Source organism: Paenibacillus sp. FA6, assembly GCF_051550225.1.
Lineage (GTDB): Bacteria > Bacillota > Bacilli > Paenibacillales > Paenibacillaceae > Paenibacillus_AQ.
The window spans coordinates 5,478,781-5,940,153 of the sequence record NZ_CP188820.1 but is presented as its reverse complement, the minus strand read 5'-3'; the positions used below and the strand labels follow the sequence as shown (position 1 = coordinate 5,940,153).

Annotated in this window: 395 protein-coding genes, 14 tRNA genes, 7 rRNA genes, 5 pseudogenes, 1 riboswitch and 1 other annotated feature (2 of these 423 cut by a window edge); of the genes and pseudogenes, 52 read left to right on the top strand and 369 right to left on the bottom strand. The window is 41.8% G+C overall.

The features are described from left to right. From ACP8HI_RS26735 to ACP8HI_RS26715, 5 genes are all read right to left on the bottom strand, one after another. On the bottom strand, positions 1–719 hold the start of the coding sequence (locus tag ACP8HI_RS26735) for a response regulator (RefSeq protein ID WP_438349097.1). The gene continues 862 nt to the left of window position 1, outside the view; the window shows 719 of its 1,581 coding nt (coding positions 1–719); its start codon is at positions 717–719; its stop codon lies beyond the left edge, outside the window. 144 nt (positions 720–863) lie between these two features. Then, a complete protein-coding gene (locus ACP8HI_RS26730) occupies positions 864–2,537 on the bottom strand; it encodes an extracellular solute-binding protein (protein ID WP_438349096.1) in 1,674 nt (557 codons plus the stop codon). A 97-nt stretch (positions 2,538–2,634) separates the two neighbouring features. After that, positions 2,635–3,528 carry a carbohydrate ABC transporter permease gene (locus ACP8HI_RS26725; protein ID WP_438349095.1) on the bottom strand — a complete coding sequence of 298 codons (894 nt, stop codon included), beginning with the start codon at positions 3,526–3,528 and terminating at the stop codon, positions 2,635–2,637. Between the two features lie 30 nt (positions 3,529–3,558). Next, complete coding sequence (locus tag ACP8HI_RS26720) at positions 3,559–4,524, bottom strand: ABC transporter permease (RefSeq protein ID WP_438349094.1); 966 nt, start codon at positions 4,522–4,524, stop codon at positions 3,559–3,561. 256 nt (positions 4,525–4,780) lie between these two features. Continuing rightward, a complete protein-coding gene (locus tag ACP8HI_RS26715) occupies positions 4,781–6,406 on the bottom strand; it encodes an ABC-F family ATP-binding cassette domain-containing protein (protein ID WP_438349093.1) in 1,626 nt (541 codons plus the stop codon). Positions 6,407–6,737: 331 nt separating this feature from the next. On the opposite strand from ACP8HI_RS26715, the gene ACP8HI_RS26710 reads away from it, so the two are divergent. Continuing rightward, positions 6,738–7,874: a virulence factor gene (locus tag ACP8HI_RS26710; RefSeq protein ID WP_438349092.1), complete on the top strand. Its 1,137-nt coding sequence runs from the start codon at positions 6,738–6,740 to the stop codon at positions 7,872–7,874. Positions 7,875–7,946: 72 nt separating this feature from the next. On the opposite strand, the gene ACP8HI_RS26705 is transcribed toward ACP8HI_RS26710, so the two are convergent. From ACP8HI_RS26705 to xylA, 3 genes are all read right to left on the bottom strand, one after another. Beyond that, the gene (locus ACP8HI_RS26705; RefSeq protein ID WP_438349091.1) at positions 7,947–9,083 is read right to left on the bottom strand and encodes a transglutaminase domain-containing protein; all 1,137 of its coding nucleotides are present in this window, start codon (positions 9,081–9,083) and stop codon (positions 7,947–7,949) included. Positions 9,084–9,280: 197 nt separating this feature from the next. Beyond that, positions 9,281–10,777 carry a xylulokinase gene (gene xylB, locus ACP8HI_RS26700; RefSeq protein ID WP_438349090.1) on the bottom strand — a complete coding sequence of 499 codons (1,497 nt, stop codon included), beginning with the start codon at positions 10,775–10,777 and terminating at the stop codon, positions 9,281–9,283. A 97-nt stretch (positions 10,778–10,874) separates the two neighbouring features. Beyond that, positions 10,875–12,188, bottom strand: a complete 1,314-nt coding sequence (gene xylA, locus ACP8HI_RS26695) for a xylose isomerase (RefSeq protein WP_438349089.1) — start codon at positions 12,186–12,188, stop codon at positions 10,875–10,877. Positions 12,189–12,327: 139 nt separating this feature from the next. On the opposite strand from xylA, the gene ACP8HI_RS26690 reads away from it, so the two are divergent. Further along, a complete protein-coding gene (locus ACP8HI_RS26690; RefSeq protein WP_438349088.1) occupies positions 12,328–13,488 on the top strand; it encodes an ROK family protein in 1,161 nt (386 codons plus the stop codon). Between the two features lie 164 nt (positions 13,489–13,652). Next, positions 13,653–13,850, top strand: a complete 198-nt coding sequence (locus ACP8HI_RS26685; RefSeq protein ID WP_438349087.1) for a hypothetical protein — start codon at positions 13,653–13,655, stop codon at positions 13,848–13,850. A gap of 172 nt (positions 13,851–14,022) precedes the next feature. Here ACP8HI_RS26685 and ACP8HI_RS26680 read toward each other — a convergent pair whose 3' ends face one another. From ACP8HI_RS26680 to ACP8HI_RS26635, 10 genes are all read right to left on the bottom strand, one after another. Then, positions 14,023–14,259: a glutaredoxin family protein gene (locus tag ACP8HI_RS26680; RefSeq protein WP_438349086.1), complete on the bottom strand. Its 237-nt coding sequence runs from the start codon at positions 14,257–14,259 to the stop codon at positions 14,023–14,025. Between the two features lie 52 nt (positions 14,260–14,311). Continuing rightward, positions 14,312–15,253, bottom strand: a complete 942-nt coding sequence (gene trxB / locus ACP8HI_RS26675) for a thioredoxin-disulfide reductase (RefSeq protein WP_438349085.1) — start codon at positions 15,251–15,253, stop codon at positions 14,312–14,314. A 115-nt stretch (positions 15,254–15,368) separates the two neighbouring features. Further along, positions 15,369–17,330, bottom strand: coding sequence for a heavy metal translocating P-type ATPase (locus ACP8HI_RS26670; protein ID WP_438352007.1), 1,962 nt, complete (start codon positions 17,328–17,330; stop codon positions 15,369–15,371). A gap of 278 nt (positions 17,331–17,608) precedes the next feature. Then, the gene (locus ACP8HI_RS26665; protein WP_438349084.1) at positions 17,609–18,901 is read right to left on the bottom strand and encodes a homocysteine synthase; all 1,293 of its coding nucleotides are present in this window, start codon (positions 18,899–18,901) and stop codon (positions 17,609–17,611) included. 249 nt (positions 18,902–19,150) lie between these two features. Beyond that, entirely contained in the window at positions 19,151–19,903 is a 753-nt protein-coding gene (kduD, locus tag ACP8HI_RS26660) for a 2-dehydro-3-deoxy-D-gluconate 5-dehydrogenase KduD (protein WP_438349083.1), read from the bottom strand. A 12-nt stretch (positions 19,904–19,915) separates the two neighbouring features. Further along, the gene (locus ACP8HI_RS26655; RefSeq protein ID WP_438349082.1) at positions 19,916–20,674 is read right to left on the bottom strand and encodes a DeoR/GlpR family DNA-binding transcription regulator; all 759 of its coding nucleotides are present in this window, start codon (positions 20,672–20,674) and stop codon (positions 19,916–19,918) included. A 25-nt stretch (positions 20,675–20,699) separates the two neighbouring features. Further along, positions 20,700–21,524: a 5-dehydro-4-deoxy-D-glucuronate isomerase gene (kduI, locus tag ACP8HI_RS26650; RefSeq protein WP_438349081.1), complete on the bottom strand. Its 825-nt coding sequence runs from the start codon at positions 21,522–21,524 to the stop codon at positions 20,700–20,702. Between the two features lie 213 nt (positions 21,525–21,737). After that, positions 21,738–22,415, bottom strand: coding sequence for a deoxyribose-phosphate aldolase (deoC, locus tag ACP8HI_RS26645; protein ID WP_438349080.1), 678 nt, complete (start codon positions 22,413–22,415; stop codon positions 21,738–21,740). A gap of 21 nt (positions 22,416–22,436) precedes the next feature. After that, entirely contained in the window at positions 22,437–24,815 is a 2,379-nt protein-coding gene (locus ACP8HI_RS26640) for a glycoside hydrolase family 95 protein (RefSeq protein ID WP_438349079.1), read from the bottom strand. A gap of 151 nt (positions 24,816–24,966) precedes the next feature. Then, positions 24,967–26,691, bottom strand: a complete 1,725-nt coding sequence (locus ACP8HI_RS26635) for an ABC transporter substrate-binding protein (protein WP_438349078.1) — start codon at positions 26,689–26,691, stop codon at positions 24,967–24,969. A 250-nt stretch (positions 26,692–26,941) separates the two neighbouring features. Between ACP8HI_RS26635 and ACP8HI_RS26630 the strand changes: the two genes are divergently transcribed. Next, positions 26,942–27,181 (top strand): transposase, encoded by a 240-nt coding sequence (locus ACP8HI_RS26630; RefSeq protein WP_438349077.1) that lies wholly within the window; start codon positions 26,942–26,944, stop codon positions 27,179–27,181. A 94-nt stretch (positions 27,182–27,275) separates the two neighbouring features. Here the strand turns inward: ACP8HI_RS26630 and ACP8HI_RS26625 are convergent, their stop codons facing one another. From ACP8HI_RS26625 to ACP8HI_RS26595, 7 genes are all read right to left on the bottom strand, one after another. Beyond that, positions 27,276–29,000 carry an ABC transporter substrate-binding protein gene (locus ACP8HI_RS26625; protein ID WP_438349076.1) on the bottom strand — a complete coding sequence of 575 codons (1,725 nt, stop codon included), beginning with the start codon at positions 28,998–29,000 and terminating at the stop codon, positions 27,276–27,278. 254 nt (positions 29,001–29,254) lie between these two features. Further along, on the bottom strand, positions 29,255–30,847 hold the full coding sequence (locus ACP8HI_RS26620; RefSeq protein ID WP_438349075.1) for a response regulator: 1,593 nt from the start codon (positions 30,845–30,847) through the stop codon (positions 29,255–29,257). Positions 30,848–30,867: 20 nt separating this feature from the next. Beyond that, positions 30,868–32,217 (bottom strand): ABC transporter substrate-binding protein, encoded by a 1,350-nt coding sequence (locus tag ACP8HI_RS26615; RefSeq protein WP_438349074.1) that lies wholly within the window; start codon positions 32,215–32,217, stop codon positions 30,868–30,870. 27 nt (positions 32,218–32,244) lie between these two features. After that, on the bottom strand, positions 32,245–33,975 hold the full coding sequence (locus ACP8HI_RS26610; protein ID WP_438349073.1) for a sensor histidine kinase: 1,731 nt from the start codon (positions 33,973–33,975) through the stop codon (positions 32,245–32,247). 88 nt (positions 33,976–34,063) lie between these two features. Beyond that, a complete protein-coding gene (locus tag ACP8HI_RS26605) occupies positions 34,064–34,927 on the bottom strand; it encodes a carbohydrate ABC transporter permease (protein WP_438349072.1) in 864 nt (287 codons plus the stop codon). Beyond that, on the bottom strand, positions 34,924–35,877 hold the full coding sequence (locus ACP8HI_RS26600; RefSeq protein WP_438349071.1) for a carbohydrate ABC transporter permease: 954 nt from the start codon (positions 35,875–35,877) through the stop codon (positions 34,924–34,926). The genes ACP8HI_RS26605 and ACP8HI_RS26600 overlap by 4 nt, the downstream gene beginning before the upstream one ends. 99 nt (positions 35,878–35,976) lie before the next feature. Beyond that, positions 35,977–37,329, bottom strand: coding sequence for an ABC transporter substrate-binding protein (locus ACP8HI_RS26595; protein WP_438349070.1), 1,353 nt, complete (start codon positions 37,327–37,329; stop codon positions 35,977–35,979). 202 nt (positions 37,330–37,531) lie between these two features. On the opposite strand from ACP8HI_RS26595, the gene ACP8HI_RS26590 reads away from it, so the two are divergent. Next, positions 37,532–37,657 (top strand): hypothetical protein, encoded by a 126-nt coding sequence (locus ACP8HI_RS26590; protein ID WP_438349069.1) that lies wholly within the window; start codon positions 37,532–37,534, stop codon positions 37,655–37,657. 820 nt (positions 37,658–38,477) lie between these two features. On the opposite strand, the gene ACP8HI_RS26585 is transcribed toward ACP8HI_RS26590, so the two are convergent. The 10 genes from ACP8HI_RS26585 to ACP8HI_RS26540 form a co-directional block, all read right to left on the bottom strand. Beyond that, a complete protein-coding gene (locus ACP8HI_RS26585; protein WP_438349068.1) occupies positions 38,478–40,163 on the bottom strand; it encodes an ABC transporter substrate-binding protein in 1,686 nt (561 codons plus the stop codon). A 128-nt stretch (positions 40,164–40,291) separates the two neighbouring features. Next, positions 40,292–41,191, bottom strand: a complete 900-nt coding sequence (locus tag ACP8HI_RS26580; protein ID WP_438349067.1) for a carbohydrate ABC transporter permease — start codon at positions 41,189–41,191, stop codon at positions 40,292–40,294. Positions 41,192–41,206: 15 nt separating this feature from the next. Next, positions 41,207–42,187 carry an ABC transporter permease gene (locus tag ACP8HI_RS26575; protein WP_438349066.1) on the bottom strand — a complete coding sequence of 327 codons (981 nt, stop codon included), beginning with the start codon at positions 42,185–42,187 and terminating at the stop codon, positions 41,207–41,209. A 201-nt stretch (positions 42,188–42,388) separates the two neighbouring features. Continuing rightward, positions 42,389–43,942, bottom strand: coding sequence for a response regulator transcription factor (locus tag ACP8HI_RS26570; RefSeq protein WP_438349065.1), 1,554 nt, complete (start codon positions 43,940–43,942; stop codon positions 42,389–42,391). Then, positions 43,935–45,755, bottom strand: a complete 1,821-nt coding sequence (locus ACP8HI_RS26565) for a cache domain-containing sensor histidine kinase (protein WP_438349064.1) — start codon at positions 45,753–45,755, stop codon at positions 43,935–43,937. The genes ACP8HI_RS26570 and ACP8HI_RS26565 overlap by 8 nt, the downstream gene beginning before the upstream one ends. Before the next feature lie 115 nt (positions 45,756–45,870). Then, on the bottom strand, positions 45,871–46,188 hold the full coding sequence (locus ACP8HI_RS26560; RefSeq protein ID WP_438349063.1) for a thioredoxin family protein: 318 nt from the start codon (positions 46,186–46,188) through the stop codon (positions 45,871–45,873). A gap of 200 nt (positions 46,189–46,388) precedes the next feature. Continuing rightward, the gene (locus ACP8HI_RS26555; protein ID WP_438352006.1) at positions 46,389–47,321 is read right to left on the bottom strand and encodes a manganese-dependent inorganic pyrophosphatase; all 933 of its coding nucleotides are present in this window, start codon (positions 47,319–47,321) and stop codon (positions 46,389–46,391) included. A gap of 140 nt (positions 47,322–47,461) precedes the next feature. After that, the gene (locus ACP8HI_RS26550) at positions 47,462–48,670 is read right to left on the bottom strand and encodes an SLC45 family MFS transporter (protein ID WP_438349062.1); all 1,209 of its coding nucleotides are present in this window, start codon (positions 48,668–48,670) and stop codon (positions 47,462–47,464) included. 4 nt (positions 48,671–48,674) lie between these two features. Beyond that, on the bottom strand, positions 48,675–49,412 hold the full coding sequence (locus ACP8HI_RS26545; RefSeq protein ID WP_438349061.1) for a glycerophosphodiester phosphodiesterase: 738 nt from the start codon (positions 49,410–49,412) through the stop codon (positions 48,675–48,677). Between the two features lie 232 nt (positions 49,413–49,644). Further along, positions 49,645–50,808 carry a cation:proton antiporter gene (locus ACP8HI_RS26540; RefSeq protein WP_438349060.1) on the bottom strand — a complete coding sequence of 388 codons (1,164 nt, stop codon included), beginning with the start codon at positions 50,806–50,808 and terminating at the stop codon, positions 49,645–49,647. A 329-nt stretch (positions 50,809–51,137) separates the two neighbouring features. On the opposite strand from ACP8HI_RS26540, the gene ACP8HI_RS26535 reads away from it, so the two are divergent. Genes ACP8HI_RS26535 through ACP8HI_RS26525 form a run of 3 tightly spaced genes read left to right on the top strand, consistent with a single transcriptional unit; the run spans position 51,138 to position 53,079 of the window. Beyond that, a complete protein-coding gene (locus ACP8HI_RS26535) occupies positions 51,138–51,506 on the top strand; it encodes a GntR family transcriptional regulator (RefSeq protein ID WP_438349059.1) in 369 nt (122 codons plus the stop codon). Then, positions 51,506–52,402 carry an ABC transporter ATP-binding protein gene (locus tag ACP8HI_RS26530; protein ID WP_438349058.1) on the top strand — a complete coding sequence of 299 codons (897 nt, stop codon included), beginning with the start codon at positions 51,506–51,508 and terminating at the stop codon, positions 52,400–52,402. Before ACP8HI_RS26535 ends, ACP8HI_RS26530 begins: the two co-directional genes overlap by 1 nt. A gap of 8 nt (positions 52,403–52,410) precedes the next feature. Continuing rightward, on the top strand, positions 52,411–53,079 hold the full coding sequence (locus ACP8HI_RS26525; protein WP_438349057.1) for a hypothetical protein: 669 nt from the start codon (positions 52,411–52,413) through the stop codon (positions 53,077–53,079). Between the two features lie 211 nt (positions 53,080–53,290). On the opposite strand, the gene ACP8HI_RS26520 is transcribed toward ACP8HI_RS26525, so the two are convergent. The 7 genes from ACP8HI_RS26520 to ACP8HI_RS26490 form a co-directional block, all read right to left on the bottom strand. Beyond that, on the bottom strand, positions 53,291–53,818 hold the full coding sequence (locus tag ACP8HI_RS26520) for a hypothetical protein (protein WP_438349056.1): 528 nt from the start codon (positions 53,816–53,818) through the stop codon (positions 53,291–53,293). Positions 53,819–53,887: 69 nt separating this feature from the next. After that, positions 53,888–54,175, bottom strand: a complete 288-nt coding sequence (locus ACP8HI_RS26515) for a DUF6509 family protein (protein ID WP_438349055.1) — start codon at positions 54,173–54,175, stop codon at positions 53,888–53,890. An 86-nt stretch (positions 54,176–54,261) separates the two neighbouring features. After that, entirely contained in the window at positions 54,262–54,816 is a 555-nt protein-coding gene (locus tag ACP8HI_RS26510; RefSeq protein WP_438349054.1) for a DUF1273 domain-containing protein, read from the bottom strand. A gap of 325 nt (positions 54,817–55,141) precedes the next feature. Further along, positions 55,142–56,191, bottom strand: coding sequence for a hypothetical protein (locus tag ACP8HI_RS26505; RefSeq protein ID WP_438352005.1), 1,050 nt, complete (start codon positions 56,189–56,191; stop codon positions 55,142–55,144). Between the two features lie 156 nt (positions 56,192–56,347). After that, complete coding sequence (locus ACP8HI_RS26500; protein ID WP_438349053.1) at positions 56,348–56,680, bottom strand: hypothetical protein; 333 nt, start codon at positions 56,678–56,680, stop codon at positions 56,348–56,350. A gap of 501 nt (positions 56,681–57,181) precedes the next feature. Further along, the gene (locus ACP8HI_RS26495) at positions 57,182–58,477 is read right to left on the bottom strand and encodes an arsenic transporter (RefSeq protein WP_438349052.1); all 1,296 of its coding nucleotides are present in this window, start codon (positions 58,475–58,477) and stop codon (positions 57,182–57,184) included. Between the two features lie 15 nt (positions 58,478–58,492). After that, positions 58,493–58,819: an ArsR/SmtB family transcription factor gene (locus ACP8HI_RS26490; RefSeq protein WP_438349051.1), complete on the bottom strand. Its 327-nt coding sequence runs from the start codon at positions 58,817–58,819 to the stop codon at positions 58,493–58,495. A gap of 146 nt (positions 58,820–58,965) precedes the next feature. Between ACP8HI_RS26490 and ACP8HI_RS26485 the strand changes: the two genes are divergently transcribed. Then, entirely contained in the window at positions 58,966–60,072 is a 1,107-nt protein-coding gene (locus tag ACP8HI_RS26485) for a metallophosphoesterase (RefSeq protein ID WP_438349050.1), read from the top strand. Between the two features lie 183 nt (positions 60,073–60,255). Here the strand turns inward: ACP8HI_RS26485 and ACP8HI_RS26480 are convergent, their stop codons facing one another. The 11 genes from ACP8HI_RS26480 to ACP8HI_RS26430 all read right to left on the bottom strand — a co-directional run bounded on the left by ACP8HI_RS26480 (position 60,256) and on the right by ACP8HI_RS26430 (position 77,245). Next, on the bottom strand, positions 60,256–61,518 hold the full coding sequence (locus ACP8HI_RS26480; protein ID WP_438352004.1) for an Nramp family divalent metal transporter: 1,263 nt from the start codon (positions 61,516–61,518) through the stop codon (positions 60,256–60,258). A 291-nt stretch (positions 61,519–61,809) separates the two neighbouring features. After that, the gene (locus ACP8HI_RS26475) at positions 61,810–63,351 is read right to left on the bottom strand and encodes a tetratricopeptide repeat protein (RefSeq protein ID WP_438349049.1); all 1,542 of its coding nucleotides are present in this window, start codon (positions 63,349–63,351) and stop codon (positions 61,810–61,812) included. Between the two features lie 246 nt (positions 63,352–63,597). Further along, positions 63,598–66,369: a beta-galactosidase gene (locus ACP8HI_RS26470; RefSeq protein WP_438349048.1), complete on the bottom strand. Its 2,772-nt coding sequence runs from the start codon at positions 66,367–66,369 to the stop codon at positions 63,598–63,600. Positions 66,370–66,389: 20 nt separating this feature from the next. Then, the gene (locus tag ACP8HI_RS26465) at positions 66,390–67,871 is read right to left on the bottom strand and encodes a glycoside hydrolase family 30 protein (RefSeq protein ID WP_438349047.1); all 1,482 of its coding nucleotides are present in this window, start codon (positions 67,869–67,871) and stop codon (positions 66,390–66,392) included. Then, positions 67,868–70,690 (bottom strand): beta-galactosidase, encoded by a 2,823-nt coding sequence (locus ACP8HI_RS26460; protein ID WP_438349046.1) that lies wholly within the window; start codon positions 70,688–70,690, stop codon positions 67,868–67,870. The genes ACP8HI_RS26465 and ACP8HI_RS26460 overlap by 4 nt, the downstream gene beginning before the upstream one ends. 21 nt (positions 70,691–70,711) lie before the next feature. Continuing rightward, positions 70,712–71,557: a carbohydrate ABC transporter permease gene (locus ACP8HI_RS26455; RefSeq protein ID WP_438349045.1), complete on the bottom strand. Its 846-nt coding sequence runs from the start codon at positions 71,555–71,557 to the stop codon at positions 70,712–70,714. After that, positions 71,550–72,437 carry a carbohydrate ABC transporter permease gene (locus tag ACP8HI_RS26450; RefSeq protein WP_438349044.1) on the bottom strand — a complete coding sequence of 296 codons (888 nt, stop codon included), beginning with the start codon at positions 72,435–72,437 and terminating at the stop codon, positions 71,550–71,552. Before ACP8HI_RS26450 ends, ACP8HI_RS26455 begins: the two co-directional genes overlap by 8 nt. 125 nt (positions 72,438–72,562) lie before the next feature. Beyond that, positions 72,563–73,861 carry an ABC transporter substrate-binding protein gene (locus ACP8HI_RS26445; protein ID WP_438349043.1) on the bottom strand — a complete coding sequence of 433 codons (1,299 nt, stop codon included), beginning with the start codon at positions 73,859–73,861 and terminating at the stop codon, positions 72,563–72,565. Positions 73,862–74,046: 185 nt separating this feature from the next. Further along, complete coding sequence (locus ACP8HI_RS26440) at positions 74,047–75,093, bottom strand: LacI family DNA-binding transcriptional regulator (RefSeq protein WP_438349042.1); 1,047 nt, start codon at positions 75,091–75,093, stop codon at positions 74,047–74,049. A gap of 111 nt (positions 75,094–75,204) precedes the next feature. Next, entirely contained in the window at positions 75,205–76,179 is a 975-nt protein-coding gene (locus tag ACP8HI_RS26435) for a LacI family DNA-binding transcriptional regulator (protein WP_438349041.1), read from the bottom strand. Between the two features lie 52 nt (positions 76,180–76,231). After that, positions 76,232–77,245: an HD-GYP domain-containing protein gene (locus ACP8HI_RS26430; RefSeq protein ID WP_438349040.1), complete on the bottom strand. Its 1,014-nt coding sequence runs from the start codon at positions 77,243–77,245 to the stop codon at positions 76,232–76,234. Between the two features lie 164 nt (positions 77,246–77,409). On the opposite strand from ACP8HI_RS26430, the gene ACP8HI_RS26425 reads away from it, so the two are divergent. Beyond that, positions 77,410–77,790, top strand: a complete 381-nt coding sequence (locus ACP8HI_RS26425) for a hypothetical protein (protein ID WP_438349039.1) — start codon at positions 77,410–77,412, stop codon at positions 77,788–77,790. A 285-nt stretch (positions 77,791–78,075) separates the two neighbouring features. Here the strand turns inward: ACP8HI_RS26425 and ACP8HI_RS26420 are convergent. The 18 genes and pseudogenes from ACP8HI_RS26420 to ACP8HI_RS26335 all read right to left on the bottom strand — a co-directional run. After that, a pseudogene (locus tag ACP8HI_RS26420) lies at positions 78,076–78,531 on the bottom strand (ATP-binding protein); the annotation flags it as partial. A gap of 165 nt (positions 78,532–78,696) precedes the next feature. Then, positions 78,697–79,497 carry a polysaccharide deacetylase family protein gene (locus tag ACP8HI_RS26415; RefSeq protein ID WP_438349038.1) on the bottom strand — a complete coding sequence of 267 codons (801 nt, stop codon included), beginning with the start codon at positions 79,495–79,497 and terminating at the stop codon, positions 78,697–78,699. A 436-nt stretch (positions 79,498–79,933) separates the two neighbouring features. Then, on the bottom strand, positions 79,934–80,176 hold the full coding sequence (locus tag ACP8HI_RS26410; protein WP_438349037.1) for a hypothetical protein: 243 nt from the start codon (positions 80,174–80,176) through the stop codon (positions 79,934–79,936). A gap of 80 nt (positions 80,177–80,256) precedes the next feature. Further along, complete coding sequence (locus tag ACP8HI_RS26405; RefSeq protein ID WP_438349036.1) at positions 80,257–81,957, bottom strand: hypothetical protein; 1,701 nt, start codon at positions 81,955–81,957, stop codon at positions 80,257–80,259. Between the two features lie 82 nt (positions 81,958–82,039). Next, a complete protein-coding gene (locus ACP8HI_RS26400; RefSeq protein ID WP_438349035.1) occupies positions 82,040–82,780 on the bottom strand; it encodes a carbohydrate ABC transporter permease in 741 nt (246 codons plus the stop codon). 140 nt (positions 82,781–82,920) lie between these two features. Beyond that, complete coding sequence (locus ACP8HI_RS26395; protein WP_438349034.1) at positions 82,921–83,850, bottom strand: ABC transporter permease; 930 nt, start codon at positions 83,848–83,850, stop codon at positions 82,921–82,923. A gap of 12 nt (positions 83,851–83,862) precedes the next feature. After that, positions 83,863–85,806 (bottom strand): alpha-glucuronidase, encoded by a 1,944-nt coding sequence (locus ACP8HI_RS26390; RefSeq protein WP_438349033.1) that lies wholly within the window; start codon positions 85,804–85,806, stop codon positions 83,863–83,865. 230 nt (positions 85,807–86,036) lie between these two features. Further along, positions 86,037–86,828, bottom strand: a complete 792-nt coding sequence (locus ACP8HI_RS26385; RefSeq protein WP_438352003.1) for an AraC family transcriptional regulator — start codon at positions 86,826–86,828, stop codon at positions 86,037–86,039. A 253-nt stretch (positions 86,829–87,081) separates the two neighbouring features. After that, a pseudogene (locus tag ACP8HI_RS26380) lies at positions 87,082–87,540 on the bottom strand (transposase); the annotation flags it as partial. 40 nt (positions 87,541–87,580) lie between these two features. Further along, complete coding sequence (locus ACP8HI_RS26375; RefSeq protein ID WP_438349032.1) at positions 87,581–87,976, bottom strand: IS3 family transposase; 396 nt, start codon at positions 87,974–87,976, stop codon at positions 87,581–87,583. Further along, positions 87,945–88,070 (bottom strand): hypothetical protein, encoded by a 126-nt coding sequence (locus tag ACP8HI_RS26370; protein ID WP_438349031.1) that lies wholly within the window; start codon positions 88,068–88,070, stop codon positions 87,945–87,947. The genes ACP8HI_RS26375 and ACP8HI_RS26370 overlap by 32 nt, the downstream gene beginning before the upstream one ends. Positions 88,071–88,203: 133 nt before the next feature. Next, positions 88,204–88,482: a hypothetical protein gene (locus tag ACP8HI_RS26365; protein ID WP_438349030.1), complete on the bottom strand. Its 279-nt coding sequence runs from the start codon at positions 88,480–88,482 to the stop codon at positions 88,204–88,206. A gap of 290 nt (positions 88,483–88,772) precedes the next feature. Then, positions 88,773–89,216 (bottom strand): annotated as a pseudogene (locus ACP8HI_RS26360) (ATP-binding protein); the annotation flags it as partial. A 471-nt stretch (positions 89,217–89,687) separates the two neighbouring features. Next, complete coding sequence (locus ACP8HI_RS26355) at positions 89,688–92,030, bottom strand: ABC transporter permease (RefSeq protein WP_438349029.1); 2,343 nt, start codon at positions 92,028–92,030, stop codon at positions 89,688–89,690. Further along, positions 92,030–92,737 (bottom strand): ABC transporter ATP-binding protein, encoded by a 708-nt coding sequence (locus tag ACP8HI_RS26350; protein WP_438352002.1) that lies wholly within the window; start codon positions 92,735–92,737, stop codon positions 92,030–92,032. The genes ACP8HI_RS26355 and ACP8HI_RS26350 overlap by 1 nt, the downstream gene beginning before the upstream one ends. 93 nt (positions 92,738–92,830) lie before the next feature. Continuing rightward, complete coding sequence (locus ACP8HI_RS26345) at positions 92,831–93,625, bottom strand: MerR family transcriptional regulator (RefSeq protein ID WP_438349028.1); 795 nt, start codon at positions 93,623–93,625, stop codon at positions 92,831–92,833. Between the two features lie 861 nt (positions 93,626–94,486). Continuing rightward, positions 94,487–95,488, bottom strand: coding sequence for an LCP family protein (locus ACP8HI_RS26340; protein ID WP_438349027.1), 1,002 nt, complete (start codon positions 95,486–95,488; stop codon positions 94,487–94,489). A 57-nt stretch (positions 95,489–95,545) separates the two neighbouring features. Then, positions 95,546–96,427, bottom strand: coding sequence for a polysaccharide deacetylase family protein (locus tag ACP8HI_RS26335; protein WP_438349026.1), 882 nt, complete (start codon positions 96,425–96,427; stop codon positions 95,546–95,548). A 124-nt stretch (positions 96,428–96,551) separates the two neighbouring features. On the opposite strand from ACP8HI_RS26335, the pseudogene ACP8HI_RS26330 reads away from it, so the two are divergent. Beyond that, positions 96,552–97,158: pseudogene (locus ACP8HI_RS26330) on the top strand (IS6 family transposase). Between the two features lie 71 nt (positions 97,159–97,229). Here the strand turns inward: ACP8HI_RS26330 and ACP8HI_RS26325 are convergent. From ACP8HI_RS26325 to ACP8HI_RS26315, 3 genes and pseudogenes are all read right to left on the bottom strand, one after another. Then, positions 97,230–99,152, bottom strand: coding sequence for a hypothetical protein (locus ACP8HI_RS26325; protein WP_438349025.1), 1,923 nt, complete (start codon positions 99,150–99,152; stop codon positions 97,230–97,232). A 221-nt stretch (positions 99,153–99,373) separates the two neighbouring features. Further along, positions 99,374–99,508 (bottom strand): hypothetical protein, encoded by a 135-nt coding sequence (locus tag ACP8HI_RS26320; RefSeq protein WP_438349024.1) that lies wholly within the window; start codon positions 99,506–99,508, stop codon positions 99,374–99,376. 865 nt (positions 99,509–100,373) lie between these two features. Next, positions 100,374–101,121: pseudogene (locus tag ACP8HI_RS26315) on the bottom strand (aminoglycoside adenylyltransferase family protein). A 138-nt stretch (positions 101,122–101,259) separates the two neighbouring features. Between ACP8HI_RS26315 and ACP8HI_RS26310 the strand changes: the two are divergent. Both ACP8HI_RS26310 and ACP8HI_RS26305 read left to right on the top strand, forming a co-directional pair. Continuing rightward, a complete protein-coding gene (locus ACP8HI_RS26310; RefSeq protein WP_438349023.1) occupies positions 101,260–101,622 on the top strand; it encodes a DinB family protein in 363 nt (120 codons plus the stop codon). A 229-nt stretch (positions 101,623–101,851) separates the two neighbouring features. Continuing rightward, entirely contained in the window at positions 101,852–103,045 is a 1,194-nt protein-coding gene (locus tag ACP8HI_RS26305) for a winged helix-turn-helix domain-containing protein (protein WP_438349022.1), read from the top strand. 492 nt (positions 103,046–103,537) lie between these two features. Here the strand turns inward: ACP8HI_RS26305 and ACP8HI_RS26300 are convergent, their stop codons facing one another. The 4 genes from ACP8HI_RS26300 to ACP8HI_RS26285 all read right to left on the bottom strand — a co-directional run bounded on the left by ACP8HI_RS26300 (position 103,538) and on the right by ACP8HI_RS26285 (position 105,515). Then, the gene (locus ACP8HI_RS26300) at positions 103,538–103,873 is read right to left on the bottom strand and encodes a hypothetical protein (protein WP_438349021.1); all 336 of its coding nucleotides are present in this window, start codon (positions 103,871–103,873) and stop codon (positions 103,538–103,540) included. Between the two features lie 694 nt (positions 103,874–104,567). Next, positions 104,568–104,702, bottom strand: a complete 135-nt coding sequence (locus ACP8HI_RS26295) for a hypothetical protein (protein WP_438349020.1) — start codon at positions 104,700–104,702, stop codon at positions 104,568–104,570. A 39-nt stretch (positions 104,703–104,741) separates the two neighbouring features. Beyond that, on the bottom strand, positions 104,742–104,957 hold the full coding sequence (locus tag ACP8HI_RS26290; protein WP_438349019.1) for a hypothetical protein: 216 nt from the start codon (positions 104,955–104,957) through the stop codon (positions 104,742–104,744). 204 nt (positions 104,958–105,161) lie between these two features. Then, positions 105,162–105,515, bottom strand: coding sequence for a hypothetical protein (locus ACP8HI_RS26285; protein WP_068535889.1), 354 nt, complete (start codon positions 105,513–105,515; stop codon positions 105,162–105,164). 426 nt (positions 105,516–105,941) lie between these two features. Here ACP8HI_RS26285 and ACP8HI_RS26280 point away from each other — a divergent pair, with 426 nt between their 5' ends. Continuing rightward, entirely contained in the window at positions 105,942–107,159 is a 1,218-nt protein-coding gene (locus tag ACP8HI_RS26280) for an IS110 family transposase (protein ID WP_438349018.1), read from the top strand. A gap of 441 nt (positions 107,160–107,600) precedes the next feature. Beyond that, a complete protein-coding gene (locus ACP8HI_RS26275) occupies positions 107,601–108,803 on the top strand; it encodes an IS110 family transposase (RefSeq protein ID WP_438351776.1) in 1,203 nt (400 codons plus the stop codon). 145 nt (positions 108,804–108,948) lie between these two features. Here the strand turns inward: ACP8HI_RS26275 and ACP8HI_RS26270 are convergent, their stop codons facing one another. Beyond that, entirely contained in the window at positions 108,949–109,470 is a 522-nt protein-coding gene (locus ACP8HI_RS26270; RefSeq protein WP_438349017.1) for a GrpB family protein, read from the bottom strand. 556 nt (positions 109,471–110,026) lie between these two features. After that, on the bottom strand, positions 110,027–110,833 hold the full coding sequence (locus ACP8HI_RS26265) for a phosphotransferase enzyme family protein (protein WP_438352001.1): 807 nt from the start codon (positions 110,831–110,833) through the stop codon (positions 110,027–110,029). Positions 110,834–111,688: 855 nt separating this feature from the next. On the opposite strand from ACP8HI_RS26265, the gene ACP8HI_RS26260 reads away from it, so the two are divergent. Beyond that, on the top strand, positions 111,689–112,891 hold the full coding sequence (locus tag ACP8HI_RS26260) for an IS110 family transposase (protein WP_438351776.1): 1,203 nt from the start codon (positions 111,689–111,691) through the stop codon (positions 112,889–112,891). A gap of 202 nt (positions 112,892–113,093) precedes the next feature. Here ACP8HI_RS26260 and ACP8HI_RS26255 read toward each other — a convergent pair whose 3' ends face one another. Both ACP8HI_RS26255 and ACP8HI_RS26250 read right to left on the bottom strand, forming a co-directional pair. Then, on the bottom strand, positions 113,094–113,348 hold the full coding sequence (locus ACP8HI_RS26255) for a hypothetical protein (protein WP_438349016.1): 255 nt from the start codon (positions 113,346–113,348) through the stop codon (positions 113,094–113,096). A 340-nt stretch (positions 113,349–113,688) separates the two neighbouring features. Continuing rightward, on the bottom strand, positions 113,689–114,543 hold the full coding sequence (locus ACP8HI_RS26250) for an SDR family oxidoreductase (protein ID WP_438349015.1): 855 nt from the start codon (positions 114,541–114,543) through the stop codon (positions 113,689–113,691). A gap of 266 nt (positions 114,544–114,809) precedes the next feature. Here ACP8HI_RS26250 and ACP8HI_RS26245 point away from each other — a divergent pair, with 266 nt between their 5' ends. The 3 genes from ACP8HI_RS26245 (at position 114,810) to ACP8HI_RS26235 (ending at position 116,068) form a co-directional block, all read left to right on the top strand. Further along, on the top strand, positions 114,810–115,361 hold the full coding sequence (locus ACP8HI_RS26245; protein ID WP_438349014.1) for a TetR/AcrR family transcriptional regulator: 552 nt from the start codon (positions 114,810–114,812) through the stop codon (positions 115,359–115,361). Positions 115,362–115,844: 483 nt separating this feature from the next. Continuing rightward, positions 115,845–116,009 carry a hypothetical protein gene (locus tag ACP8HI_RS26240; RefSeq protein WP_438349013.1) on the top strand — a complete coding sequence of 55 codons (165 nt, stop codon included), beginning with the start codon at positions 115,845–115,847 and terminating at the stop codon, positions 116,007–116,009. Then, positions 115,994–116,068 (top strand): hypothetical protein, encoded by a 75-nt coding sequence (locus tag ACP8HI_RS26235; protein ID WP_438352000.1) that lies wholly within the window; start codon positions 115,994–115,996, stop codon positions 116,066–116,068. Before ACP8HI_RS26240 ends, ACP8HI_RS26235 begins: the two co-directional genes overlap by 16 nt. Positions 116,069–117,565: 1,497 nt before the next feature. Here the strand turns inward: ACP8HI_RS26235 and glmS are convergent. From glmS to ACP8HI_RS26105, 26 genes are all read right to left on the bottom strand, one after another. Beyond that, positions 117,566–119,398 carry a glutamine--fructose-6-phosphate transaminase (isomerizing) gene (gene glmS, locus ACP8HI_RS26230; protein ID WP_438349012.1) on the bottom strand — a complete coding sequence of 611 codons (1,833 nt, stop codon included), beginning with the start codon at positions 119,396–119,398 and terminating at the stop codon, positions 117,566–117,568. Positions 119,399–120,019: 621 nt separating this feature from the next. Further along, positions 120,020–121,360, bottom strand: a complete 1,341-nt coding sequence (glmM, locus tag ACP8HI_RS26225) for a phosphoglucosamine mutase (RefSeq protein ID WP_438349011.1) — start codon at positions 121,358–121,360, stop codon at positions 120,020–120,022. A 69-nt stretch (positions 121,361–121,429) separates the two neighbouring features. Continuing rightward, a complete protein-coding gene (locus tag ACP8HI_RS26220; RefSeq protein ID WP_438349010.1) occupies positions 121,430–122,845 on the bottom strand; it encodes a CdaR family protein in 1,416 nt (471 codons plus the stop codon). After that, the gene (gene cdaA / locus ACP8HI_RS26215; protein ID WP_438349009.1) at positions 122,838–123,668 is read right to left on the bottom strand and encodes a diadenylate cyclase CdaA; all 831 of its coding nucleotides are present in this window, start codon (positions 123,666–123,668) and stop codon (positions 122,838–122,840) included. Before cdaA ends, ACP8HI_RS26220 begins: the two co-directional genes overlap by 8 nt. 230 nt (positions 123,669–123,898) lie before the next feature. Beyond that, positions 123,899–124,513, bottom strand: coding sequence for a zf-HC2 domain-containing protein (locus ACP8HI_RS26210; protein ID WP_438349008.1), 615 nt, complete (start codon positions 124,511–124,513; stop codon positions 123,899–123,901). Between the two features lie 103 nt (positions 124,514–124,616). Continuing rightward, a complete protein-coding gene (sigW, locus tag ACP8HI_RS26205; protein WP_438349007.1) occupies positions 124,617–125,186 on the bottom strand; it encodes an RNA polymerase sigma factor SigW in 570 nt (189 codons plus the stop codon). A 238-nt stretch (positions 125,187–125,424) separates the two neighbouring features. Next, positions 125,425–128,226, bottom strand: a complete 2,802-nt coding sequence (ppc, locus tag ACP8HI_RS26200; RefSeq protein ID WP_438349006.1) for a phosphoenolpyruvate carboxylase — start codon at positions 128,224–128,226, stop codon at positions 125,425–125,427. Positions 128,227–128,672: 446 nt separating this feature from the next. Continuing rightward, a tRNA-Gly gene (locus ACP8HI_RS26195) sits at positions 128,673–128,746 on the bottom strand. 12 nt (positions 128,747–128,758) lie between these two features. Next, positions 128,759–128,832 (bottom strand) — tRNA-Pro (locus tag ACP8HI_RS26190). Positions 128,833–128,843: 11 nt separating this feature from the next. Then, positions 128,844–128,920: transfer RNA gene (locus tag ACP8HI_RS26185), tRNA-Arg, on the bottom strand. Positions 128,921–128,932: 12 nt separating this feature from the next. Beyond that, positions 128,933–129,007 (bottom strand) — tRNA-Gly (locus ACP8HI_RS26180). A gap of 7 nt (positions 129,008–129,014) precedes the next feature. Then, positions 129,015–129,099, bottom strand: a tRNA-Leu gene (locus tag ACP8HI_RS26175). 15 nt (positions 129,100–129,114) lie between these two features. Further along, positions 129,115–129,190 (bottom strand) — tRNA-Lys (locus ACP8HI_RS26170). 5 nt (positions 129,191–129,195) lie between these two features. Beyond that, positions 129,196–129,270, bottom strand: a tRNA-Gln gene (locus tag ACP8HI_RS26165). 52 nt (positions 129,271–129,322) lie between these two features. Further along, a tRNA-Val gene (locus tag ACP8HI_RS26160) sits at positions 129,323–129,398 on the bottom strand. A gap of 20 nt (positions 129,399–129,418) precedes the next feature. After that, positions 129,419–129,493: transfer RNA gene (locus tag ACP8HI_RS26155), tRNA-Glu, on the bottom strand. Between the two features lie 24 nt (positions 129,494–129,517). Beyond that, positions 129,518–129,593 (bottom strand) — tRNA-Thr (locus ACP8HI_RS26150). A gap of 2 nt (positions 129,594–129,595) precedes the next feature. Beyond that, a tRNA-Asn gene (locus ACP8HI_RS26145) sits at positions 129,596–129,671 on the bottom strand. Between the two features lie 65 nt (positions 129,672–129,736). Next, positions 129,737–129,853 (bottom strand): 5S ribosomal RNA (gene rrf / locus ACP8HI_RS26140). 158 nt (positions 129,854–130,011) lie between these two features. After that, positions 130,012–132,942, bottom strand: a 23S ribosomal RNA gene (locus ACP8HI_RS26135). 281 nt (positions 132,943–133,223) lie between these two features. Then, positions 133,224–133,299: transfer RNA gene (locus ACP8HI_RS26130), tRNA-Ala, on the bottom strand. Between the two features lie 25 nt (positions 133,300–133,324). After that, a tRNA-Ile gene (locus tag ACP8HI_RS26125) sits at positions 133,325–133,401 on the bottom strand. Between the two features lie 43 nt (positions 133,402–133,444). Continuing rightward, positions 133,445–133,561, bottom strand: a 5S ribosomal RNA gene (gene rrf, locus ACP8HI_RS26120). A gap of 132 nt (positions 133,562–133,693) precedes the next feature. Continuing rightward, a 16S ribosomal RNA gene (locus ACP8HI_RS26115) occupies positions 133,694–135,251 on the bottom strand. Together the 16S, 23S and 5S rRNA genes with 13 tRNA genes alongside form the textbook arrangement of a ribosomal RNA operon. 373 nt (positions 135,252–135,624) lie before the next feature. After that, a complete protein-coding gene (locus ACP8HI_RS26110) occupies positions 135,625–135,855 on the bottom strand; it encodes a hypothetical protein (protein WP_438349005.1) in 231 nt (76 codons plus the stop codon). Positions 135,856–135,981: 126 nt separating this feature from the next. Beyond that, positions 135,982–136,596: a stage II sporulation protein M gene (locus ACP8HI_RS26105; protein ID WP_438349004.1), complete on the bottom strand. Its 615-nt coding sequence runs from the start codon at positions 136,594–136,596 to the stop codon at positions 135,982–135,984. 203 nt (positions 136,597–136,799) lie between these two features. On the opposite strand from ACP8HI_RS26105, the gene pdaB reads away from it, so the two are divergent. Beyond that, positions 136,800–137,618 carry a polysaccharide deacetylase family sporulation protein PdaB gene (gene pdaB, locus ACP8HI_RS26100; protein WP_438349003.1) on the top strand — a complete coding sequence of 273 codons (819 nt, stop codon included), beginning with the start codon at positions 136,800–136,802 and terminating at the stop codon, positions 137,616–137,618. Between the two features lie 97 nt (positions 137,619–137,715). On the opposite strand, the gene ACP8HI_RS26095 is transcribed toward pdaB, so the two are convergent. Beyond that, on the bottom strand, positions 137,716–138,306 hold the full coding sequence (locus tag ACP8HI_RS26095; protein WP_438349002.1) for a KinB-signaling pathway activation protein: 591 nt from the start codon (positions 138,304–138,306) through the stop codon (positions 137,716–137,718). 127 nt (positions 138,307–138,433) lie between these two features. On the opposite strand from ACP8HI_RS26095, the gene gerD reads away from it, so the two are divergent. Beyond that, positions 138,434–139,105, top strand: coding sequence for a spore germination lipoprotein GerD (gene gerD, locus ACP8HI_RS26090; protein WP_438349001.1), 672 nt, complete (start codon positions 138,434–138,436; stop codon positions 139,103–139,105). A gap of 83 nt (positions 139,106–139,188) precedes the next feature. On the opposite strand, the gene ACP8HI_RS26085 is transcribed toward gerD, so the two are convergent. The 63 genes from ACP8HI_RS26085 to ACP8HI_RS25775 all read right to left on the bottom strand — a co-directional run bounded on the left by ACP8HI_RS26085 (position 139,189) and on the right by ACP8HI_RS25775 (position 186,363). Then, a complete protein-coding gene (locus ACP8HI_RS26085; RefSeq protein WP_438349000.1) occupies positions 139,189–140,292 on the bottom strand; it encodes an Mrp/NBP35 family ATP-binding protein in 1,104 nt (367 codons plus the stop codon). Between the two features lie 56 nt (positions 140,293–140,348). Beyond that, positions 140,349–141,113 carry an N-acetylmuramoyl-L-alanine amidase CwlD gene (cwlD, locus tag ACP8HI_RS26080; protein ID WP_438348999.1) on the bottom strand — a complete coding sequence of 255 codons (765 nt, stop codon included), beginning with the start codon at positions 141,111–141,113 and terminating at the stop codon, positions 140,349–140,351. Between the two features lie 141 nt (positions 141,114–141,254). Further along, positions 141,255–142,424 carry a sulfate adenylyltransferase gene (gene sat / locus ACP8HI_RS26075; RefSeq protein ID WP_438348998.1) on the bottom strand — a complete coding sequence of 390 codons (1,170 nt, stop codon included), beginning with the start codon at positions 142,422–142,424 and terminating at the stop codon, positions 141,255–141,257. 43 nt (positions 142,425–142,467) lie between these two features. Further along, positions 142,468–143,160, bottom strand: a complete 693-nt coding sequence (locus tag ACP8HI_RS26070; protein ID WP_438348997.1) for a phosphoadenylyl-sulfate reductase — start codon at positions 143,158–143,160, stop codon at positions 142,468–142,470. A gap of 160 nt (positions 143,161–143,320) precedes the next feature. Next, positions 143,321–143,713, bottom strand: a complete 393-nt coding sequence (gene rpsI / locus ACP8HI_RS26065) for a 30S ribosomal protein S9 (RefSeq protein ID WP_438348996.1) — start codon at positions 143,711–143,713, stop codon at positions 143,321–143,323. A 20-nt stretch (positions 143,714–143,733) separates the two neighbouring features. Continuing rightward, on the bottom strand, positions 143,734–144,171 hold the full coding sequence (rplM, locus tag ACP8HI_RS26060; RefSeq protein ID WP_438348995.1) for a 50S ribosomal protein L13: 438 nt from the start codon (positions 144,169–144,171) through the stop codon (positions 143,734–143,736). A gap of 184 nt (positions 144,172–144,355) precedes the next feature. After that, positions 144,356–145,144 carry a tRNA pseudouridine(38-40) synthase TruA gene (gene truA / locus ACP8HI_RS26055; protein ID WP_438351999.1) on the bottom strand — a complete coding sequence of 263 codons (789 nt, stop codon included), beginning with the start codon at positions 145,142–145,144 and terminating at the stop codon, positions 144,356–144,358. A gap of 232 nt (positions 145,145–145,376) precedes the next feature. Further along, positions 145,377–145,742, bottom strand: coding sequence for a 50S ribosomal protein L17 (rplQ, locus tag ACP8HI_RS26050; protein ID WP_438348994.1), 366 nt, complete (start codon positions 145,740–145,742; stop codon positions 145,377–145,379). A 32-nt stretch (positions 145,743–145,774) separates the two neighbouring features. Further along, positions 145,775–146,719, bottom strand: a complete 945-nt coding sequence (locus ACP8HI_RS26045) for a DNA-directed RNA polymerase subunit alpha (protein WP_438348993.1) — start codon at positions 146,717–146,719, stop codon at positions 145,775–145,777. A gap of 133 nt (positions 146,720–146,852) precedes the next feature. Then, positions 146,853–147,248 (bottom strand): 30S ribosomal protein S11, encoded by a 396-nt coding sequence (rpsK, locus tag ACP8HI_RS26040; RefSeq protein ID WP_438348992.1) that lies wholly within the window; start codon positions 147,246–147,248, stop codon positions 146,853–146,855. 19 nt (positions 147,249–147,267) lie between these two features. Beyond that, entirely contained in the window at positions 147,268–147,636 is a 369-nt protein-coding gene (rpsM, locus tag ACP8HI_RS26035) for a 30S ribosomal protein S13 (protein WP_068591185.1), read from the bottom strand. Positions 147,637–147,655: 19 nt separating this feature from the next. Continuing rightward, a complete protein-coding gene (gene rpmJ, locus ACP8HI_RS26030; protein WP_438348991.1) occupies positions 147,656–147,769 on the bottom strand; it encodes a 50S ribosomal protein L36 in 114 nt (37 codons plus the stop codon). 67 nt (positions 147,770–147,836) lie between these two features. Next, positions 147,837–148,052 carry a translation initiation factor IF-1 gene (gene infA / locus ACP8HI_RS26025; RefSeq protein ID WP_068537283.1) on the bottom strand — a complete coding sequence of 72 codons (216 nt, stop codon included), beginning with the start codon at positions 148,050–148,052 and terminating at the stop codon, positions 147,837–147,839. 2 nt (positions 148,053–148,054) lie between these two features. Continuing rightward, positions 148,055–148,363, bottom strand: a complete 309-nt coding sequence (locus ACP8HI_RS26020) for a KOW motif-containing protein (protein WP_438348990.1) — start codon at positions 148,361–148,363, stop codon at positions 148,055–148,057. Between the two features lie 18 nt (positions 148,364–148,381). Next, entirely contained in the window at positions 148,382–148,639 is a 258-nt protein-coding gene (locus ACP8HI_RS26015) for a hypothetical protein (RefSeq protein ID WP_438348989.1), read from the bottom strand. A 5-nt stretch (positions 148,640–148,644) separates the two neighbouring features. Then, positions 148,645–149,289, bottom strand: a complete 645-nt coding sequence (locus ACP8HI_RS26010) for an adenylate kinase (RefSeq protein WP_438348988.1) — start codon at positions 149,287–149,289, stop codon at positions 148,645–148,647. Positions 149,290–149,330: 41 nt separating this feature from the next. Next, complete coding sequence (gene secY, locus ACP8HI_RS26005) at positions 149,331–150,629, bottom strand: preprotein translocase subunit SecY (RefSeq protein ID WP_438348987.1); 1,299 nt, start codon at positions 150,627–150,629, stop codon at positions 149,331–149,333. Then, on the bottom strand, positions 150,630–151,070 hold the full coding sequence (gene rplO / locus ACP8HI_RS26000; RefSeq protein ID WP_438348986.1) for a 50S ribosomal protein L15: 441 nt from the start codon (positions 151,068–151,070) through the stop codon (positions 150,630–150,632). It abuts the gene before it with no gap. A 45-nt stretch (positions 151,071–151,115) separates the two neighbouring features. Continuing rightward, a complete protein-coding gene (gene rpmD / locus ACP8HI_RS25995) occupies positions 151,116–151,301 on the bottom strand; it encodes a 50S ribosomal protein L30 (protein ID WP_438348985.1) in 186 nt (61 codons plus the stop codon). Between the two features lie 12 nt (positions 151,302–151,313). Then, the gene (rpsE, locus tag ACP8HI_RS25990; protein WP_438348984.1) at positions 151,314–151,811 is read right to left on the bottom strand and encodes a 30S ribosomal protein S5; all 498 of its coding nucleotides are present in this window, start codon (positions 151,809–151,811) and stop codon (positions 151,314–151,316) included. A gap of 28 nt (positions 151,812–151,839) precedes the next feature. Next, positions 151,840–152,208, bottom strand: a complete 369-nt coding sequence (rplR, locus tag ACP8HI_RS25985) for a 50S ribosomal protein L18 (RefSeq protein WP_438348983.1) — start codon at positions 152,206–152,208, stop codon at positions 151,840–151,842. 83 nt (positions 152,209–152,291) lie between these two features. Next, complete coding sequence (gene rplF, locus ACP8HI_RS25980) at positions 152,292–152,834, bottom strand: 50S ribosomal protein L6 (protein ID WP_438348982.1); 543 nt, start codon at positions 152,832–152,834, stop codon at positions 152,292–152,294. Positions 152,835–152,867: 33 nt separating this feature from the next. Then, complete coding sequence (gene rpsH / locus ACP8HI_RS25975) at positions 152,868–153,266, bottom strand: 30S ribosomal protein S8 (RefSeq protein WP_438348981.1); 399 nt, start codon at positions 153,264–153,266, stop codon at positions 152,868–152,870. A gap of 32 nt (positions 153,267–153,298) precedes the next feature. Beyond that, positions 153,299–153,484, bottom strand: a complete 186-nt coding sequence (locus ACP8HI_RS25970) for a type Z 30S ribosomal protein S14 (RefSeq protein ID WP_068591169.1) — start codon at positions 153,482–153,484, stop codon at positions 153,299–153,301. A 47-nt stretch (positions 153,485–153,531) separates the two neighbouring features. Next, a complete protein-coding gene (gene rplE / locus ACP8HI_RS25965; RefSeq protein WP_438348980.1) occupies positions 153,532–154,074 on the bottom strand; it encodes a 50S ribosomal protein L5 in 543 nt (180 codons plus the stop codon). 31 nt (positions 154,075–154,105) lie between these two features. Next, positions 154,106–154,459, bottom strand: a complete 354-nt coding sequence (gene rplX, locus ACP8HI_RS25960; protein ID WP_438348979.1) for a 50S ribosomal protein L24 — start codon at positions 154,457–154,459, stop codon at positions 154,106–154,108. A gap of 52 nt (positions 154,460–154,511) precedes the next feature. After that, positions 154,512–154,880, bottom strand: a complete 369-nt coding sequence (gene rplN, locus ACP8HI_RS25955; RefSeq protein ID WP_438348978.1) for a 50S ribosomal protein L14 — start codon at positions 154,878–154,880, stop codon at positions 154,512–154,514. A 36-nt stretch (positions 154,881–154,916) separates the two neighbouring features. Continuing rightward, positions 154,917–155,183 carry a 30S ribosomal protein S17 gene (gene rpsQ, locus ACP8HI_RS25950; protein ID WP_438348977.1) on the bottom strand — a complete coding sequence of 89 codons (267 nt, stop codon included), beginning with the start codon at positions 155,181–155,183 and terminating at the stop codon, positions 154,917–154,919. A gap of 44 nt (positions 155,184–155,227) precedes the next feature. Next, complete coding sequence (rpmC, locus tag ACP8HI_RS25945) at positions 155,228–155,425, bottom strand: 50S ribosomal protein L29 (RefSeq protein ID WP_438348976.1); 198 nt, start codon at positions 155,423–155,425, stop codon at positions 155,228–155,230. Continuing rightward, positions 155,412–155,849: a 50S ribosomal protein L16 gene (rplP, locus tag ACP8HI_RS25940; RefSeq protein WP_438348975.1), complete on the bottom strand. Its 438-nt coding sequence runs from the start codon at positions 155,847–155,849 to the stop codon at positions 155,412–155,414. The genes rpmC and rplP overlap by 14 nt, the downstream gene beginning before the upstream one ends. A 2-nt stretch (positions 155,850–155,851) precedes the next feature. Then, complete coding sequence (gene rpsC, locus ACP8HI_RS25935) at positions 155,852–156,517, bottom strand: 30S ribosomal protein S3 (protein WP_438348974.1); 666 nt, start codon at positions 156,515–156,517, stop codon at positions 155,852–155,854. 14 nt (positions 156,518–156,531) lie between these two features. After that, positions 156,532–156,864, bottom strand: a complete 333-nt coding sequence (gene rplV, locus ACP8HI_RS25930) for a 50S ribosomal protein L22 (RefSeq protein WP_438348973.1) — start codon at positions 156,862–156,864, stop codon at positions 156,532–156,534. A gap of 35 nt (positions 156,865–156,899) precedes the next feature. Then, the gene (rpsS, locus tag ACP8HI_RS25925; RefSeq protein WP_438348972.1) at positions 156,900–157,178 is read right to left on the bottom strand and encodes a 30S ribosomal protein S19; all 279 of its coding nucleotides are present in this window, start codon (positions 157,176–157,178) and stop codon (positions 156,900–156,902) included. 70 nt (positions 157,179–157,248) lie between these two features. Next, entirely contained in the window at positions 157,249–158,079 is an 831-nt protein-coding gene (rplB, locus tag ACP8HI_RS25920) for a 50S ribosomal protein L2 (protein ID WP_438348971.1), read from the bottom strand. A 30-nt stretch (positions 158,080–158,109) separates the two neighbouring features. Continuing rightward, complete coding sequence (gene rplW, locus ACP8HI_RS25915) at positions 158,110–158,403, bottom strand: 50S ribosomal protein L23 (RefSeq protein WP_438348970.1); 294 nt, start codon at positions 158,401–158,403, stop codon at positions 158,110–158,112. Then, entirely contained in the window at positions 158,403–159,026 is a 624-nt protein-coding gene (gene rplD, locus ACP8HI_RS25910; protein ID WP_438348969.1) for a 50S ribosomal protein L4, read from the bottom strand. Before rplD ends, rplW begins: the two co-directional genes overlap by 1 nt. 25 nt (positions 159,027–159,051) lie before the next feature. After that, positions 159,052–159,675, bottom strand: coding sequence for a 50S ribosomal protein L3 (gene rplC / locus ACP8HI_RS25905; protein WP_438348968.1), 624 nt, complete (start codon positions 159,673–159,675; stop codon positions 159,052–159,054). A 41-nt stretch (positions 159,676–159,716) separates the two neighbouring features. Then, on the bottom strand, positions 159,717–160,025 hold the full coding sequence (gene rpsJ, locus ACP8HI_RS25900; protein WP_102715347.1) for a 30S ribosomal protein S10: 309 nt from the start codon (positions 160,023–160,025) through the stop codon (positions 159,717–159,719). 303 nt (positions 160,026–160,328) lie between these two features. Continuing rightward, positions 160,329–161,519: an elongation factor Tu gene (gene tuf, locus ACP8HI_RS25895; RefSeq protein WP_438348967.1), complete on the bottom strand. Its 1,191-nt coding sequence runs from the start codon at positions 161,517–161,519 to the stop codon at positions 160,329–160,331. Positions 161,520–161,618: 99 nt separating this feature from the next. Continuing rightward, a complete protein-coding gene (gene fusA, locus ACP8HI_RS25890; RefSeq protein WP_438348966.1) occupies positions 161,619–163,697 on the bottom strand; it encodes an elongation factor G in 2,079 nt (692 codons plus the stop codon). A gap of 44 nt (positions 163,698–163,741) precedes the next feature. Beyond that, on the bottom strand, positions 163,742–164,212 hold the full coding sequence (rpsG, locus tag ACP8HI_RS25885) for a 30S ribosomal protein S7 (RefSeq protein WP_438348965.1): 471 nt from the start codon (positions 164,210–164,212) through the stop codon (positions 163,742–163,744). 45 nt (positions 164,213–164,257) lie between these two features. Further along, positions 164,258–164,677 (bottom strand): 30S ribosomal protein S12, encoded by a 420-nt coding sequence (rpsL, locus tag ACP8HI_RS25880; protein ID WP_438348964.1) that lies wholly within the window; start codon positions 164,675–164,677, stop codon positions 164,258–164,260. Between the two features lie 141 nt (positions 164,678–164,818). After that, positions 164,819–165,070: a ribosomal L7Ae/L30e/S12e/Gadd45 family protein gene (locus tag ACP8HI_RS25875; protein WP_438348963.1), complete on the bottom strand. Its 252-nt coding sequence runs from the start codon at positions 165,068–165,070 to the stop codon at positions 164,819–164,821. 169 nt (positions 165,071–165,239) lie between these two features. Beyond that, a complete protein-coding gene (gene rpoC / locus ACP8HI_RS25870; RefSeq protein ID WP_438348962.1) occupies positions 165,240–168,854 on the bottom strand; it encodes a DNA-directed RNA polymerase subunit beta' in 3,615 nt (1,204 codons plus the stop codon). Positions 168,855–168,940: 86 nt separating this feature from the next. Continuing rightward, complete coding sequence (gene rpoB / locus ACP8HI_RS25865) at positions 168,941–172,486, bottom strand: DNA-directed RNA polymerase subunit beta (protein WP_438348961.1); 3,546 nt, start codon at positions 172,484–172,486, stop codon at positions 168,941–168,943. A gap of 335 nt (positions 172,487–172,821) precedes the next feature. Continuing rightward, a complete protein-coding gene (locus ACP8HI_RS25860) occupies positions 172,822–173,436 on the bottom strand; it encodes a class I SAM-dependent methyltransferase (RefSeq protein ID WP_438348960.1) in 615 nt (204 codons plus the stop codon). Positions 173,437–173,547: 111 nt separating this feature from the next. Then, complete coding sequence (rplL, locus tag ACP8HI_RS25855) at positions 173,548–173,907, bottom strand: 50S ribosomal protein L7/L12 (RefSeq protein WP_438348959.1); 360 nt, start codon at positions 173,905–173,907, stop codon at positions 173,548–173,550. A gap of 64 nt (positions 173,908–173,971) precedes the next feature. Further along, positions 173,972–174,475 (bottom strand): 50S ribosomal protein L10, encoded by a 504-nt coding sequence (gene rplJ / locus ACP8HI_RS25850; RefSeq protein ID WP_438348958.1) that lies wholly within the window; start codon positions 174,473–174,475, stop codon positions 173,972–173,974. 59 nt (positions 174,476–174,534) lie between these two features. After that, positions 174,535–174,691: a sequence feature (ribosomal protein L10 leader region), on the bottom strand. Positions 174,692–174,765: 74 nt separating this feature from the next. Next, the gene (gene rplA / locus ACP8HI_RS25845) at positions 174,766–175,458 is read right to left on the bottom strand and encodes a 50S ribosomal protein L1 (RefSeq protein ID WP_438348957.1); all 693 of its coding nucleotides are present in this window, start codon (positions 175,456–175,458) and stop codon (positions 174,766–174,768) included. 88 nt (positions 175,459–175,546) lie between these two features. Beyond that, complete coding sequence (rplK, locus tag ACP8HI_RS25840; RefSeq protein WP_438348956.1) at positions 175,547–175,972, bottom strand: 50S ribosomal protein L11; 426 nt, start codon at positions 175,970–175,972, stop codon at positions 175,547–175,549. A 68-nt stretch (positions 175,973–176,040) separates the two neighbouring features. Continuing rightward, entirely contained in the window at positions 176,041–176,577 is a 537-nt protein-coding gene (gene nusG, locus ACP8HI_RS25835) for a transcription termination/antitermination protein NusG (protein WP_438351998.1), read from the bottom strand. Positions 176,578–176,605: 28 nt separating this feature from the next. Continuing rightward, a complete protein-coding gene (secE, locus tag ACP8HI_RS25830; protein ID WP_438348955.1) occupies positions 176,606–176,797 on the bottom strand; it encodes a preprotein translocase subunit SecE in 192 nt (63 codons plus the stop codon). A 27-nt stretch (positions 176,798–176,824) separates the two neighbouring features. Next, positions 176,825–176,974, bottom strand: a complete 150-nt coding sequence (gene rpmG, locus ACP8HI_RS25825) for a 50S ribosomal protein L33 (RefSeq protein WP_082865682.1) — start codon at positions 176,972–176,974, stop codon at positions 176,825–176,827. A gap of 439 nt (positions 176,975–177,413) precedes the next feature. After that, on the bottom strand, positions 177,414–178,058 hold the full coding sequence (sigH, locus tag ACP8HI_RS25820) for an RNA polymerase sporulation sigma factor SigH (RefSeq protein WP_438348954.1): 645 nt from the start codon (positions 178,056–178,058) through the stop codon (positions 177,414–177,416). A 160-nt stretch (positions 178,059–178,218) separates the two neighbouring features. After that, positions 178,219–178,740, bottom strand: a complete 522-nt coding sequence (locus ACP8HI_RS25815) for an NYN domain-containing protein (protein WP_438348953.1) — start codon at positions 178,738–178,740, stop codon at positions 178,219–178,221. A gap of 6 nt (positions 178,741–178,746) precedes the next feature. Then, the gene (rlmB, locus tag ACP8HI_RS25810; protein ID WP_438348952.1) at positions 178,747–179,493 is read right to left on the bottom strand and encodes a 23S rRNA (guanosine(2251)-2'-O)-methyltransferase RlmB; all 747 of its coding nucleotides are present in this window, start codon (positions 179,491–179,493) and stop codon (positions 178,747–178,749) included. Positions 179,494–179,548: 55 nt separating this feature from the next. Then, positions 179,549–179,986 (bottom strand): Mini-ribonuclease 3, encoded by a 438-nt coding sequence (locus tag ACP8HI_RS25805; protein ID WP_438348951.1) that lies wholly within the window; start codon positions 179,984–179,986, stop codon positions 179,549–179,551. After that, positions 179,983–181,389, bottom strand: a complete 1,407-nt coding sequence (gene cysS, locus ACP8HI_RS25800; RefSeq protein ID WP_438348950.1) for a cysteine--tRNA ligase — start codon at positions 181,387–181,389, stop codon at positions 179,983–179,985. The genes ACP8HI_RS25805 and cysS overlap by 4 nt, the downstream gene beginning before the upstream one ends. Positions 181,390–181,415: 26 nt before the next feature. Further along, positions 181,416–182,132, bottom strand: a complete 717-nt coding sequence (cysE, locus tag ACP8HI_RS25795; protein ID WP_438351997.1) for a serine O-acetyltransferase — start codon at positions 182,130–182,132, stop codon at positions 181,416–181,418. A gap of 393 nt (positions 182,133–182,525) precedes the next feature. Continuing rightward, positions 182,526–183,989 (bottom strand): glutamate--tRNA ligase, encoded by a 1,464-nt coding sequence (gene gltX, locus ACP8HI_RS25790; RefSeq protein WP_438348949.1) that lies wholly within the window; start codon positions 183,987–183,989, stop codon positions 182,526–182,528. A 42-nt stretch (positions 183,990–184,031) separates the two neighbouring features. Further along, positions 184,032–184,520 (bottom strand): 2-C-methyl-D-erythritol 2,4-cyclodiphosphate synthase, encoded by a 489-nt coding sequence (gene ispF / locus ACP8HI_RS25785; protein ID WP_438348948.1) that lies wholly within the window; start codon positions 184,518–184,520, stop codon positions 184,032–184,034. After that, entirely contained in the window at positions 184,495–185,214 is a 720-nt protein-coding gene (gene ispD / locus ACP8HI_RS25780) for a 2-C-methyl-D-erythritol 4-phosphate cytidylyltransferase (protein ID WP_438348947.1), read from the bottom strand. Before ispD ends, ispF begins: the two co-directional genes overlap by 26 nt. A gap of 60 nt (positions 185,215–185,274) precedes the next feature. Next, a complete protein-coding gene (locus tag ACP8HI_RS25775; protein ID WP_438348946.1) occupies positions 185,275–186,363 on the bottom strand; it encodes a PIN/TRAM domain-containing protein in 1,089 nt (362 codons plus the stop codon). A 219-nt stretch (positions 186,364–186,582) separates the two neighbouring features. Between ACP8HI_RS25775 and ACP8HI_RS25770 the strand changes: the two genes are divergently transcribed. Continuing rightward, positions 186,583–186,978: a DUF1573 domain-containing protein gene (locus tag ACP8HI_RS25770; protein ID WP_438348945.1), complete on the top strand. Its 396-nt coding sequence runs from the start codon at positions 186,583–186,585 to the stop codon at positions 186,976–186,978. Positions 186,979–187,194: 216 nt separating this feature from the next. On the opposite strand, the gene pssA is transcribed toward ACP8HI_RS25770, so the two are convergent. The 21 genes from pssA to ACP8HI_RS25665 form a co-directional block, all read right to left on the bottom strand. Then, positions 187,195–187,920, bottom strand: a complete 726-nt coding sequence (gene pssA / locus ACP8HI_RS25765; RefSeq protein WP_438348944.1) for a CDP-diacylglycerol--serine O-phosphatidyltransferase — start codon at positions 187,918–187,920, stop codon at positions 187,195–187,197. A gap of 59 nt (positions 187,921–187,979) precedes the next feature. Then, a complete protein-coding gene (gene disA, locus ACP8HI_RS25760; RefSeq protein ID WP_438348943.1) occupies positions 187,980–189,056 on the bottom strand; it encodes a DNA integrity scanning diadenylate cyclase DisA in 1,077 nt (358 codons plus the stop codon). Between the two features lie 47 nt (positions 189,057–189,103). Continuing rightward, positions 189,104–190,471: a DNA repair protein RadA gene (radA, locus tag ACP8HI_RS25755; RefSeq protein ID WP_438348942.1), complete on the bottom strand. Its 1,368-nt coding sequence runs from the start codon at positions 190,469–190,471 to the stop codon at positions 189,104–189,106. A 393-nt stretch (positions 190,472–190,864) separates the two neighbouring features. Then, on the bottom strand, positions 190,865–193,318 hold the full coding sequence (gene clpC, locus ACP8HI_RS25750) for an ATP-dependent protease ATP-binding subunit ClpC (protein WP_438348941.1): 2,454 nt from the start codon (positions 193,316–193,318) through the stop codon (positions 190,865–190,867). A 33-nt stretch (positions 193,319–193,351) separates the two neighbouring features. Next, a complete protein-coding gene (locus tag ACP8HI_RS25745) occupies positions 193,352–194,425 on the bottom strand; it encodes a protein arginine kinase (RefSeq protein WP_438348940.1) in 1,074 nt (357 codons plus the stop codon). Between the two features lie 27 nt (positions 194,426–194,452). Beyond that, the gene (locus ACP8HI_RS25740) at positions 194,453–194,977 is read right to left on the bottom strand and encodes a UvrB/UvrC motif-containing protein (RefSeq protein ID WP_438348939.1); all 525 of its coding nucleotides are present in this window, start codon (positions 194,975–194,977) and stop codon (positions 194,453–194,455) included. A 27-nt stretch (positions 194,978–195,004) separates the two neighbouring features. Then, complete coding sequence (locus ACP8HI_RS25735) at positions 195,005–195,466, bottom strand: CtsR family transcriptional regulator (RefSeq protein ID WP_438351996.1); 462 nt, start codon at positions 195,464–195,466, stop codon at positions 195,005–195,007. Between the two features lie 717 nt (positions 195,467–196,183). Beyond that, positions 196,184–196,300 (bottom strand): 5S ribosomal RNA (gene rrf, locus ACP8HI_RS25730). Between the two features lie 179 nt (positions 196,301–196,479). Further along, positions 196,480–199,410, bottom strand: a 23S ribosomal RNA gene (locus ACP8HI_RS25725). Positions 199,411–199,687: 277 nt separating this feature from the next. Then, positions 199,688–199,763: transfer RNA gene (locus ACP8HI_RS25720), tRNA-Ala, on the bottom strand. A 103-nt stretch (positions 199,764–199,866) separates the two neighbouring features. Beyond that, positions 199,867–201,424: ribosomal RNA gene (locus tag ACP8HI_RS25715) — 16S ribosomal RNA — on the bottom strand. Between the two features lie 793 nt (positions 201,425–202,217). Further along, positions 202,218–204,245: an NAD-dependent DNA ligase LigA gene (gene ligA, locus ACP8HI_RS25710; protein WP_438348938.1), complete on the bottom strand. Its 2,028-nt coding sequence runs from the start codon at positions 204,243–204,245 to the stop codon at positions 202,218–202,220. Positions 204,246–204,309: 64 nt separating this feature from the next. After that, positions 204,310–206,640 (bottom strand): DNA helicase PcrA, encoded by a 2,331-nt coding sequence (gene pcrA / locus ACP8HI_RS25705; RefSeq protein ID WP_438348937.1) that lies wholly within the window; start codon positions 206,638–206,640, stop codon positions 204,310–204,312. A gap of 314 nt (positions 206,641–206,954) precedes the next feature. Beyond that, a complete protein-coding gene (locus ACP8HI_RS25700) occupies positions 206,955–207,629 on the bottom strand; it encodes a heptaprenylglyceryl phosphate synthase (RefSeq protein ID WP_438351995.1) in 675 nt (224 codons plus the stop codon). Between the two features lie 204 nt (positions 207,630–207,833). Further along, positions 207,834–208,235: a type II toxin-antitoxin system RelE family toxin gene (locus ACP8HI_RS25695; protein WP_438348936.1), complete on the bottom strand. Its 402-nt coding sequence runs from the start codon at positions 208,233–208,235 to the stop codon at positions 207,834–207,836. After that, positions 208,228–208,527, bottom strand: coding sequence for a hypothetical protein (locus ACP8HI_RS25690; protein WP_438348935.1), 300 nt, complete (start codon positions 208,525–208,527; stop codon positions 208,228–208,230). Before ACP8HI_RS25690 ends, ACP8HI_RS25695 begins: the two co-directional genes overlap by 8 nt. Before the next feature lie 131 nt (positions 208,528–208,658). After that, positions 208,659–208,835, bottom strand: coding sequence for a YhcH/YjgK/YiaL family protein (locus ACP8HI_RS25685; RefSeq protein ID WP_438351994.1), 177 nt, complete (start codon positions 208,833–208,835; stop codon positions 208,659–208,661). Further along, positions 208,807–209,670 carry a phosphatidylinositol-specific phospholipase C/glycerophosphodiester phosphodiesterase family protein gene (locus ACP8HI_RS25680; protein ID WP_438348934.1) on the bottom strand — a complete coding sequence of 288 codons (864 nt, stop codon included), beginning with the start codon at positions 209,668–209,670 and terminating at the stop codon, positions 208,807–208,809. The genes ACP8HI_RS25685 and ACP8HI_RS25680 overlap by 29 nt, the downstream gene beginning before the upstream one ends. A gap of 96 nt (positions 209,671–209,766) precedes the next feature. After that, on the bottom strand, positions 209,767–209,934 hold the full coding sequence (locus tag ACP8HI_RS25675) for a geranylgeranylglyceryl/heptaprenylglyceryl phosphate synthase (RefSeq protein ID WP_438351993.1): 168 nt from the start codon (positions 209,932–209,934) through the stop codon (positions 209,767–209,769). A gap of 199 nt (positions 209,935–210,133) precedes the next feature. Then, entirely contained in the window at positions 210,134–210,583 is a 450-nt protein-coding gene (locus ACP8HI_RS25670; protein WP_438348933.1) for a YhcH/YjgK/YiaL family protein, read from the bottom strand. A gap of 163 nt (positions 210,584–210,746) precedes the next feature. Beyond that, on the bottom strand, positions 210,747–211,127 hold the full coding sequence (locus ACP8HI_RS25665) for a VOC family protein (protein WP_438348932.1): 381 nt from the start codon (positions 211,125–211,127) through the stop codon (positions 210,747–210,749). 598 nt (positions 211,128–211,725) lie between these two features. Between ACP8HI_RS25665 and ACP8HI_RS25660 the strand changes: the two genes are divergently transcribed. Beyond that, on the top strand, positions 211,726–212,832 hold the full coding sequence (locus ACP8HI_RS25660) for an acyltransferase family protein (RefSeq protein ID WP_438348931.1): 1,107 nt from the start codon (positions 211,726–211,728) through the stop codon (positions 212,830–212,832). Between the two features lie 85 nt (positions 212,833–212,917). Here ACP8HI_RS25660 and ACP8HI_RS25655 read toward each other — a convergent pair whose 3' ends face one another. The 22 genes from ACP8HI_RS25655 to ACP8HI_RS25550 all read right to left on the bottom strand — a co-directional run bounded on the left by ACP8HI_RS25655 (position 212,918) and on the right by ACP8HI_RS25550 (position 234,230). Beyond that, entirely contained in the window at positions 212,918–213,049 is a 132-nt protein-coding gene (locus ACP8HI_RS25655) for a hypothetical protein (protein ID WP_438348930.1), read from the bottom strand. Positions 213,050–213,062: 13 nt separating this feature from the next. Then, on the bottom strand, positions 213,063–213,314 hold the full coding sequence (locus ACP8HI_RS25650; protein WP_438348929.1) for a hypothetical protein: 252 nt from the start codon (positions 213,312–213,314) through the stop codon (positions 213,063–213,065). Positions 213,315–213,327: 13 nt separating this feature from the next. Then, a complete protein-coding gene (locus ACP8HI_RS25645; protein ID WP_438348928.1) occupies positions 213,328–213,687 on the bottom strand; it encodes a hypothetical protein in 360 nt (119 codons plus the stop codon). Between the two features lie 306 nt (positions 213,688–213,993). Beyond that, positions 213,994–215,400 (bottom strand): undecaprenyl-phosphate glucose phosphotransferase, encoded by a 1,407-nt coding sequence (locus tag ACP8HI_RS25640; protein ID WP_438348927.1) that lies wholly within the window; start codon positions 215,398–215,400, stop codon positions 213,994–213,996. Continuing rightward, a complete protein-coding gene (locus ACP8HI_RS25635; RefSeq protein WP_438348926.1) occupies positions 215,397–216,305 on the bottom strand; it encodes a glycosyltransferase family 2 protein in 909 nt (302 codons plus the stop codon). Before ACP8HI_RS25635 ends, ACP8HI_RS25640 begins: the two co-directional genes overlap by 4 nt. A 95-nt stretch (positions 216,306–216,400) precedes the next feature. Next, on the bottom strand, positions 216,401–217,336 hold the full coding sequence (locus ACP8HI_RS25630; RefSeq protein ID WP_438348925.1) for a glycosyltransferase family 2 protein: 936 nt from the start codon (positions 217,334–217,336) through the stop codon (positions 216,401–216,403). Between the two features lie 92 nt (positions 217,337–217,428). After that, entirely contained in the window at positions 217,429–218,301 is an 873-nt protein-coding gene (rfbD, locus tag ACP8HI_RS25625; RefSeq protein WP_438348924.1) for a dTDP-4-dehydrorhamnose reductase, read from the bottom strand. After that, positions 218,298–219,320, bottom strand: coding sequence for a dTDP-glucose 4,6-dehydratase (gene rfbB / locus ACP8HI_RS25620; RefSeq protein ID WP_438348923.1), 1,023 nt, complete (start codon positions 219,318–219,320; stop codon positions 218,298–218,300). The genes rfbD and rfbB overlap by 4 nt, the downstream gene beginning before the upstream one ends. A gap of 15 nt (positions 219,321–219,335) precedes the next feature. Next, positions 219,336–219,884, bottom strand: coding sequence for a dTDP-4-dehydrorhamnose 3,5-epimerase (gene rfbC / locus ACP8HI_RS25615; protein WP_438348922.1), 549 nt, complete (start codon positions 219,882–219,884; stop codon positions 219,336–219,338). Positions 219,885–219,906: 22 nt separating this feature from the next. Then, entirely contained in the window at positions 219,907–220,650 is a 744-nt protein-coding gene (locus tag ACP8HI_RS25610; RefSeq protein ID WP_438348921.1) for a sugar phosphate nucleotidyltransferase, read from the bottom strand. Between the two features lie 14 nt (positions 220,651–220,664). Further along, the gene (locus ACP8HI_RS25605; RefSeq protein ID WP_438348920.1) at positions 220,665–221,069 is read right to left on the bottom strand and encodes a GtrA family protein; all 405 of its coding nucleotides are present in this window, start codon (positions 221,067–221,069) and stop codon (positions 220,665–220,667) included. Further along, positions 221,020–221,955, bottom strand: a complete 936-nt coding sequence (locus ACP8HI_RS25600) for a glycosyltransferase family 2 protein (protein ID WP_438348919.1) — start codon at positions 221,953–221,955, stop codon at positions 221,020–221,022. The genes ACP8HI_RS25605 and ACP8HI_RS25600 overlap by 50 nt, the downstream gene beginning before the upstream one ends. Continuing rightward, on the bottom strand, positions 221,936–223,033 hold the full coding sequence (locus tag ACP8HI_RS25595) for a DegT/DnrJ/EryC1/StrS family aminotransferase (protein ID WP_438348918.1): 1,098 nt from the start codon (positions 223,031–223,033) through the stop codon (positions 221,936–221,938). The genes ACP8HI_RS25600 and ACP8HI_RS25595 overlap by 20 nt, the downstream gene beginning before the upstream one ends. A 27-nt stretch (positions 223,034–223,060) precedes the next feature. Further along, positions 223,061–223,615, bottom strand: a complete 555-nt coding sequence (locus ACP8HI_RS25590) for an acyltransferase (RefSeq protein WP_438348917.1) — start codon at positions 223,613–223,615, stop codon at positions 223,061–223,063. Further along, complete coding sequence (locus tag ACP8HI_RS25585) at positions 223,612–224,025, bottom strand: sugar 3,4-ketoisomerase (protein WP_438348916.1); 414 nt, start codon at positions 224,023–224,025, stop codon at positions 223,612–223,614. Before ACP8HI_RS25585 ends, ACP8HI_RS25590 begins: the two co-directional genes overlap by 4 nt. A gap of 22 nt (positions 224,026–224,047) precedes the next feature. Continuing rightward, positions 224,048–225,391 carry a hypothetical protein gene (locus ACP8HI_RS25580; RefSeq protein WP_438348915.1) on the bottom strand — a complete coding sequence of 448 codons (1,344 nt, stop codon included), beginning with the start codon at positions 225,389–225,391 and terminating at the stop codon, positions 224,048–224,050. 39 nt (positions 225,392–225,430) lie between these two features. Next, positions 225,431–227,440: a YfhO family protein gene (locus tag ACP8HI_RS25575; protein WP_438348914.1), complete on the bottom strand. Its 2,010-nt coding sequence runs from the start codon at positions 227,438–227,440 to the stop codon at positions 225,431–225,433. Between the two features lie 183 nt (positions 227,441–227,623). Continuing rightward, positions 227,624–229,405, bottom strand: coding sequence for a glycosyltransferase family 2 protein (locus ACP8HI_RS25570; RefSeq protein ID WP_438348913.1), 1,782 nt, complete (start codon positions 229,403–229,405; stop codon positions 227,624–227,626). A gap of 33 nt (positions 229,406–229,438) precedes the next feature. Beyond that, on the bottom strand, positions 229,439–230,977 hold the full coding sequence (locus ACP8HI_RS25565; protein ID WP_438348912.1) for a hypothetical protein: 1,539 nt from the start codon (positions 230,975–230,977) through the stop codon (positions 229,439–229,441). After that, entirely contained in the window at positions 230,967–231,893 is a 927-nt protein-coding gene (locus ACP8HI_RS25560; protein WP_438348911.1) for a class I SAM-dependent methyltransferase, read from the bottom strand. The genes ACP8HI_RS25565 and ACP8HI_RS25560 overlap by 11 nt, the downstream gene beginning before the upstream one ends. Before the next feature lie 24 nt (positions 231,894–231,917). Further along, positions 231,918–233,189, bottom strand: coding sequence for an ABC transporter ATP-binding protein (locus ACP8HI_RS25555; protein ID WP_438348910.1), 1,272 nt, complete (start codon positions 233,187–233,189; stop codon positions 231,918–231,920). 12 nt (positions 233,190–233,201) lie between these two features. Next, positions 233,202–234,230, bottom strand: a complete 1,029-nt coding sequence (locus ACP8HI_RS25550; RefSeq protein ID WP_438348909.1) for an ABC transporter permease — start codon at positions 234,228–234,230, stop codon at positions 233,202–233,204. 126 nt (positions 234,231–234,356) lie between these two features. Between ACP8HI_RS25550 and ACP8HI_RS25545 the strand changes: the two genes are divergently transcribed. Then, a complete protein-coding gene (locus tag ACP8HI_RS25545) occupies positions 234,357–236,822 on the top strand; it encodes an O-antigen ligase family protein (protein ID WP_438348908.1) in 2,466 nt (821 codons plus the stop codon). Between the two features lie 116 nt (positions 236,823–236,938). Here the strand turns inward: ACP8HI_RS25545 and ACP8HI_RS25540 are convergent, their stop codons facing one another. From ACP8HI_RS25540 to ACP8HI_RS25530, 3 genes are all read right to left on the bottom strand, one after another. Continuing rightward, a complete protein-coding gene (locus ACP8HI_RS25540; RefSeq protein ID WP_438348907.1) occupies positions 236,939–237,523 on the bottom strand; it encodes a hypothetical protein in 585 nt (194 codons plus the stop codon). A gap of 45 nt (positions 237,524–237,568) precedes the next feature. After that, positions 237,569–238,447, bottom strand: coding sequence for a UTP--glucose-1-phosphate uridylyltransferase GalU (gene galU, locus ACP8HI_RS25535; protein WP_438348906.1), 879 nt, complete (start codon positions 238,445–238,447; stop codon positions 237,569–237,571). An 86-nt stretch (positions 238,448–238,533) separates the two neighbouring features. Beyond that, on the bottom strand, positions 238,534–238,794 hold the full coding sequence (locus ACP8HI_RS25530; RefSeq protein ID WP_438348905.1) for a helix-turn-helix domain-containing protein: 261 nt from the start codon (positions 238,792–238,794) through the stop codon (positions 238,534–238,536). A 295-nt stretch (positions 238,795–239,089) separates the two neighbouring features. On the opposite strand from ACP8HI_RS25530, the gene ACP8HI_RS25525 reads away from it, so the two are divergent. Beyond that, on the top strand, positions 239,090–239,422 hold the full coding sequence (locus ACP8HI_RS25525) for a hypothetical protein (protein ID WP_438348904.1): 333 nt from the start codon (positions 239,090–239,092) through the stop codon (positions 239,420–239,422). Between the two features lie 109 nt (positions 239,423–239,531). Here the strand turns inward: ACP8HI_RS25525 and ACP8HI_RS25520 are convergent, their stop codons facing one another. From ACP8HI_RS25520 to uvrB, 8 genes are all read right to left on the bottom strand, one after another. Beyond that, positions 239,532–242,048 (bottom strand): DUF3656 domain-containing U32 family peptidase, encoded by a 2,517-nt coding sequence (locus ACP8HI_RS25520; RefSeq protein ID WP_438348903.1) that lies wholly within the window; start codon positions 242,046–242,048, stop codon positions 239,532–239,534. 87 nt (positions 242,049–242,135) lie between these two features. Next, positions 242,136–242,306, bottom strand: coding sequence for a hypothetical protein (locus ACP8HI_RS25515; protein ID WP_438348902.1), 171 nt, complete (start codon positions 242,304–242,306; stop codon positions 242,136–242,138). Positions 242,307–242,640: 334 nt separating this feature from the next. Further along, positions 242,641–244,578, bottom strand: coding sequence for a stalk domain-containing protein (locus ACP8HI_RS25510; protein WP_438348901.1), 1,938 nt, complete (start codon positions 244,576–244,578; stop codon positions 242,641–242,643). Next, positions 244,575–245,648, bottom strand: coding sequence for a S1C family serine protease (locus tag ACP8HI_RS25505; protein ID WP_438348900.1), 1,074 nt, complete (start codon positions 245,646–245,648; stop codon positions 244,575–244,577). The genes ACP8HI_RS25510 and ACP8HI_RS25505 overlap by 4 nt, the downstream gene beginning before the upstream one ends. A 326-nt stretch (positions 245,649–245,974) precedes the next feature. After that, entirely contained in the window at positions 245,975–246,181 is a 207-nt protein-coding gene (locus ACP8HI_RS25500) for a hypothetical protein (protein ID WP_438348899.1), read from the bottom strand. Between the two features lie 168 nt (positions 246,182–246,349). Beyond that, positions 246,350–246,580, bottom strand: a complete 231-nt coding sequence (locus ACP8HI_RS25495) for a hypothetical protein (RefSeq protein ID WP_438348898.1) — start codon at positions 246,578–246,580, stop codon at positions 246,350–246,352. 563 nt (positions 246,581–247,143) lie between these two features. After that, positions 247,144–250,002, bottom strand: coding sequence for an excinuclease ABC subunit UvrA (uvrA, locus tag ACP8HI_RS25490; RefSeq protein WP_438348897.1), 2,859 nt, complete (start codon positions 250,000–250,002; stop codon positions 247,144–247,146). Positions 250,003–250,043: 41 nt separating this feature from the next. Continuing rightward, positions 250,044–252,035 (bottom strand): excinuclease ABC subunit UvrB, encoded by a 1,992-nt coding sequence (gene uvrB, locus ACP8HI_RS25485; protein WP_438348896.1) that lies wholly within the window; start codon positions 252,033–252,035, stop codon positions 250,044–250,046. 170 nt (positions 252,036–252,205) lie between these two features. Here uvrB and ACP8HI_RS25480 point away from each other — a divergent pair, with 170 nt between their 5' ends. Both ACP8HI_RS25480 and ACP8HI_RS25475 read left to right on the top strand, forming a co-directional pair. After that, positions 252,206–252,991, top strand: a complete 786-nt coding sequence (locus ACP8HI_RS25480; protein ID WP_438348895.1) for a flagellar motor protein — start codon at positions 252,206–252,208, stop codon at positions 252,989–252,991. Continuing rightward, entirely contained in the window at positions 252,988–253,842 is an 855-nt protein-coding gene (locus ACP8HI_RS25475; RefSeq protein ID WP_438348894.1) for a flagellar motor protein MotB, read from the top strand. The genes ACP8HI_RS25480 and ACP8HI_RS25475 overlap by 4 nt, the downstream gene beginning before the upstream one ends. A 1,104-nt stretch (positions 253,843–254,946) precedes the next feature. On the opposite strand, the gene ACP8HI_RS25470 is transcribed toward ACP8HI_RS25475, so the two are convergent. From ACP8HI_RS25470 to ACP8HI_RS25460, 3 genes are read right to left on the bottom strand one after another with little or no spacing between them, the layout of a single operon-like run. Further along, on the bottom strand, positions 254,947–256,164 hold the full coding sequence (locus tag ACP8HI_RS25470) for an ABC transporter permease (RefSeq protein ID WP_438348893.1): 1,218 nt from the start codon (positions 256,162–256,164) through the stop codon (positions 254,947–254,949). Further along, the gene (locus ACP8HI_RS25465; protein ID WP_438348892.1) at positions 256,157–257,419 is read right to left on the bottom strand and encodes an ABC transporter permease; all 1,263 of its coding nucleotides are present in this window, start codon (positions 257,417–257,419) and stop codon (positions 256,157–256,159) included. Before ACP8HI_RS25465 ends, ACP8HI_RS25470 begins: the two co-directional genes overlap by 8 nt. A 12-nt stretch (positions 257,420–257,431) precedes the next feature. Continuing rightward, positions 257,432–258,367 (bottom strand): ABC transporter ATP-binding protein, encoded by a 936-nt coding sequence (locus tag ACP8HI_RS25460; RefSeq protein ID WP_438348891.1) that lies wholly within the window; start codon positions 258,365–258,367, stop codon positions 257,432–257,434. Positions 258,368–258,537: 170 nt separating this feature from the next. Here ACP8HI_RS25460 and ACP8HI_RS25455 point away from each other — a divergent pair, with 170 nt between their 5' ends. The 4 genes from ACP8HI_RS25455 to ACP8HI_RS25440 all read left to right on the top strand — a co-directional run bounded on the left by ACP8HI_RS25455 (position 258,538) and on the right by ACP8HI_RS25440 (position 261,952). Continuing rightward, positions 258,538–259,707: a sensor histidine kinase gene (locus ACP8HI_RS25455; protein WP_438348890.1), complete on the top strand. Its 1,170-nt coding sequence runs from the start codon at positions 258,538–258,540 to the stop codon at positions 259,705–259,707. A 110-nt stretch (positions 259,708–259,817) separates the two neighbouring features. Next, positions 259,818–260,510, top strand: a complete 693-nt coding sequence (locus tag ACP8HI_RS25450; protein ID WP_438348889.1) for a response regulator transcription factor — start codon at positions 259,818–259,820, stop codon at positions 260,508–260,510. A 39-nt stretch (positions 260,511–260,549) separates the two neighbouring features. Next, a complete protein-coding gene (locus tag ACP8HI_RS25445; RefSeq protein ID WP_438348888.1) occupies positions 260,550–260,774 on the top strand; it encodes a hypothetical protein in 225 nt (74 codons plus the stop codon). Between the two features lie 506 nt (positions 260,775–261,280). Further along, entirely contained in the window at positions 261,281–261,952 is a 672-nt protein-coding gene (locus ACP8HI_RS25440; protein ID WP_438348887.1) for a hypothetical protein, read from the top strand. Positions 261,953–262,196: 244 nt separating this feature from the next. On the opposite strand, the gene ACP8HI_RS25435 is transcribed toward ACP8HI_RS25440, so the two are convergent. From ACP8HI_RS25435 to ftsE, 5 genes are all read right to left on the bottom strand, one after another. Beyond that, entirely contained in the window at positions 262,197–263,633 is a 1,437-nt protein-coding gene (locus tag ACP8HI_RS25435; protein WP_438348886.1) for a PDZ domain-containing protein, read from the bottom strand. Positions 263,634–264,267: 634 nt separating this feature from the next. Further along, the gene (locus ACP8HI_RS25430; RefSeq protein WP_438348885.1) at positions 264,268–265,737 is read right to left on the bottom strand and encodes a S41 family peptidase; all 1,470 of its coding nucleotides are present in this window, start codon (positions 265,735–265,737) and stop codon (positions 264,268–264,270) included. Between the two features lie 158 nt (positions 265,738–265,895). After that, positions 265,896–267,179, bottom strand: coding sequence for a murein hydrolase activator EnvC family protein (locus tag ACP8HI_RS25425; RefSeq protein ID WP_438348884.1), 1,284 nt, complete (start codon positions 267,177–267,179; stop codon positions 265,896–265,898). Between the two features lie 129 nt (positions 267,180–267,308). Continuing rightward, positions 267,309–268,223: a permease-like cell division protein FtsX gene (ftsX, locus tag ACP8HI_RS25420; RefSeq protein WP_438348883.1), complete on the bottom strand. Its 915-nt coding sequence runs from the start codon at positions 268,221–268,223 to the stop codon at positions 267,309–267,311. Further along, positions 268,213–268,899, bottom strand: coding sequence for a cell division ATP-binding protein FtsE (ftsE, locus tag ACP8HI_RS25415; RefSeq protein WP_438348882.1), 687 nt, complete (start codon positions 268,897–268,899; stop codon positions 268,213–268,215). The genes ftsX and ftsE overlap by 11 nt, the downstream gene beginning before the upstream one ends. 203 nt (positions 268,900–269,102) lie before the next feature. Here ftsE and ACP8HI_RS25410 point away from each other — a divergent pair, with 203 nt between their 5' ends. Both ACP8HI_RS25410 and ACP8HI_RS25405 read left to right on the top strand, forming a co-directional pair. Continuing rightward, complete coding sequence (locus ACP8HI_RS25410; RefSeq protein ID WP_438348881.1) at positions 269,103–270,551, top strand: VanW family protein; 1,449 nt, start codon at positions 269,103–269,105, stop codon at positions 270,549–270,551. Between the two features lie 47 nt (positions 270,552–270,598). Further along, the gene (locus ACP8HI_RS25405; protein ID WP_438348880.1) at positions 270,599–270,808 is read left to right on the top strand and encodes a hypothetical protein; all 210 of its coding nucleotides are present in this window, start codon (positions 270,599–270,601) and stop codon (positions 270,806–270,808) included. 419 nt (positions 270,809–271,227) lie between these two features. Here ACP8HI_RS25405 and ACP8HI_RS25400 read toward each other — a convergent pair whose 3' ends face one another. The 10 genes from ACP8HI_RS25400 to argC form a co-directional block, all read right to left on the bottom strand. Next, a complete protein-coding gene (locus ACP8HI_RS25400) occupies positions 271,228–272,007 on the bottom strand; it encodes a hypothetical protein (RefSeq protein ID WP_438348879.1) in 780 nt (259 codons plus the stop codon). A 57-nt stretch (positions 272,008–272,064) separates the two neighbouring features. Further along, positions 272,065–272,787 carry a polymer-forming cytoskeletal protein gene (locus ACP8HI_RS25395; protein ID WP_438348878.1) on the bottom strand — a complete coding sequence of 241 codons (723 nt, stop codon included), beginning with the start codon at positions 272,785–272,787 and terminating at the stop codon, positions 272,065–272,067. A 2-nt stretch (positions 272,788–272,789) separates the two neighbouring features. Continuing rightward, positions 272,790–273,431 (bottom strand): YhbD family protein, encoded by a 642-nt coding sequence (locus ACP8HI_RS25390; protein ID WP_438348877.1) that lies wholly within the window; start codon positions 273,429–273,431, stop codon positions 272,790–272,792. Between the two features lie 150 nt (positions 273,432–273,581). Then, positions 273,582–275,003 carry an argininosuccinate lyase gene (argH, locus tag ACP8HI_RS25385; RefSeq protein ID WP_438348876.1) on the bottom strand — a complete coding sequence of 474 codons (1,422 nt, stop codon included), beginning with the start codon at positions 275,001–275,003 and terminating at the stop codon, positions 273,582–273,584. Positions 275,004–275,146: 143 nt separating this feature from the next. Then, positions 275,147–276,379, bottom strand: coding sequence for an argininosuccinate synthase (locus tag ACP8HI_RS25380; RefSeq protein ID WP_438348875.1), 1,233 nt, complete (start codon positions 276,377–276,379; stop codon positions 275,147–275,149). Positions 276,380–276,573: 194 nt separating this feature from the next. Further along, positions 276,574–277,530 (bottom strand): ornithine carbamoyltransferase, encoded by a 957-nt coding sequence (gene argF / locus ACP8HI_RS25375; RefSeq protein ID WP_438348874.1) that lies wholly within the window; start codon positions 277,528–277,530, stop codon positions 276,574–276,576. Between the two features lie 422 nt (positions 277,531–277,952). Continuing rightward, positions 277,953–279,188, bottom strand: coding sequence for an acetylornithine transaminase (locus ACP8HI_RS25370; protein ID WP_438348873.1), 1,236 nt, complete (start codon positions 279,186–279,188; stop codon positions 277,953–277,955). A 34-nt stretch (positions 279,189–279,222) separates the two neighbouring features. Further along, the gene (argB, locus tag ACP8HI_RS25365) at positions 279,223–280,053 is read right to left on the bottom strand and encodes an acetylglutamate kinase (RefSeq protein WP_438351992.1); all 831 of its coding nucleotides are present in this window, start codon (positions 280,051–280,053) and stop codon (positions 279,223–279,225) included. A 713-nt stretch (positions 280,054–280,766) separates the two neighbouring features. Beyond that, a complete protein-coding gene (gene argJ, locus ACP8HI_RS25360; RefSeq protein WP_438348872.1) occupies positions 280,767–282,092 on the bottom strand; it encodes a bifunctional glutamate N-acetyltransferase/amino-acid acetyltransferase ArgJ in 1,326 nt (441 codons plus the stop codon). 16 nt (positions 282,093–282,108) lie between these two features. After that, positions 282,109–283,158 carry an N-acetyl-gamma-glutamyl-phosphate reductase gene (gene argC, locus ACP8HI_RS25355; protein WP_438351991.1) on the bottom strand — a complete coding sequence of 350 codons (1,050 nt, stop codon included), beginning with the start codon at positions 283,156–283,158 and terminating at the stop codon, positions 282,109–282,111. Positions 283,159–283,402: 244 nt separating this feature from the next. Between argC and ACP8HI_RS25350 the strand changes: the two genes are divergently transcribed. The 5 genes from ACP8HI_RS25350 to ACP8HI_RS25330 all read left to right on the top strand — a co-directional run bounded on the left by ACP8HI_RS25350 (position 283,403) and on the right by ACP8HI_RS25330 (position 289,634). Further along, positions 283,403–285,214, top strand: coding sequence for a sensor histidine kinase (locus ACP8HI_RS25350; protein ID WP_438348871.1), 1,812 nt, complete (start codon positions 283,403–283,405; stop codon positions 285,212–285,214). Further along, positions 285,207–286,307, top strand: coding sequence for a response regulator transcription factor (locus ACP8HI_RS25345; protein ID WP_438348870.1), 1,101 nt, complete (start codon positions 285,207–285,209; stop codon positions 286,305–286,307). The genes ACP8HI_RS25350 and ACP8HI_RS25345 overlap by 8 nt, the downstream gene beginning before the upstream one ends. Before the next feature lie 175 nt (positions 286,308–286,482). Then, the gene (locus tag ACP8HI_RS25340) at positions 286,483–287,802 is read left to right on the top strand and encodes an ABC transporter substrate-binding protein (protein ID WP_438348869.1); all 1,320 of its coding nucleotides are present in this window, start codon (positions 286,483–286,485) and stop codon (positions 287,800–287,802) included. Positions 287,803–287,897: 95 nt separating this feature from the next. After that, positions 287,898–288,776, top strand: a complete 879-nt coding sequence (locus ACP8HI_RS25335) for a carbohydrate ABC transporter permease (protein WP_438348868.1) — start codon at positions 287,898–287,900, stop codon at positions 288,774–288,776. Positions 288,777–288,806: 30 nt separating this feature from the next. Next, positions 288,807–289,634 (top strand): carbohydrate ABC transporter permease, encoded by an 828-nt coding sequence (locus ACP8HI_RS25330; protein WP_438348867.1) that lies wholly within the window; start codon positions 288,807–288,809, stop codon positions 289,632–289,634. Between the two features lie 75 nt (positions 289,635–289,709). Here ACP8HI_RS25330 and ACP8HI_RS25325 read toward each other — a convergent pair whose 3' ends face one another. The 84 genes from ACP8HI_RS25325 to cls all read right to left on the bottom strand — a co-directional run bounded on the left by ACP8HI_RS25325 (position 289,710) and on the right by cls (position 386,423). Then, positions 289,710–290,597, bottom strand: a complete 888-nt coding sequence (locus ACP8HI_RS25325; RefSeq protein ID WP_438348866.1) for a YitT family protein — start codon at positions 290,595–290,597, stop codon at positions 289,710–289,712. Positions 290,598–291,214: 617 nt separating this feature from the next. Further along, a protein-coding gene (gene prfB, locus ACP8HI_RS25320; RefSeq protein ID WP_438351990.1) for a peptide chain release factor 2 occupies positions 291,215–292,331 on the bottom strand; the annotation gives its coding sequence in 2 pieces (ribosomal slippage) (positions 291,215–292,258 and positions 292,260–292,331; 1,116 coding nt in all). A 162-nt stretch (positions 292,332–292,493) separates the two neighbouring features. Then, entirely contained in the window at positions 292,494–295,001 is a 2,508-nt protein-coding gene (secA, locus tag ACP8HI_RS25315; protein WP_438348865.1) for a preprotein translocase subunit SecA, read from the bottom strand. A gap of 334 nt (positions 295,002–295,335) precedes the next feature. After that, positions 295,336–295,890, bottom strand: a complete 555-nt coding sequence (gene hpf / locus ACP8HI_RS25310) for a ribosome hibernation-promoting factor, HPF/YfiA family (protein ID WP_438348864.1) — start codon at positions 295,888–295,890, stop codon at positions 295,336–295,338. A 348-nt stretch (positions 295,891–296,238) separates the two neighbouring features. Next, complete coding sequence (locus tag ACP8HI_RS25305) at positions 296,239–296,436, bottom strand: cold shock domain-containing protein (RefSeq protein WP_438348863.1); 198 nt, start codon at positions 296,434–296,436, stop codon at positions 296,239–296,241. Positions 296,437–296,671: 235 nt separating this feature from the next. Continuing rightward, a complete protein-coding gene (locus tag ACP8HI_RS25300) occupies positions 296,672–297,694 on the bottom strand; it encodes a flagellin (protein WP_438348862.1) in 1,023 nt (340 codons plus the stop codon). A gap of 384 nt (positions 297,695–298,078) precedes the next feature. Beyond that, positions 298,079–299,140, bottom strand: a complete 1,062-nt coding sequence (locus ACP8HI_RS25295) for a tetratricopeptide repeat-containing glycosyltransferase family 2 protein (RefSeq protein WP_438348861.1) — start codon at positions 299,138–299,140, stop codon at positions 298,079–298,081. 129 nt (positions 299,141–299,269) lie between these two features. After that, positions 299,270–299,947: an IS4 family transposase gene (locus tag ACP8HI_RS25290; protein WP_438351989.1), complete on the bottom strand. Its 678-nt coding sequence runs from the start codon at positions 299,945–299,947 to the stop codon at positions 299,270–299,272. A gap of 58 nt (positions 299,948–300,005) precedes the next feature. Then, complete coding sequence (locus tag ACP8HI_RS25285) at positions 300,006–300,782, bottom strand: DUF6270 domain-containing protein (protein WP_438348860.1); 777 nt, start codon at positions 300,780–300,782, stop codon at positions 300,006–300,008. Between the two features lie 439 nt (positions 300,783–301,221). Next, positions 301,222–302,013 carry a GNAT family N-acetyltransferase gene (locus tag ACP8HI_RS25280; protein WP_438348859.1) on the bottom strand — a complete coding sequence of 264 codons (792 nt, stop codon included), beginning with the start codon at positions 302,011–302,013 and terminating at the stop codon, positions 301,222–301,224. 71 nt (positions 302,014–302,084) lie between these two features. Next, on the bottom strand, positions 302,085–302,846 hold the full coding sequence (locus tag ACP8HI_RS25275) for a class I SAM-dependent methyltransferase (protein ID WP_438348858.1): 762 nt from the start codon (positions 302,844–302,846) through the stop codon (positions 302,085–302,087). A 33-nt stretch (positions 302,847–302,879) separates the two neighbouring features. Beyond that, positions 302,880–303,722 (bottom strand): LicD family protein, encoded by an 843-nt coding sequence (locus ACP8HI_RS25270; protein WP_438348857.1) that lies wholly within the window; start codon positions 303,720–303,722, stop codon positions 302,880–302,882. Continuing rightward, positions 303,719–304,453: an NTP transferase domain-containing protein gene (locus ACP8HI_RS25265; protein WP_438348856.1), complete on the bottom strand. Its 735-nt coding sequence runs from the start codon at positions 304,451–304,453 to the stop codon at positions 303,719–303,721. Before ACP8HI_RS25265 ends, ACP8HI_RS25270 begins: the two co-directional genes overlap by 4 nt. 30 nt (positions 304,454–304,483) lie before the next feature. After that, positions 304,484–305,551 carry a pyridoxal phosphate-dependent aminotransferase gene (locus ACP8HI_RS25260; protein WP_438348855.1) on the bottom strand — a complete coding sequence of 356 codons (1,068 nt, stop codon included), beginning with the start codon at positions 305,549–305,551 and terminating at the stop codon, positions 304,484–304,486. 16 nt (positions 305,552–305,567) lie between these two features. After that, positions 305,568–307,034: a CDP-glycerol glycerophosphotransferase family protein gene (locus tag ACP8HI_RS25255; RefSeq protein ID WP_438348854.1), complete on the bottom strand. Its 1,467-nt coding sequence runs from the start codon at positions 307,032–307,034 to the stop codon at positions 305,568–305,570. Positions 307,035–307,447: 413 nt separating this feature from the next. Next, complete coding sequence (locus ACP8HI_RS25250; protein ID WP_438348853.1) at positions 307,448–309,394, bottom strand: tetratricopeptide repeat-containing glycosyltransferase family 2 protein; 1,947 nt, start codon at positions 309,392–309,394, stop codon at positions 307,448–307,450. A gap of 43 nt (positions 309,395–309,437) precedes the next feature. Beyond that, positions 309,438–309,776, bottom strand: a complete 339-nt coding sequence (locus tag ACP8HI_RS25245; protein ID WP_438348852.1) for a hypothetical protein — start codon at positions 309,774–309,776, stop codon at positions 309,438–309,440. Continuing rightward, positions 309,776–310,162 carry a flagellar export chaperone FliS gene (fliS, locus tag ACP8HI_RS25240; RefSeq protein ID WP_438348851.1) on the bottom strand — a complete coding sequence of 129 codons (387 nt, stop codon included), beginning with the start codon at positions 310,160–310,162 and terminating at the stop codon, positions 309,776–309,778. Before fliS ends, ACP8HI_RS25245 begins: the two co-directional genes overlap by 1 nt. A gap of 18 nt (positions 310,163–310,180) precedes the next feature. Next, positions 310,181–311,641, bottom strand: a complete 1,461-nt coding sequence (gene fliD, locus ACP8HI_RS25235; protein WP_438348850.1) for a flagellar filament capping protein FliD — start codon at positions 311,639–311,641, stop codon at positions 310,181–310,183. A gap of 14 nt (positions 311,642–311,655) precedes the next feature. Further along, positions 311,656–312,030: a flagellar protein FlaG gene (locus tag ACP8HI_RS25230; protein ID WP_438348849.1), complete on the bottom strand. Its 375-nt coding sequence runs from the start codon at positions 312,028–312,030 to the stop codon at positions 311,656–311,658. A 156-nt stretch (positions 312,031–312,186) separates the two neighbouring features. Then, positions 312,187–312,957: a flagellin gene (locus ACP8HI_RS25225; protein WP_438348848.1), complete on the bottom strand. Its 771-nt coding sequence runs from the start codon at positions 312,955–312,957 to the stop codon at positions 312,187–312,189. Positions 312,958–313,133: 176 nt separating this feature from the next. Further along, complete coding sequence (gene csrA, locus ACP8HI_RS25220) at positions 313,134–313,358, bottom strand: carbon storage regulator CsrA (RefSeq protein WP_438348847.1); 225 nt, start codon at positions 313,356–313,358, stop codon at positions 313,134–313,136. After that, a complete protein-coding gene (locus ACP8HI_RS25215; protein WP_438348846.1) occupies positions 313,358–313,774 on the bottom strand; it encodes a flagellar assembly protein FliW in 417 nt (138 codons plus the stop codon). Before ACP8HI_RS25215 ends, csrA begins: the two co-directional genes overlap by 1 nt. A gap of 88 nt (positions 313,775–313,862) precedes the next feature. Further along, positions 313,863–314,771 (bottom strand): flagellar hook-associated protein FlgL, encoded by a 909-nt coding sequence (gene flgL / locus ACP8HI_RS25210; RefSeq protein ID WP_438348845.1) that lies wholly within the window; start codon positions 314,769–314,771, stop codon positions 313,863–313,865. Positions 314,772–314,790: 19 nt separating this feature from the next. Beyond that, positions 314,791–316,350 (bottom strand): flagellar hook-associated protein FlgK, encoded by a 1,560-nt coding sequence (flgK, locus tag ACP8HI_RS25205; protein ID WP_438348844.1) that lies wholly within the window; start codon positions 316,348–316,350, stop codon positions 314,791–314,793. A gap of 15 nt (positions 316,351–316,365) precedes the next feature. After that, entirely contained in the window at positions 316,366–316,866 is a 501-nt protein-coding gene (locus ACP8HI_RS25200; RefSeq protein WP_438348843.1) for a flagellar protein FlgN, read from the bottom strand. A gap of 9 nt (positions 316,867–316,875) precedes the next feature. Further along, on the bottom strand, positions 316,876–317,160 hold the full coding sequence (gene flgM / locus ACP8HI_RS25195; protein ID WP_438348842.1) for a flagellar biosynthesis anti-sigma factor FlgM: 285 nt from the start codon (positions 317,158–317,160) through the stop codon (positions 316,876–316,878). A 149-nt stretch (positions 317,161–317,309) separates the two neighbouring features. After that, entirely contained in the window at positions 317,310–317,720 is a 411-nt protein-coding gene (locus ACP8HI_RS25190) for a TIGR03826 family flagellar region protein (protein WP_438348841.1), read from the bottom strand. 224 nt (positions 317,721–317,944) lie between these two features. Further along, positions 317,945–318,748 carry a ComF family protein gene (locus ACP8HI_RS25185; RefSeq protein ID WP_438348840.1) on the bottom strand — a complete coding sequence of 268 codons (804 nt, stop codon included), beginning with the start codon at positions 318,746–318,748 and terminating at the stop codon, positions 317,945–317,947. A gap of 113 nt (positions 318,749–318,861) precedes the next feature. After that, positions 318,862–321,057, bottom strand: coding sequence for a DEAD/DEAH box helicase (locus tag ACP8HI_RS25180; protein ID WP_438348839.1), 2,196 nt, complete (start codon positions 321,055–321,057; stop codon positions 318,862–318,864). Positions 321,058–321,203: 146 nt separating this feature from the next. After that, positions 321,204–321,632 carry a hypothetical protein gene (locus ACP8HI_RS25175; protein WP_438348838.1) on the bottom strand — a complete coding sequence of 143 codons (429 nt, stop codon included), beginning with the start codon at positions 321,630–321,632 and terminating at the stop codon, positions 321,204–321,206. 493 nt (positions 321,633–322,125) lie between these two features. Beyond that, the gene (locus ACP8HI_RS25170; RefSeq protein ID WP_438348837.1) at positions 322,126–322,848 is read right to left on the bottom strand and encodes a response regulator; all 723 of its coding nucleotides are present in this window, start codon (positions 322,846–322,848) and stop codon (positions 322,126–322,128) included. 4 nt (positions 322,849–322,852) lie between these two features. Continuing rightward, positions 322,853–324,007 (bottom strand): sensor histidine kinase, encoded by a 1,155-nt coding sequence (locus tag ACP8HI_RS25165; RefSeq protein WP_438348836.1) that lies wholly within the window; start codon positions 324,005–324,007, stop codon positions 322,853–322,855. A gap of 57 nt (positions 324,008–324,064) precedes the next feature. After that, positions 324,065–326,782, bottom strand: a complete 2,718-nt coding sequence (locus ACP8HI_RS25160; protein ID WP_438348835.1) for a stalk domain-containing protein — start codon at positions 326,780–326,782, stop codon at positions 324,065–324,067. A gap of 346 nt (positions 326,783–327,128) precedes the next feature. After that, positions 327,129–330,872, bottom strand: a complete 3,744-nt coding sequence (locus tag ACP8HI_RS25155; protein ID WP_438348834.1) for a SwmB domain-containing protein — start codon at positions 330,870–330,872, stop codon at positions 327,129–327,131. A gap of 173 nt (positions 330,873–331,045) precedes the next feature. Further along, the gene (metK, locus tag ACP8HI_RS25150) at positions 331,046–332,248 is read right to left on the bottom strand and encodes a methionine adenosyltransferase (RefSeq protein ID WP_438348833.1); all 1,203 of its coding nucleotides are present in this window, start codon (positions 332,246–332,248) and stop codon (positions 331,046–331,048) included. A 112-nt stretch (positions 332,249–332,360) separates the two neighbouring features. After that, positions 332,361–332,633: a small, acid-soluble spore protein, alpha/beta type gene (locus tag ACP8HI_RS25145; RefSeq protein ID WP_438348832.1), complete on the bottom strand. Its 273-nt coding sequence runs from the start codon at positions 332,631–332,633 to the stop codon at positions 332,361–332,363. Positions 332,634–332,741: 108 nt separating this feature from the next. Continuing rightward, positions 332,742–333,266 carry a hypothetical protein gene (locus ACP8HI_RS25140; RefSeq protein WP_438348831.1) on the bottom strand — a complete coding sequence of 175 codons (525 nt, stop codon included), beginning with the start codon at positions 333,264–333,266 and terminating at the stop codon, positions 332,742–332,744. 213 nt (positions 333,267–333,479) lie between these two features. After that, a complete protein-coding gene (locus tag ACP8HI_RS25135; protein ID WP_438348830.1) occupies positions 333,480–336,368 on the bottom strand; it encodes an S-layer homology domain-containing protein in 2,889 nt (962 codons plus the stop codon). A gap of 413 nt (positions 336,369–336,781) precedes the next feature. Next, positions 336,782–337,123 carry a hypothetical protein gene (locus tag ACP8HI_RS25130; RefSeq protein WP_438348829.1) on the bottom strand — a complete coding sequence of 114 codons (342 nt, stop codon included), beginning with the start codon at positions 337,121–337,123 and terminating at the stop codon, positions 336,782–336,784. A gap of 135 nt (positions 337,124–337,258) precedes the next feature. Further along, on the bottom strand, positions 337,259–341,212 hold the full coding sequence (locus ACP8HI_RS25125; RefSeq protein ID WP_438348828.1) for an S-layer homology domain-containing protein: 3,954 nt from the start codon (positions 341,210–341,212) through the stop codon (positions 337,259–337,261). 157 nt (positions 341,213–341,369) lie between these two features. After that, complete coding sequence (locus ACP8HI_RS25120) at positions 341,370–342,494, bottom strand: glycosyltransferase family 4 protein (protein ID WP_438351988.1); 1,125 nt, start codon at positions 342,492–342,494, stop codon at positions 341,370–341,372. 115 nt (positions 342,495–342,609) lie between these two features. Beyond that, positions 342,610–343,374 (bottom strand): WecB/TagA/CpsF family glycosyltransferase, encoded by a 765-nt coding sequence (locus tag ACP8HI_RS25115; RefSeq protein WP_438348827.1) that lies wholly within the window; start codon positions 343,372–343,374, stop codon positions 342,610–342,612. Then, on the bottom strand, positions 343,371–344,528 hold the full coding sequence (csaB, locus tag ACP8HI_RS25110) for a polysaccharide pyruvyl transferase CsaB (RefSeq protein WP_438351987.1): 1,158 nt from the start codon (positions 344,526–344,528) through the stop codon (positions 343,371–343,373). The genes ACP8HI_RS25115 and csaB overlap by 4 nt, the downstream gene beginning before the upstream one ends. Next, positions 344,504–346,519 carry a DUF5693 family protein gene (locus ACP8HI_RS25105; protein ID WP_438348826.1) on the bottom strand — a complete coding sequence of 672 codons (2,016 nt, stop codon included), beginning with the start codon at positions 346,517–346,519 and terminating at the stop codon, positions 344,504–344,506. The genes csaB and ACP8HI_RS25105 overlap by 25 nt, the downstream gene beginning before the upstream one ends. A 19-nt stretch (positions 346,520–346,538) precedes the next feature. Then, positions 346,539–348,257: a phospho-sugar mutase gene (locus tag ACP8HI_RS25100; RefSeq protein ID WP_438351986.1), complete on the bottom strand. Its 1,719-nt coding sequence runs from the start codon at positions 348,255–348,257 to the stop codon at positions 346,539–346,541. A 46-nt stretch (positions 348,258–348,303) separates the two neighbouring features. Continuing rightward, a complete protein-coding gene (gene fabZ, locus ACP8HI_RS25095) occupies positions 348,304–348,741 on the bottom strand; it encodes a 3-hydroxyacyl-ACP dehydratase FabZ (RefSeq protein ID WP_438348825.1) in 438 nt (145 codons plus the stop codon). Between the two features lie 825 nt (positions 348,742–349,566). After that, on the bottom strand, positions 349,567–349,797 hold the full coding sequence (locus tag ACP8HI_RS25090) for a DNA-directed RNA polymerase subunit beta (protein WP_438348824.1): 231 nt from the start codon (positions 349,795–349,797) through the stop codon (positions 349,567–349,569). A 12-nt stretch (positions 349,798–349,809) separates the two neighbouring features. Next, a complete protein-coding gene (locus ACP8HI_RS25085; protein ID WP_438348823.1) occupies positions 349,810–350,649 on the bottom strand; it encodes a flagellar hook-basal body protein in 840 nt (279 codons plus the stop codon). 90 nt (positions 350,650–350,739) lie between these two features. Then, positions 350,740–351,624, bottom strand: a complete 885-nt coding sequence (locus ACP8HI_RS25080; protein WP_438348822.1) for a flagellar hook-basal body protein — start codon at positions 351,622–351,624, stop codon at positions 350,740–350,742. A gap of 44 nt (positions 351,625–351,668) precedes the next feature. Further along, positions 351,669–352,667 carry a rod shape-determining protein gene (locus ACP8HI_RS25075; protein WP_438351985.1) on the bottom strand — a complete coding sequence of 333 codons (999 nt, stop codon included), beginning with the start codon at positions 352,665–352,667 and terminating at the stop codon, positions 351,669–351,671. A gap of 197 nt (positions 352,668–352,864) precedes the next feature. After that, positions 352,865–353,152 (bottom strand): sporulation transcriptional regulator SpoIIID, encoded by a 288-nt coding sequence (gene spoIIID, locus ACP8HI_RS25070; protein ID WP_438348821.1) that lies wholly within the window; start codon positions 353,150–353,152, stop codon positions 352,865–352,867. Positions 353,153–353,454: 302 nt separating this feature from the next. Further along, on the bottom strand, positions 353,455–354,195 hold the full coding sequence (locus ACP8HI_RS25065; RefSeq protein WP_438348820.1) for a peptidoglycan DD-metalloendopeptidase family protein: 741 nt from the start codon (positions 354,193–354,195) through the stop codon (positions 353,455–353,457). Between the two features lie 59 nt (positions 354,196–354,254). After that, on the bottom strand, positions 354,255–355,595 hold the full coding sequence (gene spoIID, locus ACP8HI_RS25060; protein ID WP_438348819.1) for a stage II sporulation protein D: 1,341 nt from the start codon (positions 355,593–355,595) through the stop codon (positions 354,255–354,257). Positions 355,596–356,325: 730 nt separating this feature from the next. After that, a complete protein-coding gene (murA, locus tag ACP8HI_RS25055; RefSeq protein ID WP_438351984.1) occupies positions 356,326–357,678 on the bottom strand; it encodes a UDP-N-acetylglucosamine 1-carboxyvinyltransferase in 1,353 nt (450 codons plus the stop codon). A gap of 260 nt (positions 357,679–357,938) precedes the next feature. After that, on the bottom strand, positions 357,939–358,196 hold the full coding sequence (locus tag ACP8HI_RS25050; RefSeq protein ID WP_438348818.1) for a DUF1146 family protein: 258 nt from the start codon (positions 358,194–358,196) through the stop codon (positions 357,939–357,941). A gap of 247 nt (positions 358,197–358,443) precedes the next feature. Next, positions 358,444–358,860, bottom strand: coding sequence for a F0F1 ATP synthase subunit epsilon (locus tag ACP8HI_RS25045; protein WP_438348817.1), 417 nt, complete (start codon positions 358,858–358,860; stop codon positions 358,444–358,446). 174 nt (positions 358,861–359,034) lie between these two features. Continuing rightward, a complete protein-coding gene (gene atpD, locus ACP8HI_RS25040; protein WP_438348816.1) occupies positions 359,035–360,435 on the bottom strand; it encodes a F0F1 ATP synthase subunit beta in 1,401 nt (466 codons plus the stop codon). Positions 360,436–360,477: 42 nt separating this feature from the next. Next, the gene (gene atpG, locus ACP8HI_RS25035; RefSeq protein WP_438348815.1) at positions 360,478–361,338 is read right to left on the bottom strand and encodes an ATP synthase F1 subunit gamma; all 861 of its coding nucleotides are present in this window, start codon (positions 361,336–361,338) and stop codon (positions 360,478–360,480) included. A gap of 242 nt (positions 361,339–361,580) precedes the next feature. Continuing rightward, complete coding sequence (gene atpA, locus ACP8HI_RS25030) at positions 361,581–363,095, bottom strand: F0F1 ATP synthase subunit alpha (RefSeq protein WP_438348814.1); 1,515 nt, start codon at positions 363,093–363,095, stop codon at positions 361,581–361,583. An 11-nt stretch (positions 363,096–363,106) separates the two neighbouring features. Further along, a complete protein-coding gene (locus ACP8HI_RS25025) occupies positions 363,107–363,658 on the bottom strand; it encodes a F0F1 ATP synthase subunit delta (protein WP_438348813.1) in 552 nt (183 codons plus the stop codon). Beyond that, entirely contained in the window at positions 363,655–364,143 is a 489-nt protein-coding gene (gene atpF, locus ACP8HI_RS25020; protein ID WP_438348812.1) for a F0F1 ATP synthase subunit B, read from the bottom strand. The genes ACP8HI_RS25025 and atpF overlap by 4 nt, the downstream gene beginning before the upstream one ends. Positions 364,144–364,239: 96 nt before the next feature. Further along, entirely contained in the window at positions 364,240–364,452 is a 213-nt protein-coding gene (gene atpE / locus ACP8HI_RS25015; protein WP_429373524.1) for a F0F1 ATP synthase subunit C, read from the bottom strand. Positions 364,453–364,548: 96 nt separating this feature from the next. Further along, positions 364,549–365,310: a F0F1 ATP synthase subunit A gene (gene atpB / locus ACP8HI_RS25010; RefSeq protein WP_438348811.1), complete on the bottom strand. Its 762-nt coding sequence runs from the start codon at positions 365,308–365,310 to the stop codon at positions 364,549–364,551. A gap of 28 nt (positions 365,311–365,338) precedes the next feature. Then, positions 365,339–365,716: an ATP synthase subunit I gene (locus ACP8HI_RS25005; RefSeq protein ID WP_438348810.1), complete on the bottom strand. Its 378-nt coding sequence runs from the start codon at positions 365,714–365,716 to the stop codon at positions 365,339–365,341. Further along, positions 365,709–365,942 (bottom strand): AtpZ/AtpI family protein, encoded by a 234-nt coding sequence (locus ACP8HI_RS25000; RefSeq protein ID WP_438348809.1) that lies wholly within the window; start codon positions 365,940–365,942, stop codon positions 365,709–365,711. The genes ACP8HI_RS25005 and ACP8HI_RS25000 overlap by 8 nt, the downstream gene beginning before the upstream one ends. 170 nt (positions 365,943–366,112) lie before the next feature. Then, complete coding sequence (wecB, locus tag ACP8HI_RS24995; RefSeq protein WP_438348808.1) at positions 366,113–367,270, bottom strand: non-hydrolyzing UDP-N-acetylglucosamine 2-epimerase; 1,158 nt, start codon at positions 367,268–367,270, stop codon at positions 366,113–366,115. Positions 367,271–367,592: 322 nt separating this feature from the next. Beyond that, on the bottom strand, positions 367,593–368,228 hold the full coding sequence (gene upp / locus ACP8HI_RS24990; protein WP_438348807.1) for a uracil phosphoribosyltransferase: 636 nt from the start codon (positions 368,226–368,228) through the stop codon (positions 367,593–367,595). Positions 368,229–368,914: 686 nt separating this feature from the next. Next, on the bottom strand, positions 368,915–370,162 hold the full coding sequence (glyA, locus tag ACP8HI_RS24985) for a serine hydroxymethyltransferase (RefSeq protein WP_438348806.1): 1,248 nt from the start codon (positions 370,160–370,162) through the stop codon (positions 368,915–368,917). Positions 370,163–370,317: 155 nt separating this feature from the next. Continuing rightward, the gene (locus ACP8HI_RS24980) at positions 370,318–370,926 is read right to left on the bottom strand and encodes a TIGR01440 family protein (protein ID WP_438348805.1); all 609 of its coding nucleotides are present in this window, start codon (positions 370,924–370,926) and stop codon (positions 370,318–370,320) included. Between the two features lie 13 nt (positions 370,927–370,939). Then, positions 370,940–371,395, bottom strand: a complete 456-nt coding sequence (rpiB, locus tag ACP8HI_RS24975) for a ribose 5-phosphate isomerase B (RefSeq protein ID WP_438348804.1) — start codon at positions 371,393–371,395, stop codon at positions 370,940–370,942. A 107-nt stretch (positions 371,396–371,502) separates the two neighbouring features. Continuing rightward, positions 371,503–371,584: riboswitch (ZMP/ZTP riboswitch) on the bottom strand. A gap of 53 nt (positions 371,585–371,637) precedes the next feature. Then, on the bottom strand, positions 371,638–372,219 hold the full coding sequence (locus ACP8HI_RS24970; RefSeq protein WP_438348803.1) for a low molecular weight protein arginine phosphatase: 582 nt from the start codon (positions 372,217–372,219) through the stop codon (positions 371,638–371,640). A 58-nt stretch (positions 372,220–372,277) separates the two neighbouring features. Continuing rightward, positions 372,278–372,838, bottom strand: a complete 561-nt coding sequence (locus ACP8HI_RS24965) for a manganese efflux pump MntP (protein WP_438348802.1) — start codon at positions 372,836–372,838, stop codon at positions 372,278–372,280. Positions 372,839–373,027: 189 nt separating this feature from the next. Beyond that, entirely contained in the window at positions 373,028–374,224 is a 1,197-nt protein-coding gene (locus tag ACP8HI_RS24960) for an L-threonylcarbamoyladenylate synthase (protein WP_438348801.1), read from the bottom strand. Positions 374,225–374,580: 356 nt separating this feature from the next. Then, positions 374,581–375,300 carry a stage II sporulation protein R gene (gene spoIIR, locus ACP8HI_RS24955; RefSeq protein WP_438348800.1) on the bottom strand — a complete coding sequence of 240 codons (720 nt, stop codon included), beginning with the start codon at positions 375,298–375,300 and terminating at the stop codon, positions 374,581–374,583. A 196-nt stretch (positions 375,301–375,496) separates the two neighbouring features. Beyond that, the gene (locus ACP8HI_RS24950) at positions 375,497–376,687 is read right to left on the bottom strand and encodes an FtsW/RodA/SpoVE family cell cycle protein (protein WP_438348799.1); all 1,191 of its coding nucleotides are present in this window, start codon (positions 376,685–376,687) and stop codon (positions 375,497–375,499) included. 433 nt (positions 376,688–377,120) lie between these two features. Beyond that, positions 377,121–378,056 (bottom strand): peptide chain release factor N(5)-glutamine methyltransferase, encoded by a 936-nt coding sequence (prmC, locus tag ACP8HI_RS24945; RefSeq protein WP_438348798.1) that lies wholly within the window; start codon positions 378,054–378,056, stop codon positions 377,121–377,123. Positions 378,057–378,060: 4 nt separating this feature from the next. Then, a complete protein-coding gene (prfA, locus tag ACP8HI_RS24940) occupies positions 378,061–379,128 on the bottom strand; it encodes a peptide chain release factor 1 (protein WP_438348797.1) in 1,068 nt (355 codons plus the stop codon). Positions 379,129–379,493: 365 nt separating this feature from the next. Then, the gene (ychF, locus tag ACP8HI_RS24935) at positions 379,494–380,594 is read right to left on the bottom strand and encodes a redox-regulated ATPase YchF (RefSeq protein WP_438348796.1); all 1,101 of its coding nucleotides are present in this window, start codon (positions 380,592–380,594) and stop codon (positions 379,494–379,496) included. 109 nt (positions 380,595–380,703) lie between these two features. Next, positions 380,704–382,539, bottom strand: coding sequence for a heparinase II/III domain-containing protein (locus ACP8HI_RS24930; RefSeq protein ID WP_438348795.1), 1,836 nt, complete (start codon positions 382,537–382,539; stop codon positions 380,704–380,706). 316 nt (positions 382,540–382,855) lie between these two features. Further along, complete coding sequence (locus ACP8HI_RS24925) at positions 382,856–383,095, bottom strand: hypothetical protein (RefSeq protein ID WP_438348794.1); 240 nt, start codon at positions 383,093–383,095, stop codon at positions 382,856–382,858. A gap of 231 nt (positions 383,096–383,326) precedes the next feature. Next, complete coding sequence (locus ACP8HI_RS24920; protein ID WP_438348793.1) at positions 383,327–383,470, bottom strand: GNAT family N-acetyltransferase; 144 nt, start codon at positions 383,468–383,470, stop codon at positions 383,327–383,329. A 318-nt stretch (positions 383,471–383,788) separates the two neighbouring features. Continuing rightward, positions 383,789–384,853, bottom strand: coding sequence for a type 2 isopentenyl-diphosphate Delta-isomerase (gene fni, locus ACP8HI_RS24915; protein ID WP_438348792.1), 1,065 nt, complete (start codon positions 384,851–384,853; stop codon positions 383,789–383,791). A 61-nt stretch (positions 384,854–384,914) separates the two neighbouring features. Then, on the bottom strand, positions 384,915–386,423 hold the full coding sequence (cls, locus tag ACP8HI_RS24910) for a cardiolipin synthase (RefSeq protein WP_438348791.1): 1,509 nt from the start codon (positions 386,421–386,423) through the stop codon (positions 384,915–384,917). Positions 386,424–386,631: 208 nt separating this feature from the next. Here cls and ACP8HI_RS24905 point away from each other — a divergent pair, with 208 nt between their 5' ends. Further along, complete coding sequence (locus tag ACP8HI_RS24905) at positions 386,632–387,537, top strand: TetR/AcrR family transcriptional regulator (protein WP_438348790.1); 906 nt, start codon at positions 386,632–386,634, stop codon at positions 387,535–387,537. A gap of 62 nt (positions 387,538–387,599) precedes the next feature. Further along, positions 387,600–390,743: an efflux RND transporter permease subunit gene (locus tag ACP8HI_RS24900; RefSeq protein ID WP_438348789.1), complete on the top strand. Its 3,144-nt coding sequence runs from the start codon at positions 387,600–387,602 to the stop codon at positions 390,741–390,743. Between the two features lie 183 nt (positions 390,744–390,926). On the opposite strand, the gene ACP8HI_RS24895 is transcribed toward ACP8HI_RS24900, so the two are convergent. After that, on the bottom strand, positions 390,927–391,610 hold the full coding sequence (locus ACP8HI_RS24895; protein ID WP_438348788.1) for a TorD/DmsD family molecular chaperone: 684 nt from the start codon (positions 391,608–391,610) through the stop codon (positions 390,927–390,929). A 629-nt stretch (positions 391,611–392,239) separates the two neighbouring features. On the opposite strand from ACP8HI_RS24895, the gene ACP8HI_RS24890 reads away from it, so the two are divergent. Continuing rightward, positions 392,240–393,478 (top strand): MFS transporter, encoded by a 1,239-nt coding sequence (locus tag ACP8HI_RS24890; RefSeq protein WP_438348787.1) that lies wholly within the window; start codon positions 392,240–392,242, stop codon positions 393,476–393,478. Positions 393,479–393,567: 89 nt separating this feature from the next. Here the strand turns inward: ACP8HI_RS24890 and ACP8HI_RS24885 are convergent, their stop codons facing one another. Both ACP8HI_RS24885 and ACP8HI_RS24880 read right to left on the bottom strand, forming a co-directional pair. After that, positions 393,568–395,244 (bottom strand): glutamine--tRNA ligase/YqeY domain fusion protein, encoded by a 1,677-nt coding sequence (locus tag ACP8HI_RS24885; RefSeq protein ID WP_438351983.1) that lies wholly within the window; start codon positions 395,242–395,244, stop codon positions 393,568–393,570. 134 nt (positions 395,245–395,378) lie between these two features. Further along, positions 395,379–395,873 carry an N-acetyltransferase family protein gene (locus ACP8HI_RS24880; RefSeq protein WP_438348786.1) on the bottom strand — a complete coding sequence of 165 codons (495 nt, stop codon included), beginning with the start codon at positions 395,871–395,873 and terminating at the stop codon, positions 395,379–395,381. A gap of 258 nt (positions 395,874–396,131) precedes the next feature. Between ACP8HI_RS24880 and ACP8HI_RS24875 the strand changes: the two genes are divergently transcribed. Further along, the gene (locus ACP8HI_RS24875) at positions 396,132–397,529 is read left to right on the top strand and encodes an RNA-guided endonuclease InsQ/TnpB family protein (RefSeq protein WP_438351982.1); all 1,398 of its coding nucleotides are present in this window, start codon (positions 396,132–396,134) and stop codon (positions 397,527–397,529) included. Between the two features lie 500 nt (positions 397,530–398,029). Here ACP8HI_RS24875 and ACP8HI_RS24870 read toward each other — a convergent pair whose 3' ends face one another. The 16 genes from ACP8HI_RS24870 to ACP8HI_RS24795 form a co-directional block, all read right to left on the bottom strand. Next, positions 398,030–398,869 carry a formate/nitrite transporter family protein gene (locus ACP8HI_RS24870; protein WP_438348785.1) on the bottom strand — a complete coding sequence of 280 codons (840 nt, stop codon included), beginning with the start codon at positions 398,867–398,869 and terminating at the stop codon, positions 398,030–398,032. Positions 398,870–399,071: 202 nt separating this feature from the next. Further along, a complete protein-coding gene (locus ACP8HI_RS24865; RefSeq protein ID WP_438348784.1) occupies positions 399,072–399,788 on the bottom strand; it encodes a GntR family transcriptional regulator in 717 nt (238 codons plus the stop codon). 7 nt (positions 399,789–399,795) lie between these two features. Beyond that, positions 399,796–400,812: a sugar kinase gene (locus ACP8HI_RS24860; protein WP_438348783.1), complete on the bottom strand. Its 1,017-nt coding sequence runs from the start codon at positions 400,810–400,812 to the stop codon at positions 399,796–399,798. After that, positions 400,805–401,560 (bottom strand): 2-dehydro-3-deoxy-phosphogluconate aldolase, encoded by a 756-nt coding sequence (dagF, locus tag ACP8HI_RS24855; protein WP_438348782.1) that lies wholly within the window; start codon positions 401,558–401,560, stop codon positions 400,805–400,807. The genes ACP8HI_RS24860 and dagF overlap by 8 nt, the downstream gene beginning before the upstream one ends. Before the next feature lies 1 nt (position 401,561). Continuing rightward, positions 401,562–402,665 carry a DgaE family pyridoxal phosphate-dependent ammonia lyase gene (locus tag ACP8HI_RS24850; RefSeq protein ID WP_438348781.1) on the bottom strand — a complete coding sequence of 368 codons (1,104 nt, stop codon included), beginning with the start codon at positions 402,663–402,665 and terminating at the stop codon, positions 401,562–401,564. After that, positions 402,643–403,746, bottom strand: a complete 1,104-nt coding sequence (locus ACP8HI_RS24845) for an amidohydrolase/deacetylase family metallohydrolase (protein WP_438348780.1) — start codon at positions 403,744–403,746, stop codon at positions 402,643–402,645. The genes ACP8HI_RS24850 and ACP8HI_RS24845 overlap by 23 nt, the downstream gene beginning before the upstream one ends. A 263-nt stretch (positions 403,747–404,009) precedes the next feature. Next, the gene (gene pgmB, locus ACP8HI_RS24840; protein WP_438348779.1) at positions 404,010–404,672 is read right to left on the bottom strand and encodes a beta-phosphoglucomutase; all 663 of its coding nucleotides are present in this window, start codon (positions 404,670–404,672) and stop codon (positions 404,010–404,012) included. A gap of 45 nt (positions 404,673–404,717) precedes the next feature. Continuing rightward, positions 404,718–405,560 (bottom strand): carbohydrate ABC transporter permease, encoded by an 843-nt coding sequence (locus ACP8HI_RS24835; RefSeq protein WP_438351981.1) that lies wholly within the window; start codon positions 405,558–405,560, stop codon positions 404,718–404,720. Positions 405,561–405,573: 13 nt separating this feature from the next. Next, positions 405,574–406,473 carry a carbohydrate ABC transporter permease gene (locus tag ACP8HI_RS24830; protein ID WP_438348778.1) on the bottom strand — a complete coding sequence of 300 codons (900 nt, stop codon included), beginning with the start codon at positions 406,471–406,473 and terminating at the stop codon, positions 405,574–405,576. A gap of 65 nt (positions 406,474–406,538) precedes the next feature. Beyond that, entirely contained in the window at positions 406,539–407,855 is a 1,317-nt protein-coding gene (locus ACP8HI_RS24825) for an ABC transporter substrate-binding protein (protein WP_438348777.1), read from the bottom strand. A 23-nt stretch (positions 407,856–407,878) separates the two neighbouring features. After that, a complete protein-coding gene (locus ACP8HI_RS24820) occupies positions 407,879–410,212 on the bottom strand; it encodes a glycoside hydrolase family 65 protein (protein WP_438348776.1) in 2,334 nt (777 codons plus the stop codon). Between the two features lie 159 nt (positions 410,213–410,371). After that, a complete protein-coding gene (locus ACP8HI_RS24815; RefSeq protein WP_438348775.1) occupies positions 410,372–411,385 on the bottom strand; it encodes a Gfo/Idh/MocA family protein in 1,014 nt (337 codons plus the stop codon). Between the two features lie 32 nt (positions 411,386–411,417). Beyond that, complete coding sequence (locus ACP8HI_RS24810; RefSeq protein ID WP_438348774.1) at positions 411,418–411,738, bottom strand: cupin domain-containing protein; 321 nt, start codon at positions 411,736–411,738, stop codon at positions 411,418–411,420. 26 nt (positions 411,739–411,764) lie between these two features. Beyond that, entirely contained in the window at positions 411,765–413,993 is a 2,229-nt protein-coding gene (locus ACP8HI_RS24805) for an amylo-alpha-1,6-glucosidase (protein WP_438348773.1), read from the bottom strand. A gap of 198 nt (positions 413,994–414,191) precedes the next feature. Next, the gene (locus ACP8HI_RS24800; protein WP_438348772.1) at positions 414,192–415,202 is read right to left on the bottom strand and encodes a LacI family DNA-binding transcriptional regulator; all 1,011 of its coding nucleotides are present in this window, start codon (positions 415,200–415,202) and stop codon (positions 414,192–414,194) included. A 188-nt stretch (positions 415,203–415,390) separates the two neighbouring features. After that, positions 415,391–416,752, bottom strand: coding sequence for an FAD-dependent oxidoreductase (locus ACP8HI_RS24795; RefSeq protein ID WP_438348771.1), 1,362 nt, complete (start codon positions 416,750–416,752; stop codon positions 415,391–415,393). 634 nt (positions 416,753–417,386) lie between these two features. Here ACP8HI_RS24795 and ACP8HI_RS24790 point away from each other — a divergent pair. Next, on the top strand, positions 417,387–418,094 hold the full coding sequence (locus ACP8HI_RS24790; RefSeq protein ID WP_438348770.1) for a metal-dependent hydrolase: 708 nt from the start codon (positions 417,387–417,389) through the stop codon (positions 418,092–418,094). A gap of 241 nt (positions 418,095–418,335) precedes the next feature. On the opposite strand, the gene ACP8HI_RS24785 is transcribed toward ACP8HI_RS24790, so the two are convergent. The 4 genes from ACP8HI_RS24785 to ACP8HI_RS24770 form a co-directional block, all read right to left on the bottom strand. Next, a complete protein-coding gene (locus ACP8HI_RS24785) occupies positions 418,336–419,967 on the bottom strand; it encodes a formate--tetrahydrofolate ligase (protein ID WP_438348769.1) in 1,632 nt (543 codons plus the stop codon). A 188-nt stretch (positions 419,968–420,155) separates the two neighbouring features. Continuing rightward, positions 420,156–420,632, bottom strand: a complete 477-nt coding sequence (locus ACP8HI_RS24780) for a glutathione peroxidase (RefSeq protein ID WP_438348768.1) — start codon at positions 420,630–420,632, stop codon at positions 420,156–420,158. A 122-nt stretch (positions 420,633–420,754) separates the two neighbouring features. Further along, positions 420,755–421,555 (bottom strand): hypothetical protein, encoded by an 801-nt coding sequence (locus ACP8HI_RS24775; RefSeq protein ID WP_438348767.1) that lies wholly within the window; start codon positions 421,553–421,555, stop codon positions 420,755–420,757. Positions 421,556–421,598: 43 nt separating this feature from the next. Further along, entirely contained in the window at positions 421,599–422,486 is an 888-nt protein-coding gene (locus ACP8HI_RS24770; RefSeq protein ID WP_438351980.1) for an ABC transporter ATP-binding protein, read from the bottom strand. Positions 422,487–422,685: 199 nt separating this feature from the next. On the opposite strand from ACP8HI_RS24770, the gene ACP8HI_RS24765 reads away from it, so the two are divergent. Then, complete coding sequence (locus ACP8HI_RS24765; protein ID WP_438348766.1) at positions 422,686–423,048, top strand: response regulator; 363 nt, start codon at positions 422,686–422,688, stop codon at positions 423,046–423,048. Between the two features lie 691 nt (positions 423,049–423,739). Here the strand turns inward: ACP8HI_RS24765 and ACP8HI_RS24760 are convergent. From ACP8HI_RS24760 to ACP8HI_RS24715, 10 genes are all read right to left on the bottom strand, one after another. Then, on the bottom strand, positions 423,740–425,569 hold the full coding sequence (locus ACP8HI_RS24760) for a DEAD/DEAH box helicase (protein ID WP_438348765.1): 1,830 nt from the start codon (positions 425,567–425,569) through the stop codon (positions 423,740–423,742). 409 nt (positions 425,570–425,978) lie between these two features. Next, complete coding sequence (locus ACP8HI_RS24755; RefSeq protein WP_438348764.1) at positions 425,979–427,649, bottom strand: ABC1 kinase family protein; 1,671 nt, start codon at positions 427,647–427,649, stop codon at positions 425,979–425,981. After that, the gene (locus ACP8HI_RS24750; protein WP_438348763.1) at positions 427,649–427,966 is read right to left on the bottom strand and encodes a phasin family protein; all 318 of its coding nucleotides are present in this window, start codon (positions 427,964–427,966) and stop codon (positions 427,649–427,651) included. Before ACP8HI_RS24750 ends, ACP8HI_RS24755 begins: the two co-directional genes overlap by 1 nt. 283 nt (positions 427,967–428,249) lie before the next feature. Further along, positions 428,250–428,882, bottom strand: a complete 633-nt coding sequence (locus tag ACP8HI_RS24745; RefSeq protein WP_438348762.1) for a ThuA domain-containing protein — start codon at positions 428,880–428,882, stop codon at positions 428,250–428,252. Between the two features lie 23 nt (positions 428,883–428,905). After that, complete coding sequence (locus ACP8HI_RS24740) at positions 428,906–429,625, bottom strand: SDR family oxidoreductase (protein WP_438348761.1); 720 nt, start codon at positions 429,623–429,625, stop codon at positions 428,906–428,908. Positions 429,626–429,729: 104 nt separating this feature from the next. After that, on the bottom strand, positions 429,730–430,575 hold the full coding sequence (locus ACP8HI_RS24735) for a uroporphyrinogen-III synthase (protein WP_438348760.1): 846 nt from the start codon (positions 430,573–430,575) through the stop codon (positions 429,730–429,732). Positions 430,576–430,913: 338 nt separating this feature from the next. Further along, positions 430,914–432,704, bottom strand: coding sequence for an S-layer homology domain-containing protein (locus ACP8HI_RS24730; protein ID WP_438348759.1), 1,791 nt, complete (start codon positions 432,702–432,704; stop codon positions 430,914–430,916). Positions 432,705–432,763: 59 nt separating this feature from the next. Further along, the gene (locus ACP8HI_RS24725; protein ID WP_438348758.1) at positions 432,764–434,896 is read right to left on the bottom strand and encodes a hemoblobin-interacting domain-containing protein; all 2,133 of its coding nucleotides are present in this window, start codon (positions 434,894–434,896) and stop codon (positions 432,764–432,766) included. Positions 434,897–435,044: 148 nt separating this feature from the next. After that, complete coding sequence (locus tag ACP8HI_RS24720; protein ID WP_438348757.1) at positions 435,045–436,181, bottom strand: response regulator; 1,137 nt, start codon at positions 436,179–436,181, stop codon at positions 435,045–435,047. A gap of 121 nt (positions 436,182–436,302) precedes the next feature. Next, positions 436,303–436,494, bottom strand: a complete 192-nt coding sequence (locus tag ACP8HI_RS24715; RefSeq protein WP_438348756.1) for a hypothetical protein — start codon at positions 436,492–436,494, stop codon at positions 436,303–436,305. Positions 436,495–436,677: 183 nt separating this feature from the next. Here ACP8HI_RS24715 and ACP8HI_RS24710 point away from each other — a divergent pair, with 183 nt between their 5' ends. The 7 genes from ACP8HI_RS24710 (at position 436,678) to ACP8HI_RS24680 (ending at position 446,480) form a co-directional block, all read left to right on the top strand. After that, a complete protein-coding gene (locus ACP8HI_RS24710) occupies positions 436,678–437,586 on the top strand; it encodes a carbohydrate ABC transporter permease (RefSeq protein WP_438348755.1) in 909 nt (302 codons plus the stop codon). A 26-nt stretch (positions 437,587–437,612) separates the two neighbouring features. Continuing rightward, positions 437,613–438,437: a carbohydrate ABC transporter permease gene (locus ACP8HI_RS24705; protein WP_438348754.1), complete on the top strand. Its 825-nt coding sequence runs from the start codon at positions 437,613–437,615 to the stop codon at positions 438,435–438,437. A gap of 134 nt (positions 438,438–438,571) precedes the next feature. Continuing rightward, complete coding sequence (locus ACP8HI_RS24700) at positions 438,572–439,948, top strand: ABC transporter substrate-binding protein (RefSeq protein ID WP_438348753.1); 1,377 nt, start codon at positions 438,572–438,574, stop codon at positions 439,946–439,948. Between the two features lie 153 nt (positions 439,949–440,101). After that, on the top strand, positions 440,102–441,883 hold the full coding sequence (locus tag ACP8HI_RS24695) for a sensor histidine kinase (protein ID WP_438348752.1): 1,782 nt from the start codon (positions 440,102–440,104) through the stop codon (positions 441,881–441,883). Beyond that, positions 441,861–443,456, top strand: coding sequence for a response regulator transcription factor (locus ACP8HI_RS24690; RefSeq protein WP_438348751.1), 1,596 nt, complete (start codon positions 441,861–441,863; stop codon positions 443,454–443,456). The genes ACP8HI_RS24695 and ACP8HI_RS24690 overlap by 23 nt, the downstream gene beginning before the upstream one ends. A 29-nt stretch (positions 443,457–443,485) precedes the next feature. Continuing rightward, positions 443,486–445,345, top strand: a complete 1,860-nt coding sequence (locus tag ACP8HI_RS24685) for a DUF2264 domain-containing protein (protein WP_438348750.1) — start codon at positions 443,486–443,488, stop codon at positions 445,343–445,345. 13 nt (positions 445,346–445,358) lie between these two features. After that, positions 445,359–446,480: a glycoside hydrolase family 88 protein gene (locus ACP8HI_RS24680; protein ID WP_438348749.1), complete on the top strand. Its 1,122-nt coding sequence runs from the start codon at positions 445,359–445,361 to the stop codon at positions 446,478–446,480. Here the strand turns inward: ACP8HI_RS24680 and ACP8HI_RS24675 are convergent. The 7 genes from ACP8HI_RS24675 to ACP8HI_RS24645 form a co-directional block, all read right to left on the bottom strand. Beyond that, positions 446,465–446,608 (bottom strand): hypothetical protein, encoded by a 144-nt coding sequence (locus tag ACP8HI_RS24675; protein WP_438348748.1) that lies wholly within the window; start codon positions 446,606–446,608, stop codon positions 446,465–446,467. The genes ACP8HI_RS24680 and ACP8HI_RS24675 overlap by 16 nt on opposite strands. A 269-nt stretch (positions 446,609–446,877) precedes the next feature. Further along, complete coding sequence (locus ACP8HI_RS24670) at positions 446,878–447,822, bottom strand: DUF2167 domain-containing protein (protein WP_438348747.1); 945 nt, start codon at positions 447,820–447,822, stop codon at positions 446,878–446,880. A 210-nt stretch (positions 447,823–448,032) separates the two neighbouring features. Beyond that, on the bottom strand, positions 448,033–452,349 hold the full coding sequence (locus ACP8HI_RS24665; RefSeq protein WP_438348746.1) for an S-layer homology domain-containing protein: 4,317 nt from the start codon (positions 452,347–452,349) through the stop codon (positions 448,033–448,035). Positions 452,350–452,385: 36 nt separating this feature from the next. Beyond that, on the bottom strand, positions 452,386–453,441 hold the full coding sequence (locus tag ACP8HI_RS24660; RefSeq protein WP_438348745.1) for a hypothetical protein: 1,056 nt from the start codon (positions 453,439–453,441) through the stop codon (positions 452,386–452,388). 272 nt (positions 453,442–453,713) lie between these two features. Then, positions 453,714–454,343, bottom strand: coding sequence for a hypothetical protein (locus ACP8HI_RS24655; protein ID WP_438348744.1), 630 nt, complete (start codon positions 454,341–454,343; stop codon positions 453,714–453,716). Between the two features lie 190 nt (positions 454,344–454,533). After that, positions 454,534–455,472, bottom strand: a complete 939-nt coding sequence (locus ACP8HI_RS24650; protein ID WP_438348743.1) for an aldo/keto reductase family protein — start codon at positions 455,470–455,472, stop codon at positions 454,534–454,536. A gap of 157 nt (positions 455,473–455,629) precedes the next feature. Next, the gene (locus ACP8HI_RS24645) at positions 455,630–458,470 is read right to left on the bottom strand and encodes a glycoside hydrolase family 3 C-terminal domain-containing protein (RefSeq protein WP_438351979.1); all 2,841 of its coding nucleotides are present in this window, start codon (positions 458,468–458,470) and stop codon (positions 455,630–455,632) included. Between the two features lie 339 nt (positions 458,471–458,809). On the opposite strand from ACP8HI_RS24645, the gene ACP8HI_RS24640 reads away from it, so the two are divergent. Continuing rightward, on the top strand, positions 458,810–460,363 hold the full coding sequence (locus ACP8HI_RS24640) for an FAD-dependent oxidoreductase (protein ID WP_438348742.1): 1,554 nt from the start codon (positions 458,810–458,812) through the stop codon (positions 460,361–460,363). A gap of 121 nt (positions 460,364–460,484) precedes the next feature. Here ACP8HI_RS24640 and ACP8HI_RS24635 read toward each other — a convergent pair whose 3' ends face one another. Beyond that, on the bottom strand, positions 460,485–461,373 hold the 3' portion of the coding sequence (locus tag ACP8HI_RS24635; RefSeq protein ID WP_438348741.1) for an adenine deaminase C-terminal domain-containing protein. It continues 824 nt past the right edge of the window; the window shows 889 of its 1,713 coding nt (coding positions 825–1,713); its start codon lies beyond the right edge, outside the window — the gene reads right to left on this strand; it ends in the stop codon at positions 460,485–460,487.

Genomic DNA, 461,373 nt, shown 5'->3' with positions numbered 1-461,373 from the left:
TTGCCTTGCATCACAACTGCTGCACGTTGTCGCGATAGCCTGAAGCAATGCCCACCTTCCTGACCAAGAATCACTTCATTGATTTCTTGTAATAGCATTTCAAGCTTCTGCCCTGTGACAGTTTGTGCATCCCCCAACGACATCCGTTCTAGATCATCCATTTCCAGCACAGCTACGCGAAGGGGTCCCGTAAGCTTATCCAGACCATAGGATACGGCAATCTTTGCCATACCATCAGACCGTTCCCACGTTATCTCCCCTTGAAGCAAACGAACCAAAAGATCATTCTTCGCCATCGGCTTCATATGATTATATTGTTCTTCCTCTTCCTTGCGTCTCTCCTCTGTTTCAAGGTCCTGAACAATTTGCTGCAACGATGAAATGAGTTCATCATCATCCATAGGCTTCAGTACGTAACTGCATGCCTTCATAGACAAAGCTTGTTTAACATAATGGAAGTCCTGATAACCGCTTACAAAAACAACTCGCATGTCCGGTTTTCTATCAATAGCGATCCTAGCAAGCTCCAACCCAGACATATTCGGCATGTTCACATCGGTAACGAGGATATCGATAGACTGCTTCTCCATGACTTCACAAGCCGCAAATCCATTATTTACAGCTCCCACCACTACGAGGCCCAATTCAGACCAAGGAATAAATTGTTTCATTCCCTCTAAATCAAGATGCTCGTCATCGGCCAACAACACTTTATACATGAATTCACACCCCCCTAAAAGGCTTATCACGTTCTAACGCTAAGTATACCTTCTCTAGCATTATTTGGAACGTTAAGTTTCCAACCATCAGTATCTAAAAGAGGGGACCCCCTGTTTCTGGGTCCCCTCAATATATTTCACTTATTATTGACCTTTAATTTTCGCTTGATTCTCATGCCATCTTACTGCATAGTAATCAAGTACTTTTTGGAATCCAACGTTCATTGTATCATCATGTGCTTTATCCAGCATAGCTAACGCTTCCTCGTCTGTCTTCGCATACAATGTCTGTGCTCTAACCTTCAGCCAGATATCTTTAGCGCTTTGGAACGCTATACCTTCTTCACTTTCTGGCAGTGGGAATAGATTGATGTATTCTGTTGCATCACCTTGCGTTTTCCACGTAATTTCATACTGCCAGTAAGTCGACCAGTTACGTTCATTTTCTTCTAATGTTGCTTCGAATTTACCCTTAATATCATCAACAAACACCGTATTACCTACCCACATTAATGGGTCCATTTTAGTCTGATATTCAGCCAGTTCATTCTTTTCCGTTCTATACTTATCTGTGAATTTCGGAGTTATACCATCAGCTTCCACTCCATCCCAGAACTTACCTTCAAGTCCCCACATTTGTAGAGACATTCCTTCATTTCCTGTCCACCAATCCAAGAAAGCGAATACTGCTTCTGGATCTTTAGCGCTTTTCGTAATAACAGCTGCGTTCCAACCAAGTTTATTATAAGTTCCTGGATAAATCTTGTTCTTATCTAGACCAGCCTTGTGGATTGGCCAAACCATAAAGTAACCTGCATCAGGATCTTCATTCGTCAGTACAGAATGTGCCTCCATTGCAAAAGTAGTCGGGTTAGTAGATGCATATACTGCTACGCTTCCGTTGTTGAGTTTCTCTTGAACTTGATCGCGTGTTTGCGTCATCGCGTCTTGCGTCATTAACTTCTCACGGAACAGCTTCGCTGCGTAAACAATCGATTCTCTGAAACCTTCATCTTTGTAAATTGACGTCATTTTATCGCCTTCTGGTACTGCAAAATATCTTGTGAAGCTAAAGTTATCTTCTTTAAAAGCTGAGTATATCTGATCGATACCTTGACCTTCTTTTGCTAAGTCAGTCTCAAATGGAATTACTTTCGGATATTTCTCTTTGACTATTTTCAAATAAGCATACAGATCTTCTGTCGTTTCCAATTTCGGTGAACCTAGTTCATTGTAAATTTTCTTATTTACAACCCAACCAGCATTTCCGTTCGGACGGTTCGTATACCAGTTAGGAAATTGATAAATCTTCCCATCCGGTGAACGTAGCATATCAAGCGCCATCGGATCTAGCCATTTTTTCAAATTGGGATACTTGTCGAGGTAGTCATCAAATGGTACGAGCATACCGGCTTCACGTAAACGTTCCACATCGGATCCGCGTTCACCCCAAATGATATCTGGAAGTTCGCCGGAAGCAATCATCGTATTCAGCTTCTGAACGGCATTTCCTCCGTTTGGAATTTCTGTAATGGTAACCTTCTTTTCATTTTGAACCCAAGCCGTTACTTCATCATTTCCCCACTTAGGCATTGTGTACCAGTCATAGTTACCGTACAACGTAATCTCTAGTGGATCCTTCCCTAATTCATATACCGTAGCTTGAGGCTCCTCCACTTTGGTCTCTGGCTGGTTACTCCCCTTGTTCGTTTCCTTGGGTGCTTGAGCATTTCCGCCATTACCGGAACATCCGATAATTAAAGACAGGACCACCATGACTGACAAGACGCTACCAAACAACTTTCCTCTTTTCTTCATCCTCTTAATATCCCCCTTCGATTCCATTATTTATGTTTAAAGCGCAAGGCTCCAAACGATGATTAAACCAATCCTCATTGTAGCCGTACTATGACTGCTACTCTTTCAGAGAACCGACAAGTACCCCTTTAACGAAATACTTCTGTACAAAAGGGTACACCATAACAATGGGCAGCGTAGCTACCATCATTGTCGCCATAGATAAAGACTTACTCGTAATCGTCCTAGCCTTCTGCATATGCGCCAATGCTGCCGCATCCATACCAGACGTCTGTTCAGATACGATGTTAGACGCCAATATTTGCTTCAAGATGGTCTGAATCGGCATCAATTCATCTTTAGAAATGTAGATGCTGGCTAGGAACCATTCATTCCAATGCGACACGGCTGTAAATAACGCCAATGTAGCAATGACAGGACCGGATAACGGTAATACAATTCGGAATAATGTTCCCCAATTTCCGCATCCATCCATCTTTGCAGATTCTTCAAGCCCAGCAGGTAATCCCTGAAAGAAGGTACGAAATATAATCATGTTCCACACGCCAATAAGCGAGGGAATAATGAATATCCAGAATGAGTTCATCAGTCCAAGATTACGCATCAATAGGAAGGATGGAATAAGACCGCCAGAGAAATACATCGTAATAATACACAGAATCATATAGTATTTACGCCCTACTAGTTCTTTCTTTGACATGCCGTATGAGAAAATAGCTGTTGCTAAAATGGCCGTTACAGTACCAACCACTGTACGCAAGACAGATATATAAAACCCTTTCATTAAACGTTCATCCTGAAAGACAATGGCATAGTTCTCTAATGTGAATTCTCGTGGCCAGAGTGTGATACCACCTTGTGCGGTATCTAATCCCTGATTGAATGAGATCACAAGCGAATTCAAGAATGGATAAAGTGTTGAAATGGCCAACACTATGAGAAACGTATAGATGAAGATAACCATCAGACGATCGCCTAAACTGTCACGCATCAACATGCACCCCTTTTACTTCTGTCATATTTACCATAAGCTGTTGCCGGATCTCTTAGCTACATAGTTAGCCATCGTGAGAAGACCTACACTAATGATAGCTTTGAACAGGCCAACGGCAGTAGCATAGGAATATCGGTAATTGTTTATCCCGACACGTATGACATAAGTATCAATGACATCGGACACATCTCTAAGCGCCGGATTGGATGCTAGAATGAGAATGTCTTCAAACCCAGCACTCAACAGGTTCCCGATGGCTAGAATCATGAAGATTGCAACAACAGGCATAATTGATGGAAGCGTTATCAGATATATTTGTTTTAAACGACTTGCTCCGTCTATTGAAGCTGCCTCATATGTACTAGGGTCAATCCCCGCAATGGCTGCCAGATAAACAATGGAACCAAAGCCAATCTCTTTCCATACGTTTGTTGTAATTAGAATAGTTCTGAAATATTCCGGCATAGATAGAAAGTTAACTGGTTCTTTAATTAGATTTAGCTTTTCTAGTAGTATATTGATGCTACCATTATCTGTAGCGAGCATGGAGCCTACTAGTCCGCCCAGGATAACCCAGGACATAAAGTGAGGCAAGTAAGTAATGGTCTGCACAATTCGTTTGAATTTTGCTTTTCGGACTTCGTTAAGCATTAAGGCTAGAATGATCGGTGCAGGAAATCCAATACCAAACTTCAGTAAACTGATCACAATCGTGTTCTTCATAATCAACATAAAATCTGGTGAATTAAAGAAATAGATGAAGTGTTTGAATCCGACAAAAGGACTACTAATGAAGCTGCTGCCTATTTTATAATCCTGAAACGCAATCATAACCCCATACATGGGAACATAACTGAAGAGTAAAATAAGTGCCAGAGCTGGAAGAACCATTAACTGTAAGTCTATTTGTTTGAAAAATGTACTCACTATATTTCTCGGTGGCCGTAAAGGTGGATTGGGTTCCACCACTTTATTTACGGAAAGCTGTGCCATGTCATATCCTCCTCTGTGTTTTCCGACTAACGTAATCTTACAAAAAAACACTTTATTTTACTATCTGACAGATCAACTAAATATGATACTAATCAACAACACTAATCAAAGATGCTTCATACGAGTGATGAAGTCGATATTGCTGCTTATCTAACTCTCAGAGAATAAGTAACTCCCTTTTGCGATTAAACACAAATGACCCGTAAGTGGTCACTTTTTTCAAAGTATCCAACTTACGGGTCACAATTCTTCTTGATTATGCTTCTACCGGGTACATCTGTTCACGCAGTGCTTTTACTTCTTCATTCTCCAAATATTCATCATAGCTCATCGAGCGATCGATAATTCCAGTTGGTGTAATCTCTATAATCCGATTAGCAATCGTTTGTATGAACTGATGGTCATGGGATGTAAACAGAATCGTTCCATCAAAATCAGTAAGTCCATTATTGAGTGCTGTAATAGATTCCAGATCCAAGTGATTCGTCGGTTCATCGAATATAAGAACGTTAGCACCATTTAGCATCATCTTGGCTAACATACAACGTACTTTCTCTCCACCTGAGAGGACGCTCGCTTTCTTCAAAGCCTCTTCCCCTGCAAATAACATACGTCCCAAGAATCCACGTAGGAATGTTTCATCTTGATCTGCTGAATACTGACGTAGCCAATCTACCAAGTTCATATCCACGCCATCGAAATAACGTGAGTTGTCTATAGGGAAATAGGCTTGAGTTGTCGTAATTCCCCATGTGTATTCACCTGAATCCGCAGGTTGTTCATTCATCAGAATGTCAAACAGCGTTGATTTGGGAAGACTGTTCGGACCAACCAGTGCAATCTTGTCACCCTTGTTGACTACAAAATTCACATTATCCAGCACTAATTCTTCGTTACCTGATTTGCCTAGGCCTTCAACTGTAAGAAGTTGCTTACCTGCCTCACGTTCTGGTTTGAAATGTAAGAACGGGTATTTACGGCTAGATGGACGAATATCATCTAACGTAATTTTCTCAAGCTGTTTCTTACGTGAAGTTGCCTGTTTAGACTTCGAGGCATTCGCTGAGAAGCGTTGAATAAAGGCTTGTAGTTCTTTCACCTTCTCTTCTTTCTTCTTGTTCGAATCCCGTGACAAACGTAAAGCAAGCTGGCTTGATTCGTACCAGAAGTCATAGTTACCTACGTACATCTGAATTTTACCGAAATCAATATCCGCTATATGGGTACATACTTTATTCAAGAAGTGACGGTCATGGGATACTACGATAACAGTACCTTCATAATCCATCAAGAAGTTCTCTAGCCAGCCGATCGATTCAAGATCCAAATGGTTGGTAGGCTCATCGAGTAGCAAGTTATTTGGACGACCAAACAACGCTTGCGCCAACAATACGCGAACCTTCTCGTTACCACTGAGTTCAATCATCTTCTTATCGTGAAGTTCACGTGGAATACCAAGACCTATTAAGAGTGCTCCCGCATCTGGTTCTGCATCCCAGCCGTTCAGCTCTGCGAATTCCCCCTCTAGCTCACCAGCACGAAGACCATCTTCTTCTGAGAAGTCAGATTTAGCATATAGAGCATCCTTCTCTTTCATTATTTCGTATAGACGAATATGCCCCATAATAACAACTTCGAGTACAGGGAATTCATCATATTCATAATGGTTCTGCTTGAGTATTGCCATACGTTCTCCTGGTGTCATATGAACATCACCTGAGTTCGCTTCAATCTCTCCTGATAAAATCTTCAGAAATGTTGACTTACCAGCACCGTTCGCTCCAATAAGACCGTAACAATTGCCTGGTGTGAATTTTATGTTTACATCTTCAAAAAGTGCGCGCTTTCCATAACGAAGAGTCACGCCGCTTGTACTGATCATGAAATAATCCATTCCCTTCAAATTTAGCTATTTACATTATACCACAAATGTGTTGCCTAATCTAAGTCTAATCCAGACCCTATTATTTTTTATTAAGTTGAAAATGAGGTAAACTATTCTAATGAGAGTTCAATAAGTCAACTTTTCAGCATCGAGAAGATTGGATGAAGATAGGGAGTGAGGAGCGGAGCGTAGGCAGTACCTACGTGAGCACCGGAAGGACCGGCTGAATTCAATCTTCGATGTCGAATACGCCTCCTGATAACCTTCGTGATCAAAAGATGACTTTTTGAACAACCTCTTTAAAGATAAGAAAGGATGTGCTGATCATATGAAGATAACCTTTATAGAACCAACACCAAGCCCCAATACAATGAAGCTCCATTTGGATGAAACTATAGAGACGGGGTTACGGAAAACATATACGCTGGATAATGAACGTTCTGCCCCAGCATGGATACGGGAAATGCTCCATATCCCAGGTGTCAAAAGCGTATTCCACACCACTGATTTCGCAGCACTTGAACGTAAAGGTAACGCTGATTGGTCAGCTATCTTAGGTGAGCTACAAGAACGACTTGGACAAGATGGTCTAACTACGACATGGTCAGAGGTTGATACCGAATCGGGACAACACTACGGTGACGCTGAAGTTCTTGTACAATATTTCCGTGGCATTCCCATGCAGATTCGCGTAAAGGCTGAAGGTCGCGAAGAACGTATTGCTCTTTCTGAGCGATTCACTCAGGCGGTAACGGCTGTTGCCATAGCAACCATGATTAAGGAACGTAAGCTTTCTGATTATGGTGTTCGTTATGGTGAATTAGAGGACATTGCACGTGAAGTAGAGCAAGAACTTGAAGCAGCCTATCCTCCCGAACGCCTTGAAAAGGTCATTCAGCAGGCCATTGCACATGGAGCTAGTGACGAAGAATTTATGGAGAAACGTATAGAACTAAGTGATCAAGAGCTTGAAGATGCTCTTCAGAATAGTGATTGGCGTATTCGTTATGCGGCACTTGACGGGATGACACCATCAGATGAACGAATCCATTTCATTAGAACTACACTTCACGATGCCAAAGTGGCCATCCGTCGTCTTGCGATCATCTATCTTGGAGATCTTGGCTCTTCAGAAGCGATGGAGCTATTATACGTTGCCCTTAAGGATAAGTCCGCGGCTATTCGTCGTGCCGCTGGTGACACATTATCCGACATCGGAGATGCGAAAGCCACTCCAGCGATGACGGAATCATTGAAGGATAGTAGCAAAATTGTTCGTTGGCGTGCGGCTCGATTCCTATATGAAGTAGGAACTGAATCGGCACGTGCAGCTCTAGAAGCTGCCGTGGATGACCCCGAATTCGAAGTCAGTCTACAAGCGAGAATGGCTCTTGAACGGATCGAATCTGGCGAAGAAGCCGCTGGGACGATATGGCAACAGATGGCCAAGCGAACTCGATCATAAGAAATACTAAACAGCAGGTCAAGGATAACCTTGACCTGCTGTTTTCTGTGCATCAGTCTCTTGTATCCTTACTTATTTCCAAGTAACATACACCTTCAGATCACCGGTCTCTTCAAAGGGACTATGTTGATATGAGATTCCCTTAATATCTAACGAATATAAGTATTGAAGCTCATCAATCAATGCAGACTCACTACCTTGAAATCGAAATAGTAGCGAATGGTTACCTTGTTGTATCATTTCCTTTGCCTTAGCTATCAATTGCTCCGTTGAGGTTACAATCTCACTTTTCTCATACAACTGATATTGAAGATCCTTCTCCAGTTTTTTATAAAAAGACGACTTACTTCCTCCTTGTTTAACAAGTGTGGACAACGTTTCCCTATATAATATTTCTGCTGCTGGATAAGGCTTGGTCCAACTGTGATCCTTACGCATTTGCTTATCATTGCGTAAATAGTATCCCGTACTTACGATATTCTTCTGGTCCGGGACCGGATCATCCCAAGTCGTATCCAAATGGTACCAATTACCCGACACTAACACCAAATTCCACGCATGCAACTGACTCTTTTTGCTACCCTCAGGTGTGGCAGTTCCCTCGACAATTCTATTCTGGATTCCCGCTTCCTTCAACATTTTATAGGTCAATAGGGAGTATCCCTGACAAACTGTACTCCCCGTGCTTAGGCCATCATAGGCGGTATATTTCTGTAATGTCGTATCATACTTCAAATGGGTAACAATCCAGTCATGGATTACTTTCACTTTCTCATGATCATTCATGCCAGGAATAATAATCTCCTTCAGCACATTCTTCACTGTATTCTCCACATAAGCCGTTTCTTGAGCTGTTTCGCGATAACTCAGTTTCACACTTACATCTGCTGCATTAGAGCTCCCCCGGTAGGAGTAACCATAACTTGCAATCGTATAATTAATATATGGATCGCTCTCCATCGCTTGATCCAATGCCTGTTTCAATTGGTCTTTAAGCGAACTCGTCTTACCTTTATATGTAAACTTAACATCCACTTGATGCCCATTCATTGCTGTTAGTAGAACTTGCTGAATATCACTTACCGATCTCACGACCATAGATTTAGAAGCCGCATATGCTAGTTCAAAGTCAACGGTAGACGGAACAGCAACAGCCATCAGGGTACCGATTATCAGTGCTTTAACGAGCCGTTTGCCGACTATTATCATGAATACCCTGCCCTTCTATACTTATTTCACACACACATATTGTAACATAGTATGCTTACTAGAACGTCATGAGTACCATTATATATATGCTTCAATTATCTAAAAATACATCTAACGATACCAAACACAAAAAGCCGCCATTCCTCTTCATTTAATAGAAGGAGAATGGCAGCAACCAGCCCATTTATATAACTAAATTACTGACGAAATGCAGCTAATTTATCATTCAAATCACGAGTTTGTCCGTACACTTCTTGGTAAACACTGAATAATTTCTCATATACAGCCACTGTGTCTGGATTCGGTACATATGACTTGGCAGTTCGTAAGAAATGCGATGCACATTCTTGAAGAGATGGGAACCAACCACTTCCGTATGCAGCAAGCATGGCTGCTCCCATTGCTGGTCCTTGTTCACTTTCTAGCTTCAGAATCGTCGCATTGAAAATGTCAGCCTGCATTTGTAGCCAATTCTCATTCTTCGTACCGCCACCAATGGAGATCACTTCAGATATCGTCTTCCCAGACGCACGTAGAATATCAATGGATTCCTTCAGTGAGAACGTAATTCCCTCCATCACAGAGCGAGCGAAATGTGCACGTTTATGTCCTGCGTCCATTCCTATAAAACTACCACGAATGTTCGCATCTGGATGCGGCGTACGTTCACCCACGATATATGGCGTGAAGAGCAAACCCCCACTACCCGCTGGGATACTGTCGATTCCCTCAAGCATTTGATCGAAAGTGAGATCCGCTGCGAATGTTTCTTTGAACCACTGCAGACTATAACCAGCAGCCAATGTAACACCCATAATGTAGAATGCATCTTTCTCCCCATGGTTAAAGAAGTGAACTTTCCCTTCGAAATCCAAATTCTTACGTTCTTCATAAGAAAGAATAACTCCCGAAGTACCGATGCTACACATCGTCTGACCTTCACTTAGAATACCAGCGCCAATGGCACCACAAGCATTATCCGCTCCACCTGCAAATACCTTCGTTGTTGGAAGCAATCCAGACTTCTCAGCGATTTCAGGAAGTAAGGTGCCCACTAGGTCGAAGGATTCAACCAACCGTGGACAAATGGATACAGGCAGGTCGAATGCAGTCGCAATCTCTTCGCTCCACTTCTTACCAGCTACATCAAGTAATAATGTTCCTGCGGCATCAGAGTAATCCATAGCATAGTCGCCTGTTAAACGGAATCTTACATAATCCTTAGGTAGTAGGAATAATACTGCTTTCTTAAGGACTTCTGGTTCATGCTCTTGCACCCACAGAATTTTGGGTAAAGTGAATCCTTCCAAAGCCCGATTGCGTGCAATTTGTAGAAGATCGGCACCTAATACCTTCTCAATCTTACGGCACTGTGGAGTCGTACGCGTATCATTCCATAGAATAGCATTACGAAGCACTTGTCCAGCATCATCAACCAATACTAACCCGTGCATCTGACCTGAGAAGCTTAGTCCTTCTACTTCCGAAGGCTTCACGCCTGAGTCCTTCATCATTTTGTGAAGAGAAATAAGAGTCTTGTCTACCCATTCTTCAGGATCTTGCTCACTATAACCAGGCTTTGGTTGAAGTAAAGGATACGCTTCCGACACTTCGTATACCACACGGCCTTCGCGATCTACAAGTACTGTCTTCACAGCGCTTGTACCCAGATCAACCCCAATAACATAACTCATAATACCCCTCCTATGTGGAAATGAATGAATGGATGAATGATAAAAGAAGACCGCCGCCTTCCCATGGGAAAGGAGCGGCGGCCCTTAAAACTATTTTTTATGCGTAGATATATTGGTTCAATGTTGCTTTCAAGTGCTCTTGACGTCCTGAAACGTTCTTGCGTGGGTTCTCATTGTTAAGAGCATACTCAGCAAGTGATGATAAAGTAGCTTTTCCGGACACAACATCTGCTCCGATACCTTCGCTAAAGCTGCTATAACGAGTTTCAATAACGTTCTCAAATACGCGATCTTCAATCAACTTAGCAGCGACTCTCAATCCCTTAGCATAAGTGTCCATACCTGCAATATGTGATAAGAACAAATCTTCTGGCTCGAAGGATGCACGACGTACTTTAGCATCAAAGTTTACGCCACCACGACCAATTCCGCCATTCTTAAGAACTTCATACATTGTAAGTGTAGCATCGTAGATATCGGTAGGGAATTCATCAGTATCCCATCCAAGAAGCATATCTCCTTGGTTAGCATCCAATGAACCCAACATACCATTAATACGAGCTACACGAATTTCATGATCAAACGTATGTCCAGCTAGTGTAGCATGGTTAGCTTCAAGGTTCAGTTTGAAGTGTTTATCCAAGCCGTATTTTTGCAAGAATGCAATAGAAGTAGCTGCATCATAGTCATATTGGTGTTTCGTAGGCTCTTTCGGTTTAGGCTCGATCAAGAATTGAGCATCAAATCCGATTTCCTTAGCATAATCTACAGCCATGTGGAACATACGACCTAAGTTGTCTTGTTCCAATTGCATATCCGTGTTAAGAAGAGTTTCGTAACCTTCACGACCGCCCCAGAACACATAGTTCTCAGCGCCTAGACGTTTACCAACTTCAAGACCCTTCTTAATTTGTGCTGCCGCATGTGCGTAAACATCAGCGTTGTTCGTTGATGCCGCACCATGCATGAAGCGAGGATTCGTGAACATATTTGCTGTATTCCAGAGCAACTTCTTGCCAGTTGCTTTCATTTGATCTTCAATCAATCCAACGATAACATCAATGTTACTTTGGAATTCACGAAGATTGTTTCCTTCTGGAGCGATGTCTAGATCGTGGAAACAGAAGAATGGCAGGCTCAATTTTTCCATAAATTCAAATCCTGCTTCAACGCGAGCTTTGGCAAGATCCATACCAGTATATTTATCCCAAGGACGAACAGCAGTGTTGGCACCGAACGGATCGGAACCTCCCGCAGTCAAAGTATGCCAATATGCCATACCGAAACGAAAATGCTCTTCCATCGTTTTACCAGCAATCACTTCTTCTGGGTTATAATTTTTAAATGCAAAAGGATTAGTAGAACCGTTACCTTCGTAAGCAATTTTTCCAACTTGATCAAAATAGGCCATGAATGATGTCCTCCTCATATTTGAACTAATATTGTACTATTGTAATATCGCTATCCTATCATATCTGCTATACTTTGTCTATCGGATAAACTAAGTCTTGTTTTTCAATCGTTTTCTGCAAAGGATGTGTACTATTTACATGAAAATCACTGGTGATCAAACGCTGGTTAAAAAAATAAACAAGTCTATCGTACTCGATACGATCCGCCGGTATGGTCCACTATCACGCATACGGGTATCTGAAATGACAGGCCTCAACAAAGCCACCGTTTCTAACCTTGTACTTGAATTGCTCGAGAACTACCTCGTCGAGGAAATTGGGCCTGGCAAATCTAGTGGTGGGCGTAAGCCAACTATGCTTATCTTTCATCGAACTGCTGGACACGCCATTGGTATAGAGCTTAGCGTGACCCATTTAACGGGTATATTAACTGATTTAGAAGACGAGATCGTTGCTGAATATAGCATACGACTACTCGATCGTGATTTTTCTTTTGTCCTAGAAGAAATGAATAAGGCTATTCGCTCTCTTATGTTGCAAGCTCCCACCTCTCCACATGGTATTGTAGGCATTGGAGTTGGTGTACCCGGGATGGTCGATGAAGATGGCACTATACTATTCGCACCCAATCTAGGTTGGGAGAAGATTCCGTTAAAGCCGATCCTTGAAGAAACATTCAGTATCCCAGTAACGATAGATAATGAAGCTAATGCAGGTGCCGAAGGTGAACTTCATTATGGTGCTGGCGTTGATGTTCGTCATCTCATCTATATCAGTGCGGGTATGGGGATTGGGTCAGGTATTATCATCGACGGAGAACTATACAAAGGTGCTCGAGGCTATGCTGGAGAGACCGGTCACATGACTATTGAATCTAATGGTCGCAAATGCTCTTGTGGGAACCGAGGTTGTTGGGAATTATATGCTTCAGAGATCGCTTACGACGATCAATCGAGACATTTACCTGCCCGTTCAACTCGTGAACTCATTCCATATGCGCTTCAACAAGAGACGGACATTCTTAACTTATACACTGAGATTGGACGCTATCTTGGAATTGGAATTACCAATATAGTCAATAGCTTCAATCCGGAACTTATCATTATTGGTGGTCCTCTTGCCGATGCTAAGGATTGGTTAGAAACATCATTGCAGAATGTTGTTGCAGAACGTACTTTACCTTACCATCGAAATCAATTACAGATTCAATTCTCCGCACTTGGTAGCCGTTCTGCCATGCTTGGAGCATCTTATGCTGCAGTCTCCTTATTTCTTGGTCACGTTCGAGTTACACTGTAAGAGGAAGTGCAATAAGCCATCTTTTGAACTCGCACTGTAACTGTAACTATTAAATTCGTCGCATATTCGCCTTTTTTTATACCGCCGTTGGACGTAGGTTTCGCTATAATAGAAATAACGATTGTGATTATTGTCATATCCATATAGAAATGAGGAGAACTTCCTTGACCTACGTTGATACTTCCAACATCTCGTCACAAATGTTCATTACTGTATTATTATTTCTACTCGTGATTGCTCCATTATTCAGCCTAGCTATTTTGCGTTTTTTCGAAGGTAAACGTAAAACTGGTTTCATGCTTATCCTTTCAGGCATAATGACCTATCTAGTATTCCAAATCATCATGTGGATATTCTTTTAACACCATGTTACACAAGTAGAAACGGCTGCACCGTCCTTTTTTGAGGACGGTGCCCGTCTCAGCGGAAATATAAGTAACAGAGTATAAAGTGAAACTAATACTTTTTTATATTTGCAAAAAAGCTTCACCCTCCTCTAGATGGAAGGTGAAGCCTTTTTTGAAAAGATATCGATTAAGCCTCTGGATTCAATGCTTTATTGAACTGAGTTGTGTTCATACCCACAATCCGGTGCTCACCTATGACTGTCACAGGAACGGCTCTCAGGCCCATATCCCAAACTTGTTGAGCGAAGTCATCATTCTCCTCAATATTACGTTCTTCATATTGAATTCCTTTGTCAGCCAAATATCCTTTCACTTGACGACAATGAGGGCAATTCGAGCTAGTATACACAATAACATTTTCCATATTAAAATCTCCTTTATATAAACTTTTCGTATTCATATTTCTAATCCATATATTAAATCTTAACCGTGTTATATTCAAGGCTCTCGATATATTTCTCACAATCCATAGCTGCCATACAGCCCGTACCCGCTGCGGTAATAGCTTGTCTATACTTCGTATCCTGAACATCACCACAAGCAAATACACCCGGGATATTCGTCTCCGTTGTTCCTGGTGTCACGACAATATACCCATTCTCATCCGTCGTGATCTTCCCGCCAAGAAATGCCGTATTCGGATGATGACCAATCGCTACGAACACACCACTAGCTTCAATCAATTCTTCTTGGCCCGTCTCATTGTTCAATACTTTAATTCCATTAACACCCTTCTCACCGACCGAAACTTCTAGAGGGGTACGATTCAGAGACCATTGAATTTTATCATTAGCACGAGCACGATCCTGCATAATCTTCGATGCACGTAATTCCTCACGACGGTTAACAAGAGTTACTTTCGATGCAAATCTTGTTAGGAAGTTCGCTTCCTCCAGCGCTGAATCACCACCTCCAATAACTACAATCTCTTTCCCACGGAAAAAGAAGCCGTCACAGGTTGCACATGTACTAACACCACGTCCAATATTCTCCTGCTCACCTGGGATTCCTAAGTATTTAGCCGTTGCCCCAGTGGATAAAATAAGTGTCTCAGTCACTAGTTCACCGATTCCTTCTACATCCAATTTGAATGGACGTTCCCCAAGCTCTACACTATTCACCCATCCTGTGCGAAATTCTGCACCGAAACGCTCAGCTTGTTTACGCATTTGGTCCATCAGGTCTGGACCCATAATCCCATCGGGGAATCCTGGAAAGTTCTCAATTTCAGTTGTTGTTGTTAATTGTCCGCCCGGTTGCGGTCCTTCGATGACAAGTGGTTTCATATTGGCACGAGCCAAATATATCGCGGCAGTTAACCCCGCAGGTCCTGTCCCTACAATAATAGATTTGTACATTATATATCCTCCTAATTTAAAGAAAAAGAATTTAATAAATATTTGTTTAGAATAATTATCATCTAGTAACTATTATGGTTCAAAAAAATTGATTTGTCAACATATCTGTTACAGATCATTTCAGAAGTCGCAATCCATTCAAGATAACTAAAATAGTACTGCCTTCATGCCCTATTACGCCGAATGGAAGAGCAATATCCCCGAAGAAGTTGCTTATAATTAACAGAGAAATCACGCTGATTGCGAATACCATATTCTGTTTAATGATTCTTTGCGCACGTCGTGCTAACTTGATGGTACTAGCAATCTCCTCGATATTATCGTTCATTAGGACAACATCCGCGACTTCTAAAGCTGTCCCGCTTCCGTTCATTCCCATACCGATTCCCACTGTTGCAGTTGCTAGCGCTGGTGCATCATTAACGCCATCACCCACCATGACCACATGCCCAAATTTCTCTCTCAGTTGTTTAATATGAGTTACCTTGGCTTCAGGTTGTAGGTCTGCATAAACAAAGTCCACACCGATCTGTTTACCAATCACTTGTGCTGTATCCTCATGATCTCCTGTAAGCATTGCAACCTGAATACCTAGAGCCTGCAATGACTTTACAGCAAGTGCTGCCTTAGGACGAATCGTATCCTGAAAAGCAACTAGACCAAAGACACGAGTACCATTCATAATGACCGAGACTGTCTTTCCTTGGTTCATCAGATTACTTCTGTGTTCCAACCACATAGATTCAACGGTAACCTTATCTAGCACGTTACTCTTACCAATCTTCCACAGACTTCCTTCCACCTCAGCTGACATTCCCCAACCTGTTATCGATTGAACGGCTTCAACTTCTTTTAACATTAAGCCCCTAACTTCTTCTTTCGCTTTGAGTACAATAGCCTTTGCTAGTGGATGCTCTGATAACTGCTCCACAGAAGCACATATGGTGAGAAGTTCATCACGGTCATACGTTTCATCAACGATAAAGTCTGTTACCTGCGGTGTACCGAGCGTAAGTGTGCCCGTCTTATCAAATGCAACTACGGACGTCAACGCTAAGTTCTCCACATGAGCTCCACCTTTAAAAAGAATCCCTTTACGCGCCCGATTCGAAATGGCTGACAGCATAGCGGGCATAATAGACGAGACTAGCGCACATGGAGATGCAACAACTAGAAATACCATCGCTTTATAGAAGGAATTTTCCCAAGTCCATCCTAATACTAATGGTAGAAGAACAATCACAGCCAAGGTTACCACGACCACTACGCGTGCATAGATCGATTCAAAGCGTTTAATAAAACGTTGAGAATTCGGCACTTCACTTTCTGCTTCTTCGACCAATTTAATAATTTTGGCAAATACCGTAGATTCAGCTGATTTCGTTACCTCAACATAGAGTACACCCTCTCCGTTAATCGTACCGGCAAATACGTCATCCCCTGCTGTTTTGTCCACAGGAATCGGCTCACCGGTTATGGAGGCTTGATTAACGGCAGAATATCCTCGTTCAACACGACCATCAGCAGGAATCAATTCACCTGGCTTAACGAGAAAGAGATCCCCAATCTGGAGCTGATCAATCGTTACTTTCTTCATTTCTCCATTATCAATACGCAAAGCAGTCTCCGGCTTCAATGCCAATAATGAAGAGATATCTTTCTTGCTCCTCTCCATCGTGTAACTCTCTAACGCCCCACTGAAGGCGAATATGAAAATCAGCAATGCCCCTTCGTTCCAATATCCGATTGAAGCAGCACCCATAGCAGCCGCGATCATCAGTAGATTCACATCAAGATCGCGTTCTTGAATCAACGTCTTGATTCCTTCCCTAGCTGTGATCCATCCACCCAGCGCGTAGGCTGTAACATACAATAGAATGGATAGGTATTCATATGAATGGCCCACTGACCAAGCTATAAGAGTAAGCACCCCACTCCCTAGTGCAGCGAGCATCTCTTTATTGCTAAGCATGCTCCGTAGATCGAATTTCCCTTTTCTATGTGGATTTGGAGTATTCCCTTTGTTCTGAGCTTGAGCTAAGTCCATTCTGGATGAAGCTCTCTGAGCGTTTTCCATCATTAGTCACCTTCCTTATTGAGAATGAATTGCATTATTACTTCCCTAAAAATGACACATGCTGCTCCGGATTATCCGGAGCAGCATGGTCAATGAGAATGAGAATCATTTCTTGTACATATGCAATTATTTTTACCTGATGCAACTTTGTGATTATATTATATCCCTTTGTTGAGAACAAGTAAACAACAAAGCTCACATTTGGGCACACAAAAAGAGCATCCACCAGCCATTCGGCTGGTGAGATGCTCTTTCAAAATGAACGTTCTTACTATTTATTATTTCTGACTATTTTGAATGGCTTGTTCCAGATCATCCACAATATCACCAATAAATTCTGTTCCTACAGATAGGCGAATCATTTCCGGTCTGACACCTGCTGCGAGCTGTTCTTCTTCCGACAGTTGTGCATGCGTTGTGCTAGCGGGATGAATAATCAAGGATTTCGAATCACCAACATTCGCCAAGTGTGAGAATAACTTCACACTTTCAATTAATTTACGACCAGCTTCCGTACCGCCCTTAATCCCAAATGTCAGGATGGCACCTTGTCCCTTAGGCAAATACTTCTTGGCGAGTTCATAGGATGAATGGCTTGGTAGACCTGCGTAACTAACCCATTCTACATCAGCATGATTTTCTAAATATTGAGCTACTTTAAGCGCATTCTCACTATGACGTTCCATCCGCAGATGTAATGTCTCTATACCTTGTATAAGCATCCAAGAGTTAAATGGTGAGATGCAAGAACCCATATCTCTTAACAATTGAACACGAGCTTTGATAATGTATGCTATAGGCCCCACAGCTTCAGTATAGACTACGCCATTGTAGCTTGGATCCGGTTCAGTAAGCCCAGGGAATCTACCACTAGCTTTCCAATCGAACTTACCTCCGTCAACAATGACACCACCAATGGAAGTACCGTGACCTCCAATAAACTTCGTTGCTGAATGAACAACAATGTCAGCCCCATGTTCGATGGGACGAAGTAAGTAAGGACTTGGGAATGTATTATCTACAATGAGAGGAAGGCCATGTTCATGGGCAATCTTCGCAACTGCTTCTATATCAAGGATGCTTCCTTGGGGATTACCAATCGTCTCCGCATAAAGCGCCTTTGTCTTGTCCGTAATCGCCGCGCGAAAATTCTCGGGATCATTCGAATCTACGAAATGGACCTTAATCCCTAATTTCGACAGTGTATTAGCGAACAAATTATATGTTCCTCCATATAGACTGGATGAAGATACAATCTCATCCCCTGCTCCAGCAATATTAAGAATCGAGAATGTGATGGCTGCTTGTCCCGATGCAGTTGCTAACGCACCTGCGCCACCTTCGAGAGCAGCAATACGTTGCTCGAACACGTCCGTAGTAGGGTTCATGATCCGAGTGTAGATATTTCCGAACTCCTTTAGTGCAAACAAATTAGCAGCATGTTCACTATCCTGAAATCCATAAGAAGTAGTCTGATACAGCGGAACTGCTCGTGACAATGTGGTAGGATCTATTTCCTGACCTGCGTGAACGGCCAAGGTCTCAAACGATAAACTCTTTTCTTCGGACATGGTAAAGCCTCCCTTATCAATTGAAAAAATGATACCCTCTTAATGGTGAAAACCTGAGTTTTTGAACTCTCACTAATCGTTGTACTTTCCACATCTTCTCATAAATCATTGCATTTGAAAAGGTTTATTCACACTTAACGCATCCGAAAAGTGATATCAAATAACCCTTCCGATAGATTCATCGTAAGGGTTATTTGAGCTAACATCAATTATCATATTCCTTCGGCTCTAAATGAAGTAATCCTTCGTTTAACGGGCCATCCATCCACCGTCTACACAAACGACATGGCCATTCATGTAGTCTGATGCGTCCGATGCTAGGAATACAGCAGGACCTTTCAGATCAGCTGGCGTTCCCCAACGTGATGCAGGAATACGAGCTAGAATATCTCTCGAGCGATTCTCATCAGCACGAATAGCAGAAGTATTGTCTGTTGCCATATAACCCGGTGCAATCGCATTGATCTGAATGCCTTTAGATGCCCATTCATTCGCCAATGCCTTCGTAATTCCTGCAACGGCATGCTTACTCGCTGTGTATCCTGGAACGTTAATTCCGCCTTGGTACGTCAGCATAGAAGCGATATTAATAATCTTACCACTACCGCGTTCAATCATATGACGACCCGCTAATTGACATAGGAAGAATACACTATTCAAGTTCAGACTAATGACATCATGCCAATCTTGAGCTGGGTGGTCAGCTGCGGCTACACGGCGAATAATTCCCGCATTATTAACCAATATATCTACTTTCCCGAAGAAACCTAGCGCTTCATTAAATACACTTTCCAGCACTGTTTCATCACTAAGATCAGCCTTAATTGCGGAGGCTTTACGTCCCAGACTCTCAACAGCTTGTATCGTCTCATCGCTACTTGAATAGGATATAGAGACAATATCTGCCCCTGCTTCCGCAAGTCCGATCGCTATTCCCTGACCAAGACCACTTCCGCCTCCTGTAACGACAGCTACTTTACCAGTTAAATCAAATAACCCCATGATCCGTTCCTCCTACGATTTGTAGTCTAGTGTAATACCGGATTCTCTAAATCTCTCGGCCATCTGTTCCGAAATACCGTTATCCGTAATAATCGCATCTACATCTGAGCATGTCGCAAACGTTCTAAGAGCAAATTGACCAAATTTAATATGATCAACGACGCAATACACCTGCTGAGCCGTTTCAATTAGCGCTTTTTTAAAAGGAACCAAATCCCCCGTATAAATCGACAAACCGAACTCAGGATCTACTGCTGTTGCCGAAACAAACGCTTTGTGAATATTCAGTTCTGAAATCATACGCGGAGCATCTTCACTCACTAATACGTTACGCACACGTGATCCGCCAGGAACGACAAGCATAATCTGATCTTTCCGAGTCAATTCATTAATAATGAATAGATCATTCGTAATGACCGTCAATGGTTGATTATCCAAACGCTTAGCAATTTCTAGCGTCGTGCTCCCACCATCCAACGCAATAATATCACCAGGTACGATGTACTGAAGTGCACGCTTAGCAATTTGGACCTTCTCTGAACTATTCTTATCGGTTACACCTTTATTGGTTAAAATCCCATACTGATCATTCTGAGCTAATATCGCTCCACCATGGACTCTTGTCAGTAGACCCATACTCTCCAGCTTGGCGAGATCGTCACGCACCGTTTTACCCGTCACCTGTAACATTTCACTCAATGCTACAACCGTAACTTCTTGGCCCGAGATCAGGACCTCCATAATTTTTTCATGTCGTTTCAAGGGACTCATAAAGTTTCATCGCTTTCTATATCAATTAACGCAGATCTTGCATAGCTACTGCATCCATATCATTGAAGGTTTGGTTCTCTCCAGCCATTCCCCAAATAAATGTATAGTTACACGTTCCTACACCGCTGTGAATAGACCAGCTTGGTGAGATAATAGCTTGCTCATTTCTAACAACCAAGTGCCGCGTCTCATCTGGTTCACCCATCATATGGAATACTACTCCATCTTCAGGTAGATTGAAATACAAGTATATTTCAGAACGACGGTTATGTGTATGGCTTGGCATCGTATTCCACATATTACCTGGATCTAATTCTGTCATTCCCATAACAAGCTGGCAACTTTGAATACCGTCCGGATGGATGTATTTGTAGATCGTCCGTTCGTTAGATGTGGTGATACTTCCCATATGGGCCGGAGTAGCTTCTGCCTGCGTTGATTTCTTCGTCGGGTATGCCTTATGTGCAGGAGCAGAGTTGAAATAGAAACGAGCTCCGCCATCCTTCTTAAATACAACTTCTTTTACACCAAGTCCAACGTATAGACACTCTTTCGAATCCACTACATATTCCGTACCATCAAGCGTTACAATACCTTTACTTCCCACGTTAATAATACCGATCTCACGACGCTCAAGGAAATAATCTGTTCCGATATCCTTAAGATTCACTTCTAACTTAATATCCTTCGTAGCTGGTACTGCTGAACCTACAATAAAACGATCCACATGCGTGTATACAGTTACCAGTTCATCTGTTGTAAATAATTGATCTATCAAAAATTCCTCACGTAAGCGATCCGTATTAAATACCTTTACATCGTTGGGATGAGATACATAGCGATTTTCCATAATTATAAAATCCTCACTTTCAATTTATCATATTTTAAAACATCAAACGTTCATATAGGTTCATTATAGTTCATTTATTATCATTTGTGTACCCCTATTTTCAAATCAACTTAAAAATGCCATATTAAAAGACGGATAGTCCAGCCCTATCGTACTTGGCTTGACCATCCGTCTCTCTTTTACAGAACTATTCTTGAATCAAGGAATCTGTGCTTAATAGCTTCCTTCAGCTTGCTCTCCAGCAGCTATAGCTACTCCACCACTTGTCCCAATTCGCGATGCACCCGCAGCAATCATGATCTTCGCGTCTTCTGCACTCCGCACTCCACCTGAAGCTTTAACCCCTATATCTGCTCCTACCGTTGCACGCATCAACGCAATGTCTTCTTTCGTTGCTCCACCGGTAGAAAATCCTGTTGATGTCTTCACATAATCAGCACCCGCTGCAACTGCTAACTTACAAGCTCGTACCTTCTCTTCATCTGTAAGTAGGCAGGTCTCAATGATAACCTTCGTGAGCGCTTTTCCACGAGCCGCTTGAACGACAGCTGCAATATCTCGTGATACCAAAACATCATCACGCCCTTTTAATGCACCGATATTGATCACCATATCCACTTCACTTGCTCCGTTTGCGATCGCATTGGACGCTTCAAACGCCTTAACTTCAGGTGTTGATGCGCCAAGTGGAAAACCAATAACCGTACATACTTTCACTTCTGGAGTATCCTTCAGCACCTCATGGGCTACTGCAACCCATGCTGGATTCACACATACCGATGCAAAGAGATGGGCTTTAGCCTCTTCAGCCAACTTTTGAATCTCTTCTTTCTTCGCATCAGCCTTTAGAAGCGTGTGATCAATCAATCTGGATAAGGATTGTTCTGTCATGAATGATTCCTCCTATCAATCTTAGCTCTTAGCTCTTAGCATTATCTTGTCCTCTTTGGCAGTAACTATTTGTAATGTAAACTGTTCTGTTTGAGAATCCCATTCTCCAATATCCGTTCCATCCTCTAGCACCAACGATGTATTACAGCGGAGATTACATATACCACCTCTGTCAGAAGTAATACTTACGTTAATTAATTTAGAGTTTTCCCATTCCATATCAATCAAGAATCCACCACGAGCTTTAATACCTGTAATATAACCGGCTCTGCTCCATTCGTTTGGAAGGGCCGGCAGTAGGTGAATCTCATCCAGATGACTCTGGAGCAACATCTCAATCATCCCTGCAGCTCCACCGAAGTTACCGTCAATCTGGAATGGCGGATGATCATCGAATAGATTCGGATGTGTAGAACGGGCGAGTAATGTATGAACGAAGTTATAGGCAGACTCAGCGTCCAACAACCTCGCATAGAGATTAATCAACCAAGCACAACTCCAACCCGTGTGCCCGCCGCCATTGCTTATACGGCGCTCTAAAGAAATAAATGCCGCCTGAAGCAGGTCCGGAGTCTCATAACGATTGATTTCCCGCCCTGGATAAACACCGTATAAATGCGATACGTGTCGATGACCAGGTTCGCTCTCTTCGAAATCATGAACCCATTCTTGAAGCTGTCCATGTTGACCTATCTTGAAAGGATATAATCGTTGGTAGGCAGTGGAAATCTCTTGCCCTAACTCTTCATCCACTTCTAGTATCGCTATTGCATCGAGACAGTGTGTGAACAATTCACGTATTAGCGTCATATCCATCGTACTTGCCATCGCTACACTACTCGCCTCACCATCTGAAGTCAGAAATTTATTCTCAGGCGATGTGGACGGATTCGTCACTAAGTAACCTTCATGTCCTTCAACCAACCAATCCAGACAGAATAGAGCGGCACCCTTCATGACTGGATAGGCCTTATTCTTCAGAAATTCACCGTCACCTGTAAATAAATAATGCTCCCATAAATGAGCAGTCAACCATACTCCGCCCATCGGCCAGAACGCCCAACTCGCATCCCCACCCGTTGGAGATGTCTTCCGCCATATATCTACGTTATGATGTGCCGTCCAGCCGCGGGCTTGATAATTCACCTTGGCTGTGCGACGCCCGGCGATGGATATATCTTCGATCATATCGAACAATGGCTCATGACATTCACTAAGATTCCCGATTTCAGCCAACCAGTAATTCATTTCAGTATTAATATTCGTCGTATACTCGCTACCCCAAGGTGGCTCCATCCGGTCATTCCATATCCCTTGCAGATTTGCAGGTTGTGTACCAGGCCGAGAACTCGCCATTAACAGATAACGCCCATATTGAAAATATAACGCTTCAAGGCCAGGATCCTGAGCCCCATCCTGATACGACTTCAATCGAATATTCGTTGGAAGTTCACTATTCTCATTCGTTCCTAAATAGAAGTCTACGCGTCCGAACATCTCCGTATGATCCTTCACATGTCGGTCACGAATGGCTTGATCCCCCATACGAACTGCATCAGCTAACACACCCGAGCATATCCCCCCTACGTCTTTACCAGTGGAGCCAGGCATCACATCGAATTTCTCAAAGTCACTAGCGGCCGTGAGATAGAATGTCACACCTTGCGCATCGTTAACATGCAATTCGTCATTCTCATAACTAATCGTTCCACCCTGAGCAACAGCTACCATATGTAACTTGAAACTAACACCTAAGCCCTCTTCAAATAAAATGGACTGAGGATGATCCCTGAGGTAATTAGACTCTATATGGCTTGGACAACGTCCGGCAAGGACAACTTCCTGATTATCATTCACAGTAACTTGCGGTTGATGCGGGCTTTCAAGACGTGCAACCGCATTAATTCTTGCATTCCCGCCTACTGCCTCCATGGTTACTACCATGACTTGATCAACAGCGCTAATGAATGTCTCTCTTGTAAATACGGTCTCACCACTTCGGAAAGAAGTAAGCGCAATACCCGTGTTAAGGTCTAACTCGCGTTGATAATCCTGAACTTCTGCTATAGCATCATGTTCAATAATTAAATGTCCCAAAGGCTGGTATGCTTCCGAATCCCTACCTAACATTTGCGTATTAATCAGTTGCTCTGCTTCCTTATACTTACCTTCATTCACTAATTCTCTAGCTTTACTTAAATAACGCAAACTATTATATTGTTCATGGTCTCTTGGGAAACCAGACCAAAGTGTATCCTCATTCAGCTGAAACTCTTCTCGTTCTATGCCTCCGAATACCATTGCGCCCATCCGTCCATTACCTAAAGGAAGCGCTTCTTCCCATTTCGAAGCAGGCTCTAAATAAGACATTATCGTCTTTTGCCTATTACGTGTTGTCATAGATTTCACTCCTAACTATTCTAGTCTCATGCAAACATTAATTATATCATTAAGCGCCTTCATCGACCACAAATAGCAACAGGCAGCTAAAGAAACAATGTCCTCTAGACTGCCTGTTTATCTATTTATTCATTTCTTGGTACAAGTGGTCTCATTGACCCGTCCATAATTTGACTCTATCTTGAACATGTTCAGTATATTTTTGTTCCATCTGAACGGCTCCAACTTTATCTAAATCTGCAAGCATACCGTCGAAAATTTCGTCGAACTTCTCAGGTTTAGCAAGAATTGCTTCTGGAATACGTTTACGAATAATGTCTTGCGTCTTTTGATAGGCTACAGTATAGACTGTGTCGCTAGGAGCTGGCATGTTATACGCTGCTCCCCATACTTTTACTGGGAATTCATCTTCACCTGGGAATAAGTCCTTCCAAGTTGTAGCGTTATAAGCTGCTAACGATTCTTTCTCAACATCAGAGTAACTAGCAATAATCTGTTCAGGGAAGTTCGTTGTATAATAGTTGCCAGTTGAATCTTTCACTCCATCTCCATAGTGTCCACTGAAGACAAAGTAGAGTCCAATACCACTTTCTTTAGTGAAAGCTATATTATCATTCATCTTTCTATCTTGAACATCTGCAGGAATGACGCGGACACCATCTTCTACATTATAGTGCTTCCCTTCAATCCCCCAGTTTCTGAGTACCTGACCTTCCTCAGATGCCATCCAGTCTAAAAATTTAATAGCCCGAACCGGATCTTTACAAGACGTTGTAATACCAATTCCGTAACCATCGAACCCTGTAGCTTGAAATGAATGATCAAGAATATCTTCAGACATTGTCACAGGGAAATGTCCGTAAGTATATTCATCTTTCCCAGCAGCTTTAAGGGCATTCTCAGCATTTCCATATTCCCACTCTTGGCTAATTAATCCAAGTACTCTACCGCTTGCAATTTTAGCTTGGTATTGGTCATCTTTTTGTACAAATGTATCTTTATCTAGAAGACCCTCATTGTACATATGGTTCAACCAACGGAAGTATTCTTTCTCTTCCGGACGTTTGTAGTGTAATTTGGCTTCATATGTTTCAGGATTAATATAAAATTCTCCATCATCCGCTAAGCCAGTTGCACCAAATGCTGGGTTTGTAACCGTAATCATAATTTTCCAGTCATCAGCATTTAGTAATAATGGAATCGTTTTAGCACCATCTGTTTCAGGGTGTAGCGCTACATAATCTTTTAAAGCTTTCTCAAAATCTGCTGTGGTGCGAATTTCAGGATAACCTAGTTCTTTCAACACTCTATGTTGAATTTCGAATCCGCCTGTTGCATCAAAACTCTGTTGATCGACAGATCCATTCGTAGGGATCGTATAAATGGCTGGATCAGCTGTACTATATTTAAGGCGATTAAGATTCTCACTATATAACTTCTTCAAGTTAGGAGCATGTTCCTCAATTAAGTCTGTCATATCAATCATAGCATCTGCATCAACCAATTTGGTCAAGTTGCCTTTAGGAAAAATGATATCAGGATAGTCTCCACTCGCTGCCATTAAAGCAATCTTATCGTCACCACCATTATTCATGTCATACTCAGCATTAATGGTTACGCCTGTCTTTTCAGTGATTAGTTGTCCAACATCATCCTTCATATTATTCCAGTTCGGACTACCATCAGCACCAAAAAAGGTAAACTTTATTGGAGTAATATCATTTGTCTCTTCCTTGACCGCATTCGTACTTGTTGAATTCCCCGTAGATTCTGCTGTTTTCCCGGAGCTATTTGTGTTGGAGTTTCCACAAGCAGAAATCAGTAGCGCACTTGCGATAAGCAGCATTGCAAATGTTTTCGGCGTTTTTCTTTTCATTTAATAAAACCCTCCCATATCTAATAATCATACATCTTTAATACAGGTATGTTATTCATGATGTTCAGAAAGCGTTTTCGAAAACCTTTAAAAAAATGTTGTAAGTGCTTTCATTACCAATATATATCATTCCCCGCATTTTGTACACCCTTATTTTAGGGGTCCTTTTCCATAAGAAAAACGCCTTGCGGCGCCCTTGGTTGAGAAGTTTATGTAGTGGATTAGTAGAAATGAACTGCGGAAAGAGCGAGTGTTTAAGGATCATGAAAAAGGTACTATATATTCGGCAACAAGTAGACTTACACTAGTCTATCTTCCCCCCTACAATCCAAATTTGAATGTGATTGAAGAGCTATGTGGCTGGATGAAGTCCACCGTTATTAATAACGTCTTCTTTGACTCGGTTCAGAAAACTCGTAAGACTATTCAAGGATTCATCCGTCATATCAATGACACGCCCGTTGATACGATTGAACGCTTATGTTTGTAAATATAGATATTTAATGCCGAGTATATAAAGCGAAAAAGAGCTCTCAAAATGAGAGCCCCTCAAGTATTATTATCAATTTTTTTTGATAAATCTGTTATTTACCAGACCAAAGATCTACTCTTGCTTTTACTAACTCTGTATATTCTGCTTCCATCTTCTCCGCACCAGCTTTGTCCAACTCTACCAACATACCATCGTAAACAGCGTCAAATTTCTCAGGTGTAGTTAAGATAGCTTCTGGAATACGTTTTCGAATAATATCTTGAGTCTTTTGGACCGTTACAGTATATTGTGAACCTTCTTCAACAGCTATATCCCAAGCAGCTCCCCAAGGTTTCACAGGCATCTCATCTGAGGAAGGCCATAGATCCTTCCAAGTTGTAGCATTGTATGCTGCCAAACTTTCCTTTTCAGCTTCAGTATACATAGCTACGATTTGTTCAGGGAAGTTCGTAGTGTAGTAGCTACCCGTTGGATCTAGTACTCCATCACCATAACGAGGAGAGAATGTAGAATACAGATCAATACCTGTTGTCTTAATAAAGTTACTATTATCATTAACCTTCTTATCTAGTACATCTGCAGGAATAACACGTTTACCATCTTCTATAACATAATGTGTTCCTTCGATGCCCCAATTCCTAAGAACTTGACCTTCATCAGAAGCTAAGTAATCCAAAAATTTAATAGCACGAATTGGATCTTCATTAGCAGTAGTAATTCCTATACCCCAACCAGCCATGTATCCTGTATCTTGGAAGGAATGGTCTACAATATCCGGTGAGAGTGTTACAGGAAAGTGAGCATACCCTCTTTCAGGTTTACCTGCCGCTTTTAGAGCATTCTCTGCATCTGCGTAACCCCAATCTTGGTCAATTAGACCTACCACACGGCCACTAGCGATTTTAGCTTTATATTCGTCACTTTTTTGTACGAATGTGTTCTTGTCAAGAAGACCAACATTATACATATGATTCAACCAACGGAAGTATTCCTTCTCTTCTGGACGTTTGTAATGAAGTTTAGCTTCGAATGTATCAATATCGATGTAATACTCTCCATCATCCGATGCACCTGTTGAAAGGAACGCTGGATTGGTTACAGTGATCATAATTCTCCAATCATCCGCATCTAGTGTCAAAGGAATCGTTGGTTGACCATCGATTGTAGGATATTTGTCAACGTAAGCTCGCAGTACATCCTCGTAATCTTGAAGTGTCTTCACTTCAGGATACCCTAGCTCTTTCAACACTTCGTGCTGAATTTGAAATCCACCACCAGCATCAAAATAAGTATGACCTACTTGAGCATTACTCGGAAGAACATATATGCTTTTATCTTTACTACTATATGGTAGGCGATCCATGTAATCACCATATATTTTCTTTAGGTTAGGAGCATGCTCTTCAATTAAGTCTGTCAAATCAATCATTGCTTCAGCGTCTACCATCTTACTAATATCGCCTTTAGCAAAGATCAAATCTGGATAATCACCGCTGGCAGCCATAAGAGAAATCTTATCTTGCCCGCCACCTTGCACCGCATATTCAGCATTAATCGTAACACCTGTTTTCTCTGTAATTGCTTTACCTACCTCATCTTGCATCTTATTCCAGTTAGGACTAGCATCCGCTCCGAAAAAACTAAATGTAATTGGACTAGTATCTAATCCTGTCTCTGTTGCTGTGTTTGTAGATTTGGCTGGTTCTTTAGTGTCCCCTGAATTAGTGCCAGCACTATTATTGTTACCACATGCTGATACAAGTAGTGCACTAGCTAACAACAACATCGCAAACGTTTTCGGTGTTCTCCCCTTCATACCGTAAATCCCCCTTTAGAATGAATTAACTCTGGTTGTATCCCCTTAGTAATCCTTGCACATGACTTGATGATATTCATCATTAGTTATACTCAGAAGAAATATAACTGAAACGTTTTCGGAAAGCGCATTCAAAAATAAATTCCATATGAAAGTGCTTTCATATGTTGATTATATAAGATGATTTCTAACCTGTCAATACCATTCTATTTATTGAAGTAACCATTATTCGTCTCCTCTCTTATTCTTATATTTCAACCCGTCTCATCACGAAATTCGGACGGTGTCTTCCCTGTCGCCTTCTTAAATACTTGTGTGAAATATTTAGGATCCTGATAACCGACAAGTGGCGCAATTTGGTATACCTTCACACTTGTATTCTTCAAAATATACTTTGCCTTCTCCATTCGACACTTCGTTAGATACTCCAAAAAGGTATATCCAGAAACTTGTTTAAATATCATGCAAAAATGACTTGCACTCAAATCTACTAACTCAGATAACTCTTCAATACTTAACTCCTTATGATAGTTATTTGAAATATACTTTTGTGCTTTATCCACGTTCATTTGAATATCCTCTTTAGATTTACTTTCCCTATTCTCTCTCAATCTCTTCTCAAAGGTTACCTTTACTTCACGAATCATCTCATGAAGCGTTGCCATCTCATGAAGTCTTTGAATCAATCCACCCAGTGATCCATCCACTAAGAAATTCGAATATTCAAACTGTCTGTACAGCACAACCGTCATTTCCACAATCATTCGTTCCGCAATATCCTTTGTCAACGAATACTCTTCTATATATGCCTTCATCGCATCGAAGAACGAAAGCATACGCTCCAAATCAAGTGTACGAATACATTGTAGGATAGCTGTTTCAAGATGCTTCGGATATTTAACCTCTTGATTTCTCGCGAGATACTTACTCGAATCCGTATCAATGAACACCCCTTCATTCTCTGAATAAAAGCGTTGATACAACGCTCTGGTTGCACTTTGATACGAAGAACTTAACTGATCAATACCTTTCGTACTTTTACTAATACCAACGAAGCAAGTTAGTTTAGAGTACTTCTTGATGTGTAGAATGATATCTTCACCTAGTGAAATTAAGTTATCGTTCCATGTGCTAGTAAATAAGACAACCCATTCCCCACTATGAAAAGGAAATACTGTCATCCCTTTATTCTGCTGTGACCATTCCTCCAGAATATTTCGGATAGCAAACAGCCACAATCGCTTCTCTTCGTTCGTCCAGCGACCATTTAATAACAAGTATTGATCAAGTTGCACAACAGCCATAAAGTAGTCCTGTTCCAATTCATCACTTTCTATCCAGTTCATATGGTGGAGTGTTCTTTGATTTCCTTCAATGAGCTCTGAATACATTCGCTCCCGAGCCATTAACGATAGTGTTTGGACAGAGTCAATTAATTGATCATTTTCAATTTGTGAATCCAACCTTTCACTTGCACGTACGAGCATTTCCGTCAGTTCATCATGATCTATCGGCTTCAATAAATAATCAAACGCCCCCTGCCTAAGTGCTTCGCGCGCATATTCAAATTCACCATATCCACTAATGATAATAAAAATTAGCTTTGGATTATTCGCTAAAACTTCCTTCATTAAAGATATCCCGTCAATACCAGGCATTCGAATATCACTAATAATCATATTAGGAGAAGTTTCTTCGATTAAACGAAGTGCCCCTTCCCCATTTCTCGCTTCTCCTACGACTTCAAGGTTGAGATCATCCCAAGGAATGGCTGCTTTTAGACTACGTAAGATTAGTGGTTCATCATCCACTAGAATAACTTTATACTTCTTCCCTATTGCAACCATTTCATCTAACCTCCCTAAGATTAATTCCCAATAGAATTTTTCCTTAAACTCCAATATTGCACGGAGGAAGCATCAAGCTGATCTAGGGCTTCCTTTGCCTTTATTTTACCATCGATAATTTCTTCAATTACACGTAAGAATGACCGCTTCACTTCTGGTGACAAGACATTATCATACGGTACAAAGCTTGTTTGGCTCTCTTCCATTACAGCAATCATTTGCGTGAAAATAGGTCCTGTCTTCTCAGAATCAAATTTGATCCACATGGAAGGTATCCTTAATCCTTCATACACAATCCTTGTCTGAACTTCCTCCGTATAGAAAGCTTGCATTAATTCAAGTGCAGCTTCTTTCTTAGCGTCTGTTAAGTTGGAAGACAATCCGATACCAATCGTGTAACCTCCAGCCATGGATTGCTTTCCTTCTGCATATACCGATGGGAACGGAATAACACTCACCTTGTTCTGAAAATCTGGAGGGGCATCTTCATTATGAAATAACGTAATATCCCAGTTCCCATTCAAATACATGGCCGCTTTACCATGAGTAAAGAGATGCACCGCTTCTTCTGTAGACAGTTTATTAGGCGAAGGACCAAATACTTCCTCATTGACCCAAGACTCCAATTGCTCAAACGCCTGCAAATATTCTTTATTGTGAAATCCAATACCCTCTTCACCCTGCACGAGCATATTAATTAAATCCGGGTTAGAAAACCGATCCATGAGATAGTGAGCAAAGATCCCAGCGGGCCAGCGCTCCTCGTTCCCTAATGCAAAAGGGATATATCCATGTTGCTTCAACACTAGAACCGCTTCATTTAGTTGAGTAAGTGTTCGCGGCATTGGAAGCCCAAGCTCCTTGAATATCTCTGCGTTCACATATAACGGCTCTGCATTGCCTTCAATGGGTAAACCGTAGACACGCTCATTTGCCATCCATAAGCTAAGATCTTTAAACTGATTCTTCAGATTATGATCCATCACGAAATTCGTTAAGTCCATCAAGCGATTGGCACGAATATACGGTTCGATTTCAGCCCCCCCAAACAATACAAACATATCGGGTGGCGTACCTATTACCATCTCACTCTTTAATTTCTGTTCCCTATGAGTAGTCTGATCCATTCCATCAAAGTTGACCTTTACATTCGGATGTGACTCTTGATAGTCATGCACGACCTCTTCAAAGAGTGCAAGGATTGGCCGATCATGCTCCTTAATCCAGAAATGACGAAAGGTTAGCGTAATCTTCTCTGGCGAACCTTCATCGATTGGGTCCTCTTCTTCTCTAACGGTAATCAACATAACTGTCACTATCAATACAATGATGTACAGTACCATCCAACCCCAACTCATAAATCTCCTCATGTTGACCAATCCTCCTCTCCTTATATATTATGCTAGTATCTTCGGTATCCGAATTCGAATCGTCGAACCGCAACCAGGAGAAGAACAAATGAGAATACCATAAGTGCTACCGAATCGAATAACTAAACGTTCATGAACATTTTTGAGACCTACACCATTATCACGATATTTCTTCTGATCTGGTGTATTCCTAGTCCATAAATTCATCAGTGTAGCCTGATCGAAGCCCGGTCCATTATCAATGACATCAATAAGTACATCTTCTTCCGTCTCATGGGCACGGATCGTTATGTATCCCTTATTTTCCATGGGTTCAATCGCATGATACAGAGCATTCTCAACAATAGGCTGAACAATCAATTTCTGCGTCATCACATATTTCATGGACTCAGGGTAATCAATCTCATAATCAAATTTATCCTCAAACCGATATTTCTGAATATTTAGGTAATGCCGAACATGCTCAAACTCCATATGAATTGGAATCAATTCTTGGTTGTCGTTAATGCTAATCCTTAGCAATTTACCCAAGGCGATGACCATCTTGCTTATATCCTTATTGCCTTGCAATACAGCCATCGAATTAATAGATTCTAATGAATTGTATATAAAATGAGGATTGATTTGAGACACTAATGCCTGCAGTTCAGCTTCCTTTTTTCGTCCTTGTTCCATTTCCACCTGCAGTATCAATTCATCGATCTGCATACTCATTCGATTAAATCCATCTATTAGTAAATCCGTTTCATCATCACGCTTCGTATGTGAATGAATAGGTATGAATACCCCCTGTTGCACCCGCTTCATTCCATTAACCGCACTAATAATGCTTCGAACTAGCTTGCTTATGAATAATTGATCAAACCACAAGGCCGACAACAATGAAAATAGACCTAATATAATCGCAATATTACGGATGGAATCTGACTCTGAGCGGATCAGTTTCATTGGTGTGATAGCTACCAAATACCACTCCTCTTTATAGGATGGCAAGAAAGTGATCAGAGATTTCTCGTTCCTATAGTTATCAACGTAATAGCCCTTCTCTTTCGCATATCCACTAGCCAAAAAGGGAAACTCTACCTGCTCTCCAACATGATCGCCTGATTTATCAAAGACGATATTCCCTTGCTTATTTACAAGCAAAATATCCCCGCTTTTTAGCGTGGCTGTTTCCCAAAAAACCTGGTCTAGTATATCTGGTTTAACATAAATGACGAGCGATCCTATATTCTCCAAAGAATCATAGTCTTTAATCATTCGTGCCTGAATAAGAACAGAGTGACCTTGTTCAGACTTACCATTCTCACCCGGTCCAACCCAAATAGGCCGTCCCTCGGCTTCTACCATAGGTTCATACCAATCTTTGCTCTTCATGGTCTCGAAAGACATCGGCTCATTATACTCATAGATTAAGCTGTCATTGGTATAAAGACTAAATGAAGAAATCATAGGATGGTTAATTAACGTATTATTGATCTCCTGTTTACGATCATAAGTCATAATCATATCTAGTTGCTTCAGAGATTGTTGAATTGCACCGAGTGGTTGTGTAATTGCTGCATTAGAGATGGTAGTAATTTCACTAAGAGCGTACTTTAATTTGCGATCGGTCTCCAATAGAGAAACCCAGTAGAAATGACTTGATTTCTTCTCCATCGCACTTGAGAAATTATAATACGATATAGCCCCCATCACAATGACAGGAATAAACACAAGAAGAATAATAGCTAGTAAAATTTTACGACGGAGTTTCATTTACTCACTTCCTCCTGCTGCTGTCTCTTACGTCTATTATTCTTCATTGTGCTCCCATATCCTTGTTTGATGGAATAATAATAATTATTTAGCTCTTAATGGCACCAGATGTTAGACCTGCAATGAAGTATCTGCTAAAGAAAAGAAAAACAATTAATAGGGGTAATGTAGCCGTAAAAGTTGCTGACATAATCATGCCATAATCCAGACCATCACGGTTCGAGAATAATTGTTGCAATGCAATTTGTATCGTATAATGCTCTTTATTCTTCAGAACAACTAGTGGCCAGAAGAAGTCATTCCATACGTTCATGAAATTAAGTATGGCGAGTGTTGCCATCGCTGGTGTGATAACTGGAATAGCAATATTCCAGAAAATCCGAAAATGTCCGCCTCCATCGATACGACCCGCTTCAATTAATTCGGAGTGCACGGCAGTAGAAATATACTGTCTCATCCAGAATATACCGAATGCGTTAACCATAGCAGGCACAATTAGCGCTTTATAGCTATCAATCCAATGTAGCTTAGCCATGATAATATACGTCGGAAGAACACTCAATTGAGTGGGAACGAACAAAGTACCAATAACACAAAAGAACAGAACTTTTTTGAAAGGAAATTCGTATTTCGCAAATGCATATCCAGCAAGTGTACAAAAAAATACGACAGAAATAGTGACCATCGAAGAAACAAACAATGAATTCCCCAGTGCCCTGAAGAAATCGGATTTCTCTAAGACCCGTTCAAAGTTGTTAAAAAATTGATCTCCAATCGTTAACAGAGGTGGAATGTGGAAAACCGCTCCACGATCATTGGTAGCAATAACGAACATCCAATAGAATGGGAAGATAGATATTAGAGCTCCAGCGATGAGTAACACATAATATAGTATCTTGCTAAAGAAGCCTGAATTACTCCGCTTCGTTGTCATAGTATTTAATGAGCTCATGCTGTATCCCCTCCTGTATCTCCACCTAATCGGCTAGATATGATCATATTAAGAACGGAGAAAACAATGGTGATTAAGAACAACATAACTGCCGTTGCAGCAGCTGTACCAAAGAACCCATTACGGAATGCTTCGCTATACAAATAGGTAACCATGGTGACACCTTCCTCACGAGTAGAACCCGTTCCTGATTGTCCAAGAAACACATACGGCTCGGTAAATAATTGAAGTGATCCAATCGTTGATAATAATGTTACAAAAACAATAAAAGGTTTCAATAATGGTAACGTTATAAACAGTAACTGTTGGCTTCTGTTCGCTCCATCGATCTTAGCAGCCTCATACAAGTCTGTTGGAATGCTTTGGAGACCTGATAGAAAAATGATGGCATTGTAACCTGTCCAGCGCCACATCACCATCGTAGAAATAGCAATCTTAACGCCCCACCATCCAGAGTTAAATGCTACATTATCTAATCCTAATCCGTTGAGAAGCCAATTAACCATCCCATTGTTACCGAACATCGTACTGAACACGAGTGCTACAGCAACGATTGACGTAATATTCGGCATGAAATAAAGAATACGGAAGGATTTCTTAAACTTGGTCAGGGATGAGTTAAGGATAACTGCCACAAAAAGAGCAATGATTAACTGGGGAACTGTCCCCATAACACCCATAATGAGCGTATTACTAAATGAGATCCAAAAGGTCGGATCACTGATGATCAGATCATAATTCTTTATACCAACATACTTCATTGGACCTAATGCATCCCACTTAAAGAACGATAGATAGATGGTAAATAAAATCGGATAAAGCCCGAATATAGCAAATAGAATAAAAAAGGGTGAAATAAACGTATAGGCCGTAATACGGCTCCGTCGTTGCTCTGTAAGAAAAGGCTTCTTGACGCTAATAGATGGACGAACTGTGACCGGTTCTGCCATGATGCACCTCCATGGAATGATTTATAAAACCAAATTCGCAAGAAGTGTCCCTTCCTGCGAATTTGGATGGTTTCTTATACAGATTAGAGTAAGAAGCTTTTAGCTACGTTCTGCCAATGTCTTCGCTTTCTTAACGGCTGCATCCCATTCTTTAGCTGGATCAGATTTCTTCTCTAATACATTTTTAAGTGCATCTTTAAAGAACGTATCTGTTTGGTCATGTAATGGACCGTAATAGACGGGTTCAACGCGCTCTGCTGCTTTACCATATTCAACTGCTGTTGCTTGACCTCCGAAGAATTCATCTTGGAATCCTGTGAAGGCTGCATCTCCATACAGTGCAGGAATCGAAGGCATTAACCCACTAGCTTTGAACGATTCAAGTTGGCTTGCTTGACTATCTAACCAAGCGATAAATTCATAAGCTTCTTTCGGATGCTTACCTTCTTTAGGTAATGTCAAGAATGATCCACCCCAGTTACCAGCACCTTCAGGCAATTGAGTGATTTTCCATTTACCAGTTGAACCTGGTGCGTTACTCTTAATGTTTCCTGCCATCCAAGCAGGTCCCAATACAACGCCAAATCCTCCATCATTCATTGCTTGACCCCATTCAGGAGACCATAGCAACGTGTTACCGATCCATCCCTCTTGAATACCCTGTACCGTAAAGTCATAAGCTTTCTTGACTTGTGGATTGGTGTCTCCAATAAAGGAACCATCAGCTTTATTGAAGTAAATTTGATCTGCCGATTGATCACGAACACCGTTATATACGAGATCCGTCAAGTCAGCAAATGGCTTTCCTGTTTTTTCTTTAAATTGTTTAGCCACAGTTGCGAATTTATCCCAAGTATCAATTGCTGCCCCGAATCCTTCAGGATCAACGGGTAAACCCGCTGCCTCAGCAAGATCTGTACGATAGTATACAACTGTAGGACCAATATCTGTAGGGAGACCAATTTGGAAACTTCCATCAACAGATGACGCTTGTTTCCATTTCCAGTCTAAATAGTTAGCTTGAATATCTTTAGCACCCAAATCATTTAAGTTATAAAACTTATCCTGAGCGGTAATAAAACGCTCCATGAAACCGATCTCAAGCATGAAGATGTCAGGAGCACCTGAATCTGCAGATAACGATGTTGTCAGATTATTGTGATGCGCTGTCTGATCTGACGTGTTTTGAAATTTGATTGTTACGTTTGGATGCTCTTTGGTATATTCCTTACCAAGTTCCTCATAGTTTGTTGTTCCCAATGACCAGAAGGAAAGTTCAACCTTCTCAGCAGGTGCTGTCACCTCATCAGGTGTTTTGGTTTCTGCGGGTTCAGTAGCAGGCGCGTTGTTCTTAGCGTTATTATTCGTTGTGTTATTCCCTCCACAAGCTGCTAGGGAAGCTACCAACATGATGACTAGCATCAATACCGTCAAATGTTTAACTCTTTTCATTTTCTTAACCCCTCTCGAGAATGTTTCTGTTTACAGTCTTTATTCTACAAGACTTATTCCCATTTTTTGAGGTGGTAATGTTGCGATTTTAGGGTGAAAATATTACGAATCCCTTATGTTCCAACTTTATAACTGACTCCTTTATACATAATGGACATAAAGAAAGGCTCCTTGCGGCGCCCTTGGTTGGGGAGTTTATGTGGTGGGTGGGAAGGAAGCTTATGCTTACGATGCTAGCGATACTTCGTATCGCTTTCAGCTATGGGCTACATCCGCTCTTAAAGTTGTGTTCTTTGAATTGTTTTCAGATGATGGAACACGACTTTAAAGGAGGAACGTGAACTTTTCGCTTCATACCCATTCCCTTCTTTTGTTCTACTTTCTAGGGTTCTGCTACTTCCAGATGTGTGACTAACCTTAATTTCTGCCCATATTCCTTAGAGAGACATCATATACAAGGACACTGAACAACCTATGCTTGAAATTTTGTGAAATGAATTTCAATGAGAAAAACGCCGCTCGGCTCCAGTAGTTCTTTTTAGATGCAAAACATACAGCTAAATTCAGACATCTTGTTCTGCCACGATTTTAACTGCAGAACGTACAGCTAATTACTCACAAAACCTCCCTTTTAGCCGTTTCCCCACTTTCAACTGCATCTTTTACATCTATTTCTCTTCATCTCATCTTTACGCGTGAAACAACTGCACTTTCTGCAGCTGCCCGCACCACATACCTTATACTTCCATTTTTGTAGTAAGGGATCACGCAGTTAGTTGCAAATTTGTCCTCTACATCCACCACTATTCCTCCTTCCCCCACTTTAGTTGTTCAAATAACATCTAATTACTCGAAAAACCTACTTTTCAGCCATTACCCGGATTTCAACTGTCATCTGAGCACTTAATTCTCGCTAGACAGCCTATTTTTCTAATTTAAGTGTTGTTTAGGCACTTACTCCTTTCCCCTCGGCCTTCCCTCCTCCATCCACAATTCACCAGGAATGCATCTGAAAGTACCAAAAGAAACTTATACTTTCAGATGTAAAAAAGGACGACTTCCCATTCAATTCTGAATGGAAAGTCGCCTTTTTTATGTTCTTCTCAACCCTTTTAACTTCAACAAAAGGGGCATCCTACCTACATCATTTACTTACCACTCCATAGATCTACGCGATCTTTCACGAGCTGAGTATATTCTTTCTCCATCTCTACTGCGCCAGCTTTATCAAGCTCTACCAACATGGCATCATACACAGCATCGAACTTCTCAGGAGTACTCAGAACTGCTTCCGGAATACGTTTACGGATAATATCTTGTGTTTTTTGGAATTTAACAGCATAATTCGAACCTTCTTCTACAGTGATATTAAATGCAGCACCGTAAGCCTTAACAGGGAAATCCTCTGCCGTAGGGAAGAGATCCTTCCAAGTAGTTGCATTGTACGCTTTCAAACTTTCCTTCTCAGCCTCTGTGTAGCTAGCTACAATTTGTTCTGGGAAGTTCGTTGTATAGTAGTTACCAGTTGGGTCTAGTACACCGTCACCGTAGTGTGCAGATATGTTACCGTATAATTCGATACCTGATGTCTTGGTGAATTGAGTTTTATCATTATTCTTCTGATCTAAGACATCCGCAGGAATGACACGCTTACCATCTACAACATTATAATGCTTTCCTTCAACTCCCCAATTAATCAGAACTTGTCCTTCGTCAGAAGCTAGGTAATCTAGGAATTTGATGGCACGAACAGGATCTTTCGTTGCCGTTGTAATTCCCACACCCCAGCCTGACAAGAACCCAGTATCTACAAAGGTATGATCCTTATATTCTTCAGAAATAGTTACAGGGAAATGCGCATACGTTCTTTCAGGTTTACCAGCTGATTTCAGAGCGTTCTCAGCATCGGCATATCCCCATTCTTGGTCAATCAGACCGAGAACACGACCACTGGAAATCTTAGATTTATATTGGTCACTCTTCTGTATGAATGTATCCTTATCCAGCAAACCTATAGTATACATGTGGTTCAACCAACGGAAATATTCTCTTTCTTCCGGACGTTTATAGTGAAGTTGAGCTTCAAACGTTTCAGGATCAATGTAATATTCACCATCATCCGGAGCACCCGTAGAATAGAAAGCTGGGTTCGTTACCGTGATCATGATTCTCCAATCATCCGCATCCAAAGTCAATGGAATCGTGGGTTGACCATCAATCGTAGGGTGTTTGTCATAATAAGCTTGTAACACCTTCTCGTAATCTTGAAGTGTCTTCACTTCTGGATAACCTAATTCCTTCAGAACTTCATGCTGAATTTCAAATCCACCAGTTGCATCGAAGCTAGTCTGATTCACAGCCGCGTTCGTTGGAATAACATAGATCGCTCTGTCCTCATTACTGTATGGGAGACGATCCATATATTCTCCATATACTTTTTTAATATTCGGGGCATGCTCTTCAATCAGATCTGTCAAATCAAGCATCGCGCCAGCATCCACCAGCTTAGCTACATCGCTTTTTGCATAGATCAAATCAGGATAATCACCACTCGCTGCCATTAGAGAAATCTTGTCTTGACCTCCACCAGAAATCGCATATTCTGCATTCAGTGTTACACCTGTTTTCTCCGTAATCACTTTCCCAACTTCATCTTGCATCTTGTTCCAACTGGGACTTGCATCTGCACCAAAGAAGGAGAACGTCATTGGTGATGTCGTATCACCCGTATCCACTGGTGTTGCATCCTTTGAGTTACTACCACATCCTGCTACCACTAAAGAAGCCACTATTAGCGCTAGGAACGCCGCCTTTTTCTTATTACTAGTTGCCATTTATAAATCCTCCTATACAAATCTATAATCTATCTATCTATCTATCTATTTTCTATCTGACGGATTACTCAGTCTTGCCATTCTTTCCTTGGTAATCTGTCATATCTAAGACCTACTTCAGATAAAACCTATGATTTCACAGCTCCTAGTGTCATACCACCTACAAAGTACTTTTGTAGGAAAGGATACACAACTAAGATCGGAACTGTAACGACGATGGTAATCGCCATTTTGATCGATTCCGGGGAAATCTGAGCCATCTTCGTTGCCATATCGTTAGCATTCACTGCTGAACCACCTGATTGAGTACTTTGTAGTACCTTCATCAATTCATACTGTAATGTAGTCCAGGTGGCATTACTTCCGTTATATAGATACGTATCGAACCATGAGTTCCATTGTCCCACTGCAATAAACAATGCAATCGTAGCAAGAACTGGCTTACACAGTGGAAGAATAATTCTCCAGTAAATCGTGAAGTCGTTTGCTCCATCGAGTTTGGCTGATTCTTGCAATGCATAAGGTAGTCCATCAATAAAGGATCTCACAATAAATACGTTAAACGCACTTACTAATCCAGGTAGTACATAAACCCAGAACGTTCCGATCAAGTTCAAATCGCGCATCAGAATATAGACAGGAATCAAACCGCCTGAGAAATACATCGTCAATGCCAGAAATGTTGAGATAAACTTTCTACCTCTGAAATCGACACGGCTAAGTGTATACGCAATCATCGATGCACTCAACAATCCTAAGAATGTACCAACTACTGTACGAAGAATGGATACCTGTAACCCTTGAAGCAAAGTATCATAACCAAATATCGTTTTATAGTTATCTAACGTGAATTGACGTGGCCAAATCGTTATTCCACCCCGTACAGTGTCAATCGAATCATTCAATGAAATCGCTAGTACGTTCATGAATGGATACAAAGTAACAATCAGGACAAGCATCATAAAGATAATATTACATACATCGAATATTTTCTCGGACTTGGTTGCATTAAACGCTTTATTTGGCATATCTACCCCCTCCTCCTACATTATGCTTTCTTTAGTGATTTTTTTGAAAAGACCATTAGCTGTAAAGAGTAAAATAACACTCACAACAGAGTTGAATATCCCAATGGCAGTACCGTATGAGAACCTGCCCATATTGAGACCATAATTCAGTGCGTACAAATCAAGCACTTCATGATAATCCGTAGTTAGGCTATTCCCGAGCAGGAATTGTTTCTCAAATCCAATACTAATCAAGTGACCAATAGACATAATGAGTAGGACCGAGATAGTTGTACGAATTCCAGGCAACGTAATATGCCACATTTGTTTAAATCGACTAGCACCATCCACACGTGACGCCTCATAAAGTTCCAAGTCAATCCCGGTAATCGCTGCTAGGTAAATAATTGTATTCCAACCGGTTTCTTTCCATATATCTGAAATGGTAACAATGTACCAGAATAGATTCCCTTTAGCCATGAACTGTATAGGCTCATCAATAATATGAAGAAGCATTAACAGCTGGTTTACAGCACCAGCATCTGTGGATAGCACCTTCGTAATAATACCGGCCACAACTACCCATGATACAAAGTGAGGCAAGTAAGAAATGGTCTGAACAAATTTCTTAAACATCACAGCACGAAGTTCATTTAGCAAAAGTGCAAATATAATGGGAACTACGAACCCAAATACTAATCCCATTAAGCTCATGGCTAATGTATTCCTCATCACCAGATAGAAGCGCTCGTCAGAGAATAACTCAACGAAATGATCAAACCCTACCCATTTCTGTTCAGAGAATGAGCGAGCTGGTTTATAGTTTTGAAAAGCCATCGTCCATCCCCATATAGGCAAATAACTAAATACAAAAACCCAAATTACAAATGGTAAAGACATTAAGTATAAATATTTTTGTTTTACAAGCGAATTCCACAGCCCTTTTTTCTTTCTTGGAGCTCGCGAGGCTCCGTCATTACTTTCGGGAGAATTGTCGCTGGTTGTTAGCGTTTCCATCTTAAGGACCCCTCCTCTATTTGATATATCCTATATTACTTGATTCAATATGAGCATCATACCCAATCATTTTTATACAAAGTCATATAATAATTAGCTATCAGTTAAGAATTCCTCTTGAAAACCATGAAAAATGACCCGTTTTTATGTAAACAGGTCATTTTTCGTTACATTATTCGACATATTTCTTCATTTTATGTGCTAATCTTTTTCCATAACTCGGTAAGAAGACGGAGAGATCCCTACATATCTTTTAAACTTACTGTGGAAATAATCCACATTTGCATAACCTACACGAGAAGCCACTTGATGAACCATGAAACCTTCTAAAAGTAAATCCTTCGCTTTTTCAATACGGACCTTATCCAGAAATGTATTAAACTGTTCGCCCGTATAGTTTTTGAATAGTTTCCCTAGATACGCGCTATTATAATTAAATACTTCTGCTAAAAGCTCTAGCTTCAAATTCTCATTATAGTTCCGTTGAATGAAATCAATCATTTGTTTCAATACGGTATCCTTGCTCATGCCACCTAATCCTTCGACTAATCTACTCAGATGATCGATCGTCAGCTGTCTTAAATCCTTCAGAGTGACTTGTTGGTACACCTCTGTAATGAATGATGAGTATTGTTGTAATATAGGATTCCTCTCAGTTTTACTATTAGAAAGCTTATTTATCGCACTGGCGAAGATCTGAGCGTACAAGGATTTCATCGACTGTTCCGAACGTCCTATACTCACAATTCGTTGTTCTATCTCTTCCATTACTCGCCATAAGGCGTCTTTACTTCCAATATCCAAGGCGTAGTAGAGCTTATCGGATAATTCAATCTCGTCACTTTGGCTTACATCAGGCTTATTACCGAAATGACTAATCATGGTCTGAAGATCATCAGTCGTCATTATACGTTTGTGCTCAAACAGGAATCGATGTTGGAGTAACTCCGTTGCACCACTATATGATATTCCTATTTCTCCTATTTCCTTGACCATTGGGCCAGCAGCGGCGTAGACAAGCCCATTACACTCCTCCATCATCTCAGAAAGTTCTGCGTACAATCTAATAGCTTGATCCTCTCTATCGATAACATCAGTTAATAATATACCTAGATTAGATCCCGCCGAAAAAACAATTCCATGTTCAGTTTCATCAAAATGTTCAATTAGTCTTCCCTTGAGGGCATTTATATATAGAGATTCACCTATAGCCTGTCCGTGTACTTCAATCAAAATGATTTGATAACTATTCCAGGAAAGTCCTAAATTCACGACACTCTCTATGTTTCCATGCTCACTGTCATGGAACAGGAACTCCTCCACCATATGAGCTCGATAGTAGTGATCCTCCTCAGCATTCCGTAGTTTCAGCTCCACCTGTTTGGATAATGAGATATGTATTCGCTGCAATTCTTCAATCAACTCATCTTCATCCACAGGTTTCAGTAAATAAGCATCCACACTGTAACTAATTGCTCTTTTTGCATAATCAAAATCAGCATAACCACTGAGAATTAAGAATCGTCCTTCACCATGCTCCAGACGGACTTGCTCTATCACTTCAAGTCCAGTCATTCCTGGCATACGGATATCAATGATGGTTAAATCAGGGCGAAGTTGATTGAACTTCAACAACGCGTCCCTCCCATTAGCAGCGGTATCGATCACCTTAAACCCATACTTTTCCCACTCTATGATCGTCTTTAGTCCCTCACGAATGGAAGGCTCATCATCTACAATCAATACATTAAACATGGCTGTCCCCTCCTATCGGTATTCTAAAATGTATGGTCGTACCCTTTTCCACCTCGCTAGTAATGTTTAGCCCGTACTGTTCCCCATAATATAGTTTAAGCCTTTGATGAATATTTCGAAGTCCTATTCGGGCTCCTTCTACCTCATCCACTTCTAAGGAAGCTACAATACTCTGAAGATGATCAGGTGAGATTCCGCTACCATTATCCGCGACTTCGACATTCAATTCATTATTCATTACCCAACTTTTCACAATCAGTATCCCATCTACTTCTTTATTTTCAAGTCCATGAATAATCCCGTTCTCAACGAGAGGTTGCACAATAAGTGGTAAAATACTCACATTCATAGAGTCCGGTTCCATCATTAATTCGAAATTCAAGCGGTCTTCATACCTGAACTTTTGAATTTCTAAATAGGATCGGACCATTTCCATTTCCTCTCTCAGTGTCGTTCTTCCGCTACCTACTTCTAAGTTTTTACGCATCAGCTTACCTAATAATCGAACAATATAAGAAATTTCCTTTTCCCCTTTAATATGCGCCTTCATTCGAATAGATTCTAGTGCATTAAATAGGAAATGGGGATTTATTTGACTAGCCATCATTTTGAGTTTTATCTCTTTTTGGGCAATCTCCAGTTTATTGTTCTTCTCATTCGTCTCATAGACCTTGTTCATTAAATCGTTAATGCTATGAACCATATAATTAAATTGTCGTGATAGCTGAGCAATCTCATCATTACCATCTATAGCAGAGCTTACGGAGAAATCTCCTCTGGCTACTTTGTTAAGCTGTCTACTCAGATGGAGTAGTCTACTCGATATGAGCCGAGATACAACATATACGAGACCAAGCGCAAGTGCTAATACTAGTAAAATCAGCATCAAGCCAATCCAACCAATCTTTTGTGAGTCTTTGGTAATGCTCTCATTAGTGAATACAGAGACGATATTAAGACCATTCCGACTTGATTCTAACGTTAATTTACTTATAACTACATGAGATGGGACACCATTGACATTAGTGTCTAATATATTCTTTGCCGCAAGTTTCATATCAAAGTTCAAATCAAGCTCTGTAAGAGTCTTGCCTACTAATTCTGGGTTCTTCGCTGCTACAATAAATCCGCTGTCATCCGCTATCATCGTCTCATACGGTTCATTACTAAGAATGGAATTTAACAACGTCTGATTCAGTGAAATAACAAGAACTCCTTGTGTTGGATACTCACTAAACCTAATACGTCGAACCAAACTCAATCTCTTCTCTGATGATGCATCTATACCTTCCAAGTAAAACCACCCAATCCCATTACTATTACCGACTGTCTTATACCATTGTGTTTTACTTATGGGCTGATTAATTCGGGTGAAATCTAGATTATCACTCATCGTTTCATTATTATGATAGAATCGAATACCAGTGATCTCTGTGTAGAGCGCCCTTAGCTTTTCGAATTCCTTGTATCCTTGATAAGCATGAAATAATTCTATGTTGCTCTTGTATCTAGTATTCACAATCAACTGCAAATCTCCATCTAAGTAGAGTTTATTTGATATATCAATGGGTACTTTCAGTATATTCGCCATCTGATTACGAACCTTATCTACGTTATTAGACATTTGGGCAATCGCGCTATCTAGTGCCATCTGACGAAAATATCCGATGACAATAGCACCGATAATAATAACAGGAATCATCACTACAATAATATAAGAATATATCAGCTTATTCTTGATCTGAATATTATTCGTTTTCCGGAGGAAAAATCCCCACATTGTGTTCACCTCATCTCCATTCATCTTCATCATAGCACAGCTGAAATCCAGTTAGGCATTACCATCTCTACAAGCAGAAATACCCTCCCATCAAATTGCTATTTGATGGAGGGTATCGTTACTATTCGAAACAGTAGAAGACATGATCCTACTTAATCGAATCTAAGTATTCCGTGATCTGAGCAGGAGTCTTAGCGAATTTACTATGTAGATGCGCTACTTTCTCCCCATTTCGATACACTAATAAGCTTGGAATTCCACGTACATCATTCTCTTCGGAAATATTGGATAATTGTTCAACATCCAACGCGTAGAAACGTTTGTCGGGATTCTTATCAATAATTCCATCCATAAACTTATCCAACGTTTTGCAATCTGGGCACCACGTCGCATCATATTTAATGACAGTCCACTCATCACTCTGTGTCAGTTGACGGTACTGTTCTTCTGTTTGAATTCTTTCCATATTGTTATTCCTCCTAGGAGATATATTCTATTCTTTATTTTAACGTTTATTTATTCTTTTGCAAACTATCTAAACATTATGAGAAAGTGACTATCGTGGGTGCGAAGGGATGGATATGGGCTACATCCCCCTTTCCGCCATCAACAAAAATGCGCAATCAAGCCAAAACTCGGCTATGACTACGCTTTTTTTAAAAGGAATTATAGTTTTTTAAGTGTCTCAGTTAACACAGGTACGATTTGTGATTTACGTGATACAACACCTTTTAGCAGAACTTTATTGTCAACTAATTGGACATTGTACGCTTGTTCAACCGCATTCGTTACTTTTCCAAGTGCTAGGGCAACGGAATCGTTATTGAGAATGTCGGTCACTACGAATACGAATAGATCCAATCCCTTATCGGCTATAACACCAGACAACGCATCTTCCAATTCAGCCTGACGACCCAATACATCATTGATATCCACAGCATTTACTTGAGCAATCTCCACTTTGTAGTCGCCCATTTGGAATTCTTTCGCATCAAGAGAGATCAGTTCATTGATCGTCTTATCACTAAGATCGGCACCAGCCTTTAGCATCTCTAGTCCGTAGCTATCCAAGTTAACACCAGCAATTTCAGCTAATTCCTTAGCTGCAGCCACATCTTCATCCGTACAAGTTGGTGATTTCAGGAGCAGGGAGTCTGAAATAATAGCGGATAACATTAATCCTGCGATTTCCTTACGAATAGCTACTCCCTTTTCCTTATATATTTTATTTAAAATAGTCGCTGTACATCCAACAGGTTCAGCGCGGTAATATAAAGGATGACTTGTTTCGAAATTCGCAATACGATGATGGTCAATAACTTCAACAACACGAACCTTATCAATATCACTCGCGCTTTGCTGACGTTCGTTATGATCTACTAATATAACTTCTTCTACTTCATTAGATACCGTCTCTACTAGACGAGGTGCCTCGACTTTGAAATAGTCCAGTGCATATTGTGTTTCCCCACTAACATTACCCAATCGCACGGGCTCTGCATTCACACCTAGTGCATTCTTTAGTTCAGCATAAGCAATAGCAGAGCAAATCGTATCTGTGTCTGGATTCTTATGCCCAAATATAAGTACCTTCGTCAACATTATTATTCTCTCCTTCTCGTGGTCAATAGAAAATACGCAAGAATGATTGTTCCATTTATAGATTATAACGTCAAATTCAACTTATTCCAATCCCCTTACAGAGAATAATTTATAAATAGGTAAACAGAAGGATTTACCTAGTTCGAAATTCCTCGATCCGCTATATCCAAAGGCTCATTTCCTTGTCTAACCATAAGCATAAATGCCAACGCCACTAGCATACTCGCCGATGCACAATAGAACAATATGGAATACCCAAAGCTATCGATCATCTGACCCAATAGAGGTGGTGATGATATCGCAGCTAATGAGGATACTAGATAATACAATCCTGTTCGTGTACCAATACTCTCTTCCTTACCTGTTGAAATAATAAATGGGTAAGAGTTGATATTAATACATGCCCAGAACATCCCCCCAATAAGCAATACAACGCGAAGCATCAGTAAATCTTTGACGAAGGTAACCAGAGCGAACACTACGAACAAACCACATATCCCTATAACGATCATCTTCTTCTTTCCGAATCGCTTGCCCATAAATCCACTTGGAATCGCAAAGAGAACGAAGGCTACTGAGAAAAAGGCAAGAGAAAATACAGCATCCCCCTCACTCAGTCCCAGATGGTTTTTACCATAGAGCGTAAATAACGTTTCAACACCTTGGTAAGCGACGAACCAGAAGAAAATAGCCGTAAGTAAAAATACCGTTGTACGGTCGAGCTGACTTTTCAATGAAATGCGGGGTTTCTTATTAACTATCGAGGTTTCAGTTTGTAAGTTGACTCCATCTCTCTCTTCCTTAATCGATCGAGAGACGACCAGAAGACAAATAAGAGTTACTATCGACGCAGCAATGAATGGTGCTGACTGATGAACATTATACAACATGGAACCCACACCAAATGCAATAATAGAACCTACCCCACCCATGAAATTGATAATTCCATTAGCTTTCGTACGTCCATTCTCCGGTGTAATATCTGGCATTAATGCAACGGTCGGAGATCGATACAAACTCATGGATAGGTTCATCAGAATCATGAACAATAGAAGGGTGAATAGCCCTGTATGAAAAGGAATAATGGCTGTAAAGATCGCTGCAAATGGCATTCCAATTAGCAAAAAGGGGATTCTTCGACCATATCGGGTTCTAGTACGGTCACTTCGATTCCCTATCCATGGTTGTAGAAAGAGCGCAAAATAATTGTCAATCGTCATCAAAAAGCCTACAACTGCTATGCTTTGTACGTAGTGCTCCAAAAACAAGGGAACGAATGCATTATATAATGCCCATGTAATGCTAATACTGAAAAATCCAAAACCCAACAACCATGTTCTTTTCACACACTCACACTCCTCTATTCGCCAATAATTCAGCTAATTGATCAGGATAATCTGTTATAATACCTGACACGCCTGCTTCAATTAGTGCCTTCATTCGATCGATCGTATTCACTGTAAAAGGATGATAATCTTTACCATGTTTAGTCGCTTCTGCTACAAACTCTGGCAATACAGCATAGTGATTCGCATGAAGCGCATCCGCACCTACGGTCGAAGCATAATCCCATGGGCGATACAATCCTTCCATATACAAGATCCCTGTGCGGATCTCTGGAGCAATCGACTTACAGTAAGCTAAGGAGTAATGATTAAAGCTAGATATCACCACTCGCCCAGTCATTCCAAATTCCCTTACAAGGTGAATGACTTTCTCTTCCATTCCCGGATACATAAATATGCCATTCTTCAACTCGATATTCAGTATCGTATCCCGCTCACGAAGAAGGTCCAATAACTCTTCTAATGTAGGAATGTGTTCCCCCTTAAATGCTTCTCCAAACCAAGAACCGGCATCCTGCACAGATATTTCTTCAAGCGTCATGTCTTTCACAAAGCCCTTTCCATTAGTGGTCCGGTTGATGGCTTCATCATGGATCAAGACAAGTTGGCTGTCCTTCGTCATCTGAACATCTGTTTCAATTCCTGTTGCACCTAATTCGAGACTTTTGATAAATGCTGACATCGTATTCTCAGGACACACTGCAGATGCACCTCGATGTGCAAAGTTAATGATCTTCTTCATCGTTATTTCCTCCTCTAATTGAGTTTTACTTTATTTTATTATAGTTTTTATTGTTGTTAGATACATCATCTAATTGTAAAAAGAGAAAAGTTTAAATGGGAGAGACAGACTATAAACGCTAAGAAGGACGCCTATCGGCGTCCTTAATGAAAGAATTAATATGTTTAACTGCTCATAGAACAGCTGTCTAAGGATGATGTAACCGTAACTATCGTGGTCGCAAAGGGATGAGTTAGTTAGCTTTTTCTTTGACAATGGTTGGCTCGTGGAAAAAGTACTTTAATAGTGGTGGAGTCACTAACGTAGTTAGGATGACCACGATGATCACCGATGTGAAATATTCCGGAAGCAACAACCCCGTTTGTAGACCTGTAGCTGCGATAATTAGTGCCACTTCTCCTCTGGAGATCATTCCTGCACCAATGGCAAGCGAAGAATGGGTATTGAATCCTGTGAGTCGCGCTCCAATTCCACCACCCAACCATTTGCTCGTAATAGCAACGACTAAGAGTAGAAGGAGAAATCCTATTTGTTGTCCCACGCCCTCAAAGGATACACTGAGACCAATACTCACAAAAAAGACTGGAACAAATATGGAATAGGCGATAGGTTCAATCTTTCGCTCCACAACGTGTTTAAACGATGTTTGTGATATAGCTATCCCTGCAGCAAATGAACCTATAATACCAGCCATTCCCATCTTATCTGCAAAATACGCAAAGCTAAAGCAAATAATTAAAGCAGTCGTCACCGTTGCTTCCGTTACTTTAAGTTTGGAGAATAGACCCATCATTCTCGGTACAAGCAACCACCCTGCAACAAAAATAACGATAAAGAACACCACTTGCTTACCAATCAATAATCCTAAATTCACGCTTTCTCCTGTTCCGATTAAACTCATCAACACAGCAAGCAGAATAACGACAAGAACATCATCGGCAACTGCAGCCCCCAGAATGGTTGTACCTTCACGTGAATCTAATTTATTTAAATCTTTTAATACTTGAGCGGAAATACTAACTGACGTTGCGCTCATAATAACACCCATAAAAAGAGCCGCGCTGTTCGAGAAACCGAAGAGTTCTGCAATACCAAACCCTCCTATAAATGGGAGGATAATTCCCCCTACAGCAACAGCAATCGCTGACTTCCAATTACTCTTCAGTTGATCTAAGTCTGTCTCTAGACCCGCTATAAACATAAGCAATAACACACCAATTTCCGACATTTCATGAATAAAGCTACTATCATCCGGAATCCAACCTAATACCGCTGGACCCAAAATAATTCCGACAATCAATTTACCCAGTACCGAAGGCTGTCCTAGACGGACCGAAATATCTCCCGCAACTTTAGTGAACAACAAAATAAGTACAAGATATAAAAAAAATTCCATAGTTCATCTCCCTTTTCTAATTATCTCTATCTAATCTACCCTCCATGGTCGGTTCTTATAAAAATCGTATTCACCATGAAAAAGAGGAGCCAACTTAGCTTGGCTCCTCAAAAAAAACAGGAGGAGCCCTTGGTGACAGGCTCCTCCATGAATCCGTACAACAATATAATAAACCGTATGCTGTAATTATAAAGATAACTTAAAGATTTGTAAACTTAATTTTATTCTATTACCTCTTCATATTGACAACAGCGTTATCTGGTTGTACGGTTAATTACATAAGTAACTAACCTGTGTCTAGGGGTGAACAATCTGGAGGTTGTGATGCAATGGGATTCTTAATAGATGATGGCCGACCGATTTACATGCAGATTGCCGAACGAATTGAAAATGACATCATTCAAGGGGAATTGCCTGAAGAATCGCAGGTCCCCTCGACCAATCAATTCGCGTCCTTCTATCTTATTAATCCTGCAACAGCTGCAAAAGGTGTAAATCTGTTGGTGGACCAAGAAATTCTGTATAAGAAACGGGGAATTGGTATGTTTGTAGCTTCTGGGTCGCGGGTGAAATTGATGGAGAAGCGTAAAGAGCAGTTTTTCGAACAGTATGTAGTGACTATGATTCGCGAGGCGGAGAAGTTAGGAATTACAACAGAGCAATTGACAGACATGATTCTGAGAGGGGATAACTCATAATGAGTACCGTAGTCAAAGTCAAAGGACTTACAAAATCATATGGAAAAGTACACGCGATCCAAGATGTCAGCTTCTCCATAGAATCGAACAAAATATATGGACTTCTCGGACGAAACGGAGCTGGTAAAACGACCATTATGCATTTAATCACGGCACAACAATTTGCTTCGAGTGGGGAGCTACAGGTTTTCGGGGAGAATCCATATGAGAATAACCAGGTACTCAGCCAATGTTGCTTCATCAAGGAAAGCCAAAGGTATCCAGACAGTTACCGTATTATTGACGTACTCGAGGTCTCTTCGTCCTTCTTTCCCAATTGGGACCGCGAGTATGCTTACTCTTTAATTGAACTATTTCGCCTTCCTCTGAAACGGAGAATGAAGAAATTATCTAGGGGAATGCTCTCCTCCGTAGGAATTGTTATCGGTCTAGCCAGTCGAGCACCCCTTACCATCTTTGACGAACCCTATTTAGGACTAGATGCCGTTTCAAGAAGCTTATTTTACGAACAACTCTTGGAGGATTACAGTAAATATCCTAGAACCGTTATCTTATCTACCCATCTTATTGATGAGGTAAGCCAGATATTAGAACATGTGATGGTTATTGATAATGGTAGGATCATTATTGACGAAGATGCTGATGAGCTTCGCGGACTGGCATTTACTGTTGTAGGTCCAACTACATCTGTAGAGAACTTTGTGGCTAGACGAAACGTCATTGATCGTAAGCCATTTGGTGGGTTGTTGTCAGCTACTATCATGGCAAGACTGAGTGGCGGAGACCGACAACAAGCAGCTACTCTTGGATTGGAACTCAGCACCGTCTCTTTACAGCAACTTATTATTTATTTGACGAATAGTAGATTAGAAGATAAGTCGGTGATATTCCCATGAGTCGAGCTATGAGTGTATTAAAAATGCATTCCAGAGATAAAAATATGTGGTTTTATGTTCCATTACTTGTTTTACTCTTCAGCTTTACTATTAATCTTCTTGTAAGTCTTCTTCCGAATATTGGGACTACTATTTATACGGGTGGAATTATATCCATCTTTATTTACATGTTTGTGATGGGTACAATCACCTTGCCTCAAACCTTTCCCTTCGCGCTTGGCTTAAGTATTACTAGAAGGGATTTCTTCTTAGGTACAACAGCGATGTCTACTATCGTAAGTGCAACTATGGCATTCCTGTTATGTATATCTTCACAACTTGAAAGAGTAACCGATCATTGGGGCGGAAGTCTACATTTCTTCGACATGCCATACTTAAATGACGGTACGATATTTGAACAGTTTTGTATTTATTTCATTATGATAATGAATATGTATTTCATTGGATTACTTATATCCAGTATGCATCGACGTTTTGGAGGTATGGGCTTGCTCATTCTGGCCGTATTGATGTTGTTATTGTTCAGCTTAAGCGGATATATCCTTTACATTTGGTGGGACACGATCACGAGTTGGCTGACCCATCACTCTGCCTTTAATATAGCTCTCTGGATGATCCCTATAACATTCTGTTATGCCATCCTATCGTATTGGTTGTTGCGCAGATCGACTGTATAATATCGAAAGAAAAAAGTCGTCCGCAATAAATATGGGCGACTTTTTGAATATCAACAAAAAAATTACAATTCCAATAAAGTTATGCACAGTTGCTAGCATTTTATAAACAATTATGTTTATTTACTCACATTTTAACTTGAGTTATTAACATTTTTCGCATAGTTACTAACATTCATGTGGATAACCAGCCTGTTTCACACCATTTATCCTTTTATGAAAAGTTATTCACAGTCCAGCGATGTTGATATTTCTCAAGCATAGGATGTAATTCTTGGGGCTCCGAACTTAATAAGAGTCGAATCTTGACGATCCACTCTTCAAAAGATGAGAACGAGGCGAACAAATCAGCCGTCTCAGGCGTTATGTACAGAAAATATGGAGCCTTGTATTTCTCCGCAAGTAACCGAAGGGCGGAATCCATCGGTGTGTATTTCTTCCGCTTACCTTCCCATCCTTCAACCACCACTTTCGAGTAACCTCGATCGTTTCTCCATTCGAATAATCTTTTCTCTCGCTTATGAAAAGCACTTACCGGTTCCTTCAGCATCCGCCTTACAGTTTCCTCGTGTAAAGGATATAGCACAAGCTTATCAAATGAATAATGCTCCATACTTTCCACTGCAAGATCTAATTCCCCATCCGTCGTTTTCTCAAAAGTATCATAATAAATGAGTGTACCCTTTCGTTTCTCCTCTGGAGGTTCATAACCAAATGGTACGGATTGAATATTCCGACTCATGCTTTTCCCTCCTCAGGCACAATTTGTGAGTAGTATGCCCGAATCATTCATCGTTAAACACCTAATTCATTACGCAGGTAGATGTTCTTTACAATACGTATCCACAGCTTCAATCTCATCATCTTCTAAATCGAACTCAACATAACGCTCCGAAGTTCTTTCCAAAAGCTCGTATTTCACGATACCCGTCCGACTTTCATCAACCGTATAAATAACTCTTACATTCAATCCGTCTTCGAAATACAGTTCATCATCCTCTGGCACATCAAGCTCGAGAATAAATTCGTAGCGTTGTCCGGTCAAAATGTTGAACGGATCCTTAATTAATTTTACAGTATGATTCGTAATAGTTAACATATCTTCATCCTTTCAAATCCCTAAAGGGGGAGAACAAGTTTTCAAGCTCCATATCTATTATACCGCAAATTCACATACCTTCAGACTTAAATAATAAATTCATCATATTCATCCGCTATACTTTGAATATCTTCCGAGTTGACATTGATATATACGTATCCGTCTAGTTGCTGCTTCTTCAATGCTTTGTCTTTAAAAAACTTCGGGCTACCCTCTCCCGCATCTTCATCATACACCAGTAATATTCCGTCTGTTTTTCTTAATAATAAGTCATCCCTTGCCGTGAACTGCCAAATCCCACTGTAAGGCTGCTTACTCACCGCACCATAATAGTCCACACTTCTAAGGATTTGATTATAGTACTCCTTCTTATCTTCCTTCCATTTCTCTTCTTGATTCAAGAATGCCGTTATAATAGAACATTTCAGGTGTGGATATTGTTCCTTCAGAGAAATAACTGCCTCACATGTCCATAAATCCACTCCGTATTGACCTGGTGTAATAATCCATTCCAAACCATCTTCAATAAGAGGAATCAATTTTCTATTGATAGCTTTTTGTATATATGGAATACCTTTATGTTTCTGATCAAAAATATTCAGTTCATGTGCACGATAACCTGTTACGAGCAGATTCTTCATGGCCAGATGACTCCCTTTAGTGCGAGTTCAAAAAGTCGGCTTTTCAGCACCGAGAAGATTGAATGAAGCAAGGGAATGAGGAGCGGAGCGTAGGCAGTACCTACGTGAGCACCGGAAGGACCGGCTGAATTCAATATTCGATGTCGAATACGCTTCTCGCTATACTTCGTGATCAAAAGATGACTTTTTGAACTACCTCTTTAGATTTCCTCTTATTGCAATCTTATTAGTATAGGTTCCCACACTCGATCTGTCCAACTGACTTCAAAGATATGTCGTTATCGCACTTAAAAGACCTAGCTTAATCAGCTAGGTCTGTCTAAATTCACTTCTTCATTCTAACCTGTAGGATCTTTAACGTTGCAAGCTCTCGTGTTGTGAGTTGGCGTGCATAAGCTTGTGGTGATTTAACTATCTTCACCTTTTTTATTTTGCCTGCTCCAACTCTGCGAGCAACGCCGGTACCGAATATCCGCATAGCCCAATTTATAGGGAAAGCAATCGAGATACGACCATCAGAGGTACCTGCAAAGTTCACCGCTGCAGCATAATGATCTGCCTCTCTCAGCCAGACAGAGCCCGAGTCCCCTGGTAGAGAAACTGGATTACTTCCTCTGACGACCGTCTGATTGACAAAGTTGAGAACCCCCAGACCCTCTCCGTAATCGACTTGTACATCCGTGTTCACTGAATCCACAATCCCCTTGACCAACCCCGTTGTACGACCAACCTTCTTAAAATGTTCACCTACGCGATATGTCGTAACGTATCCCGGAAGGACGCCAACCGTTGCATAACGCGGACTTAACAAGCTATTTCTTATAGGAATCGATAGGGCCACATCTATAAGATTGCTACTATTCTTTTTTAATTGAACATATCTTGATAAGCGACCTACACCATCCCTTCCTGACTGCCCACCGTCTGCTCCTCCTGGCTGTAATGTTTCAGTATTCAACCTGGAATTTGTAGGATTCAAAACATGATTATTGCTAAGTATATATCGTTGATTAGCACTCGGTACATTCGTAACGATTAAACCTACGGTGCCCGATCCCTCTGTAGTACCGATACTATAACCAGCCGGAATGGGACGGATTCTTTTTTTGTAATCTACAAAAGCATTTAACTTCCCTGATTTAACGTAGCGAACTGGAACTGTTGTTACTTTTCCCTTTGTCTTCATTGTTAGGGTCGAAGAATGTCCAAGTAATGTAGACGAGAGCTTATTCGTATATATGATCACTGCAGCGCCTTTCTTAGGATGGTTAGGATCCTTATAACCTACACCAATACCTTGAACATCAGACCTTGCTAACATACTACGAGCCTTACTTTTCTTCATTGCATGTGCTGCTGAAAAAGTAGCCAATATCCATCACCTTTTCCCATTTAGATACGCTATAGTATTCTGTTGGTCGCAAATGTTTATGGGCTTTTTAATAATTATGAATGGATTAGCAACAGAAAGAAGCAGCCCTCCACTCCGAGGTAAACTGCTTCTTTCTGTTATATTACATTTATTTCCATTCTATGACTTAGCAATAAACGTAAATGCGATCTGTCTTGTTACCGTACTTGGGTTAAAAACTACAACAACCCATTGGTTATCATTTAATGAGTAATTGGCAGTTGCATAAGCAGGTATTGAGTTATTTCTGTCGATCCACCATCCACCATTCACTGGCTTTAGGCTACCTCCATTAAAGGTAAATGTGAAAAAAGTGTTAGGAGTAATAGTCCTGAAAAATACGAATCGAAAAAATCCACCTCCTAGATTTTGAGTCGCCTTTGCTTTATTTGCAATGACACTCGCTTTTTTAAATCGTGCATTTGCCTTTTTAATAGATACTAATTTTTTCATAATCTCACCTCCTGCTTATATTAAATGCTAAGCAAAGGGGACTAGCTTGGATAGATTAACCCGTTAATCTTCATCATTTTTGATAAACAATTATGATATCGCTTTCAATTGATCTAAAATACATATTGGTTTTCCGTCACAGAATGTTCAATAATTAGATAAAGTCACACAAAGTTCACAAATATCACTTCAATAAAAAGGAGATGACTTTATATGATCACCCCAAAAAGTAAACGCGATAGCCAAATATTCCTTATCTTCGTCTCTGTTGGATTCTTTTATGCTATGTTTTATAGTGCATTCATTATCCTTTCCGTTCATGGACAATAACTTATTCCTTTCATTTATTTAACATAAACTATGTATCTTGAGCGATTTCCATTAGGTTAGTCTAATAGAAATCGCTCTTTTTATCATGCTTATATATTAGAAAACTCCACCTTGGCTCGTAGTAATTTTGAGAGCTTTAGGTGGAGTCCTCGTTCAGTTTTTATTCAGTCATTACATCATATTTAACCACAGATACAGACCCAAAAGAGTAATAAATAGTGTTGGAATCGTCAATATAATCCCCGTTTTAAAATACGTGCCCCAGGATATCTTCACATTCTTTGTGGACAACACATGAAGCCATAACAAGGTTGCCAACGAACCTATTGGGGTAATCTTCGGTCCTAAGTCGGAACCTATGACATTCGCATAGATCAGAGCTTCCCTAATCACACCACTTGTGTTCGTTGCATCAATCGCAAGAGCATCAATCATCACCGTAGGCATGTTATTCATGACCGATGAAATAAATGCTGCAATGAAGCCCATCCCCATCGTCGCTGCGAATAAACCTTGGTCAGCAACGATCTGTATGACATCTGCCAACAAATCGGTCAGTCCAGCATTTCGCAGCCCATATACAACAACATACATCCCGATGGAGAAGAAAACAATCGCCCATGGAGCGCCTTTAATGACTTCTTTTGTCTGTACATAAGGACTTCTTCTTGCCATAAGCAAGAAGAAGATCGCAATGATCCCTGCTACAAATGAAACTGGAATATTCACAAAGCCACTGACAAAGTACCCAATAAGTAATATAGCTAGAACTAACCAAGACAACCGAAACATCCTCATGTCTTTAATGGCATCCACCGGATTCTTAAGCTGAGTAGCATCGAAATGCTTTGGAATGCTTTTACGGAAGAAGAAATACAGAACCAAGATGCTAGCAACTAACGAGAAAATCGTCGGCACAATCATACGTCCTGCATATTCCATAAAGGTGATCCCGAAGAAATCAGCAGATACAATATTGACCAAATTACTGACAACAAGTGGTAATGAAGTCGTATCTGCAATAAAACCGCTGGCAATAATAAACGGAAACACTTTCTTTTCATCGAATTTCAGCGCTCGCACCATCGCTAGCACAATTGGAGTCAGTATTAATGCTGCACCGTCATTAGCGAAGAATGCAGCCACAATCGCCCCAAGGATCGTCACATAGACGAACATCCGAATCCCATTCCCACGTGCAGCTCTCGCCATATGTAAGGCAGCCCATTCGAATAACCCGATTCGGTCCAATATTAAAGAAATTAGGATGATGGCAACAAAGGCCAACGTAGCATTCCATACCATTAAGGTTACATCTACTACATCGCTAAAGCTTACGACCCCAACAAGCAATGCTAGTATCGCCCCACCGCAAGCGGACCAACCAATAGATAGGTTTCTAGGCTGCCAAATTACAAATACTAATGTTGCTATAAAAATAATACTTGCTAGAAATACAGACTCCACTCCTCAAACCTCCATTTATTCACACTCTGTGACGATCAACTCTTTATTTAAAAGTGTTAATATCGTTCTTGAATCAGGCATATGATCGAGAACAGCTTGGATATAAGGCTTGTCATTCACACTTAATGAATAATACACCCACTGTCCCCGTTTATCTTCCTTTACTAGACCTTGGTCTTTCAACTTTCTTAAATGCTGGCTAATGGCAGGTTGAGAAATATCAAAGATTCCAACAAATTCGCAAACACACCATTCCCGTTCTTTCAATAGAGACAGCATCACCAGGCGCGTCTTGTCACCTAAAAGCTTCATGTCATCCGCAATCTCAACAAGCGTATCCATATCCATCCCTCCTTTCATATGCTACATAATCATTCGATTATATAAGTGATTGATTATATAATAATCTACTCTTCTACATTAATCAATATCACAGGTTCTCCATCGACAGTGCTCTTTGGTATACTAGAGGATGAAAGGGGATTATTATGTTCATTCTTATAGGGTTAGTCTTCATCTTGTTATATGGTTTTCTCGTCTTTTATATCGGGTGGAGTGGTTGGAATTGGATGAAGCCGACACTTTCGCTCAAATTCAAGCTACTCTATATTCTCACACTTATTTTTCTATCCACATCCTTTATTCTGGCCAGATTATTTAATAATGTTTATATCAGTATCATCGGCTCATATTGGTTAGCTTTATTCAGTTTGCTATTGCTACTACTGCCGCTAGTACATATCACAGTTTGGTTGTTGCGACTGACGGTGCTCCCTAGACACTATATCCAGAAATGGTCTGGATTCATCACTTTGATTCTACTGATCTCGTTACTTTCATATGGGACATTTAATGCATTCAGCCCTGTTGTCCGTACCTATGATATCAACATTACCAAAAGTGCTCAGTCCTCTGAACCTTTGAAAATTGTGATGGCTTCCGATATGCATTTCAGTGTTCTCTCCGGGAAGAATCATGCGACTCGAATGGTTGAGGAGATTAACGCGTTGAAGCCAGATATCGTATTGTTTCCAGGAGATGTGTTCGATGATCAGGTCGAGCAGTATGTAAACCAAGGAATTGGACCAATTCTAGCTAAAATAGAAGCTCCTTACGGGGTATATGCCTCGTTAGGCAATCATGACAAATATAAAGGTACGATGGCTGAACTCATTGATATCCTCGAACAAAGCAATGTTCACGTGTTGTATGACGAATCGATAGCGATAGATGACCGTTTCACACTCATTGGTAGAAAAGACCACAGTGACGCAGCGAGAATCGAACTTTCTGACATTATGAAAGATGTAGATCTATCGAATCCAGTGATCCTGTTAGATCATCAACCTAAAGACTTGGATATCGCACAGCAGCAAGGAATCGATCTTATCGTCTCAGGGCATACCCATCGCGGACAGATCGCTCCAGCACACCTAATTACGCGACTCTTATTCGAGAATGATTGGGGATATCTTCAGAAGGAACAACTTCACTCTATCGTAACCTCTGGATTCGGCTTTTGGGGTCCTCCCATTCGCCTAGGTAGTCGCGCAGAAATCGTGCAAATTAACGTTACATTTGGTTTATATAAGTAGAAACAGCTATGCCGTCCTTTTTCAACGAGTTTATGCTTCCGATGCTAGCGATACTTCGTATCGCTTTGAGTCACCTGTTTCAGACGAAATATAAGGGAAAGAGTATCAAGTGAAACTTATACTTTCTTGTATTTAAATATAAGACAGGCAGCCATAACAACATTGGCTTCCTGTCTTATATTTTTAATAAAACATTTTATACAACAGAAATAAATTCAATAGGATAACTAATCCTGATACGATCCAGCCCATTAATGCAGTAATTCGATGATTGACTAAACCGCCCATGATTGTTCGGTTGCTTGTAAAGATAACCAATGGAATCAGGGCAAAAGCAATACCAAAGGATAATATGACTTGACTCATGATGAGAGCAGTCGTTGGATTAACACCAACTATGATAATTACCAACGGTGGAATGGTTGTAATTGCCCGCCGTACATACAAGTTGATTCTTTTATTAATAAAACCCTGCATCACCACATCGCCAGCCATAGTCCCCACGGAAGAACTAGATAGACCGGCAATCAATAATGCTAAGCCAAATGAAATAGCCGTTACCGGTCCAGCCAATTGACCAAATTGTTGAAAGGCTACATCCAGATCCTCAACCACAAGGCCATTTTTGAAAAATAACGCGGCGGAAACAATTACCATCGCCATATTAACCGCACCCGCAATAATCATTGCGATCATAATGTCTATGAATTCCCATTTGAAAATCTGTTTCTTCTCAAAATCATTGTTCCCTACCACACGGTTTTGTGTCAGAGAAGAATGAAGATAAATCGCATGCGGCATCACCGTAGCGCCCAGAATCCCTGCGGCCAAAAGAATGCTGTCCGCACCTTCAAACTTAGGGGTGAATATTCCTGCTGCTACCGCGCCCAGTTCAGGCTTAGCCACAATTACCTGAAAGGCGAAGGCTAATGCTACGATCAGCACCATCGCAGCGATGACAGCCTCCAATGAACGATATCCACGGCGCTGCAACTCAAGGATGGCAAAAGACCCAACGGCTGTAATAAGTGCAGCAGGAAGCATCGGAATACCAAAAAGTAAATATAAGCCTAATGCTGCCCCGATAAACTCGGCCAAGTCCGTGGCAATGATCACCAATTCACTTTGAATCCATAAGAAAATAGATACCCTTTTCGGAAATCTTTCATGTGCGATCTCGGGCAAATTTTTACCTGTAGCAATTCCAAGCTTTGCGGATAAAGACTGAATGAGAACTGCCATTAAATTAGACGCGGCTACAACCCACAATAAGAGATAACCATATTTAGATCCTGCCGTAATATTCGTTGCAAAGTTACCGGGGTCAATATAGGCTACCGCGGCAATAAAAGCCGGGCCGAGAAATGGGAGAATTCTTTTAATTCCCTTTATTTCTCCTCTTAATACGGCCTCTGCGGATATCATTTTTTTTTCACTTTTAAACATGTCTGGTTTCACAGTGTTTTGCTCTAACATTCCAATTCCTCCTCTTGCCAAAAAAACATGTTGTCTACACCCATCAATGTTTCCCTGATGCAACTAACATCCAAATTATATGCTCATAAATAAAAATTGTAAACACTTTTCATTTAATTTCCATAACTTTCTGGACTTCTTTTCAACTTAATCGCTTACCTGACTATCGCGTAGCCATGAAAAAAGATGGGTGGAGACCAGGATTAAATACCTGATCTCTGCCCATCTTAAATGGTTGTGCAAATTAACGTTACATTTGGTTTATAAAACAGATAAAAGCGACAAAGCTCCTTCATGAGCTGGTTCCATGGCTAGGGCTCTTTGAGCGTAATGGCGTGCAGGTTCTTCCATACCCGCTTCAGAGTAACAAATCGCCATATTATACAGTGCCTTGCTGTCAGCCGCATCAAGATTCACTGATCGTTCGTAGTATACCAACGCTTCCTCGTACAAATCCATTTCAAACAGCAGCATGCCACAGGTTAGTGCTAAGTCATGCTGCTCCTCCATGGGATAGTACCCTGTCCACATGAAGTCCATCCCTATCTGAATATCTTCCATTTCTTCATCATCACTAGTGGGAAGCAGATCCGAGATGCGCTGAGCGCTTTGTAAGAACAATTGAGCATCATAACCACCCAAACGCCAAAAGGATAGAATTTGACGTAGCTCCATTTGATCTACATGCTCATCAAACCATTCTTTCATTGTAAAGAAATCATCTGGGCCAAAACGGTCTACGAATCTCCGATAAGCTAGACGGGTATTACTATGGCTCAGCGGATCCGGAAGCATCAGAATACAGCCAACATTTAAGTTCTTATAGTGATGCTTGGTGAAGATGGATTGTGCTCCCTTTGATTCAAAAAAGGTTTGAATCGCATGATAATTCGCCGTTAAAGAGAAGCTTCCGTGGTGAATAATGCTAGGGGGCTCTGCAAATTCCCAGTTCTCTAAACGATGGTCCCCTTTATCTGCTGTGAGCAATAGGAAGCCCTCTTTAGATAAAAGACGAAGTCGTTCTAAACAGGTCAGCCCCATGGTTGGAAAAAGGATATGCGAATCCTCTAGTTTATCTGTGTACATCTTAATCACATCGTGGTACGGATACGATTCCTGTTCATATTCAACCGCTCTATGGTAATGATACTCAGGAGTGACCTTCTCAAGCATATCCGATGGGTTAAGGTCTCCAGCCTCATTCGAAAAGTGTAGAGAAACCCTGCACTCATAAATATTATTCTCACCAACATAGAGCAGTTCTTGTGGAATACTGTCAAAGAAATAATTCGCGACAACCAGTAGCGGTTGCTGCAAGTCACCCGGTCGTATAACGATCTTAGACTCCGTTAAGTGTAGTTCTGTATCCTGTACAGCATCAAAATGTGCGAAATCCAGAATTCCCTGTTCTACAAAGGGCACTAAGCTGGGATGCTGTTGCCAGTAGGCTATATTTTTGATGGCAAAATCACTCATACAATACCGAAAAGGCGGAAGTGCCATGCCGGAGAAATCCATTAGCTCACACAGCTCCTTAAGCACATGGAACGCTAATCGACCTGAACCCGCTCCAAGTTCAACAATCGTAACCGGTTCAGTTGTGTCACCTAGTCTAGATCGATCTTGAAGAAATCCAAATATGATATCCGCATATGCTCTAGCAATCATCGGATTATTCGTTATGTACAGTGGTACTTCCCCACTCTGCCAAGCCTTAAGCCCTTGTTCCTCGTAATAGGCTCTCTGTAACTCCCAAATGGGAGACTCACTGAAACGGTAGATCTGTTCATCGGGTTGTGTCATCCAATTATACCTACTTCATTCATATTATTTGTTAATCTAGCTAATGATATTATGGGTTAACATGACCTCCAAATCAAACACTTTCATTATTCACATATACTTGGCTAATAACTTTTGGACTCTAACCAAAGTTAGAACTGTGTGTGAAAGTAGAAAAAACCAACAATCACTTACACTGCGATTGTTGGCTTGTGGTAACTTCTATTGAATATGACTAAATGCTATTAGGTAGTTCTAGAATCTCAATCAGATGTATGTCCATCTCTCACTAGACTGAAGATCATATAACAATCGTACTCTTAAAGGATTCCTTCCCTCTTCATCAAACAATTCAACCTTATTCATGTCCTGCAACCACGCCATCGGAATTTTATAATCCTCCTGTGGTCCGATCTGCCAGTAACGGCCTAAGTCGATCCCGTTCAACTTTATGATCCCTTTACTCATCCCAGTCAATCGAAGCTTGAGTTTAGCATGAACATCTTCTGGCAATTCAGGTCTTGTAAATTGTAAGGTATGCCATACGGGTCCACCGAGGAATTCACCGTTCTGATCTTCAACACGGTCGAGCAAATCCGCATCCTGCATATGCCAACCGTTGAGTTGGTTCTTTGAATGATAGGCGATGAGCTCCAAACGGTCAATCGGAGATTCGATATAACACAGTTCGATCTCGTTAACACCATCCCGAATGTAGGAGGATATATCCAACGTCAGGAAGGAGACACCATCCTGATATCCTTTAACCTCGATCTGGATTCCATTAATACTGAGCTTATCGATCATCGCACCAACCAGAATAGCTCGGTCTTGATCCTTAAGTGTAAAAGTCCGATGTATCGCAGTACCAGGTTCGACCTTGCTAACTTGTCCAAGATGTATATTCTTGTTCTCGTACTGCCAATGCTCACGCAAATCAACAGTACCTCCATCAAGAAATATAGTTCCCGCTATACCCTTAATTTCACCGAGAAAAGGGGAGAAGTTCAGCCTGCCCATATTCTGTACAAGCAACTGCAGGCGGTTAGTCTGATTAGGCTGAAGTTTTAGGAGTACACAAGACGCACCAACCTCTCGAATCAATTGTTGCTCCCTTCCGTTTACATAGACTCTGATTATATCCTGAACTGCCGGAATGACTACCGTTCTTTCCTCATCTTCATCATTCTCGAAATCGCATGTATATAGAATGTGGCCATACGGCTGCCCTAATTCGGAAAAGCCAATCGGGGTCTCTCCACTTATGCCTCCTTCAGTTGGCGATAATACAACTGCTAATGATGTCAGCATACTTATTTCAGGTGTTTCAAGATGTACGTAAGGTGATATGCCCGTAGTTGCAACTGCTTTTGTATCCCATTTTCCTAAATGAAGAACTCCATTCCCGCTCCTGCCTAAGGTTACCTTTATGGAGCCGTCCCCTGAGATATCCATATCCAGATAGCCTAGCGCCCAGCGTATTCCTGTGTGATCTTCTAAACGCCAAGTATTATTCGTCATTTCTCCGTTCACGAATACGAGTTGAAAATGCTTGTCTCCAATGGACAGAGAGATGACTTGCGGCTCTTCGAAATGATAGTTATCGAGTGTCAACCTTTTCCCATCGGCACTAAGCTTCATCAGTTGTGGTCGGAGACCGAGCAGTTGAATCGATTGCTCCGTGTCAATTTCCACCCAAGAGCGCTCGCCGTTGTCAGCAGCTATAATCAAGGTATGAATCCCTTCAATCTCTTCATTGCAGAGAAGATAAGTATTACATGTTAAACGTACGTTTGGTGCAATTTCCATTCGTTCAAGCACCGGTGTAATAGCTCCCGGCTTAACCGTAACCGGAATTGTATTCCCATTGGCTAATGTAAGATAAGCCGTCTCTCTCTCATCTTTCCCACTCTCCACAAACCAGATTCGCTGGTTTCCTAGCTCTCTGTAGCGTACTGTGAAACCTTTGCTTACACTAGTTAAACTATCTATACTTACGCCTTCCATTGAATTCAATAGCAGCCCCTCTATCGCTTTAACAAAGTAGGCAAGCTTCTTGGCTACGCTATATTTCTCTGTAACTCTCCCGTATTCGTTCAGTGGTGCATCGTAATCGTAGGAAGTCACCATGAATATATCGCTTGCACCAACCGTTCTTCCTCCATAGTTGCCAAAATTCGTGCCGCCAAAGAACATATAATGGCTGATTCCGCTATAACCGGCGCGTAGTACCTCCAATGTCCTTCTTTCGTACAGCGCCGCTGTCTTCTGTGTTGCAGACATAGCTCCCCAATGCTCGAACCAACCTGTCCAAAATTCAGTTACTATCTTGGGTGTATCCGGCTGTTTGTTACGTAAGTTTTCGTAATGTTGATCGGCGTTAGACCAGAAGTTCGCACCTTCAATCGTTCCTTCCGCGCCGCCTACGCAGGTGATTAACGGTACTTCTATGCCCCGTTTAATCAAGCCGTCCCTCAAATGTAGCATATAATCGGAAGCTTTTTCATCATCGGCCAAATAACCATATTCATTCTCTACCTGAACAAGTATTACCGTCCCACCATTTGCAACCTGACGCTCACTTATAATGGGAATGATAGCATCGAAATAGCGATCCACATAATCCAAGTATGGTTTGTTATAGCTTCGAAATACGACATCTTCTTTGTTATTCAGCCACCATGGAAACCCACCGAAATCCCACTCCGCACAAATGTAAGGTCCAGGACGAGCGATTACCCATAGTCCCAACTCCGCACATAAATCGAGAAAAGCTCCACAGTCGTTATCTCCTTCAAATGTCCAATTGCCCTCATCTGGCTCATGAACGTTCCATGCAAAGTACGTATCGACACAGTTCATGCCTGCCAACTTTGCCTTGACAAGTACCTCACGCCACTCTTCCCTCGGCATGCGAAAATAATGGATAGCGGCGCTATTCAGAAAGACCTGATTCCCATTGATTCTATAACTCTTCGAGTCATATTGTACTATCGTATGGCTGTAATCTGAAATACTCATGTTTTCTTCCCTATGCATTCTCTACACTCCTCGTTGTACTATTCCTTAATCCGAATACTGGATATAACTATTGTTGTTACCGATTGCTCTTCGACAGTCAGCTTGAATCCATTTCCAAAAAGGGGTAATTCTGATTTGTTCAAATTTTCAGTATCTGATGTCAGATAGACTTCCGCTATTGTGCTATCGAACTCAAACGATGTTAAATCATAAGTGACTTCTTTTTCCTCCTGCTCATTCCGCACTACAATAGTAAGCTGTTCTCTCTGGGCATCATACGCGGCTACTGACCGACCATCATCTGTACGTATAATGCGGCTACCGGGATGAATAAATCGGCTGAAATTAGCCATTGCATAATATTGCTTCGTTAGCTCATAGGTCTCTTCACCCAAAAAGTCAGAGTGGATAAAACCCCAATTATTATTTGCGCTCTCATCCTCAATAGCCTGCCAATAAATCCAAGCGGCCGGTTGAAGAATATGCAAATCGTATATAATACGCTCCGCCAATTCCATAACACTGGTGATATCCTGATGGTTGTGAGGCTCACTGCCTCCAGTCCCGTATTCAGACATCCATAGCCGTTGTCCATTTTTTTTGGCCAAATCACGAAGTTCCTCAAGCTTGATTCCGTTATACGTATGCGTATTTATTTGAGAAATGCTGTCTATCGTTGTTTCGTCATAGCCATGTAGCATCTCAAGCGTTTCATCTACACTATTCTCATCGGGGCCACTGATAGCTGTATCACTGAGACCCTTAGACTGCAGTGATTGAGAGACCTTCTTAATAATCTCCATCTGCTTGTCAACGCTGAAATGGCTACCCTCTTGAATATTCCCCTTCTTCCACCAATTCGAAGCTGGTTCATTGAGCGGATTCAACGTTCGAAAGGTCACTCCCCATTTTTCTTTATACTGCTTAACAACTTCCGTTAAATAATCGGCAAAGACATCATAATATTCATCCTTCAGATTATTTCCACCATCGACTGCCCCTGTGACAGAACCACTATTGGTCATCCAGTACGGTGGCGAATTCGAGAACGCCTCTGCAATCGTTGCTCCGCGCTGGAGTGCAGCTAGTAGAACTGTACGTTGTCCTTCGTCTGCATCCCAGTCCCACTGTCCTTCAGTAGGCTGAAATCCGGGAACATCTCCACCCGGACGGAGACTATTATTCTCAATAGATGGATTTTCCCCTCCCCCGATATTGTAGCGGACAATATTGAGCCCGAGGCCTTTATCAGGATCAAACACCAGATCCATCACCTCATTTAACTTCTCTTTATCCGTCCACTGCCCTAGTACATGCCCCCACCAGGCAAGAGAAGTACCCCAGCCCTCAAAGCCGTCATATCCATCCTCAGGTTGTACATGAATTGTTGAAGAATCCAAGGGAAGAAGCTTCAAAGAATTTTTATTTTGCTGTGATTGATTCATAATAATTCCTCCTAATATGCCAAGCGTAATAACTATTGCGCTAAATAACAGCCCTAACCGTACGCGTCTACTCATAGATTCCCACCTCTTGAATAGCCTCGATCAAACTTTACGGACTCAATAACTGCATCCACACCCAGCTGAATAGCTTCAACAAGCAAGGAGATTCGGTTTATATCCTTCTCAAGCCAAGATCCTGGAAAGTATATATTTTCTTGTGAACCCCCTGTCATCTCCGGACGAAATCCTGAGCACGGCAACCAGATTCTTCCGACAATTCGCCCATTATAAAATGCAGTCACCTTGGCATTCTTTCCGATCACTTGCATCATTCGGTCATTACACGTTGTTTCTTCTTTCCACTCGCTTTGCAGCCAGACCACCTCACCTGGTGTCATCATAAGAGGCCATTTAAGCTTATTTGAAATTCCAAGAGATTCCCCTGCGCTTCTCCATAGTTTCTTTTCCTGCGCATTGCTAATCTTCCAATCGGTTAACTGTACTCCCTTAATCAAGTATAATAAGCCTGCTGGCTCACGGTATTTCCGTTCCAAATATAGCGTAATTTCTACAGTCTTACCCGGAACTATATACGGTGTAAGATCTAAATAGGGATCCATCAGGTTCACTTCACCCACAAATTGTTTGTCCACAAAAATAACCGTACGCACTCGATTGCCTTTGAAATGAATGATCCATCGTCTTTTATCATCTGCTAAAGGAGTTAACTTCTTACTGTACAAACCTGTTTCTACTTCTCCGGTATATATCCAGCTCCCCCAGTCAATAACGCCACAATCGTTGAGTTGTCCGCTTTCCTCTGGAAATGAAGTTCCATCAATTAACCTGCTGCAAGGACGAAATACCCAATTCTGAGTCCAATCAGAATAATCTGACACTGCAACGATGCCCTTCACACCTTTCATTGAAGACTGTTGTAGTGCAGGCAAAAGGATATCATCAAAATTGGTATGACCCCATATTTCTGTTCTTATGACGATGCTTTCCAACTTCGCAATTTGTGCTCCAAAGGGGACATATGTGCTACTTCCACCAGGGATAACCGTTCCTTCATAACTCTTGTTCGTATAAACACTTAATATATCCGAGGCATTCTGAAGCAAAATTCCTCTAAAAGTTCCTTCTTCTGCTGTAACACTATTAATTGCTTTATACCATGCAAATCCTCGATTTACACCCAAACTTTCCAAATACATGGGCTCGTTTTCTGATACTATTATTTCTTCATGAATATCCTCGATTCCATCGAAAGAAGGAGATACGGTCCAAGTCATTTCTCCGTAGAGCTCCTCCTTTTCAGGAGTAAGTTTCTTAACAGCATAAAACTCAATTTCCCCGGTCTCCAATATCGTTTTAACCCGTTTAGCTTGCTCGCGCTGAATCATGATAACTTGGAGCACTTGACCATTTGGGTAACGAATGTGCGCCTTCGCTAGCTCAGATGCAGATATTAGTGTGAGATCAGTACCCTTCCAATGAACTTCAGCACCTTCCGTTTGAATATCCATTCCATCGGGTAAGCCAAAGCTAGCCTCTGTCATGTCATCCGAACAGAAGACAAGCAATGTTCCGTCCTTCGTCTTTCTAGCCTGGAATAACTCTGCTGTCGCATAGATAAGTTCCCCTTCTATTCCCCATTTTGCTAATGGTATTTCAAAGGGTAGTATAGGACAATTCCCTGCAGAAACTGAAAGTTCCGTATGTGTAGGAAAGGTCAATCTTTCTGTTTCTATATAGACCGTACCTGCTGTTTCACCTACATTTGGTAGCGATATCAAATATCCACCGCCGTCCAGTTTCAGCAAATAACGCATACCTGCTGTTTCCTGTAAATTTGTCTTCACTTTTAGAAAACTCGGAATTGGCTTAGCCAAAGCAAGAGATCTTCCAAGAGCAAGCAGAATACCCGAAAGCAATCTTCCTTCATAATATTCTGGACGTTCTTCACCCGATGGTGCGATCATCCCCTGAAAATCATAGTCTGAAGTTAGAAATGCCAGCGGATTACCCCAATTGTTAATAGCATTGTTGAACCCGAAATTTGTTCCAGATACCTGCAGATAAGGACCAAGCAACTTCGCTCCACTCCCAAGGAGTCTGCGTAGCAAGAAATGCGAACGATTCGTTTCCGTCACAGACAGTGGATAATCCCGCTCCTGCAAATGGTTGTAATAGCTGATGACTCTATCTTCTAGGTCAATTTCCATATCATTCGGATAGAAATTGCAAGTTGGCATCACACCCTCTGCATTACCTGTTGCTCTGAACAAATTCCCTTGTCCAGCACAGGCAAAAAGGGGAACTCCCACATCATATTGAAGAGCCATATCACGTAGGGACGAGATATATCCATGAGGATCGCTACAATTATAAAAATCCAATTCATTGTCCAATTGGACAGCGATGATTGTTCCTTGTCTACCTAACTCATATTTGTGGAGAATAGGCATAATCCTATCAAACCATCGAGATACTTCGCTTAGAAACAACGGATCATTGTCTCTTAGTTGAATGCCTTCGATCGCTAGCAAATAGGCGGGCAGCGCACCTCCATCCCATTCCGAGCAAATATAGGGACCAGGACGGGCAATAACCCATAATCCTTTCTCATTTGCTGCCTCTAGAAAATGAGAGATATCCTTCTCTCCGCTGAAATCCCATTCTCCACGTTCTTGCTCGTGGAAATTCCATGGAAAATAAACATCTATTGCGTTATACCCAGCATCCTTAACTTGCTGCAGCCGTTCATTCCACAACTCCTTTGGGATTCGAAAATAAAAGAGTGATGCGCATAAAATGATCTCTGGCTGATCTTCAATAGTCCATCCCCTGCTGTTTACTATAACTTTGCTGTTTTGCTCAACAGTGTTCATTACATACACCTCGGATTCAATCTATTTTATGCCGGCGCTCCCACCGCTAATGTTCGCTTCATATATAAACCTTTGACCAAACATGTACACAAGAAGCATTGGTAGGGTTAGGAATAGTGAGGCGACCATTACCATATTCCATGGTGGCACTTGCCCACCCGCAGCTGTACTTATCAGTTGTACTCCAAGTGCCAATGGCGTCTTTTCAGGATCATTTATATAAATTAATGGACCCATAAAGTTACCCCAGTTATAGGAGAAAGAGAAAATAGCAATAGCTGACAAAATAGGATAAGTCATCGGTACAATAATTTTAGAATAAATTCCGATATGTCCCATTCCATCAATCATCGCAGCTTCATCAAGCGATTTCGGAATTGCCATCACGAACTGACGGATTAAAAAAACGTTAAAAGCTCCTGCAAAGAAACTAGGTACGATGAGTGGCAAGAACGTATTGACCCAGCCTAGCTCTCTGAATATGATAAATTGTGGCACCATAGTTACTTCACCCGGAATCATCATCGTACTGAGCAAAATAACAAACAGGATACCACTTCCTTTTGCTTTCAGACGAGCAAAGCCGTAGGACACGATAGAGGCAGAAACAACTGAACCCACCACTGTCCAAAGCGTAATAATAATACTATTTTTCAAATAAGTACCCATATGATAATCAGTAAAAACTTTACTGAAATTTCCTAAGGTAAACTCAAGCGGAATGAACGTATACGCCGCCTTTACAGTTGTGGCATCACTCGCAAACGCAATGGATAACATGTACACGAAGGGTACAAACAACATAATACCCACCAAGCACAATATCAGATAGGATACGGTCTTCTCCAACCGGGATAATCTAGCCATTTTCTTTCCCCTCCTCGTAGTGCACCCATAATGACGACGAACGGAAAACAAGAAGCGTCATTATCAAGATGATAATGAATAATATCCATGCTATCGCAGAAGCATAACCCATTTTGTAGAAACGGAAGGCATTCTGGAACAGATACGGAACAACCATTTGACTGGCATTATCCGGTCCTCCCGACGTCATGATGAAGACCTGTGCGAACGTCTGAAGTGCTCCGATAATACCCGTGACCAAATTAAAGAAAATAACAGGTGTAAGCATCGGAAACGTAATGCTAAAGAAACTTTGTCCGCTTGTTGCGCCGTCGATAGAGGCTGACTCATACAATTCTGGTGGAATTCCCTTCATTCCAGCCAATAGTAATACAACGCCTCCTCCAACTCCCCACAAGGACATGAGAATTAAGGCAGGTTTAACCCATTGACTGTCGAGCAACCAATGGGGTCCCTCAATACCGACAAAACCTAGAATTTGGTTGATTATTCCTTGTGTCGGTGCGAATAATTGAACGAAAAGAAGCGACGTCGCCACTACCGGAACTACTGATGGCAAATAATACAACACTCGAAAGAAGGTAATCCCCTTCAACTTCTTGTTCAGGAAGTACGCGATCCATAGCGAAATTGACATACCTAACGGAACTGCAATCAGTGCGTAAAAAAATGTGTTACCAATTGATTTCCAAAAAATAGGGTCATTTGTTATTAGATTATTGTAATTCTCAAAACCAATAAAGTTGGGTGACTGAAATAAATCCCAATCTGTAAAGCTCATATAAACAGAAAATAGAATTGGCCCTAATGTCAGCGCAAGAAATCCAATTAACCAAGGGGAAATGAATGCATAAAACCACAGTCCATCTCTTTTCTTCATCCAAACACCTCCACGTATTCTGTAGTACTCTTAAGAAGCATTTAATTGATATTAACAAAGACAGGGATCAGCCTTAGAAAGCTAATCCCATGCCGCAATAAGTATTGAATATAAGATTCACCAAATTATTTGTACAAATTATCTAGTCCTTTTTGAATGTTCTTTACCGTATCATCAAGCGTTTCTTTATTGGTGAAGTAAACTCCCAACTTATCATCAATAACCTTCATCATTTCGTTCCATTTCGGATTAAGTGGTTGTTTGTAAATCTTGGATTCACTGAATGCATTCATGTTAATTTTTTTGCCACCGTACTCTGCATTAATAAATTCATCACTTGTCAGTGCAGCCTTTGTAGCCGGAGCATCCTGTCCACTCTCGATAATTGGTATTTGAGCTTCTAATGAAGTCAGAGCCTCAATAACCTTAAATGATTCTTCATGATGTTTGGAATCCTTCACAATCGTCAAGCCATTGAAGAATGCATTCGTCTCGCCCCATACCGGCGCGATGTCCCAGTTCATGCCTTCTACCTTTGATAAGGAACCGATATTCCAAAAACCTGTTGTTTCCATTGCGATCTTCCCTTGTGCAAACAACGGATCTGCGCCAATGTTACCCATGTCAGCTATTTCGACAGGCGTTGGAGAAGTAGCATATTTGAAGCTCATATCATTTAAGAGCTGAAGTGCATCACGAACCTCTGGAGTATCGAATGTCGGCTTGTTATTCTCATCGAAGAGTGAAGCGCCATTCTGATATGCCAACTGCATCCACTGAGGCCACCACGATCCTGGATAATAACCCCATTGAACCGTTTTATCCCCCTCCTTTATTGTCAGCTTCTGAGCCGCATCAAGCATCTCTTTCTGCGTCCAATCCTTTGTTGGATAGGAAATACCAGCTTTGTCAAACATGTCTTTGTTATAGAATACAACCATCGCACCTGCACGATCGACCATGCCATAATATTTGTCTTCATAACTCATGATGCTACCGATATCCTCGGAATATTTCTCCTTCATATCTACTTTATTGGAAGCAATCAAATCATCTAGAGGAATGATCTGATTTTTGCTTGCGTATACTTGGTAGTTCTCAGCAATCATCATAATGTCAGGAGGAGTACCACCAGCAATCATCGTCTGTAACTTCTGATCATAGTCACCAGCTACAAGTAGAACATCAACTTTAATGTTAGGATATGTCTTCTTCACAATGTCCAATCGCTGTAGCATAACCTTCTTGTCTTCCTCAGATCCCCACATCGTTAGTTGCAAATTCACCTTCTTGTCGGGATCTATTTTCCCTTCTCCCGTGTTGCTTACTGAATTATTCTTATTTCCACTACATCCTGCGAGAATACCAACAACTAGAAGCATAAGCACCATCAGAACACTCATTTTCTGTTTAATTTTCTTCAACCTCCCTTTTAATTTGAACGTAATATTTTTGGTTAGCAATTATGAAACCCATTTCATGAAATGGGTTTCATAATTGTACTAAAAAATACCCGTTACAAAACCCGGGTGTTATTTAGTACAATACCCAACTCATGAAAGGGCTTTCATACGCTGTGGATTTATTATATTCCTATGCCCACTAACTGTCAATACTCTCCATCATAATTTTTTTTCAATACATCTGTGCTCTTCCGTACAACTAAGTGCGGCTTCAGAACAATTTGTTTCTTTGGATTCTTACCGTTAATCAACTGGTCTAGCATCTCTACTGCCAACTCACCCAACTGATTTGTATTTTGAGAGATCGTTGTTAATTCAGGAATAACAGCTGTAGACAACGGTGAATCATCGAATCCTACAATGGAGATATCCTCAGGAATGCGAAGTCCATGCTCAAAAGCCGCTTTGATAGCTCCAATTGCCGTAAAATCATTTACACATAATACAGCTGTAGGTCTGCGCTCTTGATCCAGTATCTTACTCATCAAATCTCTTCCACCTTGCACTGAAAACTCACCGGAGTGTAGCCATTCTTTTCGAAGATCAAGTCCATACTCCTTCAGCTTTTTCTTAACTGCCTTTACCTTCACTAATGTTGTCGAAGTATAGTCCAATCCGCCGATAAATCCGATATCCCTATGTCCTAGATCAATTAGATGTTGGGTCGCAATCGCCGCACCCTCTGCCTCATCTGTATAAACCCGATGTAGGCCACTCTTAGGCAAGTTACCGTTCACAAGCACTATTGGAACTCGCCGTGCCATTTCAATAACCTCCTGAGACAGCTCTGGCGGACAATTGGATAAATTTATTCTACCTCCCAAAAAGATGATTCCATCTACTCTTTTTTCACGGAGAATCGTCAAATATTCAGATTCACGTCCATAATCTCCCGCTGTATTACATAGAAAGAAAGTATATCCTTTGCTTCTTGCGACATTCTCTGCACCCCAGAATACCTCCGGAAAGAATGGATTAGTAATATCCGGTAGAATCATTGCAATCGTGCCGGTCTCCTTCTTTAGAAGACTCCTGGCCAATGCATTCGGCTGAAACTGATGCTTTTCTATAGCTTTCAATATCGTTTCCCTAGTACTTGCTTTTACAGGTGCAGTATCATTCAGCACGCGAGAAACCGTCGATACTGAAACATTCGCTTCCTTTGCTATATCGTATATAGTGATCGTTTTCATGAAATTCCTTCCTTGTCCTAAAATTATAGTCCTATTATTTGGTTTAATGATAACCGAAGCCTTTTTCTCCTTCGTATTTGTGGTTTGTATTCCATACAAATCTTCTCTTTCTCATGTTGAATGTCTCTCAACAAGTTTGACGTCTAATATACGATAGGTTTCCTCAATCGGTTGTCGCTCCATGAGTTGAACTAGCATTGTTGTTGCTGTTTCCCCTAACTCATAGATGGGTTGCACAATCGTCGTTAATTCTGGGATCGTTGCTTTAGATAAACTGATTCCGTCAAACCCAATAATGGCAATATCCTCGGGAACCCTTTTTCCAAGCTGATAAGCAGCTTTGATGGCACCAATTGCCATAATATCATTTGCTGCAAATATACCATCAATTTCAGGGTGTAAACCTAAAAGCTCAAGCGTCGCTTCAATCGAAGTTTCCATATCATAGTTACCATTCGCAATATAGCTTTCTTTAAACCACGTTTCCTTGCCTACTACTTCTTGATATCCTCCATAACGCTCTTCTGCGTTGACAATCGCATGGGGACCTCTTATGTGAGCAATTCTTGTACATCCTTTACTTTTCAAAAAATGTGTAGCCATCATCGCGCCTTTTTTATTCTCCACCACAATTGTCGGTAAACCCTTACTAATTTCTCGGTCAATACTTACTACCGGAATATTAAGTTTTTCAATCTGGTTAACATTTAAAGTGTTAGAAGAAACAATGATACCATTTACATACTTTTGTAATAATACGTCTAAGTATCTTTGCTCCTTTTCTGTATTTCCATCAGAGTTACAAAGGATGACATTGTATCCTAGCTTAGTGGCCGTGTCCTCAACGGCTCTAGCCAATTCAGGAAAGTATGGATTCATGATATCTGGAACTATTAATCCAATGGTTTTTGATTGTTTATTAAACAGTGTTCTTGCTATTTCATTCGGCGTGTAGTCCAGCTCTTTGATCGAATGCTCTACCTTTTCCCTCGTATTATCGCTCACATATCCTTTGTCGTTCAACACTCTAGACACAGTGGCAACAGATACGCCTGCATGCTTTGCAACATCTTTTATTGATGACATATTCTCACTCCACCCTATGAGGTAACCGGTTTCAAAAATATACTATCCATTTCTAAGCAATGATCTCCCTAATATGCAAACCTTCTTCTTTACTTAAATCTATAAAATCATCTGCTACTTTGATTAACGGTGTTTCCATTCTATGAGGGTTCAATAGAACAACCTCCCCCATTCTCCCATCTGTTAAGATCACTTGTTTCCCTACTGTTTTTTTCATTATGTTCTCAAGAAACAGCGATACGATCTGTGGATTCAATTCACCAAACTTCCCATGTCCCATTTGACTGACAATTTCATGAAAAGGTATCGGTTCGTGATAAGGTCGCTTGGAAGACATCGCGTGAAAAACATCTGCCACGGCGACAATGGAGCTAAGCAAGTCAATATTTCCCTTCTTAAGACCTAATGGATATCCCCTTCCATCTTCACGTTCATGATGTTGTAGAGCGACACGAGCTATTTTAGGGCTCAATCCAGTCGTCTCTTTCAATATTTCATATCCAAAGATGGTATGCTTTTTCACTATTTCAAATTCTTTATCTGTTAGTTTTCCTGGTTTATTTAGAATCTCTATCGGGATATTCACTTTACCAACATCGTGTAAAGTCGCCGCTAACGACAGAATTGAAAGTTCAGCTTCGTTTAAATTCATCCATCTGCCAATAAGCGTGGATAATATCCCAACACCTATATTATGTTCGTACGTGTAATCATCCTTTGCTTTAACCGACTCAAACAATTCAAAAATATTCGAATTTTTTGAGATCTCCTGAATCGATGGAAGAATCTCTTTACGTATTTCCATCAAAGGTACTTTACGAGAACTCGTTATGGATTCAAACAACTCCTTCGATTTAGAAACTGTCTGTTTAATGATTTGGCTTGATGGAACAATTACATTTACAGCAGAGTTAGGGATAGCTGTATTAATATCATTAATATCCATCCCATGACTAATCAATAGCTTTATAGCTTCGTGATTAAGAATGGTTTGGGCCGGTACTATGGTAACACCATATTTATTTATAACATCAAGTTCTACTTTTTTTCCAATAAAATCTTTCATTGTTCCATCCCCCTTGATGTCTTGGCTCTATTGAATCATTTTAGCATATATTCCAATGGGGTATGCTTCTATTCTGTGTTACAATTCTCATATTACAAATTAAAGTATGCTTGGGCTATTTTTTCGCAAATAAAGTATGCATTTGCAGGAGGATCATTAATCTCATGAACAGTCATATTAGAATTTTCCGAGTATCAGCAGTAGTGGTGCAAGGTGAGTTTGACATCGACGTTAGTCTTTGGAATTTACTCATTGAAACTAATCGTTATTACGAGATCAAACCAGAGAGCGGCGCTGTAAAAAGAATCTATAAAGAGAAGTTGAATACCGTTATTGATGAAACGAAGTTCTATACAAATGGTTCTCTCTCTTATACAGCATTTTGTATAGAGGACCGCATTGCTGACATGCGAATGGAGATAGTTCAAAAGCTGCAACTAAAGATCAATACTTATATAAGTCAGCTCCAGTTAAATCAACGGGCTATAGAACAACAATATCTCCTATTGCATACAAAACACCATGTCGAAACAGGCTTACACTAAAAATATACAATCACGGATATTTGACGTCTTTTTCTATTACTACTACTTATACAGGAAAAAGACTTTCCCGAAAGAAAGTCTTTTTCCTGTACTGCATGTTATTTAGATATAACCTCATTATATGTTAACGATTAATTCCAATTTGCCATCAACATGATAGCAACGGCATACAGTATTGATGTATCACTCCCCGTTAATTGAGCAATATATCCATATGCCGATAAAGCAACACAATAAGTGATTCAGGAGTAGATACCTGATATTCGCCCAGCTTGGTATCGTACTTTAAGTGCTTAAATCAGACTTCATTTCAATTATAAAACAGAATTCAGTCCCATGTTTATTCGATTGTAAAGTATATCTTATATTGAGTGTTCTAGATATATCCTCAATTATTTTTAATCCTATCCCTTTATTTTGACTATCGATATCGAAACCAATTCCATTATCCCTAATAGTAACAACACTATTTTCAATAGTCACCTCAAGTTTCTTAGCTTTTGAATGTTTTAACGTATTTTGGAATACGTTATCGAATAACCTTTGAAGCCATAAATCGTTACTGATCCATATCAAATCTTTATTTATTGGACTATATATTAATTCAATATCATGGATACTATACAAATAGTCCCACTTTTTAACCATGCTTTCTAATAAATCATTTATTTTCACTTCATTATTTAAGATATAAGAATTCTCTAACGTATCCGTGGATAGTAAATTAAATTCATTCGGTAGGGATCAACGCTAGAATGGAAACTTTAACTTCAATTGATCGAATTTCTCCCAAGACACATGACTTTTCTGGCTTCGACTGCTTAGGATTCGTCTCCAGTAGCTATCGGCTGCTTGGTACACCTCCAGAAGATTCAATCGAGTGCATCCAACACTTTTATCAGAATGTTAGGTCAAATGGATTTGACTGCCGCCTTTTACTTCAACAATATCATTGTCGACTTGAAGCCATACTGTTAATGTTGAGGGATTATTTACAAAATGACATGATGCCGAGAATTTGAGGTTTTGAAATGCTTTCAGATAATCCACGATCTCAATATTGGTCGCATACCAGATATCAGACCTGTTCCCGATAAACTCGCAGAAGCCTTCTATTAATGGCCAATTATGATCATTATCGAACTCATAACTGTGCCCCCATACATATAACATGTACAAATATTGCTTTTTATTTAAGTTTACAAAGGTTTCAGCTACATTCATCAAGTCCACTTTATGATGGCATGTAGGCTTCCATTCGTACAAATCGTCAGGCATCGTAAATTGCCCCGTACTCTGCGCAGTTCGTGCATACTCCACTCCAAGGTGTGGCAGCATCTCTTTTATCGCCTTGTTGTAAGAACCATTAGGATAGGACATACCTCTTACCGTATAGTCAACCAATCGCTCCAATCTCTTCCTATCTGCAAAGATTTCTTCTATGATTTGCTCTTTCGGGCACCTTGCAATTGTAGGATGCGTCAATGTATGTGCGGAAACCTCATGTCCACTATAAAGGGCAGCAACCTTCTCTTCCGGTATACGACCATTTGTGCCAAGCATTCCCGAGTTCAAATGGAACGTTCCTTTCAAGCCATACTTATTGAAAATTTCCACTAACTTGATGTCGGCGCTCTTACCATCATCATAACTCATTGTCAAAACTTTATGCTTTCCCTGAGGAAAAGCCATCATGATGTTAGGCATATAACCTACCCTTTCCGTTCATTAATTAGATATACCAAATTTTTTCAGTACCAGCTTATGATGTTATCATACAGATTCAAGGTATCACAGAACAGCAAATCATGGGGAAGATCCACGAGTTCGAATGAATGCCCCTTCTAATCTACAGTCTTCAAAACGTTTATGGCAAATCCCCAACTGTCGTCAAACAGAGTAATCTGATAGCCAATTAGCAAATTCCCCTTTTCTTTTCGTCTAAAAATCCGCTTTTTCTGAAAAAGTACGTGTTGATCATGTCTCGCCACTCCTTCGCATACTCCGCCTGTTCTACCATTGGGAGACCAAATAACACAAGTGGCGCTGCTGGCCAGTTATTCCTGCGTGATTTGCAGTTGCAGCACTTAATTGATCACTTTCAGACCGCCAAACAAAGGCGATACTGGTGAACGTTACATTGTTAATGGAAATGGCATTGATGCCAACAGAAGCGAATACTGTCCATATACACGCCATCAAAGCGGATCAAAAGACACTGTCCGTCTTTTACGTTACTTTCGTCTAGATCACGCTTGTACCAGCCAATGTCATCTTTGTACAAATTTTTTTTAGCTACAATCAACCAGTCATGAGGAACACTGACGGGTACAAACTCGTTTGGCTCGCCTTTTGCAAACTGCCAACCATCATTCAGAATCTGCATACTAATTCCTTTCTACAAAAAAGCCTAGAGGCTTGCATGCGCAAACCTCTAGGCTTTTTCAATTTTTTGCTCGTAGAATACTATTTCAGCATTGTTTCATTTCCGAAATATTTCTCCCATGCAGCTGTTCGCTCGTCGATAATCGCTTGACCGCCTGAACCGAGGTAATCCTTCATACCTGAATCATATACAGAGTCAAATTTGTCAACAGATGCCACAACAGCCTTGTTCAAGATCGTATCACGTTTCTCTTTAAGTGCTTGACCTTGCCCGTCTTCTGCCTTGATTTCGCCCACATTGGTATTTTTGCCTACAAGTCCGTCATGAGTTGTAATTTGACTTGCGGTCTCAATAAATTTTGCATCAACACCAGCATAACCGTTGGCAATTGACTTGACTGTCTTATCAGGATCGCCAAGGTCAAGACCATTGCTTGTAATCGTGTAGTCGATGTTTGCTGGAGAGTTCATAATTTTTTCGCCTGTTGTTGCAATTGTTTTCAGGGAACCGTCAGGCAACGCTTCGTGAGTAACGCCTTCTTCTCCAAATTGCAAGAATACGCGATTTTCAAGTTTGGAAATCCAATTCACATAGAACAGAGAAGCAATTGGTTCTTTGTTTGTAGCTGGGAAAAATATTTTACGGTCAACAGGACCTGATAAAAATTTCTTATAAACACCAGCATCGTTGGCAAATGGTTCAATAGCAATATAAGCTGCATCTGGGCCAACTTGCCGCTGAAGGCTTGCATGAATGCTGTCGTCACCGTTACGATATGGATAATCCCAGTTGTGTATAAATGCACCCACATAGCCCATTTTCATAAGATTATCCTCCGTTACATCTCCGGCAGGATAAAGCGAGAAATCTTTCCAAATCAGACCTTCGTTATACCACTTGTTCAACGTTTTTATGCCCTCTTTGTAATTCGGAAAAAGGAAATGTCGATCATCAAAGCCGAGAGTGAAGATGTCCTTGTCTGTCATTTCATTAGGCACGAATGACGAAGTCAAATGATCTGCACGCCAGCCGATGTCAAAGCTCGTTGAAAAAGGAACCATCTTGTCGGCATCGTTTCCTAAAAGTGTAGAAGCGTTGTCTTTAAATGCTATGAGCATACTTTCAAATTCTTGTAACGTTGTTGGCGCCTGGAGATTGAGCTTCTTTAACCAATCCTCGCGCACAAAAGTATTAATACGGTTAAGGACATTCAAACGAGATTCCAATGCCCACAAGGTTCCTGTGTCAGGATCCTTGTCCCAATAGATGTTTGCTTCGGTTAGATAATCCCACATGTCTGGCAGAAGGTCTTTGTTTGCTTCGACAATGGGACCTAAGTCAAGGATACCACCCATATTGGCGTACGTTTGGATTGTTGGATAAGAGTAGGTGAGACCGATATCCGGCGCTTGATTCCCTGCCAAAAGGTTGTTAATTACCTCGCCCTCTGTCCAACGTGGAACAGGAACAAAAGTAACGTCTACATTGTGATCACGAAGCATTCCGTCTTTGATATATTGTGTATAAAAGTTGTCCTCTGGTTTGGTTCCCCCGTCATTACCACGGTCATAAATCTCAACTTTAATCTTACGAGTCTCCTTGAATTTCAAATTGGAATCGAGACCTAACTCTTCTAGTCTTGCATCGTTGCTGTCCTCAGCGGTATTAGATGTAGGTGCTGGAGAAGCTGATGGCGCTGGTTTGTCGCTGGTACATCCTGAAAGTGCTAAAGCAAGAGTAGTACTAATCGCCAGAATGGACACCGCTTTACGAAATCCCATGTTTGTTCCCCCTCATTTTCATTTACTATTTTGGATTAATCTATAAAAATTGACATAGCCAATTTCTATCATGCGTTAAAAATTAACCTTTTACCGCACCGATTGTAACACCGGAGATAAAGTATCTCTGCAGCCACGGATAAATGAGCAAAATCGGTACAGTTGCAAACATAACCGTTGCTGATTTAATCGTTTCAGACAGGCCTGGGCTTGAAAAGCCTTCCTGTGTAGCCACCTCAACACTGCTGATACTATTAAGTATGTTGTAAAGCAGCAATTGTATAGGGAAGTAGGTTCTATCTGACATAAACATCAATGCATCTGAGAAGCCGTTCCATCGACCTACTGCATAGAAAAGAGCCAACGTTGCAAGCACAGGAGTAGAAAGTGGTAGATAGATGCTGACGAGTACCCTAAGCGGTCCTGCTCCATCAAGTTCAGCGGATTCTCTAAGACTCTCCGGAATCCCAAAGAAGAAGCTGCGCATGATGATTACATAAAATACACTAATGGAGCCTGGCAGAATCAGTACTAACGGATTATTGAGCAAGTGCAGCTCTTTCAAAAGCAAATAGGTTGGGATTGTGCCTGCACTAAAGTACATCGTAAAGACAACAAGTGATATAATAAATTTTTTCCCTTTCAGGTTGTCATATATAAGCGGGTATGCACACATAATCGTCATAAACATGCACCAAAGTGTGCAGATCACGGTTAGTATTGCTGTCCACAACAACGCCCAAGTGTATTTGGAATCTCCAAGCACAGTCGCGTAAGCATCGAAATTAAGTCCTACAGGCAGAAGTAAAACTGAATTTTTCACCAAGGCATCCGCTGAGCTTAAGGATCGTGCCAATATATTCAACAACGGCAGGAGACAAACTAAAATACACAATATACAAAATAAAGCGATGATCCAGTCTCCGATTCTAGTTCTTTTTGATTTAATCATGTTACATCCTCCTACCAGATGCCACGTTCGCCAGATTTTTTTGCCAGAGCGTTTGCTCCAAACAAAAATATGACGCACACGACGGATTGAAATAAACCGACGGCAGTGGAGAGAGAAAATTGCAATCCACGAATACCGTTGTTGTATACGAATATGGAAATAACGTTAGAAACATCTGAGACAAGCTTATTACTGAGTGCGTAAGGTCTGTCAAATTCACTACCTAAAATGTGCCCTAGGCTTAGAATCAGCAATATAATGATCGTAGGACGAAGTCCTGGTAGCGTAATATGCCAAATTTTTCGTAAACGACTTGCTCCATCCACCGCCGAAGCCTCGTAAAGTTCTGGGTTAATCCCTGCAATGGCTGCCAGATAGATGATGGTATTCCAACCACAGCTTTGCCATATGCCCAGAAAAATGTAGGTGACCACCCAATACGCAGATTCATTCAGAAAAGGAATTGATGCAAAGCCCATCTTGTTTATCATGATGTTGACAAGCCCAGTAGTCGGTGCAAAAAGCTGAAGTGCCATACCAGAAATGATAACCCATGATAAAAAATGAGGCATATATACAACTGTTTGGGTGAACTTCTTGAAATGCTTGAAAGCGAGTTCATTTAAGATAATGGCCAGAATAATAGGTGCAGGAAAGCCAAGCAGTAAGTCAAGAAAATTAAGACCGATGGTGTTTCTAAGTGCATAAAGAAAGTCACGATTGGAAAAGGCCTTAATAAAATATTCGAACCCGTGATTTGCTGCCCATTCCATCTCCCAGGGACTTTTTACAATGCTATAGTTTTTGAATGCAATTTGAATGTAGCCCATGGGTATATAACGGAAAATGATAAAGAAGGCCATCGGGAGAAGCAGCATCAAATAGAGTATCCAGTAACGTTTAATATAGTCGAATGATTTCCTTTTATTTGTAATTACCATATCTGCACCGCCTTACATATAAATTTTTCTTCCCTTTTCATCGTCAATTCCTGTTTTGCGATAGAAAAACGTATTCACTTGATCTCGCCACTCACGAGCATTGACTAGTTGAAGTTTAAGTCGCTCCTTCACCGAGTTAAGGGCTTCCTGTGGAACTCGGTTCTCCAGAGTCTCCCAGGATTGCAACAATGCTTCCACTTGCTGAGCACCCTCAAAGTGACTGTCATATATGTACTGAAGCAATGTTCGTCCGTCTTTCATTTTGTAGTCGTACCGAACTCGATGGAAAAACAGCAATAGTTCCTCCGGACAACTTTCTATATGGTCATATATCCTTTGTAGTGACTCTGGATACTGAAGTGTAAATCCCGTTCCTTTGGAAGTTCGATCGACACCAATCGCATCAAAGGTTGCTCTGTGATAAGTCCCCCACTTTGAAAACTCATAGCCGTCAACATTAGGTCCGTAGTGATTACTTGGATTTACCATAAAGCCAATACCAAGAGGCGCTGTATAACTCTCGTAAATCCCTCTTGATTTAAGCAGCATCTCTTCCATAGTTTGGCGTCCATGTTCATCTGTTTCAAACGTGATCCGAATCCACTCACGGATCAGCTCTTTAGCAGTAAGCTCCGGATTCCACGCCATTCTCCCAAAGGCGTACAGATTGCACTGTGCAAGGGTGTTACCTGTCCAGTTCATGTTATTGCCTGTGTTTGTAACCGCTGTCATAGCAACGATTTCTTGACCAAACAAACTTTTCAACTGTTTCCCTTTATCAACTTCAGTTGTCAAAATTTCTTCCCACTGAACAGCTAGGGCGAACAGGTCGATTTGCTGGCCTGTGTACTCCTGAGCAATTTGAAACTCAATGGCCTCGTTGGTGTTCTTAAGGCTTGAGAAAAGAGGCGATACTGGCTCTCTCGTCTGAAAATCTACAGGGCCATTTTTGATTTGAAGAATGACGTTCTGATCAAATGTACCATCCAGTGGCTGAAAGTGCTTATAAGCCGCCATTGGACGGTCGGTTTGCGCATCTCTCCAGTCCTGCTGGCAGTTATACACGAAGCAGCGCCAAAAGACCACCCCTCCAAATGGAGCGACCGCTGCGGCAATTGTATTGGCACCGTCTGCCTGAGTTCGTCCAAAGGCCTCCGGGCCGCCTCTAAACTCTGAATCCGCTTTCACCAAATAACCTAAAAAGTCCGGGATTTTATCGTATACAACCGCGGATTGAGCTTTCCAAAATTCCTTTACTCCCGCATCCAGCGGATCGGAGGTTGTAAGCCCGCCGACGATCATCGGTGCATCAAAATGGACGGATACCAATAATCGGATGCCAAAAGGTCTAAACAGTGCAGCTAGTTCTGCCATGTCAGAAAGCAACGGTTCAGCAATCAGACCAACACTTACTTTGTTCACGTTCACATTGTTAATGCAAATTCCGTTAATTCCGATAGAGGCCATCAGTCGGGCATAATTTTTAATTCTTTCTTCATCGTAGTCAAATTTATTATTAAGGAAGAAGAAAGAATTACCGGCGTATCCGCGTTCAATGTGCCCATCCATGTTGTCCCAATGATTAATAATTCGATATTCCACTTTGGGTACGGAGTGTTCATGAATCTTTTCCATGCTCTCTCCAGAGGCAAGACGGTTTAGGAAGCGATAAACACCATATAAAAGACCATTCTTACTGCCGCCCGCGATCTCGAATCCATTTTCCAGTGGGGTAAGTGAAAACTCCTCATGCTCCAAGTCATCAATTTTTAATTGCAGCGTGTACTCAGCGCATTCTTGAATTTCTCCCCATAGGCGAATTAGACCTAGATGACATTCTTGATGGATAAAATCTAAATCGAAGCCTGCACTGATTCGCAAAGCTTTAGGCTCTAGACTAGATTTAGGCTGCAGCCAAGCATTGTATTCGGAATATATACGTTCTGCGTGATCCATGAAGCACCTCTATTAAGTAAATTAAAGCGTTTTCATAAACTAAAAAATATAGGGTGTGAATTTAACATTTTATTCATATTAAGTTCATCGTGCAGCACCTATAATGATAGCCAAAACACTTTTGTTCCTTAATACAATTTAGCATTGAAGGTACCTTCCGACAATAGTCTGAATATAGTTAACAATGGCTAATTAAAGATCATTTTTTTGTAAAAAAAGACTAGCATACTCTAGTCTAGTTGATTTCTGAGACATTGTGATGGCGAATATCCTTTGATCATTTTAAATTGCTTTCGAAAGTGCGACAGATCGTTATACCCGCAACGCTCTGCGGCTTCGCTTACGTTACATTCGCCATTTTGCAGCATGTCCTCTGCTTGGTTAATTCTCGTTTTCGTCAAGTATTGATTGACCAGTATTCCCGTTTCATTTTTAAATAGTGCCCCAAAGTATACCTTATTGAGCCCTACCAGATTTGCAATCTCTTTTACAGAAACATTGCTCGCGTAGTTTTCAGATATATAGTTGATAGCCTTTTTCACCCGATAGTCTATGCTTGTGGGGTCTTTTTTTAAGAGAATCAGCTCAAACAATCTGTGAATAATGACAAGCATCAGACCTCTGGTTCTTGTGTGATACCCGATTTCCTTACGAACCCAGGCATTGGATAGCTCACGAAAGAGCCCGATGAGGTCGCTTTTAATCCCAATGTGCGTCAGCAAAGGAAGAGGAAGGTCGGATAGTTGTCCGTTCATTTCATAGAGTGTGAAGTTAGCGGAGTACAAGTTCATAAGATCATCGACGTTGCATTGGGCCATACGAATACTTCCACGTGGAATGCAAAGAAGATCACCGCGCTTCACCTCGTATTGTACTCCATTAATTATATAGATTCCTTTACCTTCTATGACATAAGTGATGTCACAAAATGAGATTTCATTTTTTGCGATTTCCCATGTTGGTGTGCACTTTCTATATATTAAATAGCCGATATCAGGAACTAAGAAGTCGTTAATTTCCACTGACAAATTGATCTCCCTCCCCCAAATAATACCTTTAATTCATACCCTATTACTATAGTTCAACCTTGTCAATAAAAAATGTCGACGTTATGATTAAATCAGAAATAACTGTCAATATATGAGGGACCTGGATCCGTGACGGATCTTTAGTTGTGAAGTGGATCTGGATTTTCTTTTTAGGCAAAGCTGTTCTTATCCCTCGATGCTAAACATCGTTTCGGATCTATCTGGCTTTTCTCGATTGTTTACCCGATTAATCTCTTCCTAATTCCAGCCTTTCCCGAATGGGGGGTGCGGACAAAAAGTGGGACCAATCAAGGTACCTGTCTAAGTAAGCAATGAATTCATCAAGGCTAACACCTTGCCACGATTGATTATAAAACATTTCATTTTTGATTCTGCCAAATAACCCTTCATATGCAGCATTGTCTGGTGAACAACCTTTCCTTGACATAGAGCGAGTAAGTTTAGCTGATTTTATTCGTTTAATCCAACCTGGCCAACGATAGTGGCAACCACGATCAGAATGAACGATAGGTCGTTCGTCGTCTTTAAGTACTGCGATTGCTTGATCTAGCATTGTATTTACTAGCATTGCGTCTGGGGTTGTACTAATTGTCCAGCTAACTAATAGACCATCAAAACAATCTACAATTGGCGATAGATAGACTTTACCCGCAGGAATATGAAACTCTGTAATGTCTGTAAGCCATTTAGTGTTCGGTTAAACGGCATGAAAATCTCGCTTAAGTCTATGGTGTAATCTCTCCCTGATAGGCGTTGTATTTGCGTTTACGTCTCATGTGGACATTAAGGTTTTCTTCCTTCATTATGCGTCTAATGACCTTCTCTGAATAGTTCACACCATCTTCGATTAATCTATCATACATACGACGATAACCAAAACAAGAGTAGTTTTCTAAGAAATATGTTTTAATCTTTATTCTTAATGCGGCATATTTATCAACGATATTGGCACTGTGATGATAGAAATAGCTGCTTTTTGAAAGAAATAAGCACTTCAATAAATCACACAAGCGGTAGGTCTGTCTCAGGGCGTCGATCAACTTTGTTTTTTCCTGATTGGTTAGATGCTGAGGATCGACGCCCGGATCTTTATAAACTCGTATGACTAACCTTTTGTTCATCAGCAATATGTCGTGCAGCTTTGGTTCTAAAGTGAAGTGCAAGAATGGCTTGTGTCTTCTTATCGTAGGAAATGATGCCGTCACTTACCCGCATTTTACGTCTCTCTGGTGCAAGTTCACCTACCCATTGCTTAAGAACATTTCGATTAGGATAACCTAGAGCACGAACTGTCCGAACATAGCATCTCCCATGCCCAAGATAATGGTTAATTGCGGCATGTCTTTGCTCAAGGGAATACTTCCGAGGTTTTCGTTGACGTACTAAACCCCTTTGCCACGACCTTTTGTAATATTTTTTCAAAATATTCACCGTAGCCTTTAACTTTAACATTATTATCGTTAATCTCAGCATCAGAAGAGTTATATTTCAAGAATATTGTCGCACCAAGATTATAAAGACGGTCGATAGATTCGTCATCTAAATGCCAACCAGATGTGAATATTACAGGTGTCATATCATTTCCATAAACAAATTCTATAATTCCCCAAAATCCCTCGTCAATCATTGGTTCACCAGAACCAGGAAACTCAACAGTACGAGCACCTAATCCCTTAGCTTGTAATATTAAGTTTTTTCTATCCTCTGTCGTGAGGTCTTTACGTTCCCTCTGGTTAAATCGATCTGATGTGTTTTATTCTTTTACCAGTGAGTGACAGGAAATTTACCTCTCTTCGCCAAACTGTTTTACCAATACATATAAAGCTCCAACATACCGTCTTTGGTATGTTGGAGCTTTATATTATCCATTCTTGAAATGTCGTTAATCTTGATATTCCTGCCCATTAGTAAGGCAGATTATATTTCTGATTCTAATCCATGACGTTCACGCATAGAAATTTCTCCATCAATCATAATTTGGTAGGAATCGTGAATTATTCTATCTAAGATTGCTTCTGCAATCGTCTCATTGCCCAATCTCAAATGCCATCCACTTGGATCAATCTGCGAACAGAAGATTGTAGAGGCTGACTTGTGGCGTGATTCTGTGATTTCTAATAGAATTGTGGCTTCATCTGTTGAAAGATCTGTAAGTAACCATTCATCCAATATAAGTAGGTCTGCTTTTGTGTATTTTTTAATCAGTTTACGATAACTTCCATCCGCTGTTAATTTAGAGAGTGTTAATTCATCTAACAATTCTGGTAACCGAATATATTTTACTTTATAGGATTGACGACAAGCAGCTACTCCAAATGCTGAAGCTAGGAATGATTTCCCAGAACCGGTTGGTCCTTTAATCCCCCCCTTTTTAAAGCTTCTTTCGACTGTAGTAGTGAAAGCGAGGTGAATTGCATGGCAGTAGCTGATTTAGCAAAGTCTACACTACAGTTGGTCTTCCGGATCAGTCACCGCTTTTCTCAGTTTGTTGCTCTGCATCCGTTATCGTTGCCTGGTGATATAAGAATAAACTCCAAGCTCAGAGAAAAAGATGAAACTTGGAGTTTATTTATAATAAAATTACTATACCGCTTGGCTTGATCCTATTAAATTATCATCCCGAATTTATCTAGGATAAACTTTCTTAATTAAACTCGATTTGTTCTAAAGATACCGGTGGCCCGCACTCCACTTTATACACACAAATTCTATGCTAGCTTAACAATAGATGGTTTTCCGACCCAGCCTCTTTCCAAAATTCTAGCACAACATCAAATACATTTCTACCAAGGATGGAGGCTTACAAGTTTCTTTTTGGAAGCAATTTAAATCCTATTCAACACTCTTCAACGATTCAATCATATCGATTCGATTTACTTTTCTTCTAAGTAATAAATTCGATATAATCGTCAATACAAATGTAAGGACGATTGCCAACCCTATCGTAACGAATCCCAACCTATCCGGAATCTGTTGATTGGTGCTGGATAATGCTTGGACAACTAGTCTGTACATATAACCACTTATTGGTAGCGCAACAATTACTGCAAGTGTCGTTAGGATGATATTTTCTACAAAAATAATTCTGTTTATCTTATTCTTCTGATAGCCTAACACCTTTAATGTCGCAAGTTCACGTGTACGCTCATATATATTAATTGAGGATATGGTAAACATGGCACCAAAAGATAATATAACTGCACAAACAATAAACATGATGAAGACGGGATTATTTTGTTCAATCATATTGTCCACTGCTTTATTTAAGTCACCCCTGTCAGAAATCGCATCCACAAGCGGATCCTCTTCAAAATCGTTTTTCACACGGCTTCTATCTGCCTCACTGTTTAATTGAACCAATAGGGAAGTTGGTTTGTAATCAACACCAAGACTATTTATATACGCTGGTGTACTGTAAAAGGATGGATTGGTATATTGTGTCGATATTTCTGCTACCTTCATGTCAATTGTTTGTCCTTTCAGTTCAGATGCAATTAACTTCATTTTAATGGTATCTCCTACTGATATACCGTATTCATCTGCATAGGACTGTGGAATGAACACTCCCGTATCATCTAAAGCTATTGGGTTATTCTGTTCATCAAAAAATTCAATAAGCTTATTTTCCTTTTCCGTAACAATTAAGGATGCATTATTCTCGTCAGGGAAGTCGACAAACTCAATGGGAATAGTAGATTGTGAATAATACGTTTCAACCTCAGCTGGGACGTTGATATTGTCCCCGGCTAACGCTTCTTTATAGTCCACTTTTAAATCGTATTTATAAACGTTATTAATCTGAGAAGCAATGGTTTGCATCGAGGTTTCAAAGCCAAAAGCTGTGATTAAAAGGATCACACAAACAATCACCCCAACTGAACTTGCCAATGCCTTTTTCGGGTTTAGAAAAATATTTCTTAAGATCAGCTTATTGCCATATGCTAATTTATCCCATAAACCAGGAATTCTTTCTACGAGTATTTTTTTCATTTTCTTTGGAGGTTTTGGACGTAATGCCTGTGCTGCTCGTTCCTTTAATATACTTCTTCCACTAAAAAAGCATGCAATTACCCCGAAAACGATCGAAACTATAACCGGTGGAAAGATGGTATAAAATGAAATGGACAAGCTAAAGTTTGGCAAGGAATAGGTTTGTTCGATAACCGAATTGAGTAGGTTAACAAGTGTTACAGCTGTAATGCCCCATCCTATAACCGACCCAATAATACCTACCAAAACAGGATATCCCATATAATGCAGTAAAATTTTACTGTCTTTTACACCCAATGCCTTCATAATACCAATTTGATTTCTTTGGGAGTCGATCACCCTTGACATGGTAAGAAAAATAATCACAGCCGCAACCATAAACAGGATTAGAGGAGAAACAGTACTCATCAATCTATTATTATTTATGGTTACATTTATGGCAGAATAACTGACCGATCTATCTTTATTTACTTGGTACAGATAAGCTAGCTCCTGTGAGTAATCTTCAATGGCCTCACTAATTACACCGCTATCATGTCCTTCTTCTGCGTCTACAAGCAATTCATTGTAATAAAAGCCACCAGCAATTTCCGCTATTCTATCCTCATGAATATAAGCTATACCATAGGTTTGATGGTCAGGTAAGACAAGCGATGGGTCCTCAATGTTAAATGCATGTTCCACGTTCTCACCGAAACCACTAATAACAAAATCAAAACTGCCTTCATTTGTATCTACGCTAATGTGATCGCCAACCGTATATTGATGCACTTCCCCGTAGCGGGTATCTAACAGAATTTCTTCCTTATTTGATGGTATACTACCATCTGTAACAGCAATGGTGTTGATTTCGTTATTTTGTGGAATGGTATGTATTTTTAAGGACGCTTTATAGTCATCAAACGCCTGATTCGCATCAAATGTATATCTTGCTTCTACTTTATTAATCCCTTCAATCTCTTCGAGGTTAGATAATTCACTGTCTGTAATCTCGCTGTAATGGACATTGAAATCCGCTAAATTATGTTCTTCGAAATAATCTTCCATATAAGCACAAAGGTCACTGCTTATCGTAATCAGTCCAGCATAAAAGAAGGCACCTACTGCGATAACGAGGATAATGGCTAAAAACTGCCCCTTTGATTCCCGAATATCCCTTAACAGTTTTAAATACAATTTCTTCATTACCATTCAATCCCATCTATGCTTTGTGTTTCAGCATTGGTAATGACTTCATCTATTTTTCCACTTTTCACTTTGATAACCCGATTAGCAATTGGGGCGATGGCGGTGTTATGGGTAATTAAGACAATACATTTCTGCGTTTCTTTGTTCAGATCTTGTAGATGTTTCAGTACAGATTTTCCAGTTTTATAGTCCAATGCACCGGTCGGCTCATCACAAAGTAAGAGTAAGGGATTCTTAGCAACAGCACGAGCGATCGCAACTCTTTGTTGTTCTCCTCCAGAAAGCTGTGAAGGGAAGTTATTCTTACGTTCACCAAGTCCAACCTTTTCCAATACTCCTTTTGCATCTAGATGATCCTTACACACTTCAGAAGCAAATTCTACATTTTCCAGTGCAGTTAGATTAGGAATTAAATTATAAAATTGAAATACAAAGCCTACTTCTTTCGCTCGAAATGTCGTTAATTTTTTTTCATCATATTGGGTAATGTTATTTCCATTTACAAATACTTCTCCTGATGAGGCAAGGTCCATCCCTCCAAGGATATTCAAAATGGTACTTTTTCCAGCACCACTTGCCCCTAGAATAACGACGAATTCTCCCTCGTAGATGGAAAAATCCACACCATCTAACGCTTTAATGGATACGTCACCTAGCTTGTATTCCTTCGTCACATTCTTGAACTCTATTAATTTTTTTGTCATCATAACCCACTCCTTAAAATGAAGTTGCTAGTAAAAGGTACGTACAACTCCATTCTAAACCTGTGGGTTACCCCTAGCTCAAGGCCTTATTTATTATTTTATTGGCGCATACATTTCTAAAAACACACGTTCCAGGGTCTCTTCATATGTAGTCAACAGTATGTTAATATAAGCCTTACCTATTAATTCATATCCATTTTCCTTTGCTATTTTTAAAAGACTGTCCCCTACTTCATGATCAATATCTTTCTCACCATTAACAAATCTACCATCTTCTATTACCGTATAAATACACTTGGGATGTGCTAGGACTTCCCCTTCAATATCTTTGTCAGTATCTTCTATATTTCTTACAACGATAAATCTATTCGCTTTCATCCCCTCTTCATCAAAATCGATGACACGGCTGGCGCTCATTAATGTAACAGCTTTCTTTAAACTATCCGTATTATTTCTTATCGTTTCATACTCCTCGTAAGCAGCATATCCCGTTATTTCACCTTTTACCTCTAACGGCTTCATCTCTGTAACCGTAAATTTACCTAAGTATTCTTTAACCTTATAATAATCATCTTTCACAGATTTCACTTTCTCTAAAAGATGTTTTTTATATGCAATTTCCTCGAGTATTTTCGCTTCTTGCTGCGTTAATAGATGTTCTAAATCCGCTAAACTTTTACTCTGCCTTATCTCCTGAATCTTCTGAATCTCAAAATCTAGTTCTCTATAGAAATTCGTAGTAATTACATCATGAATATCATATGCATTATATTTTCTATAACCATTTTCAGCATCATGCTTAGGTTTGACCAATTCCTTTTCCTCATAATACTTTAATGTATCTCTTGATACGCCTAAAAAACTTGCTACTTGCCCGATGGTGTACATAGTCTTCCCCCTTGTAATTTCCATAGAATTATTACTTCGTTCAAATCATAATATGAGGTTTTTCATTCATCTAAGTGAAGGGTCAGTCCCTCACGATACTAATGATGGGTTTTGCTTAAGCATACCGTTCCGGAAAGATACTTCGCTTTTCTCGGGTGGCTGAGGCCGTGCCCGTGGAAAGCGAAGTATTCTGCCGAAGCGAATCCAACCACATAATAATCTTAAGAGTAAGTGAGAGCTTTGCAAACTGATTTTCACTAGTCCACAGTTTATATATTTTGTAAAACAACAATGTATTAGAAAACAACCTTTCTTTTAGTATACCAAAAGAACTCGAAACACATTAACAATGGCTGCCGAATCCTTATGTGAAATATTTAGCGATTCCTCTGAGACTGATACCTTCATCATGTAATTCCAGAATCTTACGATATTGAATCATACAAAAATACCCCCTATACAATTAGTGTCACACCGTAAGGTGTGCACATTAATTATATAGGAGATATAAGCCTGGTAAATCCCTTGTAATTCAATGGTAAAAAAGATGTCACAGGTGGTACATTTCATTGGCCGTAATCACTCTAATATGTGCATATACCGCTACCTTTAATGTAATTGAGAAATAAGGGTGTATTATTGGTTACTAACATTAATGTTCAGTTACCAACATTAATGTCACTGAACAACAGTTGTTGGGTGATAAAAAAGACGGAAACCCTTTTTGTTGATTTTACTGGGTTTCTAGACGCATATGATAACCGCGAAAAGAAGAATGTATGGAACCACTATAAATTACCATAAAAAGAAAGTTGGAGACTCCCAAGAAAACCATCTGACTGGGGTACTATTTAAATTAACTTACTCCGCATTATCCTGATCTTCTGGCATGAGTAACTGATCTGTTGGTACGGTGTTGTCCATCCAATTATCAATTGAATCTTGAGCAAATTTGAGATCTTCTTTATCCACACGGTCATAGGAAATGCCGTTCAATCGTATGCTCTCACCCATAACCGTATAACTGGTAATTTGAACTTTGCTTCCGTTTAGTAGTTGTTTGCTCAGATCAATGATGAATTTAGGTTTCATGTCCGTCTGGAGGTTAGAACCCATAATATCTAGTAATTGTGGAATCTTAATGATTTGATTTAGGTTCATCAACTTATTTGCTACCTGATTTAAAAAGACCTGTTGTCTCTTCGTACGATTGAAATCAGTATCCTCACGATAACGCACATAATTTAAAGCATCCGTACCATTATAAATAGACTGATTTGCTTTAATCGTGAATTTCTCATGGTCTACGCCTTTATTGACGATATCCTTCTCAATTGGAAGTTCCACACCGCCTAGCTCATCCACCGCATCCCTTAATCCTACAAAATTAATCGTAGCATAGTAGTCTAACTTATGGTTGAGTAAAGCCTCCATGGTATTTTTCGCCATCAGTTGTCCGCCAAAAGCGAAGGAATGATTGATCTTATCCTTCTTTCCTCTTCCTATAATTTCCGTATAGGTATCTCGCGGAATTGAAACCAATAATACCTTTGATTCTTTAGGTCTTATCACCGCATAAATCATCGTATCTGAACGCGCCGTTTCATGTCCACGCTGGTCTGTACCTAATAGTAAAACAGAAAAAGGTTTCACCGTTTCTACTATAGGAGTAGTTACACCCCTGTTCCCGTCTAGCGGTTTATATGACTTCTCCTCTAACGTGCTCACTACCCGATCAGACAGAAATATATCAAATGCCAACATAGCTAACGGTTTACGGAACACAAAAGCTCCTGATCCGATCAAGACTAGCACTAGCGCTAGCACTACTATGATTTTTTTTTTGATTCTCTTGTTCATCATTCCAGTTCCTTCCTAATATTTAGAGTGTAATATAGCGTGTTCATATGTTCAACCCGACTACAGTCGTTCATCATTCTGAAAATTTAGGACAAAGTGATCAGCGTCATTATAAACGCCAAACGAATATCCTTTATCCCTATAAAACGTAATGATTTCTGTTAGTTCCTGTAATGTTTGTGATTTTTCATGCATGAGAACGACTTCTACGTCAGCTTTTGTTTCCTTTTTAATATTTTCTAGAATTTGGTTCGGATGACCTTTTAATCTCCAGTCGTTAGAATCAATTGTCCAATCCCAAAGCTTAATTCCAGATTGTACAATTTGATTACGAATTCGGCTGCATCTCAATCCTGGTGCTGAACCATAAGGTGCACGAACCAACTTAGGATTTGTACCTGTAATATCATGGATAAGAGCTAAGGTTTCATTCATCTCTGGTACAAAATGTTTATTTGTATATAACTTTTGATAATCATGGGTCATACTATGCCCGCCAATATAATGTCCTTCTCGTATTACTCGTTTTACACTCTCTTGTAAATTCTTTTTTTGTAAATTACTTCCTTGCATGAAAAATGTTGCTTTTACATTTTGCTCTTTTAATACATCTAAGAATTGATCCGTTATTTTACTAGGACCATCATCAAATGTTAGGTAAACAACTTTCCCTTTAGGTTTTCCGTCAGATTTTTTTTGTTGTTTTGCTTTTTGTTTTATGGCTTCTTGTTGTATAGCCTCTTGTTTGATAGTTTCTTGTTTGATAGCTTCTTGTTTGATAGCTTCTTGTTTGATAGCTTCTTGTAGTACTCCTTCTTGGTGAGAAGAATACATTCTTCCTATTAAAAAGACCATTAGAAAAATTGTTACTAGAACAATAATCCCAAAACGTATCCTTGCCTTTCTTATCCTTGCCCTTTTATTTCTTCTCGATTTTTTCACTATTTTCCAAACCTTTCCATGCTGTACTAAAGCATCTGTGATAATTGGTTTAAATAAATAGATTAATAGATATCATACAGATCTGTTGCAATAATTATTAAAGTCGCTGTATTGTATCCCTGAAATGAGTGCACCGTTCAAACAGCCGCGCGCTAAGCTTCTCTATCCACGAGTAGGGCATTTACTTTGGAAACAATTAGATTTGTTTAAGTGGAAGCAGTATGAATCAGAGGTTATCTTGCTAACGGTAAGATGGTATTTGAAATATAGTCTAAGTTATCGCGATTTAGTAGAGATGATGAAAGATCGAGGTTTACATATCGTTCATACAACGATCATGCGATGGGTTCATGAGTTTGGGCCGGAATTAGATAAGCGAATTCGTCCATATTTGAAGCCAACAAACGATTCATTCCGCGTTGACGAAACACACATAAAAGTCAAAGGACAGTGGGAATATCTTTATTGAGCAGTAGATTCTAACGGAAACACGATTGATTTCATGTTGTCTGAAAATCGAGATGCTCCCATAGTTCATTGAACAGGATCATCGATTCGTAAAGAACATCATAAAACCAATGTTGATATTCAAGTCTATCAAAACTGCCGAGAAGACAATCGCGGGAATCGAAGTCATGCATATGATAAGGAAAGGGCAGGTCGAATGCAATCATTCGTCTGCCCTCTTCGAAGTTGAATTAATCAATAAATTATTTGGTTTGACAGCATAGTCAAACCACAATAAGGCGGCTCTCTTTGATTAGTTTCAATAGTTGCACCAAAACCGGTATTTACTATAAGGTTATTTAGATTTCTTTACAGTCGTCGAACGAACCTGAAATGCTCCGTTTTTGTAAGCAAGAACAGCGGTTTCTTCGCCTTTAACTACGGAAGTAGCTTCCCCATGAATAGTTTTTTTTGCAACAATCTCATAGACTCCGTTCTTATCTACATCAGAGGCTAGCATTGTATTGTAGAGCGAGCGTTTGCCATTCACTTTAACGTACTCGTTAAGAAGAACTTTAACACCACTGTCTTTGAAGGATACTACGTAAGCATCGGTGCTACCGCTGTTACCGCCAGAGTAGACGCTGATCATGACATCATTGGATTTATCTCCGTTGAAATCCCCAATGAAGCTGATTTTTGGCTGGTACCCCATGTAGCCTTTGATATTACTGTTAATCACTTTTTTAGTTTTACCTTCTACAACGACGATGTTGATATCCGTAACCAAACCACCATTTGCGGCATCCTTGTTACCAATCAGGAAGACGTCATCAGCAACGCCATTACCAGATACATCCAACTGTTGTTTCGCTAGCAAGATAGTTTCTGCTGTTGTTGGAATCTGCTTAAGTTCAAACCGTTTGCCAACGGTGAATGCGCCTGTTGTAGCTGCAGTAGTTGGTGCAGTCGGTGTCTTGCTATCGGTTTTAATTGTTACTGTATTTACAACCTTGAAAGCACCGTCTTTGAAGGTGAATGTTGTTTTTTCCTCACCTAGAATTGTAGCAGTAGCATCGCCATGAATTCTTTTTGTACCTACCAGATCGTATACACCATCATTATTAAGATCCTCTTGCTCTAAAGTATTGAAAAATGCTGGCTTACCACCAACAACTGGTTTTACACTCAGAAGTGATTGTGCCTTATCTCCTGCGAAAGATACTATGTATGCATCTGTCGTACCGTTGTTACCGCCAGAGTATGCTGTAAACATTACATCATTCGCTTTGTCGCCGTTGAAATCACTAATCCATTGAATTTCCGGTTTGTAGCCATCGAAACCATTGATGTTTGCATTTTTCACTGTGTTTGTTTTGCCATCGACAACGACCAGATTGATGTTACTTACATAGCCAAGCTCATCTGCTTTGTCACCGATCAGATATATTTTATCTTGGGTACCGTCTTTATTAACATCGTTAACTTGTTTTCTGATAAGAACGGTTTTATCTGTTGTTTTAACACCTTGCAATGCGAATGGTTGACCAACAGTCAGTTCACCAAGTACAGGTTGTTTATATGGATCTTCTTTGGTAGTTTCTGTTTTGATAGATTTGAATTCGCCATCTTTGAATGCGAACCATACTTTTTCATAGCCTGCTACCACGGAAGTAGCTTCGCCATGGATGGTTCTAATTCCAAGTAGCTCATTCACACCATCATTTTCCACGTCAACCACTTCTAATGTTTTGAATAATGCCCGCTCACCTTTAATCTTCAAGTCCCCGCCCAGAATAATGGAAGACGTTGCGTTCTTGAAGGTTACGATTCTAGCATTAGTGGACCCGTTGTTACCACCTGAGTAAGCGGTAATCATCACATCAAGTGCGTGGTCATTATTGAAATCACTCACATAGCTGATTTTAGCATTGAGACCACCGAAATCTTTAATACCTGCATTTAACACTTTGTTTGTCTTGCCGTTTACAACGATGATATTAATATTGCTGAAATCAGGAGATTCATTTTTGTCGCCGATGAGATATAGAGTGTCTTTCACTCCATCCAAATCGAGATCAACCGCTCTTGTTGCTATCAAAACTGTATTCGCGTTCGTTTGGACACCCGCTAGTCTAAACTTTTGTCCCACTTGATTAATGGTTGCTGCTACTGTTGAACTGGTTGGTGTTGTGACCGGACTGGCCATTGCTTGAGATGAGAAAGTTGCGACAGCTGCTACACATAGTGCAACAGATAATGTTTTCTTTATTTTCATTGTGTTACCTCCGATGGTTTATAAAGGATGATGTCGAATAGAGTCTTAATATAACTTAAGAAACATAGGACAGTGTTACGATAAGGTAACACTATCCTAATAAATAAGACAAATATAAATAAAATATCCAAATCTGAGGAACATCAGGCGTTAAAAATTGACAATCCATTTTGAGGAGATCGTTTGCAAAATTAAAGAGAGGCGCTGTTTCATCGGCTATTTCATGGATTTTGAGCAGCCCCTACTCCTTCTTTATTGTTGGATAACAATTCTGTAATCAACATAGCTGCTTCGGCACGTGTGGAATGGGTAGCTGGCTTGAGTTGCGGCTGGATGTCTCTTTTAATGAGACCCACTAGCTATAATCAATACTCCATATAGTAATCTCAAATATATTGACTGTTGGCAGCTCAATACTTATAAGTCTTGCTGGTGCTGTAGATAAAGAAGAGACATAACGCCCACAGTATTTTCTGAGTATAGCTCGTCGTTTGATTTGGTCTTTCGCTTCAGCCAATCTGCATATTGTCCTTTTTTAAGTTTAGATAAGTCACTCATTGTATTTGGCTCCTCAAGTTAAGAACAGAAATAGATTAGAAATAGACTCTAAGTACTCCCTTGTTGTAAAGAATCTATTCCGGCTCTATCTTTACGAAAATATGGGACTATACAAGTTATCAGGGTATCTAAATAACACTGGTATCCCGAAACCCATCACAGTATTAGTGTCCCCATGCAAATAAGTTTTCCACCCCCCCCGCCAATCCTTCTCCCCTCACTGCCACAAGGCTTCCAAGCCTTTCACTCTCCCTTTCCCCAAATCCAAAAAGTAAAATAAGTTTGAGCAATAGCCGAAAAAAACACGAGAAAATACAAATTTTCGAGGAAATCCCGAGAAAAAAACCGACCGATAATCAGGAGGAATACCTGGTTATCGGTCGGCTCAGTGGCAATCTTATTTTGATGAGTGGTTAACTTTGTGAGCGGAGTTGCAGACTCAAATGAAAGTCTACAACATCTTTTAGGTTTTGAATAAAGTTTGAGTAAAAGCATCTCCCAAGCCCATATTTTATGATAAATAAAAAGAATCCGTTTTGAAAAAATGATTGATCAAAATGGATCCTTTCTTTGTAAAGTATTGTATAATTTTTATGAAAAAGTTTGATTATTTTCTACTGTTGATCTTCAACAAACGCGCTCTTAAAAGGAATAAAATTTCAGTTAAGTGATAAGATAAGATTCTATAGAGTTTTTCATATGATTAACGAGTGACTTCGGTATCCAGTCCTTCCCACTTATCGATATGCTTTTCTGGCTAAGTTGAGTAATGTCGAATATTCTTTGGACAGACGAGATAAAGCCCATTCTGCAGCCACATCTTTTAGAGAAATTTCATCGATAGACACTGTTTGCCACATTCGAGCCAAGGTTAAAATCACATTACGCTCATCACCTTTGATACCCTCAATCAACCCAGGTAAAGACTCCTTAATCACTCTGGGGTCAAGAATATCTGAAGCATCAGGACCAAATAGAGAAATGCTATTCTTTCTCGCTTGTGCTAAAACAATAGCTAAATCAGGGTCATAGGTTGGTTCCTAGATTTGTCCTTTCTCAAAATCACTCCTGAGCCACTCACCATAGGTAAATTTATTTCTTGGTAGTTATCGCCAAGGCACAATATCGCTATAGTTTATAATCGTGACTTCAAGTGGTCTCACAGAATCTGCTTTCCCTATCTTTCCAGATATAAGCATTAGTCTATCTGTTAGTTTTTTTCGAGTTACTTCAGGTAAACTATGATTCGCGATCACTAGGACATCTACATCACTATTAATGTGTAAGCCACCATTTACTGCAGAACCAAATAGATATACCCCGACTATCGAACTTCCAAGCAACTCCTCTACGATTTTTAATGCTTACATCGCTTGTTTTTTGGTGTTTTTTCGTTACTCAAATCGCTCATCTCACTAACCTATTTGTTTGTATTCTCAAGTTTAGCGGTTACAGATGTTTTTTGCACACACTTTTAACAAGAACATACGTTTGTGTTTTTCCTTTCTATTTTGTATAATAAAATAGAAGTGAATGATAGAGGAGGAGTTTGGAAGGGCATAGTACACTTGGTTGGTTAAGCTGGCATTTAGTAGAAACAACAGGTTATTTTAGTCATTTAGCAGGTTTAACTGTACCAATGATTGGTCAAGATGAACCAGTTCCAGCGACAGCAAGAGAAATTATAGCAGCTTACGAAAAAGCAGCAGAGGCGGTCAAGGAAGAGGTAGCTAAGTTATCAGATGTGGACTTGCTAACAGAAACAGGCATTGCGAGTGTTGCAACAAAAGGTGCATTATTACGTTTCTTAATTGACCACCAAACACATCACCGCGGCCAAATGATGGTGCTATTACGTCAAGCAGGCTTACCAGTACCACCTGTGATGGGCCCAACAAAAGAAATGCAATAACGAAAAGATGCCCTCCTGGGTAGTATTACTTAAAGTTAGAGTTTTTATTATGCGGCTGATTGATTGTTTTGAGTTCGGTATTGCACTGGACTCGAGCCGGCCAATAAAAAGTCCACGAAACACCCCAGCGAGGACGTGAACAAATTTCCCTTCACGCCTTCGCTTTTCTTTTCCCCTCCATCCCACTCTGTAATATAATAAGAAAACTAAACTAGAGGTAGGTGCGCACATGATCCAATTAACAAACCGCCAGGCACGGCAATTTCTGTTGTTGAAACACGGACTTTTGGACGAATATAAATTTAGCGGGAAGCAGGGCGTATTGGACTTTACTCGGCAGGTTGGCTGTATTCAATACGACCCCATCGATGTTTGCGGAAAAAACGCCGAATTGGTGTTACAGTCGCGAATCAAAGGATTTACTAAGGGAATGCTCGCCGATTTGCTGTATGAGGATAGAAGCCTTGTCGATTATCCCGACAAGAACCTGGCCATTATCCCTGTCGAGGACTGGCCGTATTTTGAGCGATACAGGCAGGCCGCCCGACAACATGCCGAACGCTATCCCGAAATGGAAGCGTTGACAGCGCAAGTACGGGCTCATATCCAAAATCACGGTGCACTAAGTTCGGATGATTTAAAGTTGGATGGAGATTTCTCTTGGCAATCGGTAATCCACTGGAGCAGTGGAAACAATTCATCTCGATCAGTGCTGGAACAGATGTATTCGACGGGTGAGTTGATTATCCATCATAAAAAAGGAACACGTAAATATTACGATATAGCCAAGAAGTACATACAGCCAAATCTGCTGAGTGCATCAGAGCCGCTGGAAGATGAGCTTGAGCATCATAAGTGGCGGGTACTACGGCGAATCGGCTCGGTTGGTCTCTTATGGAATCGTGCGTCAGATGCATGGTTGAATATATGGGGGCTGAAAGCTGCACAGCGCAAAGAGGTTTTCCGCCAGCTATTACACGAAGCTCGCATTGTTGCTGTTGCCGTGGAGCAAATGAAGGATATGCTGTACTGCCTCGCGGAGGATTTACCGCTTATTGAAGCCGTTCTGCAAAATCAGGAGCCGAAATTGCGTTGCGAGCTTATTGCCCCGCTAGATAATTTCATATGGGACAGAAAACTTATCAACGAATTGTTTGACTTTGATTACACCTGGGAGATTTACACGCCTGCAATCAAACGAAAATTCGGCTATTATGTGCTGCCTCTATTATATGGAGAGAGCTTCATTGGACGAGCCGAGATTATCGCGGAGAGAAAAACTGGAACACTCGTTGTTAAAAACATCTGGTACGAGAACGGTGTGAAGCAAACAACACAATTGCGAACAGCTTTGAACAGTTGTTTCCAAAAGTTTGCGATATTCAACGGGTGTGAGACAATTTCGGCAGAGTCTATGAACTGATATTTCCTGTATTCTGCTCTTGCCTGAATGAGAGATTTCTGCACGCCCAGTCCCAGTCATCTATATTCGGTAAAGTAGTTGCTGCTACAAGAGTAGCAACTTCATTTACTATGTATTAAACTACAATTCAGTTAGCTCGAAAATTTTCCAGCCTCCTACACCATACATAACGACATTACTTTACTTAACACCATCTTTAATAAAATCAAGCAATCCAAAGCCTTTTACATGAACAGAAGCGAATGCTACAAACTCATCCTTTTCAAGGATGAGTTTGTAGCATTGTAATACAGTTCAAACACAAGCACCTAAACAGATCTATTTTGTAGCAAACTAAAGAACCCATTTCGAACAAAAATTGATCAAATTGGGTTCCTCATTCTATTAATCAGAAAAAACACACTTAGAAATTTCAATAGAATTAATTGAGATCTTAATCCAAGTTGCAACCTTTTATTTCTCATCTTTCTACTTTCGTTTATTTAATCATTACTAATTCCTTTCCTTTTCCCTACTTAAGTACTCTTCTAATTTGGGGATTATCTTTTTAAAATCATGCAATTGAACTGCACATTTTTTCTGTACTCTCCAAAGTATAACTGGTTCACCGTCTTCTAAAAATTCATCTATAACTTTTAAACACCGTCTAATTTGAAAATCTTGAACAGACTCGATTATTTCACTTAATAACTGATTTGTATAAGGCAATTTGAATACATGTCTCTTCTCTATTCTTTCAAGGATATTCAATCTCTTACCTATAGCTGAACGTGTAATTCTTACTGGTGTAGTCGCAAAATATAATCGTTCCCTCCCCCTTTCCCCCAAACCCTTGCCCCACCTGCCTTCCTCTCAATTCCTAATTTCTGTAGGCAAATATAGTCGTTCCCTAAACCCACTCCTTTTTTCTCATTTTATGTAAGAACTCTTGATTTTCAGCAAAATAAAGTCGTTCTCTGGAATATCAGAAATTAGGGATTAGGAATGAGGGACTTTCCCTTCTTTTCTTCAAGATTTCCCTCTCTCTTTTCACCCAGCATTTCCTCTCCTTTTTTCTCTCTTTCTTCTTCACCACCTTTCTAAAACCCTTTACTATCGGGCTTTCATCGAACTTTCATCCTGATTCCCCCCGCTTCTTCTCCTGCTTTTACTCCTGTTTTCCCTTTGCTTTCTCCCGCCCTTCTTCATCTAAAGAGATAAAAAAAACGAAGGAAATTGGATGGTTAATCCAGATTTCCTTCGTGTTAGGGAACAGTTATATTTGCCCAGGGAACAAGTTATTTTGCTGGAGAACGATTATATTTTGCGAATACATAGAAGCAAGAGATAGGGTTTGGGAATAAGTGGTAAAAGATTAAATAAGTTAATGAAAAAGAGCCATTGAGTTAATGGTTGAGAGCCATCATATTAATTGACGACTCTTAAGTAAGTTGTAACCGATATGTAGAAAATCACTTGCTATAGTCTCACATACAGTCTAAAGCTGTTATACAACGATTTAGATATATGTAAGACTGTTATTCTATTGAACTAACGTACCCGTTAGTTGAACCTTAGAGGTATCACTTAATTTACCATCGTAAAAATCTTCAATTCGGGAAGTGTTGCCTTGTAGATAGACAATTTTAACATACGCTTCAATCATTGAACTAAACAACGATCCAGACTCTTGGGCATGTCCATACTTACTAACTAACTATCGACATTGAACTATCATATCTTTTCCACAGTGATAACACTCTTGGTCCGTTTCAAAACCGTTATCAATTTCGTCAAAGTCTTTAGCACGAACTAATATCATTTTATAATCTTCAAAATCGCAGTGAGGGCAAATGAAATTGAGATCGACAAAAACCCCTGTTTCATCTTTATCACCCACTTTATAACTTTTTGCAATAGTTCCCTTTGACATAATTAGTCCTCCTTATTTATTAAAATTGTTAAAAAATGGTCACCACATTTTCTATTTTCGTATTTTTCCACTGTATTGGTAAATTGTAGCATATTTCCTCGTTTATGGAGTAGTAAAAATTATTATCACGTTTGCTCGTCTGTTACGTTAAACTGCCCGTTAGTTGAAAAAAGCCAGTGCGGTAGACCTTTCGGTATTGAACTATCACGTCAATCTTTCGGAGATAGTTTTACTTATTTCTTCAGGGTTTTTAACATCAATGATTAACTTTGATATTTTAAATTTACCAACAAGAAAATTATTCAAGTCAAAATGAAGGGTATCAACCTCATTATAAAAAAAGTAGAGATGATAACCTCCATTGAATCTAAATAATCCATTTCTTGTTCCTCCAAAAGAAGCACCATAAAGCTTGAAAGCATTTGGTATGGGTCTACCTGTTGTTATCCCCTTAATCGAAGAGTATGGAATTTGCAACCCGTTATCTAATTTTAAAAAGGGCGGATTTCCAAGATCGATATTTAAATGGGTTTCCATTAATTGAATTGTACGTTCCATTCGTTAGTCCACCATTTCATAAAGCTTTAGTATTTTTAAAATATATTTACATATTACACTATAGATAATCTTATTTATAGAATTTATTGAGCTAATTTACCCAAGAACTGAACATGCAACCGAATATTTCGCCGGTTGCATGATGGAATATTACATTATCCTGCCCGTTAGTCATACATGCAGCGCAAGCGCCGCACCACAGATGATGAAAATGGTTATATCTGTCAATACTGCTACTATGGCTGGGAGAGGAAGGTCGATGAACTATGGTGCCTTAGAGCCCATCCGTTAGTCTGACTCCAACGATCACGGTGCATCACAGATTGTCGCTCCCTATCTATTGGGAAGCACTCATGGGAGATTAATCCTACTCTGATTGTTGCACCAGCCTCTTTCTAATTTAGCCATAGAGAGGATATTTTTAAGATGGAAATCGTTATTGAACGAGCATGTGGTATGGATATTCATAAGGATAACATTACAGCATGTATTCTAACGTCGAAGGGAAAGGAGATTCAAACGTTTTCAACTAAAACGGTGTTTCTATTACAATTAATTGATTGGATTAAACAGCATGAGTGTACTCACGTTGCTATGGAAAGCACTGGCGTATTTTGGAAACCTATTGTTAATTTACTTGAAGCTGAAGGTATTGAATTTCTAGTGGTAAATGCTCAGCATATGAAAGCTTTGCCTGGACGTAAAACAGATGTCAAAGATTCAGAATGGATTGCAAAGCTTCTACGTCATGGGCTACTTAAAGCAAGTTTCATTCCAGATCGAAATCAACGGGAGCTTCGAGAACTTGTTCGATATCGTCGTAGTATCATTGAAGAAAGGGCTAGACAACACAACCGAATTCAAAAAGTGTTAGAAGGAGCCAATATTAAGCTCAGCTCTGTTGTGTCAGATATTATGGGTGTCTCCTCTCGTGATATGCTCCGTGCCATTGCTGATGGTGAAGATGATCCTGAGAAACTAGCGAACTTCGCTAGACGTACCATGAAACGAAAGAAGGATCAACTTGAACTTGCTCTACAAGGCTATGTAAACCCTCACCAACGGCTGATGATTAGGACCATTTTAACTCACATTGATTTTTTAAGTGAACAGATCGTAATATTAGATCAGGAAGTCGCTACGAGGGTAGTCCCTTTTCATGACAATGTCGAACGTTTAGATTCAATTCCTGGAATAGCTACTCGAATGGCAGAACAAATCTTAGCGGAAATTGGGACCAATATTAAGAAGCAGTTTCCCAGTGCTGCGCATTTATGCTCATGGGCTGGACTTGTACCTGGGCATAACGGAAGTGCAGGAAAGAGGAAATCTGCTAAAGCTAAAAATGGAAATAAATATCTGAAGTCCGCCTTAGTTGAAGCAGCTCATTCTGTTGCAGCGTCAAAGAACTATCTTGGTGCCATGTATAGACGAACGGCAGCGCGAAAAGGAAGGAAACGGGCAGCGATCTCTGTCGCGCATGCTATGTTAAGAATAGCCTACTATCTTTTAACACGTGAAGAAATGTATGTAGATCTAGGCGAAGATTATTTTGACAAACAGAAGCAACAATCTATTGTGAAATACGCAGTTCGACGACTAGAAAACTTAGGTTATTCTGTAACTATTGCAGAAGTCTCTTAATTCATTAATATACCAATATTCCTTATCTCGGGTGCTGTGACCTTCAAAAAAAATGAATGAACCGCGTCTTATTTACGTTTGCCTTTTTACAGTAACTGCAGATTTAATTTTCATGGGAGTTGAACGGATTTCCAGCAATGCAAAACAAGCGATGGATCGGTTCCACCGCTGTGCTATCGTGTCCCGTCGTATTATGAGGTTAGCCAGTTTTTACTGGTTGACCTCTTTTTGTTAAGTGGTGTAATAAAATAGTAGCCGGGGTTGAACGTTCGTGTCCCTGGGAACACATCCCGTCGCTAAAACTGTTCACCCCCTACTTGTAGAAACCATGTTTTGGCTGGTTGAGACCTAGATCTCGCATCACGTGCGATGCTGTGGAACTGCAAGCAGATGTCATAGGGGTTACCGGCAACCATACAATCAGAGAGGATGAAGAATATGATGCATCCAGTCATTGGTCTGGATATTTCAAAAGGTCAAAGCGAAGGTCAAGCATTCTTAAATAAAGGGCAACCTTACGGTAAAAGCTTCTCCTTTCTTCATACGCAGGAAGGGCTAGAGGAGTTATTCAACATGGTCAAGACCCTTCAAACGGATACTGGGGTTTCTCCTGCTGTCATTTTAGAATCAACAGGACATTATCACGAAGCAGTCATTCAGTTCCTTAAAGAACAAGAAATCCAATTCATTGTTGTGAATCCACTCATTTCTCATCAAGCGAAGAAATCTAGTCTACGCAAGGTGAAAACAGACGCGGTAGATGCCTACCAGCTCTGTGAACTGTATTACAAAGAGGAGTTCGAGGTTCACAAACAGAGGGACATTCAGCTCTTAGATCTTCGTCATTTAACGAGGCAGTTTGAGTCCATCACGGATATGTATGTTCAAGCTAAATTGCAATTCCAAGCCGTCTTAGATCAAGTCTTTCCGGAATATCGAGGTATCTTCGGTGATCTCTATTCTAGAATTTCACTGCTTCTGTTAAAGGAATTTCCCACGTCCGAGATCATTATAAAATCTGGAGAAGCCAAGCTCACGGATCGAATTGCATGTCTTTGCCCAAGCCGTTCTGACCGTTGGGCAGAAGAAAAGGCATCGCTCATTATGGTTGCAGCGATTAGCAATCCCTTTCAGAAAATAACGTATCAGAGCCACCTCATTAGCCTTAATTTATACGTGGATTTACTGCTTCAGTATCAAGTGCATCTAGCCTATTTGGAAGAGCAGATTGATGCCCTTGCTACTGTAGTAGAAGAATATTCAATTATCCAATCGATTCCCGGTATTGGCAATAAAATCGCGGCAACGGTTTTATCTGAAATCGGGGAAATCCATCGGTTTAATCATCCGAAGAAGCTAGTCGCCTTTGCAGGTATTGATCCGAGTGTATATTCATCCGGAAAATTTACGGCAACGACAAATCGAATCACGAAACGTGGCTCCAAACGACTACGGCATACCTTGTATCTTGCTGTTTTGTGCGGGATTAGACGTTCTGGAAGCAAGAAGTTAAGAGCATTCTATGATAAGAAACGTAGTGAGGGAAAACCCTACCGAGTAGCAATCATTGCTTGCATGAACAAGCTACTCCATTGGATTTTTGCCGTTTTGACACGTAAAGAACCTTTTTTAGATATTGTCTAGAATCCAAAACAATCATCTAGAAGAAAAGCCTTCCAGCAAAAATAGGAAGGTTATTACGCATGCCCTTTTAGTATAACGCTAGAGCTAAAAAAATTTAAGAGAAATATATTGACAAGATATTAGCTGGTTTTAGCGTAATAACATATTAATTATTTTCTTGGTTTTTACAGTACCAAGATAGTGCAAGTTGTTCCATTTCCATAACAAATGTTTTTTTTGCTGGGCTATATTCACTTGTGTTTTCAAAACGTTCAGCTAATTCTTCCTTAAACCGACTGTATCTTGCTACTTCTTCAGGATGACATCTCAGATAATCTCTAAATATAAGATGCCGTTCAATTTGTGGGTTTTCTGTTTGATAAAAATGAATGTGATGAGTCCTTTCTTCACCACCCTTTCGGAATAACCTTCTACCAGGGATGCCCCAATCTCCAGCCACATCATATCCGAGCTGATTCATTTTATCGTTATGTAAATCAACATTGTTTATGTCTTTTACAATACACATCATGTCAATTACAGGCTTCGCTTGTAAGCCTGGTATTGAAGTGCTTCCAAAATGCTCGAAACGTACGATTTCATCCGTAAATATAATTCTTAGAAAATCAGCTTCATCTTGATAAAGCTTTGCCCAATTCTCATTAAAATCGCTGAGTCTTACTTTCATTCAATACCCTCCTAAAGAATCCAAATTATAATTATAATTCCACATTCGTTTAAGCAATCCTGCCCGTTAGCTTAACAACAAAGCACTAACATTTGTCTGATTAAGATAGTAGACTTCCCACGAATACCACCCAAGATTCGAATAAGACTAGGGCAATAGAACCGAGAATTGCAATTGTTGATTGCGAGGCTGATCTCCAATTTTTTATCCCTCCTAGACCCATCACACTTAAAAAGAACACGATAATCGACGCACTCAAGATGACGTAATGTCGATTAAATGGAATTGATGGTAGAGGTATAAAAATTGCTACCCAGCAAAACAACATTAATAACATAGACCATAAGTTTAGTTTTGCTACAATTTTCATAAACCCTCCTTAATCCTTGGGACTAGAATTGTTATGTATTCTATAATGATTAGACCATAATTTAAAATAATAGGTTTCTCTATCCTGCCCGTTTGTTGAGCGAATAGCGCTGAAATATGAATAAAAGGTGGGATCCACCCGCCGCGCTCGTATCCGTTTACTTTAAGTTTGCCGAGGCTAATAAACCTACAATTCGAATTCGCATCCGTCATAAGGTAGATCTTTCTGGATGAGTTCGACCGCATTGAGGATTGCACTTTTTTGGGACTCAGACAGATGATCCTCGTTTCCGTCCCAACCGCTGAGCCACCAAAAGAATGAACTTATATTTCTGTAATCCATAAGCATGGGAATTTGTTGAATCCAGTACCTCTCCAAGTGGTTATGTTTCAAATAACCAGTTAGAAACTCAATCAAGAACTGTTTTGCAAACTCATTTTTTGAATTCCGATCATTATTTGGTGAACCCCACCAGACTGCATGGGTAGCTGCAACTCCAATATCAAGCGCAAACCACCCGTATATCGAGTCGTCAAAATCAAAAACCGTTATATCGCCCTGATCAATAAGGAAGTTATAGGGATGGAAGTCATAATGTATCAATCCGTAAGATTTATCGTCTTTAGGGAGGGAGGAAATCTTGCCTTCAAGGGATCTTAATTTATCAAGGAGAAACCGATAATTTCCTTCTTGCAGGTGAGGGTTATTGATTTTTGCTGGACCCCACTCCGTTCTTTTTAAACTTGGGTCATCAGGTTTGTAAGATTTCGTGAGCCAATGAATTTCTCCCATCAATTCTCCCCATTTATGAAACAAGGAGGGGCCCCACATTTGCGGATCTCTGTCAAAAAAGATCCCTGGTGCCATTTGAAAGGCCGTCGCAATTACCCATTTCCCATTCTCATTGTAAACGGCAGTTAATTGTCCATCTGTTGTCGTAATTGGCAACGAAGCTTGTATTCCGTTCTCGACTAAATAGCGCACCCAGTGAATTTCCGTTTTTAATGTTGTTCACATAATCAAATGGCTTTTCTGATAATCGTAAGATGTATGAAGAATCATTTTTTGTAAATCGGAAAACCTCATTAGTTGAATTACTGATAGAAGCCAAGGTTTCCGCGTTAAATCCAAAGGATAAAGCCGCTTTCGCTAACATCTCCTGACTAGCCATATGGAACCGCCTTTTCTCTTTTTAGTTTATATAATACATATTTTCTACAAAACTCTTAAAATTCCTTTTTTTCTAAACATTACTGCCCGATAGTTCAATAACAGCCAATTATAATTTTTTCTTTTGTTTTCTTTCAATAAATATCCAACTGTAATATATCAACCATAATGTAATAGGAGCTAAAAACACATAAGATCTCTGATTTGCTGGAAGAAAGTAAAATAAAGTTAGCCCAATTATCAGCATAGGTGGCATTAGAATAAAATACTTCTTTTTATGCACGTTCTTCCCCTCCCTTTTGTTTAATACTAACAAAAATCCCATCCTCTTGTGCAACTATCCTGCCACTTAGCGGAAAAGACCTGCCGACCTATTGCTGTCGGCAAGTCTTCCCCTGATGTTTATTGAGCTATCGTGTCCCGTCGTATTATGAGGTTAGCCAGTTTTTACTGGTTGACCTCTTTTTGTTAAGTGGTGTAATAAAATAGTAGCCGGGGTTGAACGTTCGTGTCCCTGGGAACACATCCCGTCGCTAAAACTGTTCACCCCCTACTTGTAGAAACCATGTTTTGGCTGGTTGAGACCTAGATCTCGCATCACGTGCGATGCTGTGGAACTGCAAGCAGATGTCATAGGGGTTACCGGCAACCATACAATCAGAGAGGATGAAGAATATGATGCATCCAGTCATTGGTCTGGATATTTCAAAAGGTCAAAGCGAAGGTCAAGCATTCTTAAATAAAGGGCAACCTTACGGTAAAAGCTTCTCCTTTCTTCATACGCAGGAAGGGCTAGAGGAGTTATTCAACATGGTCAAGACCCTTCAAACGGATACTGGGGTTTCTCCTGCTGTCATTTTAGAATCAACAGGACATTATCACGAAGCAGTCATTCAGTTCCTTAAAGAACAAGAAATCCAATTCATTGTTGTGAATCCACTCATTTCTCATCAAGCGAAGAAATCTAGTCTACGCAAGGTGAAAACAGACGCGGTAGATGCCTACCAGCTCTGTGAACTGTATTACAAAGAGGAGTTCGAGGTTCACAAACAGAGGGACATTCAGCTCTTAGATCTTCGTCATTTAACGAGGCAGTTTGAGTCCATCACGGATATGTATGTTCAAGCTAAATTGCAATTCCAAGCCGTCTTAGATCAAGTCTTTCCGGAATATCGAGGTATCTTCGGTGATCTCTATTCTAGAATTTCACTGCTTCTGTTAAAGGAATTTCCCACGTCCGAGATCATTATAAAATCTGGAGAAGCCAAGCTCACGGATCGAATTGCATGTCTTTGCCCAAGCCGTTCTGACCGTTGGGCAGAAGAAAAGGCATCGCTCATTATGGTTGCAGCGATTAGCAATCCCTTTCAGAAAATAACGTATCAGAGCCACCTCATTAGCCTTAATTTATACGTGGATTTACTGCTTCAGTATCAAGTGCATCTAGCCTATTTGGAAGAGCAGATTGATGCCCTTGCTACTGTAGTAGAAGAATATTCAATTATCCAATCGATTCCCGGTATTGGCAATAAAATCGCGGCAACGGTTTTATCTGAAATCGGGGAAATCCATCGGTTTAATCATCCGAAGAAGCTAGTCGCCTTTGCAGGTATTGATCCGAGTGTATATTCATCCGGAAAATTTACGGCAACGACAAATCGAATCACGAAACGTGGCTCCAAACGACTACGGCATACCTTGTATCTTGCTGTTTTGTGCGGGATTAGACGTTCTGGAAGCAAGAAGTTAAGAGCATTCTATGATAAGAAACGTAGTGAGGGAAAACCCTACCGAGTAGCAATCATTGCTTGCATGAACAAGCTACTCCATTGGATTTTTGCCGTTTTGACACGTAAAGAACCTTTTTTAGATATTGTCTAGAATCCAAAACAATCATCTAGAAGAAAAGCCTTCCAGCAAAAATAGGAAGGTTATTACGCATGCCCTTTTAGTATAACGCTAGAGCTAAAAAAATTTAAGAGAAATATATTGACAAGATATTAGCTGGTTTTAGCTCAACCGTTATTTATGATACGGTTCCCCGTACAGTATTAAAGCACAAAGTATTGTCTAACCAAATAATTTATATATCTGTATAATGATGAAGCCACCATCGATTTTCTAAAATCGCATTGAACTCACGATACAGTTCTTCCCGTACCAATCCGTTGCCGAGCAAACAACAATGGGCAATGCCCTCCATCGCACCCTCATACTCCAGCAACAGCGGATATAATTCTGGCGGTAGTGTTTCTTGCAACTTACCCTGTAAGCTGATCTGCTGGAGTCTAGCCACGCTAATTTCCGACAATTGATTAATCACTCGAATGTGTTTCATGAAAAAGGATAACTTTGCCCAATCTGGTATACGACATCTCATTTCTCTTTTTCACTTAACTTCAATCGGTTCCTTGGACTTGATAATGTTGCATCCCGAATTTCCTTTCGGCGTGTTTTCAAGGTATTATCATCATTTAGCTATATTTTTTTGTGCATGAAAAAGCATCTACAGCGACGGTGGCTGTAGATGCGACATTGGCATTGCTATATGATTTCAGAGCGGCTAAGCGCAGTTGCAACAGCTGGACGGAGCCGCTAAGATGAATACCCCCGTTTAATTCAAATGGTTATGGGGCACTTTCCTGAGTTGTCCCATGCATTTGTTTCACAAGAGAAAATTAATGAAATGCGCTTGACAGGATGGATTCAAGGCTTCGCGCTAGACGACCTGATAATTTTTCAATGTCCCCCGTAACGATATCGAAATCTCCAGTAGAGAAGTTTTGCTGACTACTCACAATTAAATTGATAATATCTGCCGGAAGTCCCCCTTGCTGAAGCTGTGCTTGTAGCGCCTCAACTGGCACTGTTATAAATGAAAGTGGTTTACCGCTAGCTTTCACGATGAGTTCTGCACGCTGTGCACCTGTTAGGCTTTCTGGTCCAGTTCCGTTATAAATTGCACCATCGTGATCATCTCCAAGTAGCAAACCAGCTGCTGCAGCGGCGATATCATCGCGTGAAACGAATGCGACTTTGTTTTCAGTGAGACCTGCAAGAACGCCATGAGCTAACGACATTTGTGCGTCCATGATAAGAGACTCTGCATAGTAGTTCATGCGTAAAATGCTCCATTTGCTTGCTTTACGAATCAAATGCTGTTCGCTGACAAAGTAGTCAAATGCGATGTTCGATTTTTCCGTGTTGCGTACGCCTGTAGATGAAATAAGCACAATGTGTGGAACGCCGGCTTCTACAGCTGCATCAATAGCTGCAATAAACTGTTCTGAACGATGACCAGGTATTACTTCGGACGACGGAATAAGCAGTAAGCGATCCAAACCTTTGTAAGCCTCAACCAGCGAAGATGGTTGATTGTAATCACCGAAACGTGCCTCCACGCCATCAATTGCAATTTTCTCCGGAGAACGCGTGATTGCTACAACACTATGTTGTCCAGCCGCACGCTCCAACAATTCTTTTACCGTTGCTCCACCTAACTGTCCACTAGCACCACTTACACCAATTTTCATGGTTCAATTACCTCCAATTTATAATTATCCCTTTTAAATCATTTATGAAACATAAAGAATAAATACAACAAGCGAAAGAATGGTTAAGAATCTAATCATCAAATTCGACCATTCTCTTACCTCCTCGATTCAACACCTTTCGCTTAGGCAACACTTGTTGTATAATCAATATAACAAGTTGGATATCTATAAGCAATCAACAATATTACAGATTTATCGCTTAACCAACATAGTGATAAAAATGTCTAAGAAAAGGTGAGAGTTTTATGGAAAAAAAAATCGATCCCCGTACTCTTCGCACCCGAAAGCTCATTATGGATGCATTTATAGAGTTATCGACGAAAAAGGATTTTAAAGACTTCACAATTGGGGATATTACATCCGCTGCAACGGTTAATCGCGCTACATTTTATAACCATTTCATTGACAAATATGACTTGCTTGAAAAAGTGTTACGTGAAAGCGTGATGAGAGAAGTCCTTCAAGAAGTAAGTACGCATGAGGGCATTAACGAAGAAACGATTAGGGCTATTTTTATCTCGATTATTAAGTTCCAAACATCGATTAGTAACCAATGTCCGCGAAGTTATGTAGCATTTACACCCCAAATAGAAATTATCTTTAAATATGAACTCCAAGCCTTTTTTTCAGAGTGGTCAAAAAAAAAATGGTCTAACCAAAACCGAATAGAAGTAGAGACTTTTGCGGTGATGTTAAGCTGGTCACTTTATGGGGCTGCAATGCATTGGATGCAAGATCACACGACAAAACCAGAAGATTACGTAAAGCAAATATTGCATTTCATAAAACTGGAATAACACGGATATATGAAAAAAGCATCTACAGCGGCGGTGGCTGTAGATGCAGTTAAGTTAATGATAATATGTCTGGTTACAACACAAAACACTTAACAAACTTGATACAAATTACTTATTCATGAGAGTACTGTCACATCTCATTTCGTACCATCAATATTAGGCATTCCACATGCGTTGAAGTTGCCTAAGCACCAGCCTGGAAATTGAGCATTGCCGTTTCAACATTCAGCTCAATTCTCCGCTTCACCACTATTTGTGATACGGTTCACCGTAATGTATCTAAAAACAAAGTATATTTAAACATTTATCCCGAAGACGGTTAGCTACTATGACGCGAGCAATCACGTCTTTTCTATACCTTTGTCCTTTCAATAAATTTCCCTATTCCTTACCAACTGATTTATGAACCTTTCCAGATTCTCGCAAAATGCTTTTTCTTAATGTTTTCCACTAAATGGGGAAGCATAACTATGAGGTGATAATATGAGAAGACCATTAAAAACCATTCTAATCGCTCTTGCTATAACTACAACCGCAGTTAATGTTACCGTTAAAGCAGAACCACAAAAAACATCACTAAAATCACAAGGAAAACTAACGTCTGATACCTTGCTACAACACTCTCTCCTTACATTTCCGAAACAGTAAACAATTATTATGGTCAACCAAAGCAATATGCCTTACCTTATGGGATGCAAAGATTCTGAATATATAAGGACGAATAAGGTCTGTGTTTGATATTTGGAAAATAACTTACGGTACTTGATGAATATCAAGGTAATGTAGTAAAAACAATTAACAAGATGTTCTCGATGTTTGATTCCTTATCTTCCCATAAACAATTCAATGAAGTTCATTTTGTTAAAAAAACGGTGGAACAAATCCATGCAATCGATCGTTTCCCGACATACCTGTATATGTGATTACAGGTGGGAAGGAAAATCGTATGATGCCAGAGGAAGTTCGTAAAAAACGAATAGAGCATCAGTTGGAACTACTTTCATTGTCTAGATATAGCAAACATATCCTCGCTGAAAAAAGCGGACATTTCCCTCGATTTTCAGAACCAAGAGTCGTCATAGATACGATCAAAGATTGTGTCGAACAAATAAAACAAACTATGTAGTAGCATACTTCCCCCGCCACGCTCTACTGCCCGTTAGCTTAGTGACGAGTCTAACACTTTATTTTCAAATCTCATCCTTATCGTATATTGTAAGTACTACGAATTCCGTTATTAGATCTAGTCTATCCCTTCAATATGCCATATTAAAATATTCACACCTGCTACCTTTTCGTCGCCATAAATAGGCCATTCTATCTCTGTGTTTAACCGCTTATTGATAGCAATAACCACATCACCCTGAAGGCTTGCGCAATCTCACTGAAAGTGCCTTGGGAAACGTAAATAATATTAGCGAATTCAATCTATTTAAACTAATTTGTTTTCCTAATTAGGCGGATTGTCCCCATGCAAATAAGTTTGCCACTCCCCCCCTCCACCCCCACCAATCCCGCTCCCCCTTACTCCCACAAGCCCTCCCACCCTCCCGCCTATCTTTCCCCATCCTCTAAAGAGCAATTTAAGTTTGACGTGAAACCTGATAAAAACACCGAGAAAACCAAATAAATCGAGAAAAAAAGAGAAAAAAGAGCAAAATAAGTTTGAGCTAAAAACAGAGTGAAAAACGGGAAAGGGGTTCGGGTTGAAGGGATAGAAGAGGAAATAATTGAGAAAAAGCCTGATAGAGCAAGGGATTTGGGGAGTTTGATTGAGGGAGCCTGAGAAAAAGGGCGAGAAAAAAGCCGAGCGATAATCAGGGGAATACCTGAATTTCGCTCGGCTCAGCGGCAAACTTTAAGTTATCAGTGGCAGACTTTGTGTGCTGAGTTGCTAACTCAAATTGTTATTTACACGGATACGATCACTAATAATGAGTACCTTTCAACTTCCTTCCTTTAAAAAAAGAAAAGTCCCGACACTATTATCGGGACTTTTCTAGGTGTATTAAACTGTTAATTATCTTCGGAGTACTTTAAATTAAACTATCGCAAACCAGTTTACGACTTTTTATCACGGAACACCAGATACTAACTTTGTTGTAAAGGTACTAACTCTAGTGTAAAGACACTAACTATAATGTTAAGGTACCAACATTAATGTCACCAAACAGGCTACAACAGTCGTTCCTAATATAATCCAACTACTCCACAGTCACGCTCTTCGCCAAATTCCGTGGTTTATCCACATCGTTGCCGCGTGCTAGTGAAGCATAGTACGCAAGCAATTGTAGTGGCACTACGGATAGAGCTGGAGTCAATAGAGGTAACGTCTTCGGTATAGCGAAGACTTGATCTACGGATTTCAGTAGCGTCTGCACATGTTGTTCAAACGTGATAGCCATAATATCAGCACCACGCGCACTGACTTCCTTTATATTGCTAACTGTTTTTTCAAGAACGGATTCTTGAGTTACCAGGGCAATCACAGGAATTCCTTCTTCGATCAGAGCTAGTGTTCCATGTTTCAGTTCACCTGCAGGATAAGCTTCGGAGTGGATGTAGGAAATCTCTTTAAGCTTCAAAGATCCTTCTTGCGCCACTGCAAAGTCTATTCCACGACCAATGAAGAATAAATGCTCATGTTGAGCAATTTGTTCTGCATAGGCTTTAATGGATTCGGATTGCGCTAGCATACCATCCAGCTGCTCCGGCAGTGCCTGCATCGCTTTAATGATTTCAATAACAGCTTCTGGTGTCTGTGTGCCACGAACTTCAGCTAAATACAATCCCAATAAATAGAATGCGATCAATTGGCTTGTATAAGCTTTTGTCGAGGCAACGGCAATTTCTGGTCCAGCCAGCGTTGCGATGACATCATCTGCATCCCGAGCAATGGAGCTACCTACAACGTTAGTAATGGCTAATACATGAGCACCATTCGCTTTCGCCTCACGTAATGCTGCCAGCGTATCAGCCGTTTCTCCTGATTGGCTAACCACGATGACTAATGTATCCTGTGATACGATAGGTGAGCGATAGCGGTACTCTGAAGCGACATCTGTCTCCACAGGAATACGCACCAACTGTTCAATCACATTACGCCCTACCAGACCTGCATGGTAAGCCGTTCCGCAAGCAATAATCTGTATATTGCGTATATTTAATATTTGCTCGTGAGTTAGTTTCAACTCTGGAAGAATAACCTTCTCACCTTTCGCATCAATCCGTCCACGCATGGTGTCCCGGTATGCCTTAGGTTGTTCATGGATTTCCTTCAACATGAAGTGCTCGAAACCGTCCTTTTCTGCTGTTACAGCATCCCAATCGACATAAATCATTTCCCGAGCAATAAAATCCCCTTCAATTGTCATTAATTCGACGGAATCTTGAGTCAATACTGCCATTTCACCATCGTTCAGAATATACACATTACGCGTATATTGCAGAATAGCTGGAATATCAGAACCAATAAAGTTCTCTCCCTCTCCAAGACCAATGATTAGTGGACTTGCTTGACGAACTGCAACGATTTTATTGGGCTCGTACTCCGTTAATACACCTAATGCGAAGGCTCCACGCAAATAAGTGATCGCTTTTTGCACTGCCTTAACAATATCACCATCATATTCACGAGAGATGAGATGAGCAATAATTTCGGTATCTGTCTCCGATATGAATGTATGACCTTCTTGAATCATTTCATCCTTCAAATCCAAATAATTTTCAATAATTCCATTATGAACAACCGAGAACTTTTGGCTTTCATCGGTATGTGGATGTGAATTAGCATCTGATGGCTTACCATGGGTTGCCCAACGTGTGTGACCAATCCCCGCCGTTCCAACTAACGGCTCATTCTCAAGCTTAGCCTCTAAGTTAACTAGACGTCCTTGTGCTTTGACTACCTCAAGACCTTTATCTGTAAACACAGCAATTCCTGCTGAGTCATAACCTCGATATTCTAACTTCTGTAATCCCTCGACTAAAACCGACTGAGTATTCTTGTTACCTATATATCCGACAATACCACACATATATTAATCCCCCGTTCACTTCTATATAATTTAGAATAAAAGTGTACGAGCCTTCTGTGCGGCATGCACGAGAATGCACAACCATTATTGTTATTGTATTAAGTTATACAAAGTTCACTCACAAATGTGCATTCTAGTTCAATACCGCTGCCTAATTCTCGCACACTCATGATTTAGATTTATTACGTAGCACCCATCACAACGTTGTATGAACAGTCGCCCGCTCATTTTCCGTTATTGATTCACGGCTCTGGTGCATCACCGGGAGGTCCCCGCCGAACATTTCGAACACCCCCACCTCGTCAACTTGAACTGCCGTTGTGGTTAAGTACCGACACAGATAGAATGATCATCCATATCATGAGTACATCTCACATCCCGCGCTAGTCAAGTTCTGGCGCTTTTAACGAATCAATCTTCTACCCTCACTCTCTATATTTGAATGACATTCGTTTATTATATGCATGTTTAGTTCATTTGGCAATGTAAATGACAGGAAATAGAAAAAAACCGTTGAAACGTGGTAAATACGTCTCAACGGCCCTAGTACATATTTTCTATCAAGCAGAAACGGATACTTAAAGTATGAGTTCAAACAGTCATGTTTTGAAACTAGCTCTCTTACACTAATTCTCGCTTTACAACCTCTACAATACCAGCTACATAGGCATCTAGGCTTTCTTTATCCGGACCTTCAGCCATTACGCGAATCAATGACTCCGTACCAGAAGCACGTACAAGAACTCGACCATTGTCAGCCAATTGTTCCTCAACGAAAGTGATCGCTTCTTGGATTGCTATATTTCCTTCATAATTCGTCTTGTCCTCTACACGTACATTCACCAATACCTGAGGATACTTTTTCATCATCATTTTGGCCTGACTAAGTTTTTTACCAGATTGCTGTAATGTATCCACAAGCTGAATCCCTGTAAGCAGACCATCACCTGTCGTATTATAATCCAAGAAAATAACATGACCAGACTGTTCTCCACCTAAGTTATAGCCGCCTCTCCGCATTTCCTCCATCACATAACGATCTCCTACTGCTGTCTTGAATGTGCTCAATTGAAGCTTCTCGCAAGCCTTATAGAATCCAATATTACTCATGACAGTCGAAACGATCGTATTATCTTTCAATTTACCGTTGGTCTTCATCGACTCACCACATATACACAGAATAAAGTCACCATCTACTTCTTCTCCTGTTTCATCAATGGCAATAAGTCTGTCCGCATCTCCATCAAAGGCTAACCCTAAATCCGCTTTATGTTGCAGTACAGCCTCTCTAAGGTTCTCTGGATGCGTGGAACCACAATGATCATTTATATTTAAACCATTCGGTTCGGATCCAATGGTAATCACTTCAGCTCCAAGGTCACGAAATAATTGCGGGGCAAGTTCATAAGCCGCACCATTTGCATTATCCAGTACAATCTTCATTCCAGTGAAAGATTGTGTCACCGTTGTTTTCAAGAAATCCAAATACTTAAATTTAGATTCATTATCAATGATGACATTTCCTAGATCTGCGCCTACAGGGCGTGGTAAAGAATCTACCTCTGCATCCATTAATGCTTCGATTTCGAGTTCTGTCTCATCAGATAGCTTAAATCCATCACCACCGAAGAACTTAATACCATTATCTTCAACGGGATTGTGCGAAGCAGAAATCATTACACCTGCATCTGCCTTTAATAGTCTAGTTATATACGCTACCGCAGGTGTAGTCACTACACCTAAACGAATAACATGTGCTCCGATGGACAATAGCCCAGCTACTAAGGCAGATTCCAACATAAGCCCTGAAATTCGAGTATCCATTCCAATAACTACGGTTGGCTTCTCCACATTGTTAGTAAGCACATAACCACCACAACGCCCAATACTATAAGCTAACTCAGCTGTTAGTTCTTTATTAGCAACCCCACGAACACCATCTGTACCGAAATATTTCCCCATAATTTTCTCCTTTTTGTATCTACTCTTCTAATTCACGTTGTCTCATCTAATCAAGGCTATGTCATGCTGTTATATATTCTTCTGAATAATCTCAGTAGAAGGATCAGTATTTTCTAAATCTATACTTGGATTCGTTTCAGGCGACACCTTCTCATCAGAGTTACCATTACTTGGATCCTTTATGTCGTCCTTCTCATTAAGATCAATACCTGGCTTATCCGTATCATTCATAGTCGGCGTCGATATCTTATCTTTAACTTCTACAGTTGCCATCAGAGTATTGTTCTTTACAAGTGAAATAGACTCTGGAAGGCTCACTATGAGTGGCACCTCGTGAATACCTGACTTTAACTGTTTAGCACTCGCAACTACTTTAATATCTGAAGCTTGTAGATTATTAAGTAACGTATTCGCGCCCGTTAAAGTCAGGCTTAACGACTTTCCCTCTGGTTTCACAATAGTCACCTGCGTGTCAACACTTGCATCTTCAATTTCAATCGGTATGTTATCTATCGTTATTTGATCTACTGATTCTACATCAACCTCAATTTCAACGTCAACTTGAACTACGTTAGGTTCAATTCTTTCCACACCCGCAGGCGGGACCAAGTTCACACTAATCGTAGACTTGCCTTCCTTATCGATTGTACTGAGATCTACTGATGCAGTATCAAAAGACTCTATTTGTGATAGTACATCCTTAGGACCATATATAGTAACTTCACCTACATTAGGCTGTGTTTTTGAAAGTACCAACCCCTCAGGAAGGCTACCAGTATACTGGATGTTCAATGGGACGATCTTGGATGGCGCGATAATTGGAATTTGAATCGCAACTTCAGCAGGCTCGATGACAGCACCCTTTACTTCCTGTCCATTACCATCTAGTGCTATCAACTTCATCCTTTTCAGACTGATCGTGTCCTTATCCCCATCGAGTTTAACCGTACCCTGTACTTTAGTTACTTTTTCTAGTTCACTATCTGGTAAAGTCACCTGAACAGTATTAGGCTCAATCAAGATTTCTCCCAAAGTATACCCTTCAAACAGAGTTCCCGTAGTAACTACAGTGACTGGAAAAGATTCCTTTACTTTCTTCTCAATCGTCACAGTAACCTTCGACGGACTCATAGATACAAGGTCTACACCTGAAGGAAGTTCATACGAAAGGGGTACAGTAAATGTTCCCTCTATAATTTCGCTAAGATCCAATGTTACTTTGTAATCATCATTAAATATAGACGTTATGGCTGACCGCTTACCCTTAACTTCAATTCTTACCCTATCTATATTTAGGGAATTCAATACGTATAAGGAGTCATCTAAACCAAAAGGTTGCACTTTCACATTCTCAATAATCGTCGTATCTATCGATGAAGTCGGTGTGGGCGTAACATCGTCGTTATGTACCATACCCCATAACAAAATACTGACTGCAACGGCAAGAATTTTAACCATCGTATTATTTTTAATCCATCTATCCATTACGGTTACCCCCCTTCCGTTTCCAGAATGCAGGGCGTTTCTCTTTACTGTTTGAATTTGGGCGCAATTCTTCATATAATTTCGATATCAAGGACTCTTCCTTAATGTCTCTGACCACTTGACCATCCATTGCCAATGATATCTGTCCTGTCTCTTCTGAAACAATAACAGAAATGGCATCACCCACCTCACTAATCCCAATGGCTGCACGATGACGAGTTCCTAATTCTTTACTGATAAAGGGATTCTCTGATAGTGGTAAATAACATGCTGAAGCAGCAATTTGATTAGATTGTACAATCATCGCACCATCATGTAGTGGTGTGTTTGGTGTAAACACATTAATGATCAGTTCCGAACTAATCAAAGAGTTCATCGGTATACCTGATTCAGTGTATTCATTTAGGCCTGTTTCACGTTCAAAAACAATTAATGCCCCAATTTTTCTACGTGATAAATAATTAACAGCTTTAATAACTTCACCTATTAATTTAGTGAATTCTTCATCTTCATCCGATGCTCGTCCGAGAAATTTCCCTCGCCCTAATTGTTCCAGACCGCGGCGCAACTCAGGTTGAAAGATAATAAAGATAGCCAATACCCCAAATGTAAATACTTGATTCATAAGCCACTTCAGCGTATAAAGATCAAACCATGTACTGAGTGCCCATATAATAACTAAGACAAGAATTCCTTTTAACAATTGAATAGCCCTTGTACCTCTAACCAGCAAAATGGCATGGTAAATAACATATGATACTATAGCGATATCAATAATATCCTTCACGGAATCTTTCCAAGTGATGTCAGTGAAATAACTCATACTAAGGCCCCCGTTTATTCCTTCAATAAGGTAGTTCTCTCTCTTTATAATATCCCTAATCCCTAGGTTATAACGATCTACCTCATGATGCAAGCAAAGGTTAACATAAAGCGACTAAAATATCCAATTTACTCTAAAATATAAGGATAAAGTATAGAGTGGAACTTATACTTTATCCTTATATTTTAACTTCATTTATAAGAGACACCATAACTGTCAGCTTTTGAACATTAACGATAGGCTACTTCAGAGAATACGTTGGAAATTTTATACCATATCCAATCTAATGCTCGGTCAACACTTTTTATATTTCCTGATATTTGTGCTGTAGAGGCCGTATATAATGAACCATCAATGACAGTCAAATTCCCTTCAACACTTCCAAATACTTCAGCCTTCCCATTCTCTATCGTCAAGTCACCTGAAATGACGTTTCCTTCGGGTACAATCACTGTATTACCTTTAATAATGATCTGGTCTAAATTATTCCCTTGGACCACCAATTGACTATTCTGGTTAAAAACATTAATCACGCTGAGCAGCATAACTACCATAAACATTGCAGCAGCAGTTGCCGCTGGATGTCTCTTCATCCATTTAACCCAAATCTGCGGTTCCTTAGTTTTCGGAAGAGTATTCAGAATGCGCTCCGTTAGTTCCTTGGATGCAGTAGGAATATGCTGTGGAAGACAATACAACATCATATCTGTCTGTTCAAGTTCATTAAAGCGCATGCGACATTGATCACAAGATAGCAAGTGTGACTTCAGCATCAAACCTTGCTCCTTGGACAGGTCGTCATCTAGGTAATCATGTATTAAAGAGACGGCTATTTTGCATTCCATATGAGCCAGTCCTTTCAATCAATCATTTAATATCCCTAACCAGTAAAGCTTAATAACTTACATACGTAGCAGGTTCCTAGATGTTTCATAAAATAACAAAAAGTCAAAACTTTGATTCTAATTTTTTGCGCAGAAACTCTCTTCCCCGATGAACACGGGTCTTGATCGTTGTAACTGGCATATCTAATACATCACTTATTTCTTGTAAAGACATTTCTTGAAGATATCTTAGGATCATGACAGATTTATACTTAGCCGGCAAGCTTTCGATAGCGTCATAAACAGTCTGCTTTGTCTCTGAGATCATGAACTCACTTTCCGGTGTACGATCATCACTTGGAAGCATGGAATACCCATCTAATCCTTCTTGGTCATTCATATCAGCGTCCAGCGAATATGTAGGTTTTCTTTTCCTCAAACGATCAATAGAAAGGTTAGTTGCAATCCGATAAATCCAAGTGGAGAATTTCTGATTGGGATCATAACGATCTAAGCTTTTAAACACACGTAAAAAAGTCTCCTGAACGACATCCTCTGCTTCATGACGATTATTCAACATTCTATAGCCTAAATAATATATTTTATCTTTATACAACTCAACAATTTCTGCAAAAGCCTGCTGATCACCCTTTAGCGCAAGCTTCGTTAATCTTTTCTCTAATTGGTCCAACATGATTCCCCCAGACTTGCTGATGGGTATTAATAGGTTTATAGAACAACACTAGAATCGTAATTCAAGTTTGTTCAAAAAGCAATACCACTTCCATTAACAATAACATATTAAACGAGAAAAGACGGCTGTCCGTCTTATTAAAAAATTTTATACTTCCTCCTATTTGAACAAAGGTCGAGATCCCTGATGGGATTCTCGACCTTTGCAGTTCATTCAAATGCCCTTGTTACTTACTGCATCAACCCGTATTCCGAAGACCCGCAGCAATACCATTGATCGTCAGTAGAACTTCACGCAGTAACTCAGGATTGTCTTCACCCTGATCACGGAATTCACGCAATTCACTGATAAGCTGAACTTGAAGATAACTCAGTGGATCAACATACGGATTACGAAGGCGAATAGACTCCTGAATAACCGGAACATTGTCCAGTAATTCCTTTTGCCCCGTAATTTTCAGAATAAGGTCTGTTGTTAACTTGTATTCCTCTTCAATTAGGTTAAAGATACGTTCACGGTATGATTCTTCCTTCGTCATATTAGCATATTCTTTGGCAATCAATAGATCTGCCTTAGACATCGCCATTTGTAACGTATCAACAAGAGATGTAAAGAATGGAAAATGAGAATACATATCTTGAAGAACTTTAAGGTTCTCCTCCTTGTTCAGGTAATAGCTTTGTAAGCCAGTACCTGCAGCGTACCAGGCAGGAAGTAAGTAACGACTCTGTGTCCATGCAAATACCCAAGGAATAGCACGTAGGTCTTCAAAACGGTCACTATTCTTACGCTTGGCAGGACGTGAGCCAATATTAAGCTCTCCAACCTCAGAAAGCGGTGTTGATTCTTTAAAGAAGGTTAGAAAATCCGGATCGCGGAATATTAAATCCTGATATTTCTCAAGAGAAACCTCAGATATCCCCTTTGCGATCGCATCCCATTCTTCTTCCTGCTCTTCAGAAAGTTCCTCATGAGGACAACGTGCATTAATTGCGACTGTTACTAGCGCTGAAGTCGCTTGCTCTAGGCTACGATAAGCTATACCTTGTAAAGAATAACGTGAGGAGATAACTTCTCCCTGCTCAGTAATCTTAATTCCTCCACCCACTGTAGAGGCAGGCTGAGCCAGAATACTGCGGTTTAGTGACATTCCTCCACGTCCTAAAGCTCCTCCACGTCCATGGAAAAACTTCAGTTTCACATTGAATTCATCTGCTGCTGCTGTAATTTTCTTCATAGCCACACGTAGCTCCCAGTTCGCTGTAACTGCTCCGCCATCTTTGTTGCTGTCCGAATATCCTAGCATAATCTCTTGCAAATCACTCATTTCTGCAACACCATCACGATAGATAGGTAAACTGAATACTTGTCTCATAATATCCGGTGCTGCAAATAAATCATCGATCGTTTCAAACAATGGCACTGCTTGAAGAGTACACGTAATGGATTGGTCTTCATTTCGACGGAAAAGACCCACTTCTTTAGCAAAGACCATCACTTCTAGAATATCACTAGCACCTTCAGCCATACTGATCAAATACTTCGTAATGCAATCCTTACCGAACTCCTGTTGTGCTTTGTAAACTACGCGGTAAACATCGAGACATTCTTTAGTGCTCTCACTATACTCATGATAAGTAGATGTGATCGGTCTAGGATCATTCAATATATTATTGAGTAGAGAGATCTTCTCATCCTCAGATAATTCAGCGTAATTATTTACAATATTCATGTTAGCCAATACTTCAGTCATCGCTTTCTCATGTTCCTGACTATGTTGACGAATATCTAGTGCTGCTGTATGAAACCCGAATAATTCTACTTGTCGAACCAACTTTTTAATGTGCGTATCTGCAATGAAGTCTGCAAAATGATGACGCAGGCTACGATCAATAATATTTAGATCTGCAATAAAGTCTGCAGGTGTTGCATATCGTTCTTCCGTACCTTTCTTGCTATCATCAAGCACATTGTTAATCTTAGCCATCATATAGACAAGCTTAATACGATAAGGTTCACTATCATTATTCCATATTAGGTTCTTATTTAATGTAACGGCAGATCGATCTTTAACGATCGATTGTTCAAGTTCATCCGAAACCGTAACAATCGTTGTGCTGAAACTCAAGTACTGCATAAATTCCTTCATAATGCGCTCGTATTCACGTATAGCTAACTTCCGTTGCATAGAAAGTGTTTTCCACGTAATATCTGAGGTAACGGATGGATTACCATCACGATCTCCACCAATCCATGAACCGAACTTAAGATACGTTGGTACATGCCAATGTTGACCTGGAAAATACTTGCCTAAACATCGTTCTAATTCTTGATATACATCAGGAAGGACATGAAAGAGTGTCTCATGGAAATAATACATGCCATTTCTAACTTCATCCAATACTGTTGGTTTACGATCTCTCAATTCATCCGTTTGCCATAAAGTAATAACCTCATTTAACAACTTTACACGTAGTTGTTCACGTTCGCGGAAAGTAAGTGTTGGATTATCTAACAGCATCACATCTTCTGAGATGCGTTTATGAATATCTAAAATTGCTCTGCGCATAGCTTCTGTAGGATGAGCTGTCATGACAAGTTCAAGTGAAAGACCCTCTATAATTTCTTTAACTTCTTCATATGAGAAATTACGTTCTTTCAAATCTTGTATGGCGCTTTCAATAGAACCCGGTTGAATCGTTTCTCCAGCCGAACGCTCATAATCACGTTTTCTGCGAATACGATGGTTCTGTTCAGCGATATTGACAAGCTCGAAGTAGATTGCAAATGCCCGAATTACCTGGTGGCGTGTTTCTGGTTTTAATGTACTAATTGTCTCTTTAAATTCAGTATATACTTCAGATACATATTCAGATCTCAAAGACTTGCTTGTTTCACGAATCTTCTCCACTATCTCTAGAAGTTCATTTCCACCTTGATGGACTAATACTTCCCCAAGAATGTTTCCAAGAAACCGTACGTCACGCCGTAGCAGGTTACTTGAGTTACTTTTGCTAGCGCTAACCATAAGTTCAGTCATGGTACTCCTCCTGTCTTCTCCCGTTTCAATAACTGTCTATTTTTAACCTTCATAACATCATACAATAAAATAAGATTAAAATCCTTACATTTCTTTAAATACAATCCTAGTTTATGCATTAATATTAAATTATTTTGAATTTTAATACAAGATTAAGAAGATAGATACACACACATATACTTGACTAGCAACGGTTTTCCATGAAATCTATATTTAATCTCTTCATACTCAGGACATATTTATACATGTTCAATCATCTATCACTGTCGCGCTTGATTCGACAATTCTCCACATATTTCTCTATTTTATATAGTATCATATTGCTAGCCCAAATTATCCATGGGAAATATTATCATCACTTTGAGTACACCAAAGGCTTATAACTTCAAATAAGGATAAAAACACAAAATAACTCTTGAATTTCAAGAGTTAGAAATATATATATTTGGAGCGGGTGATGGGAATCGAACCCACGCTATCAGCTTGGAAGGCTGGAGTTCTACCATTGAACTACACCCGCGTAAATAAACAATCGGGACGACACGATTCGAACATGCGACCCCCTGGACCCAAACCAGGTGCTCTACCAAGCTGAGCTACGTCCCGAAATGTATAAATGGTGCGCCCTAAGAGATTCGAACTCCTGGCCTTTTGATTCGTAGTCAAACGCTCTATCCAGCTGAGCTAAGGGCGCAAATAAATGAAATGGAGCGGACGACGGGAATCGAACCCGCGACCCTCGCCTTGGCAAGGCGATGCTCTACCGCTGAGCCACGTCCGCATAATAATGGTGCGCGTAGAGGGACTTGAACCCCCACGTCGTGAAACGCTAGATCCTAAGTCTAGTGCGTCTGCCAATTCCGCCACACGCGCACACTTTGTAAGAAATGGTGAGCCATGAAGGATTCGAACCTTCGACACCCTGATTAAAAGTCAGGTGCTCTACCAACTGAGCTAATGGCTCATAAATGGCTGGGGATATAGGATTTGAACCTATGCGTGACGGAGTCAAAGTCCGTTGCCTTACCGCTTGGCTAATCCCCATCAATGAATCACTTGTATTGTTCCCTGTATTTACGATTTAATCAACATAAAATGGTGGAGGCTGAGGGGATCGAACCCCCGACCCTCTGCTTGTAAGGCAGATGCTCTCCCAGCTGAGCTAAGCCTCCATGTCTATATGAAGTGAAATTGGTGACCCGTAGGGGACTCGAACCCCTGTTACCTCCGTGAAAGGGAGGTGTCTTAACCACTTGACCAACGGGCCCTGCATAATAATACAACAAACTTATGGAGCTCTCAACCGGATTCGAACCGGTGACCTCATCCTTACCATGGATGCACTCTACCTACTGAGCTATGAGAGCAGTGGCTCCCCGAACAGGACTCGAACCTGTGACAACTCGATTAACAGTCGAGTGCTCTACCAACTGAGCTATCAGGGAATACAAGTTTTTATAAAACATTTCTTACATCCTATATGTATGTAATCATGTCTTACAAGATTGCTGCTTGGCGACGTCCTACTCTCCCAGGACCCTGCGGTCCAAGTACCATCGGCGCTGGAGGGCTTAACGGTCGTGTTCGGGATGGGTACGTGTGGAACCCCTCCGCTATCGCCACCAAACAGGATTTATGCGGTACATTTATTTCAGAAAAATAACCCCTATTAAGGGTATACCACTTAAAATCAATCGTTTCAGATGTTTGATCACCTGAAAACTAGATACGAACGAATTTGTGTTAGAAAGTATGAAGTATACACTTCAACCGTTAAACATTTGTTAGGATAAGCCCTCGACCGATTAGTATTGGTCAGCTCCGCACATTGCTGCGCTTCCACCTCCAACCTATCTACCTCGTAGTCTTCAAGGGGTCTTACTAATTGGGAAATCTCATCTTGAGGGGGGCTTCACGCTTAGATGCTTTCAGCGCTTATCCCGTCCGCACGTAGCTACCCAGCTATGCTCCTGGCGGAACAACTGGTACACCAGAGGTGCGTCCATCCCGGTCCTCTCGTACTAAGGACAGCTCCTCTCAAATTTCCTGCGCCCACGACAGATAGGGACCGAACTGTCTCACGACGTTCTGAACCCAGCTCGCGTACCGCTTTAATGGGCGAACAGCCCAACCCTTGGGACCTACTTCAGCCCCAGGATGCGATGAGCCGACATCGAGGTGCCAAACCTCCCCGTCGATGTGGACTCTTGGGGGAGATAAGCCTGTTATCCCCAGGGTAGCTTTTATCCGTTGAGCGATGGCCCTTCCATGCGGTACCACCGGATCACTAAGCCCGACTTTCGTCCCTGCTCGACTTGTAGGTCTCGCAGTCAAGCTCCCTTCTGCCTTTGCACTCTTCGAATGATTTCCAACCATTCTGAGGGAACCTTGGGGCGCCTCCGTTACTCTTTAGGAGGCGACCGCCCCAGTCAAACTGCCCACCAGACACTGTCCCCGAACCGGTTTACGGTCCTAGGTTAGAACCTAGATACGATCAGGGTGGTATCCCAACGATGCCTCCATAGAAGCTTGCGCTCCTATTTCTCAGGCTCCCACCTATCCTGTACAGATCGTACCCAAATCCAATATCAAGCTGCAGTAAAGCTCCATGGGGTCTTTCCGTCTTGTCGCGGGTAACCTGCATCTTCACAGGTATTAAAATTTCACCGGATCTCTCGTTGAGACAGCGCCCAAATCGTTACGCCATTCGTGCGGGTCAGAATTTACCTGACAAGGAATTTCGCTACCTTAGGACCGTTATAGTTACGGCCGCCGTTTACTGGGGCTTCGGTTCATAGCTTCGGGTTACCCCTAACCACTCCCCTTAACCTTCCAGCACCGGGCAGGCGTCAGCCCGTATACTTCGCCTTACGGCTTCGCACAGACCTGTGTTTTTGCTAAACAGTCGCTTGGGCCTTTTCACTGCGGCCCCCTCGTGCTATTCACACTACCGGGGCACCCCTTCTCCCGAAGTTACGGGGTCATTTTGCCGAGTTCCTTAACGAGAGTTCTTCCGCGCGCCTTAGAATACTCTTCTCGCCTACCTGTGTCGGTTTGCGGTACGGGCACCTTCTCCTGGTTAGAGGCTTTTCTTGGCAGTGTGAGATCATGACCTTCGCTACTATAATTTTCGCTCCCCATCACAGCCCAGCCTTATAGTGTGCGGATTTGCCTACACACAAGCCTCACTGCTTAGACGGACTATTCCATCAGTCCGCGTCACTACCCTACTGCGTCACCCCATTACTCATAACGGATTACGGTGGTACAGGAATTTCAACCTGTTGTCCATCCACTACGCCTTTCGGCCTCGCGTTAGGTCCCGACTTACCCTGAGAGGACGAGCCTTCCTCAGGAAACCTTGGGCTTTCGGCGGATCAGATTCTCACTGATCTTTTCGTTACTTATACCGGCATTCTCACTTGTATAGTGTCCAGCGCTCCTCACGGTACACCTTCAACCTCTATACAACGCTCCCCTACCCCTGATACTAATGTATCAAGCCATAGCTTCGGTGGTGTGTTTAGCCCCGTTACATTTTCGGCGCAGAGTCACTCGACCAGTGAGCTATTACGCACTCTTTCAATGATGGCTGCTTCTAAGCCAACATCCTGGTTGTCTGTGCAACTCCACATCCTTTCCCACTCAACACACACTTTGGGACCTTAGCTGATGGTCTGGGCTGTTTCCCTTTCGACAATGGATCTTAGCACTCACTGTCTGACTCCCGGATATAAGTACATGGCATTCGGAGTTTGACTGAGCTTGGTAACCCTTGCGGGCCCCGCACCCAATCAGTGCTCTACCTCCACGACTCTTCATTCCGAGGCTAGCCCTAAAGCTATTTCGGGGAGAACCAGCTATCTCCGAGTTCGATTGGAATTTCTCCGCTACCCCCACCTCATCCCCGCATTTTTCAACATGCGTGGGTTCGGGCCTCCAGTGCGTGTTACCGCACCTTCACCCTGGACAGGGGTAGATCACTCGGTTTCGGGTCTACGTCCACGTACTAAAATTCGCCCTATTCAGACTCGCTTTCGCTGCGGCTCCGCCTTCTCAGCTTAACCTTGCACGGGAACGTAACTCGCCGGTTCATTCTACAAAAGGCACGCCATCACCCATAGAACGGGCTCTGACTTTTTGTAAGCACACGGTTTCAGGTTCTATTTCACTCCCCTTCCGGGGTGCTTTTCACCTTTCCCTCACGGTACTGTTTCACTATCGGTCGCTAGGGAGTATTTAGCCTTAGCAGATGGTCCTGCTGGATTCATACGGGGTTTCACGTGCCCCGCACTACTCGGGATACGTCTCGGAGAGAATATACTTTCAGCTACAGGGCTTTTACCTTCTATGCCGGGCCTTTCCAGACCTCTTCACTTAATATATTCCTTTGTAACTCCGTGTGAGACGTCCCACAACCCCAAAGAGCAAGCTCCTTGGTTTGGGCTAATCCGCGTTCGCTCGCCGCTACTGACGGAATCACTATTGTTTTCTCTTCCTCAGGGTACTTAGATGTTTCAGTTCCCCTGGTCTGTCTCTACCTACCCTATGTATTCAGGTAAGAGTGACTGCGTATTAACACAGCCGGGTTTCCCCATTCGGACACCCCCGGATCAAAGCTTGCTTACAGCTCCCCGAGGCAGTTTCGTTGTTCGCCACGTCCTTCATCGACTCCTAGCGCCTAGGCATCCTCCGTGTGCTCTTAGTAGCTTAACCGCGTTGCTCATTTGTTGCGCTGCTCGCTCTGTTGTTCATTCATTTCTCTTATTGAGTAAACCCAACAAAGGTTGAAATGAATTTCCAAAGGATCGATCATCACATCAAATTCGCACGTACATGTTAGCTTGTACTCGATAAATCGAATACTCGCCGCTACTTTTACACTTTGTTTCGTTAACAAGTTAACAAAACGTACATATAAAAGAATGTTCATTCTAACTTACAAATTCGTTCGTTATCTAGTTTTCAAAGATCAAGGTAAAATGATCAAAAAAAATTGGTGGAGCCTAGCGGGATCGAACCGCTGACCTCCTGCTTGCAAGGCAGGCGCTCTCCCAGCTGAGCTAAGGCCCCACAGTATAAAGTTATAAAAAACATATGGTGGGCCCTGGTGGACTCGAACCACCGACCTCACCCTTATCAGAGGTGCGCTCTAACCAACTGAGCTAAGGGCCCTTAAGAATAAAAAACTCTTATGGGATATACCCATAAGGGTTGCGCTTGGCAGCGTCCTACTCTCCCAGGACCCTGCGGTCCAAGTACCATCGGCGCTGGAAGGCTTAACGGTCGTGTTCGGGATGGGTACGCGTGGAACCCTTCCGCTATCGCTACCAAACGCAATACTGAAAGAATAATTGCTCTTTCAAAACTGACAACGAGTGAGTGTGCGACTTTACATTGTAAAGTCTTACGGTGACCGTAGCCACCGTGTTCGAATGTTTCCGTTACAGGAAACGATTCTCCATAGAAAGGAGGTGATCCAGCCGCACCTTCCGATACGGCTACCTTGTTACGACTTCACCCCAATCATCTACCCCACCTTCGGCGGCTGGCTCCCTTGCGGGTTACCCCACCGACTTCGGGTGTTGTAAACTCTCGTGGTGTGACGGGCGGTGTGTACAAGACCCGGGAACGTATTCACCGCGGCATGCTGATCCGCGATTACTAGCAATTCCGACTTCATGCAGGCGGGTTGCAGCCTGCAATCCGAACTGAGACCGGCTTTGTTGGGATTGGCTCCATCTCGCGATTTCGCAGCCCGTTGTACCGGCCATTGTAGTACGTGTGTAGCCCAGGTCATAAGGGGCATGATGATTTGACGTCATCCCCACCTTCCTCCGGTTTGTCACCGGCAGTCTATCTAGAGTGCCCACCATAATGTGCTGGCAACTAAATATAAGGGTTGCGCTCGTTGCGGGACTTAACCCAACATCTCACGACACGAGCTGACGACAACCATGCACCACCTGTCTCCTCTGTCCCGAAGGCCGCTACTATCTCTAGTAGATTCAGAGGGATGTCAAGACCTGGTAAGGTTCTTCGCGTTGCTTCGAATTAAACCACATACTCCACTGCTTGTGCGGGTCCCCGTCAATTCCTTTGAGTTTCAGTCTTGCGACCGTACTCCCCAGGCGGAGTGCTTAATGTGTTAACTTCGGCACCAAGGGTATCGAAACCCCTAACACCTAGCACTCATCGTTTACGGCGTGGACTACCAGGGTATCTAATCCTGTTTGCTACCCACGCTTTCGCGCCTCAGCGTCAGTTACAGCCCAGAGAGTCGCCTTCGCCACTGGTGTTCCTCCACATATCTACGCATTTCACCGCTACACGTGGAATTCCACTCTCCTCTTCTGTACTCAAGTCACCCAGTTTTCAGTGCGACCCAGGGTTGAGCCCTGGAATTAAACACCAAACTTAAATGACCGCCTGCGCGCGCTTTACGCCCAATAATTCCGGACAACGCTTGCCCCCTACGTATTACCGCGGCTGCTGGCACGTAGTTAGCCGGGGCTTTCTTCTCAGGTACCGTCACCTTGAGAGCAGTTACTCTCCCAAGTGTTCTTCCCTGGCAACAGAGCTTTACGATCCGAAAACCTTCATCACTCACGCGGCGTTGCTCCGTCAGACTTTCGTCCATTGCGGAAGATTCCCTACTGCTGCCTCCCGTAGGAGTCTGGGCCGTGTCTCAGTCCCAGTGTGGCCGTTCACCCTCTCAGGTCGGCTACGCATCGTCGCCTTGGTGAGCCATTACCTCACCAACTAGCTAATGCGCCGCAGGTCCATCTATAAGTGGCAGATTACTCCGCCTTTCAGTATCTCTTCATGTGAAGAAATAAGTTATCCGGTATTAGCTACCGTTTCCGATAGTTATCCCAGTCTTACAGGCAGGTTACCTACGTGTTACTCACCCGTCCGCCGCTGAAATCCCAGAAGTGCAAGCACTTCTGAAATCTCCGCTCGACTTGCATGTATTAGGCACGCCGCCAGCGTTCGTCCTGAGCCAGGATCAAACTCTCCAATAGAGATTGATTTCAAATCAGCTTTGCAGTGATTTGGAACCAATCATGAAAAGAGCGATTATGCTCATTTTGAAACATACTGACGAGAATTATTCATTCTCAATCCAAATGATTTCTCATTTGTTTTGTTCTCACTTTCGTGAAAACCACTCACTCGTTGTTCAGTTTTCAAAGATCAATTTCTCTTTCGTTAATCACCAGTTTGTCTCGGTGACAACTTTTATAATATATCATACTTACCAAATGTTTTGCAAGTACTTTTTTTAAAAAGTTTTAAATTCATTTGGAATGAAATCTTCTCGCATCTCAATAATTACTATTAGGACGCGAGAACTAATTTATCATATATTAATCAATTTAGTCAATAGTTTTTTTATTAATGTTTCGTTTGGGGAAAACGATTATTACGAGCGTACTTTGATAGTTCCTTTTGGGGTGCGAACCTAGCATACATCCGGAATACTACTTTATACCGTTTAGCAATAGACTGCCTTATATCTTGATCTAGTCTTTTATCATCTAAATCCATTAACATCTCATCTAATTCTTTGCGGATCACATAATCTAACTCCTTGCACTCTCTATCATTAAATAACATACCTAACATATTTCCTTACCTCCTTATTGAACTTACAAACGGATATATAGCCGCTTCATTCATGCCACTTCATACAACCGTGTTATTGTTATGCTCATATTTTGGGAAATTTATGAATTCATTTTTTAATTCCACTTACTGCATTAGCCAAAAGGTCAATGTACTCTCAATAATTGCAGCCACCAAGAGCAGAATCACGATCCACATCGAGATAGGCCCTACCCTTTTAAAAAAGGAACGCCACTGTTGTCCAACATTCGCCCGCTTCTCTTTACTCCCTACCCCCATGCTAATCCACACCATTGTCCCTAACCGAAGTCCAAAGGCGCACGCAATGATAATAGCTGGAATCTCAATAATTCCGTGAGGCAATAGGCCTTTTACAATAACTTCAAACATACTTTCACCTTGCAGCGATAAATGATGTACTAAATATCCTAGAACCATACCATTTACCATCAGAAATATAATGGGAAGTATGCCGAGAAATATCCCTAAGAAAATAATCATTACTCCTTTAATACTGTTGTTAAGAAAAATAAAAACAAAGAAGCTCCACTGTGGGTTATCTGATTCGCTTAATCCTTGGCTTATGACACGAATCCCATCGATTTGTTGATTAATAAACTGCGCTATGGAATCTGTCCCTACCCACCCAATCAGAATACCAATAACAAATAACAAGGTGGATAACATCATTGTTCTCTTTATCGAGGCAATATCTTTTATAAAAGTTGAAAATTTAAACATAAGCCATCTCCTTAAAGTTTTTGAAAAAAACTAGCATCGTAAGCATGATCTTGATTTTCGAAAAAAACTGTCATCGTAAGCCCAATCTTAGTTTTTGAAAAAAACTACTTCGTAAGCACCCTCACTTTAGTATTAACTCCCCTGTACGAGCATAGAATTTGAAGTAAACAAGCTTTCATGCAGGAAAGGGGCGGATAAATCCAATGAATTCATTTTTTTATGTATTGAGCTGGAAGAAAATCAAAAGGTTTTTACTAGTTACCGCGGCTGCGGTATTTGCAATTGGAGTGGTCTACATTGAACGGGATCAAATCACCGTGTTCTCTGAAGGAGCTCCCTCAGCTATTTATAGTGTACCCACGGAGAAAAAGTTAATCGCCTTGACCTTCGACATTAGCTGGGGTGATACAAGACCGGGTCCTATTATACAAATTTTGAAGGATAAAAAAGTGCAGAAGTCTACATTCTTCCTTTCGTCACCATGGAGCAAGAGTCATCCCGACATCGTCAAAGATATTAAGGATAGCGGTTTTGAAATAGGGAATCATGGTCACAAGCATGTGAATTATACGACTCTCAGTGATGAGGAGATCCGCAACCAGATTTCAATCTCCAATTCAGTATTAACCGATATGATAGGAAGTGAACCTAAACTGCTCCGATTACCGAATGGTGATTTCGACAAAAGAGTTCTCCGGATTGCAGAGAGTATGAATTATAAAGTGATTCAGTGGGATACCGACTCGTTAGATTGGAAAAATATAGGAGTTCAGAATATCGTCGATCGTGTTTTAAAGAAAGCTCATCCAGGTGATATTGTGTTATTACATGCAAGTGATTCCTCTAAACAAACACATGAAGCACTCCCCATCATTATTGATGAACTGCGCAATCAAGGGTATGAATTCGTAACGGTATCTGACTTGATTAACCAAACAGAGACCAAAGGCACTGAAATCCGTGATCAAGCATTGAATCAAGCGTTCAATCAAGCGTTCTTCGAGGGTTCAGAAGGTCTATAGATTGATATTCAAGCAGAGACCGCTATGCCGAAATATAAGAAATAGAGTATCAAATAAAACTTATACTTTCTTAATATTTAAAAAAGAGCTAAGTTTCTTAGCTCTTTTTGTTTTGGACTATGCGATGAAGAATTAAAATCTGAAATACATTACATGCTAATAATGGAATAACAATAAGAGCTGTAGCACTATCAACATTAATCTTAAGTCCACCTACAATTTCTATAATCGTAACAGCAATCATGAAGAATAGCGTTGGAACCCATGCTGATGTATTCGTCATTCTCGCTTTAATAAATGCTGTCATTAAGGCCACCACAAGAATCACGATGCTCAGAATGAGGTCAGATGACTTCCCAGCTTGACCACCAACAAACGTACGGAAGAACATCAATTCCAGTAATGCCAACACGGTTAGGACCATCTGTATGTACTGCCAGCCTCTTTTGGAGAAGACACCATTACCCATATAATTCATTATCAGATAAGCGAAGAACCCTAATTGAGAGTAAACACTAGCAAGCATACCAAATCCGGATAAAAAGATGAAATAAGCTACATAATCAGAAAAACCATTGAAGGAAATGCCACCACTTCCAAAATTAAATGCGATGCCAGTAATAAGCGAAGCTACAGCACCAACTAATACGACCTGCCAGAACAATATAAACCATTTTCTTAATGTCAAAAACTCACCTCCCTAAGAATGTATTGTACCAACGTTTTTTATAAAAAACCATTACCCTCCAAACATATTTTTTGTTCCAGCTTCACATACTACACATAGTATTCTCATGTTAAGGAGGTCAACATAAATGAAACCAGTGGATCTACGCTCAATTGCAATGATATTTGTACTTGTAACAACGCTAACTGCCTGTGGCTCGGAGAGCAGTTCATCTTCCCCAATGGGATATAAAGAAATGAAATCCATGGTTGTGGATATTCTTAAAAGTGATGATGGAAAGAAAGCTGTAGAAGAAGCGTTAAGTAATCCAAGTTCTGAAGGCGGTAGTTCTGGCGGAGGAATATTAGGGATGAAAATGTTATCGTCAGCTTCTTCAGAAGAGATTAAAACCGCAGTTAAAGATACAATTACATCTCCAGAATATACAAAAGAAATTGAAAAAATTATGAAAGATCCTAAATTTGCAGGAGATTTCGCCAAAGCGCTTAATTCACAGAGTAAACAACTCCATATGGAATTGATTAAAGATCCTACTTATCAAAAAGCTGTTGCCGACATTATGAAATCACCTGAAATCTCAAAAATGTTCCTCGATCTTACCAAAACATCTGATTTCCGAAAACAAACGATGACCGTCATGAATGAAGCTATGCAAAACCCCTTATTCAAAATGGAAGTAATGGAACTACTTAAAGCTGTTGTGCTAACCGAACTTCAGCCTAAAGAGGAAAAGAAAAGCGATAGTGGCGATAGCGCAGGACAAGGTGGAGACAAGGCAGCCGGTGGTGGCGGTGAGTAAACTCACAATCACTTTCTGTGCAAAAAAAGAGTTCCCCTCATTACCAGGGAACTCTTTCTCTATTTCTCGGACTGTCCCTTAGGTCAATCCTTCTCACATTTCTCAATAATGGAAGTAGCGATGTCCGCATAAATTTTACCACTCGTTGTTTCAGGCTTATAAATAGAGGGCGAGAAATCAGCCTCAGATGGATGATTATTAGGAATACCCAGTGGTAATTGAGCTAGTAACTCCGTATGAAGGGTTTCAGCCAACCGTCCACCTCCACCTCTACCAAACACATAGTCACGATCTCCGCAACTCGAGCATTCATAATATGACATATTCTCAACAACACCTAATATCTCATGATTCGTTTGCAAAGCCATTGCTCCTGCTCTAGCGGCTACAAAGGCTGCTGTTGCATGTGGTGTAGTCACAATAATCTCTTTACTCTGAGGCAACATTTGATGCAAATCGAGGGCAACATCACCGGTGCCAGGAGGTAGATCTAGTAGCAGGTAATCCAACTCCCCCCATCTCACATCACTCAAGAATTGCCGTAACATTTTACCTAACATCGGACCACGCCATATGACTGGATTATTCTCACGGATAAAGAAACCCATCGACATCACCTTCACGCCAAAACGTTCCACCGGTATAATGACATCGCCTTCCACCTCAGGCCCCTCTTCCAAACCCATCATATCAGGGACACTAAAGCCATATATATCTGCGTCAATTAGACCTACACGTTTGCCTTGACGGGCTAAAGCAACAGCTAAATTGACAGTGACTGTTGATTTACCAACACCACCCTTGCCACTTGCTACCGCTATAAAGTGTACCCCCGAGTCCTCTCTTATAAGAGCGTGATCCTCAAGTCCTGCAGCATGACCTTTCTTCAATACCGCCTCATCCTCCGGTGCCATTTCTTCTCCGAAGGCTAGCTTACGATCATAATCCGTAGCTTCACGTAAACGAATATGAATATCTTCTACTCCCGCCTGCTCAAGACGTTGACGGATCACCTTATCGAGTTCAGCACGATACTCATCACTAGAATCTAGAAATACAGCTGAAAGTGAAACTCGTTTATCTTTTATTACAATATCTCGTATGAGCTGCAATTCGATCAAGCTTTTACCGCTAGTAGCCTCAGCAATCGGCTGTAAGATTTCCTGCACTTGCTCTCTTGATAACATAACAGCAGCACCTCAACTTCGTATATTAGTATCTGCTTATTATACCATTTCTGTTCTTACTCTGCCGACACCTTAGATTTTTCTCCTGAAGTATAACGCAGAATACCTTTATAGATTGAAGCTGCCACTTTACGTTGATATTTCTCATCTTTCAACAACATGGCCTCTTCCGTATTGGATAGAAAACCTACTTCAACGAGTGCTGACGGAATCTTCAGTGCCTGAAGTATATACACCGTGTTAACCGTCTTAGCTATGCGATCTGTGTTTTCCAAATTACGTTTCATTTCTTCTTGCATGAGAGCGGCTAAGTCTGCGTTATCCGGATGAGAGGGGTAATAGAACACTTGAGCACCCCTCCAGCGATTGGACGGTATACTATTCATATGAACGCTGATAAATAGATCCGACTGTTCTTCCTCTATTACTCTCACACGCTGTTTCAAATCCTCCGTCTTACGTTTAGAATAACCCTTTGTTTCAGGCGAAGCCAAATCATAGTCGCCTTCCCGTGTCATCTTGACAATCGCACCCGACTGTTGCAGATAATCACGCAAATATAACGTAATAGCAAGGTTAATATCTTTTTCAATAACGCCCTGACGGCTTACAGCACCCCCATCAGGTCCACCATGTCCAGCATCGAGAGAGATCACTTTACCTGCTAAAGGCAAGCTCCAATACTTCGTTGCTTGTTTGGTAGGGATTTCATATGTAGCTATAGCCACGAACACAATCAGTAAGCACAGCCCTAACAGTAATTTTTTGATTGTCCGCATCTGAATCCATACCGATATTTCATCTCGCTTAGGCTTGGACATACACAAAGACACCCCCTGTCCCATATAGACTCTTATCATCTATATGGGTGGAGGTGGACAAATAGTACCTTATAGAGGAAGTTCAAAAAGTCATCTTTTGATCACGAAGGTTACCAAAAAGTCGACTTTTTGAACTCTCAGTTATATCGTAACTTGCTCAGCCATGCCTTCGATAAGAATTTTAGCTACCTCAGGACGTGTGAATTCAGGAGGTGGACATTGACCATCACGTAGTAATGCCCGTACTTTTGTTCCTGACAGGGTCATATGATCTTCTGTTCCATGAGGACATGTTTTGCTTGAAGCCATGTTGCCACATTTGGTACAGAAGAAGCTATGTTCAAAGAATAATGGGGTAATCCCTATTTCTTCGGCCGTAAAGTTCTTGAATATCTCTTGTGCTTCATAGGTACCATAGTAATCCCCAACTCCCGCATGGTCACGCCCTACGATAAAGTGTGTACAGCCATAGTTCTTACGTACAAGAGCATGAAATATCGCTTCACGCGGTCCAGCATAACGCATAGCAGCTGGGAACACGCCCAGAAATGCACGATCCTTCGGATAATAATTTTCTAAAAGTGCGAAATAACTGTTCATCCGTACATCGGCAGGAACGTCATCGGATTTAGTCTCCCCTACGAGTGGATTCAAGAAAAGAGCATCAACAATCTCCATGGCGCTCTTCTGAATATATTCATGAGCTCTGTGAACAGGATTGCGAGTTTGGAATCCAACTACCGTCTTCCAACCTTTATCCGCGAACAAACGGCGTGTTTCAGCAGGAACGAAGTAGTACTCTTTGAATTTTACAGGCTCAGGTCTATTCAATACTTGAATGGAACCACCTAAATAGGTTGAAGATCGCTCCATTAGTTTTCGGACTCCCGGATGCTCTGGGTCATTTGTTCTGAAGACGTTAATAGCTTCCTCTGCTTGATCTACTACATAGATACTTTCCACAGTAAGTGTACCGTACACAATCCCGTCTGCCTCACCGACTAAAGCAACTTGTTCATGAAGTACCAATTTTGAAGCTTCGATCGGATCGATAGCTAATGTAATAGGTATACTCCAAACTGTACCGTTAGCCAATTTCATCGAAGAAATGACCGATCTATAATCCTCTTCATTCAAGAACCCTGTGAGCGGGGAGAAGGCTCCTACACCGATAAGGTCCAAGTCTGAAATGGTCCACGTATTAATAGTAATTTGTTTGAAGCTTTGAGCGGCCTTCAATAATGTTTCTCTTTCTTCACCCTGTACAACCCTCTGAACTAATTCCCCACCATGCGGTAATATTGAAGTCATGTACCCATCTCCTCGTAAATAGTTATATTGTACAATTCTTTATTTATTTATGAAGTCCACATTCCGTCTTCTCACTACCTGCCCATCGCCCAGCACGAGCATCTTCTCCAGGCATGACTTGGCGTGTACAGTATTCACAGCCAATACTAGGATAATTCTGATCATGCAATGGATTATAGATAACATCATTCGTACGAATATAATCCCACACATCTTCGGTACTCCAAGAAGCAATTGGATTGAATTTAACCAATCCAAATTTAACATCATACTCTACTTTTCTACTATTGGCACGTGTTGGCGCTTGATCACGACGAATACCCGTAATCCAGGCATCATACTCTGTTAGGATACGAGTTAGCGGTTCAACTTTGCGTATATTGCAGCATTGGTTAGGATCTACCGTCCACAAAGCATCTCCAAATTCTTCTGCCTGCTCTTCAGGCGTTATCTTAGGAGACACACGAACAAAATCCATCCCATATTTCTCTACCATCTTATCACGTGTTTCATATGTTTCTTTAAAATGAAAATCCGTATCTAAATAAAAAACATCCGTAGATGGACTAATCTTTTGAATCATATCCACTAATACGACGTCTTCTGCTCCGAAACTACATGCAAATGTAATGTTAGGAAATGTCTCTATTGCCCAACGAATGACTTCCTCAGGTGATGAATGTTCAAATTCATCTGCTTTCTCATTAATAAGTTGTTCTTTCTCTAATAAATTCATAATTTTATCTCCCCCGATTCAAATAAATATTAAAGCCGACTATCTTAATATGAATTATATACTATTATAAATCTTAATCCTTTTTTGTCAATAAAACAATATGAAAAAGCCCTTGACCATTAAAGGCCAAGGGCTGAAAATACTTGATAAACAAGTGGTATTAACGTTTCGAGAACTGAGGAGCACGACGTGCTGCTTTAAGTCCGTATTTCTTACGTTCCTTCATACGTGGATCACGTGTTAGGAATCCTGCTTTCTTAAGAGAAGAACGCAATTCAGGATCTACTTTAAGCAATGCACGAGAAATACCGTGACGAATTGCTCCAGCTTGGCCAGATGTTCCTCCACCATGAGCAATTACGAGAATGTCGTATTTACCTAGTGTTTCAGTCAAGTTAAGTGGTTGTTTAACAATCAACTTAAGTGTTTCAAGACCGAAATATTCATTAATGTCGCGTTTATTAATGACAATGCGTCCTTCACCCGGTATAAGACGTACACGTGCTACCGAATGTTTACGACGACCTGTCCCATAGTATTGTACTTGTGCCATGAAACTGTCCTCCTTTTAAATTAGCCGCGAAGTTCGTAAACTTCTGGATTTTGTGCTACATGTGGATGGTCCGTGCCTGCATATACTTTAAGTCTCAGTTGCATCTTATCGCCCATACGGGTTTTAGGAATCATACCTTTAACGGCTGCTTCAATAATACGCTCTGGGAACGTCTTAAGCATATCTTGAGCTGTCGTTACTTTCAATCCGCTCATGTGTTGTGAGTGACGGTAGTACTTCTTGTCTGACCATTTTCTTCCTGTCAAGTGAATCTTCTCCGCATTGATTACGATAACGAAATCGCCTGAATCAACGTGTGTTGTGAATTGTGGCTTGTGTTTACCGCGAATAAGAGCAGCAACTTCTGTTGCCAAACGACCGAGCGTTTTACCATCGGCATCTACGATATGCCAGTTGCGCTCTATTTCATTTGGCTTAGCCATATAGGTGGTACGCATAAATATTTCCTCCTTGTTTTCGTCCTAAAATCAAATATATTTCATTTATCTTCGATCATAGTAGTTAGTTAATGTTATTTATTGAATATAATTATACTGTGAATATCTTACTTGGGGCTGTGGGAAAGCCATTAAGAAAACACAATTATTATTGTACAGCATCCACAGGCAAATCGCAAGTGATTTATAAAGTTTTATTTGTAAATTCACTGTATTCTACATCCCATAGCATAAGACCTTTTCCTTCCGCAGTTGGACCCGCTTGTGTTCGATCTAAAGCTGCTATAATACCAGGGATATCCTCCGGAAGTTTCTTGCCTTCGCCGACCTCAAGTAGTGTCCCCATCATAATACGAACCATGTGCTGTAGAAAGCCACTTCCTGTAACGTAAGTATGGATCACACCTTGATCACGTGATGAAGTCCGACACATCGTTTCATCCACTACGATATAAGCGTCAAACAATGTGCGAATATGAGATGTCTTCGTAGAACTTCGTGAAGCAAATGATGTGAAATCATAAGTTCCAATGAAATACTTTATAGCACTCTTCATCGCCTCTATGTCCAATTTCCCGTGATGATGAAATTGAGTATGACGCTGAAACACATCAATAAATTGATTAGCATTTACTGTGTAACGATAAGTCTTACGCTTGGCGCAGTGACGAGAGTGAAAGCGTTCAGACACTTCAATCGCCTCTATGACAATAATATCTGCTGGTAGTCTTGTGTTGAGTGCCATAGCCCAACGTTCTACTGGAATGGTAGACTGTGTTGGGAAATTGAACACCTGCCCGTAAGCATGCACTCCTGCATCCGTACGACCCGATGCTATGATCTTCACATCTTCACCAGAAAGCATCTTAATTGCCTTCTCAAGATGATCCTGAATCGTTCTGCCATCAAGCTGAGTCTGAAAGCCGTTATATCGAGTCCCATCGTAACTGACTTTCATACATAAGTTGCGCAGTTACATCACCCCATTTAGCATATCTACATATACAAGATATCATGGGTAACCGTCAAGATAAATACAGTACCCACGATTGCTTGAGTGATAAGCAAAGGTTGGTGTGAAACTAACACTTTCTTATCATTTAAAAAGGAAGCTCCTTCAGGAGCTTCCTTTTCCCGAAATGAAGTGAAAAAAGGGTTAGTACAGAATCTGTGATTCCTGCTTACCCTTTCAACATTTCGATAGTTTACGCGCGGTCTACTAATTCCAAATAAACCATTGGCGCAGCATCGCCACGACGAGGTCCTAGTTTCAAGATACGTGTGTATCCACCTGGACGCTCAGAGTAACGAGGTGCCAAATCGCTAAACAATTTTTGAATAGCATCTTGCTCGCCATCCACTGTCTCACGACGAACGAATGCAGCAACTTGACGACGTGAATGAAGATCACCTTTTTTAGCTTTAGTAATCAACTTTTCAGCAATAGAACGTACTTCTTTTGCCTTAGCTTCCGTTGTTTGGATGCGTTCGTATAAGAAAAGGTCCGTTACTAGATCACGAAATAATGCTTTACGTGCGCTAGCATCGCGGCCTAACTTTTGGTATGCCATGTTTTTCCCTCCTTCACTTACGATCTAAGAAGCTATTCTTCTGTTCGAAGTCCCAAACCGAGTTCCTCGAGCTTCTCTTGTACTTCCTCCAAAGATTTACGGCCCAAGTTACGAACCTTCATCATATCTTCTTCGGTCTTGGTTGTAAGTTCTTGTACTGTATTGATACCTGCACGTTTGAGACAGTTATATGAACGAACGGATAAATCCAGCTCTTCAATCGTCATCTCAAGAACTTTTTCTTTCTTATCTTCTTCTTTTTCGACCATAATTTCAGCATCTTTAGCTTCGTCAGTAAGACCAACAAACAGCATTAAGTGCTCAGTCAAAACTTTGGCTCCAAGACTCACTGCTTCTTCTGGTCTGATGCTACCATCCGTCCAGATTTCCATTGTAAGCTTGTCATAATTCGTGACCTGACCAACCCGAGTGTTCTCCACGCCATAATTGACACGAGAAATCGGAGTATAGATAGAATCAATCGGAATGACACCAATAGGTTGGTCATCACGCTTGTTCTTATCTGCTTGGACATAGCCACGACCACGACTAGCAAAAATACGCATATGAAGTCTAGCTCCAGGATTCAATGTTGCAATGTGTAGATCCGGATTAAGAATTTCCACATCACTATCCGCACGAATATCAGCTGCCGTAATTACTCCTTCGCCTTCAGCATCAATCTCGAACACTTTCTCTTCGTCAGAATGAATTTTAAGGGACAGAGCTTTCAAATTCAGAATAATCTCCGTAACGTCTTCCATTACTCCTGGAACTGTTGAGAACTCATGCAGAACACCATCAATCTGAACTGAGTTAACGGCTGCACCAGGCAAGGATGACAGTAAGATCCGGCGAAGTGAATTCCCCAAGGTCTGACCGTACCCTCGTTCTAGTGGTTCTACTACGAATTTACCATAGTTACCATCTTCGTTTACGTCAATGGTCTCAATCTTTGGCTTTTCGATTTCAATCACGCATGTACCCTCCTTCAAACGTCGCTCCTATATGAACCAGTCACCTTGTCAAGCGTATCCCAAGTAGTATGCCTAAACAACCATTGTTAGCAGATTGCGCCGGTTTTATACCACATTGTTCAGGTTGACCTTATTAGACACGACGACGTTTAGGTGGGCGGCAACCGTTATGTGGAACTGGAGTTACATCCTTAATTAGGTTGACTTCCAGACCAGCGGCTTGCAAAGAGCGAATAGCTGCTTCGCGACCAGCACCAGGGCCTTTAACCATAACTTCTACCGATTTCATACCATGTTCCATTGCTGCTTTTGCTGCTGTTTCAGCGGCCATTTGTGCAGCAAACGGTGTAGATTTACGTGATCCTCTGAATCCAAGGCCTCCTGAGCTAGCCCATGAGATTGCATTACCATGTGGATCAGTGATTGTAATGATTGTATTGTTAAACGTGGAACGAATATGAGCCACGCCAGATTCAATATTTTTACGGTCGCGACGTTTAGTACGTACGACTTTTTTTGGTTTTGCCATTGTCTTTTATCCCCCCTTATTATTTCTTCTTATTCGCTACCGTACGACGAGGGCCTTTCCGTGTACGTGCATTCGTCTTAGTACGTTGTCCGCGAACCGGCAACCCACGGCGATGACGCACACCACGATAGCAACCAATCTCAACGAGACGTTTAATATTTAAGGAAATTTCACGACGTAGGTCACCTTCAACTTTAACCGTTTTGTCGATCGTTTCACGCAATTTGCTAACTTCATCTTCTGTCAAATCTCTGACGCGAGTTTCAGAACTAATGCCTGTTTCTTGTAAAATTTTCTGGGAAGTCGTTCTACCGATTCCGAAAATATAAGTTAAGGCGATCTCAACGCGCTTATCACGTGGCAAATCCACTCCAGCTATACGAGCCATTTTACGCTACACCCCCTTCTTAACCTTGTTTTTGTTTATGTTTCGGATTTTCACAAATCACCATTACAATCCCTTTACGACGAATGACTTTGCATTTTTCGCACATGGGTTTTACAGAAGGTCTTACCTTCATGTTAATTACCTCCCTAAAGTTTTGCGAAGCAAAACTAACTTCGTAAGGATTATCTCAATTACTTATACTATTTACGGTACGTTATACGACCTTTGGTTAAATCATAAGGTGATAACTGTACGACCACTTTGTCTCCTGTCAGAATACGAATAAAGTGCATCCGTAGCTTCCCTGAAACATGACCCAGTATTTGATGACCGTTCTCAAGCTCAACCTTAAATGTTGCGTTAGGCAACAATTCAAGAACCGTACCTTCAACTTCAATGACATCTTCTTTAGCCACAATTAGTCTCCTTTCTCTTCTACATATGATTCGGTAGATTGTCTAAACTTCATCACTGCATAACGCAGCTTTCCATTCGTCACCCGACCGTTTTCCATTAAACTGTTTGCAACCTCACTGCTAATATAGGATTGGGATTCCAAATGAAGAAGATTCTTCTTCTTCGCTTGGTCAAACTTTCGTTTATCCCCATCCGCAATATAGACAAACTTGTTATCGTCATGCGAGAGGACAACCGCTAACTGTCCGGCATCCTTACCTCTCAATATCTTCACAATCTGACCAGCATGGGGTACGGATCGGTTGTTCAAGGACCATCACCAACCACTTTAGTTATTTTGTGAAAACCCACGATACCGCGCTCTAATGTCTAGCATAACAATGTGGCCATCGTTTAATTTGCGTTTAGCGGTGGATCCAAAGACTAAGACCGAAGTGTAAATGCTAGTAAGAAGACCATAGTAGCCCATACTCGATGGCATTAATGTTACACTGCGAAAGTACTGGTCAGCAAGTTGACTTGTAGCCACAACAGGCCCTGCTTCATTCATTAGCCCAAGTTCTGTTTCGGACCCACTAATGATCATTACAACTAACCTCGTAATATGGATACGATATCTGTTGAGACCGTATCAATATCTTGTTCACCATTGATCTGACGCAATAAACTTTTACTCTCATAAAAATCTAGGAGCGGCGCTGTTTTGTTGATATATTCGTCAAGCCTTTTCCCAACACTCTCTTCATTATCATCAGATCGTTGGTATAATTGCCCTCCATCTATATCACATACACCTTCCTGTTTGGAAGGGTTAAAGATCACATGATATGTGGCTCCACAGTCCTTACAGATCCGTCGTCCAGTTAAACGCGCCAACAATTTGTCGCGATCTACCTTCAAGTTAATGACATGATCCAATCGGGTATTCAATTGTGACAGTATTCCTTCCAGCGCTTCCGCTTGCGAAAGGGTTCTTGGAAAACCATCCAATAAGAAACCTTTTTCGCAATCGGACTGCTGCAGACGCTCAGCCACAATTCCAATCGTTACATCATCCGGTACCAATAAGCCTTGATCCATATATTCTTTGGCCTTAATTCCAATAGGTGTCTCCTGCTTAATCGCTAAACGAAATGCATCGCCAGTCGATATGTGAGGAATACCAAAGTCATTAACTACAGCCGCAGCTTGCGTACCTTTACCTGCCCCAGGAGGTCCCATGAAAAGAATGTTCACGATTATCACTCCCATCAAGAATTCCTATTGCAAGAAAACTTTTATTTATTAATGAACCCTTTGTAATGACGTTTGATCAATTGGCTCTCGATTTGCTTCATGGTATCCAGCGCTACACCGATAACGATCAGTAGTGCTGTACCCCCGATTTGCACCGATTTAGGCAAACCAGCCAACGTCCCTAAGAAAATCGGCATTAATGATACAACTGCGAGAAATATTGCACCCGTCATGGTTAATCGAGTCATGACTTTGGTCATGTATTTCTCAGTAGCCTTCCCTGGACGAATCCCTGGAATATATCCACCGTTCTTCTTCATGTTCTCAGCCATTTGTTGTGGATTCATCTGTACAAATGTATAGAAGAATGTAAATCCAATAATCATTATAACATAGAGGACCATACCCAGTGGTTTATCATGACTCAAGTTGTCAGTAACCCAACGTGCCCATGTGTGGGTAGACCAGAAATTCGCAATGATAACTGGAAATTGAAGCAATGATATAGCGAAAATAACTGGAATAACGCCCGCTGCGTTAATCTTAAGCGGTATATGCGTATTCTGACCGCCATACATTTTATTACCAACGACACGCTTTGCATATTGGACTGGAATCTTACGAATCGCCTGCTGGATGTATATTACACCGACAACAATTAGTAATACCACAATTAGCAGAAGAAGCGTCTTTAGGGAGTTCATAAATACTTGGTTTTCCTGAATAAAGGCTGAGTTTGCTGTTGTCGTAATATACGTTGGTATATTGGCTACAATACCTGCAAAGATAAGGATCGAAATCCCGTTTCCAATACCCTTTTCCGTAATTTGCTCTCCCAACCACATAAGGAAGGCAGTACCAGCAGTCAACACAATAGCAATCAGAAGATACTTCGTAAATGTTGCATTCGGAATCATCTCGGTACCATACATACGGTTAAATCCGATTGACATCGCAAATGCTTGAATTGTTCCCAATATAATTGTAGCATACCGTGTCAGCTGTGCTGACTTCTTCTTACCGTGTTCACCTTGTTTGGCCCACTCGGCAAGCTTTGGAATAACATCCATAGAGAGCAATTGCACTATAATGGATGCGGTAATATAAGGCGTGATCCCCAGGGCGAAAATCGAGAAATTCTGAAGTGCGCCACCAGAGAACGTATTAAGGAGACCAAGTAAATCTGCTCCCGCATTGTTCGTAGAAGCCAACACCGATTTATCGACACCAGGTACGGGTACAAAGGTACCAATTCGATAGATAAACAGTACGAACAATGTGAAAAAGATTTTTTTGCGTAGATCTTCTATATGCCAAATATTTTTGATCGTCTTAATCAATTAGATCACCTCGGTTTTACCGCCGGCAGCCTCGATTTTCTCCACCGCAGATTGAGAAAACTTATTCGCTTTGACAGTCAGCTTAATAGTAATTTCGCCGTTGCCTAGAATCTTGATTCCGCTTTTAGCATTTTTCACGATTCCATTTTCGAACAAAAATTCAGGTGTTACTTCTGTATCTGCTGCAAAGTTGTTAAGATCTTCGATGTTGATAATCGCATATTCTTTACGCGTAGGATTCGTAAATCCGCGTTTAGGTAAGCGACGATACAACGGGTTTTGGCCACCTTCGAAACCAGGGCGTACTCCACCACCGGAACGAGAATTTTGACCTTTATGACCACGACCTGATGTCTTACCCGTGCCGCTACTAGGACCACGTCCAACACGTTTGCGTTCCTTTTTGGAACCAGGGGCTGAGGATAGCTCATGTAACTTCATCGTTCGTTGCACCTCCTTAATTTTTGTAGACTAATCTTAGGTGAATTAACCTTCGATTTCAGTAACTTTTACTAAATGGGACACTTTATTAATCATTCCGCGAATCGCGGGATTGTCGTTATGAACAACAGTTTTATTAAGTTTTTTCAAACCTAATGTGGTGACAGTCGCACGTTGATCTTCTGGACGACCAATCAAGCTACGGACGAGGGTAATTTGTAATTTTGTCATGACTTTCCCTCCTTAACCGAGCAATTCTTCGACGGATTTGCCGCGTAATTTCGCAACATCCTCAGCGCGTTTCAGACGGGACAAGCCCTCTAGAGTTGCGTTGACCATATTCATGGAATTCGAAGAACCCAAAGATTTTGTTAAGATATCACCAACACCAGCAAGTTCAAGTACAGCACGTACAGGACCGCCAGCAATTACTCCAGTACCTTCAGATGCTGGTTTCAATAAAACTAGACCAGCTCCGAACTTACCAGTAACAAGGTGAGGAATCGAAGTTCCTACGATCGGAACATGAATTAGATTTTTCTTAGCATCTTCAATACCTTTGCGAATCGCATCAGGTACTTCGCCTGCTTTACCGATACCGGCGCCAACATAACCATTGCCATCGCCGACAACTACTAACGCGCTGAAGCTAAAACGGCGTCCGCCTTTTACAACTTTTGCTACGCGGTTAATATTTACAACTCTTTCAGTCAGTTCTAAAGTATTCGGATCTACACGCAAGTCGTTAACCTCCTTTTTTAAAAATATCTTAGAATTCTAAGCCAGCTTCGCGAGCTGCGTCAGCAAGTGCTTGAATCCGTCCGTGGTATAAGTAACCTCCGCGGTCAAAAACAACCGAAGCATAACCTTTATCTTTCGCACGTTTAGCTACGAGTTCTCCAACTTTGCGAGCGGATTCTACGTTAGCTCCATTGGTGATTCCTTCACTCAATTCTTTGTCTACCGTTGATGCTGCTACTATTGTAACACCAGCTACGTCATCGATTAATTGAGCATAGATATGTTTGGAAGAACGAAAAACGTTGAGACGAGGACGTTCAGCTGTTCCAGTAATTTTCTTACGAACACGAAGATGTCTTCTCACACGAGCCTTGTTCTTATCTTGTTTTGTAATCATAAATTCCTTTTCACTCCTTTCAGTTTGCCTTCAAAGCTCCACTGTAAAACGCAAAGGGTAAATCGAAAATAAGTAATAATAACTTATTTCTTCTTACCAGCTTTACCTTCCTTACGGATAATGCGTTCACCTTCGTACTTAATTCCTTTACCTTTATAAGGTTCAGGTTTACGTACAGAACGGATTTGGGCAGCGTAAGCACCTACACGTTCTTTATCGATCCCTTTTACAATAATCTTTGTGTTTACAGGCACTTCGAATTCGATTCCTAATTCTGGAGTGATTTCAACAGGGTGAGAGTAACCAACGTTCAATACGATATTATCTCCGGATTTGCTTGCACGATATCCGACCCCAACCAATTCCAGAGATTTAGTAAACCCTTCAGTTACACCACTTACCATATTGGAGACAACGGTGCGGGTTGTGCCGTGTAGAGAACGATGCAATTTGTTGTCGGATGGACGCTCAACAAGAATTTCATTATTATCTAGGGATACTTTCATATCTTTATGAAGTTCACGAGTCAAAGTTCCTTTAGGTCCTTTTACTGTGATAACAGAGCTGTTCAAAGTGATTTCTACACCACTTGGTACTGTGATTGGTTTACGACCAATACGTGACATATATGTTGCACCTCCTTGTCTTGTGACATTATATTACCAAACGTAGCAGACAACTTCTCCGCCAGCTTTTGATTGTCGAGCTTCTTTATCGGTCATAATCCCTTTTGAAGTAGAAATGATCGCAATACCTAGACCGCCTAGAACACGAGGAACTTCTGTGCTTTTCGTGTACACGCGGAGGCCTGGTTTACTGATTCTCTTCAAACCAGTTATAACGCGTTCGTTATTTTGTCCATATTTCAAGAAAATACGGATTATCCCTTGTTTGTTGTCAGCAACAACTTCTGCATCACGAATGAAGCCTTCACGCTTTAAAATATCAGCGATTTGTTTCTTCATCGTTGAAGCAGGCATTTCTACCGTTTCGTGACGTACTGTATTAGCGTTACGAATACGAGTTAGCATATCTGCAATTGGATCAGACATAGTCATGTGTGTAAACCTCCTTCCCGTTTATGGACTTCTTACCAGCTTGCTTTTTTCACGCCAGGAATCTGGCCTGCATGAGCTAATTCACGGAAACAAATTCTGCAAATTTTAAACTTTTGCAGGACCGAGTGTGGACGGCCGCAACGTTCGCATCTTGTATATCCACGCACTTTAAACTTAGGTGTACGTTGTTGTTTCACTATCATTGACGTTTTTGCCACTTAGACTGACACCTCCTAATAATTTTCGGAGAAATGGATTTGCGAAATTATTTCGCAAAAGGCATTCCCATTTGAGCGAGCAGCTCGCGGGACTCTTCATCAGTATTCGCTGTCGTTACAATAACGATATCCATACCACGAATCTTATCAATCTTATCATATTCAATTTCTGGGAAGATCAATTGTTCTTTAAGACCAAGTGTATAGTTACCGCGGCCATCAAACGCTTTGCTTGATACACCGTGGAAATCACGAACACGTGGAAGAGTAATACTGAACAATTTATCCAAGAAATAATACATACGTTCACCGCGTAGAGTTACTTTTACACCAATCGGCATATTTTCGCGCAATTTAAATCCAGCAATGGATTTCTTTGATTTAGTAATGACTGGCTTTTGACCAGAAATCATTTGCATGTCGCTAACAGCGGCATCAAGCACTTTAGAGTTAGAAACTGCTTCACCAACACCCATGTTGATGACAACCTTCTCAACCTTAGGAACTTGCATAACTGTTGTATAGTTAAACTTCTGCATCAAAGCAGGTGTTATTTCGTTCAGGTAACGGTCTTTTAGTCTTACTGCCATGAATTACAAACCTCCTTTCTTCACTATTCGATTAGTCGATAACTTCTCCGGATTTTTTCGCTATGCGAACCTTCTGTCCGTTATCCAATACTTTGTATCCGATACGAGTTACTTTTCCGCTCTTTGGATCAATATGCATCACGTTTGAAACGTGAATTGCTGCTTCTTGTTCAATGATACCGCCTTGCGGATTAGATTGGTTAGGCTTTTGGTGTTTCTTCACCATGTTCACACCTTCAATCAAGACGCGGTTATGACGGGGGTAAGCTGCGATGACACGACCTTTTTTGCCTTTGTCTTTTCCGCTGATTACCATCACTGTATCATCTTTTTTGACATGCAGCTTGTGGTTATACGATTCTAAAACTTTTTTCACTTTTGGCATTTATTACACCTCCTGCGGCTTGCTATATGTTGCAAGTTAAAGGTTATTTGTATTAGATAACTTCTGGAGCCAAGGAAACGATCTTCATGAAATCTCTGTCGCGAAGTTCGCGAGCAACAGGTCCGAAAATACGAGTTCCGCGTGGGCTCTTATCGTCTTTAACAACAACTGCTGCATTCTCATCAAATGTGATATAGGAACCGTCTTTACGGCGAACCGTACGTCTTGTACGAACTACAACCGCTCTAACAACATCACCCTTTTTGACAACGCCGCCTGGTGTTGCTTGTTTGACAGAACATACGATCATATCTCCAATTGCAGCTGTACGACGACCTGTTCCGCCTAGAACTCGGATACACATCAGTTCTTTCGCTCCGGAGTTGTCGGCAACATGCAAACGTGTAAATGGTTGAATCATTTATATTTCCTCCTTTCGAACAAAAGGTACTAAAGTTTAGATAATAATCGCTTTTTCTACGATTTCGACTAATCTCCAGCGTTTATCCTTAGATAGTGGACGTGTTTCCATGATTTTAACGAAATCACCGATTTTCGCAGTATTGTTCTCATCATGCGCTTTAAATTTCTTAGTATACTTAATACGCTTGTGATACAAGTTATGCTTTTTATGAGTTTCAATAGCGACAACAATCGTTTTATCCATCTTGTCACTAACTACTTTACCGAATTGTACTTTTCGAGCATTACGTTCCTCACTCATTGTAAGCCTCCTTCCTGAATATAGACAACATCAGTCCGATTCAATTAACTAATTCCAAGTAATCTTTCATGGATAATAGTTTTAGCACGAGCTATTTCTTTACGAACATCACGTATCCGAGTTGGGTTGTCAAGCTGGCCAGTAGCCAGTTGAAAACGGAGATTAAAGAGTTCTTCTTTAAATCCGGATATTTTTTGTTCTATCTCAGCGGAGGTTAAGTTACGAAATTCACTGGCTTTCATTTGCTTCACCACCCACTTCTTCACGTTTTATAAACTTTGTTTTGATTGGTAGCTTATGAGCTGCAAGACGCATCGCTTCGCGAGCAATATCTTCCGGCACTCCACCAAGTTCAAACATGATTTTTCCAGGTTTAACTACTGCTACCCATTTTTCCACGTTACCTTTACCACTACCCATACGTACTTCTAGAGGCTTCTGAGTAACTGGCTTATCTGGGAAAATTTTGATCCATACTTTACCGCCCCGCTTGATGTACCGCGTCATAGCAATACGCGCAGCTTCAATCTGACGGTTCGTAATCCATGATGGTTCAAGAGCTACTAGTCCGAATTCACCGAAGTTCAATTCAGTTCCGCCTTTAGCTTGACCTCTCATATGTCCGCGTTGTTGCTTGCGGTGTTTTACACGTTTTGGTACCAACATGATTAGTTGCCTCCTTCCTGTGCAGCCTGTTTCTTAGCCGTAGGAAGAACCTCTCCACGATAGATCCATACCTTCACTCCGATAAGACCAAAAGTAGTAGCTGCTTCAGCTGTACCATAGTCAATATCAGCACGAAGCGTATGAAGTGGAACAGTTCCTTCGCTGTAGCCTTCCGAACGAGCTATCTCAGCACCGCCGAGACGTCCGCTGACTTGTGTTTTAATCCCTTTTGCTCCAGAGCGCATAGTTCTTTGCATTGCTTGTTTCAAAGCACGACGGAATGAAACACGACGTTCCAATTGTTGTGCAATGCTTTCTGCAACTAGAATAGCGTCCAGTTCAGGGTGTTTGATTTCCGATATGTTAATGTGAACTTTTTTACCATCAGCGATTTTAGTAATTTGGCTACGAAGTACTTCTACTTCAGCACCACCCTTACCAATAACCATACCAGGTTTCGCAGTATGAATAGTAACGTTCACTCGATTAGCAGCTCTCTCAATTTCAATATGGGAGACAGCTGAATCTTTTAATTTAGCCTTAACGTAATCACGAATTTTAAAGTCTTCAACCAATAGAGTACCGAAATCCTTGCCTGCGAACCACTTAGATTCCCAGTCACGAATAATACCTACACGCAATCCAATCGGATTTACTTTTTGACCCACTCGTTATCCCTCCCTTATTTCTCAGATACCACTAAAGAAATGTGGCTAGTGCGTTTATTTATCTTGCTAGCACGTCCCATCGCACGAGGACGGAAACGTTTCATCGTCGGCCCTTGGTTGACATAAACTTCACTAACAAACAATTTGTTAATATCTAGTGAATAATTGTGCTCAGCATTAGCAATCGCTGAGTTCAACAATTTTTCCACAACCGGGGAAGCGGCTTTCGGAGTGTGGCGAAGAATTGCGATTGCAGTGCCAACTTCTTTACCACGTATCAAGTCAATTACTAATTGAACTTTACGTGCTGAAATCCGAATAGATTTAGCATGTGCTTTTGCTTCCATTGTGTTACCTCCTCTCAGACAAAGAGCTTAAAATATTATCTTCTTGTTTTTTTATCGTCATCCGAATGACTTCTGTAAGTACGAGTTGGAGCGAACTCGCCCAATTTGTGTCCTACCATATCTTCCGTTACGTATACTGGAACGTGTTTGCGTCCATCATATACACCGAATGTAAATCCAATGAACTGCGGGAAAATAGTGGAGCGACGGGACCAAGTCTTAATAACTGCCTTTTTAGCCGAATCTTCCATCACTTCTACCTTTTTCAACAAGTAACCATCAACGAAAGGTCCCTTTTTTAAACTTCGACTCATATGTGAATCCTCCCTTCATCAAATCTTCTCGTTACTTTCGCAAACTTCACAATGTTATGCACAACGTGCATTATTTCGTGCGGCCACGAACGATATATTTGTCAGAAGCTTTACCTTTTTTACGTGTCTTGTAACCAAGAGTTGGTTTACCCCATGGAGACAATGGTGATTTACGACCAATTGGAGCACGTCCTTCACCACCACCGTGTGGGTGATCGTTAGGGTTCATTACTACTCCGCGTACTGTTGGACGATTGCCCAACCAACGACTACGTCCTGCTTTACCAATCTTAATTAGTTCGTGGTCTCCATTACCCACAGAACCGATTGTAGCACGACAAGTTTTAAGGATGTGACGAACTTCACCAGAAGACAAGCGTACAGTTACGTACTTTTCTTCTTTACCAAGAAGTTGAGCCTCAGTACCAGCTGCGCGAACCAATTGTCCACCTTTACCTGGTTGCAATTCAATATTATGAATTACAGTACCCACTGGAATGTTCCCTAAAGGAAGAGCATTACCAATCTTGATATCAGAAGTAGGTCCTGACTCGATTGCATCTCCCACCTTGAGACCTTGAGGAGCGATAATGTAACGTTTCTCTCCGTCTGCATAATGGATCAGAGCAATATTGGAAGTACGGTTCGGATCGTATTCAATCGTAGCAACGCGACCTGGTATGCCGTCTTTAGTCCGTTTAAAGTCAATAATACGGTATTTACGCTTATGTCCGCCGCCATGGTGACGAACAGTAATTTTACCTTGGTTATTGCGACCCGCATGTTTGAATAGTGGGGTCAACAAGGATTTCTCCGGTTCGTTTGTTGTTATTTCTTCAAACGTAGACACAGACATGTGTCTTCTAGCCGGGGAAGTCGGTTTATACTTTTTAATTGGCACTGAATTTCCCTCCTTACTTTAGCGATTTTATTACTCTACTGCTTCAAAAAATTCAAGCGGCTTACTATCTTTGCTAAGCGTTACAATAGCTTTCTTCCATTCTGATCTGTAACCAGAATATTTACCATAACGTTTAGGTTTTTGCGGAACACGCATCGTGTTAACATTTGTTACTTTAACCTTGAAAATAGCTTCAATAGCTTGTTTAATCTCGGTTTTATTAGCACGGAGTTCGACTTCAAAAGCGTATTTCAAGTCGCTCATATATTCGGCCGTACGTTCCGTAATAACCGGACGCTTAATCACATCGCGAGGATCCTTCATTACGCGAACACCTCCTCTACCTTCAGAACTGCTTCCTTCGTAATAATCAACTTGTCGTACAATAGTACGTCAAGGACATTAATGCCGTCCGCTGCTACAAACTTCACACCTGGAATGTTACGAGCGGACAGAGCCACTGTATCATCATAAGCAGGTGTTACAATCAGTGCTTTACGATCGACTTTCAAATTACTCAAAATTGCTGCAAATTCTTTCGTTTTTGGTGAACTCAACGTCAATGCGTCCAGAACAATAATATCATTACTGATCAATTTGGAAGACAACGCTGATTTAATTGCCAAACGACGAACCTTTTTAGGCAGTTTGAAAGTATAACTGCGTGGTGTTGGTCCAAATACTACACCGCCGCCCTTCCACTGAGGCGCACGAATTGTACCTTGACGTGCACGACCTGTACCTTTTTGTTTCCAAGGCTTACGTCCGCCGCCACGTACTTCAGAACGTCCTTTAACTTTGTGAGTACCACGACGTAACGAAGCTCTTTGTAGTAAGACAGCTTGATTCATAACATGTACATTCGGTTCGATACCGAATACAGTGTCACTCAATTCCACTTCTCCTACTTCACTTCCGCCGATATTAAAGAGGACTAATTTGGGCATTGTTGTTTCTCCTTTCTAGAGGTGATTATTTCTTCACCGTTTCTTTAATTTTCACATAGCTGTTTCTCGGACCCGGAATAGCACCTTTAATGAGAAGAACATTACGTTCTACATCCACTTTGATAACTTCCAGTCTTTGAACAGTAATAGTTGTATGCCCCATATGTCCTGCAAGCTTTTTACCTTTAGGAACACGGTTCGCTTGAATGGAACCCATGGAACCTGGTCTACGGTGATAACGCGATCCGTGAGACATTGGTCCGCGGCTTTGTCCCCAACGTTTAATTACACCTTGGAAACCTTTACCTTTAGAAGTACCTGTTACGTCAACAAATTCACCTACAGTGAATACATCAGCTTTCAATTCTTGACCCACTTCAACAGTTGTGGAGTCAATCCCGCGAATTTCGCGAACGTAGCGCTTAGGCGCAGTGTTTGCCTTTTTCGCATGACCTATTTCAGGTTTGATCGCGTTTCTTTCCTTTTTATCGGAAAAGCCTAGTTGAACTGCTTCATAGCCATCGTTCTCTAGGTCTTTCTTTTGCAAAACAACACAAGGTCCTGCTTCAATTACTGTTACAGGAATTACATTACCTTCAGGGGTAAATACTTGAGTCATCCCGAGTTTTCTTCCTAAGATACCTTTCATGTTGACACCTCTTTTCGTTTAAAAATTTTATTTCTTACATATTATAATTTTATTTCAATATCTACACCGGACGGTAGGTCCAAGCGCATTAAGGCATCCACAGTTTGTGGAGTCGGGTTCACAATGTCGATCAAACGCTTATGTGTGCGTTGCTCGAACTGTTCCCGCGAATCCTTATACTTGTGTACCGCACGGAGAACGGTAATGATTTGCTTCTCAGTTGGAAGTGGAATCGGCCCGGATACACTAGCTCCCGAACGTTTTGCAGTTTCAACAATCTTCTCAGCGGATTGATCCAGAATTCTGTGATCATAAGCCTTCAAACGAATACGAATTTTTTGTTTTGCCATTTTAGTCCCTCCTTTTATCGCCCAATTTGGTATCGGACATACTCAGCGAAAATTTTCTAACAACCGCTCCATGGCAAAGGGGCCTGGTGTGTCAGTAACCTCTCGCTTCATCGCAACGTCTCAGAACAACATTCATTATTATATATAATAGTTAGATATAATGCAAGTATTATCTCAAACATATCTAATAGAAAATGGAGGGTCTTATCCATTGAGGACAAGACCCTCTATTACATTGCGTTCACATCACATTGTTGCTCGTTACAGTACACTGTTACTTATGATTAAAGAACGAAGTCTTTTTTATTTAGTAATGCTTGCAACGGAACCCGCACCAACAGTACGTCCGCCTTCACGAATAGAGAACTTAGTTCCTTCTTCGATCGCAATTGGGTTGATCAATGTAACAGTAACAGTGATGTTATCACCAGGCATAACCATTTCAGTACCTTCTGGCAATGAGATAACTCCTGTTACGTCAGTTGTACGGAAGTAGAACTGTGGACGGTAACCAGTGAAGAAAGGTTTATGACGTCCTCCTTCTTCTTTTGACAACACGTAAATTTGTGCAGAGAATTCTGTGTGTGGCTTAACAGTACCTGGTTTAGCAAGTACTTGACCACGCTCGATTTGTGTGCGGTCAACACCACGAAGCAATGCTCCGATGTTGTCACCAGCTTGAGCGGAATCTAGCAATTTACGGAACATTTCTACTCCAGTAACGACTGATTTCTTAGACTCTTCAACAATACCGATAATTTCGATTTCTTCTCCAACTTTAACAGTACCACGTTCTACACGACCAGTAGCAACGGTACCACGACCAGTGATAGAGAATACATCTTCGATAGGCATCAAGAAAGGCTTATCAGTGTCACGAACTGGATCCGGAACATAGACGTCAATAACATTGAACATTTCAATGATTTTTTGAGCCCATTCTCCTTCTGGATTAGCTAATGCTTCACGTGCTGAACCCTTGAAAATTGGAGTATCGTCGCCTGGGAAATCATATTCATTCAACAGGTCACGCACTTCCATTTCAACCAATTCAAGAAGCTCTTCGTCTTCAACAACGTCACATTTGTTCAAAAATACAACGATGTAAGGAACACCAACTTGACGAGACAATAGGATATGCTCGCGAGTTTGTGGCATAGGTCCATCAGCTGCAGATACAACTAGAATAGCCCCGTCCATTTGAGCAGCTCCAGTGATCATGTTCTTAACATAGTCGGCGTGACCTGGGCAGTCAACGTGTGCATAGTGACGAGTAGGAGTTTCATACTCAACGTGAGATGTAGAGATTGTGATACCACGTTCGCGCTCTTCTGGAGCTTTATCGATTTGATCAAACGCTATAGCAGCACCCCCGTAAGTCTTGGACAATACAGTTGTGATTGCAGCAGTAAGAGTCGTTTTACCATGATCGACGTGACCAATAGTACCGATATTTACGTGTGTTTTATTACGTTCGAATTTAGCCTTTGCCATTTTAAATACATCCTCCTTCAATATATAAATTGTTTATGTTCATACAACGCAGAGCAAGGTAGTTACACCTTTAACTCTGTTCTGTATGGAAAACTTGGTTTATTCTTCACCTTTATGCTTTGCAGCAATTTCTTCGGAAATACTCTTCGGAACTTCTTCATAATGAGAAAGCTCCATTGAGAACACACCGCGTCCTTGCGTACCAGAGCGAAGTGTTGTCGAGTATCCGAACATTTCGGAAAGAGGAACCTTAGCACGAACAACTTGTGCTCCTGCACGTGCGTCCATACCTTCGATCCGTCCACGACGGGAACTCAGAAGACCCATTACATCACCCATGTACTCTTCCGGAACGGTAACTTCAACCTTCATGATTGGCTCAAGAAGAACTGGCTTACACTTATCTTTAGCAGCTTTCAGTGCCAAAGAACCAGCTACCTTAAACGCCATTTCATTGGAATCGACATCATGGTAAGAACCATCAACGATGGTTGCTTTAACATCCACAAGTGGGAAACCTGCAATGACACCATTCTTCATTCCTTCTTCAATTCCTGCAAGAGCTGGAGCGACATATTCTCTAGGAACAGATCCACCGACAACCTTGCTTTCGAATTGGTTACCAGTACCTGCTTCAAGTGGTTCGAATTCAACCCATACATGACCGTATTGACCACGACCACCGGATTGACGTACGAACTTACCTTCTACACGTGCTGGCGTACGGAATGTTTCACGATAAGCAACCTGTGGTTTACCCACATTGGTTTCGACTTTGAATTCACGACGCATACGCTCGATGATGATGTCTAGGTGAAGTTCACCCATCCCTGCCAGAATCGTTTGACCTGTCTCTTCATCTGTATGTGCACGTAATGTTGGATCCTCTTCAGTCAATTTACCGAGAGCTACACCCAATTTATCTTGGTCTGCTTTAGTTTTAGGTTCAACTGCAATAGAGATAACTGGATCCGGGAAGTCCATTGATTCTAGAATTACCGGGAATTTCTCATCACAAAGTGTATCCCCTGTGCTTGTATCTTTCAATCCTACAGCTGACGCGATATCTCCACAGTAAACTATAGAAATTTCTTGACGGCTGTTGGCATGCATTTGAAGGATACGTCCGATCCGTTCGCGTTTACCTTTTGTTGCATTCAGCACATATGATCCGGAATTCAATACACCGGAATATACACGGAAGAACGTAAGTTTACCCACGTAAGGGTCAGTCATAATTTTAAATGCAAGTGCTGAGAATGGCTCGCTATCATCAGAATGACGAACAGTTTCTGTACCATCATCCAAGTGACCTATAATAGAAGGGACATCGGTTGGTGCTGGAAGGTAATCAACAACGGCATCCATCATCAACTGAACTCCCTTGTTGCGATAAGAAGATCCACAGATAACTGGGAATATCTTCGTTTCAACAACACCTTTACGAAGTGCAGCTTTCAATTCAGGAATGGTGATTTCTTCACCCTCAAGAAACTTCATTGTCAAATCTTCGTCCAACTCTGCCACTTTTTCGACTAGTTCTGCACGAAGTTCATCAGCTTGAGCCTTATATTCTTCTGGTATTTCAACAACATCAATATTTTGACCAAGATCATCTTTATACATATGAGCTTTTTGCTCAATTAGGTCAATAATACCGATAAAGTTGTTTTCAGCACCAATAGGTAGTTGAATCGCTACCGCGTTCGCACGAAGACGATCACGCATAGCATCAATTACATTTAGAAACTCAGCACCAACAATATCCATCTTGTTCACGTATGCAATACGTGGTACACCATAACGGTCAGCCTGTCTCCATACGGTTTCGGACTGAGGCTCTACGCCCTCTTTTGCACTGAACACACCTACTGCCCCATCCAACACACGAAGAGACCGTTCAACTTCAACTGTGAAGTCAACGTGTCCCGGGGTATCAATGATATTGACGCGGTGACCTTTCCAAGAAGCGGTGGTAGCCGCGGAAGTAATCGTAATTCCGCGCTCTTGTTCTTGCTCCATCCAGTCCATAGTCGCAGCACCCTCGTGTGTTTCACCGATTTTGTGCGTTATGCCTGTGTAGAACAAGATTCGCTCCGTGGTAGTAGTTTTACCTGCGTCAATATGAGCCATGATCCCAATATTACGTGTATTATTCAAGGAGAACTCTCTTGCCATAAAAATAGTCTCCCTTCAATATATCATTTATTATAAAGCAGATTCTACCAACGATAGTGAGCAAACGCTTTGTTCGCTTCAGCCATTTTGTGTGTATCTTCGCGTTTCTTAACAGAAGCGCCTGTGTTGTTGGAAGCATCAATAATTTCTGCCGCCAAACGTTCTTCCATAGTCTTCTCACCGCGGTTGCGAGAGTAGTTCACGAGCCAACGTAGACCTAAAGCTGTACGTCTCTCAGGTTTCACTTCTAGTGGTACCTGGTAGGTAGAACCACCTACACGACGAGCTTTAACTTCTAGAACTGGCATGATATTCTTGATAGCAGCTTCAAACACTTCCATCGGATCTTTCTCCGTACGTTCTTGAATAAGCTTGAACGCATTGTATAGAATTGTTGCAGCAGTACCTCTCTTACCGTCCATCATGATGCGGTTGATTAGACGTGTAACTAATTTACTGTTATACAACGGATCTGGTAATACGTCTCTTTTAGTAACTGGACCCTTGCGTGGCATGGAAATCCCCCTTTCTCAAATCATCGAACCCTTGAGGATTCACTATTATTTTTTGACCTTCGGACGTTTCGTACCGTACTTGGAACGAGCTTGCATCCGGTTGTTAACACCTGCAGTATCAAGTGCACCGCGAACGATGTGATAACGTACTCCTGCAAGATCCTTCACTTTTCCTCCACGAACCAATACGACACTGTGCTCTTGCAAGTTGTGTCCGATTCCTGGAATATAAGCAGTCACCTCTATGCGATTCGTCAAACGAACACGGGCATATTTACGAAGTGCGGAGTTTGGTTTACGTGGAGTCATTGTACCTACACGCGTGCAAACGCCACGTTTTTGTGGAGCGTTCAATCCAGTCTCTTCACGCTTCAATGCGTTATACCCTTTATGCAATGCTGGGGATTTAGACTTGTAAATCTTAGATTGACGTCCTTTACGAACTAGCTGATTAATTGTTGGCATTTTGTTGCCACCCCCTTCCCATATTAATGTCCCTTTATAACCTTATCCCAAGTCCACAGAGCCAGGCGGTTCATAAAAAGACAAATGAAAAGTTCTTGCTGAAAGAATGTTTCTCTTTCTATACAAAAACGTCTCTCAAAACTATTGTTTAATGACGGCAGCCATTGCTGCACCCACTTCAATGCTGCATGCTTCGCCCAATTCAACCATGGTATCCACATACGTTATGTTCACACTATGCTTCTCGCACAGCGCTACAATCTTTGAAATAAGCCGTTGATCCGCATCTAATGCCACATAAACATCTGTAGCTTGGCCCAACTCCACAGCTCTTGTGGTTTGTTTAGTGCCGATCCGAACATGAAGATCCTGCAATCCTTTATCATTAGACATCTTTTACGATTCCTCCAAAAGAACAGGCATGACGCAACTACTCGTGCACCTATGATATATTAGCACCCAATATTAATGATGTCAAGAAGTTTCTTGAATCTTTGTTTATAATAGTTGGTGCATTGAAGCCATGTACTTTACATCATGACTTCAATGCAACCCACTAAGTTTATTCTACGGTAACAGGTTCCGTTGCCGCTTTATCTTTCTTAACCCCTTCTGGATCAGCATATGTCACACTACGGTAACGATTCATACCTGTACCCGCAGGTATTAACTTACCGATAATAACATTTTCTTTCAAGCCGAGAAGCTTATCGACTTTACCCTTGATAGCGGCATCTGTCAATACGCGAGTCGTCTCTTGGAAAGATGCAGCCGACAAGAATGAATCGGTCTCCAGAGAAGCTTTTGTGATTCCAAGAAGGACTGGTTTAGCCACTGCTGGTTCTTTACCAGATAGAATAGCCACTTTATTAGCTGCTTCATATTCATGAATATCCGAGAATGCACCTGGAAGAAGTGTAGTCTCTCCAGCATCAACAATTCGAATCTTCCGAAGCATCTGCTTAATCATAACCTCAATGTGTTTATCATTAATTTCTACACCTTGGTTACGATATACGCGTTGTACTTCTTGTAGAATGTAGTTCTGTACGCCACGAATACCTTTGATCCGCAAGATTTCTTTCGGGTCAATCGAACCATCCGTCAACTCGTCACCAGCTTCGATCTCTTGCCCTTCGCTAACGCGAAGACGAGAGCCGTAAGTAACCAGGTACGTTTTTGTCTCAGCTTCACCCTGAATTTCAATCTCACGACGATCTTTGGTTTCCCGAATTTCTTTAACAACACCATCAATTTCACTGATTGTTGCTTGACCTTTCGGATTCCGTGCTTCAAAGAGCTCTTGAATACGCGGCAAACCTTGTGTAATATCGTCTCCGGCAACACCACCGGTATGGAATGTACGCATCGTAAGCTGAGTTCCTGGCTCACCGATAGATTGTGCCGCGATAATACCAACCGCTTCACCAATCTCAACGTGTTTACCAGTAGCTAGATTCCGTCCGTAACAAGTCTTACATACGCCATGACGAGCACGACAGCTGAGAACAGAACGAATTTGAAGTTTCTCAACGCCAGCTTCGACAATTGCACTCGCTTTATCAGAGTCGATCAGTTCATTACGCTTAACAATAATATTACCTGTCTCTGGATGGCGAACGGTCTCGAAGCAATAACGTCCTTCAATACGGTCATAAAGATCCTCAATAACTTCTTTACCATCTTGAATCTTAGCAACGCTAAATCCTTTATCCGTGCCGCAATCCTCTTCGCGCACAATGACATCTTGTGCTACGTCAACGAGACGACGTGTTAGATAACCTGAATCGGCTGTACGCAGTGCAGTATCGGCAAGACCTTTACGCGCTCCGTGAGTAGATAGGAAGTACTCTAGTACAGTCAATCCTTCACGGAAGTTCGATTTAATTGGAAGCTCTATGATACGTCCTGATGGGTTGGCCATCAGACCCCGCATACCACCCAACTGCGTGATTTGCGATTTGTTACCACGGGCTTTAGAGTCAACCATCAACATAATATTGTTATAACGATCCATCGATTTCATGAGCACATCTGTAATCTCATCTTTCGTCTTGGACCAAATATCAATAACTCTGTCATATCGCTCTTCATTTGTAATCAAGCCACGACGATACTGGTTCGTAACAACAGCAACCTTCGCATCAGATTCGCGAAGAATCCCGTCCTTCTCTTCAGGAACTATAACGTCAGACACAGAAACGGTAATTCCCGCACGTGTAGAATACGTAAACCCAAGTTCCTTAATGTCATCCAAAATAATCGATGTTTCCGTTGTATGGTACGTCTCGAAACAACGAGCGATGATCTCCCCTAGATATTCTTTACCTACTGCCGAAGCTATTGGAAGATCCATCATTAGCTTACGAATATCCGCACCCTTATCATACACGAAGTATTGTTCAGGAGTCCCTTGGAACAAGTTCTCACGTGTGGCTTCGTTGATGTAGGGGAAACTACTTGGATAGATCTCATTGAAAATAATTTTACCGATCGTTGTCAACAACATTGCACCTTGCTGCTTCTCTGTAAAGTTGATCTTACCTAGAGCTTTAACAGGAATCGCTACACGTGCATGTAGACCAGCTATGCCCCGTTGGTATGCAGATACAGCTTCGTTTACAGTTCTCAGTATCAACCCAGTACCTTTTTCCTCTTTGTTATCCATCGTGAGGTAGTAGGTTCCTAGAACCATATCCTGTGAAGGTGTAACGACTGGTTTACCATCTTTCGGATTCAGTATGTTACCTGATGCTAACATAAGAATACGTGCTTCCGCCTGAGCTTCAGCAGACAATGGAACGTGAACAGCCATTTGGTCACCATCAAAGTCGGCATTGTAAGCCGTACATACGAGTGGATGAAGTCGAATAGCATGACCTTCAACTAAGATCGGTTCAAACGCTTGAATTCCCAATCGGTGAAGCGTAGGAGCACGGTTCAGTAACACTGGATGCTCTTTAATAACTTCTTCGAGTACATCCCATACTTCTGGGCTTACGCGTTCAACTTTGCGTTTGGCACTCTTAATGTTATGAGCAAGACCTTTATTAACCAATTCCTTCATTACGAAAGGCTTGAACAGTTCCAACGCCATTTTCTTAGGAAGACCACATTGGTACATCTTCAGATACGGACCTACGACGATAACGGAACGACCAGAATAGTCAACACGTTTACCTAGTAAGTTCTGGCGGAAACGTCCTTGCTTACCTTTAAGCATGTGGCTTAGAGATTTCAATGGACGATTACCAGGACCTGTAACTGGGCGACCACGACGGCCATTATCAATTAGAGCATCTACAGCTTCTTGAAGCATACGTTTCTCGTTCTGAACGATAATGTCAGGTGCTCCGAGATCAAGTAGACGCTTCAACCGATTGTTACGGTTAATAACACGGCGATATAAGTCGTTCAGATCAGACGTTGCGAAACGTCCGCCGTCCAACTGTACCATCGGACGAAGCTCAGGAGGAATAACCGGCAGCACATCCATGACCATCCACTCTGGCTTATTCCCAGAGTTACGGAATGCTTCAATGACTTCAAGGCGCTTAATCGCACGATTACGACGTTGGCCTTGTGCTGTGCGCAGTTCTTCTTTCAGGAACACTAATTCTTTATCCACTTCAATATCCTGCAGAAGTCTTTTGACAGCTTCCGCACCCATGCCAGCATGGAATCCGTAACCATATTTTTCACGATAGCTACGATATTCTTTCTCAGACAAGAGTTGTTTTTTCTCCAGTGGAGTTTCACCAGGATCTGTTACAACATATGATGCGAAGTATATGATCTCTTCAAGTGATCTTGGTGACATGTCCAAAGCTAGACCCATCCGGCTTGGAATTCCCTTGAAATACCAGATATGAGATACAGGAGCAGCAAGTTCGATATGTCCCATACGTTCGCGACGCACTTTCGCCCGTGTGACTTCAACGCCACAACGATCACATACAACGCCTTTATAACGGACACGCTTGTACTTACCACAGTGACATTCCCAGTCTTTCGTTGGGCCAAAGATCTTTTCACAGAATAGGCCTTCTTTTTCCGGTTTAAGCGTACGATAGTTAATCGTTTCCGGTTTTTTAACTTCTCCGCGGGACCATGATCGAATCTTCTCGGGAGAAGCAAGCCCGATTTTCATGTATTCAAAATTATTAACGTCCAACAAGGAGCAACCCTCCTTAATCTAGTACTAAATTATTAAACAACGTGAGTCGGGCAGTAAGGCAAGCCCAACCGCCGATCACATTTCTTTTATTCCCGTCCGACTTCTGCGCTTTCCAAGTTGAGGCTCAGCTTATCGCCCGATACCTCATCTTCGTCATCGAGTTCTTTCATCTCGATTTCTTGTTCATCACCACTAAGAATCTTAACATCCATACCAAGGGATTGAAGTTCTTTAATTAGAACCTTAAATGACTCTGGAACACCTGGTTCCGGTACATTCTCACCTTTGACGATGGATTCGTACGTTTTCACCCGGCCAACAACATCATCGGATTTAACCGTTAATATTTCTTGCAGTGTATAAGCGGCACCGTAAGCTTCCAATGCCCACACTTCCATCTCTCCGAAACGTTGACCACCGAACTGAGCTTTACCACCCAGCGGCTGCTGTGTAACGAGAGAGTAAGGACCTGTAGAACGAGCATGGATTTTATCATCAACCATATGTGCTAACTTGATCATATGCATGACGCCTACAGTAACTTCACGTTCAAACAAGTCACCCGTACGTCCATCATACAATCTCGTCTTACCATTACGTTGCATACCTGATTCTTCCATTGTATCGAACACATCTTCTTCATTCGCACCATCAAATACCGGCGTTGCCACATGGATACCAAGGCGCATTGCCGCCATACCAATGTGTACCTCAAGGATCTGACCGATGTTCATACGAGACGGAACCCCCAACGGATTCAGTACAACTTGAACTGGTGTACCATCTGGAAGGAACGGCATATCTTCTTCAGGCAAAATACGAGCTACAACACCTTTGTTACCGTGGCGCCCTGCCATTTTGTCACCTTCAGAAATTTTACGTTTCTGCGCAATATACACACGAACCATTTGATTAACACCTGGAGGCAATTCATCGCCGTTCTCACGGGTGAACACCTTCACGTCCACGATAATACCATCACTACCATGCGGAACACGTAGAGAGGTATCACGCACTTCACGAGCCTTCTCACCAAAGATAGCATGAAGTAGACGTTCTTCAGCAGTCAACTCCGTCACACCCTTCGGTGTAACTTTACCAACTAGGATGTCTCCAGCGCTGATCTCCGCACCAATGCGGATAATACCTCGCTCATCCAAATTCCGAAGCGCATCTTCCCCAACGTTAGGGATATCACGCGTGATTTCTTCAGGTCCCAGCTTCGTATCACGAGCTTCGGACTCATATTCTTCAATATGAATTGAAGTATATACGTCTTCTTTAACCATCTTCTCACTTAGAAGGATGGCATCCTCGTAGTTGTAACCCTCCCATGTCATGAATGCAACCACTACGTTACGTCCAAGAGCAAGTTCGCCCATTTCCGTAGATGGTCCGTCTGCAAGGATGTCCCCTTTTTTCACAACATCTCCTCTGTTAACGATTGGACGTTGGTTAATACAGGTTCCTTGATTCGAACGCATAAATTTATGGAGTTTATGTTTCTCGATATCACCCTTCACTTCATTGCCGTCTACAACCTCAACACGGCGCACCCAAATCTCATTGGCAGAAGATCGTTCAATAATACCGTCATACTTGGATACAATACATACACCAGAATCTTTCGCTGCTTTATGTTCCATCCCTGTACCAACCAATGGCGCCTTAGGAATTAGAAGCGGCACCGCTTGGCGCTGCATGTTAGATCCCATCAACGCACGGTTGGAGTCATCGTTCTCAAGGAACGGAATCAGTGCAGTAGCGACCGATACCACTTGCTTAGGAGATACATCCATATAATCGACACGATCACTTGGCATCGTTAGGATATTGTCCGCTTGTTTGTTATAACGTACGATAACAGTATCATCCCGAAACTTACTATCTTCTGTCAATATAGCGTTCGCCTGAGCGACAATGTAGTTATCTTCTTCATCAGCAGTAAGATAATCGATATGTTCCGTAACAATACCTGTCTTTGGATCTACCCAACGATATGGCGCTTCAATAAAACCATATTCATTAACACGGGCAAATGTAGACAATGAGTTAATCAACCCGATATTCGGACCTTCCGGTGTTTCGATTGGACACATCCGGCCATAATGACTCGGATGGACGTCACGAACTTCAAAACCAGCACGTTCACGAGTCAGACCCCCGGGTCCCAAAGCGGATAGACGACGTTTATGCGTCAATTCACCAAGTGGGTTGGTTTGGTCCATAAATTGTGACAACTGTGAACTACCGAAGAATTCCTTAATAGATGCAATAACAGGTCGAATGTTAATCAACGCTTGTGGCGTAATAACGTTCGCATCCTGAATAGACATTCTTTCACGAACAACACGTTCCATTCTTGAAAGTCCTATGCGGAATTGATTCTGAAGCAACTCACCAACAGAACGCAAACGACGGTTACCTAAGTGGTCAATGTCATCTGTATTCCCTACACCTTGAAGCAAGTCAAGGAAGTAGCTGATGGATGAAATAATATCAGCCGGTGTAATATTCTTAACTGATTTATCAATATTAGCATTACCAATCACTTTGATAACCTTACCCTCTTCAATAGGAGAAAAGACATCGATGCTTTGAAGTGGAACTTCACCCGCATCAAGTGCGCCGTTAGCTACATGATAAGTCTTAAGGCCAACGCCTTTTTCCAAGTAAGGAATCAATTCATCCAACAAGCGGCGGTCTACCATTTGACCAGATTCAGCTAAGATTTCTCCTGTTTCCGGATCAACTAGATTCTGCGCCAATTTTTGATTGAACAAGCGATTCTTAATGTGTAGTTTTTTATTAATTTTGTAACGACCTACATTAGCTAGATCATAACGTTTCGGATCAAAGAACCGAGCTACCAATAGACTCTTTGCATTATCAAGAGTAGGAGGCTCACCCGGACGAAGACGTTCGTAAATTTCTATGAGCGCTTTCTCCGTTGAATCCGTGTTATCTTTGTCCAGTGTATTACGGATATATGGATCGTCACCTATCAAATCTAAAATTTCAGCATCACTACCAAAGCCTAGTGCGCGAAGTAGAACTGTTACTGGTATTTTACGAGTACGATCAATACGGACATACATAATGTCCTTCGCATCTGTTTCCAGTTCAAGCCATGCTCCACGGTTAGGGATCACAGTTGCTGTGTAATTCCTTTTACCATTCTTGTCGATTTTGGTGCTAAAATAGACGCTAGGAGAGCGTACCAACTGACTGACAATTACCCGTTCTGCACCGTTGATAATAAATGTACCAGTCTCCGTCATCAATGGGAAGTCGCCCATGAACACTTCTTGTTCCTTGACTTCTCCTGTTTCCCTATTAATGAGTCTTACCTTAACGCGTAGCGGAGCCGCATACGTAACGTCACGCTCTTTAGCGTCGTCCATGTTATATTTAGGCTCACCAAGGCTGTAGTCTATAAACTCCAGAACCAAATTACCTGTGAAATCTTGGATCGGCGAAATATCGTGAAACATCTCCCGTAATCCTTCCTCCAGAAACCAATCATAAGATTTCTCTTGGATTTCAATCAGGTTCGGAATTTCGAGTACTTCGTTAATTCGTGCATAACTTCGCCGAGTGCGTCGACCATACTGAACAAGATGTCCCGCCAACTTTAACTCACCCCTCATGTCTACTCACTTTAAAAATACATTGCGAACCTCTGTTTGGACATTTATAATGAAACCATACAGAGGAACTCCCACAAATGAAGAAAAGCCCTTACCCGAAATCTTCCGAACAAGGAGCACCTTCCAGTGGGTCTTTCATCACACAGACCTCAAACTCAATAGACTAGCTCTACATCCACATACCACACTTAGATATATATTGTCTATGTTATTTAACTAACATAGGCCAACATATTTGAGCAAACTAAAGACAAGAAGCCTATCCTAATACTGACATTCCACAATAGTATCACATCTGAAATGTTAAGTCAATAGTCTTATTGCGGATTATTCCAAGGTTTTACGGCCTTGAATATACGATATCCTTTTTCCTTCGTCACTTCTTGCACTTCTCCGAAACACTTTTCTAACTTTTCCTTTGCGGATGGAGCTCCCTGCTTCTTCTGAATAACGATCCACAGCGCTCCACCTTCTCGCAAATGATCATACGCCTGCTCAAATATAGCATGAACCGTTTCCTTACCCGCACGAATTGGAGGATTACTTAGAATAACATCGAAGCTTCTCCCTTTCACTGCTGCGAACAAATCACTTTCCATGATAGAGACATTCGTAATCCCGTTCAGTTGAGCGTTCTCTTTAGCTAGTTCGATCGCTCTAGTATTGAGATCTAGCATGGTCACATGTCCATTCTCTACTAACCGTGCCGCCGTAAGTCCAATCGGGCCATAACCACATCCCACATCAAGTACCTCAGCTCCAACCGGCAAGTCCATGGCTTCAATCAATACTTTACTACCGAAATCTACACCTTTTTTCGAGAACACTCCAGCATCACTTATAAATCGATAGTTCAGCCCTCTTAATTGCTCATCAATTGTCCTGCGATCATGCTCCGATTCCGGTTGGTTCGAATAATAATGCTGTGGCATGCTAATCCTCCGAATCTTTAATTAGAAACAAACCCCTTGAACTAAATTCAAGGGGTTTATTTCTTTGAAATATGTGTAAGCATTGCTGCTCACAGAAATTAGTAATAGATATTATTTCACTTCTACAGAAGCGCCTACTTCTACCAATTTCGCTTGTACAGCTTCTGCTTCTTCTTTAGATACTTTTTCTTTCAATGCTTTTGGAGCGTTATCTACCAAGTCTTTTGCTTCTTTCAAGCCAAGACCAGTGATTTCGCGAACTGCTTTGATTACGTTAATCTTAGAAGCGCCAGCGCCAGTCAAGATTACGTCAAATTCAGATTGCTCTTCAGCAACTGCTGCAACAGCACCTGCTGCAGCTACTGGAGCTGCTGCTGTTACTCCGAATTCTTCTTCGATTGCTTTAACAAGGTCGTTCAATTCCAATACGGACATACCTTTAATAGCTTCTAAAATTTGTTCATTAGTCATGGTGGAACCTCCATTTTATATTAAAATATTTTGTTTATTACGGAATCTACGAGGATCAAAGTGCTTACGCGCTTTGATCTTCTTTTTCAGCAACAGCTTTAACAACAAGTGCGAAGTTACGCACAGGCGCTTGTAATACGCTGAGAAGCATGGAAAGAAGTCCATCGCGAGAAGGAAGTTCAGCCAACGCTTTAATTTGATCAACGCTTACGACTTTACCTTCAACTACGCCACCCTTTAATTCCAATGCAACATTCTTCTTAGCAAAATCGTTAAGAATTTTTGCAGGCGCTACAACATCTTCTCCACCAAACACTACAACAGTTGGACCAACTAGAACCTCATCCAATTCTGTAAGTTCAGTAGCAGCAGTCGCACGACGCAACAAAGAGTTTTTCAATACTGTCATTTCAATACCCGCTTCACGAAGTTGCTTACGCAATTCAGTGATTTGAGTAACGTTCAATCCGCGATAGTCTGCAACAACCGTTGTTACACTTTTGCGTAACTTTGTTGTAACGATATCAACCGCATCTTGTTTAGCTTGAATAGTTTTTGCATTTGCCATTCTCTACACCTCCTGATCGATTACTATGCAGCAGTATTTCATACCACTGACTACTCTACTTAGGCATTTAAAAAGCCTCCGCAGAATCTACGAAGGCCTGATGAATCATCATTTGCAAGGACTTTCGTCCAACCATTACTGACGTTCTATCACAACACCTCGGTAGGAAATTATGCCACAGGCACCTACTGTCTACGGTAAGCATATTCAACTTTATAATTTAGCACCAAGTCATTCACAACAACTTTTACATATTATCAAATTACATTGAACAAGTCAATATAATAATCTTATTTGTAAGAAGCTGCGCTCACACGTGCACTTGGACCCATCGTCGAGGAAATAGCAATCCCCTTCAGATACACACCTTTAGCAGATGCTGGTTTTGCACGGTTCAACGCTTCAATCAATGAACTAAGGTTCTCATTCAACTGTTCTTCAGTGAATGAAGCCTTACCGATTGGCGCGTGAATTTGACCTGCTTTATCAAGGCGATATTCGATCTTACCGGCTTTAATTTCTTGAACAGCCTTAGCAACATCAAAAGTAACTGTGCCAGCTTTAGGGTTAGGCATTAGACCTTTACCACCAAGCAGACGACCCAGTTTACCAACCTCACTCATCATGTCAGGTGTAGCTACGCAGACATCGAAATCGAACCAGCCTTGTTGAATTTTGTTGATCATATCAAGATCACCAACAAAATCTGCGCCAGCCGCTTCCGCTTCCTTCGCTTTTTCACCTTTTGCAAATACCAATACGCGTTGCGTTTTACCTGTACCGTGAGGCAAGACAACTACACCACGAACGGCTTGGTCTTGTTTACGAGGGTCTACACCCAAACGAACAGCTGCTTCAACAGTTTCGTCAAATTTAGCAGTCGCTACCTTTTTCACCAATGCTACGGCTTCTGAAGGCTCATATACTGTTTCGCTATTAATTAGCTTAGCAGCTTCTTGATATTTCTTACCATGTTTAGCCATGAAATGTTCCTCCTTTGTGGTTTTAGCGGAAATTCCTCCCACATATGCTGGTCATATTCAGACCTGCGTGTCGTAGAAAAACCTAAAACTATTCTTCGATTGTGATACCCATACTACGGGCAGTACCTTCAACCATACGCATAGCAGCCTCAACGGATGCAGCATTAAGGTCAGGCATTTTTTGCTCAGCAATTTCACGTACTACTGCACGATTAACTGTAGCAACCTTCTTCTTGTTCGGTTCGCCAGAACCCTTCTCGATCTTTGCAGCTACGCGAAGTAGAACTGCAGCAGGAGGAGTCTTGGTGATGAATGTAAAGGAACGATCTTCGAACACCGAAATCTCTACTGGAATAATCAATCCAGCTTGATCTGCTGTACGAGCATTGAACTCTTTACAGAATGCCATAATGTTGACACCTGCTTGACCCAATGCTGGACCTACCGGTGGTGCCGGATTCGCTTTACCTGCAGGAATTTGCAGTTTTACAATTTTGATTACCTTTTTTGCCATGTAAAACACCTCCTTGACTCAATAGTGGTTAAGCGGACATCGCTGCCCTCCCACAAGAAACCTAAAGATTAATCAATCTTCTCCACTTGGTCGAAATCCAACTCAACTGGGGTTTCCCGTCCAAACATATTAACGTGTACCTTGACCTTACTCTTGTCTACCAAAATTTCTTCCACGGAGCCAACAAAATTCGCAAAAGGACCGACTTTAATTTTAACGGATTCCTTAAGCTCAAATTGGACAAGGGGTTTCGGTTCATTCATTCCCATATGTTTGAGAATCTGCTCCATTTCTTCTGGAAGCAGGGCTGTAGGTTTAGAACCCGAGCCTGTTGAACCAACGAAACCTGTCACTCCTGGTGTGTTGCGAACAACATACCAAGAATCATCAGTCTGGATCATTTCGACAATGACATATCCGGGGTAAACTTTACGCATGACAGTTTTAATCTTACCGTCTTTGTTTACAATCTCTTCTTCCATCGGAACAAGAACACGGAATATCTTATCTTCCATACCCATTGACTCTACGCGTTTTTCCAAATTGGCTTTCACCTTATTCTCATACCCTGAATAAGTATGAACAACATACCAGCTTTTTTCCATATCCATATCAAGCCACCTGGGACCCTTCTTAAATAATCGCTTCGATCACAGCGGAAATACCGATGTCGAGCACCCAAAAATAAATCGTGACAAACGTAACCGTACCAATAACTATAAGAGTATAGTTCGTCAGTTCTTTACGATTAGGCCAGCGAACCTTTTTAAGTTCAGCCCAGCTCTCAGAGAAAAAGGAAAAAATTGACTTGAAGTTGCGTTTCACGCCGACTACACCTCCAATAAGACTATCTTATCTGGTTTCGCGATGAGGAGTTTGCTCGTTACAATACTTACAAAACTTCTTCATCTCCATGCGGTCGGGGTGATTCCGCTTGTTCTTCGTGGTTGCGTAGTTTCTTTGTTTGCAATTTGTACAAGCCAAAGTGATAATTACCCGCATGATGTGCACCTCCCGTAGATGTCTCCCTTAAGAAGACTCTATATTGATCCCAATTAGAAACAGTTTCACTTCCATCGCTGAAAGAAAAAGCCGTTTCTGCGAGATGAATAAGAAAGAATACAAGATGACTTTTGCTCTCTTATTCATTAAAACCACGCGAATTTTAGGCTTACCTAAATCACTCTATCACATGGCTCATATCATGTCAACGAAAGATTGGCCTCATTCATAACCACATATTCCCACTTTAGAGGTTGCTCAAAAAACCCACTTTTTGAACTCTCGCTACTAGAAATCGTCACAATCCTATTCTCTCTACATCAAGAGCCGCCCGCAATCATGTACTAGTATCGTCATTCTTGCAGGGTCTAAACATTTGCATTCCAACATGTGATAAAAAAAAGACTCATCAGCGAGCCTTTCTAATCTGAGCGTCTGTTCAGTTATCTCTTACTTCTAAGTACTTTTCCAACTTACGTTTCACACGCTGAAGAGCATTATCTATCGACTTCACATGCCTGTCCAAATCTACCGATATTTCCTGATAGGATTGGCCATCCAAATACAACATAAGAACTTTACGTTCTAAATCACTTAGAATTTCCGACATTTTGTCTTCAAGACCCATGAACTCTTCTTTGTTAATAGCTAGTTGCTCTGGATCACATATTTGCGTCCCGGAAATAACGTCTAGCAACGTTCGGTCAGAATCTTCATCATAAATGGGCTTGTCCAACGATATATATGAATTCAATGGAATATGCTTCTGTCTAGTAGCTGTCTTAATCGCCGTAATAATTTGTCTTGTAATGCATAATTCGGCGAAGGCCTTAAACGAGGATTGCTTATCCGCTCTGAAATCCCTTATCGATTTATATAACCCAATCATTCCTTCTTGAACGATATCTTCACGATCAGCACCGATCAAGAAATAGGATCTGGCTTTAGCTCGTACAAAATTTCTATACTTGTTGATCAAGAACTCGAGTGCTTCACTCTCCCCTAAACGGAAAGCTTGGACAATGTCCTCATCACTGAGAGACACATAATCTGACACCATTAAATCCTTCAGGTCGACACTCACCAGAATCCCCCCGGTTGCAACGAAAGGTACACCGTTACTCTGTGAAATATAGCACCAGTATATATTATGTAACCTATGAACGTCAACCACAACATAACCAGTAAAGGTCATCTATAACAACATTGTAAAGACTTTGAAGTTAATAATGTACTCTTTTTAATTACTCACGTCGCCAACGTTCAAACAATATCCGCTGCTCTTTACTCAATTTGGCATCTAGTGTATTGCCCTTAGAGACATACTTATCTAATTCAATCTGTTTCTGAATTTCACGCTCACAATTCTCAACTTCAATAAGAAGTTCACGAGCGGATAGGCGAAGCGCCCCCTTAGCAAAAATAACATGCTGCTCAATTAAATCGCTAGTTGCCACATAAATCTGACGTCGCCTACGAGTCATTTCACCCACCAAACGTTCAATGGTCTCATCAGCAGTTTCTTTTTCTTTCGTGAAAAAGACTTGTATTTTACTCTGAGAGAAGGACTTCCCTAATCCCGGGACACGATAAGCATCGAAGACTGCAATGACTTGTTTTCCTGAAAATGCCTGATAATTCGCTAGTCGCTCGAGTAGACGGTCCCTCGCTTCTTGCATGTTCTTGGTTGCTAATTGGGCAAGTTCGGGCCATCCCCCAATCATGTTGTATGCATCTACAAGAAGCACATCCTGCAAGTCTGCCATATATAACTACTCTGGCTTACGACGTTGGCGCAGCACTTCATACATGACCACTCCGGCAGCTACAGATGCATTCAACGAGTTAATCTTGCCTGCCATAGGCAGTTTCACTAATACGTCGCATTTCTCTCGAATCAACCGCCCCATACCCTTGCCTTCATTACCCACAACGACCGCTAATGGACCTACGAATACATCTGTCTCATATATTTCCTGCACGGCTTCAACATCAGTACCTACTACCCAAATACCCAGTTCTTTCAACTTATCAATAGTCTGACCTAAATTGGTCACTTGAGCTACCGGCACATATTCAACAGCGCCCGCAGATGTCTTAGATACCGTTGCCGTCACTTGAGCAGAACGACGTTTGGGAATGATGACACCATGTGCTCCAGTACAGTCTGCCGTTCGTAAAATAGAACCTAAATTATGAGGATCTTCAATTTCATCAAGCAATATCAGGAAAGGTACTTCACCTTTTTGTTCAGCGATAGCTAGAATGTCATCCACTTCCGCATATTCATATGGGGCAACTTGAGCTACCACCCCTTGATGCTGAACATCTGGGACCAGTTGATCCAATTTCCGTTTGTCCACTTGTTGAATAACAACCCCACGTTTTTTAGCTTCAGCGATAATAGGAAGTATTAAATGCTTCTGTGCATTTTCAGATATCCATATCTTATTAATGCTTCTTCCCGAGCGAAGAGCTTCGGTAACAGAATGCTTTCCTGCGATCATTTCCTCTTCCATGTTGTTTATTCCTCCTTCTCTCCATCTTCATTTTTTAGAATACATTTTCAATATACTATTGCTCTATATACTGAATACTTAATAGGATTAATTCATTCATTCTTTCTATCTGTTCCGTGTAGTACAGATACCCTATCAAGGATTCGAACGCTGTAGCATGGCGGTATTCCAGTACATCCGCATTCTTAGGAACACTTCCCGACTTCGCGTTGCGTCCTTGTCTAACCACATCTCGCTCCTCTTCCGTTAAGACTGCATCAAGATGCGCTACGATTCTACTCTGCGCCTTCGCTGATACCATCTTGGTTGCCGAGGTATGAAGATGATGAGGTCGTAAATTCGGTTTAGAGATCAGATATTGACGTACAGCCACTTCATAAAGGGCATCCCCAATATAAGCTAATACAATGGGTGGGATCAGATTCGCCTTCTTTGTGGGGGGAAATGGGTATAATCCACCTTCGAATAGCTTCCGAACATCCGCCCCGCTCATTTCCGTCTCCAACGCATCCCTTGCGCCGTATCTTCTAATATAATTCCACGGGAAGCAAGTAAATCACGAATTTCATCAGCACGACCCCATTTTTTATCCTTACGAGCCTGTTCTCTCTCAACAATAAGCTTATCAATATCTTCATCGATCAGTTCAGCTTCATTCACAGCGTACAATCTCAACACTTGATTCATTTCATCAAAAACATGCAGTAAAGCATAAATATCGACAGCTTTCACAACGGAATGCTGTAATAAAGAATTGGCTTCATTCACCCATTCGAACATAGCCGTAATCGCATCAGGTGTATTGAAATCATCCTGCATTTTGGCATGATACATCTCTAGAATATCTGAAAGTCTAACCTGTAATGACTCATCAACAGCAGCCGTCATATCCACTACAACAGAAGTTAGTCGATGTTTGAGATTGTTGACAGCATTGCGAATCCGTTCTGTACTCTTCTCCGCTTGATCAATCGTCTCATTGTTGAAATTCAGTGGATTACGATATTGGCTAGATAGCATAAAGTAGCGAATGGACTCCCATTTATACTGTTTACGCAAATCCTTGACCAATATACCATTACCTAGCGACTTGGACATCTTCTCGTTATCTATATTAATATATCCATTGTGCATCCAATAATTAGCGAAAGTCTTGCCTGTTAACGCTTCAGTCTGAGCTACCTCGCATTCATGATGCGGGAATTGCAAATCTTGTCCACCCCCATGAATATCGATAGTGTCTCCTAGATATCGACGAGCCATAGCTGAACATTCAATATGCCACCCCGGTCTTCCTTCGCCCCATGGACTGGACCAAGATATTTCCCCTGGCTTAGCAGCCTTCCATAGTACGAAGTCCTCTGGATGCTCCTTACGCTCATCCACACCAACCCGAATACCGAACTGCAATTCCTCCACGTTCTGATGAGATAACTTACCGTATTCCTTAAACTTATGAGTACGATAGAATACATCCCCACCTTTCTCGTAGGCGAATCCCTTCTCCTCAAGCTCCCGAATAAACTCCAGGATCGAATCAATGTTCTCTGTGACACGTGGATTAATCGTAGCTCGAGTCAACCCGAGACCCTCTAGATCTTCATAATAAGCGCCGATAAAAGTGTCGGCTACCTCTGGCACGGTGCTACCTGTTTGTTCTGCTTTACGAATTAATTTATCATCAACATCCGTAAAGTTAACAACGTAGTTCACTTCATTACCCAGTTGTTCCAGATAGGTTCGAACGACATCAAATACAATCATCGGACGCGCATTACCGATATGAATAAAATCGTATACGGTTGGTCCGCATACATACATCTTCACTTTCCCGGGTTCCTGTGATACAAAGAGTTCCTTATTCCGAGTTAGCGTATTATACATTTTTAGTGCCATGTGTTCAAATCCTCTCGTTCTTGTTCTTATTCTTGTCCATGTAATTGGTGATTTTCCCGCTTCACATGATCCAGCTCGATACGAAGCGCTTCAATCTCCCCTTGGAGTAGACGAATAGCATCCACGACGGGATCGGGTAATTGATGACTTAGACGATCAACGCGTCTTCCATCCTTCTTAACAATTTTACCCGGGATACCTACTACGGTACTATTGGGTGGAACCTCCTTCAGAACAACAGAATTAGCTCCAATATTAGATTGGTCACCTACCGTGAATGAACCTAATACTTTGGCTCCTGATGCAATGACCACATTATTACCAATAGTAGGATGGCGTTTGCCCTTCTCCTTACCTGTCCCTCCAAGAGTCACCCCTTGATAGATCACCACGTCATCTCCAATTTCACATGTCTCCCCAATAACGACGCCCATCCCGTGATCGATAAATAATCTATTTCCGATTTTGGCACCAGGATGAATTTCAATCCCTGTCATGAATCGGCTAGCTTGCGAGATGATCCGTGCTATTGTAAACCAACGGCGTTTGTAGAAGCCATGTGCAATCCGCTGTGCCCAAATGGCGTGAAGTCCCGAATAGGTGAAGATGACCTCGAATAATCGTCTAGCCGCAGGATCGTTTTCAAATACCGCTTGGATATCTGATTTCATGTTCTTAAACATATCGTTCTCCTCTTCGACACTTTTCGGTTCTCCATATTTCGCTTCTCGTGTCCATGTTATCACTTAGAAAAATCAAAAAAAGCCCCTGCAGCATATGCTGCAGAGGCGTTGACCGCGGTTCCACTCTGCTTGAGCTGTTCATCACGTTAATCATTTACGATATTAACATGACTTGCATCTCTTCTTAGCGTCCAATAACGGATGACGACCCGGAAGGATCTAACGTTAGAGATGAACTCCTCTCCTTCGCTCGATCGATCAGCTCACAGGCGCATTTCGATTACCGACATATGGATAACTTACAGCCCTATGGGAGTATGAACTCTCCCGGTTATCCTCTCTGGAAAATGCCACAGTAACGTACTTCTCCTGATCCTAGCTATTCACATATAATCTCAAGTCTCATGATACTCCATCAAGCATACTAGCACAATATCCTTTTCACAAGTTATGTTATGAGCCTGTGATTTGTGACTTCAATCTGTTCTTCACAGTGTCTAATCCAAGCAAATAGATCGTTTGATTCAGATCACGACCATGCATCTGACCTGTCAAAGCCACCCGAATCGGCATGAATAATTGCTTACCTTTGAATCCTGTTTCTTTCTGAACTTCTTTAATAAGAACTGCCATCTTAGCTGGAGTAAACTCATCTGTTCCTTCCAGCTTAGCAAGAAAGGCTGACAACACCGTTGGCACCTGTTCTTCTGCGAGAATAACCTTCGCTTCTTCATCCAGTTCAATATCAGAACGGAAGAACATCTCAGACAATTCCACAATGTTAGAAGCCGAATTCATTTGTTCCTGGTAGAGTGCAATAAGCAACTTCGCCCATGCTTCCTGTTCCTTATTCAATTCCTCAGGTAATCGACCTGCACGTTGCAGATGCGGGATGGCTAACTCAGCAATTCGGTCTGGGTCTGCCTGTTTAATATAATGATTGTTCATAAAAGCTAATTTATTCTGATCAAACACTGCCGGGCTCTTAGACAAGCGTTCCGCATTAAAAATGGTGATCAACTCATCCTTACCAAACATCTCCTCTTCGCCCTCAGGTGACCATCCTAGCAAGGAAATAAAGTTGAACAAAGCTTCTGGCAAATATCCTAATTGATCATACTGCCCAATGAACTGAACAATCGATTCATCCCGTTTACTAAGCTTCTTATGATGTTCGTTCACAATCAAGGTCATATGCCCGAATAGCGGTGGATCCCAACCAAGAGCTTCGTAGATCATCAACTGACGTGGTGTGTTAGAGATATGATCTTCTCCACGCAATACATGCGATATCTCCATGAGATGGTCATCAATAACCACTGCAAAGTTATAGGTTGGAATTCCGTCCTTCTTCACGATAACGAAATCACCTGTGTCATGTGTGTTGAATGAAATACTTCCCTTAACGATATCCTCGAAAGTATAAGTCATATCTTCCTGTACACGAAAACGTATACTAGCTACACGACCTTCCGCTTCAAAAGCACGACATTGTTCTTCGGTTAAATCACGATGCTTACCTGAGTAACGTGGCGTTTCCCCACGAGCGCTTTGTCCTTCCCGCTCCTGTTCCAATTCCTCTTCTGTACAATAGCAACGATAGGCAACGCCCTTATCCAGCAATTCCTGCCAGTACTTTCGGTAAATACTAAGACGTTCCGTTTGACGATAGGGTCCGTATTCGCCCCCTACATCGATGCTTTCGTCCCATTCCATACCCAACCACTTCAAATATTTCAGTTGGCTCTCTTCTCCACCTTCTACATTACGTTTCAGGTCCGTATCTTCAATTCGAATAATAAACTTCCCACCTAGATGGCGAGCAAATAAATAGTTAAAAAGTGCCGTTCTTGCATTACCAATATGTAAATGTCCTGTTGGACTCGGTGCATAACGTACGCGCACTGCATTGGTCATTATTATCCCTCCACTTCGTAAATCTTACACGTTATTTATATTTCAAGATGATAGCATATTTCGGGTTAAGCATACAATAGATTGGGCAGCGATCCCCTCGCCTCTTCCCACGAAGCCCAATTGCTCCGTCGTCGTCGCTTTCACATTAACTTGGGTAACGTCAGCGTCGAGCGCCTTGGCTATAACTTCGGTTATTTGTGGAATATAAGGTGCCATCTTCGGCTTCTGAGCAATAATGGTAGAATCAATATTGCCAAGTTGATAACCTTTTTCTGTGGCAAGAGCCCATACCTCTTCTAATAACTTGAGACTGTCGGCATCCTTATAACGAGGATCCGTATCTGGGAAGTGTTTCCCAATATCCCCTAGCCCGAGCGCTCCAAGGATCGCATCTGTGACCGCATGCAGAAGCACATCAGCATCCGAATGTCCTACTAATCCTAACTCATAGGGAATCGTAACCCCACCAATAATACATGGCCTGCCCTCGACCAATTGATGCACATCAAACCCTTGCCCTACTCGTATCATAACATCTCTCTCCCTTACGTTTCTCAATAAACTCCGCATACTCTAAATCATCTGGCGTCGTTAACTTAATATTAGAATAACTCCCTTGTACGACGGCGACAGGAATGCCTATTCGTTCCACTAACATGGAGTCATCGGTCCCTACGAATCCAATACTCTGTGCCTCTTGATGGGCCTTCAGAAGATCTGAAACACGAAAAGTCTGTGGGGTCTGAATAGCCCACAGACTTTGACGATCTGGCGTCGCCACAATAATACCCGATCCATCAACTTTCTTTATTGTATCCTTCACAGGAACAGCTAATACGGAAGCACCAACGCGAAGCGCCATCTCATAACATGCCTCAATATCGGACGCTTCCACAAATGGTCTCACCCCATCGTGGATCATGATCCATTCCGTGTGGATCTCTAATAAGCCCTTATACACAGAATGTTGTCTCTCGCTTCCCCCTGAGATAACCTTGACTACTTTGTCCAAGTTATACTCCTGTACCCATGCCTCAGCACGTTCCACATCATCCTGACCCGTTACCAAGACAATCTCACCCACCAGAGGAAGCCTATTGAACACTTCTAGTGTATGAATAATAATCGGCTTATCCGTAAGCATTAAATACTGTTTACTTTCTTCAGTACCCATTCGAGAACCTTTACCCGCCGATACAATAACGATTCCCAGACTCTTGTCCATAATGATACTCCTGTCTTCATTCCCATGTACTAGGAAATAGTTATCTCCATCATACCGTTTTTACTGGGCTTTTTCCAACAGTTTCGGTTTCGCAAAGATCATTCGTCCTGCAGAGGTCTGAAGAACACTTGTCACTAACACTTCCATCAGCATACCGATATAATCACGTCCACCTTCGACAACAATCATCGTTCCATCATCAAGATAAGCTACACCTTGTCCATGTTCTTTACCATCTTTGATCACCTGAACCATAATTTCCTCACCTGGAAGAACAACAGGCTTAACCGCATTCGCAAGATCGTTGATATTCAGAACTGAAACACCTTGCAGCTCGCAGACTTTGTTTAAGTTATAATCATTCGTAACCACTTTCCCCTTCAACACCTTAGCCAGCTTCACAAGTTTACTATCCACTTCTGATATTTCTTCGAAATCCCCTTCGTAGATCAGCACCTTAATGTCTAATTCCTTTTGGATTTTGTTCAAAATATCAAGACCTCTACGGCCACGATTACGCTTAAGAAGATCCGATGAATCTGCGATATGCTGCAACTCTTCAAGAACGAACTCGGGAATAACAATCGTCCCTTCTATAAAGCCTGTCTTACAGATATCAGCAATCCGTCCATCAATAATGACACTCGTATCGAGAATTTTATGCTCTTCTAATTTTCTTTCATCGGACAGTTCCTCCCGACTCCATCTTCCTGATGTCCATAGAGTCGCCAACTCGCCTCTTTTCTCCATAGCAATTCTAAGCCCCATATAACCGCATGTAAGCGTCACTCCGACACCGAGCATCTGTCCTGCCGTTCCAAGCCATCTAAGGCTAGGATACAATAACAAGGCCAGTATGAGGCCTCCTGTTAATCCTGCCGCACCCGCCGTCAATTCATTCATGGGCATCTTCGAAAAAGAACTCACGAATGACTGTAATCTGTCACCCACCTTTTCTGCACTCACAGACCCAATCAACATAAATAAAATAGCACCTAACGCTGCGAAGGCTAAGCTACCTCCCACACTACCACTTCCACCAAATAGGGTAATCGATTCTGGGAATGATCGTCCTAGCGAATCATATACCGCATATCCAAACCAAACACCACATAGCCCAATGAATGCTAAAATAGCTTTTTTCAACATCAGTACCCACACCTCCTTCAAAATATTTACCATACATATCCTTATCCAGTATGATCCAGTTCAGGGATGGATAACCCTACCTCGCATAATAATTTATGTTCATCACTTCATAGCTTGATCACCTAGCTGTTTTGGATGATCTTAGCTTTTCTAGTTGAAAATAAGTAAACGACTGGCATATAATGAATGCAATTCATAATACTAGAGGTGATTGATAAAATGGGTTCGTTAAGTTTACAGGAATTTCAGAATCAAGTATCTGATTTACTACTCCGTCACCGCAGCCTACTTGATGTGTTGTCTAAGAATGGACAGAGCAGTGCATCATTAAATAGGGCCGTTGTCAAAGCTGTCACTGACTGTGGATGTATTGAGATTCATGCCACCCAACAAACTTTTGAACCTGAGTTAAACCTCGCATCATCGAAAGATGTTGTAGGAACTCACGTATCTGGTCAATTATGCGTAAACTGTAAAGAGTTTATCAGCACGGAATTGGGACGTAATATGTTCTATTTGTCCGCCCTTTGTAACTTACTTGATATTAATATGGATGAAGTTGTTGCAGAAGAATCGACGAAATGCTCCACCCTTGGATTATTCAATATGTCTTAATATTCATTTATACATGCTTGAAAACAAGTAGAAACGGCTTCGCTGTCCTTTCTTTAAGGACAGCACCCGTTTCAGCGGAAATATAAGGAATAGAGTATGAAGTGAAACTTATACTTTCTTATATTTTGACAAAAAAGCATTTATCTCGTTGCCTTAGAGGCATGAAATAAATGCTTTTTATTTATACATATATCGAGGCGCTTAAACCTCATTCAATTAATTATCCATATGAAGAGGATCCTCTTCCGTCGTGTCTTTGTGACGGCGTCTCAAAGCTCTATCTATACTTTTCTTCACACCATATACGGCATATGTGGCCAGTGGTATAAAGATTACCTTGGATATTTGTTCTGGATATATCACTGCAATAGCTACAGCAATAACGATGACGATTGGTGCACCTATAACTACCTTTCTAGGTAGGCCAATCTTCTTAAAGTTAGGATATCTTACCCTGCTAATCATTAAATAGGATAACAACAACATGATTATAATCATATAAGTGCCAGATATTTCCTTATGAAAAAGAGTTAATGTTGCTAGTACTCCCCCAGCTGCTGGAATCGGTAACCCGATGAAATAGCCTGTTGTTCCCCCGGTTCGAACATTAAAGCGTGCTAAACGGAATGCCCCACACATCGGGAAAATAGCTGTAGCTGTCCAAGCAATGGAATACGGCATTCCTTGCAATGTAACCATATACATCAGAATTGCAGGTGCTGCACCAAAAGAGACCATATCCGAAAGAGAATCTAACTCCTTCCCGAACTCACTTTGCGCATTCAGTGCTCTTGCGACACGACCGTCTAGACCATCTAACAGCATCGCAATAATAATCATAATCGCCGCCATGCTAAACTTATCATTCAGTGCCAACATCATCGCAATCATTCCGAGAGCCAAGTTCCCTAATGTGAACATATTCGGAATTGATTTTGTCATTAATTATTCACCTCAATATAGTTCGAATCAGCCTTGATCATTCATTGATTGTATGGCATTTATACTTGCCTGTCAATGAATACTTGCTCTTGTAAGCGGTTAAGGCCTTCCTTAATATTCTTCGCTCTAACCTCTCCAATTCCGTCCACTTCATCCAATTCTTCAATGGTTGCTGTCATGATTTGCGGCAATTGTTCGAACCGTTCCAGTAGGTTGTTGATGATCACATTGGGCAATCGAGGTATTTTGTTCAGCACTCTATACCCTCGCGGTACGACGGCTTCCTCAGATGTGACCGATGATGCTGAATATCCTAATAATCGAGCTATGTAATGCATATCCAGCAATTCATCATCGGTCGCCCGTTTAAGCCCAGCAATAATTTCACGAATTTTCTCTTCCTTGTCTACTCGGGCATAGTCCCTATATAGAAGCCAAGCCTCCACTTCCATATTACTAACCAGCTCTTCCAGTTGCATGCTGATCAGACGCCCTTCATTACCCAATTCAGTAATATATCGCTTGATTTCCATCTTAATACGAACTACTCTCTCCACTCGTTGAACCACACTGACGACTTCCGGAATCGTCACGAGCTCTTCAAACTCCGATGCAGACAGATTGGTCAGTGATTGATTCAAGACTGAGCGATACTTCTCTAATGTCTGAATGGCTTGATTCGCTTTCGTAAGAATGACACCTATCTCCTTAAGCGAATATCGTAAGTTTCCTTGGTATAACGTAATGATCGCACGACGCTGTGAGATCGAAACGACAAGCTTTCCTGTTTGTTTCGCCACACGTTCAGCGGTTCTATGCCGGATCCCTGTTTCGGATGATGAGATGGAGGAATCAGGAATCAATTGCGTGTTCGCATACAGAATTCGTTTGAGGTCCTCACTCAATATTATGGCTCCATCCATCTTCGCTAACTCGTATAAATAATTGGGCGAGAAATCACAGTTGATCGAGAATCCACCATCCACAACCTCCATGACCTCAGGACTGTATCCGACAACGATTAATCCACCTGTCTTGGCACGCAGCACGTTCTCAAGCCCATCCCTGAAGGGAGTTCCAGGTGCAACTAACCTCAGTAAATCATTCATTATATCTAATTGGTTGGCTTCCTTCATTAAGTAAATACCCCCTAATCTAACGCAATGTATCGTTCAAAGCATCTCTAATCTAAAGCAGCAGCCAATGCCTGTGCAACTGTAGTTACACCAATAAGTTCTATTCCCTTAGGATGACGCCATCCCTTCAGGCTCTTCTCGGGCAGAATAACTCTTTTGAATCCTAATTTCTCTGCTTCCTTCACACGCTGCTCTACGCGGGATACGCCCCTTACTTCACCCGTCAAGCCAACCTCACCGAAGAACACATCATAAGGTCTTGTCGGTGCATCGCGGAAACTGGATGCTATACTCACAGCAATGGCTAAATCTACCGCTGGTTCATCAAGCTTCACGCCTCCGGCGACGTTGAGATACGCATCCTGATTCTGAAGGAACATCCCCATTCTTTTCTCCAAGACGGCAATAATAAGACTCATTCTATGATGATCAACCCCAGTACACATTCGACGCGGCGATGGAAAATTGGTAGAAGTAATCAGTGCTTGCAGTTCGACCAGTACAGGTCTTGTACCTTCCATACTCGCAACAACCGTTGAGCCTGCTACTCCGAGAGGTCTCTCCGAGAGGAATAACTCCGATGGATTCTCCACTTCCTTAAGCCCACTTTCACCCATCTCAAAAATGCCAATTTCATTCGTCGATCCGAACCGGTTCTTCACCGCCCTAAGTAAGCGATACGTATGATGTCTTTCTCCTTCGAAATAAAGTACACAATCCACCATATGTTCAAGCATTCTCGGACCTGCAATCGCTCCTTCTTTAGTAACATGACCTACTAGGACGGTAGCGATACCTTGACCCTTAGAGACACGCATAAATCGTGCGGTACATTCCCGAACCTGAGATACACTTCCGGGAGCACTTGTAACCTCGGGTAAATAAACAGTCTGAATAGAATCGATCACTAGGAAATCAGGTTTAACACTCTCGATAGCTTCTTCGATGGATTCCATATTCGTCTCACATAGAACGTATAACTCTGCCGAAAGTGCACCGAGTCGATCAGCTCGTAACTTCGTCTGTTGTACGGATTCTTCACCTGAGATATACAGTACCCGAAGTCCGGACATAGATAAAGAATGCGATGTTTGGAGTAGTAGAGTTGATTTACCAATACCAGGGTCACCACCCACAAGCACAAGTGAACCCGGAACGATTCCCCCACCCAGCACTCGATTCAGTTCACCAATCCCCGTATTCACTCTTCCTTCTTTACTGCTTTCTATATTTATGATGGAGAGTGGCTTTTCTTTACTCTGAAAAAGGGATGAGTTCATGCCTTGTGTCTTAACGACACTCTCCGTCTCCTCCACCATTGAATTCCAGGCCTGACAGCCTGGACATTTCCCATACCATTTCGGGGATTCATATCCGCACTCGGTACAGTTAAACTTTATTTTAGGCTTAGCCATGGTTCTCTCCTTAATTAAATAGCACGGTAAGTCATGCTAATGATGTCGAATTCGCATAATCTGTCTATTAGAAGAAGTTCAAAAAGTCATCTTTTGAACTCGAACTATAATTAAGTTTACCACCAAGATGGAATGAACTAAAGATAAAGATGAATAGTGGGTAGGGTACATCCACTTTCATTTACTCCCTCTATTATGATTTATCGTAATAAAGGCATCAAAAGTTTACATTAATCTCAATTAAATAGGAACAAGCCCTGATAAAACAGAAACTGGCGTAGGTGGGAATGGATGGAGATGCGCTACCCATCATACTTTCTAGCGCAACGAGACAAAAAAGTAGTACCCACCATCATGAGGAGGGTACTACTTCGATATTTCATTCCGTTCAGTTTACAATGCTGCTTCTGGGGTATCCGATGGATCGTTCTTCGTTACTGTCAATCCATCCTCACCCTTATCAATAAGAAGGGAATCCCCTTTGCTAATATTACCCGTTAGTAGTTCTTCAGATAAACGATCTTCAATATGCTTTTGGATCGCCCGACGAAGTGGTCGTGCACCAAATGCTGGGTCATATCCTTCTTTAGCCAAGAATGCTTTAGCTTCATCTGTTAGGATGAAATCCACATCATGTTCCTTCAGCCGTTTACGAAGTTCTTCAGACATCAGAGTTACAATCTTCGCAATATGTTTCTCTTCCAGAGAGTGGAATACGATAATCTCATCAAGCCGGTTCAAGAATTCTGGGCGGAAAGTCTTCTTAAGCTCACCCATCACTTTGTCCTTCATGTTGGTATAATCAGCGCCTCCATTTTGCACGGCCGTGAAGCCCAACGTCGAATTACGTCTGATCGCTTCAGCACCCACATTCGAAGTCATTATAATGAGTGTGTTACGGAAGTCCACTACGCGACCTTTAGAATCGGTCAATCGACCATCTTCAAGCACCTGTAACAGGATATTAAACACATCAGGATGTGCTTTCTCGATCTCATCTAAGAGTACGACAGAATATGGCTTACGGCGTACCTTCTCTGTTAATTGTCCGCCTTCTTCATATCCTACATACCCTGGAGGTGCTCCGACTAGACGTGATGTCGAGTGTTTCTCCATATACTCAGACATATCAATCCGTACGATAGCATTCTCATCCCCGAATAATGCCTCAGCCAACGCACGCGCTAGTTCTGTCTTACCCACACCTGTTGGTCCAAGGAAAACAAATGAACCCATCGGACGCTTAGGATCTTTAAGCCCTGCGCGAGCACGACGTACCGCTTTACTTACTGCTTTGACAGCTTCTTCTTGTCCAACCAGACGTTCATGTAGAATCGACTCCATGTTCAGAAGACGCTGAGTCTCTTCTTCCTTCAGCTTGCTAACTGGAATTCCAGTCCAGCTGGCCACAATTTGAGCGATATCATCTGGTGTAACTTCAGAATCCGTGCTTCCTTGTTTTTCTTTCCACTGATTCTTCGTAACATCTAACTCTTCACGAATCTTTTGTTCGGTATCACGTAGAGCAGCAGCCTTTTCGAATTCTTGGCTTTGGACAGATGCGTCCTTTTCCTTGCGAATATCTTCAAGGCGACTTTCTAACTCTTTCAAATCAGGCGGAATCGTGTAAGAACTCAACCTCACTTTAGAACCGGCTTCATCCATTAGATCGATGGCCTTATCCGGCAAGAAACGATCAGGAATATAGCGATCCGACAATTTAACAGCCTCAACAATCGCTTCATCCGTAATCTTCACACGGTGATGCGCTTCATAACGATCACGCAAGCCGAATAGAATCTGAATAGCTTCTTCCGGTGAAGGTTCATCCACTGTAATCGGTTGGAATCGACGCTCTAAAGCTGCATCTTTTTCAATATACTTACGGTATTCATCGAGCGTTGTCGCCCCAATACACTGTAATTCACCACGGGCAAGAGATGGCTTCAAGATATTAGATGCATCAATAGCACCCTCTGCTCCACCGGCACCAATCAACGTATGCAATTCATCTATGAATAGAATGATATTACCCGCTTGACGGACTTCGTCCATAATCTTTTTAAGACGATCTTCAAATTCACCACGGTATTTAGTACCCGCTACAACGGATCCCATGTCGAGAGTCATAACCCTTTTATCACGAAGAGTCTCAGGAATTTCATTATTAATAATTTTCTGTGCAAGTCCTTCAGCAACCGCTGTCTTACCCACCCCAGGTTCGCCGATCAATACTGGGTTATTCTTGGTCCTACGACTAAGTACCTGAATAACTCTCTCAATTTCCTTACTACGACCAATGACAGGATCTAGATTACCTTCTCTAGCATATGCCGTTAAGTCACGTGCCAAGCTATCTAAAGTTGGTGTATTCACATTCGCTTGTGTTCCGCTATGGCTTGATACCGTTTCATTGCTACCCAGAAGTTGCAGTACTTGTTGACGCGCTTTATTCAGGCTAATCCCCAAATTGTTAAGTACTCGTGCAGCCACTCCTTCGCCCTCACGAATAAGACCGAGCAGAATATGTTCTGTTCCCACATAGGTATGTCCAAGCTTACGAGCTTCATCCATTGAAAGTTCAATAACTTTCTTAGCGCGGGGAGTATAGGCGATATTGGTTGGCTGCTCTTGTCCTCGACCAATCAGTGTCTCCACTTCATCTTGAATCTTCTCGAGCCCTAAACCAAGACCAACTAAAGCCTTGGCAGCAATGCCATCTCCTTCACGAATTAAACCAAGCAAAATATGCTCTGTACCTATATTATTATGGCCTAAACGAACTGCTTCCTCTTGAGCCAATGCAAGCACCTTTTGCGCACGTTCCGTAAATCTCCCGAACATCATAACTCCTACACCTCCATGAAATTTAAATTCTTCTTATTGTATATGATCCTTCGAGCCTAACTTCTCTCGAATTAATCTAGCACGATAGACGTCACGTTCCTCATTGCTGATGGCTTCCCCGAATGTCTTTTGAAGAAACCCTGCTTGGGTCATGACATTCAATTCATTCATTACTGGGGTGGATGGTCCCTTAATAATACCCAGATCCACACCAAGACGAACATCAGATAACCGCTGTGCCGCCTCTTTCGAGTCTAACATTTCTGCATATAACAAAATACCATATGATCGTTGTACGCGATCCGTCATTCGGAGCTTCGATTCATTAAGCAATCGTTCACGAGCATTCTTCTCATGTTCAATGATTTGCAATACGACACTGTGCAGATTATCAATAATTTCATTCTCTGTCTGACCCAATGTAATCTGATTCGATATTTGAAACATATTACCCACAGCTTCACTACCCTCGCCATAGATCCCGCGTACCGTTAAGCCTACTTGGGATACCGCTGACAAAATCCGATTGATCTGCTGTGTCATGACCAATGCTGGTAAATGCATCATCACCGAGGCTCTAAGTCCAGTTCCCACATTGGTCGGACAACTTGTCAGATAACCACGTATATCATCGAATGCATAATCAATATGTGCCTCAAATATATCATCAAGTGCTGTCGCCTTCTCCCAAGCATCACGCACCTGGAATCCAGGATATAAACATTGAATGCGTAAATGATCTTCTTCGTTAATCATAATACTAATGGATTCATCTTCACTAAGAATAACTGCACCATGTTCTGATTCATTAGCTAGACTTGGGCTAATGAGATGCTTCTCAACAAGGACTTTTTTGTCCAAAGGAGAAATGTCATCTAAGTAAAGCATATGGAATGTACCAAATGACTTTAATGGTTCATATTTCTCCATGTCTGTTAGAGTATCTCGCACCTCCATCGACTGCTCGCTTGTCGCAAGCAAAGGAAATGGCACATGCTGTAAGTTACGCGCTACCCGAACTCGGCTACTTATCGCTATGTCGGAATCATTTGCGTCACCGAGCATCCAGTCACTAAGCGCCTGTTCGGTAAACCGGAGATTTGGCATTTCGCATTCCTCCTTCTAAAAAGAACTTTACTCTTCTGACAATCCCTTTTCAAGCTCTCTAATCTGATCACGAAGTGCTGCAGCCTCTTCAAATTCTTCTTCGATAATTTTTTGTTGCAGCTCAGACTTCAGATCATGTAAACGTCGTTTAACTTGTATTTGAACGCCGCCCCTTATCGGTACTTTGCCCACATGAGCAGTACTCCCGTGAACTCTTTTGAATAAGGGGTCTAGACGATCGTTGAAATATTTATAACATGAACTACATCCAAAACGTCCAGCCTTGCTGAATTGTGAATACGTCATGCCACATTCTTCGCAGCGTAACGTTTGAGCGGCCTTCGAGGTACCCGATTGAATCTTCTTAGCTGTGTCAAAATCAATAAATCCTGACAATAAGCTATGAATCGAGAATCCTCCCGTTACCCCAGGAATCATCTCACCCTTCTCACGAGCGCATGATTCACACACATGAAATTCTGTTTTCTCTCCATTTACAATCTTGGTAAAATGAAGTGTGGCCGGTTTATTTTCGCATTCTTGACAAAGCACGTCGATGTACCTCCCTTTCTTCGTAGGTCATTTACCTAATAAAGAGATCAGCATCGCTTTCATCATTCTAGCACGTATCTCATCCCTGTAAGGTAGCTTGATCATGAGGCATTCCCTGGAGATCGCTGCACGCATTAAAGTAGCTTCGCGTTTGCTTAAGAAACAGGATCCCTCCAGTTGATAGATCAGCCCTTCCGCTGCCGTCTGGTCGATATCTTCACCAATCGTCTGTCTTAGATGGGTATGAAGTTCAGAGTGTTGTGGAAGATCAATTCGTTGAATCCGAATATAGCCCCCACCACCTCTCTTGCTCTCCACAAGATAGCCCTTCTCTAACGTAAAGCGAGTACTGATGACATAATTGATCTGTGATGGTACACAGACAAACTTCTCAGCCAGATCGTTGCGTTGAATTTCCACTGTTCCTTCGGGACTTTCATGCAGAATATTCTTCAGATATTGTTCAATAACATCAGAGATATTACGCATCATTCATCCTCCAGTTATCAACTTCAACTCTTTCGTGGTTACCCACTTTCCAAGATGTTGTTCTGTTACTCATCTCTTCGTTGGTTGACTTTGACTTTCTTTGACTTTATTAATATTATATCATATTCTTTGATTTTGCCAAGGGGTGTTACATATTTTTAGTGTGGACCTGTCTAAGCAAAAATATTCTTGTATGGTCGGATTATCAAGTAAAGTCGGACAAGGCCTGGTCTAGCTTGACAATCTGCTGTATAAATTAAGGCGGTTGTAAGTCAAAAAGAGGAAATTTATGATTAAGGAATGGTGGGGGATTGCTGGGTAGTTCGAGTAGATGTCAGTGCGGGAAATAGTTGCAGGAAGGTCAATTACTTTGAAGGAAAAGTATCTAGGATGAGCTTTAGTTGCAGAAAGTACAGTTAGTTTGAAGCAAAAGTAGATATAGTCAGTTTTAGTTGCAGAAAGGACAGTTAAATGTTGCGGTATGCGGATAAGTGGCGATTTTCAAGTAATTAAGTGTATGTTTTGCAACTAGATCGGTCCCTAAAGCATTTGAGCGGAATTTAGTTGTACTTTGTGCAACTGCATGGTGAGGTCTTGGTGGGTGAGTTGGCGATAAGGTGCGCTGCGTGAGGTATTGGCGGATAGAACTCCTTGGCTTATACAGCTTCAAACACAAAAGAAAAACCACCGTTGATCGAGATCAACGGTGATTCTTATGCTTGGCGACGTCCTACTCTCCCAGGACCCTGCGGTCCAAGTACCATCGGCGCTGGAGGGCTTAACGGTCGTGTTCGGGATGGGTACGTGTGGAACCCCTCCGCTATCGCCACCAAACGGGCATTTGTGTAACAAATGCATTATTCAGGTTTCAGCATAGCCATATGCTGTAAATCAAATCTTCTTAATTCAGTTACTTGAACCTCATTAAGTTAAATTGATCACCTGAAAACTAGATACGAACGAATTTGTGTTAGAAAGTATGAAGTATACACTTCAACCGTTTAAACATTTGTTAGGATAAGCCCTCGACCGATTAGTATTGGTCAGCTCCGCACATTGCTGCGCTTCCACCTCCAACCTATCTACCTCGTAGTCTTCAAGGGGTCTTACTAATTGGGAAATCTCATCTTGAGGGGGGCTTCACGCTTAGATGCTTTCAGCGCTTATCCCGTCCGCACGTAGCTACCCAGCTATGCTCCTGGCGGAACAACTGGTACACCAGAGGTGCGTCCATCCCGGTCCTCTCGTACTAAGGACAGCTCCTCTCAAATTTCCTGCGCCCACGACAGATAGGGACCGAACTGTCTCACGACGTTCTGAACCCAGCTCGCGTACCGCTTTAATGGGCGAACAGCCCAACCCTTGGGACCTACTTCAGCCCCAGGATGCGATGAGCCGACATCGAGGTGCCAAACCTCCCCGTCGATGTGGACTCTTGGGGGAGATAAGCCTGTTATCCCCAGGGTAGCTTTTATCCGTTGAGCGATGGCCCTTCCATGCGGTACCACCGGATCACTAAGCCCGACTTTCGTCCCTGCTCGACTTGTAGGTCTCGCAGTCAAGCTCCCTTCTGCCTTTGCACTCTTCGAATGATTTCCAACCATTCTGAGGGAACCTTGGGGCGCCTCCGTTACTCTTTAGGAGGCGACCGCCCCAGTCAAACTGCCCACCAGACACTGTCCCCGAACCGGTTTACGGTCCTAGGTTAGAACCTAGATACGATCAGGGTGGTATCCCAACGATGCCTCCATAGAAGCTTGCGCTCCTATTTCTCAGGCTCCCACCTATCCTGTACAGATCGTACCCAAATCCAATATCAAGCTGCAGTAAAGCTCCATGGGGTCTTTCCGTCTTGTCGCGGGTAACCTGCATCTTCACAGGTATTAAAATTTCACCGGATCTCTCGTTGAGACAGCGCCCAAATCGTTACGCCATTCGTGCGGGTCAGAATTTACCTGACAAGGAATTTCGCTACCTTAGGACCGTTATAGTTACGGCCGCCGTTTACTGGGGCTTCGGTTCATAGCTTCGGGTTACCCCTAACCACTCCCCTTAACCTTCCAGCACCGGGCAGGCGTCAGCCCGTATACTTCGCCTTACGGCTTCGCACAGACCTGTGTTTTTGCTAAACAGTCGCTTGGGCCTTTTCACTGCGGCCCCCTCGTGCTATTCACACTACCGGGGCACCCCTTCTCCCGAAGTTACGGGGTCATTTTGCCGAGTTCCTTAACGAGAGTTCTTCCGCGCGCCTTAGAATACTCTTCTCGCCTACCTGTGTCGGTTTGCGGTACGGGCACCTTCTCCTGGTTAGAGGCTTTTCTTGGCAGTGTGAGATCATGACCTTCGCTACTGTAATTTTCGCTCCCCATCACAGCCCAGCCTTATAGTGTGCGGATTTGCCTACACACAAGCCTCACTGCTTAGACGGACTATTCCATCAGTCCGCGTCACTACCCTACTGCGTCACCCCATTACTCATAACGGATTACGGTGGTACAGGAATTTCAACCTGTTGTCCATCCACTACGCCTTTCGGCCTCGCGTTAGGTCCCGACTTACCCTGAGAGGACGAGCCTTCCTCAGGAAACCTTGGGCTTTCGGCGGATCAGATTCTCACTGATCTTTTCGTTACTTATACCGGCATTCTCACTTGTATAGTGTCCAGCGCTCCTCACGGTACACCTTCAACCTCTATACAACGCTCCCCTACCCCTGATACTAATGTATCAAGCCATAGCTTCGGTGGTGTGTTTAGCCCCGTTACATTTTCGGCGCAGAGTCACTCGACCAGTGAGCTATTACGCACTCTTTCAATGATGGCTGCTTCTAAGCCAACATCCTGGTTGTCTGTGCAACTCCACATCCTTTTCCACTCAACACACACTTGGGGACCTTAGCTGATGGTCTGGGCTGTTTCCCTTTCGACAATGGATCTTAGCACTCACTGTCTGACTCCCGGATATAAGTACATGGCATTCGGAGTTTGACTGAGCTTGGTAACCCTTGCGGGCCCCGCACCCAATCAGTGCTCTACCTCCACGACTCTTCATTCCGAGGCTAGCCCTAAAGCTATTTCGGGGAGAACCAGCTATCTCCGAGTTCGATTGGAATTTCTCCGCTACCCCCACCTCATCCCCGCATTTTTCAACATGCGTGGGTTCGGGCCTCCAGTGCGTGTTACCGCACCTTCACCCTGGACAGGGGTAGATCACTCGGTTTCGGGTCTACGTCCACGTACTAAAATTCGCCCTATTCAGACTCGCTTTCGCTGCGGCTCCGCCTTCTCAGCTTAACCTTGCACGGGAACGTAACTCGCCGGTTCATTCTACAAAAGGCACGCCATCACCCATAGAACGGGCTCTGACTTTTTGTAAGCACACGGTTTCAGGTTCTATTTCACTCCCCTTCCGGGGTGCTTTTCACCTTTCCCTCACGGTACTGTTTCACTATCGGTCACTAGGGAGTATTTAGCCTTAGCAGATGGTCCTGCTGGATTCATACGGGGTTTCACGTGCCCCGCACTACTCGGGATACGTCTCGGAGAGAATATACTTTCAGCTACAGGGCTTTTACCTTCTATGCCGGGCCTTTCCAGACCTCTTCGCTTAATATATTCCTTTGTAACTCCGTGTGAGACGTCCCACAACCCCAAAGAGCAAGCTCCTTGGTTTGGGCTAATCCGCGTTCGCTCGCCGCTACTGACGGAATCACTATTGTTTTCTCTTCCTCAGGGTACTTAGATGTTTCAGTTCCCCTGGTCTGTCTCTACCTACCCTATGTATTCAGGTAAGAGTGACTGCGTATTAACACAGCCGGGTTTCCCCATTCGGACACCCCCGGATCAAAGCTTGCTTACAGCTCCCCGAGGCAGTTTCGTTGTTCGCCACGTCCTTCATCGACTCCTAGTGCCTAGGCATCCTCCGTGTGCTCTTAGTAGCTTAACCACGTTGCTCTTTTGTTGTGCTGCTCGCTCTGTTGTTCATTCATTTCTCTTATTGAGTAAACCCAACAAAGGTTGAAATGAATTTCCAAAGGATCGATCATCACACCAAATTCGCACGTACAATTTAGCTGGTATTCGATAAATCGAATACTTCGCTAGCTACTTTTACACTTTGTTTCGTTAACAAGTTAACAAAACGTACATATAAAAGAATGTTCATTCTAACTTACAAATTCGTTCGTTATCTAGTTTTCAAGGATCAAATGAATGGATTTTATTGGTGGAGCCTAGCGGGATCGAACCGCTGACCTCCTGCTTGCAAGGCAGGCGCTCTCCCAGCTGAGCTAAGGCCCCATAAATTCCATCAAAACTGAACAAATGGGATGATGTGATGTTTACGGCGACTTACGTCGACCGTTATTTGAATGTTTCCTTTACAGGAAACGATTCTCCATAGAAAGGAGGTGATCCAGCCGCACCTTCCGATACGGCTACCTTGTTACGACTTCACCCCAATCATCTACCCCACCTTCGGCGGCTGGCTCCCTTGCGGGTTACCCCACCGACTTCGGGTGTTGTAAACTCTCGTGGTGTGACGGGCGGTGTGTACAAGACCCGGGAACGTATTCACCGCGGCATGCTGATCCGCGATTACTAGCAATTCCGACTTCATGCAGGCGGGTTGCAGCCTGCAATCCGAACTGAGACCGGCTTTGTTGGGATTGGCTCCATCTCGCGATTTCGCAGCCCGTTGTACCGGCCATTGTAGTACGTGTGTAGCCCAGGTCATAAGGGGCATGATGATTTGACGTCATCCCCACCTTCCTCCGGTTTGTCACCGGCAGTCTATCTAGAGTGCCCACCATAATGTGCTGGCAACTAAATATAAGGGTTGCGCTCGTTGCGGGACTTAACCCAACATCTCACGACACGAGCTGACGACAACCATGCACCACCTGTCTCCTCTGTCCCGAAGGCCGCTACTATCTCTAGTAGATTCAGAGGGATGTCAAGACCTGGTAAGGTTCTTCGCGTTGCTTCGAATTAAACCACATACTCCACTGCTTGTGCGGGTCCCCGTCAATTCCTTTGAGTTTCAGTCTTGCGACCGTACTCCCCAGGCGGAGTGCTTAATGTGTTAACTTCGGCACCAAGGGTATCGAAACCCCTAACACCTAGCACTCATCGTTTACGGCGTGGACTACCAGGGTATCTAATCCTGTTTGCTACCCACGCTTTCGCGCCTCAGCGTCAGTTACAGCCCAGAGAGTCGCCTTCGCCACTGGTGTTCCTCCACATATCTACGCATTTCACCGCTACACGTGGAATTCCACTCTCCTCTTCTGTACTCAAGTCACCCAGTTTTCAGTGCGACCCAGGGTTGAGCCCTGGAATTAAACACCAAACTTAAATGACCGCCTGCGCGCGCTTTACGCCCAATAATTCCGGACAACGCTTGCCCCCTACGTATTACCGCGGCTGCTGGCACGTAGTTAGCCGGGGCTTTCTTCTCAGGTACCGTCACCTTGAGAGCAGTTACTCTCCCAAGTGTTCTTCCCTGGCAACAGAGCTTTACGATCCGAAAACCTTCATCACTCACGCGGCGTTGCTCCGTCAGACTTTCGTCCATTGCGGAAGATTCCCTACTGCTGCCTCCCGTAGGAGTCTGGGCCGTGTCTCAGTCCCAGTGTGGCCGTTCACCCTCTCAGGTCGGCTACGCATCGTCGCCTTGGTGAGCCATTACCTCACCAACTAGCTAATGCGCCGCAGGTCCATCTATAAGTGGCAGATTGCTCCGCCTTTCAGTATCTCTTCATGTGAAGAAATAAGTTATCCGGTATTAGCTACCGTTTCCGATAGTTATCCCAGTCTTACAGGCAGGTTACCTACGTGTTACTCACCCGTCCGCCGCTGAAACTTTAGAAGTGCAAGCACTTCTAAAATCTCCGCTCGACTTGCATGTATTAGGCACGCCGCCAGCGTTCGTCCTGAGCCAGGATCAAACTCTCCAATAGAGATTGATTTCAAATCAGCTTTGCAGTGATTTGGAACCAATCATGAAAAGAGCGATTATGCTCATTTTGAAACAAACTGACAAGAACATAAATGTTCTTTTTAAAAATTTTCACATCATCCATTTGTTCAGTTTTCAAAGAACTTATTTACGTTTGCTGTCAAACGATGTCGTTTGCGGCAGAACAATAATATATCATGTCCTCACTATCAATGTCAACTCTTTTTTATTTCTTTTTTTCTTGATTGCGAGATACTTGGTTTGTCACTTGCTTGAAGCGACAGTTGATAATATACCATGGTATTCGACAAGATGCAATCTTTTTTGCAAAGATAATTTTATAGGAACAACTCCCCTTCCTTCGCTTTATACTTGTTCCTTTCTTTTGTTCTACTCCGGGGGGTCATTTCACCTTCTGCCCTTCTTCTGCCCTCCCCCGATCACTTCAAGTGTGAGACGTTTTCGTGAGCTTATAGGCTTGTCGCGACTGTGTCGGTAAGTTAGTTTTCACATATGTGCTGCTTGGGTGGTGGTTCTGGTGGTTCTGGTGGTTCTGGTGGTTCTGGTGGTTCTGGTGGTTGCGGTGGTTGCGACCGTGGGCGTTTCTTTTAGTTTAGGATGGCATCCTCCCCGCAATAAATAAGGATAAGGTATCTTACCCTATACCTTATCCTTATTTCCTGAAAAAAAAAAGCAGCAGCCCCTTCTATATAGAGGCTACTGCATTTCCTATCTGTTTCAGCTCCAGTTAATCCCGGAGTTGTTTATCACTCTGGTTAACCTCTAGATGGTTATCACTCCGGTTTCGCATCTAATCCCAGTAACCGAATAAACTCATCTTCGTCCTCGATCACTTGGATACCAAGCTTTTGTGCCTTCGCAAGCTTACTGCCTGCTTTCTCACCAGCAATGACGAGATCTGTCTTCGCAGACACACTACCTGTTACTTTCGCACCTAATGCTTCTAAACGTTCTGCTGCCTCATCACGAGTCAGTTTGTGTAGCGTTCCTGTCAGCACAACCGTCTTCCCGCTGAAAAAGGAGTCCGTACTCACTACTCGAGCTTCTTCCGGCGCTTTCGCTTGCACACCTAATGCCAGCATCCGATCAATGCCTGCTCGCATACGTGGATCTGCAAAGAAGTTCACGATACTCTCAGCGACAATCTCACCGACATCTGGTAGAACGACTAACTCTTCGATCGTCGCTGCCATCACAAGTGATAGATCACGGTAATGCTCTGCTAACATTCGAGTGGTTGCTTTACCCGTGTTCGGAATACCTAAGCCGAAGAGGAACGACGCAAGGTCACGTTCTTTGCTATTCTCCAAAGCTTGCAGAAGGTTGTTGGCTTTCTTCTCCCCGAAACGATCCAGCGTAACTAAGTCATCAAAAGCTACCGTATACAAATCTGCCGGCTCACGCACTCCGAGCTCACTATATAGAAGTTCTGCAGTCATCACACTGAAAGTATCGATGTCCATCGCATCACGTGAAGCGAAATGTGTAATCCGTCCAATCAACTGCGGCTTGCAGTTAAGGCGATTATTGCAGAACAGATGTGCACCTTTTTGCTCCAATGGAAAATCACATGATGGACAAGTTGTAGGGAATACGATCTCCTCCCCATCCGCCTCTTCCGGTACTTTGCCGAGAATCTCAGGAATAACGTCATTGGATCTACGAATGAACACCCTCGCACCCAAGGCGTACTTCAAGTTCTTGCGTTCAATATCGCCGATATTATTCAACGTGCAGTTCTGAACCGTTACTCCAGCAAGCTCAACAGCTTCCACCCGAGCAACCGGTGTGATTTTGCCCGTACGACCTACTTCCCAAGAGACAGACTCCAGAACAGTTGTTGTCTCTTCCGCCTCGAACTTATAGGCAACAGCCCAACGAGGGAATTTATCTGTGTACCCCAGCACCTCTCTCGTACGCATATCTACGAGCTTGATGACAGCCCCATCGATTAGATAGTCTAGAGAAGAGCGACGCTCTACTATCTTCAATAACTCCTCCATCACATCATCGAAGTCTTCGAAATAGGCAATAAACGGATTGACCTTAAATTGATTATTCTGAAGAAAGCCCATCATCTCACGATGATCCTTAAATTCAACAGCATCGCTATAACCCACATTGTAGAAATAAGCATTCAATCGACGTTCCGCCGTAGCCTTCGGGTTCAAGTTACGAAGCGCCCCTGCCGCGGCATTACGCGCATTCTTCAGCGGCTCTGCAGCTTGCAGATTGTAATTACTCAGGACGGATAGATTCATAATCCCCTCGCCTTGAACTTCAATCGTGCCCTCAGTGTAAGGAATCGTTAGTGGAACGGACTTGATCGTCTTCACCTGAGCGAGAATTCCCTCACCCGTAACCCCATTACCTCTAGTTGCTGCCTGTACTAATCTCCCGTTCGTGTAGGTCAGATTAAGCGTTAACCCATCGAACTTCAATTCAACGGCATAGCACAGGTCCGGCAAAAGATCATCCGGGTTATTGTTGTTATACTCTGTCACGAGCTTGATCGCGCGATTATTCCAATTGGAAAGCTGATCCATATTCTGCGCCTTATCCAAACTCCAGAGCGGTGCCAAATGACGATGAGGGTCGAAACCCTTCAGCAATTCCGCTCCTACTCTTTGCGTTGGAGAATTGGGGAGGACGATTCCAGTATCCTTTTCAAGCTGAACCAACTGATCATATAAAGCATCATATTCTTTGTCACTTAAAAGAGGTGTATCCATCGTGTAGTAATGATAATTATGCTGGTTAATCTCGGCTACGAGCAGATCCATCGGTTGAAGCGAATCCATGACAGCGTATCTCCCCTTCAATATATACTTCGTGATCAAAAGATGACTATTTGAATATCCTCTATTACTCTACCTTGGTAATCGGTGCGAATCCGGCTAACAAACGCTTCACTCCAACAGGTGCTGGAAAAGCAATCTGTAACTCCGTGTCATTCCCGCTACCTTTTACAGCGACGACAACTCCAATTCCCCATTTGCCATGGGAAACCTTTTCACCTGCTTTTAGAGTGGACAGATCAGAAGAACTACCGACTTCGGTATTTGCCTTCATTGATGTCGTTACGGTCACGCGATTAGCCGCTGAAGCGGTAGATCCACTAAGAGATGAATTAGATCCAGGCCCACGACCGAAGTTACTTCCTCCAGTACTACCCGAGCTACGTCCTCCATAGGCACCACCTGTATTGCCACCCCGCTGATAGCGATCACGATCTCGAGCCATCACGGTATCTTCCTTCAGTTCATCTGGAATCTCTTCTAGGAAACGAGAAGGTTGATTCGCTGTTGTCCGCCCGAACAAGGTTCGCATTTGTGCACAAGACAGAAATAGCTGTTTCTCAGCGCGTGTAATACCAACATAGGCAAGACGACGCTCCTCCTCCAACTCCTCATTATCACTGAAAGCACGGCTGTGCGGGAACACTCCCTCTTCCATTCCAACAATGAATACAACTGGATACTCCAAGCCCTTGGCACTATGCATCGTCATGAGAGTAACGGTATTAACATCTTTTTGCTCTTCGGGATCATCATTCATCGTATCAATATCTGCGATCAGGGCAAGATCCGTCAGGAAAGCCACCAATGATTTATCTTCATTATTCTTCTCGAATTCCATCGTTACAGACAAGAACTCTTCAATATTCTCCAAGCGAGAGCGCGATTCGAGCGTCTTCTCCTTGTCTAGTTCCTCACGATATAGGGACAATTCTAGAATCTTCTCCGTTAACTCCGTAACAGACGATTCCTCCACCATCCGGTGTAAAAATGCGATCATATCATAGAAGCCCACAAGTGCGTCGCGTGTTCGTCCAGCGAATCCAAGATCATCTACAAATTGTAACACTCGGAAAATAGAACTACCCCGCTCCGATGCTGCCGCTGCTAATTTCGCTACCGTCGTGTCACCGATGGCTCTTTTTGGCACATTAATAATTCTCGTTAGACTGATATCATCATCTGGATTGGACAAGAGCTTCAAATATCCGAGTAAGTCTTTGATTTCTTTGCGATCATAGAACTTGATGCCGCCGACAATCTGGTATGGAATATCTGATTTGATCAGAATTTCCTCAATAACCCGCGACTGGGCGTTCGTACGATACAGAATGGCATGATTCTGATAAGATTGCCCTGAATTCACGTTCTTAGTGATCTCAGATGCGACGAAATATCCTTCATCATGTTCCGAGTTGGCACGATACACCTTGATCTTGGCACCTTCACCTTGATCGGTCCACAGCTTCTTCGGTTTGCGTCCTGTATTCAAGTTAATGACTTCGTTCGCTGCATTCAGAATATTCGAGGTAGATCGATAGTTCTGCTCCAGGTAGATCGTCTGCGCTTCTGGATAGTCCTTCTCGAAATTAAGAATGTTCGTAATATCCGCTCCACGCCAGCGATAGATGGATTGATCACTATCTCCTACAACACAGATGCGGTGATGCCCCTCAGCTAACATACGGCACAGCATATACTGCGCGCGGTTCGTATCCTGATATTCATCGACGTGAATGTATTGGAATTTCTTTTGGTAGAAATCAAGAACCTCTGGAACTTCTCTAAATAATTCAATGGTCTTCATGATCAGATCGTCGAAATCTAGCGAGTTATTGTTCTTGAGTCGTCTTTGGTACATCTTATATACTTTGGCCGCGAGTTCTTCGAAATAATCCGTAGCTTTCTGTTCGAACTGATCAGGTAACAGTAACTCATTCTTGGCAGAACTAATAATAGCTTGAACCGCCTTCGGTTCGAATTTCTTCGTATCAATATTGAGTTCCTTCATACAATTGCGGATCACAGAGAGTTGATCGGTTGAATCCAGAATCGAGAAGCTCGAGCCGAATCCAATTCGTTCAATATCTTTGCGCAAAATACGTACGCACATGGAGTGGAAGGTAGATACCCAAATATCTCGACCTTCTCTTCCCACAAGCTTCGATACCCGATCCTGCATTTCCCGTGCTGCTTTGTTCGTAAAAGTAATCGCTAGAATAGCCCAAGGTGGGGCTTTACGTGTGGCAATAAGATACGCGATTCGATGCGTAAGCACCCGCGTCTTCCCACTCCCGGCACCTGCCATAATTAATAGGGGGTTGTCTGTAGCTTCAACCGCTTGCTGCTGCGGTGGGTTGAGTTTCTTTATCGCTTCATGTATGTCAATAGGTTGCATGCGGGCATGCTCCTTCCAAATATAAATTATAATAATTCCTTGAAAATAGTGATGTGAGATGACCGCTGCGGGAACGGATTGTCCTTACGATCGCTGTTGACCTTGGATTTCCTGATTGTATAAAACCTATAGTAGTAGAAATCCAATGTCAAAGCATATGCTTTCGAAGCAGCTTTCCTACGGAAAACTTGTAGGCGAGCGCTATCGTTATCACTATCGCTTCTTCAGGACAATTCCGTTCCCTGCGCTACGTTTACTCGCTGTCCCATATTTTCAGTGAAAAGTGATTATGGTGCAGTTCATTTCTACAATGGTTACTTCACAGCCCCTACGGTCTGCAATGCTTGCGCTAAATCTTCATAAATAATATTGCCGACCACGATGGTGTCACTTACCGCTGCTGCTTGTTTGGCCGTGTGAAGATCTTTGATACCTCCGCCATATATAAGTTGAGCTCCTGTTAGTTCATGTTGCACCGCTCTTACAGTCTCCATATCTCCAAAAATACCACTGTATTCCAAGTACACTACGGGCAATGACATCAGCTTGTCTGCCACTTGGGCGTAAGCGACAATTCCCGATCGTTCAAGCTTAGCATTCGCTCCCGTTAATTGCGCAACGGTGGAATCCGGATTCAGGACGATGTATCCTTCTGTCACGAGTAGTTCCCAAGGGATCATATAGCCGAAACGGTCAATGGCCTGTTGCTGGTGCCCTACGATCCAGGAAGGATCCGAACTATTCAACACCATCGGGATCAGATAAAGATCGAACCCTGGCACAATCGCCTCCATATCCGATACCTCTTGAACACATGGCAATTCATATCGTCGTACCCGTGACAACAGGTCCACTGTATTCTCATAAGTTACCCCTGATGATCCTCCAACCATTATAGCATCCGTACCCGACATGCATACTGCATCCAGACTCCGTTCATCCATCTCACGATCAGGATCTAGCTTAAATACATGTCTCCAAGACTTCATTATTCGCTTCAACCTTCAGACCTCCACGTATCATCATAAGACTCTATTTCTAGTCTATGATAGCGAGGGGGCAGTGTCAATCTGTTCGCCTTGAATAGGAACGGATTGTATGTGGGAATATGTAGTAGGACATTGTCTATCTTCGAGGCTATGACTCGCCAATAAATAAACAAATAAGACCAGAATCCTCAAGGATTATGAGTCTTATTCATCATCTCTTTTTATTTTCCATTTTACCCTAGCTACAATAAATGCATTTAACTGATTAATAGGAATTCTTTTAAACGACTTCAACCTTCGATCTGCAATCTTAAAGGCGTAGTCCTGGTTCCGACGTTCAATAGTCAAAATGTAAACAACACTAAGGACTTCAACAATCTCGTTTGTTACCCTAAATACAATACGAATTCCAGCATCCCTTAGTTTGATCTCTTTACAGCCGGCTAGTTTAGTATTTGAATGATTACTTAACTTTTTACCAACTTCATCCGCACGGTAAACTAATTCATCGATCGCTTTGTTAACTTTACCAAGTACCGAATTATCCAGCTTATTGTATTCCCTCTCTGCATCTTCATCGAAACGAATATCAAAACGTTCATTCATGAGGGTTCCGTCGGATCTCCTTCCATGTTTTCGCAGCAGCTGGGTTCCGGTCCATCCGATCAATACGTTCATTCAGAATACGTTGTTCCTCTTGTTCCTCAAGTTGGGAAAGACGTTCAAACAATTGCTCATAATAATCGTATCCTAACAATACCGTATCGACCGTACCATTCTCCGTTATGAACTGAGGAAGTTGTTTAGCTTTCTTGCGCAGTTCACCAAACTTTTTTGACGCAACAGAAGAACTTACAAGCTGATCGGCTGTGAAGGTTGGTTTAGTCATCGCTATCATCTCTTTTCTCTCCCTTGTATTTCATATTATGATCCTTATGACAATAAGTATACACTATATACCACTCGATATATTACGGAATATACTACACACTCCTGAAAATCCCCATTTCTCCTTCTTATGCTCATTGATCATGATCGTAGGCATATGGACATCATCAGATGTGAAAACACAAGATGCACACTCATGTGCCCCTTATTGGCATAACCCATTCTTTCCTCGCCAGAGATCATGTATTGGATATCCATGTATCTGTAGTGTGATTCCCAACGACCTTGATCAGGATGACTTGTCTCGTATTCTTGCAGTGCCCAGAACCATCTCCGTTAGATCATCGGTGTAGAATCCATAGACGCCCATTTTCTCAAACTTTTTCATATCTGCGACATCATTGATTGTGTGTACATAAGTAAGCACGCCTGCTTTATTAAGTCTGGTGACAAATCTTGCGTTAGTACGATAATCCGGCATAGTCACGCCGGTAATATGATTCTGTTGGACGAAATCAATTACTTCTTCATCCGTGTCCGTGGAAGCATATAACGTATAAATAATAGACGGGAAATCATATACACTCTGAATTGTCTTCAGCATTGGCTGATCATATATTTGGGGAACAACTCGCTCAAGTAGCTCTGGGTTACGTTGCTTGGCTTCCTTCACCATGACGCGTAATATTTCCGCTGGCTGCTGTTCCTTCGTATCCGTCACAATATAGATATCTGGATAATCTTCCATCAGATCGAGGATATCACCCCAATCCAGCGGTGCCAATTTCCCCAGAATAGCACTATCCTTGAATTCCTTAGATGTCAACGGAACGGCTTGGCGTTCTTCAGGAAGTTGATCATCTTGCTGAAGAACTGTCGTCATAGATTGAGACCATTCATGTCGAGCTACCACATGATGATCTTCTGTTAACAGAAGGTCCACTTCAAATACCCGATTGCCTTGCTCGTAATTGGCGACAAAAGCTTCGTAGGAGTTCGTATACGCTTGATTCTGAATACTGCCCATGGCATGCGAGATGAGCTTATAATCTGCAAAGTTAACCTGACTACTGCTACTGGATTCCTCGGAAGAGAACAATATGAGACCGGTGGCAGTTCCTATTAGTAAGAGTAAAGCTATTATCTTTTTCAAAAATACCACAACCTTTATCAGCGTTTATCGTAACGTGCACTACAATACATATACCCCATCTTGTCTAAGACAAAACGGGGTATAGGGTCATGCTTATTATTTACTGTAGTGAAATTGTAATGCTTGCTCTAACTTCTCATAAGTTACTCCCGATGATCCTTCAACCATTATAGCATCCATACCCGACATCCATACTGCATCCAGACTCCGTTCATCCATCTCACGATCAGGATCTAGCTTAAATACATATCTCCAAGACTTCATTATTCGCTTCAACCTTCAGACCTCCACGTATCATCGTAAGACTCTAATTCTAGTCTATGATAGCGAAGGGGCAGTATTAATCTGTTCGCCTTGAATAGGTACGGAATATATATATTTAAATCGCAAAAAAAGTAACCCGTAAGTTGGACACTTTGTATCAAATGTCCAACTTTCAGGTTACATTTCAAATCTTGAGGTATTAATCCATTAATACTTTGATAACGACCTTTTTAACCTTCCTAGGCTCATTGATCATGATCGTGGGCATGTGGACATCATTAGGTGTGAAAATACAAAATGCACCTTCATGTACGTTCAAGAGATCACCCGTACCTTCCAAAAACATAATATCTTTATCTTCATCCCGCTTTTTCACACTCATGTGCCCTTTATTGGCGTAACCCATTCTTTCCTCGCCAGAGAACATGTATTGGATATCCGTGTATCTGTAGTGTGATTCCCAACGACCTTGATCAGGATGACTTGTCTCGTATTCTTGCACTAGTGCAAAGATATGAGAACCTTCGATCTCATATTTCCCCGGCTCGACCGAATGAAAGTCAGTTTCCATTAAGTATTTCAGACCTTCTGCTAATCGTGGATGAATGCCCGTATACATCTTTGCATTTGAAAGACGATCAATAATCATATGAACCCCCGCAGTGTAATGTATTTGATTCTATAAATTATACTATAGAGATACTATGATGACTAACGGGTTGATCCTTTTCATATCTGCGATATCATTGATTGTGTCTACATGGACAAGTCCGCCCGCTTCATGTAAAGCGATTAAGAATCACTATTTGTACTCAAATTTTCTCCATCACTGCAAAGTAATTATTTTCATGATCAGCAAAGTTAAATACTCTACCCCCAGGCATAGTTACAATTTCTCCGACCGTGATATTCTTATCCGAAAAGTCTTGATATAGTTTATCCAGTTTCTCCGAATAAAACATTAACGAAGGTGTACTAAGATTTAATTCAGGCTGCATTTTCGCAATTAACTCCTTATTGTGGAGAACGATACTAGTTTCTGACCCCTCTGTAGGAGAAATTTCAATCCATCTAAATCCTTGGCCGTTATCTTCTTCAGAAACTAGACTAAACCCAACCTTTTCTGTCCAAAACTTTACTGCCTCATCCTGGTTATTGACATATAACATAATTTGACCAATTTTATTAATCATTTTCTTCTCTCCGTTTCTGTTAGTTAGTATTTAAAATAAGATGAATATTCATCACTTGATTTCGTAGACTATCGTTATTACTTGCAATGTCGATGTTATTTTCATTTTTCCCTCGAATCGCAAATCCGATACGATTACATCGAAGAGAATAGATCTCGGCTTCCTGCCTCATTTTCTAGCAAGCTAATTGCGATAGTTCCTTATATAGTAGTTTCCCCTGTAACCTTAACTATTTGAAGTATATTATCATTAGAATCCATCGTCAATAATCATCAACCTTAGGGTTCCCCTTGTACTGTTGATTAAAATCTCGCATTACAATTAAGTGATAGTCTACTTTGCTAGAGGATTTAACTATTTTATGCTTATATTTTTTGATGAAACCAAAATGACCTGTAAGTTGATCACTTTGTCTCAATGTGATCAACTTACAGGTCATAGTTCAAATCCAGAGACAACATTCTCGGATTTTTTTGTTGCACATAATGGTCCAAATGTGTAGCAACAAAAAGCAATCACATACAAAATAGTTCAAGTATAGTCATTTTTTTTATATTCCCTTATACTTAGCCTTATACTTTTGAATGGAGGAATATTATTGAATTCAAATTTAAAAATTAATTCTTTAAATGGATTAAGAGGCATTGCAGTCTTAATTGTTATATTTAGCCATACTGGTAATTCAGGACTATACATATCTCCATTTTTAAACCTGACAGGTATTGGCCAGTATGGTGTAATTCTTTTTTTCTTCCTTAGTTCATTTTTATTAAGTCGCCCATTTTTTCATAACCCAGATACAATTTATGATTATCGCAAATGGATGAATTACATAATTCGTAGAATTATGCGTATTCTTCCAATGTATTATCTTGTGATTTTCTTAGATTTTTATTACTTTAAAGCACAAATACTTATCCAGGATAAACAGGAGTTATTAGACCATCTCTTTTTTATAAAGGGAACTGGTGTTTACTGGAGCGTACCAGTTGAATTAAAGTTTTACATTATACTACCGGTGTTTGTAGTTGGATTTATTTTATGTTCTAAAAATAAATTGGCTATGTTAAGTTTACTGAGTATAATTTTAGGATTATTTATTAGTAATGGAGTACTAGCATATAGCGATTCCTCTCTAGAAACATTATTTATCCATCGTTATGTTGTTAGTTTCATTGCAGGTATATTAACAAGTTACTTTTACGTCTATTCAGAAAAGAGGAACCTTCAGTTACTTAAGAAGAGCACTTTTGAAATTATTGCTGTTATATGCATTTTAATAATGATTACTCAAATTCCATCAATTTTGTATTTTTTTCAAGGTGGACATCACTTCAATTACGCAAGTATGAATTGGCAGCAATATTATAAATACCGACACTTATTAGCTATTATTTGCCTTTCAATAATGACCTATAGTTATCTGAATGGCACTGGTTTTATAAAGAGCATTTTCTCAATAAAACTCTTAAAATCATGTGGGGAACTTAGTTTTAGCATGTATCTTTTACATATGCCTGTACTTTATTTTGTCGTTAGTCATTTCCAAGGAACTTCATTATCAATAAAAACATCTTTAATATTTATTATTACCTATCTTATATCTTTCATGACCTACCATATTATTGAGAAACCTATTATGGACTTAACAAAAACAAAGTCATCTATCAAAAAACCTAAAAAAGAAATACCAATGGGATCATGAATAATTAAGGTTAGTATAATGTTTTTATATATACTAATCTTAATTATTCAGAGTATGCTTAATATTATGATACAATTTCATCTTGTTAGCCGTCAGCAATAAGCTTTGCATCCACATCATCTTTTAGTGGTATTAATTTGGAATTTGTAAAAACCACCTTGTAGTCAAATCTTCCTTCTTCAATTCCTTGTGCTAAATATAAAGCCATATTTTCCATCTCCAATCTCCTTTTAATAATTTAATATTATAAAATCTAATGCGCCCTGCATTATAGCCATTTGTTCTTTTAATAACTCAACCTCTGTTTTATGTTTTTCTTGGGCTGGCTCTAAATCTTCTCTTACCATATATTCCTCTTCTGTTAATACCTCAATATCTGTTTCTACAAATCCTGCATTTAAAGCATTTTTAATCATTATTTCAAGAGGATTATCAGTTCCATCAATTATCGTAGTAGTGTTTTTAATTACACAATATTTCATTTTTAAATCACTCCTAATGTCCTTCAATTAGTAAATACATCGATACAGTTCCGTTTGGTAACCCCGTTTTTGCCCAATTTATTCCAAAAGATCCATCCACTACATTTTGTATTGTTCCAAATGCCAAAATGCCAGTGGAGGTCTCAATCGTTATAAAATTGACAGAATTTAAGTAAGTCCCTGCCGCACTTCTATACCTTGCACGTTGTAGACCATTTTCTGCGTAAAAACCATCGCATGCTATATTTGTATTGCTAACAAAAGCAAATCCTATAAATGATTTTGGTTTAAACGGAATGCCAGATATAGTTTGTATTCCATTTAAAGATAAATCTCTTGAAACCGAAATTGCATATGACACATTTTCCGCCAACTGCGTAGCATCTCCTCCCTTCTTAGCACCTAGCCTTGCCGACAAATTAAGATAGGCTGAACTAATGTTCCTACAGGTGAGCATTCATAATCTTTGTGTTTCCTTCTTGAGCACCCGTGAGGATACTTTCAGATTAGCTGCTAGGAATACACCGATAGAAACAAAATATTCGCTCGAACAAGCCCAATCCCCAATCATAACTACCATGCATACTTCGTATATTCATTCGTCTTTCGATTCAATATCAATATAAACAAAGAGACTGCCCCATAAGCATATCGCTCAGGGAACAGTCTCATAATCTACTCAATACGCATTATTATTCTTAAATCCATTCGTAATCGTCTTCATAATAATCTTAATATCTAATAAAATTGACCAGTTCTCAATATAGAATATATCATGGTTAATTCGATCTTCTATGGAAGTATCCCCACGTAAGCCATTCGTCTGTGCCCAACCAGTAATGCCTGGGCGAACGTGATGCTTCACCATATACTTCGGAATTTCATCGCGGAATTGCTCCACATAATAAGGTCGTTCCGGTCGTGGTCCCACGACACTCATATGTCCCATCAACACATTGAAGAATTGGGGAAGCTCATCTAGACTTGTCGATCGTATGAATGTACCGAACCGAGTCCGACGAGGATCATTCTCGACCGTCCACCCTGTGTCTACTCCGTCTTCTAGCTGCTGCTTCATCGAACGGAACTTATACATCATGAAATTACGACGATTTAATCCTACACGCTCTTGCTTAAATATAATGGGGCCCGGCGAAGTACATTTGACGCCCAATGCCACTGCCAGCATCACCGGTGAAATTAATATAATTGTGAGCAAAGCGAATACGATATCGAATACTCTCTTGAACATTCGGTTACCTGCTACATCAAGGGGTATATCCCTTACGTTAATCATAGGCATCCCCGCGAAATTATCGAAGTAAGGCCGAGCCGGTAAGTAATCGAAAAAGTCCGGTATGATAAGAGTTCGTACACCCGCCTTCTCACAAAGGACGATAATGTTCTTATATTTCGAATGTGCATCTAATGGTAACGCTAGGACAACTTCATCAATGAGTTCTCGACTGAGTACGTCCTCAAGATCATCCAAACTCCCCAGAATAGGACTGAAGTGCTTCATCTCAATACTATCCCACACCTGATTATCATCTAAGAAGCCAACGACTTCATAGCCTAATTCGGGATATTGCTTCAAATTATTAAAGAATCGTTTACCTAGACTACCGGCTCCCACAATTAATACAAATTGTCGGTTGTAGCCTTTCTCACGGAAATGCTTGAGCGAAACTTTAAGGAAATAGCGATAAAATATAATAAAGAAAATATTCAAGCCCAGGTAGATCGCTAGATACACCCGTGAGATATCAATCTCTTTAATGACGAACATAACACTAATCAGGACGAACATAGTAATCAAATGAACCTGAATGACTTTGAGGAATTCGTCTGCGAATCTCTTTTTTCTCTTGGGTGAATATAGAGTCACTAGAATACCTGTCACTATCGCAATTCCACCATAGACCAGACTCCACAACGCATACTTCTCTATGGGCATCGGAGTTTCATATGGAATCAAGCCGCTTTCGAATTTAATCCACCAAGCGAGCAGGAACGATATCTGAACCACGAAGAAATCCGATAAAATATATAACTTAGTCAGTATGCTTTGATTTCTACGAATCATAATCTCACCTCCACCTGATTGTCTGCTGGCTTCGAAGCTCGCTTCGATCGGGTCAACTTGTTCTTAAGTAACGCCATCGTAAACTTCAAACCGATCCCCATATAGATAACGCTATTAGTAAGCCAATGGTAACGGTCTTTGTAATGTTTATGATGGAATATCGCCATCGCCCGATGAAATTCATAGATAATCCGTGTGGGTCTGCGACGAGCGCTGCCCCCTTTGAGATGGATGATGGTCGTACGAGGGTAATAATGAATGCCCCAGCCCGCCTGCTTGATGCGATAACACCAATCAATATCCTCACCATACATGAAGAAAGTCTCATCCAGTCGACCCACCTCATCAATCGTTTCCTGACGTACCATCATAAATGCACCGACCAGACAATCCACAGGATACTCCTCATTCGGATCCAGATGACCTAGTTGATACTGGTTGAACTTCGCATGATCCGGAAATAATCTAGAGATACCAAATGCATAGTAAAAAGACGCCGAAGGCGTCGGAAACCCTCGACGGCATGCTTTATCAAGACTTCCATCAGGCAGAATAACTTTGCATCCTGACGCACCTACGGTAGGATTCTCATCCATAAAAGTGATCATCGTCTGCAACGTATCCTCTTGCACAATCGTATCCGAATTGAGAAGAAGAACATATCGCCCAGTCGCAATCTTCATTCCTTGGTTATTCCCCCGGGCGAACCCGATATTATCATCGTTTGCGATAAGTGTCACTTGAGGGTACTCTACGGCAATACTCTCGACAAATGAATCACTAGAATGGTTGTCTATGGCAATCACTTCAAAGGTATAACTTGTATTCGAAGCAAATACTGACTGTAGGCAGTCCAGCGTTAGCTTGCATGTATTATAATTAAGAATAAGAATACTTAAATCCATGTAGAAAGCACTTCCTGACAAATATAGTAATCTTTCTACAGTATTATAACATACAGATGGTAGATCAGGAGAGTTTCATGGGGAAATAGCAAACATTAACGTGAATTTCTCTTATTCATAATCTCTTGGCGCTTTTCCCTTAGATATGGTAACTGCCCCAATAATGCTCTCCATGCGCCTAGCACTTTAGGTTCTCTTAATAGAAAATATCCATTGCTAGCGATCTCGTACGGTAAGATTAGGAGGAGAGTTCTAAATATACTTGAGCGCTCCATGTTCTTATACATCATTTTATAACGGTTGATATATGACGCTCTCCGTATGAAGAGTGGCTGACTAGTCCGTCCTCCTTGCTTCCATCCTCTGGCATGATACCCAATCGCTTCTGCTAGATAATAAGACTTCCATCCTAGCAGCTGCGCACGCCATGCAACATCTACATCTTCTTTGTATGCGAAAAAGTCACTGTCGAAGAACTCATCATTTAAACTAATATCCTCGATCATTCCCCGAGAGTATAGCGCTGCCGCTCCGGAGACTCCAAATACTTCTTCAGATTCATCCCACTGCGAAGTTAGCTCCCCAGCTCCACGGTCGAAAGCCCGACAATGGTTATTCATTATTAAACCTGTACTATCTACCACCTCTGGATTAGAACTTAGCAGTAACTTCCCAGTTGCACTACCGATATCGGGTCGATTCTCCAGTTGCTCAACCAGTAACTTGATGTAATCCGGATGTAATGTTACATCTGGGTTCAGCACCAGTACGTAGTCAGCCGAAGATAAAAGAATAGCTTGGTTATGGGCTGGAGCAAAGCCAACGTTGGCTACGTTCTCCACAATATAAATGGCGTCTCTAAACAGTTTGGAATGTGAGTTAACTTGTTGCACTGTATCATCGGATGATGCATTATCAACCACGATGACTTGCTGTATAGGATACGTTTGAGCTTCTAACGCTTTTAAACATGTTGAAATGTCTTCGGCACTATTATAAGTTACGATATGTACACTAACAGAACTTTTCATAAGAAGATTATCCTTTACGATTTAGATTTACTCTCTATTATAGACGAATCCCTCGATCAGTGGGAATGAGATCGAGGGATTCGTTGAAATTTCTATTTAGATTCAGTTACATTCCATTGTTGTAAGAAGTCTCTAAGCCCTTCTCGCCATGGACGTAGATCCTGAAAGCCATTCGTTCGAATGGCTAGATGTTCCATGACCGAATTAGCCGGACGATGAGCCGGACGTGGAAATTCATCTGTCGAGCAAGGCTCCGGCTGAGCAATAATGTTGATTCCCAACTGACGAGCTTCCTCAAAAATGGCCTGTGTAAACTCATACCATGTACATGCGCCACTATTGGATGCATGGTAAATACCATACTTTTCAGTGGACATAAGTTCTAATAAGTAGTTGGCTAGATCAACCGTATAGGTTGGAGAGCCTTTCTGGTCATGTACAACTTTCAGAGAAGGCATCTCTTGACCGAGACGCAACATCGTTTTGACAAAGTTATTCCCATATATACCATATACCCAAGAGGTCCTAACGATAAAGTATCGTGATGATAGGCTCTGCACTAGCAGCTCTCCTGCACGTTTGGACTTCCCATAAATACTCTGAGGATTGGTATTATCGTACTCTTGGTACGGCTCCATACTAGTGCCATCAAATACATAATCCGTACTGATATAGATCAGCTTAGATCCCGTACTTTCTGCAGCCACTGCTATATTTCTCGTACCTACAGCATTCGCTCTGTACGCACCATCTATATCTGTCTCAGCTGCATCCACCGCTGTATATGCTGCACAGTGAATGACAACATCCGGTTGATATTGACTGATCACTTGTTGGCATTGTACCAAATCCGTAATATCCAATTCATTCCGAGCACATGCAAACACATCATGACCGCTGTTCCGTAGGTTAGTAACGACATCTGTTCCCAACTGACCGGCTGCTCCTGTCACTAGTGCTCTCATAGAGAATCGCCTAAACGCTCACCATATTGTTTCACCTGATATTGTTGATACTCACCTGATTGGATACGAGTCCACCAATCTTGATTATCTAGGTACCATTGAATGGTCTCTTTAATGCCTGTCTCGAAATTATGCTTAGGCTTCCAGCCTAACTCTTGTGTGAGTTTTGTTGGATCTATCCCATAACGACGATCATGGCCTAAACGATCCTCTACATATGTGATGAGAGATTCTGGTTTATTCAACTCTTGAAGAATCGTCTTCACGATATGGAGATTATTCCGTTCGTTGTTACCACCAATATTGTATACTTCACCCACACGTCCTTGATGAATAATAAGATCAATCGCACTACAATGATCCTCAACATACAGCCAATCACGAATATTCAACCCATCACCGTATATAGGTAAGGCTTGATCGCTCAATGCACGAGATATAATCAGTGGAATAAGCTTCTCAGGGAATTGGTATGGTCCATAGTTATTAGAACAACGAGTAATGTTGACTGGCAATCCGAACGTTTCATGATAAGCACGAACTAACAGATCCCCTCCCGCCTTACTAGCGGAATACGGACTATTCGGTTCTAAAGGCGTACTCTCCATGAAGAGACCCGTCTCACCAAGCGAACCATACACTTCATCCGTGGATACCTGCACATACTTCGTCACACCGTATTTCTTAGAAGCATCAAGCAACACTTGTGTACCCAACACATTGGTCTTCACAAACACTTCAGGCTCAAGAATACTCCGATCCACATGCGACTCCGCTGCAAAGTTCACAACGACATCAATACCTTGTTGGAATATTTGATCAATGGCTTGACCATCCGTAATATCTGCTTGGACAAAGGAGTAATTCGGATGATTCTCGATAGACTTTAAATTCTCTAGATTTCCTGCATATGTCAACGCATCCACGTTCACGATTTGGTAATTCGGATGCTGTTGTAACATGTATATAACAAAGTTACTACCGATAAATCCGGCACCACCGGTAACAAGAAGTTTCATTTAAAAATATACCCCCTACTCAAAATTAAGTTCCGCATCTTGAAGTAGCGGATGGCGTTGATCTTTATCCGAAAGAATCGGATTGGATGTAGGCCAATCGATCCCCAAAGCAGGATCGTTCCAAAGTATGCCGCGATCGTGCTCCGGCGAATAATATTCGTCCACTTTATAGAATACCTGCGTATTCGGAACAAGCGTGCAGAATCCATGGGCAAAGCCGTTTGGCATAAGAAGTTGACGATGGTTGTATTCACTTAGAATAACTCCTACCCATTGACCGAAAGTTGGTGAGTTACGACGAACATCAACGATCACGTCGTAGATTGCACCCGAAAGTACACGGATAAGCTTCGTCTGCGCTTTAGGATTGAGTTGGTAGTGAAGTCCGCGCAGAACCCCTGGTTCTGTGGAAAGGGATTGATTATCTTGAATAAAGTCATAATTAATTCCTTGTTGTTGCAATATATCATCATTGTAACTTTCCATGAAATAGCCACGGCTATCCCCAAGAACGATTGGCTCGATTATACTCGCACCTTGTAATTTAAGAGGAGTGACTTTCATAACTTAGAGTTCCTCCCTACACCTATAATTTTAACTTCCCGAATTCTTCTCCAAAATTCAATTCCTGCGATAACTCATTAGCTCGTGCTAATGAAGCATGTGTCCCTGCATCCGTCCACCAACCATGGAGAATATCGAATGTAAGCTCATTACGATTAATATATGCATTATTTACATCTGTTATTTCTAATTCTCCTCTGTTAGAAGGTTTTAAGGTTTTAACTATATCGAAAACTTGATAATCAAACATATAGATCCCTGTTACCGCATAATTAGACTTCGGTTGTACTGGTTTCTCTTCAATAGAGACAATACGTTTCCCTTGAAGTTCAGGCACTCCAAATCGCTTAGGATCGTGAACTTCTTGGATGAGAATTTTCGCGCCATTTTTCTGTACTTGGAAGTTCTGTACATAAGGAGTTATATCATCCTCGAATACATTGTCACCTAAGATAACAACCATTTGATCTTCTCCAACAAAATGTTCAGCTAGATCAAGTGCTTGAGCAATACCCCCTGCTTCATCCTGCACTTTGTATGTGAAGTTGACTCCCATTTCCCTGCCACTACCAAGAAGGTTAACTACGTCTCCCATGTGATCTTTACCTGTGACGATGAGAATGTCGTTAATACCAGCCTGCTTTAATTTATATACAGAGTGAAAGATCATGGGATATTTACCTACAGGAAGAAGATGTTTGTTAGTAACTTTTGTTAAAGGATAAAGGCGCGAGCCAGTACCACCTGCTAATATTATACCTTTCATAATGTTACCTCCATTCATTTACCTTTTATTATAAGTTTAGAGAGCGTATAGGTAATCGGGATTGTTATTACAATAACGATTAAAGGGACAATTTCCACTGCTAAGTGTAACCGTTCAACTAAAATATACAACATAAATAAGTTAACTAGATACTGCACTAGATATACAATAGGGAACTTGAGGAATGTCCTGAATGAAACCTTTTCTTTGAACACAAAAACCGTATTCAGATAATAGGATAGAAAAATCCCAGAAACATAAGAGAGTGTATAAGCTAGAGAATAATTAAAAATTAAGAGAAGTAATAAATAAACTAGATATGTAACTAATGTATTTATTCCTCCGCTAATTACAAATTTCAAGAATTGTCTATTCAAAAGTTTGGTCAACAACGTAGGATGGTCGCTCTCTACTTTCATCTAATATCCTCCAAAGATATTCACCTATAATACCTAACATGATCATGATAATTCCTAACAAAAAAGTAATTAGAGCAATAATTGTAGTCCATCCTTGAAGTTCTATAAAACCGAATACAGTACCTAATATAACGAAAACGCCATATAAGAAACTCATAATCGCTGTTATAACACCTATAAAGGACATAAACCGAATAGGTGAATATGAGAAACTAACAAAAGAATCAACAAAAAGTTTAATCTTTTTTGAAAGAGTCCACCTAGACTTACCAAGTTTTCTTTCTTGCCTTACGTAAGGAATTTGTACTTGATCATACCCCAGCCAATATATGAGACTCATGATATTCGTATTCTTCTCATGAATCTCTACTACTTCATTGACAACCTGTTTATCAATTAATAAAAAATCAAATCCACCCTTAGGGTATCCCTTTAATGCGAATTTCTCCAACAAATAATAATAGGTATTAGAAAACATCCTCTGAGAGAGGGATTCCTCCCGATCTTCCCTTGTGGCAAGAACAACCTTCTTACCTAATTTCCAATGTTCCAGCATCTCCTTAAACATTTCCGGAGGGTCTTGTAAATCAGCAGCAATAATACCAACACAATCACCAGTAGTATATCCCAATCCCGCCTGTATAGCGGACATTGAACCAAAGTTACGGCTTAACTTAACAACTTTAATTCTAGGATCCTGTTTTCTAGCTTCCATCAACAATGGAAATGAATTGTCCTTTGAACCATCATCTACAAAAATAAATTCAAAATCACAATTCGGTATAATACTCTCTAATGCCTGTAATCTCGGAATCGTATGTGGAATATTTAATTCGTTATAGTACACAGGTACAACAATAGATAATTTAATGCGGTCTGTACTCATTCACAACCTCCACAATTCTTTTCACATCCTCCATATCCAATACCGGACTTATTGGAAGACTGACTATTTCAGAATGAATCTTTTCTGATATAGGAAAAGTTAATTCATTCCATTCTTTGTATGCTTCTTGTTTATGAGGTGGAATAGGATAGTGAATCATCGTTTGTATTTCATTATCATTCATATACCTAATAAAGTCACTTCTATTTGAAGTTCTAACTACAAATACATGCCATACATGTGATTCAGGCTCCTCCTCAACATATGGCAGAACAATATGCTCATTATTAATATTGTTCAAGTAATAGGATGCAATATTTCTTCTATAATCATTATCTAGGTCCAAAAATTTTAATTTTTCACTCAAAATAGGAGCTTGTAATTCATCCAATCTGCTATTATAACCTTTATAAAGGTTTTCATATTTCTTGTGTGATCCATAATTTCTTAAGGCGTGAAGGTTACTATACAAAGTTTCATCATTGGTCGTAATTGCTCCGCCATCTCCTAAGGCACCCAGGTTTTTACCAGGATAGAAACTAAAGGCTGCGGCATCTCCTAAATTCCCAACCTTGCGATCTGCATAAATAGCCCCGTGAGCTTGCGCACAATCTTCAATGATCTTTAAATTGTATTTCTCTGCAATATTCTGAATAGGACCCATATTACATGCCTGACCATACAGATGAACAACCAAGATTGCTTTGGTATTAGGAGTAATGCTTTCTTCAATTTTATTGGGATCTAGATTATAAGTCAGTAAGTTAGGTTCCACTAACACGGGCGTAGCTCCATTGGCAGATATAGATAAAATAGATGCAATATAAGTGTTTGAAGGTACGATAATCTCGTCTCCTGGCCCAATATCATACGCTCTAATAATTAGTTCTAACCCATCTAATCCATTAGCTACTCCTAGAGCATATTTAGTTCCACAATAATCAGCAAATTCTGATTCAAATGATTTAACTTCTTCGCCTAAGATATACCACCCCGAGTGCAAAACCTTATGAACACTATTCAATATAGCTTCTTCATGACGTAAATTGATTTTTTTCAGATCGAGGAAAGGGATCATATTAGCCCACCTATTTCTAGTAATTTATTATTGTTCAACAATGATTCCATCTTCCAACGAGTATTGCTTACCACAAGCTGAACATAACAACTCATCGTTCAACTTTTCTCCGCAGTTACAAATGTATTCTTTGAACTTTGCTGGATTCCCGTACCATAACGTATTGTTAGGAATGTTCTTTGTAACAAGAGAACCTGCACCAATCATAGCATATTTACCTATTGTATTACCTGCTATAATCGTTGCATTAGCACCGATAGAGACCCATTCTTCAAGTACCGTTTTTAGAAATTCACCTGGATACTGTTTGGATCGCGGTCTTAGATCATTGGTGAAGGTAACATTAGGACCAATAAACACATTGTTTTGTATCCTAAGACCATCCCAGATATATACCCCTGATTTAACAGTGACATTATCTCCTATGATCACATCATTTTCGATAAAGGTATGATCATTCACGTTACAGTCAGTACCTAGTACAGCACCAGGTAAGATATGAGCAAATGCCCAAACGCGAGTGTTCTCTCCAATATTCTCAGTTTCCACAATCGCCTGCGGATGAACGTAATACTTTTTCATGAACCATACACCTCAATAAATTTTTCATAGTCACGTATATAATCTTCAGCATCATACAGATGAGATGCAAGAACTAGTAATACACAGTTAGGGGAAAAGTCATACATTTCATGCCAATCATTTGGTTCAAGAATAAGGATTTTTATTGGTGAGTCTAATACAACATCCGTTTTTCTCTTAGTATTATCTAGATATACTTTGCAACTGCCTGATACACAGATTAATGCTTGTCTTGTTTTGTAATGAGCATGGAATCCCCTACGGACATTTGGCATTGTTCCATGTATATAAAATATACGTTTTATTTCAAATGGAATCGTTGTTTTCTCTTCAATTACGGTCAATAATCCTCGTTCATCACCTAATTGATTAATTTCAAGTAACTTACTAATATCAGTCATCTTTTTCATTCAATCCTCCCATGATGTGTATTTAAAATCCTAGCCAATTGATCCTACCTGTTTGATAATCCAATAAAAATGATAGATAGAATGTTAAGGTTATCACTATTATGAAGACTAATAAATATTTAACAGTTTTGATCAATTTTAAAGATTTATTTATACTTTCACTTCTCCAATAATCTAAACAGCATTGAACCCCCCAACCTGAGAAAGGTAACATCAAAATATACAGTGGGTATCCAAATCTTGATTCAATTATAGTAGTACCAATAAAACCCCAATAAAGAATAAATGAACTGATAAAAGATATTGCAATAAACTTTCCTGCTATGCTCTTATTCTTTCTAATAAATACATACACACCGTAAAAAGCCGCAATCCAAAATGAATATAGAAATAGTGACCCAATAATTCTACTAATAGGATAGAAATCATTAATATAGGTTTCGATATATCCCCAATCCAACACACCAAACATATGAGAGAAATATGCTGTCAAAAATGCTGGGAAGTTGGTATACATCAACTCAAATATTCCACTGGTTGATGAATCAATTTGATATGGTGAAGGATAGAACAATTGTGCACTTTCATTTGGAATAACCACTGAAGCATATTTAAGATTAGACGCAGCTAAATGACTTTGAAATTCGTATAACTTCGTATGTACCAGTGGTGTCCAATCATTGAATTGTTTCACATTATTATAGAGTTGAGGAAAAAAGATAACTAAAGCACAAGAAGCGAACATAACACTTTTAATGATATTCACATCTTTAATTGTATATTTTCTAATTATTAATAGAAAGATGATTATTGGAATAAAGATTATCGTTGAAGGGCGAATCATTGTGCCTATATAACTATATAGAAAAATCATTAAATACGTTTTATTCTTATAAAAGTCTCCAAATGTAATATGTACTAAAGCCAATATAACACAACATGTAGACATTAAGTCTGTCAGAAATAAAGTAGTAGATTGAATTAAATAAGGATTTAATAATCCGAAAAATAGGATGCCATAGTACACTGTTTTCTGATTACAATATTCGTAAGTCTTTTTACCAACTAAACAAATAGTATAAATATAAAATAAATACTGTAAAATACTCATCCCTATCTTTATTAGTACAATATCGGAATTAGTAAATATGCTAATAATAGATATAATTAAAGGGTATAAATAAGTCCTTAGCGGTTCATTAATATTAAATAACCCTTGAGCAAGAATACTTTTACTTATATTTATATATCCATTTTCATCGTAATAATTAACTTTGTAATTAACATTTAAATAATATAAGAATAAGAGCACAGACGCTAAAAAAATAGCAACAACCTTTTTTTCTTTGCAAAGCACTTTTAACATTTCTATTTTCTCCTTCACCTTTTAAAAAGTACATTACCACTAAACAACAATTCGTTTTATTTTTTTGAAATTATAGTATATAAAGTACATCAGTAATATTATCCATGTAGTAAATGTTAACCAAAATGCTAGAATCACTTTAATTGGTTTGAATTCAAATACAATATTATTAACTATGTCTGAAGATTTGATATCAACAGCCATCGTACTATTGGATAATTCAATTATATTTCTCTCTTTACCGTCCACTTTAACTTTCCAACCAGGATAGTATGTTTGATTCAATATCATGTACCCCTCATGATTGTTCTCCAGCTGAAAACTAATTTTATTTCCCTTAACGTTCACTGTCTGAGGATACTCCCCCGAATTTTCCAGTGGATTTATATTTATCTCCTCTAACGTTTTATTTGAAAACCATGTAACAGGATCTCCCTCCCGAGCTAACTGTGAATTTTCCTTTGCCAATTGGAAACTCTTAAGTTGGAAGCTACCTATATACCCTTGATTTTGGAATTCCCTCCTAAAGATAGACTCACTTTTCGCACTATCATTAGTAAATGAATTCACTGTATAACCATCTTGGTTGTAAGTCTGTGATATTTCATTATTAAATGAATAGGGTCTTGCCCTAGTCCCCAATGTATGATCCTCATTCCTATCTACTGCAATCACTGAGAAAATAAAACTAATTACAAAGAAAAATAATACATATGAATGAGAACTCATCTTAATTTCAGATATCATTATCAATAATATTAATAAAAGATTACTAAGGACAAGTTCAAACAAGAAATGCTCAGGTAATACTATATTAGTTACTTGAAAATACTGCAGTGAAATAATGATAAGTATTAAGACAGAGAAAATCCCAATAAAAAGTTTAGCAGGTTTTTGAAGTAATTTCATTTCATTATTACTGATTATTTTATGAAGAATCCTTACTGATGCTACTATAACAAAGAAGAAGTAAAAAAATCTTAATCCTGATGGGAATTTAAAAGCATCAATACCCGGCACATATTCATAGAAGAATCGATATAAATAACCGTATTTCCCCATGCACAATAAAGCGGAAATAATAATCAAAAAATAAATAACTAATTGCTGTTTATCGATCTTTCTAAGTAAGAAAATAGGCAGTAATAACGGTAGCGCTAAGTAAGTATTATCCATAGAAATATCTAACGGAGTATTAATTGATTTAGCCATTTGTACAAGGCCAGGTGTAAGCACAGAAAACCAATTCAAAAAGCTCAAAGATGAAGATGTCGCTATTTCCCATGGGACGTTTTCCCTTGTTATATCGTTCATTATATCTAATGTTGTATATATAGTTATGAAACTACTACTGAGAGCAACTAGTATCGCAATAAGCATTTGAACAATAAACCTTTTTAGATTTTCACGAATAACTTTATAACTAATAATAGTTTCTATAACCAAATAAAAAACTGCGAAAATTGCAAAAGGTGGATAACTATTCAGGATAAGCAATCCTATACTAAACCCTAAACACAAAGCATATTCTTTCCTGAAACCCACTAAAAACTTTCTATATGAAAAATGAATTAATGGATACAATGCTGCAGCACTAATGAATGTAGCATGCTCTGCATTGGATATAAACAATCCACTACTAGCATAAGCAACCGCCCCAATAGCACACAACCAAGAATTATTAGAGTATGTCTTCAATGCAAGATACATAAAAATTGAAGCAAATATAATAATAATCATAAAATATAATTGTATTACATATTGATTAAATCCAATTAAAGAAAGTAATAAAGTGAGGGGAGACCAAATAGGAATACCTAGTAGGTGCGACAATGGTACCCCTCTATTAACAAAGAATTCCCATAAAGGAAGCGAACCATTTTTAATATGTTCGGATATACTAAAAAAGGTAGGATAAATCGCCTCATACATATCCCACTTCATCCATAGTTGACCCATTAACACCTTGTAATATAATAAAATTGTGCATATTAGCATTGCTAGAATTGCATATCTTTCTTTATTTAAGATTGTTGTAATACTTTTCATGTTCATTTATGCTCCTAAACTTTTATTAGTTCCCTAACAATTCTTATTATTTAAATATTTATAATAAGCAACTTAAATCTAGCTAATCTAAAGTTACTGGGTCATCACGGTTAATGTCTATCACATTTCAGATCCGTTCACTTCCCCAAATTACTTGACTGGATTGATTAGTCACTTGTAACTTTATTTCAGAACCTTTTTAGCATAATAGAACATTTTGTTCCTAACTTTAAATAAAAATGTTTTGAAACTCATTCCCTTAATTTTATAAATAACTGTTGGAGGCTTATTCAATAAATATTCAGCGTCTTTGAATATCGATGCCATATTTATCTCGAATTTATTATTAAAATGCTTTTCTCTTACTATCAATAGATATTCATCAAATAACTTTTGTCTTTCTGCATGATTAGTTATACTAGCTGGTATTCGATATAACGATGTAAGCTTTTCTACATATAAGAAGTCATATTTCAGGGCATATTTCAACCACAAATCCCAATCCTCTAAAACTTCCAATGTAGGATCTATGCCACCTAAATCATCATAAATCGCTCTGTCAAATAGGACCGTTTGAATCGGAAAATAATTGTGATGCATAAGAATAAGACGGTTGAATGGCTGTCTATGCTGAACATTATGAAACAATTCCCTATAAACATATGGTTCTCTAGATATAATTTCTGTTGGTACTTCAAAACTGATTGAATAGGCCGCTTTATTCTGAGGATGCTTAAGTAATTGGAAAACTAAGACTTCAACATGATCCGCATAGAGTAGATCATCATCATCCAAAAAATTGAAGTATTGTCCACTTGCAGTCTCTAAAGCCATATTTCCCACAACACATCTTCCCACTTTATCTTGAGATGCTTTATAAACTATATTAAGGTCTGAGAATTCCTCAACTATTAAACTTTCAGAAATTGCTGGACCATCTTCAACTACAACTACTTCAATATTTTTATATGTTTGATTTCTTACACTGATTAAAGCTTCTCTCAATACGTTAGGTCTCCCGCAAGTCCGGATCAATATCGATACTAGGGGCGTTTGTTCCGGTCTTTCATTAATGTAGAATGCTCCTTCTCTGATAATTTCATAATCCCACAATTTGAAATCGGCTTTGAATTGGTTCTTCGTTTTTCTTTTCCAACTTCTAAATTTATATCCTTCAAAGGGACTCCGTAATAGTTTCGTTAATATCTTAGTCTTATGATTTTTAGAAGGACCCTTCACGAACATTAAGCCGCTATACATTATATGGCCTTTAATTATATCTTTTACATCCCCAAACTTATAACGAAGCATCAGGTTCATATAAGTACTGTTATAGAATTGGTTTGGTTTCACTTCTCCAGCGCTCATATAGGTAAAGTGATAGACTATACTTTTGGGTACGTAGATCAATTTATAACCATGAGCTCTGAATCTCCAACTCAGATCAACATCTTCACCGTACATAAATATTCCTTCATCAAACATGCCTATTTCCATGAAGTAATTTCTTCTTACTAGGCAGCATGCCCCACTAGACCAACTTGTTTCCAACGTAACAGGATTATATACTTTAGGGTGTTCATATGGGAATTGACGGGCTTCCCACAGACCAGCATCCTTTGTACTGTTTTCAACCGCCTTCATTAATTCCTTTATAGAGTCGGGTTCAAGTTCGGTATCAATATTTAAAAAGAAGACATAATCTTGTTCAGACTTTCTCACACCTAAATTATTTGCTTTCCCAAAACCCAAATTGTTATCGGACTTAATAATTTGAAAACATCCAAACAAGTCTTTGTTAGAGTAATCTTCTGCTAAGTTCACAGTTCTATCGGATGAGTTATTATCAACTAAAGTGATATAAATACTTCCCAAATCATATTCAACACGTTCTAAACTCTTCAGGCAATTCTCTATCCACTTTTCGGAATTATAACTGACTAAAATAATATCAAGCTTCAACACCCCAGCACCCTCTTAACGTTGTTAGTGATAAAATTACTGTCTATTCTTAAAGATTCGGCCAAGATAACGAATAGGAGCAGTAACCTTCCAAGATAAAGATTCTTTCATTTCCTTTATTTCTGATCTATACGTATTCATCCCTTTATTATAGATAGCCTTTTCAGATTCAACTACATTAATTCGCTCCAAATAAGTACTTATCTCAGTTTCATAGGCAACCTTTTCAGATTCAATTACATTAATTCGCTCCAAATAAGCATCCATCTTTCTTAAATAATGAGCATTTTCAAGCTTCGACTTATCTAATACTTGTTGATGAACACCCACTTCTTCTTGAAAATCTTCAGTTTTTCGCCTAAGGATTAGTTCCACATAAGGAGTAATATTCAAATCTATTCTCATTCTTAGCACCAATAGTTGTTTGGTACTGATTGAATTAACATTCAAGAAGAACTGCGGGTCTTCACCGATGGATAGAAAAAGGGCTTCCCCCTTTTCCTCCAATTGAATAATGTTATCGTTATAGGTTATATCCTTCATATTGTAATCTAAGCTGTAATTTGAATCCGTTTCAGATATCTCATGAATTTGAATAGACTCAAAGCAAATTACCCCCGGCCGTTCTAGAAGATCGATCCGCAAAGGGAATTTATTAGAGTAATTAGCATCCAAAATAAAACTAACTTCCATTATTCCAGTAGATCTAGTACATAGTTTAGAGATTACATAATCCTCTGAATATCCCCTGTCGCTCGGGAAAAACAACTTCATATTAATCATACTTTGTTCCAATAAACCAGTTACTGTATTCAAAGAATGTACTTCTTTCACATACCTTCCAAAGAAACCCGCCTTATACCAATCTCCATTGACATAGAGTTGAAAATGCTCTTCTTCCATTGTTAAAAATATATCCTTGAGTTCTAAATCTATTTCAAATTTGATCAATATATCATCAAAACTAATTAATGGTTCTATATAAACGTTATATTTCACCCAAAAGGCATATATACTACGGAAAAGGATGTATTTAATAGGTATTTTGAAAGGGAATACCCACTCACAATCCAACAATACATTAGTTCCCCCTTCTGTAAAGAACACATTATCAAAGATAAAGTCAATGTTCGCAGGGTGTACACATTGTTGGTCTTTTAATGAGAGGCTTTGTCCAAATATTGTATTGAATTCATCCGAAGATATAAAGTCTTCCCTACCAGTTGGTTGCAACCCGGTTAATATATCATTAAAGGATTCCAAAAGTTTGATAAAGCCTACTAAATTACCACTTAATACCTCGGTCAATAATCTTTGATCCCAGCTTGTACCCTGTATAAAGTCATATACTAGGCACCCGTCGATAATCTCCCCAGTCAAGACCTCAATATTTTGATAAACATCTTTAAGTAAGAGACTATTCTCGTGTATCGCTTTTATATGATTAAATGCCTCCGTTGTCAAAGGTATCTTTTTCACTTTCGTTTCGTAATCATTTTGATAATGAATCGTAGCAATTTGAAATTGTGTTTTTCTTTCTCTATTGTATTTAGAATATATCACCTTATTGCTCATCGTTTTCACCTGCTCCATTCTTCTCACAAAGAACCAAAAATGAATTAGCAAAGAAGGGGAACTGTCCGTTTTTTATTATGTTTGAATATACCAATGATTCATTAAACAGTTTTAGACGGTCCATATCATAGTTTGGTGATTCTCCATTAAACCCAAGACCCGGAAGAGAGTCATCGGAATAAACCTGTTTAGGCATTTTATAATCAGGAAAAGGGTAGTGAAATTTCAAATTACTGAAGCCACAGCTATAGAGTAGATCCTCCAACTCCTTTTTCCCAAAGGTTTTAGCCTTTGCATCTCGCGGGTAACCTTCTAAACCATCAAATAACACCCCTGTATGATCTTCTCTCGCACCCGCCCAATACTTAAGGCCAAATTTATTCTCTATAGCCAAAATCAATGTGCCTTTAGGTGCTAATGTGTTGAATATCTTTCCTAGAAAGGTTGAAAATGGCTTGCTGCCCTGGGTGAACTGCTCAGCATATTCGAGAACTCCTATTAAGGAAACATAATCATAGGTATTATCAGCTAATGGAACATCGTTCAAATTCCCAACAATCACTTCAAGATTGTCACAATTTTTATGCCTCTCAGCTAGAATTTTAGCTCTCTGCAAGGACAATTCAATAGAAGTCACTTGGGATGATTTTTCGCAAAGCAAACCAGTTAAAGCCCCACAACCTGCTCCGATTTCAAGTGTTTGACTACCCTCAGAGAACTCCATCCATTCCAATAGATTCCTTCTAGTTGGAGATAAATGATAGAGAACGGCCCAGCGATCCTCTATACGGAGAAGCTTGTCAATATCCATTCCTTTTTTAAGATACTCCAAAATTTCTTCCTCGACAGTACCATCACTATATAAATCTTGTCCGGAGTAATAATCAAGATTAAAGCTCACATTTCCAATCTCCACTTTTTTCCTCCATACTCGGTTTATTTATTTTAACTTCTTTAATTCCACACTGGAGTTTACATCAAAAAAGCCAACCGTATTTTTTTCGGAAATTACAATTAAGTTCAGCACATCGTATAAGCGGTGATAGATCTGCAGTTCACCCAATTCATATCCTGTACACCCTAGTGATATCAGATATTCTCCATTTTGTAGTGGTAGCTTTTGTTCAAAAGAAATCTCGTATATACTTCCTTCAACTGCAGATCCGGTATTCACACTCTCAAACAATGTATTAGTACCAGTTAAATCATTTCCCTTAACATCTTTGATAGTGTAAGCAAATATTGGAGACTGAACTTCTGCAGTAAATTTGACTCTTAATTTAATAAGAAACAGTTGATTTTTGACGACATTTGTTACAATTTCATTCTCCAAATTAAATACGCCATAATCAAAAATTTCTGCCTTTTTATTTCCATATTCAAGGTGATTAGGATTTTTATTGGGAATTCTATCAATCCACTCAGCATTATTATATTCATCAACAGAAGGAATATCTTCTTCATTCACATTTTTATAATATGATTCACTGACTAACTTTTTATAAAGATCTACCATTTCTTTTGAAGGACCCTCTGCAATAAACTCACCTTCATGCAATAATATTGATCGATTACAATATTTAATAATACTTCCCATATCATGGCTTACAAACAAAATAGTTTTTCCTTTTTCGGCAAACTCCTCAAACTTATTGTAGCACTTGCTCTGAAAAAAAATGTCCCCTACAGATAATGCTTCATCTACTATGAGGATATCCGGGTCCACATTTATAGCCACCGAAAATGCTAGTCGAGCAAACATACCGCTGCTATATGTTTTTACAGGCTGGTATATAAAATCTCCTATATCTGCAAAATCTATAATACTCTGTAGCTTCCCTTCCATCTCTTCACTAGGATAGCCCATCATAGTACCTTGTAGATATATATTCTCCAGACCAGTAAATTCAGGATTAAAGCCCGCTCCTAACTCAAGCAGGGCTGAAATTCTACCATGACTACTAACCTCACCCGTAGTCGGATACAAAACACCTGTAATAATCTTCAAGAGAGTGGATTTCCCTGAACCATTTTTCCCTATTAGTCCAATTGTTTCACCCTTAAACACATCAAAACTGATATTGTTCAGAGCATAGTGTTCCTTATGATACTTTTTCCCAGTTACATTCAATGACTCTTTCAGTCTGTAAATCGGTTTTTCATATAATTTATAAACCTTTTTTAAATTCACAACAGATATAACCTTCTCCATCTTTACTGCCCCCTATAAAACATCCGAAAAATGGGATTTTAGTCTCTTATTAACAAATATACCAAGTGTAAGCAAAAGGATACTAACCAACCAAAAATAAGCTGCATATAAAGGCTTCTCTATGAACCAATGATGATATAAAAAGGAATCCCTAAATCCATCAATGATATAAACCATAGGGTTTAATTGAAAGAAATTAGCTAGAAATTTTGGCGCGTCATCAGTATTCCACACTATAGGAGTAAACCAAAAGCCAAACTGCAGTGTTATCCCTATTATTTGATTAAGATCCTTAAAGAACACAGAGATTGTAGATGTTAATAGTGTGAGTCCCATACATAAAAAAACAAGGCATATTAAATAATAAAATATTTGTAGATTATATAAGGAGAAGGACCCTCCGTACAACAAATATGTAGAAATCAAAATTACAATAAAAAAGGTATTAATAAGAGAAATAGAAAGTAATTTAACAAAGGGTAAAACATTTATGTTAAAAACAACCTTTTTTACCAAATAGCTATATTCAACAAAGACATTTGTAACACCACTTAAGGCTTCGGAAAAATAGAACCAAGGAACAATACCCATCATAAACCATAATATAAATGGAATATCTTTAATATTAGAAGTTTTAAACCCAATTTCAAAAACGAACCAGTAAACACCAATCGTTAACAAAGGAGAAAGAATGGCCCAGAAAATCCCAAAGAAAGAACCAGAGAATCTTGATTTAAAATCATTTTTAGCAAGTTGGAATATCATGCTTCTTGAGCGATATATATCGGAAAAGAAATAAATAAGATATTTTTTCTGAATAGCTTTCAATAATAATCCAATTGCTGAGAAATAAATAACTAAGAAAATGATAAAAAGGAAGAGTTTTAAGCCTCCATCCTGAATTACCCCAGACATAAACTGCAAATCTTTAGATGAAGGATCTTGAAATTTGTATACAAAAAGTAAAGATAAAACACTACCCAACAAAATAAAAAACACTAACTTCATTTTTCTAATCTGTATTATTTTTTTAAGTTTCATTCATGTACTCCTTCAATCCAATAGAAATTTTGGGTATTCAACTATGTAATACTAGGTGTTCTGTTTTATTTCCAGCCCCTATGTTAAAATATTGTTCATATCTACATATAAAGGAGATTGAAAACTTTGTCTAAACAAGTATACGGTAAACAGGCTAAAAGGTCGATAGAAGTCGCCAAATTACCATTTTTATCATGGGTATTATTAGCATCTCTCATTCTATATTTAGCGTGGACGCCATTTCAAGTGGCATTATTCAACGGTCAGATGCTCAGTTTCGAGAAGCCTATCTTCTGGGCAGCAGCTATGGCTTGTGTGATTCTATTGATTTGGATTGCCAATTATTATAAGTCTATTCAATTGGAAGATCAACGAGATTGGATGGCTATCTGGGTATTGTTACTGCCTATTACATTTGTGCTGGCACTCTTCGGCGCAGCCTCTCATTCTATGGCGATGAATATGGTGATCATTCAGTGTACGTATGCGATCATGTTCATCATTGGCTTATTCTTGTTGCGAGATAAGTTCGCTAATAAGGTAATCCAGATGGCAATTATGGCGATTTCCTATATTATTATAGGATTCGGTTTTCTCAATTGGTTCGGACAAGGAACGTTCGCCGGGAAGTTAGTGACGTGGTTCTCTAGTGCTGTGCTGGACGGCAAATATACGGATGCTGTTATGACTGACTCTAACGGGTTACGTCTGACATCGGTGTTCCAGTATGCTAACACTTACGCTGCTTTTCTAATGGCTTTTCTATTCGCTGCTGTATTTTTCCTGATTCGCTCCAAAACATGGTACGGACAGGCAATTCATGGCTTCATGTTAGTACCTATTATCGTATCTATTCTATTAACGCTCTCACGCGGTGGTTTGGTTATGCTTCCAATCGTGTTTGTTCTACTACTCTTATTCTTGAAGCCAGCTAAACAGATTCTGTGGGTTGTGTATATAGGTATCGCCGGGGTTGCATCCCTGCTGATCTCGAAATCGGTAACGGATCTGGGATTGCAATTGAATACAACGTATGAAGGCGGTGTGGCTGCAAAAGCCTGGGGAACCTTACTAGCTACTTCGGTCGTTGTCGCCTTATTGACATGGGGAATTCAACGATTATTCACGCCACTTTTAGAACGCGGCCTTCAATCTTGGTCGGATCGTAAATCTTCGAACTTATGGATTCCCGTAGGATCGGTCATTATTGTAGGGGCTCTTGCTTTCCTCTTCATCGGGACAGGTGCACGGAACATTCTCCCTGACAATATGAGTACTCGTCTAGATAATATTAACTTCCAACAGCATAGTGTTCTGGAGCGGTTAACATTTTATAAAGATGCCATAAAGGTTGTTGAGGATTATCCTGTACTAGGTGCAGGGGGTGGAGCTTGGGGTGCTCTATATGAGAAATATCAGAATAACCCTTACACGAGCCGTCAGGCACATAACTTCTTCCTTCAATATCTGGTGGAGGTCGGCATCCTTGGTTTTGTCGTATTTATGTCATTCCTGATCTTTATATTCTATAAATATATTCGTGGTTACATGAAGGAGAATGAAGAAGGTCGAGAATCTCACTTCTTATATCTCATCCTCGTCATGTCTATTCTATTGCATAGTATTCTAGACTTTAATATGAGTTACATGTTCATCGGCATTCTCGTTTACCTTGGACTTGGTGGTATGGCTTCCGTTATGGAGAGTAAACCAATTCGTTTCCCACAACTTCGCCTACGTGGTAGTGGTGTTAGCATCCTATACAGTCTAGTCGTCGGGATATGCGCCGTGATCGTGCTATTTACTTCATTCCGCTATGTCCAAGCTAGTAGCGCTGGGATGGAGGCAAGGATTATCGCACAGACTAGTACATCTTTCGAAGAGATTAAGGCACCACTTGATAAAGATCTCAACTTACGTAAGAATCATCCAGATTCGGTACTATTGCTAGTCAACCTCTATCAACAAGTCTACTCGCAAGAGCAGAACGAAGATTTCTACAATGCTGCGTACAGTATGATTGTTGATGCACTTAAAGATGAATCGTATAACAAGAGTATGATTAATCAACTCATTACTTTGCATCAACTAAAAGGCGAACAAGAGCAAGCTTTCGATCTGTTAGTAACTCATTCTGAGAACTTCAATTGGGACATCGAGTGGTATGAACGGATTATCTCACAAGGATATGAACTTGGTATCGATGCCCAAAGCAAGCAGGATGTGGCTTCTAGAGATAAATACTTCAATGCAGGCATTGAAGCCTTCAATAAGGTACAGGCTGGGCTTGTACATCTAGCTACTCTACCTGAGGGGCAAATGGCCGGACGCCCATTCGCTAATACGCCTGCGATGATCCTGAACACGGGTAAAATACACTTCCTACTTAATCAACCATTATTGGCTTCAGAAGCATTGAAGATTGGACTGGTTGAAGACTTAAGTGACCCAACCAACCGTGAAATTGCACGCTGGTATGTGGCTGCGTTAATGAAGCAGGAACTAAATGATCCAGCGGTATTAGATCGTTTGATCCAGATTGACCCTACGGAGAAAGAGCAGATCGATTCTATTGTGGAAACAACCTTTTAAAAGGAATATAGATTGATAGAAAAGGCACCTATCCTGTGAATAGGATAGGTGCCTTTTCTAATATAATATAAAGAAGGGGATCTCACTTTCGAACGTCTTCTTGTTATGCTGCCGAGTTATTGAGCTAATAATATACTTAATAGCTTAGGAGTTTCGGGCAAGTATCGTATCATGTAGGTCTCACCTTCGATAATATTCCCATACCCTTTACCTTGATGATTCTCATAAAACGTACGTCCATCAGAAAATGTGTATTCATAACCATCATCACCACCGCTTTGAGCACCGTATACCTCTAGATGTGTTATGACAACATGTTCTTCTATGATATTGCCGGTTAAGTAGTTTTTGACATCCTTAAGGTTATCAATACTATCTTTAGACATCATCACTCCTATCACCATAAAGAAAGCGACTAATGGTAGGGAGTAAATCATTGCCTTCTTTGAATCAGATGCCTTCTTAGTAATTACCCTATATCCCACAACCACAGTAGTACCTATCCCCATCATTATAAAGAGTATACCGAACAAGTTGCTCATGAATACGGTGTGAACTACGAACTTCGCAAATTGTCCAGCTTCTCCGCCATTCCCCCAATAAGCCCATAGAATGAGCGAGGTTAGTGCAAGTAAACAATATAGCCCACGTAAGCTTAAACTTAGTGTTTTGTACTCTTTATCTGCATTGCGAATTTTCATCAGTACACCAACCTTATGTTTATCATCGCAGTATGGTAGCTTTATTTATGATTGCTCTATCTGATGAATCATTTGCTTCATATACTTAAGCAGATCTTCCCTCAGCTCCTGATGTTGAAGTGCATAGTGGATCGTCGTCTCTATGAATCCTAACTTCTCCCCTACGTCATGTCTCTGCCCCTCGAAGTGGTATGCGAGAATTCTCTCTAGCTCACCCAGTTTAGAAATAGCATCTGTTAGCTGGATTTCGCCGTTCACGCCAGCATTGTGTTCTCCAAGTATTTCAAAAATATGTGGCGTGAGTATGTAGCGTCCCATAATAGCTAGGTTGGATGGAGCCACTTCTTGTCTCGGTTTCTCCACTAAACGATTAGCTTGATATACTCGTTCATCCAATAACGAGCCATCCACAATCCCATACCTAGATACTTCGTTCCATGGGACTGGCTGTACACCGACAACGGAGGATTGGTAATGCTCATATATATCAATCATCTGTTTAAGACAGGGTACTTCCGCTTCCACAATATCATCCCCCAGCAAGACAGCAAAAGGCTCATTCCCAATGAACTTACGTGCACACCAGATCGCATGCCCTAGTCCCTTCGGCTCCTTCTGACGGATATAGTGGATATCTGCCATTTCCGATGACTTGCGGACTTCGTTAAGTAAATCCCACTTTTCCTTAGATTCAAGATTGTGCTCCAGTTCAAATGAATAGTCGAAATGATCCTCGATGGCACGTTTGCCTTTCCCTGTGACGATGATAATGTCTTCAATTCCAGAGGCAACCGCCTCTTCAACAATATACTGAATTGTGGGCTTATCTACGATGGGTAGCATTTCCTTCGGCATCGCCTTTGTGGCGGGTAAGAAACGGGTTCCTAATCCCGCAGCAGGGATGATCGCTTTACGAATCTTCATCTACATGAGTCTCCTTGTCTAGCATTTTCAAAGGATTAATTTCTAGATCCCTTTACAATAATTGTAACAAAAGAACCTCTAAAAAGCTATTTGGTAGACTCCTCTTCCAGCTCTACCTCGAAGCTCTCTATGAGAACGGATGGTTTAACTTGTAATGCTTTTGCTAGCGAGATAATTGTGAGTAGCGATGGAGCCTTTTCTCCGTTCTCCAGTTCACTAATATAAGACCGATCAACACGGGAATATAAACTAAGTTGGTCTTGGGTTAGTTTGATTTCTTTACGTGCCTTCCGTAGAGCTCTTCCAAATGCGATTAGTTCTATTAATTTCTCTTGATTATTTGCCAACTTGAAAAACCCCTTATTTGGTAGTTAGAGATATCATATGTTTAAGGGAAGGTATTTTCTGTAGGCTATTGCCTACATATGGTATAACGTGATAGAATACAATTACTGGAAACACTAGTAAAGACCGTGAACCGGTGTATACGTACTCGGTTTCACTATATTCCGATTACGAAATAATATTAAGAAGGTGATTCTGATAAACCGAATTTCCAACGATTTAGAGTTCAAATCAACCCTTTCTCCCAAGGTACAAAGTTACTATGAACTTTCCAACTCTTATATGAGTATGGGCTTGATGTTTCTAAAAGAGGGATTGACTCCGCCTTCTTTGGTCTTGGGGTATATGTCGGTGAAGGCTATGCTTAATGCGATTTATTTGCATCGTGGTGGTTGGGCGATATTTATGAACGAGATCTCTTTCGATGAACTACTACTCTTTGCCCGGGATCAGAACATCATTGATTTGGATACGGAATTATTCTTAGGTGAAATATGTTTCTTAACAAATCATAAATATATAGCGGCTACACACAATTTGCAAAAAGAGCATGTCACTAGCATTATGAGCAGAATAGAAGAATTACTATATTCCCTGTCTGAGAAATTTGATGAAAGACTCCAGATTTGAGACTACAAGCCAAACAAGTCTACTCACAGCATAACAAAAAGGATGATTCGCCCTCATTGTGAGGATGAATCATCCTTTATTCGTATATAAGCTATGCTTGTTATTCCTATTACGTCACCAACTGCCCCCGTGTAACCCCTAGCTGGTTGGTTGCTTTCAGTGTACGCCATACTTGCGAACCACTGATCTCTCCGCTTAATGCTCGTTTGTAAAGATCAATGACCTCGGCCACTTGTTCTGGTGTTTCTTCCAAGAACTCGATGCGGTATGTCGATACGCCAAGATCCATAAAGTTAGCCAGATATTCTGCCCCGGATTGCTCGACGGCGTTATATACGGTATTACGGCAACCTTCATCTACGCGAACAGGATGAGACATACCGATGCGATCTTGGAGCGAAATGCTATGCTCTTCACACGGACGTCCACAGTTCGTAAAGTCAGTACCTTCACTTAGGAAGGTGCAGTACACGCAATGCTCCGTATGGAACATCGGTAGATGCTGATGGATGACGATCTCCATTTTGGACGTATCAGCACGTCCAAGCATGTCTACCATTTGCTGAATGTTCAGATCGTAAGATGGTGTGATCATATCACAACCGGATTGGATGAACAGGTCAGCTGCTTTGTGGTTGGCGATATTCAATGAGAAGTCGCCGATCAGTCGTGGATGCTGGGCATCCGGATGTTCTTGACGATGGCGCAGATAGAAATACAGCGCCCCTGTGTTACGCACCAACACAGCATCAGGCTGTAGGCGCAGGATGTTGTTGTGATAGCCGTTCTCTCCAGGCATATGAATGCGCGGCGTTGCCAGCGCAATCTTAGCTCCAGCCGCACGAACGGCTTCGACCGCTGCCGGGAACTGCTTAATGAACTCGAAGTCAGCGTAGATCATTCCTACGCCTGCTTCGAGTGCAGCCTGCACCTGCGGCAGGCTGCGGCACAGCGCGGTGAGCTCCGCTGAACCACGCGCCACGGGCTGCGATGCGCTATGCGCTGCCGCATCGCCGTACACCTCGATCGCCCGTTTCACGTATACGGGTGGCTTCGGACGCTCGCCAGCGAGCAATTCCACCGCACGGCGGCGGATGCTGTTCAGCTCGCGCATAGGCACGATGACTTCTCCTTGCAACTCGACGTCAAGCTTCTCCAGCTGGAACACCGTCCCGCCAAGGCGGCCGAATTGTTCTTCCAGCAGTTCATAGTCCATCGGACGCTTCTGCGCTACTTCCAATTCCATCTCTGAATCCACACGAACCGTCGTACCTTTTTGCACATCAGTCCACCAGGTTGTAAGTAATCCACCCACATGACCTGCAACCTTCACATGAACTGGGAATACCCGGTATGGTTTCTCCGTCTCAAACGTCTGACGCAGACGCTTATCGAGTGCGGGATCATTCGTCTTCCATACACGATCTCCCACATTTAATCTCTGTAGATTAACGTCGTTACGACCGGGAACGATGTCGATAATCCAACCTTCTCCCGCTTCGCCTTCAATCTTCACACCTTTACGGCGTATGTCGTAGACGCGTCCGCCCTCTTCCTTCTTCGTAGGGTCCCCTGCATCGAATACGATTCCATCGCCCCGCTTCAGCGGTGCATCAATTCGGCAGACTACACCGTCACGCAGAATCTGTTCCACTCGACCCATATATACTCCACGGCTCTTAGGATACGTACCTTCCACAAGCTTCTTATTGTTCGTACCATCTAAGAAACCATGCGTTAGACCGCGTGAGAAGCTCTGCTCAAGCTCCCGAATCTCTTCCTTGCTTGGTGGCGTTGAATCCCCCTCGAAATAACGATCAATCGCTTTACGATACTTACTAACTACATTAGCTACATATTCTGGCGTCTTGAGACGTCCTTCGATTTTAAAAGAAGTTACTCCAGCTTCAATCAATTCAGGCATAATATCGATCGCCGCTAGATCTTTGGGTGATAACAAGTAAGATATATCCCCCATCGGCTTCTGAACTCCGTCAACCATCAGGTCATACGGCAGACGACAAGCCTGCGCACATTCCCCACGGTTCGCTGAGCGTCCGCCCCACATTTCAGAAGTCAGACACTGCCCCGAGTAGGAGACACAAAGTGCTCCATGCACGAATACTTCCATCGGCAACTTCGCCTGATCACCGATCTTCTTGATCTGCTTCAGATTGTTCTCACGACCCAATACAACTCTTTCAAGATCCCAAGGCTTCGTAAATTCAACCGCTTCTGGCGAAGTAATCGTCATCTGTGTTGATCCATGAATAGGGAAATCTGGCGAGATCTCACGAATCATCTTCACTAGACCTAAATCTTGGACGATCACCGCATCTACACCCGCATCCACACAAGCATCAATAAGTTCCCTCGCATCTTCCAACTCATTCTCAAACACGAGAATATTAAACGTCAGAAAGCCCTTAACTCCATAACTATGCAGAAATGCCATAACTTCAGGTAACTCCATCATGCGAAAATTGTTCGCACGTGCACGCGCATTAAACTTTTCCACTCCGAAAAAGACAGCATCCGCCCCGTTCGCTACCGCTGCTCTCATACAATCCCAATCACCTGCTGGCGCCAGTAACTCGACGTCTCCTCTGTGTAACCCTTGTTTCATAATCTATATCCTCCCAAATCAGCCTATCGGCCAATGAACTTCTTCTATATCACATTTAGCTCTATAACTTATCTATTGTAGCAAATATCACATCAACCTTCTACCTTTCCCATTCATTTCCCTATTATTATCGCCAACATTCGGCAACACTACCACTATCAACCGATACATCACCCAACGCCGCCCACAGTCAGCACTAGAACCACCTACTCCAACAACCAACTGCCCCCTAATCACCACTAGTTGCATAAAGTACATTTAAATTCAGCCTTATTCCTCTAACACTAACATTAGTTGCAAATACTACATCTAGATTACTGGAAACTCCATTCTTCATCGTTATCGCCACTTTTAACTGTCCTTTTTACAACTATTCCTCTCTCCCCTACTTTTCTTGCTAATTTTCCTGCTAATTAGGTGCACTCTCTGCATCTATTCTCTTCCCACCAGTAGATGTTAGTAACTCGAGGCGCTTCGCCCGAGATCCCCCTGTATCATCACTTAACTATTCTTCAGTCGGGCCCCGGTGGATAACCAAAAGGCCCGCTCAATATGAGCGGACCTCTTCACCTGATATGTTTTAAAAAAGTCATCAATTCAACTTCGTAAACGCAAAAGACTTCAGCGTCTTCTCCAATGATTCCTTATGGATCTGCGTAGCATTCGCATCGTTTAGTGAGGTCGTTACGGTATAGGTAATCCCGTTATGACTGAATACATGCAGTGTTCCCTCGTAAGAGATTCCTTCCTTCACTTGATGCACCTTGAACAGTTTTGCAGACACGCCGGCGAATGTTGTATCTTCAATGCCACGAACGACAACATCCTTCGTTCTCTTGGCTGCTTCATTATAGAATGCGCTTAACTGTTTAACCGTTTCTTCGAAGGTTGCATCCTTATCCGCTGCTATTAACAATCGCCCACCTGTGAATTGATAATCTATCGTTGAGTTCTCGAATTTATCCTGATTGGGAGTCCAGAACTGTGGAATATTTATTTTATACTGATATGCCTTAGAGGACTTCGTAACGACCTTCGATTTATCAATCAGATACGTATCTTCCTCCATTCTTCCGAATGTCTCTGAGACCACCTCATATTCAATAGCGATGGACTCCATGATGTCCTTAAACTTAGCAAGAGTCTCCTTCTGTTCTTCGGGTACGGAATATTCGAAATAATAGCGGAATCCATCCTTCTCAAGCATCACTTCATATTCTCTGATCCAGCCGTATCCATAATTGTATTGCACTTCATGAACAAGCGCCTTACTGCCCGATATCTCGAGCGGATACGTATCTACTATTTTATATGATTCTGTGACAAAAGCTTCACTCAGCCATTTCTTCATCTGCTCACTCCAACCCACGAGACTTGAGCCTTTAGGAGCCGTAGTCACATCGATTGTAAGATAGCTTCCATCTTCACCTTCATAGTACATGTCCTCATTGTCCATATACCATCCAGCAGGTACATCTAGAGAAATACCATAATCTCCGTTAAAAGTATTCCGCATGCCATTGACGACACTAGACAGATCTTTGATGGAATGATCACGTTCGTTATAACTAGTTCTGAATGAATTCAGAAAAGTTCCGTATTTACTCAGATCTTTATAATTTACTGCGCGCAAATCCGCAAAATATATTTCATATAGTTGCTCATGATCATAGTACGCGCGTGCCTCCCAGATCGTACCCTCTGAGTCTTTCGTGACAATACGAGCGTACGGTACAGTAGCGTTTGGGAACGATTCACGATCCAATACAACTTCACCAGAAGCTTTAGCATCTGCAACTAATAAACTTAAGAGGTCATCTACCTGTAACTCGACTTCTTGCGGGATAGCATGAACTTCTAAATAATACGCATCCTCTGCATCATTAAAAGTAGCCATACTCTCATAACTTCCATCCATCCCAACCACAAGGCCAGATGGGTAGTTCATCGTCCATTGATAGTAACTGTTTCCAATCTTTGTTTTGCCCATATCACTATCAATATTTAGTTTCTCTGAGTCTATTACTTCCTCTTGGGATAGGAGCTTAATGATGGATTCTCCCGCAGACCCCGTCGTGATCGTGGCCCCTAGACCTTGTGCTACGAAACGAAGAGGTACCATTAACGTGTCAGACTTCATCGTAGGGGCAGCATCAAGCTTTACTTTTACCCCATCTAACCAAGCCACATGGCTGTCGATCGTCATCGTTATTTTATGTGAGCCATAGGTCACCTTGACCAAGTTACTCTTTTCCAGACCGACTTTGCTTCCAAAAGCTTTCTTAAACACCCCTAATGGAACCATCGTCGTTGAATGATCTATGTAAGGCTTAACAATAGCGACTTGTTGTCCATTGATGACGGCTATCGTACTCCCAACCTTAATCCTCAATTCCAGCTTATCCCCATTGTCCGCGAAGACGGGAAGTGATGCCGTTAAAAATAAACATAAGCACAGCACACTACATACCCACTGTCTCAACAACCTTCGCTTCATTGGAGCATCGCCTTTGTTCCCCAGCGTCATCATATCTTAACCTCACTTTCCTCATCCAACATCAGACCCTGCCGGCTCAGTTGTATTGAACGAATCACAATGTCCCCGTCGCTTTGCATTAACAATTTAACGGTCTGCCCGGGTACATACTTCTTGAACAATTCATTAATATCCACAATATTCGTGACCGTTATTCCATTAATGCTATAAAGGACGTCATCCTCCTGTATTCCAGCCGCTTGAGCTTCTGAAGAAAGCACCTTCGTGACCGTCAATGGATCATCCGTAGGAAGACCTACAATGGCTGACCAACTTTCCTCTAATGCAAGACCGAGACTCGGACGCTTCACTTCACCGTATTTCATCAATTGATCGATCACATATTGAACCGTATCCGAAGGAATGGAGAAGCCCATATTCTCAACGCCATTAGCGGCGAATTTCATCGTATTGATTCCCAGTACCTCACCCTTCATATTCACAAGCGGCCCACCGCTGTTCCCGGGATTGATAGCTGTATCTGTCTGGATCAATCGATAGGCAGCATTCACACCACGATTCATTCCACTCACTACACCCACCGTTGCCGAGTTACGTAATGAGAATGATACGGGAGTACCAATCGCGATGACTTTCTCACCCACTTCTGTATCCAAAATAGACTTAGTAAATTTAGCCGGCGTTAACCCGCTTGCCGTAATCTTCACAAGTGCAATATCACTTGTCTCGTCTTTGAATACCTTTTTTATCGTATAACTTTTCCCATCCGAAGTAACTACCATAGCGTTCGTCAGTCCACTAACGACATGTGCATTCGTCACAATCCATCCATCCGCTCGTATAATCACACCCGTGCCATGAACTAGATTGTATCGATCGGAATTACTATTACTCTGTCCTAGCGCATCCTTGCCGATAATTCCGACAACTGAAGCTGATACATCTCTCACAATTTGCGGAACCGGATCTGTACTTACTTTCGTAGAACTTGCTTTCGCGCTCGAGGTTGTCCCCTTCTGTTGCGCCTCGGCAGTTCCCACTCCACTCATCAGCATAAGGCTGCATAACAGTACGACAGCACTGCTTTTCCCCAACCTATTCATCTTTCCCTCACCTAACCCTCTCTCATTTCCCTCGCTTACTCCCTCTAACCGTTCTATATGTAAGTTGCTATCTAAGTTGCTATATCAGTATATTCGTGTTTATGAGGTTTAATCCCAATGTATCACACTATTTCAGCTTGAACAATTGCTAGAAGTCCTATATTTATTTGCTTTATGTATACCGTGAAAGGAAGGATCAGAACATTGGTAAACTACAAATTAGATGCTCAACCTCATAGCAACAAACATTGCACGCAAAAGACACCCCTGCATCCGCAGTCAGGTGTCTTTTGGGTTGATACTCTTCAGTGTTGTTTCTAATGACCTTAACTAAGCCATCCTAATACCATGGCATAATCTGAGTACAGAAATACCAATAAACTAACTACGCTAAATCCGATAGCGAAGAGATTCTTATTAGGTTGGGTTACTAAGCGCACGACCCCAAGAAAGATAAGTATCGTAAACAAAATCATAAATATATCAAACACATGGAATTTGGATACAGTCTCAGCAGCCTCTGCCAATAGCATACATTAGTACCTCCTCTATGTAAGTTCACACATTGCACTTTTTTACATCTATTTATATGTTATCCTCCCAACTAATCTTATGCAAGCCCTGATCACAAAAAAAGTTTATTTTATGCGATTATGTATGACATATTGCATTGAAATTATTTAATACCCCACCATCATGACTCAGTTCCAGTTCCAGTTCCAGTTCCAGTTCCAGTTCCAGTTCCAGTTCCAGTTCCAGTTCCAGTTCCAGTTCCAGTTCCAGTTCCAGTTCCAGTTCCAGTTCCAGTTCCAGTTCCAGTTCCAGTTCCAGTTCCAGTTCCAGTTCCAGTTCCAGTTCCAGTTCCAGTTCCAGTTCCAGTTCCAGTTCCAGTTCCAGTTCCAGTTCCTCACGCGCAGTTGCAAAAAGTACACTTAAATTCAGTCAAATTACTCGTACGCTAACTTTAGTTGCAGAAATGGCATCTAATAATGAGATATTATCCATTTCACGCCGTTTCTTCAATTTTAACTGCCCTTTTTACAACTATTTCTCTCCCACGCATCTTTCTCCCTAGAATAAGCACCCTTTTTACAACTAAAAAGCCAGCTGTCTACAAGTTGACGACAAAGTAGATGTTTGAAACATGTAGCAGCAAATGCTGTGTCCGCCACGCCTACCTCTAAATTGATCTTGTCCTCTTTGGCTAGCCATTTATCTGTGAAGCACTCATTTGTAGATTGAGCCAGTTTATCTAATTAGCTTTTAAATTTGAACACCAAAAGACCAGCTACTAGAGCTGGCCCAATGATCCATCTTTATCCTAGATATAATCCACCCATGTTCCAACTATCGTCTGTCCACTTACTCACTATGATCCATCCAGGTGCTCACTAGAATCCATCTACACTCTAGCTATAACGCATCCAGATTCTCACAATAATCCGTCGACATTTCGACTTTAATCTGCTATATTCCCGCATTGATCCGCTTTAATCTAGCTAACAACCACCATATCCTTACTACGCACTGTATCCCGTTCAAGCACAGGCTTCAAATACTTGCCCGTATAAGATTTCTCTACCTTCACGATTTGTTCTGGTGTACCTGTGGTTAATATCGTTCCTCCACCGCTACCGCCTTCTGGACCAAGATCAATCACGTAATCAGCTGTCTTAATGACATCCAGATTATGTTCAATCACAAGTACAGTCTCTCCCGAATCGACTAGCCGATGGAGAACGGTCAGTAATCGCCCAATATCGTCCACGTGAAGACCCGTAGTAGGCTCATCCAGAATATACATCGTCTTGCCCGTACTACGTCGGTATAGTTCAGACGCCAGCTTCACGCGCTGTGCCTCTCCACCAGAGAGTGTCGTTGCAGGCTGTCCCATATGCACATACCCAAGACCCACATCAAGTAGCGTCTGTAGTTTACGATGAATACGAGGGACATTCTTAAAGAATTCAGTCGCATCCTCAATCGTCATCTCTAATACTTCGGCAATGCTCTTGCTCTTATATTTAACTTCCAAGGTTTCTCTGTTATAGCGTTTGCCCTTACATATTTCACAAGGGACGTAGACGTCCGGTAGGAAATGCATCTCAATCTTGATAATTCCATCCCCGCGACATGCTTCACAGCGACCACCCTTCACGTTAAAGCTGAATCGACCTTTCTTATAGCCACGAATCTTCGCTTCATTCGTCTGTGCATAAATATCACGAATGTCATCGAAGACACCTGTATACGTCGCTGGATTAGATCGCGGTGTGCGCCCGATAGGAGATTGATCAATATCAATGACTTTATCTAGATGCTCTAATCCATTGATCTCTTTATGTTTACCAGGGCGCACCTTCGTAGCACCGTTCAATTCACGTGCAAGCTTTTTATATAAAATTTCATTAATGAGCGTAGACTTACCTGAACCTGATACACCGGTTACTGCGGTAAACACGCCTAACGGGATCTTTACGTTAATATTCTTGAGGTTATTCTCTTTGGCACCCTTAATCTCTAACCAACGATCCTCAGGCTTCCGTCGCTTCGCATTCACTGGAATGAACTTACGTCCACTCAGGTACTGACCTGTTAAGGAGTCTGGATGGTCCATAATCTCTTGCGGTGTACCTTGGGCAATAACCCGACCCCCATGAATACCAGCACCCGGACCAATATCAATGATATGATCCGCTGCCATCATCGTATCTTCATCATGTTCAACTACAATAAGTGTATTCCCCAAATCGCGCATATGTCCAAGCGTCGCTATCAACCGATCATTATCCCGTTGATGCAGACCTATGCTTGGTTCATCCAGAATATAGAGAACGCCCATTAAGCTTGATCCAATCTGTGTGGCTAGACGAATACGTTGTGCCTCACCACCTGATAATGTTCCTGCTGCACGGCTTAAGGACAGATAGTCTAATCCTACATTGATCAAGAAGCCCAATCTGCTATTAATCTCCTTCAAGATCATTGTAGCAATCGCTGTCTCCTTCTCACTCAGTACCAGGCTATCAAATAGGGTCACTGCGTCCCCGATCGAAAGGCTGGTCACATCTGCGATATTATGATTGTCCACAGTCACTGCCAGGACTTCCTTCTTCAATCGATGCCCCTTACATACCTCGCATGGCTTGGCACTCATGAAGCCTTCTATAAACTCACGAATTCCATCTGATGCCGTCTCGCGGTAACGACGTTCCAGATTGGGAATAACCCCTTCAAAGGTCACAAGTGCTTCTTTGCGCTGTCCGAAGTCATTCTCGTATTTGAAGCGTATCTTCTCTTCTCCTGTTCCATACAATAGCTTACTCATTTGGTCTGGCGTAAACTCACTAACCGGAACATCTTGAGGAATCTTGAAATGCTCACTCACCGATTTGAGGAACTGTGGGTAATAATTCGATGTACTTCCAGTCCATGCTAGGAATGCGCCATCATCAATCGATTTACTCGAATCAGGAATAAGTAAATCCTGATCGACAATCATCTTCACACCTAACCCATCACATTCTACACAAGCTCCGAATGGACTGTTGAAGGAGAACATCCGTGGCGATAGCTCTTCCATGCTGAATCCACAAATAGGACAGGCAAAATTCGAACTGAATCGCAGTTCTTCTCCCATGACATCTACTAACAGTTGCCCCTCTGATATCTTCAGCGCCGTCTCAATCGAATCAGCTAGACGAGCTTCCACACCTTCTTTAATGACAATTCGATCCACAACCACTTCAATCGTATGCTTCTTATTCTTCTCAAGTTCGATATCCTCGGATAGTTCTCGAAGTTCACCATCCACCCTAACGCGCACAAATCCTTGCTTACTAATATCCGTAAAAACACCCTTGTGCTCTCCTTTACGTCCGGATATAACAGGAGCAAGCAGCTGGATCTTCGTCTTCTCGGGATATTGTATAATCCGATCAACCATCTGTTCCACAGTCTGGGATGTAATCTCTACGCCGTGAGTTGGGCAATGCGGATGACCCACCCGTGCGAATAACAAGCGCAAATAATCATAAATCTCCGTTACTGTTCCCACGGTAGAGCGGGGATTTCGACTCGTTGTCTTCTGATCAATAGATATCGCTGGTGATAATCCTTCAATTGAATCTACGTCAGGCTTCTCCATTTGACCTAAGAATTGACGTGCGTAAGCTGAGAGGGACTCGACGTAACGTCGCTGACCCTCTGCATAAATCGTATCGAACGCTAGCGAAGACTTACCAGAACCACTTAGCCCTGTTATTACGACAAAACGGTCCCTCGGAATCGTGATATCTATATTTTTCAAATTATGTGCTCTCGCACCCTTAATCACTATATTATCAATTGCCATCGATCATCATCATCTCCTTAAAGTATTGCACTTAACTGAGTTTACTCTGCTCTTAGCTCTAATAAGGCGTCACGCAGCTCTGCCGCTCGTTCGAACTGCAGGTTCTTCGCTGCTTCCTTCATTTCCTGCTCAAGCCGTTGCATGACCGTCTGACGGTCTTTCTTCGTCATTTTCGATAGATTCCCTGTCAGATAGTCCGATTTCGATTCAGCCACTTTCGTAGCTTCAATCACATCTCGTACTTTTTTGCGAATCGTCTGTGGTGTAATGCCATGCTTCTCATTATAAGCGATCTGAATCGTACGCCGACGTGTTGTTTCGTCGATCGCCTTGCGCATGGAATCTGTTATTTTATCACCATACATGATGACATATCCTTCAGAGTTACGAGCCGCCCGTCCACTCGTCTGAATAAGTGAGCGCTCGGAACGAAGGAAGCCTTCCTTATCTGCATCCAGAATAGCCACTAGAGAAACCTCTGGTAGATCGAGGCCTTCCCGTAACAAGTTAATACCAATTAACACATGGAATACGCCAAGACGTAAATCGCGAAGTATAGCCAAGCGCTCTAGCGTCTTGATATCGGAGTGTAGATACCTGACTTTGATGCCAATTTCCTTCAAATAATCCGTCAGATCCTCCGACATCTTCTTCGTAAGCGTCGTGACGAGCACCCGCTCCTCACGTGCAATACGGAGATGAATCTCTTCGATTAAGTTATCAATCTGCCCTTTGGTTGGGCGAACCTCGATAATAGGATCCAAAAGCCCCGTTGGCCGAATGATCTGTTGTACCATCTTCTCGCAACGTTCGAGCTCTAATGGCCCTGGTGTTGCCGATACATAGATAATCTGATTGACTTTCTCCTCGAACTCTTCGAACCTTAATGGCCGATTGTCTAGCGCTGAAGGTAGCCGGAATCCATGATCTACCAACATCGTCTTACGTGCTCGGTCACCATTATACATCCCGCGAATCTGCGGCAATGTGGCGTGGGATTCATCTACAACGACTAGCATATCCTCTGGGAAATAATCCATTAACGTATAAGGAGTAGCTCCTGCTTCACGAAACGTTAAAGGCCCTGAATAGTTCTCAATCCCCGAACAGAATCCGACTTCATTCATCATTTCAATATCATATCTCGTACGCTGCTCTAGTCGCTGCGCCTCCAATAGCTTGCCTTGCTCTTTCAGTACGGCCAATCGTTCTTCCAGTTCCCGCTCAATGTTGACCAGCGCTACCTTCATCGTCTCTTCTTTCGTTACAAAGTGAGATGCTGGGAATATCGCAATGTGATCCCGAACGCCAACTAATTCGCCAGTCAATACATCGATCTCCGTAATCTTCTCAATCTCATCGCCGAACATTTCAACACGAATCGCACGCTCCCCATTCGAAGCAGGAAAGATTTCTACCACATCACCACGCACTCGAAATGTTCCACGCACAAAATTCAGATCATTACGCTGATATTGAATATCGACAAGCCGACTCAGAATCTCATTACGCGATTTCTCCATCCCCACCCGTAATGAGAGTAGTAGGTCTGAATATTCACGCGGTGATCCGAGACCATAGATGCAAGAGACACTCGCTACAATGATGACATCCCGCCGTTCAAACAACGAGCTTGTCGCTGAGTGTCGAAGCTTATCGATTTCTTCATTAATGCTTGAATCCTTCTCAATGTACGTATCCGTGGAAGGAATATAGGCTTCCGGCTGGAAATAATCGTAATAACTCACGAAGTAATCTACAGAATTATGCGGGAAAAATTCCTTGAACTCAGCCGCAAGCTGTGCAGCCAAGGTCTTGTTATGTGCAATAACCAGTGTGGGTCGATTTACTTTGGAGATAACTTGAGCAATTGTGAACGTCTTCCCTGTGCCTGTTGCACCAAGCAATGTTTGCTCTCTCTTACCACTTCTGAGCCCTTCCACCAATTCCTTTATCGCTGTAGGCTGATCGCCTTGCGGGGTGTATTCCGATTCAAGCTCAAACGGCTTATTACTGATCACAATATCGCTCATTGCCCAATACCACCCTTATCATCTAAAATAGTAAAGTATATGTCGAGATTTCCCGATAAATATATTACCAGGAAATGCATTCTTAATAAGAATATTTGTTCCCATTTATTATACTCGGATCAGATAAGCTATGCAAACCTTAACTATTAAGATCGGAGTGGTTCGTAATCATGGATATCGTTACAATATTGGGTGTTCTAGCCGGCCTTGCCGCGCTCATTGGAGGCTTTCTCTGGGAAGGGGGACAATTAACAGGATTATTTCATCCGACTGCAGCCATTATTGTGTTTGGCGGAACATTTGCAGCCGTTGCCATTAGTTTTCCAGCATCAAAGCTTAAAAAAATTCCTGCAGCTCTTCGCTATGCCTTCGTTCGATCAGAAGACAATAACGAGCAGCTCATAGAGGATATTGTTGATCTGGCCGTAACTTCAAGACGGAATGGTATACTGGCTCTTGAACTACAATCACAAGATCACCCCAATTCATTCCTTCGTGAAGGTATACAGATGGTTGTAGATGGGAACGATTCTGCTCTTGTCAGACAAATTCTGGAGATTGAGATGGATCGAACAGAATTGAAGCATGCCAGCTACGCCAAAATATTCGAATCTGCTGGTGGCTATGCACCTACCATGGGAATTATCGGTACGGTCATGGGACTTATTCATGTCCTTGGTAATCTATCTGAACCCACTCAATTAGGTCCTTCCATTGCAGTCGCTTTTATTGCAACACTGTACGGAGTCGCAAGTGCTAATCTTATCTTTTTACCCATTGCTTCCAAAATTAAATCGCAGAGTGCTGATGAAATTCAGAATATGGAGCTTATTCTCCAAGGAATTCTTGCCATTCGTGACGGAGAACATCCCCAAACTGTACGTAAAAAGATCAGTTCCCTTGAACCAACGGATTATATCCGTTCTCCTCAATTCCCAAAGGGGGGCTATGAATGAGGCAACTGAGTAGACGAGCCCAACGAAAGCAAGATCACGTCGAGCATAGTAGTCGTGATCGTTGGCTCATCACCTACGCTGATTTGATTACATTGTTGCTTATTTTTTTCGTGATGATGTATGCCATGAGTTCCCTCGATGTAAGTAAATATGAAGGAATGACTCAGTCGCTTCATATTAGTTTCAAATCGGGTGATTCCATTCTCGAACAAGGTTCTGGACTAACTGGTACTGCAGATAAATATACGCACAAGAATCCAGATCCGACGACGTCACCTGTAACTGATGCTGAACAAGAACCTTCACAGGATCGACAGGGGAATCAGACGAATGATCAAGAACATCAAGAGTTGTCAAAACGTGAGCTGGCCTTCAGAGCGCAGGAAGAAGAACTGCAAGGCTTAATGTCGGTTATCTCAAATTACGTATCTGATAACGATCTCCAGGATCAAATCTTTGTGGCTGATAATCCTCAGGGAATCTCTATAACGCTTAGTGATCAGTTCGTGTTCGATACAGGTAAAGCTGATCTCAAACAAGTCTCAGCTCCTGTATTATCTAAGCTCGCCAGCCTCTTTAGAAATATTGATACCATCGTTAGTATCGAAGGTCACACAGATAACTTGCCAATCAAGTACTCTTCTCAGTATCGAGATAACTGGGAGTTATCTGGTGCACGAGGCTTGTCCATTCTAAGGTTCTTCCTTGAACAAGAGAAGTTACCTGCCGATGGATTTCAATACGCGGGCTATGCCGATACTCGTCCTGTTGGAGACAACGGAACGGAACTAGGCCGTCAGAGTAATCGACGAGTAGAACTCATCGTTCTGCGCCAACTTCAGGAAGAATAACGGTTCCGTTTACAATATTTGACTGCGAACCGTGGCTTAGTCAATTCACTATTCATCACCGCACGGGATGATTCAGGTTCTTACCATAAACAAAGCACAAAGGACAGCCGCTAAGTGGCTGTCCTTCGCTTGTCCATCGTTACTTAAATTTCCGTCTGAACTCGTAAACCCGTAGCCTCCTTGGCTCCTTAGAAACAATTACACAACAAGGTACTCACAGAGTCGGTTGATACAAACTAGTCTCTTTTTTGTCCCTACCCTTCTCCTCTGTTCCTCCACAGGCGCCACTTGTGGCTTCACCTCTGTCCCCTCGGGTTCGGAAGCTTACCCAGTTGCATATATCACGTAGTTGCATTAAGTACAGCTAAATCCAACCTCTTCCCTCTTCAGCCAATTTTAATTGCACAACCTACATCTAATTTACTCGAAATTCCACTTTTTATCGTTATCGCCACTTTTAACTGTAGGTTGTGCAACTATTTCCTTTGATCCCTACTTTTCCTGCTTATTAAGTGCACTTTATACATCTAATCCACTTGTGCGGGGGTTGAGGGGGCTCGGGGATCGGAGAATGGAGATTGGAGCGATCCTGTCGGTTACTCTGTCACTCGACTACGACACTCATCAGCACACTCTACTTACTCCATTTACCAACGGCGATATGGCGCACCAATAGTTGCATATAGTACAACTAAATTCAGCCTCTTCCCTCTTCAGCCAATTTTAATTGCACAACCTACATCTAATTTACTCGAAATTCCACTTTTTATCGTTATCGCCACTTTTAACTGCAGGTTGTGCAACTATTTCCTTTGATCCCTACTTTTCCTGCTTATTAAGTGCACTTTATACATCTAATAAACTTGTGGGGGGTTGCGGGGGTTGCGGGGGTTGCGGCGGTTGCGGCGGTTGCGAGCATTAGGGAGCGCTGGCATCGCGGTCGAGTGGCTGCTGTCTGGTCGCATGTGACCGCCTGTACCCACGTGTGACCGCATGTCGCCGAGCAACCGCCGCAGATGTTCCACTATTCGGCTGTGCGGCTGTTGCACAGAAGGCAACTCAATCCAGCCACCTGCCTCTAGCGCTCATTTCTTAATTATCTCCTTACGCATTAACCCCGGTATCACTAGGTCGAAAGATGACAGATCCAATGGCTAGCAAGATGATTGCCATCAGTCCTAGAATAGAGAGCGGAAGCCAAATGTCGATCAAATGCCCTCCTGAAGCAATCCGATTAACCGCCTCAATGGCCCATTTCTGCGGAATGAAATTAGCTGCCTTTTGCAAATAATCCGGCATGATGGACAGGGGCCAGAAGCAACCTCCCAGCATACATGTTGGTGTGATAATGATGGAATTCAACATGCCTGCATTGTTCGGATTGCGTACTAGACCTGCAACTGCGCTTGCTATACCCATAGCCACTAGCAAGAAAGAACCAAGAATTAATAAGTGCATGAAGAACGGAATGCCATAGTCAACTTGTAGTACCCAACGACTAAGAATAAGAATAACAACGATTTGTATAAACCCAACAAATAAGCTCCCAAGCATATGACCTATTGAGATCTCGTAAGATCTTACCGGAGCGCTAAAGATACGCGCTATGGTCCTGCTCCTGCGGTCATCCATGATCATCTTAACGGTACTTGTCACTAAGCCCATCATGAACATGAGGGTGAATCCTGTTACATTATTGAGCCACGGATTGGCATACAGCTGATAGTCGGTCTTTTCCGATTGAATACGATGTTGGCTGATTTCCTCTAAACTTTTGGCGAATACGTCCAACGATGCACCACCACCCAACTCAGTACTACTCGCCACCTCTACCGCCGCATCCACACTAGCCGCCACCTCTGCCGCTGGATCCATGCTACCAATCATCCCTGCCGTCTGCACCATTCCCCCAACTAAGCGATTCAGGCTCATCTTGATCATATACGTTGCTTCACTAGTTGTAAGCTCAATCATCGCGATCTGAGGTTCTTGTCCGAGAAGTATCTGTTCGGTGAATCCGGCTGGTATCGAAAGACCAAGTGTCCCCTTTTTCCCAAGAATGATGTCCCTAACTTCCCCTTCACTTTCCTTCAACTCCAGCACATAATCACTATTCCTAGATAATTCTTCAATCACATGTTGCCCTGCTGGTCCAGAGTCCTGATTCGAATATGGAATAATTACCTTCGAACCACTCGTCCCGCCCAGAAGTGCCACTGTTAGGGAAACAACGATACAAGGAAGAACAATATACACCAGAATACCTTTGCGGGTTCCGATAACTCTCTTGATCATGTTCCAAGCAATCGTTAGGCTATTCATGGTATCCCACCTTTCGATATAAGCCAGCTGTCACTACAATTAGAATCAGGCACATACTTGCCAGCATACCGATGCTCTTCATCGTTTCCATAGTGTTGGCGTGTAACATCATTTGCAACAAACTTTCCATTCCCCAATGGTTAACGGTCAACAATCCGATACGGTTAATGATATCTACAGGTAGAGGCATAAACCCACCACTCAGAAAAGTCATCGCTACAATAATAACCTGCATAATGGCATCGGCACTTGAACTGGTTCTGACCATTAGCGTCACCATCGCGGCAAGCGCCATCGAAGCAACAACGAGCAATATACAGACCACCGCGAGCAGTATCGGCTGATTACCCCAATTCACACCATATAATAGGTAAGATACCGTAATAATAACCGTTGCCTGAAAGATGGCTACAATACTATTCCCGAGCATTTTACCCATGAAGATTTGGGCAGATGATATAGGTAGCGACTGAAGACGGTACAGGGTGTGATTACTCTTTTCATTAAATAGACTTGCACTGGCCGTACCACCTGAATATAGCAAGAACATGATCATCATCGCACTCGCATAATACTGGGAAGACGTGGATGAGACTCCTGAATCGTTCAACTTGCCCACAGTAACATAGGATGGGGGAGCCTGATCCGAACTCGAGCTTCCACTCGAATTAGAACTTTCTCTTGTGCCCATGCTCGAACTTTCATCTGAACTCGAACCCGAGTTTACGCCCCCAGTATCGTTCAATGGCTTCTCTCCGATATTTCCTATGACAGACGACACCGCTAGACTCTGATTCATCTCATCCAAAATAGTATCAAATACCGTACCCGCAACCAGATTATCTATTCGGCTATGTCCAAGAATCAACTCAAGTCTTGCTTCTGTACCACTCATCACTTGAGTGTCGAAATCAGAAGGAACGATAACGGCATAATCTACTTCTCGTGCACGCACACTTCGCTCAGCTTCTTCTCTTGTATCCACTTGGTGTAGCTCTATCCTTTCCGCAACTTCTGGACTTTTCAAATACGCTTCTAATGGAGAACTCTCACCATCCTTCGTCCCCGCGCCCCCTACCATAGCAACTTTCACGACTTCGGGTGTAAACTCCTGATTACCGTTGTTAAATGTACTAGAGAAAACAGTACCTAGTATGAAAATAAGTATCAAAGGTAGTAAGAACAAGTTGATTATTACCGACTTCGAGCGGAACATTCTCCTTAATTCATACCAAGCAATCGTCCATGTACTCAAGTCAACCACCCCCTAATCACGTAGCTTACGTCCCGTAAGATTCAGAAAAAGTGTCTCTAGATTCGGCTCTTCGCAAGCAAGCGATTGTATAATGATATTGTGTTTGGCACAGATGAATAAGATATCTTGCAATTCTTGTTGGGAAGAACTCACATACAGCTCAATCCTATCTTCATTGACCGACACGTTAGAAATTTGCGGATGAAGCTTCAGCTCATCGATCACGGCGGCTGAAATCTGGGTTGTCTTGATCACAATCTTCTCTTCACTCGAGACACGCTCGCGCAGCTCCTGTTGTGTGCCACATGCGATGACATGCCCTTGCTCCATAATCGCGACCCGATCGCAGATCGCTGCTACTTCTTCCATGTAATGACTTGTATAAATAATCGTAGATCCCATCGCATTCAAAGTGCGTACAGATTCAAGGATATGATTTCGTGATTGTGGATCAATACCTACCGTTGGCTCATCCATAATAATTAACTTCGGACGATGCATGATCGCACACGCAATATTCAGCCTTCTTTTCATCCCCCCAGAGAATGTGGCTGGTGTTTCTTTCGCACGATCTTGTAGGCCGACAAACTCTAACGCCTCCTCCACTCGTTCCTTCCGTAATTTACCTCGCAGTCCATATAATTTAGCGAAGAACGTAACATTATCTGCTGCCGTCATAGTCTCATACAACGCTAGATCCTGTGGGACTAGACCGATAAGTCTCTTTACATCAAGCGGCCGCTCCTCTACAGATATACCGTCGACTATAATACTTCCTTGATCTAATTTCATTAACCCACTCATCATATTAATGGTTGTACTCTTCCCTGCTCCATTCGGACCCAATAGACCAAATATTTCACCTTCATGAATGCTTAAATTCAAATGATCCACCGAAATCGTATTCCCGTAGCGCTTCACAACGTCTTTCATTTCTACAAATGCCATGTTCATCGCTCCCTCGATCCTTTTCGATTCTTTACAACTTATTATACTGCCGTTTTCTTTATAAAAGAGGTCCTAAAGGTCATGAGCTATTGGTGACGAAAGTCATCTCCTTCCACATTCCTGTCCTATGCTATAATGAAGCCATCTTGGACTATTTCGATTTATAAAGGATGTCGATCACCTTGTCCTCTTCTCTCTCAGTGATTCGCTACAGCATCATTATCTTAAGTGCATTTATCTCGATGTATATCTATCCGTATGACAATTACGGGAAATTCACTTTAGTCATGCTGCTCTTTCTGAGCCTCACAGTATTAGAAAGATCTCTACATAACCTCTCTGCCAAAAGACTCATACTCTGCGTGGAAGTCATATTTTCTGCTTGGCTATGTACTACTTATGGTCATCTGATGTTGTTTGTATCGCTATCCACCTTACTCTCCTATGCTTTCTTGCCGGCTGTTTCATTACTCCGCTTGATGGCATTTGGAATTCATCTTGTGCTACTTAATCTAGCTTTTCAACACGAACAACCCTTATGGATTATCTGTACGAACCTCATATTTCTGCTGCTATCTATCTTATTATCCTTATTAAGACACGCTACCGGGGACCGTAAAGAGATCATTCACCTCTATGATGAACTTCGTAAGAAGCACTACGAGCTGGATGAAACACGTAAACGACTTGTAGAGTTCAATCATCAAGTGGAGGTTGCAGCTCAATCCAGTGAGCGCCAGCGGATAGCTAGACAACTGCATGACGATATCGGTCACCGACTAATTCGTGTCAAGATGATGATGGAGGCAGCTATTCAGATCATGCCAACTGATGCTCCGCGTGGATACGATATGATGCTTCAAATACGAGACCAAGTATCCGATAGCATGGATAACATGCGTAATACTGTAAAAAGAATGCATCCCATCACTTCTTTGAAGGATGAGTATGCTATTGATCGACTTCTTGAGAACATAGGTCGAGAAACAGGGATTCATACTAGCCTTACCATCGAAGGCACTCCCTTCCCCTTGTACCCAAGCATACAAATTGTGTTGTACAAGAATGCCCAAGAAGCGCTTACGAATGCTCTAAGGCATGGGCAGGCTACATCCATTGAGGTCCTTCTTGATTATCAAGATAACGAAATACGTATGTCTGTCAGCAATAACGGTATCGTGGGCGAGCCTCCAGCTCAGGGTAAAAGACAACTAGGTATGGGTATGAGCGGTATGCAGGAAAGGATACAACTCGTTGGTGGGAGCGTAGATATTCGATGGGCCTATCCATTTACGGTTGTAACGCGACTACCCGTATACAAGAGCAGCGAGATTATATAGACGCGCATCGGCTAACCCCGTTTCATTCTCCAAGTAGCAAGAATAACGGGATCATATCAACACAGCGTATTCCAACAACGGTTTCATAATAGACATAGGGGGGATTCGAGATGATTTCTTTAATGATCGTAGATGATGATGAATTTATTCGTGAGAGCTTGAAAGTATTAATGGCTGTGGATGCTGAAATTGAGGTCGTAGGTTGTGCAGCAAATGGTGCGGATGCGGCAGAGTTGATGGTATCCGGGCAACAAGTAGATGTCGTACTTATGGATATTCGGATGCCGATATGTGATGGTGTCGAGGGAACGAAGCGGATAAAGAAGCTATTCCCTGACACTCGGGTACTGATGTTGACTACTTTTGATGATGACGAGTATATTATTCAAGCATTGGAGAACGGCGCGAGTGGATACTTACTTAAGAACATCGCACCCGATCGCATCATCCATGGAATTAAAACGGTGCATGAAGGAGATATCCTAATCCATCCCGACATTGCCCGTAAGCTCACGACTTTCTTGCGTCCCCCAGCTGTAGCAAATCCACAGGTAATTGCGGGTGAAAATGCAACTTCAACTTCTCATGCTGATGGAAATGCACTATCTCAGTACGGTCTATCGCCCATGGAACTCACCATCATCCGCCACATTTCAGATGGGCTATCCAATAAAGAAATCGCCCAGGAATGTTTCCTTAGCGAAGGCACGGTAAAGAATTATATTACGGATATCCTTAGCAAGCTACAGCTGCGAGATCGCACCCAGATTGCCATTCTTTATCTCAAAGCTCAGGTATGCTGATCATGATAGGATATGAGGATGTGAGGATCATGCGGGGATATGATGATCCTTACAAAGGACGCACAGATCCATAAAGGAAATGGCTGTGCCGTCCATTCTGGATGGGGCGGCATCTTTTTATCATCAAAATTCGGTAGTAGTCCAGTTCAATTCGATCTAGGGCAAATTCGGTCCCTACCGAACTCGCACCCACCCTACCATCGCATCCTCCCATCTCCAACAACTGCATTAAGTACAACTAAATTCACCCAAACTCCTGTTTAGCTAGTTTTAGTTGTATAAACAACATCTAATTACTGGAAAATCCGACTTTTCATCGTTATCTCCACTTTTAACTGTAGTTTCTGCAACTACTCCTCTCTCTCCTACCTTTCCTCCCAAATTAAATGCACATTATGCAACTATTCTGTTGTACGGTTGTACGGTGGGCTGTACGACTTTCCAATATCAGACTATTCGGCCGTTTGGCTGTTTGGTTGTTCGGTTGTTCGGTTGTTCGGTTATTCGGCTATTTGAATGTTTGGCTATTCGGCAACTATTCGCCTATCAAACTATTGAACACATACTCCCTCGTCTATCTTCCTAAATTGTCACTGCAAAGACCATATTAGTGACTCTAGATTATTTGGAAATATATTGATATAATCAAAATATATTAGTGACGAAGAGCGTCCTACCATCTTATCTGATGAGTGGGGCGTTTCTGTGTGCGCTATTAAGCAAACGGATTAACGTTACTACTCGTCCATTGACTAAGGAGTTGAATTGGAATGAGAAACTTTGAGGAGGAGCATCAGGTATTCTTTCAGCATCATCTGAATCTCCGTTCAGGAGAGCGAAAAGGACGTCTTGAACGCGGACACAACCATGGAGAAGTTCTATTTCTGAAAAATGTCTGGTGGCCTCTCTATAAAAACTTCGATGGATTGCACCCGGAATTCGAGGTTGCGGATTGGCGCAATCGATCCTACTTCGGTGATTTCGCTTACTTGAAAGGACACTTGAAATTCATATTAGAAATCAAAGGTTATGGCCCACATGTACGCGATATGGATCGCAAGAAGTATTGCGACGAGTTGAATCGGGAGCTGTTTCTGCAGAGCATTGGTTACCGTGTCATTTCCTTCGCTTATGATGATGTCTTTGAACGACCAGAGCTTTGCAGAAACTTACTTCAAATGCTTTTGAATCGCTATCTGGCGCTAGAGCAACCAAACATCCTTTCTACAATATCCGAGAATGAGGTCATTCGCTTGGCACTATCCCTGACACAACCGCTTAGCCCGAAGGGAGTAGCTAGTCATTTCGGTATTAACCATCGAACTGCCATCCGAATACTTCAATCTCTTTGTTCCAAAGGCTGGCTTCGCCCAATTGAAACTGGGAACGGTTCGCGAATCCACCGCTATGAACTGCAACGTAGCGCATGGGAGTTCATCTAACCATTTCCTTCAACCATCCAGTCTTCCCTGTTCTCGCATAGAAATTACAGTCGCTTATGCCACCGACAACCCGCGATGTACCAAAAGGGACCCAAACACTCTGGGTCCCTTTCAATCTCCATTATTATCTCCTACCATACGCTCACAATTATCGGCAGGACGCAACAAGTAAGTTTAGTTCACTCATCACCATGTTCCACGTCATTAACGATCCTACGGATATCGTACCACTCCATCCACGTCATCAACGATCCCACGGATATCGAATGACAACATCCGTGTCATCAGGGACGATGTCCGTTAACGTTGTCACTTTCCCATCCGTTGTCACTTTCCCATCCGTCGTCGCTGCTGCCTCAGCTAGCGCCAAAGTGACTGGCGTTAAAGGTTCTGTGATCGGATCTTCCCCACTTACTCTGAGCCGCTTCCGGGTGTTGAGTTTCATCCCAACAATCTGATAGATGCTAGCGGGTTTCAAGTTGGCTACGTCTCTGACAGCTTGATCCGGAGCAAGAATGACACCCAACTGATGATGATCTCCCGCATACATGGGACGCTGAAGATATTTACTCTCGCCGGCCAAGTTCTGCACTTCCAATTTACAGAAGGCTGAGTTCATTCTTAAGGAGCTGTGAAGCTGCTCTTCGGTATGCAGAATGACACCATTCACTTTCAGCAGTGTTTCACCAGGTATAATTCCAAGTTCTTCAGCTGGGCTATTGGGCACAATAGAAAGTATACGTAATCCCTGCACAGGGTGAACGAACAGCGAATTGCGACGTTGCTCTTCTATTTTACTAGCCCACTCCAACCCTCTGTGTAACAAAAAACTCGCGAGTGCAGCCACAATCATAAGTGGACTCCACCAGGCAGATAGCGCACCTATAATCAGAAGAATTACACTATACATTACGAGCCTCTTGAATGTGCTCTTAACCTTATCTTGAGGCAGTAGGCTTTGTGTCATCTCACTAAACCCTATGATGACAGGGAGTGCCAACATGCTAAAGCCGTTAGCCCAACCCTCTCCCCCAAGTAGGGGTGTCCAAGGTAATATATTGCCCGTCGTCTGGGCAGGAATGAGTAGAAACAGTGGCAATGGCCAAAAGGCCTGCATCTGATACCCTCCCACTAGCTTTCCTCGTTTACTTTCCAATAACAGAGGCATGGCAAATGAAGCACCTTGTTTCCTCACAAGAATAGCCTCAACCAAATGTAGAATAGCCACCAAGATGACTAGAGATGGTATATCAAGCGCCCTCACGGCATCGGTCATACTCCCTAGATAGGATACAGGCTGCCAATTAGGGAAGAATCCCAAAACAAACTGAATCACTCCCAGCACCCCTATCGAGTAGGCCAAACACAAATATCGAACACCTAGCAGTAACAAACCTAGTGTTACAACCCATATGCAAATAATTGCTTCTGGAGTTAAAGAAATTCCTAGGAAAGCAATCACGATCGACACACATATACCACCTGCCAAGCCACCTATCAGAGTACGCCAAGCCTGTAGACTCCAACTATGGAGCCGCACATGGAATAACTTCCGTTCCACCAACATCTGTTGCCGATAGAATAACAGGATAAACAGAATAGAAATATAATAAAAGGGCTGAGTCAACAGCTGTACTAGAGCGTCCGTCATATTCCACAACAATTCTAAAGCCATATCCAAAGTCTAGTCACACTCCTCCACAATCTAACACAACCATTCATAGCTAGTCCTAAGTCTAAAAAAAGGTGTCCACCGACGTCCTTGGCGAAAGAGTTAATTAGTGGGTGGAAAGGGCTGAGCTACATCCGCGGTTAAAGTCGGAACGTAAACTCCATTCCTCTTCTTTTGTTCTAATCCGAGGGTTCTTCTACTTTCACATTCGATACTAACCATCCTTCGACCCGGTGGCTGTGATTTAAACGTCAAATCACCAGCCATAGTCACCTTCCGCCACCTGCCAATCACCAATAGTTGCATAAAGCACACCTAAATTCGGATAATACCCCCTGTATATCAGTTTAGTTACAGAGAGTACATCTAATTTATTGAAAACGTCCACTTTCGCCGTTATCGCTACTTTTAACTGCAGTTTTTACAACTATTTCTCTCTCCCACTGCTTTTCCTTATAAATAAGTGCTGTTTATGCAACTATTCCATCTTCATACGCCTTCATTCATGAGGAGGTTTTCTTCATACGCCTTCATTCATAAGTAAGGCTTTCTTCATATGTGAAACTTATGCTTTCTTATATTTAATATTATAAGAGAAATTTCTTATCCTGTAAGAAAAAAAGAAGGCTAACGTTCAGCCTTCTTACTTGTTCGACGCCATCGCCTTTATTTCCTTCTGTACTTCTGCAATACCTTGTTTCAATTGCTCATCGTTTAGTGGATCTTGTATATGCTTAATCAGCATTGTTTCCAACGCCTCTGCCGTCTTGGCATCGATAATACCATTAGCCTCAATCTTCTGGCTAGTCTGGAAGCTCTTCACAGCTTTTTGAGTTCCTTGATCGAAATATCCATCTGTACGACCTGATTTAATCCCCAGTCCGTCTAACATGATTTGAGCACTTTTTACATCCTCACTGTTCATGTTGTACTTCAGGGTCTTCTCCTTGTTAATCGGTGCTACAGAGAAGTATCCAGGTTGCGTTACAGCAATATCCGGCTTAATCCCCTTCTCGTGAATCCAAGTACCATCAGGTGTAAGCCACTTCGCAATTGTAATCTTTAGTAAGCTACCGTCACCCAATTGTTTGTCGAAGCTTGTCTGAACGGTCCCTTTGCCAAAAGAGTTATCTCCCACTAATATCACACCAGCGGATTGTTGTAACGCTCCTGCCAATATTTCAGACGCACTTGCACTCCCTTTGTTCATTAACAATGTGACCGGATATGATTTGCTTGAGCCTTTGGAAAGGCTCTTCTCACGCTTGCCATTCTTATCCTCCACTTGAACAATCATTTCACCCTGCGGTACGAATTGTTGTGAGATATCAATAACGACAGAGAGTACACCACCAGGGTTGTTGCGGACATCAATCACAAGTCCCTTCATCCCTTTTTTCTCCAAATTCAATAATTCCTTCTTGAATCGCTCCGCTGTATTTGAAGAGAACTGGGTAATCTCAATAATGCCAATTCCGTCATCCCTCAAACGAGCATTAACCGTTTCTAAAGCGACATCATCACGGACAATAGCATATTCAATAGGTTCAGATACACCCTCACGTTTCACTTGTATTGTTGCTGTAGATCCTTTGACGCCCCGAATCTTAGCAACAGCAGCATTCAATTCAAGACCTGCCAAGGATTCTCCGTTTACAGATAGAAGAACATCCTTCGATCGAATACCCGCCTTCTCTGCGGGAGATCCTTTAATGGGAGAAACGACAGTAACATTGCCATTATTCAGAGAAACCTCAGCACCAATCCCACTAAAAGAACCCTCAATGCTCTCTTCGAATTGTTGTGCTGTCTCTCTTCCCATATAAGTGGAATAAGGATCAGACAATGCTTGCATCATGCCATTAATCGCGCCATCTACCAATGCACTGCGATCAATATCCTTATAGTAATTCCCTTCAATGAGGTCAAGTGCCGCTCCGATCTTTCGAGTCTCTGTAGATTTCAGCCCGCCACTAGTAATGCTTGCAAATAGTCCTTCACCACTCGCAGCCTGTCCAGCGAAGCTGCTTGAATTACTTAGAAAAAGTGTCAGTAGACTACCGCTTATCAAGGCGACAACCACCATGAGTACCGCCGTACGTTTCTTTAACAAAGTTGAGTTCACCGCCTTCTTCGCGTCTGTCTAACGCTATTCACAGTCTTATTGTACCTTACTTAGTATATGTCCTAAAGGTCAAGAATATTTACGTCAGATAAGCATTATTTAGAGTTTAAGAGGTTGTTCAAAAGGTCATATTTTGAACTCACACTTTAAATATAAGGCATTGGATTTACGACACTCCCATTAATACGCACTTCAAAATGTAAATGTGGCCCCGTACTTTGGCCCGTATTTCCAGACTCCGCAATTTTCTGTCCACGACTAACACGGTCACCTACTTTAACCGAGATACCCCCTTGGCGAATATGTCCATATAACGTCCACATGCCACCACCATGGTCAACAATAACGGCATTTCCGTAACCACTATACCATTCAGCAAGGATAATCGTTCCTGATTCTGCCGCATGAATCGTTGTCCCCTGTGGCACAGCGAAATCAACACCGTTATGCATCTTGCCTAATACACCCGTTACGGGATGAGTTCGTTTACCATAACCAGAAGAAATTCTGGCATTTCCTACCGGCATCATCAACGGACCACCGCCACCACTAAAGCTAGCAACTGAGGGTTTAGATTTGGAAGTAATCTTAGCTGCTGCTTTAGCAGCGGCTGCCCGCTTAGCAGCAGCGGCCTTTGCAGCTTTTACCCGTGCAGCTTCTTCTGCTACCAACTTGTTCTTCGTTTGTAGCAAGGTAGAGCGTTCACTGGCAAGAGCAACTAGCTGCAGTTCCTGTTCTTCCGTTAACTCATTGGATTCTTCAATTTCTTTGTCAAACTGAGCAATGAGAACCTTCTTCTCAGCTTCCTTCTCACTCAGTATATCCTTCTGCGTTTCTACTTCCGAATAGAGGGTTTCCGCCTTGGCGTACTGTAATTCTAACTCAGCTGTCTTCACAACGACAGTATCCTTGTCCTTCTTATGCTCCACTAATAAGTTCTGATCCTGATCTACAATCATCTTAAGTGAATCGGCTCGCACAAGGAAATCACTAAAGCTAGTCGAGGCCATTAACACTTCCAGATAGGAAACAGTACCGTCCGTATACATCAGTCTCACTCGAGATTCCAACATCACCTCACGCGTTGCGATACGTTCTTCTGCAGCATCTAGCTCAGTAGCAGCCAGCGTTAAGCTTTCCTTCGTTTCATCAAGTTGCCCTGAAATATCTGCTAGCTTATTCGTGACGGTATCAATTTCATCCAGTACAGAATGCAAATACTCGATATTCTTCTCCTTATAATGCTGTGCTTCCACCTTCTGAGAGGCTGCTTTCTCCTGTGTCTTCTTTGCTTGCTGCGCTCGTTCCTGTAGAACCTTCAATTCCTTCTCAATCTGACTTACCGTTTGCTTCTTCGCATAGGTATCAGTAGGTTGAAATATCATGGTCGCTGCCAAAATAACAACCAATATTAGATTTATCTTCTTCAAATTGGTTTCGCCATCCTTTTAGAGGTGGTTCAAAAAGTCACTTTTTGAACTCGCATTTTTAGCCAAATTCTAATGCTATAATATATATCGTCCACGTCAGCCGTTAGGCATGTCCGAAAGCTCTCAATACTATACTTTCAAAAATTTACGAATAGAAACGGTACTTCCCCAGATGCCGATCAATATACCTATAGAGAGCATAAGAATACTCAACAACAGCCATGTATCAGATAATGGAATCAGTGTGATTCCTAAGGAAACATCCCAGCTTACGGCCTGTACCAACTGACCATAACCTATAAAGAGAAGACCCAATGTGGCTAAAGAACCTATTCCGCCGATGAGCGCACCTTCTATAAAGAAAGGCCAGCGAATGAAGTAGTTGGTTGCTCCTACCAATTTCATAATGCTAATCTCACGACGACGAGCTAGAATCGTAACTCTAATCGTATTGGATATAAGAAACATGGACATCACTCCGAGAACACCAACGAATATAAATCCTATATTACGTACAGCACGAGTAATCTTGAATAGCTTCTCGACAGCTCCCTCACCATACTTCACCTTCATGATAGGAGACTCCGGATGACTTTCATTCAGTGCTGTAATCTTCTCGGCTACTTGAACTACTGTTGTTGCTTCAATAACCTCAACCACCAACGTATCGGGTAGCGGATTATTGTCTTTATCGAATCCTGAAAGAAGTTCCTTACCATCTTCCCCTAAGCGTTCAGTAAATTCCTTCAGCCCTTGTTCTTTGGAAACAAAGGTAACTTTGCTAACCTCAGGTATGAGACCAATCTCTGTATTAATCGTTTCACGCATCTTCTGATCGACATCAAGATTCAAGTACGCACTAATCTGAACCTTGCTATCGACGTCATCCGCCAACTGATTTACATTAAGCACTAATAAAATAAACACACCCAAAACGAAAAGGGACACAACGATGGAAGTGATAGAAGCTATCGACATCCATCCATTACGAAATACGTTCTTGCACCCTTCTCGCAGATGCCGCAAGAAGGTGTTAAAATTCATACCCGTACTCCCCTCTCGCCTGGTCTCTGACAATGTTACCCTGTTCAATCGCGATAACTCTTTTGCGCATGCTATTCACGATATCCTTGTTATGTGTTGCCATCACAATCGTTGTCCCGCGGAAGTTAATCTCGTCAAGGAGTTGCATAATTCCCCAGGAAGTCTCGGGGTCTAGATTACCTGTAGGCTCGTCCGCAATAATGACCGATGGATTGTTGACAATCGCTCTAGCAATGGCAATCCGTTGCTGCTCTCCACCTGAGAGTTGATCTGGTTCACGTCCAGCTTTGTTCTTCAATCCAACCATATCTAGTACTTCCATAACCCGCTTCTTAATCACACGCTTCGGCATTTCAATAGCTTCCATTGCAAAAGCAACATTCTCATACGCTGTCATACGAGGTAGCAGTCTGAAATCTTGAAAGACAACACCTATATTCCGGCGCACGTAAGGAATTTTACGTTGCTTCAGCTTACCCAAATTGAACCCGTTAACTGAAATTTGACCTTTAGTTGGAACTTCTTCTCTATAAATAAGCTTCATGAATGTCGATTTACCTGCTCCAGAGGGACCTACCACATATACGAACTCGTTACGGTCAATCTTTACGGACACCCCCTGTAAAGCATGGGTTCCATTCTTATACGTCTTCCATACATCCTGCATTTCAATCACATTATCACTTCCCAATTCCTAAATATCAGCCAATACAATTTCGACACGATCCAGCCATTTCCTTTAAAAACCTCTAAGAAACATCACTATTTTATATTGTAACAAAATTGTTACCATTTGAGTACCCGAAATTATCCCAATCTTCTTACATACAATATATAAGTGCGTGAATCGCGGCCAATAAGAGAGAAGGTAGATAAACTGTGAAGAATTTCCATATCATTCTAATAATAGTTACAGCCATAGTCATCATTGGGTCCACCCTGTTCGGTTCCTTATATCTATATTCACAGCAAGATAAACTACCTAAAGGAACAATATTGTCAGGATGGGTTGTAGGAGGGTTAACCACTGAGATTGTACTGCAGGAACTCGATGATAGAATCCATAGACTGGAGCAACTGCCGCTCCATATCACCATTAACAATCCATCCAAATCCATAGCACACTCCAAGTGGACTCTAGCCGATGCTGGTGTGCATTATGAAGCAGATGATTTTCGCAGAGCTATATTGAAATTACGAGAGGGAAACATGTTTGAGCGCATCGCTTACCGTTGGCATTTCGAGAGCAGCTTTGTTATCACATCACACTGGAATCCCGCTTCCATGAAATCAATATATAACGAGGCATGGGAAAAGAATCAGTTCGGCGTACCTGTTAATGCCACCCGGCGCATCACCACAAATGATAAAGTCGTGTATACACCTGAAATTTCAGCATATCGATTAGATTGGAAAACCTTAACTAACCGCATGACTTCTTTAATCCCGCAGAATTTCGTTAGATTGGAGCATGATGCCGAAGATCCGCTTACTTGCGAACTTCCTTTCACGTTAGAACGTCCCATGATTACCATTGAAGATTTAAAAGATGAAGGTATAGAGCGTAAAATCATGGAATTCTCCACCCATTTAAGAACAAGTGGTCAGGGGAGAGTGTTCAATGTTAATTCTGCAGCACAAGCAACGAATGGCATGATATTGAAGCCAGGAGAAGTATTTGATTACGGGAAGGTAATCGCTCTTGCAGAGAAGCAATATGGGTTCCGCGAAGCCCCTGTTATTCTGAATGGAAAGTTGGTGCCTGGGATTGGGGGAGGAATCTGCCAAGTATCTAGTACTCTCTATAGTGCGGCAATTCGAACGGGGCTGGATATTGTGGAACGAAGAAGCCACTCCCTACCAGTCAGCTACTTACCTAAAGGTCAGGATGCAACCTTCGCTACAGGGTCGATAAATTTCCGATTCAAGAACAATACGGGCAAATATTTGTTAATCCAGGCGATAGTCATAGACCGAACCCTTACGGTTAAATTCTTTGGTACCTTCCCTAAGAATATACGATATGATATTGAATCGATTGTCGTTGAGACTCTCACCTCTTCTAACAAATACGTCAAGAACTCCACATTACCCGTCGGGGCTCAGGAAGTTCTCCAGAATGGAACGATAGGCTATGTCGTCGATACTTATCAGATTAAAAAAGTGGATGGTGTCGTCCAACAAAGAATACGCATCTCGCGCGATACATACCTTCCACAGAAGCGTATCATTAGCATTCACCCAGAGGAGCCATTGAATATAGATACGCCAACCGCTCCGAAAGAGAAGCAAATCATCGAGGATGGCGTGAGTGGTCCGAACTTTTGAAGTGAAGGTGAATCCATATAGACCGAAGGAATGAGGGAGGTTGGATATTGGAGCATGGAGTTGCGGGGGGACAGATCGTAGCCAAGGTAGGCGGGGACAGGGGGAACGCAGGGCGGGATAACGGGGCTAGGGACAAGGAGCGAGAGAGACAAGGACGGGGAGAACGTGGCGGGGGAGGCGCGGATGAGGCAGATCCCCTTCCACCGTTAAACACTAACCAGTTAGTTACTCCAAATAAGTGCTTAAAGTACATCTAAATCCAGCCTTATTCCACTGGCGCTAACTTCAGTTGCACAAACAGCATCTAATTTACAGAAAAACCCCACTTTTCAGCGTATCACCATTTTTAACTGCCATTTTTACAACTATTCCTTCTTCTCCACTCCTTTCCTTCAAAATAGATACACGTTGTGCAACTATTCAATGATCCGACCATACAACTCTTCGACTCTCCCTTCTGCTTTCCCCATAACTCCAAAAAGAACAGACAAGCAGAGACGGGTACCGTCCTTCTCCAAGGATGGTACCCGTCTCTGCGGAAATATAAGGAATAGAGAATCAAGTGAAATTTATACTCTACGGTGCCCCTACCGGGACGCCGCTTTTCATGTTTAGCACCATATACAATTAGCGAATGTTTCCGAACTACTTGGCTTACTCTTCGATAAGAGAGCTCCTATATTCTTTGGTATTGACCCACTACCGCTCCGTTATCTTGCTTATATTCGTCCCTATATTCAACGAGACCAATCTCACACCCTGCTCCAATATAGACATTGCGTCCACGAACGACAGAGGCTTTTGTATTCTCTAAGTGAATTTCATCCCCTTCAATGCTATCTGCTTGCATGGCACCATAGGCACCAGGAGAGTATTTCCCAATGAGCGGAATCATCATCGCTTTGTTAATGGTGATCTTACCTCCGCCAATTTCACGTGCACGACTCGGACCGTACAACTTTATTTCAATAACTTCCGCATTCAACATATTCCCTATGTCCACAGAACCCCGTATCATCACTTCTTCAGCCTGACAGTCCCCCGAAATAACCAAGGTACCTTGCCCCTTCATCTTCTCCACATTCATATTGCCTTCCACTCTAATTTCCCCATTTACCTTCAACGTTCCAGCAGACAAATCCCCCAGCACTTCAAGATCTCCCTGAATGGTAATGGTTTCGCTGTGCAACCCTTGGTGGACCTTCATATTTCCTTGGCAGCTAACGCTTCCTGATTTGAGAGCTCCCTCTACAGATGCTGTTCCCGTACATTTGAAAAGAGTACATTCCACGTCCCCATAGATCATACTATCTCCCATTATTTTAACCTTATCGTACTGACCCCCACCCGAACTACCATTGCCAGTAATCCGCAGATCATTCAATCGTGTTACACCTGTACCTGTACCTGTACCTGTACCTGTACCTGAATCCGATCTATCCCCGCCTAACTTCATATTTGTACCTCCCTTTCTACGTTCATCGTTATATTCGTTCATACTCTAAGTCCATCATTATATTCGTACACAAGATCCAATCTTCGCTTCAGGATCCCGATGAATTGTATTCTTATATTCCACTAGCCGAATGGTGCACCCCGGCCCAATACTCACGTCGTTCCCGCGAACGGTATCTGCCTCCGTATGCTCCAGATCAACTTGGTCACCCTCAATCATATGTGCCTTTAATCGGGCTGAGAAACCAAACTGCAATTGTTCCCAGAACCGGAGGTTCTTCCATTTCCTCACAACAATATGTTCTCCTCCGATCTCATGTGCGGAGCAAGGTAGATTCAGCTTAATGTCCACTTGATCGGCGTTCAGCAATCCGTCAATCGTAAATTGTCCTTTGACAGAAAAAGCCTCACACTGCACATCCCCTTTAGCCTTTAACGTCCCTCCTACTTCCACCCTATCGCTCTTTAGACTCTTATCCATAGATGCTCTACCATTAATGGCGACGGAGCGACAATGTACTTCATCCTTAAATGTAGCCATTCCGCCAATCACCATCTCATCCAACGTAACAGCTCCCTCCACCTTTGCCGTCCCATTGATGTTCATCGATTCCGCATGAAGTGAGCCCTCGATCCCCACGGTACCGTTACATATGAACTTTAAACAATCAATGTCCCCGCCAACTTTGCCCACGCCATCGATCCTAACGTTCTTATAACAACCACCGCCCGTTCGCCCGATCCCAGATATATTCAGATCATTCCTAGGTTGCTGTTCCATCTTTATCCCTCACTCCCACCCTCACTCAGTCTTAACTTCAATTCCTCAATACTAGATGCAAGAGGTAAACGAATAACCCATTTCACACCATTGTCAAAATACAATCGATCTGCTGATTCCGTAAGAAACAATGCAGATACGCCCATCTTGCGGATAAGGATCAATTCACTGCTCTTGCCAGCCAACTTACCATAATGTTCTTCCATCGTACTTACGAGTAATACTCCCTCATCTCGCGACAGTTCACCGCTCTGAAGCAACTTCTCTAGTATGTATAGACACAGTATATTATCAAATGTGAAATGCTCCTGTTGTCCCTGGAGTTCAACGTATAGGTCCAATGTCACCGTCGACACAATGTTGCGTGCAATTAATTGAATCGACGATAGGGATGTCTCCCCTGCATTAGGTGAGAATACATCTGCAAGCTCATCCAAGGAAAGTTCATCTTTCATGTTCATAATTTTATCGACGCGAGAAATGATTTTGTCCCTAGGAAAAAAGGTTTCCTGCCCCGTATAGGAGGACTTACGTATAAACCAATCCTCTGGGATCAGGCTCTTTCGTTTCCAGCGATACAGTTGACCATAAGAAATACCGGTGATCTCTAGCAATTCTTTCTTTGATATTAAGTCATCATCCACCTTAATCTCCTCCTTCAATATCAATGTAACATAACATTGTTACGCTGTAAATAAACTTTTTAATGATGGGAATCTTTTCATGTCAAAAAGCCTCCATCCCCGCTATTCATTCGCAGGTTTGGAGGCTTTTGGGTAATCTAAAAGGTTAAGCTATTTGTATTGTGACTCTTCGTCGTGTTGCTCAACCCACTGCTTCGCGGATTGCAGCTTCACTTCACTACGTTCAATCGCTGCTGCAACTTGTACCGTAGCTGTTCCGCCATATACATTCCGTGCATTCACAACCGCTTCCGGTTGTAACACATCATATATTCGCTCATCGAATAATGCTGAGAACTCCTGGAACTCCTCCAGCGTCAGATCTAGCAAATATTTATTGTTCTGAATACAGTAAAGTACCGTCTTGCCAATCACTTCATGTGCTTGACGGAAAGGTAATCCCTTGCCCACGAGGAAATCGGCAATATCTGTTGCATTGGAGAAGTCCTTATTCACAGCTTCACGCATCCGACCTTTGTTCACTTTCATCGTTGCGATCATCGGAGCGAATAATTGAAGGGCACCTTCAAGTGTTGCCACTGTATCGAACATGCCTTCCTTATCTTCCTGCATATCCTTGTTATAGGCCAGAGGTAGCGACTTCAACACCGTGAGAAGCCCCATCAAATTCCCATAGACACGTCCTGTCTTACCACGCACTAATTCGGGAACGTCTGGATTCTTCTTCTGAGGCATAATGCTACTACCTGTACAGAACGCATCATCGAGCTCAACAAAACCAAATTCCGTGCTGCTCCACAACACGAGTTCCTCACTGAGTCGAGATAGATGCGTCATGATGAGCGAAGCATTCGCTAGAAATTCTACGATGAAATCACGATCACTTACAGCATCTAGACTGTTCTCATACACGCCATCGAATCCAAGTTGCTCAGCTACGAAATGACGATCAATCGGGAACGTTGTACCAGCAAGTGCTCCTGCACCAAGTGGCAGAATATTAATCCGCTTATAGCTATCCATCAGACGTTCAGCATCGCGTCCGAACATCGACACATATGCCATCAAATGATGGGCAAATAGAATCGGCTGTGCTCGTTGTAGATGCGTATACCCTGGAACGATCGTATCCAAATTATCTTTCGCCTGAGTGATCAGCGCTGCTTGTACTTCCTGCAACATAGCCGTCAGAGCGACGACGCGTTTGCGTAAATACAAGTGCATGTCCGTAGCAACCTGATCATTACGGCTTCGTCCTGTATGTAGCTTTCCACCTACGGGTCCGATCTCATCTATGAGATTCTTCTCGATATTCATATGGATATCCTCATCTGAGACAGAGAACACAATTTCACCGGAACGTATTTTGGCTAATACCTTCTTCAATCCCTCGCGAATGGTCTCTGCATCTTCCTCTGGCACGATACCGCATTTACCAAGCATCGTTACATGCGCCAGGCTACCCTGAATGTCTTCTTCTGCAAGCGCCTGATCGAAGCCGATGGAAGCTGTATACTCCTCCACCAGATGGTTGGTCTGCTTCGTAAAGCGCCCTCCCCATAGTTTGCTCATGATTCGTTCTCCCTTCATATAACAACAGAGGGCCGCTCCTTTTTTTCAAATAGACAAGGAGCGGCACTTGCTGCCTTTAAGCTAAATGTATTAGTGGTTGTTCAAAAGAAACCTTTTCAACTCGCACTATAATAAATTCCGAATTATTTACTTTGTTGAACGCCTGCTGCCACTTTAAGGCGCAAAGCATTGAGATTGATGAATCCAGTAGCATCACCTTGATCATAAGCTTGTGACGGATCTGCTTCCATTGTAGCAATGTCCGGATTGTACAAGCTGACTGGGCTCTTCACACCCGCTCCGATAATATTTCCTTTGTACAACTTAACGCGTACTGTACCGGTCACATTGTTCTGACTCTCCTTCACGAGCGCTTGCAGAGCTAGACGTTCTGGTGCGAACCAGAAGCCATTGTATACAAGTGTACTGTAACGAGTGATCAGGCTATCGCGTAGGTTCATCACTTCACGATCCATCGTAATCGACTCCATTTTGCGATGAGCTGTGAATAGGATTGTACCACCCGGAGTCTCATACACACCACGGCTCTTCATGCCGACGAAGCGGTTCTCCACCATATCAACGCGACCGATCCCATGTTTACCACCAAGTTCATTCAGTTGTTCCATGACCTGTAGTGGGCTGAGTTTCTTACCATTAAGAGCTACGCAATCACCTTGTGCAAATTCAAGCTCCAAGTATTCTGCTTCATCTGGTGCATCCTCTGGGGATACGCTCAGCAGGAACATGTCCTTGTTCTCAAGAGCACTTGGGTCGAACCAAGGATCTTCGAGCACACCGCTCTCATAGCTAATATGTAGCAAGTTACGATCCATCGAGTAAGACTTCGCCGCGGATGCTGTAACTGGGATATCATGCTTCTCTGCATACGATATCATCTCAGCGCGTCCTGGGAAATCATTACGGAATTCTTCCAGACGCCATGGCGCGATAACCTTGATATCTGGCGCAAGCGCCGCAACACCTAGTTCAAAACGAACCTGGTCATTCCCTTTACCCGTAGCCCCGTGAGCAATCATTGTTGCCCCTTCAGCACGAGCAATATCAACCATACGCTTGGCGATTAATGGACGAGCAATACTCGTTCCTAGTAAATATTGACCTTCATACAATGCTCCCGATTGGAACATCGGATAGATGAAGTCATTCGCGAATTCATCGCGTAAGTCATCAATATACACTTTGGATGCACCCGTTGCGAGCGCTTTTTCCTCCAAACCGTCTAACTCTTCCTTTTGCCCCACATCTGCCGTGAACGCAATAATCTCTGCATCGTATGTTTCTTTAAGCCATTTCAGAATGATCGATGTATCCAATCCCCCGGAGTAGGCGAGTACAATCTTTTCCTTTGCCATGCACGATAACTTCCCTTCCATATATCTATAGTAGTGTAGGATAACCGCTACTTTCTGCAATATCCCTTGTTTCTAGAGGTAGTTCAAAAAGTCATCTTTTGATCACGAAGGTTATCAAGAGGTCTATTCGACATCGAACTTTTAGCAACTACTCATCATAGTAAATATCCTTAACCAATCATACTATGAATTAATTATCCCATCAACGCGGCCATTAAAGCCTTTTGTGCATGAAGACGGTTCTCTGCTTGGTCGAAAATAACAGAATTACTTCCGTCAATCACGCCTTCGCTCACTTCTTCACCACGATGTGCGGGTAGGCAATGCATGAAGAGATAGTCACTCTTCGCGCCTTGAACTAGCAGTTCATCCACTTGATAGTCTTTAAAAGCGGCTTCCCGAACTTTCTGTTCCTCTTCAAATCCCATACTCGCCCATACATCCGTATAGATCACATCTGCATCTTTAACGGCTTCTTGTGGACTGCGAGTAACGATGATCTGCGCTCCTGTCTCACGAGCAATCTCAAGACATTCTTTCACAACAGACGCATCCGGCTCATAACCCTCAGGCGTAGCTACCGATACATGAACACCAAGCTTGGCGCCACCGATCATCAGAGAATGTGCCATATTATTGCCATCACCAATATAAGCGAGCTTCAATCCTTGTAGCTTCCCTTTGTGCTCATACACGGTCTGATAGTCCGCTAGAACCTGACAAGGATGCGCAAGATCGCTAAGTCCATTAATAACCGGTACAGTCGCATAACGCGCTAAATCAATCACATTCTCATGACCGAAAGTACGGATCATCATCCCGTCCAAATAACGTGATAACACTTGTGCTGTATCGCTAATGATCTCCCCACGTCCCAGCTGGATATCATTCTTGCTCAAGAAGAGCGCATGCGCCCCCAATTGAAAAGCTCCCACTTCAAAAGACACCCGCGTACGTGTCGAGGATTTCTCGAAAATAAGTCCGATCGTCTTGCCCTTAAGCGGCTGGTATACCTCACCATTCTTGTGCTTAGTCTTAATCTCAATCGCTAAATCGATTAAATATTGAATCTCTTCTGTTGTGAAATCATCCAGTTCGATGAAATCACGACCCTTTAGATCAATTACTTGTTGCTGTTCACTCTGCTTCATTCGTCGAAGCCTCCATTCATTATTCTAATGCTTATCAAACACCAATCTTTAATAGTTGCGTTAATGCCAACTTCAACTTCAATGTCAACTTCAACGTCAAAGTCAACTTCAACGTCAACTTCAACCGTCGACATCCAAATCAAACAGTTGCAGAAAGTACACTTAAATTTGGCTAAATTGCCCTTCTGCGAGTTTTAGTTGCAGAAAGGACATCTAACTTACTGGGAAACACCCATTTTACCCGTAATCCCCACTTTTAACTGTATATTTTGCAACTATTCCACTCCAACTCTAACTTTCATTCTAATTAGATACACGTAATACAACTAATTATCTACAAGGTAGCACTAGACCGCTAAATCTCTACTTTTCAAACTATTAACCCTACCTATGCTACGATCCGACAACTATTTCGTTCCCGCCTAGACCGTCTTTACCTTCGTATGTTCGCGAATTAGATCTGCCACAATCGCTACAGCCTGATCAATCTCCTGCTCCGTCACATAGAGGTTCGGCAACAAACGAATGACGTTTGGTCCGGCATTTATAAATAAGAGTCCACGTTGTTGTCCTTCCAGCACAAGAGTACCTACTGGCTCCACACACTCGATACCAACCAGCAGCCCCAGTCCACGGATTTCTTTGACAAAAGGATTCCCCTTAAGCTCCTCATTCAACTTCGCGAATAAGTATTCACTCGCCTTCGCAGCAAGCTTAGGAACATCATCTTCCTTCATCGTCTCAATTGTAGCAATGATCGCTGCTGTGGCAAGCGGTGTTCCACCAAAGGTCGAACCATGACTGCCTGCCGTAAATGCTTCGCGCAAATATTCCTTGCCTAGCATAGCACCCGCTGGGAATCCACTCGCGATACCCTTAGCAACTGTGAAAATATCCGGTTCAACTCCATAATGCTCATGAGCGAACCATTTACCTGTACGGCCCATACCCGTCTGAATCTCATCGATAATCAGGAGCAATCCCTCTTGCTTACACAATTCAGCAACAGCCTGCACGAACTCCGGTTGTGCTACTAATACGCCGCCTTCAGCAAGTACCATCTCCAACATAATCGCAGCTGTCTGGTCCGAAATGGCAGCCTTCAGCGCATCTAGATCATGCAATGGTACCGTCTTAAATCCAGCTGGAAGTGGTAAGAATCCTTCCTTCACCTTATCCTGACCTGTGGCAGTCAGCGTAGCTAATGTGCGTCCATGAAAGGACTGATTGAACGTAATGACTTCATAACGTCCAGTTCCTTTAACCTTTTGATGATAACGACGGGCCAATTTAATAGCTGCTTCATTCGCCTCTGCTCCACTATTACAAAAGAATACCGCATCCGCACATGAGACCGATGTTAGCAAGGACGCTGCCTTCTCCTGATTCGGAATTTGGAAGAGGTTCGATACATGCCATAACTCATCAAGTTGCTGCTTCAGCTTCTCTTTTACCTTTTCCGGGGCATGACCCAAATTCGTTACCGCTAACCCACACATGAAATCCAAGTATTTATTGCCTTGATCATCCCATAACCAGCTTCCTTGTCCTTTGACCAAGCTAATCGGGTAACGAGCATATGTTGGGAACAAAGCACTTGTCGGTTGATCTTTCGGTTTATCTTTCAATTGATCATGCTGACCCACTAAATTTGCCATGTCTTATTTCACTCCATTCTATTAATCTACTATGTTACCCTCGAGCAATTCGAGTTCCTATCGTTTCACCTTGCATAACACGACTTAGTACCTTCGGTTCACTACCATCTACAATCACAACTTCTTGAACATCCCCGTGGATGCAGCTCATCGCTGCGCGCACTTTCGGGATCATTCCACCGTAGATTTCTCCTGTCCCAATCATATCATTTATCTGCTGCATAGTAACCGAAGGCAAGACTACTTTCTCACCATTCACCGTTTGCATAATCCCAGGTACATCTGTTACAACAATCATCCGCTCCACACCCAAATGTGAAGCGACAGCTCCCGCGGCTGTGTCTGCGTTAATGTTGTATCGTTGTCCTGACTTATCTATACCAATAGGTGCAATTACCGGGATATAACCCATGTTCTGCACCCCTTGAATAAGAGTAGCTTCAACATGTGTAACCTCACCAACCCAACCTACCTCTGCGCTATTAGCTACAGGCTTCGCTTGAATAAGGGAACCATCCACACCTGAAAGGCCCCATGCGCGACCACCGACATTCTGAATCCGCCGCACAATTTGCTTATTAATGCTGCCAGACAGCACCATCTCGACCACATCAAGGACATCCTCCGTCGTCTTACGCAACCCATTGACGAATTCACTCTCAATCCCGAGCTTCGCGAGATTATCGGAGATTGCCGGTCCACCACCATGAACGATGACAGGCTGTACCCCACTCTCCTGCAATTGTCTCAGGTCATGGAAGAAGGAATCGGGTAACGCTGCAAGCGTACTTCCACCGCACTTCATCACGAAGCTCCCTTGTCCTTTGCTTGTGACTTGATGCTGTCCCTTCTCTTGACCTTTCATACTCGTCCCCATACAATAATCTTCCCCTCTCATTGAATATCAGAACTGTATAAGAGGTTATTTAAAAAGTCATCTTCTTTATACAATTCTGATATTTCTCGCAGATACGGACACCTGAAAGCAATCCAAAGTATCGCTAGCATCAGAGGCATAAACTTCTCTAAGAAAAACGCTAATGCCATCCACCTGCTCTTTACCCGCACAACATCAACATCAACATCAACATCAACATCAACATCAACAATAGTTGCAGAAAGTACACTTAAATTCGACCGAACTCCACTTATCCTAATTCTAGTTGCAAAAAGTACATCTAAATTACTGGAAGTTCCCCATTTTCGTCGTTTTGCCTACTTTAACTGTATTTTTTGCAACTACTTCTCGCTTTTCTTACTTTTCTTCTTAATTAAGTGCTGTTTATGCAACTATTCCGCACACGTGTTGGCATGAAGGCGATTTGTTACGTTCGTTTGTGTTCGTTACGTTTGCTCGCTTATGTTTGTTCCCGTGCGTTGTGTTCATTGTGTTTGTTCGCGTACGTTGTGTTCATTGTGTTTGTTCCCATGCGTTGTGTTCATTCTGTTCGTTCGCGTACGTTAGGCTGGTTTGGTTCGACGTCAGTGGCGGAATCCACGACAGCATTCCACCCGCGCTCTGCGTGGTGTATGCGTACATTCCCGCGCATTCTGCATGCAGTTTGTCCTAACTGCTAATCAAGTCCGATATGCCGCATTAATTCGCACATAATCATATGTTAAATCGCAGCCCCATGCCGTCGCTTGCCCTTGACCGCCATGTAGGTCTACAAATATACGTACCGTATCACCTTTTAAATAGACCAAAGCTTCCTCTTCATCAAAAACAACCGGTCGTGATCCCTCGAGCACCGAGATAGGCCCCAATTGGATATCTACCTGCTCTGGATTCACAGGTTCACCTGCTCGCCCTACAGCAGCGATGATTCGTCCCCAGTTCGCATCCGCTCCGAACACCGCAGACTTCACAAGACTTGAACCCACAACCGTCTTCGCAATGACTCTTGCCGAGTTGTCACTGACTGCTCCGTGTACCACAACTTCAACCAATCTAGTAGCACCCTCACCATCGCGAGCAATCGCCATAGCTAGCTTCTGACATACATACGTGAAAGCATCTGCGAAAGCAGCCCAATCCGGGTGAGTCGAGTTCAGACTCTGGTTGCCTGCAAGTCCACTCGCCATCGTAATGAGCATATCATTCGTGCTTGTGTCACCATCTACGGTAATCATGTTGAACGTGAGATCCGTAGCTTGTCGCATCAGTTGCTGCAGTGCCACTTGATCGATGTTGGCATCTGTCGTCATAAAAGCCAGCATCGTGGCCATATTCGGATGTATCATCCCTGACCCCTTCGCTGCTCCGGCAATAATAATTTCCTTGCCGTCAACTACAACAGATACACAAGCTTCCTTCTTCACCAAATCCGTGGTGAGGATGGCTTGTGAGAAGTCCTCCGCGCCGACTTCGTCTTGGCTAAGACGCGGCGGCAATGCCTCGATGCCTGCGTGCACGCAGTCCATCTTGAGCAGCTCGCCGATCACGCCTGTCGACGCGACAGCCACATCCAGCTCCGCCACGCCGAGCTGGCGGGCCATCGCCGCCCGCATAGCATAGGCATCAGCTTCGCCTTGCTGCCCTGTGCAAGCGTTGGCGTTGCCGCTATTGACCACGACGGCTCGTAGCTTGCCGTCGACAAGACTCTCGCGCGTCACCTTCAGTGGCGCCGCTTGGAACACGCTGGTGGTATACACAGCCGCTGCTGTGGCCACCACCTCACATACAATGGCGCCGATATCATGGCGCTCCGTCTTTTTCAATCCACAGTGTACTCCGCCTGCGCTGAACCCCTTCGGCGTTATAATCGAGCCGCCCTCAACTACCGCGTATTTGCCATGTCCGACAGGTTGTTCACTCAACTCCACGCCCTGCCCTACAGTTGTTTCACTCGATCCCACTTCTTGCCCCACAGCTTCTTCACTCAACTTTTTGTCATGTCCCATAGTTAATTTCCTCGACTTACGGATACACTGGCGTGTAACCTAAACCGAGATTCTCCTCCCATCCCATCATCAGGTTCAAATTCTGAATCGCTTGGCCCGAAGCGCCTTTTACAATATTATCAACGACAGAAATAATCGTTATTCTTCCTGTTCGATCATCTACCAAGAATCCCATATCACAGTAATTGGAGCCTGATACTTCCTTCGTCGCTGGCCATACACCATCTTCTCTTACCCTTACAAAAGGTCGACCTTTGTAATAGTCTCGATACAACTCAACAAAATCAGCCTGCGTATGTTCTCCAGTCACCTGAGCATACATCGTACTCATAATTCCGCGCGTCATGGGTACCAAGTGCGTGGTAAACGTCACCGTGACCTTCTCGCCCAACACATCGCTAAGTACCTGCTCAATTTCTGGTATATGCTGATGTTTATTTACTTTATAAGCTTTTAAATTCTCATTAATCTCTGCATAATGCGCCGTTAAGCTCGTTCCACGACCTGCTCCTGATACACCTGACTTGGCATCAATAATAATGCTCGATGCATCGATCCATCCTGCTTCTATTGCTGGAATAAGCCCAAGCAGCGTTGCTGTCGGGAAACATCCTGGATTAGATATGAAATCCACACCCGCAACGAGGTCACCATACACTTCGCAAAGCCCGTATACCGCCTGCTCAACATAAGCAGGATCAGCCGCTGGATGCTTATACCACTGCTCATACGTCGCGCCATCCTTAATTCGGAAGTCACCAGATAAATCTATCACCTTTAGCCCCGCTTGAAGGAGCTTCGGAACTAGTGGTGTACTCACCCCAGAAGGTGTTGCTGCGAACACAACGTCAGCCTTACTCACCATATTCTGTATATCTAGATCGTCCAAGTTCTCCATAATAATATCTGTTAAATGTGGAAACCCCTTAGAAATAGGAACTCCCGCACTTGAAGATGAAATAACAGAGGTTATATCCACTCTTGGATGCCCCTGTAACAAGCGAATTAATTCTACTCCGCCATAACCTGTTGAACCGATAATCGCTACCCTAATCTTAGATTCCACTGCCATGATTTTCGTATCCCCTCTCTCATCGACCCTGAACAAAACCGCTATAATAAGTATGTATTATTATACAACCGAGTTAATATAAATACAACACCTTTAGCCTTCATACTCCTGTTGATTATTCGAATAATTAAGGTATAGTAATATGACCTTAGCATAACGGTCAAATAGAAACAGCTGTGCCGGCATTTTAGAAAACTTATACCTTCTTATACTTTACGAAACCACTGGAGGTCTTATCGTGAAACGATTCAACACTTTGTTTGAATGGTTCGGACGATTACAAATCATTCGAAAAATCATCCTTATTTTTCTCCCACTCATTATTATTCCACTATTCATCTCCGGCTTTCTATCTAGCTATAACTTTAGACATTCCACCATTCAGAATATGGAACAGAATGTGTTGGATGAATCTAAGCTCATTATCTCCCAAATCAATTCCATCATTACCAATGCAGAGAACAGTGCGAATATTATCGCCACTGACATGAACCGTATCATTAATAATTCTCCAAAAGAACGGAATTCCCTACAAGAACTACAGTTTAGACGCCAAATTCAAAGTAAACTTTCCATTGACCTTATTTTGTTTACAGATGTAGATTCAGCTATCTTCATCGATACAGACCATCATATCTACACCTCCTATTCTAATATAAACGTGGCCGATCAGGAGGTATTCAAGAGTGGAATGATACAACAGATCATCTCCAAAGGAAGCTTCGGAATGGATCGGTGGTTCCCCATGATGAAACGTGATTATCTAGTCAGTAATCCAGAAGTGCCTATCTTAACTCTCGGAAAGGTCGTTATTGACGTAGATAGCGGAAACAGATTAGGTACTCTTTTTATAAATGTACCAGAAACAAGCTTCTCTTCCTTTCTCGGAGGAGGGGAAACACAGGATTTGTCTAAATCATACTTCATAGTCGACGCCAATCAACGAATCATCGCAAGCTCTGATACAAAAGTGCTCTTACAGCCCTTTGAGACCATATACGAACAACCCATCGTATCCTCTAGCACACCGTTCTCCACAATGATAGATAGTTCAGCAGGACAACAACTTCTTACCGTCATTGGCTATGACATCATGAACTGGAATTTAGTGAACATTAACGGAATGACAACACTAACTAGTGCTATTCAACATAACATCTGGATGACTATCGCCATAGGTCTTGTATGTCTGTTCCTCTCGCTTCTAGGAGCTGGCTTCTTATCCAGAATCATCGTCAACCCCCTGCTCCAGCTTACCAAAACGATGCGTAAAGTGAAGGAAGGAGACTTAAACGTCTCTGCCACTATCACTACACAGGATGAGACAGGTTTGCTAGCATCCGTCTTCAATATGATGATCGAACGAATTAAACAGCTTATTATCACCGTTGAGAATGATCAGCTGCATAAACGAGAGTATGAGCTTGCACTGATCCATGCTCAGATTAAACCCCACTTTCTTTATAACACACTAGATACCATCTACGTGTTGGCGGATATGGATCGTGCAGAAGAGGCAAGAGATACAACGAAGGCCCTCGCAGATTTCTACCGTGTCATTCTGAGTAAAGGCAGTGAGATTATCACACTCGCAGAAGAAGCTAAAATTGTTAATGGTTATCTCATGATTATGCAGATTCGCAATCCCGATATTCTGCGATATGATATCCACATTCCTGATGAATTACAAAGGGTAGACGTTCCTAAGCTATCCCTACAACCCCTTGTAGAGAATGCTATCTATCACGGTCTCAAGATGAGCGATCATCGTGGCTTCATTCGGATATCTGCACATGCTCAAGGGAATAATGTCATTATTCAAGTAGAAGACAATGGTGTCGGAATGTCTCCATCTCTCTTGTCTCAGTTGATGAACTTTAGACATAAGATTGAAAAGCCGACATCTATCGGAATATATAGTGTTCACGAGAGAGTTAAGCTATATTATGGTGACATGTATGGTGTTACCGTTCAGAGCACTGAAGGTCAGGGCACCCTTGTCGAAATTACAATTCCCAATACACAACCTAAAGGAGAACTACATGTATAAAGTAATGATCGTGGATGATGAACCGTTGTTCAGAGACTACATGCGTAGCAAACTAGACTGGGCCAGTCATGGATTCCGCATTTGCTGTGAAGCTCCTAACGGAAGGGAAGCTTTGGAGGAAGCATCGCAGAATGATCCGGATTTAGCTTTTATTGATATCTCTATGCCACATATCGATGGTTTGCAATTAGCAGAACGATTGAAACAGACACACCCCAATATGTGTATTGTATTCGTCACTGGGCATAGTGAATTTGATTATGCAAGAAAGGCGATTCGTCTCGGTGTACAAGACTATCTACTCAAACCTTTTAACAAAGAGGAATTTACAGCTACATTACAGCGTGTCAAACAAGCCCTTGAGGATATCGCTCTAGCCTCAGATAGGACAACCTACTCGCCTCCTAAGGATAGGATCGCAATGGAGGTCACGGACACCCTCTCTTTTGAAGCACAAGAAACAATTATATTATCTCTTAGAATGAGAGAATTTACAGCTATAGAAGATGAATTACACCGAGTCCTACAAGATATAAGACGAACAGACATCGCTAGTGATTCCGCGCATAAGTACCTTGTGGCACTTCTAAATCTGTGTCTTTCTTTCATCATTGAGTCGGGGATGACGCCTGAACAGGTTTGGGGGACAACTTTCTCTCCCGAACAGCAACTGAAGAAGTTCCATTCATGGGATGAAGCGGAAGCTTGGATCATTGAACTTTATCGTAAAAGTCTACGTCTTAGAGAGAATATTCGCCCTTCAAAGTCATATCGATTGTTCTTATCCGCTAAAACATATATCAGAGAAAACTATCATGATTCAGAACTATCCGTTGAAGGAGTCGCGCAAGCTCTTTTCGTTGACCCTAGTTATTTACGTAAAGTATTTAAGAAAGAAGCTCGAATTTCCGCCGTGGATTACATCACCTACTATCGCATGAAAGAAGCCAAGGAACTTCTTGTCATAGGGCAGATGAAGCTCTCAACGATCGCTGAGAAATTAGGATACAATGACCCTAACTATTTCAGTAAGTCCTTTAAAAAGAGATTCGGTATATCCCCCTCTGAATTCGAACAACTTTACAAGAAATAGGCGAATCTTTGATAGATTCGTTTTTTATTGTCCCGATTTTTCCATATTGTGCCCGATTAATGCATTATCCTAATAACGAAACGAATCTATAATAAACACATCACCTTGAAAGCGTTACCAGCTATTATTATCCGGTTGCCTAAGAGGTAGACATTTAAGAAAAGTGGGGTCTAACATGAAAAAATCCTGGTCTAAATCACTAGCTACTCTAGTCACACTCTCCATGTTCTCTTTACTGCTCGCTGCTTGTTCCGGTAGTAATTCGAATAATAACACCGCAAGCTCGAGCAACAATACCGCTGCTGCTAAGACAACACTCAAGGTATATGCCCAGCATTTCGATGATGATACATCTAAACCATTCGATTATGCCGTAAACGAACTTAAGGTAGCGATGCCGAATGTTGAGATTATACTTGAGCCAGCCGTGCAAGATGGGAATCAAAAGTTGAAGACCTTTGCGGCAACTGGAAATATGCCCGACATATATGAAACAGATTGGGTAACCTTACAGACGTTCGCAAAATCTAAGAATGTTCTACTATTAGACGATCAAGCTGAGACCGCTGCTTTTAAAGAAAAGCTCAACCCAGGTGTTGAAGGTCGATTAGTCGCACCTGATGGTCATGTCTACGCCTATCCCTTCACCGGAATTGAGTTCCAAATTCTTTATTACAATAAGCAAATTTTCAAAGATGCTGGTATCGAGCTTCCAATCAAGACGATTGATCAATTAGCCGCTGCTGCAGAGAAGTTGAAAGCTAAGGGAATCATTCCCCTCTCGATCTTCGCTAAAGAGAAATGGATCACAACCGCACTCTATCAAGGATTCGTTACACGTGAAGAAGCGAGTGGATACGGAAAGCTAGAAGAAGTGGGAACTACCCAATTGTCAGAACCTTTCATCACAGCAGCTGAACAATTGAAGAAATTACAACAAGCAGGACTCTTCGATGTCAATGCTACCAACACGAACTATGATCAAGCTTCCTCCTTGTTCTATACAGGAAAAGCAGCTATGTTCGTCAACGGACAATGGGAGATTTACAGCTCTCAAGAGAAGCTAGGTGATAACGTCGATTGGATGTACTGGCCTGCCAAAGATGAAGAGACCTATGAGAAAACGAAGTTCGTCATTAACGGCTCTCCCTCTCCAGGAGGATACGCAGTGTCACCAGCAACGAAGGATCAAGAATTAGCTGTCAAAGTGGCAAGCTTCCTAGCTCAAAAAGCTGCTGAATACAAATATTCGCAACTTGGAAGTCCGATTGTATCTGTGAAGATTGATAAAGAAGTCACTGCAGAAGTACCTGCCATGATGAAACGTCTCGCAGAAGAAGTTCTTCCCAATGCTACCGGATATGCTACAGCGCTGAATAATGTCTCGATCAAGAATGTTCTCGATGATAATACACAGAACATCTTAGTTGATGGCTATTCTGTAGAACAATTCGTAAAGAGCTTAAACCTCATTCTATCTAAGCAAAATAAGTAAAAAAGATAAGTAAGATCATAATAGACTCCCCTTGATGCTTCAGTTATGAGGTTATCAGGGGGTATTGTTTCCAAGGAAAGGAGTGGGCTTCAATTATGAATCGATATTTAAGCAACAAGAAAGCTATTCTTATCTTCCTTCTTCCAGCATTACTCGTCTACTCTATCGTGCTGATTTATCCTGTTGTACAAACGATGTATCGTAGCTTTTTTGAATGGGATGGATTGAGTACCGCTGTGTTTAATGGTCTTGATAATTACAGGGATATGTTTGATGATCCCCTTCTATATACGTCGCTAAAGAATGGGCTTATCTTCGCCATTGTCCTTGTCGTCTTTCAAATCGGGCTAGGTACCATCTTGGCGCTTGCTTGTGCAGATCCACGAGTTAAATTTAGAAAAATATTAAAAACAGCCTATTTCATACCGGTCATTCTATCCGTTACCGTTGTATGTCAACTATGGATCGCGATGTACGATCCTACGAACGGTCTCATTAATAAATTATTCCAAGCTCTGCATATTCCCTACCAGCAGAACTGGTTAACATCGCCGAGTGTGTCTATTATTGCTATCGCCTTTGTTAATGCTTGGCAGTTCATGGGCTACCAATTCAGCCTGCTCTATGCAGGTGTAAAGTCTATCCCCGAGCAGTACTATGAGGCAGCAACTATCGATGGTTGTAGTAAATGGATGGCTCATCGCAAAGTAACGCTTCCCTTGATGAGAGAAACGTTCAAATTCTGTTTCATTATCGCCATCACTTCGGGTATCGGCGCCTTCGTACAAATGCTTATTATGACGAATGGTGGACCGGGTACCAGCAACTATACTCAGACCTTTATGATCTATCGTTATGCATTCCTAGAAAGTAATTATGGCTATGCATCCGCTATTTCCGTCCTTCTGGTTGCCATTTCATTACTAGCGACTATTATCATTAACAAAGTATTTGATCGCAAAGAAGAAATTTAATGTCAGTCACCTAAGAAAGGAGAGATCGTTATGCAACGAATAAAAGCAATCCTTCTACAGTTTCCCTTATGGATTTATTTCCTAATATCCGTCTATCCGCTGTTCTGGATGATTTCATATTCACTTAAGAATAACAACGAAATATTTGTAACCAATCCATTTGGTCTACCTACCCATTTTCGCTTCGAGAATTATGTAAATGCATGGACCCAATTTAGTCTCCCACAATATTTCATGAACAGTGTGATTGTAGCTACTGTATCTACTCTGTTCATCGTTATCTTTTCCCTGATGTTCTCTTTCGCTATAGCTCGATTACGCTGGAAGTTACGTGAAAGTGTTAGAATCTACATGATTATCGGTATGTTCATGCCACTGCAAGTCATAATGATTCCGCTAGCTATTCTCGTGAAAGATTTCCATTTAGCCAATACTTATGGTGCTCTTATTATTCCATATATCGCTATCGGTCTACCTTTCTCATCTCTGATCTTCTACGGCTTCATGCGTGAAATTCCATTAGAAATTGAAGAAGCTGCCTGTATGGATGGAGCCAATGTATATCGATTGTTTCTACGAATCGTCATACCCGTGGTGACCCCGGCCATTGCCACGGTCATCATCTTCCAATTCCTGAACAATTGGAATGAATTTATGCTAGCCAATATTCTAATCTCAGATGATTCCATGAAGACACTCCCACTTGGACTACTCTTCTTCCAAGGACAGTACAGTACAGACTGGGGAGGTATGGGTGCAGTCATGACCATCGCCAGCCTACCTATGGTCATCGTATACTTGTTCTTCAGTGAACAGGTTGAGCGAGCTATGACAGTGGGTTCTGCTGTTAAGGGGTAGTACGCTGTACAAGCTCTGTGAATAACTCAACTTTCGCACCAGAACAACTTTTGGGGAAGTTGAGTTATTTATTTACTACACTTGTCGTTTAAATCCTTCTCCCAGAACTTCATGCGCATTGCTAATAATGACAAAAGCATCTCGATCCACCGTCTGAACCAACGTCTTCAATCGCGTCACTTCATTCTGTCCTACAACTACCATTAGTACGGTGCGATCATCCCCTGTGAAGCCACCTTGCGCATTTAACTTCGTTAATCCCCGATCCAGATCCTGAAGAATAGCAGCTGTAATCGATTCTGTATGATCCGATATAATGTAGGCGACCTTCGTGTAATTAAATCCTAGCTCCACGGTATCAATCACCTTGCCTGTGACATACAAAGCAACTAACGCATACAACGCCTGCTCCATGGACATAACAAACGCGGCTAGAATAATCACCGTCCCATCCAATAACACCACACACAAAGAGAAGCTGAGACCGCTTATTTTCTGAATAACCTGCGCCAGTATCGTCAGTCCTCCTGTAGATCCACGTCCGCGAAATACGAGACCTATCCCGAGCCCAACACATATTCCCCCATATATAGAAGCAAGCAAAGGGTTAGCCGTCGGAATAGGCCAATCTTTCGTCATCAATACGAATAAGGGTAAAATAATACTTCCAAGCAAGGAGCGAATACCATAATCTTTACCTAGCAGTAGAAACCCCAATACGAACAAAGGAATATTGAAAGCCCATTGTGTAAACGCAGGTTCTAATCCGAGCCATGCCTCACCTAGCACAGAAAGCCCTGATACGCCACCCGAAGCGATCCCATTAGGTAGAAAGAACAAATTAAATCCTACCGCGATTATAAAAGATCCAACAATAATACATATCGTATCCAAAACATGCCTTGCAGGTCCATTCATGGGAATCCACCCTCTGGATCTGCGATTACGTGATGATTGTGCCATTTTCGTGTTGTTCTCCTCTCAACTTTTTACTAAGAAAACCTCTAACCGCGTCCTTGGTGAAAAAGCTACACCCGTCAGCCACCATTAGTTTTAGAAAACATACGCGAGAATCATCATAACTGTAAAAAATACACGCGTTGATCACCACAGTCTCAGAAAGTACACGCGTCGATCACCTTTAGTTGTATAAAGTACATCTATATTCGACCAAATCCTCCAAACGCTAACTACAGTTGCACATAGTACATCTAAATTACTGGAAATCCCTACTTTTGACCGTTATCCCCATTTTAACTGTACCTTGTGCAACTATTTCTCTCTTCCCCTACTTTTCCCGCTAATTAAGTGTACTTAATACAACTACTCGATCCTCATCTGTCTACTTTCGTGAGTGCTGCACTTTTCGCGTGTATATAGTCGCCACGCCTTGTAATCTTCGATTACGACATCTGGAATTTATGATCTCCACGACCTTGCATTCTTCGATTACGGCATCTGGAGTTTGTGTTCACCGATGGCGGCGTTACTCCGAATCGCTACTAGCTATTGATGAGTGTGAGATTTCTTGTTCCCAAAAAAATCCCTACACATGTTAGCGTGTAGGAATTCCGTATCCTTTATTCACTTTCAGCCACTTTAAGTTGGCTACGTAGAAATCCATCGATAAAGATATTGATATCTCCATCCATCACTGCACCTATATTACCTGTCTCGACAGATGTACGGTGATCCTTCACCATGCTGTAGGGATGGAATACATAGGAGCGAATCTGGCTCCCCCAAGCAATATCCGAATGTTCCCCACGGATCTCCGCCAACTCTTGGCGTTGTTCTTCGAGCTTACGCTCCACTAATTTGGATCGAAGGGCCGTCATCGCCCAGTTCCGATTCTTGATCTGAGAACGTTCAGCCTGACTCGCTACGACGATACCTGTTGGAATATGAGTAATACGTACGGCCGAATCCGTTGTATTGATATGCTGTCCACCAGCTCCCGTAGCACGAAAAGTATCAATCTTCAAATCCTCTGTACGAATCTCCACTTCCGCATCCTCTGTAATCTCAGGTACAACATCGCAGGATACGAATGACGTATGACGTCTTCCCGAGGAGTCAAAAGGCGAAATTCGTACCAGTCGATGCACACCCTTCTCAGCTTTGAGATAACCATAGGCATTAAAGCCCTTAATCAACAGGGTCACACTTTTGATACCTGCTTCATCACCCGCAAGATAGTCCATCGTCTCGACTTTGAAGCCACGCTTATCTGCCCAACGAGTGTACATTCTGAGAAGCATCTCTCCCCAATCTTGCGACTCTGTGCCACCGGCACCAGGATGAAGTTCTAGAATAGCGTTCATCTTATCATAAGGTTCGCTCAATAGCAGACCGAGCTCGAATTCACCCAGTTTCTTTTTAAGAGAACGTGTAGATTCTGCAATCTCTGTGAATAAGGATTCTTCTTCCTCTTCATCTACTAGTTCTGCCATCATTTCAATATCATCGTACTCGCTTTGGAGCTTCTCATATTCATCAATGGAAGACTTCACAGCATTAAGCTCAGCAATCAAGCCTTGTGCCTTCTCACTATCATCCCAGAAATCAGGAGCAGCCATCTTCTCTTCGAAATTAGAGATCATCTCTTGCTTAAGATCTAAGTCAAAGAGACCCCCTTAGGTTAGTTAATTTACTACTCATTTCACGTAGATCATGTCTTATACTTGGATCGATCATAATTTTCACGTCACCTCTGCCATATTGTCTCTTTTCACTATCAGAAAATCCCTCAATTCAGAAGGATCATCAGTACACGTACCCAGTCCCTTATAGAGAATGAACGTAACTTCTGAGCCCTCCTAGAATTAAGGGAGTCCTATTCCTGCGTCTCACTTACTCTTATGATGACTGACCATGACACTGTTTAAATTTCTTACCACTGCCGCATGGGCATGGATCGTTACGACCGATCTGCTGACCAACATGCACCGGATTCTTCTCGGCTGGTTCACTATTCGTAGATACTTTCGTCTCGTCAACGACCGCTTGACGTTCCTGGTTGCCTTCAATCTGTGCCTTCATAATGTAATTCGAGACTTCTTCCTGAATATTAGCTGTCATCTCATTAAACATTTGGAAACCTTCAAATTGATATTCACGCAACGGATCTGTACCACCATATGCACGTAAATGAATCCCTTGGCGAAGCTGATCCATCGCATCAATATGATTCATCCATTTACTATCCACAGAACGAAGCACAATAACCTTCTCGAATTCTCGTACTAGCTCAGAGCCAATACGCTCTTCGCGTTCGTTATACTTCGTCTCCACGCGACTATAGATATATTCTATGATGTCTTCTTTTTCTTTAGCCCATAGATCATCACGAGTGATCGTTCCTTCTTCCAAAAGCTTACTATTCATGTAATCCGCAACTTCTTGTAGCTCCCAGTTCTCAGGAATGTCATCAGTACAATGTGCTGTAACCACTCGATCAACTACGCCTTTGATCATTTCCATAACAATACCCTTAATATTCTCCGACTCCAGAATTTCACGGCGTTGCTTATAAATAATCTCCCGCTGTTGATTCATAACGTCATCATACTGAAGCACGTTCTTCCGCGCATCGAAGTTGTTGCCTTCTACACGCTTCTGAGCAGATTCTACAGCACGCGTAATCATCTTGCTCTCAATAGGTTGATCTTCTTCAAATCCGAGACGATCCATCATAGCCAGTACATTATCCGCACCGAAACGTTTCATCAATTCATCACCTAGAGACAAGTAGAACTGAGTAGATCCAGGGTCACCTTGACGCCCTGCACGTCCACGAAGCTGATTATCAATACGACGAGATTCATGACGCTCTGTACCAATAATATGCAAGCCGCCGACTTCTGGTACACCGTCACCTAATATAATATCTGTTCCCCGACCCGCCATGTTAGTAGCAATCGTTACTATACCTGGTTGTCCTGCTTGTGAGACAATTTCAGCTTCTTCAGCATGATATTTCGCATTAAGAACGCGATGCTTCACACCTTTTCGCTTCAACATCTCGGAGACAAGCTCTGAATTCTCGATAGATATCGTACCGACCAATATAGGTTGGTTATTCTTATGACGTTCAACAATTTCCTCAACAACAGCCGTGAACTTGCCCTTCTCGCTCTTATACACGATATCTGGCATATCTTGACGTTGATTCGGCTTATTGGTTGGCACTTGAAGAACTTCCAAGCCATAGATCTTCTTGAATTCTTCTTCCTCTGTCTTCGCTGTACCTGTCATACCCGCTAACTTACGATACATCCGGAAATAGTTCTGGAATGTAATAGTAGCAAGTGTCATACTCTCGTTCTGTACTTCCAAGCCTTCCTTCGCTTCGATCGCTTGATGCAGCCCATCGCTATAGCGACGACCTTGCATCAGACGCCCTGTGAATTCATCTACGATCATCACTTCTTCATCCGCTACAACGTAGTCTACGTCAAGACGCATAATAACATTCGCCTTCAGAGCTTGTACGATATGGTGATTCAGTGTTACATTCGCATGATCATACAGGTTCTCAATACCGAAAGCCTTCTCCGCCTTGTTTGCACCCTTCTCCGTAAGTGCAACTGACTTCACCTTAATATCAACAGTGTAGTCCTCTTCGGCCTCTAGACGCTTCACAAAGCGATCTGCTGTGTAATACAGTTCCGTCGACTTCTCAGCTTGTCCTGAAATGATCAACGGCGTACGTGCTTCATCCACAAGAATGGAATCGACTTCATCTATAACACAGAAAGACAATGGACGTTGTACCATTTGCTCTTTGTACAACACCATGTTGTCACGCAAGTAATCGAAGCCGAATTCATTATTCGTACCATAAGTAATATCGCAGGCATAGGCTACTTGTTTGTCTGCATGATCCATACCATTCATGTTGACCCCAACTGTCATGCCTAGAAATTCATATATTAGTCCCATCTGTTGGCTATCCCGTTGTGCTAAATAATCGTTCACCGTGACCACGTGCACACCTTTACCCGACAGTGCATTCAAATACACAGGGAGAGTTCCTACAAGAGTCTTACCTTCACCAGTCTTCATCTCAGCAATTCTGCCTTCATGAAGTGCCATACCGCCCACTAACTGTACATCGAAATGACGCATCTGAAGCGTACGCTTCGAAGCTTCTCGAACCGTTGCAAATGCCTCTGGCAAAATCTCATCTATCGATTCACCTTTCTCAAGGCGAGCACGGAATTGATCCGTCTTAGCTTTCAGTTGTTCATCCGAGAGTGCCACATATTCTGGTTCCATTTGGTTGATTAGTTCGACCGTCTTCATAAGACGTTTGACATCACGCTCGTTGGTGTCGCCGAAAATTTTCTTTACAAGTCCTAACATGGTTAACCCCTTTCGTTCAAACAGATGGTAGAACCAACTTCTTAACTTCGAGGGTTAATAATGAAATTGATTCCTTTAATGATTGGTTTGCATAAATTGTAACAGTTTGCAACCGATGCCGCAACACGTGATGTCTCTTCTTTACCACTAAATTACTATAACACTTCCTACTATAGAATGAACTAGGGACTACGTTACCTTAGTTCACTCTTTCTATATATACGCACAAAGAGCCCTATCCGTTGCACGGATAGGGGCTCATTTTAATAATATATACCAATTAAACGAAGCTTCCTGACTGTGAACTGCGTGAATCGACTGGACTTTTGTCTAACTAACTTTGTTCGATTAGACCATATTTACCATCATTACGCTTGTACACAACATTCACTGCTTGATTATCAATATTAGAGAATACAAAGAAATTATGACCAACCATATTCATCTGTAGAATAGCTTCTTCAATATCCATAGGCTTAAGGAAAAAGCGCTTCGTACGTACAACTTCCAATTCGTCTTCCATGTCGCCATTTGCGATCGAACCTGCTGCACCCGATCCCTCAGAGAATAGCGTCTTCAGACTTCCATCTTGACGGAACTTACGATTAAGCTTCGTCTTGTGCTTGCGAATCTGACGTTCAAGCTTGTCCACAACCGCATCAATGGATGAATACATATCATCACTATGATCTTCTGCTCGGAGCATGAGACCTGGCAATGGGATTGTTACCTCTACCCTGTGTAACCCACGATTAGCACCCAAAGTAACATTACCATCTGTCATCAGAGGTTCGTCGAAATACTTCGTAAGCCTACTAAGCTTCTTATCAACATACTCCTTCAAAGCATCTGTTACCTCAATCTGTTGACCACGAATACTGAAATTCATAAGGCACTCCTCCTTTGCATAATCATTATATCACAAGTGTTAACGCTAAGTAAAAAGGTAATTTCGTGACTAATACCAAAATGTAAACTCTTACATTCCACCTACATAAATCTAGTAAAACGATGATATTAGGAAGTCTCATCTTTGGATTTTAGAAGAATGAAACACACGAGTGTAATCCTTACTTAACCATTATGAGTAAGACAGAAACATGTATAATACTTCCATATCATCATGCGAAGGAAGGGATAACAAATAAAGACCCTGGATTCATCCAGGGCCTGAACTTTATGATTTCAGTTAACAACCATCATTCCAACTATATTGGTTCGGCAAATGCCGGACGTATTATAATTTGGTTACGTTAGCTGCTTGCGGTCCGCGAGCGCCATCAACAACTTCGAATTCAACTTCTTGACCTTCATCCAATGATTTAAAACCATCTGTTTGAATTGCGGAGAAATGTACGAATACGTCGTTACCCTCAACTGTTTCCAAGAAACCATAACCTTTTTCAGCATTAAACCATTTCACTTTCCCTTGCATACATCAACATTCCCTTCGTGTTCAAATTAATTAAGCAAGCGCTTACTTTAGGAATATAACACCAGAAGTGGGTGGTGTCAAATGTAAATATGCTCGCCTATTGAGAATATGATCTCCAATCATCGGTAGCTGCAGGAATTCAGGATACAAGTCTCTGCCAATTCATCGCCTATCTCTAAGTTTATAGAATTGAAGGGACCCTAGACATTCTAAGGTCCCTTCACATCACTGAATCCTAACCAAGCAATTGTACAATACCTTGTGGCCGTTGGTTAGCTTGTGCCAACATCGCTTGCTCCGCTTGCGTATGAATGTTATTCTTCGTGACATCTACCATTTCTTCCGCCGTATTCTCATCACGAATACGTGATTCAGCAGCGGGCAAGCTCTCAGAAGTAGCACTCAAGTTGTTGATTCTGTGCTCCAAATGCTTCTGGTTCACAACCAACTTAGAACGTTCTTCAGAGACAGTGTTCAGTGCATTGTTAATCGTAGTGATTGCGGCATTCGCCGTTGATTGTGTGGTAATGACAACCCCAAGCGTAACGACACTGCTAGCATCTAACGCAACAGCTGAAGCAACTAATCTAACGCCTTCAGAGTTAAAATAACCGGCAGCCATTGCGGACTTAGCTGGTACTCCTTGTGTTCCATCACCAGCACCTGAAGCTGATTCAGGTGCTTCATCTTCTGCTTTCGTCGTAGCAGCTGCTGTTCGCCATGTTCCAACGACACTACCCGCAGCGTCCTTCAGTTCATGATCCTCTGTTGTAACCTGGCGTCCCACTTTCAATGCTTCTCCACTCATGTCACCGATACGGAATAGGCTATCTACGAATGTACCATTCAGTAACTTCTCGTTATTAAACTCCGTATCCGTCGCGATCCGCGAAATCTTCCCAGCCAACTCATTCACTTCGAACTGTCGTTTCTCACGATCAACATTTTCAATAGTAGCCCTTGAAGCTTGAATAGCTAATTCACGCATATGTTGAAGATTATGGTATATTTCTTCCAAAGCGCTTTCAGCTGTTTGAACGAGCGAGATTCTATCTTGTGCGCTCATCTCAGCTCTATCCACACTACGAATACGATCCCGCGCTTTCTGGGATATTTCCAATCGTGCAGCGTCATCATCTGCACGATTGATCCGAAGTTCCGAAGACAGCTTCTCTACGTTGTTAGAAGCCGCCACTTCTGTGCTCGTACCTAATGGACGCTGTGCGTTCACAGCCGCAATATTGTGATGGATAATCATGTGGTTTCACCTCCATGTTATTTGTTATTCCCACATCCATGTGGTGCGCTCGCTCCAGTGTTGGTCGGCCGCCCTATTGAAGAAGCGTATATAGTATGTATCGACTATGAAGGTAACACAATGAATAGACATTCGAACTTTTTGTGTATCATGCGAAAGAGACGTCATCACTGATTTATTTCTTGCGATCCATTTCTTCTTCAAGTTTTCGATATACATCAAAGGTATTGTATTCCTGATTGTTATCCACAAAAATATTTAGCTGTTCCCCAAATTCGCTGATGAACGATTGAACTTATATATCAGACTTATATTTCCTTATAGTACCTGTTTGAAAACCCATAAAATCAAATAGAGCCCTCACAAGGCTCTTTTTTGGGAATTCTATAATAAGTTTGATAACCTTTCAATAGAAGGACGATAATCAAATGCCTTTGCGAAAATATACTGCTCCTTTGCTTTTTCAATATCTCCTGTCACTTCATAGAACACACCCAAATTATGATGTGCGGCATAACTACCCGATCCTATCACACTGCCTTCTTCGGCCGTTTCTCCGATCTCTAAAGCCCTAAGATAGAATCGTTCTATGTAAGGCATTAATTCACCGTACTTAGTAGAATTACTCAGAATAAGCTCTAGAAGATAAAGAGCTGATACGAAATAGAAATCTGGATAATTACTTAGATAATCTTGTTCATTCTCAACAACTGACAATCCTTCCTCAAGATTACCAGATGCAATAATAGCATATAGAAAATTCACAATAAGACTAGGGGCATATCCTTCATTTCGTGTAATCAATGTATATGCTTGTTTCAAATGAACATACGACTCCTCGTGATTCTCCAACCCACGATACTCTTTTGCAATTTGGTAGTGATAGTATGGGCTCTGAGGGTTCTCCTCAATCACTTCCTTCAAAATAGGGATATTACGATCCGTCTTTAGCTGATGAAGATATCCATCATGCTGAACTTCAATATCTACTTTGTGCCTCAGAAGGCTCGATTCCACCTGCTCGTGGATTTTACCGCTATAGCGACAACTCGTTGGAAATAATCTGGAGATGTAATTCAGCTCATAGCTAAGTTCATCTTTATTCATAAATTCATTTACTATTTTGATTTTACCAATGGCTGGGATATTATGTATAAATGTCCGGATAGCATTTGCACAGTCGTTAGATACATATTCATCCGCATCCAGCACCAAACTCCACTCACTTGTTGACTTTTCTAATGCAAAATTACGTGCAGCAGCAAAATCATTCTTCCATTCGTAATCAAACACTTTTGCTCGAAATTCAGAAGCGATTACTTTGGTTTGATCTGTCGATCCTGTGTCAACAACTACAATTTCATCTACGAGATTGGAGACACTCTCCAAGCAGCGTCTTAACGTACTTTCCTCGTTCTTCACGATCATAACTAAGGATATTTTCATTATATACACCCCGAAGTATGCTAATTTTAAAACTAATCAATCACGCCTGTTGATTAACCAGATACTGGATATGGAAGGTTCGACAAATAGATGTACTTTTTGAGTACCCTAGCAATAGCTAAAATCCATTCAACTTGTCAATTGATCGTCTTCAATTTGCTCTTTAAATCGAATGAGAGGTATTGATTTATAAGCGATAACGTATAGTTTTGAATAATCGTATAGCCACATTAAAAGCACATATGTCATAAGTGCTGCGAACAATTGATTAGATACGGCATTCTTTGTCGTACCAAAAAGAACAGGGACATTTAAGTTTTGCTTAATCCATCTAAAGAACACTTCGATGCCCCAACGTGCCTTGTACATATCAGCGATTTGTTCGACCGATACATGCATGAGATTGGTGACAACACGTATCTCATTTTGATTGTTATCTTTGAACATCACCACACGGTGACGAAGTTCGGATTGACACTGTCGTGTTCCTAGGAAACAAGTGATATCTTTCGTTACATTCGAGTCTTTAACGGCTTGGCATTTTAACGAATGAGGCTTTACAAGCATGACATTTTCTTTGATACGAGTAACAAAATACTGTTCTTCTCTAGCATATTGATCAAATCGTTTGATTTTTCCGTAAGCACGGTCTTGAACAAGGATGTAATTCTTATCTGCAAGTTTTTCCCCAATGGGACCATCGTGGACGTTACCAATCGTTTCAATGACTTGAGCGGGTTGTTCCGTGGTAGCGCTAAGTGCAACATGAAGTTTAATACTTGCCCGCTGAGACGGTTGAACGCTTATGTTTGCAATTCTAGATGTTTAATACCTAATATATAATCCGATTATTGTAAACAATGTATTATGAAATTGACTCGTATACAATACTATTTAAATCTTTAAGAAAATCATGATAATATCTTTCTTCATAATGAAGATACCAGAGATCCCACAAAGGATGTTTTTTTGCTATGAAGTATTCTTGAGGGTCTAATTCAATATATTTACACTGAAAATTAGTCAATATATAATTATCCAATAAATCCCAAAGTTGGTTATAGTGTTGATAATCTATTCTATCTAATGTTATTATAGAGTCATTTTCATCTATATATCGGTTAATAAATCTTGCTTTGTGTATAATTATATTACAGTTTGGTACATTTGTTTTTACAAATTCCATAAATTTTGTAACAGCATTAATCCATAGGGAAAAATAATCATTTGTATCTTCGCTTAGACTAAATGGGGATTTTTCTTTTAAACTTTTATAAAAACTAGTTTTATGCAAGTGCCATCTATTGTTCGTTGTTAATCCATTTTGAAAAAATAATACACCAAAATATATATCTCCAAATAAATCAATAATTAAATAATCGGGCTGTTGTTTGATTAAATCAACAAGAAACTCTTTACTTAGATCTGTTTTGAGTAAGTTAAGAATAAAATCCTCCATTCCCTCTCTAAGGTTATCTAGTTGAGAAGGATCAAAAGATACAGTTGGACTCATAATACTTATGATAGATGAATGTTGTTGAGTCAATACACAATGATATAATTTTTTGTAATCGGGGTTAATAGTAGAATTAAAATTATCTCTAGTTGCACAACTTCCCAATACAGCAATCCTTTTCCTCATTCAAGAATCATTCCATTCTTAATTTATTCATTCAAATCAATTTTATAAATCAGCTGCCTTGATATAACCGGTTTTTGACCAAAGAAAGGGGAGACCTTCCCCGAATCTCGAAAGTGTTAACAACTACAAAAACACCGAGACGAAAGGATGATCTCCCTATGCTATATTGGACATGAGAGTCTGATCTCCCTTTAAGAGCTGTATGAGTTGGAGCAAAAAGATCGTTATGAAGCCATCTTCTCTAGCGTAGACATCACGCCTGTTTACTCGGATCCATAAAAACTCTTTAAAGTGCTCCAGGTGAAATCAATTACCAAGCAATGATTTTTCGTTATTTACTAGGATTACGAGCCTGTCCCGAAGACCTATTGAACCGACTTCGTGAAGACATCCTGTTCTTTATGGATTGCGGTTTCACTCTTATCGGAGAAGATCCCCTTTAATTTTTCACCAATTTCGCCCAGCTTGATATAACTTCAAACCCTATCTTTTTATGCATCTGGTGTGCTTGTCGGGTATAAAAATAGGCAAATACTTCTTTCCCTTCCTTCAGTAAATCTGAACAAAGCTTACAATAAACCTGAGAAGCATATCCGTTGCCTCTTTCTTCAGGTTTAGTGTATACTCCAGAAGTAACTCCTATATCATTAGTCTGTGCATATGTTGCGCAATGAGAAATTAACTTATCATTTTTCTTCAAGATATAGTTTCTTCCAAATCCATCAACATATCGTTCTTTAAGTTGGTGTTCTAGCAACAGTACGTCGTAGTGTCCACCTAAGCCATCATCTTCGATTAAAAGTCTAGCAATTTCATGCATGTCATTTAAAGAAGCCACCTCGACATCGTTTTCATCAATTCCAGGATTAACCTTTATTTGTCCAACGCTCCCATATTCCGCAGAATAGTCTGGAATATAATCTTGAATACTTTTTATTATATCCCCTGTCGCTGTTACAATTGAAGGTTGGTTATCATTGATAAATTTCGTTACATCGCCAATATTAAAAATTAAATCAGAACTCTTACAGTATATATGAATACCAGTGTAATATTTCGCCAATAATCCCTTGATACGATTATTATCATCTAAACTAACCCAGACATTGAAAAAATCAGTATCGAATCCATATTTATTAAGATTAATATATAAATACAAACATTTGGAATAATCTGCACCTATATATTCTAGAATAGCTGACTTCCATGAACTGTCACATTTCCCCAACATTCTTCCCACCCCTTTTCCGCAAAAATATTTTGGGGATTCTCATTGTAAAATTCTTCTAATAGATCTATTGGTTATCTTCTTTTTCTTTCTAAAATAAACATCCATTGTTTAGTTTCCTTCTGGGCTTTAATATCATCGTAAAAAAACTCATTACTAAGTTTTAATTCAAAACCCTCCTTATACAGAACGTCAAACAGCTTATTGTACTCAGACTCAGTTCTATATATTGCACTATATTCATTTTCTAAATCTTCAGAATAAAATCTATCTAAAGTTAGTCTACTTTCTAAAGCTATTGGTTCAGATAAATATATGATACATTCCTCATCAAATCTCTCTACCAGCTTAGTAAGTACTTCTTCTGCCTCATCGTCATTGATGTACATTAACACACCACCAGATACAACAAATCGGTTAAATTTCTTATTAACAGGAAATTCTACCGTTTCATTTGTTAACTCTTGGATTGAAGCATGAATAAAATAAGTGTCTTCATTTTTCACTATATCTTCACGTCTATGAATGATATCAATGAATTCCTTTACATAATCCACACCTACATAAGTATTAACAATAGGGGTGATATACTTCGATATTCTACCCGTTCCACACCCAACCTCAAGAACAATACTATTACTGTCTAAGTTAAGGAGCGGAAATCTGTGCTCCAGTTCAAAGTTAGTCCAAGCATCGATTTTACTTTTATCTTTGTCCCCACATAAAACCACGGGTGCATCTATATCAATGGATATTTTGTCTACCGCTCTTTTTTTATAAAAGTCCCTTAAACTTCCAGGATTAATTCGAACATTTTCTTTATATATTCTCCCCACAGTATTCTCCCCTTTATCAGCAGATCTAAGAACTTATAATTTCAATTCAAGACCGTCTGAAAATCTAATATAAGATGCATATGTATGCCCTTGACGTTTTTCAACTGGCGGGAGCTCCATATAATCTCCATATATCGATCGCAAAATATGGTCATATTTCATCGGTGCATAGAATGTGTGCCCTTCAAATTCAACCATAATTCTTTTTTCAAACCACTCACGTTCAAAGATATATCCTGACATATAATTATGTGAGACAAGGAAACGACTGTCCCTTTTATTATATAATTTAGCAAAATAATCAAAAATAAATATTACAAACTTACGTGGAATATAAGACAATATACTAAATATTATTTTACTTATAGGATTAGTTAATGTCTTTTTTCCTATCGGTGCCCACAATACTTTTCTACATATCTTACTCATCAGCATCGGTATTTTTTGTTTAATTTTATTACTCGTTAAATTATCAAGTGGGAAAATATCAATAAAGATTCCATCCTTTTGTTTCAAATGCTCTTGTCCTGATCGAATAAAAGATGTATTCTTTAATTTTAATTTTCCGTATACCCAATTATAATATTTATCTGTTTGCTGATTTTGCAGAAGAAACTTTGAAGTATCTAATTCATGCTCACAAATTTCATTGAATTTATCATAATCTTCTCTTAACATTTCGATATCAATATCGTCATCCCATGGAATGAAACCATGATGTCTAATTGCCCCGATCAATGTTCCATATGATAAAAAATAACGAATATTATGTTTATTGCAAATTCTATCTACTTCAATAAGAAGCGATAACATCTCTTTTTGTAGTTTTTTTAACTGCTCATCATTCAGTTCGATATAATCTATTTCTTGTATCACATTCCACCTCTATTAACATCTTTCCGTTCATTGAAATCTTTACTTGTATGGACTAAAATTCTTTCATAATCATCAAAATAATCAATTTCAGCCCAAAAAATTCCATTTATATCAATCGTCTCAATTTTACGTTCTTCAACTAATGAATAGATGATGTTTTCCCACCAAAGCTGATGTTGCTGGCTTCCAATTAATTCTTCAAGTTTCTCTATAAATTCCGCCAAAAAACCTTCCCTTACTTTTCCAATACCGACATATTCACATGATCGTTCTTCAAGCGGTAAATCTTTACCATATTTCTTTACATACCCATTTTCTAATTTTAGAAAATAGTCGCCAACCACCGTTCTCCCAGTATCTACCATTAATGTGCATTCTTTTTTCGTATCTATTATGAGATCTAATATATTATTATCAATATATACATCCCCATTCATAATGATCGTATCTTCTGTTAGCTCAGCTCTAGCAAACCAAAAGGATGCAATACTATTAGTAACATTATAGAACGGGTTATAATAATAAGTTACGTCTAGGCCTTCCAATGCTTCATAAATTTTAATATCACGATAGCCGACGCATACAATTGGTTTAATATCCCTTTCCAGCAACATCATTACGGTTCTTCTAATTAGCGGTATTCCATTAACGGGTAAAATACTTTTAGGGATTTCTTCAATCATTCTTGATATTCTTGTACCTCTTCCGGCCGCCAACAAAATAGCTTTCATGAATTCACCTATCCCCTTATTAAGTCGTATTTACACTTCTTTGTAATGCTGATCCACTTCTATAAACTGCTCCCAAAATACACTCATGATATCAATACTTGCCGTAGTTACCCGAATCCAATCTGATAAAATAGATGTATTATATGTTTTAACTAATGTACCTTTTTCTTTTAATCTCGCGAATATCTCTTGCGGTTTGTTATTACTTTTAATAAGCATATAATTGCCATGATTAAAATGATATTGATATTCATACTTTTCAAGTTGAGTAAGTAAATACTCCCTTCCTTCTCTTTCTTTCTCAATTAAATCATCAATAATATGAGGATTTTCTAATATTTTTTCAGCAAATTTAATCGCAAAACAGTTAACAGGGTACGTTGAACTTGCTTTTTTTATTTCACTAATTATTTTATCATTTGATATGATATAACCTATTCTACATCCGGCAATTGAGAGCATTTTTGAAAATGTTCTAAACACCATAACATTATCGTATTCAGTCACACACTTCAAAAAGGTTATCGGCGAAAAATAGTAATATGCTTCATCAATTACTACTACTGCATTATTTTCTTGCGCTTTTTCTATAATTGCTCTTACTTCAGTTTCTGACCAAGACGCTCCAATCGGACTATTGGGATTCACTAGAACTACAATACCGGTATCTCGATCAATATTATTTAGTATAGTATCCAGATCCACCTGAAAGTCCCCATCATAAGTAACAGGTGAATGTACCATCCCATACATGTTGATGTATACTGAATACATTTCAAAGCTTGGGCTAACAGATACTACTTTCTTCCCTGGTTCTCCGAATACTTCAAATAATAATCGAATAGCATCATCAGAACCGTTTGTTAAACATACATTTGTTGGTTCACACTGCAAATATCTTGCTAATCGTTCAATTAATAACGTCATTTCAGGATACATTGCGACATATTCGGGTGTTATACTTTCCATTACTTCCTTAAAAAAATGTGTAGGCAACCCTTCTGGATTTTCATTCATATCCAATCGAAGATAATTCTCACGGCTTTCACTATAGGATGTTCTATATAACTTCTCTATATTTGGATTAACATAATGCATGTTAATTTCACCCTTCTTAATCAAGTTTTAATATTTTGTTCATAATTTCGCTCTTAACACGATGATGAATCTTCTTACCACAAGTACCATCCGCATTGCTTATACTTTGTTTAAACCTTGAAATACGCTCTTCTTTTTTGAAGTCCTCATTACACTCTACCATCTCAACGAATTGAGATACTGTTACATCTTGATTTGTGAAATAACAACCTAGGTAATCAGCATAATAATATCTGTCTTGTTCTAACATTTTTTCACTTAATAAACCTAAAACTGGCTTCTCCGTTATAATGTATTGCAGCAAAACAGAACTATAATCAGTAATGATGCCATCAGAGACAACAACTGCTGGATAAATGTCACTACTATTATCAATAATAATATTAGAAGCCACTTTCACTTTACTTTCTATCATCTCAAATGCTTCTAAAACATTGGGTCGCATTGTTTTTAATGTAATTTCCGTAAGTGGATGTGGTCTCCAAATTAATACATACTGCTCATGATCTATAAAATAATTTAAAATTTGTTCTATTTGTTTAAGCCAAGTGCCCATTGACAGAAGATCAGCAATACCTGTATTAAATAATAGCACTTTTTTATTTTTTATTGTTTCTTTCCAGTAAAATGGAAGTTCTCTTTGTTCCTTCACCGCTGTAAGCATAGCATCAAGTTTTGGAGAACCTAAATTCAATATTTTGTTGGCATCAATTCCATTAGCAACATAGGCATCTTCTGCATTATTCGATTGAGCAATAATTTTTGTCATATTCTTTAATGATGGTAATACATGAATTGCTTGTGTCTCTGAACTTCCAGGTACATAATATGGCACATATACTAACATGTCTGTATATTGTGCGAGATTGTCAGAATAGAACCGAGGGTTAACCATAGTAAGTATATTACTTTCGTCAAACGGATTGTGAATGTAAATAATATCTGGTCGTCTATTCTCAAAATCATACATTTCAAATGGTATCGTATTTACATCCTTTGGAAATTGATTTCCTTCATAACAAAATCTAATAATTTGTCCATCTGCATTCTTTTCATAGTACGGAATAGGAACTACGTAACAAGTACAATTCGGATCGTTTTCTGCTTCTTTATATATACTTTCTAATGAGTCCCACATGGATGCTTTATATGGCATAAATGCTATTTCTAGTTCTGTTTTCACATCATCAATAATCTTACCTCTTACATCATTTATTATTTTCTTTATTTTACTTATATGAGATATAAATAAGTGATCTTCATGTACCCTTGGTATTATGAATTGTACAGTATCAATTGCTTCTTGGAGGAGTTCACATACTTCCTGCTCATCATGCATTGAATTAGATAAAGTTATTAAACCATCATTACAATCTTGTAACATTCTAATTGCTTCATCGCCACCATTATCGCTCGCATAGTTTATGCCTTGCTCTATCGTAGTAACAAGCTTCAATATTTGCTGCTTTTGATTTAGTTTCATACTGCTTTATTCCCCTCCAATTAAATAACCATTATATTATTACATTCTCACGCAGCTACAAGTAACGTCCTTGCCAACAGCTGAGCCATAAATTTTGTCATAGTATCTTTATATTCCAAAGCCTTTAGGACGGCTTCACATCTTCTTTCAATTTAGCACTACCTTATTCGGGTTAAGTGGTTGGTATGTCTCCTCTTGCTTGAAACTTATCACTCACCATTGTCATGTTCCCTTATATATTATATCGACAATATACAACAAAAAATGAATGACTCAAAGCCAATACTATCGGTTGACAAACCAAGCTCCCTCACAACCTCATACTTTCATGAATACAAAGACAAATAGGGTGTCCCTAGCCATTTCAATGACTTTTGGAACAGCCCCTTATTTTGAATATTCCATTATTATATTTACTTTTTCTCTTGATTAAGGAACTCACGGACGAATGTTATATTCACAAACTGCGGACATTCTGTAATAAACTTGTTACTATAATAATCCTTTAGCTCTTTGTTGGCATGCCTTATTAAAGGAATATAGAGGGTTTGATTTGCAGGCTCTCGATTTACAGCTTCGCTGAAAAATTCCACAGCGTCCTCGTAGAATTGATTATTGATATGGTACCTTCCCAAATTAACTACACTTGTGAAATCCAACTGCTGTTCCGACAAAAGGATGGAATAATAATTTAAGGCCATCTCCGTCAAATTTAATTTATAAAAGTAATTAGCCAATTGGTTGATCAATTCAGATGATCTCATGAAATTTATGAATTCATCAAATTTCCCGAAGGCTTTGATTAAGAACAGTTGCTTCGCTACTAGAAATAATGAGCTTGAGTAATTCTTTAAGTCTTGCTCTTCTGGAAGATGTCCATTAGTAAGCATAGCAACGATAAATTCAGTCAATTTAGAAATCTCATCATTCTGGAATTCTCCCTCGATTTGGATGAGTACGGAGTAGTTATTCCATTGTATCGCCCCAACAGCCATTTGAATCCATAGCTGTAGTTGGTTATCTGCATCTAGCTGTTGATTCGAGGGTGACAATCCCAACCACATTTCTTGATTGTCTGTAATGACAGCAAGGCGAGCTTGATCCAATAGACTGAGATGATCTAACGATCCTATAAATTTCATATAATATCGAACCAATTCTACCTGTCCAAGCACTAGCGACACTTTAAATAGCAAATTACGGTCAGCCTCATCATGAATATCATATATTTTATTCAACAAGTCGATCACTGAATCTGAACTTTCATTCTGACAAAGCCATTCTATCAATTTTAACAGTACTAATGGATTTTTATTATTCTTATGAAGCAATTTGGATAACCAATAAATCGCCTGCTGATTGTCGTTCAACTTAAAATATAATTCCACTAATTGTAATACTGGAGTCTCAAAACTAAACTTAGGTTCGACGAGCCAAATTTCTAGTTTATCACTCGCCCTTTGTTCTGCAATGTTGACCGCTTTAAGATAACAGTCGATAGCCTTCTCGAAGAACCCTATCTTTTCATACTGAGAACCCTTTATCGTATAATAATCAGGATAATCAGAAAATTTCGATAGTTTCGTGTTGGTCCATTCCTCAACTAATTCCAAGCGGTCCTGCGAGAGATATAGACTTATAAGTCCGACTAGGCAATGAGGATACCATGCTGAATTAGGGTCCGCTCCCTTTATTGCCTGCTCATAACAATGAACAGCCTCTATCTCATTTCTCACATAACGATACTGATTACCCAATGTGAACCAATCATAATCACTCATGTTGTCGTTTTTTTTCATCTCATTAAAAATAGACATATTTCGTTCATGTTTATTTTTTTCCGTTACTCGTTGAGCCTGATAACCTGTATGATAAATATTCAAGTCAATTTTCCGATGATATAGTTTTCCTCGTTGTCCTCTTGTTAATTGTTCATGAATCGGTCGTTCGAAATAGATTCCTTTATAGTTAGAGAACAATCTAGTTACAGGTGCTGTTGTAATCTCATCCTGGAATTCTTTCTCCGCAGTAAAATTAACCACAGGTAACGAATAGGCAAGGTGACTGACTGGCTTCTCTTTATTTAGGAATTTATTCCACTTATCGTATTCGTTCTCAGCCAAATATTCATCCGCATCTAGAACTAATATCCACTTTCCTGTTGCATGTCGAAGTGACTCATTGCGTGCTGCGGCGAAATTATTGGTCCATGAATAATCAAACAATTTCGCACCATATTTGAGAGCAATTTCTTTGGTTCGGTCCGCAGAACCCGTGTCAACTATAATAATTTCATCGGCTAAACGGGTAAGGCTATCTAAACAGCGGGGTAATAGCTCCTCTTCGTCTTTCACAATCATACATACGCTAAGTCGCTTCATTACAGTAACCCAACCTTTTTATTCATTTCTTATCATCTATAAACATACTTTCGACACTATAACCAGCACCATAAGCATTTTTCTGTTCTTTAACGGCTTCTTGTTTCAATAACCATTCACTAGCTTCTAGTTTCAAAGAGCTCATCTTAGAAAGTATGGTTTCATCATACTCTCCTAAATTCCGAAGCCGTTGTTTATCCTCAACTGTAAGAACTCTCTGACTTATCCCTATCTGATGAACAAGTTGCTCCCTGCGCTCAGTGAACGCAGTTAGCTCTTCATAATCAACCTGCTCTATCCGTTGCACTAAGGCAGCCGTCAGTTCTTCCAGTTCAGTAATCTGCTCTATCATAGTTGTCATCAGGCATGCCCCTGACTAGAATTCACTGACTTATTTGCTGTATCCCATGCTTCACGTAAATCTAGTAGATAGATCAACACCTCATCAGCAGGCTTTTTACTTTTCTTTAAATTGGCAGTAATTAATTGGTGAATCATATATTCATAAACCTGAGAAAGATTCTTAGAAATAGGATAATCGAAATTCAAGGCTGCAATCAATTCATGTATAACACCCTGCGCTTTACATAAATTGGTGTTAGCCTTCTCAAAATTCCTTTCTTCGATCCCAGCGATACCCATTCTTACAAAACGAATCGCTCCATCATACAGCATGAGCAGAAGCTGACCTGGCGGTGCAGTATTTAGTTGTGTTTGTTGATATCTTTGATGAGGTGATGTTATCAAAAGATTCTCTCCCTTGCATTAAGATAGCATACTACTTAAACTGGACGACGTACTATTAAACTTATTCATCGCTGTTTCCATTGCTGTGAATTGCTTGTAATAACGAGCCTCTAATGAAGCCAACCTTCTATTGATGTCTGCTATTCGTGTATCGAATATTTTTAACTGATCTCCCATCTGACTTGAAACAAGAAAGGCAGTTGTTAGATCACTACTATATTTAGAGGTTCCAGCTTTCTCAGATAATGATGTGAGAATAACAGAACCAACCTTCTTCAATCGGCTAAATATACCATCATCCTCATTATATATTTTATCCGGTGCTGGCTTTGAATTATCCACTTGTCCGAATAAAGCAAATACATCTTCTGGGTTAGCCTCTAGTGCAGCCTTTAGCTTAGTTTCATCAATAATCAGCTTACCCTTCTCACTATAGTTACCAGTTGTTATACCAAATTGCGTAATATTAGGTGTGACAAGTCCCCCAATAATAGCAGTTCTCATTTCGCTAAGCGCTTTATCTATAATAGGGTCACTCTTCAGCATACCGCTTTTTGCTTTTGTCTCCCAAAGCTTAATTTCATCTTCGCTCATAGCTGCCCTCTGTTCGGTCGTCAGAGGTAGGTAGGTTCTAAATCGTTCCTCTGATGTGGCCAAGTTCAGTGTGGCAATCGTTGCATTATAGGATTCTACGAAGGATTTAATCGTATCAACCATCTTATCTGTATCCTGATTCACTTGAATTTGAGTAGATTGATCAGTAGGTGTCACACCATGGATTGATATTGTGACTCCGTTAACGGTGAATGTGTTGGAGGACTGAGTGGTTGAAATTCCATTGATGATTACAGTAGCATCTGTACCTTTACCTGCAGATGCTGTTGTATTATTTATTCCGATGGCAGCAAGAAGTCCTCCTTCTACCTCCATCGGCACACTTCCAGTTGCTATATTGGTTAATGACATTTGCCCAGATTTCTGATCATATACAGCGGTAACACCTGTCGTCTTATCATTGTTAATCTTACTAACTAGAGAAGCGATTGTATCATCTGCATCAAATCCAATTGTACCTTCACCAATTTTAATTGTCATATCCGTCCCAGAGTAAAGGTCAGAAATTTTAGTTGCACCAGGTTTAGCTGGACTTGATACTACAGAAGAGGCAGAAGCTAAATTCCCCACACTAATATTAATAACAGAGTTAGTTGCTGATCCTGTAGCTGTGGCTGTCACATTCGAGGCACCAGTTACGGTAGCCTTCTTGGAGTTGATTGAACTACTGAGACCAAATGTTGATAATTTATCATTAAAACTAACCAATGTTGTACTTATCGTACGATACCCTTCTCTTTTCCATTCCGTTTGCTGTTTCTGCTGATTCAGCTTATTCAATGGGAATTTCGATGCTGTCATCATATTTTTTACTATGTCGTCAATATTCATACCAGAAGCTAAGCCACCAATTCTCATTACCATAATAGACTCCTCCTTTATACTCGTTTATCAAAAATAAGACCATTCAGTTTCATCATATCCGCTGCCACATCTAATATCTTCTCCGATGGAATCTCACGTATCAGATCACCAGTTCGCTTATCGAATACCTTGACCATAATTGCATTCGTTTCCTTGTGAACAGATATCTCAAATGATTTCTCCGGACCCTGTACGGCCCGAATAACATTCTCTAACTGTTGAATAATCTGTTGTTCATTCCCACCCGATAGGCGGCTGACGATTGCCGTGGGAGGCTGGCGGTTGCTTGTTACTGAAGAGGCTTGGATGTCTTCATTATTGCTCTTTGCTAGTGTTACATTTCTGGTTCCCATATCGGGCCTGATTCCTGATACTATTCTATTATCCACAGATTGCTCCTCCTCATATGCATTTGAATAATCATAATGTTCGCTTCAGAGTTGTTACTATATATATCGGAATAGCAGAAGGGTTTATGAAGAAGATAAGGAGAAAAAGAAAAGAGACCTTGAAATTCAAGGCCTCTTCGGAGAAAAAGGGGAAAATTAACGAAGTACTGATAGAATACCTTGTGGTGCAGAGTTAGCTTGAGCCAACATCGATTGAGATGCTTGCAACAAGATGTTGTTCTTAGAAAGAGCAACCATTTCCTTAGCCATATCAGTATCACGAATACGAGATTCAGCAGCTGTCAAGTTCTCTACTACCGTACCCAAGTTATTGGAAGTGTACTCCAGGCGGTTTTGTACAGCACCCAGTTTAGCACGTTCAGTCGATACATTCTTGATAGCACTTTCTACTTCAGCCAAAGTAGTTGTTGATGTCAAGCCAGTGATACCAGTAACCGTAATTGATCCGATTGAAATAGTTCCAGTTGCTTTATCGTTAACTGTAATATCAGCACCTGCAGTAATACTAATACCGTTGAATGTAGTCTCGTTCATGATATTATCAATTTGAGCACCTAGTTCGTCCAACTCAGCACCAATGTTCGCTCTATCATTTGAGCTATAAGTTCCACTCTTACTCTGAACGTTCAGTTCTTTCATACGAGTAAGCATAGCAGATACTTCGTTCATTGAACCTTCAGCTGTTTGTACGAATGAAATACCGTCTTGAGTGTTACGTTGAGCTTGCTCTAGACCACGGATTTGACCGCGCATTGATTCGGAGATGGACAAACCAGCAGCATCGTCAGCCGCACGGTTGATGCGTAGACCTGAAGATAGCTTCTCCATGTTCTTGCTTGTTGCAGTTGTGTTAAGACCCATGTTACGGTGTGTATTTAGTGCTGGAATATTGTGATTGATAATCATTATTATTTCCTCCTTGAATTTGGTTTATTCCCACATCCATGTGGTATTAGCGTCTTCACAGGTCGGCCGCCCTGAAGATTTACCGCTCTAATATATATATCGACTGTTCACATCCAAATGTTTATAGCTTTTTATAATTATTTTATTTATTTATTTCAATTCAGCTTATTTGAGGTCTACTCGGATAATCCGTCCATTATCTTCTGAAGCTGTTTCACATCAATTGCAGCCCCCAGGTTATTCTGCTGGATGGCTTCAAAGATTTCCTTACGATAAATATCGATCGTCTTCGGCGCTGAGATTCCCATCTTTACGGTATCTGCTTCAACTGAGAGTATCGTAATCTCAATATCATTCTGGATTATGATAGATTCTCCCTTTTTCCGTGATAGAACTAGCATTAGCCTTCACCGCCTTCGGAATCCTCTATCCCATTTACCCACAATAAATGCTTTGTTGTATACGGTACATTCTGTAATACAATCTGTTTACCACTGTGCTTCTCCGAATTAATAATAATGGGGGCAAGTAAATTCAATGTCACCTTATTGCGGTCACTATTCCATGTTACGATACAGCGAATATTCACTTGTTCGCGACCCGTTATCTCAATTTCTTCAAGGAGGTCATCCGCTACATCAAGTTCATAGTCAGAATAGAAATCAAACGGATTCACAATAATAAATGCTACAGATGGATCGGTTGCAGAGATTAAGACACTAAATAATTCATCGTATTGCTGTATATTAAACTCTTTTAATAATTCAAAACCTGGCATTCCCTTCGGGAAGGTAACAGCACTTAAACGTTTATCCATAGTTAAAGCCTCCATTGTTCATGAACCAAAAGAGCTATGGATCATAACATTCCCATAGCTCTTTTGGTTCTAAATTCAATCCCATTTATTATCTCATATAATCCATTAAACTTGTTGACATAATCTGTGCCGATGATTTCAGTGCCGCTTGATATATGGTCTGTGCCGATGTGGCTTGGATTAGCAGGCTCGCGATGTCAGCATCTTCAACCTTCGATTGCAACGTCGTTAAATTAAGATTACCATCTGTTAGACGATTCTGCACTAATTCTACTCTATTCGTTCTAGCCCCAACCTCGGTCTGGCTAGCAAGCATCTTTGTTGTTCTAGATTCAATATTCACTAACTGCGCACTAACACCAGCTGTATCTCCGCTAGCTAAAGCAGCTGAGAGATCATCTAACAACTTAAATACGTTATCCGGTTCAGTGCTTGTTCCAAAGAATTCACTGCCAGAGGTATTCATGCGGAAAGTAACCCCGTCCCCAATTGAATATTCAACTGCTGCTGTATCTGGATTAATCGCAGCATAATCCGTTACTGTATCAGACAGCTGATAAGGAGCTTGATCATATTGTTGACCATTGAATATATATTTACCCCTTATTTGCATATTACCAATATCAACCAGGTATGCCTTTAACTCTTGAATCTCTTGATTAATAGCATCCAAGCCAGCTTGCGGTACAGTACCCGTTGCACCTTGGATAGTCAAATCCTTGATACGATGCATTACATCAGTAGCTTGAGCCATGTTCGTATCCGTTGTATCCAGCCAACCTATCGCTGCATCCGTACTGGTCTGATACTGTTCATTGGAAGCTAGATCAGATCTATATCGAAGTGCGTATGTTACACCAACTGGATCATCAGATGGCTTATTTATTTTACGTCCAGTAGAAATTTGGTTCTCCATCTTATTCATACTGTAATTATTGCGGTTAAGATTACTCAATAACTGCGTGTTCATCATGCTAGAAGTAACACGAATAGACATTATTTAACCTCCTTATCAATCAACGGCCCACTACTCCTGTACCGTTTATCAGTTTATCTAATAGTTCATCAAATGTTGTCATGAATCTCGAAGCAGCACCATATGCATGCTGGAATTTAATTAAATTACTCATTTCCTCATCAAGAGAAACACCACTTATAGATTGACGACTTCCATCTACTTGCTCTGTTAATAGCGTTGCATTCTGTACTTGTCTCTCTGCCTCTTTACTCTCAACCCCGATCTGTCCAACGATGGAGGTGAAGAAGTCATCAATTGTAGCTGGTTTTGAGAAACCTGCACCAAAATCAAACTTGCTAATCTTTAGTCCAGACATAAGAAGCGCAAGTGAATTATTACCAGCAACGATCTTTTCATCTGTCCCTGTACCAGCTGTACGTATTGAAGAAGCAATGTAATTCGGGTCATCCTTAATGAGTTGACTTAATGTGACATTATCTGCTGAAAGAGGAGAACCATCCTTCGATACAAAGAAATCTCCACCTGCTGTCGGTGAATTACCCGCTAAAGTGTACCCCAGCTTATGCAATCCATTGATGCCATTAACTGAGACCTTTAGGTCGCTTCCTAACGTTCTGTTATTATTAGCATTACTATAAACAATATTATTCAGTATAGTACCTTCAGGTAATACTGAACCGGCTGGAAGCGTGATCTCGACTTCGCCATTAGCTATTGTATTAACCAATTGATTCAACTGGTTCTTATAGTCTGCAACATAGACGTCCCTAGAATGCAGTGTTCCGAAAGTCTCCCCACCCGTTAAAGTGCCGCCTTCATATCCTGCCTGCAGCGTTGCCCCAGTTACAGCAGTTACCACATCTCCAGCAACTACGATTTGTCCAGCTAAAGTTACTTGGTAACCAGTCTCTAACGGCACTATCTGAACATTGGCTATTTTGGACAATTGGTCCATTGCATAATCACGCTGATCGCGAAGATCATTAGCATTATCCCCAAGACTCTCGATCTTATTGATATTAGAATTCAGGCTAGCTACTTGACTCAAAAGTGAGTTAATACTGGAAGCTTGTAAGTCCACACTATTCGTTAAATCACTACTCAAATCATTCATTTGACGACTCATTTGATTTATCGCATCTGTAAGAGCCAACGTAGTTTCTTTAACAATTTTGCGATTCGTGATATCCTGCGGATCCTGACTGAAATCAGACCAAGCATCCCAGAAATTATTAATAACTTTGGCCAAACCACTGTCTGAAGGCTCGTTAAGTGTGGCTTCTAACTTCCCAAGAGTAGAGAAGCGAACATCCCATGCTCCCTGAGAAGAACTCTCTTTACGGAACTGATCATCTAAGAATGACTCACGTATACGTTCGATGGATACGAATTCAGATCCGGTTCCCAATTGCCCAGGGGACGTTGAACGCAAAAAGGCAAAAGGTGCCATTGGTATTGATTCTGTCATCCTTACTACTTGCCGAGAGTAACCCGGCGTATTTGCATTGGCAATATTATGTCCTGTTGTACTCAACGCAGCCGTTTGGGTAAACAAACTGCGTTTGGCAGTTTCAATGGAATGAAAGGTTGATGTCATGTTTTCCTCCTCGAATTACGCACGCGTATCAAAAACACCAGGACGACTTAATCCATGAGTTTTGTCTGACGGATGCTGATAGAACGCTTCTTGTTCAGGATATATCTTTAACAACTCAATTGAGAAATCAACATAAGATATAGCCTGTTGGATCAATTGCTGATTTATATCATTTAATACTTTTAATTTATTCAGAGTCTCATTTAAGTGCAATTGAACCTTTTGAAACCGTGCTTTGTCTTCAGGTTCAAACACAAGTCTTGAAAGTTCCTTTAAATTCAAAGCCAAATTTGATTTTATGCCCTTTTCTTTTAGAAAAAGATTAGCGGATGTCGAGCGTTCTTCTTCAAGCTCCTCAATCCTTTTAACTATTTTGGATTCCTTATTTAATAATGAAATGATTTGTTCCATCTCGTTTGCAATGATAGCATGTTTCTTAAGTTCTCCACTTTCGATCAACTTCTGATGCTCAACATCCAAATTCTCCAATATACTAATAAGCCGTTCTAATGCCATGTCATTCACCTAGTTCTCAGGATATTGTTTGAAATACGGTAGGAGTTTCTCGGCAATCTTGTTACTATCCACTTGGTAAGTTCCGGAGGACACCTGTTGTTTCAAATCCTGTATTTGTTGCGCGCGCTCTGAATTGCCGCTACGTTCTGTAGCTTGTAACATTTCCATAGCTTCGGCTGAGATGGTTACTTCGTCCTTACGACGGCTCTTCTTATCTTCATTCTGTCTGCCTGATTCAATATTGCGCTGATAAGAATTAATAGCTCCCACTCGTCCGGTCTCGTTAATTTTCATAACTGCCACCTTCCCGTTCCTGTTCATTCTATTAAAGGCTCAACCTTGGCAACAACTTGCCAAAAAGTAAAAACCGATAACCTTTACTAAGTTTATCGGTCACAAATGAAACATATATAATAGCTGATAACGTATTCACTATTAATTTTCTAATTATTATATTTATCAAGTGCACTATACGCAGCTTTACGATTACTGTTACTATCTCTGTTCACTTGCTCATCCCGAACCGATTGATTCAATTCCTTGGTCAGGCGATTTCTACAAGAGACACACATGTTACTTTCTTGAATGAATGTAGTCCCGCACACTTCACACGGGTAGCTAAGATTAGGAGCGTCAATAACCGAGATTCGTCCTTCTCGTATGAATTTAGTGATCTGTCGTACCGTTACACCCGTCACCTCGGAAAGTTCAGTCATCGAAGTGCCTCTATGCTCCCTTAAATAATCAGAACACTTCTGATATTCAGTTTCGATTCCCTTTGCACAATCCGGACATATATCTCTAAAATTCATAGCAAAAAGCTTACCGCACCGCGGACAATTGCCAAGATTCATCGCAATCCACTCCCCCATTCCATATATTACATATAACCGTATTATCTAGTATATATAGATTAACTTATATGGGCATGGTTCGTCTATCTATAATATTCTTTTGACAAATAGCCATTAAGTCCAGAATTACGTCTGACCTTCTCACAAGTATTTAGGCGGGTGAGAAGGTCAAGTCATTCAACACAGTAAATATACCACGCAAAATTGAATCCAGAAGCTCCACTTCACGATCTTGCCCACGTTAAGCTAAAGACCTCCACAGGATATCCGATAACTTTCCCTATCTCCTTCAATACACATGCACAAGCATTAATAGTACTTCCAGTCGTGTAAATATCATCGATCACAAGAATACGTAAAGGGGCATTACCTAATGATCGTTGACGTGTCTGAAGAATGTTATGGGCTATATTAATGATATTCTGGTCACCACTAAAAACATTCTGCATATCGCGAATACGCTCACTCCGACTCTTAAAGCTCTGTTTATCGGTATGTCGCTCCCTTAGAAGCATCCTTGCAAAAGGAAGCCGCATCAGTTCCGCCAATTCTATAGCTAACACCTCAGCTTGGTTGAATCCTCGCTCCTCTAGCCTAATTGTACTGACAGGAACGCAAGTGATGACATCTATGGTCCATGGTGGGGCTACCTTCGTCTGTCTATGTTCATTTCGCATGCTAACGTAAGCCTTACCCAGCATCATTACGAGTAGCTCGCTATATCTTTCATTTCCCCTGTATTTATACTGTCCAAGCCATTCCCGCATCATGGGCTTATAGGCTACCGCACTCCGATTACACTCGAAAAAGCGTTCATATCCATTGATACGCGTACAATCCGGACAACCGATATGCCGACCGCAAATACAGCAGCGTGGCTGCCTAATCCATGGGATCCCCTTGTAACAATCTGGACATATCCCATGAACTTGAGTTGACCTGTTGCCCATTCTTCCACAAGTAAGACAGGCCACTACTGCCGGGGCAAGTAGTCTATGTATAGAGTCCAATATACTTTTCCAAGTCATAGTGCTCTCCTTTCCAAATCATAGCTATCTCTTCCAGCCTTCAGCCACTGATTACCGACCAGCTATCGCTAGCTACCAACTACCAAACACTAACTACAACTATTCCACTACAGCTATGGAGCTTGTCTCTTCTTGTGATGGTTAGTTAAATAGCCACCCTTCTGCGCGATACGGTTCATTCCTTTGATCTGAGAAACAGCTCTCTTCTGTGATCTTGTCCACGCGGAGGATGCTAGGAATACTCTACCTGCCGGATCATCTTTTGACCTACCAGCCCGCCCAGCCATCTGTATTAGCGAAGCTTCATCAAAAAGACCACTATCCGCATCAAAAATAAATACATCACTTCGCGGCACAGTTACTCCTCTTTCTAGAATAGTTGTTGTAATCAGCAACCTAATCCGGGTATCACGAAAGGCCAACACCTTCTCCGCTCGTTGTGGGTCTACAGATGAGGTACCTTCTATCCGAATCTTCGGTAAATAGCGACGCAACAGCATAACCAAAGGTTCTATATGCCGAATCCGCGATACGAATACGAAACATTGCGCTCCTCGCTGGATGGATTGTCCTAAGTTGCGAATGACTTTATCTGGAATCCGTTGCTGACTAAGGCATTGCGCTACAGATTTCATATCCAGTCGACTAGGAACAGGCAGAGGATGTCCATGAAATCTCACAGGTACTTTGGCGTGAGGTAGTTTGCCCGAAGCTGCTTCCCTCTGTAATTGACGTGGAGGCGTCGCCGACAGGTATACGAATTTGCCCTCGGGCTTGCAAGCATTCTGCGCTGCATAGGCCAACATGGGATCATTATGATATGGAAATGCATCTATCTCATCGATAATGACGAGATCAAATGCCTGGTAGAAGCGCATTAATTGATGCGTTGTGGCTAACGTCAACATCCCCGGTCTCCAGCGTTCCTCACTCCCCCCGTACAATGTAACCACCTTCACATCTGGAAAAGCTCTAGCTAATCTTGGCGCAAGTTCCAACACGACATCTCTCCGCGGTGTGGCGACAAGTACACGCCCTCCAGCCTGCAATACGGCATGCAGCAACGGGTAGATCATTTCCGTCTTACCCGCACCCGTAACCGCCCAGAGGAGAAAGCGATCAGGCATTGCAGGAACGCGAAGAGCTGGGGAACTTTTCGATCTGGTGAGACTCGAAGTTCCCCCTGCTCCGCCCCCTGCGGGAGGCTCCGCTAGGAAACGCAGCGCCGCGTCTGCGGCTGCGCTTTGCGCTGCACTAAGCCCCCACCGGCCCATGGCCTCGGTGGGGGAACCCCCGGCCGTGCCCCGCACGGCCGGGGACGCTGCTCCGCGAAGCAGCAGCGCACAAGCGCGGCTGCGCCCCATAGCGAGGCAGGCCTCGCAATAGGCGCACGCCGCGCTGCCGCACGAGGCGCATGCCGTGCGGCCAAGTGCAACGCTGCCACAGCGATGGCAGCGGAGGAACTTGCGGCGGCGCTGCAGCCACGGTGCGCAGCCACGAGGCGAGGCGGCAGGCGAGGCGGCAGGCGCAACGCCGGCGCCGAAGGCGAGCTGGTCCTGGAGATAGGCCAGCTGCGCAGCCGTGAACCAAGCTCCAGCCATGGTTGGCGCAGCTTCCGCTAGAAGTGCGTCTACCTCTGCCTTTAGCAGCGAACGCCCTCGAAGCACTTCTGCTAGCACTTCCGCCTCGCGGAACACTTCCAGCATCACCCCATCAAGCTGTAATTCCTCAGCTTCGCGCACACCGTGCACTTCCTGCATCGATCCATCATGCCGTAAGTCCTCCGTCCTCCCCCTACTAAGCACCTGCTGCATCACTCCATGATGCTGGAGATCCCCTACTTTGCGCCCACGACCCGCTCCCTTCGCTGTGTTCGCCCATAGCATGTGAATCTTTGCTCTGCTCCTCTCTTCTTCATCCCTCCCTCTATGATCATCCCTTCGTTTACGATCTATCTGTGGATCATTAACACATCCACCATCTCGAATATCCCACATCCACATCGAATCCTCACAGAAATATTGTACGATTGATGGAGACTTAGGCACTTCTTGAAGCTCATCTACAAGAACTTCACCGACAACCTTTTGCCAGTGAGCAATAGACCAAGCATCCATCCCTTTATCTCGTAACTCCATCTGTTCAAGCTTGATCCCCCATCCCAGAGGAACCCCTTCAGCCAGAAATACCACCCTACTTGATGAAGCTTTCGCTTCCCTTCCCCACCACACAAGGTCCACTCTCAAATCAAGAGAAATCCTCATCCTCCAACCCTCAACATTTCGAATCGCATATACTGCTACTTTCACATCTCCCACGCCTTTCTCAAGTTCAATTCGTCAATCCCCCGCTGAACGCAAAAAAGGCACATTCTCCCGGAATCCCGATCTTGGAGAGTGTGCTTCACACCTTGTCACCTATACGATTGCTACCCGTCATCAGACAACACCATTTACTAGCCTTGCACATAAGGTATGCGTCCGGCCTCATGCGGTATTCTTAAGTCGATTAATGTTGATCCTTCTAACTCTTCTTGTGATACATATTTACTGAGCTCATCTCCATCTACCTCTGCGCAGACCCTTACGGATAGATTAAGTCCTGAGTACTCACTCATTCTGCGAATCATTCGCACCGTTTCATCGCTCGATGCATGATCCAAAACAAGGATGCGTACTTCCTTATTTCCAAAATAAGAATACAACCATAGTGCACGCACATACCATTCTACATGATTTTCATGATTAGAAGTAATGAATATGAAATAATTTCCATATCCCTTCCGTCGATTGCCACCAACCTTATCGGTTGCGGCATGTACGCCATGTACAATGGCTATCGCCAACCCGTAAATAATAGCAATCCAAATACATTGGATGATCACGGAGCTTCACCTCCTTCTTTACCAACAATATATGCTGATACAGAAGGCTAGGTGACAAGATAGACTCACACTGCGCCCTTGCTGTGAAAGTTAATCTGGCTGTGCCAACGAAATTAGTATGTATTAGGCAGTAACCTTCGTTTACTCCCTGTAGCGAGAGTAACACGTATGTAAGTACAATAAGTGCACAACGTACACTTATATTCTCCCAATTTCCAATGGCGTTCACTTTAGTTGCATAACATGTATCTATTTACTCAGAATTTGAGGATTCAGCAATTATTCCTGATTTTAAATGCCATTTATGCAACTAATTCCCTCTACTCACACCTTTTCCCTATAATAAGCACCATTTATGCAACTATCCCAGCCTCACGACGGGAGGGGCCTGCATCACGCACAAGTTGCGGGTTGCGGGTTACGAGTTCCGAGTTGTTGAGTTCCGGGTCGCGAGTTGCGAGTAACTAGTTACAGTTACCGGCTACATCCTTGGCTACAATCTTACCCAGCCATATTTAATAGCATTAATAACCGCTTGCGTACGATCATCCACTTCCATCTTTTGCAAGACACTACTGACATGGTTCTTCACTGTCTTCTCACTAATAAAAAGATATTCAGCAATCATCTTATTACTCTTACCCTCAGCCATAAGACGCAACACTTCTGCTTCACGGCGAGTCAGCGGATTATCTTCTCCACCTACGAACTTCACTCCAGCTTCCATGACCGACTTCTGATTCATTGCCCCAGCTTCATTCACGAAGGTCATACGACGTAACTGCTGAATTAGTTTCCCCGTTACTTTAGGATGAATAAAAGCATGACCCTGATGCACCGAGCGAATCGCATTAATAAGAGACTCCGCCTCCATGTCTTTCAGTAAATATCCATTTGCACCTTTACGCAACGTCTCAAACACATAGCTCTCATCATCATGAATAGACAGAATAATAACTCTAATGTCAGGGAATAGCTCTCTAAGCTTCTCGGTTGCTTCCACACCATTCTCCTCAGGCATATTAATGTCCATGAGCACAACGTCAGGTTGAGTCTCGTTACAGAATTCTAGCACGTGGACGCCATCACTACATTCTCCGATGACCTCCATATCGTCCTCCATATTCAGAATCCGCTTTAGACCTTCACGAAATAATTGATGATCATCAACTAAGAGTACTTTAATGGTTTCTTTTACAGAATCTCTGCTTGTCATTTCGTCACTCTTTTCTCTTGTCTACATTTGTAGGGATATGGATAATGATCTTTGTTCCTTCTTTCAATTGGGATTCGATCTCCATTCTACCCTCAAGGAGTTCTGCCCTTTCACGCATACCTACTATACCGAAATGTTCATTTTTCTTCTGTTTAAGTAGCTCAGGTTGAAAGCCACATCCATTATCTTGTACAGCAATCTTCACGATTTGTGCCTGAAACGTCAATTCTACAACCACATATGAAGCTTCAGAATGCTTAGCCACATTCGTGAGTGCCTCTTGCACAAGCCGATAAACGGCCGCTTCCATTGCTGAGGTGAGTCGCCGTTCCTTCCCTCTCGTTTCAAGTAATGTTCGAATTTTTGTTTTATCTTCGAAATCATAAATGAATTTACGGAGTGTGGGAATTAGGCCCAAATCATCTAGGGCCATCGGTCTTAGATTAAAGATCACTTTCCGAATTTCTTCAAGACTAGCTCGTACTTGCCCTTTCAAGTCTACTACTTCGTCTTCAACCATCTTAAATTCCTGTTTCTTTAACATTCTTTCAACGATTTCTGTTCTTAGAACTAGATTGGCAAGTAATTGAGCTGGACCATCGTGGATTTCACGGGCAATTCGTTTGCGCTCTTCTTCTTGAGCTAGAATAATCTTCAGCCCTATGAGCTGACGATTCTTAGCTGTCTCGATGAAACGACCTACTTGGCTTATTTCACCAGACAAATACTCCTTAACTACGCTCATTTGCGATCCGATGCTCTCCGCGCGCTCTATTGAACTCTCTACGCTGCGGATTCGCTTCTTTAGCTCATCACGTCTAGCTTTGAGATACATCTCTTTCTCGCGATATATGATCAGATCGAGTTGGATCCGAGTAGCCTTCTCATAGGCCTGTCTAATATCCTCTTCCTTAAAGCGGACAAAGTCACGGCTGACTTCCGTCAGACGAATACGAGATCGCCGATAACTTAACTCAAGCTGGTCCACCTTTTCTAAAGTTACCCGAGTTTCCTTGACCACGAACTCCAACTCATTCCTCATCGTGTTCAACTCTTCACGAGCACTCTCCATAATCTCGAATATTTGATATTTGCTATTCTCAACCGCATCGATCGCATTCTTAATAACGTGATCAATAGCCTCTGCTTGAAAATCCACTTCAGCTCTACCCCATTCCAACTTTGCCGTTATTAACTATGCCATATTATAGCATAATTACGATTCAATGGTGATAGTCTTCGTCTGTTGATCCCACTTTACGATTAACCCTAGTTGTTCAGATACTAGACGTAAAGGTACTAGAGTTCTACCTTGTGTAGTGAAGGGTGCTACTTCCGCCGTAAACCTTTTTCCATTTAGAATAAATTCCTTCTTATTCACTGTAAGATCTAATAATTTACCTCCACGTAGCACCGTGATGCGCTGATTAGCAGCGTCCCAATTGGCACTTCCCCCAGCTGCGTCTAGTACGAAACGAATCGGTACATACGTTGTATTATTCTTCATTATAGGTGCAACATCCATCGCTATCTTGCCCCCATTAACAGTCATAGACTTCTGTCCAATCACCATCGTTGCTGTTCCTTTAGGGAGTAGAGCCTCACTGGATAAAGAGGGTATTGTAAATTGAACATTGTCAAAAGCAACCGAACCTGTCAATGCACGTTCATCCTGTCCTTCTTCTACATTAACTACATAGAAGCGCTTCAACTGTGCTGGGTATTGAATGTTCAATCCGCTTAGATCGATGTTCAGGCTCTTCCACCCTTCCCAATCAATCACCTTAGCCAGATCCACATAAACCGTCTTACCCGTCTGATCTATAATTTCAGCACGAAGCCAATTCAGACTGTTATCCCCTTGAACATCCACTGACATCGATGTTGCCGGAGCTGAAATAGCTTTACCCGTCGTTCCATTCAATTGTGCATAAGCGTACATTTTACCGCTTCCCTGAGTCATATCATATTGAAGACTGAGTACTTTGGATTTCGAACGGTCTCCACTTCCTTGCGTAATGTTAGCGGAACCCATCACTTGAGCCACATTACTAGTGAATTCAACAGGATAACTCGTATTCTCAAAATCTTCCCACATGCTATTCGCAGCTTCCGAGAGCACAATAACGGTACTAAATCCATTATATCTACCAATAGCATAACCGATCTTCGCGTTCGCATTTACGGAAGTCACCGTCAAATTGTCACCTTGTACATTCCCTTTGAATCCAACAAACTCCCATTTCAATGCGCTAGCAGAGATTGGTATACTCTGTCCATTCTTTGTAACTGCTGTTATAGGAATAGATACGGTTGTTCCTGCGCTCAGAGGCGCTGTTGCATTAGCCGTCGTCAGACTCGTGAGTTCATCTGCCCCAAGAACGCTTACCTCGGTACTTATTTTCACATCACCGCTTACCGCCGTAATCGTGGCTTTTCCTGGTTGTACACCTATGATCTTACCACCACTGACTTTCACATTGCCATTGCTAGACTTCCAGGTAGGAGTAATCTGAGTGACATCCATCGGGTTATAGTAGGTATCATAGGCTTTTAGCGTATAAGCAGCCTCTTGACCAATCAATAGTGATGAACTTCCACTAATCTTAAATCCTTTCAATTGACCTTGAGGAGCCGTACTGAATACACCGAGGGCATTCACAATACTCCGCTGCACGGTGCCATATTCCGTATTAAATGTTAGTGTCGCGTTATTCTCTGCTAAAGGGCGGGTTACCATCGTAGTGGAACCACCACCATCCAGATTCATCCCTTTCCACACACCTATCTTCACCATGAAAGCCTGCAGCTCGGACAGCGACATTCCTGAACTCTTGTTGTTATCCTCCGCTGTTATCATATAGGCATATCGTCCATCTTGCGAATAACCAAGGGCGGTACGAGCACGGTATCCACCAATAGTTGCGACATCTCTCGTGAAAGCAGAAGCCTTGCCCCCATTGACTAGAAGCGTATGTCCACCGATCATCATTTGTAGACTCGTAGGGTCGACCTGTTGGCCTGTCGTTTCCGATAGGAGTGAGGAACTCACATTCACTGCCTGCCCTATGACCAAATTAGTGTTAGCGAATTCGGCAGCCGTTCCATGCGCACGAAGAATGTAGCCATCTTCTGGTACAGGTATTAGCAACGGAGATTTATAAGATATATCCGTTACTATTCCATTCTGTACAAGGACTTCCGTAGCCGTCGATGAACTATCGACAGGGCGATCCAATGACTTCCAGCTACTTGTATACATATACATTTTATTAACATGACTATAGGTTGTGCCTGTTCCTTCTGGATAGTAAGCTGTCTTATTCACACCCGATAAAGGGAAGGTTTGTCCATTATCTGCTGTCACGGAACCCTTAAATTCATATTCATCAATCATGGGTTTCCCCTCTTTTGACACTGTAAAGGAATACATCCCCTTCAGATCCGCAGGTGTAGCCATCAACACGCCATCTGTAATCTGACCGCCTAAAGGTGCCCATTGTGCCCCTAGCCCACTCGTAATGTAATAATCCCCATTCACCGCAGCTACGGCACCATTCTCTTTGGCCATGGCTTGTGTGCTTTGTCTAGTCGTAAACTGACCACCCACGCCATTCATGACATCCATTTTCACATTTGTATTCTGTAGATCTACACGAATGACGTCAGCGAGCGTAGTCACCTGCTTACCAGAACGAGTCGTAGTAAATTGATATTTGTATAGATTAGCTCCAGAAGTAATGATGTCTTCTCCGATCTTAGTAACCGATTGCGAAGCAGCATTAACAACTGACCCTTGAAATGAACCATATATAGGAAGTCCACTGCCAACAACGGGTCCGATCCATAACAGCCCTGCCATTGTAACAATGACCCACTTCTTACCTGTGGAGTTAACCACTCTTTCTTGCATTTGTTGTAAGTTCCTCTTCATTATTAAAGTAATCCCCCATCTGCTATCTTGTTCGCACAATCTTACATTTCTGTAGAAACGATAGACTATATATTTAGCGTATATACTATTAGACTTGGTTTTAGCGTAAAAGTTACGAAATCGACATTATTTACTCTTAAACCTAGAAAAACAGCGAAGAAGCGTCTAGTCTCACTAGTTGAACCAGTTACATCCGCTTAATCAATCGCATCACTCTAGCAATCACACAAAAAACCATAATCCCCCCATCGGGAGGGATTATGGTTCCTAAATGAAACCCACATTTTACAAGTTAACTATAATCTACTTTATCATAATTCTATTGTTACCCTAGCCTATTGTTATCCTACAAATATCCTATTGTACTCAATAGTCTCTTTACCATCACCGCGGCTTGAGCGCGCGTTGCATTCCCTTGTGGTTGGAATGTTGTTGTGGATACGCCTTGAATGATACCTTCCTTTACAGCTCTTGATACAGAATCAAGTGATTGGATCTTGCCACGATCTTTAAATTTGGATAGTGTTGTTACAGCTGTACTTGTGTTCGCACTCTTATATTCCGCATAATCCATCGCGCGCACCATCATGATCGCCATTTGTTCGCGGGTAACATATTTATCTGCTTTAAACGTTCCATCTGTATTCCCAGTAATAATACCCGCTTTCGTTGCGGCTCCAATATAGGCACCCGTAGCAGTAAACGACTGCACATCACTGAATCGGCTTGCTGCTTGTGAATCTCCAGACAATCCCAGCGCCTTCGCAATAAATACCGCAAATTCACCACGGGTAATGTTACTATTCGGTTCAAAAGCAACAGATGTCCTTCCATTCACAACAAACTTGGCTAGAAGTTCATTGATTTCGCTCTTCGCCCAATGATTAGTAACATCAGCATAGAACTTGTTGCCCGTTACGCCAGTCACCATATAGTTCGCTCGCACTTTTGCGTGCAAGATAATACCGCCACTCCATCTCTCTACCTTGGAAGGTACGAACGATGGCTCTGCCGTAGACTTATCGAAATACATCAATGCTGTAGTATTCTCTGATGCCGGCTTCGCTGTACGAATCAAGTATTCACTCGTAACATTCAACGGGATCGATCTCGTAGAAGTCGTATTTTCCGCAGATACGTAAAAGTCGTACGGTTCAACAATCACATTCGCCCCAAGTTGACTCATTTGATTCAGCATGACGGACACAGCATAAGTCGGAACCTTCTCAATCTGGATCCAGATCATAATCGTCGAAGTAACCGCCGTAAGCTCCCTAGTGATCTCGCTTGCATTGAAACTTCCTAATGGAATACTATAGACGCTGTCCCCCATTCTAACTGCGAATTGTGCCTTGGGATCCTTGTAGTAGGCCTCTTGCAGCGTTTGAAGCGGAACGCCCACATAGGCTGCTTTCTCCATAGCAGGTACTTCGAATACGATCGTTCTGCTAGCCGTACTCGTCGTCGCCACATCATCATAAGCTTCCTTTAATTTGACGGGATCAATTTTGTATTTCTGAACACTTTGGTTATATTTCGACATCCCACTGCTAACCGTTGCAGCACTCGTATTCAGAACATACATTAATCTGCCGAACTCACTCTCACTGAGCGTTCCTAGACTACCAGGTTTTCCATCCACAGTAGTACCCGAATTTTGCACATTTAGATTACTGAACGATTGGATACTATTTCCTTGGCTATCTCTCAACGCATTACTCATCGAGTTAAAAGATACTTGAACTTGCTGTCCCACCGATACAGGAGACATCAATCGAAGAGTAACCGTATTCCCACTCACGTTAGTAGCTTGTACAGATCGAACCGTGTTGTCTACTCTTACTATAAACAATGCGCTCAATGCATAAGTGTCTAATGAACTTGTCAGGCTATTGTGGAATTGAAGCGTAAGAGTATCTCCCTTAATCGAAGCCGACTTCACATCAGCATTAAGGGAACTGGTACTCAGACCCATCGGCTCAAGATTGATATAACCCGCACTATTCCCATTCAGATCTGTAATGCGTTGGCTCCCAACACCGGGTACGTAAGACACAGTAACCTCTTGGGATGTCGTTATAGCAGTTGCCAGCGTAAGCTCAACATGATTTACGTTAACTGCCACTCCCGTCACATAGTTGGGAACTTTATTCACCAATATTGAGAATTGACTCTTCATCGGTAAATTATCTGTTCTTAATGCTTCATTATATTTCAAAATAACCTTGCTACCCGAACCTTCCGCTCCCATAAAAATAGGCGGCTTATTATCGATTTGATTCCTTACAAAGAAATCACTGAATGCTGACATATTCATACCTCTGTAATCCTGAATTGGATACGACCCAGGACTATAGGATACTTGAATCACATCGCCATCACTAATCCTCTTATTCAAAGTTAATACTAGCGACGAACCACTCTGGGACATACTACGAACGCCAAGAGAAGAACCGTCTGCCGTTACTGTGAACTGCTGATAAGCATTCGTAGACGGCTTTTTTAAAGTCTCATTGAAAGAAAGAGTTAAGGTTGTTCCATAAGCCGTACCTTCACGAGGTTTCGGTAGTGCAGAGTCGATCCCATTCGTCACCTCTCTCAATCCGAAGCTAGCTGCTGGATTAAGGGCAACATCCATAATTCCAGAGTTACCGCCGGTATAAGATATTTTGACATTTTGTCCAACGGAGACTCCAATCTCCAACACGACATAGACACTTTCACCTGACGTATATACTTGACTAATCTTTCTAGTCTCACCATTCACCGTCACAGCAAAATTCGATGAGTACATATAATTCGAATAATTCAACGTCTCATTATATGTCAGTCGAATCGTTGTTGCATTATGCATGAGAGATGTCTGCAGGACAGGAGCTACCTTGTCGTTGGAGCTCGTCTTAAAGTTCCAGTTGTAACTCCCGTTCAGCCCCCCATAGACAATACCTGTATTCACTCGATCGACGAATACGCCATTATCCACAACGACATAATACGAGCTATTCTGATCTAACGTCACCTTGTTCACGGAACGGATCTGTGTAGGGTTCTTGACATCGACTACTACATTGACGTCCATAGATTGTCCGCTTGTTTCATTGTACAGCCTGATTATCGCATAATCCGAACCGTTAGCTGCTTTCACAGCACGATTGAACGTTAGTGCCAGATCTGTACTCAACGATACCGTACTATTGTTCGCTGGCGATACGGACGTCTCACGCAATGCAGACATATCCCCAATAGCTGTGAAAGACCAATTTTCAATGCTCTGTGGTGCCGGATTATTCTCCTCATCCACAAAAGCGCTTGCCGGCACGGTTACCGTATATCTCTTATTATTCTGAAGTGCGAATCCCGGTATTATGCTAATCGTATTCGTACCGAACCCGGTAACTCTCGATGTGTTCACGGGAATATTGGTTACTGAACTTCCTTCCGGTTGAATCGTTATATTCATATTGCCGTTTCCTTTAGTGATCTTCTTGTCAAAAATAAGTTGGATTGGGCTGTTTAGAGCTACATTGACGGCATCTCGTTCTGGGATTCTCTGAGTGATGACTCCCGGAACCGGAAGCCCCTTCGTTGTGAATACCCATTGCTGGGGGTCTGTTATGCCAGCAAAAGCTACCGGTACAGCATCCTTACTTACAACAGTTCCCTCGGTCATTAACACATAATATTGTATCGAAGGAACAAGTTTCGAAGTCTTGAAATTCATCCGTTTAGGATCAGTCCCATCCACAAAGACAGTAGTAGACTTCCCATTGTCAATAGATAATGTCTCGGCAAGCACACCATCTGCTGCGTTATATATATGTACCTTTCCAACACTACCTAAAGCCACCTCTTGATTGAACATTAGTTGCAACACGGCACTCTTGAATTCCGCTCCAACTGTATTCTGTCCAGGTGTATATCCCGTTTCCGCGATGATGCTAGGTGCTGTCCCAAGATCTGCAATCATAATAACCGGTCGATCTCCAGCCGCTGCTTGAACACTAACTGAAGTTCCTAATCCTAGAACACTAGGTAACATTATTTCCAAAGTCATAATTACAGCAATCCACATTGAAATCTTTTTCTTCATTCTGATTATTAACTCCCCTCATGTATACACTTGTACTTATATTTTCGGTTTAAAGTGCTTACAAGTTTAGGGCAATGACATTAATTCATAGAATCGAACGATTTCCACGCGCACCAAAAAGCCGCTGAACGATCCAGCGGCTTAAATAATATGAATAATAAGGGCATTAATCTTTAGATTCCTGCTTGTTCCTTCAATGACTCAGCCTTATCCACTTGTTCCCAAGGAACATCTAGATCAGTTCGACCGAAGTGTCCGTAAGCCGCTGTCTGTTTGTAGATTGGACGACGCAAATCAAGCATTTGAATAATACCAGCTGGGCGAAGATCAAAGTTGTCTTGGATGAGCTTAACTAGTTTCTCTTCACTCACCTTACCTGTACCGTAAGTATCTACATTAATCGACACCGGCATAGCAACACCAATGGCATAAGCCAATTGAATCTCCAACTTATCTGCAAGGCCAGCCGCTACTAGGTTCTTAGCTACATAACGTGCCGCGTAAGCTGCAGAACGGTCTACTTTGGTAGGATCCTTACCAGAGAACGCCCCGCCACCATGACGTGCGTAACCACCGTATGTATCGACAATGATCTTACGTCCAGTTAGACCCGCATCTCCTTGAGGACCCCCAATAACGAAACGCCCTGTAGGATTAATGAAATATTTGGTATTCTCATCAAGCAACTCCGCAGGAACAACAGGGATAATAACATGCTCTCTAATATCAGCTTGGATCTGCTCTAACGTAATTTCTTCTGCATGTTGCGTAGATACAACTATGGTGTCAACACGTACTGGCTTATCATCCATATATTCAATCGTTACTTGTGTCTTACCATCTGGGCGCAAATACTCTAACGTACCATCTTTACGCACCGCTGCTAAGCGACGTGCAATACGATGCGCTAGTGCAATAGGTAAAGGCATCAGTTCAGGTGTCTCATTCGATGCGAAACCGAACATAAGCCCTTGATCACCAGCACCAATATCTGCCGTTTCCTTATGCATTTGCTCAAGATCACGATTCTCCAATGCAGCATTAACCCCTTGGGCAATATCAGCTGATTGCTCATTCAATGAAGTTAGTACAGCACTTGTATTATAATCGAAACCATATTTAGCATTGGTATAACCAATCTCTTTAATTGTATTTCGAACAATGGCTGGAATGTCGACATATTCAGAGCTTGTACTAATCTCTCCAATAACAAGCACAAGTCCAGTTGCCACAGCTACTTCGCAGGCAACGCGTGCATTAGGATCATTCTCTAAGAATGCATCTAATACAGCATCAGAAATCTGATCACAGATTTTATCTGGATGTCCTTCAGTAACGGACTCTGATGTAAACAAATGACGTCCTTTAATTGACATGAATTAACCTCCTATAAGCAAAAAATGAACCTTTCCCAATTGGAAAAGGTTGCAGTACAATCCTTATTCGTCATATTATCTTATTTGTGAAATCGTGTCAAACTATGCGTTATTATAGTAAGCTTTGTTGAGCTTGCCGTATTAATCGTTTAGTGATCTCCCCACCCACAGAGCCATTCTCCCTTGAGGTTATATGACCCCAGCTTGACCGTCCATGATTCGAATATCCTCCAACCTGTCCTAGATCAGAGGCAAATTCAGTATCCGTTCCAGCCAGTCCACCGTATCCACCTACCTGTAGTCCGAACTCCGCAGCAATTTCATATTTCATCTGATCAATCATCTGACGACTTTCCGGCACAACGGTTCGATTGTTCCTTGCCATTATAATAAGCACCTCCTGTATGATGATCCTACAAGAGTATTATTAGCATGATGATTGGAATTACACGTATAAAAGATTGCTACTACTGGCAATAATAAGGGATAAGTATTATTGAATGCTATATCCACCGCGTACCATAACAACTAAACCGTATTTCTGTCCATCTTGAACTGTAATACCACGGCCATCTCTTGGAAATGATAATAGATGATTCGTAACAATCGCTTGTCCATTTACAATATCCTTACCATCAGTTAAATCTGCTACACCATTGGCATCTAGACTATAGATTATCGCTTTACCATTACGAACAATAAATTCAGCTCCTGCTTCTGCGATGAGCTTCTCACCTGGTTTCACGTCGACGATGACAACGGCGTTACTTGTACTCACAGCACCATTATTTGGTGGATTCGTAGGTACTGTAGGTGCTGGCGTAGGTGTCGTAGTTCCACCACCCAATACTTTTTGAATTTGTTGATCCACATAGCTCTTGGTAACGACGGGGTCATCGGATGTACCGGGTTGACCGGTGCCACCAGCACCGCTGGCTGTGGTATTAAGTAGTGAGCCTAGCCATACTCCTCCAATGATCAACACTGCCGTACTTAGAATTTTCCAAGTTTTATTCATGATGGTCCTCCTATTTTTATTATACTATCTCATTTTTAAGGATAGGGGTTTTAAATAAAAGAAACAAGCCTTTGATAGATTAGATTTAGATTTTTCTTGTCCAAGTTCACTTCATTTCAATGTTTATGTCTATTTCCAATTACAACTGGAAAAATGACAAAACAAAAAGAAGAGAACATTGTTCTCTTCTTTTTGTTTTGTTAATTAAGATTATTACGGTCTAACAGGAACCACTACAGTATCTTTATCTGAATCAGCAATCACATTACCAGCTAAGTCTTTAACACGTTTAGCGTCTTTAACCTCTACACGATAAGCAGTAGGTTTCTTTCTATCAACATTATCATGCAATTCGATAGTAACTACCTTGCTTCCATTTACAATTACAGCATAATCTGTTGCAGCATCTAGAACTTTATTGTCAGAGATACGAGTGATTTTGTAATCACTATTGTTCAACAGAACACTACCTGAGTCCCTAAGAACCTCGGAGTAAGCAATAGTAATTGATTCATAAGTGGCACCACTAACTGTAGTATACAATCCTTCAGTCATAACCTTCGGAGCTACAGCATCTTGAATTTCACTTGTTCCAATTATACGATTATCCACTCCATGAGCTCTATCCCCAGCAATGGTAGTCATACGATTGAAATCAACAGCTACAGTTACAAGATCACCATCAGTAGGAAGGTCATTCGCCAAGTTGATCGTAACAACATTCGAGCCATCAACATCAATACTATTGATAGTTTGCGCTACACCATCTTTGTTAACAACCAATGCACCGGAATTTACTTGGTTAATACCAGCAGAGAACTTAATTTGAAGTGTCTTTTGGTCAACCAATTTCGCTACTTTATTCGCAGCATAGTCATTGCTAAAGCGCTTTGTTTCAAATACTGTGTTTGCATGCGTTTCAATTATACGCCCCTCAGTCTGTTCTGTGAATTCTTGAAGGTAGTTACCAGCAGCATCCTTAAGTCCTAGAACTTGCAAGTGACTTACATTTGCAGTTGAAGAATTTCCGGATAATGGTGCAAATTTAGTGATTTTACCATTAATTGTTTCAGCAAGCGTAATAGATACCGCAGTTGCATCTTGCATTGGGGAAATATCAGCATTAGTAGTATTCAATACTTGTTGTGATCCATTGATTGTTACTACGTAATTAGAGTAATTAGTCAAGGACTCAACATCCATTACTTTGTCGAATTTGATAACAACACGACGGTCATTTACATTAACAAGAGAAGAACTGATTTTTGGAGCATCAACATCTGATGATAGTACAGCCCCACTAAAATCAAGCATAGTGTTTTGAAGTTTTGTGTTGTCTTTCACGTTCTTAATAGCAATTGTATTATTACCTGCAGACAATTTTGAGTAGAGATTAACCAATACAGCTTTAGAATTGGTAGGATCAATGTCAGCACTTTGTACAGAAATTACTTTACCGTCTTTGTTAGTTACTGTGTAGTTCTTAGTATCTCTCGCACTAGCAGCCAACAACGGTTTAGTGAATACAACTTTAATTTGATCGTATGTTACAGCAGTTACTTTAGCTACTTCTGGACGAACTTGATCAATTACAGGAGTAACGATCACGCTTGTTCCAGATGCAATAGTATTTCCAGAGTAATCCTTCACGTTTTCAACGAAAACAGCAACTGATCCTGTTGGAAGAGATTTCTTTTCTGCATCAAAGAAGAATTTATACTTGTTATCAGCCAATCTCAATTTGCTATCAGCTGTTTTCTTATCTGTACCTGATTTCCAGAATACATTGCTAGCCGATACTGTAGCATCGTCTACATCTTCAGAGAATGTGATTGTCACAGTTTCCAATGTAGCTGTAGCTTCAGTAATTGTAGGAGCATCTTTATCTTCTACAACAGTGAACTCATGAGTTGAACTCAAGGAAATAAAGTTAGCATAGTCTTTAACACCAGTAACAACCAATTTATGATCGCCTACAGCCAGTGCAGTCGCGCTGTATGGAGTCAAGATTGCAGATCTGTTATTTGCACCAAGATCAACTTTACCGTAATACTCTTTACCATCCAAAGTAAAGTTACTTTGTTTCAAATCGTTAATTGGCTCGCTGAACACAACCTTAACAGATTTAGTTCCCAAAGACTTAATGGATTCTACTACTGGAAGAACATTATCAACCGTAGTGAATTCAAATAGATTTGCACTAATTACTTTATCCCCAGCTTTAACGTTAGCTACAGTCAAGGCATCAACCTTGTTGTTTGCTAAAGTTGATTCCAAGTTAATTGTAGCAGACTTTTGGTCATCAGCTAGTATTACTGATTTGATAACTTTACCTGATTTCAAAGTATAGTTACTCACTTCTTCAGCAGATTCAGCATCAACAGTACCGTCAAAAGTTACTACAACTTCCTTCAGGTTGCTAGCAGATACGCTTGCAACTTTGGTTGCAGTAGTTACATTCAATGCTGCTTCAGCTGCAAATGCTGCTTCTACTAACAATGAACGTTTTGCATCAGCTTGAAAATTTAGGTCTTTACTGATAAATCCAGCTTTGATTGCTGCTGCAACATAACCCTTAGCCCATTCACTGGCAGTATTGTCTCCAGTTACAGGAACTTCAAGCTTCATTGCATTAACTAGAATCTTAGCCAATTCCTCAACACTTACATTTTTCTTTTGTTCGAACAACTTTTTAGTTAGATCTGTACCTTCCATAATACCAGCAACAGTTACTGCTTCGATGTATGGTGCAGCCCAGTTCTTAGGATTGTCGTAGCCTGCATCTTTATAAGAATGAATGCCAGTCACTTCTGTCAATCCTGCAACCTTAGTAATAACTTTTGCAAATTCAGCACGAGTCATTTCTTTGTCAAGGCCAGCAGTACCATCTGGATATCCACTGAAAATACCTTTTGCTTTCAATGCATCATACTTGTCTTGTGTTGATAGAGTGTCTCCGAACGCTACAGATGCAAACATTGAGAATGCCATTGCTGTAGATAGTGCTACTGATAAAATTTTCTTCATAACCTTTTTGTCTCCTCCTTGGGAATACATAACATTATTATTTTTATTTTCATAGAGTGGGCTCGTATTACTCATTTGTCGTTGCACCCCCTTTCTCGAGTTGAGCAAGTAAATATAAATGATGTCTGTGACGGGTATCACAGAAACTGGTAAACAGAAATTGGCAAATATAGACTAGCATCCAATCCTACAATAAGTATTATACATTGGGTCCAAGTTGCCGTAAAGCTAAATTTTCTAATTCATAGATAATTTTCTTTATTCGGGTACTATTGGGTAACTCCCCTTGCTGAATGCTTATAACTCTTAGACGCATGAGTTTCTAAAAAGTTGCACCTTTTTTAAAAAAAAATCATTTTTGTTACTAAATTAGCTGTAATCGTATGAATACATAAATAAAAATCCCTATTCTTGCTATAAAGACAAGAAAAAGACGCCCTTCGGCGCCTTTTGCACTCCGTGATTCCATATTAACTATTACAAAATTGTTACCGGATTTTCATCGACAATTGAATAATCTGAGCTCTCTTTTCAGGACTGCTATTGAGGCTCTCATACATTTGTTCAATCGACTGCTTATTCTCTCGATAGGTCTTCTCATGCTTCATCGTAACATGTGACCATGCAATAAGGTTATTCTCTGCTGTCTTCAATTCATTGTAGGCATCATGGAAGCCTGTCTCGAGAACGAGCCCTTCCATCACTTCCTGAGTAACCTCTGTTGTCTTACGAGTCAATTCAATTTTCTGTTCCATCACACTAGCTCTATTCTCAAAAACCGTCTTTGCCTTCATATAATCGATCTGAGCTTTAGAATAGATTGGTTTCATTAGTAACGTTCACCCTCTAGAAAAAGTTAAGTTCTTAGACATTGTAACGTAAAACAACCTAAATTACAAAAAGATGTAATTGGAAAAGAGAGCCCTTCCCTACATTAATAATGGAGGTAGGGCTCTCTTTAAAGACTAACTTAGATTTTTCGGGAAAATTTTAGTGCTCTTCTTTAGAAGTTCTACAGCAATTTTAGCAGCTTCTGCCCTAGTCATATTGGACTTCGGATTGAAGTTATATGATGGTTTCTTCTGCCCCGCCGCTGTCACTGCTGATCCAGACATAATACCAGCCTTCGTAACAGCTTCAATTGAAGCAAGTGCATAAGCATCAATTTTACCTGAATCTAAGAATGACTTAGCCACGTTATCCTTTAACTTCTGATCGGTAACAGCCAGTTTCAATTTAAGTGCACGAGCAATCATCACTGCTGCTTGCTCACGTGTAATCGGTTGATCTGGTGCAAAGATACCATCTGTAAGACCTGTAACGATACCTGCTCTTGTTGCTGTTTCAATATGCGCATAATCCCAAGTCGTCGAACTCGCTCCCGGCACAAGATCAGCAAAGGTTTGTTTGCCATCATAATTCAATGGCAAGCTTAAACCCTTCACAAGCAATGTTGCGAACTCGCCTCTTGTCGTTTGGTCATCTGACCCAAATTGTTCAAAACGTAGATTATTCATGAATCCCTTAGCATATAACGCATTTAGAACATTTCGTGCCCATTGATGGTTTGTTATGTCGGAATATCCACGACTCATCTTCATCACCTTATAATAACCAAACTCATCAAATGGGACGCTTACGGTGTGTTTCTTCGAATCCACTACTCCACCGATGTTCTCCCATTGTCGATTCGCATTATAACGGAATACAGTAATCGTATATCCAGCTTCATCTACAACGTTCGCATTATAGGCAAGCGTCAATGTTCCCCGCTGAGATGGTGTGATTTTACGTTCTGCTGGAGTCTGACGATCTCCAAACAAAGCATCAACAGAATATGGTGCCAAACCGTTGGTAGCTGGCAAATAACCTACAGAAGTCCTATCTCCCAATTCTCCTAAACCACCGCTAATCCAATATACATCGGACACATCCCCGAAGTTTTTTGTTTTTACGGTTGAACCAAAGTTCATTAAGAGTTCATCAGGAATACTCCAAGATATCGCTCCACTCACTTCTCCTGTTCCAGGGAAGCCAATAATATTACCGTAATCGTTACGACGTTCCACAACTCCAGTGATTGGTTCCGCTATTCCAAAAAGTAGCTTTGTTTCTGGATAGTATTTGTTAATTCCCCTAACATCTTTACTCTGCATTACCGTTCCCTTAGGGAATGATAATTCAAGCTTTTTATTAAATACACTATACTTCGTATTTACTTTAGGTGCCATGTACTGCGCATCAACAGCTACAGTTCCAGTATAGAATACTTCTATCGTATCCGTATTGGTAACAGCACCACGTATGATTTGAATTTTGATCTTTGTAGATTTATCTTGCTTCAATCCTACATAATCTAGTACAAAGCGGTTATCTCCCAAATCGGGACGCTTCACAGCTTCCTCTTTATCTATAATAACCGACGTTGCACCCTCCGCCTCAATATCGAAATGAACAAAGTTCTTGTTCACAACATACTGATTACCCACCGTTGGTTGAGGCGAAATCAAGCGATAAGAACTCTCTTCCCTTACTAGTTCAAGGCGCTGACTTGTTTTGGCACCTGTCTCATTAATAAGTTCTAATGTATAGACATGCGTTCCAGGCATATCCGTCACCAAATCATGTATTCTCATGATGAAATCTTTCTGATTCCCTGCGAAGTCGTAGTTATACTTACCCGAAGGTGTAACTGTCACATTACCTGTTGAGACACTCGGAATATCAACAGATAATATATTCTTAGTACCTAAATTTAGATTGGCTTTAATAGCCCCGCTGCCTCTTAGCACTAGATCATATGTCTTTAAACTCGTTGTATACTTATAGTCTTTATAAATGAAATCAGGTGTTAAGTTGAATATTTTAGGTAGTTGCTCATTATCTGAAGCAAAATCTCTCGGCGGGAACGTTACGCGATCCTTACCGACAGCAGGTTGGAAGTTCGTAATGGCTGACACATTCTGATCTACAATGTAAATACGTAATTCTTTCTTCACTTCACGGGTCTTTCCATCAGTGTCCGTTCCTGTTCCTGTGAATATAATCCGGTTCTCTCCAAAGACTAACGGACCCTTTTCTGCTGAAACTTCAAGATCAAAAATAAATTTACCATTATACTTCGCATTTTCGGTAATAAGCCATTCACCCAAAGTTGCATCTGAGGAAGATCTAACTTTCAATCCGTTAACAAATACTTCCCCTAAAAAATATTGACTATTCAATGTGTCAAAGTCAACATATTCGCCCTGAACAGAAAGCAAATTCGTTGCTCCTGAATCGATCGTATATGTCTGTCCATCGGAAAGATTCGCTATATAAATGTAGCTCTTTGATGCAAATGAAATTGTAGCATCCTTATAAGAATCAGAACCCGTATATTTAAAACGAACCGTCTGATTACCATTCTTGAACCCAGTAATCTTATAAATATATTGCGTATCAGATACTGTATGAACTACTGTTGATACCGAAATAGCCTCCGTGGCTAAAGGTAAGTAATTTGCAATCAATTGAACATTGGATGGTTTACTATTCGTAGTCACCATAATGTAGAAGTCACTCGAATCCAGCTTAGCCCCATTAAGTGCTTCACCCGCTGGAATAACACTAGGCTTAGTCTCGTCATATCCCTTTAAATATTTCAGATCTTTAATCACAGTCTGTCCCTGCATGTACTGAAAATCAATTCTCTTACTTATTGTCTTCGTCCCGTAGGTCACTGAAAGGGTGTGTCTTTGATCTTTCACAACAGTTGTTCCATCAGCTTCCAATTCAAAATCAAGAGGATCAACTTCAAATGTCACCAGTCGATAAGATGGCGTATTCTGCGTAATTCCTGGTATGAAGATTTCAGCACCAGGAACTGTAGTCAATTTACCTGCAGAATCAATCGTAATTCCCTCGTAAAACTTCAGATTAATAGTTGCATTAGTCGTCCCTGTTTTTAGCCCTATAATAGCAGAGCCATCAAAAGGAGTATTGAGATTATCCTGAACCAACATCTGAGCATATATCTTAGCATTCGTTGTATTCTCCGTATACGTAGGCACTACATTAAGTACACTTTGAGCAATATTATCAGTACCAACCAAATACAATCCTACAATTGGATTCTTCTCATCATAATAATACAGAGAATAATTAAAGGTTAGAGTATCTGATGCATTCTGTACGATTAACTTAAGATCATTCACCCCAGGTTCAAGCTGTAATTGCGGTGTAAAAAACGTTCCGTCTTGTAGTAATGATGTTGCTAGCGCAGCTTTTCCATTAACAGCGACCGTTACTTTCGTCGCGTTTAATGCTTTACCTTCTAGCGTAATCTCATCTGTCGGAACAACTACTTGAGCTCCTTCATTTAGATTAAGCTTGTCTGCACCCCCAAGAATCATAAGTTTCTCAACATATGGCACTTGGTCAAATAGAACATAAAACGTCTCGGAGCGATCATTCAGTCCCTGCGATCCTGAAAAGGTAACTTTGTTCATCCCAGGATACAAGGTTGCTTTAGCTGAGAACCGGTTGTCTGGTCTATCCACATCCAGTTGCATCAAGCCCGGGGTCACATGAGTTGGATCTTCTGTCCATACGCTGTCTTTAGGGACCCAGTTCAATTGTTGAATATTAACGCCTAGACTAGAACCTGTCACCTTCGTGAATGTTCCTGTAATCGTCAAATCTGAGTCAGTAACATGGTATACATTGTCTCTCGAGATAATCTCTGAAAATGTACCACCTGGTTTCGCTTCTGGTCTCAGTGTCAGTGCTACAGTATCTTTAAGAGCCCCAATATCCGGAGTAAAATAACTGGTGGCCACATTGGCCGCCGACGCAGTAGGCATACCCCCTGGCTGAACTATAGATACGAGTAATGTTAATAAAAGCATCCAAATGAATGGTTTCTTGATACGTTGCATGTAATAAATCTCTCCTTTTTTGTTCATATTAATTACTTTATCGGTCTAAACAGCATAAAATTGAAGAACAATAACATAAAAACCCTATATACCTAAATTTCTAGGTATATAGGGTTTCCTTTTTCTAACATAAGAATGTTCGATTCTACATATACAGTTACTTCGATCTCGTCCCCGCATTTTCCTTCATCCGCAATCTTGCGATGAGGTTCAGCAGTGGTTTCGTTGTTTTGCCAATTAGACCAACCACTTCAGCACCAATCTGGAGTATGAACATCATGATACAGATGACGACGAAGGTGACCCAGTTCGCATCGTAGAATGCAGCTGATGATTGAATAACTGCCAATACACCGAAGAAAGTAGCAATTCCATAAATAATGAGAACACTTTGACGGTGGCTGAAGCCTAGTTCACCTAAGCAATGATGCAAGTGCCCTTTATCAGGAGCAAATATCGGTTTCTTCTGAACCCAACGACGTACTATCGCAAAGAATGTATCCGATAACGGTACAGCGATAATAATTAAGGGTGTAATCAAGGATACTACAGCAATCTGTTTGAATCCTAACAGTGATAACATGGCCAGGCAGAAGCCTAAGAAGAGGGATCCTGAATCACCCATGAATATCTTAGCCGGATGGAAGTTAAAGAATAGAAATCCAATGATAGCTCCTAGCAGAATCATGCATAGTAATGCAATCATCATATTCCCCATCAGCAAAGACATCACTAAGATTGTCCCAATTGCAATAGCTGACACACCTGCGGCAAGTCCGTCTAATCCATCGATCAGGTTGATAGCGTTCGTCACGCCGACAATCCAGAAGATAGTGAGGGGTATGGAAATCCAACTCTCTAATGAAGAGTACGTATTATTAAAAGGTATATTTACAAAGTTCACGGATATATCAAATCCAAATACGACAACACACGCAGCTGCAATCTGTGCTACAAACTTCACTTTAGCAGATAATTGAAAACGATCATCCAATGCGCCAATCAACACGATCATGGTTCCACCGATAAGAAAGGCTTTAATGAAATTCGTATCCCTCATCGACAAGTCATTCGCTATGAACGGCAATGCCAGCAGAAGAGCTACTACAAAGGCTAAATAGATTCCGAGTCCACCCAAGCGAGGCATAATTTTCGTATGCACTTTACGGGCATCTGGAACATCCACTGCGCCTATTTTAAATGCAAATTTCTTTACTTGTGGTGTTAATATAAGTGCCAGTCCTAAAGCGACGACAAACCCTATAATCGATATCATCAAAATATTCAAAGTTCAACCTCCATTTTCTCTAACGGAATAAATTATACTCCGTCCGAAAAATAAACACCAACTCCGTATTTCAGTAGTTTTTCACCCAAATCACGCTATTTAGCCTATTTTAGCTGGATTTTGTCACGTTTCCTCTGTCCCGTAACACTTTCACTACGAATTGCGGTAATGCAAGCATTCTTCGATACCTTGTTGGCTCACTTAACAGACGATATAACCACTCTAATCGAAGTTTCTGGAAGATCATCGGTGCACGTTTGGTTTTACCTGAAATGATGTCAAAGCTTCCTCCAACTCCCATCATAACCGGAACAGCAAGCTGAGCCTTATGTTTCGCAATCCAAGGTTCCTGCGTGTCGGCGGATCGAGCCACGAAGAGGATATCTGGCGTAGTCGCTCTAATCTGTTCAACCACCACTTCATCTTCCTCTGGACCAAAGAAACCATCATGATATCCAACAATTTCCACACCTAGATACTGCTGTTGCAGTCTGGATGCAGTCTCCTTAATGACTTCTGCTGTTGAGCCAAGTAAATACACTCTCCAACGATAGTTTTCTCCTGTTCTCATTAATTCATGTAACAGGTCATAACCTGCCACCCGTTCTTGAACGGGTTCCCCACCCACACGAGCGGCCCATACCACGCCTGTCCCATCGGGAACGATGAATTCGGCATGCTTCATAACCGACATATACGTAGCACTCTTTAGTGCCGTCATAATCATAATGGGATTGGCTGTAATAACCTGATGTGGGGTCCGAGATGTAATGACTTCCGTTAAATACTGAATGGTGTCGTCCATTCCCCATTTGCTTACGTGAATTCCGAATATAGGAACTGTTGGTACTTCTTTTAATAATGTCTTATTCATGTTATCACCTTACTTGCTATATATTCAACAATACGCTTCGCAGGGGTTGAAGCTTCCTGCTTCAATTGATCAATCTGTACTGCATGAACTTCACGCCAAGCTTCTTCATGAAACAATAGTTGTTCCAGCGCAGAAGCTAACTTATCTGCATCCAAGGATGACGTATCCCCCACCGGTTGAAGTTCCAACCTCTGAAGGAAATGATCAATCTTGGGATCATAGGAAATACCGATCATCGGCACTTGTACATTTGCGGCATAGATCAAGCTATGAAGTCGCATTCCAATAATAATCTGGCACTTGCTAATCTCCTCTAGCATGTCCTGCGGAAGAACAATGTCTGAACATAAGCTGACACGACTTCCTTTTGACGCGACGTCACCAAGCAGATCAATCATGAACTGTGATGCTTCAACATCAGATGGGAGATGGAACGGGAGAAATCTGACATGAAGAGGTTGTCGCGTCATCACCTGTTGTAATCCTTCAACGATCTTCACAAGTTCCTTTCGATCTTTCTCCCAATAACGAATGGAAATCCCAATTATCGGTAATTCCTCATGATTCATCGCATCAACATCGTTCTGAACGTCTGTATTAGACAGCATCCGATCATTCCTCAGTTGTAATCCCATCACCGGATCAGGAACGACATCTATGATGCTTCCTTGCACCCCCATCTGCTGAAGTAACTCAGAAGACTCATGATCACGAACTGAAATATACGCACATTGATTAAATACCGATTTAATCATCGGATGGAACATCCCCCGACTCACAGGACCCACTCCCTGAGAATAAATAAATGTCGGCTTCCTCATCCATTGAGCCAGCTTAATGACACCTAAATAATAAGGGATCGTCTTAGAACCCGTAGCATCCTGAAGCAAGCTTCCACCACCACTAATCAGACCGCAGCTATTCTTAATCGCTTGTCTTACTTCACCAAGCTTCATCCGATGAACAGCTTCAACGCCGTAAGTAGACATCGTCCACTCAGGGTCAATCGATAGAACTACAGGCTGAAGCAGCAATCCTGCAACTTCAGCCTGTTCTTGTAACGCTGTTAAAATCGATTGAAGCACAGCTTCGTCCCCGCTATTATTATATCCATAGTACCCCGATATGACTATCCTTTGAGGAGTGGTGACCATCGTTTCCAACACCCTTCTGCAATCTGCCATGCCGCTATGGCAATAAGCCCAATAATAAGCCCTAATCCTAATCCAAGTAGGTCCCGTACGAGTGATATCGTAAGCGGTGTATGAATATGTGCAAATGTATCTACCATAGATAGTTGACCTATGACCGCAACGACCATCATGTAGACAGCATTACGGTATTTAATGGACATAAAGATACCTAGGAGAAATATAGGGTGCGCCATCATAAATTCCTTATTACGTGGACGGACACCGAACGTATCCTCCATCAGCGTACGGAATGTCATTTCAATCGACGTTACCGAACCACCATTACCTGTGCGGCTCAAATAATACAAGCCTACCACACCGATGATTCCGACGACTATGACACCCATTACAGTAATTCGACTGCGTAGAATTGTACCCATTTGCTGACGTAGATTCCCTCCACGATAGAGAATAACATATAGAGCTACAAGAGCAATTGGAGCAAAGTGTAGTAAGCTAACACCGCGGAATTGTTCAAGAACCATTTGATACGTCACGTTATTCAACAGTGCTACTACAAAAGGTATAGCACTCAAAGAAATAATAGCAGTCTTCACATATAGAACAAGTGTATGCGTTAAACGACGGCTTAACTTCATTTCTACATCATTGACATTCAGTTCGTTCAATTTGCGTATAGCTAGGATCATTGCGATCGTAGGTCCGCTAACCGCCACGAGCAAAGCTAGTGCCTGTTCGAACATCGTTGGTCTTAGTATAAATAGTCCAGCACTTCCGATCATCCCGATCACGAAGGCAGGGATAGTTAATAACGGAATGAAGTACGACGCTAACAACGCTACGAAGGCAACCGCACCAAGTACGACGACCATTTTCAGAATACGTTGATAGGATGAGTCTACCATGTCAAAGGCTTTCGCCTCACCGATTGTAAATCCATTGCTTTCAATCTTCTCTATCGCGTTCCCTGGTTCTACAAGACTGTGGATTAAATTATCCATTGGATCTGTAATCATCGACTTGGCAGTATTACGAATTGGTGCTGCATTCAAGTAGAATATACGTATATTACGGTCTTTACTGGCCAATGCGAAACGGTCAGCAATCTTCTCGACATCCAGATATGCGTCGGCTTCACTCAATGAATACAAGCGCACAATATTATAATCAAGCAAGTAAGCCAATTTATTCAAACCCAGTTGGGGTTTCTTCAAATTCTCGATGGCTACAACACCTATTCCATGCTCCTTAAGAAGCTCAGCAAAGGCATCCAAACTATTCATATCAGCATGATCATTGTACCCTTTGACGGATTCACCTTCAAAAAGAATACGCGTTACCCCTTCAGAGGCATAATGAGATATCACTGACTTCATGTATTCCTGGTTGTAGGGAAGACTATCTCCCATTCGTGGCATAATGTTAAATCCCTTGCTACGTAGCATAGCGAACGTAATAGGATCCGATTGCATCGGCTTCATGATAGCATTCTCCAAAGGCGTCTCGATTACAAGCCCTCTTTGATCCCCATTCGTCCATGGTCTAACTACAATCTCCAGCATATCAAATGTCTCTTCAATAACAGGAGCGATTCCACTTTCATTCTCTTCATTCGTGAATGCGATATACGTGAAATTCTCATTCACGGGAATCAGTTGATTCTTCTGAGTAGCTATATCCTTACTATTAAAAAGCATAATACGCCGCGATTTCTGGAATTCGTCCAGTGTACTTTCGAACATAGCCATGGTACTGACTCCGGCATCCTTCAGCCGATCCAATTGTTCGTCAATATACTCTTGGGGATGTGCTTGTAAGACAGCTATATCCACCAAATCACGGTAATCGAAAGCGAACTCCACTTGATTCGTAGATGTCTCTGTCTGGAAGCGGTCATACGCCACAGGCATAGCGGCTACGATTCCGATTACAACCAGAATCCATAACCATTTGCGCGAAGACTTGCTCCACTGTTTCCATTTATACTGCACTACAAGTACCTCCTCATTCTCAAGCGTCAACACGTAGCATAACGACTTCAACTAACTTCGCTATCCGCTCTTTCGCATGTATTATAGTCTCTCCATGGACTGCAAAATAAACCTTGATCTTCGGTTCTGTACCCGATGGTCTTAAACAAAACCAAGAGCCATCTTCCAGCATGAACTTCAATACATTTTCTTGCGGAAGACCATCAAGTCCTAAAGAGTAGTCCAGCATTTCCTGCACTCGAACTCCGCCAACCTCAACTGGAGGTTGATTCCGCCAAGCCGCCATCGTGGATTGAATTTGTGCAAGTCCATCCTTACCTTTCAACGTGCGTGATTCCAATTGCTCTTGGAAATATCCGAATTGCTCATACAGCTCTTCCAATACCTCATATAGAGTCTTACCTTGTCCTTTATAGTAAGCGCCAGCTTCAGCAATCAGCATCGAAGCGAGCACCGCATCTTTATCCCTAGCGTAATTCCCGGCGAGGTAACCATAGCTCTCCTCATATCCGAATAAGTACGTATATTGACCTGACTCTTCATACTCTGTCATTCGCTCACCGATATATTTGAATCCAGTCAGCGTATTCACAACTTCCACTCCGTAGTGGCGTGCGATGGTTGCACCCATCTCGCTCGTTACGATCGTCTTCACTACGACACCATTGTCTGGGAGCTTCCCCGCTTCCTTCAATTGACTCAGTAGATAATGAATCATGATCGCTCCAGATTGGTTACCTGAGAGCACGACAAATTCACCATTTCGATCTTGAACAACAGCACCCATTCGATCACAATCTGGATCCGTACCAATGAGTATGTCCGCGTTCAACTCTCGCCCTAACTTCATAGCTAATGTAAAAGCTTCACGCTCTTCAGGGTTGGGAGATTTTACCGTTGAGAATTCTGCATCGGGTTGCTCCTGTTCTGGAACGACATGAACATGGGTAAATCCAATCGCTTCCAACGTCTTGCGTACAGGAATATTGCCTGTGCCGTGTAACGGTGTATAGACGATACGGAAATCTGCACCTAGTGAAGAACGAATAAGATCCGCATTGACACTATTCTGAGCAACCGTACGTACAAACGCATCATCATCTGCTTCACCAAGCCATACTAACAAACCTTGTTCTTCAGCCTCTGCTTGGGTCATTCTCTTCACAGCTGCAAAAGAACTCACCTCTTGAATGTTGCGAATGACTTGCTCTGCTTCATGTGGGACAAGCTGTCCACCTTGTGCATTATATACCTTATATCCGTTATACTCCGGTGGATTGTGACTTGCAGTGATGACAATTCCACCTGTTGCTCCCAAATCACGCACACTAAAGGACAGTTGAGGTGTCGTTCTTAGTGAAGGAAATAGCTTAGCAACAATCCCATTACCCGCAAGTACAAGTGCTGCTTCCAGCGCAAACTCAGGTGAGAAATGGCGTGAATCATGAGCAATAACAACGGATGGTTTACCCTCTGTCTGTCCATAACTTCCTACTATAAATTGTGCGAAACCTTGAGTTGCTTTACCAATGGTATAACGATTCATACGATTGCTGCCTGCACCTATAACACCTCTAAGTCCCCCCGTACCGAACTCCAAATCCTTGTAAAAGCGATCCTCTAGCTCTGTTGGGTCCTGCTCTAAACTCCGAAGCTCCTGTTTCGTTTCCTCATCGATGTAAGAATCCTGAAGCCATTTCTGGATATTATTAATGGATGGTTGAGTTAACTGTGACATCATAAAATCCCCCTTCGTTTCAACTTCATTGATTATAAAACCATACTTACGATTTAGTTGGGTCGGATAAAGCAAACATAATCTCGCCTTCTGCTACGACTTTGCCATCTACAGAAGCCTTGGCATGACCTTTACCGATACTGCCCTTTAGTCTGGTAATTTCAACTTCTAATCTCAAAGTGTCACCGGGTACAACTTGCCCACGGAAACGGAAATTATCAAGACCCGCCAGAAATCCGATCTTGCCTTTATTGCTCTCCACATTCAAAAGAGCGACAGCTCCTACCTGAGCCAACGCTTCTGTAATGAGAACACCTGGCATCACAGGATACCCCGGAAAATGACCTGTAAAGAATGGTTCGTTAATTGTCACATTCTTAATCCCTACCGCACGTTTACCTTCCTCGATCTCAATAATACGATCAACGAGCAGAAATGGTGGTCTATGAGGAATAATCTCTTGAATTTGATTCACATTTAACACAAACAAAACTCCCTTCGAATAACATTAATATGTAACGGCTATACTACTATGTAATATCCTTCATCTTCTGCAGAATGTGGAGGTTCAGATAAGGGGCTTTCTTTCGATAGGCAATTACTGCCTACTGGAGAAAGCTCTTTTGTCCAAATATAAGAAAGTATAAGTTTCACTGGACACTCTATTCCTTATATTTCCGCTGAAACGGGTGCCCTAACGTGATACGAAGTATCGCTAGCATCGAAAGCATAAGCTCTTTGCAAAAGGACGGCATTGCCGTTTCTACTTGTTAGTCCCCAATCATTATACATTTATCAGCCCAAGAAAACCACCTCTCGGTACCCTTGGTTTGAGAGTTCATATCATTCAATCATATAACCAGCAATAGCCAACTTACGCCTCCACCATCAGTCATATCACCAGCAATAGCCGCCTTCTGCCTACACCTCGTCCAATAGCTGCACGGAGTACACTTAAATCCTCTCCAAATCCTTATATGCTCATATTAGTTGCACAAAGGACATCTAGTTACTCAGAATCCTCGGCTTTTCACTATTATCCGTATTTTACCTGTACCTTTTGCAACTATTTCTCTCCGCCATACGATTCTTTCTAAAATAGGTGTACATTCTGCAACTGCTACGAACGTTTCGTCCAATCTCCATGCTTCCCGTTCTGGTTGAAGCTCCTTTTGTGAGTGCAACTTCGCTTTTTTACTATTTTCTAATAGAACAAGCAGAGACGGGTACCATCCTTTTGCAAGGATAGTACCCGTCTATGTGGAAATATAAGGAATAGAGTGTCTGGTGAAACTAATGCTTTCTTTACTTATGATGGGGCAAAAACTAGATCTAATACGTGCTTCCAAGTCTCCCAATGAAATACTTCATTTATACTGCGCTTACCGAAAACAACATACCCTACGATCATCCCGCTCATTAAGCCAATCAGCAGAAATACGGGTACCAACCATCGCAGAACAATTCTCCATGTAGGCGTTTTGGGCTTCGCAACCTTTGTAGTCTTGGTATTCTTAGTGGCTTCATTAGCTTTACTCATGGATATCTCCACCTATCCTCGCATATTGTTTGCAAGGTTCATCATCGTATCACTGGAGGTTAACGCACGAGACATCAGCTGGTATGCCCGTTGAACCTGAACCATCTCCGACATCTCAACGGTCAAATCCACATTAGATTTCTCTAAATATCCTGAGAGTAAAGATACATTCTCAGGGGCATTCTCAAGAGCAGCGCCTGCCGATATTCTAAATACATCATTTGCTGTTACACCATTAGCTAGAACAAACTTATTCCCATCAATTTGATCCAATCCTTCAGGTCTTTCTGGCTCAACTACAAAGATCTTCCCAGACAGTACTCTATCCGTTGTGCCATTCAGTACTGTCCATATATTTCCTTTATCATCAATAGCAACCTTCGCATCTGTTGGAACTTTAATTGGGGCTGGATTATCCCCTCTACTAAGGACCTTATCACCCTCGTTATTCACCAGGAGCATGGAAGACACGTCCGCTGGATCAGGAACGAAATGAAAAGCCCCTTCACGCGTATAGGCAATATTTCCGTTATTCTCTACTGCAATTAACCCATTTCCTTGAATAGCAAGATCCGTAGGAATACCCGTCTCCATCAGAGGCCCTTGCTCCCAGTTCGCTGCAACAGAAGCAGGCTTAATCCCGTATCCCACATTATAACCCAACGGAGTAGCACGATCTGCGCTCTTAAAGTCTTTATGTTGCTGTTGTATCGTAGTGAGCACGTCTTCGAAAGAACTCTCTTTACGTTTATATCCAACCGTGTCCATGTTCGCTATGTTATCTGCAATGACGTCGAGTCTAGACTGCAAACTATTTAAAGACACCATAGCACTAATTGCGGAGTTGTTCATCGTATGACCTCCTGAAAGCTTTACGAAGTAAAGCTACCTCGTAAGCAAAATCCAAGCTTTACGAAGTAAAGCTAACTTCGTAAGCATATCCTATACTCTACCGATTTCATTCACGGCCTTTTCCAAACTTCTATCATAAAACTGGATGACTTTCTGGTTCGCTTCATAAGCCCGAGCAGCTAAGTTCATTTCTACCATAGATTGGGCAGAGTCTACGTTGGACCGTTCCAAATATCCCTGACGCACGGCAACATTATCTTCTGCTGCAATTAACCGAACATCCGCTGCTTCTAAATTATCTATCCGGTACACGCCATTTCCTTCTCTTACCATTTCATAAGGCTTGTTAACTACGCTAATGGCTAAAGTTACCCCGGTCTCTTCACCCGTAGCCGTATTCATCATTCTACCTTGTCCATCTATTTTAAGTTGTTCTACCGTCCCATCTACGATGATCGGCTGGTTATTGTTATCCATCACAAGGAATCCGGTAGAAGACAGTAACTGACCCACAGCATTTACTGTGAAGCTCCCATTACTAGTGTACCTTGTCTGTCCTTCATTATCCTGTACGGTGAAGAAAGCTTGTGACTGATACATTATATTTCCTTCATCATCCACATATTTACCATTATCATCAAATGCTATAGGTTGTCCCGTAGCAGGGTCATTGGTTTGGAGATTAGATACAATTGCAAAGTCCGTCGGCTTGTCACTCTGCGTTACATCTCCCTGTAAGAACATCGAGAGACTTTCCTCCATAAACACTCCTGTATTTAGCTTGCCCAGCTTACGATTACTAATATTAGGATCCCCACCTTGGATGGACACAAGCGCTTCCGGAAAAGAACGTGCAGCAGTATTCACCTGTTTGTATCCAGGCGTGTTAATGTTAGCTATATTCTGTGTTACTGTATCATGTCGACGTTGTTGTGTCACCATACCCGCAGCGGCCGTATAGAGTCCTCTTAACATAAGGTTAACCCCCCTTTGATTCGTTCTTAATATTTATCGGTCAATTAGAAGTTTTTCTTAATAACCCGATCTAAATTGTCGAGCATAATACCCGTTCCCTTCACAACACAGTGCATAGGATCCTCAGCTATTAGTACTGGAACACGTAGCTCATCGGACAATAATTCATCTAACCCGTTCAATAATGCTCCTCCACCTGTGAGGATCACTCCACGGTCTATGATATCTGCTGACAACTCCGGTGGTGTTCGTTCTAATACGGATTTCGCTGACAACACAATAGCAGTTATCGCATCTAATAACGCCTCCTGCACTTCACTAGAATAGATAGTAAGCGTTAAAGGAAGCCCTGTTACCATATCTCGTCCACGAATATCCATCTCCGCCTTATTTCCGCCTGGACGTACAGATCCAATGTTCACCTTGATGTCTTCAGCTGTACGTTCTCCTATAAGTAACTTATATTTATTCTTTATGTACTTAGAGATAGCCTCGTCAAACTTGTCCCCTGCTACTTTAAGAGAAGAAGCGGTAACGATGTCGCCCATAGAAATGACTGCGACATCTGTCGTTCCGCCACCGATATCGACAACCATATTGCCACTCGGCTCATATATATTCATACCGGCACCAATCGCTGCCGCTTTAGGTTCTTCTTCTAAGTATACTTCTTTAGCACCGCTATGCTCAGCAGCTTCTCGAATAGACTTTTGTTCCACGGATGTGATATCCGTTGGAGTACAAATAAGGATACGAGGGCGACTATACCAGGTACGTCCCCCCACACTGTCGATGAAATATTTAAGCATCATTTCTGTCACTGCAAAGTCGGCAATGACTCCATCACGCAATGGACGAATCGCAATAATATTGCCCGGAGTACGTCCAATCATGCGACGTGCATCTTCACCCACAGCAAGAACCTTTTTGGTATCCCTTTCAATGGCAACAACCGAAGGTTCGTTTAATACTACTCCCCGCCCTTTAACGTGAATGAGCACATTTGCCGTGCCTAGATCTATTCCAATATCCTTACTTAACATCATGAAAGGGCCCCCAAAGTGTTATTTTATGGTGAATAGAGATGTCTAACGTGTCTATCTTCTGCATTCGACAATAAGCCACAATATCCCTGCATTATCGAATACTTTATGATTACACAATTCGACTCCATACCATCTTTTAACATATCATACTTCAGGGGAAGTATTCAACGGGAATTGTCAGTATTCTAATAAACTTATGATTTTGCAGTGCCTACGGTCTCTCTTTTTTGACTGTTTGTTTTTTTATACTTAATTTTGGTCGCTTCTCCTCCTCTAAGATGCCGGATAGATTTGTGATACTCGAGAATATTCTTGACTTGATCCGCCAGTTCCGGATTAATCTCCGGTAGCCGCTCCGTTAAATCTTTATGCACTGTGCTCTTCGATACGCCAAATTCCTTGGCAATGGTTCGGACCGTGTTCCTAGTCTCCACGATACAACGTCCAATCTTGATGGTCCGTTCCTTAATGTAATCGTGCACGCCCCCGCCTCCCTACTGTGGATGGTTTGGTACATTATATGAGGGGCGTGCCTATATATTCACAGTTTAGCAACATGACAAGCTTCATTACGCTCATTTATTTTATGGACATGTTGTGTTTAACCAACGTGCTAAGCACCAAACGAACAGGGTTTCCCCTGCCAGTTTGGTGCTTAGCATACTTTCGCTTTCAAGAAATAAAGTTTATATTTCTCACTGGATGGAGTATGAAGTTCATACCCATCTCTTCCCATGCATCATAATAATAACCTGTGTATCAAGTCCGCCGTTTTAAGTTCTTGTTATTTCGGAGGAAGTACTTCCGCTGGGTTGACCAAGTTACCACTATTATACACTTCGAAATGCACATGGTTACCAAGATCACTTTCCATCTCGGAGCGTCCGGCGCTTGCGAGTACGTTTCCTTGAATGACCTCATCACCAACCTTCACTTTAGCGTCGGTTACACTTTGGTATACGGTCTTCAAATTTCCTGAATGAGTGACCTCAACGACAGTTCCCATTAATGGGTGTAATTCCACACGAGTTACTTTGCCACTTAGTGCTGCTTTAACTTCGAACGATTTGTTATCCTCACGAGCTAGATCAATACCATTGTTCGTTACAGAAATATCATTGTATTGAACCATAGCTTCCTGATGATTCTCCTTGGTACCCGACGGATCATAGAAAGGCTTTACAACATTCACTTCTTTGGCGTTAGCTACAGGCCATGTCATACTTTCTGCCTTTGCAAGAACTTCTAATGCTTCAGGATCTCCCTTGTCCATACCCACGACTCCAGAAACTTGAGAGACAGCGCCTTCTGATACAGTAGTGAGGTCTTTAGTAAGTGATTTCTGACTGGCATCCTGATAGACCCACACTAAGGTTAGTATAATTGCTGCTGCCGCCATGTAGGCTGCTGGATAAACCCACCTTTTCGACAGCAGCTTTTTCCATGCAGACGGTTCATCAACCGGTGCTCCTTTAAATGGTTTAGGAGTTTCTCCATGGTTTTGATTTTTGTTTTGTTCATTCATAGTTATCACCTCTGTAATCATTGTTACCGAGATGAAGTCTTTTATACCTTCTCTATATATTATTTTTTGGCGAGTAGTTTAGTAACTTGTTGAAATTCTATCCCCGTATAGTAGTGTTCGAGAATCTGAGTAGCTGTATATCCCTCTTGAGCCATCCCATTCGCTCCCCACTGACTCATTCCTACGCCATGCCCGTTCCCATACGTGGTGATAACAATATCATTCCCTGCATCCGCCCAAGAGAACTGGCTCGAGCGTAGTCCAAGCTTCTCTCGAACCTCACGACCACTAAACGTAACTCCCCCGATACTCAGTTCTTTTATACGATTTCCTTGTGTAGTTGAGAGTATACGAATAAGAGAGTCCAGAGAATACTCTCCTTGTTTGTTCTTGAGTGTGGCTACAGCTAGCTTGGAAAGTCCCATTTGATTCAGAAATTTCTCCTTGCTTAACTTGACAGTATCTTTATAGAACGGAGCTATTTCAATATCCCAAGGGCTTGATACACTACGCAAGTAAGGAATAGCCACCTGCCAGTAATCTTCTGAATTCTCAGTATATCCATTACTAGTGGAAAAAAAAGTTGCAGTGATCGGCTTTCCTTTATACGTCATAACTATGTTACGACTTTCCAGCACCGCACGTTGTACAGTGGCTAGCTGAGTGGCCTTACCTTGACCCTTCCACTCTTTCTCAAGTGTTTCTTTAGAGATATAAGCTTGGTGAGAGACTGTATCGGTCACATCTGCACCTTGTACAGGAACGCCACTCGTATCATTCGTTAATAGTCGTTGCACAATATAAGTACGCGCAGCAGTAGCCTGCGCCTTTAGAGACTCGAATGCAAAATCAGCAGGCATCTCTGCTGCGACAACGCCTGTCACGTAGTCTTCAAGCGGCAGAGTCTCAATCTGACCCCGTTCCGTCAAATATACCGATACCTGCGGCTCTTCCTCCTCTGCCCCTACAGTCAATACATTTAAGGGGGAAGGCGCAGGTATCGCCCCTTCTGTTGGTCCCGGAAGGGATACAGGTGGGTTATGACGAAGACTCACTACTAGCACCGGAAGAAGCATCGCCATTACTAGTAACCCTCCCATTGCTAGCAGGATGGGAGGGATCCGCCACTTGGGAGGCTTGGTCGTACGCCGACGGAAGCCGCGACTCCTCGCAGCACGCGTACGCTGCGCGTTGATGCGTCGTGTCGGGGCCAGGCGCGACATTGCAGACGCTGTTGCATCAACATCAGGTGCAAGGCGCGACAGTGTGGGCGTTGCGGGGGCGGTCGATGGATGCGTGGTATCGCACGATTCGACAATGCTCGCGGATGCCGATGAAGGTACTTTAGATAGATTGTGTGGCTCCATCGGGATTCTCATTTGCTGATCTTGCTCTTTCATAATAACGGTAAACCTCCGTTCTCTACATCATATGCCTATGGTTTCTTGTTCTATCTGTCTTATACATATGAATTTAAAAGATATGATAGAACCATTTTAGTAGAGATGGAGATTTGCTATTTATTCCAGAGAGGATAGTCACCTAAAGAAGGCATATGCTCGAACAATTCCCAACCATCTCTTCCCGCCACCACTTGTTGCACACCCTATAGCTAAGTTCCATCTAGCACACAGTCGATAGTTCCATCTCCCTCCAACCTCCAACAACTGCAGAAAGTACAACTAATTTCAGCCTATTCGCTCGATTGGTAACTTTAGTTGCACAACCTACATCTAGTTACTCAAAAAAACCTACTTTTTGCGATTCTCCATATTTTAAGTGTAAGTAATACAACTATTTCCGTCTTCTCCTACTTTTCCTCCTAAATAAGTGTACCTTTTACAGCTATTCGGCAAGCGTCGTGGATCAGATGTGTGATTGCTCGACTATATGCCAATCACGGCGAGGGAGATGCGTGGTCGTTCCACTATCCGCCAATCACTACAGCTTGGTTACTCGATCCTTCCACTGCACCCCAAACCCGGTAGCTTACGCTAGGCAGATTCATACGCATAAAAATCAAAAAGACCAAAAGATCAACCCGATTGGGCTCTTCTTTTGGTCTTTTTCACAACATAGATCATATGATATTTCATTCTAATATTAGGTTTCCATTTGAAGTCCCGTTAACTAGACCCAGGTTGGCTGAGTAGAGAAGCGTTTCACTTCGTCTTTCACTTTATGCTGAACAGCCTGAGCTTTCGCTGGCTCCAATGCAGGCTCGTCTACGCTAATGCGCCAAATATCAGCACCTAGTTTAGATAGCTTCTCAGCTAAATTAACATATCCACGATCGATATGATGTACACCACTGACCTCTGTTGTACCATTGGCTACTAGCCCGAGCAAGATTAATGCTGCACCCGCACGAAGATCCGTTGCACATACTTTAGCACCATTCAGTTTGGCTCGACCCGTAATAATAGCTGATCGCCCTTCAACCTTAATCTCAGCATTCATATGTTGAAATTCATCCACATGCATGAAGCGATTCTCGAATACCGTCTCCGTAACGACACTGGTTCCTTCGGATACAAGTAATAAGGACATCATCTGAGACTGCATATCTGTAGGAAATCCAGGATAAGGTAGCGTCTTAATATCTACTGAACGTAAAGGATGATTCGCAATAACACGAATACCATTCTCGTCCGGTTCAATCTTAACACCCATCTCTTCCATCTTGGAAATGACAGGACCCAAATGATCCGCGATCGCGCCTTCAACGTATACATCCCCACCTGTAATCGCCGCAGCTACCATATATGTACCTGCTTCTACTCGGTCAGGAATAACGGTATGCTTGACGCCATGCATTTTTTCGACACCTTCAATACGAATGACTCCCGTACCAGCGCCGCGAACTTTGGCACCCATACTATTCAAATAATTCGCTAAATCGACAATTTCCGGTTCTTTCGCCGCATTCTCTATCGTCGTTATACCCTCGGCCAAAGTAGCGGCCATCATAATATTCTCAGTAGCTCCTACGCTTGCAACATCCAAATAGATCTTGGCCCCACGTAATCTACCATTACTTTTAGCTTCAATGAAGCCTTGACCAAGACTAATCTCTGCACCGAGAGCTTCGAATCCCTTCAGATGCTGATCAATCGGTCGCGTACCAATAGCACAGCCGCCCGGTAATGAAATCCGAGTGTGACCCATACGTGCTAACAATGGACCCATCACTAAAAAAGAAGCTCGCATTTTGCGCACGTACTCATAAGGCGCTTCACAGGTTGCTATTTTCTCTGCATTCACTCGCAATACTTCGTTGTCATAACTTACTTTCACACCAAGCGATTCCAATACTTTACTAATTGTGACCACATCGTCAAGGGGCGGGGTATCGTAAATGGTACTTTCCCCTTCTTCCCCAAGTATAGAGGCAGCGATGATCGGAAGAACTGAATTCTTAGCCCCACTAATTTTAACATTTCCGATCAATCTATTGCCACCGCGGACGATAAATTTGCTCATCATGATTCCCTCCGCGTCCGTAATTTCCCTTTTTAATAACAAGACTTAATAAAATCACTCTTAATTTCCCAACTTTCATCATAGCATTGATTTTTTGACGTGTACAAGCCTTTTTTATAATTTCATCAGTTTAGAAACAGATTTAATATTCAAGTTAGTTATCATTATGTTGAAAGTTGACAATTGGTTCAAAGAAATGTATAGACTTATTCCCCCATTGTTTACATAATGATATGTTATTATTCGACACTAATGAAAGATTAAAACATGTATTTTATCATTTGGCTCCAATTCAGATAATCAAGAATAAATCCCGCCACAAAATGACCTAAAACAATTGCCAGAAGCACTTGTAATAACTTACCTTGAGTTCCCTGAGGGTTGCGAATAAATAAATCTAATTTCAGATTCTGCAATGCCCACCATGATATCCAGATACAAATAAGCGATACAACAATGGAGACAAGTCCACTCACGCCTACTACTCCAGTGACTGCACTTGATATGCTTTGATTCATATGAGTTTACCTTATCCTTTCCGGTTGCAGCTCAACGCTTTAACCCGACTCTACTATCATACTTTCCTTATGCAAAAGAATCCACTTTTGTAATCGCTTTAATTGTGACTTTTCAAAATAAAGTTGTATCTCAAGCTTTTCTGCACGATGGAATACTAAGCCAAATGTCCCAATCCCTAGTGCTTAACATTCCGTCGTGCACAAAAACAGTCAGGCTTAGGTGGCTGACTGTTTTTGTGTACAGTGATTATTTATGAATATGGGAGTGCACTTTAATCCGATTCATGGCTCTCTTCAGCGAAAGCTCTGCACGGTCAAAGTCAATATCAGCTTGATTACGCTTCTTGGCACCAATACGACGTTCTGCACGTTCTTTTGCAGCCATTGCACGTTCCACGTCGATCTCTTGCTCCAACTCAGCACTTTCGGCTAATACCACCACTTTATCTTTACGAACTTCCACAAATCCACCACTGATGCTTATGAAGGTATAGTCTTGGCCTATTTTAATACTAATCGGCGCTACCTGTAGCGGAGTTATGAATGGAATATGCCCTGCCAAAATACCTATTTCCCCTTCGATTCCACGAACAGTCAAGCCATCGACGTCACCAGAGTAGGCTAAGTGATCCGGTGTGACGATTTCCAGTAAAAAGGTGCTCATTTGTTCTCCTCCTCAAAGCTATTCGGAGAATAGCTTAGCTTACTACGAAAGCATATTATGAAAGCTCATACCGTTCAAACAGAAACGGCTAACTCGCCCTTTTCAAAGACGATACCCATCTCTGCCGAAATATAAGAAATATAGTATCAAGTGAAACTTATACTTTCTTATATTTTAAAGTGTCTTCGCTTTTTCAACTGCTTCTTCGATCGATCCAACGTAAAGGAATGCTGCCTCTGGAAGATTGTCGTGCTTGCCTTCAAGAATTTCCTTAAAGCTACGAATGGTGTCTTTAACAGGAACATATTTACCTGGGAATCCATTGAATTGTTCAGCTACGTGGAATGGTTGAGACAAGAAACGTTGAATTCTACGAGCACGAGAAACGATTAGTTTATCATCCTCACCCAACTCATCCATACCCAGAATAGCGATAATATCTTGAAGTTCATTATAACGAGCCAAAATCTGTTTCACACCTTGGGCTACGTTGTAATGTTCTTCACCAACAATCTCTGGAGCTAGAATCCGTGAACTGGAAGCCAATGGATCTACCGCTGGATATATCCCCATCTCAGAGATCTTACGTTCCAAGTTCGTTGTCGCATCCAAGTGAGCAAATGTCGTAGCTGGAGCCGGATCTGTATAGTCATCGGCAGGTACGTAAATGGCTTGAATGGAAGTAACCGAACCTTTTTTGGTAGAAGTAATACGTTCTTGCAATTGACCCATTTCCGTCGCCAATGTTGGTTGATAACCAACCGCTGATGGCATACGACCAAGAAGTGCCGATACTTCGGAACCTGCTTGTGTGAAGCGGAATATGTTATCAATAAACAACAGAACGTCCTTGCCTTCTTCATCACGGAAATATTCTGCCATTGTAAGCCCTGTAAGCGCTACACGAAGACGTGCACCTGGAGGCTCGTTCATTTGACCGAACACCATCGCTGTTTTCTTAATAACGCCAGAATCCGTCATTTCATGATACAAGTCATTACCTTCACGTGTACGTTCACCAACACCCGCGAACACAGAAATACCACCATGTTCCTGCGCGATATTGTTAATTAATTCTTGAATGGCTACTGTCTTACCAACACCGGCACCACCAAAGAGTCCGATTTTACCACCCTTTTGGTATGGTGCGAGAAGGTCGATAACTTTAATTCCTGTCTCAAGCATCTCAGCTTGCGTTGACAGTTCATCATATTTAGGAGCTTCACGGTGGATAGGTCTCTTAAATTCAGTGACAACTTCACCAGCTTGGTCAATAGGTTCTCCCAATACGTTAAACACACGGCCTAATGTTTCAGGGCCTACAGGTACTGTTATTGAAGATCCCAAATCCAGAACTTCCATCCCGCGAACCAATCCATCTGTACTGGACATAGCGATACAACGTACTCTGTTATCACCCAAATGATTAGATACTTCCAAAGTCAGGTTAATCGATCTTTTATCTGATAAGACCGCCTGAATTTTAATCGCATTGTAGATTGCCGGAAGTTGACCTCTTTCAAATTCGATGTCGACAACCGCACCCATAATGCTGACAACGCGTCCTTTATTCATCTTTTTGTTCCCCTCCTACAAGTTTGCTTCAAAACATCAATCTTAAGACTGTGAATCTGCACCTGCCACAATCTCGGAAATTTCCTGTGTAATCGCTGCTTGGCGTGCGCGGTTATAAGTCAACTGTAGTTCACCGATCATCTTGGTGGCATTCTTAGTCGCACTACCCATGGCCGTCATCTTCGATCCCAATTCACTAGCTTTTCCGTCCAACAGGGCACCGTAGATTAGTGTCTCTGCATATTTCGGCAAAAGCACTTCCAAAACAGCACTTGCAGAAGGCTCGTATTCGTACGCAGCTGTGGCCGTATTCGTCTTGACAGTTTCCATTGGTAACAGTTGTATCGTTTCAGGAATCTGTGTCAAAGCATTGATGAAACGGTTATAGCAAATATGAAGTTCATCAATGTATCCCTGTTCAAATCTTTGAACCGCTGCATATGCGATGGATTTAATATCTGCGAAATTTGGGGTATCCGACAAATCGGTGAGTTCTTCCACAATAGGAAGCTCCCTACGACGGAAATATTCGCGTCCTTTTCGACCTATAACAAACAACTCATACTCATCCTTGGACTTGTGATTCGCAGCAATGGTTAACATCACTTTTTTCAGAATATTCGTATTATATCCACCCGCGAGACCGCGATCTGAAGTAATAACTAAATATCCTGTTTTCTTCACAGGTCGCTTTTCAAACATCGGATGTTTAATTTCATTCGAAGTAGAAGCAATACTAAACACCATTTCTTTAAGCTTATCTGCATAAGGTCGGGCTGCTGTTGCCTTCTCCTGCGCTCTTCTCAGCTTGGAGGCGGCTACCATCTCCATTGCTTTCGTGATTTGCTTGGTGCTTTGTACACTCTTAATTTGACGTTTGATTTCACGTAATCCTCTTGCCATGTTTTCACCACCTTAAAGTTTTGACGAAGTCAAAACTAGCATCGTAAGCGTTAACTTTAGTTTTGACGAAGTCAGAACTAGCATCATAAGCATCGTTATATCTAAAATATAAGAAAGTATAAGTTTCACTTCATACTCTATTTCTTATATTTCGGCTGAGACGGATACCGTCCTTCAAAAGGACGGCGCAGCCATTTCAGCTTGTAAACACTGATACCGAGCCTCTCGGCCCGGTCTATAATCTATGCTGATACAGAAAACCCTTTTTTGAATGTCTCAATAGCGTCTTTCAAAGCAGTTTCATTGTCAGCAACCAAATCCTTCGTATCACGAATGGATTGAAGAATTTCAGGACGGTTACTTTCTACAAAAGCGATGAATTCCTTCTCAAAACGACGGATATCTATTACCGGAATATCATCCAAATGACCTCTTACTGCTGAGTACAAGCTAATAACTTGTTGTTCAACTTGTAGTGGTTCGTTGACACCTTGCTTAAGAATTTCCATCAATCTAGCTCCACGATTCAGACGTGCCAATGTTGACTTGTCCAGATCTGATCCAAATTGGGAGAACGCTTGAAGCTCACGATATTGTGCAAGGTCAAGCTTCAGACCACCTGCGACTTTTTTCATCGCTTTGATCTGTGCTGAACCCCCTACACGAGATACGGAAATACCGACGTTAATCGCTGGACGTTGGCCCGAATAGAACAACTCAGATTCCAGAAAGATCTGTCCATCTGTAATTGAGATTACGTTCGTTGGAATATAAGCAGATACGTCTGAAGCTTGTGTCTCAATGAACGGTATAGCCGTCAATGAGCCTCCACCCAAAGCATCACTCAATTTAGCTGCACGCTCTAGTAAGCGAGAATGAAGGTAGAACACATCCCCTGGATAAGCTTCCCGACCTGGTGGACGACGAAGCAACAAGGAAAGCTCACGATAAGCAGATGCTTGTTTCGTTAAGTCATCATAAATAATAAGTGCATGCTCACCTTTATACATGAAGTATTCACCCATTGCACAACCAGCATAAGGTGCAATATACAGTAGTGGTGATGGCTCTGAAGCCGCTGCAGTAACAATGATTGTGTATTCCAATGCGCCATGACGGCGAAGTGTTTCCACTACTTGAGCAACCGTAGATTGCTTCTGACCAATAGCAACATATATACATTTCACGCCATTACCCTTTTGGTTAATAATGGTGTCAATTGCAATGGCAGTTTTACCTGTTTGACGGTCACCAATCATAAGTTCCCGTTGACCACGTCCGATAGGTACCATCGCGTCAATCGCTTTAATTCCTGTTTGCATCGGTTCGTGAACCGATTTACGATCAATAACACCTGGTGCACTATTCTCTACAGGACGGAATTCTGTTGCTGCAATTGGACCTTTACCATCCAATGGTTCTCCAAGTGCATTAACAACCCGACCAAGCAAAGCTTCGCCTACAGGGACTTGCATAATTTGACCAGTACGTTTAACCTGGTCACCCTCTTTAATTTCTGTGTAACGACCTAGAATAACGACACCTACGTTACTCTCTTCTAAGTTGAGTACCAATCCGACAACACCATTGGAGAATTCCAAAAGCTCACCGGACATAGCATTCTCAAGCCCATGCACGCGTGCAATACCATCACTTACTTGAATGACAGTACCTACTTCAGCGACTTCAATGTCAGATTTATATTGTTCAATTTGACTTTTAATAAGTGAACTGATTTCTTCAGGTTTGATACTCAATATTTTCACCCCTATCTACTATGCTTGTCATTAAATGACTTTTCAAGACGTGCAAGCTTATTGGAAATACTACCGTCATACAGCGTATCACCGATAACAACCTTCAATCCTCCAAGCAGGCTCTTGTCGACTATGTTGTTCACACGAATCGTCTTGTGCACCACTTGACCGAATTCAGCCGCAACTGCTTCTTGTTCGTGCTCATTCAACGGATACGTTGAATAGACATTAGCGTCAGCCATTCCTAAGCTATCGCCCTTTAACTTGACGTAGCTCTCTAGAAGATCTGGTAATATATCAGTTCTCCGCCGTTTCACTAGTAGTTCCACGGTATTTATCACGGATTGTGACAGCTTGCCCTGAAGTGCTCTATTGAGCGCATTCAATTTATCGGAATCGGAAATGTTCGGTGTAGTGAGGAAACGTTCAATCTCATCATTCGATTGAATAGCTCCTACGATCGCCTTCAATTCCTGTTCAACTTCAAGCGTTCCTTGCTCCTGTGACGCCACTTCAAACAGTGCCTTTGCATACCGTTTAGCGACTACCGTATCGCGGCTCATGATTTGCCCCCTACCTCTTTGAGGTATTGATCCACGAGTTGTTCTTGTGTGTTATCAACTTTGACTTCTTTCTCCAGCAATTTCGATGCAATTTGTACAGAAATCGTACCAATTTCGCTTCGCAATGCTTCCACAGCCTTATTCTTCTCACTCTCAATATCGCGTACCGCCTCAGACTTGAGACGTCCCACAGCATTGTTAGCTTCTTCAAGGATCTGTTCAGCTTGTTTACTGCTTGTCTTCTTAGAGAGTTCTACGATATCGTAAGCCTCTTTACGAGCCTCTTGGAGAGCGATCTTCTGATCCTCTACATACTGAGTTGCCTCTTCACGTGTTGATTTGGCATCTTCTAACTGACTCAAAACTAACATACGTCGTTTCTCCATAACATCGAACAGCTTAGGAAAAGCATATTTATTTAATAACCAATAAAGCAGTACGAATGCTAAGATAGTCCAAAGCATATCTTCCCATATAATTTCCAATGAAGTCACTCCTTTCCGTTAGCGCGAAGTGCGATTCTAAACAAAAGGAAGGCGCGGATGACATCGGCCCTCCCCGCCAAACCGTTAGACATTTTATTAAGTAAACATGATCAAGAATGCGATAACTGTTGCAGCCAAAGGCACAACTTCTACGATACCAACACCGATAAACATCGTCGTTTGCAATGCACCCGTAGCTTCTGGTTGACGAGCAATCGATTCCACCGTCTTACTTACGATCATACCGTTACCTAAACCTGCTCCAAGTGCTCCCAAACCTACTGCAATAGCTGCTGCTAAAAATTCCATTATGAATATCCTCCTTCAAATCTTCTTCGTATTTTGTATTGTATAATATCTTCTGCGAACGTAATCTAAACATCTAAATTGTTTCGCTGAAGTTAATTAATGTTCTGCATGTTGCGTCATTTGAGCAATGTATACCATCGTCAATATCGTAAATATAAATGCTTGTAGCGCCCCAATAAAGACACTAAAGCCCTGCCAAGCGGCCATGAACGGAATGGATGCCAAACTCAGCTTCAGTATAACTGTAATGAGTACTTCTCCCGCAAATATATTAGCGAACAAACGTAGCGCTAACGCGAAAGGCTTCGACAGGTTCTCGATAATGTTCAATGGAAGGAAAATCGGAAATGGTAGTAGAAAATGCTTCAAATATTCTTTCCGATTCAACTTTAATCCTAGATAGTTCATTAGGATAAAGACCACTATTGCAAGTCCAGCCGTAACGTTAATATCTGCCGTTGGAGATTTCCACCACAGAAGCTCAGCATGATCTTCAGGCCCCAAATTTCGAGTAGCCTCAACCACATATCCAAAGACTTCCATCGGACCGTCAACTTTTGTAATGAAGGCAAACGGCAGTCCCAATAAATTGGCTACTAGAATGAACAGAATTAACGTCAGTCCCAATGATAGATAAGGTCTCCCTTTCTTTGAATCCATGGTGCTATTAATTAAATTCTGAACAAATTCTACAACCCATTCCATGAAATTCTGTAGCTTGGAAGGGTTCTCAACCGAAAGATTCCTAACACAGAGCTTAACAAGTACGAAAACAATCGCCACAGTCACCAACAACATCATGATAGCAGAAAGATCGAGTTTCAGTCCCCCAACAATAATAATTGGTATATCGTGCATTGAAATGTATTCCCTCCTCTCAACTAAACTATGATTTCTTCTTTCTCATACTCAAATATATAGCTACAGGCACGGTCAAAACCTGTGGTATGAATAGCCCAGCAATCGTTGCTCCAAGTGAGAAATGCTCAATCTTAACTGAAAACATAACCACTAGGATAGAGAAGCTTAGTCGAGTAAGAAATCCTATACCGAACTGTCTCTGGTTGTTCGCTATCGCCTGAGCTAAATTGCGAATTTTCATCGAAAGATAGCTTGTATTGACCAAGCCGACTACCATACCAAGGACCATACCCATTGTGACTGTGCGATAATCCGGACACAAGACCCAGCACACTAACAATGCTGACATCATCAGTAAAGACAATCTGGTGACTGTTTTTACAATGGAAATGGTATTATCCATGCTGTTCCCCCAAAAGTTTTTTGACCAATATGACAATATGAGAGGTTCCCACAATCAGCCCGGAGATCATTCCGACCGCGATCCAATATCTCGGACCTTCCCACATTCCCACCAACCATCTACTTATAAAAAAACCAATAAGAATATACGTGGCGAGCATGCCTCCGGCTCCACTTATGTAAAGTGCCATAAACCAAGGATTATCATTGCGTTTCGGGTTGTCCATTATACTAATCCCAACCTATTTTACTGAATATTTTAAGACTTTGTCAATCAAACGTTTTCATTGCATTTATGCGAAAATCGCGCCTGATTATTCTTCAATTATCAACGAACACCGCGTAAACCATACAGTTCCACTGTACACTAACCTACTCATTATAAAATAACATCTTTTCACTCATTTGTGAACATTGTGTGAAATTCTTCTGGTCTTTCGCTTTCTAAACCGAAATGGTGAAGAATCGCATTGACAATTCTCGCCGAAACTTTTCCATCTCCGTATGGATTCGCAGCCTTACTCATGGAATCGTACAGCTTTTGATCCGTTAACAACATTTTGGTCCGTTCATACACCTTCTCCTCATCCGTACCCACCAATTCAAGCGTTCCCGCTTGTATTCCTTCAGGACGTTCTGTCGTGTCACGAAGCACAAGTACAGGTACTCCAAAGGATGGTGCTTCTTCCTGTAAACCGCCCGAGTCGCTTAGAATCAAATGAGTATGTGGATAGAAATTATGGAAATCTACGACATCCAACGGCTCAATGAGTTTAATCCGGGGATGATTCCCTAGTATCTCATGTGCCGGACCCATCACGGCAGGGCTCGGATGCACCGGATAGCAAATAACGACATCCTCGAATTCATCTGCAATCCGTTTCACTGCACGGAAAATGTGACGATGCGGTTCGCCTTGGGATTCCCTGCGATGCGCCGTCATTAAAATGAGTTTCTTGCCTGACGCCCAGTCTAGCACAGGGTGACTATATTCGGGGTGTACAGTATATTGAAACACATCTGTGACGGTGTTGCCTGTGATATAAATGCTTGACTTTGATTTGTTTTCAGAAAGCAAATTATTTGCAGACCAATTCGTAGGCGAAAAGTGAAGATCAGCAAGAACTCCCGTTAACTGGCGATTCATCTCCTCAGGAAAAGGAGATTGCTTATTCCAAGTTCTTAGTCCAGCTTCTACATGCCCTACTTGAATCTGTTGCATAAATGCGGCGTAACTAGCTAGAAAGGTCGTCAATGTATCGCCATGAACGAGTACAATATCTGGCTTCACCTCACGAAGTACAGGCTCAAGCCCTGCCAAGACTCGAATGGAAATTTCATTCAATGTCTGACTTTCCTTCATAACATCCAGATCGTAGTCAGGTTGGATCTTGAATACGTCCAATACTTGATCCAGCATTTGACGATGTTGTGCCGTTACGCAGACAATCGATTCAATTCTATCGGAGTGTCTCTGCAATTCAAGAATAAGCGGTGCCATCTTTATCGCTTCAGGACGAACTCCGAAGATCGTCATTACTTTAATCTTACGCATAGATTGATACCTCTTTTCTAAAAGTACGTGTTCAAAAAGTCGGCTTTTCAGCACTAAAGTGTATGCTTACGATGCTGCGTTTCTTCGAGACGCCTCAGAAGATTGAATGAAGATAGGGAGTGAGGAGCGGAGCTACACGTTTTCGTAGAAACGACTTCGGAAGCATACGCTGGCAGTACCTACGTGAGCACCTGAAATGTTTCCGAAGGAAACATACCTCGTAAGCATATGCTAGGACCGGCTGAATTCAATATTCGATGTCGAATACGCCTCCTGCTATACTTCGTGATCAAAAGATGACTTCTTGAACTTCCTCTAAAACTTACTTTGTTCCGTATAGACGATCTCCTGCATCCCCTAATCCAGGGATAATATAACCATGCTCATCCAATCGCTCGTCCATTGCTGCCACATAAATATCTACATCAGGATGAGCATCATGTACTGCCTTGACACCTTCTGGAGCTGCGATAAGATTCATCATCTTAATCTGAGTACAGCCACGTTTCTTCAGCACATCAATGGCGGCAATAGCAGATCCACCCGTTGCAAGCATAGGGTCGATAACGATCAACTCACGCTCTGTAACATCGGTAGGTAGCTTCGTGTAGTATTCTACCGGTTGTAGTGTGTCAGGATCACGGAACAATCCGATGTGACCCACTTTAGCCGCTGGAAGACACTTCAGAACACCATCCAACATACCCAATCCAGCACGCAGAATAGGAACAAGTCCCAACATACGCCCTGAAATGACGCGACTTTCTGTCTCAGCTACTGGTGTCTTTACTGTAACGGTTACTAGCGGAATATCTCGTGTAATTTCGTATGCCATTAGTGTTGCTACTTCATCAACAAGCTCTCTAAAATCTTTAGTTGTAGTCCGCTCATCACGGATGAAAGTAAGCTTGTGTTGAATTAAAGGGTGATCACAAATCACCAATTTTCCATTTCCCATGGTTCCCCTCCGGATCATTCGTTTGTATTCTTGTTGTAAATATACATCATTTATAGCAGTAGTGTATTCAAACCTTGTCCATTATATCATTCTCCGAAATGATTTTGCACCCACATGGATCGAACTTCTAGTTACAAGGGTGCGAATAATCAATCCCAACACCACTAACTGTTACATAAAGTCCTCTCAACAGCACACTCCACCTACTCCATTCACCAACAGTTGCATAGAGTACACTTAAATTCTTCCAAATCCCTCCAACACTAACTTTAGTTGCATAGAGTACATCTAGATTACTAGAAACCCTCGCTTTTCATCGTCCCCCGACTTTTAACTGTAGGTTTCACAACTATTCCTCGCTTCCATACCTTTCCCGCTAATTTACTTTGCAGCTATTCCGCTGTGCAGGGTGCCGCAAGCGGTAGGGTATGGAGGTTCAAGAAGGCGATGGAGGCACAACAGAGCGGGGGCTACCATCCTGCTCTGCACGCTCCTTAGGTATGGACCCTACTGACTAAGAACTTCCATAAGTACACAAATACCAAATAGCCCCTCTTGTACACAATGGGGGCTACTCTGCACTTATACTATTTTACCAAAAACTACTGCTTTCTATACACGTTAAACAAGAGGGTAAGCATGGCTTACCTCGTTTAACATACGGTAGCTTATTTACGAGCTTATTTTTAGTATTTTAAATCTGGATATAGAGGGTATAGATCTGTAAGTGCAGTCACTCTTGCAGCCGCTTGAGCAAGGATTGCTTCATCCTCTGGATTCTTCAGAGTCAGAGCGATAATCTCGCCAATAGCAACCATAGCTTTCTCATCCATACCACGCGTTGTTGCAGCTGGAGTACCTAGACGAATACCACTAGTTACAAACGGACTTGTAGGATCAAAAGGTATCGCGTTCTTATTCACTGTAATACCGATTGAATCTAGAACCTTCTCAGCTACTTTACCCGTAATGTTCACACTGCGAGTATCAATCAATAACAAGTGGTTATCTGTACCACCAGAAACGATGTTCAAACCTTCTTTAACAAGCGTTTCAGCCAAAACCTTAGCATTCTTAACTACGTTCTCAGCGTATGTCTTAAATGATGGATCCAACGCTTCCTTAAATGCAACAGCCTTGGATGCGATGATATGCATTAAAGGTCCACCTTGTGTTCCTGGGAATACCGCTTTATCGATCGCTTGTGCCCAAGGCTTCTTACAGATAATCATCCCACCACGTGGACCACGAAGTGTTTTATGAGTTGTAGTCGTTACAAAGTGTGCATGTGGTACAGGGCTTGGATGAACCCCTCCTGCAACCAATCCGGCAATATGGGCCATATCTACCATGAATAGCGCACCTACATCATTCGCAATGGAAGCTAGTGCTTCAAAATCAATAACACGTGGGTAAGCACTTGCACCCGCCACAATCAAACGTGGACGATGTTTAAATGCGATCTTACGGACTTCATCATAGTCAATTAGGAAAGAATCCTCTTGTACGCCATAAGGAATGAAATTATATAGTAGACCTGAAGCATTAACCGGACTTCCGTGAGTCAAGTGTCCACCATGGGCAAGATTCATACCCAATACCGTGTCTCCAGGATTAAGAACAGCAGTATAAACAGCCATATTCGCTTGAGCACCGGAGTGTGGTTGTACGTTAACATGCTCAGCACCAAACAATTCCTTCGCACGATCACGAGCGATATCTTCTACAATATCAACGCGTTCACAACCGCCATAATATCTTTTACCAGGATATCCCTCTGCATATTTGTTAGTCAGTACGGAACCCATAGCCTCCATAACTGCTTCACTTACAATATTCTCAGAAGCGATCAGTTCAATATTGTTCCGTTGACGCTTAAGTTCTAGGTCCATAGCCTCTAATACCGCTGGGTCATAATTACGTAAATTTTCCATTTTTATATTCCTCCTAAAAGTTTTTGAGCGTTACTTCGTGAATAGTCTTCGAAAAAACTCTCATCGGAAGCATACTCTTTAAGTTTTTGAGCTTAAGCTTCCTGATTAGCTTCGAAAAAACTCTCATCGGAAGCATCACTTAAGTTTTTTAATCCTTATTCACAAAGATGTGAATTGCTTTGCTGGATGGAAGAAGCTTCTTCCATTCTATATTGTGCTCGTTCCCCACCAATCAGCTTCGGACGGGTATACGCAGCATTCACACGTGCCTCTCCTATATACCGAATACTTGGGCGAAAAGGTACCGCTACACGCCGCAGATGCATCCCTATCATCGTCTCACCGATATCTATTCCAGCGTGGGCTTCCACACTTTCCGCGAGGCACGGTTGTAACATTGCTCGATATGCAGCAGATGCCATAGATCCTCCCGCATGGGGATAAGGAACAGCAGCCACTTCCGTCAAGCGAAGTTCTTCGAGAAGAGTTCGTTCCATGACCAATGACCTATTCAAATGCTCGCAACACTGAAACACGACATGGAATCCCATTTCTTCACGAACTTCTTCGATACCAAGAAGCAATTCATTCGCTACTTCCAAGGCTCCATCTGTCCCAATATGACTTCCTACCACTTCACTTGTACTCGCACCTACCACGAGCAATTTCCCCGGGCCTAAATGGGCAGCCTTTGCTATTTCACGCATGACTTGAGTAACTTGTTCTTTAAGAGATTCACCTGCTGATTGCGATCCTTGATCCATGAAGAAAGCCTCCTTAGACGTGCAGATTACGCTCTTCAATAAGCTTGATTTTATTCACACGGTTTACATGGCGCTCTTCTCCACTAAATTCCGTAACAAGCCATTCTTTAACGATCTCGCCAGCTAGTCCAGGTCCAATAACACGTTCTCCAAGAGCCAACACATTCGTATCATTATGTTCCCGTGTCGCCTTTGCGGAGAATACATCATGGGCAAGTGCACAACGAATGCCAGTTACTTTATTAGCTGCAATACTCATACCGATTCCAGTCCCACATACTAATATACCCCGATCAACTTCGCCCGCCACAACCATCTCACAAACAGGAAGAGCATAATCTGGATAGTCAACTGAATCAGTGCAATTGCACCCAACGTCTACCACTTCATGTCCCAGTTGCTGAATGACATTGATGATGTCCTGCTTCAAACGAACGCCACCGTGATCTGTCCCTAAGGCAATCTTCATCTCTAGAAAAACCTCCTCTTTATCCCTCTTTTGTCTTGTACCATTATAACCTATTTATTGACCAAAAGACGAAAAAAGAGCAGTCTACGGGGATTCCCGTAGAATTGCTCTTGTGCCCAGGCGACCGGCCGTATATCCCGATGCTCCATCGTGGTTTCATCCACAGAGTCGCCAGTTACATCGGAACCGATTGTTCTTCTGCTCTCATGATAAAACAAAAGAGGATGAAATGCAACGATGTTTTAGTTGCGCTGATCCGCAAGCTTAACTACAATCCGATCGATCGCTGTACGAATTTCTGTCGCAGCTACATCATAATCTGCTCGCGAACCGCCAAATGGATCAGATACATCAAAGCTTGGTATGCGCTGCTGGATCTCAAATAGACGTTCTTGATCCTGATGTTCAACGGGCTTCCCTAGCGCCCTATTCATGGTTAATGTCGCATAAAGACTATCCAATTCATCTATATCCCGCAGTACCTGTTCATCATCTTCCGCATATTCTTTCAACGTATAGATCTTACCCACAACTTCTGGGAATATACGAAGAACATGCTGTTTATGCGATTGAGTAAGTGTCAGAATCAGATCACTCTCATGTACGACATCTATCCTCAATGCTTGTGAGGTTATCACATCATCTATATTATGGTCACGTAGTATCGCTTCTGCATGTCTAGATATAGGTATTCCTTCTGTTGCTGCCACACCCGCAGAACTTACCTCAAGTGGAAGACCACGCTCCTTAGCGAGCTTCCGAAGAAGAGCCTCCGCCATCGGGCTGCGGCATGTATTCCCTGTACAAACAAATAAAATTCGCAACTCGTTACCCCCTCTAAGTCTGTCCTTACTTGTACCATTGTATCATGGTTTGAATGTATCAGAAGATAAACATGAGTCCAAATGCAAGCAATATCGCGCCGCCTAGAGCTTCACCATGATTGCCCAATTTGTGACTCACCCTTCTGCCGAGGAGGAGACCCAACATAGACATCAGACCTCCTACAATACCGAATATGAGAACCGTCAATAACAGATCACTCTTAAACATCCCTAGAGATACTCCTACAGAGAACGAATCAATGCTCACACTAATCGAGAACAGCAACATTCCGCCCCATGCACGATAATCAATCATCTTTGCATGTCCGCCCCGATAAGAATTAAGTATCATATGTCCCCCAAGCAACATAAGTAGTCCGCCCGCAGCATATCCCGTAACTCTCCCCAACAATGAGCTAATATAATGTCCCGTAAATATGCCCAATAAGGGCATTAACACGTGGAAGAGCCCTATTAGCAAACTAATTCTAAGCACATGTAGCAACCGAATCCCTCTGACACCAATTCCCACACCCAGCGATAAAGCATCCATCCCTAAAGCTATTGCCATCAAAAATATCGTAATAAACTGACCCCAGTGGACAGTCGTTTCCAGCATACACACGCCTCCAAATCCGATTGTACGTTTGTACAACCATATGCGGACAAGGAGTGAAACATGATAAGAGGAAGTTCAAAAAGCCATCTTTTGATGACGAAGTATATCCAGAGGCCTATTCGACATCGAAGATTGAATTTACCCGGTCCTAGTGTATACTTCCAAAGCTAGCGATATTTCGTTTCGATCTCAGCTATCCACTTCGATGACACTTCCGCCAGCGGCCTTAATAAGACGATTCATTACCGCTTCACCAAGCCCTTCCTCTGAACAAGCCTCAGCTAGCATGTAAGCGACGCCCAACTCATCAAAAAGTCGCAACGCAGCATACAACTTATGTGCTGCCTCAGCAGGTGTAGCTAGCGAACCAAGCGATATGACATGAGTTGCTGGGTTCAAATCATACAATGGTATATGTTCGTCAAAAGCAAGTAAACCTGTCAACGTTCCATCATCTACAGCCTGATCCAATAGAGCCATAATCCGAGATACAACAGTCTGCGGGGAAGCGCCTCTTACAATCGTTAGTTCTCCCTGTGGCGCATAATGGGCGTACTTCACCCCTGGGGAGCGCGGAGCTTCGGATTCAGCATCATTCACAGGTCCCGCTCCCTTTAGATGTCCTGGAGACACAGCAGACTGCGCTTCCGTAACGGCTCCTCCTATACTAATAACGGTAGCACCTGTCACCGTAGCAAGCTGTTCGACCGTAATACCACCGGGTCGTAGCACATGAATCTCCCCACTAACAAATACCCGTACAACGGTAGATTCAAGACCTACTCCAGCCGGTCCTCCATCGAGAACTCCGTCAATCCGACCATCCAAGTCTTCTCGCACATGCGATGCGAGCGTGGGGCTAGGTCGTCCCGAGCGATTGGCGCTGGGCGCAGCAATGGGACAATCCGCTGCCGCAATCAAGGCCAGTGCAATAGGATGGTCTGGCATACGTATACCTACCGTATCGAGACCCGCAGTAACACGAGGCGAAAGTACACCAGGTCGCAGAGGAAGCACAATCGTGAGAGGACCAGGCCAGTACACATCCATTAGCGTGAGCGCGACAGGCGGGATTTCCGTGATGAGCTCAGATAATTGCGAACGGTCGGCAATATGAACGATCAGCGGGTTATCCGAGGGGCGACCTTTGGCAGCAAACACCGCTTCTACCGCTGTTGTGCTACGGGCGTCTGCCCCTAGACCATATACCGTTTCAGTCGGGAAGGCCACGATTCCACCTTGTTGCAAAAGTGCTGCAGCTTCCTGCATCGCTTGTCCAGTGGCTATATCTTCGTCATCAGACAAAGAGCTTACATTCCAATAAGCCGTGTCCAATCGTTTCGGTTGCATTCCACCGTCCAATCCGTTATCAAGGCTATGTATCATTCTATATCCCAGGCTTTCTATATAAATTTCATTATGGTAACTTTAAATTATCATTCCTAACCTCACTGAGCATCACGAAAAAGCGCCGCAATGCCATGGGAGTTACAACTTACCCATTCGACTGAAGCACTTCAACTATCTACTATGTTAGCATAAAAGCTCATTTAATTAAATTCAACCAATAGCATCTTCAAAATAGCACTGCACTATCGTTCTGTAGAAGACGTATATGTCGTACAGTATTAACTTCAATGAGATGCGATGACACGGTGGCAGAAAGCCTGCATAATTTCCGGAATCACCACTATATCATTCCTTTTTGAAGGAAAAACCTGCACTTCCGCACGAATACCTGATTAGAATAACCCTTTGACCCAATCCACGATTCCACACAATAAATCCCATAGGAAGAAGCGTACCTCCGGTTCTTGATCGACAGCAGATGAGACCTGCTTTATTTTCGAGCTATCAGAATCATCTGTTCCAGTTGCTTGAACCGAAGCTTCTGCGGATTGAGCTACCGCATCACCACTTCCTGAATCAATGAAGCATAGCGGAGGGAATAGCACACACCACCAATTCTGACCCCTTCCTTCGCCAAGGGTAACTCGCAACGCTTCATATTCACCTGCTGGGTATACCATGCCTCCGTACATTTTGGTTGGGAAGGGGACCATGCCTAACTCCACATTATAAGAATAGTTGATTCCTCGATTGTGCAGTTCTCTCCCCACTAATCTATTCAAGTCTGCTATATGCTTCCGAATGATCTCCCTAGCTTGATCCAGATTTTGCGGATCTTCCAACTCTTCCACCCAGCCGTTCATCTCTGCAACAATGGCATCTCTAATTGCTCTTTTGACAAGCTGGTCACCTACCGTATCTGAATTGGCCAGAATACGCAACCGAATAGATTCCTCTGGAATCGCCCCTCCTACAATTGAAGCATCTGTACGCTGTCCATCCCATGACATCACAAGCATAAATAATATACTAAAAATAATAGCTGTATTCTTCAATAATAAGCGTAGTTTATCTGCTTTCTTCTCATCCCACTGTATCCCATTCCATTTCATAGCATCCGGCTCCTCTCTATCAGTTCATACTTGTTAGCATGCCCGAATCAGATAGAGTCTAAACCTATCAATCTATTAAAAGGGTTCTGAAGGAGTAGGAATTCATACAAATATCCCCTCTAAGTAAACACTTAAAGGGGATCGCAATATAAATGCTGAGCCGAGGGCTCTTTTCCATTCTAATATTAGGCTATCCTCATGATCTCTGCTTGGATACACGTGGGTAACTCAACGGTTGAACCACCATTTCTTCCTGCACATCCTGCCCATGAATCCGCACACTCATCACGATGCCGATACTAGCCATATTAATTAGCAGTGATGTGCCCCCGTAACTAATGAAGGGTAGTGTGATCCCTGTTAAAGGCATGATTCCGATAAAAGCACCAATGTTCTCAAAAATTTGATATAACATCATGGCAACGACACCTACAATCAGATAGGGTCCCGCTCGATCCCTACATTCCAATGAGATCAGAATCATCCGATGGATCATCACAAAATATAACAAAAGTAACACCGAAGCTCCGACGAAGCCAAATTCCTCGGCAATTTGCACAAAGATAGAATCGGTATATGCAACCGGCACTCGCTCCGATTGAATAGATGTCCCTTTCATATACCCTTCTCCACTCATCCCCCCAGAAGCGATAGCAAGCTTGGCATTGTCTGTATGGTACCTAGCTTTAGCCGTTGCTTTCTCAGGAACAAGCCAAGGATCGAGCCTTTCGATCCAGTGATCTTTGTTAATAGACTCCAGAGTTACTTTTATCTCATCATGGTAATGAATGTATCCTTGAATACCACCAATGAGGGCTCCAATCATGATAACAAGACCGATCAATGCGTGGGAGAATTTAATGTTCCCTATCCAAAGAAGACCGAACAAAATGATGACATAACTGAGTGAATTCCCAAGATCATTCTGTGAAATCACGATAACAAACGGAATGAAGGCTAATATACTAATCGGTACAATATTACTCCAAAAGGATAGCTTATTCTTATTGATCCTAACAAGAACGGAAGCAAGGAAGACGATTAAGCATAATTTAAATAGCTCCGCTGGCTGTAGTGAAAGCCCCCCAATATTCAACCATCCCTCCGCTCCATTCTTGGTCTTCCCTATCAAACTCACAACACCAAGTAAGGCTAAGCCTCCTAAATAAAAAACCCAGGCATATTTGATCAATAGGCGGTAGTCAATCAACATTAATGCAATGAAGGCTACAAAAGAAACACCATAGTACTTCATCATCCTTATGTGATATCCATCATAAATTGGTCTCCCATTAGTGACGCTATATATGGACAGTATGCTGATCACCATGAGAGCAATCAAAACAGCCACTATAATATAATCTATCTTTTTCAGCTTCTGAAGCATGTGTCGCCCTCCTGTACTAAGGCTTCCCGCCTCTTGTGCCCCAAAGCGCACTTCATTCTATTGTATAGGATATTCAGTACCGAATTCAATTGAATGCTTTAACTAAATTTATGAATCCGGAAAAAGTCATCTAACGCGTCCTAGGTGAACAAGTTGCTTGGATGTGCCGAAAGCGAATGTTGGGTACGGGCTACATCAATACCAATCGTCGTCTTCCGTCTTCTCCAGTCACCATTAGTTGCATAAAGCACACTTAAATTCGGCGAATTTCACCTATCGCTCCGTTTAGTTGCGCAGAGTACATCTAAATTACTGGAGAACCCTACTTTTCACCGGTACCCCTATTTTAAATACCACTTTTGCAACTATTCCTCGTATCCTCTACTTTCCCATCAAAACAAATGCACTTTCTGCAACTATTCCGTCTTCAACTTTATAAATTAACTCCGAGTACATGTCGGTCTATTCCGGCAAGGTCAGAAATGGTGATAATCTCATTCCAATGTCCCGCTTGACGCAGCAATTCGGCAACTTCTTCAGCTTGTCCCATACCCAATTCAAAGCCGATAAGCCGGGGTGGAGCGGCTAGCATGGCGATCTGCTCCATCATGATGCGGTAGGGCAGTAACCCATCCGCACCTCCGTCCAGCGCGAGGCGCGGTTCGAAATCGCGCACCTCACGCTGCAGACCGGCGATATCTTCAGCCGGTATATAGGGTGGGTTGGACACCAATATGTCCAACTTCATCCCGGCAAACGGCGCCAGCAGGTTGCCTTCACGGAAGGCAACGGCTGCTGCATGCCGTGCCGCATTGCCCTCGGCTACGCGCAGCGCCGCGGGCGAGATGTCGCTGGCGTATACGCGCCAGCGTGGCGCCATTGCCGCGAGCGTCACGGCAATGGCACCGCTGCCGGTGCCGATGTCCGCGGCCACGAGCGGCGGGGGCGCTGAGGCAGCGGTGCTGCCTGGCTGTGGTGCCGCCAGCGTAGCGCGGCCCGGCCACAGCCGCTCGGCCTGCTGCAGGACGGCCTCGACCAGCAGCTCGGTCTCCGGCCGCGGGATCAACACGGCCGGCGTGACTTCAAAGAGCAGACCGTAAAATTCCTGCTCGCCCATGATATATTGTGCAGGCTCACCTGCCGCTTTGCGGGTGACTGCTTCTTCCCAAGCCGCCATAGCAGCTCCAGGGAAAGGCTCTGGTAACGCCATGTAATAGGCGGTGCTAGACAAGCCCAGCACATGCTCCAGCAAAAGCTGGGCATTCCTTTGCGGCTCCATCACGCCGCAACTCATGAAAAAAGAGGAAGCCTCCGCAAAGGCTTCCCGTATACTGAGCTTTGGTGTCATGACAAAAACGTCGTTGTTCAAAGCATTATTCCCCTTTATCCATCATATCTGCCTGTTCAGCAATACTTAGAGCAGCAATAATATCTTCGATATCCCCATTCATGATCTGATCCAACTTATGAACAGTCAACCCAATTCGGTGATCCGTTACCCGGCTCTGTGGGAAGTTATACGTACGAATCCGCTCACTTCGATCCCCTGTACCCACTTTACCCTTACGTTCACCAGCATACTTCGCTTCTTCTTCCTGACGCTTCGTATCTGATATACGAGTACGGAGCACTTTCAGAGCTGACTCTTTATTCTTGTTCTGCGATTTACCATCTTGGCAAGTTGCCACAATACCCGTAGGGATATGGGTCACACGCACAGCAGATTTCGTCGTATTAACGGATTGTCCACCCGCACCACTTGAACAGAACGTATCCACACGAATATCTTTGTCAAGAATTTCAATCTCAAAAGCTTCCGCTTCTGGAAGTACAGCCACAGTCGATGTCGATGTATGAATCCGTCCACCAGATTCCGTGGTTGGGATTCGTTGCACACGATGTGCACCACTTTCATATTTCATCTTGCTATACGCACCGCGACCGTTAATCGAGAAGATCACTTCTTTAAATCCTCCAAGATCATTACTATTAGCATCCATAATGTCTACTTGCCATCCCTGAGCATCGGCATAACGAGTGTACATACGAAAAAGATCAGCAGCAAATAAAGCCGCCTCATCTCCACCCGCAGCACCCCTAATTTCCACAATGACGTTCTTATCATCATTCGGATCTTTCGGTAATAGCAAGATACGGATCTGACCCTCTAACTCGACGTGCCGAGTTGTTAATTCATCAATTTCCATCTTGACCATTTCACGCATGTCATCATCTAGCTTCTCCGCTTGCATCACTTTCGCAGCATCTAGTTCTTTCGTTACCGTTCTATATTCAGTGAAAGCCTCAAACGCAGGCTGCAAATCTGATTGTTCTTTAGAATACTCCCGCAACTTTGCAGTATCACTTGCAACGTTAGGATCACAGAGCAGTTCGCTCAGCTTTTCATAGCGGTCCGCCAAGGATTGTAATTTGTCCAACATTGGGGGTCACCTCTCCTATTTAAAATACACCGATTGTTATTTCGACTCTTTATTTTATCATATTTTTTTAAAATTGACTATATTTAATCTTTCACTTACAATATCCCCCTAAATAAGATAAAATATATGTATTTAATCACTTGTATGCTGGGGAATGAGCAACCGGCCGTTATCTTTTCATCCAACAGAAACAACGAATAAGCTTACCATGCTCTAGGCTGGTAAGCTTATTCAAATCTATTCACATCATTCTCTACACGTCCGCATGTTTAAACGAAAATGAGGTGGCCATTGTCCCGATCCCCACACGTTGAAACGTTAACTTCACAGTTCCCTTTTCCGGTAAGAATGTCAGGTGATTCTGCCTATACGTTGAAACGGAAATGCATAACGTCTCCATCTTTCACGATGTATTCCTTACCTTCAAGTCGAAGCTGTCCACGCTCTTTAGCTCCATTCATCGATCCTGCAGCAACAAGATCATCATACGATACTACTTCTGCACGAATAAATCCGCGTTCGAAATCGGTATGAATAACACCTGCTGCTTGTGGTGCTTTTGTTCCATTGATAATCGTCCATGCACGAACTTCTTGAACTCCTGCTGTGAAATACGTATACAAACCTAGCAAACGGTAAGCTGCTTTGATCAGAAGATTAAGGCCAGACTCCGAAAGCCCTAGCTCTTCAAGGAACATCGCCTTGTCTTCGCCGTCCAGTTCGGCAATTTCCGATTCTACTTTAGCACTGATTGGCACAACTGCTGCGTTCTCTGCTGCTGCGAATTCCTGCACTTGCTGTACATACGGATTGTTGGCCGCATCGGCAACGCCATCTTCACTCACATTGGCTGCATACAGAACAGGCTTAAGTGTCAGCAAATGAAGATCGCGAATAATCGCTAAATCATCTTCACTAAGCTCAATACTACGTGCAGGCATATCGTTGTAAAGGGCTTCTTTTACACGTTCAAGCACCTCAACTTCTAGCGCAACTTTCTTGTCACCGTTCTTAATGTTTTTACGCGAACGATCGATCTTCTTCTCAATACTTTCAAGATCGGCAAGAATAAGTTCCAGATTAATCGTCTGGATATCGCTGACTGGATTTATTTTTCCATCGACATGCGTCACGTTCTCATCTTCAAAACATCTAACCACATGCACAATCGCATCCACTTCACGAATATGAGCTAGAAATTTATTACCCAATCCTTCGCCTTTACTCGCACCACGCACCAAACCAGCAATATCAACAAATTCGAATGCCGTAGGCACCGTCTTATTCGGCACAACTAACTCAGTCAACTTATCCAAACGCTCATCAGGCACCTCAACAACCCCAACGTTCGGATCGATCGTACAGAAAGGATAATTGGCTGCTTCTGCTCCTGCTTGTGTGATTGCATTAAACAACGTGGACTTCCCTACATTCGGTAGACCAACGATTCCGGCTCTTAAAACCATTTATATGACAACTCCCATTTTAGGTGATAGATCTTACTATATTATACGACTTCATCTCACCCATTATATATTAGAACAATTAACCCGGCAAGGATTACAGCACAGTCACCTATACTTGTGAGTAAATCTCTATATTCACGACTACATTATTCTCACGCTTAGGTTCTTTTACCATTAAATCAATTAAGTATAAAAAGGACTGATTCGTAGTTTCAGGTAAAAATGCTACCCGCTCACAGCGATATTCCAATTCGTTATAGTCATAGTGTAACTTTGCAGAGATCCCGTTCCCCGCTTGTAGCACAATTTCCCCACCCTTCTGAAGCGCTGGCTCAATAAAAGTAACGAATCTTTCTGTGATCGAGATAGGTGGTTTAGCGAAGCTATATTTATCCTCTATACGGAGCCTATGGGTATCAAATCGACAACTCCGGGTCAAGGATATTAGATTGTCCGTTTTATACGCATTCGTTAAATCTAGAACTAAGACATCTCCTTCTTCAGAAGGAGAAATCTGAACCCATTGAGCCGCATACTGTTCGCCTTCCTGTTGATGGAGCCCTTCAATGATCGGGACGGAGTGCCCATGGGAACCATTGTAGATCATGGAATAACGTTGATCACCGAAGTATTCCTTCGTATACTTGCCGAGGCCTGGATCAACAAAGATCGGTTGTTCTCCGGCATGGAGGATAAAGCTACCGATATCATTATGATTATGCGGTTCAGCATTATGGCCACCTTTTAAAGAGAAAGCGACGTTCGTACCGTTCCATTCACTTCGACGAATGAAGATCTGTGCTTCTTCCAATACATAATAGGCTTCTGGTAGCTTATTCGTGACATATTCTTCTCTACTCCACAGTAAATTACGAATGCCATGGGAGAATCGGAAACAGTGATCACCCCAAGGACCTGAATGGAACGCAAAGGGAGGCACATCGATTTCCTCAAAAAGAGATTTAAGATAATGTGTCAGGCCGATCTGATACTCGTATGTAAGACGTGTATCCGAATAACTGATCACGTAATTATCACTTAGATAACATTTCTGCTGAAACATCGCGATGGATTTGATCTTGTCATTATTCTGCATTAAATCAATCTCTCCAGCCGTTCTCTGCTTCAATAGAGCTGCGAAATAAACAAAATATCCGAAACCATAGGCCCAGTATCCGACGCCTTCGCGACATGCCCCATCCGCTGCAAAGCCATCTAAGAAACAATCCATCGTGTCCAGCACCCGATGAAGTAGTGGCGCTAGCGTATCATCCTCTTGAATCAGGTACATCGCTGTAGCTCCAATAGACCCGCCACATACCGCCGCCCAATTCATATCCGTCGTCTCCCACCAACTTGATGGTTTGAGAGAGGCATAGGATTCTAATACCCGCTCCTTGATCTCTTTCACCACGCGATGGACAACGATTTCTGACAAGCGTTGTCCCAGTAAATGAATCACTTCACTCAAAGAAAAGGCCGTTTCGGTTGCAAATAGATCTAGCACCTCTCGATGTCCGCGTGCCTCATCGTATTTCAACGATAAACTTCCGCCTAAGTGAGCAGGTAAACACCACGTATATTCATCACAAATAGCCCACAGAACATCCTCTAAGGCGGATATATATTTGTCATCCTCATCCAATAAGGATAAGAACACGAAGGCATCTAGCCTACGTCTTCGCTCGAAGTAAGCGTTCTGAAATAACTCCCGGTCACCGGTTGTATCGAACATTTTATACAATGAAAATGGAATGACAGGCATAGGCTCTTCTAGAAGGCTGTTCCCAAGCTCACGAATTTCACAAACCATCTCAGAATAAAAAGAATTCGTGGATATTCTACCCCATGTTGCCTTGTCCCGCCCCTCTGAGAAAAGAAGTTCTACCCCATTCCCCCCAGCTGTCTCCGTACCGTATTGTAGCGCTTTCAATAATGACTTCATAATATGCGTAAAGTACACTCGCGACTGTGATCATGAGGGGATTTCACGTTGCATGTTCCCTTCTACGGATGAGTCTCGAATTCTTTACTTCCCCCCTCCAAAAGATGTATTCACGAGTTAGCTACACCGCCACCGCCGACCTATTTCTAAATACTACTACAACAACAAGTCATCCTATCCTCCCTAGTGTACCAAATTCCTTAACTTCCGCCACATATATATGTGGATACAAATATCTATTTCCTTATATTTTAATAACAGACGCCCTCCCCGCTTGGATTTAGAAATCCTGCGATGGAGGGCGTCCGTTATTTCGTTATGTTTTTCTCTTTTCTTTATTTCTCTTAGGGATGTGATGCTTCTCTGGTTCGCTCTCGGAATGGTTCTCATAGGCGAACTCGGTCATCTCCCATTCCGTTTTTCCAAGCACGAGATCGGAAGGGAACTCTTCCCCTCTACGTAAATGCATCTCTCGCCCTTCTTCGTTCTCGTATACCCCTTCCACTTCGACCGTTTCTTTCGACATTGGAAGCATGTCTTTATCTTTACTGCTCATAGTATGGGTGCCTCCCGGAGTGTGAATTAGTGAATATCACGCTTCTTTAATATATTCTAAAGTAGCTCACGCTATCCCCAACTCCACAATAAGTCATCAGATCCTTATATAGTTAACGCTCATGCTGGACACACTAAAAACACCAAAAGAGGTTGTTTAAAAAGTCCTCTTTTGATCATTTTGAACTCGCACCCTAAGTCTATGTTAACCTCATGGCGTTCCAACGTCGTATTAAAGCTTCTTCGACATGCTTATATCTGTGATCTGATACCCCATCTTCTGGTACAAACCGAATGCAATCTTGTTATGACCGAATACATGGAGCGAAATTCGATCTACTTGCAGACGTTTCGCTTCTTCTTCCAAGGCTAACATGGTTACTCAACTACGACACTCATCAGCACACTCTACTTACTCCATTCACCAACAGATGCAAAAAATACAACTAAATCCGACCAACTGCCCCTAGCGCTAATTCTAGGTGCACAAAGTACATCTAAATCCGGCTAAATTCCCCAGGTGCTAAGTTTAGTTGCATAGAGTACATTTAGTTACTCGAAATCCCTACTTTTCAGCGTTATCGCTACTTTTAACTGCAGGTTTTACAACTATTCCTCGCCCACACACCTTTTCTTCCAAAATAGATGTACTTTCTGCATCTATCCGACCGCGCTTCCATCACTACTAACCCTATTAATTCGCCCGTATCAATCGACGTGTCGTGCGGAGCGCTGGAATATCCGCAACGCCGATGCCGAACATCGCTGTCCGTAGCTCCAGCTCCACCCTTGCGAGGGTGGCGTCTAGCGCCTCCTCGGACTCCACAGCGGCCGCCAACAAGCTGCGACCGAACCCAGCGAGATCGGCGCCAAGCGCTAATGCTTTAGCGGCATCCACGCCGCTATTCAGCCCGCCGCTGCCGATCAATCCTCCGTGCGGGGACACCTCCCGCACCTCAGTGATGCATTCCGCGGTAGGGATTCCCCACCCCGCGAAAGCATCCGCTGCCGCGCGACGGACCTCGTCGCGGTTGCGGAACTTCTCGACTTGGCTCCACGAGGTGCCTCCAGCACCCGCCACGTCTATAAATGCAACGCCCGCATCATACAATCTCGATGCGGTCTCACCATCGATGCCCCACCCTACTTCTTTTACACCTACGGGTACAGCGAGTTCACGACATACCTTCTCGATTTGTGATAGTAATCCGCTGAAGTTCATATTACCTTCAGGCTGAAAGACCTCTTGCAATCCATTTAGATGTAAAACCAACATGTCCGCACCCGCTATCTCCACAGCGCGCAAACAGTCCGTAGAGCCAAATCCATAATTGAGCTGTACCGCTCCCAGATTAGCAATGATGGGAATATTTGGTGCCTTATCTCTAACATGAAAGGTGTATGCTAAATCTTCTCGCTCCACCGCGGCACGAATCGATCCGACTCCAAGCGCCCAACCACGTCGCTCAGCAACCTCCGCCAGACGTGCGTTAATAGCTCCCGTCTTTTCACTTCCCCCTGTCATAGAGCTGATCAATAGCGGTGTGCGTAACGAAGCTCCTAAGAAGGTTGTCTTGATATTTATATCATCAAAGTTAATCTCCGGTAGCGCACAATGCTTGAAACGATATCGTTCGAACCCTGCTGTTATGCCACTTGCATTTACTTCTTCTTCTAAGCACAAGCGCACATGTTCTATTTTACGTTCACCCGTTGGTACTTCTGGCATTAAAGAGTTTATCGATTTATTTCCCATCATGAAACCTCCTCCTTTATCCGCTATAGAGGTTGTCCAAAAAGGTCATCTTTTTGAACTCAACCTAGAGCAATGGTGACATTAAACGAGCAGCAGATTCTAGGATTCGCTCCCATACCTTTTTGACTTTCAATCGTTCTGGACTCATTAATGTGGCTGTTAATAGATCACGCTCAAAGTCGGTAACCATCTTCTGAACACTGGATGTCTTTACGAGAAGAGCATTCACTTCAAAATTTAAATTCAGGCTACGCATGTCCATGTTCGCCGTTCCTATAGTCGCTACTTCACCGTCGACGATCAATAATTTAGAATGGAGAAACCCTTTCTCATACTCATAGATCTTCACCCCAACTTCCATCAACGCTGGGAAATAGGAATGTGAAGCGAAGAACGGAACCCATTTGTCAGGTTTAGCAGGAAATAGAATTCTAACATCTATCCCCCCTAGGGCAGCTACCCTCAGAGCCGTTAATATATCGTCATCCGGTATGAAATACGGGGTCGCTAGCCATACACTTTTCTCCGCTGAAGTGATCATGGAGAAGAAGAGATTTCGAAGTACACGTCTCTCATTATCTGGACCACTCGCAATCATCTGAACAACACCATCATTCCCACTAGTCAGTGTTGGTGACAAATATTCTTGCTCGAGGAATTGTTCTCCTGTCATATAAAGCCAATCCCGCAAAAAAATAATCTGAAGCGTTCTAACAGCTTCTCCCTTAACAAGCATATGTGTATCTCGCCAGAATCCGTAAGTTTCACTTCTACTTAGATACTCATCCCCCACGTTCAGCCCACCGATCAAGCCGACACTCCCATCTATAACAACGATCTTGCGGTGATTACGGAAATTCACGCGGCTAGAGAAGAAATTCGTCTTGACGCTACCGAAAGCAACCAGCTTCACACCAGCCTCTTCCATCTCCTTTAAGAACACTTTCGGAATCTGAATGCTACCTACCGCATCATACATAAACCGAACCGCAACACCCATCTTCGCTTTATTGATCAGGATTTGTTGAATTTGCGTCCCGATATCATCTGCTCGAAAAATATAATATTCCATATGTATATGATGTTTGGCATTCTCAAGCTCGGTAAGTAAAGTGGAGAAGGTCTGTTCTCCATTCGTAAGAATCGTTGTTTCTGTAGAGAAAGAGATTGGAGTGCGTGCCAGCCGCTGGGATAATTTCAAGAATTGTTGCTGACGCGTTGTAAACTTAGAAAGATCCTGATGAATTCGGAGCTCCTCATTCTCAATTCTTTCGTATGCTTCCATATCACGCAGCGCTTTTTTATCATACTTCCGACGGTTGAAGAAGTTCTGTCCGAACAAGAAATAGAATAATAGTCCCACGATAGGAACTAATGCAAGTAACAAAATCCAAGACATCGTTGTAGAGGGATTCCGATTCTCCATAGAGATCATGAAACATAGCGAAATAACCGTTAGGGTTGAGAACACACTAACAATCGTTCCCGCAGTCCTCCCTACAACACCAAAACCAAAATAATAAAATGCGAACACAATTGCTGAAATTAATATAACCTGCAACCCGCGTCTCATATATTCCCTCACCTTTTTTCTTCCCATTTGGATTAAATAGATAATACTATCAATAGCCTATATCCTTAACTATTGTACATGATGCATCCATATCTGCCTATATAGATAGACAGTAGATAGAAAGTTGTAACTCTTTTTGTTTTATAATATACTCTGACTATAGAGTCAATAACAGAACCCGAAAGTTCTAGAAAGGAGTGCATACGAATTGTCTGAGAAACAAACGGACAGGAAAACCTATATCTTGAAGATGGCCTTACAACTATTTTCTACCCAAGGTATTTCTTCAACCTCAATGCAGGAAATTGCTGAAGTGTGTGAAATGTCGAAGGGTAGCTTGTATTTACATTTTAAATCCAAGGAAGAATTAGAAGAAAGTATTTACTTATACTGCTATCAGCTCGTACTTGACAGTGTCATGCTAGTAGAACAAGACAGTCTACTCTCTCCTAGAGAGCAACTACAGAAACAAGTTGAGGTTCTTCTTAGTCATCTGATAGAGTTACGTGAGTTTCTGAAGAAACAGTTTATAGACGGTCCCGGTCCAAGTAAGAAGCATGGACATCCAGATTGTATTCGGGAGGATCACTTCAGAATGCTCGGCTGGTTCAAACTCAAGCTTGAATCCATCTATGGGCCAAAAGTAGAGCCTTACACGATGGATCTAACCTTATTCTTCGGTGGCATACTGGCCTCCTATTTACGAATGTTGTTCATTCCTGGTCTGCCTCTGAATATTCAGAGAATGTCGAGACATCTCATTTCCTTACTTGATGATGTTAGCGAAAGTTTCATCTCCAAAGGTGCAGAACCCCTAATCGATTCCGATATGTGGTCCCATTGGGTTAACGAATTCAATGAACAGTCCGACTTTCAACGACATCCCCTTCAAGTGACCAAGGAAATGAAAGTGATCCTCAAAGAAAACCTACTTCATAACAATACGTACAAAGATGCTCTCGAGTCCATACATATTCTTGAGAAAGAAATCGTGGACATTCAACCTCGAAGAGTTATTCTGTTAGGTATGATTGGTAATTTAGCACAAATATCAGAACTACAAGTCTTAAATGATGAACTCAAGGAGATTATTTCACTATATTCAAATAACTAAAGTGCCTTCATAATCATCCTGTATAACCCAAGAAAGTTAAAGAGAGGAGCAGAACCACACTTATGAAAAGTATTATTAATTTCTCATTAAACAACAAGTTTGCCATCTGGATTCTAACGATCATCGTTACTGCTGCAGGACTATTTGCCGGAGTATCCATGAAACAAGAAACTATGCCCAATATCAGTATTCCCTTCCTAAACGTGGTTGCGATCTATCCTGGAGCAGCTCCCGAAGGTGTCGTTCAAGATCTGACCATTCCCCTTGAAACACGACTTCGCAATGTGGATGGAGTCAAGACAATCACCTCCACTTCATTGGAGAATGCTTCTTCTGTAGCAATCGAATTCGATTACGGTACGGATTTGGATCAGGCAACGGCCGCTGTCCGTGAGGCACTTAATGAAGTGAACTTACCAGATGGTGCACAGAAGCCTACGATTTCCAAGTTCAGTATAAATTCTTTTCCCGTTATTTCCCTAAGCGCTTCAAATACCCAAACGAAAGACTTAGAGGAATTAACACGTATTATTGAGAATCAAGTTAAACCTGAATTGGAGAAGCTGGCAGGTGTAGCTTCCGTAAGTATATCAGGACAATACGTCAGAGAAGTTCAACTGAGATTTAACGAGTCCAAAATGGCCGAACTAGGTCTTAACCAAGATACCGTTAAAGGTATCGTCCAAGGCTCGTCACTCCGTGTACCCCTTGGTTTATATAACTTAGAAGAATCTGAGAAGGCCGTCGTCGTAGATGGTAACATCATTGAACTAGACGATTTGAAGAATCTTGCGATTCCTGTCATTCCGAACATGGATAACTCAGCACAAGGTCAAGGTAACCCTGCCCTTAGCGAAGCTGCTGGAGCCAGCACACAGAATCTGACCGCAAGTGTTGCTAGCGGCATTCCGACAATTAAGCTCAGCGAGATTGCCGATATTCAAGTTATTGGTTCAGCAGAGTCCATCTCTCGTACCAATGGTGTTGAATCGATCGGGCTGTCCATTGTAAAAGACAATGACGCCAACACCGTCGATGTCGTCAATGCCGTTAAAGATAAATTGGTCGAGCTAAAGGCAAGTTATCACGGGCTTGAACTGATCACGTTGCTCGATCAAGGTAAACCTATTGAAGATTCTGTAAACACCATGCTTAGTAAAGCAATATTTGGAGCATTATTTGCAGTTATCATCATCCTGATCTTCCTACGTAACATTCGTTCGACGATCATATCCGTTATCTCGATTCCGTTGTCACTTCTAGCTGCCGTACTTATCTTGTGGCAAATGGATATTACGCTAAATATGATGACTTTAGGTGCCATGACTGTTGCCATAGGTCGCGTTATTGATGACTCCATTGTCGTCATAGAGAATATCTATCGGCGACTTGCTGATACGAGCGAGAAACTGCGCGGTCGTGAATTAATCCGTGAGGCAACAGCAGAAATGTTCGTTCCCATCATGTCATCTACCATCGTAACCATCGCTGTCTTCCTACCGCTGGCATTTGTAAGCGGCATGGTTGGAGAGTTATTCCTACCATTTGCGTTAACCATGGTATTTGCACTGCTCGCTTCACTTGTTATTGCCATTACCATTGTACCCATGCTTGCACATACACTCTTCAAAAAGGGTATCTCAACGAAGAGACGTGCTCATAAAGAAGAGCTAGGGCGCCTTGCTAAGGGATATCAACGTATTCTGAATTGGTCCCTTTCTCATAAAGCGATCACCTTCGGTTCTGCTGTTCTTCTACTTGCAGGCAGCATCATGTTATATCCATTAATCGGCACTAGCTTCATGCCGGATCAGACAGATAAGTTCACCATGGTGACCTATTCACCTAAACCAGGAGATCAACTGGATGTTGTCGAGCAACGCGCCTTGAGTGCTGAGAAATTGATTCTTAATCAACCAGGCGTAGAGAAAATGCAGTATTCCATTGGCGGTGCTAATCCGATGGGTGGTGCTAGCTCATCCAACTCAGGTCTATTCTATATTGAATACAACTCCGATACCAAGAACTTCGAAGATGTCCAGAAACAACTTGTCGAAGATCTTCAACAAGAAATTCCTGATGGTACATGGTCATCTTTAGATATGACGGGCGGAATGCTCGGAAGTGGACTCAGTGTTAGCGTATTTGGAGATAGCTTAGAGGATATTAAGCCCGTGTCCGATGAAATTCTGAGACTTGTAGAAGAGGATACGACTCATTTTGAAAAAGCAAAGAGTAGTCTATCTGCTTCCTATGATCAATACACGATTGTAGCTGATCAGGAGAAGTTAAGCTCACTAGGTCTTACTGCTGGGCAGATTGCTATGAAGCTAAGCCCTGTTCGTGAGCGTCCGGTTCTAACTGAAATTGAAGTTGAGGACAAAACCTACAAGGTTTATATCGAAACTGACAGCTCTGTCTACAAGACGATACATGAGATTGCTGATGAGAAGATTATGTCTCCTCTAGGCATCGAAGTTGCAATCAAGGATGTAGCTAAGATTGAAAAGGGACATTCTCCGAACACCATCACACGTACCGATAGTAAGATGGTTGTCTCCGTGTCAGCTAATATCTTGACTGCCGATGTTGGTAAAGCTTCCACAAGCTTACAAAACAAAGTAAATGCCATCGAGAAGCCTGATGGTGTCGAGATTAAGTTCGGTGGTTCAACAGAACAAATCAATGATACATTTACACAACTTGGTCTTGCGATGTTAGCAGCCATTGCGGTTGTATACTTTGTACTCGTTGTCACCTTCGGTGGAGGTCTTGCACCGTTTGCAATTCTCTTCTCTTTACCATTCACAGTTATCGGTGCTCTTGTTGGATTACTGATTACTAAGGAGACACTCAACGTATCCTCTCTAATGGGTGCATTGATGCTCATAGGGATCGTTGTAACCAATGCGATCGTACTCATCGACCGCGTTATTCGCAAAGAGAAGGAAGGTCTATCTACTCGTGAAGCCTTGCTTGAGGCAGGAGCAACTCGCCTTCGTCCAATACTTATGACTGCACTCGCCACCATTGGTGCATTGCTGCCACTTGTTGTTGGATTGGAAGACAGTGCTGGAATCATTTCACGCGGACTCGGAATTACCGTCATTGGTGGTCTGATCAGTTCTACACTACTGACGCTAGTTATCGTACCTATTGTGTATGAATTCCTGATGAAATTCAGCAAACCTAAAGTACTAGACTAAGATAGCTATCATCCATATTGAATCAACAAAGGACGTATCCCCTTTTCCTTATGAAATGGAGGTACGTCCTTTTACTTTATTTAAAAATATAAAAAAGCCGACTCCCGTTCGCGCTTAAGGAATCAGCTTATAGACCTCTTGATATACTTCGTGATCAAAAAATGTCTTTTTGAAAAACCTCTACTAGGAAAGATTCTCTCTCCATGAGCGCAACATGATCATATCATACGGAATAAAGTCTCTCAGAATACTTCCTATAGCTGTATACACTGAGCTTTGTGCTAGACACATTAAATCTTCACCGAAGGTTGGAATCCACTGTATTAGATGTTCATCTAGGAAGCGAATCTGATCATCAATTAATTCTAATTGTGCAGTTCTGATTCGTCGATCATCTGATGTTCGTTCAGCGAGAATAGCCATGTACTCAAGCTCGAGCGAAATATTATCGTCCTGTTCATGGTTCAACTTATTGAATGCAATGCCTGACTGAACATACATCTCACGAACATTCGCAGTACAATCCACCTTCTTCTCTCTCAGCCTACTCACATAATCACTTTCACATAGCGAACGGAATATGGGGCGCATACAGTGAAATAAACGTTGGTACTCTTCCTTCTCCACTTCACAGATCTTAACAAGTTGACCCGGCATAATATTAGATAAGTAGTTCTTCAACAGCTGACCGCCTTCTGTTAACAGAATTTCCTCCCTAGTAACCATATGCTGCCGCCATTGTGCAACGAGTGACAAGCTTGGAGGACTCCCCAAGAAATCTATAAGCAATTGATATACCCAGCCTCTACCTTGCTTCCAGCGTACACATTCTTCAGTATCCTTAACAAGTTCCATGGTTAGTAACACAGAGTGCAACCCCCTTTATGTACTATCAATGAGTCGAGACGATACAATAAACATCATTTATTTGTTCTTTAAAAGGATAACGCTTTCTTATATATTCATAATACATCAAATGTTATATATTTCATGTGACAATTTTCACACCTCAGTATGGATATCTTTTTAAAAGTAGAAACGCCTATGCCATCCTTTTTCAAAGAGTTTATGCTTCCGATCCTAGCGATACTTCGTATCACTTTGAGGCACCCGTTTCAGCAGAAATATAAGGAATAGAGTATCAAGTGAAACTTATACTTTCTTATTATTTCAAAAAAAATGATTCCCATCACTGACGGAAATCATATCAATAGATACTCCGGCATACGATTACTAGGGGGAATCGTCACCTTATAAACATATAGTACCTTATTTTGTAAGCGCTTACCACTATTTTTAATTAGTTTTCTCCTATTTTCCCCTCTAAATCATAAATTTATGTTGATATGGAAATTTGTTGGTTTGAATCCCCTTTCAACACATGTTAAAGTGGAATGGTTAATCTAATCACCATAAATAACCATTAGCGATTCGTATTTAGGATGATCGATGGTCTCGAGTGTAATAGAGCTTGACTATTCATCCTATGGAAAGGAATGTCGATATTGAATGAACCCATAGAAACCAAATCATCCTTAACGTCACTTAGACTTTTCAATTTCTTCCTATACGGTTCCATGGTCATCTTCACTAGCTTTTTTCAACTGTACCTTCAGGATGTAGGCATGACGAAATTCGAAATTGGTAGCCTTATGGCACTTGGACCCTTTGTCTCCTTGTTTGCTAATCCCTTTTGGAGAAGCTGGGGTGACCGTTTGCATAATATGAGACGTATTATCGTCATCATGTTGAGTGGAACCGTGTTGCTGATACAGTTTGTCTTCCAAGCTGATAGCTATCCAATGGTGTATTTAACAATGACCTTATTCTTTTTCTTTCAAACACCTATATTCTCTCATAGCAACAGTCTTATACTAGGATATATTCAGGATACACCGCGTAAATTTGGTTCTTTCCGCATATGGGGGTCTATTGGTTGGGCAATAACCGCCATTGCTGCAGGGCAAATTCTTGATTGGACGGGTATATCACAAGTATCAACCTTATTTACTACTCTTCTGATCTTGGCCATTGGGGCGGTTATGTTTCTCCCCCCTTTGCATCGCTCTTCCCATACACCCACGTTACATTTCAAAGGGTTTGCAACGATTATGACCAATCGATACTTTCTTTCCTTTATCCTTCTAGGTGTTCTAGTATCCGTCCCGAATGCTATGAATAATACATTTATGTCATTATATATAACAGAAATTGGAGGATCCAAGCGAATGGTTGGATTGGCAGTACTCCTGTCTTCTTTGTTCGAAATGGGTATGTTCTTCTTGTTCGATCGCTTCATGAAACGTAAAATATCATGGTTATTTGGTTGCCTTGCCCTAGTAAGTCTGCTCTTCAGTCTGCGTTGGCTTCTCATGGCTGAGGCTACACTTCCATTAGAGGTCGCTGCCATTCAAGTCCTGCACTGTGTTACCTTCGGCGGATTCTTCTATGTCGGAACCCAGCTTACGATGCTGTTGATCCCTCGTCCCTTTCGTGCAACGGGTCAAGCCGTCTACACGCTCTCATGGAGTGGTCTCTCAGGCGTTATCGGTGGATTAGTCGGTGGATGGCTATTTCAAAACTTTGGCGCCGAGGCCATGTATCAGACGGGGATGCTTTTCTCCTTAATCGGTGCCGCTGGCTTCGCTCAGATCTGGTCACTCATTCGAAAACATGGTTATGAATTACCTGGTACTATCCACGAAGCGGATCCTGATGAGGATCCAATCTATTAGTGTCATAGAACTTCCTTATCATTGAACAAGCATAAAATAGCCCGCAGACAGATCACTGCGGGCTGGTTTATGCTTATTAGATCATTTCTTTATTTCGTTATTGGGAATGAACTCTTAAGCGAGACGACACGGTTAAATACCGGATGTCCTGGCGTCGAGTACTTGGAATCTACGTTAAAGTAACCATGGCGGAAAAATTGGAACTTATCCTGCGCTACCACATCTTTCATCCCCGGTTCTATATAGCCTTGGATGATTTCCATTGAATTCGGATTGATCTGATCAAGGAACGTCTTCTCTTGTGTCTCATCAACCGACTCTTCCGCTTCCTCGTCCAATATAAGCGGTTCATACAAACGGAATTCAGCAGGAACGGCTTGACTTGCCTCGACCCAATGGATCGTCCCTTTCACTTTACGTCCAGTAAATCCACTACCGCTCTTTGTCTCAACGTCGTAGGTACAATGAATTTCGATAACATGACCTTCTTCATCCTTGATCACTTCATTGCATTTAATGAAATAAGCATTCTTCAGCCTGACTTCATTACCAGGGAATAGTCGGAAGTATTTGTTCGGTGGATTCTCCATGAAGTCCTCTTGCTCAATATATATTTCCCGAGAGAATGGAATTTGACGATTACCCATTTCAGGATTCTCGCTATTATTCTCCGCTTCCAGATGCTCTACTTGACCCTCTGGATAGTTGGTAATCACTACTTTGAGTGGATTCAATACCGCCATCGTACGAGGTGCTTTCATCTTCAGATCTTCGCGGATAAAATGTTCCATCATTTGTCGATCTACGACACCTTGGCTCTTAGAGATACCTGTCTCATAAATAAAGCTACGGATCGCCTCAGGTGTGTATCCCAGACGACGCAGACCTGAGATCGTTGGCATCCGCGGATCATCCCAGCCATCCACATGATGTTGATCCACAAGTAACTTCAGCTTCCGTTTACTCGTTAGGGTCTGTCCCACGTTCAAACGACCGAATTCATATTGATGAGGAATATTTGGCATTTCGCATTCTGCTACAACCCAATCATAGAAAGGTCGTTGATCTTCAAATTCCAACGAACAAAGGGAATGTGTTATCGCTTCAATAGCATCCTCTAATGGATGGGCGAAAGTATACATCGGATAGATACACCATTTATCCCCTGTGTTGTGATGATGAGTGTGCGAAATTCGGTAAATTACCGGATCACGCAAGTTAATATTAGGCGACGACATATCAATTTTGGCACGTAATACTTTTGCACCATCGCTAAACTCGCCAGCACGCATCCCCTCAAACAAAACCAGATTCTCTTCTACACTACGATCACGATAAGGGCTATTACTGCCAGGTTCCGTCAATGTACCGCGGGTCTCCCGAATTTGATCGGCGCTGAGATCATCAATGTAGGCTTTCCCTTTCTTGATCAAGATGACCGCGCGATCATACATCTCATCGAAATAGTCTGATGCGAAACGTAACTCGTCCCATTCATATCCGAGCCACTTCACATCTTCCTGAATGGACTTCACATATTCTGTATCCTCTTTAATCGGGTTGGTATCATCGAATCTTAGATTCGTCTTCCCTCCGAACTCATCTGCTAAAGTAAAGCTAATCCAGATCGCTTTAGCATGTCCGATATGTAAATACCCATTAGGTTCTGGTGGAAAACGTGTCAAAACTTCCTTCACCTTACCGGATTTCAAATCTTCCGTAATAATATTCTTAATAAAATTGGGAGGTGTACTTGGGTTCTCCATGGCAATCAACCTTTCATCCTTGAGTTTTCTGTCTCGTTCTGTATACACTAGCTTCATACAAATATACCCGTAATATGCGGATTGTTCAATGACGATGCTTTGCTGTAGATTTCGGGATCACTATACCGCTTTTCTTACAAAAGATACCCCATCAGAATGTCATCTACATACCGTCCGCCTACAAGGAACTCGTTAATAAGCTGACCTTCTCTAACAAATCCACATTTCTCATAAAATTCTAGAGCGCCCGAATTGGAAGCCAGAACACGTAAACTCAATTTCTTCATCCCCTGCTCACTTGCCCATTCCTTCACCATATCCATCAGACTTGTCCCTACTCCCCTATGCTGATATTGTGGGTGAACCGCAATGTTAATCTCATACACATGGCGATTACTCTTGATGAGCGTGGGATAGCGAAACCCAACATAACCACAAATTCTATGATCCACGAGGGCTACAAACTGCGAACCGGGTTGGCAATGTCGTAAGAAATCCTCGCGTGAAGTCCAGTCCAAAGGTTCTGGTGAGCTATAATCATCCCATACAACAGCATCTAAATCCATAATCTGTTGCGCATCTTTCATTTCTGAAAGGCGGATCGTTAGCGTTTGTTGATTAACTCCCATCTTTTTCACCTCTTTTCAAAAGTCATCTTCCGAGGCTAGACCGATACTAGCTAGTATCTCAGATTTATTATCGTTGATTCTATCAAATTCCGCCTAGAGGACTCCGACTTCTATAAGTGGCGAGGTGACTCGGCGACCTCTTGAATAATCCCGTAAAATGTTCTTCCCTTCCTAAATCTTAAGAGGTACAATAAAAGTAGAACGTATATTCGTATCGCGCGATTGGAAGGGGGTGAAGTTTTGTCAGATTCGAAGCCAATGTACAGAACCCATCAAGTGTGGATTAAGCCAGGCCATCGCTTGTTTGCGCACCTCGATCAAGCATGTCAGGATGCCAAGAACCTGTATAATACGACCAACTTTTACATCCGACAGATCGTTACCGCTTTTGGGAAGAATGAGCCGCTTCAGCCGTTGCAACAGCAAGTTATGGACACGCTAGCGTCACATATTAACGTCATGAACAAACGACGAAGTGAAAAGAACCGTTCCCATCCGTTTAAGCTACCCTCGCAAGAGAGTCCCTTTGTTCATTATAACTTCTTGGACGCTTTGTTCAAAGTGATGAATCAAATCGATTATCGGGCGCTCCCGACGCAGTGCAGTCAGGGAATCATGAAAGTGGTGTTCCACAATTGGAAAGCCTTCTTTGCCAGCATCAAGGATTACCGTCAGCATCCTGAGAAGTACAACGGCAAGCCCCATATTCCGGGATACGCTCGGAATAGGGTGAAGGAAGTCATGTTCTCCAATCAAGATTGTGTGATCAAAGAACGGAAATTTCTTAAGTTTCCAAAGACCAAGCTGCAACTGAACATCGGCAAGCTGGGCTGTACCGACGGAGAACTGAAGCAAGTACGTGTCGTCCCAAGCCATGGACAATACGTGGTCGAATTGATCTTCGCTTATCCGATCGAACAGAAGGAAGCGGTACAAGAACACGTGCTGGCGATTGATCTTGGCGTCGTCAATCTTGCAACCATCGTCACGACCACCGGAGCGAAACCGATCGTCGTGAAGGGCAAGATTATTAAATCGATCAATCAGTATTACAACAAGATGAAGGCGCACTATACCGGCATTCTTCGTCAGGGCAAGGAACCACGCGAAGGAGCGTATACGTCCAGACGATTAGAACGACTCCATCTGAAGCGCCACCGTAGGATCAGAGACTTGTTTCACAAGGCAAGTTATCAGATCATTAAGCTGGCAGTGGAGCACAACATCGGTACGATCGTCATTGGACATAACGATGGGTGGAAACAAGCACCCGGGATCGGACGGCGAAACAATCAGTCCTTCACTCACATTCCCCATCAGATGCTCATCGGGATGATCGAGTATAAGGCAACAGAACAGGGAATCGTCGTTATCCTGACCGAAGAGGCGTATACCTCGAAAGCCAGTTTCTTAGATCTAGACCCGTTGCCGAGTTATGGCGAAGAAGGAACATGGATCTTCTCAGGCAAACGGATATATCGCGGTCTGTATAAGAACGCGAAGAGCGTGATTCATGCCGATGTGAACGGCGCAGCCAACATTATGCGAAAAGTATTCCCAAACGTATCCGCCAAAAGAGCGAATGGGATAGAGGGGTTGGATGGTAACCAGACCATCAACGTGTCAACTCCACTGGTGTTAAGCATCCTGAAATAAGTTGGATGATACATCAGAAACCCCCACTTCAGCCGAAGCAACAGCGTTGGTAAGTGGCGGGAGTATTCATCATAAGTCTCCTGCATTGTGTTTAACCATTAATGAAACGATAACTATCGTCAATAATTGCGTAAAGTACACTTGAACTTGAACTCGAGCTTAAGCCTATGTCCCTAAAACTAATTTAGTTGCATAACGTGTATCTAAATCCGGACAATTTACTCTAGTGCTGGCTTTAGTTGCACAGAAGGTATCTAATTACTTGAAAACCTTCACATTTCATCGTTTTCCCCATTTTAACTGACCTTTATGCAACCACTTCCCTCTCCCCTACCTTTCCTTCTAAAGTAAGTACCCTTTTTACAACTATTTCATCGCCACCGACATCAGCATCGATCGTTCGGCACCCGTCTTCCAGCGACTCGACCAGAAATAAAAAGACTACAGTATAAGCTGAATCTTATACTGTAGTCCCTATATTTTAATAATAAGATTATCCCCTATGCCTGCTTACGCACTGCACTTGCTTGTGATGATTGATCTTTAGCTGCCAATGCGACTGAGCTATCTTGAGGTTCACGAAGATAAGCCGCCCAATACGCCGCCGCGACGAAGATCGCACCGCCGGTGAGATTACCTAGCCAGACGGGGACGAAATTAATTAAATATTCTCCCCATGAATAATAACCTTCGAAGATGGCTGCTGGAATCAGGAACATATTCGCCACGACGTGCTGAAATCCGATGGCGACAAAGGCCATTGTTGGGAACCAAATCCCTAGTATTTTGCCACTCATATTATCCGATCCATAAGATAGCCAGACCGCTAATGCCACCAACCAATTACAACCGATCCCCGATACAAATGCCTGTACGAACGAATCGTCTAACTTGTGTGCTGCCATCTCCACTACTTTCTCTAAATACACGCCAGAGCCCGTTAGTCCAACGATATGTCCGAAGAAGTAAGCGACGAATACAGCCCCTACAAAGTTACTTATTGTAATTAATATGAGGTTCTTCATTGCTTCCCATGTAGAAATTTTCTTCGCAATACGAGCTAGAGGCACTGCCATCATGTTCCCCGTCAACAGTTCGCCACCCGCAAGAAGCACAAGAATAAGACCTAATGGGAACACCGCAGCCCCAATAAGATTTGTAATAGAACCCAATTCCGCTGGCGCTCCTGCCACAACACGAATATTTAATAAGAACCCCAGCGAAATAAAGGCACCTCCTAAGAAACCAAGAACAAGTACTGTTACAAGCCGACTGTGAACCTTCTTCGTCCCGTTCTCCACTGTTACTTCAGCAATTTGCTGAGGTTTATAATAGGCCATAATCCTATCCCCTTAATCCAATAATGTTTAAAATCTAATCTATTTATATTGATTGTAACGTAATTGTTTCACTTCTAAATGTGACATATCTCACAATGAATGATTATTAGTGAAAACTTTCACACATTAGTCGTCAAATACGTCAAATGACCATCCTTTGAGTAATAAGGTCTACTTAAAAGATGGTCACAACTCATATCCGTTATACGTCGTAATTAACAATATAATGCTGCATTTCTGAATTATAATGACCTACGCTATATTCTACTACGCTGCCGTTAGCATCATAGGAGTAACGTAGACGTTTGAGCATCGCTGTTCCCTCTGGAACAGACAGCCATTGCTCAATCTCAGCGGTTGCAGCCGCCACAGTGAAATGATCTCGAAAATTCGCGATCTCGATGTTATTGTCTTCGATAAGCTCATATATCGATTGAATCTCTGTCACATCGAGGTGTTCATTCATCATAATGACGGGCGATAGGAAATGAACATAATGAATATATGGCTTCCCGTCCAAAAGATAAAGGCGTTCGATCCTCAGACAACGTTCTCCAAAGAACTCAAAAAGTTCCGTCTTTTCGTCATTCTCCATCCATTCCAATGTAAGTATGCGTTTCTCAATCTTGTGACCTTCCTCAACTAAAACTTCTGTAAATCGCTTCCCCTTGGATAGATTAGAAAAAGAGGTGTTACGAATAACGATCGTACCAATGCCACTTTTTTTCTCTACATACCCTTCTTGGGAAAGCTCTTGGATCGCATTTCTTACCGTCATTTTACTTACTTTAAACTCACTTTCAAGTTGCGGCTCAGAAGGAATATTCGTGCCGATTGGATAAAGCCCATGCAATATGCGGTCTTTTATAATCTTCTTGATCTGCAAATACAAAGGTCCCTTTTTCCTAGAAATGGACATGATTCTCCTACCTTCCCACATCTAGCCTAATTTCCGTCATGGCTTGCAATACTTCAGCTTCGGTGGATGTTGGCGTGTCGCCTACGACCGTATGTGCTAGCATAGCTGCCGTAGTTGCATAAGCAATACTCTGCTTCGGTGTAAAGCCACCCACTTCGCCGTGAATAATACCACTTGCATATGCGTCCCCTGCACCAATTCTATCATACACTGAAAAAGTTAATTCTTTCGAAAACTCAAATTCTCGCTCTTTATACATAAATCCTTTAAGTGAATGTGTATTATCTCCGTTAATCTTACGATGTGTTCCCGCTATAACAGCAATGTCATACTTCTCTGCCACTTGTGGAATAAGCTGCATAAGTTGCCCCAGTCGCTCACTTTCCTCTGTCGCCATACCCAAAGTGAACATCGCATCTTTTTCATTCATCATGACGATATCGGACAGATGAAGCATTTTCTCGTAATGCGGTTTGGCCATGGTGTACCCATCCGTACCCCATAGCGACGGACGAAAATTACAATCGAACACTACTGTACCACCATTTCTCTTCACTTCTTGTGCCAAATCAATCATCTGCTGTCGTACCGATTCATTCATAGCCAGCGTAATTCCACAGAAATAGACAATATCGATTTCCTGGGCAACCTTGCAGAAATCATACACATCTGAATTTGCTTTGTTAAAGCTACTTTCTAGTCGATCTGAATAAGTCACTCGACTTGGACGAGCACCAAATCCATTTTCTAAAAAGTACATCCCTACATACTTCCCACCTCTGCTGATGAACGACGTTGAAATGCCCAGCTTACGCAGGTGAGCCATCGCCGCTTCTCCGATTGGATTGTCAGGCAAAGTGGAGACCAGATCACCAGTGTGACCGAAACGGGCCAGAGCAGATGCGACGTTCACCCCGCTTCCTGAGAAGGAATACTGCAAGGTATTACTTTGAGATAGCGACTCATACCCCGGCACCTGCAACCGCATCATGACCTCCCCGAAGGCTGCAATTCTTTTAGGCATACTGATCCACCAATGTCTTTATCGTTTCGTATAACACTTGTACATCCTCCACATTCGTGCTACCTGACTCAGCATCAATAATGGACGTATATACGTGTGGAATAATTTGTGGAACCCCCGCCATAAGAGCAATTTCTACAATAGGTTGAAAGTTCTGCATGTCGATGCCACCTGTCGGCTCTAAGGCAAACCCTTCTTCACCGCACGCTTTCGCCACCGCACGGTACTCATCCTCAAGCTCTAGCCCTTGCATCGGATAATATTTCAGCGCATTGCCGCCCATGTCCCGTACGAGTGCAATAGCAGCTTTTACTGGGATGATAGCTTGTTCAGATGCTGCTGCACTGATAGGTCCCGTAGAAATATTCACATACCCCACGCGCCCGCTTGGGGAAACTAAACTATTAATCCAACTATCACGCCCATGAAGATTAGCGCGGGTAGCTCCAACGGCTGGAAACACCTGATTAATATGGCATCCGCCATAGCTTCTAGCGATCTCCGCTACAACTTTGCCCTGACGGTTATCTCCTGCACCCAGTCCAATAGAAACAGCATCATCGATCGCTGCTCCATATTCCTTCATAGCAGCTACAGCTTCTTCCGCATTAGGATAGTTCTTAGACAAAACACCAACAACGACATGTCCTTCTGCTGCCGCAAATACCCTTTTAGCATTTTCAATACTATTGGTCAGCACATTAAGTGCAATCCGGTTCTTATAGAGACGCTTCTCCATATTTGACATATTATTTGCCACCTACCATTTCTCTTATTCTTCTTACAATCACTTGCATGTCGTCTCCTTGCAGAGAACGTGGATCAATGTCGAAGTAACCTTGCCGCACGCCATAATCACGGGTATACACCGCAATGTCCCCCTCACGCAGCCCATCATTCACCGCTATTGCAGTTGAACCCACTACTTCCGAATCGATATGCACACGTCCGCGATAGATCGCTCTTCCCGCTTCATCCTGCACAATCGTGATCCGTATGCCAGGTAAGTCTGACAATGGTGTCAGAGACTGCAATAGTTCTCGTTCCTGCTCACTTTTATCTGGCTTATTCATATACTCGTCAAGTGCCTGTAGCAGCCCAAAGGTCGTTTCCTTACCGACTTTCATGCTGCGTCCTATCCCATGGAGCTGTTGCTTAACCCAATCTATGTAGCGGCGTTTACCACCCACAATTCCTGATGTTGGCCCCTCAATCGCTTTAGAGCCGCTGTAAATAGCAAGATCAGAGTATTTGACATACTTGAGAATATCCTCTTCAGCGGCAGCATCAACAATGAGCGGAATGCCACAGCGCTGTGCAATCTCCCAAGTCTCCTCCAAAGAAATCATGTTCTTCTGTACACAGTGATGCGATTTCACATACAAAATCGCAGCTGTATTATCTGAAATGGCCTCTTCGATATGCACTCCACGCCCCTCGTTAGCGTAACCCACCTCAATGAGTTTGCCGCCTCCCAAATAAACCATCGTCTCGACAGGAGCTCCATATTGCACATTATGACCTTTCAGCATGATAATCTCACTTTTCGCGATTTGTTCTTGATGGAGTCGTTCGCTTCTGCGCTGATGACCTTCTGTCACGATGGCTGCAACAGACAGAGCAATACCGCTCGATGCTGAGTTAACTACCACTGCTGATTCAGATCCTAAAATATTTGCGATATAGTCCCCTGCTTTATTGACCAAATCCGCTATTTCTACGTACTGCTGTCCGCCTTGCTTCATAGCGTCCATCACTGTATCTGTCGGTGCAGAGACACCTAGAATACTCATTCGTCCACTCGCATTAATGACCCGCTTCAATCCATATTTAGCATGTAATAAATGATCCATTGACAACTACCCCTTTAGCTTCAATATAACGATCTGCCACTCTCTGCTCATCCTCAGAATCGGTTAGCGTAACATGCCCTTGCTTTACTGCAAATAGCGTCAAATTGGCGAAATCCCCAACTTGAATCCGACCTAGTTCTGGCTTGTTTAGCCAAGCCGCGGCATTGCGGGTAACTGCGGTCACGACCTCTTCGAGACTGTATCCCAAGTATAGAAATTTGGACATGACACTTGCCATACTATAGACCGGTCCATCCAACCGGTTACGACGGTAAATGTCGGTACTGATCGTGTTTAATTGGATACCGTGACGCTTCGCCATTTCCGCTACCTTGAATGAGAAACTGGCTGTTCCATGTCCGACATCAAGATGAACCCCTCTATCCAAGGCATCCAGTAGCACTTGCAAAGGATTCCCTTCCTCACTATCAAACAAATTATTCGATTTGCCATTTAGATAGTGTGTAACAATATCATTCTTCTCCAACAAGGCCAGCACTTCCTCGATATCAGGGGGCGCTGAACCAATATGAACCATAAGGGGTAACAACGTCTTATAAGATAAGATCCGTGCCAGTCGTAAGGGTTGTATACCGTTGTCTTTAACCACGCTTTGACTTATACGTGCCTTTAGCCCGACTACAAAACCTTTATGATCATGTGCCGCTTGGACCGCTTGTTCCATATCAATCCAATCGAGATTAGACAGCTCATCCACCCGCTTCAAGCCAATGCGTGAAATGTTAAGAAATGCGAACACATTCGTCCTTGCCTGCTCAGCACTGGTACGCAAATCTGCTATTTGGTCCGCACCACAACTACCCGCATCGACGATAGTTGTAACACCTTGCTTCACGCCAATCTCATCAATCTCGTCACCATAGGGATCAAATGCTGGAAAAGCATGCACATGCAAATCAATCCAGCCACTAGAGACGTATAAATCCGAGCAATTATAACTATGCTCCCCCTCTGCTGCACCTGCCTGCGCAATCTCAACAATGATTCCGTCCTCAATGACGATATCATTTAGTTGTTCATCCACAGTCTTCACATTCTGTAGCACCAATCGTTTTTTCACTTACTCCGGTTCCTCCTTTAATGCGTCATATTCTAACTACACAACTTGTTCATCATTCAATCACACTGGACAATAATGAATTCATAATGTAACCATATCATAAAATATCGATTAGGTGAATATAACGTTATAATGTTTAGATGAAAAAGACCCTCCAGGTAACTATGCTAAGTTCATCACATTGGATGCCTCTTGCATTGTTAACCTGGAGGGTCGAATAAGTTTAGATGGACTATTCACTCATAATCGAATATACGGAAGTATTAGCCTAACGTCTGCAGGAAGGACCATGTCAACGTTTCTGTAGAAGGTAATACAATATCCGCACCCGAAGGTTTCAGAATTTCTTCCTGACCAATTCCAACAGCGAACATATGAGCTGATTTGATAGCTTCGATACCTGCTTGGGCATCTTCGATGCCAATGCAATATTCCGGAGTTACCCCTACAACTTCCGCGCCGCGCAAGAAAATATCTGGCGCTGGCTTGCCGTGTTCAACTTCATCTGGATCCACAACATAATCAAAGTATTCCGTCAATTCTAATGATCGTAAAATTTGAGGTGCATTTTTACTTGCTGATGCAACGACCGCGCGCACATCGGCTGTTTTCAGTTCCACTAGAAGTTCAAGAATACCCGCATATACATCTGCAGGCGTTACGTTATCCAGTAATTTTACATATTCCGTATTCTTTTGTGTTGCTAGATCCGTTTTTTCTGCTAAAGTGAAATCATTCTGGCGATTAGCATGGATCAAAATACGTTCCAATGATTCCATTCGGCTAACACCTTTCAGCCGCTCGTTAAATTCTTTGTCCATTTCGATATCTAATTGCTCCGCGAGTTGCTTCCAGGCAATATAGTGGTATTCCGCTGTATCCGTAATCACTCCGTCCAAATCGAACAAAACAGCTTTAACGATCATCGTATTCTCTCCCTATATATCTGTCTTATTACATGACGACTTCGTTTACCCCTTCATTGCTGATGAGATGGAAATCCCCTCAATAAAGTGCTTCTGCGCAACGAAGAATACAATTAATACGGGAAGCATAATCAGAATAGTTGCTGCCATGAGCATATTCCATTCAATATTGTACATTCCTTTAAACATCGACAAACCTAGAGCAAGCGTGTACTTGTCTGTTGTGTTCAAATAAATTAATGGTCCTTGGAAATCGTTCCACACACCCATAAATGTGAAAATAGCGACCGCAACCAATGGTGGTTTACTTAATGGAAGCATGACTTTCAAGAATATTTGCCATCTGTTCGCGCCATCCATAAATGCTGCTTCATCCAAATCTCTTGGAATACCGCGCATAAATTGGCGTATCAGGAAGATGTTAAATGCCCCACCACCAAAAAATGCTGGAATAATTAAAGGTAGGAATGTATCCACCCAACCTATTTCTTTGAACATAATAAACATTGGAATCATCGTAACTTGACCCGGGAGCATCATCGTTGCAAGTAAGAGCAAGAATAGCCCATTTTTACCTCTGAATTTAAACCGCGCAAACCCATATGCACACAATGCAGAGGAGAATACCGTACCGATTAACACTGGAAAAAGAATCAATAACGTGTTCTTCAAGAAAGTGAAGAACGGAATCGCATTGATCGCATCGCTATAGTTACCCCATTTCCATACTTTTGGAAAAAAGTTATCAGCGAACACTTCCGCAGGCGTCTTCAATGAGGTTGAAAACGTCCATAACAGTGGCACTAATACGATAAGTGATCCGCCAATTAGGATGAGGAGAGCGATTATCTTCCCCATGTTCTTTTTTAAAGACATTTGTAAATTCATCATTCAATCCTCCTCAATCCTTTTCATCATCGCCATTATAATAAACCCAAGCCGACGAACTTCTAATTACGATAAGCGTAAATACCATAATTATTCCGAATAAAATCCATGACAACGCTGAAGCATAACCCATCTCGTAGCTCACAAATGCCTTGTTATACAAGAAGAGATTATAGAATAACGTTGAATTTAAAGGTCCACCATTCGTCATAACAAATGCCTGTGTGAAATATTGAAAACCACCAATAATCCCCATAATTAAATTGAAGAAAATTGTGGGTGATATCATGGGAACAGTAATATTAAGGAACCTCTTCACAACACCTGCTCCATCCAAGTCGGCAGCCTCATACAGTTCTTCTGGAACCCCTTGCAGTCCTGACAAATATATAATAATCGTATTCCCAACACCCCAAATCCCCATGACCATCAATGCACTTAGTGCATAATCAGGATCTTGTAGCCATGCCGGACCGATAATACCGAACAAGTCTAGGGCACGATTCAATATTCCGTATTCTGGGTTCAGAATCATAAGCCACATCATCGATACCGCAACAGCTGGAATGACCGATGGCATAAAAAATATGAGTCTAAAAAATTTCATACCACGTGTACGCATGTTCAACAACATCGCAACAAGTATGGCAATGATCTGGTACAAAGGTACCGACACGAGAGCAAATATGAATGTTACTTTTAGTGATTGATAAAATAGTTCGTCGTGAAAAATATTCACGAAGTTCTCCAAACCTACAAATTGAATGGAATCAATTCCTGTAATAATGTCCCATTTACTAAAAGACAATATTAGTGAAAAGATCATTGGCCCGATCGTAAATATTAACAGTCCTATAAACCACGGTAGTATAAATAAATACCCGGTTTTCTCTGAACGGAATTTGCGCTTCATAGAGACCTCCTTGAAAATAGAGATGTGAAGCCAGAACAATTCTAGCTTCACACTCTTATTATGACTTACTTGTTGATAGTACTATCCACCGCTTTGGCAGCTTCGTTCAATGCATCACGAACCGAAGATTTATCAAGTAGGATTTTCTCCATTGCCTTGTTGAACTCTTCTACGAAGATCGGACCATTTGAAGAAATCATCGTTACTGGTTTTTTAGAATATTCCATCATTTCGATGATTGGCTGATCAGCTACTTCTGTTGCCTTTACTTGATCAAGTTCAGCAATCGTTGCAGGAAGTACTGTACCCTTCTCAGAACGTAATATTTGTGCTTCCTTACCAGACAACCATTTCACAAGCTCATATGCCTCAGCCTTATGCTTACCATTCGCATTAATCGCCCAACCAGCTGCCGCAATAATGCCTCCACGTTCTCCATTCTCACCTTGTGGAATCAGGCTCGTACCATAGTTAACATCCGAGCGGTCCAAATCGTACTTCGTCCAGCGACCATTCACCATCATCGCTAGCTTGTCTGTCATGAACATCGAACCGTCGCCACCTAATGTTTCAGCATCTTGTGGAGTTGGTGATACTTTTTCCTCACCTTTGGACATCGCTACGTATTTCTCCATAGCAGCAATCGTCTTATCACTGTTCATAAACCCATCTGCTTTGGTTCCATCCTCATTTGTAATATCGGTACCATTGGACCATAGGTACGTGAAGATTGGATATTCCCATTTCGTCGCGTTATAACCAAATTGCGTATATTTACCTTTGTCATCTTTCTTAGTCAACTTTTTGGCTGCTTCGTTCAAATCTGTCCAAGTCCAGTCAGCATTCGGGTATTCCATGCCCTCAGCATCAAACAACTTTTTGTTGTACCAAAGAGACAATGGGTTGAAATCTTTAGGTAGATAGCTTAGTTTTCCATGAATACGTCCCATCTCCAATAAATCTTGTTGGAATATGGCTGTGTCGAAGGAACTGTCCGCTTCGACATAAGAATCTAAAGGCTCAACAACACCTTTATCGACATATTTGTAGAAATCGCCTTCTCCAATTAAGAACACGTCTGGTGCTTGTCCAGCTGCAAGGGAAGTCGTTAGCTTCGTGCCGTAACCATCGCCTGGAATCGGCTCAAATTTAACATTAATATTCTTATGAGCTGCATTGAACTCATCGGCCAGTTGTTGTTCCACGGAACCTGTAGTCAAATCACCCCATACCGTAAATTTCAACTCAACGACCTCTTCTTTTTCACTTGGTGGGACTTGACCCTCTTCCTTTTTCTTATTGTCATTACCACCACTTGAACAAGCCGATAATACCATTGTTGTCATCATCATCATTACTAATAAAAGTGTCCATTTCTTCATCTTTAAAGACCTCCCTGGTTTGCTTAAAGTTGTATGCTTATTTCTTTATGGAAAACGACTTTGTGACCTTGAATAATAAGTTCCATTTGTTGTTCACTTGAAGATACAATATCCAAGGAATCATGCGCCAAGTTTACATCCATACGAACTCCCTGCAAATATAGAGGGAATTTCAACTTCTTCCACGACTTCGGTAACTTCGGATTCAGATGCAGCTGACCATCCAACATTCTTAGACCAGCGAATCCCATCACGACACATTCCCATATTCCACCGATCGATGCGGTGTGAATTCCCGCGTTAGAAGAATGCATATTAGGTCCAAGATCAATTTCAGTTGCTTTTCTGAATAGCTCATATGCCAAATCGTTCTCCCCGAAGTCCCCAGCCAAGATGCTGTGCGTTGATAAGGATAACGAAGAATCATGTAATGTCTTTGGTTCATAATAATCATAGTTTGCTTTCTTCACTTCTGGTGAGAATTTATCCTCTAACAGGAAGAATAACATCATAATATCCGCTTGTTTGGAAACTTGTAGTTTGTTGACTTGATCTAAGCTGTATTCTAAGAAAAGACTACCAATCTTCTTTTGCTGCTTATACTTCGTCAAATCAATCGTTTCTAATTCAAGATACGTATCATCTTGTGGCACAATATTATCTTCATTCGGCTGTGGCAAGTATATTCTATCCAACTTATCTGTCCATGCTTGGTAGGCTGTTGCTAGATTCAACCTTTCGGACATTGGTTCCAATAGTTCCGGCTTAGTACCCTTCAACTCGTCAAAATATTGGATCGCCAGGGCCATATTGAAATGTGCCATGTAATTCGTAAATGCATTGTTATCAACATGCTCTTTGTACTCATCCGGTCCAATAACTTCATTAATATGATACTGTCCCGATGCCTCATCCCACTCTAAACGACTTGCCCAGAATGTTGCGGTATCAAATACCATTTCATATCCGTAACGGTCCATGAAGTCTTGATCCCCTGTTGCTTTGTAGTAATGCCATACCGCATAAATAATATCCGAAGTAATATGCTGCTCTATGAATCCGGACCAGATCTTCGTCTGTAAGCCTGTTAGGACATCAACCTCCCCCCATACTGGAGTTACTTCACCATCTGTCGGCCAAGCAACTTCCCATGGATACATGGCACCTTCAAAACCATTCTCCTTCGCTTTCTGTCTCGCACCTTGTAATCCAAGATAGCGGAACTCAAGCAATGACCGCGCAACTTCTGGATTCGTGTAAATGTAGAATGGAAGAATGAATATTTCCGTATCCCAGAAGGAGTGACCTTTATATCCTTCTCCACTCAACCCTTTCGCCCCAATGCCCATACGATGATCATGAGCGGGAGTCATGACAACTAGGTGGTAGATGGCAAATCGTATAGCGAGAATATCGAATGCATGTTCAGAGTCCACTTCAATCTCATACTGCTTCCATTTGTTATCCCATTCTTGCTTATGAAGGTCGAACAAAGCGTCATATCCTAGCTCGTCAGCTTCCTTTAGCTCCTTGAACGCCTTGTCCTTCATTGTTGACATCGCATACACTCCATCGTGCTCTTTGTCTCGGCTCGTATGGATGTTGCTTACTTTCTCCAATGTGAAGGTCTCACCATTTCGAATGGTATGCGTGTACGTCATTGCGACTTTCCGACGCTCGATGCCCATCACTGGAGATAATTTGATGCTCTTTCCATCGCTCAGAAAACGATGACTTGCATGTACTACGAAGTCTATCTTCGATTCCGTCGTAGTCTGGTTAAGTTGCATATACTTCTTATCAAAGATTCGCTTCTCACCCTCATGAAAATGTTGGCTTCCTGAGTTAGATAGTTGTGCATTAATCCCAGAGCTTACGGTAAAGTCAATGTCCCCATTCAAAGGCGTCACTTCTAGCTTCATGCCAATCAAATGAACTTGGTGTAGTGATACGAATCGACGGAATGTGAAGCGCATTCTTTTACCATCTTCATTCTCCCAAATGAATGTTCTTACAAGCTCTGCATGACGTAGATCAAGTGATCGTGAGTATTCCTCTACGCTACCTCTCTCCATTGAAAATCGCTGACCATCAACGAATAAATCTAATCTAGTCACATCGGCTACATTCGGAAGTTCTGTTACCTCAGTGTCATCAAATTTATTAAAAGTACCACTTATGAACAAATTGCGAACCTCTCCGATATAGGATTCTTCTGTTGCCGAGCGAAGCCCCATATATCCGTTCCCCAGTGACATAATAGATTCGCATTTCCCTAAAAGTAGGGGTTCGAATCTATCCTCACTAAATGCCCAGTTCTCCAACGATTCTGATAATACCTTATTGTAATTAAGCATATGTTCTCCTTCATCCGAAGTCGTGTGTGATATAAACCTCTTGTATGAAACCGATTTCGAATTAGCTTAAAAAATATTAAACCGGGGTTGCAACCGCTTTCACAGAAAATATATCACGCATCGTTTCAGTTGTCAATGTTTTATTGATGAATCTTTTTCTTATTCTAACAAAGATGCAAGTTGTACTGACCTATGATCTTTGGAAGAAATACTTGTTGCGATTAAAGCTGCCATCGTCTGCAGATTATCCTCTGCTGATAAGTATGACTCGCGATTCTCACGGATTGCCGCCGCAAACTCAGCTAATACAGCATCCACGGACTCTTTCTCGGGCTGTAATAAATCCAGCTTGCTTAACGATCCACGATCGTCCACAACATACACGCCATGACCTTGCCCTAGATCATCGATATGGATCGACCCATTCTCGCATTGAATCCGCCACGAACTCTCCCAAGGCGTTGCCTGACCTTTACTAAGTAAGCTACCGATATAAAATACTGAGATTCCATTCTCTAGCTCATAAACAGCCTGAACATTCGGATCTCCAACATAGCCACTATCAGGCACATTCCAGGTTTTCCCTAATACGCTGACTATATTTCTACTGAACAAATAACGAATCATATCGATATGATGTACTGCCATTTCCATCAACATATAATTTTCCATCTGTCGTTGATATGGCTTCCCATCATGGTAGAAATAGAACTGGACATTAGCGAATAACGGTCTCCCAAGTGAATGACTATCAATAGCATCTTTTGCCGTTAATACGGTTGGAAAATATCTATAGTTCTGGTTGACTGTAATTTTTAAATTATTCAGCTTAGCTAGTGCCGTAAGTTCCTTCGCTTCTTCCATCGTAACTGTAAATGGCTTCTCAATCATTACATGAAGGCCATGGTCTAGAGCACTTTTACAAATCGCATAATGAAGCGGGGAAATAACCGCAATGAAAACCGCATCCGCTTCTAATGTCTCGAATGCCTTCTCATAATCCGTAAAGCATCCCTCAGTTGGAACCCCAAACTCTTCCGCACATTGTTTGACCCTCTCGGAATCAATATCCACAAGACCCACCAATGAGAAGTCTGTTGATGGTACGATGACATTCTCGGTAATACCCATACCATGGGCTCCTAAACCGACTTGAATTAGCTTGTATACCATAAAGTGACCCTCCCAAACTGTAAAAGATGATTTCAGCTCCGATGTAGATGACCGATTCTGGCGCCCTCTTCCATGATCCCATAAATATAGACGGCAACCATTTCTTCCGTTACGACAAGCGAATGCTCATCCTCTTGTTTAGTTAAAACCATATCTCCCGGACCAATTTCATACGTATCACCTTCGGTCGTACATATTCCTCTACCACTAACAATGATCCAATATTCATTGCAATCATGATAGTGGAGTTCAACTTCTTGTCCGACGGTAAGCGTGTTGATTCCATATTGACCTACTTCACTCCAAGCTGGGAAACTCTCTCTTGGTTGATGGTGAGATTGAATAACTGGCATTAATAGCACCCCCTTATTGTGGTTAACTAATTCATCGTTATTTCAATGACTGCGTCGCTAGATTGATGCTTATTCCCATTCCATACGATATGAATATCCAATTCAGATTCATTCTTCACCGTAATAGCAAGTTGCCCCTTTTCCACTTTGAGAAGAATATCCAACCACTCATCGCCGATGCGAAGACGATTCAACTGAATCGATTTACCATGCCAATCTGTCGGAATGTTTGGTGCAATCGTTACTTTACGATGATGTGCTTCCGGTTGAACACCGATAAAATGCACAATGGTTGGTACCATCAACGCATACACCGTCCAAGCCTGTACCACACAGCCATAATCTGGAGACATTTCACTCATAGAACCCGGCAATACTTTCGAGAAAGACCCATTCATCCTGCGCAATAAATCGAGAGCCGCATCAACATCCCCATACATCGCCTCCGCTACCGCATGAACACCTGTACTAATGGTCATGGTCCCTTGTTGGAAGGTTCCTGACAAATAGGATCCATACTCACCGATGAAGTCCGCATTCCGCATATGGCGAATCGCACTTTCTCCCTTATCACGATCGGCAATCCCTGCCTCCATAGGCGTTGATATAACCCAGTTCTTGTTGATTAACCAGCCTTGATCCACATCTTCGTCCTGTACCCGATCAAGTTGTTGCTCAAGATATTCCCGATACCCTTCAATCCCATTCCCTTCAGCCATCGATACAAGATACTCAGCCTTGGAGAGAACGTCTTTCTTGGGCGCTACTGCATCAGCATAAAGCTGTTGTTCCTCATTCCAAAAGGTTGTATTAATCGCTTCAATGGTTCTTTCTGCAAGTTGTTCATAGAAGGAAGCCTTCTCCGACTCACCCATCTCAAGACTCATTTGAACGAGCGATTGCATCGCCTTGGCTGTGTACACCGCAGAATCAATCAGTTCCATATTCAAGCCGGCAATTTCAATAATGCCATATCCTGAAGGGAATAAATCTCCATCGTGATCCATTTCTTGTAACAGCCAGTCCATACCCTTCATACAATACTCATAGTTCTCTTGAAGTATTTCTTTATCACCCGTCCAACGATACAGATCCCATACCATACAAATATAATGCGCTGTTTCCTGTGTGTTCCCTGGATTCGATACAGCACCCATCGTTGTAATCTCGTGAACAATTCGACCGTTACCGTTATGACGTTTCGAGTTATCCAGCAATATCCGCATCGTATCTTTAGCCAGTTCATGATCGCCAATCGCAAGCACACCTTGTAAAGAATAAGAATTATCACAACCGAACCACCATGGATAATGCGGACTTCCTGCCGTTAATCCTCGACCAATCCCATCTACCTTTTGTACTAACCACTGATTATTCCACTTTACCCACGCAAAAATATCGTTGAACAGCGATTCCCCTTCGATCGTTAAATCTGAACGGTTACGAATGGCTTCATACTCTGATTTCTTCTCCAATAGCAATCGCTCGTGATGGTCAACAATCGTGTTGTATGATTGCTCACACTCTTGTTGTGATTCATAAGAGCCTGCTACAAATAAGTGGAAGGAAAGTCGTTCATTCTGTTCTAGTGTGACTGTCGTTTCGAATTTCATTCCGCAGCCATTGCCGCTTGTGAATTCCGGACCGAATAATTGTTCGCCAATCTCATAACTCTCACCTGGCAAATCTGTACCGATCATCGCGTGCCACTCATGGTCGCAGTCCTTGGCATACATTAAGCGACTCGTTCTCGCCTCAACCATATCTTGTGCTCCATCGTGAATCCCGATCTCATCGGAGAACCAGACAGGACGTAAGTCCGTGCGAGCTACCAGCTCTAGCTTCAAGCGAGTTGGGCCTTTGGCATAATTGTGTATGTCGTAATGGGTTACTAACCCTTTCTCTAATTCCGGAGCAAATTGAGTCCGTTCGATAGATACAGGAATATGACCTAAGCCATGATCATAACGGAATGCATTCCCCCACGGATGAGCTATATACTCATCTGCTTTCGACCAAACCGATATGTTGCGATCTAGGTCGGTCACTCGAAGCCAGAACCCGTCCAATAACTTAATCGGGTGTAACCATACGCCTCCCATTTCATTGGCAATATGATGTCCGAAGTCAGGGAAATAACCGTCTTGTGTCCCAATCGCTTTCAAATATTCTCCAGCTGTCAGATATACGTTAAAAGGGTGCTTGCTATGCGCTTGTTGCATCGATGTTGTTGGTTGATTGCTTTTGTTGTACATAAGATAAATCCTCCTTTTCTTCCTCATGTGCTGTTTAACTAGCCATTCGCTGAATACAAATATCCCTTCTTTGGAGTTATGATCATTCGTGATAAAAGTTAACCTTTTGATCACTGAAACCGATTTCGAAAATTGATAAAAAATAGAAGTTTCTATAATAAAGCTTAAAAAACAATTTTGAAACCGCTTTCCCTTAGATTATAATTTCTTTATAGTCTCTCTGTCAACTATCTTAAAGGGCATCATTATACTCTTCCCTTTTTCATCTTTTTCCAAAATATTAATGACATGCTTGGATGCTTGATACGCAAGCTTATGGAAATTCTGACGAACTGTTGATAACTTAGGTGTTGTATAGCTTGATATGACAATATCATCAAAACCAATAATTGAAATATCCTCCGGGATACGAACGCCGATTTCGCGACAACGATTCATAAAACCTATGGCCATTAAATCACTCGCGAAAAAAATTGCAGTTACATCAGGGCAGCCCTGCAAATAAGACTCCGCCAACGCATATACTGATTCTTCCAAGTAATCCGAATTCATAACAATAGATGGATCGTATTCAATTCCGTGTTGCTCTAATGCTGCTTTATAACCTTCTAATCGTTGACGACTGACCACTGCAAATTCGTGACCGTTGATCATACCTATTCTTCGATGATTGTTGGAAATCAGAAATTCAACAGCCGATTTAGCTGCATTTACATTATCAGTCGATACGGAGCCCGTATGCTCACTCGCTAAATCAGCATCAAGTACAACACAAGGAAAGTCGCTATTTACAATTTCTTGGAAATAAGGGTCTGACGTTTTTAATCCTGTAACAACTGCACATGATATTCTATGATCTTTGCAAAATTTCCAATATGACTTGTTCTGCTGCTCAGACAAGCTTCGTGTATAAATAGCAACCTCATATTTGTACTCCTCAGCAGCTGCAAAAATTCCACTCATAATTTGAAACAGTACCCCATCTTTTCCATTCGCATGTTCAAAATTCGAAAAGATCAGCGCAATCGATTTCGTAACTTTTTGCTTTAAGTTCTTGGCTATCATATTCGGTGTATAATTCAGTTCCTCAGCTATTCTCAACACTTTACGCCGAGTTAGCTCATTCACATCGGGATAGCCGTTCATTGATTTCGATACTACTGTGACTGATACTTTTGCTGCTTTAGCAACATCTTTTATAGTTACCACTCATTACCACCACCGTATTCACACCATAGCAAGACAGCGTTTTCCTGTCAAGTTAGTTTATACTTTGGAAATTAAGATATCGAAGGGAATCAGAGACTAAACGAAACAAAAAACAGTAAGCCCAGGGCAGTCCCTTTGGCTTACTGTTTATATAGTATCAATCTTTTAATATAGATATCACACAACTCTTAAACTAAAGTAGCCTCTTTCTTAGCGATAGCAGGCAATGCCTGTAAACCCGCGGTGTTCAAGAAATTCCAAGGCTTGTTATAGTGCGGTTGGAAGAAGAAATCTATAAATCCAAGCTGATCAACGGTCATTCGGTTCTGAATGCATACCGAGATCGTATTAATCGATTGTGTCAGATCCACTTTCGACATGAGTTGGGCACCTAGAATGCGACGCGAATCCTTTTCAAATACAACCTTCAAGGTTACACTCTCTGCATTCGGCATGAAATCCGGACGGTAATGATCGGTTATGCTCACAGTCTCTACCTGCAAACCTTCTTCTTTGGCAGCTAATTCCGTCAATCCTGTAGCCGCGATGTTATCTTCGTAAATTTTGATACCGGATGTACCCTGTGTTCCCATATAAGGAATGGTCTGTGCCATCAAGTTGCGTGCAACAAGCGTCCCCATCCGTACAGCATTCGTAGCTAGTGGTATATAGGCACTCTTACCCGTTGGGTTGTAATGAATCGCACAACTATCTCCCGCGGCGAAGACGTCCTTCTTGCTCGTCTGCATATAGTCATCAACGACGATCGCACCGTTTGGAAGCATATCCACTTGCCCTTTCAGCAACTCCGTATTTGGACGGAAGCCTATGCACAGGATGACAAGGTCTGTTTCATATTCCCCTTGCGTTGTAATGACTTTATTCACATGACCATTCGTTCCTTCGAAAGAGGTTACGGTCTGGTTCAGTGCCAGCTTAATCCCTTTATTCTGAAGCGTCTCTTGAATAGCATCCGTGAATTCAGGATCCAAATATTTGTTAAGAATACGGTCGACACCGTCGATCAACGTCACTTCTTTACCATTCATTTGAAATGCTTCTACGAGCTCGACTCCAATGTAACCTGCGCCAACAACCGTTATACGTTTAACTTGACTTGCCTTTTCGATAATTGTGTTCGAGTGGTTATAATTTTTGCAAAGTAAGATATTGTCCAATTCAATTCCTTCAAGCTTCGGAATAATTGGCCATGATCCCGTCGTCACAATTAATTTATCGTAAGTATCTTCAAATTGTTCACCACTGACCAAGTTGAGTACTGTGAGTTTCTTATTATCCGTATCTATGGCTGTCACTTCATGACGCATATTGGTATTCACTCCAAGTGCGGCTAATTGATCTGGAGAAGAGTAGAACAGTCCATGTGGATCTTTCACGACACCACCTACATATAACGCTATTCCACACGACAAGAAAGATATATTATCATTACGCTCATATACGGTGATTTCAGCTTCTGGGTATAATTGAGCGGTGTTTACAATGGCTGCGGTTCCGGCATGTGTACATCCTACGACTACTACTTTCATTATTTATTCCTCCTCCAAAATGGGGCGATCTATTTTTAGTTACGTTGTGAATTGTTTCACTTGATACTCCTTATTATAGTGTGATATTTTTCACATTGCAATAGACATTGATAAAGTTTTCACATTGTTCACATTTTCGACTTCACAACAGCCATGCCGTTTCCAAGACTTAAACAGGGGATTCCCTGTTGGAATGCGCTTAATCAGTGACTATTATCATATCTATAATGTGAAATGTCATTCACAGCAAAACCTTGTATATGACGGATTGTTAAGCCCGGTGTGACGGGATTTGAGGATACTTTATGTTATTAACTTATAATCTAGAATTCGCTTTGGGCTCGAAACTTATACACGGCTTACCTGATGAGGACAAAACCGTCTGGCTTGGCATTACATTTGTTTTAAATCCGAATGCTCTGCACCCCTTAGGGTATTGAGGGTCCCAAGTGACATAGAAATGCTGACATTTCATACAATTGATACGTTCATTCTCAGTCATATAAATTCTCCATTGTGTAAGATGAATCTATTATACCATTAGGTACAACGGAGCCTATTATACTAGCTGTTAATTGGGTACAATTATATATAGATACTGTTGAACTCACATCAATTAGAAGGGAAGTAGATTATGAAAATCAAATACCATGGACATTCATGCATTCAAATTTTCACAGGGGGAAAATCCCTAATTATTGATCCCTTCTTACGGGGCAATGAAATGGCCGTTACAACACCAGAAGAGATTAAGACGGATGCCGTGTTATTAACACATGCACATATGGATCACATTCTAGACGCAGAACCAATCGCCAAAGCAAATGATATTCCAGTGGTGGCTAATGTAGAGCTCGCAACGTATATGTCTTGGAAGGGTGTACGAACGATTGACATGAACATTGGAGGTACCATTGATCTAGGGTTTGCTAAAGCAAAAATGATTCAAGCTTTTCACAGTTCAGGTATCGTATTAGATGATGAACAACGGATTATGTATGCGGGGATGCCAGGTGGCTATATTATATCCGCAGAAGGTCTTACGATTCTTCATGCAGGCGACACGAGTCTCTTCGGGGATATGAAAATGTTCGGAGAGCGTTATGCCATTGATGTGGTCTTCATCCCCATCGGAGATAGATACACTATGGGTGTTGAAGATGCTCTACAAGCTGCGGAGTGGTATAACGCGAAGATTACGGTACCTATTCATTACAACACCTTCCCGCTCATTCAACAGGATTCTCACGCATTTGTTCATTCACTGGAGGAAAAGGGATTGCGCGGACAAGTTCTCGCTCCTGGTGAACAACTTGAGGTTTCGAGCGATGGCAATCTATAATACCGCAGATGTCCCCACCTTTACCTCTAAAATAAGTGCTCATTCTGCAACTACTCTATCCTCATCTGTCCATCCGGAATTTGAGATCACGAGTAAGACTTATACTTTCTGATATATGATATATGATAAGTAAAAAGGCTTATATCTCTAGGTACTTCCTAGGAAGATATAAGCCTTTCATTTACATGGTGAAACGTTAATCCCTGTCGCAATTCGCTTGATAATCCGTTATATCTGAAACTCAGAATAATCCGTTAATGACACCCTGTTCATCCAATGCGATATGCTCAGCTGCAGGTGACTTAGGAAGACCCGGCATGGTCACGATATTCCCCGTATGAACGACGACAAACCCTGCCCCAGCCGACAAGGAGATATCTCTTACATGGATCGTAAACCCTTCGGGGGCTCCCAGTAGGCGCGGTTGATCCGAGAAGGAATACGGTGTCTTCGCCATACATACCGGTAAGTTCCCGTATCCAAGTCGATCTATCTCCGCAAGCCCTCGCAGAGCGGCTGGTGAGTAAGAAACATCTTTTCCACGATAAATCTCCTTCACAACCTTCTCAATCTTCGCGCGAATATCCAATTCATGATCATAGAGCGGCGCAAAGTTCATCATCTGATGATCTAGAATCTCAACCAACTTCTCAGCCAGTTTCCGTCCACCTGCACTTCCCTCTGCCCATACCGTGGAGGTCTCTACGATTACTCCAAGCTTACGACAACGCTCTTTCACTAGTTCTACTTCCTCAGATACATCTTCTGCGTACTGATTAATAGCAACCATGACAGGAACCCCGAATTTGCTAAGGTTCTCGATATGTCTTTCCATATTAACTAGCCCTAGCTTGAGTGCCTCTGTATTTGTATAGTCTAGCTCACTATTCGGAACTCCCCCATTATACTTGAGTGCCTTTACCGTAACGACCAGCACCGCAGCTGCCGGAATTAGACCCGATTGACGACATTTGATATCAAAAAATTTCTCAGCACCTAGATCTGCTCCAAATCCTGCCTCTGTCACAACGATTTTAGCTAGCTTCAAAGCTAATCGGGTTCCAACTACACTACTGCATCCATGAGCAATATTGGCAAAAGGTCCCCCATGCACCATCACCGGAGTACCCTCTAATGTCTGCACAAGATTCGGCTTGATCGCTTCCTTGAGCAGAACGACCATCGCTTCGACCGCACCCAACTGAGTTGCTGTCACTGCCGCTCCCTCTTCGTTATAACCAATTAACATCCTTCCAAGTCTATTCCTTAAGTCAGATAAATTCTCACTCAGACAAAGAACAGCCATGACTTCCGAAGCCGTCGTAATAAGAAAGCCAGCCTCTCTCGCATTCCCATTCCCACTTCCGAGCCCCGTCACAATACTTCGCAAGCTCCGATCATTCATATCCATAGCCCGTTTCCAGACAATCCGTCCTGGATTCAAGCGTAATGCATTTCCATGAAACAGGTGGTTATCAATCATCGCAGATAGTAAATTATGCGCCGATGTCACAGCATGAATATCCCCTGTGAAATGAAGATTGATATCATCTGCCGGGACGATCTGCGCTTTGCCACTCCCCGTTGCTCCACCCTTCATTCCAAAACATGGGCCTAGTGAAGGCTCTCTGAGCGCAGCGATCGTTGGCTCTCCTATCGCATTCAATGCCTGTGTTAGACCTATCGTAGTCAATGTCTTCCCTTCACCTGCAGGTGTCGGGTTCATAGCAGTCACAAGGACTAACTTACCGTCTGAGCGTTCCTTTACTTCTTCCCACAGTGAGGGGTTTATTTTACATTTATATTTACCGTATAGTTCCAGATGGTCATCTGCAATACCCATAGCTTGGGCAACTTCAATAATAGGTTTCATGGTGTTCCGTAACCTCCAATAATCATTTCACTCATTCATTTGATAAATCACATAAACATTATTGTAACCGAATAGTTCATCATATTATATATCATAACTCTCAATCGACATCTATTCTGTACAAGAAAAGGACCCAACGGAAAGATACCGTCAGGCCCCATATATGTCTACCTTATGCTCAATACCTATTAAAGAAGCTTCTCAATATGTTGAGTCATCGTTTCTGGCGACGTCTTCGGTTCGAAGCGTTGAACCACTTCCCCCTCACGGTTCACCAAGAATTTAGTGAAGTTCCATTGAATGGAGGCATCTTCACCCTCACCTGGTTGTTGTTCTTTCAAGTATTGAAATAATGGATGTGTTCCTTCACCATTGACGTCCACCTTAGCAAAGATTGGGAAGGTTACACCAAAGTTCACCTGGCAAAAGTCTGCTGCCTCTTCACTAGTTCCTGGCTCCTGAGCTCCAAATTGGTTACATGGAAATGCTAGAATTTCCAACCCTTGTTCACGGTACGCTGTGTACAGCTTTTCAAGATCCCCGTACTGTGGCGTTAATCCACACTTACTAGCTGTATTAGTGATAATGAGAACTTTACCTTTATATTGCTCCAATGACACCTCTTTGTTCGCAGGAGTGACTGCTGAAAACTCGTAAACTGACATATTGGGTACCCTCGCTTTCGTCAAATGAACAAATTGAACTTTATATATTCAATCTATCCCTTTCATCATATAGGAAAAAGACCATATTCCCAAATGAATGAGTCATATGACCTACGCAATTATTAACGGGATGCTACTGCCGCTGCTTCGATTTCAGCCTTCTTAACATCTCTTTGTTCGCGGGTTAGTTTAGGACACACGTAGCAATAGGTGCACCCACCAATCCGGTAAGCCTGACAACATGCAGGTCTAATCCAATATGGCTCAGATGAGTTATACGGGTTATCAATCTCTTTAAACTTCATCTCGAAGGGATTCCGTTTACGTTTAAAAACCTCTGGTGACATCTCGTTTCTTATGTAGAGATAATCCTCATCAATACGGAGTTGATCTGTCTCATCTGTTACCATAGAATGCATCTTCTGTGTAAAGCTCCACAATGTCAGAGGTAATTGCCCCCATAGCTGACCCAGCGGAGCACTCCCTGCATTTGCCATACTCTCCATCAATGGAGTGACTGTAGTGCCATAGAATCTCTCTAATGTAAGGTTACGAAAGCGTTCATGCTGACCAGCATCAGGAATATATTCCGTAGCATCATTCAGTTGAAAGGAAATGTTGGCATATCCGTTCCTCATTAGGAGGTGAACCGTTAAATTCTCTATGGATAAGTCTACTTGTCTACTACACAAGGAAACCATATATTGTTGGGCCATAGTCAATCCTCTAATCCAATTCGCAAAAAAAGTCGCAGCAGCATTTAAATCCTGCGCTTTAATAATCTCGCCATAGGTCTCCAGAAAAAGACGAGCCTCGTTAGGATTCGTAAGATCCACAGCAGACTTCGTGAGCACGGATTCAGGAGGAGCAATAGTTGTAATGTTTCCTTGCTGCTCTAGTAATATATAGTCTATCGGCAACACAATAATCCCCTCCTGCTAGAGATGCCTTACAGCTCCTGTTCATTCAGTTACCTGAAGCTTTGCGAATTTCATTCGTGTGAAGTTCGTTCTTCAATATATCTGCCTTATGAAGACTGGAACCATTCATATCTTCGACCACCCTCGATTGACCAAAAAGTGCAAATGGAAGACAAAGTGGAAGCCCTGAACGTGGATCTTCAATAATATCAGCTTCAATGCCGAATACCTCACGCAATACCTCTGTCGTCATGACCTCTGTTGGCGAACCAGACGCCACCGCTTTACCCTCTTTAATAGCTATCATATGGTGGGCATACCGTGAAGCATGATTTAAATCATGCACAACCATCACAATGGTACGACCCGCTGTGCGGTTCAAATGCTCTAGTAAGTGGAGCACTTCCAACTGGTGTGCCATATCTAGAAATGTTGTCGGTTCATCTAGAAATAAAATATCCGTATCTTGAGCCAATGACATCGCAATCCATGCACGTTGACGCTGACCTCCCGACAATTGATCAATCGGACGATCATGAAACTCAGTCATCCCAGTAACTTCTATAGCCCATTGAACCATTTCCTTATCCTCTGACTTAAGAGAACCGAATCCCTTCTGGTATGGGAATCGACCAAAGGATATAAGTTCCGCTACAGTCAGGCCTTCTGGAGCTGTTGGATTCTGTGGTAGAATCGCCATTTGCTTAGCAACTTCTCGTGTAGACTGTTTATGAATAGACTTACCATCTAACAGAACACTTCCACTCTTGGGTTGCATGATCCGAGCCATGGCTTTAAGTATCGTTGATTTGCCTGAGCCGTTGGCCCCAACAAGTGCTGTAATTTGTCCGTCGGGAATTTGTATGTTCAAATCCTCTACAATGGTGCGATGCTCATATGCTATTTCCAATTGAACTGTATTTAGACGAAACAACTCTTCACCCACTTCATCCAAGGATATATAACTCTAGATATATAACTTTCTATAACTTCATGATATTGATAATCATTATCAAAGTCAAGTTTTATATATTAGTTCATTACGAGCCAAGTATTGTCGATATATAATAAGTAAGACTACATAACTTGTTCAGAACCATTTTCTCATCTTGTTACAATACGGAGGAACTAACGTGGCAAATATTATCGTGGTTGATGATTCTTTATTTATGCGAATGATACTTAAGGAGATTATCTCAAATATGGGACACACTGTTATCGCAGAAGCAGAAGATGGATATGAGGCTATTCTGAAATATTCTGAGCTACGTCCTGATCTAGTCACAATGGATATCAACATGCCTAGAATGAGTGGGGTGTCGGCCCTTAAGGAAATCATAAAAGTTGATCCTAAAGCTAATATCCTCATCTGCTCTGCGCTAGGTCAACAATCGATGATCACCGAAGCCATACGGGCAGGCGCCAAAGATTTTATTGTAAAGCCTATTGAGGAAAGTCGAGTCATAGAGGCCATTCACAAGATTCTTAAACACTAAAAGAATGTTCTTACCATCAAGTGGCATCTGTTCCCGCTCCACATCATGCGATGATAGGAAATTCACATTTCATCCGAGATGTCACAGTAGTAAGCATCCACAACTTTGTCGTAATCCTAAAGAAGGACACCCATCGGCGCCCTTGGTGAAAGAGTTAATCTGGTGGTGGGATCGGGATGGGATACATACGCAGTTAAAGGCGGAACGTGAACCTTTAGCTCCATATCCATCCCCCTACGTTTGTTCTATTCCGAGGGTCCTTCTACTTCCATATTCGTTACTAACCATTCTCCTACAAATCACCCACACTACTCATAGGCACCTTCTGCCTCCTTCAACACCAATAGTTGTATAAAGAGCACTTAAATTGGGTCACATTCTCCTAGCGCTAACTTTAGTTGCATTAAATACATCTAGTTACTGGAGAATCACCACTTTTCACCATACCCCCACTTTTAACTGTTGTTTTTGCAACTATTTCGCTCTTCCTTACCTTTCCTTCTGATTTAAGTGTACTTATGCATCTATTAGACAGTGTGGTTAACCAGAGGTATTTGACCATTTCACTTTAGTAGTTAGCTCGGCATTCTTCTACTGCCACTGAAAAGTTATACATGCTGGCATGTACATGCCAAAAGTCAAAAAAGGAGAGTGGGAATCAAATCCCCCTCTCCTTCAATTTCGTTTGTAACTATTTCTTACGCGAATAGCCTTTACTTCCGCCACCACTGGAGCTTCGGCTGGAAGGACGCCCCGCCGATGAGCCGTAACCACTGCTTCCGCGTGCTGCTCCGCCACGTGTTTCACTTCCACGTGCTGCTCCGCCACGTGTTTCACTTCCGCGTGCTGCTCCGCCACGTGTTTCACTTCCGCGTGCTGCTCCGCCACGTGTTTCACTTCCACGTGCTGCTCCGCCACGCGTTTCGCTTCCGCGTGCTGCTCCGCCACGCGATTCTATTCCACGTGCTGCTCCGCCACGTGTTTCACTTCCGCGTGCTGCTCCGCCACGCGATTCTATTCCACGTGCTGCTCCGCCACGTGTTTCACTTCCGCGTGCTGCTCCGCCACGCGTTTCACTTCCGCGTGCTGCTCCGCCACGCGTTTCACTTCCGCGTGCTTCGCCTCCGCGTGCAGTTCCAACGCGAGCTTCGCCTCCGCGACCAGTGCCACCGCGAGCTTCGCCTCCGCGACCAGTGCCACCGCGAGCTTCGCCTCCGCGACCAACTCCGCCAATGCCAGCTCCGCCACTGCCGGCTTCGCCTCGGCGTCCAGTTCCACCGAGGGATTTGCCTCCGCGACCACCAGACTTACCGCGAGAACTCAGTTCGCCATCACGGTTCCCTTTAGGTTTTTTCCCAGAGGAATTAAATGTACTCATCTTCTTGAATTCAATCTTGCCATCGTTATTCTCATAACGTAGCTTTTCAATATTGTGATGAATTTCTAGCTCAATACGCTGAACCTCTGGCTTATCCTTAGGGTCCGCTAACGTAATGGCCAGCCCTTTTTCCCCCGCACGGCCTGTACGACCAATCCGGTGAATATAACTATCGACATCATGAGGAATATCGTAGTTAAATACATGTGAAATACCTTCAACATCCAATCCACGTGCCGCTACATCTGTTGCAACTAAAATGTGTAACTTTGCCTCACGGAATTTACGCATCACGGATTCTCTCTTGGCTTGTGAAAGATCGCCATGAAGCTCGTCCGAATTATATCCTTTGTCTCGTAGTGCCGTATTCAGTATCTTCGCACGACGTTTCGTACGACAGAACACAAGCGCCAAATAAGGATTGTACTCGTTAATCATGCTGAACAACGCTTCCTGCTTGTTACGATCAGAACACTCGATAACCACTTGACGAATATTTTCGAGCGGAACCAATGAGTTCTCACCCTTAATCATAATATCTTCAGCATCCGTCGTATAAGCGGCAGCAATTCTTTTAATTTCAGAAGGCATAGTGGCTGAGAATAGCATCGTCTGACGACGATATGGGAGTGCCTGAATCAGTGTCTCAACATCGTTCAAGAAACCCATATGAAGCATTTGGTCTGCTTCATCCAATACCAGCATTTTCACCCCACCAAGATCCAATGTACCGCGACCCAGATGATCCAGCAAACGTCCCGGTGTACCTATGATGAGATGGCGTCCGCCTTCAAGCTTACGTAGCTGCTTCTCAACATCTTGTCCCCCATAGACAGCGAGGATTTTAACTTCTGTATGCCTTGTCAGCTTCCGTGCTTCTTCCGTAATTTGCAGTGCCAACTCCCGTGTTGGAGCTACAATCAGAGCTTGCGGAAATTGACGACTCGGATCGATCTTCATCAATATTGGCAACAAGAATGCAAGTGTCTTTCCTGTTCCCGTACGAGCACGAGCGATGACATCCCGTCCTGCTAGCAGTAACGGAATCGCTTCATGTTGTACTGGTGTTGGTTCTGTTATACCTTGATTCTGAATAAGCTTATCTAACTCTTCCGTAATACCTAACTTTTGAAATTTGGGCAAATTCTTCACCTCGTTCTATTTATTTTTACACGAACTCTTCCTACCGCTCTTTATAAGTTACAACATATACAGATCACTTTCACAATTAGAAACGGCTGTGACTTCCTTATAGAGGAAGTTCAAAAAGTCATCTTTTGATCACGAAGGTTACTAAGAAGCTCATTCGGAGAAACGCAGCCTCGCAAGCATGCACTTTAGTGCTGAAAACCTAACTTTTTGAACTCGAACTTATTTAAGAAGTTTATACTTCCGATGCTAGCGATACTTCGTATCACTTTTATATTGAACTTAACCCCCATTGTAACACGCCAGCACTCAAGTAGAAACGGCTTTGCCGTCATTTAGGACAGCAAGGCCGTTTTCAATTAAACTTGAAGAATAAAACTAATATTAACTTCCACACCACGACCTAGAATCTCCCTGATTTGAATATCCCATACAGCAGCCATAGAAACATAAACAATGCAACTGTGAACCCAATCCCAATCACAGGAAATTGCCACAGTATCGAAGATTCATTGTTCATAGCCGCGCCGATAATGAGTGCGGCCATAATAATACTGAATGCCAGTAAAACGATACTTATAGACAGCCTATTACTAACCTGGTCTAGCTTATGCATCAACGCTTGAAGTTCAGGCACACTGATCTCAAGTTTCAATTTCCCTTTACTAATAAGAGACGACAGTTGGCGAGCTTGTCCAGGAAGATCTAACATCCCTTCGAGCAAGCCGCCTAATCCTCCAAATAATTTCTTCCGTAAGTTCTCCGTACTGAAACGTTCCTTCGCAAGCTTCCTTCCAAAGGGTTCCGCCATATCAATAATACTTAAAGATGGATCCAAACTTTCTACAACACCCTCAAGCGTCAATAATGATTTACCAAGTAATGTCAAATCAGGAGGAATAATAATCTGATGTTGTCTCGCCACGCCAAACAGATCATTCAATGCCTTGCCCATACTAATCTCCGCAAAAGGGATATCATAATATTCTTCTTGCAATCGATCTAGATCCGCGCGTAAAGCTGCTATCTCGCCCTCATCTGGAAATAAGCCCAGTTTGAGAATAGCACGAACCATACCTTCACTATTTTTACGCATCAATGCAATAATTAAAGCAGATAGATGCTCTTTCATATCTGCACTTATCCGACCAACCATTCCAAAGTCAATGAAGGCAATGCTCCCATTCTTCCTAACTAGAATATTACCCGGATGAGGATCACCATGAAAGAATCCTTCTAAAAAAATCTGATGGAGCATCCCATTGGTAATCCGTTCAGCGATCTCTTTCAGATCATAGCCTTTGTCTAGCAATTCATCCTTATTCCTTACCATAATGCCATCTATATACTCCATCGTAAGTACACGCGAAGACGTAAACTCCCAGTAAATATGAGGGATGTAGATATGCCGATCATTTTGGAATTGCAGTGCTATTTTCTCCGTATTTCGCGCTTCTTGACTGTAATCCAGCTCTGCCATCATAGACTTGGATAATTCCTGCACGATGCGGGTCAATTGATATTGCCTCGCCCATTCCCAGCGCTTCTCGATGACGATAGCCAGATCACTAATAATATCAAGATCCCGGCTAACTATTTTCACAACGCCTGGGCGCTGTATTTTGATAGCTACAGCCTCACCCGTTCTTAGCTTGCCCAAATGAACTTGTCCAATGGACGCAGCTGCAATCGCTGTATCCTCGAACCAAGAGAATGCATCCTCAATCGTTGTATCCAATTCCTGGGCAAGTATTCCCCTGGCTGTTTCTGATGAAAAAGAGGGTACCTGAGCTTGAAGCTTCACTAGCTCCTGAATGATGGAATCTGGAAGTAGATCAGCCCGTGTACTTGCCAATTGACCTAACTTAATAAAGGTCGGCCCCAAATCCTCTAAAACATGCCGAATCCTCTCTCCTAGCGACTTGGTTTCCAATGATTCATGTGTAATCCAACGCCGCGGAAGCGTAAGAAATTGGAATAGTTCAATTTCCTCCACCATATAACCAAAACCATGGCGTATAAGCGCCATGGCAATTTCTCGATAACGTCCGGTATGTCTAATACGTATAGCCATTATTCAGCCTGCGGTGATTCCAGCTCTGCAATTTTGCTCTCCAAAGCGGCGATCCGTTGCTCTAAGGCAATTACATCACTACCCGTAGGTACATGAAGTTCCTTCAAAATACGGTCCACTTGCTCACGAATAACAGATTTGAACTGACCTTGCTCTTCCTCTCCCCGTTCAATAAGACGATTCACCAACGCCTTCGACTCATCGGGTGCAAGCTCACCACGGGTCACAAGTTCGTCTACGATTTTCTCAATCTTCTCCTTGCTCACCACAGTAAGACCCAAACCTAAAGAAATAGCTTTCTTAAATAGATCACTCATGCTTATTACCTCCCGATGGCTACTAACAGCCTTATTATACTCTGAAAAGACTTCCTACTATAAAGGATGTTCAAAAAGTCAGATTTTGATCACGATGTATACCAAGAGGCGTATTCGACATCGAATATTGAATTCAGCCGGTCCTTCCGGTGCTCACGTAGGGACTGCCTACGCTCCGCTCCTCACTCCCTACCTTCATCCAATCTTCTCGGTGCTGAAAATCCAACTTCTTAAACTCTCTCTAAAATGAGGATGTTCAAAAAGTCAGCTTTTGATCACTACCTCAACGAGATGTCCACTCGGCTGCTTGGAGAATAAACTTCCGTAATTCAGGTTGTTTAAATGTAGGTTCATGGTGTCCAGGCATCAGGAATGTTACACGCCCTAACCCATACGTATGACTCCATGCGGCTGGGTACCATTGGTCCTCCATTTGATATTCCAACAGAATCTGTTTCTCCGTAAATGGATCGAATTCAAATTGATAAGGCTCTTCTTCTATTTCAAAAGGTTCTATTCCTTCTGTAATTGTATGGTCATTCCCAGTTGTACGGAAAGTAAGAGATTGATATGGCGGATGACCAGTAAACTTTCCACCCATTAACTGAGCTAATTCGGAACGTCCATCAATAGATATCCCATTATGGATGACGAATAGACCTCCGCCTTGACTGACATAAGAGAGTAACCCCGCTGTTTGCTTAGGCGAAATTTTCTCATCCCATAGATCAATGTAAGAAATACAAAGATCGAACTGCTGAATGTTGCTATCCAATAACATATTCTTATTCTCACTGCATTGAACCGTCATCACATCGTTTAATATATGGCTAATCTGCGCATCCACCCCTTGTAGCGGATGAAACTTAGGATGTGTATAATCCCCGAGCAGTAAACATTTTTTAATTGTATTCATATTCATTTATTCCTCCTTAATTGTTACCAGGAAAGTGACTGTCCCTTATAGTCTACAAAGACAGCATGCTCTCCTTTAAATTCATCACTTCTTAATAGAAGCTTCATGATATGCGATGCAGATTGCTCTGGTGTTAAATCACCTTGTTCATCCAGCTTCCCATTCATATACGTCTGCACCCAACCCGGATGAATGACAAGTACCTGCCCACCTACATCCCTGATTCCATTATGGATCAATTGAGATTGCATATTCAATGCCGACTTGGACATGCAGTAGGCGAACCAGCTATTCCGTTCACATGATCCAATGCTACCTGCCTCTGAGGAAATATTAGCAATGAGCTTTCGTTCTCCTTTTAATAGCAACGGCATCAAAGCCTGACTCACTCGTAGAGGACCCAATGTGTTAACATTGAACACTTCCTGTATTTCCTTCAAGTCTATTGAATCTAGAATAGTCGCTTGAGTGTCTCCCAACATAGCTGCATTATTAATCAATACGTCTAAGTGATCCGTATGTTCGAGAATAACCGCTATGGCTGCAGCGACACTTTCCTCGCTCCCAACATCTAGCATGAACAAGTGAAGCGTCTCTGGATATTGTTCCTTCAACCTATCAAGGTAATTCAAATCTCTGAGGAATTTACCTGCAAACACATGGGTTCCAAGCTTTAACAATTCCCTAACAAGACTTAAACCCACACCTCGGTCTGCCCCAGTTACACACGCCGTTGTTATCATTCTTGTACCTCCCGCTAATCTTACCTGTTGTATTGTAGCACCCATAATAGGAAGAAACGACATAAGAAAGTACACGGTTAGACTTAACCTTTTATATAATTACCCTAGCTACCTTGCTCAGAACCAGTCTCTTCCCCTTCGGACTGTGCAACAAAATAACGACCCAGTTTCACCATCATACTACCCATACGCTCTTCTTCCGGAATGACAACGCGTTCAATTCCTTCATCCAGTAATGCTTGAGCTGTAACCTTACCTACGGCCACGGCCACAACGGATCCTTCGAACGCCCTCCGCATTGCGGTCATTCCATCATGTTCACGAGCATACTCCACTAGGAAATGAAACTGTGGTGCACTTGTGAAGGTGACAGCATCCACATTGGCTTGCACAATATCTTCAAAAAGTTGCTTTAATTGATGCTCTTCTGGTGGCACATGACGATAAGGTAATAATGATGTTGTTGTTGCTCCCTGCTCTTCTAGCCACTTTGTAAGCTTTGGTGCTGATTCACCATGTAGCTGTAGAATGACACTAGCCCCTTCTAGATCATGTGGTTCAAATGAACGCATTAGTCCGGCACTACTTCCATCATCATCTCTAACCGTAATAGTTAAATCACGCCTTTTCAAAGCATTAGCCGTCTTGTAACCCCGAGCCGCTATGGATGATTTCGATAGTATCTCAAGAAATTTATCTGCTACTCCTATATTATCAGCCATTTTAAATAGTGCTTCGAGGCCTGTCCCCGTCGTGAAGATGACCCATTTCGGCGGATCTTGGATCCATGAGACTATCCCTTCACGAAGCTTCTCATCGTCTTGATACACGGTTCCCTGTGCAGGACGATGGAGTGGGGTTCCTCCCATGTTTTCTACTAATTTCGCCATTTCAGCAACTTTACGAGAAGCAGCTATCGCAACGACTTTGCCCTTCATATTCTGAGCCATCTTCTACTCTCTCCCCATCATCCCTAGTATAAGTATATTGTTCTATACATCGCTACATGAACACCGACACATCATTATGTGTTTAATTATACCATATTTGCCCTTGTATGTTTATTGCTTCATGGAAGATTTTTTTTGTGAATAAAATCAGAAAAACTCGGTCCCGTTCTTTTGCATATCTTCTGGTGATTTCGCACAGATTCCTAGCTTAGGAAGCATGCGGGAGGTATGAATTACATTTTGTTTCCATAAAAAATCCCCTTCAAGTTCACTCTTACCCCATGATAACATGTGGTTTTTTTCGAGTGTTTACTTAAAGGGGATCATACAAGCCTTGTTTAATTGATAAAGCTCGTATATTGCAACAATCGTTTCAGCATAACTACCGCTTGAGCACGGGTCGCATTCGCTGTAGGGACGAACGTCTTATCAGTCATACCGGAAATAATATTAGCTTCAACAGATTGTGCTACAGCCTCTTGTGCCCAGCTACTAATCGATGCTTTGTCACTGAATTTAGCCAGGACAGTACTTGATGCAGCTACATTATCCACCTTAATTCCCGTTATATTAATGGCTCTGGAAACCATAACCGCCATTTGTTCACGAGTAATCGTAGCATTTGGATTAAAGTTGTTGTCATTATAACCATCAACTAGTTTCGCTTTAACAGCCGCCCCTATCGCACCTGCAAACCAATCACTTGATTTAACGTCTTTGAAGCTTGCGGAAGCTACATCATCCGTTAGGGCTAATGAACGAACTAACAAAGTTGTGAATTCTGCACGTGTAATGTTACTTTCTGGAGCAAAGCTAGAACCCGTTACCCCATTTACGACTAGCTTGGATGCGAGAAGCTCAATATCATCTTTTGCCCAGTGCTTGTTTATGTCAGTGAATGTTTTAGTTGAGGAAAGCACAGTATAGATACTATTCCCATTACGCTTTAATGTGATTTTAGTTGTACCGTCTGTTTGTTGTGCAAATACCGCGGGTACAAAAGAAAATTTACCTGTAGCTGGATCATAGAGAACAACGGTCGAAGTATCTGCACTCGACGAAATTGTTAATACGATCGATCTTGATACATAAGTACTACCGAAGTTATTGATCTCGATCGTTTTTCCATTTCCTACACCATGAACAGAAAATTCAATCGCACTACCGATCTGGGAAGTGCCAATGTTCTTAGCACTCGCTTTGATCTTAGCATTCATGTCTGTATCTGAAATAGAAATATTGACTTGGATACTAATGTTCTCATTAGCAGTACCTAAGCTTTGCGCAAGTGCTACAAAATCTAATACGCTAATAGGTAATGAATATTCTCCATCATTCGTTTGGAATGAAATGATGGTATTCGGTGCTTTTATCGCAGCAGAAGCCAATACAGATGACGCAACGCTGAATGTAACTCCTTCCCCCGTCTGGTTGTTGAAAGAAAGAGAGACGATTGGAGCATCACCTTGGTTATTTTGACCTGCTGCTTGTGTTAATGCAGCAGCAAGCGCCACATCGTTTTGAGTGACAATGTTCGTAACACGACCATTTGCTGCTGTAGTAGATTTCACAATATTATTGCTTGTATCTACCTTCACTACGACCGAATTACTTGACGGTGGAGTTACTGGTTTACCGGATACAGGTGCTACACCCGGACCAGCTCCGGGTGCTGCTCCCGAGCCAGATCCGCCTGTTGGTCCCGAGCCAGGTCCGGGTGTTGGACCATCCGGTACTGTTATAACTGGAGGATCAATCGGCTGTGTGGGTGGTACGATAATATCGGATACAGTAACGACTAGATCTTTCGTATCCACTTGATTACCTTGGCCAGCAACTACCTTATAGGTTCCAGCAGCCTCTGAACCTAACAAAGTGAATGCACTAGAGAATTGACGATTAGTGACCTTCGTAATATCGTAAAATACAGTACTATTATTGCCTGGACGCAACACTTGAATTATTACTTCGTCTAATGTAGATGTACCTGAGATTGTAACTGAACCGCCTTGTTCGATGGGTGCCACAGCATTCAACGTAATTGCTGAACTTGCTGCAAATGCACTTATGGGTACTAGCGATACACAGAGCGCTAGAATTAACATGACACTTAACTTACGTAATTTCACTTTGACATTCCTCACTTTCATTTTTCCTTCAATAAGCGATTAAGAGTTTCTCCATAGAATTAATCGTCGTTGCCGTTAGTATTTCCATACTCATTATTCAACATCAGATCCATTTCAGTCTGCGTAGCTTGTGTCGCCATATTTGTACCAACACTTGTAAAATCATTATTAAATTTATTTACGAGAAATGCTTTAACCGTATACTCCTTATTCGTAGGGTCAGTTACATTGAAGCTTGCTGAATACGTTCCTGTACCCACCTTGAGGTTAGCCTCAACAATGCTTACAGGTGTATTACCCTTCATCAATTCAAAGATGACCGATTGTGTTCCAGTACTATTGTAGGAACCGTAATTATATAGGAACGCATTAAATACATTTATCTTTGCAGTAAGTCCGTTATTTGTAGTTATCACAGGCGCTGTCATGTAGAATACTTCAGACGATTCGGTTGCTCTATTGTACAGATATTTTGAACTATACCCTTCTGCGTTGATGTAAATAGAATATCTGACACCCTTTTGGAAAACGCCCGGGTTTATCGTAAGCTTGCCCGCAGTTATCGTGTATTCTGTGAGGGGTAATAATATTCTTGTAGTACCAGCATTATTATCATATATGGTAATGTTACTTACTTTATTTCTCCATAATCCATTGTCTTCAAATGTCAATTCACTAGGTGCATTACTAAAGAGATATCCTGTAATTTCAGGAGTGTTATAGCCAATCGTACTATCAATCTCTGTGTTTCGTACATTGTTGTGATCATCACTCAGTGAATCTGCTTCTACTTTGATCCTAACTGAGTTACTTGTCTTCGCTTCATGAAATATAATGACGAGCTTGTCCTCTTGGATGGACACAACATCATTTTCGGTTAAAGAAGAGAAGTTAGTTCCATCCCAAATTGAAATCTTCTCCTTTAAGTGCGATACTCCCTCAGAATCTTGAGTAGCATCCACAGGATTGTAACTAAAGGGTAGATTCAACCAACTACCATTGTGCGTAATGTATGGTGTGTAAAGATCTAATGATTGACGGGAGTAGATCCAATTCATGTTTACAGCGCCAGTGTGAGTGTTACCTGAAGCATCTTTAAATGAATACGGCTGAAATTGTAAGTAATATTGACCATTCAATGGTTGTAGTGAATGAATGATCAAGGCGTTTCCAGAGAATGTAAAAGTTAAATCCGAAGGAGCATTATAAAACCACTGACCATTAGTGTAGTATTGATAATATATTGTTGATTTTAAGCTATCTAATGTGGCCTTATTATTAAACACAGCTTCATCAAACTCTAGCACGATATCATGATTTGAATTTGCAATATAGGCCTTTACAAATTTTGGTGCTGTTGTATCTGCAGGTGATGGATCTACGACATCTGCATCCGCTCGAATGAGCGAAGTTGTACTTCTATTCCAATTAACATTTCCATAACTGTCCTTAAGTGCATATCCTTCTATAATTATTTGATTATTCGCCCCCGTGAGGGCTTGTGCATAATGGATGACAAGCTTGCCCGATTCAATTGACACTGTATCATTAGCTGTCAAATTGTTTGTTGCAGAATCCGCCCCACTTCTTAGTATCTTGATATAATTTTTTAGGTTCGAGACTGAGTTCGATATTTGATTATCATAGACTTCCTCTTGAAAGGTAATCGTCACATCGTGGTTAAAATTACTAATGGCTGCGCTTTGAATGACTGGAGGTGCTACATCTAAGATCAACTCTGAATTGAGATTACCATCAACATCTTTCAAAGCCCCAGCCGCGATTTTAATATGTGTGTTAGGACCTTGTACAATTTGCACATCAAAATCGTAGTTTAGATCAATTTCATTTCCGTAAAGTTCTACCTCACTCTGTACTGGAAGGGCTACAAAATTTACGCCATCCTTCGCGATAGTCAATTGACTCTTCAAGTAAGTAGCATCACTAACAGTAGTAGTATTATTAAGCGCCATGTCTTCATCAAAATACATATAAAGCGAAGAACCTCCACCGGTTTCTGAACCTAAATAAGTAGGTACCCACTCACCGCTCGTGGTTGCATCAGCTGATGCCATGGAAGAAAACGAAAATGATGAAACTACCATCAAAGCTGCTAACAAGCTAATAGAAACTCTTCTCAGCATCGTATTAGCCAACCTGTTTAAAACCGTCTTTACACTCGTTGTATGCATAATTCTTCTTTCACTCCTCATAATGGTTATATTCTAACTAAATTCTACATTTCATCAATGAAAGAATAATGAAAGATTTTCGATCAAAAACGACAAAACCTGCACGGCATATAGCCTCGCAGGTTTACAAAAAGAGATATAATATTTATCACACTCTATCAAGATTAGATAATAAATGAGAATACAGAACAACCAGCTTCTGTGATGGACCCATTCCAAGCTCTTTACGTAGTATTTTTACATATTGCCTATACTGTCTGATGAAGGAACCCCTGTCCATCTGCGCGGCATATGCATTCAAGAGCAATGTAGTAACCTCTTCGTCCAATTCATTACGAGCAAGAAGTTTATGAAGGAGTCTTACCGCAACAGAATCTCCATCATGATCATTCAGCAAAGCCATTGCTAATTTCTTAATAAACACGGCATATATCCTCGCAAATCGTTCTATATCACTCAAGGCCCACAGAAAAGCCCTCTCACCGAATAAATCACCAACAAAAAGCTCTTCAATTGCGATGGCCTCGTCAAGATTTGAAGCGTCAATGACGTCAAAACCTTTAAGCTTGTCCTCAAATTCAACAAAATCGATATATACATCTGCAATATCCATGCCATAACTGTCCGTATTGGATTTCACAAGCGATTTCAAACCGTGAGGCTCAAGAGATTTCCTCAATTGATAAATGGTTGTATTCAGATACGTCTCCGCATTTTTTGGCGGCATGCCACCAAAAATATCTTCCATAAGTCTTGTTCTCGATACCATTCTACCACGATTAAATAACAAGTATCCGAATAGCTCGGCGCTTTTTCTGGATATCCATTTCACCCCGCCGCCTTGTTCGCTGCGAACCTCTAACCCACCCATACAATATATAAAGATGCGATTCGCATTCTGATCTTCTTTCGTACCTTCGGATAATGGATGAATGGCTAGCGCCCTTCTCACCGTTTTCTGCAACCGTTCCAGTGAAACAGGCTTGACGATATAATCCAATGCAAAGATATCGAATGCGTCAATAGCATATTCTTTATGAGAGGTCACAAACACTATATGGAGATTGTTACACGTCTCCGCCATCCTCTTGGCAAACTGCATACCGCTCTCATTAGGCATACTAATATCTACAAAAGCCAAGTCTGCAGGTTGATTATTTAAGAACAAAGTGGCGGAATTCGTATCCTGAAACGAGCCGATGATTTGAATATTGGGAATTTTCTCAAGAAATTTTCTCATGATCAAGTGCATGGCTTTTTCATCGTCAATGATTATGACTTTCATTATAGCTCGATCTCCCGTTCCATTCGTGTTTTCGTGTTTTTTCCCGCTTCATTCACCGGAAGAGAGAAGATAAAAGTGCTCCCTTCACCCAGGATACTTTCTACCCAGATCGCACCGCCATTCAGATGAACAAACTCTCTGGACAATAAGAGACCTGATCCCCGTCATTTGTTGCCCCTATATGGATACTCCCGCCAGCATCGGCAAACTTGATGGCATTGGAAAGCAGATTTCGTAGTATCAAATCCAATATTTCTTTGATTTCACTGCGTATTCTCATGGAATGGATAAACTGCTGTACAATCGGTGCCAATCTTAGATGGTTAAATTGATAGATCCCCCAAGCATCATAACCAGTGATGCTTATCGGTCGTCATCTACATACGAACAGTAAAAGTAAAAAACGTTCCAATATGAACATTTTTAGATCTTATAAGCGTCTTTTTTTTTTTTTACAATGATAGTACATATAAAGATAGATTAGAGGAGGAGAAACATGGAACAGAAAAAGATATTTACTCGCTTGAGCATGAGAGTGAGGGAGCAAATCGCAGGATACTTATTTGTTGCCCCTTTAATGATCGGGCTCGTTATTCTGACCTTAATTCCAGTTGTAAGCTCGTTGTTGCTTAGTTTCACGAATTGGAATTTCGTAGCTGGCATTGGAGCAATCAAATTTGCAGGGTTCGATAACTTCGTTAGATTATTTCATGATGATGTATTTATGAAGAGTTTGTTAAACAATCTAATTTTTATTATTACGGTGCCGATTACGCTTGTACTTGCACTTTTAATTGCTATTTTGATTGATAAGCATGTATATCTTAAAGACACATTTAAAGTCATTTATTTCTTACCCTACATTTCTAGTGTTGTAGCTGTAGCCATGGTTTGGCAGGTTCTATTTCATCCATCGCTTGGACCTGTGAATAACTTTCTAATATCGATCGGATTTGAGAATCCACCGAAATGGCTGGCTGATATTGACTTTGCATTACCTTCTTTAATGATGATCCAAGTGTGGATTCTGTTAGGATATAATATCATTATCTTCATTGCAGGTCTACAGAGTATCCCGAAAGATCTGTACGAAGCTGCCGATATTGACGGGGCGAATGTGTGGACGAAATTCCGTAGCATTACGGTTCCATGTATTTCGCCAACGACCTTCTTCTTACTCGTGACGGGTATTATTGGTACCTTTAAAATATTTGACTTAATTCAAGTATTAACGAAAGGCGGGCCGGCGAATTCGACGACCGTTATCGTGTATGAACTATATGACACTGCCTTTAATCAATTGAAAACGGGATATGCTTCAAGTATGGCACTCATTCTCTTTCTCATGTGCCTCCTGATTACAGGTTTACAAATGTTAGCACAAAAGAAATGGGTCAACTATTAAGTTGCCTCGGAAGGGAGATTTAGATAATGAAAAAGTTGAATGTATCAAAAATAATATGGACCCTCTTCATGTCCTTACTTGGTATTGTATTCTTGCTTCCGTTCCTGTGGATGCTTTCGGCTTCTTTTAAAGTAGAAACGGATGTGTTTAAGTTCCCGATTGAGTGGATTCCATCCACATGGCATGCGGTTGAGAACTATAAAGAGGTATGGACAGGTGACTTTGTTAAGTATTATACGAACTCTGTGTATATCACCATTACAACGACGGTTATCAATGTATTCATAAGTGCACTTGCCGCCTATGGTTTCTCCAAACTACGGTTCCGCGGTAGAGACGCCATGTTCATGCTCGTACTCGCACTCTATATGGTTCCACCACAGGCGTCGCTCGTACCGCAATTTCTAATGTTCAACTGGTTGAATTTAATTGATACTCATACGGGTCTAATTCTCATCAACAGTTTCAGTATTATCGGTGCCTTTATGCTCAGACAGTTCTTCATGGGTGTTAATAATGAGTATCTGGAATCCGCTCGTATGGATGGTGCAGGGCACTTCAGGTCCTTCCTACAAATTGCACTTCCGCTCATCCGTCCAGGTATCGCGACATATGCCATCTTACGATTTATATGGACATGGAATGATTACCAGTACCCGCTGATTTTCTTGAAAACGAAGAGTTTATTTACGATCCAGCTGGGAATTCAGTTGTTCGGTGACCAATATGGTGACGTCTACTCGCTTATGATGGCAGGTGCTGTCTCGGCAATCTTACCTCTACTTATTATTTTTGCTATTGGGCAAAAACAAGTCATTGAAGGAATCTCCCTCGGGGGTGTTAAAGGGTAATTTAAATAGGAGTTCAAAAGTCAAAATAGTTTCTCTTCAGTAAAATTTGAGAACTACGAATCAAAAATCATTATGTTACTCTATGTATGTAAGCAGTTACATTATTGAATTTCATACTTTCTAGGAGGGTCAAAATGAAAAAGAGAAAATTATCCGCCATGTTATTGTCTTTAACCCTAGTCCTAGCTGTAACCGCTTGTGGAAGCGGCGGAAACAGTGCTAGCAACTCGAAACCAGGAGCTACAGATGCAACGCCCGATGCTGGAAATAAGCCTGCAGTAAAAGAGCAAGTGACTTTGAAGATAAGCACTTGGCAAACCGATGCTAAAGCAAAGTGGAGCTCCATTATTCCTGAGTTCGAGAAGAAGCATCCAAATATTAAAGTTGAGCTTGATTTACTAAATGAAAAAGGTGATTCTGTTGCCTCCATGCAAAAGCTGGATCTGATGGCTGCATCGAATGACCCACTCGACATTATTGAATTACCGTATACCAACTATTCGCAACGTGCGGACATTGGATTGTTAGAGCCATTGGAAGGCTTTATTGAAAAAGATGGCTATAAGTATGAAGATGAATATCTCGTTGATACCAAAGTAAATGGCACCATCTATGCCCTTCCATCATCCATGCAGCGCTGGTTTGTTCTCTTGAACAAAGATATGCTCGATGAAGCTGGATTGCCTGTTCCAACGGATTGGACATGGAAAGAATTCGAAGACTATGCACTAAAATTGACAGCAGGTGAAGGTGCAACGAAACGTTATGGTGCATACCTGCATAACTGGCCTGACTACTTCCAATTGCAGTTGATGAGTAAAGCTTCTAACAATACATTCCTCAAAGCAGATGGAACATCGAATGCAACGGAACCTTTGTTAAAGACTAACTTAGAAATGATGAAAAAAATGATGTATGAAGATAAGAGTGCCAGTATGTACGAAGATATTATTTCACAGAAACTTGCCTACCGTAACCAATATTTCAATAAACTTGCAGCTATGTTGCCAATGGGCGATTGGATGGTTGCCGAGTCAGGTGGTACAGATGCGATTCCAGCTACATTCGTAACGGCATTCGCGCCGCTTCCTAAATTGGAGGGTGAGACGCATCATTACTCACCAGTTCAACCAACTTATATGAGTGTTGCAGCGAAGTCGAAGAACAAAGAAGCAGCCTATACCTTCATTAGATGGTATACAAGCGAAGGATTAGAAATTGGTGGACGTGTATTCTCTGGTTGGGCGAAGTCCGATACAGGTAAACTTGTTGATACGATCGTAGCTGGAACGAAGGACTCTTCCAAAATCGATGTAGCTTCATTGAAATACACGATGGAAAATACGACTCCAGGTGATGCACCAGTTCCAGCGAAGTATGCTGACGAAGCCAAGAACGTCGTTATTCCTGAAGCAGAGTTGTATATTCTAGGTAAACAAGATGTTGATAAAACGATTACTAGCATTGATAATAAAATTGCCGAGGTTATTAAAAACAACAGTGGTAATTAAACATTAATAGAGTATCGAGTGAAACTTATACTTTCTTATATTTATAAAAAGCCTTAAGGTATGATGGGACAGGAAATATTACATTTCCCTGTCCCAATTCTAATTTAGATACGAGGCCTGAATTCTGTGTTTATTCGAGATTATTCACTACGTATGAAGTTGGTATGGTCGGCATTAATTTGTTTCCTTATCCCACTTATCATCATTTATTTGCTTACCAATTATTTGACTAGAGATATTATTTTGGAAAAGGCAATATCCAATGCAGAAGATTCTTTAGTCGCTGCCAAATCGGAAATTAACGGTATTTTTGAACAGACATTGGAATTATCGAACTTCGTACTGATGAATCGCGAACTTCGGAAAATATTATTGGTGAATCAAGATCAGTTAACAACTAAAGAACAGAAACAAGATTATTGGGTTAACTATAGCCGATTATCCAGTACTCTAGATGATCTCTTCACTTTAAAAGACGACTTTTATGTCACTATTCTAGGGGAAAACAATTATATTTACACCAGTTATTCGTATAGTGAATTTAATCCAACGATATTTTATGGAAAAGAATGGTTCCCCCATTTGAAAGATATGCCGATATTCTCAGCATATTGGTTGGGAGAGAAATTTAATTATAATAACAATTCAGCTCATTGGATTACCGTTGGACGACCGATCAAGCGCACAGTAAACAACCATTCGATTGGTTATCTGGTAGTGAATGTGAATGAACGAATCATCCGTTCTCATTTAGCGAATAACGCTGACCAAGAAATGATTCTAATAGACAACAATGGTGTCATCATCTCTCATACAGACCAGACAGAAATCGGAAAGGCCATTCCCTGGTGGACGAAAGATGCAAACTCGCAAACGATTGAAATTGAAGGCATCAAATATATTTATGCCGAGCAACGGCTAGAAAGCAACGATTGGCGCGTGGTCAGTTTAATTCCTTTTTCAGCGGCCATCCAGAAGAATAAACAGATTTTATTTATTAGTTTCACGGTTCAATCGTTGTTCTTCACTTTGTTCTTTATTTTGTTGATTATACTTATCTCCGCATTAACAAAACCGATTGCCGATTTAAGTAAATTTGTTACAAACATTGGGCGTGGGCAACTTGATGAGCGCAATGGTATTCGGGGCAATAATGAAGTGGGTCGTCTTGCTCGTACGATTGATCACATGCTGGATCGGATTCAATCGATGTTTGAGCAAATTATGATGGAACAGGCGAAGAAGCGGAAAGCTGAGCTTGAAATGCTTCAAGCACAAATTAATCCGCATTTCATGTTCAATTTATTGAATTCGATTCGTCTCAATATATTACTTCAAGGGGATAAAGAAAATTCGGAATTAATCGGCTCGCTGTCTTCTTTATTACGAATGACCATTAATCGTGATAATGAGCTTATTCCTCTTCAAGAAGAAGTAGATACTGTTTTTCATTATGTGAAACTGATGAATTTCCGTCATGCCAATCAAGTTGATTTAGAATATCACTTTGAAGATGAGTGCGGCAAGGCTCTGGTTCCACGATTTATGATTCAACCGCTGATTGAGAACTCTATTATTCATGGGTTCGAACAATTTGACGGTCAAATATTCATCAATGCTCATTATACGTATGAAGATGAATCTGAGTATTTGAATATATCCGTTCGTGATAATGGTAAGGGTATGATGGAGCCTCAACTGAACATGCTTCGATCAAAGATTGAGGATGAACATGATGCTCAAGAAGGTGAACGTAAAGGATTCTCAGGTATCGGTGTAAAAAATGTTGTTCAGCGGTTGCGCTTAGTTTACGGAAGTCGTTTCCAAGTGGATATTCAAAGTGAGTCCGATGTGGGTACGGTCATTACATTGAAATTCCCATCCGAAGTAGAAAGTGCAGGTGGTAATCTTGTTGACAGCAATTCTAGTGGATGATGATTATCCGGTATTACGATATCTCTCAAAGACTGTTTCATGGAGGGAATTAGGCATTGAGCTTACTGGCTGCTACTCGAACGGTCTTGAAGCTTGGGAAGCCTCCAATCAGAACTACCCAGATATTATTATTACGGACATCGGCATGCCCAAAATGAATGGATTAGAAATGTTAGAGAAATTCGCTACTGTTCATCCGAAGTTTAAGGCCATTGTGTTGTCATGTCACAATGAATTTAAGTATGCACAGCAAGCGATGAAATTTAATGTAAGCGATTATATTTTAAAAGAAAGTTTAGATATTGATCAGCTACAGAGTATTCTGAAAACGATCGTGTTCGATATGAATTCAAAGAAGAAAAGCTCCGAAGATATGCTTCTATATAAGCACAAACAGTTCGTGAATCAATCTGCTTTCAAGGAGAAGTTTCTAAAAGATACATTATATCAAGCGTCTAGTAAGAAAGATGAATGGATCGAACAAGCCCGGTTGAATGGCGTTAGTCTCGAATCCAAATATTATATTCCGATTGTCATTTCTATTGATCGTATGTCCACTTTGGCCAGATCTCGTAAAATGAATGATTATACGATTGTTTTTGCGGTTGAGAATATTTTGCAGGATATTTTGGAGTCAACCAGATGTGTAACTTTTCGATTCAGTAACAAGCAGCTGGTCATTCTATTCTGTTGTGATGATCCGGCAAAAGAGCAACAAATGTTATATTACGCCATGGAACGAGGTATTGCAGCGATTAAGCAGTATTTGAAAATATCTGTCTCCTGTCTTATGGGAAGGGAGTCTCTTAATCCGAAAGAAATTCAAAGTGTGCTGACACCGATGCTTAAACAACCAGAGCTTAGCTTTTATTTAAGAGAATCCAAGATTCACCGATTTGAATTTTTCCCATTCTCTCAAGAGGATATGCATAAGGGATATTCGCAGTTCTTCTCTGATATCAACAATAATATTGCACTCAATCTACCTGAGGTGTTGCGCGATAAGATCATCGGTTGGGCAGACTGGGTAAGAACCCATAAGTTCCACCCAAGTGACGTGAAAGAAATGGTCTTGCAATTACTGTTGGATCTGCAAATGAAAACGAAGGTTACGCTTCAATATCATCAGGATTTGTCGAGTGAGAAGCTGTATGATGTAGTGAATTCTATTGAAACGTTAGATCATTTCGAGGAGTGGTTTATACAATATTTAAATGCTCTTGCTCAACAATTAAGCATCCTGGCTGTCAGTTCTAAACGACCAGAAATAATCAAGGCCCAACAATTTGTCATTCAACATGTGACGGAGAAAATTACGTTAGAAGATATGGCTAACTCTTTGAACTTGAATTCAAGTTACTTCAGTCGATTATTCAAACAGGAAACGAATCAGAACTTCATCGAGTACGTCAATATGGTGAAGTTACAAAAAGCGAAGGAATTACTGCAACAGTCGAACAAAGCCGTTGAGGAGATTTCGGATTATTTAGGGTATGCCAATAAGAGTTACTTCATTAAGTTATTTAAGCGTGAGATAGGTATGAAGCCTAGTGAATATTCAGCTTGGAAATAAGATAACAGATGGTAAGGTGGATGGATTTCATGGAACGAACAACAGAACCAGCCTGGAAACAATTTCGCAGTAAAGCGGATTTACAACAAGCGGTAACAGCAACATTCGAACCTTTGAAGGGCCATTTCACACCTGGATACGCCGGTTTGGATCTTGGAGCAACGGGAGCAATACATAACGAATCTATTGCACTCATGGAGGCATTTTCCCGTCCATTATGGGGACTTGTTCCTCATGCTTGCGGCGGCGGGGATTCAGATTTGTGGCCAATGTACCTACAGGGGATCATCCATGGAACAGATCCGGGACATGCAGAATATTGGGGTGATTTCGGAACGAAAGATCAACGGATGGTCGAACAGTCTGTGCTTGGTCTAGGGCTGGCACTCGCACCGCACCAAATATGGGACCCATTGACGGACAAGGAAAAGCAAAATGTGTATCGGTGGTTAAATCAAATTAATCTGGTTGATCGTTCCAATCCGAACAACTGGCTGATGTTCACGGTTCTCGTAAATATTGGATTTAAAAAGGTCGGTTTACCGCATGATCAAGTCATTATGGATAAATACCTCGAAATCATCGATTCCTATTATTTAAGTGATGGGTGGTACTCGGATGGTGACACGGATCAACGAGATTACTACATCCCGTTTGCGATGCATTATTATTCTCTCATCTATGCCAATTTAATGGAACAAGATGATCCTGAACGTGCTGTACGCTATCGGGAACGGGCCAAGCAATTTGCACAGGATTTCATTTATTGGTTTGCCGAGGATGGTAGTAGCATTCCTTTCGGACGGAGTCTCACTTATCGGTTCGCTCAAGTTTCTTTTTGGAGTGCGCTTGTGTATGCAGATGTTCAGCCCTTCTCGCTTGGAGTTATGAAGGGGATTATTCTTCGTCATCTACGTTGGTGGTTTGAGCAGCCGATCTTTACATCTGATGGTCTGCTAAGTATCGGATATGCCTATCCGAATCTGATGATGGGTGAATGTTACAATGCACCAGGTTCTTCCTATTGGTCATTTAAAGCTTTTCTCATTCTTTCTTTACCTGACGAACATCCATTCTGGCAAGCCGAAGAAGAACCGTTGCCGGTATTGCAATCTTTAGTCGCTCAGCCACATGCGCGAATGACCATTAGCCGTCCTGAAGGGAATAAGCATGTCGTTGCTTATGTTGCAGGTCAGATGGCAAACTTTGATATGGCACATAGTGCCGCAAAGTACTCCAAATTTGCGTATTCCACACGATTTGGATTTAGCGTTCCGAAAGGTTACCATGGTCTCATTCAAGGCGCCTACGATTCGATGTTAGCGCTAAGCGAATGCGATGATCATTACCGGGTACGCCGGTTCTGTGAGGAGTACCGTATTGAGGAACAATCGATTTATTCACGCTGGCTTCCTTGGCGTAATGTGGAAGTTCAGACATGGATCATTCCCGCAGGGATGTGGCATGTCCGAATTCATCGGATAAACACACAGCGCCAACTAGATGTAGCTGAAGGTGGATTCGCTATTCAACAACCACGTGATTTCTCGATTAATGAACAAGATATGCTTGTGTCCCAGCCTGAGAGTGTATTAGCTCAATTGCCTTGGGGGTTAAGCGGTATTGTAAATGTTAAAGGTTTCGGACAAGCTCAAATGATCTATCCGGATCCCAATACAAACCTACTCCACCCCCGTACGATGATTCCTACGCTGACAAATCGATTGGAACCGGGAGAGCATTTGTTAATCTCAGCCGTATTCGGGGCTACATATAGCAAGGATAACCTGGAATATTGGTTAACCCCACCTGCTGTGGAACAAGATCTGGATGGGAGCGTTACGGTACGTGATCTTAAATCTGGTGCGATATATTATACATTGAAATAGGAGTTGACGTGATATGTGGAAGAATGCGATTGAAGATGCGATCCTTAAAGTTAAAAACAATATAGCTAAACACCCGAATAAACTGCCTCATATTATTGAAGGACAGCGTTATGAATGGGGTGAGAACGATGATTGGATCGAAGGCTTCTACATCGGTATGATGTGGCTTGCTTACGAATATAGCCATGAATCTTCTTATAAGGAAGCGGCAGAATCCTTCCTTGCCAACTTCAAAGACCGTGTAGAACGTCATGTTGCATTAGATCATCATGATATCGGGTTTCTTTATTCGTTATCCGCGGTAGCTCAGTGGCGCGTGACCGGGAGCCAAGAAGCTCGTGCCGTTGCACTGCAAGCAGCTGAGACGTTATATGACCGTTTCCGTCCAGCCATGGGAATCATTCAAGCATGGGGCAAAGAAGACGATCCAGAAAACGGCGGACGGATCATTATTGACTGTCTATTGAATCTTCCGTTGCTATTCTGGGCCTACGAACAGACGGGTGAGCGTAAGTACTACGATATCGCGTACCAGCATGCATTAAAAAGCCAAAAGTTTCTCGTTCGTGGTGACGGTTCTTCCTATCATACGTTCTACTTCGATCCAAAGACCGCACATGCTTTTCGTGGTGGAACACATCAAGGATATGAGGATGGGTCTACCTGGACACGTGGTCAATCTTGGGGAATCTACGGATTTGCTCTAGCATACCGCTATACGAAGGATGCTTCATTTCTGGAGACATCGAAACAAATGGCACATTACTTCATCCAACGTCTACCTGAAGATCATGTTGTGTACTGGGATTTCGATGTACCCCTTGAAGAAGCGACACCACGAGACAGTTCAGCTTCTGCGATTACCGCTTGCGGCTTGCTCGAATTGGTAGATCTTCTTGATGTAAATGATCCCGATCGCAACATATTCGAGAAAGCGATCCTGGATAGCATGGAATCTTTAGTTAACAAATATGCAACGACAGATATTGAGGATGCGGAAGGATTGTTGAAGCATGCTTCCTATCATGTCAGAGGCGATCGTGCTCCCGACGATTATATGATTTGGGGCGATTATTATTATCTCGAAGCGTTGATCCGCATACAGACAGGAATTAAAGGCTATTGGTACGAATAAACTATTAACCATTCACTATTAGGTACAATAAGTACATCTAAATTCAACCCAATCCCTCTGAAGCTAACTTTAGTTGCATGGAGTACATCTAAATTACTGGAAACTCCACTTTTCAGCGTGATCGCCATTTTTAACTGTCCTTTTTACAACTAATTCTCTCTTTCCCTACTTTTCCTGCTAATTAAATGTACTTTATGTATCTATTCTGGTCTCACCTTCACTACCTTCATCACGAAGCATTATGTGTAAGAAATCCCCCTCTGGGTGAGATGCCCTTGCTGAAAGAGTTCATCTGAAGAATGACAAAGAGCAGATCAAGGATAACCACCTTGACCTGCTCTCTCCCCATACGAACGGGCTCACTCTTCATAAAAAACTTAAGAGTCTTCACTCAAACTTAATTTTCTGGTCGAACATCCGTATCATTGTTCGGAGTCATGTCCGTATTTTTCTTCTTACCTTTTCCACGCAGAAATTTAAATAATCCACCGATAGCAACAACCGCTATAATCCCAAACTTCTTGAGTAACACGACAAGCATGGCAATTAAGCCTACCTTCTTCGCCACGACTAATCCAGCTCCACCCACAATGAGCCCGGTCAGGCCCATTTCAGCCAATTTATCAGTCGATTCATCGTATTCTGCGTAACCTTCGCCTGAAACTACTGAAAAGTTGGATAATACGATATTCTCAAATGACTTACGGTCCTCTGCCAAATGTTCAGGATCCGATACGAGAACAGCAGAGATATAACCTTCTCTCGTCAATATACGAACGTTGTAATTGATAATCGTCTCATTGTTGTTGTCATGAGCAAGAAGTGACCATTTCAAACTATGTAGATTGTCATCATAGGTCGGCGGAACGTCCCAACGATCCACGAATAAGTGGTTTGCTTCTTCTTTTTCCTTATTGGCTTCTTCCGTTCCGTCTTTATAACTTTGTAGCAATGCATCCGCGTCGATATCGTTCTTCTCGTCATCGGCAATATGACCAATATCATCATAATCGAAGAACACGGCCCATGTTTCATTCTCATCCATTGGAAATACAGATCCAATTTCCTTGTAACTTGGGACTCCACCGTAAGACAACTCATTTGCCACCGTATCATCTTTGTCTAGAAATATCAGATCTGGCTGTAATTTAAGTGTTGCTATCGTGCCAAGTTCCACTTCTTGTCCTGTGCCCTCTACCCAATTAATCTCCGTACTTTCACTTTCCGCATCAACTACACTTGTAACACTCATCATGACGCTTAATACCACGATGAAAGCCAATACCATGTTGAATCCTGTTCGGACTGTTGTTCTAAATCTTCCATCCCTACGATTTCCCACCAATAATCTCTCCTAGTTATTATTTACCAACAAAGAATAGATATCGGAGAGAACAACCTAATAATGAATAGATTTGGAAGAATTCCTCCTTAATACCTATGGGAAATAGGCTGGAGGAGGCGGTTCCCTTATTTTCTTGTAGAACAAAAAATCGAGGAAGTGTCCGCGAAACGCGGCACTTCCCCGATCTATTTATTACTTATTCATTGTTCATTGTTCATTGTTCAACAAGGCTAAAATTAAAGTAACCGCTTCTGCTCTTGTTGCACGATCCGTGGGAGCAAACTCATTCGTGTCTCTACCTTGAAGTAGTTTTGCTTTTACCGCTGCAGCTACATACGGTTTAGCCCATGCTGGGATCTTATCTGCATCTTCAAATGTGAAGTCTACATTTGAATCAAGTGGAAGATCAAGCGCTCTAACAATCATAACCGCAATTTCTACACGTGTAATATCCTGTGTAGGACGGAAAGTGTTATCGTTATAGCCATTGACAATCCCCGCATCTACAATCCCTGCTACGAAAGTTCTTGCCCATGCTGGAATTATATCAAGATCGGCAAAACTTACACTCTCTTTACCTTCTAATTTCAATGCGCGTCCCAACATCGTAGCAAACTCTGCACGCGTTACTTTAGCATTTGGACGGAACGTATTATCACTATAACCTTTAATAAATCCAAGCTTCACTGCTTGTTGAATTGCACTCGATGCCCAATGTCCGTTAACATCTGTAAGAGTCACATGAGGTGTCGAACCATTGTTATCACCTTCTGTTCCTGTGTTTCCAGGAGCAGTTACTTCTCCATCTTTACCTCCATCGGGACTCTTAATAGGATCTGAGCCACCATCAGTAGATCCACCACCACCCGGTGTTGTCATTTCTACTATAGTGCGTTGCGCTACATCCGGGCCATCTGTACTCCACTTACTGTTTCCATTACCAGCCTCTACTTTAAAAGCATACAAGGTATCAGAATTCAATCCGGTTACCTCGTAACTGTATACGGAGCCCGTTACTGTTCCCAGGGTCAACCCATCTTTGTAGACTTTATATTCTGTTACATCTGTTGTATTCACCGTTCCGGACCAGTTCAATGTTAATCTAGATGTTCCTACATTTGAAGCAGACAATAATCCATTACTCCACGTTGGCGTAGTCAGATCTGGTATTACAATTGATGTAAATAATGCCACCGCTGCGTTCAATGCAACGACTGCTGCATCTATTTCAGTTTGTGTTATTTCATCACTGCCCAGTATGACTCGCGCTTCGTCAATTGCAAGCTCCAATTGAATCTTTGCCCCTTCTGGATACTGACCAGCATCTGTACCTTCTACTGCATTATCATACACAGCTTGTGCCACCGAAATGGCGTTACTTAACTTTTCTGTGTTCACTGGTGCATCTGGATCTTTGTTCACTGATGCTTCGAATACCTCCACCGCTGCATTCAATGCAACGACCGCTGCATCTAATTCAGTTTGCGTTACCTTCAGTTTATTCAACACAGTTTGTGCAACAATGATCGCATCATTTAACACAGTCATCGAACCTTCTGGATATTGTCCAGGCTCTGTCCCTGCAACTGCCGCATCATATATGCTTTGAGCTAGTAAATTAGCGTTACGCAGCGATTCCTTATCCACAAAATTCACAGGAATCTTAATGGAGTCCACTGATTTCGTCATCAATTCATTTGTTTTAGAAAATTTAATATTATCAAATGCAAACGTACGTCCATTGGCACTATCCCATAAATACCCGAGTACGATTCGGTCAAAGTCTTTGATGACTGTCGTAGTATGGACAAGCACACCATCAATATACATCTTCAAATCTGTTCCCGATGTATAGTCCCATTTCAACTCATGCCACCCCTTACTTCGTTTCACAGAAGTAGGTATCCATGATGTTGATGCGCCACTTGCGCGCACAGAATAATTGTCTAACGAACCGTAAGTAACATTACCATCGTAAAGTATACCCAAACCTGCTAACAAACTGCTTCTACTATTACCAACATGTGCAACAACTCGCGTATTTCCATTCTTAGAAGCATCATCATACAACATCATAGTAACGACGCCCTGTTGACTCGCTCCAAATAATTTCTGAATTGCATTACTTCCATTACCAACTTCATATAACGCACTTTGTTTACCCTGATAGGATACTTTATCTGAAATCCTGCCCGTCGTAATGCTTATACCCGTTTCAGGTATAAAATCTCCCCAGCCTGATTCAAAACTTTCCGAGTACACAAGCTCTTTGTATTCTTGCACCTTAGCGCTGATTTCAATCTCCTTCACACCTGATAAATCACCAGTAGCCTCAAGCTTTCCAGTTGAAGAATCCACGCTAACATGCTTACTATCTGTTTCGTATTCTACTTTATAAAAAGGTGCATGACTCATCGCTATATTATCCTCAGTAACACCATCAATGCGTAACTCGATAGATGGATTTGCATCTGATAACTCTGTATCATCTGTAGCAACTTTATAAGTCACAATTGGAGATGGTTCATGAACAGTTACATGCGCCACTGCTTTCACAGTCGGATCCACTGTGCTTTCAGCAGTAATCGTCGTTACACCTTCGATCATAGGAGTAATAAATCCACTCATATTCACAGTTGCAACGGATGGGTCACTGCTGGACCATTTGACAGTACTAAACCAAGCTTCTTCAGGACCCACTGTTGCAATTAACTTAGTTCCCACATGTTTGGAATAGAGATCTAATGCCGTGCGATCAAGCGTAATTGTCTTCGGCATAATTTCCGGTGATTGATTGATCGGTGCATCGTTCGAATACTCATGCGCACCGATATCTACTTTCCCGTCTGTTAACGAATTATTGAAAAAATCTTTATCGGCAGTAGGCCATACCGAAGGTGTGATCGTGCTCATATCCAACCCTGCATCGATAGCCGGTGAACCTGGTAACAATTTATAGCCGTTCAATTTCTCCACATCAAACATTCCATTAGCCATATTGATAATATCATTTGGTTCTTCACCCGCTCTTGCAAATTGTGGGCTTTCAAACAAATTATCTGCTAACGAGATCCCTGTTAATACTGCATCTTGATATCCAGTACCTGGATAAAAAATATTATTCTTCACTTCACCGCCAGCAAATCGATCTTGACCAAGCGTTGTATTTGCCTTGGAGTAAAAAATATTATTATAGAATCTCAAATATTTTCCTGGATCGCTGATCAATTTTGTATTAATATTTGAATCCGTAAAAAATGTATTGTTATGGATAAGTGGGGCATCCCCCGCAGAGGTTGGTAAGTAATGAAATATATATCTTCCATCTCCATCATTCACACTCACATTATAACGGACTAATGAATTCTTCGACCCACCCATAAATAGAATGAATCCGCCTCGATTACTATGGCTGTAATTGTACTGATAGAGCGTTCCTTCGCAGAACATGTCAACGTCGAATGCTTGACCATCGTTATAGCCGTAGACGCCTCCGTATACTTCATTGTATTGCATAATCATATCCTTCACACCGATGACCCATAGGCCAGCATAGTTGACATTCCCTACATTTTTTGAAGAATGTTTAACGACCGTGTTGTATTCCATTCTGCCGTTCTTCCCTACGTTGCTCATGACAAATGCATCGCCCTGTGTATCTTCTACATAGTTGTTGTTGAATATAATGTCTTCAAATACTCTTGGAAAGTTCGCGTTAATATCGCCTTCTTTATATAATCCTGCATTTCTTATACCTTCAATATCAACATGCTTTACGATGTTTCCCTCGACGAGCACATCCGTGATATTACCAAGGATTAGAATTCCTCCACTACCAACTTTCCACCCCGTTGGGTTACCATCTACATCGTGAACATAGTTATTTTTGATAACAATCCCTTGATGTCGATTGGCTTCCCATTCCTGCACCGTGGTTGACGCTGTTCTTATGTTAATTCCTGCTCTTTGAGAGACAACGTTAGGATTTTTATTCGTCAACTCAAAATTGTGAAATTCCAAGTAACTTCCATCTACCACATCGATCGTAGCAGACATCGTTTTGTCTTTAACCCCAGTATAATTTTTAACGATGGCCGAGACTTCTGTTGTAGTCGTACCATTTCCGTTAATGATCGGTCTTACATCTGGATCTACACTGCCATATTTATCAAAAATAATCGGTGCTACTTTCGTACCCGATACTTCTCTTAGTTTTATAGAGCCGTTCCATACGTTTCCTGCCTTGAACAATATTTGATCACCGGGCTGAAAATGCTGATTGTTAACCTTCTCTAGTGTTGCCCATGACTTAGCCTCAGATTTACCATCATTATTATCGTCACCACCATTGCTAACATAGTACGTAGTGCCAGAGACTACTCGTGTTCCGATCTTCTCTGCACCCATATTTTCTGGGGCCGCGCTAACTTGCTGCACAGGTAGGGCTGGAATGATCATCATAGCGACAAGTGAAGCAGAAAGTATCATTGAAACAAACTTGAGTTTAATTGGCTGCTTTTTCAAAGTATTATCCCCCTGTTTTCATATTATAAAAAAGTGTTAAGTGAACGCTATTTTATTAAACACCTCCTCGTTCATTTGAACTTTAGCTTCACTTAAACGCTGGCTTACCTTTTGTTCAAGTTGACCTTGAACATGGATCTGAATAACTGCACTTTTAACATCATCGAACTTTTCAAAGCCTTTATCTTGTTTTTCAGAGATCCTGTACATAAATGATTCACTACTTATTTGATCTACCTCACTAAATTCTCCATCGTTCAATTCCAAGAATGTTTCATAAAGAAGCTGTGACAACGTATCATCCTTAGATACTTCATCTAGATCCAACGTCATTGACTCTACTCTTACAGATTGACCTATTAATTTTGCCGCCTCTTCTAAAGAAACATCATTTGAAACTGAGATATGTTGGATTTCCTCTAATGCCTCCTTCGAGCCACCAGATTCACTAATTAAAGATATTTTCTCGTAATCAAAGCTGTACCCTTTATGAAAGTAATCTAGCTTCATATCTTCATACATTTGTTGTACTGCGTCATCAGATAATGTATTTGAAGCTACTTTCGATAATTTATCAATTAATTTCTGATAGTTGATACTGTGCAAATATGAATAGTACTCCTGTGCGCCGTAATTCTTTGGACCGTAGATAGGCTCATTATTTTTAAGCTTGCGTTGTCGTTCATTATTTTCTGATTCCAAACTCTTCAAAAAAGATTTATACGAAATATCACTAACCACACCATTTTCTTTCATCATGATTTGCTCAATCTTTACCTTTAACAAATCATCCATAACCTGTTGTTTCGCATACTCTAACGGGTTCTCGCCGTTAAATGAAGAAGTCCAAAAGTCTTCACTATAGTCAATATCATAAGTTCGTTTGAAATAGCTTGCCGTTAGTGCCTTCTTGTTTTGTAAAAAGGCATTAAACTCCGAATCCGTCACTTCATAAGTGTCGATTGCAAATACAACCTCATCACTCGATTTTTGCGATGACATCCCCATCACTACACATGTACCGATAATAAATATAACAAGTAAGAAAAACATGCCAACAGCACGATTCCGAGTAAATACTTTTGGTTTCACGATGTACCTCCTCCTCATTTATGTAAGCACTTACATGAAATCATAGCCGTTGATTGCACGACCCCATTGACTGACTATGTACTATTATAAGTGGACCGTAAATGCCACATAATCGACAAATTTGACCGATACAACACTATTTTTACTTTTAAAATAACTTTTATTTCAATAAAAAAAACCTCTGGATTTCACGCATCCCTATCTAAGAGGTGTACGTGAGCCTTTGGTAATTCAATCAACTCGAAATAATTTTTCTGCGACCATTGCATCTATCATAATGCCTGTCGCTCCAATTGGATTGAGGCATCGGCCGCATGCGGCTTGTACCCTAACCTGTCTCTATCGAGTAGCGAATAGTTGTAAAGAGGTCCTTCGTACAATATTTCAAAAGCTGGATGACAAAGAAAGTCGTTAGGCGTCACTAATGCTGACGGTCGCTCCCATAGAGAAAGACCCGTATTCCGTAGTGTTTCTGCTACAAATTGAGAGCAAAAGTAAGCATTCTTCGCGTTTAGGTCGAGATCCATCAACACTCCCAATAACCCAACCAGGTTGTATCTATAGGCTTGCTGCTCATCCTGAAAAGATCGAACGATCCGAATCGCATCGGTATATTGCTGTTTCGACACCTGTAATCGGAGCAATGCACAGCGAGTATTAGGAAAGCGACTGAAGGTCCCCTCATACACATCCTCTTCGACAAACCCTGCAATCCAAGGATTATTGGGCTGCTTACGAGCGAAACTGAACACTTCATTTAGCTCAACATCCAGTGCCAGAGAAGCATGGTTATAAGGAGCGGCTGTAAAACGCTTAATCAACGATCCGAACAAGGTACCCGTGTCGGTCAGCAACACATATATGCTACTCTCCAAATGCTTGTCTTCTATATTTGCTATCATTATATCCACCTCATATGTAGTCATTCTTCACTATCCAGTGTAACAAAAGAATATCATAGGCATAACTGTCCGAGGTCTAGCTCGATACTGGACTTTAGTCTCGGGACAATGCAAAATCCCCCGTAATGATATGCTTATACGCATCATTACAGGGGCAGATATATTGATCTATTATATTCGAACTCGTACTTTAAGCTAGTATTTGCTCAACTCGCGTAAGCACCTCTTCAGATAAGATGATACCCGAGGCTTCCACATTCTGCACCACTTGCTCAGGACGGCTCGCCCCAACCAACGCGCTAGATACATTGTCCTGACGCAATATCCAGGCTAGTGCTAACTGCCCGACCTTTATATCTAGTTCATTCGCTATTAGCTCTAGCTGCTGAACTTTAGCAATGCGCACATCACTAATCTTATCCTCATTCCATCCAAGCTTAGCTGCGCGACTGTTCTCTGGGATGGTTCCTGAAGAGCTATACTTACCTGTCAATAAGCCTTGAGCTAATGGTGAGTACACGACTTGCCCGATACCTTTCTTCTCACCGAGAGGAATAATTTCTTTCTCGATCTCACGCTCAAACATATTGTAAAGGGGTTGATTAACAACGATACGATCTAGCAAATAACGGTCAGCTACAGCAAGTGCTGCTTCCATTTGCGCCGCCGTCCATTGACTCACCCCAACATAAAGTACTTTACCTTGACGTACCAAGTCATCTAGTGCACGTAAAGTTTCTTCTATCGGAGTCTCTGGATGAAAGCGGTGACAATAATAAATATCAACATAGTCCGTATCTAGACGCTTCAGACTCGCATGACATTGCTCCATGATATGTTTACGGGACAACCCTGAATCATTGGGTCCATCTCCCATGTTACCAAATACTTTTGTAGCCAATACATACGACTCCCGAGGATATGCCTTAAGTGTCGGACCTAACAACTGTTCCGCCGCTCCACGTTCATATACATTAGCCGTATCGAAAAAGTTGACCCCTGCATCATAGGCTGTCTGAATCGCCTTAACGGCATTCTCTTGCTCCACATACCCACCGTAAGTCAACCAACTGCCCAAACTGATCTCACTAACCTTTAATCCGCTTGCTCCAAGTCTCCGGTATTTCATGATCGTAATATCCTCCTCTAAACGTATGTTATGGTCGTTCTATTGTACAACCTTAATTGTAAACATTATGCATGTTCTTTGGAAGGTTAATTTAAAATTAAATAGGCCACCGACAACATGTCGGTGGCCTCATTTGAATTATTGAACTGAAGAATTCTTATTTCGCAAATTGAAATGTGCTTATCCGTAGCGCACCTGTGAATACGAGGTAAACATCTTGGTTACCTGATGTACCCACAACGTCACCATGGACCGTGGTCCAAGCCTGCCAATCTCCTGTATTACCTACAGTAGCAGTACCTACAAGAGTTCCCGTTGGGCTACCAAGACGAATCTCAATTGCCCCACCTTCACTGATGCTGGATACACGTGCTTCAAATTTAGAAACACCATCTCCACAATCGACATCTTTAAAGGCAATCCAATCACCATTCTCGATCTCCGAGATACATGTGCCGCCTTCTTTACTCTCGTCTAGGATGACACCATGGTAATCATCATAGTTCTCAGCTCTCGTTACCATATTTAGGTTACGTGCAGGAATGGTTTCACCATTTACGAGAACGTTTTCGATAAACTGAATATCAGCCGACGATTTACCAATCATGATGGAATATGTTCCAGTTTCTACACAGTATTTATCTCTTGTAACATCCCAGAATGCCAATTCTTTAACAGGAAGTGTGAAGCTTACAGTAGTCGTTGCACCAACTGCTAGATGAATACGGTTAAAGCCCTTCAATGTCTTGATTGGACGTTTCACACGAGATTCATTAGCACGGATATACAGCTGCACTACTTCATCACTTGCATATTTACCTGCGTTCTTCACATCCACAGTAACGGTTAGTTCACCATCGGCATCAATCTCAGAAGCACTCACCTTAAAGTTACTATATTCGAATGTGCTGTAAGTTAGGCCATGTCCGAATGGATACAACACTTCACCTTCAAAGTATTGATACGTACGATTACCTTTAATGATGTCATAATCCAGGAATTCAGCCAATTGATCTGCTGATTTGTACCAAGTCATGTTCGTACGACCTGCAGGAGCTACATCACCGAACAATGCATCCGCAATCGCATTACCGTGCTCTTGTCCACTATGTGATGTGTACACGATCGCTGGTATATTCTCATGAACCCAGTTCATCGTAAATGGATAGCTACCCACAACGACAACGATGACATTCTTATTCACTTTATAAACTTCTTCAACCATACGTTGCTGAAATTCAGGAAGTTCTAGGCTCGGTCTATCAATCGTTTCTTTACCATTCAATAGCGGATTGTTACCAACGAATACGATAGCTGTTTCTGCTTCCTTAGCTGCAGCAATCGCTTCTTCCAGACCGTTTACGATAACGTTTTTGTTAAATTGCTCATGAGTCCCAAATTCCTTGATTTCTTCGGATACTGCGATAGCACCATTACCGTTCTCTGGTACAGTAACTGTCTTACCATCCCAAGTCGTCAAAGCAACCGAACCATCTTCTTGCGGAATCACATGCAGATCTTCCTTCGTAAACCAACCATAGACTTCATCCGCTGAAGCTAACAACGTTTCTTCGTCTGTCGTAACATACTTGCCATTGCTATTGGATTTCAAGGTGAAGCTTCCGAATCCCCAATCCGTCAACGTAAATGTCTCTGCATCGCTAGCTTGTGCTTTATCTGCGATTAATGGTGCCTTCTCGTCTTCGCCAAGACCTACCCATTGATTGTTAGCAACGGAACTCAATCTAATCTGTTCATTTCCGTCCTTGAATACAACTTCTTTACCTTCCAACTTCTTCTGGATTGCTTCCAAAGGAGTTACGGAATAAGGAAATGTTCCTGAGTACCAGTCACGATATACGATACCGCCGAGTTGACCAATAACAGCGACTTTGTTCAACTTCTCTTTGTTCAATGGAAGAGTCTCATTATCATTCTTCAAAAGAACAACGGATTTCTGTGCTGCCTTCAATGATGTCTTCTTTGCATGTTCTGTCATCATCGATTCTTCACCAATGGAAGCATACGGTACAAGTTCTTCAGGATCGAACTCACCTAGACGGAAGCGAACGCGGAATGTGTTGAACAGTGCAAGGTCCAGATCATCCTCTGTCAACGTTCCCAACTCTAGCCCTTCTCGAATAGCAATCATTGATAGATCTGCTTCATCTGTAATGCTATCAATACCGGCTTTAATGGATTCCACAACACCTGGTGTATGAGAGTCGTAGTATTTATGGTCATTCATAATACCCATCACATCGCCCGCATCACTGACAACGAAACCATCCATGTTCCATTCATCCTTGACGATTTCATTCACATACGGATGAAGAAGTGCAGGGGTACCATTAATGGAGTTGTAAGCTGTCATCATCGATTGAGCTCCGCCCTCTACGAATGCCTGCTCAAAGGCTTTCAAGTAATACTCTCTCATATTGCGAGGATCGATACTGGAAGAACCTACGCCACGATCAATTTCATTATTGTTAGCCAAGAAGTGCTTCAGAGTTGCTACTGATTTAAGGTATACCGGATGGTCACCTTGAAGTCCTTTTACAAGTGCCGTTGCCAGCTCACCTGTCAATTCTGGGTCTTCACCATAAGCTTCTTCATTACGTCCCCAACGTGGATCACGTTCCATATCAACCGTTGGTGCCCAAAGGGTTAGGCCATTAACAGCAGGGTTACGCTTGTAGAATACACGTGCCTCGTCACTTAGAACTTCACCAACTTCTTTCATTAGTGCCGTGTCCCAAGTACATGCCAGACCTACAGGTTGCGGGAACATCGTTGCCTCTCCAAGCCATGACAATCCGTGTGCTACTTCCGTTCCATGCTTATATGCACCGATTCCAAGGCGGGAAACTTCTGGTTGATACTGCAACATCGATTCAATCTTCTCATCTAGCGTCAGACGAGATACCAGATCCTTAACTCTTGTGTCCAAGTCTGCTGTATGATCTTGGAAGGGGTACTTTTGCTCGTTATTCAATATGTTCTCTCCTTTACTTAAATCTTATTGTTAGTAATATAACTGGGAAGAAGTTCTCCACCTATTATCATATCGTATGGCATACCCTTAAGACAACGTGCCTGGTCAGATTCCACCTCCTCCAACCACCAATAGTTGTATAAAATACACTTAAATCCGGCCAAATTCCCGTAATGCTGATTTTAGTTACTTTAAGCATCTATTCGACAGTAAGAGGGAAGAAGCTTCGCTCGAATCTCCTCCAAAAAACTCAACCTTTTTTATATTTTAAAAAATAGTAGTAATTCACGAATATTAAGGCACACTAATTCCCAAACACTACATCATTTGGAGGAGCCTATTGTGAATAATTCAATATCATCTACACAACAATTACCTCAATATCCTGAGTCTCTATGGAGAAGTTCAACAGAACTGCCCACCTTTCCCCGACTGACTGAAAATATCACCGTGGATGTAGCCATTGTAGGAGCTGGGATTGCAGGCATCACCACGGCCTACTTATTATCTAAAGAAGGATTCAAGGTTGCTGTATTGGATGCTGGTCAAATATTACAAGGTACTACCGGTCATACCACCGCCAAGGTTACCGCTCAGCATGGTATGATTTATGATGAATTAATACAAAATCTAGGGGAAGCTCAGGCCTCCAAATACTATCAGGCCAACAATGACGCCCTACAATGGATTGCGCAAACCGTAAAGGAACACAACATACCCTGTGAATGGCAACAGCAGGATGCCTATTTGTATGCGGAGAGCAATCAGGCAGAGGCTAAGCTTATGAAAGAATTTAAAGCCTATGAGAAACTTGGTATTCCTGGTCAGTGGAAAGAGAGTGTCCCTGTCCCCCTTCATGTAAAAGGAGCCATTCAACTACCGGGGCAAGCCCAATTCCATCCTTTAGCTTATTTAAAGGCTCTAGTGGACGCCATAGTCAAAGCGGGTGGAGTTATTTATGAGAATACAACTGTGAGTAATAGGCTTGAAGGAGAACGGCCCTTTACCCTCACAACCCTTCATGGAGATCACCATATTACGTGTCAGCATCTCGTCTCCACCTCCCACTTCCCATTTAGTGATGGGGGCGGATTCTTCTTCTCACGTCTGCACGCGGAACGATCTTATGTCATCGCTATGAAACCACAGACACCTTTTGCAGAAGGGATGTATATCAGTGTCGATGAGCCTACGCGCTCTCTAAGAACCGCATCATGGAATGGAGAGCAGCTTGTGCTTGTCGGAGGAGAAAGCCATAAGACTGGACAGGGGATTTGCACCTACCGCCATTATGAAAATCTGGAGGAATTCGGAGCGAAATTGCTAGGGAATCAAGGAATCCCATTCCGTTGGTCTACGCAAGACTTGGTCACACTCGATAAAGTACCTTATATCGGTCAGATCACATCGAAGGATGAGGGCATTTACGTAGCGACTGGATTTGCCAAGTGGGGAATGACAACCAGTGCTGTGGCTGCAAGGATCATTACTGATCAAATTCAAGGAAGAGACAACCTCTATTCCGACCTCTTCTCCCCTTCACGCTTTAACGCTGATCCAAGTATTAAGAATTTCGTCGTTCAGAATGCCAATGTGGCCAAGGAAATGCTAACTGGCAAGTTAGGCATTGTCTATACTAAAGCAGACGAGCTTGAGAAAGATGAGGGTTCTGTCATCACGCATTATGGAAAAAGAGCGGGCGCCTACCGCGATCCTGAAGGCAATCTGCATCTCGTGGATACGACATGCACACATATGGGCTGCGAGGTAGAATGGAACGAGGGCGAACGCACTTGGGATTGTCCTTGTCATGGTTCTAGATTCGGCTATGATGGGAAGGTTATGGAAGGTCCGGCACAAGAAGCCCTCAAGAGGTTAGATTATGACAAAGTATAACGATGTCGAAGTTCATACTGCATTTACGAAGGTTTCCTCTATTTAGGTTCGAGAAACACAAATAGCCCACTCTCATTCAACAAATGGAGTGGGTCGTTTGTATTTCATATTAATCGACTATCTATAGATCTACGATCAGGGAAACAACCTTGCCTTCGTTCACATTAATCAACCCATAATCGGTGATTTTCAGTGCTGGACTAACTGCTAGGGAATGGGTGCTAATCGACATAATTGGATTGTAGTGCTTGTATCCAAGTCTCTCCATTTCCGTACGTAGATGCTTCACCTCTGATGCCACTTTTATAAGCGGCTCCTCCGTAAGGATGCCTCCAACTGGGAGATGAAGGAACGAACGGATCTCACCATTGTCCACGACACAGAATCCACCTTGATTACGGATCACCTCATTCGCTGCGATCATCATATCCTGTCGATTCCGTCCTACGACAAGTAAATTGTGATTATCGTGAGAGTATGTTGTCGCAATGGCTCCACGCTTGATGGTATCTCCACCAATGAGCCCATAGGCACGATTTCCGTTCTTACCGTATCGCTCGAATGTGGCAATAAGTCCGTGCGGGCTCTCTTCCCAGTTCAATAACTCATCCGTAACAGAGACCAACTCATGATGCTCTTCCGTAAAGGTTGAGCCGTCCTTGATCATCATCACGCGACAAGTATATTCCCCATCGGATACAGCTACAGGAACATCGAAGTCGTTCTCTCCAAGTACCGAAAGCTTCACACTATGATAGAAATGTTCTGGAAATTGACCCACTTGAACATTCTGAACGTATTCATCCTCGATAGAGAATACTTTATTCCCGTCTTTGTACACCTCGTCTATGACCATCTTGGACAGATCAGATAGTAACAGGAAATCCGCCGTCTTATTAGGCGCAATGCTCCCACGATCATACAACTTCATACGTTTCGCAGGCGTTAATGTCGCGGCATAAATGGCATCCTCTGGCTGCATTCCCATAGCGATTGCTTTTCGTACAAGA

Coding starts and splice junctions, on each gene's coding strand:
- ACP8HI_RS26730 (WP_438349096.1), bottom strand. CDS start 2,537: ATGAAGAAAAGAGGAAAGTTGTTTGGTAGCGTCTTGTCAGTCATGGTG.
- ACP8HI_RS26725 (WP_438349095.1), bottom strand. CDS start 3,528: ATGCGTGACAGTTTAGGCGATCGTCTGATGGTTATCTTCATCTATACG.
- ACP8HI_RS26720 (WP_438349094.1), bottom strand. CDS start 4,524: ATGGCACAGCTTTCCGTAAATAAAGTGGTGGAACCCAATCCACCTTTA.
- ACP8HI_RS26715 (WP_438349093.1), bottom strand. CDS start 6,406: ATGATCAGTACAAGCGGCGTGACTCTTCGTTATGGAAAGCGCGCACTT.
- ACP8HI_RS26710 (WP_438349092.1), top strand. CDS start 6,738: ATGAAGATAACCTTTATAGAACCAACACCAAGCCCCAATACAATGAAG.
- ACP8HI_RS26705 (WP_438349091.1), bottom strand. CDS start 9,083: ATGATAATAGTCGGCAAACGGCTCGTTAAAGCACTGATAATCGGTACC.
- xylB (WP_438349090.1), bottom strand. CDS start 10,777: ATGAGTTATGTTATTGGGGTTGATCTGGGTACAAGCGCTGTGAAGACA.
- xylA (WP_438349089.1), bottom strand. CDS start 12,188: ATGGCCTATTTTGATCAAGTTGGAAAAATTGCTTACGAAGGTAACGGT.
- ACP8HI_RS26690 (WP_438349088.1), top strand. CDS start 12,328: ATGAAAATCACTGGTGATCAAACGCTGGTTAAAAAAATAAACAAGTCT.
- ACP8HI_RS26680 (WP_438349086.1), bottom strand. CDS start 14,259: ATGGAAAATGTTATTGTGTATACTAGCTCGAATTGCCCTCATTGTCGT.
- trxB (WP_438349085.1), bottom strand. CDS start 15,253: ATGTACAAATCTATTATTGTAGGGACAGGACCTGCGGGGTTAACTGCC.
- ACP8HI_RS26670 (WP_438352007.1), bottom strand. CDS start 17,330: ATGGAAAACGCTCAGAGAGCTTCATCCAGAATGGACTTAGCTCAAGCT.
- ACP8HI_RS26665 (WP_438349084.1), bottom strand. CDS start 18,901: ATGTCCGAAGAAAAGAGTTTATCGTTTGAGACCTTGGCCGTTCACGCA.
- kduD (WP_438349083.1), bottom strand. CDS start 19,903: ATGGGGTTATTTGATTTAACTGGTAAAGTAGCTGTCGTTACAGGAGGC.
- ACP8HI_RS26655 (WP_438349082.1), bottom strand. CDS start 20,674: ATGAGTCCCTTGAAACGACATGAAAAAATTATGGAGGTCCTGATCTCG.
- kduI (WP_438349081.1), bottom strand. CDS start 21,524: ATGGAAAATCGCTATGTATCTCATCCCAACGATGTAAAGGTATTTAAT.
- deoC (WP_438349080.1), bottom strand. CDS start 22,415: ATGACAGAACAATCCTTATCCAGATTGATTGATCACACGCTTCTAAAG.
- ACP8HI_RS26640 (WP_438349079.1), bottom strand. CDS start 24,815: ATGACAACACGTAATAGGCAAAAGACGATAATGTCTTATTTAGAGCCT.
- ACP8HI_RS26635 (WP_438349078.1), bottom strand. CDS start 26,691: ATGAAAAGAAAAACGCCGAAAACATTTGCAATGCTGCTTATCGCAAGT.
- ACP8HI_RS26625 (WP_438349076.1), bottom strand. CDS start 29,000: ATGAAGGGGAGAACACCGAAAACGTTTGCGATGTTGTTGTTAGCTAGT.
- ACP8HI_RS26620 (WP_438349075.1), bottom strand. CDS start 30,847: ATGGTTGCAATAGGGAAGAAGTATAAAGTTATTCTAGTGGATGATGAA.
- ACP8HI_RS26615 (WP_438349074.1), bottom strand. CDS start 32,217: ATGAGGAGATTTATGAGTTGGGGTTGGATGGTACTGTACATCATTGTA.
- ACP8HI_RS26610 (WP_438349073.1), bottom strand. CDS start 33,975: ATGAAACTCCGTCGTAAAATTTTACTAGCTATTATTCTTCTTGTGTTT.
- ACP8HI_RS26605 (WP_438349072.1), bottom strand. CDS start 34,927: ATGAGCTCATTAAATACTATGACAACGAAGCGGAGTAATTCAGGCTTC.
- ACP8HI_RS26600 (WP_438349071.1), bottom strand. CDS start 35,877: ATGGCAGAACCGGTCACAGTTCGTCCATCTATTAGCGTCAAGAAGCCT.
- ACP8HI_RS26595 (WP_438349070.1), bottom strand. CDS start 37,329: ATGAAAAGAGTTAAACATTTGACGGTATTGATGCTAGTCATCATGTTG.
- ACP8HI_RS26585 (WP_438349068.1), bottom strand. CDS start 40,163: ATGGCAACTAGTAATAAGAAAAAGGCGGCGTTCCTAGCGCTAATAGTG.
- ACP8HI_RS26580 (WP_438349067.1), bottom strand. CDS start 41,191: ATGCCAAATAAAGCGTTTAATGCAACCAAGTCCGAGAAAATATTCGAT.
- ACP8HI_RS26575 (WP_438349066.1), bottom strand. CDS start 42,187: ATGGAAACGCTAACAACCAGCGACAATTCTCCCGAAAGTAATGACGGA.
- ACP8HI_RS26570 (WP_438349065.1), bottom strand. CDS start 43,942: ATGTTTAATGTATTGATTGTAGATGATGAGCCTTCCATTCGTGAGGGA.
- ACP8HI_RS26565 (WP_438349064.1), bottom strand. CDS start 45,755: ATGATGAAGATGAATGGAGATGAGGTGAACACAATGTGGGGATTTTTC.
- ACP8HI_RS26560 (WP_438349063.1), bottom strand. CDS start 46,188: ATGGAAAGAATTCAAACAGAAGAACAGTACCGTCAACTGACACAGAGT.
- ACP8HI_RS26545 (WP_438349061.1), bottom strand. CDS start 49,412: ATGAAGAAGATCATTAACTTTGCACATCGAGGTGCATCTGCAGTGTGT.
- ACP8HI_RS26540 (WP_438349060.1), bottom strand. CDS start 50,808: ATGGAATTTTTTTTATATCTTGTACTTATTTTGTTGTTCACTAAAGTT.
- ACP8HI_RS26535 (WP_438349059.1), top strand. CDS start 51,138: ATGGGATTCTTAATAGATGATGGCCGACCGATTTACATGCAGATTGCC.
- ACP8HI_RS26530 (WP_438349058.1), top strand. CDS start 51,506: ATGAGTACCGTAGTCAAAGTCAAAGGACTTACAAAATCATATGGAAAA.
- ACP8HI_RS26525 (WP_438349057.1), top strand. CDS start 52,411: ATGAGTGTATTAAAAATGCATTCCAGAGATAAAAATATGTGGTTTTAT.
- ACP8HI_RS26520 (WP_438349056.1), bottom strand. CDS start 53,818: ATGAGTCGGAATATTCAATCCGTACCATTTGGTTATGAACCTCCAGAG.
- ACP8HI_RS26515 (WP_438349055.1), bottom strand. CDS start 54,175: ATGTTAACTATTACGAATCATACTGTAAAATTAATTAAGGATCCGTTC.
- ACP8HI_RS26510 (WP_438349054.1), bottom strand. CDS start 54,816: ATGAAGAATCTGCTCGTAACAGGTTATCGTGCACATGAACTGAATATT.
- ACP8HI_RS26500 (WP_438349053.1), bottom strand. CDS start 56,680: ATGAAAAAATTAGTATCTATTAAAAAGGCAAATGCACGATTTAAAAAA.
- ACP8HI_RS26490 (WP_438349051.1), bottom strand. CDS start 58,819: ATGGATACGCTTGTTGAGATTGCGGATGACATGAAGCTTTTAGGTGAC.
- ACP8HI_RS26485 (WP_438349050.1), top strand. CDS start 58,966: ATGTTCATTCTTATAGGGTTAGTCTTCATCTTGTTATATGGTTTTCTC.
- ACP8HI_RS26480 (WP_438352004.1), bottom strand. CDS start 61,518: ATGTTTAAAAGTGAAAAAAAAATGATATCCGCAGAGGCCGTATTAAGA.
- ACP8HI_RS26475 (WP_438349049.1), bottom strand. CDS start 63,351: ATGACACAACCCGATGAACAGATCTACCGTTTCAGTGAGTCTCCCATT.
- ACP8HI_RS26470 (WP_438349048.1), bottom strand. CDS start 66,369: ATGCATAGGGAAGAAAACATGAGTATTTCAGATTACAGCCATACGATA.
- ACP8HI_RS26465 (WP_438349047.1), bottom strand. CDS start 67,871: ATGAGTAGACGCGTACGGTTAGGGCTGTTATTTAGCGCAATAGTTATT.
- ACP8HI_RS26460 (WP_438349046.1), bottom strand. CDS start 70,690: ATGAACACTGTTGAGCAAAACAGCAAAGTTATAGTAAACAGCAGGGGA.
- ACP8HI_RS26455 (WP_438349045.1), bottom strand. CDS start 71,557: ATGGCTAGATTATCCCGGTTGGAGAAGACCGTATCCTATCTGATATTG.
- ACP8HI_RS26450 (WP_438349044.1), bottom strand. CDS start 72,437: ATGAAGAAAAGAGATGGACTGTGGTTTTATGCATTCATTTCCCCTTGG.
- ACP8HI_RS26440 (WP_438349042.1), bottom strand. CDS start 75,093: ATGAAAACGATCACTATATACGATATAGCAAAGGAAGCGAATGTTTCA.
- ACP8HI_RS26435 (WP_438349041.1), bottom strand. CDS start 76,179: ATGTCATCAATAAAAGATGTTGCAAAGCATGCAGGCGTATCTGTTGCC.
- ACP8HI_RS26430 (WP_438349040.1), bottom strand. CDS start 77,245: ATGAAAGATTTTATTGGAAAAAAAGTAGAACTTGATGTTATAAATAAA.
- ACP8HI_RS26425 (WP_438349039.1), top strand. CDS start 77,410: ATGAACAGTCATATTAGAATTTTCCGAGTATCAGCAGTAGTGGTGCAA.
- ACP8HI_RS26415 (WP_438349038.1), bottom strand. CDS start 79,497: ATGCCTAACATCATGATGGCTTTTCCTCAGGGAAAGCATAAAGTTTTG.
- ACP8HI_RS26410 (WP_438349037.1), bottom strand. CDS start 80,176: ATGCAGATTCTGAATGATGGTTGGCAGTTTGCAAAAGGCGAGCCAAAC.
- ACP8HI_RS26405 (WP_438349036.1), bottom strand. CDS start 81,957: ATGGGATTTCGTAAAGCGGTGTCCATTCTGGCGATTAGTACTACTCTT.
- ACP8HI_RS26395 (WP_438349034.1), bottom strand. CDS start 83,850: ATGGTAATTACAAATAAAAGGAAATCATTCGACTATATTAAACGTTAC.
- ACP8HI_RS26390 (WP_438349033.1), bottom strand. CDS start 85,806: ATGGATCACGCAGAACGTATATATTCCGAATACAATGCTTGGCTGCAG.
- ACP8HI_RS26375 (WP_438349032.1), bottom strand. CDS start 87,976: ATGAACAAAAGGTTAGTCATACGAGTTTATAAAGATCCGGGCGTCGAT.
- ACP8HI_RS26370 (WP_438349031.1), bottom strand. CDS start 88,070: ATGCGGGTAAGTGACGGCATCATTTCCTACGATAAGAAGACACAAGCC.
- ACP8HI_RS26365 (WP_438349030.1), bottom strand. CDS start 88,482: ATGATTGACGAGGGATTTTGGGGAATTATAGAATTTGTTTATGGAAAT.
- ACP8HI_RS26355 (WP_438349029.1), bottom strand. CDS start 92,030: ATGAAGAAATTGTATTTAAAACTGTTAAGGGATATTCGGGAATCAAAG.
- ACP8HI_RS26350 (WP_438352002.1), bottom strand. CDS start 92,737: ATGACAAAAAAATTAATAGAGTTCAAGAATGTGACGAAGGAATACAAG.
- ACP8HI_RS26345 (WP_438349028.1), bottom strand. CDS start 93,625: ATGTACACCATCGGGCAAGTAGCAAGTTTTTTAGGCGTATCAAGAGAT.
- ACP8HI_RS26340 (WP_438349027.1), bottom strand. CDS start 95,488: ATGATGAACAAGAGAATCAAAAAAAAAATCATAGTAGTGCTAGCGCTA.
- ACP8HI_RS26325 (WP_438349025.1), bottom strand. CDS start 99,152: ATGAAAATAAAGAAAACATTATCTGTTGCACTATGTGTAGCAGCTGTC.
- ACP8HI_RS26305 (WP_438349022.1), top strand. CDS start 101,852: ATGATCCAATTAACAAACCGCCAGGCACGGCAATTTCTGTTGTTGAAA.
- ACP8HI_RS26290 (WP_438349019.1), bottom strand. CDS start 104,957: ATGTCAAAGGGAACTATTGCAAAAAGTTATAAAGTGGGTGATAAAGAT.
- ACP8HI_RS26285 (WP_068535889.1), bottom strand. CDS start 105,515: ATGGAACGTACAATTCAATTAATGGAAACCCATTTAAATATCGATCTT.
- ACP8HI_RS26280 (WP_438349018.1), top strand. CDS start 105,942: ATGGAAATCGTTATTGAACGAGCATGTGGTATGGATATTCATAAGGAT.
- ACP8HI_RS26275 (WP_438351776.1), top strand. CDS start 107,601: ATGCATCCAGTCATTGGTCTGGATATTTCAAAAGGTCAAAGCGAAGGT.
- ACP8HI_RS26270 (WP_438349017.1), bottom strand. CDS start 109,470: ATGAAAGTAAGACTCAGCGATTTTAATGAGAATTGGGCAAAGCTTTAT.
- ACP8HI_RS26260 (WP_438351776.1), top strand. CDS start 111,689: ATGCATCCAGTCATTGGTCTGGATATTTCAAAAGGTCAAAGCGAAGGT.
- ACP8HI_RS26255 (WP_438349016.1), bottom strand. CDS start 113,348: ATGAAACACATTCGAGTGATTAATCAATTGTCGGAAATTAGCGTGGCT.
- ACP8HI_RS26250 (WP_438349015.1), bottom strand. CDS start 114,543: ATGAAAATTGGTGTAAGTGGTGCTAGTGGACAGTTAGGTGGAGCAACG.
- ACP8HI_RS26245 (WP_438349014.1), top strand. CDS start 114,810: ATGGAAAAAAAAATCGATCCCCGTACTCTTCGCACCCGAAAGCTCATT.
- ACP8HI_RS26240 (WP_438349013.1), top strand. CDS start 115,845: ATGAGAAGACCATTAAAAACCATTCTAATCGCTCTTGCTATAACTACA.
- glmS (WP_438349012.1), bottom strand. CDS start 119,398: ATGTGTGGTATTGTCGGATATATAGGTAACAAGAATACTCAGTCGGTT.
- glmM (WP_438349011.1), bottom strand. CDS start 121,360: ATGGGGAAATATTTCGGTACAGATGGTGTTCGTGGGGTTGCTAATAAA.
- ACP8HI_RS26220 (WP_438349010.1), bottom strand. CDS start 122,845: ATGGATAGATGGATTAAAAATAATACGATGGTTAAAATTCTTGCCGTT.
- cdaA (WP_438349009.1), bottom strand. CDS start 123,668: ATGAGTTATTTCACTGACATCACTTGGAAAGATTCCGTGAAGGATATT.
- ACP8HI_RS26210 (WP_438349008.1), bottom strand. CDS start 124,513: ATGGAATGCAAAATAGCCGTCTCTTTAATACATGATTACCTAGATGAC.
- sigW (WP_438349007.1), bottom strand. CDS start 125,186: ATGTTGGACCAATTAGAGAAAAGATTAACGAAGCTTGCGCTAAAGGGT.
- ppc (WP_438349006.1), bottom strand. CDS start 128,226: ATGACTGAACTTATGGTTAGCGCTAGCAAAAGTAACTCAAGTAACCTG.
- ACP8HI_RS26110 (WP_438349005.1), bottom strand. CDS start 135,855: ATGTTAGGTATGTTATTTAATGATAGAGAGTGCAAGGAGTTAGATTAT.
- ACP8HI_RS26105 (WP_438349004.1), bottom strand. CDS start 136,596: ATGTTTAAATTTTCAACTTTTATAAAAGATATTGCCTCGATAAAGAGA.
- pdaB (WP_438349003.1), top strand. CDS start 136,800: ATGAATTCATTTTTTTATGTATTGAGCTGGAAGAAAATCAAAAGGTTT.
- gerD (WP_438349001.1), top strand. CDS start 138,434: ATGAAACCAGTGGATCTACGCTCAATTGCAATGATATTTGTACTTGTA.
- ACP8HI_RS26085 (WP_438349000.1), bottom strand. CDS start 140,292: ATGTTATCAAGAGAGCAAGTGCAGGAAATCTTACAGCCGATTGCTGAG.
- cwlD (WP_438348999.1), bottom strand. CDS start 141,113: ATGTCCAAGCCTAAGCGAGATGAAATATCGGTATGGATTCAGATGCGG.
- sat (WP_438348998.1), bottom strand. CDS start 142,424: ATGACTTCAATATTACCGCATGGTGGGGAATTAGTTCAGAGGGTTGTA.
- ACP8HI_RS26070 (WP_438348997.1), bottom strand. CDS start 143,160: ATGAATTTATTAGAGAAAGAACAACTTATTAATGAGAAAGCAGATGAA.
- rpsI (WP_438348996.1), bottom strand. CDS start 143,713: ATGGCACAAGTACAATACTATGGGACAGGTCGTCGTAAACATTCGGTA.
- rplM (WP_438348995.1), bottom strand. CDS start 144,171: ATGCGTACCACCTATATGGCTAAGCCAAATGAAATAGAGCGCAACTGG.
- rplQ (WP_438348994.1), bottom strand. CDS start 145,742: ATGGCATACCAAAAGTTAGGCCGCGATGCTAGCGCACGTAAAGCATTA.
- rpsK (WP_438348992.1), bottom strand. CDS start 147,248: ATGGCAAAACCAAAAAAAGTCGTACGTACTAAACGTCGCGACCGTAAA.
- rpsM (WP_068591185.1), bottom strand. CDS start 147,636: ATGGCTCGTATAGCTGGAGTGGATTTGCCACGTGATAAGCGCGTTGAG.
- rpmJ (WP_438348991.1), bottom strand. CDS start 147,769: ATGAAGGTAAGACCTTCTGTAAAACCCATGTGCGAAAAATGCAAAGTC.
- ACP8HI_RS26015 (WP_438348989.1), bottom strand. CDS start 148,639: ATGATCATTAGTGGGTCCGAAACAGAACTTGGGCTAATGAATGAAGCA.
- rplO (WP_438348986.1), bottom strand. CDS start 151,070: ATGAAGTTACATGAGCTATCCTCAGCCCCTGGTTCCAAAAAGGAACGC.
- rpmD (WP_438348985.1), bottom strand. CDS start 151,301: ATGACAAAATTACAAATTACCCTCGTCCGTAGCTTGATTGGTCGTCCA.
- rplR (WP_438348983.1), bottom strand. CDS start 152,208: ATGATTACAAAACAAGATAAGAACAAGGCTCGTGTGAGAAGACATCTT.
- rplF (WP_438348982.1), bottom strand. CDS start 152,834: ATGTCACGTATTGGTCGTAAACCAATCACAGTACCAAGTGGTGTAGAA.
- rpsH (WP_438348981.1), bottom strand. CDS start 153,266: ATGACTATGTCTGATCCAATTGCAGATATGCTAACTCGTATTCGTAAC.
- rplE (WP_438348980.1), bottom strand. CDS start 154,074: ATGGCAGTAAGACTAAAAGACCGTTACCTGAACGAAATAACACCTGCT.
- rplX (WP_438348979.1), bottom strand. CDS start 154,459: ATGCCAAAAGTGAAAAAAGTTTTAGAATCGTATAACCACAAGCTGCAT.
- rplN (WP_438348978.1), bottom strand. CDS start 154,880: ATGATTCAACCATTTACACGTTTGCATGTTGCCGACAACTCCGGAGCG.
- rpsQ (WP_438348977.1), bottom strand. CDS start 155,183: ATGAGTGAGGAACGTAATGCTCGAAAAGTACAATTCGGTAAAGTAGTT.
- rpmC (WP_438348976.1), bottom strand. CDS start 155,425: ATGAAAGCCAGTGAATTTCGTAACTTAACCTCCGCTGAGATAGAACAA.
- rplP (WP_438348975.1), bottom strand. CDS start 155,849: ATGTTGGTACCAAAACGTGTAAAACACCGCAAGCAACAACGCGGACAT.
- rplV (WP_438348973.1), bottom strand. CDS start 156,864: ATGGAAGCAAAAGCACATGCTAAATCTATTCGGATTTCAGCACGTAAA.
- rpsS (WP_438348972.1), bottom strand. CDS start 157,178: ATGAGTCGAAGTTTAAAAAAGGGACCTTTCGTTGATGGTTACTTGTTG.
- rplW (WP_438348970.1), bottom strand. CDS start 158,403: ATGAAGGATCCTCGCGATGTGATTAAGCGTCCGGTTATTACGGAACGT.
- rplD (WP_438348969.1), bottom strand. CDS start 159,026: ATGCCCAAATTAGTCCTCTTTAATATCGGCGGAAGTGAAGTAGGAGAA.
- rplC (WP_438348968.1), bottom strand. CDS start 159,675: ATGAAAGGTATCTTAGGAAGAAAACTCGGGATGACTCAAGTATTTACC.
- rpsJ (WP_102715347.1), bottom strand. CDS start 160,025: ATGGCAAAACAAAAAATTCGTATTCGTTTGAAGGCTTATGATCACAGA.
- tuf (WP_438348967.1), bottom strand. CDS start 161,519: ATGGCAAAGGCTAAATTCGAACGTAATAAAACACACGTAAATATCGGT.
- fusA (WP_438348966.1), bottom strand. CDS start 163,697: ATGGCAAGAGAGTTCTCCTTGAATAATACACGTAATATTGGGATCATG.
- rpsG (WP_438348965.1), bottom strand. CDS start 164,212: ATGCCACGCAAGGGTCCAGTTACTAAAAGAGACGTATTACCAGATCCG.
- rpsL (WP_438348964.1), bottom strand. CDS start 164,677: ATGCCAACAATTAATCAGCTAGTTCGTAAAGGACGTCAATCTAAGATT.
- ACP8HI_RS25875 (WP_438348963.1), bottom strand. CDS start 165,070: ATGTCTAATGATAAAGGATTGCAGGATCTTCATGTTCGGATCGGCACT.
- ACP8HI_RS25860 (WP_438348960.1), bottom strand. CDS start 173,436: ATGCCACAGCATTATTATTCGAACCAACCGGAATCGGAGCATGATCGC.
- rplL (WP_438348959.1), bottom strand. CDS start 173,907: ATGACTAATGAACAAATTTTAGAAGCTATTAAAGGTATGTCCGTATTG.
- rplJ (WP_438348958.1), bottom strand. CDS start 174,475: ATGGCAAATGCAAAAACTATTCAAGCTAAACAAGATGCGGTTGATATC.
- rplA (WP_438348957.1), bottom strand. CDS start 175,458: ATGGCTAAACATGGTAAGAAATATCAAGAAGCTGCTAAGCTAATTAAT.
- rplK (WP_438348956.1), bottom strand. CDS start 175,972: ATGGCAAAAAAGGTAATCAAAATTGTAAAACTGCAAATTCCTGCAGGT.
- nusG (WP_438351998.1), bottom strand. CDS start 176,577: ATGGAAAAAAGCTGGTATGTTGTTCATACTTATTCAGGGTATGAGAAT.
- rpmG (WP_082865682.1), bottom strand. CDS start 176,974: ATGCGGGTAATTATCACTTTGGCTTGTACAAATTGCAAACAAAGAAAC.
- ACP8HI_RS25815 (WP_438348953.1), bottom strand. CDS start 178,740: ATGGCAGACTTGCAGGATGTGCTTCTTGTAGATGCATACAACATGATT.
- rlmB (WP_438348952.1), bottom strand. CDS start 179,493: ATGGAAGAGGAAATGATCGCAGGAAAGCATTCTGTTACCGAAGCTCTT.
- ACP8HI_RS25805 (WP_438348951.1), bottom strand. CDS start 179,986: ATGAGCGGGGCGGATGTTCGGAAGCTATTCGAAGGTGGATTATACCCA.
- cysS (WP_438348950.1), bottom strand. CDS start 181,389: ATGGCACTAAAAATGTATAATACGCTAACTCGGAATAAGGAACTCTTT.
- gltX (WP_438348949.1), bottom strand. CDS start 183,989: ATGACCAATGCAGTGCGCGTACGTTATGCACCGAGTCCAACAGGACAT.
- ispF (WP_438348948.1), bottom strand. CDS start 184,520: ATGATACGAGTAGGGCAAGGGTTTGATGTGCATCAATTGGTCGAGGGC.
- ispD (WP_438348947.1), bottom strand. CDS start 185,214: ATGGACAAGAGTCTGGGAATCGTTATTGTATCGGCGGGTAAAGGTTCT.
- ACP8HI_RS25775 (WP_438348946.1), bottom strand. CDS start 186,363: ATGTTGAAAAAAGCTATTTTAGCATTCATTGGGCTATGTGGTGTTTGG.
- ACP8HI_RS25770 (WP_438348945.1), top strand. CDS start 186,583: ATGGGTTCGTTAAGTTTACAGGAATTTCAGAATCAAGTATCTGATTTA.
- pssA (WP_438348944.1), bottom strand. CDS start 187,920: ATGACAAAATCAATTCCGAATATGTTCACATTAGGGAACTTGGCTCTC.
- disA (WP_438348943.1), bottom strand. CDS start 189,056: ATGAAGGAAGCCAACCAATTAGATATAATGAATGATTTACTGAGGTTA.
- radA (WP_438348942.1), bottom strand. CDS start 190,471: ATGGCTAAGCCTAAAATAAAGTTTAACTGTACCGAGTGCGGATATGAA.
- clpC (WP_438348941.1), bottom strand. CDS start 193,318: ATGATGTTCGGGAGATTTACGGAACGTGCGCAAAAGGTGCTTGCATTG.
- ACP8HI_RS25745 (WP_438348940.1), bottom strand. CDS start 194,425: ATGCCAAATCTCCGGTTTACCGAACAGGCGCTTAGTGACTGGATGCTC.
- ACP8HI_RS25735 (WP_438351996.1), bottom strand. CDS start 195,466: ATGCGTAATATCTCTGATGTTATTGAACAATATCTGAAGAATATTCTG.
- ligA (WP_438348938.1), bottom strand. CDS start 204,245: ATGGATTCGCTTCAACCGATGGATCTGCTCGTAGCCGAGATTAACCAG.
- pcrA (WP_438348937.1), bottom strand. CDS start 206,640: ATGCAACCTATTGACATACATGAAGCGATAAAGAAACTCAACCCACCG.
- ACP8HI_RS25700 (WP_438351995.1), bottom strand. CDS start 207,629: ATGAAGTCTTGGAGACATGTATTTAAGCTAGATCCTGATCGTGAGATG.
- ACP8HI_RS25695 (WP_438348936.1), bottom strand. CDS start 208,235: ATGAATGAACGTTTTGATATTCGTTTCGATGAAGATGCAGAGAGGGAA.
- ACP8HI_RS25690 (WP_438348935.1), bottom strand. CDS start 208,527: ATGATAGCGATGACTAAACCAACCTTCACAGCCGATCAGCTTGTAAGT.
- ACP8HI_RS25675 (WP_438351993.1), bottom strand. CDS start 209,934: ATGAAGTCTTGGAGATATGTATTTAAGCTAGATCCTGATCGTGAGATG.
- ACP8HI_RS25670 (WP_438348933.1), bottom strand. CDS start 210,583: ATGATTATTGATCGTCTTTCAAATGCAAAGATGTATACGGGCATTCAT.
- ACP8HI_RS25665 (WP_438348932.1), bottom strand. CDS start 211,127: ATGATTAATAAAATTGGTCAAATTATGTTATATGTCAATAACCAGGAT.
- ACP8HI_RS25655 (WP_438348930.1), bottom strand. CDS start 213,049: ATGGAAAATATGGCTTTATATTTAGCACAAGGAATTGAAGAAGGAAGA.
- ACP8HI_RS25650 (WP_438348929.1), bottom strand. CDS start 213,314: ATGAAATATTGTGTAATTAAAAACACTACTACGATAATTGATGGAACT.
- ACP8HI_RS25640 (WP_438348927.1), bottom strand. CDS start 215,400: ATGATTCGTAGAAATCAAAGCATACTGACTAAGTTATATATTTTATCG.
- ACP8HI_RS25635 (WP_438348926.1), bottom strand. CDS start 216,305: ATGGATTTAAGTATTCTTATTCTTAATTATAATACATGCAAGCTAACG.
- ACP8HI_RS25630 (WP_438348925.1), bottom strand. CDS start 217,336: ATGAAAAGTTCTGTTAGTGTACATATCGTAACTTATAATAGTGCCGAA.
- rfbD (WP_438348924.1), bottom strand. CDS start 218,301: ATGAGAGCACTAGTGACAGGAGCAGCCGGTCAGTTGGGAACAGATGTC.
- rfbB (WP_438348923.1), bottom strand. CDS start 219,320: ATGAAACTTCTTGTTACCGGTGGTGCCGGATTTATCGGTAGTAACTTT.
- rfbC (WP_438348922.1), bottom strand. CDS start 219,884: ATGAAAGTCACTCCTCTTAAATTACAAGGTGCGAGTATAATCGAGCCA.
- ACP8HI_RS25610 (WP_438348921.1), bottom strand. CDS start 220,650: ATGAAAGGTATAATATTAGCAGGTGGTACTGGCTCGCGCCTTTATCCT.
- ACP8HI_RS25605 (WP_438348920.1), bottom strand. CDS start 221,069: ATGAAAGTAGAGAGCGACCATCCTACGTTGTTGACCAAACTTTTGAAT.
- ACP8HI_RS25600 (WP_438348919.1), bottom strand. CDS start 221,955: ATGAGTACAGACCGCATTAAATTATCTATTGTTGTACCTGTGTACTAT.
- ACP8HI_RS25595 (WP_438348918.1), bottom strand. CDS start 223,033: ATGATCCCTTTCCTCGATCTGAAAAAAATCAATTTACGTCATGAAGAA.
- ACP8HI_RS25590 (WP_438348917.1), bottom strand. CDS start 223,615: ATGAAAAAGTATTACGTTCATCCGCAGGCGATTGTGGAAACTGAGAAT.
- ACP8HI_RS25585 (WP_438348916.1), bottom strand. CDS start 224,025: ATGAAAAAGATGACTGATATTAGTAAGTTACTTGAAATTAATCAATTA.
- ACP8HI_RS25580 (WP_438348915.1), bottom strand. CDS start 225,391: ATGTTAAAAGTGCTTTGCAAAGAAAAAAAGGTTGTTGCTATTTTTTTA.
- ACP8HI_RS25575 (WP_438348914.1), bottom strand. CDS start 227,440: ATGAAAAGTATTACAACAATCTTAAATAAAGAAAGATATGCAATTCTA.
- ACP8HI_RS25565 (WP_438348912.1), bottom strand. CDS start 230,977: ATGAGCAATAAGGTGATATATTCTAAATACAATAGAGAAAGAAAAACA.
- ACP8HI_RS25555 (WP_438348910.1), bottom strand. CDS start 233,189: ATGGAGAAGGTTATATCTGTTGTGAATTTAAAAAAGGTTTATAAATTA.
- ACP8HI_RS25550 (WP_438348909.1), bottom strand. CDS start 234,230: ATGAAACTTAAAAAAATAATACAGATTAGAAAAATGAAGTTAGTGTTT.
- ACP8HI_RS25540 (WP_438348907.1), bottom strand. CDS start 237,523: ATGAAAATTCGCAATGCAGATAAAGAGTACAAAACACTAAGTTTAAGC.
- galU (WP_438348906.1), bottom strand. CDS start 238,447: ATGAAGATTCGTAAAGCGATCATCCCTGCTGCGGGATTAGGAACCCGT.
- ACP8HI_RS25525 (WP_438348904.1), top strand. CDS start 239,090: ATGTTTCTAAAAGAGGGATTGACTCCGCCTTCTTTGGTCTTGGGGTAT.
- ACP8HI_RS25520 (WP_438348903.1), bottom strand. CDS start 242,048: ATGAAACAAGGGTTACACAGAGGAGACGTCGAGTTACTGGCGCCAGCA.
- ACP8HI_RS25515 (WP_438348902.1), bottom strand. CDS start 242,306: ATGTACTTTATGCAACTAGTGGTGATTAGGGGGCAGTTGGTTGTTGGA.
- ACP8HI_RS25510 (WP_438348901.1), bottom strand. CDS start 244,578: ATGATGACGCTGGGGAACAAAGGCGATGCTCCAATGAAGCGAAGGTTG.
- ACP8HI_RS25505 (WP_438348900.1), bottom strand. CDS start 245,648: ATGAATAGGTTGGGGAAAAGCAGTGCTGTCGTACTGTTATGCAGCCTT.
- ACP8HI_RS25500 (WP_438348899.1), bottom strand. CDS start 246,181: ATGCTATTGGCAGAGGCTGCTGAGACTGTATCCAAATTCCATGTGTTT.
- uvrA (WP_438348897.1), bottom strand. CDS start 250,002: ATGGCAATTGATAATATAGTGATTAAGGGTGCGAGAGCACATAATTTG.
- uvrB (WP_438348896.1), bottom strand. CDS start 252,035: ATGAGCGATATTGTGATCAGTAATAAGCCGTTTGAGCTTGAATCGGAA.
- ACP8HI_RS25480 (WP_438348895.1), top strand. CDS start 252,206: ATGGATATCGTTACAATATTGGGTGTTCTAGCCGGCCTTGCCGCGCTC.
- ACP8HI_RS25475 (WP_438348894.1), top strand. CDS start 252,988: ATGAGGCAACTGAGTAGACGAGCCCAACGAAAGCAAGATCACGTCGAG.
- ACP8HI_RS25470 (WP_438348893.1), bottom strand. CDS start 256,164: ATGAATAGCCTAACGATTGCTTGGAACATGATCAAGAGAGTTATCGGA.
- ACP8HI_RS25460 (WP_438348891.1), bottom strand. CDS start 258,367: ATGGCATTTGTAGAAATGAAAGACGTTGTGAAGCGCTACGGGAATACG.
- ACP8HI_RS25455 (WP_438348890.1), top strand. CDS start 258,538: ATGTCGATCACCTTGTCCTCTTCTCTCTCAGTGATTCGCTACAGCATC.
- ACP8HI_RS25450 (WP_438348889.1), top strand. CDS start 259,818: ATGATTTCTTTAATGATCGTAGATGATGATGAATTTATTCGTGAGAGC.
- ACP8HI_RS25445 (WP_438348888.1), top strand. CDS start 260,550: ATGATGATCCTTACAAAGGACGCACAGATCCATAAAGGAAATGGCTGT.
- ACP8HI_RS25440 (WP_438348887.1), top strand. CDS start 261,281: ATGAGAAACTTTGAGGAGGAGCATCAGGTATTCTTTCAGCATCATCTG.
- ftsX (WP_438348883.1), bottom strand. CDS start 268,223: ATGAATTTTAACACCTTCTTGCGGCATCTGCGAGAAGGGTGCAAGAAC.
- ACP8HI_RS25400 (WP_438348879.1), bottom strand. CDS start 272,007: ATGAAGTTAGGCGGGGATAGATCGGATTCAGGTACAGGTACAGGTACA.
- ACP8HI_RS25395 (WP_438348878.1), bottom strand. CDS start 272,787: ATGGAACAGCAACCTAGGAATGATCTGAATATATCTGGGATCGGGCGA.
- argH (WP_438348876.1), bottom strand. CDS start 275,003: ATGAGCAAACTATGGGGAGGGCGCTTTACGAAGCAGACCAACCATCTG.
- ACP8HI_RS25380 (WP_438348875.1), bottom strand. CDS start 276,379: ATGGCAAAGGAAAAGATTGTACTCGCCTACTCCGGGGGATTGGATACA.
- argF (WP_438348874.1), bottom strand. CDS start 277,530: ATGAAGCAGAGTGAACAGCAACAAGTAATTGATCTAAAGGGTCGTGAT.
- ACP8HI_RS25370 (WP_438348873.1), bottom strand. CDS start 279,188: ATGGCAAATTTAGTGGGTCAGCATGATCAATTGAAAGATAAACCGAAA.
- argB (WP_438351992.1), bottom strand. CDS start 280,053: ATGAAAGGTCAAGAGAAGGGACAGCATCAAGTCACAAGCAAAGGACAA.
- argJ (WP_438348872.1), bottom strand. CDS start 282,092: ATGGGACATGACAAAAAGTTGAGTGAAGAAGCTGTGGGGCAAGAAGTG.
- ACP8HI_RS25345 (WP_438348870.1), top strand. CDS start 285,207: ATGTATAAAGTAATGATCGTGGATGATGAACCGTTGTTCAGAGACTAC.
- ACP8HI_RS25340 (WP_438348869.1), top strand. CDS start 286,483: ATGAAAAAATCCTGGTCTAAATCACTAGCTACTCTAGTCACACTCTCC.
- ACP8HI_RS25335 (WP_438348868.1), top strand. CDS start 287,898: ATGAATCGATATTTAAGCAACAAGAAAGCTATTCTTATCTTCCTTCTT.
- ACP8HI_RS25330 (WP_438348867.1), top strand. CDS start 288,807: ATGCAACGAATAAAAGCAATCCTTCTACAGTTTCCCTTATGGATTTAT.
- ACP8HI_RS25325 (WP_438348866.1), bottom strand. CDS start 290,597: ATGGCACAATCATCACGTAATCGCAGATCCAGAGGGTGGATTCCCATG.
- secA (WP_438348865.1), bottom strand. CDS start 295,001: ATGTTAGGACTTGTAAAGAAAATTTTCGGCGACACCAACGAGCGTGAT.
- hpf (WP_438348864.1), bottom strand. CDS start 295,890: ATGAATTTCAGTATTCGTGGTCAACAGATTGAGGTAACAGATGCTTTG.
- ACP8HI_RS25305 (WP_438348863.1), bottom strand. CDS start 296,436: ATGCAAGGGAAAGTGAAATGGTTTAATGCTGAAAAAGGTTATGGTTTC.
- ACP8HI_RS25300 (WP_438348862.1), bottom strand. CDS start 297,694: ATGATTATCCATCACAATATTGCGGCTGTGAACGCACAGCGTCCATTA.
- ACP8HI_RS25295 (WP_438348861.1), bottom strand. CDS start 299,140: ATGAAAATATCCTTAGTTATGATCGTGAAGAACGAGGAAAGTACGTTA.
- ACP8HI_RS25285 (WP_438348860.1), bottom strand. CDS start 300,782: ATGAGGAAAAGGATTGCTGTATTGGGAAGTTGTGCAACTAGAGATAAT.
- ACP8HI_RS25280 (WP_438348859.1), bottom strand. CDS start 302,013: ATGTTGGGGAAATGTGACAGTTCATGGAAGTCAGCTATTCTAGAATAT.
- ACP8HI_RS25265 (WP_438348856.1), bottom strand. CDS start 304,453: ATGAAAGCTATTTTGTTGGCGGCCGGAAGAGGTACAAGAATATCAAGA.
- ACP8HI_RS25260 (WP_438348855.1), bottom strand. CDS start 305,551: ATGCATTATGTTAATCCAAATATAGAGAAGTTATATAGAACATCCTAT.
- ACP8HI_RS25255 (WP_438348854.1), bottom strand. CDS start 307,034: ATGAAACTAAATCAAAAGCAGCAAATATTGAAGCTTGTTACTACGATA.
- ACP8HI_RS25250 (WP_438348853.1), bottom strand. CDS start 309,394: ATGATTGTGAAAGACGAAGAGGAGCTATTACCCCGCTGTTTAGATAGC.
- ACP8HI_RS25245 (WP_438348852.1), bottom strand. CDS start 309,776: ATGACAACTATGATAGAGCAGATTACTGAACTGGAAGAACTGACGGCT.
- fliD (WP_438348850.1), bottom strand. CDS start 311,641: ATGGTAATGAGAATTGGTGGCTTAGCTTCTGGTATGAATATTGACGAC.
- ACP8HI_RS25225 (WP_438348848.1), bottom strand. CDS start 312,957: ATGATTATCAATCACAATATTCCAGCACTAAATACACACCGTAACATG.
- csrA (WP_438348847.1), bottom strand. CDS start 313,358: ATGCTAGTTCTATCACGGAAAAAGGGAGAATCTATCATAATCCAGAAT.
- ACP8HI_RS25215 (WP_438348846.1), bottom strand. CDS start 313,774: ATGGATAAACGTTTAAGTGCTGTTACCTTCCCGAAGGGAATGCCAGGT.
- flgL (WP_438348845.1), bottom strand. CDS start 314,771: ATGTCTATTCGTGTTACTTCTAGCATGATGAACACGCAGTTATTGAGT.
- flgK (WP_438348844.1), bottom strand. CDS start 316,350: ATGACATCAACCTTTCATTCCATTGAAACTGCCAAACGCAGTTTGTTT.
- ACP8HI_RS25200 (WP_438348843.1), bottom strand. CDS start 316,866: ATGGCATTAGAACGGCTTATTAGTATATTGGAGAATTTGGATGTTGAG.
- flgM (WP_438348842.1), bottom strand. CDS start 317,160: ATGAAAATTAACGAGACCGGACGAGTGGGAGCTATTAATTCTTATCAG.
- ACP8HI_RS25190 (WP_438348841.1), bottom strand. CDS start 317,720: ATGAATCTTGGCAATTGTCCGCGGTGCGGTAAGCTTTTTGCTATGAAT.
- ACP8HI_RS25185 (WP_438348840.1), bottom strand. CDS start 318,748: ATGACTTGGAAAAGTATATTGGACTCTATACATAGACTACTTGCCCCG.
- ACP8HI_RS25170 (WP_438348837.1), bottom strand. CDS start 322,848: ATGACAAGCAGAGATTCTGTAAAAGAAACCATTAAAGTACTCTTAGTT.
- ACP8HI_RS25160 (WP_438348835.1), bottom strand. CDS start 326,782: ATGAAGAGGAACTTACAACAAATGCAAGAAAGAGTGGTTAACTCCACA.
- ACP8HI_RS25155 (WP_438348834.1), bottom strand. CDS start 330,872: ATGAAGAAAAAGATTTCAATGTGGATTGCTGTAATTATGACTTTGGAA.
- metK (WP_438348833.1), bottom strand. CDS start 332,248: ATGTCAATTAAAGGACGTCATTTGTTTACATCAGAGTCCGTTACTGAA.
- ACP8HI_RS25145 (WP_438348832.1), bottom strand. CDS start 332,633: ATGGCAAGGAACAATCGAACCGTTGTGCCGGAAAGTCGTCAGATGATT.
- ACP8HI_RS25140 (WP_438348831.1), bottom strand. CDS start 333,266: ATGAATAAAACTTGGAAAATTCTAAGTACGGCAGTGTTGATCATTGGA.
- ACP8HI_RS25135 (WP_438348830.1), bottom strand. CDS start 336,368: ATGAGTAATACGAGCCCACTCTATGAAAATAAAAATAATAATGTTATG.
- ACP8HI_RS25130 (WP_438348829.1), bottom strand. CDS start 337,123: ATGAAACCAATCTATTCTAAAGCTCAGATCGATTATATGAAGGCAAAG.
- ACP8HI_RS25125 (WP_438348828.1), bottom strand. CDS start 341,212: ATGCAACGTATCAAGAAACCATTCATTTGGATGCTTTTATTAACATTA.
- ACP8HI_RS25115 (WP_438348827.1), bottom strand. CDS start 343,374: ATGAATAAGACATTATTAAAAGAAGTACCAACAGTTCCTATATTCGGA.
- csaB (WP_438351987.1), bottom strand. CDS start 344,528: ATGGTCACCACTCCTCAAAGGATAGTCATATCGGGGTACTATGGATAT.
- ACP8HI_RS25100 (WP_438351986.1), bottom strand. CDS start 348,257: ATGTCACAGTTAACTCAACCATCCATTAATAATATCCAGAAATGGCTT.
- ACP8HI_RS25090 (WP_438348824.1), bottom strand. CDS start 349,797: ATGAGTAAAGCTAATGAAGCCACTAAGAATACCAAGACTACAAAGGTT.
- ACP8HI_RS25085 (WP_438348823.1), bottom strand. CDS start 350,649: ATGAACAACTCCGCAATTAGTGCTATGGTGTCTTTAAATAGTTTGCAG.
- ACP8HI_RS25080 (WP_438348822.1), bottom strand. CDS start 351,624: ATGTTAAGAGGACTCTATACGGCCGCTGCGGGTATGGTGACACAACAA.
- ACP8HI_RS25075 (WP_438351985.1), bottom strand. CDS start 352,667: ATGTTAAGTAAGGATATTGGAATAGATCTAGGCACGGCAAATGTGCTC.
- ACP8HI_RS25065 (WP_438348820.1), bottom strand. CDS start 354,195: ATGAATGAACAAAACAAAAATCAAAACCATGGAGAAACTCCTAAACCA.
- spoIID (WP_438348819.1), bottom strand. CDS start 355,595: ATGAAAGAGCAAGATCAGCAAATGAGAATCCCGATGGAGCCACACAAT.
- murA (WP_438351984.1), bottom strand. CDS start 357,678: ATGAGCAAATTTATCGTCCGCGGTGGCAATAGATTGATCGGAAATGTT.
- ACP8HI_RS25050 (WP_438348818.1), bottom strand. CDS start 358,196: ATGAATCAAAGCATATCAAGTGCAGTCACTGGAGTAGTAGGCGTGAGT.
- ACP8HI_RS25045 (WP_438348817.1), bottom strand. CDS start 358,860: ATGAGCACCTTTTTACTGGAAATCGTCACACCGGATCACTTAGCCTAC.
- atpD (WP_438348816.1), bottom strand. CDS start 360,435: ATGAATAAAGGACGCGTTGTCAGCATTATGGGTGCGGTTGTCGACATC.
- atpG (WP_438348815.1), bottom strand. CDS start 361,338: ATGGCAAGAGGATTACGTGAAATCAAACGTCAAATTAAGAGTGTACAA.
- ACP8HI_RS25025 (WP_438348813.1), bottom strand. CDS start 363,658: ATGAGCCGCGATACGGTAGTCGCTAAACGGTATGCAAAGGCACTGTTT.
- atpE (WP_429373524.1), bottom strand. CDS start 364,452: ATGGAATTTTTAGCAGCAGCTATTGCAGTAGGTTTGGGAGCACTTGGA.
- atpB (WP_438348811.1), bottom strand. CDS start 365,310: ATGCACGATATACCAATTATTATTGTTGGGGGACTGAAACTCGATCTT.
- ACP8HI_RS25005 (WP_438348810.1), bottom strand. CDS start 365,716: ATGGATAATACCATTTCCATTGTAAAAACAGTCACCAGATTGTCTTTA.
- ACP8HI_RS25000 (WP_438348809.1), bottom strand. CDS start 365,942: ATGGACAACCCGAAACGCAATGATAATCCTTGGTTTATGGCACTTTAC.
- wecB (WP_438348808.1), bottom strand. CDS start 367,270: ATGCGTAAGATTAAAGTAATGACGATCTTCGGAGTTCGTCCTGAAGCG.
- upp (WP_438348807.1), bottom strand. CDS start 368,228: ATGGGAAATGGAAAATTGGTGATTTGTGATCACCCTTTAATTCAACAC.
- glyA (WP_438348806.1), bottom strand. CDS start 370,162: ATGGAAAATTTACGTAATTATGACCCAGCGGTATTAGAGGCTATGGAC.
- ACP8HI_RS24980 (WP_438348805.1), bottom strand. CDS start 370,926: ATGGATCAAGGATCGCAATCAGCAGGTGAATCTCTTAAAGAACAAGTT.
- rpiB (WP_438348804.1), bottom strand. CDS start 371,395: ATGAAGATTGCCTTAGGGACAGATCACGGTGGCGTTCGTTTGAAGCAG.
- ACP8HI_RS24965 (WP_438348802.1), bottom strand. CDS start 372,838: ATGCTGGAAACGACTGTCCACTGGGGTCAGTTTATTACGATATTTTTG.
- ACP8HI_RS24960 (WP_438348801.1), bottom strand. CDS start 374,224: ATGATACATAGCCTTGATAACGGATTGGACGGTGGAATGCAACCGAAA.
- spoIIR (WP_438348800.1), bottom strand. CDS start 375,300: ATGAAATGGAATGGGATACAGTGGGATGAGAAGAAAGCAGATAAACTA.
- ACP8HI_RS24950 (WP_438348799.1), bottom strand. CDS start 376,687: ATGCTTCAGAAGCTGAAAAAGATAGATTATATTATAGTGGCTGTTTTG.
- prfA (WP_438348797.1), bottom strand. CDS start 379,128: ATGTTGGACAAATTACAATCCTTGGCGGACCGCTATGAAAAGCTGAGC.
- ychF (WP_438348796.1), bottom strand. CDS start 380,594: ATGGTTTTAAGAGCCGGAATCGTTGGTCTACCGAATGTAGGGAAGTCC.
- ACP8HI_RS24930 (WP_438348795.1), bottom strand. CDS start 382,539: ATGAAGTCATTATTGAAAGCGCTACAATACGGTACGGAGACAGCTGGG.
- ACP8HI_RS24925 (WP_438348794.1), bottom strand. CDS start 383,095: ATGAGCAGTAAAGATAAAGACATGCTTCCAATGTCGAAAGAAACGGTC.
- ACP8HI_RS24920 (WP_438348793.1), bottom strand. CDS start 383,470: ATGTTAGCCTTGGAAGAAGAAGCGAAACGTCTGCAAGTAGATCGAATT.
- fni (WP_438348792.1), bottom strand. CDS start 384,853: ATGATGGGAAATAAATCGATAAACTCTTTAATGCCAGAAGTACCAACG.
- cls (WP_438348791.1), bottom strand. CDS start 386,423: ATGAGACGCGGGTTGCAGGTTATATTAATTTCAGCAATTGTGTTCGCA.
- ACP8HI_RS24900 (WP_438348789.1), top strand. CDS start 387,600: ATGAAAAGTATTATTAATTTCTCATTAAACAACAAGTTTGCCATCTGG.
- ACP8HI_RS24890 (WP_438348787.1), top strand. CDS start 392,240: ATGTCGATATTGAATGAACCCATAGAAACCAAATCATCCTTAACGTCA.
- ACP8HI_RS24885 (WP_438351983.1), bottom strand. CDS start 395,244: ATGGAGAACCCAAGTACACCTCCCAATTTTATTAAGAATATTATTACG.
- ACP8HI_RS24880 (WP_438348786.1), bottom strand. CDS start 395,873: ATGGGAGTTAATCAACAAACGCTAACGATCCGCCTTTCAGAAATGAAA.
- ACP8HI_RS24875 (WP_438351982.1), top strand. CDS start 396,132: ATGTACAGAACCCATCAAGTGTGGATTAAGCCAGGCCATCGCTTGTTT.
- ACP8HI_RS24870 (WP_438348785.1), bottom strand. CDS start 398,869: ATGGCCTATTATAAACCTCAGCAAATTGCTGAAGTAACAGTGGAGAAC.
- ACP8HI_RS24865 (WP_438348784.1), bottom strand. CDS start 399,788: ATGTCCATTTCTAGGAAAAAGGGACCTTTGTATTTGCAGATCAAGAAG.
- ACP8HI_RS24860 (WP_438348783.1), bottom strand. CDS start 400,812: ATGCCTAAAAGAATTGCAGCCTTCGGGGAGGTCATGATGCGGTTGCAG.
- dagF (WP_438348782.1), bottom strand. CDS start 401,560: ATGTCAAATATGGAGAAGCGTCTCTATAAGAACCGGATTGCACTTAAT.
- ACP8HI_RS24850 (WP_438348781.1), bottom strand. CDS start 402,665: ATGGATCATTTATTACATGCTAAATATGGATTGAAGCGGGTCATTAAT.
- pgmB (WP_438348779.1), bottom strand. CDS start 404,672: ATGATCGTTAAAGCTGTTTTGTTCGATTTGGACGGAGTGATTACGGAT.
- ACP8HI_RS24835 (WP_438351981.1), bottom strand. CDS start 405,560: ATGAATTTACAAATGTCTTTAAAAAAGAACATGGGGAAGATAATCGCT.
- ACP8HI_RS24830 (WP_438348778.1), bottom strand. CDS start 406,473: ATGAAGCGCAAATTCCGTTCAGAGAAAACCGGGTATTTATTTATACTA.
- ACP8HI_RS24825 (WP_438348777.1), bottom strand. CDS start 407,855: ATGAAGAAATGGACACTTTTATTAGTAATGATGATGATGACAACAATG.
- ACP8HI_RS24820 (WP_438348776.1), bottom strand. CDS start 410,212: ATGCTTAATTACAATAAGGTATTATCAGAATCGTTGGAGAACTGGGCA.
- ACP8HI_RS24815 (WP_438348775.1), bottom strand. CDS start 411,385: ATGGTATACAAGCTAATTCAAGTCGGTTTAGGAGCCCATGGTATGGGT.
- ACP8HI_RS24810 (WP_438348774.1), bottom strand. CDS start 411,738: ATGCCAGTTATTCAATCTCACCATCAACCAAGAGAGAGTTTCCCAGCT.
- ACP8HI_RS24805 (WP_438348773.1), bottom strand. CDS start 413,993: ATGTACAACAAAAGCAATCAACCAACAACATCGATGCAACAAGCGCAT.
- ACP8HI_RS24795 (WP_438348771.1), bottom strand. CDS start 416,752: ATGAAAGTAGTAGTCGTAGGATGTACACATGCCGGAACCGCAGCCATT.
- ACP8HI_RS24790 (WP_438348770.1), top strand. CDS start 417,387: ATGAAAATCAAATACCATGGACATTCATGCATTCAAATTTTCACAGGG.
- ACP8HI_RS24785 (WP_438348769.1), bottom strand. CDS start 419,967: ATGAAACCTATTATTGAAGTTGCCCAAGCTATGGGTATTGCAGATGAC.
- ACP8HI_RS24780 (WP_438348768.1), bottom strand. CDS start 420,632: ATGTCAGTTTACGAGTTTTCAGCAGTCACTCCTGCGAACAAAGAGGTG.
- ACP8HI_RS24755 (WP_438348764.1), bottom strand. CDS start 427,649: ATGGCTATACGTATTAGACATACCGGACGTTATCGAGAAATTGCCATG.
- ACP8HI_RS24750 (WP_438348763.1), bottom strand. CDS start 427,966: ATGAGTGATCTATTTAAGAAAGCTATTTCTTTAGGTTTGGGTCTTACT.
- ACP8HI_RS24745 (WP_438348762.1), bottom strand. CDS start 428,882: ATGAATACAATTAAAAAATGTTTACTGCTCGGGGATTATACACATCCT.
- ACP8HI_RS24740 (WP_438348761.1), bottom strand. CDS start 429,625: ATGATAACAACGGCGTGTGTAACTGGGGCAGACCGAGGTGTGGGTTTA.
- ACP8HI_RS24735 (WP_438348760.1), bottom strand. CDS start 430,575: ATGGCTCAGAATATGAAGGGCAAAGTCGTTGCGATAGCTGCTTCTCGT.
- ACP8HI_RS24725 (WP_438348758.1), bottom strand. CDS start 434,896: ATGCATACAACGAGTGTAAAGACGGTTTTAAACAGGTTGGCTAATACG.
- ACP8HI_RS24720 (WP_438348757.1), bottom strand. CDS start 436,181: ATGAAAGTCATAATCATTGACGATGAAAAAGCCATGCACTTGATCATG.
- ACP8HI_RS24710 (WP_438348755.1), top strand. CDS start 436,678: ATGGAACAGAAAAAGATATTTACTCGCTTGAGCATGAGAGTGAGGGAG.
- ACP8HI_RS24705 (WP_438348754.1), top strand. CDS start 437,613: ATGAAAAAGTTGAATGTATCAAAAATAATATGGACCCTCTTCATGTCC.
- ACP8HI_RS24700 (WP_438348753.1), top strand. CDS start 438,572: ATGAAAAAGAGAAAATTATCCGCCATGTTATTGTCTTTAACCCTAGTC.
- ACP8HI_RS24695 (WP_438348752.1), top strand. CDS start 440,102: ATGAAGTTGGTATGGTCGGCATTAATTTGTTTCCTTATCCCACTTATC.
- ACP8HI_RS24685 (WP_438348750.1), top strand. CDS start 443,486: ATGGAACGAACAACAGAACCAGCCTGGAAACAATTTCGCAGTAAAGCG.
- ACP8HI_RS24680 (WP_438348749.1), top strand. CDS start 445,359: ATGTGGAAGAATGCGATTGAAGATGCGATCCTTAAAGTTAAAAACAAT.
- ACP8HI_RS24675 (WP_438348748.1), bottom strand. CDS start 446,608: ATGGCGATCACGCTGAAAAGTGGAGTTTCCAGTAATTTAGATGTACTC.
- ACP8HI_RS24655 (WP_438348744.1), bottom strand. CDS start 454,343: ATGATAGCAAATATAGAAGACAAGCATTTGGAGAGTAGCATATATGTG.
- ACP8HI_RS24650 (WP_438348743.1), bottom strand. CDS start 455,472: ATGAAATACCGGAGACTTGGAGCAAGCGGATTAAAGGTTAGTGAGATC.